Origin of the sequence: Teredinibacter turnerae T7901, assembly GCF_000023025.1 — a bacterium.
Taxonomy (GTDB): Bacteria; Pseudomonadota; Gammaproteobacteria; order Pseudomonadales; family Cellvibrionaceae; genus Teredinibacter; species Teredinibacter turnerae_B.
In genome coordinates this window covers 115,343-576,715 of record NC_012997.1, presented here as the reverse complement: position 1 = coordinate 576,715, position 461,373 = coordinate 115,343, and the positions used below count along the sequence as shown (strand labels likewise).

397 protein-coding genes, 2 tRNA genes and 1 other RNA gene (2 of these 400 only partly in view) are annotated in these 461,373 nt (G+C 52.2%); 175 read left to right on the top strand and 225 right to left on the bottom strand.

Annotation, left to right across the window (positions count from 1 at the left end; all coding sequences use genetic code 11):
- Positions 1 to 2,135 carry the 3' portion of a bifunctional diguanylate cyclase/phosphodiesterase gene (locus TERTU_RS02440; RefSeq protein WP_015820037.1) on the top strand. 289 nt of this gene lie to the left of the window's left edge, so the window shows 2,135 of its 2,424 coding nt (coding positions 290-2,424); the start codon falls outside the window, past its left edge; it ends in the stop codon at positions 2,133 to 2,135.
- 40 nt (positions 2,136 to 2,175) lie between these two features.
- Here TERTU_RS02440 and TERTU_RS02435 read toward each other — a convergent pair whose 3' ends face one another.
- From TERTU_RS02435 to rnr, 14 genes are all read right to left on the bottom strand, one after another.
- Complete coding sequence (locus TERTU_RS02435) at positions 2,176 to 2,589, bottom strand: MAPEG family protein (RefSeq protein WP_015817600.1); 414 nt, start codon at positions 2,587 to 2,589, stop codon at positions 2,176 to 2,178.
- 99 nt (positions 2,590 to 2,688) lie between these two features.
- On the bottom strand, positions 2,689 to 3,264 hold the full coding sequence (gene smrA, locus TERTU_RS02430) for a DNA endonuclease SmrA (RefSeq protein WP_015817229.1): 576 nt from the start codon (positions 3,262 to 3,264) through the stop codon (positions 2,689 to 2,691).
- 7 nt (positions 3,265 to 3,271) lie between these two features.
- Positions 3,272 to 4,663, bottom strand: coding sequence for a nucleotide 5'-monophosphate nucleosidase PpnN (gene ppnN, locus TERTU_RS02425; RefSeq protein ID WP_015818757.1), 1,392 nt, complete (start codon positions 4,661 to 4,663; stop codon positions 3,272 to 3,274).
- Positions 4,664 to 4,691: 28 nt separating this feature from the next.
- A complete protein-coding gene (locus TERTU_RS02420; protein WP_015818461.1) occupies positions 4,692 to 5,156 on the bottom strand; it encodes an FKBP-type peptidyl-prolyl cis-trans isomerase in 465 nt (154 codons plus the stop codon).
- 148 nt (positions 5,157 to 5,304) lie between these two features.
- Positions 5,305 to 7,245 (bottom strand): acetate--CoA ligase, encoded by a 1,941-nt coding sequence (gene acs, locus TERTU_RS02415; protein ID WP_015817863.1) that lies wholly within the window; start codon positions 7,243 to 7,245, stop codon positions 5,305 to 5,307.
- A 344-nt stretch (positions 7,246 to 7,589) separates the two neighbouring features.
- Positions 7,590 to 7,970: an aspartate 1-decarboxylase gene (gene panD, locus TERTU_RS02410; RefSeq protein WP_015819579.1), complete on the bottom strand. Its 381-nt coding sequence runs from the start codon at positions 7,968 to 7,970 to the stop codon at positions 7,590 to 7,592.
- Between the two features lie 22 nt (positions 7,971 to 7,992).
- Positions 7,993 to 8,850, bottom strand: coding sequence for a pantoate--beta-alanine ligase (gene panC / locus TERTU_RS02405; RefSeq protein ID WP_015818998.1), 858 nt, complete (start codon positions 8,848 to 8,850; stop codon positions 7,993 to 7,995).
- 424 nt (positions 8,851 to 9,274) lie between these two features.
- Positions 9,275 to 10,669 carry a replicative DNA helicase gene (dnaB, locus tag TERTU_RS02400; protein ID WP_026160638.1) on the bottom strand — a complete coding sequence of 465 codons (1,395 nt, stop codon included), beginning with the start codon at positions 10,667 to 10,669 and terminating at the stop codon, positions 9,275 to 9,277.
- 112 nt (positions 10,670 to 10,781) lie between these two features.
- Positions 10,782 to 11,231: a 50S ribosomal protein L9 gene (rplI, locus tag TERTU_RS02395; protein ID WP_015817830.1), complete on the bottom strand. Its 450-nt coding sequence runs from the start codon at positions 11,229 to 11,231 to the stop codon at positions 10,782 to 10,784.
- Between the two features lie 26 nt (positions 11,232 to 11,257).
- Positions 11,258 to 12,124, bottom strand: a complete 867-nt coding sequence (locus TERTU_RS02390; RefSeq protein WP_015817170.1) for a YybS family protein — start codon at positions 12,122 to 12,124, stop codon at positions 11,258 to 11,260.
- 29 nt (positions 12,125 to 12,153) lie between these two features.
- The gene (rpsR, locus tag TERTU_RS02385) at positions 12,154 to 12,381 is read right to left on the bottom strand and encodes a 30S ribosomal protein S18 (protein ID WP_015816942.1); all 228 of its coding nucleotides are present in this window, start codon (positions 12,379 to 12,381) and stop codon (positions 12,154 to 12,156) included.
- A 2-nt stretch (positions 12,382 to 12,383) separates the two neighbouring features.
- A complete protein-coding gene (gene rpsF / locus TERTU_RS02380) occupies positions 12,384 to 12,839 on the bottom strand; it encodes a 30S ribosomal protein S6 (RefSeq protein WP_015817441.1) in 456 nt (151 codons plus the stop codon).
- 163 nt (positions 12,840 to 13,002) lie between these two features.
- Positions 13,003 to 13,746: a 23S rRNA (guanosine(2251)-2'-O)-methyltransferase RlmB gene (gene rlmB, locus TERTU_RS02375; RefSeq protein WP_015820274.1), complete on the bottom strand. Its 744-nt coding sequence runs from the start codon at positions 13,744 to 13,746 to the stop codon at positions 13,003 to 13,005.
- Between the two features lie 265 nt (positions 13,747 to 14,011).
- On the bottom strand, positions 14,012 to 16,594 hold the full coding sequence (gene rnr, locus TERTU_RS02370; protein WP_015820720.1) for a ribonuclease R: 2,583 nt from the start codon (positions 16,592 to 16,594) through the stop codon (positions 14,012 to 14,014).
- Between the two features lie 183 nt (positions 16,595 to 16,777).
- Between rnr and TERTU_RS02365 the strand changes: the two genes are divergently transcribed.
- From TERTU_RS02365 to TERTU_RS21165, 10 genes are all read left to right on the top strand, one after another.
- Positions 16,778 to 16,864 (top strand) — tRNA-Leu (locus TERTU_RS02365).
- A gap of 1,914 nt (positions 16,865 to 18,778) precedes the next feature.
- Positions 18,779 to 19,666 (top strand): TIR domain-containing protein, encoded by an 888-nt coding sequence (locus TERTU_RS21055; protein WP_015819054.1) that lies wholly within the window; start codon positions 18,779 to 18,781, stop codon positions 19,664 to 19,666.
- A 43-nt stretch (positions 19,667 to 19,709) separates the two neighbouring features.
- On the top strand, positions 19,710 to 21,848 hold the full coding sequence (locus TERTU_RS02345) for a KAP family P-loop NTPase fold protein (protein ID WP_228378244.1): 2,139 nt from the start codon (positions 19,710 to 19,712) through the stop codon (positions 21,846 to 21,848).
- 109 nt (positions 21,849 to 21,957) lie between these two features.
- Complete coding sequence (locus TERTU_RS02340; protein ID WP_015818237.1) at positions 21,958 to 22,542, top strand: hypothetical protein; 585 nt, start codon at positions 21,958 to 21,960, stop codon at positions 22,540 to 22,542.
- Positions 22,543 to 22,642: 100 nt separating this feature from the next.
- Positions 22,643 to 23,218: a hypothetical protein gene (locus TERTU_RS02335; protein WP_015817535.1), complete on the top strand. Its 576-nt coding sequence runs from the start codon at positions 22,643 to 22,645 to the stop codon at positions 23,216 to 23,218.
- 157 nt (positions 23,219 to 23,375) lie between these two features.
- Positions 23,376 to 23,825, top strand: coding sequence for a hypothetical protein (locus TERTU_RS02330; RefSeq protein ID WP_041590024.1), 450 nt, complete (start codon positions 23,376 to 23,378; stop codon positions 23,823 to 23,825).
- Between the two features lie 91 nt (positions 23,826 to 23,916).
- On the top strand, positions 23,917 to 24,351 hold the full coding sequence (locus tag TERTU_RS02325) for a hypothetical protein (protein ID WP_015820002.1): 435 nt from the start codon (positions 23,917 to 23,919) through the stop codon (positions 24,349 to 24,351).
- A 130-nt stretch (positions 24,352 to 24,481) separates the two neighbouring features.
- Positions 24,482 to 24,793 carry an outer membrane beta-barrel protein gene (locus TERTU_RS02320; protein WP_228378243.1) on the top strand — a complete coding sequence of 104 codons (312 nt, stop codon included), beginning with the start codon at positions 24,482 to 24,484 and terminating at the stop codon, positions 24,791 to 24,793.
- Between the two features lie 277 nt (positions 24,794 to 25,070).
- Complete coding sequence (locus tag TERTU_RS02315; RefSeq protein ID WP_228378242.1) at positions 25,071 to 25,454, top strand: GNAT family N-acetyltransferase; 384 nt, start codon at positions 25,071 to 25,073, stop codon at positions 25,452 to 25,454.
- 91 nt (positions 25,455 to 25,545) lie between these two features.
- The gene (locus TERTU_RS21165; RefSeq protein WP_080516685.1) at positions 25,546 to 25,854 is read left to right on the top strand and encodes a DUF1272 domain-containing protein; all 309 of its coding nucleotides are present in this window, start codon (positions 25,546 to 25,548) and stop codon (positions 25,852 to 25,854) included.
- A gap of 373 nt (positions 25,855 to 26,227) precedes the next feature.
- Here the strand turns inward: TERTU_RS21165 and TERTU_RS02310 are convergent, their stop codons facing one another.
- The 3 genes from TERTU_RS02310 to TERTU_RS02300 form a co-directional block, all read right to left on the bottom strand.
- Positions 26,228 to 28,177, bottom strand: a complete 1,950-nt coding sequence (locus tag TERTU_RS02310; protein ID WP_015817614.1) for an alpha/beta hydrolase family protein — start codon at positions 28,175 to 28,177, stop codon at positions 26,228 to 26,230.
- A complete protein-coding gene (locus tag TERTU_RS02305; protein WP_015820131.1) occupies positions 28,174 to 30,171 on the bottom strand; it encodes an alpha/beta hydrolase family protein in 1,998 nt (665 codons plus the stop codon). The genes TERTU_RS02310 and TERTU_RS02305 overlap by 4 nt, the downstream gene beginning before the upstream one ends.
- 471 nt (positions 30,172 to 30,642) lie before the next feature.
- Entirely contained in the window at positions 30,643 to 31,386 is a 744-nt protein-coding gene (locus tag TERTU_RS02300; protein ID WP_015820393.1) for a DNA/RNA non-specific endonuclease, read from the bottom strand.
- Between TERTU_RS02300 and TERTU_RS22425 the strand changes: the two genes are divergently transcribed.
- Positions 31,352 to 31,429 carry a hypothetical protein gene (locus TERTU_RS22425; RefSeq protein ID WP_413470527.1) on the top strand — a complete coding sequence of 26 codons (78 nt, stop codon included), beginning with the start codon at positions 31,352 to 31,354 and terminating at the stop codon, positions 31,427 to 31,429. The two genes, TERTU_RS02300 and TERTU_RS22425, sit on opposite strands and share 35 nt — an antisense overlap.
- A 304-nt stretch (positions 31,430 to 31,733) precedes the next feature.
- Positions 31,734 to 32,630, top strand: coding sequence for an SMP-30/gluconolactonase/LRE family protein (locus TERTU_RS02295; protein ID WP_015819451.1), 897 nt, complete (start codon positions 31,734 to 31,736; stop codon positions 32,628 to 32,630).
- 205 nt (positions 32,631 to 32,835) lie between these two features.
- Here the strand turns inward: TERTU_RS02295 and TERTU_RS02290 are convergent, their stop codons facing one another.
- Positions 32,836 to 33,720, bottom strand: a complete 885-nt coding sequence (locus TERTU_RS02290) for a LytR/AlgR family response regulator transcription factor (RefSeq protein ID WP_015818938.1) — start codon at positions 33,718 to 33,720, stop codon at positions 32,836 to 32,838.
- Between the two features lie 148 nt (positions 33,721 to 33,868).
- Between TERTU_RS02290 and TERTU_RS02285 the strand changes: the two genes are divergently transcribed.
- Positions 33,869 to 35,068: an acyltransferase family protein gene (locus TERTU_RS02285; protein ID WP_015818727.1), complete on the top strand. Its 1,200-nt coding sequence runs from the start codon at positions 33,869 to 33,871 to the stop codon at positions 35,066 to 35,068.
- 168 nt (positions 35,069 to 35,236) lie between these two features.
- A complete protein-coding gene (locus TERTU_RS02280; protein WP_015820122.1) occupies positions 35,237 to 36,208 on the top strand; it encodes a helix-hairpin-helix domain-containing protein in 972 nt (323 codons plus the stop codon).
- A 65-nt stretch (positions 36,209 to 36,273) separates the two neighbouring features.
- Here TERTU_RS02280 and TERTU_RS02275 read toward each other — a convergent pair whose 3' ends face one another.
- Positions 36,274 to 36,696, bottom strand: coding sequence for a CBS domain-containing protein (locus TERTU_RS02275; RefSeq protein ID WP_015819641.1), 423 nt, complete (start codon positions 36,694 to 36,696; stop codon positions 36,274 to 36,276).
- A gap of 323 nt (positions 36,697 to 37,019) precedes the next feature.
- Here TERTU_RS02275 and TERTU_RS02270 point away from each other — a divergent pair, with 323 nt between their 5' ends.
- The 3 genes from TERTU_RS02270 to TERTU_RS02260 all read left to right on the top strand — a co-directional run bounded on the left by TERTU_RS02270 (position 37,020) and on the right by TERTU_RS02260 (position 41,304).
- Complete coding sequence (locus tag TERTU_RS02270; protein ID WP_015818687.1) at positions 37,020 to 38,375, top strand: glucuronyl esterase domain-containing protein; 1,356 nt, start codon at positions 37,020 to 37,022, stop codon at positions 38,373 to 38,375.
- A 278-nt stretch (positions 38,376 to 38,653) separates the two neighbouring features.
- Entirely contained in the window at positions 38,654 to 39,964 is a 1,311-nt protein-coding gene (locus TERTU_RS02265; RefSeq protein WP_015819615.1) for a GGDEF domain-containing protein, read from the top strand.
- Positions 39,965 to 39,969: 5 nt separating this feature from the next.
- Positions 39,970 to 41,304 (top strand): GGDEF domain-containing protein, encoded by a 1,335-nt coding sequence (locus TERTU_RS02260; protein ID WP_015819048.1) that lies wholly within the window; start codon positions 39,970 to 39,972, stop codon positions 41,302 to 41,304.
- A 185-nt stretch (positions 41,305 to 41,489) separates the two neighbouring features.
- Here the strand turns inward: TERTU_RS02260 and TERTU_RS02255 are convergent, their stop codons facing one another.
- Entirely contained in the window at positions 41,490 to 44,939 is a 3,450-nt protein-coding gene (locus TERTU_RS02255) for an endo-1,4-beta-xylanase (RefSeq protein WP_015819505.1), read from the bottom strand.
- Positions 44,940 to 45,206: 267 nt separating this feature from the next.
- Here TERTU_RS02255 and TERTU_RS02250 point away from each other — a divergent pair, with 267 nt between their 5' ends.
- Entirely contained in the window at positions 45,207 to 46,022 is an 816-nt protein-coding gene (locus TERTU_RS02250) for a polysaccharide deacetylase family protein (RefSeq protein ID WP_041590023.1), read from the top strand.
- Positions 46,023 to 46,188: 166 nt separating this feature from the next.
- Here the strand turns inward: TERTU_RS02250 and TERTU_RS02245 are convergent, their stop codons facing one another.
- The 5 genes from TERTU_RS02245 to TERTU_RS02225 all read right to left on the bottom strand — a co-directional run bounded on the left by TERTU_RS02245 (position 46,189) and on the right by TERTU_RS02225 (position 55,797).
- A complete protein-coding gene (locus tag TERTU_RS02245) occupies positions 46,189 to 47,688 on the bottom strand; it encodes an FG-GAP-like repeat-containing protein (RefSeq protein WP_041590022.1) in 1,500 nt (499 codons plus the stop codon).
- Between the two features lie 306 nt (positions 47,689 to 47,994).
- The gene (locus tag TERTU_RS02240; RefSeq protein ID WP_015820679.1) at positions 47,995 to 49,473 is read right to left on the bottom strand and encodes a tryptophan halogenase family protein; all 1,479 of its coding nucleotides are present in this window, start codon (positions 49,471 to 49,473) and stop codon (positions 47,995 to 47,997) included.
- Positions 49,474 to 49,724: 251 nt separating this feature from the next.
- Positions 49,725 to 52,826, bottom strand: coding sequence for a TonB-dependent receptor (locus TERTU_RS02235; RefSeq protein WP_015818269.1), 3,102 nt, complete (start codon positions 52,824 to 52,826; stop codon positions 49,725 to 49,727).
- Between the two features lie 678 nt (positions 52,827 to 53,504).
- On the bottom strand, positions 53,505 to 54,521 hold the full coding sequence (locus tag TERTU_RS02230) for a DUF6976 family protein (protein ID WP_015817370.1): 1,017 nt from the start codon (positions 54,519 to 54,521) through the stop codon (positions 53,505 to 53,507).
- Between the two features lie 25 nt (positions 54,522 to 54,546).
- Entirely contained in the window at positions 54,547 to 55,797 is a 1,251-nt protein-coding gene (locus TERTU_RS02225; protein WP_015819523.1) for a hypothetical protein, read from the bottom strand.
- Between the two features lie 551 nt (positions 55,798 to 56,348).
- On the opposite strand from TERTU_RS02225, the gene TERTU_RS02215 reads away from it, so the two are divergent.
- The gene (locus TERTU_RS02215) at positions 56,349 to 57,326 is read left to right on the top strand and encodes an acetylating acetaldehyde dehydrogenase (protein ID WP_015820443.1); all 978 of its coding nucleotides are present in this window, start codon (positions 56,349 to 56,351) and stop codon (positions 57,324 to 57,326) included.
- A gap of 296 nt (positions 57,327 to 57,622) precedes the next feature.
- Here the strand turns inward: TERTU_RS02215 and TERTU_RS02210 are convergent, their stop codons facing one another.
- Positions 57,623 to 58,045 (bottom strand): FKBP-type peptidyl-prolyl cis-trans isomerase, encoded by a 423-nt coding sequence (locus TERTU_RS02210; protein WP_015820013.1) that lies wholly within the window; start codon positions 58,043 to 58,045, stop codon positions 57,623 to 57,625.
- Between the two features lie 248 nt (positions 58,046 to 58,293).
- Entirely contained in the window at positions 58,294 to 58,980 is a 687-nt protein-coding gene (locus tag TERTU_RS02205; RefSeq protein ID WP_015820922.1) for a GntR family transcriptional regulator, read from the bottom strand.
- A gap of 347 nt (positions 58,981 to 59,327) precedes the next feature.
- Here TERTU_RS02205 and TERTU_RS02200 point away from each other — a divergent pair, with 347 nt between their 5' ends.
- Positions 59,328 to 59,645, top strand: coding sequence for a hypothetical protein (locus TERTU_RS02200; RefSeq protein ID WP_015818409.1), 318 nt, complete (start codon positions 59,328 to 59,330; stop codon positions 59,643 to 59,645).
- Positions 59,646 to 59,737: 92 nt separating this feature from the next.
- Positions 59,738 to 60,199: an EVE domain-containing protein gene (locus tag TERTU_RS02195; protein WP_041590021.1), complete on the top strand. Its 462-nt coding sequence runs from the start codon at positions 59,738 to 59,740 to the stop codon at positions 60,197 to 60,199.
- Between the two features lie 147 nt (positions 60,200 to 60,346).
- Here the strand turns inward: TERTU_RS02195 and TERTU_RS02190 are convergent, their stop codons facing one another.
- From TERTU_RS02190 to bioB, 9 genes are all read right to left on the bottom strand, one after another.
- Complete coding sequence (locus tag TERTU_RS02190; protein ID WP_015817479.1) at positions 60,347 to 60,523, bottom strand: DUF3094 family protein; 177 nt, start codon at positions 60,521 to 60,523, stop codon at positions 60,347 to 60,349.
- A gap of 57 nt (positions 60,524 to 60,580) precedes the next feature.
- Entirely contained in the window at positions 60,581 to 62,356 is a 1,776-nt protein-coding gene (locus TERTU_RS02185) for an acyl-CoA dehydrogenase C-terminal domain-containing protein (RefSeq protein WP_015817809.1), read from the bottom strand.
- A gap of 215 nt (positions 62,357 to 62,571) precedes the next feature.
- The gene (locus TERTU_RS02180) at positions 62,572 to 63,417 is read right to left on the bottom strand and encodes a putative metalloprotease CJM1_0395 family protein (protein ID WP_015820056.1); all 846 of its coding nucleotides are present in this window, start codon (positions 63,415 to 63,417) and stop codon (positions 62,572 to 62,574) included.
- A gap of 45 nt (positions 63,418 to 63,462) precedes the next feature.
- Positions 63,463 to 63,591 carry a hypothetical protein gene (locus tag TERTU_RS22325; protein ID WP_015818774.1) on the bottom strand — a complete coding sequence of 43 codons (129 nt, stop codon included), beginning with the start codon at positions 63,589 to 63,591 and terminating at the stop codon, positions 63,463 to 63,465.
- On the bottom strand, positions 63,578 to 63,886 hold the full coding sequence (locus TERTU_RS02175) for a hypothetical protein (protein ID WP_015819240.1): 309 nt from the start codon (positions 63,884 to 63,886) through the stop codon (positions 63,578 to 63,580). Before TERTU_RS02175 ends, TERTU_RS22325 begins: the two co-directional genes overlap by 14 nt.
- A 221-nt stretch (positions 63,887 to 64,107) precedes the next feature.
- On the bottom strand, positions 64,108 to 64,809 hold the full coding sequence (gene bioD, locus TERTU_RS02170; protein WP_015817249.1) for a dethiobiotin synthase: 702 nt from the start codon (positions 64,807 to 64,809) through the stop codon (positions 64,108 to 64,110).
- A gap of 60 nt (positions 64,810 to 64,869) precedes the next feature.
- Positions 64,870 to 66,582 carry a malonyl-ACP O-methyltransferase BioC gene (gene bioC, locus TERTU_RS02165; RefSeq protein ID WP_015817744.1) on the bottom strand — a complete coding sequence of 571 codons (1,713 nt, stop codon included), beginning with the start codon at positions 66,580 to 66,582 and terminating at the stop codon, positions 64,870 to 64,872.
- The gene (bioF, locus tag TERTU_RS02160) at positions 66,579 to 67,775 is read right to left on the bottom strand and encodes an 8-amino-7-oxononanoate synthase (protein ID WP_041590020.1); all 1,197 of its coding nucleotides are present in this window, start codon (positions 67,773 to 67,775) and stop codon (positions 66,579 to 66,581) included. Before bioF ends, bioC begins: the two co-directional genes overlap by 4 nt.
- 61 nt (positions 67,776 to 67,836) lie before the next feature.
- Positions 67,837 to 68,892, bottom strand: coding sequence for a biotin synthase BioB (bioB, locus tag TERTU_RS02155; protein WP_015820145.1), 1,056 nt, complete (start codon positions 68,890 to 68,892; stop codon positions 67,837 to 67,839).
- 324 nt (positions 68,893 to 69,216) lie between these two features.
- Between bioB and TERTU_RS02150 the strand changes: the two genes are divergently transcribed.
- From TERTU_RS02150 to TERTU_RS02140, 3 genes are all read left to right on the top strand, one after another.
- Positions 69,217 to 69,723: a ComF family protein gene (locus TERTU_RS02150; RefSeq protein ID WP_228378241.1), complete on the top strand. Its 507-nt coding sequence runs from the start codon at positions 69,217 to 69,219 to the stop codon at positions 69,721 to 69,723.
- 106 nt (positions 69,724 to 69,829) lie between these two features.
- A complete protein-coding gene (locus TERTU_RS02145; RefSeq protein ID WP_041590019.1) occupies positions 69,830 to 71,593 on the top strand; it encodes a sensor domain-containing diguanylate cyclase in 1,764 nt (587 codons plus the stop codon).
- Positions 71,594 to 71,635: 42 nt separating this feature from the next.
- Positions 71,636 to 72,613, top strand: a complete 978-nt coding sequence (locus TERTU_RS02140) for a serine/threonine protein kinase (protein ID WP_015819263.1) — start codon at positions 71,636 to 71,638, stop codon at positions 72,611 to 72,613.
- 11 nt (positions 72,614 to 72,624) lie between these two features.
- On the opposite strand, the gene TERTU_RS02135 is transcribed toward TERTU_RS02140, so the two are convergent.
- Positions 72,625 to 73,020: an MmcQ/YjbR family DNA-binding protein gene (locus TERTU_RS02135; protein WP_015819862.1), complete on the bottom strand. Its 396-nt coding sequence runs from the start codon at positions 73,018 to 73,020 to the stop codon at positions 72,625 to 72,627.
- Positions 73,021 to 73,049: 29 nt separating this feature from the next.
- Here TERTU_RS02135 and gnd point away from each other — a divergent pair, with 29 nt between their 5' ends.
- From gnd to TERTU_RS02100, 7 genes are all read left to right on the top strand, one after another.
- Positions 73,050 to 74,693, top strand: coding sequence for a decarboxylating NADP(+)-dependent phosphogluconate dehydrogenase (gnd, locus tag TERTU_RS02130; protein WP_266352078.1), 1,644 nt, complete (start codon positions 73,050 to 73,052; stop codon positions 74,691 to 74,693).
- Between the two features lie 157 nt (positions 74,694 to 74,850).
- Positions 74,851 to 75,456 (top strand): glutathione S-transferase family protein, encoded by a 606-nt coding sequence (locus TERTU_RS02125; RefSeq protein WP_015818485.1) that lies wholly within the window; start codon positions 74,851 to 74,853, stop codon positions 75,454 to 75,456.
- Between the two features lie 113 nt (positions 75,457 to 75,569).
- The gene (gene dnaG, locus TERTU_RS02120; protein ID WP_015818017.1) at positions 75,570 to 77,492 is read left to right on the top strand and encodes a DNA primase; all 1,923 of its coding nucleotides are present in this window, start codon (positions 75,570 to 75,572) and stop codon (positions 77,490 to 77,492) included.
- Positions 77,493 to 77,634: 142 nt separating this feature from the next.
- A complete protein-coding gene (rpoD, locus tag TERTU_RS02115; protein ID WP_015820244.1) occupies positions 77,635 to 79,494 on the top strand; it encodes an RNA polymerase sigma factor RpoD in 1,860 nt (619 codons plus the stop codon).
- Between the two features lie 415 nt (positions 79,495 to 79,909).
- Positions 79,910 to 79,986 (top strand) — tRNA-Ile (locus TERTU_RS02110).
- 400 nt (positions 79,987 to 80,386) lie between these two features.
- A complete protein-coding gene (locus TERTU_RS02105; protein WP_015819802.1) occupies positions 80,387 to 81,130 on the top strand; it encodes a phage Gp37/Gp68 family protein in 744 nt (247 codons plus the stop codon).
- Between the two features lie 14 nt (positions 81,131 to 81,144).
- The gene (locus tag TERTU_RS02100; RefSeq protein ID WP_015820867.1) at positions 81,145 to 82,428 is read left to right on the top strand and encodes a three-Cys-motif partner protein TcmP; all 1,284 of its coding nucleotides are present in this window, start codon (positions 81,145 to 81,147) and stop codon (positions 82,426 to 82,428) included.
- A 163-nt stretch (positions 82,429 to 82,591) separates the two neighbouring features.
- Here TERTU_RS02100 and TERTU_RS02095 read toward each other — a convergent pair whose 3' ends face one another.
- The gene (locus tag TERTU_RS02095) at positions 82,592 to 83,497 is read right to left on the bottom strand and encodes a hypothetical protein (protein ID WP_015820412.1); all 906 of its coding nucleotides are present in this window, start codon (positions 83,495 to 83,497) and stop codon (positions 82,592 to 82,594) included.
- A gap of 428 nt (positions 83,498 to 83,925) precedes the next feature.
- Between TERTU_RS02095 and TERTU_RS21660 the strand changes: the two genes are divergently transcribed.
- Together TERTU_RS21660 and TERTU_RS02090 are read left to right on the top strand one after the other, a co-directional pair.
- Positions 83,926 to 84,153 (top strand): hypothetical protein, encoded by a 228-nt coding sequence (locus tag TERTU_RS21660; RefSeq protein WP_143876267.1) that lies wholly within the window; start codon positions 83,926 to 83,928, stop codon positions 84,151 to 84,153.
- Positions 84,154 to 84,776: 623 nt separating this feature from the next.
- A complete protein-coding gene (locus TERTU_RS02090) occupies positions 84,777 to 85,748 on the top strand; it encodes a hypothetical protein (RefSeq protein WP_015819637.1) in 972 nt (323 codons plus the stop codon).
- Between the two features lie 94 nt (positions 85,749 to 85,842).
- Here TERTU_RS02090 and TERTU_RS02085 read toward each other — a convergent pair whose 3' ends face one another.
- Positions 85,843 to 86,469: a flavin reductase family protein gene (locus TERTU_RS02085; protein ID WP_015819187.1), complete on the bottom strand. Its 627-nt coding sequence runs from the start codon at positions 86,467 to 86,469 to the stop codon at positions 85,843 to 85,845.
- Positions 86,470 to 86,748: 279 nt separating this feature from the next.
- Positions 86,749 to 87,936 (bottom strand): NO-inducible flavohemoprotein, encoded by a 1,188-nt coding sequence (gene hmpA / locus TERTU_RS02080; protein WP_015819760.1) that lies wholly within the window; start codon positions 87,934 to 87,936, stop codon positions 86,749 to 86,751.
- Between the two features lie 253 nt (positions 87,937 to 88,189).
- Between hmpA and norR the strand changes: the two genes are divergently transcribed.
- Positions 88,190 to 89,728 (top strand): nitric oxide reductase transcriptional regulator NorR, encoded by a 1,539-nt coding sequence (norR, locus tag TERTU_RS02075; protein ID WP_015819323.1) that lies wholly within the window; start codon positions 88,190 to 88,192, stop codon positions 89,726 to 89,728.
- A gap of 166 nt (positions 89,729 to 89,894) precedes the next feature.
- Complete coding sequence (locus TERTU_RS02070; RefSeq protein ID WP_015820722.1) at positions 89,895 to 90,893, top strand: homoserine dehydrogenase; 999 nt, start codon at positions 89,895 to 89,897, stop codon at positions 90,891 to 90,893.
- A gap of 144 nt (positions 90,894 to 91,037) precedes the next feature.
- Here TERTU_RS02070 and TERTU_RS02065 read toward each other — a convergent pair whose 3' ends face one another.
- From TERTU_RS02065 to TERTU_RS02055, 3 genes are all read right to left on the bottom strand, one after another.
- Positions 91,038 to 94,139: a di-heme oxidoredictase family protein gene (locus TERTU_RS02065; protein ID WP_015820226.1), complete on the bottom strand. Its 3,102-nt coding sequence runs from the start codon at positions 94,137 to 94,139 to the stop codon at positions 91,038 to 91,040.
- A gap of 387 nt (positions 94,140 to 94,526) precedes the next feature.
- Entirely contained in the window at positions 94,527 to 94,805 is a 279-nt protein-coding gene (locus TERTU_RS02060; RefSeq protein WP_228378240.1) for a MoaD/ThiS family protein, read from the bottom strand.
- A 5-nt stretch (positions 94,806 to 94,810) separates the two neighbouring features.
- Positions 94,811 to 95,995: a WD40/YVTN/BNR-like repeat-containing protein gene (locus tag TERTU_RS02055; RefSeq protein ID WP_015818319.1), complete on the bottom strand. Its 1,185-nt coding sequence runs from the start codon at positions 95,993 to 95,995 to the stop codon at positions 94,811 to 94,813.
- Between the two features lie 338 nt (positions 95,996 to 96,333).
- On the opposite strand from TERTU_RS02055, the gene TERTU_RS02050 reads away from it, so the two are divergent.
- Genes TERTU_RS02050 through TERTU_RS02040 form a run of 3 tightly spaced genes read left to right on the top strand, consistent with a single transcriptional unit; the run spans position 96,334 to position 99,697 of the window.
- On the top strand, positions 96,334 to 97,782 hold the full coding sequence (locus TERTU_RS02050; RefSeq protein ID WP_015819233.1) for a RimK family protein: 1,449 nt from the start codon (positions 96,334 to 96,336) through the stop codon (positions 97,780 to 97,782).
- A gap of 3 nt (positions 97,783 to 97,785) precedes the next feature.
- Positions 97,786 to 98,895 (top strand): GNAT family N-acetyltransferase/peptidase C39 family protein, encoded by a 1,110-nt coding sequence (locus TERTU_RS02045; RefSeq protein ID WP_015820849.1) that lies wholly within the window; start codon positions 97,786 to 97,788, stop codon positions 98,893 to 98,895.
- Positions 98,896 to 98,905: 10 nt separating this feature from the next.
- Positions 98,906 to 99,697: an RMD1 family protein gene (locus TERTU_RS02040; protein ID WP_015818154.1), complete on the top strand. Its 792-nt coding sequence runs from the start codon at positions 98,906 to 98,908 to the stop codon at positions 99,695 to 99,697.
- Positions 99,698 to 99,894: 197 nt separating this feature from the next.
- Here the strand turns inward: TERTU_RS02040 and TERTU_RS02035 are convergent, their stop codons facing one another.
- The 3 genes from TERTU_RS02035 to TERTU_RS02025 form a co-directional block, all read right to left on the bottom strand.
- Positions 99,895 to 100,953, bottom strand: coding sequence for an alpha/beta hydrolase (locus TERTU_RS02035; protein ID WP_015818605.1), 1,059 nt, complete (start codon positions 100,951 to 100,953; stop codon positions 99,895 to 99,897).
- Between the two features lie 92 nt (positions 100,954 to 101,045).
- Positions 101,046 to 102,197: a helix-turn-helix domain-containing protein gene (locus TERTU_RS02030; RefSeq protein WP_015819281.1), complete on the bottom strand. Its 1,152-nt coding sequence runs from the start codon at positions 102,195 to 102,197 to the stop codon at positions 101,046 to 101,048.
- Positions 102,198 to 102,254: 57 nt separating this feature from the next.
- Positions 102,255 to 103,889 (bottom strand): BCCT family transporter, encoded by a 1,635-nt coding sequence (locus tag TERTU_RS02025; protein ID WP_228378239.1) that lies wholly within the window; start codon positions 103,887 to 103,889, stop codon positions 102,255 to 102,257.
- A gap of 736 nt (positions 103,890 to 104,625) precedes the next feature.
- On the opposite strand from TERTU_RS02025, the gene TERTU_RS02015 reads away from it, so the two are divergent.
- The 3 genes from TERTU_RS02015 (at position 104,626) to fghA (ending at position 108,589) form a co-directional block, all read left to right on the top strand.
- Positions 104,626 to 106,401 (top strand): SLC13 family permease, encoded by a 1,776-nt coding sequence (locus TERTU_RS02015; protein ID WP_015816783.1) that lies wholly within the window; start codon positions 104,626 to 104,628, stop codon positions 106,399 to 106,401.
- Positions 106,402 to 106,640: 239 nt separating this feature from the next.
- Positions 106,641 to 107,747, top strand: coding sequence for an S-(hydroxymethyl)glutathione dehydrogenase/class III alcohol dehydrogenase (locus tag TERTU_RS02010; protein ID WP_015817353.1), 1,107 nt, complete (start codon positions 106,641 to 106,643; stop codon positions 107,745 to 107,747).
- On the top strand, positions 107,747 to 108,589 hold the full coding sequence (fghA, locus tag TERTU_RS02005; RefSeq protein ID WP_015819626.1) for an S-formylglutathione hydrolase: 843 nt from the start codon (positions 107,747 to 107,749) through the stop codon (positions 108,587 to 108,589). Before TERTU_RS02010 ends, fghA begins: the two co-directional genes overlap by 1 nt.
- Before the next feature lie 378 nt (positions 108,590 to 108,967).
- On the opposite strand, the gene ppk2 is transcribed toward fghA, so the two are convergent.
- Positions 108,968 to 109,897 (bottom strand): polyphosphate kinase 2, encoded by a 930-nt coding sequence (gene ppk2 / locus TERTU_RS02000; protein WP_015820931.1) that lies wholly within the window; start codon positions 109,895 to 109,897, stop codon positions 108,968 to 108,970.
- Between the two features lie 18 nt (positions 109,898 to 109,915).
- Positions 109,916 to 111,523, bottom strand: a complete 1,608-nt coding sequence (locus TERTU_RS01995; RefSeq protein ID WP_015819196.1) for an inorganic phosphate transporter — start codon at positions 111,521 to 111,523, stop codon at positions 109,916 to 109,918.
- Positions 111,524 to 112,012: 489 nt separating this feature from the next.
- On the opposite strand from TERTU_RS01995, the gene TERTU_RS01990 reads away from it, so the two are divergent.
- A complete protein-coding gene (locus TERTU_RS01990; RefSeq protein WP_015817401.1) occupies positions 112,013 to 113,419 on the top strand; it encodes a lipoprotein in 1,407 nt (468 codons plus the stop codon).
- Between the two features lie 402 nt (positions 113,420 to 113,821).
- Positions 113,822 to 115,102 carry a lipoprotein gene (locus TERTU_RS01980; RefSeq protein WP_015817871.1) on the top strand — a complete coding sequence of 427 codons (1,281 nt, stop codon included), beginning with the start codon at positions 113,822 to 113,824 and terminating at the stop codon, positions 115,100 to 115,102.
- Between the two features lie 136 nt (positions 115,103 to 115,238).
- Here the strand turns inward: TERTU_RS01980 and TERTU_RS01975 are convergent, their stop codons facing one another.
- Positions 115,239 to 116,288, bottom strand: coding sequence for a hypothetical protein (locus TERTU_RS01975; RefSeq protein ID WP_041590015.1), 1,050 nt, complete (start codon positions 116,286 to 116,288; stop codon positions 115,239 to 115,241).
- Positions 116,289 to 116,585: 297 nt separating this feature from the next.
- Between TERTU_RS01975 and TERTU_RS01970 the strand changes: the two genes are divergently transcribed.
- Positions 116,586 to 117,782: an extracellular catalytic domain type 1 short-chain-length polyhydroxyalkanoate depolymerase gene (locus TERTU_RS01970; protein WP_015819775.1), complete on the top strand. Its 1,197-nt coding sequence runs from the start codon at positions 116,586 to 116,588 to the stop codon at positions 117,780 to 117,782.
- A 61-nt stretch (positions 117,783 to 117,843) separates the two neighbouring features.
- Here TERTU_RS01970 and TERTU_RS01965 read toward each other — a convergent pair whose 3' ends face one another.
- The 3 genes from TERTU_RS01965 to TERTU_RS01955 all read right to left on the bottom strand — a co-directional run bounded on the left by TERTU_RS01965 (position 117,844) and on the right by TERTU_RS01955 (position 119,664).
- Positions 117,844 to 118,389 carry a glutathione peroxidase gene (locus TERTU_RS01965; RefSeq protein ID WP_015818323.1) on the bottom strand — a complete coding sequence of 182 codons (546 nt, stop codon included), beginning with the start codon at positions 118,387 to 118,389 and terminating at the stop codon, positions 117,844 to 117,846.
- Positions 118,390 to 118,509: 120 nt separating this feature from the next.
- Positions 118,510 to 119,274, bottom strand: coding sequence for an RES family NAD+ phosphorylase (locus TERTU_RS01960; protein WP_015819372.1), 765 nt, complete (start codon positions 119,272 to 119,274; stop codon positions 118,510 to 118,512).
- Complete coding sequence (locus tag TERTU_RS01955) at positions 119,275 to 119,664, bottom strand: antitoxin Xre/MbcA/ParS toxin-binding domain-containing protein (RefSeq protein ID WP_015820127.1); 390 nt, start codon at positions 119,662 to 119,664, stop codon at positions 119,275 to 119,277.
- Positions 119,665 to 119,831: 167 nt separating this feature from the next.
- Between TERTU_RS01955 and TERTU_RS01950 the strand changes: the two genes are divergently transcribed.
- Positions 119,832 to 120,242, top strand: a complete 411-nt coding sequence (locus tag TERTU_RS01950) for a hypothetical protein (protein ID WP_015817410.1) — start codon at positions 119,832 to 119,834, stop codon at positions 120,240 to 120,242.
- On the opposite strand, the gene TERTU_RS01945 is transcribed toward TERTU_RS01950, so the two are convergent.
- The 7 genes from TERTU_RS01945 to TERTU_RS01915 all read right to left on the bottom strand — a co-directional run bounded on the left by TERTU_RS01945 (position 120,239) and on the right by TERTU_RS01915 (position 126,529).
- Positions 120,239 to 120,832 (bottom strand): HupE/UreJ family protein, encoded by a 594-nt coding sequence (locus tag TERTU_RS01945; RefSeq protein WP_015819301.1) that lies wholly within the window; start codon positions 120,830 to 120,832, stop codon positions 120,239 to 120,241. The genes TERTU_RS01950 and TERTU_RS01945 overlap by 4 nt on opposite strands.
- Positions 120,829 to 121,431 carry a HupE/UreJ family protein gene (locus TERTU_RS01940; protein ID WP_015818006.1) on the bottom strand — a complete coding sequence of 201 codons (603 nt, stop codon included), beginning with the start codon at positions 121,429 to 121,431 and terminating at the stop codon, positions 120,829 to 120,831. The genes TERTU_RS01945 and TERTU_RS01940 overlap by 4 nt, the downstream gene beginning before the upstream one ends.
- A 4-nt stretch (positions 121,432 to 121,435) precedes the next feature.
- The gene (locus tag TERTU_RS01935) at positions 121,436 to 122,434 is read right to left on the bottom strand and encodes a HupE/UreJ family protein (protein WP_228378238.1); all 999 of its coding nucleotides are present in this window, start codon (positions 122,432 to 122,434) and stop codon (positions 121,436 to 121,438) included.
- Positions 122,406 to 123,254: a peptidyl-prolyl cis-trans isomerase gene (locus TERTU_RS01930; RefSeq protein WP_015820761.1), complete on the bottom strand. Its 849-nt coding sequence runs from the start codon at positions 123,252 to 123,254 to the stop codon at positions 122,406 to 122,408. Before TERTU_RS01930 ends, TERTU_RS01935 begins: the two co-directional genes overlap by 29 nt.
- Positions 123,255 to 123,346: 92 nt before the next feature.
- Positions 123,347 to 125,155, bottom strand: coding sequence for an ABC transporter transmembrane domain-containing protein (locus tag TERTU_RS01925; RefSeq protein ID WP_015819154.1), 1,809 nt, complete (start codon positions 125,153 to 125,155; stop codon positions 123,347 to 123,349).
- Positions 125,156 to 125,235: 80 nt separating this feature from the next.
- A complete protein-coding gene (locus TERTU_RS01920) occupies positions 125,236 to 125,856 on the bottom strand; it encodes a class I SAM-dependent methyltransferase (RefSeq protein ID WP_015819782.1) in 621 nt (206 codons plus the stop codon).
- A 46-nt stretch (positions 125,857 to 125,902) separates the two neighbouring features.
- Positions 125,903 to 126,529 carry a YceH family protein gene (locus TERTU_RS01915; protein ID WP_015819310.1) on the bottom strand — a complete coding sequence of 209 codons (627 nt, stop codon included), beginning with the start codon at positions 126,527 to 126,529 and terminating at the stop codon, positions 125,903 to 125,905.
- Positions 126,530 to 126,765: 236 nt separating this feature from the next.
- Between TERTU_RS01915 and TERTU_RS01910 the strand changes: the two genes are divergently transcribed.
- A complete protein-coding gene (locus tag TERTU_RS01910) occupies positions 126,766 to 127,110 on the top strand; it encodes a DUF3301 domain-containing protein (RefSeq protein ID WP_015819780.1) in 345 nt (114 codons plus the stop codon).
- 45 nt (positions 127,111 to 127,155) lie between these two features.
- On the opposite strand, the gene TERTU_RS01905 is transcribed toward TERTU_RS01910, so the two are convergent.
- Both TERTU_RS01905 and TERTU_RS01900 read right to left on the bottom strand, forming a co-directional pair.
- Entirely contained in the window at positions 127,156 to 127,401 is a 246-nt protein-coding gene (locus tag TERTU_RS01905) for a DUF6316 family protein (RefSeq protein WP_015817912.1), read from the bottom strand.
- 207 nt (positions 127,402 to 127,608) lie between these two features.
- Positions 127,609 to 128,193: a thioredoxin family protein gene (locus TERTU_RS01900; RefSeq protein ID WP_015819453.1), complete on the bottom strand. Its 585-nt coding sequence runs from the start codon at positions 128,191 to 128,193 to the stop codon at positions 127,609 to 127,611.
- A 136-nt stretch (positions 128,194 to 128,329) separates the two neighbouring features.
- On the opposite strand from TERTU_RS01900, the gene TERTU_RS01895 reads away from it, so the two are divergent.
- Positions 128,330 to 128,629, top strand: coding sequence for a YebG family protein (locus TERTU_RS01895; protein ID WP_018013556.1), 300 nt, complete (start codon positions 128,330 to 128,332; stop codon positions 128,627 to 128,629).
- Between the two features lie 318 nt (positions 128,630 to 128,947).
- Positions 128,948 to 129,367 (top strand): bacteriohemerythrin, encoded by a 420-nt coding sequence (locus tag TERTU_RS01890; protein ID WP_015818665.1) that lies wholly within the window; start codon positions 128,948 to 128,950, stop codon positions 129,365 to 129,367.
- A 102-nt stretch (positions 129,368 to 129,469) separates the two neighbouring features.
- Here TERTU_RS01890 and TERTU_RS01885 read toward each other — a convergent pair whose 3' ends face one another.
- Positions 129,470 to 132,154 carry a glycoside hydrolase family 11 protein gene (locus TERTU_RS01885; RefSeq protein WP_015818904.1) on the bottom strand — a complete coding sequence of 895 codons (2,685 nt, stop codon included), beginning with the start codon at positions 132,152 to 132,154 and terminating at the stop codon, positions 129,470 to 129,472.
- 601 nt (positions 132,155 to 132,755) lie between these two features.
- Complete coding sequence (locus TERTU_RS21940) at positions 132,756 to 134,855, bottom strand: cellulase family glycosylhydrolase (protein ID WP_015819440.1); 2,100 nt, start codon at positions 134,853 to 134,855, stop codon at positions 132,756 to 132,758.
- A 938-nt stretch (positions 134,856 to 135,793) separates the two neighbouring features.
- Between TERTU_RS21940 and TERTU_RS01870 the strand changes: the two genes are divergently transcribed.
- The 3 genes from TERTU_RS01870 (at position 135,794) to TERTU_RS01860 (ending at position 138,776) form a co-directional block, all read left to right on the top strand.
- Positions 135,794 to 136,567, top strand: coding sequence for a class I SAM-dependent methyltransferase (locus tag TERTU_RS01870; protein ID WP_015820898.1), 774 nt, complete (start codon positions 135,794 to 135,796; stop codon positions 136,565 to 136,567).
- A 208-nt stretch (positions 136,568 to 136,775) separates the two neighbouring features.
- Positions 136,776 to 137,456 carry a TIGR00153 family protein gene (locus TERTU_RS01865; RefSeq protein WP_015819945.1) on the top strand — a complete coding sequence of 227 codons (681 nt, stop codon included), beginning with the start codon at positions 136,776 to 136,778 and terminating at the stop codon, positions 137,454 to 137,456.
- Positions 137,457 to 137,498: 42 nt separating this feature from the next.
- On the top strand, positions 137,499 to 138,776 hold the full coding sequence (locus tag TERTU_RS01860; protein ID WP_015820810.1) for an inorganic phosphate transporter: 1,278 nt from the start codon (positions 137,499 to 137,501) through the stop codon (positions 138,774 to 138,776).
- An 87-nt stretch (positions 138,777 to 138,863) separates the two neighbouring features.
- Here TERTU_RS01860 and hisF read toward each other — a convergent pair whose 3' ends face one another.
- From hisF to hisB, 4 genes are read right to left on the bottom strand one after another with little or no spacing between them, the layout of a single operon-like run.
- Entirely contained in the window at positions 138,864 to 139,637 is a 774-nt protein-coding gene (gene hisF, locus TERTU_RS01855; RefSeq protein ID WP_015818277.1) for an imidazole glycerol phosphate synthase subunit HisF, read from the bottom strand.
- 2 nt (positions 139,638 to 139,639) lie between these two features.
- A complete protein-coding gene (gene hisA / locus TERTU_RS01850) occupies positions 139,640 to 140,377 on the bottom strand; it encodes a 1-(5-phosphoribosyl)-5-[(5-phosphoribosylamino)methylideneamino]imidazole-4-carboxamide isomerase (RefSeq protein ID WP_015817561.1) in 738 nt (245 codons plus the stop codon).
- Complete coding sequence (hisH, locus tag TERTU_RS01845; protein ID WP_015817608.1) at positions 140,371 to 141,048, bottom strand: imidazole glycerol phosphate synthase subunit HisH; 678 nt, start codon at positions 141,046 to 141,048, stop codon at positions 140,371 to 140,373. The genes hisA and hisH overlap by 7 nt, the downstream gene beginning before the upstream one ends.
- A gap of 35 nt (positions 141,049 to 141,083) precedes the next feature.
- The gene (hisB, locus tag TERTU_RS01840; protein ID WP_015817015.1) at positions 141,084 to 141,677 is read right to left on the bottom strand and encodes an imidazoleglycerol-phosphate dehydratase HisB; all 594 of its coding nucleotides are present in this window, start codon (positions 141,675 to 141,677) and stop codon (positions 141,084 to 141,086) included.
- Positions 141,678 to 141,894: 217 nt separating this feature from the next.
- Between hisB and TERTU_RS22320 the strand changes: the two genes are divergently transcribed.
- The 5 genes from TERTU_RS22320 to TERTU_RS01820 all read left to right on the top strand — a co-directional run bounded on the left by TERTU_RS22320 (position 141,895) and on the right by TERTU_RS01820 (position 145,950).
- A complete protein-coding gene (locus TERTU_RS22320; RefSeq protein ID WP_015818826.1) occupies positions 141,895 to 142,026 on the top strand; it encodes a hypothetical protein in 132 nt (43 codons plus the stop codon).
- Positions 142,027 to 142,281: 255 nt separating this feature from the next.
- Positions 142,282 to 142,755 (top strand): thioredoxin family protein, encoded by a 474-nt coding sequence (locus TERTU_RS01835; RefSeq protein WP_015818430.1) that lies wholly within the window; start codon positions 142,282 to 142,284, stop codon positions 142,753 to 142,755.
- 80 nt (positions 142,756 to 142,835) lie between these two features.
- Positions 142,836 to 144,128, top strand: coding sequence for a glycosyltransferase family 4 protein (locus tag TERTU_RS01830; protein ID WP_015819616.1), 1,293 nt, complete (start codon positions 142,836 to 142,838; stop codon positions 144,126 to 144,128).
- Positions 144,122 to 144,862, top strand: coding sequence for a class I SAM-dependent methyltransferase (locus TERTU_RS01825; RefSeq protein ID WP_015818961.1), 741 nt, complete (start codon positions 144,122 to 144,124; stop codon positions 144,860 to 144,862). Before TERTU_RS01830 ends, TERTU_RS01825 begins: the two co-directional genes overlap by 7 nt.
- Positions 144,863 to 144,864: 2 nt before the next feature.
- Positions 144,865 to 145,950, top strand: coding sequence for a prenyltransferase/squalene oxidase repeat-containing protein (locus tag TERTU_RS01820; protein ID WP_015818159.1), 1,086 nt, complete (start codon positions 144,865 to 144,867; stop codon positions 145,948 to 145,950).
- Here the strand turns inward: TERTU_RS01820 and TERTU_RS01815 are convergent.
- Positions 145,901 to 146,521 (bottom strand): class I SAM-dependent methyltransferase, encoded by a 621-nt coding sequence (locus tag TERTU_RS01815; protein WP_015820795.1) that lies wholly within the window; start codon positions 146,519 to 146,521, stop codon positions 145,901 to 145,903. The genes TERTU_RS01820 and TERTU_RS01815 overlap by 50 nt on opposite strands.
- Positions 146,522 to 146,533: 12 nt before the next feature.
- On the opposite strand from TERTU_RS01815, the gene TERTU_RS01810 reads away from it, so the two are divergent.
- Complete coding sequence (locus TERTU_RS01810; RefSeq protein WP_015817823.1) at positions 146,534 to 147,259, top strand: acyltransferase; 726 nt, start codon at positions 146,534 to 146,536, stop codon at positions 147,257 to 147,259.
- Positions 147,260 to 147,307: 48 nt separating this feature from the next.
- Here TERTU_RS01810 and TERTU_RS01805 read toward each other — a convergent pair whose 3' ends face one another.
- From TERTU_RS01805 to TERTU_RS01765, 8 genes are all read right to left on the bottom strand, one after another.
- Entirely contained in the window at positions 147,308 to 148,720 is a 1,413-nt protein-coding gene (locus tag TERTU_RS01805) for an energy transducer TonB (protein ID WP_015818553.1), read from the bottom strand.
- A gap of 513 nt (positions 148,721 to 149,233) precedes the next feature.
- Positions 149,234 to 149,857, bottom strand: coding sequence for a PqiC family protein (locus TERTU_RS01795; RefSeq protein WP_015819748.1), 624 nt, complete (start codon positions 149,855 to 149,857; stop codon positions 149,234 to 149,236).
- Positions 149,850 to 151,460, bottom strand: a complete 1,611-nt coding sequence (locus TERTU_RS01790; protein ID WP_015820302.1) for a PqiB family protein — start codon at positions 151,458 to 151,460, stop codon at positions 149,850 to 149,852. The genes TERTU_RS01795 and TERTU_RS01790 overlap by 8 nt, the downstream gene beginning before the upstream one ends.
- On the bottom strand, positions 151,441 to 152,718 hold the full coding sequence (locus TERTU_RS01785; protein WP_015820876.1) for a paraquat-inducible protein A: 1,278 nt from the start codon (positions 152,716 to 152,718) through the stop codon (positions 151,441 to 151,443). Before TERTU_RS01785 ends, TERTU_RS01790 begins: the two co-directional genes overlap by 20 nt.
- Positions 152,711 to 153,970, bottom strand: a complete 1,260-nt coding sequence (locus TERTU_RS01780; protein WP_015817519.1) for an FAD-dependent monooxygenase — start codon at positions 153,968 to 153,970, stop codon at positions 152,711 to 152,713. The genes TERTU_RS01785 and TERTU_RS01780 overlap by 8 nt, the downstream gene beginning before the upstream one ends.
- Positions 153,967 to 155,250, bottom strand: a complete 1,284-nt coding sequence (ubiH, locus tag TERTU_RS01775) for a 2-octaprenyl-6-methoxyphenyl hydroxylase (protein ID WP_015818027.1) — start codon at positions 155,248 to 155,250, stop codon at positions 153,967 to 153,969. Before ubiH ends, TERTU_RS01780 begins: the two co-directional genes overlap by 4 nt.
- Before the next feature lie 248 nt (positions 155,251 to 155,498).
- Positions 155,499 to 156,830, bottom strand: a complete 1,332-nt coding sequence (pepP, locus tag TERTU_RS01770) for a Xaa-Pro aminopeptidase (RefSeq protein WP_015819167.1) — start codon at positions 156,828 to 156,830, stop codon at positions 155,499 to 155,501.
- A 9-nt stretch (positions 156,831 to 156,839) separates the two neighbouring features.
- Positions 156,840 to 157,445 (bottom strand): UPF0149 family protein, encoded by a 606-nt coding sequence (locus TERTU_RS01765; RefSeq protein WP_015817094.1) that lies wholly within the window; start codon positions 157,443 to 157,445, stop codon positions 156,840 to 156,842.
- Positions 157,446 to 157,754: 309 nt separating this feature from the next.
- Here TERTU_RS01765 and TERTU_RS01760 point away from each other — a divergent pair, with 309 nt between their 5' ends.
- The 4 genes from TERTU_RS01760 to TERTU_RS01750 all read left to right on the top strand — a co-directional run bounded on the left by TERTU_RS01760 (position 157,755) and on the right by TERTU_RS01750 (position 159,101).
- The gene (locus TERTU_RS01760) at positions 157,755 to 157,958 is read left to right on the top strand and encodes a TIGR02449 family protein (protein ID WP_015819576.1); all 204 of its coding nucleotides are present in this window, start codon (positions 157,755 to 157,757) and stop codon (positions 157,956 to 157,958) included.
- A gap of 36 nt (positions 157,959 to 157,994) precedes the next feature.
- Positions 157,995 to 158,282, top strand: a complete 288-nt coding sequence (locus TERTU_RS01755; RefSeq protein ID WP_015819431.1) for a cell division protein ZapA — start codon at positions 157,995 to 157,997, stop codon at positions 158,280 to 158,282.
- 76 nt (positions 158,283 to 158,358) lie between these two features.
- A non-coding RNA gene (ssrS, locus tag TERTU_RS21090) (6S RNA) lies at positions 158,359 to 158,538 on the top strand.
- Positions 158,539 to 158,543: 5 nt separating this feature from the next.
- The gene (locus tag TERTU_RS01750; protein WP_015818965.1) at positions 158,544 to 159,101 is read left to right on the top strand and encodes a 5-formyltetrahydrofolate cyclo-ligase; all 558 of its coding nucleotides are present in this window, start codon (positions 158,544 to 158,546) and stop codon (positions 159,099 to 159,101) included.
- 237 nt (positions 159,102 to 159,338) lie between these two features.
- Here TERTU_RS01750 and TERTU_RS21935 read toward each other — a convergent pair whose 3' ends face one another.
- A complete protein-coding gene (locus tag TERTU_RS21935; RefSeq protein ID WP_155238656.1) occupies positions 159,339 to 159,515 on the bottom strand; it encodes a hypothetical protein in 177 nt (58 codons plus the stop codon).
- 567 nt (positions 159,516 to 160,082) lie between these two features.
- Between TERTU_RS21935 and TERTU_RS01745 the strand changes: the two genes are divergently transcribed.
- Together TERTU_RS01745 and feoB are read left to right on the top strand one after the other, a co-directional pair.
- The gene (locus TERTU_RS01745) at positions 160,083 to 160,319 is read left to right on the top strand and encodes a FeoA family protein (protein ID WP_015818291.1); all 237 of its coding nucleotides are present in this window, start codon (positions 160,083 to 160,085) and stop codon (positions 160,317 to 160,319) included.
- On the top strand, positions 160,316 to 162,406 hold the full coding sequence (gene feoB, locus TERTU_RS01740) for a ferrous iron transport protein B (protein WP_019601292.1): 2,091 nt from the start codon (positions 160,316 to 160,318) through the stop codon (positions 162,404 to 162,406). Before TERTU_RS01745 ends, feoB begins: the two co-directional genes overlap by 4 nt.
- A gap of 79 nt (positions 162,407 to 162,485) precedes the next feature.
- On the opposite strand, the gene serA is transcribed toward feoB, so the two are convergent.
- Together serA and rpiA are read right to left on the bottom strand one after the other, a co-directional pair.
- Complete coding sequence (serA, locus tag TERTU_RS01735) at positions 162,486 to 163,721, bottom strand: phosphoglycerate dehydrogenase (protein WP_015820139.1); 1,236 nt, start codon at positions 163,719 to 163,721, stop codon at positions 162,486 to 162,488.
- Positions 163,722 to 163,735: 14 nt separating this feature from the next.
- A complete protein-coding gene (rpiA, locus tag TERTU_RS01730; protein WP_015819425.1) occupies positions 163,736 to 164,413 on the bottom strand; it encodes a ribose-5-phosphate isomerase RpiA in 678 nt (225 codons plus the stop codon).
- Between the two features lie 217 nt (positions 164,414 to 164,630).
- On the opposite strand from rpiA, the gene ilvA reads away from it, so the two are divergent.
- The 4 genes from ilvA (at position 164,631) to TERTU_RS01710 (ending at position 170,048) form a co-directional block, all read left to right on the top strand.
- A complete protein-coding gene (gene ilvA, locus TERTU_RS01725; RefSeq protein WP_015816947.1) occupies positions 164,631 to 166,145 on the top strand; it encodes a threonine ammonia-lyase, biosynthetic in 1,515 nt (504 codons plus the stop codon).
- Between the two features lie 160 nt (positions 166,146 to 166,305).
- Entirely contained in the window at positions 166,306 to 167,610 is a 1,305-nt protein-coding gene (locus TERTU_RS01720; protein WP_041590014.1) for a glycerophosphodiester phosphodiesterase family protein, read from the top strand.
- A gap of 292 nt (positions 167,611 to 167,902) precedes the next feature.
- Positions 167,903 to 169,213 (top strand): MFS transporter, encoded by a 1,311-nt coding sequence (locus tag TERTU_RS01715; RefSeq protein ID WP_015817698.1) that lies wholly within the window; start codon positions 167,903 to 167,905, stop codon positions 169,211 to 169,213.
- Positions 169,214 to 169,343: 130 nt separating this feature from the next.
- Positions 169,344 to 170,048: a hypothetical protein gene (locus TERTU_RS01710; protein WP_041590013.1), complete on the top strand. Its 705-nt coding sequence runs from the start codon at positions 169,344 to 169,346 to the stop codon at positions 170,046 to 170,048.
- A gap of 26 nt (positions 170,049 to 170,074) precedes the next feature.
- On the opposite strand, the gene TERTU_RS01705 is transcribed toward TERTU_RS01710, so the two are convergent.
- From TERTU_RS01705 to tfpB, 5 genes are all read right to left on the bottom strand, one after another.
- Positions 170,075 to 171,490, bottom strand: a complete 1,416-nt coding sequence (locus TERTU_RS01705; protein ID WP_015820553.1) for a sugar porter family MFS transporter — start codon at positions 171,488 to 171,490, stop codon at positions 170,075 to 170,077.
- 344 nt (positions 171,491 to 171,834) lie between these two features.
- Positions 171,835 to 173,538: a mechanosensitive ion channel family protein gene (locus TERTU_RS01700; protein WP_015820207.1), complete on the bottom strand. Its 1,704-nt coding sequence runs from the start codon at positions 173,536 to 173,538 to the stop codon at positions 171,835 to 171,837.
- A gap of 104 nt (positions 173,539 to 173,642) precedes the next feature.
- The gene (locus TERTU_RS01695) at positions 173,643 to 174,197 is read right to left on the bottom strand and encodes an adenylyltransferase/cytidyltransferase family protein (protein WP_015820803.1); all 555 of its coding nucleotides are present in this window, start codon (positions 174,195 to 174,197) and stop codon (positions 173,643 to 173,645) included.
- A 139-nt stretch (positions 174,198 to 174,336) separates the two neighbouring features.
- Positions 174,337 to 176,622: a formate C-acetyltransferase gene (gene pflB / locus TERTU_RS01690; RefSeq protein ID WP_015819247.1), complete on the bottom strand. Its 2,286-nt coding sequence runs from the start codon at positions 176,620 to 176,622 to the stop codon at positions 174,337 to 174,339.
- A 300-nt stretch (positions 176,623 to 176,922) separates the two neighbouring features.
- Positions 176,923 to 178,701, bottom strand: coding sequence for a type IV pilus assembly ATPase TfpB (tfpB, locus tag TERTU_RS01685; protein ID WP_015818161.1), 1,779 nt, complete (start codon positions 178,699 to 178,701; stop codon positions 176,923 to 176,925).
- Positions 178,702 to 178,831: 130 nt separating this feature from the next.
- Between tfpB and TERTU_RS01680 the strand changes: the two genes are divergently transcribed.
- The 5 genes from TERTU_RS01680 (at position 178,832) to ilvD (ending at position 186,037) form a co-directional block, all read left to right on the top strand.
- Positions 178,832 to 179,635, top strand: coding sequence for a PhzF family phenazine biosynthesis protein (locus TERTU_RS01680; RefSeq protein WP_015819889.1), 804 nt, complete (start codon positions 178,832 to 178,834; stop codon positions 179,633 to 179,635).
- A 33-nt stretch (positions 179,636 to 179,668) separates the two neighbouring features.
- Positions 179,669 to 180,835, top strand: coding sequence for an acetylornithine deacetylase (gene argE, locus TERTU_RS01675; RefSeq protein WP_015820284.1), 1,167 nt, complete (start codon positions 179,669 to 179,671; stop codon positions 180,833 to 180,835).
- Positions 180,836 to 180,893: 58 nt separating this feature from the next.
- Complete coding sequence (argA, locus tag TERTU_RS01670; RefSeq protein WP_015817743.1) at positions 180,894 to 182,219, top strand: amino-acid N-acetyltransferase; 1,326 nt, start codon at positions 180,894 to 180,896, stop codon at positions 182,217 to 182,219.
- Positions 182,220 to 182,446: 227 nt separating this feature from the next.
- Complete coding sequence (locus TERTU_RS01665; protein ID WP_015820494.1) at positions 182,447 to 184,120, top strand: tetratricopeptide repeat-containing response regulator; 1,674 nt, start codon at positions 182,447 to 182,449, stop codon at positions 184,118 to 184,120.
- 78 nt (positions 184,121 to 184,198) lie between these two features.
- Complete coding sequence (ilvD, locus tag TERTU_RS01660; protein ID WP_015817964.1) at positions 184,199 to 186,037, top strand: dihydroxy-acid dehydratase; 1,839 nt, start codon at positions 184,199 to 184,201, stop codon at positions 186,035 to 186,037.
- A gap of 376 nt (positions 186,038 to 186,413) precedes the next feature.
- Here ilvD and TERTU_RS01655 read toward each other — a convergent pair whose 3' ends face one another.
- The 11 genes from TERTU_RS01655 to TERTU_RS01605 all read right to left on the bottom strand — a co-directional run bounded on the left by TERTU_RS01655 (position 186,414) and on the right by TERTU_RS01605 (position 197,003).
- On the bottom strand, positions 186,414 to 187,787 hold the full coding sequence (locus tag TERTU_RS01655) for a tetratricopeptide repeat protein (RefSeq protein WP_015819574.1): 1,374 nt from the start codon (positions 187,785 to 187,787) through the stop codon (positions 186,414 to 186,416).
- 16 nt (positions 187,788 to 187,803) lie between these two features.
- Positions 187,804 to 188,412 (bottom strand): energy transducer TonB, encoded by a 609-nt coding sequence (locus TERTU_RS01650; protein WP_015818637.1) that lies wholly within the window; start codon positions 188,410 to 188,412, stop codon positions 187,804 to 187,806.
- Positions 188,413 to 188,419: 7 nt separating this feature from the next.
- Positions 188,420 to 188,821 (bottom strand): ExbD/TolR family protein, encoded by a 402-nt coding sequence (locus tag TERTU_RS01645; RefSeq protein WP_015818618.1) that lies wholly within the window; start codon positions 188,819 to 188,821, stop codon positions 188,420 to 188,422.
- 38 nt (positions 188,822 to 188,859) lie between these two features.
- Complete coding sequence (locus tag TERTU_RS01640) at positions 188,860 to 189,387, bottom strand: MotA/TolQ/ExbB proton channel family protein (RefSeq protein WP_015816841.1); 528 nt, start codon at positions 189,385 to 189,387, stop codon at positions 188,860 to 188,862.
- A 62-nt stretch (positions 189,388 to 189,449) separates the two neighbouring features.
- The gene (locus TERTU_RS01635; RefSeq protein ID WP_015817386.1) at positions 189,450 to 190,826 is read right to left on the bottom strand and encodes a MotA/TolQ/ExbB proton channel family protein; all 1,377 of its coding nucleotides are present in this window, start codon (positions 190,824 to 190,826) and stop codon (positions 189,450 to 189,452) included.
- Positions 190,823 to 191,608, bottom strand: coding sequence for a DUF3450 domain-containing protein (locus tag TERTU_RS01630; RefSeq protein WP_015820353.1), 786 nt, complete (start codon positions 191,606 to 191,608; stop codon positions 190,823 to 190,825). Before TERTU_RS01630 ends, TERTU_RS01635 begins: the two co-directional genes overlap by 4 nt.
- A 321-nt stretch (positions 191,609 to 191,929) precedes the next feature.
- A complete protein-coding gene (gene folA, locus TERTU_RS01625) occupies positions 191,930 to 192,451 on the bottom strand; it encodes a type 3 dihydrofolate reductase (RefSeq protein ID WP_015819236.1) in 522 nt (173 codons plus the stop codon).
- Positions 192,452 to 192,455: 4 nt separating this feature from the next.
- A complete protein-coding gene (locus tag TERTU_RS01620; RefSeq protein ID WP_015819722.1) occupies positions 192,456 to 193,289 on the bottom strand; it encodes a thymidylate synthase in 834 nt (277 codons plus the stop codon).
- Between the two features lie 3 nt (positions 193,290 to 193,292).
- Positions 193,293 to 194,153, bottom strand: coding sequence for a prolipoprotein diacylglyceryl transferase (lgt, locus tag TERTU_RS01615; protein ID WP_015818586.1), 861 nt, complete (start codon positions 194,151 to 194,153; stop codon positions 193,293 to 193,295).
- A gap of 79 nt (positions 194,154 to 194,232) precedes the next feature.
- The gene (ptsP, locus tag TERTU_RS01610; protein ID WP_015817058.1) at positions 194,233 to 196,494 is read right to left on the bottom strand and encodes a phosphoenolpyruvate--protein phosphotransferase; all 2,262 of its coding nucleotides are present in this window, start codon (positions 196,492 to 196,494) and stop codon (positions 194,233 to 194,235) included.
- Positions 196,488 to 197,003 (bottom strand): RNA pyrophosphohydrolase, encoded by a 516-nt coding sequence (locus tag TERTU_RS01605; RefSeq protein ID WP_015817383.1) that lies wholly within the window; start codon positions 197,001 to 197,003, stop codon positions 196,488 to 196,490. Before TERTU_RS01605 ends, ptsP begins: the two co-directional genes overlap by 7 nt.
- 125 nt (positions 197,004 to 197,128) lie before the next feature.
- On the opposite strand from TERTU_RS01605, the gene TERTU_RS01600 reads away from it, so the two are divergent.
- From TERTU_RS01600 to TERTU_RS01590, 3 genes are all read left to right on the top strand, one after another.
- Positions 197,129 to 197,782 (top strand): histidinol-phosphatase, encoded by a 654-nt coding sequence (locus tag TERTU_RS01600; RefSeq protein ID WP_015820550.1) that lies wholly within the window; start codon positions 197,129 to 197,131, stop codon positions 197,780 to 197,782.
- Positions 197,783 to 197,813: 31 nt separating this feature from the next.
- Complete coding sequence (locus TERTU_RS01595; protein ID WP_041590011.1) at positions 197,814 to 198,932, top strand: imelysin family protein; 1,119 nt, start codon at positions 197,814 to 197,816, stop codon at positions 198,930 to 198,932.
- An 89-nt stretch (positions 198,933 to 199,021) separates the two neighbouring features.
- Entirely contained in the window at positions 199,022 to 199,897 is an 876-nt protein-coding gene (locus tag TERTU_RS01590; protein ID WP_015817566.1) for an HDOD domain-containing protein, read from the top strand.
- A 155-nt stretch (positions 199,898 to 200,052) separates the two neighbouring features.
- On the opposite strand, the gene gcvH is transcribed toward TERTU_RS01590, so the two are convergent.
- Both gcvH and gcvT read right to left on the bottom strand, forming a co-directional pair.
- Positions 200,053 to 200,445 carry a glycine cleavage system protein GcvH gene (gcvH, locus tag TERTU_RS01585; protein WP_015818020.1) on the bottom strand — a complete coding sequence of 131 codons (393 nt, stop codon included), beginning with the start codon at positions 200,443 to 200,445 and terminating at the stop codon, positions 200,053 to 200,055.
- 41 nt (positions 200,446 to 200,486) lie between these two features.
- On the bottom strand, positions 200,487 to 201,578 hold the full coding sequence (gcvT, locus tag TERTU_RS01580; protein ID WP_015818756.1) for a glycine cleavage system aminomethyltransferase GcvT: 1,092 nt from the start codon (positions 201,576 to 201,578) through the stop codon (positions 200,487 to 200,489).
- 172 nt (positions 201,579 to 201,750) lie between these two features.
- Here gcvT and mutY point away from each other — a divergent pair, with 172 nt between their 5' ends.
- The 4 genes from mutY to TERTU_RS01560 are packed head-to-tail and all read left to right on the top strand — an operon-like array spanning position 201,751 to position 204,908.
- Positions 201,751 to 202,809, top strand: coding sequence for an A/G-specific adenine glycosylase (gene mutY / locus TERTU_RS01575; protein ID WP_015819553.1), 1,059 nt, complete (start codon positions 201,751 to 201,753; stop codon positions 202,807 to 202,809).
- Positions 202,806 to 203,072, top strand: coding sequence for an oxidative damage protection protein (locus tag TERTU_RS01570; RefSeq protein WP_015818919.1), 267 nt, complete (start codon positions 202,806 to 202,808; stop codon positions 203,070 to 203,072). The genes mutY and TERTU_RS01570 overlap by 4 nt, the downstream gene beginning before the upstream one ends.
- A gap of 27 nt (positions 203,073 to 203,099) precedes the next feature.
- Positions 203,100 to 203,936 carry a GH12 family glycosyl hydrolase domain-containing protein gene (locus TERTU_RS01565; RefSeq protein ID WP_015820413.1) on the top strand — a complete coding sequence of 279 codons (837 nt, stop codon included), beginning with the start codon at positions 203,100 to 203,102 and terminating at the stop codon, positions 203,934 to 203,936.
- 54 nt (positions 203,937 to 203,990) lie between these two features.
- The gene (locus TERTU_RS01560; RefSeq protein WP_015820042.1) at positions 203,991 to 204,908 is read left to right on the top strand and encodes a malate dehydrogenase; all 918 of its coding nucleotides are present in this window, start codon (positions 203,991 to 203,993) and stop codon (positions 204,906 to 204,908) included.
- Positions 204,909 to 204,977: 69 nt separating this feature from the next.
- Here TERTU_RS01560 and TERTU_RS01555 read toward each other — a convergent pair whose 3' ends face one another.
- From TERTU_RS01555 to TERTU_RS01535, 5 genes are all read right to left on the bottom strand, one after another.
- Positions 204,978 to 205,574 (bottom strand): NAD(P)H-dependent oxidoreductase, encoded by a 597-nt coding sequence (locus TERTU_RS01555; RefSeq protein WP_015819986.1) that lies wholly within the window; start codon positions 205,572 to 205,574, stop codon positions 204,978 to 204,980.
- A gap of 29 nt (positions 205,575 to 205,603) precedes the next feature.
- Complete coding sequence (locus TERTU_RS01550; RefSeq protein WP_015817697.1) at positions 205,604 to 206,950, bottom strand: MATE family efflux transporter; 1,347 nt, start codon at positions 206,948 to 206,950, stop codon at positions 205,604 to 205,606.
- A 751-nt stretch (positions 206,951 to 207,701) separates the two neighbouring features.
- On the bottom strand, positions 207,702 to 207,968 hold the full coding sequence (locus TERTU_RS01545; RefSeq protein ID WP_015819098.1) for a hypothetical protein: 267 nt from the start codon (positions 207,966 to 207,968) through the stop codon (positions 207,702 to 207,704).
- 90 nt (positions 207,969 to 208,058) lie between these two features.
- Positions 208,059 to 208,916: a hypothetical protein gene (locus TERTU_RS01540; RefSeq protein WP_015818118.1), complete on the bottom strand. Its 858-nt coding sequence runs from the start codon at positions 208,914 to 208,916 to the stop codon at positions 208,059 to 208,061.
- A 199-nt stretch (positions 208,917 to 209,115) separates the two neighbouring features.
- On the bottom strand, positions 209,116 to 211,137 hold the full coding sequence (locus TERTU_RS01535) for an FG-GAP repeat protein (protein WP_015817201.1): 2,022 nt from the start codon (positions 211,135 to 211,137) through the stop codon (positions 209,116 to 209,118).
- Between the two features lie 207 nt (positions 211,138 to 211,344).
- On the opposite strand from TERTU_RS01535, the gene TERTU_RS01530 reads away from it, so the two are divergent.
- Complete coding sequence (locus TERTU_RS01530) at positions 211,345 to 213,744, top strand: cadherin-like beta sandwich domain-containing protein (protein ID WP_015820416.1); 2,400 nt, start codon at positions 211,345 to 211,347, stop codon at positions 213,742 to 213,744.
- A 34-nt stretch (positions 213,745 to 213,778) separates the two neighbouring features.
- On the opposite strand, the gene TERTU_RS01525 is transcribed toward TERTU_RS01530, so the two are convergent.
- Positions 213,779 to 214,702, bottom strand: a complete 924-nt coding sequence (locus TERTU_RS01525; RefSeq protein WP_015818115.1) for an ADP-ribosylglycohydrolase family protein — start codon at positions 214,700 to 214,702, stop codon at positions 213,779 to 213,781.
- A 36-nt stretch (positions 214,703 to 214,738) separates the two neighbouring features.
- On the opposite strand from TERTU_RS01525, the gene TERTU_RS01520 reads away from it, so the two are divergent.
- Complete coding sequence (locus tag TERTU_RS01520) at positions 214,739 to 215,560, top strand: NAD(+)--dinitrogen-reductase ADP-D-ribosyltransferase (protein WP_015817626.1); 822 nt, start codon at positions 214,739 to 214,741, stop codon at positions 215,558 to 215,560.
- Positions 215,561 to 215,567: 7 nt separating this feature from the next.
- On the opposite strand, the gene TERTU_RS01515 is transcribed toward TERTU_RS01520, so the two are convergent.
- The 4 genes from TERTU_RS01515 to TERTU_RS01500 all read right to left on the bottom strand — a co-directional run bounded on the left by TERTU_RS01515 (position 215,568) and on the right by TERTU_RS01500 (position 221,037).
- The gene (locus TERTU_RS01515) at positions 215,568 to 216,155 is read right to left on the bottom strand and encodes an NADPH-dependent FMN reductase (protein ID WP_015819552.1); all 588 of its coding nucleotides are present in this window, start codon (positions 216,153 to 216,155) and stop codon (positions 215,568 to 215,570) included.
- A gap of 109 nt (positions 216,156 to 216,264) precedes the next feature.
- Positions 216,265 to 216,963 (bottom strand): pirin family protein, encoded by a 699-nt coding sequence (locus TERTU_RS01510; RefSeq protein WP_015819685.1) that lies wholly within the window; start codon positions 216,961 to 216,963, stop codon positions 216,265 to 216,267.
- A 233-nt stretch (positions 216,964 to 217,196) separates the two neighbouring features.
- Positions 217,197 to 218,795 (bottom strand): isocitrate lyase, encoded by a 1,599-nt coding sequence (locus TERTU_RS01505; protein WP_015818601.1) that lies wholly within the window; start codon positions 218,793 to 218,795, stop codon positions 217,197 to 217,199.
- A gap of 67 nt (positions 218,796 to 218,862) precedes the next feature.
- Positions 218,863 to 221,037 (bottom strand): malate synthase G, encoded by a 2,175-nt coding sequence (locus TERTU_RS01500; RefSeq protein WP_015818937.1) that lies wholly within the window; start codon positions 221,035 to 221,037, stop codon positions 218,863 to 218,865.
- 163 nt (positions 221,038 to 221,200) lie between these two features.
- Here TERTU_RS01500 and TERTU_RS01495 point away from each other — a divergent pair, with 163 nt between their 5' ends.
- Positions 221,201 to 222,739, top strand: a complete 1,539-nt coding sequence (locus tag TERTU_RS01495; protein ID WP_015816829.1) for a DUF3612 domain-containing protein — start codon at positions 221,201 to 221,203, stop codon at positions 222,737 to 222,739.
- An 11-nt stretch (positions 222,740 to 222,750) separates the two neighbouring features.
- Here the strand turns inward: TERTU_RS01495 and TERTU_RS01490 are convergent, their stop codons facing one another.
- The 9 genes from TERTU_RS01490 to TERTU_RS01450 form a co-directional block, all read right to left on the bottom strand.
- Complete coding sequence (locus tag TERTU_RS01490; protein ID WP_228378237.1) at positions 222,751 to 223,794, bottom strand: hypothetical protein; 1,044 nt, start codon at positions 223,792 to 223,794, stop codon at positions 222,751 to 222,753.
- A gap of 498 nt (positions 223,795 to 224,292) precedes the next feature.
- Complete coding sequence (locus TERTU_RS01485) at positions 224,293 to 225,033, bottom strand: hypothetical protein (RefSeq protein WP_015820865.1); 741 nt, start codon at positions 225,031 to 225,033, stop codon at positions 224,293 to 224,295.
- Between the two features lie 34 nt (positions 225,034 to 225,067).
- A complete protein-coding gene (locus tag TERTU_RS21930; RefSeq protein WP_187148819.1) occupies positions 225,068 to 225,232 on the bottom strand; it encodes a hypothetical protein in 165 nt (54 codons plus the stop codon).
- 325 nt (positions 225,233 to 225,557) lie between these two features.
- Positions 225,558 to 227,648 carry a metallophosphoesterase family protein gene (locus TERTU_RS01480; RefSeq protein ID WP_228378236.1) on the bottom strand — a complete coding sequence of 697 codons (2,091 nt, stop codon included), beginning with the start codon at positions 227,646 to 227,648 and terminating at the stop codon, positions 225,558 to 225,560.
- A 384-nt stretch (positions 227,649 to 228,032) separates the two neighbouring features.
- A complete protein-coding gene (locus TERTU_RS01475; RefSeq protein WP_015817546.1) occupies positions 228,033 to 230,066 on the bottom strand; it encodes a cellulose binding domain-containing protein in 2,034 nt (677 codons plus the stop codon).
- A gap of 721 nt (positions 230,067 to 230,787) precedes the next feature.
- Positions 230,788 to 231,771, bottom strand: a complete 984-nt coding sequence (locus tag TERTU_RS01470; protein ID WP_019601323.1) for a hypothetical protein — start codon at positions 231,769 to 231,771, stop codon at positions 230,788 to 230,790.
- Positions 231,772 to 232,361: 590 nt separating this feature from the next.
- The gene (locus tag TERTU_RS01460) at positions 232,362 to 233,144 is read right to left on the bottom strand and encodes an RHS repeat-associated core domain-containing protein (protein ID WP_015816958.1); all 783 of its coding nucleotides are present in this window, start codon (positions 233,142 to 233,144) and stop codon (positions 232,362 to 232,364) included.
- Between the two features lie 97 nt (positions 233,145 to 233,241).
- Positions 233,242 to 233,496, bottom strand: coding sequence for a hypothetical protein (locus tag TERTU_RS01455; protein ID WP_015819465.1), 255 nt, complete (start codon positions 233,494 to 233,496; stop codon positions 233,242 to 233,244).
- 139 nt (positions 233,497 to 233,635) lie between these two features.
- Entirely contained in the window at positions 233,636 to 233,935 is a 300-nt protein-coding gene (locus TERTU_RS01450; RefSeq protein WP_019601325.1) for a hypothetical protein, read from the bottom strand.
- A 523-nt stretch (positions 233,936 to 234,458) separates the two neighbouring features.
- Here TERTU_RS01450 and TERTU_RS01445 point away from each other — a divergent pair.
- The 7 genes from TERTU_RS01445 (at position 234,459) to TERTU_RS01415 (ending at position 243,274) form a co-directional block, all read left to right on the top strand.
- The gene (locus tag TERTU_RS01445; RefSeq protein WP_041590009.1) at positions 234,459 to 236,090 is read left to right on the top strand and encodes a hypothetical protein; all 1,632 of its coding nucleotides are present in this window, start codon (positions 234,459 to 234,461) and stop codon (positions 236,088 to 236,090) included.
- A gap of 323 nt (positions 236,091 to 236,413) precedes the next feature.
- Positions 236,414 to 238,042, top strand: coding sequence for a hypothetical protein (locus TERTU_RS01440; RefSeq protein WP_015818812.1), 1,629 nt, complete (start codon positions 236,414 to 236,416; stop codon positions 238,040 to 238,042).
- A gap of 235 nt (positions 238,043 to 238,277) precedes the next feature.
- Positions 238,278 to 238,832, top strand: a complete 555-nt coding sequence (locus TERTU_RS01435) for a GbsR/MarR family transcriptional regulator (protein WP_015818361.1) — start codon at positions 238,278 to 238,280, stop codon at positions 238,830 to 238,832.
- Between the two features lie 65 nt (positions 238,833 to 238,897).
- Positions 238,898 to 240,262, top strand: coding sequence for a cytochrome ubiquinol oxidase subunit I (locus TERTU_RS01430; protein ID WP_015818320.1), 1,365 nt, complete (start codon positions 238,898 to 238,900; stop codon positions 240,260 to 240,262).
- Complete coding sequence (locus tag TERTU_RS01425) at positions 240,259 to 241,263, top strand: cytochrome d ubiquinol oxidase subunit II (RefSeq protein WP_015818443.1); 1,005 nt, start codon at positions 240,259 to 240,261, stop codon at positions 241,261 to 241,263. Before TERTU_RS01430 ends, TERTU_RS01425 begins: the two co-directional genes overlap by 4 nt.
- A 163-nt stretch (positions 241,264 to 241,426) precedes the next feature.
- Positions 241,427 to 242,203, top strand: a complete 777-nt coding sequence (locus TERTU_RS01420; RefSeq protein ID WP_015817953.1) for an alpha/beta fold hydrolase — start codon at positions 241,427 to 241,429, stop codon at positions 242,201 to 242,203.
- Positions 242,204 to 242,953: 750 nt separating this feature from the next.
- The gene (locus tag TERTU_RS01415) at positions 242,954 to 243,274 is read left to right on the top strand and encodes a hypothetical protein (RefSeq protein WP_015818893.1); all 321 of its coding nucleotides are present in this window, start codon (positions 242,954 to 242,956) and stop codon (positions 243,272 to 243,274) included.
- Between the two features lie 119 nt (positions 243,275 to 243,393).
- On the opposite strand, the gene TERTU_RS01410 is transcribed toward TERTU_RS01415, so the two are convergent.
- On the bottom strand, positions 243,394 to 244,206 hold the full coding sequence (locus tag TERTU_RS01410) for a lipase family protein (RefSeq protein WP_015820680.1): 813 nt from the start codon (positions 244,204 to 244,206) through the stop codon (positions 243,394 to 243,396).
- A gap of 385 nt (positions 244,207 to 244,591) precedes the next feature.
- Here TERTU_RS01410 and TERTU_RS01405 point away from each other — a divergent pair, with 385 nt between their 5' ends.
- From TERTU_RS01405 to TERTU_RS01385, 5 genes are all read left to right on the top strand, one after another.
- The gene (locus tag TERTU_RS01405; protein ID WP_015820234.1) at positions 244,592 to 246,682 is read left to right on the top strand and encodes a 5'-nucleotidase C-terminal domain-containing protein; all 2,091 of its coding nucleotides are present in this window, start codon (positions 244,592 to 244,594) and stop codon (positions 246,680 to 246,682) included.
- Positions 246,683 to 247,134: 452 nt separating this feature from the next.
- Positions 247,135 to 247,542, top strand: coding sequence for a VOC family protein (locus tag TERTU_RS01400; protein WP_015817646.1), 408 nt, complete (start codon positions 247,135 to 247,137; stop codon positions 247,540 to 247,542).
- Between the two features lie 439 nt (positions 247,543 to 247,981).
- Positions 247,982 to 248,191, top strand: a complete 210-nt coding sequence (locus TERTU_RS01395) for a DUF4287 domain-containing protein (protein ID WP_015817882.1) — start codon at positions 247,982 to 247,984, stop codon at positions 248,189 to 248,191.
- 128 nt (positions 248,192 to 248,319) lie between these two features.
- A complete protein-coding gene (locus tag TERTU_RS01390) occupies positions 248,320 to 248,733 on the top strand; it encodes a hypothetical protein (RefSeq protein WP_015818751.1) in 414 nt (137 codons plus the stop codon).
- A 13-nt stretch (positions 248,734 to 248,746) separates the two neighbouring features.
- Positions 248,747 to 249,409 carry a dihydrofolate reductase family protein gene (locus tag TERTU_RS01385; protein ID WP_015817291.1) on the top strand — a complete coding sequence of 221 codons (663 nt, stop codon included), beginning with the start codon at positions 248,747 to 248,749 and terminating at the stop codon, positions 249,407 to 249,409.
- Positions 249,410 to 249,755: 346 nt separating this feature from the next.
- On the opposite strand, the gene TERTU_RS01380 is transcribed toward TERTU_RS01385, so the two are convergent.
- On the bottom strand, positions 249,756 to 256,853 hold the full coding sequence (locus TERTU_RS01380) for a tandem-95 repeat protein (protein WP_015816821.1): 7,098 nt from the start codon (positions 256,851 to 256,853) through the stop codon (positions 249,756 to 249,758).
- A 300-nt stretch (positions 256,854 to 257,153) separates the two neighbouring features.
- Entirely contained in the window at positions 257,154 to 258,278 is a 1,125-nt protein-coding gene (locus TERTU_RS01375; protein WP_015820243.1) for an NADH:flavin oxidoreductase, read from the bottom strand.
- Between the two features lie 130 nt (positions 258,279 to 258,408).
- Between TERTU_RS01375 and TERTU_RS01370 the strand changes: the two genes are divergently transcribed.
- The 4 genes from TERTU_RS01370 to TERTU_RS01355 all read left to right on the top strand — a co-directional run bounded on the left by TERTU_RS01370 (position 258,409) and on the right by TERTU_RS01355 (position 260,623).
- Complete coding sequence (locus TERTU_RS01370) at positions 258,409 to 258,750, top strand: winged helix-turn-helix transcriptional regulator (protein WP_228378336.1); 342 nt, start codon at positions 258,409 to 258,411, stop codon at positions 258,748 to 258,750.
- Between the two features lie 30 nt (positions 258,751 to 258,780).
- Positions 258,781 to 259,227, top strand: coding sequence for an SRPBCC family protein (locus TERTU_RS01365; protein ID WP_015819738.1), 447 nt, complete (start codon positions 258,781 to 258,783; stop codon positions 259,225 to 259,227).
- 537 nt (positions 259,228 to 259,764) lie between these two features.
- A complete protein-coding gene (locus tag TERTU_RS01360) occupies positions 259,765 to 260,085 on the top strand; it encodes a hypothetical protein (RefSeq protein ID WP_228378235.1) in 321 nt (106 codons plus the stop codon).
- A 313-nt stretch (positions 260,086 to 260,398) separates the two neighbouring features.
- Positions 260,399 to 260,623: a hypothetical protein gene (locus TERTU_RS01355; RefSeq protein ID WP_228378234.1), complete on the top strand. Its 225-nt coding sequence runs from the start codon at positions 260,399 to 260,401 to the stop codon at positions 260,621 to 260,623.
- Positions 260,624 to 260,927: 304 nt separating this feature from the next.
- On the opposite strand, the gene TERTU_RS01350 is transcribed toward TERTU_RS01355, so the two are convergent.
- Both TERTU_RS01350 and TERTU_RS01345 read right to left on the bottom strand, forming a co-directional pair.
- Positions 260,928 to 262,301, bottom strand: coding sequence for a M28 family metallopeptidase (locus tag TERTU_RS01350; protein ID WP_015819955.1), 1,374 nt, complete (start codon positions 262,299 to 262,301; stop codon positions 260,928 to 260,930).
- A gap of 139 nt (positions 262,302 to 262,440) precedes the next feature.
- A complete protein-coding gene (locus TERTU_RS01345) occupies positions 262,441 to 263,682 on the bottom strand; it encodes a DUF819 family protein (protein WP_015817532.1) in 1,242 nt (413 codons plus the stop codon).
- A gap of 62 nt (positions 263,683 to 263,744) precedes the next feature.
- On the opposite strand from TERTU_RS01345, the gene TERTU_RS01340 reads away from it, so the two are divergent.
- From TERTU_RS01340 to TERTU_RS01320, 5 genes are all read left to right on the top strand, one after another.
- The gene (locus tag TERTU_RS01340; RefSeq protein ID WP_275450029.1) at positions 263,745 to 265,286 is read left to right on the top strand and encodes an ethanolamine ammonia-lyase subunit EutB; all 1,542 of its coding nucleotides are present in this window, start codon (positions 263,745 to 263,747) and stop codon (positions 265,284 to 265,286) included.
- A complete protein-coding gene (gene eutC, locus TERTU_RS01335) occupies positions 265,283 to 266,101 on the top strand; it encodes an ethanolamine ammonia-lyase subunit EutC (protein WP_015817708.1) in 819 nt (272 codons plus the stop codon). Before TERTU_RS01340 ends, eutC begins: the two co-directional genes overlap by 4 nt.
- 202 nt (positions 266,102 to 266,303) lie before the next feature.
- Positions 266,304 to 266,909 carry a TRAP transporter small permease subunit gene (locus tag TERTU_RS01330; RefSeq protein WP_015820099.1) on the top strand — a complete coding sequence of 202 codons (606 nt, stop codon included), beginning with the start codon at positions 266,304 to 266,306 and terminating at the stop codon, positions 266,907 to 266,909.
- Positions 266,909 to 268,231, top strand: coding sequence for a TRAP transporter large permease (locus tag TERTU_RS01325; RefSeq protein WP_015820653.1), 1,323 nt, complete (start codon positions 266,909 to 266,911; stop codon positions 268,229 to 268,231). Before TERTU_RS01330 ends, TERTU_RS01325 begins: the two co-directional genes overlap by 1 nt.
- Positions 268,232 to 268,285: 54 nt before the next feature.
- The gene (locus tag TERTU_RS01320) at positions 268,286 to 269,326 is read left to right on the top strand and encodes a TRAP transporter substrate-binding protein (RefSeq protein WP_015818897.1); all 1,041 of its coding nucleotides are present in this window, start codon (positions 268,286 to 268,288) and stop codon (positions 269,324 to 269,326) included.
- 180 nt (positions 269,327 to 269,506) lie between these two features.
- Here TERTU_RS01320 and TERTU_RS01315 read toward each other — a convergent pair whose 3' ends face one another.
- Genes TERTU_RS01315 through TERTU_RS01300 form a run of 4 tightly spaced genes read right to left on the bottom strand, consistent with a single transcriptional unit; the run spans position 269,507 to position 273,730 of the window.
- Positions 269,507 to 269,938: a group I truncated hemoglobin gene (locus TERTU_RS01315; RefSeq protein ID WP_015819459.1), complete on the bottom strand. Its 432-nt coding sequence runs from the start codon at positions 269,936 to 269,938 to the stop codon at positions 269,507 to 269,509.
- Positions 269,938 to 270,801 (bottom strand): DUF3034 family protein, encoded by an 864-nt coding sequence (locus tag TERTU_RS01310; protein WP_015818311.1) that lies wholly within the window; start codon positions 270,799 to 270,801, stop codon positions 269,938 to 269,940. The genes TERTU_RS01315 and TERTU_RS01310 overlap by 1 nt, the downstream gene beginning before the upstream one ends.
- Positions 270,776 to 273,088, bottom strand: a complete 2,313-nt coding sequence (locus TERTU_RS01305) for a putative bifunctional diguanylate cyclase/phosphodiesterase (protein ID WP_015818698.1) — start codon at positions 273,086 to 273,088, stop codon at positions 270,776 to 270,778. The genes TERTU_RS01310 and TERTU_RS01305 overlap by 26 nt, the downstream gene beginning before the upstream one ends.
- Before the next feature lie 3 nt (positions 273,089 to 273,091).
- Positions 273,092 to 273,730 carry a methylamine utilization protein gene (locus tag TERTU_RS01300; RefSeq protein ID WP_228378233.1) on the bottom strand — a complete coding sequence of 213 codons (639 nt, stop codon included), beginning with the start codon at positions 273,728 to 273,730 and terminating at the stop codon, positions 273,092 to 273,094.
- A 90-nt stretch (positions 273,731 to 273,820) separates the two neighbouring features.
- Here TERTU_RS01300 and TERTU_RS01295 point away from each other — a divergent pair, with 90 nt between their 5' ends.
- The 5 genes from TERTU_RS01295 (at position 273,821) to TERTU_RS01275 (ending at position 278,768) form a co-directional block, all read left to right on the top strand.
- Entirely contained in the window at positions 273,821 to 274,735 is a 915-nt protein-coding gene (locus tag TERTU_RS01295; protein WP_041590008.1) for a DMT family transporter, read from the top strand.
- Positions 274,736 to 274,961: 226 nt separating this feature from the next.
- A complete protein-coding gene (locus TERTU_RS01290; RefSeq protein WP_015818125.1) occupies positions 274,962 to 275,372 on the top strand; it encodes a hypothetical protein in 411 nt (136 codons plus the stop codon).
- A 106-nt stretch (positions 275,373 to 275,478) separates the two neighbouring features.
- A complete protein-coding gene (locus TERTU_RS01285; RefSeq protein ID WP_015819612.1) occupies positions 275,479 to 275,940 on the top strand; it encodes a VanZ family protein in 462 nt (153 codons plus the stop codon).
- 28 nt (positions 275,941 to 275,968) lie between these two features.
- Positions 275,969 to 276,454: a hypothetical protein gene (locus TERTU_RS01280; RefSeq protein ID WP_228378232.1), complete on the top strand. Its 486-nt coding sequence runs from the start codon at positions 275,969 to 275,971 to the stop codon at positions 276,452 to 276,454.
- A 472-nt stretch (positions 276,455 to 276,926) separates the two neighbouring features.
- Positions 276,927 to 278,768, top strand: coding sequence for a glycosyl hydrolase family 18 protein (locus TERTU_RS01275; RefSeq protein WP_041590006.1), 1,842 nt, complete (start codon positions 276,927 to 276,929; stop codon positions 278,766 to 278,768).
- A gap of 516 nt (positions 278,769 to 279,284) precedes the next feature.
- Here the strand turns inward: TERTU_RS01275 and TERTU_RS01270 are convergent.
- The 16 genes from TERTU_RS01270 to gspC all read right to left on the bottom strand — a co-directional run bounded on the left by TERTU_RS01270 (position 279,285) and on the right by gspC (position 295,709).
- The gene (locus TERTU_RS01270) at positions 279,285 to 279,608 is read right to left on the bottom strand and encodes a hypothetical protein (protein ID WP_228378231.1); all 324 of its coding nucleotides are present in this window, start codon (positions 279,606 to 279,608) and stop codon (positions 279,285 to 279,287) included.
- Positions 279,609 to 280,002: 394 nt separating this feature from the next.
- Complete coding sequence (locus TERTU_RS01265) at positions 280,003 to 280,335, bottom strand: hypothetical protein (protein WP_015820059.1); 333 nt, start codon at positions 280,333 to 280,335, stop codon at positions 280,003 to 280,005.
- 1,697 nt (positions 280,336 to 282,032) lie between these two features.
- Positions 282,033 to 282,341: a hypothetical protein gene (locus TERTU_RS01255; RefSeq protein ID WP_015819845.1), complete on the bottom strand. Its 309-nt coding sequence runs from the start codon at positions 282,339 to 282,341 to the stop codon at positions 282,033 to 282,035.
- Between the two features lie 889 nt (positions 282,342 to 283,230).
- Complete coding sequence (locus TERTU_RS01250) at positions 283,231 to 284,232, bottom strand: FAD:protein FMN transferase (RefSeq protein WP_015820201.1); 1,002 nt, start codon at positions 284,230 to 284,232, stop codon at positions 283,231 to 283,233.
- A 14-nt stretch (positions 284,233 to 284,246) separates the two neighbouring features.
- Positions 284,247 to 285,011 carry a type II secretion system protein N gene (locus tag TERTU_RS01245; protein ID WP_015820753.1) on the bottom strand — a complete coding sequence of 255 codons (765 nt, stop codon included), beginning with the start codon at positions 285,009 to 285,011 and terminating at the stop codon, positions 284,247 to 284,249.
- A 17-nt stretch (positions 285,012 to 285,028) separates the two neighbouring features.
- A complete protein-coding gene (locus tag TERTU_RS01240) occupies positions 285,029 to 285,508 on the bottom strand; it encodes a type II secretion system protein M (protein ID WP_015820445.1) in 480 nt (159 codons plus the stop codon).
- Positions 285,505 to 286,737: a type II secretion system protein GspL gene (gene gspL / locus TERTU_RS01235; protein WP_015820365.1), complete on the bottom strand. Its 1,233-nt coding sequence runs from the start codon at positions 286,735 to 286,737 to the stop codon at positions 285,505 to 285,507. The genes TERTU_RS01240 and gspL overlap by 4 nt, the downstream gene beginning before the upstream one ends.
- Positions 286,738 to 286,779: 42 nt before the next feature.
- On the bottom strand, positions 286,780 to 287,826 hold the full coding sequence (gene gspK, locus TERTU_RS01230; protein WP_015819515.1) for a type II secretion system minor pseudopilin GspK: 1,047 nt from the start codon (positions 287,824 to 287,826) through the stop codon (positions 286,780 to 286,782).
- A gap of 11 nt (positions 287,827 to 287,837) precedes the next feature.
- Positions 287,838 to 288,530 (bottom strand): type II secretion system minor pseudopilin GspJ, encoded by a 693-nt coding sequence (gene gspJ, locus TERTU_RS01225; protein ID WP_015820620.1) that lies wholly within the window; start codon positions 288,528 to 288,530, stop codon positions 287,838 to 287,840.
- Positions 288,490 to 288,897, bottom strand: coding sequence for a type II secretion system minor pseudopilin GspI (gene gspI / locus TERTU_RS01220; RefSeq protein ID WP_028875750.1), 408 nt, complete (start codon positions 288,895 to 288,897; stop codon positions 288,490 to 288,492). Before gspI ends, gspJ begins: the two co-directional genes overlap by 41 nt.
- Positions 288,897 to 289,457, bottom strand: coding sequence for a GspH/FimT family pseudopilin (locus tag TERTU_RS01215; RefSeq protein WP_228378230.1), 561 nt, complete (start codon positions 289,455 to 289,457; stop codon positions 288,897 to 288,899). The genes gspI and TERTU_RS01215 overlap by 1 nt, the downstream gene beginning before the upstream one ends.
- A 25-nt stretch (positions 289,458 to 289,482) precedes the next feature.
- Complete coding sequence (gspG, locus tag TERTU_RS01210) at positions 289,483 to 289,932, bottom strand: type II secretion system major pseudopilin GspG (protein ID WP_015818302.1); 450 nt, start codon at positions 289,930 to 289,932, stop codon at positions 289,483 to 289,485.
- 26 nt (positions 289,933 to 289,958) lie between these two features.
- Complete coding sequence (gspF, locus tag TERTU_RS01205) at positions 289,959 to 291,191, bottom strand: type II secretion system inner membrane protein GspF (protein ID WP_015818433.1); 1,233 nt, start codon at positions 291,189 to 291,191, stop codon at positions 289,959 to 289,961.
- Entirely contained in the window at positions 291,191 to 292,735 is a 1,545-nt protein-coding gene (gene gspE / locus TERTU_RS01200) for a type II secretion system ATPase GspE (RefSeq protein WP_015818660.1), read from the bottom strand. The genes gspF and gspE overlap by 1 nt, the downstream gene beginning before the upstream one ends.
- A 6-nt stretch (positions 292,736 to 292,741) precedes the next feature.
- Positions 292,742 to 294,727, bottom strand: a complete 1,986-nt coding sequence (gene gspD / locus TERTU_RS01195) for a type II secretion system secretin GspD (RefSeq protein ID WP_015818036.1) — start codon at positions 294,725 to 294,727, stop codon at positions 292,742 to 292,744.
- Positions 294,717 to 295,709, bottom strand: a complete 993-nt coding sequence (gene gspC, locus TERTU_RS01190; RefSeq protein WP_015817582.1) for a type II secretion system protein GspC — start codon at positions 295,707 to 295,709, stop codon at positions 294,717 to 294,719. Before gspC ends, gspD begins: the two co-directional genes overlap by 11 nt.
- Positions 295,710 to 296,226: 517 nt before the next feature.
- Between gspC and TERTU_RS01185 the strand changes: the two genes are divergently transcribed.
- On the top strand, positions 296,227 to 296,580 hold the full coding sequence (locus TERTU_RS01185; protein ID WP_041590004.1) for a hypothetical protein: 354 nt from the start codon (positions 296,227 to 296,229) through the stop codon (positions 296,578 to 296,580).
- Positions 296,580 to 298,190: a glutamate--cysteine ligase gene (gene gshA, locus TERTU_RS01180; RefSeq protein WP_015816825.1), complete on the top strand. Its 1,611-nt coding sequence runs from the start codon at positions 296,580 to 296,582 to the stop codon at positions 298,188 to 298,190. Before TERTU_RS01185 ends, gshA begins: the two co-directional genes overlap by 1 nt.
- Positions 298,191 to 298,228: 38 nt before the next feature.
- Here the strand turns inward: gshA and TERTU_RS01175 are convergent, their stop codons facing one another.
- A complete protein-coding gene (locus tag TERTU_RS01175; protein WP_015817289.1) occupies positions 298,229 to 298,648 on the bottom strand; it encodes a flagellar basal body-associated FliL family protein in 420 nt (139 codons plus the stop codon).
- Positions 298,649 to 298,847: 199 nt separating this feature from the next.
- On the opposite strand from TERTU_RS01175, the gene rsd reads away from it, so the two are divergent.
- Positions 298,848 to 299,312, top strand: a complete 465-nt coding sequence (gene rsd, locus TERTU_RS01170) for a sigma D regulator (protein WP_015820101.1) — start codon at positions 298,848 to 298,850, stop codon at positions 299,310 to 299,312.
- Between the two features lie 91 nt (positions 299,313 to 299,403).
- The gene (locus TERTU_RS01165; RefSeq protein ID WP_015819088.1) at positions 299,404 to 300,429 is read left to right on the top strand and encodes a WD40 repeat domain-containing protein; all 1,026 of its coding nucleotides are present in this window, start codon (positions 299,404 to 299,406) and stop codon (positions 300,427 to 300,429) included.
- Positions 300,430 to 300,505: 76 nt separating this feature from the next.
- Here TERTU_RS01165 and TERTU_RS01160 read toward each other — a convergent pair whose 3' ends face one another.
- A complete protein-coding gene (locus TERTU_RS01160; protein WP_015819527.1) occupies positions 300,506 to 301,267 on the bottom strand; it encodes an FKBP-type peptidyl-prolyl cis-trans isomerase N-terminal domain-containing protein in 762 nt (253 codons plus the stop codon).
- 395 nt (positions 301,268 to 301,662) lie between these two features.
- Here TERTU_RS01160 and TERTU_RS01155 point away from each other — a divergent pair, with 395 nt between their 5' ends.
- Positions 301,663 to 302,703: a hypothetical protein gene (locus tag TERTU_RS01155; protein ID WP_015818164.1), complete on the top strand. Its 1,041-nt coding sequence runs from the start codon at positions 301,663 to 301,665 to the stop codon at positions 302,701 to 302,703.
- 57 nt (positions 302,704 to 302,760) lie between these two features.
- On the opposite strand, the gene TERTU_RS01150 is transcribed toward TERTU_RS01155, so the two are convergent.
- The 7 genes from TERTU_RS01150 to ftsY all read right to left on the bottom strand — a co-directional run bounded on the left by TERTU_RS01150 (position 302,761) and on the right by ftsY (position 308,634).
- Entirely contained in the window at positions 302,761 to 303,327 is a 567-nt protein-coding gene (locus TERTU_RS01150; protein WP_015818644.1) for a TIGR02444 family protein, read from the bottom strand.
- Positions 303,328 to 303,757: 430 nt separating this feature from the next.
- Complete coding sequence (trmB, locus tag TERTU_RS01145) at positions 303,758 to 304,447, bottom strand: tRNA (guanosine(46)-N7)-methyltransferase TrmB (RefSeq protein WP_015820344.1); 690 nt, start codon at positions 304,445 to 304,447, stop codon at positions 303,758 to 303,760.
- A gap of 33 nt (positions 304,448 to 304,480) precedes the next feature.
- Positions 304,481 to 304,915: a DUF423 domain-containing protein gene (locus TERTU_RS01140; RefSeq protein ID WP_019601366.1), complete on the bottom strand. Its 435-nt coding sequence runs from the start codon at positions 304,913 to 304,915 to the stop codon at positions 304,481 to 304,483.
- 16 nt (positions 304,916 to 304,931) lie between these two features.
- A complete protein-coding gene (gene rpoH / locus TERTU_RS01135) occupies positions 304,932 to 305,786 on the bottom strand; it encodes an RNA polymerase sigma factor RpoH (protein WP_015820626.1) in 855 nt (284 codons plus the stop codon).
- A gap of 167 nt (positions 305,787 to 305,953) precedes the next feature.
- Entirely contained in the window at positions 305,954 to 306,928 is a 975-nt protein-coding gene (gene ftsX, locus TERTU_RS01130; RefSeq protein WP_015816904.1) for a permease-like cell division protein FtsX, read from the bottom strand.
- A gap of 1 nt (position 306,929) precedes the next feature.
- Positions 306,930 to 307,607 (bottom strand): cell division ATP-binding protein FtsE, encoded by a 678-nt coding sequence (ftsE, locus tag TERTU_RS01125; RefSeq protein WP_015817317.1) that lies wholly within the window; start codon positions 307,605 to 307,607, stop codon positions 306,930 to 306,932.
- Positions 307,608 to 307,629: 22 nt separating this feature from the next.
- Entirely contained in the window at positions 307,630 to 308,634 is a 1,005-nt protein-coding gene (gene ftsY, locus TERTU_RS01120) for a signal recognition particle-docking protein FtsY (RefSeq protein WP_015820929.1), read from the bottom strand.
- 60 nt (positions 308,635 to 308,694) lie between these two features.
- Between ftsY and rsmD the strand changes: the two genes are divergently transcribed.
- The 3 genes from rsmD to TERTU_RS01105 all read left to right on the top strand — a co-directional run bounded on the left by rsmD (position 308,695) and on the right by TERTU_RS01105 (position 312,852).
- Positions 308,695 to 309,270 carry a 16S rRNA (guanine(966)-N(2))-methyltransferase RsmD gene (gene rsmD, locus TERTU_RS01115; protein ID WP_015819336.1) on the top strand — a complete coding sequence of 192 codons (576 nt, stop codon included), beginning with the start codon at positions 308,695 to 308,697 and terminating at the stop codon, positions 309,268 to 309,270.
- Positions 309,271 to 309,381: 111 nt separating this feature from the next.
- On the top strand, positions 309,382 to 309,870 hold the full coding sequence (coaD, locus tag TERTU_RS01110; protein WP_015819787.1) for a pantetheine-phosphate adenylyltransferase: 489 nt from the start codon (positions 309,382 to 309,384) through the stop codon (positions 309,868 to 309,870).
- Positions 309,871 to 309,966: 96 nt separating this feature from the next.
- Positions 309,967 to 312,852, top strand: coding sequence for a class I adenylate cyclase (locus TERTU_RS01105; RefSeq protein WP_015818640.1), 2,886 nt, complete (start codon positions 309,967 to 309,969; stop codon positions 312,850 to 312,852).
- Positions 312,853 to 312,932: 80 nt separating this feature from the next.
- Here the strand turns inward: TERTU_RS01105 and TERTU_RS01100 are convergent, their stop codons facing one another.
- From TERTU_RS01100 to nudE, 3 genes are all read right to left on the bottom strand, one after another.
- Positions 312,933 to 313,148 (bottom strand): hypothetical protein, encoded by a 216-nt coding sequence (locus tag TERTU_RS01100; protein ID WP_015818151.1) that lies wholly within the window; start codon positions 313,146 to 313,148, stop codon positions 312,933 to 312,935.
- 214 nt (positions 313,149 to 313,362) lie between these two features.
- Entirely contained in the window at positions 313,363 to 314,187 is an 825-nt protein-coding gene (cysQ, locus tag TERTU_RS01095; RefSeq protein WP_015820090.1) for a 3'(2'),5'-bisphosphate nucleotidase CysQ, read from the bottom strand.
- A 20-nt stretch (positions 314,188 to 314,207) separates the two neighbouring features.
- Complete coding sequence (gene nudE / locus TERTU_RS01090) at positions 314,208 to 314,750, bottom strand: ADP compounds hydrolase NudE (protein WP_015819587.1); 543 nt, start codon at positions 314,748 to 314,750, stop codon at positions 314,208 to 314,210.
- A 38-nt stretch (positions 314,751 to 314,788) separates the two neighbouring features.
- Here nudE and yrfG point away from each other — a divergent pair, with 38 nt between their 5' ends.
- The 3 genes from yrfG to hslO are packed head-to-tail and all read left to right on the top strand — an operon-like array spanning position 314,789 to position 316,713.
- A complete protein-coding gene (gene yrfG, locus TERTU_RS01085; RefSeq protein ID WP_015819789.1) occupies positions 314,789 to 315,442 on the top strand; it encodes a GMP/IMP nucleotidase in 654 nt (217 codons plus the stop codon).
- Positions 315,443 to 315,446: 4 nt separating this feature from the next.
- Positions 315,447 to 315,839 carry an RNA-binding S4 domain-containing protein gene (locus TERTU_RS01080; RefSeq protein WP_015819318.1) on the top strand — a complete coding sequence of 131 codons (393 nt, stop codon included), beginning with the start codon at positions 315,447 to 315,449 and terminating at the stop codon, positions 315,837 to 315,839.
- 1 nt (position 315,840) lies between these two features.
- Positions 315,841 to 316,713 (top strand): Hsp33 family molecular chaperone HslO, encoded by an 873-nt coding sequence (gene hslO, locus TERTU_RS01075; RefSeq protein ID WP_015818358.1) that lies wholly within the window; start codon positions 315,841 to 315,843, stop codon positions 316,711 to 316,713.
- Between the two features lie 77 nt (positions 316,714 to 316,790).
- Here hslO and TERTU_RS01070 read toward each other — a convergent pair whose 3' ends face one another.
- The 8 genes from TERTU_RS01070 to pilG all read right to left on the bottom strand — a co-directional run bounded on the left by TERTU_RS01070 (position 316,791) and on the right by pilG (position 329,767).
- Complete coding sequence (locus tag TERTU_RS01070; RefSeq protein ID WP_015817918.1) at positions 316,791 to 317,276, bottom strand: chemotaxis protein CheW; 486 nt, start codon at positions 317,274 to 317,276, stop codon at positions 316,791 to 316,793.
- Positions 317,277 to 317,316: 40 nt separating this feature from the next.
- Positions 317,317 to 318,252 carry a chemotaxis protein CheB gene (locus TERTU_RS01065; protein WP_015820154.1) on the bottom strand — a complete coding sequence of 312 codons (936 nt, stop codon included), beginning with the start codon at positions 318,250 to 318,252 and terminating at the stop codon, positions 317,317 to 317,319.
- Between the two features lie 4 nt (positions 318,253 to 318,256).
- Positions 318,257 to 325,108, bottom strand: a complete 6,852-nt coding sequence (locus tag TERTU_RS01060; protein ID WP_015820496.1) for a hybrid sensor histidine kinase/response regulator — start codon at positions 325,106 to 325,108, stop codon at positions 318,257 to 318,259.
- A 35-nt stretch (positions 325,109 to 325,143) separates the two neighbouring features.
- Positions 325,144 to 326,001, bottom strand: a complete 858-nt coding sequence (locus tag TERTU_RS01055) for a CheR family methyltransferase (protein WP_015817116.1) — start codon at positions 325,999 to 326,001, stop codon at positions 325,144 to 325,146.
- Positions 326,002 to 326,018: 17 nt separating this feature from the next.
- Positions 326,019 to 328,220, bottom strand: coding sequence for a methyl-accepting chemotaxis protein (locus TERTU_RS01050; protein ID WP_015817436.1), 2,202 nt, complete (start codon positions 328,218 to 328,220; stop codon positions 326,019 to 326,021).
- A gap of 159 nt (positions 328,221 to 328,379) precedes the next feature.
- Entirely contained in the window at positions 328,380 to 328,919 is a 540-nt protein-coding gene (locus TERTU_RS01045) for a chemotaxis protein CheW (protein ID WP_015817751.1), read from the bottom strand.
- 44 nt (positions 328,920 to 328,963) lie between these two features.
- Positions 328,964 to 329,326, bottom strand: coding sequence for a twitching motility response regulator PilH (gene pilH, locus TERTU_RS01040; protein ID WP_015818447.1), 363 nt, complete (start codon positions 329,324 to 329,326; stop codon positions 328,964 to 328,966).
- 45 nt (positions 329,327 to 329,371) lie between these two features.
- Complete coding sequence (gene pilG, locus TERTU_RS01035) at positions 329,372 to 329,767, bottom strand: twitching motility response regulator PilG (RefSeq protein ID WP_015818072.1); 396 nt, start codon at positions 329,765 to 329,767, stop codon at positions 329,372 to 329,374.
- 246 nt (positions 329,768 to 330,013) lie between these two features.
- Between pilG and gshB the strand changes: the two genes are divergently transcribed.
- The 4 genes from gshB (at position 330,014) to ruvX (ending at position 332,949) form a co-directional block, all read left to right on the top strand.
- Positions 330,014 to 330,973: a glutathione synthase gene (gene gshB, locus TERTU_RS01030; RefSeq protein WP_015819723.1), complete on the top strand. Its 960-nt coding sequence runs from the start codon at positions 330,014 to 330,016 to the stop codon at positions 330,971 to 330,973.
- Positions 330,973 to 331,854 (top strand): TonB family protein, encoded by an 882-nt coding sequence (locus tag TERTU_RS01025; protein ID WP_041590003.1) that lies wholly within the window; start codon positions 330,973 to 330,975, stop codon positions 331,852 to 331,854. Before gshB ends, TERTU_RS01025 begins: the two co-directional genes overlap by 1 nt.
- An 83-nt stretch (positions 331,855 to 331,937) precedes the next feature.
- The gene (locus TERTU_RS01020) at positions 331,938 to 332,516 is read left to right on the top strand and encodes a YqgE/AlgH family protein (RefSeq protein ID WP_015819114.1); all 579 of its coding nucleotides are present in this window, start codon (positions 331,938 to 331,940) and stop codon (positions 332,514 to 332,516) included.
- Positions 332,509 to 332,949: a Holliday junction resolvase RuvX gene (gene ruvX, locus TERTU_RS01015; protein ID WP_015820484.1), complete on the top strand. Its 441-nt coding sequence runs from the start codon at positions 332,509 to 332,511 to the stop codon at positions 332,947 to 332,949. Before TERTU_RS01020 ends, ruvX begins: the two co-directional genes overlap by 8 nt.
- 38 nt (positions 332,950 to 332,987) lie before the next feature.
- On the opposite strand, the gene TERTU_RS01010 is transcribed toward ruvX, so the two are convergent.
- Both TERTU_RS01010 and TERTU_RS01005 read right to left on the bottom strand, forming a co-directional pair.
- The gene (locus TERTU_RS01010; protein ID WP_015819970.1) at positions 332,988 to 334,130 is read right to left on the bottom strand and encodes a PilT/PilU family type 4a pilus ATPase; all 1,143 of its coding nucleotides are present in this window, start codon (positions 334,128 to 334,130) and stop codon (positions 332,988 to 332,990) included.
- 48 nt (positions 334,131 to 334,178) lie between these two features.
- Positions 334,179 to 335,213, bottom strand: coding sequence for a type IV pilus twitching motility protein PilT (locus TERTU_RS01005; protein ID WP_015819744.1), 1,035 nt, complete (start codon positions 335,211 to 335,213; stop codon positions 334,179 to 334,181).
- A gap of 45 nt (positions 335,214 to 335,258) precedes the next feature.
- Between TERTU_RS01005 and TERTU_RS01000 the strand changes: the two genes are divergently transcribed.
- The 8 genes from TERTU_RS01000 to rdgB all read left to right on the top strand — a co-directional run bounded on the left by TERTU_RS01000 (position 335,259) and on the right by rdgB (position 340,704).
- On the top strand, positions 335,259 to 335,945 hold the full coding sequence (locus tag TERTU_RS01000) for a YggS family pyridoxal phosphate-dependent enzyme (RefSeq protein WP_015820845.1): 687 nt from the start codon (positions 335,259 to 335,261) through the stop codon (positions 335,943 to 335,945).
- Between the two features lie 49 nt (positions 335,946 to 335,994).
- A complete protein-coding gene (gene proC, locus TERTU_RS00995) occupies positions 335,995 to 336,828 on the top strand; it encodes a pyrroline-5-carboxylate reductase (protein WP_015820405.1) in 834 nt (277 codons plus the stop codon).
- A 73-nt stretch (positions 336,829 to 336,901) separates the two neighbouring features.
- Complete coding sequence (locus TERTU_RS00990; RefSeq protein WP_015818511.1) at positions 336,902 to 337,489, top strand: YggT family protein; 588 nt, start codon at positions 336,902 to 336,904, stop codon at positions 337,487 to 337,489.
- Between the two features lie 62 nt (positions 337,490 to 337,551).
- Positions 337,552 to 337,851, top strand: a complete 300-nt coding sequence (locus tag TERTU_RS00985; protein WP_015816900.1) for a DUF167 family protein — start codon at positions 337,552 to 337,554, stop codon at positions 337,849 to 337,851.
- Positions 337,852 to 337,859: 8 nt separating this feature from the next.
- A complete protein-coding gene (metX, locus tag TERTU_RS00980; protein ID WP_015817511.1) occupies positions 337,860 to 339,011 on the top strand; it encodes a homoserine O-succinyltransferase MetX in 1,152 nt (383 codons plus the stop codon).
- Positions 339,011 to 339,610, top strand: a complete 600-nt coding sequence (metW, locus tag TERTU_RS00975) for a methionine biosynthesis protein MetW (protein WP_015820259.1) — start codon at positions 339,011 to 339,013, stop codon at positions 339,608 to 339,610. Before metX ends, metW begins: the two co-directional genes overlap by 1 nt.
- Entirely contained in the window at positions 339,607 to 340,044 is a 438-nt protein-coding gene (locus tag TERTU_RS00970) for a DUF4426 domain-containing protein (RefSeq protein WP_015817400.1), read from the top strand. The genes metW and TERTU_RS00970 overlap by 4 nt, the downstream gene beginning before the upstream one ends.
- 48 nt (positions 340,045 to 340,092) lie before the next feature.
- Entirely contained in the window at positions 340,093 to 340,704 is a 612-nt protein-coding gene (rdgB, locus tag TERTU_RS00965; RefSeq protein ID WP_015820053.1) for an RdgB/HAM1 family non-canonical purine NTP pyrophosphatase, read from the top strand.
- A gap of 28 nt (positions 340,705 to 340,732) precedes the next feature.
- Here the strand turns inward: rdgB and TERTU_RS00960 are convergent, their stop codons facing one another.
- Positions 340,733 to 342,016 (bottom strand): conjugal transfer protein TraF, encoded by a 1,284-nt coding sequence (locus TERTU_RS00960; RefSeq protein WP_015820228.1) that lies wholly within the window; start codon positions 342,014 to 342,016, stop codon positions 340,733 to 340,735.
- 97 nt (positions 342,017 to 342,113) lie between these two features.
- Here TERTU_RS00960 and hemW point away from each other — a divergent pair, with 97 nt between their 5' ends.
- From hemW to ubiD, 6 genes are all read left to right on the top strand, one after another.
- Positions 342,114 to 343,280, top strand: a complete 1,167-nt coding sequence (gene hemW, locus TERTU_RS00955) for a radical SAM family heme chaperone HemW (protein ID WP_015820725.1) — start codon at positions 342,114 to 342,116, stop codon at positions 343,278 to 343,280.
- Positions 343,281 to 343,350: 70 nt separating this feature from the next.
- Positions 343,351 to 345,696 (top strand): hybrid sensor histidine kinase/response regulator, encoded by a 2,346-nt coding sequence (locus TERTU_RS00950; protein WP_015819643.1) that lies wholly within the window; start codon positions 343,351 to 343,353, stop codon positions 345,694 to 345,696.
- Positions 345,697 to 345,821: 125 nt separating this feature from the next.
- Positions 345,822 to 347,957: a polyphosphate kinase 1 gene (gene ppk1 / locus TERTU_RS00945; RefSeq protein ID WP_015818233.1), complete on the top strand. Its 2,136-nt coding sequence runs from the start codon at positions 345,822 to 345,824 to the stop codon at positions 347,955 to 347,957.
- 99 nt (positions 347,958 to 348,056) lie between these two features.
- A complete protein-coding gene (gene trxA / locus TERTU_RS00940) occupies positions 348,057 to 348,383 on the top strand; it encodes a thioredoxin TrxA (RefSeq protein ID WP_015818186.1) in 327 nt (108 codons plus the stop codon).
- A gap of 422 nt (positions 348,384 to 348,805) precedes the next feature.
- Positions 348,806 to 350,065, top strand: coding sequence for a transcription termination factor Rho (gene rho / locus TERTU_RS00935; RefSeq protein WP_015818671.1), 1,260 nt, complete (start codon positions 348,806 to 348,808; stop codon positions 350,063 to 350,065).
- A gap of 322 nt (positions 350,066 to 350,387) precedes the next feature.
- Positions 350,388 to 351,848: a 4-hydroxy-3-polyprenylbenzoate decarboxylase gene (gene ubiD, locus TERTU_RS00930; protein ID WP_015819051.1), complete on the top strand. Its 1,461-nt coding sequence runs from the start codon at positions 350,388 to 350,390 to the stop codon at positions 351,846 to 351,848.
- Positions 351,849 to 351,867: 19 nt separating this feature from the next.
- Here the strand turns inward: ubiD and TERTU_RS00925 are convergent, their stop codons facing one another.
- Together TERTU_RS00925 and TERTU_RS00920 are read right to left on the bottom strand one after the other, a co-directional pair.
- Positions 351,868 to 353,292, bottom strand: coding sequence for a sensor domain-containing diguanylate cyclase (locus TERTU_RS00925; RefSeq protein WP_015819557.1), 1,425 nt, complete (start codon positions 353,290 to 353,292; stop codon positions 351,868 to 351,870).
- Between the two features lie 86 nt (positions 353,293 to 353,378).
- Entirely contained in the window at positions 353,379 to 353,936 is a 558-nt protein-coding gene (locus TERTU_RS00920; protein ID WP_015820033.1) for a helix-turn-helix domain-containing protein, read from the bottom strand.
- Positions 353,937 to 354,033: 97 nt separating this feature from the next.
- Here TERTU_RS00920 and TERTU_RS00915 point away from each other — a divergent pair, with 97 nt between their 5' ends.
- From TERTU_RS00915 to TERTU_RS00895, 5 genes are all read left to right on the top strand, one after another.
- Positions 354,034 to 354,468, top strand: coding sequence for a VOC family protein (locus TERTU_RS00915; RefSeq protein WP_015820485.1), 435 nt, complete (start codon positions 354,034 to 354,036; stop codon positions 354,466 to 354,468).
- A gap of 154 nt (positions 354,469 to 354,622) precedes the next feature.
- Positions 354,623 to 357,691 carry a CHAT domain-containing protein gene (locus tag TERTU_RS00910; protein ID WP_015819056.1) on the top strand — a complete coding sequence of 1,023 codons (3,069 nt, stop codon included), beginning with the start codon at positions 354,623 to 354,625 and terminating at the stop codon, positions 357,689 to 357,691.
- Positions 357,681 to 358,265, top strand: a complete 585-nt coding sequence (locus TERTU_RS00905) for an RNA polymerase sigma factor (protein WP_228378229.1) — start codon at positions 357,681 to 357,683, stop codon at positions 358,263 to 358,265. Before TERTU_RS00910 ends, TERTU_RS00905 begins: the two co-directional genes overlap by 11 nt.
- Positions 358,266 to 358,360: 95 nt before the next feature.
- Positions 358,361 to 359,017: an anti-sigma factor family protein gene (locus TERTU_RS00900; protein WP_015820026.1), complete on the top strand. Its 657-nt coding sequence runs from the start codon at positions 358,361 to 358,363 to the stop codon at positions 359,015 to 359,017.
- A gap of 37 nt (positions 359,018 to 359,054) precedes the next feature.
- A complete protein-coding gene (locus TERTU_RS00895) occupies positions 359,055 to 360,044 on the top strand; it encodes a hypothetical protein (RefSeq protein WP_015820437.1) in 990 nt (329 codons plus the stop codon).
- 242 nt (positions 360,045 to 360,286) lie between these two features.
- On the opposite strand, the gene TERTU_RS00890 is transcribed toward TERTU_RS00895, so the two are convergent.
- From TERTU_RS00890 to TERTU_RS00860, 7 genes are all read right to left on the bottom strand, one after another.
- A complete protein-coding gene (locus TERTU_RS00890; RefSeq protein ID WP_015820863.1) occupies positions 360,287 to 360,988 on the bottom strand; it encodes an SDR family NAD(P)-dependent oxidoreductase in 702 nt (233 codons plus the stop codon).
- A complete protein-coding gene (locus TERTU_RS00885) occupies positions 360,985 to 362,190 on the bottom strand; it encodes a heme biosynthesis HemY N-terminal domain-containing protein (protein WP_015817244.1) in 1,206 nt (401 codons plus the stop codon). Before TERTU_RS00885 ends, TERTU_RS00890 begins: the two co-directional genes overlap by 4 nt.
- A gap of 1 nt (position 362,191) precedes the next feature.
- Positions 362,192 to 363,457: a uroporphyrinogen-III C-methyltransferase gene (locus TERTU_RS00880; RefSeq protein WP_015817593.1), complete on the bottom strand. Its 1,266-nt coding sequence runs from the start codon at positions 363,455 to 363,457 to the stop codon at positions 362,192 to 362,194.
- On the bottom strand, positions 363,454 to 364,254 hold the full coding sequence (locus TERTU_RS00875; protein ID WP_015818181.1) for a uroporphyrinogen-III synthase: 801 nt from the start codon (positions 364,252 to 364,254) through the stop codon (positions 363,454 to 363,456). Before TERTU_RS00875 ends, TERTU_RS00880 begins: the two co-directional genes overlap by 4 nt.
- On the bottom strand, positions 364,238 to 365,212 hold the full coding sequence (hemC, locus tag TERTU_RS00870; RefSeq protein ID WP_015819483.1) for a hydroxymethylbilane synthase: 975 nt from the start codon (positions 365,210 to 365,212) through the stop codon (positions 364,238 to 364,240). The genes TERTU_RS00875 and hemC overlap by 17 nt, the downstream gene beginning before the upstream one ends.
- Before the next feature lie 161 nt (positions 365,213 to 365,373).
- Positions 365,374 to 366,105, bottom strand: a complete 732-nt coding sequence (locus TERTU_RS00865) for a LytR/AlgR family response regulator transcription factor (protein ID WP_015820696.1) — start codon at positions 366,103 to 366,105, stop codon at positions 365,374 to 365,376.
- 14 nt (positions 366,106 to 366,119) lie between these two features.
- Positions 366,120 to 367,208: a sensor histidine kinase gene (locus TERTU_RS00860; RefSeq protein WP_015816967.1), complete on the bottom strand. Its 1,089-nt coding sequence runs from the start codon at positions 367,206 to 367,208 to the stop codon at positions 366,120 to 366,122.
- Between the two features lie 73 nt (positions 367,209 to 367,281).
- Between TERTU_RS00860 and argH the strand changes: the two genes are divergently transcribed.
- Entirely contained in the window at positions 367,282 to 368,679 is a 1,398-nt protein-coding gene (gene argH / locus TERTU_RS00855; RefSeq protein ID WP_015817126.1) for an argininosuccinate lyase, read from the top strand.
- A gap of 54 nt (positions 368,680 to 368,733) precedes the next feature.
- Here argH and TERTU_RS00850 read toward each other — a convergent pair whose 3' ends face one another.
- Entirely contained in the window at positions 368,734 to 369,507 is a 774-nt protein-coding gene (locus tag TERTU_RS00850; RefSeq protein ID WP_015817538.1) for an exodeoxyribonuclease III, read from the bottom strand.
- Positions 369,508 to 369,820: 313 nt separating this feature from the next.
- Here TERTU_RS00850 and pyrE point away from each other — a divergent pair, with 313 nt between their 5' ends.
- Both pyrE and TERTU_RS00840 read left to right on the top strand, forming a co-directional pair.
- Entirely contained in the window at positions 369,821 to 370,462 is a 642-nt protein-coding gene (gene pyrE, locus TERTU_RS00845) for an orotate phosphoribosyltransferase (protein WP_015818223.1), read from the top strand.
- On the top strand, positions 370,462 to 371,100 hold the full coding sequence (locus TERTU_RS00840; protein WP_015818191.1) for a hypothetical protein: 639 nt from the start codon (positions 370,462 to 370,464) through the stop codon (positions 371,098 to 371,100). The genes pyrE and TERTU_RS00840 overlap by 1 nt, the downstream gene beginning before the upstream one ends.
- A 163-nt stretch (positions 371,101 to 371,263) precedes the next feature.
- On the opposite strand, the gene slmA is transcribed toward TERTU_RS00840, so the two are convergent.
- The 4 genes from slmA to coaBC all read right to left on the bottom strand — a co-directional run bounded on the left by slmA (position 371,264) and on the right by coaBC (position 376,877).
- On the bottom strand, positions 371,264 to 371,857 hold the full coding sequence (gene slmA, locus TERTU_RS00835) for a nucleoid occlusion factor SlmA (RefSeq protein WP_015817580.1): 594 nt from the start codon (positions 371,855 to 371,857) through the stop codon (positions 371,264 to 371,266).
- A gap of 243 nt (positions 371,858 to 372,100) precedes the next feature.
- The gene (gene argB, locus TERTU_RS00830; RefSeq protein WP_015817125.1) at positions 372,101 to 373,027 is read right to left on the bottom strand and encodes an acetylglutamate kinase; all 927 of its coding nucleotides are present in this window, start codon (positions 373,025 to 373,027) and stop codon (positions 372,101 to 372,103) included.
- Positions 373,027 to 375,564, bottom strand: coding sequence for a phosphomannomutase/phosphoglucomutase (locus TERTU_RS00825; RefSeq protein WP_015820091.1), 2,538 nt, complete (start codon positions 375,562 to 375,564; stop codon positions 373,027 to 373,029). Before TERTU_RS00825 ends, argB begins: the two co-directional genes overlap by 1 nt.
- Before the next feature lie 83 nt (positions 375,565 to 375,647).
- Positions 375,648 to 376,877 (bottom strand): bifunctional phosphopantothenoylcysteine decarboxylase/phosphopantothenate--cysteine ligase CoaBC, encoded by a 1,230-nt coding sequence (gene coaBC / locus TERTU_RS00820; RefSeq protein WP_015818995.1) that lies wholly within the window; start codon positions 376,875 to 376,877, stop codon positions 375,648 to 375,650.
- A gap of 191 nt (positions 376,878 to 377,068) precedes the next feature.
- On the opposite strand from coaBC, the gene radC reads away from it, so the two are divergent.
- The 4 genes from radC to rpmG all read left to right on the top strand — a co-directional run bounded on the left by radC (position 377,069) and on the right by rpmG (position 379,607).
- A complete protein-coding gene (radC, locus tag TERTU_RS00815; protein WP_015818378.1) occupies positions 377,069 to 377,743 on the top strand; it encodes a RadC family protein in 675 nt (224 codons plus the stop codon).
- Positions 377,744 to 377,864: 121 nt separating this feature from the next.
- Positions 377,865 to 378,971: a glycoside hydrolase family 5 protein gene (locus TERTU_RS00810; RefSeq protein WP_015818240.1), complete on the top strand. Its 1,107-nt coding sequence runs from the start codon at positions 377,865 to 377,867 to the stop codon at positions 378,969 to 378,971.
- Between the two features lie 218 nt (positions 378,972 to 379,189).
- Positions 379,190 to 379,426 carry a 50S ribosomal protein L28 gene (gene rpmB / locus TERTU_RS00805; protein ID WP_015818280.1) on the top strand — a complete coding sequence of 79 codons (237 nt, stop codon included), beginning with the start codon at positions 379,190 to 379,192 and terminating at the stop codon, positions 379,424 to 379,426.
- Between the two features lie 25 nt (positions 379,427 to 379,451).
- The gene (gene rpmG, locus TERTU_RS00800) at positions 379,452 to 379,607 is read left to right on the top strand and encodes a 50S ribosomal protein L33 (RefSeq protein WP_015818155.1); all 156 of its coding nucleotides are present in this window, start codon (positions 379,452 to 379,454) and stop codon (positions 379,605 to 379,607) included.
- A gap of 42 nt (positions 379,608 to 379,649) precedes the next feature.
- Here the strand turns inward: rpmG and TERTU_RS00795 are convergent, their stop codons facing one another.
- Positions 379,650 to 380,315, bottom strand: a complete 666-nt coding sequence (locus tag TERTU_RS00795) for a DUF3313 family protein (protein WP_015820928.1) — start codon at positions 380,313 to 380,315, stop codon at positions 379,650 to 379,652.
- A 149-nt stretch (positions 380,316 to 380,464) separates the two neighbouring features.
- Between TERTU_RS00795 and mutM the strand changes: the two genes are divergently transcribed.
- On the top strand, positions 380,465 to 381,283 hold the full coding sequence (gene mutM, locus TERTU_RS00790; protein WP_015818550.1) for a bifunctional DNA-formamidopyrimidine glycosylase/DNA-(apurinic or apyrimidinic site) lyase: 819 nt from the start codon (positions 380,465 to 380,467) through the stop codon (positions 381,281 to 381,283).
- Positions 381,284 to 381,333: 50 nt separating this feature from the next.
- On the opposite strand, the gene TERTU_RS00785 is transcribed toward mutM, so the two are convergent.
- Both TERTU_RS00785 and rph read right to left on the bottom strand, forming a co-directional pair.
- Positions 381,334 to 381,783, bottom strand: coding sequence for a hypothetical protein (locus tag TERTU_RS00785; RefSeq protein ID WP_015820809.1), 450 nt, complete (start codon positions 381,781 to 381,783; stop codon positions 381,334 to 381,336).
- A 446-nt stretch (positions 381,784 to 382,229) separates the two neighbouring features.
- Positions 382,230 to 382,949, bottom strand: a complete 720-nt coding sequence (gene rph, locus TERTU_RS00780) for a ribonuclease PH (protein WP_015820489.1) — start codon at positions 382,947 to 382,949, stop codon at positions 382,230 to 382,232.
- Between the two features lie 42 nt (positions 382,950 to 382,991).
- Here rph and TERTU_RS00775 point away from each other — a divergent pair, with 42 nt between their 5' ends.
- The 5 genes from TERTU_RS00775 (at position 382,992) to TERTU_RS00755 (ending at position 387,535) form a co-directional block, all read left to right on the top strand.
- Positions 382,992 to 383,945, top strand: a complete 954-nt coding sequence (locus tag TERTU_RS00775) for a YicC/YloC family endoribonuclease (protein WP_080516681.1) — start codon at positions 382,992 to 382,994, stop codon at positions 383,943 to 383,945.
- Between the two features lie 68 nt (positions 383,946 to 384,013).
- Positions 384,014 to 384,631, top strand: coding sequence for a guanylate kinase (gmk, locus tag TERTU_RS00770; protein WP_015819588.1), 618 nt, complete (start codon positions 384,014 to 384,016; stop codon positions 384,629 to 384,631).
- Positions 384,632 to 384,724: 93 nt separating this feature from the next.
- Positions 384,725 to 385,006: a DNA-directed RNA polymerase subunit omega gene (gene rpoZ, locus TERTU_RS00765; RefSeq protein WP_015818204.1), complete on the top strand. Its 282-nt coding sequence runs from the start codon at positions 384,725 to 384,727 to the stop codon at positions 385,004 to 385,006.
- Positions 385,007 to 385,024: 18 nt separating this feature from the next.
- Positions 385,025 to 387,139, top strand: a complete 2,115-nt coding sequence (locus TERTU_RS00760) for a RelA/SpoT family protein (RefSeq protein ID WP_015818664.1) — start codon at positions 385,025 to 385,027, stop codon at positions 387,137 to 387,139.
- Between the two features lie 12 nt (positions 387,140 to 387,151).
- Complete coding sequence (locus tag TERTU_RS00755; RefSeq protein ID WP_015817652.1) at positions 387,152 to 387,535, top strand: RidA family protein; 384 nt, start codon at positions 387,152 to 387,154, stop codon at positions 387,533 to 387,535.
- 50 nt (positions 387,536 to 387,585) lie between these two features.
- Here the strand turns inward: TERTU_RS00755 and nhaA are convergent, their stop codons facing one another.
- Together nhaA and TERTU_RS00745 are read right to left on the bottom strand one after the other, a co-directional pair.
- The gene (gene nhaA / locus TERTU_RS00750; RefSeq protein WP_015820206.1) at positions 387,586 to 388,833 is read right to left on the bottom strand and encodes a Na+/H+ antiporter NhaA; all 1,248 of its coding nucleotides are present in this window, start codon (positions 388,831 to 388,833) and stop codon (positions 387,586 to 387,588) included.
- A complete protein-coding gene (locus TERTU_RS00745; RefSeq protein WP_015820535.1) occupies positions 388,830 to 389,534 on the bottom strand; it encodes a 2-phosphosulfolactate phosphatase in 705 nt (234 codons plus the stop codon). The genes nhaA and TERTU_RS00745 overlap by 4 nt, the downstream gene beginning before the upstream one ends.
- A 244-nt stretch (positions 389,535 to 389,778) precedes the next feature.
- Between TERTU_RS00745 and TERTU_RS00740 the strand changes: the two genes are divergently transcribed.
- Positions 389,779 to 390,711: a hydrogen peroxide-inducible genes activator gene (locus tag TERTU_RS00740; protein ID WP_015819304.1), complete on the top strand. Its 933-nt coding sequence runs from the start codon at positions 389,779 to 389,781 to the stop codon at positions 390,709 to 390,711.
- Between the two features lie 28 nt (positions 390,712 to 390,739).
- Here the strand turns inward: TERTU_RS00740 and TERTU_RS00735 are convergent, their stop codons facing one another.
- Positions 390,740 to 391,549, bottom strand: a complete 810-nt coding sequence (locus TERTU_RS00735) for a hypothetical protein (RefSeq protein WP_015819624.1) — start codon at positions 391,547 to 391,549, stop codon at positions 390,740 to 390,742.
- A gap of 257 nt (positions 391,550 to 391,806) precedes the next feature.
- Here TERTU_RS00735 and TERTU_RS00730 point away from each other — a divergent pair, with 257 nt between their 5' ends.
- Both TERTU_RS00730 and TERTU_RS00725 read left to right on the top strand, forming a co-directional pair.
- Entirely contained in the window at positions 391,807 to 392,475 is a 669-nt protein-coding gene (locus TERTU_RS00730) for a nitroreductase (protein ID WP_015817869.1), read from the top strand.
- Between the two features lie 7 nt (positions 392,476 to 392,482).
- Positions 392,483 to 393,613 (top strand): serine hydrolase, encoded by a 1,131-nt coding sequence (locus tag TERTU_RS00725; RefSeq protein WP_015817407.1) that lies wholly within the window; start codon positions 392,483 to 392,485, stop codon positions 393,611 to 393,613.
- 132 nt (positions 393,614 to 393,745) lie between these two features.
- Here TERTU_RS00725 and TERTU_RS00720 read toward each other — a convergent pair whose 3' ends face one another.
- Together TERTU_RS00720 and TERTU_RS00715 are read right to left on the bottom strand one after the other, a co-directional pair.
- The gene (locus tag TERTU_RS00720; protein WP_015819995.1) at positions 393,746 to 394,594 is read right to left on the bottom strand and encodes a pirin family protein; all 849 of its coding nucleotides are present in this window, start codon (positions 394,592 to 394,594) and stop codon (positions 393,746 to 393,748) included.
- 14 nt (positions 394,595 to 394,608) lie between these two features.
- The gene (locus TERTU_RS00715; RefSeq protein ID WP_015820177.1) at positions 394,609 to 395,199 is read right to left on the bottom strand and encodes an FMN-dependent NADH-azoreductase; all 591 of its coding nucleotides are present in this window, start codon (positions 395,197 to 395,199) and stop codon (positions 394,609 to 394,611) included.
- Between the two features lie 102 nt (positions 395,200 to 395,301).
- On the opposite strand from TERTU_RS00715, the gene TERTU_RS00710 reads away from it, so the two are divergent.
- The gene (locus TERTU_RS00710) at positions 395,302 to 396,189 is read left to right on the top strand and encodes a LysR family transcriptional regulator (protein WP_015819073.1); all 888 of its coding nucleotides are present in this window, start codon (positions 395,302 to 395,304) and stop codon (positions 396,187 to 396,189) included.
- Between the two features lie 103 nt (positions 396,190 to 396,292).
- Here the strand turns inward: TERTU_RS00710 and TERTU_RS00705 are convergent, their stop codons facing one another.
- The 3 genes from TERTU_RS00705 to TERTU_RS00695 all read right to left on the bottom strand — a co-directional run bounded on the left by TERTU_RS00705 (position 396,293) and on the right by TERTU_RS00695 (position 398,379).
- Positions 396,293 to 396,913 (bottom strand): hypothetical protein, encoded by a 621-nt coding sequence (locus TERTU_RS00705; RefSeq protein ID WP_015816997.1) that lies wholly within the window; start codon positions 396,911 to 396,913, stop codon positions 396,293 to 396,295.
- A gap of 237 nt (positions 396,914 to 397,150) precedes the next feature.
- On the bottom strand, positions 397,151 to 397,726 hold the full coding sequence (locus tag TERTU_RS00700; RefSeq protein ID WP_041590001.1) for a LysE family translocator: 576 nt from the start codon (positions 397,724 to 397,726) through the stop codon (positions 397,151 to 397,153).
- 50 nt (positions 397,727 to 397,776) lie between these two features.
- Positions 397,777 to 398,379, bottom strand: a complete 603-nt coding sequence (locus TERTU_RS00695) for a glutathione S-transferase family protein (RefSeq protein ID WP_015817825.1) — start codon at positions 398,377 to 398,379, stop codon at positions 397,777 to 397,779.
- Positions 398,380 to 398,512: 133 nt separating this feature from the next.
- Between TERTU_RS00695 and TERTU_RS00690 the strand changes: the two genes are divergently transcribed.
- A complete protein-coding gene (locus TERTU_RS00690) occupies positions 398,513 to 398,818 on the top strand; it encodes a hypothetical protein (RefSeq protein WP_015817388.1) in 306 nt (101 codons plus the stop codon).
- Here the strand turns inward: TERTU_RS00690 and TERTU_RS00685 are convergent.
- The 3 genes from TERTU_RS00685 to TERTU_RS00675 form a co-directional block, all read right to left on the bottom strand.
- Entirely contained in the window at positions 398,807 to 399,925 is a 1,119-nt protein-coding gene (locus TERTU_RS00685; protein ID WP_015818539.1) for a helix-turn-helix transcriptional regulator, read from the bottom strand. The two genes, TERTU_RS00690 and TERTU_RS00685, sit on opposite strands and share 12 nt — an antisense overlap.
- A gap of 349 nt (positions 399,926 to 400,274) precedes the next feature.
- Complete coding sequence (locus TERTU_RS00680; protein ID WP_015820089.1) at positions 400,275 to 400,886, bottom strand: carbonic anhydrase; 612 nt, start codon at positions 400,884 to 400,886, stop codon at positions 400,275 to 400,277.
- A 218-nt stretch (positions 400,887 to 401,104) separates the two neighbouring features.
- Positions 401,105 to 401,590, bottom strand: a complete 486-nt coding sequence (locus TERTU_RS00675) for a jacalin-like lectin (RefSeq protein WP_015818853.1) — start codon at positions 401,588 to 401,590, stop codon at positions 401,105 to 401,107.
- A 1,042-nt stretch (positions 401,591 to 402,632) separates the two neighbouring features.
- On the opposite strand from TERTU_RS00675, the gene TERTU_RS21125 reads away from it, so the two are divergent.
- Positions 402,633 to 402,851 carry a hypothetical protein gene (locus tag TERTU_RS21125; RefSeq protein ID WP_143876266.1) on the top strand — a complete coding sequence of 73 codons (219 nt, stop codon included), beginning with the start codon at positions 402,633 to 402,635 and terminating at the stop codon, positions 402,849 to 402,851.
- Between the two features lie 395 nt (positions 402,852 to 403,246).
- On the opposite strand, the gene TERTU_RS00665 is transcribed toward TERTU_RS21125, so the two are convergent.
- Together TERTU_RS00665 and TERTU_RS00660 are read right to left on the bottom strand one after the other, a co-directional pair.
- Positions 403,247 to 404,020 carry an alpha/beta fold hydrolase gene (locus tag TERTU_RS00665; protein WP_015819841.1) on the bottom strand — a complete coding sequence of 258 codons (774 nt, stop codon included), beginning with the start codon at positions 404,018 to 404,020 and terminating at the stop codon, positions 403,247 to 403,249.
- Positions 404,004 to 405,107, bottom strand: a complete 1,104-nt coding sequence (locus TERTU_RS00660; protein WP_015819547.1) for a DUF2817 domain-containing protein — start codon at positions 405,105 to 405,107, stop codon at positions 404,004 to 404,006. Before TERTU_RS00660 ends, TERTU_RS00665 begins: the two co-directional genes overlap by 17 nt.
- A 585-nt stretch (positions 405,108 to 405,692) precedes the next feature.
- Here TERTU_RS00660 and TERTU_RS00655 point away from each other — a divergent pair.
- Complete coding sequence (locus TERTU_RS00655) at positions 405,693 to 407,864, top strand: glycosyl hydrolase (protein ID WP_015819065.1); 2,172 nt, start codon at positions 405,693 to 405,695, stop codon at positions 407,862 to 407,864.
- 120 nt (positions 407,865 to 407,984) lie between these two features.
- On the opposite strand, the gene TERTU_RS00650 is transcribed toward TERTU_RS00655, so the two are convergent.
- Both TERTU_RS00650 and TERTU_RS00645 read right to left on the bottom strand, forming a co-directional pair.
- Entirely contained in the window at positions 407,985 to 409,667 is a 1,683-nt protein-coding gene (locus TERTU_RS00650; protein WP_015819231.1) for a methyl-accepting chemotaxis protein, read from the bottom strand.
- Between the two features lie 182 nt (positions 409,668 to 409,849).
- Positions 409,850 to 411,409 (bottom strand): mechanosensitive ion channel family protein, encoded by a 1,560-nt coding sequence (locus TERTU_RS00645; protein ID WP_015817603.1) that lies wholly within the window; start codon positions 411,407 to 411,409, stop codon positions 409,850 to 409,852.
- Positions 411,410 to 411,883: 474 nt separating this feature from the next.
- On the opposite strand from TERTU_RS00645, the gene TERTU_RS00640 reads away from it, so the two are divergent.
- Both TERTU_RS00640 and TERTU_RS00635 read left to right on the top strand, forming a co-directional pair.
- On the top strand, positions 411,884 to 412,450 hold the full coding sequence (locus tag TERTU_RS00640) for a DUF6436 domain-containing protein (protein ID WP_228378228.1): 567 nt from the start codon (positions 411,884 to 411,886) through the stop codon (positions 412,448 to 412,450).
- Positions 412,451 to 412,455: 5 nt separating this feature from the next.
- A complete protein-coding gene (locus TERTU_RS00635; RefSeq protein WP_015817071.1) occupies positions 412,456 to 413,961 on the top strand; it encodes a methyl-accepting chemotaxis protein in 1,506 nt (501 codons plus the stop codon).
- Between the two features lie 95 nt (positions 413,962 to 414,056).
- On the opposite strand, the gene TERTU_RS00630 is transcribed toward TERTU_RS00635, so the two are convergent.
- Entirely contained in the window at positions 414,057 to 415,955 is a 1,899-nt protein-coding gene (locus TERTU_RS00630) for a WD40/YVTN/BNR-like repeat-containing protein (protein ID WP_015817638.1), read from the bottom strand.
- A gap of 637 nt (positions 415,956 to 416,592) precedes the next feature.
- Between TERTU_RS00630 and TERTU_RS00625 the strand changes: the two genes are divergently transcribed.
- From TERTU_RS00625 to TERTU_RS00615, 3 genes are all read left to right on the top strand, one after another.
- Positions 416,593 to 418,479: an IgGFc-binding protein gene (locus TERTU_RS00625; RefSeq protein ID WP_015820599.1), complete on the top strand. Its 1,887-nt coding sequence runs from the start codon at positions 416,593 to 416,595 to the stop codon at positions 418,477 to 418,479.
- Between the two features lie 34 nt (positions 418,480 to 418,513).
- On the top strand, positions 418,514 to 419,110 hold the full coding sequence (locus TERTU_RS00620; RefSeq protein WP_015817484.1) for a cohesin domain-containing protein: 597 nt from the start codon (positions 418,514 to 418,516) through the stop codon (positions 419,108 to 419,110).
- 344 nt (positions 419,111 to 419,454) lie between these two features.
- Positions 419,455 to 420,618 (top strand): hypothetical protein, encoded by a 1,164-nt coding sequence (locus tag TERTU_RS00615; RefSeq protein WP_015820682.1) that lies wholly within the window; start codon positions 419,455 to 419,457, stop codon positions 420,616 to 420,618.
- A gap of 339 nt (positions 420,619 to 420,957) precedes the next feature.
- Here TERTU_RS00615 and TERTU_RS00610 read toward each other — a convergent pair whose 3' ends face one another.
- From TERTU_RS00610 to TERTU_RS22120, 9 genes are all read right to left on the bottom strand, one after another.
- The gene (locus tag TERTU_RS00610; protein WP_015817430.1) at positions 420,958 to 421,683 is read right to left on the bottom strand and encodes a cytochrome b/b6 domain-containing protein; all 726 of its coding nucleotides are present in this window, start codon (positions 421,681 to 421,683) and stop codon (positions 420,958 to 420,960) included.
- Positions 421,683 to 422,168, bottom strand: a complete 486-nt coding sequence (locus tag TERTU_RS00605) for a c-type cytochrome (protein ID WP_015819342.1) — start codon at positions 422,166 to 422,168, stop codon at positions 421,683 to 421,685. The genes TERTU_RS00610 and TERTU_RS00605 overlap by 1 nt, the downstream gene beginning before the upstream one ends.
- Entirely contained in the window at positions 422,165 to 423,505 is a 1,341-nt protein-coding gene (locus TERTU_RS00600) for an ankyrin repeat domain-containing protein (protein ID WP_015818381.1), read from the bottom strand. The genes TERTU_RS00605 and TERTU_RS00600 overlap by 4 nt, the downstream gene beginning before the upstream one ends.
- Entirely contained in the window at positions 423,502 to 424,839 is a 1,338-nt protein-coding gene (locus tag TERTU_RS00595) for a DUF1552 domain-containing protein (protein ID WP_228378227.1), read from the bottom strand. Before TERTU_RS00595 ends, TERTU_RS00600 begins: the two co-directional genes overlap by 4 nt.
- Positions 424,724 to 427,261 carry a DUF1592 domain-containing protein gene (locus tag TERTU_RS00590; protein ID WP_041589999.1) on the bottom strand — a complete coding sequence of 846 codons (2,538 nt, stop codon included), beginning with the start codon at positions 427,259 to 427,261 and terminating at the stop codon, positions 424,724 to 424,726. Before TERTU_RS00590 ends, TERTU_RS00595 begins: the two co-directional genes overlap by 116 nt.
- 261 nt (positions 427,262 to 427,522) lie before the next feature.
- Positions 427,523 to 430,813, bottom strand: a complete 3,291-nt coding sequence (locus TERTU_RS00580; protein ID WP_015820269.1) for a PAS domain-containing hybrid sensor histidine kinase/response regulator — start codon at positions 430,811 to 430,813, stop codon at positions 427,523 to 427,525.
- A complete protein-coding gene (locus TERTU_RS00575) occupies positions 430,810 to 432,642 on the bottom strand; it encodes a two-component system response regulator (protein ID WP_015820117.1) in 1,833 nt (610 codons plus the stop codon). The genes TERTU_RS00580 and TERTU_RS00575 overlap by 4 nt, the downstream gene beginning before the upstream one ends.
- A 534-nt stretch (positions 432,643 to 433,176) precedes the next feature.
- Positions 433,177 to 434,445: a pectate lyase family protein gene (locus TERTU_RS22125; RefSeq protein ID WP_015820927.1), complete on the bottom strand. Its 1,269-nt coding sequence runs from the start codon at positions 434,443 to 434,445 to the stop codon at positions 433,177 to 433,179.
- Positions 434,402 to 435,229: an RICIN domain-containing protein gene (locus TERTU_RS22120; RefSeq protein ID WP_015820926.1), complete on the bottom strand. Its 828-nt coding sequence runs from the start codon at positions 435,227 to 435,229 to the stop codon at positions 434,402 to 434,404. The genes TERTU_RS22125 and TERTU_RS22120 overlap by 44 nt, the downstream gene beginning before the upstream one ends.
- A 628-nt stretch (positions 435,230 to 435,857) precedes the next feature.
- Here TERTU_RS22120 and TERTU_RS00565 point away from each other — a divergent pair.
- Positions 435,858 to 436,433: a TMEM165/GDT1 family protein gene (locus TERTU_RS00565; protein ID WP_015820136.1), complete on the top strand. Its 576-nt coding sequence runs from the start codon at positions 435,858 to 435,860 to the stop codon at positions 436,431 to 436,433.
- Positions 436,434 to 436,445: 12 nt separating this feature from the next.
- Here the strand turns inward: TERTU_RS00565 and TERTU_RS00560 are convergent, their stop codons facing one another.
- The gene (locus TERTU_RS00560) at positions 436,446 to 437,060 is read right to left on the bottom strand and encodes a TetR/AcrR family transcriptional regulator (protein ID WP_015818297.1); all 615 of its coding nucleotides are present in this window, start codon (positions 437,058 to 437,060) and stop codon (positions 436,446 to 436,448) included.
- 124 nt (positions 437,061 to 437,184) lie between these two features.
- On the opposite strand from TERTU_RS00560, the gene TERTU_RS00555 reads away from it, so the two are divergent.
- Together TERTU_RS00555 and TERTU_RS00550 are read left to right on the top strand one after the other, a co-directional pair.
- Entirely contained in the window at positions 437,185 to 438,249 is a 1,065-nt protein-coding gene (locus TERTU_RS00555) for an efflux RND transporter periplasmic adaptor subunit (RefSeq protein WP_015818952.1), read from the top strand.
- Positions 438,249 to 441,290 carry an efflux RND transporter permease subunit gene (locus TERTU_RS00550; RefSeq protein WP_015818778.1) on the top strand — a complete coding sequence of 1,014 codons (3,042 nt, stop codon included), beginning with the start codon at positions 438,249 to 438,251 and terminating at the stop codon, positions 441,288 to 441,290. Before TERTU_RS00555 ends, TERTU_RS00550 begins: the two co-directional genes overlap by 1 nt.
- A gap of 5 nt (positions 441,291 to 441,295) precedes the next feature.
- Here TERTU_RS00550 and TERTU_RS00545 read toward each other — a convergent pair whose 3' ends face one another.
- Both TERTU_RS00545 and TERTU_RS00540 read right to left on the bottom strand, forming a co-directional pair.
- Positions 441,296 to 441,823 carry a hypothetical protein gene (locus TERTU_RS00545; protein WP_015818129.1) on the bottom strand — a complete coding sequence of 176 codons (528 nt, stop codon included), beginning with the start codon at positions 441,821 to 441,823 and terminating at the stop codon, positions 441,296 to 441,298.
- A gap of 185 nt (positions 441,824 to 442,008) precedes the next feature.
- Positions 442,009 to 442,608 carry a TetR/AcrR family transcriptional regulator gene (locus tag TERTU_RS00540; protein ID WP_015819927.1) on the bottom strand — a complete coding sequence of 200 codons (600 nt, stop codon included), beginning with the start codon at positions 442,606 to 442,608 and terminating at the stop codon, positions 442,009 to 442,011.
- Between the two features lie 271 nt (positions 442,609 to 442,879).
- Here TERTU_RS00540 and ada point away from each other — a divergent pair, with 271 nt between their 5' ends.
- Together ada and TERTU_RS00530 are read left to right on the top strand one after the other, a co-directional pair.
- Positions 442,880 to 443,941, top strand: coding sequence for a bifunctional DNA-binding transcriptional regulator/O6-methylguanine-DNA methyltransferase Ada (gene ada, locus TERTU_RS00535; protein WP_015817224.1), 1,062 nt, complete (start codon positions 442,880 to 442,882; stop codon positions 443,939 to 443,941).
- A 156-nt stretch (positions 443,942 to 444,097) separates the two neighbouring features.
- A complete protein-coding gene (locus TERTU_RS00530) occupies positions 444,098 to 444,559 on the top strand; it encodes an SPFH domain-containing protein (protein WP_015817114.1) in 462 nt (153 codons plus the stop codon).
- A gap of 122 nt (positions 444,560 to 444,681) precedes the next feature.
- On the opposite strand, the gene TERTU_RS00525 is transcribed toward TERTU_RS00530, so the two are convergent.
- From TERTU_RS00525 to TERTU_RS00520, 3 genes are all read right to left on the bottom strand, one after another.
- The gene (locus TERTU_RS00525) at positions 444,682 to 445,122 is read right to left on the bottom strand and encodes a phytanoyl-CoA dioxygenase family protein (RefSeq protein ID WP_266352093.1); all 441 of its coding nucleotides are present in this window, start codon (positions 445,120 to 445,122) and stop codon (positions 444,682 to 444,684) included.
- An 80-nt stretch (positions 445,123 to 445,202) separates the two neighbouring features.
- The gene (locus tag TERTU_RS22115) at positions 445,203 to 445,340 is read right to left on the bottom strand and encodes a hypothetical protein (protein ID WP_015817124.1); all 138 of its coding nucleotides are present in this window, start codon (positions 445,338 to 445,340) and stop codon (positions 445,203 to 445,205) included.
- Between the two features lie 188 nt (positions 445,341 to 445,528).
- Positions 445,529 to 445,987, bottom strand: a complete 459-nt coding sequence (locus tag TERTU_RS00520; RefSeq protein ID WP_015818772.1) for a GNAT family N-acetyltransferase — start codon at positions 445,985 to 445,987, stop codon at positions 445,529 to 445,531.
- A 583-nt stretch (positions 445,988 to 446,570) separates the two neighbouring features.
- Here TERTU_RS00520 and TERTU_RS00515 point away from each other — a divergent pair.
- A complete protein-coding gene (locus TERTU_RS00515) occupies positions 446,571 to 447,854 on the top strand; it encodes a serine protease (RefSeq protein ID WP_015818932.1) in 1,284 nt (427 codons plus the stop codon).
- A 335-nt stretch (positions 447,855 to 448,189) separates the two neighbouring features.
- On the opposite strand, the gene TERTU_RS00510 is transcribed toward TERTU_RS00515, so the two are convergent.
- The 4 genes from TERTU_RS00510 to TERTU_RS00495 form a co-directional block, all read right to left on the bottom strand.
- A complete protein-coding gene (locus tag TERTU_RS00510; protein ID WP_041590382.1) occupies positions 448,190 to 448,594 on the bottom strand; it encodes a hypothetical protein in 405 nt (134 codons plus the stop codon).
- Positions 448,595 to 448,603: 9 nt separating this feature from the next.
- On the bottom strand, positions 448,604 to 449,107 hold the full coding sequence (locus tag TERTU_RS00505; RefSeq protein WP_228378226.1) for a hypothetical protein: 504 nt from the start codon (positions 449,105 to 449,107) through the stop codon (positions 448,604 to 448,606).
- A 240-nt stretch (positions 449,108 to 449,347) separates the two neighbouring features.
- Positions 449,348 to 450,832 (bottom strand): carboxypeptidase M32, encoded by a 1,485-nt coding sequence (locus tag TERTU_RS00500; RefSeq protein WP_015820066.1) that lies wholly within the window; start codon positions 450,830 to 450,832, stop codon positions 449,348 to 449,350.
- 25 nt (positions 450,833 to 450,857) lie between these two features.
- On the bottom strand, positions 450,858 to 451,133 hold the full coding sequence (locus tag TERTU_RS00495) for a YrhK family protein (RefSeq protein WP_015818920.1): 276 nt from the start codon (positions 451,131 to 451,133) through the stop codon (positions 450,858 to 450,860).
- A 259-nt stretch (positions 451,134 to 451,392) separates the two neighbouring features.
- Here TERTU_RS00495 and uxuA point away from each other — a divergent pair, with 259 nt between their 5' ends.
- Positions 451,393 to 452,571, top strand: coding sequence for a mannonate dehydratase (gene uxuA, locus TERTU_RS00490; protein WP_015819373.1), 1,179 nt, complete (start codon positions 451,393 to 451,395; stop codon positions 452,569 to 452,571).
- A gap of 100 nt (positions 452,572 to 452,671) precedes the next feature.
- Here uxuA and TERTU_RS00485 read toward each other — a convergent pair whose 3' ends face one another.
- The 9 genes from TERTU_RS00485 to pepF all read right to left on the bottom strand — a co-directional run.
- Positions 452,672 to 453,346, bottom strand: a complete 675-nt coding sequence (locus TERTU_RS00485) for an SDR family oxidoreductase (protein ID WP_015820858.1) — start codon at positions 453,344 to 453,346, stop codon at positions 452,672 to 452,674.
- Between the two features lie 14 nt (positions 453,347 to 453,360).
- On the bottom strand, positions 453,361 to 454,257 hold the full coding sequence (locus TERTU_RS00480) for a hypothetical protein (protein WP_015820020.1): 897 nt from the start codon (positions 454,255 to 454,257) through the stop codon (positions 453,361 to 453,363).
- A 197-nt stretch (positions 454,258 to 454,454) separates the two neighbouring features.
- Complete coding sequence (locus tag TERTU_RS00475) at positions 454,455 to 455,168, bottom strand: 3'-5' exonuclease (RefSeq protein ID WP_041589997.1); 714 nt, start codon at positions 455,166 to 455,168, stop codon at positions 454,455 to 454,457.
- On the bottom strand, positions 455,152 to 457,038 hold the full coding sequence (locus TERTU_RS00470; RefSeq protein WP_015816981.1) for a DUF294 nucleotidyltransferase-like domain-containing protein: 1,887 nt from the start codon (positions 457,036 to 457,038) through the stop codon (positions 455,152 to 455,154). Before TERTU_RS00470 ends, TERTU_RS00475 begins: the two co-directional genes overlap by 17 nt.
- A gap of 23 nt (positions 457,039 to 457,061) precedes the next feature.
- Positions 457,062 to 457,571, bottom strand: coding sequence for a hypothetical protein (locus TERTU_RS00465; protein WP_041590380.1), 510 nt, complete (start codon positions 457,569 to 457,571; stop codon positions 457,062 to 457,064).
- Between the two features lie 110 nt (positions 457,572 to 457,681).
- On the bottom strand, positions 457,682 to 459,412 hold the full coding sequence (locus TERTU_RS00460; RefSeq protein ID WP_015817574.1) for a sodium:solute symporter family protein: 1,731 nt from the start codon (positions 459,410 to 459,412) through the stop codon (positions 457,682 to 457,684).
- An 11-nt stretch (positions 459,413 to 459,423) separates the two neighbouring features.
- The gene (locus TERTU_RS00455; RefSeq protein WP_015820001.1) at positions 459,424 to 459,687 is read right to left on the bottom strand and encodes a DUF4212 domain-containing protein; all 264 of its coding nucleotides are present in this window, start codon (positions 459,685 to 459,687) and stop codon (positions 459,424 to 459,426) included.
- A gap of 200 nt (positions 459,688 to 459,887) precedes the next feature.
- A complete protein-coding gene (gene manD, locus TERTU_RS00450) occupies positions 459,888 to 461,096 on the bottom strand; it encodes a D-mannonate dehydratase ManD (protein WP_015819544.1) in 1,209 nt (402 codons plus the stop codon).
- 226 nt (positions 461,097 to 461,322) lie between these two features.
- A protein-coding gene (pepF, locus tag TERTU_RS00445) for an oligoendopeptidase F (protein WP_015817014.1) crosses the window boundary here: on the bottom strand, positions 461,323 to 461,373 show its final stretch. The gene runs 1,800 nt beyond the window's last position; only the last 51 of its 1,851 coding nucleotides appear in the window; the start codon falls outside the window, past its right edge — the gene reads right to left on this strand; the stop codon is at positions 461,323 to 461,325.

Genomic DNA, 461,373 nt, shown 5'->3' with positions numbered 1-461,373 from the left:
ACAAGGAAGGCAAGCTATACCACACCTTCGCCAAACCGGAAGCCCACAGCCAGTGCCAGCGCCAGCAGTCATCGATCAATGAGCTGAATTTCACCGAGGACAACAACGTTATTCGCGTACGTGTACCCATTCTGCACGAAGGTGAACATTTCGGATTAGTGGAAATTTACTCCAACAATCACGGCGTAAACCAGGCGTTTCTGCGCTTTAGTATCACCCTTGCATTTGCCCTAACGATTGCACTGTTCGTGGCCTATTTTGTCGGCGGTCGCCTGGTGGGCAGCAGTCTCGTGCCGCTGCGCGATCTGTTCAATACTTCGCAGGAAGTTGCCGCCAGCCCCTACGCGAATATTCGCGCGAACAAGAAAAGTAACGATGAGATAGGCGATCTGGTGGATGTGTTCAACCAGATTCTCGACACCCTGGAAACCGATAACGCGGCACTGATGGAATCCGAGTCACGGTTTCGGGTGCTGGCGGAACACGCACCGATCGGCATTTTTCTGCGCAACCGCAAGCTGATTATGGAATACACCAACGACCGCTGGTGTGAAATCACCGGGCTCACTCCGAGCCAGGCTAATGCCTTTACCAACAACATCGACCCGAAAGACGCCGCACTTTACGAAAGCGTGCAGGATAAAGCGCGCAGCCAGCACACCCCCCAGGTTATTGAATACACCTACACCACCCCCCAGGGGAGTCGCAGAACGCTCATGGAGCATCTGGCTCCACTCAATAACTTGCAGGGGTTTCAGGGCTTTGTCGGCTCCCTGCTGGATGTGACTGAATTAAAAACCGCACAAATGGAGCTGGAAAAGCTCGCCTTCTACGATCCGCTCACCGACCTGCCCAACCGGCGTTTTTTCCGCGGCCACTTGGAACTGACCATTGCCGCCGCCAAAAAATACGACAAACGCCTCGCGGTAATGATGACCGACCTGGATGACTTCAAGAAAATTAACGATACCTTTGGTCACGATGCCGGCGACCAATTGTTGATGCAAATCGGCAAGCGCTTAAAAGCCGCATCGGCCAGTATCGATGTGGTGTCGCGAATGGGTGGCGACGAGTTTATGCTGCTCGTTAAAAATATCGATAGCAGCTCGCAACTGGACCACAAAGCCAATAATATTCTGCGGGCTCTACGGGAAAAAATGGAAATTAACGGCCAGCAGGTCGAAGTCGGCGGTTCCATCGGTATTGCTGTTTTTCCCAACGACGCGATCACCTACGAAGAGTTGATCCGCTATGCAGATATTGCCCTGTACAACGCAAAATCCATGGGCGGTAACACGGTTTCCTACTACTCCAGCGATCTGGATAAACGCATCAAGGACAAAATGCGCCTTGAACAGAAACTGCGTGTTGCGCTGGATAAACGCCTGCTCGAGGTATATATCCAACCAATCTACGACGCAGCAACCAGGGAGATGATAAAGGGCGAGGCACTGGTCCGCTGGATGGACCCGGAAGAAGGGTTTATTTCCCCCGAGGTGTTTGTCAGCCTGGCAGAGGAATCCGGCCTCATATATGACCTTGGCAGCCTGGTACTGGAGAAGGTATGTGCCTATTTACACGAACATGAAGGCAAGTTGCACCTGTTGGGAATGCGCACCATCGCGGTTAACCTCTCGGCACGACAGTTCTTTGCATCGCAACTGGTCACCTATATTGAAGCAACGTTTAAACAGTACCAGATCGATCCCAAACAAATCGAATTTGAACTGACAGAGTCCATGGTGATGGACGATGTCGACCAGGCAATTGATATTATGCGTGCCATCCGCAACCTGGGTTGCAGCCTCTCCATCGACGATTTCGGCACCGGTTATTCGTCTCTCTCGTACCTAAAGCAATTCCCGATTAACACCTTAAAAATTGACCGCTCGTTTATTAAAGATATACCGGAAGATAAAAACGATGTGGAAATTGCCTATACGATTATTGCCATGGCCCATAACCTGGGGCTTACCGTTGTTGCCGAAGGCGTGGAAACCAAAGAACAATGGCAGCTATTGCGCGATAAAAACTGCGATTATTTACAAGGGTATTATTTTGCCCGCCCGATGCCCATGAGCGATGTACTCATGTTAGATAACGTTATCAATCTGCTTGGTGATGGTTCGCGCTAAGTTGTAACCTGCTGCTCAATGTGAGTCCGCCAACGCTGATTCAGTTAGCGTTTACCACGAGCAGAATCCACATAGCTAACAGCAACATCAAGCTGACCCAATAGGTGATTGCGCGATGCAGAACATGATTGTATGTGCAGTGGATAAATGCATGTACCACTCGCGTGACCACATAGGACCAGCCACACACCACCATCGCTGTCGGCTCTACCTTCATCACTATCGCCAGCACACCTGCAACATAAAATAACAGTGGCGTTTCAAACAAGTTAGCAAAGTGATTTTGCCCGGCGACCAGGTAAGCTGGGACCGGCTGCATATCGGCGTTGGTCTGGTACAACTTGAAATACCGCATCCTTACTGCCCGCGACTTTACCGCGTGGACCCGCAAATAGAGCTGCACAAAAATAAATACGAAGGTACACATCACCAGAGCGAACATCGGGTAAAGCATGGTTTCTCCTTGTGGCAACCTCAGAGGCAACGACGGTCAATACTAGACGATTGCTACCGTCAAGTTAGATCATGAGTAAGGTAATATGTAGGATTGCTACTAAGAGCGCTTGCGCTGATGGCGATCCTTGGTTTCTTGTTTTTTCTTATCGCTTTTACGCAACAGCACGTAGGTTGCACCATAACTGCCGTGATGCCGTTGCGCGGTGTGAAAGGCGAGCACCTCCTCAAACTGCGGCAACCAATGATTGACACAGCTTTTTAGCAACGCAGGCGTTTCGCGTCCTGCGCCTTTGCCGTGAGTGATCAGTGCGCATCGCACATCGCTTTCAACACAATCTTTAATAAACTGATAGACCGATTTGCGCGCTTCTTCGATTTTCAACTGATGCAGATCGAGACGCGCATCAATATCGTATTTACCTAACCGCAAGTTGCGAAACACGCCGTTTTGCACACCGGGCTTCTGATAACTGAGCACATCGTAGGGGTCGAGTAGATCCTGCGGCACCGACAGTGGGTCGTCTTTGGCCGCGGCCAATTCCTGCGCAGCCAGGCGACGAGCCTCTTTATCGACACCGACATCCTTCGGTACTACCAAATTAACCCGGCGTTCGGTTTTGATCGGGAGAACCTCATCGTCACCCAGTAATTTACTGAAATCGTCGTCTTGCATCGCGTGTTTACACAACCACTTGGTAGCAGGGGATATATTCTTCCGTCGGTATTTTCATCCGTTTCTGAGCGACAAATGAACGCAAGAGTGCGTCCAGCGGTTTCATAATCTGCGGGTCGCCACAAATCTGATAAGGGCCTTTTTCCGCAACCGCGTGAATACCATGTTCTTTAACATTGCCATCGACAATGCCCGAAAAAGCCTTGCGCAGGTTAGCGGCAAGCAGGTTGGGCGCCAGCCCCGGGCGCAGGCTCAATTGCGACATGGATTGATGGGTAGGGTTAAACGGCGACTGTAAATCCTGATCGATTTTCAACACCCAGTTGTAATAATACGCATCGTGGGTTTGCTTGCGGTAGTTGCGCACCACATCCATTCCCGCGCGCATTTTCTGCGCAACAAGCACAGGGTCGTCGAGAATAATTTCGTACAAACCCTGCGCCTCTTTACCGAGAGTGAGACCAATAAATTCATCGATCTGGCCAAAGTATTCAGCCGCGCTCGCCGGGCCAGAAAAAATCAGAGGAAACGGCAGGCCGCGATTATCGGGATGCAACAGAATGCCCAGCAAATAGAGAATTTCTTCTGCCGTACCCACCCCGCCTGGAAATACCACAATCCCGTGCCCCAAGCGGACAAATGCTTCGAGGCGCTTTTCAATATCCGGCATAATCACCAGTTCGCTGACAATCGGGTTAGGTGATTCCGCCGCAATAATTCCCGGTTCAGTGATGCCGATATAGCGCCCTTGAATACGCTGTTTCGCGTGGCCAAAGGTTGCACCTTTCATCGGCCCTTTCATGGCGCCAGGGCCACAGCCGGTACAAATATCCAGCCCGCGCAACCCCATTTGATAGCCGACTTCTTTCGAATAATCGTATTCAACTTCGTTAATTGAGTGGCCGCCCCAACAAACTATGATTGACGGCGACCTATGCACTTTTAACACTGACGAATTGCGCAAAATCTGGAATACACCGTTGGTGATTCCCTCTGAAGAATGAAAATCAGCGGCGCTGTTTTCCAGCAATTCGTTGTTGACGTAAATAATATCGCGCAGCGCAGAAAACAGATGCTCTTTGATACCCTGAACCATTTCCCCGTCAACAAATGCATTACCGGGCGCGTTTTTAAGGTGTAACTTGATGCCGCGCTCTTGCTGCACTACATCAATTTCAAAATCGCGAAATTGCTCCAACACCTGCTTGGTATTATCGGTTTCGGCACCGGTATTCAGTGCTGCCAACGCACAGCGGCGAAATGTTTCATAAACCGCCGCATTACTTTTTTCTACCAGCCGCGCCACTTCCAGTTGCGACAAGACATTCAAGGTGTTGTCCGGGGTAATTAGCGCCGATATTTTCTTACCGGCAGCACCGATGCTCACGGAGTCGAGCATACTGTTTTCCTTATTTCAGCTTAATTTTTTAGTGAACGTGGCCGTGATCGATTTCTTCGGCAGTGGCTTCACGCACAGCTTCTACAGTTACATCGAAGTTCAATACTTTGCCTGCCAACTCGTGGTTGCCGTCAATAGTTATACCGTCCTCGGCAACGTCTTTGACCACCACAAACTGTACTTCACCGGACGGCCCCTGCGCCTGAAACTCCATCCCGACTTCGACTTTTTCAATGCCCGTGAACATGTCTGCAGGTAGCGTTTGCACTAGTTCTGGCTGGTATTCGCCGTAACCGTCTGCCGGTTGCACGGTTACCAGCTTGCTGTCACCAACAACACAACCTTCCAGCTCCTTTTCCAGACCGGGAATGATATTGCCGGCGCCCGCCAGGTAGTTCAGCGGTTCGCCACCACTGGATGAATCGATTACCGCACCTTCTTCATCGGTAAGCGTGTAGTGGATGGAAACAACGCAATTGTCTTGGATTTTCAAGAGGGACTCCTGGCTGCCAACAGGCAGATATGATGTATTCAAAACTGAAGTTTAACGCAGATGCCGGTGCGATAGCACGGAAAGAGGGTGCGCTGGAAGGGATGTGCGTGCTATCCCGCACCTGACACGGGATAGCACGGGCAGCAAACTAGCCTTTGTTTTCGCGGTTGTCGATCAGATCGTCGACAACTGTCGGATCGGCCAGGGTTGAGGTATCACCCAGCGCGTCCACTTCGTTGGCGGCGATCTTGCGAAGAATGCGGCGCATAATTTTGCCAGAGCGGGTTTTCGGCAGACCAGGCGCCCACTGGATGACATCCGGTTTGGCGATCGGCCCGATTTCTTTTACACACAGGGCCACTAATTCCTTTTTCAGCTCATCGCTGGGCTCTTCGCCCACCATCAAAGTGATGTAAGCGTAGATGCCCTGCCCTTTAATATCGTGCGGATAGCCCACCACGGCCGCTTCAGAGACCTTTTCGTGTAGAACCAAGGCGCTCTCGACTTCAGCAGTACCCATGCGGTGCCCGGAAACATTGATAACGTCGTCGACACGGCCGGTAATCCAGAAGTAACCATCTTCGTCGCGACGGGCGCCGTCACCGGTAAAATAATATCCGGGGTAAGTGGAAAAGTAGGTTTGCACCAGGCGGTTGTGGTCACCGAATACCGTACGAATCTGGCTCGGCCACGAAGATTTAATCGCCAGGCTACCCTCGCCTGCACCAACAACCTCTTTGCCGTCACCATCAAGCAACACTGGCTCTACACCGAAGAACGGCAATGTTGCGGAACCCGGCTTAAGCGCAATCGCGCCGGGCAGCGGCGTCAGCATATGTGCGCCGGTTTCCGTCTGCCACCAGGTATCCATAATCGGGCAGCGACTGTCGCCGACAACCTTGTAGTACCAATCCCAGGCTTCCGGGTTGATCGGCTCACCCACAGTGCCCAATATTCTGAGTGTTTTGCGAGAGGTTTGAGTAACAAACTCATCGCCCTGCCCCATCAGTGCACGAATTGCCGTCGGTGCAGTGTAGAAGATGGATACGTCGTGCTTATCCACTACTTCCCAGCAGCGCGCGGCCGTTGGGTAGGTCGGTACCCCTTCAAACATCAAGGTGATTGCCCCGTTGGCCATAGGGCCGTACACGATATACGAGTGGCCAGTCACCCAGCCCACGTCTGCGGTACACCAGTAGACTTCACCATCCTGATAGTCGAATACATACTTGTGCGTCATCGCTGCCTGTAACAGGTAGCCACCGGTGGTGTGCAGCACGCCTTTTGGCTTTCCCGTTGAGCCGGAAGTGTAAAGAATAAACAAAGGGTCTTCTGCATCCATCGGCTCTGGCGCACAGTCTGCCGACGCTTCAGCCATGGCATCGTGGTACCACACATCATGGCTTTCATCCCAGGCGACATCGCCACCGGTGCGTTTTACCACCAGCACCGTACTCACCCCGGGGCACTGTGCCACGGCCGTATCGGCATTGGCTTTCAGTGGAATTTTACGGCCACCGCGCACGCCTTCGTCCGCCGTAATAACCACCTGACAGTCGGAATCCTGAATACGGTCTTTGAGCGCTTCTGGCGAGAACCCGCCAAATACAATGGAATGAATCGCGCCAACGCGTGCGCACGCCAACATCGCATAGGCGGCTTCAGGGATCATCGGCATGTAAATGCATACGCGATCACCCTTTTTCACGCCGCGTGTTTTCAGCACATTGGCCAGCTTACACACCTGTTCGTGTACTTCTTTATAGGTCACTTTCAGGTCGTCGCTGGGGTCATCACCCTCCCAGATTATCGCGACCTGGTCGCCGCGCTCGGCCAGATGACGGTCGATACAGTTTGCTGACACATTCAGCTTACCGCCGTCAAACCAGCGGGCCTCACCTTTTACGAAATCAAATTCCCGCACCTTGTCCCATTTTTTATCCCACGTCAGAAACTCCTCCGCTTTCGCGGCCCAAAAGGTTTCCGGGCTGCTAATGGATTCCTGATAAAGGGTTTCGTATTCGTCTTTGGTAATGTGCGCAGAAGCAGCGATGGCTTCTGAAACGGGGTAAAGGTTGGTGTCTGCCATGGTTTGACTCCATTGGATTAGCCGCTGAATGCGAGCCTATTTTTATTGAATAACATTAGACAACCTGAAGCGAGATGGTTCGCGGGCGACTTTGCCAAGCGCTACGCTAGTACGCACTTTCTAGTCTTTATACAGTGTAGCGCTACCATAGACGCATATTTAACAGGTTAGAGCTTCTTAAACCCTAGCAAAAAATGGGGTCACCCGTGTATTGGACTTTGGTTGAGGCAGGGAGTTTTTTGGCCGGTCACCTGCATAAAAGCCGCACGGCAACAAACCAAAAAGCCCGCATCACAGGTATGACACGGGCTTTCGAGGATAGTCAAACTGACGTCTCTGGCGGGCTAAGCCACCTGGACGGGAATCGTATTACTGGTTCGGTTTACACTGTTATCCGAGTTCAAATAAACCAGTTTTGGCTTGTGGCGATCGGCCTCAGCTTCTTCCATACCGGCATAAGCAGCGATAATAATGCGATCGCCCACTTGAACCTTGCGCGCCGCCGCACCGTTCATGGAGATGGTTTTGGAGCCTGGCTCTGCCAGAATCACGTAGGTAGAGAAACGCTCACCATTGTCCACGTTGTAGATGTCTATCTGCTCGAACTCACGTAAACCGGCGAGTTTCACCAGGTCTGCATCAATTGCGCAGGAACCGTCGTACCAGAGCTCTGCCTGGGTTACGCAAGCCATGTGCAATTTACCTTTCAGCAGCGTAATTTGCATAATTTAATGCCTCTGTTGCCTCTCACTCACCAGCCAGGTTGAGTGACAGGTTATCAATTAATCGTGCGCCCTCAGTATACATGGCGCCAAGTAGGGTGATATTCAAATCATCGCTGGCCGCAGGAGCCAGCGTTTTGCTGTTACAGATGGAGACATAATCCGGGCGAAACCCCGCTTCTTTTATGCGCGCCTTGGCGGCGGTTTCCAGCGCGGGGTAGTTCCGCTCTCCCGCCAATATCTGCTCGCGCAGCCAGCTCAATGACCGATGCAGTTGATTTGCATTGGGCCTCTCTTGTGGCGTGATAAAGCTATTGCGAGAACTCATCGCCAGGCCATCCGCTTCGCGGACTATATCACCAGCAACAATATCCACCGGGATACACAGGTCCTCCACCATGCGGCGTATTATAGCCAACTGCTGGTAATCCTTAATACCAAACACCGCGATATCGGGCTGTACGATATTAAAAAGTTTGCTAACAACCGTCGTTACCCCTTCAAAATGGCCCGGCCGACTTGCGCCACAGAGCACATCGGCCATCGAGGGCACGATAACCCGGGTTTGCGCATCCATACCATTGGGGTACATCTCCTTTTCGTCGGGATAAAACAGAAAATCGCAGTTAACCGCCGCGAGTTTCTGAGAATCTGCCTCGATTGTGCGTGGATACTTATCCCAGTCCTCATTCAGCCCGAATTGCAATCGGTTGACAAACACACTGACGATAACCACGTCTACAAGCGATTGCGCCTGCCGAACCAACGCAATATGCGCGTCGTGGAGGTTGCCCATCGTCGGCACAAAACCGACTGTTTTGCCCTCAAGTCGCGCCTGTTTAAGGGCCTCGCGGACACTTTGGATATGGTGAAAGGTTTTCATAAAAGGGAGTGTAGCTGGCGGAGGGGGGATGTTAATACACGGACAAGGTTGGAACAACCTTGTCCGTGTGGAACGCCGCCTCCCGGCGGCTTCTGGGGCGCGGGCGTCGCCCGCTACTGGGGCGGCATCATTGATGCCTTAAGGAACGTTCGCCAACGCTCACTTCTGGGCGGATACGGCGCTTTGCTTCGCTCGCGCTGAAAAACACGCCCCCCCCGCAGTGAGCAACCCGAACATTCCCAGAAGCGAGCCAAAGCGAGCGTTCCCAGCAGCGAGCAAAGCGAGCGTTCCCAAAGTGAGCAACGCGAACGCCCCAGCAGTGAGCAACGCGAACGTTCCCAGCAGCGAGCCAAGCGAGCGTTCCCAGCAGCGAGCAACGCGAACGTTCCCAAAGTGAGCAACGCGAACGCCCCCAAAGCCCCCCCTAATCCCTAGCCATATACTCCGGAGCCAGGTTGTCGAAGCGGGTGAATTTGCCGAGGAAGGCGGCGCGGCAGGTGCCTATTTCGCCGTTCCTTTGTTTGCCGATAATCAATTCGGCTACGCCTTTCTCGTTGCTGTCTTCGTTGTAGTACTCGTCGCGATAGATAAACAGGATCACGTCGGCATCCTGCTCGATGGCGCCGGATTCACGAAGGTCGGAGTTCATGGGGCGTTTGTTGGGGCGCTGTTCCACGCCACGGTTGAGCTGGGACAGCGCAATCACCGGGCATTCATATTCTTTCGCCAGGGCTTTTAGCGAGCGGGAGATTTCGGAGATTTCCTGGGTGCGCCCTTCGCTGTTGCCGGGAATCTGCATCAACTGTAAGTAGTCGATCATAATCATGCCCGGCTCGCCGTGCTCTCGGGCGAGGCGGCGAATCCTAGCGCGGACTTCCGCCGGGCTGAGGCCGGCGGTATCGTCAATAAACAGCTTCTTGTCTTTGAGTTTGGCAAACGCCGACTGCAATTTGGGCCAGTCTTCGTCGGCCAGTGCACCGTTGCGCAGGTTGCCCTGATCGATGCGCCCCACCGAGGACAGCATCCGCATAATCAGCGAGTCGGCGGGCATCTCCAGGCTGAACACCAGCACCGGTTTGGGTTGTGTGAACAGCGCCGCCTCAACAAAGTTAAGTGCCAGCGCTGTTTTACCCATGGACGGACGCGCAGCGAGAATAATCAGCTCGCCACTTTGCCAGCCGGATGTACGCTGATCCAGGTCGCTCAACCCGGTCGACAACCCGGTAATATCGCTGTCTGACTGAAACAGCTCGTCGATCTTGTCGGCGGTTTTTTTCAGCAGCTCGTTAATGGCCGCAAAACCACCCTCTTTGGGTCGCTCTTCGGCGATTTCCAGAACACGCTTTTCCGCCAGTTGCAGCAGATCATCCGAGCCCAGGCCTGCAGGGTTAAAGCTGGCCCGGCTGATTTCGGTTGCAGCGGAGATCAACTGTCGAAACGTTGCGCGCTCACGCACAATTCGCGCATAAGCCGCCACGTTTGCCGAGCTGGGAACGTTGGTTGCCAGATCCACCAGGTAGTCCAGGCCACCGACCGCCTCTAGTTCATCGGTCTGGGTCAGGTATTCCGAGACGGTAATCACGTCGATGGGCTGGTCGCGTTCAATAAGCTGGAACATGGCCGCGTATATTTTACGGTGCCCGCTTTTGTAGAAATCGCCCTCAGCAATCTGCTCGGAAACACCGTCGAAATTGCTCGCATCCTGCATCAAACCACCCAGCACCGACTGCTCCGCTTCCACAGAGTGAGGCAACGGCATGGATTGCTCCAGCCCAAGGCTGGCGGGGGGATTTTCTGATGAGAACTCGGCTTGCGACATAAGTATCCAGTTTTAAAACGCAAAAAGGCGCAGTTTATCGACGGTGGTGCCGCCAGTAAACTGCGCCTTAGTGTAGCTTATATCCACCGCGCCTGAACGCGATGTTCCGCGATTACTCGGCGGCGATAACCAGCTTAATCGCTTGAGTAACGTCAACGTGCAGCTGAATATCCACTTCGTATTCGCCCACTTCACGCAGCGTACCCTGAGGCAATTTCACTTCTGCTTTAGACACTTTAATACCGTCTGCGGTGATTGCATCAGCGATATCGCGAGTACCAACGGAACCAAATAACTTACCTTCGTCACCGGTTTTAGCGACGATGGTGAAGGTTTCTTTTTCCGCCAGCAACTTAGCGCGGCCTTCGGCAGCAGTACGACGATCGCTAGCCGCTGCTTCCAGTTCAGCGCGACGCGCTTCAAATTCAGCAATATTACTTTCGGTTGCAGCAATTGCTTTACCTTGAGGTACCAGGTAGTTACGACCGAAACCGGCCTTAACTTTAACCTTGTCACCAACGGTGCCAAGCTTGCCAACTTTTTCGAGCAGAATAACTTCCATCTCGTTTTCCTCTAATGTTTATGCAGCTATTTCGGCTGCACTAAATTAAATCGTTTTCGGTAATCGATCCAAACATCGGTAAACCCCAGGAGGGATACCAGTAACCCTAAAGGCGCAATCAGTACCAGGCCAAAGTAAAATGCGACCAGCGGCCAGATGCCCAGCTTTTTGGCGGCGACAAAGCAGTGAATAAGGCCAATGCCCGCTACCAGCAGCGGCATGCCAAACACCAGCCCCCAAAAGCCGTACTCCAGACCGTTGAACTCCGCAATCACCACACCGCCAAGCGCGGCAGTGGCCAGGGAGGCGTTCAACCGCAAGCTGTGAAACTCGGTGCGAAAACCACCGGGGTTAAACAGCATCGCCTGCCACCAACGGGCAAGCGCAAGACCGGCAAATGTGGTTAACGATATCCACATCGCGATCACGCCAGCGGCGCGTGCGGTCGACCAGTTTGTCAGAAGCGCCGTCTCTGCAGACGGCGGATTCTGGGCCTGCGATTCCAGCATGGTTTGGAAAAACGCGACCAACTGACTGGAGATATCTTCTACCAGTAGTACGGCAACCAGCGCAGCGAAGCTGCTCAAGGCAACTATCGCGGCCAGCGCAGCGGACCAGGACACGGTATAACGCAGCATAACGGAGGACAAATAGGCCACCACCATTACTTCGATACCTGCCACGGCCATAACTTTGGCAACATCACCTGCCCAGAGGGCGGCGACAGCAGGAAGGCTCGCCCAGAGGGTAATAATCAAGCCTTCCTTCCAACCCTTGCGCAGGGTTACGAGCCCGAGGGCTCCCTGGGATAACAAGGGGACCCAGCTCCCCAACAGGGCCATGATCACCGCTTGCACGCGACCACGCATTATAAAATTGGCCAGCGCACGCATAGTGAACGTCTATCAGCCCCTGAACCGAATTACTCGTGTGAATCAGTGTAAGGCAGCAGGGCCAGGTAACGCGCGCGCTTAACCGCGGTCGCCAGCTGACGCTGATACTTCGCCTTGGTTCCGGTAATACGGCTTGGTACGATCTTGCCGGTTTCGGAGATGTAGGCTTTCAGGGTTTCCAGATCTTTATAGTCGATCTGCTTCACGCCTTCGGCGGTGAAACGGCAAAACTTACGTCGACGGAAAAAACGGGACATGATTATTCCTCCTCACCAGTAGTGTCAGTGGATGTCTCCTCTTCGGCAGACTCTTCGCTCTCAGACTTCTCAGTCTCAGTAGCGGCAGCGGCTTCAGCAGCACGACGCTCAGCGCGGTTTTTGCGCTCGCGGTTTTCTTTCTCTGCTTTCTGGATAGGAGATTCTTCAGTGACAGCTTCGTCGCAACGGATAACCATGTTACGCAAAATGGCATCGTTGTATCGGAAGTTGGTGGTCAGCTCTTCAAGAGCCTGGTCGCCACATTCGATGTTCATCAGCACGTAGTGTGCTTTATGAATTTTGTTGATGGAGTAAGCCATTTGACGGCGACCCCAATCTTCGAGGCGATGAACGCTGCCGCCGCTGTCTTTAACAGCTGAGGTGTAGCGCTCGATCATGCCGGGCACCTGCTCGCTCTGGTCAGGGTGGACCAGGAACACAATTTCGTAATGACGCATTTTCGCTCCTTACGGGTTAGTAGCTTCCCGCACGATACAAACTGATACGGTGAAGCAAGGAGATCGCACCGACGCCCAGAAATGGCTGTCGGGCGGGTTTAAGGGTGGCGGATTCTACGGAGAGAGGCGCGAATTTGCAAGTTTTTTGTACAGCAAAGCACAGCTAGCGGGCGTTGCGTTGACGCAATACCTCGAACAACACTACCCCAGTCGCAACCGACACATTCAAACTGGAGACAGAGCCCATCATCGGGATTTTAATCAGCAGGTCACAGGTCTCTTTGGTGAGCCGGCGCATACCGTCACCCTCCGCACCCATAACGATCACCCTTGGGCCAGTGAGATCGGCACTGTAGATGTCGGCGTCTGCCTCACCGGCAGCGCCGGCAACCCACAGACCTGCGTCCTGCAATTTATTCAGCGCGCGCGCCAGGTTAGTAACCACAACCAGAGGAACGGTTTCGGCGGCACCGCACGCAACCTTGCGCGCAGTCTCGTTTAGCCCTGCGGAATTGTCTTTGGGAATCACCACCGCGTGCACTCCGGCGGCATCGGCAGATCGCATACAAGCGCCTAGGTTATGCGGGTCTGTCACCCCATCCAGCACCAGAATAAGCGGGTCTTCCTCCATTTGCGCAATTAAATCCAGCAGGCCCTTCTCGTCGAGCGCCTTGCCGGGCTTGGCGTAAGCAATAACGCCCTGGTGGTTGCCATCGCCTGCAGCCGACTCCAATTGCTGGCGATTCACCAGGCTCACTCGCACCCCGTGCGCTTCGGCCATGGCCAGCAATTTTTTTATGCGCTGGTCCTGGCGGTCTTTGACCACCTGCAGTTCACTGATACGTTGCGGGGCGGTTTTTAACAAGGATTGCACGGCGTGAATGCCGAAAATAACGTCTGTTTTCATGAATAGGTTAATCTGGATAAAAAATGGATCAATGGAATATAAACGATAGTCACCACGGCTGGTTGACGCACAGGGTTAACCCCAGAAAGGCAAATTCGAGCAGGCTGAACCGGGCTTGCACCGCAAACCCAAATCCACAATCGCTAGATGAAGAGACTAGCTAGCTGGCTAACATTATCGGCCAAGCCTCTGAGCGAACCTGACTAAAGAACCTTGAGCGCGACTAAAACCGGCAGTTGCACATACCAGCAACAACAGCAGCCAATTACTTGCGCGTTTTAGGCGCTTTCTTTTTCTTCTTGCCGCTGGCCTCTTCCCGCTTAGCATGTTTTTTCTTTTTAACTTTTTTTGCTGGTTTTGCTGGTTTTGCCGATTTCGCGGGTTTGCGTTTTTTCGCTGGCTCGGCCGTAGCGTCCACGGGCTTTTTCGCGGATCGCTTCGCCGGTGACGCCGCTTTGTCCGCCGCTTTTTCAGCCGAGTCGCCAGCAGGCGCTGCCGCCCGCTTGCGCGGTACCCGGCCACCGGACTTTCGCGCAGTTTCCGCTTCATAGTCCTGCGCCAGGGATTTCGCCTGCTCACTCACCTTCACGCGCACTTTTTTACGCGGCTTAATCTGGTTTAGTTCGAAGTCGATCTTGCGCTCGTCGAGGTTAACCCGCACCACCTGCACGCTAAGCTCGTCGCCCAAGCCAAACACACGGCGCGTACGATCGCCGACCAGACGGTGGTGGGCGGGATCAAACCGGTAGTAGTCTTCCGGCAGCGAGGTGATATGCACCAGGCCTTCCACATATACGTCTTTCAGCTCAACAAACAGACCAAACCCGGTGACCGAGGCCACCACGCCATCGAACACTTCGCCTACGCGATCTTTCACAAATTCACATTTCAGCCAGCTAATCACATCGCGCGTGGCATCGTCTGCGCGGCGCTCGGTGAAGCTGCACTCATCGCCAAAACTCGCCATATCACCCGCGGTATAAGGGTAGATCTGCGCTGCAGTGAGCGGCGTGGCGCCCTCCACCCGCACCACTTTTTTGGTATCGAGATTAGAGCGGATCACCGACCGAATAGCGCGGTGCACCAGCAAGTCCGGGTAGCGGCGAATCGGCGAAGTAAAGTGCGCATAGGCATCGTAGGCCAGGCCAAAATGGCCGCGGTTTTCCGGCTGGTAAACCGCCTGATTCATACTGCGCAACAACACCATCTGAATAATGTGCGCGTCTGAGCGCCCCGCAATGGCTTCCATCACTTGCTGATAATCCGCAGGGGTGACCTGCTCAGACCAGGGAATGCGAATGCCCAGCTCCGCCAGAAACTGATACAGCATGTCAATTTTTTCCGCCTTGGGCGGCTCGTGCACACGAAACAAGCCGGGAAGCTTGTGAAACTCAATAAACTTGGCCGCACACACGTTCGCCGCGAGCATGCATTCTTCGATCAACTTGTGGGCATCGTTGCGTTCGGTGGGCACAATTTCGCGAATCTTGCGGCCTTCATCGAATAGAATACGGGTTTCGCGGGTTTCAAAATCGATAGCCCCACGCTCCTCCCGTCGCGCGCGCAACTGCATATAAAGATCGTGCAAACCATCCAACTGCTTCACCACATGGTGAAACTGTTGGCGAATACCGCTGCGCGGTTTGTCCCGCTCAGCCAGTACCTGCCCGACCTGGGTGTAGGTCAGCCGCGCATGGGAATGCATCACCGCTTCGTAGAATTTATACCCGCTGACCTTGCCTGCCGCACTGATGGTCATCTCACAGACCATGCACAAGCGGTCCACTTGCGGGTTAAGCGAACACAACCCGTTAGACAGAATTTTCGGCAGCATGGGCACCACATAATCGGGGAAATACACCGAGTTGCCGCGTTTTTGCGCTTCAATATCCAGCGCGCTGCCAGGTGTCACATAGTGAGACACATCCGCAATCGCCACATACAAACGCCAGCCTCCGCTGCGCTTGGCTTCGCAATAGACCGCATCGTCGAAATCCCGCGCATCTTCCCCGTCAATCGTCACCAGCGGCAACTGGCGTAAATCCACGCGATGCGCTTTATCGGCTTCCGCCACCTGATTGCTGAAATCGCGCACTTGCTCTTCCACGGCGTCCGGCCACTGATGGGGAATTCCGTGGGAGCGAATCGCCACATCGATCTCCATGCCCGGCGCCAGATGGTCGCCCAACACCTCGGCAATACGTCCGGCGGGCATATTCTGCCGATCCGGCTGTTGCAGCACTTCAACCACAACAATCTGGCCATTTACGGCCCCACCGGTTTGGTCCGGCGGCACCAGAATATCGCGGCCAATGCGCGGGTTATCTGGCCGCACATAAAAGATGCCGCGCTCGGTGGTAAAACGCCCCACCAAATGCTGGGTGTTGCGTGCCAGCACCTCCACAATCACACCTTCCGTGCGCCCGCGAAAGCCGTCCGGCTCCGGCCGTACCAGCACCTCATCGCCATCAAACACTTTGCGCATCTGCCGGTTGGTGAGGTAAATATCCTCGCCGCCTTCGGTGGGAATCACAAACCCGTAGCCGTCGCGATGCCCCTGCACCCGCCCGCGCACCAGCGCCATACGATCCACGCGCCCATAGGCCCCCTTGCGGTTGGACATCACCTGCCCGTCACGCTCCATCGCGATTAAACGTCGCCGCAACGCTTCGATGGCGTCTTCATCCGTCAGCTTCAGTTCGCCGCACAGCGCCCGATGGCTCATAGGGCCAGATGCATTGTCTAGAACATCGAGAATGAATTCACGACTGGGGATGGGGTTGTCGTATTTCTGCGCCTCGCGCGCAGCGTGGGGATCTTGCAGCTTAAGTGTTTTGCGTCTGCTCAATGAAAGGGTCCATGTAACGAAAGGAAGGAAAAACTGAAGTCACTATAACAAATAATAGGCATTGCGGTGCCGCCCACCTCATTGACAGCATAGATCAAAAAAAAGTTCTGGCAGGATTGACAAGGCGCGCGTGGCGCAATATAGTTCGCGCCCTCATAAGTAACGAGCACTGTTCGTTACCACGCCCAGGTGGTGAAATTGGTAGACACGCTAGCTTCAGGTGCTAGTGGCTTCACGGCCGTGGAGGTTCAAGTCCTCTCCTGGGCACCATAATTTCAAAAGGCTGATCCGCAAGGGTCGGCCTTTTTTTATGGGCACCCGATTCCCGATTCCCGATTCCCGATTCCCGATTCCCGATTCCCGACTCCACCGATTATTTAGCTGTTCTTCAAAGCGCCCAAAGATCCGGATCATTAAAAAACCGACGTTAAGCCCATACCCTACCTGCAGCATACGACCTGGAATAGACGTTCCGCAGCGAAGCCCCGCAAGCATTGCGAACCGTACTCTATTTGCTTTTAATATCTGCTTTTAGTATCCGCTTTTATTAGTCGTGGCGAACAGCATGGTAGAGAGCGTCGCCCGTGCAGTTGGAACGCCAGAACCTCGTACGCAGACTGGATAAACCACTATTAATGTCTGTACTGAATAGCCACAGCCGTAGATAACCACCCTGTGATGGAGTTTTACTGGTCCACAACCGCAGATGACCTGCCTTTGACTGGGTTCTACCAATCTACAACGACCAATCACCAGTCTTTGATCAAATTTTCGCGATCTCCAACCATAAATGACCGCTCATTGACTGAGTTTTACTGGTCTACAACCCCAGACGACCAGCCTTTGGCCGGGTTCTACCAATCTAAAAATACCAATCACAAGCCTTTGATCGAGTTTTCGCGATCTCCAACCGTAGCTGACTAGCCTTTGAAACCGGTTGACCCACATTTGACCGCCAGCGACCCCATATTTGCGCCACCGTGAAATATTTGACGCCAACATATCGTCTTGCAAAGTTTATCGGCTAGAGGCGTGATTTAGGCCCTTCCCCCTTGAGCACACAATCTAAGATTTTGCGACTGCCGTGCTCAAGTTAAACACCTGTTAAATTTTCCGTCGGAATTAGTGGCGCCTCATAAATCAAAAATAACCCGCATCAAAGAAGCACAGGTAATTGGCACAAAAAACCCGCCCATTTCGACACTTAAATCAACACAACAGGCTCGTTTCTTAGTTTAGATTGGACGAATACTTGCTTAGAGGCATTGTTGATTTTATGGCTAGCTGGATTGGTGACGAGCTTTATTAACCGGTGAACGAGATACTGGTTTTGGAATTATCTTTCTGGCTTGTGTTTGGGTGCAGTCTCGCACGATCTAGTGGGGGGAGCAGCCATCGTATTGAAGCGATGCGTTGCTAATGTTATGCGCCTGAAATTTAGTTTGTTCGCGCTCAGTGGTATTGAGACAGGAATGGATCTGTTGGAGTGGTGTGCTCTGAGTTAGATAGCATATTTGGGATGAATAAAATACTAGCCTACGCCCTGTTTGGACTTATACGGAAATATTCCGTGTTTAGTCTGAATTTGCGGAGTTTTTCTGGCTAATAACATTGTTAGGGTTCATATCGTTGGCAAAGGCGCAGGCAATCAAAATAATATTTGCACTAGTTATTGGTAGTGTCGGTCATATCTTGTTCATGGCTATAACGAGACCCGGTTTTAGTGAAGCACCGTTAGAAATGCTGAGGTTTGGGGTTAATACACTCGAGATATTTCTTATTATATATTTTGTTGTTCCGATCGCGTTCCTGCATATATTGGAAAAGAGAATGAATATCGGCCTTTCGTATTCTATAGGTGTTAATTCAGTCAGGTTCTTTCTCGTAATGTTATTTTTATCGTACAACCGAGAGTTTTTAAACCATGGAATATTCATTTGGAAATATTCGTTCAAATGGTGGTACTTAAAGAAAAATATTCCATATATTATGCCGTGCTTATTGGTTGGAGTGGGGTATTGGCTTGGTGGAAAGGTATACACCCTAACAAGTGGGTCAACCTGATGCCGCATGCTACGCTTCGTTTTGGGGTGGCTTCGCCACTTTACCCCAAAACTACGCTCCACATGCAGCACAGGTTACCCAAGCGTTATGTCCGTTATTTCATGGGATAAGGAATAAAGTATGTTTGACACAAGACCTAAGCCATTTGTATTCGTGTTAATGCCTTTCTCAGAAGAATTTCGGGATATATATGAGCTCGGAATTAAGTCGGCATGCGAACTTGCGGGTGCGTATTGCGAGAGAGTTGATGAGCAAATATTTGAAGAGCGTATGCTAGACAGAATATACAATCAGATAGCGAAGGCCGATGTCATCATATCTGATATGACTGGAAAAAACCCCAATGTATTCTACGAAACTGGGTATGCCCACGCTTTAGGAAAGCGAGTGTTGTTGCTTACACGTCAAGCAAATGATATTCCTTTTGATCTGAAACATTTTCAACACGTGATATATCAGGGAAAAATCACCTATTTAAAAAATGAACTAGTGAGGCGAATTGAATGGGCAATTAACCACCCCAAAGAGAATAGTGAAATATTTTCTACATCAATACGCTATATGGTTCAGGGGGTGGAAGTGATTGACGGCGCACAGTCTTATATCGTGGAGCATTTTGATAAGGAGTCTCGTTCACTTGAAAGGACACTTCAGCTAGATTTGTTTAATCTTTCCGATGGAACGATAAATTCTGATCAAGTTAGGTTGTCGTTAGATATTGATTGCTATTCTGGCGCAAGTGCCAGCTTAATGCCCGATGGAAAATATTTACATCGACTTCCGATTAAAGAAGATATATATCCAGGCTCCCATATATCGATTAGATTGGATTTGCATGTGCCTCAAGGTATTGATCATGATGCACTAATCAGTGAAGGTGTAAAAGCCACGCTTCATGAATCTACGAAATTTGGAAAAATGAGTAGAAATCTAATTTTAAAATTGGTGACACAAGAGCGATTAGAGGTGATTACACATAACAAAGAATTGCAGCGGACAAGCCGCTGAATTCGACGTTAGGCAATCAAAAATCATGAATTGGATACGCACCATGTTTTCACGGAAGAAAGGCGATTCGGTAGTTCAAAAAATCGAAAATCCACCTGTGCCTGAGGGAGGGCAGAAAACGGCAAAAATTACCGCAGATAATCCAATTACTAGTTCAGAGGAAGATGCGCTTGGACGACTCAAGCCTGCCTCATCGTTTGCTGAACAAGTATTAACTCTTGACTCTAGCGAAGGAGTGGTTGTTGGTGTTTTAGGCCCCTGGGGATCTGGGAAAACGTCTTTCGTAAATCTATCTCAATCTTTTCTCAAGGAATCAGGCGTAACAGTACTTGAATTTAATCCATGGATGTTCAGTGGAGCAGATCAACTTGTTCAATCGTTTTTCATAGAGCTATCTGCCCAACTAAAGCTCCGTCCGGGCCTGTCTGAAATTGGAGAACTTATTGAGGACTATGGTGATACTTTTTCTGGCTTGGGCTGGTTGCCACTAGTAGGGCCATGGATTGAACGAGGTCGAGTCGTAACGGATCTCGTTGCTAAGGCATTACAGCGCAAAAAAGAAGGTGTTAAATCAAGTCAAAATAGGGTGCGTCAATCCCTCAAGAAAATAGATAAACCAATAGTAGTTATATTGGATGACATAGATCGCCTATCGACCCAAGAAATACGCGATGTGTTCAAATTAGTCCGATTAACCGCAAACTTCCCGAATATCATCTATTTATTAGCTTTTGACCGATATCGTGTCGAACAAGCTCTGGGAGAGCAAGGAATTCCAGGGCGGGACTATCTCGAGAAAATACTCCAAATAGCAATCGACCTACCTGCCGTTCCTGAGCATGTACTAAATACGCAGATATTTAACGCAATTAATGGTGCGCTCGCAGATGTCGAGAATCCAGGGAATTTTGATTCAGACCTCTGGCCAGATGTGTTCATGGAGGTGATTCGTCCACTCATAAGGAATATGAGAGATGTTCGTCGATATGCGGCAGCCATACATGGCACCGCAAGAGACATAGGTGGTCAAGTTGCACTGGTTGATGTACTAGCATTAGAAGCAGTACGCGTTTTTCTCCCAGATGTATTTCATAGTTTGCACACTTCTGTGGATGGGCTGACGACGACCTCAGGCGGATATGGCTACCGTGAAGACCCCCCAGAACTGAAAAATCAGATCGATAATCTGGTAGCAAAGGGAGGAGAGCACGAGGAAAGCATACGTAACTTGATCAGGCGATTGTTTCCGGGTGGCGAACGGCATTTGGGAGGCTCACATTACGGTGGAGATTGGACTAACCGTTGGCTCAAAGAAAGGCGGGTAGCTCATGTAGAAGTGCTTCGCTACTACTTAGAGCGCGTTGCGGGTGAGAAACTACAGGCTTTCTCTGACGCCGAGATTGCTTGGTCGTTGATCACGTATAAAGCTGAGTTCGAGACATATTTGAAGTTGCTGCCCTTAGATCGACTACAGGACGTTATTTCGTCACTTGAAGCGTATGAAGATGATTTTGCTGATCAGCATGTCATCCCCGGTACGGTGGTTTTGCTAAATCTGCTTCCACAGCTTCCAGATCGTCAACGCGGAATGTTTGATCTAGACACACGACTGGTTGTCGGAAGAGTTGTTTACCGTCTGGTCCGCGCACTTAAAGAACCAGAAGCCATTGAGGCAGCAGTTAAGGAAATACTGCCCCAAATAAAATCTTTGTCGTCAAGGCAAGAGCTTATAACTGACGTTGGTTATCAAGGATCTGGTCACAAGCTGGTTTCTGAGGAAGCCGCGAAAGCTTTTGAAGTGGAATGGCGAGCCCAGGTTCGTTCTGCCAGCCCCGAAGAACTAGCAAGCGAAACCGATCTACTCAGGACGATGTTGCTTGTTAAAAGGGAAGCAGATCCAGACGAGCCAGATCTAATGGTTCCGGACAACACGGATATCACATATGCTCTACTGAAAAGCGCAAGAAGCGATGTTCGAATTCAGTCAATGGGGAGTCGTGCTGTGCGTCTGAAGCCGAGACTTGCATGGGATATATTGATCGATCTATATGGCGATGAGAATGTACTGCGAGATCGAATCGATCAGCTAAAAGCGTCTCCACCGGATGAAATTGGGGATTTATTTGAGTTGGCAGATAAATATCTTTCTGGGTGGAGGCCTAAAGATTTTGGAGATGAGTAGCAATCGACGAAATTTGCCTAACAATGCCGTCAACTCGGACGCATTTCCCGGTCGCTTCGCTCTCTGCAAATGCGCCGGTTACGGCTGGCGTTAAACGCCTAGGAGAACTATGGAAATATCTAGCTCTGCTGTAACTGGTGCAATGAGAATTGGTGTTCAAGTTGTTAGCTCTGATAGGCTTGCTGTACTCGAAATATATCATCAAGTTAGAAACCGGTTCGGGACAGAATTCGAATCCGAAATTCCCAAAAAAGCTTCTAGCGAAGAAACGATCAAGCAAAAAACTCGATTACAAGACATCCTCATTGAGGTTTCCCTCGTAAATATTGGAGGCTCTAGGGCTGAGAACATTAATCTTGCTATCTCTGGAGATTTGAGACGCAACCTTCCAAGGGAAAGTTCCGGAGATTTATTTGACGTAATTATTCCACAGTTGGCTCCGGGGCAAAGTCGTTTTCTATTTAAATTTGATGAGTTCGACCTTAACGAATATCCGGAAGGTGGTGGCACGCCAACTGGGATAAAAAATGAATCCTTCACAATTCATATCGAATATGATTCTGGCATAGGAATTATTAACTGGCTAATATCTAGGTGGTCAAAGCTTAGAGGAAGAAGACGCTTTCACGATGAATATGCCTTTTTTCCTAAACTGGTGACAGGTGAATTACCACCAGCAGGGTATGCACCATGAAGCGTTTAACAAGGCCACAAAAAATCGCGCTTTCAGCGCTGGACTCGCAACAAGTCGCTCACCCTTTATGGCGGCGTTAGGGCAACTTTAGGAAAACGAATTGAGTATTGAATCAGCAAAAAAAGAACTCGAATCCGCCAAAAGAGCCGTAGAAGCAATGAAAAATGCAGAGTCATTCGATATTTTTGATGAAGAATGGCGTGATTTTTTAAATTGCCTAGAAAAGGTCTGGGTAAAAACTGAGCGTGGCTGTCAGCACATTAAAAATAGTTTTCAACCCTGGCAGGGTAGATACTCTGCACTCAGAAGGAAAGATATGCTATTGCGGTATCTCAAGCAGGCCAGAGATGCAGACAATCACTCTATACAACCAGTCGCCGAATACAAAGCGGCAAACAGAACACTAGATTTTATCAACGCCAAGGGTGGCCAAATTAAAAATCTCGTTATTGAGGGAGGTCAAATCGTTCACTATGAAGGTGACCCACTTGTTGTTCGTAATAATCCTGCAAGCATACAAGCAATTCGAGTTAAAAACTCAGGAAACTGGTACAACCCCCCAACGTCACATCTAAATAAAAAAGTTTCTTCTTTGCATCCAGTTCATCTAGCCGAGCTTGGAGTACAATTCTACGAAGCATTTATTAATGACACCGAATCTACATTTTTTAGCTAGATGCCCTAACAAGGCATATGACGGAGAAATGATGAGTTCGATTGACTGGTTTTGCAAAATATTCAGAATCGCAGGAGTTAATTTTCCTGGCTCAGCTTCGCTCGTACAGTTTCAATCTGAATTAGATTCTGCTAAGTAGGCAGAGAAAATTGATAGGTTGACTGACCCCATCAGTTATTTGCATGAGGATGTCGCTTTAGTTTCAAAGGAGATTTACCAAGTTCTGAAAGAAATAAACGCTCCATTATTAAAATTTGAAGAAGATTTTTACACAAGATTTTCTATACCGCTAGCCGTACTGGAGAAGTCCGGATTCATTAAACATGAGACTATTTTGGCATCTCGAATTCCCGCAGGAACCACTCTGAAGGATCCGAGTTCTGTTATATACATGTGTCCACTTGCTGAAAATAAGGCAAAAATGGTAGAGGCAATAGATCTTGTCGACGGATGTGAACCTGGAGTATGGATTGACGGTAAAACCTTATCTGCATCGCTAGATCTACCAGATTTTGTGCTGAATTCAATTTTCAAAATTTATGAAGCGAAGGGTTATGGGCTGGTATCTAAAACTATTAATGAGTGCAAATATCTTGGTAAGACCTAACAAACGACTCATGTGCTCATAAAATCGCGCCTTGTATAAAAGCGCTATGCGCTACCTAGCTAGGTCAAACAGAATAGAGGACAACCTAAATATGAATGTAGAAATAAGTGAAAATAGTGACGATCCAGAGCCAACTGACAATAAATGGTTTTTGCTCGTTGAAGAGTTTCGCGCAAGACATACTGAAATACTTCACTATCAAAACGAGACAAAGCAAATAGTTTTCTGGAGCGTTGCTTCCACTGGCGCACTGTGGGCTTGGGTTGTTCAAAACAAATCGAATGCAGATGCGCAAATATTTATGAGTTTTGTGATATTTCTACCTCTAATTATAGTTTTATATTGTGGCCTGAGGTGGAGGCTTCTAGAACATTTTATTGAAACTAATTCAAAGTATATAAGAAGCGACATAGAACATTTTTTTCAGAAAAATTACTGGGGTGGGAGGCATACGTACAATGCGAAAAGGAAAATAGTAAAGATGAGATTTTTTCACTTGGAAAAAAGACGAGGCTTCAAAATTTAAACAGGAAGCTATCGATTGTTTTATGGTTAGCTCTCTTGATCTTTAATGCGATTGGAATAGGTATAAACTTATATACCCGCCTCTAGCATTTGATAAAATCGGTTGTTATAAAAAGCTTAACAAAGTTAATTTGAAGTCAGAGCTATCCGAGATTGAAGTAGACATTGGGTTACTTTGGGGTATTATCTTCAAAGCTCAGTACCCTGTTAGCGATCGATTTAGTTTGTATGCGAAAGCTGGTTACAATGAGGTTACAGGAAGAGCCGAGGCGTTGGATTACAATATAAGCTCTACTGATACTGAGTCCGACCAACTTTATGGGCTAGGCTTTTCTTTTGAAATAAAGAAAAAGAATCAACTGTATATTGAGTATGCGAGCTACATACACGATTCGGAAATAGAATTTGACGGCGTCTCAATTGGCTACAAATATAAAATTTAACGACTAAGAATACGTGTAAGCGTCGATTTTTTTTGGCCAACTAATACCGGCTTTTTTCACAGCCGCATGAACAAACCGATTACTTACAATTTGCCATAGGATTTAGGTATATCTACATTATTCGACGCTCTTGCTATGTAAAAGTACGGCGAATATTTCAGATGCTCTGGCGTACAGCACTCAGAGGCTATAGGTAAAATATAATGCTTCGTTTTATAGATGCCGAGAGCAAGCACAAAGACCTTCTTCGTGATACCCTAATCTCATCGAAAGGTTATTGGGGTATACCCAAGAGCAGCTTGACCAATGGCGAGCTAACTTAAAGTTCGAGGACACATATATTGCTCGCAACATTGTAAAGCTAGTACTGGACGATACCGGAGCAGTTGGATTTTTCGCATTAATTAAGGGCGAAGTTAACGAACTCGACCACCTTTGGCTCTTGCCAAGAGCTATTGGCAAAGGTTACGGAAATAAGGTATTTGAACAGATTCTCTCGGAGTTTGCTTTACTAGATATAACGGAATTCTACCTAACATCTGATCCAGATGCTGAAGGATTTTATTTGAAAAAAGGAGCATTTAAGGTGGGGGAAGTTTACAGCGAATCTCAAAATAGAATGCTTCCCAGGATGAAGTACGTCATAGTAACACGCACCTAACAACCCCGCACCATGCAAACACCTCGCGCGCCTAACACAGTAAAGTCGCGCCAGTTATTGAGGTGTAGTGCGAAATTGGGAACAACATATTATGCTGGAATTGAGACCTACTTGCGAACATTGCAACACACCCTTGCCGCCCGAATCATCAGAAGCGATGATATGCAGCTACGAATGCACTTTTTGCAAAAGTTGTGTGGAAAACATAATTGAAAACGTTTGCCCTAATTGTGGTGGCGGGTTTTGTCAGAGACCAATTCGCCCCTCCATTAATCACAAGGGCAACAATTTTCTTGGCAACGATCCCGCGTCCACAGTTATACAACATCGAGCCGTTGATATACAAAAGCACAAACTATTTGCAAGGGACATTAAAAATATAGACCCGAAGGACCGGTGAGCATCAAATAAGCAACAAGACTTTGAAACTTGTTCCACGGCTTTTGCCCAGGATTGCACAGCCAAAGCAGCAGTGTTTTTGCTGATTTTCTTCGAAGATTTTTGAATAGAAAAATCACCGCTGCGGCCGCAAATTAACACCGCATTGGAAGTGCCCCAAAAAACCAATACCACGTCGATAGCACAAGCCATTAAGTGATGGAAATAAGAATATCGAGCACCACAGCGCCCAACCCTCAGCGAGACACAATATTGTTATTCATTTAGATGAGCCAATAAGCCCGAACGCGTTCGATTCGTGAAAACTCCCGAGCGCCCACGAATCCTATCGCGGCCCAAATGGAGCCGCGTTTGAGATAAAAACTCTATGGAGTTTAACCCCCACCAAGCGCCTTGCGGAATGTCCGCTCCGCACTCTCCGCGTAGTAGATTTCCATCGCATCCAATCCTATTTTCAAACTTGTATCCTTGAGTGCTCGAACATCCAGATTGCCATTAGCTTTGGATAGCTCGCTAAGTTTTTCCAAATTCTCGGCAATCGGTGTGGCATCATCACGCCCATAGGTCAGCAAAACCGGGATTTTGGTTTTTGCGAGTTCGTCATACACACTGAGTCTCTCGAAATCAGCTCCTTTTAGCTTTCCGTCTGCTGCGAGCGAGTCCCAAAAATTTCGTGCGTACCAGTAATCATTCTTTTTTAAATACTTGTAGTAGGCTTTTGGGTTTAACGGTGCAGAAAATAATGCAGCTCCCGAAAATAGTTCTGGCTTTCGCTTTAACGCCAGTCCAGCAGTAAAGCTCGAGTACCAGGTATATGAAAACAAGAATATTTTTGAATCCTGGTAACGTGGCTGTGAATGTACCCATTCAACCGTAGCGACCAAATCATCCGCCATATACTGAGGTAACTCCCCTTGCTTACCGTAGAGATAATCGACACCTCGTCCAGAGCAGCCACGATTATTAGTTTGATGCACTGTAAACCCTCGTGTCGCAAAAAATTGGGCATACGAATTGTAGGCCACCGCATAATTGCTTTCTAAACCAGGGCAAGGAATTAAAATTACTGGCGGGTTATCGTTTGCAGCGGTCGTGTTTGTGGTAATTCCATACAACGTTGTTTCCGGTGTTTTAAACTGGTATGCCTCTGGTTGATTGAGCACATAGCCAGTTCTTTCTTTTGCAAATTTAGCGACACTGATCAACTGACCGTTCGCCACATCCAAAACCTGCTCTATATAGGTATCAGTTGTGTTTAACGCTTCGACGTTACAAAAATTTAAACCACGGTCACAGCTTGTAATTAAGTTTTTTAGCTCAGGCTGTTTTTTATCCAATATTTTTTGGATTCGCTCATAATCTTTATCGAACCATTCCTGCTGCCAGCCGAGGTCATCCCTGTAACGTATGCCGGCCAATACCCCCAACTCGGGGCGAACCTCAATCACTACATCGCTTGCCCAACCAATATCAACACCCGCTTTCTCCTTAATCACCCTTACGATGTCACCTGTTTTGGGGTCAAGTTCAACGAGGCGGTAGTAACCTGTACTGCGGTTTTCAGCTATATAAATATTATTGCTTTTTGGCGCGTAGCCAATAATTTGGTACCGATGCTTTTCCCTTTCCTTCTTATTAAATACAAGAGGCTTTTTACTGGGAGACAGAACAGGATTCAACTCACCGCTTTCGCTATCAAACCAGAAATATTGTCTTTCTTTTTTCGTCTCTTTCAAACCTACCCGCGGAACACCCAGGCTGTCCACGTACCAATCACTAACGCCGAGAGCTCGACCGTCGGCTAACACACGCTTTTCTCCAGTGCGAAAATTATATGCGTAGAGCAAGCTTTTATCGTCGCTACTCGCCTCCAGCAGGACCTCTCCTTTGTCTCCGGGAATCAAGCCCCCCAAGTTCCAATATTTGTACCTTCTATCTTCATACGAACCCTTTTTATCTATTACCCTATTTACCATAACCTCAAGATTTGAACCGCTAGACTCCATCTTAACGATATAGCCATTTTTCTCATAAGCGATTACCTCATCAGATAGCCAAGTAATATCCCGATACTTATACTCCTTATCTACTTTAAAATTGTATTTAATTTTTTTGTTAGGAATGTCGTACACAGATATCGAAGATCCATCCATTTTCCAATGCTTAATCAGTAAATATTTTCCGGATGGAGACAGTTTAAACTCGCCAAATTTAAACCCAGAAAAAAGAACACTCGAAGGCACAGGCTCTCGCAAGCGATCATCGCTCGCCTGCGTAAACATGGTTAATAAAGATACAACCAACAGAAGACCTAGCGCTCTCATTTCGCCTCCTCGAACATCTTAAGAGCCTGCTCAACAAAATAGATGTTATTACTCGGATTTTTAAATCCATGTCCAACATTTTTAAATCTCTGAGTGCGAATATTAGGGTTCTTTTTACGATCTAGTGCCTTTTTGAATTTATCGAATTGATCTACAGGTACTATAGGATCTTTGTCACCGTGCGCAATGAGAAGTGGTATTTTTATATTCGCCATATTTTCTGACGGAGAAGCGGCAGCCAGTTCTTTCTTGTTACTTTTCGCATCGCCTACCAACGTGTTCCAGTACTCATAGGCAAAATCGTAATCTTCTTTTTTGTAAAATTTTAGCTGCGCATTCAGATCTAACGGAGAAGCCATAGAGACTGCGGCCTTGTATAAATCCTTATACTTTATCGCGCTCATTATTGCTGCGTAACCACCATAACTGTAGCCATAGATGTAGACACGGTTGCGATCAACGTCGCCTTTGTCTATTAACCATTGTGCGCCATCGGCAATATCGTCGAGCATTACACCGTTTAAACTCTGTTTCGCAGCCAGCATATACCCGCGGCCCAAGCCAGCAGACCCCCGAAACTGCGGTTGTAATACGGCATATCCTCGCGTAGCGAAAAACTGGACTTCAGGGTCGTAGCCATAATAATCTCGCGCCCACGGTCCACCATGAGGCATAACTACCAGCGGAGGAGGTGCATCTGAACTGACAATAGGGGATGTCAGGTAGGCATATATATCTGTTCCATCTTTCGATTTATAGCTAACGAACGACGTGGTGGCCAATGTATGATCAACGTAAATTTCAGTATCGTCGGAAACGACGGTGAAGCGCTTTTTATTTTTTATAAAGATTGACGTTTTTCCAGGTACTTGCTCACTAAAGCTAAACACCACATAAGAATTTCTATCGTCTGTCCAATCCATTATTAAGTTTGACGTATTTGGGTAAAAGCCATCAATAGTTGCTTGAATAGCTTTCACATCTTCGTCCAACCAAATGGTTACAGGCCGCTCCGCAGAATAGCGGATACCGGCAAGTTGCTTCTTGTTACTATCGAATATAAATCCATTGTAAAAAATTTCGTGACTTTGTGGATTTGCGATATCGAAGCGCTTATTTTCTGCAAGCACTTTTACTATTTTCTGTTTTTCTAGATTATATTCGACGTAGCGAAACTTGTCCTTTTCGATGTTTTCGGTGAGATACATCGACTTTCCATCAAACGAGAAAGCATTAAAAAATACGCGTTGATTTACAAACGACCGCCCGTCATAAGCTAGCGAGTTTCCCTCAATCATCATCGGCTTCAAAAGTAATTTTGTCTCGTCACTTCCTTCTACTTGAAACACTTCAACCTGACCTTTTTTATATCTATAGGCAAGGCGCACGTTACCCTGCATATCGGTAGACCATTCATGAATCTTATGTTTTCCGCCGTTCGCAATATCTGTTTTTTCGCCAGTAAATATATTGAACTTTGAAATGCTGGCGTAGCCTTTAATGTCTTCTCCCCGCAAGAGAATATTCTCTGCATCGTTAGGCAACATACTGGCGATAGACCAGCCTCGCCAATGGCGCATGACATCGTACCAACTGTCTATACCTTCCATGTCATATATGTGGTCCATCAACACAACGTTTTCAGTGCCCGCCGTATTCACCGATTTTATCCGGCCGGCCATATTGTATATAAGACGAAATTCGTCTATCCAATAAAATTGAGTTACTACGTCCGACCCCAGATTAAAACGCGCTTTTATCTCAAGTTTATCTACGTCGACAATGTTCAGGTAAACGGTTTCACCGGAGAGTGTCAGGTATGCCAGCTGCTTCCCCTGCGGCGACAAAGCATGCATATGAGCCTGATTGGGGTTGAACAATACCCCTGCCGGTATCGGGGAGTACTCCTGAGCAATCGCTTTTGGTATTAGAAAAAGGATGAAGAGATAGGTAAAGAGGGAGATAATCGAGAATGCTTGTTTCCGAACTTGCATTGTGTTTTCCTTGGTTCCGTATATCAATAGGCGAAGCTATCAAATATCCGCAAACGCATCAAGAATTTACAATGTCTAAGTCCACCACAAAGGCTTTCGAGCCGCTTTTTAGTAGATACTTACCCAAGGACAAGGTCGTTAGCCTGCGCTACTAGGTATTTCGTACTACAGTGATTTCACATGATCAATATTTACCAAGCTTATCGAGCCGAACAAATCAAAGCAATTACGCGACTGTCAGGTATATCTGTGCAGTCACTGGCGCAGTGGGTGGAGCGACTGCAAATACAAGTCGGCCCGCCGTACCTACCCTGCAGTGCATACCAACAAACACCCGCAGGGCAGATATGTCTCACTAAAGCGTGATACGCAAGCATTGTGAGTAGCGCAGTTGCCTGATTACCCCACCACTATGTTGCGTCGGCGAATAGACTGTGTTTTGCACACGGCCACATATATGCAATCTCAACCTTAACTTAAATCACACCCGGAAGGCAGCGACCAGGATTTGGACGGTACCATGTACTTAAAGCTGCTGGGTACGGGAATGCTTTCACCGGTTGCGCTTTCGATGGCGTTGATGCTCTTTAAGTAGTTATCGAGTTTACTTTTTGTTGCTGCGGTATCATTGTTAATAATCCAACCGATTGCGTCTATAACGTTGCCGTAATAGTCCTGTTTGATCAGCACTTTCCAGTACTTCTTCGGTGTTGGTGTACCGTGGGAGCTTAAGAAATAATTGTTTTTCACACCGGCAGACCAAACCGGGCCGCCGAGCACGCGGATGTCGGTATACTCACGGTAGCATTCGGTAATTTCTTCGGTTTTTAGCCAGGCGCCCTGATTCATCTGACTCACCTGCGGCAGGATATTTGTCATGTAATTTGCGCGCTTGATTGCGGTAGCACTGAAGTCCATATGATTGGAGGCGACCATGTGACCGCGATCGTACCCGGAGTGGACGGACTCGTATGATTTGGTTGATTTTTGCTGACAGCTGGCACTGATGTACGGATCGGTAGTGAAAGCAGATGGCCGACTTTGATTGCCGGAGTCTGACCATAATAAGTAGTCGAATTTAACCGCAGATCGCTTATTGCAATCGATCCACAATTTGAAGTAGCTGTAGTTGTGGCTTACCACAGCGGCTTTGGCTGGCAGTGTGGCCACGAAAGTCAGGATGAATCCACAAATCAAAAGCGCTTGCTTGTTCATAAATAACGTCTCTCGGGTTAGGGGAGGCGCTATTAAAAGGTGACTCTGTGACAGAATTAGAGACGAGCAATACGTATTTCTCATGTGCACTCAAGGCGATATACACAATTGCAATATTTCGAAATGCGTGAGTGTTTAGCGCCGAAACACCGCGGCCTGCGGCGGATTTAAGCCCTCGCCAGATATCACTAATATCGATGAATTTTTTATTGCATCGGCTCGCAATTTACACAAATTATGACAGTGCGCCATCTGGGTCCGACGGGTGCACCCGCTGGCACTAACCTGGAGCCGCTTTATAAGCTAGACTGCATGTATTAATGACGTAATCTTCTCTTGCCCAATCTATGCTTCGATCAGCTTCGCTATTACTCCTTACCTCGCTACTGCTCGGCTGCGCGCCAGAGCTGCGTAAAGGGCCTTCGGGCGCCAATCCCTTTCGCGTTGAACAACTCAACTTACCGGCCTTTGAGCTAGCGGAAGGGCCAACATGGGATGGAGAGGACCTGCTGTTTTTTACCGATATATTTGCCAGCAAACTGTATAAATATAATTTGCGCACTGGGGAGCTGGCCACCGAACAGGAAGCAACCCACGCCGCCAATGGTATGGCAATGGACGACACGGGAAAGCTTTGGATATGTACTCAGGAGCTTGGTCGCATTACGCTGTACGACCCAAAAACCGCAACCTTGCGCCCATTACTACGTGGCTTCCAGGGGAAACGCTTCAATCACCCCAATGACATCACACTGGACGATCATGGCGGCGCCTATTTTACGGACCCAGCCTGGGACCCGGTAAAGCATCGTCATCAACCAGTTAACGGCATCTACTATGTTGGCCACGACGGTGAAGCCCATTTGCTCGACGCCAATCTGGACAAACCAAACGGGATATTGTTGAGCAAGAACGGCAAATTCCTGTATGTGGTCGACATGGGGACCAACGCGTTCCTGCGCTACCCTGTTGTGCAACCAGGCGTTGTCGCTGAGCCAGAGGCGTTCGCTACCCTCAACACTGAAGGTGTTAGCGCGGCCGCGCCAGATGGGTTGGAGGAAGACGCAGACGGCAATATCTATGTGGCAACAGAAAACGGTATTCAGGTTTTTACACCCACTGGCCAGTTTCTCTACCGCGTGGCTCTGCCGCAACGGCCTACGAATCTGGAGTTTATCGATAGGGCACAAAAGGAAATGATCGTTACCTCGGCGAACTATTTATTTCGACTGCGCCGAGAATGAGTGCTGGGAGCGACTTCCAATAGCGACTTCTAATAACTATTTCTAGTAGCTACTGTTAGGAAGTTCTTTTGGTAACTTCTTTCGGTCACTACTTTTGGGAATCGCCGCCAAGAATAACGCCAACGAACGAATTCACAAAACCACACGTATAAATAGAGAAAGCCAACTCATACAGCGGCTGGACTGGGCTCGATTACGTCGGTGCCTAGCTGCCAACGGCTAACGAATCGCGAAAATGCTCTCGGTAGCGGCGGGACAAGCTCAAAACCTTACCATCTTTTAGCGTCACTCGGTGATCTCCCGTGTCCAGCGGTTCGATATGTGCGACCGCTCGACTGCTGACAATAGTCGAGCGGTGAATACGAATAAAACCAGGTGCAGGTAGCAGTTCGGCGAGCCGTGCCATGGTAATGCGCATGGGATACACCGCCGCGCCCACATGTAGATTGGCGTAGTTGCCTGCGGCTTCAACCCATTCTATGTCAGCTGTGTGGATTAAAAACTCTTTACCGAGCTTCTTGACCAGCAGTTGCTGGGGCGGACTTTCCTCCACGGGCACCGACTTTTCTCCCGTGGGTACATAGGTGGCCTCTCCACGAAGCCGCAACACCATAAGTCGGTAGCCGGAAATCACAAAGAGGATGAGGAAGTAGCTCATAAAGTCTTTGCGGAACTCGTAAAAAAGCACATACCACCAACCAGCGTCGAACGGCTGATACAGGCTACCCGCAAGCCAGTACCACAGCTTGCGCAAGGCCATCATCGTGAGCACATGTACCAGTGAAAACGGTATGGTTAATAGCAGATGTAACAGCGCCTGCTGATACCAGGGTTTATTTTCTATCCAGCGGGGCAGGACGATTGTCATCGCCCAGATCAACAACAGAATCGCCGTTGTGCTGGTTAACTCCCAACACAGAGGTTCCCAGATTGGCAACGGGCGCCCAAAGCTGGCCGCGTCCATCAACACAGTTGTGGTGAGTACCAACACGTTGAGTGCGCCCCAAAGAAGCAGCAGCACCGTGCACCAAAGTCGCTGGTGCATCAAAAAATGCTGCTTGAATTTATCCGCCCGTTGGACCTCTGTCATCTGTAAGTTAACCCCACGCACCACACTCGTCCCAGTGGGCTTCCGGTTATCACTATTGCACGTAAATCAATCACTTAGCGCTACCTTTTAGCATGCTCCGCGACCACCATGCGCTGGTATTTCTGACCACGATTGCGGGACATTCTGTATGCAAAATATGCGTTATCACGAGTTCGACTGGCTGCGGGTTGGCGCTTTTGCGCTGCTCATTTTCTACCACACAGGGATGTATTACGTCGCTGATTGGGGCTGGCATTATAAAAGCCTTCACCAAAGCGAGAGCTTACAGTTTCTGATGCTGTGGTCCAACCAGTGGCGAATGTCGCTGCTGTTTATTATCAGCGGTTTCGCTGTCGCCACAATGTTGCAGCGCAAAAAGCCCAGTCGCTTTTTTATTCAACAACCCACACGCCTGATTGTTCCACTCATTTTCGGCATGCTGGTTGTTGTGGTTCCGCAGGTATACATAGAAGCAGTGCACATTGGGCTGATCGAGCGCGGCTACAGTTACCTGTCATTTTGGGGTGCCTACCTGGATCAAGACTCTCCTTTGTTTGAGGGACATAAAACCATCGACGACCTCCATATCACCTGGAACCATCTCTGGTATCTCCCCTATTTGCTGACCTATTCACTTGCAGCCGGCGCAGCGTACTATGCGATGGGGTCGCGCCTGCGGGCGTGGCTACGGCTTGTATTATCGCAATTCCCCGCCTGGATTACCGTTGTGCTGCTGCCGGTTATCCTGCTCAGTTTAAACAGCCGCTGGCTGTACGAGGATTACCCGCCAACCAACGCCCTGTTTGGCGACTACTTTAATCACGGCCGCTATGGCATAGCATTTCTATTCGGCATACTCATTTACTCGCAGCCAAGGTGCTGGCAATGGATTAAGCACCTACGGCATGCGACACTTCCGATGGCCATCCTCACTTATGGGTTTATTGCCTTTAGTTTTTCTGGCGGTGAACTTGGCGAGGGCGCTCTTGTCGAGTGGCTTACAACGGGATTATGGGCACTGAACAAATGGCTTTGGTTACTGACTATTCTCGGCTGGGCGCAAGTAATTTTTTGCCGCGAAAACCGCGCGGTACAATATTTAAACCGCGGGGTTTATTGCTACTACATTTTGCACCAAACCTGCATTCTGGTATTCGCGTTTTGGCTTCGCCCTTACGATCTGCCGCCGGGTATTGAAGCCACTGCGCTGATTCTTCTCACGCTAGCCAGTTGCGCGTTCGCCTACGAGCTTCTTCGTCGAATTCCGGGCGCAGCCTTTGTTTTTGGTATTCCGCGGAAAAAGAATGAATCTTCCAACAGGTTGTTAACACCCCAAACTACCGTTTAATTTCAAGACCAAAACGCCCTGCTTTAGGGCGTTTTAGTGTAAGGTTTTAATACGAGGAAAATATAAAAGTATTTCGCGCCATTTTTTTTAAAATGGTTGTGCCAGATAAAAAAATTGTGTCGCAAATGAATTAGAATCGCCGCGATTTTAATAACAAGGAAATGCGCCATGCTTAACTCTCCTCTTTCACATGCAAACCAAGAATTTTCATCTCCCGTCATCGAAGGAAATTGCAGCTTTCAGATTGTGGATAACACCTTATATCTGAATGTCGATAAAGTGTTAAATAATCGTCCCGTTGGGGATGTAAGCGGAACCTTAGCCGTAGAATTATGGGGATTGCGACAGCCTTATAGCGGCGGCGAGTTTGATGGCGTTGCACTGGCTGGCGCTTACGTCGGAGAAATTTTTGGCCAGCATTTTCTGGGTAGCAATATGTTTGAAGTGCCCTTTAGTGAGCCGCCTGTGGGCACTTGGCACCTGACGCTGATGTTGCGCGAATGGACGCACAGTGGCTTTGTAACCCGCGACTACATTAATTTCCCCGTTCCCTATGTTGTTAATTGGGTACCGGAACTGGTGCATAAGTCCCAAGGCAAAATAATTAATTTACCCGTCGATAGAGAAGCGAAATCGGCGAATGTCGAAAAAGAAATTACGTTGCGCGAAAACGCGCAGGAGGAGAAAATAATTTCTCCAACACCCGCAGACGAAGAAGCTTTAACACCTAAAACAACTGCTGGCGAAAAAACTGAAAAACTTGAGCCCGCTGAAACTGCATCGATCAAAATACCAACCGCTGATGCGACACAGGCCAAAACAGCACCTGCAGAAAAATCACCTTCAGACACCGCACCCGCGAAAACAACTTCCACAGAAACAAAACCAGCTTCCCAGGTTAAATCCTCACCAATAGGTGCGCCGAAAAAATTAAAAAAAGTCGCCAAGGCGAAAGCGATTGAACTCGTTAACGTGAACAGCGCCTCGCTCGCGGAAGTACAAAACCTCAAGGGCGTATCCACTGCACTGGCTAAAGAAATCATCGCCCGCCGCCCCTACAAGGAAACCGGAGATCTTCTGAAAGTAAAAGGGATGGGAGCCAAGTTACTGGAAAAACTGCGTACCAGTATTACTATTTAATACGTTATATAACCCATTAAAAAGAAGCCGCCCCCTTATCGTCGCAATCGCGCCGATAGTTGGCCCTAGCTACCTGGGTCACCCGTACGGTTGACCGCCGCAACAAATGCCATCAGCAAACTGCGCGCGCTCACCTGGCCCAGGAACTTTCCGTCTTTGCGGACCGGCATACGCCGGCGACCTGACGCTAAGAGTTTCTGCGCTGCGTCCACGATATTTGCGTGATCGTCCATAAACTGGATGTTGCCTGCAAACATGAAATCTGCAACAGTGCCGCCGCCTTCCCCATAATAGCCGGTTTGGATAACCGCTTTCAGACAATCCAGCTCAGAGACGATTCCCACCACTTCGCCCTGAGCATTTAATACGGTTCCCCCGGTAACTCTTCTCTCAACTAATACTTGAATCGCTTCATAAATATCGGTTTCAGGCGAAAATATCACGGGGTTAGCCGTCATATAATCATCTGCGTCTACGGAATTGAGCATTAGATCCAACCTCTAAGTTTGCCACTACAGGCGGACGAATCCGTTGAGCCTGCTGACGGCGCCAGTTGAAGGGTTCTTCTTTTAGCCTAGCTGGATATTTTTCATATGTTGCAGAGTTGATGCGTAAATTGACATATCCGGAGCCAACAAACCCGGGCCTGGAGCCCGCCTGTGGCGAAGATTGGCTTACCAGTGGTTGCTTTCTCGACTAGCCAATGGAATAGTTTTGCTACTAAACTGTTTGTTCGGTTATTAGCCTGGGGCGGAGCCTTTCAGCAGCAAGACCGCACATCCTATAACAACGCTAAAATATTCCAAAAAATATGAGAAATCCGTTGCGCTACACCCTTTTGGCATTCTTGCTTGGCCATCTTGGCATCGCTCAATCCGCTCCCTTAACCGCAGATCAGGATCACGCACAGCTACTTCACGTGTTGGGCATTGAAAACCTGCGCCGCGGCGCTGACGGGAATACCGATTCTCCCTTCGCGGCAAATACAGATGAGGCCAAGGCGAATACTGCACTGGACTCTCTGCCACCACTACTTACTAGCGTCAGCGGTCAAGCCATCGCAAGCGCCACCGACTGGGAGGCTAACCGGCCAGCATTGCTCAACACTTTTTCTCAGGAGATATACGGCTATGTTCCCGGCGGTGCGCCGGAACTGCACTGGAAGGCAGGTTCCACCACACCAATTGACGACAGCGGCACCAGTGCGATTCGTCAGCATTTCACCAGCACCCTCGTTCACCCAGAGAATGCAGCACTCAATCTCTCGCTAAACTTTACCCTGGTCCTGCCGAAATCTAACAAGCCCGTACCGGTGGTAGTAGTGATGAGCTTCGACCCTGGCATTTGGGAGCGTTTCCGCGATCGTATGCCCGCAGAGCGCTACGCCCAAATACAGGCGGACAATGCCCGCTGGCGGGAGCAGGTTGTTAATGCTGGCTGGGGCTACGCGGAAATTATTCCTACCGAGTTCCAGGCCGACTCGGGCGACGGCTTATCACAAGGTATTATCGGATTTGTTAACAATGGCAAGCCACGCAATCCCACCGACTGGGGTGCATTGAGGGCGTGGGCTTGGAGTGCATCGCAAGTACTCACTTATTTGCAAACCGATAGCCGGGTTGCAGCAGACAGAATCAGTGTCCACGGCCACTCGCGCTTTGGCAAGGCGGCACTGGTCGCCATGGCTTTCGATAATCGATTCGCCGCGGGATTTATCAGCTCTTCCGGCGAAGGCGGTGCAAAGCTCTGGCGTCGCAACTTTGGGGAACAAGTGGGTAACCTTGCCGGCGCCGGAGAGTACCACTGGATGGCAGGTAATTTCGTCAAGTATGCAGGCCCGAAGAAAGTTAACGACATTCCCGTCGATGCGCATCAGTTACTCGCGCTCTGTGCTCCACGCCCCGTGCTGGTGAGCGTCGGCAGCCAGGGCGAGAGTTGGGTCGATCCGAAAGGTATGCTGCTCGCGGCCTACCATGCCACGCCGGCTTACGCGCTGTTCGGCGAACAAGGCGTGACCCAAAACGAGTTACCGGCGGTGGGCAACGGGTTACTTGCAGGTAAACTTGCCTTCAGGCAGCATGAAGGTGGACATACACCTGCGCCCAATTGGGAAACCTTTATCACCTTTGCAACGCGCCAGTGGGCAAGCCCGAACAGGCTCAAGTAAGCCCCGTCAAAACCTAATAGAAATTTGCGCCAGCGCATAAAGTTGGCTGTTTTTGCGGGTGTTTTCGTGCCAAAAACCCCGCATTGAGTATGCTATAGGCAACCCAAGGTTGGGATAATAATAATGATTATAGCGCCACACCTCCTTTCGCCAGCCCAGCTATCGCCGGGCCATAGCGCGATTAGTCAATCGCATATAACGATTTATGCGTCAGCATTTGCCGGTATATTGACTACACTTATCAAAAACCCTTTTAGATGCTTAGGGTCACTTCGTTAATGCCTGCTACCCGTTTGAAAAACCTCCACGCCTTATCCCGGTTTGATGCCACTCTCGGCCTGCTGGCCCTGCTGTCGATTATTTGCGTGCTTACCCCAAAGGATATTGTCACCCGTAAGCTTGAAATTCGCCCGAGTGAATACCAGGCCAATATCGCTGGTGATAGCTATTCCGGTGGCAAAAGCGAAGCGTCCTGGGTTGACGAAAAGGCGCGCCGCTGGCGCTGTATTCTGAGCGACGCAATCTATGCACCCTACTGCAGCTTCCAAATAAGTACCATTAACGAAAACTGGCGCGGCCTGGATTTACGTGCGTTTAACAAAATGACGATTGTTGGCGAATACCTTGGCGAGGCCAACTACATCCGGGTTTACCTGCGCAACCGACACCCACGCTACTATGTGCTGGGTGATGAAACTACAACGAAATATAACCAGGCCGAGGTTCCCATCGCAAATCTGCGCAATGGTGTAGGTGTGCGTCTGCAGGACTTCGAGGTCGCAGACTGGTGGCTGGTACAAAAGAAAATTCCGCTGAAGGAGTCGCACCCGGAGTTCAACGATGTTATTTATATCGAGTTCCAAACCAGCTCAGCACTTCATTCGGGCACCCATGAAATACAGATCGAAAAAATAATCTGGCAGGGCAATTATATTTCTAACGAAACCCTGTACCGGGGGATCGCACTGGTTTGGGCGGCGACGATTTTTCTGCTGCTACTGCTGCGCTTAACCCGCCTCAAGGCTGAACTGCAAAGCACACGCAACTATCAGAATGAGCTCGAATCCATCAACAAATTGCTGAACCTGCAAAACAAGCAGTTCGAGGACCTCGCTAAAACCGACCAGCTCACCGGCCTGCTCAACCGCATTGGCATACGCGAGCCTCTGCTCGCTGGCTTAAACGCCTGGAAACACACCCAAACCCCAATGGCATTCGTGTTGATTGACCTGGATTACTTCAAAATGGTCAACGACCGTTACGGCCACGATGTCGGCGACCAGGTACTGCGCAAGAGCGCGGAATTAGTACGCAGCAACGTAAGAGAGTCCGACTATGTTGCCCGCTGGGGAGGCGAAGAGTTCCTTTTGATGCTGCCAGACACCAGCTTGACACAAGCCGAGCAAATCGCCGAAATGTTGCGCTCCAAACTTGAAACAGCACAGATCCATACCGCAACCACTATTACGGCCAGTTTCGGCGTGGCGGCGCTTAAAGAGGATAACCTGGACAATTTATTCAAAGCCGCCGACGACGCACTCTATAAAGCCAAGCAAAACGGGCGCAATTGCGTCTACACCAATGGGTGAATGGCATGACCGAACACAGCTCCAATAAATCGACTCTACTACCTGCCATTTCGCGGACGGAAGCCTTATTGGGGATGATCGCCTGCGTATCCATCATTCTGATTTTCGCCCCCAAAGACTGGATTCAACGCAGCCTTGAAATCTATCCACAGGATTACGAGGCGGTGCTCACCGACGATACCTACTCGAACGGCAACAGTGAGGCCATCTGGCTGGACGCAGACAAGCAGATCTGGCAGTGCAGAATGGGTAACAAGTTTCGCAGTCCCTATTGCAGCATGCGCCTTTCTTTATTCGACGATAGCTGGAGCGGGTTGAATTTAAGCGACTACGATACGATGACCATCTGGGCCAGCTACAGCGGCCCAAGCGATTCATTGCGGTTCTATTTGCGCAACCGTCACCCGGACTACTACCAGGTGGGAGACGACACCAGTACCAAGTACAACATGGTGGAAATTCCAGTGGAACAACTCGATACCGGCTTTACGCTCAGTATGGCTGATTTCAACGTGGCTGACTGGTGGCTTGTCACCAAAAAAATTCCCCTGGAAAAATCCCATCCGGAATTTAACGACGTCGTTTTTCTCGAAGTGCAAACCGGCTCACAAGCAACCTTTGGCGACCATACCATCCGCCTGCGCAAGGTGCTCTGGCATGGCCACCTGTTTTCGGATGAGACACTCTATAAGGGTATGGTTATCGCCTGGTGTGTACTTATATTCTTTCTACTCCTCTACCGGATGATCCACCTGAAGCTGGAGTTGCGCCGCAATGTAAAACATCAGCAGGAGCTGGTAGCTATTAACAAATTGCTCAACCTGCAAAATAAGCAGTTTGAGGATCTTGCGAAAACGGATCAATTAACCGGTTTACTCAACCGCATTGGCATCCGGGATGTTCTCTACGACGGACTGAATAACTGGAAGGAGCGGCGTACACCCTTCTCCTTTGTGTTAATCGATATCGATCACTTTAAACAGGTTAACGATAGTTTCGGCCACGATGTAGGCGATCAGATCCTTAAATTGACCGCGAAACTTTTAGCGGAAAACATTCGCCGGTCTGACTTCCTTGCACGCTGGGGCGGAGAAGAATTCATTCTGGTTTGCCCCGACACCGATTTATACCAGGCGCAGGTGTTGGCCGAGCTGCTACGCAAAAAACTTGAAGATGCACCCTTGCATCCTGAACGGCAAATCACCGCGAGCTTCGGTGTCTCCGCGTTATCCACGCCCAATCTGGACGACTTGTTTAAACGCGCGGACGCCGCGCTCTACGAGGCCAAAACCCAGGGCCGAAACAAAGTGTGCGCGGTAGCAGATACCGATGCAGATTAGATATTAACTTGGCAATGAAAATTACGAAGTTAATAGGCAGGATCAACTGTTCAATCGCCAGATTAAAAGTGAAGGCTTGGCTTTCCAGAGGGTTCGCCCCAACCACTTCGAGTTAATAAATTACACACATAAAAAAGCCCGGCAACGGAGCGCCGGGCTTCTGTTATTGATAAGCCGCCAAAGTATTACAAAGCGACAACACTGACCTGGTCGAGGTAGATTCCCGCCGCTTGCGCCGGGCCACCGAAGTACATGGACACTTCAGTCAGGTTACATGCCGGCAATGTTACGCTGCCAGCCACTTCAGTCCAATCGCTTTCGTTAACTTCTGCGGAACCCGCCCAGATATACTCCTCTGAACCATCGTCACAGGCCACTTTTACAGTGATATTCATCGCTTCGGCACTGCCCGCATCGACGCGTGCAAACGCTGCGATGTCGTAGCTGGCGCCAGCGGTAACACTGCTGAGCAAGCTGTACACGGGGCCTTCCCAATCGCCGGTACGCGTGGTCAGGTAAGCGGAATAACTACCATCGTACGCCTGATCCGCAGAGCGCTCCAAGGTACCACCCCAGCTAATCCAGCCGTCCAATGACTCTTCGAAACTACTATTAGCAACGAGGTTGCCCGCGGGCGGTTCTACAACCGCGCCTTCCTGCCACACCACGACGTCGTCGAGCAGAATATCAATACCAACTGCTGGCCCGGAAAAGTAAACGACAGCATCCATCGGCTCGCATGATGTGGTAGTGACTACGCCAGACAACTCGGTCCAGCCGCTCGAGTTAACCTCAGCCTGACCACCCCAGAGATATTCCTCAGAACCGTCCGCACAGGTTGTTTTCAAGGTGATGTTAGCGGTCGCTGTGGCCGCGCCATCAATTTTGATGAACGCGCTAACATTGTAGTCCGTGTCTGCAACAACGCTCAGCGGATACACCGGACCCTGCCAGTCGGCGGTACGACCGGAATGCAGAGCACTCTGCGCGCCGGTGTGAGCATCGTCACTCACAGAAAGAACGCCACCCCATACCTGCCAATCGTTGATGCCAGCTTCGAAGTCGCCGTTAATGACCAGATTGGGTACGCTCGGTGCTTCACCGGAGATGAACACGTCGTCCAGGTAGGTATCCACACCCACTGCCGGGCCGTCGAAATACAAGGTCGCTTCGGTGAGATCACAATCAGACGGCAAGGTGACAGCGCCGGAAAGCTCGGTCCAATCGGTGTTGTTGACCAGTGTGGATGCCAGCTGGTGATACGCGGACTCTCCACCACAGGTCGTCTTCACCGTGATATTCAGCGTGTCTTGCGAGACGCCTTGCACCATGCCCCAGGCCGTGATTTCGTACTCCCCGCCAGCGCTGGCAACTGAGAGTAAATCGAACACCGGACCTTGCCAGGACGCGGTACGCGAGGACAAAACGCCAGCCGCGGAACCGGAATGTACGTATTCGTCACTGGTACCTAAGGCACCACCCCAAGTAGTCCAGCTTTCGGTACCCAGCTCGAAACCACCGTTCAGGTGCAGGTTGCCATCGTCGACAATATCAAGCGCATCCGAGGCTTTGTTATCACGACGTAAATACACCTCGTCGATTAACATGTTTACATCTGCAGCAGGTCCTTCGAAGTACAGGGTTGCATCCAGCAATTCACAGTCAGGCACCAGCACGCTTCCACGCAGCAAGGCCCACTCGCCAGCAGTAACGTTGACATTGCCAATGTTCAGATAGGAATCGTCTTCACCGGCACAACTGACTTTGAGAGTTGCACCAATTCGTGAGTCGGCACCTTCGGCCTGCACCCAGGCGAACATATCGTAGATATCGCCCGCTTGCACACCTGCCGTTACGTTGGTGGCGGGGCCCTGCCAGCTGTCAGTGCGACCAGTGACGTATCCGCTTTGAGCGCCGGATTTAACATTGTCTGTAGTGGTTTCCACAACCGCACTGCCAAAGCCGAACCAATCGTAAGCGCCATCCTCGAAATAAGGGTTGGTCACCAGGTTTTCAGAGAAACCTTCAGCGGTTGGAACCAGCACCTGCGGACGTGCCACTACGCTGTCTACCTGTATTGAGGTACCTGCGCGCGGGCCATTGACCAATAAATCGACTGCTTCAATCTCACAGTTCGGCAAGGTCACCGTACCACCAATTGTTTGCCAGCGGCCAAAGGTCGCGAACGCGGTTTCCAGGTTGGTCAACTCTTCAGTGCCATCAGAACACAGCGTGCGCACGTTCATTTCCACGGTATCGCCACGGGCCAGACCGAATAAACGCGAAAGTAAGGGCACCAGTGAAAGCTGAGGTATTTTGACTTGCGAGCTTATATCGTAACTCTGACCTGCCAGGGCAACGTCAGAAAAGTCGTAGCTCGCTCCCGCTTCACGTGAGCCACGGCCGATAACCAGCATCGAATTGGCTTGTGGCTTACCTACTGCGCGAATGCGATGTACATCCGCATTTTCACCTGTCCAGCCCTGCACGCCGCCCTCAAATTCGCTGTTGGCGACGAGGTTTGGCAATGGGCTCTCGTCTGGCTCAACGCCCATGAATCCATCCAGCATGCCGTAATAGGCGGGCTTGCGCTGGTTATCATCGTCCCAGGCGAGAGCAGCGTCTTCGCCAAAGGTGTAGTTAATCCAGGAGTTTTTGTCTGACACACCCCAGGTGGTCACCGCTTCACAGCGGCGCACCGCCATACAGGCACTTACCACGCGATGGTAAACCTGTCGCTGAATAGCGATGTTGGTTTGATAGTCCCAGGGTAAATCAGCAACACGCACATCCAACTCGCTGATGTTTACGCGTAAACCTAAATTAGCGAAGCGCGACAAGTTAGCCACTAGCTCGTCGTAACTGGGCGCGGTAGCAGCGGTCAAATGCATTTGAAAACCGACGCCATCGATGGGCACCCGGTTATGCACCAGGCCTTTAACCATCTCGTAGACTGCATCGGACTTCGCGTTGAGGCCCGCGATGTTGTAATCGTTGTAGAACAGCACTGCGCGGCGATCTACCGAATGCGCTGTGCGAAAAGCGTTCGCAATAAAATCAGCGCCGAGGGTGCGGTACAACACAGAATCTCGATACTCTGCATCGTCGCCCATGGCTTCGTTTACAACGTCATAAGCGCGGATTTCACCGCTGTAGCGCGACATAACTGTCGTGATGTGATCGTCGATAAGCGATTGCAGCTCGTCGGCGGAAAGGTCGTCAGTCACAAAACCTGGCGCTTGAGAGTGCCAAACCAATGCGTGACCTTTATAAGCCAATTCGCTTTGGCCCGCGAACTCGACCATCTGGTCGTGGGTGTCAAAATTCCACACGCCCGGTGCGGGCTGCAAGGGCCCCCACTTGCCGGAGTTTTCCGGGGTCATGTAGTTAAATTCGCCGGTGACGATATCGACAAACTGCTCGTCGTTGGTCACCAGTCCGTAGCCTGCTGCCACACCGACTAAACGGCGGGACTGCTCAGCAGCATCGGCCAGTGTTTCCACTTGGCCCGGTGCAGGACGGGAAAGACCAGGAAAGAGTAACTCTAAAGAAAAATCGGATGTTGCCATAGCTGCAGAAGGGAATACCCCCAACGCGAGCATAGCGAGCCCGAGACGCTTGGTACGAAAGCGCATAGCGAAAGCCTCCTAAAGGACAATTGAAATCCATGACGTTGATTTGCACGCCAACATTCTATTTTCTAATTGTTGCGGTTTTTTGCCGCGAGACACCGCAATTAACTGCATTGCGGTGGTGACTCCTTGATGTCCCAATAAGTAATATTCGCTACCCTTGTCGAAACACCGACTATTATTTCTTTTCTGGCGGTGTAACTATTGCCGCCTGTCGGGTATTTCAAGCTATAGAGGAAACCATCCATGAAGCCTTCACAATCACGATCCATGGGCAAAATAAAACCTTGTTTCTATCGCAGAATCTTCGTTCTGCTTCTCATTTTATTCAGTGCCGGCTCATACGGCGCAGACTCACCATGGAATGGTAAAAGTGCTGCAGTGTCGCTCACCTACGATGACGCACTTGGAGTGCACATCGACAATGTCGCTCCCGTACTTGCACAAAATGACCTCTTAGCGACTTTCTATGTAACCTCAAACTCGTGGCCCTTGCGATCCAGACTGGATGATTGGCGCGCCATAGCGACAAGCGGTCACGAATTGGGCAACCACACTTTGTTTCATCCCTGCGCTGGAGACAAACCAGGGCGCGAGTGGTTGAACAAGGAACTCTATCTGAATGAGTGGAGCGAACAACGCTACATAGGTAATCTTAACATCAACAACACCCTGCTCCAGGCGCTGGACGGAAAAACCGAACGCAGCTTCGCCTACCCCTGTGGCGATACGGAAGTTGCAGGTAAATCCTACGTGGAAACTATTACACCCATGTTTACTGCTGCCCGCATGGTTGGCGGAACGCCCCCCACAATCGACAAGGTGGATCTGATGCGTATCCCATCTCATATGGTGATGGGCGATTCTGCCGAGAAATTGATTTCCCTGGTGGAAGCCGGAATAAAGAACCACACTTGGGTGGTATTTTTATTTCACGGCGTGGGTGGCGAGCACGGCTTAAACGTGTCTAAAGAGGCGCACGCTGAACTGGTGAATTACCTTGGCAAACATAAAAAAGATGTCTGGATAGCGCCAGTGACTGACATTGCAAATTATGTGAAAGACAAACAAAAAGCAAAAAAATAGATCTTCATTCTAAAGACTGGTCGACAAGCAATTACGCGCGACCAGTCCGCTGATAATTTTTCTATATCCGACAGACTTGCCTCATACCCACCGCCAGCGAAAATCCGCTGACCTTAGTTTCAAGCACCAAGCACGGTGAGATGAGGTGGGTTACCGCACTACCCCCTTAGTGCAAATCCAGCTTTAACAATCTTGGCTTGTCCTCCTGCCCGGCTACCAGCTTATCGGCAGCGTCTTTACTCTCGACCAATGCGTTGATGTAATCTTTAAGTAAATCAATATCGAACATTCCACCTACCAGCTCCAGTGACTTATCCTTATCCAGATTTACCAACTCGAAGGTCACCATACTCTTTGGCCTGCTCATTAACCCGTGACTGGTAAAAGCAAACTTACCGGTGTTCTCATACCAAACCAAGGTTTGTCGCTTTGGGTCATCCCAATAATTGTTCCAGCTCGATGCCACAACATCCATATCGCCATCGCCATCCACATCACCGGCTTGCGCGTAAGAAGCCCCGTAAAAACGCCCGACCTCATGATACTCGAAAGCCAAGTTGCCCTTGTTTTCCAGCCACTGCACACCGTGGTAAGGTTTTGGATCGTGCTGGTAGTCGTGTGCATCGCCATTAGTGAATAATATATCCGGGTCACCGTCATTATCCATATCCGGGAAGTTGATCGACGTGGGCCCACCTATGGGCGTCGCCGCCTGAAATAAAACAGCCCTTTCGTATTCCCCACCGCCTTTGTTTATTAACGCAAGAATATGCTCGAATTCCTGGGTAAAAAAACTGACGAGATCCAGGCGTCCGTCGCCGTTTATATCGATAGGCGTAATATTTAACGCACCACCAATTGGTAAAAGCGTATGTTTTTCGAAAGCGCTTTTTTTTCCCTTATTCTCCAGCCAGGCAATCTCGCCAGGCACATCGCCGCCAAACACCGCCAGCACTATATCCATGTCACCATCGCCATCCATATCCAGTGGCTGAGCGTCGGTCACGCGTCCCAGCTTGTCCTCCACTAGCCGTTTCTCGAATTTGCCGGGAGACACCTGTTCAAGAATAAACACTTTTCCCGCAAATACACCGGTGGGCGGAAAAAACAAACCCAGCGCAGAAACAACCACATCGAGATCGCCATCACCGTCCATATCCGCAACGGTCGCATTACTCGGAACAGGGACGTTCGCTAATATTTTCTCCTGCCACTGGCTACCGCGCAGTTCGAAAAGGGAGACTGTATCCGTCTCACCATCGCACAATAAAAACTGATGCGCTTTGGATTCTGTAAGCGCAACCGACTTTAGCTTTACCACCAGAGGCAGTTTTGCCGCGCGGCCAATTTGTTGTATTTGCTTGGGTTTTAGCGAATGAGAGAGATCATCTACATAGGGTAGACGGGGAAGCTCTTCCGGTGCAAAGCCATAATAAAATGCGGTGATATCGCTTATCTGCTCCTCCGTCAGCACCGCTGCGCCCGCGCGTTCCGCGGCAATTTCCGCCATGCTTTTTATAACGTAAGGCCAACTCCGCTTGGGTAGCAAATCCGGCGAAGGTTGATAATGACAAGCGCCGCACACCTGCTTAGCCAGCTGTGCTACTTGCTCAACGCTTTTTTCCGCATGAACACCAAACGCAACACAACAAAAAAAGGTGAGCATACTCACCCGCTTAATTAAAAAAGACCTCACAACTGCCTCTCACTGGTTCACTGGACTTGCCCCACAGTATACACAAGCCGGTTATTTGATAATGGCTTATTAAAAACTGCGAAGTTGACAGGCTGTGCAGGTAAACACCGCCGTTGGCCTAAGGCCAATGTAAGACCTCGAAAGATTAGATGAATCACACATTGGCGCCAGCACTTCAAGTACGCACTTAAATAGATAAAATCATCTATTTAAGTGCCGGGTTAGTATCAGGCAAGCGCCGGGTTTGCTCAAAAGCACCGAGTGAAATTCAAAACGCTATATTGCACAATACTCCGCCAGGAATTTTTCATGCGGCGGCATAGAATCCACTACTGCAGCCACATTCGCTGCCGTCGCATGTAAAAATCGTTCCAGTTCCTGCGCCTGCATACTGTCGACCATTGGATGATAGCGCTTAGGATAAATGCCCTGGCCGAGCATAACCTGAGTCCAGGAGTCGAGACGAAATAACTCGCCCTCTTTTTGATACGACTTGCCGGTTTCCCGAAACAGATCTATGCGATGCGCAAGGCTTTCTGGAATATCCATTCGCTTGCAGTAACGCCAAAACTTACTATCCTCACGCTCAGTTGCCTTGTAGTGCAGAATAATAAAGTCTCGAATCAACTCAAACTCGATGGCTGCTTGCATGTTGTATTCATCAATGGTCGCCTGCTGTATATCTTTACCGGGAAACAGTTGGAGCAGGCGCATAATAGATGTCATGATCAAGTGAATACTGGTCGACTCCAAAGGCTCCAAAAATCCGGAAGACAGTCCCATCGCAACACAATTTTTAACCCAGTTTTTGCGTCGCCGACCAGTCTGGAATTGGATAACGCGCGGTTCGGTAATCACATCGCCTTGAATGTCGGCCAACAATTTAGCAATTGCTTCGTCTTCCGACATATACCGATTACAAAATACTGTCCCATTGCCAACGCGATGCTGAAGTGGAATTTGCCAGCGCCAGCCAGCATGGTGAGCAATGGATCGCGTGTAGGGTACCGGGTCTCTCACCGACGCTGTCTGCACAGCTACCGCCCTGTTGCACGGTAACCAATGCTCCCAGCTCTCGTACCCGGCGTGCAGGGTTTGTTCGATCAGCAAGCCCCGAAAGCCCGTACAGTCGACAAACAGATCGCCGCTAACAATATCACCGGATGCCATTCGAAGCCCCGTGATATACCCGGAATTGTTATCTTGTAGTACTTCAGCAATATTGCCTTCAACCTGAGTTGCACCGTGGCTCTCTGCAAAAGTTCGCAGGTATTTCGCGTACAGCCCCGCATCCAAATGGAATGCGTGATTCACTTTTGTGTCGCCTTGTGTACTGCATTTGTTTTCCAAGGCCGCTTTAAACTCGACACAATAATCACCAAAATCTTTAGCGATACCCATGTCTCGGCCGCGCAACCAAAAGTGAATAAATTCAGACACCAGTGTGTCACGCCCGGTGGTACCAAACGAATGGAAGTATTTTTCGCCTTCGACGCGCCAGTTTTCAAATTGAATACCGAGTTTAAATGTCGCATGGGTCGTGCGCATAAATTCCTGTTCATCGATGCGCAACAACCGGTGAAAGGTTTTCATCGGGGGAATTGTCGCCTCGCCAACGCCCACTGTGCCAATTTCGGCAGACTCAACGAGAGCCACCTCTACCGCTGATCCCAATTGCTGGGACAGCGCAGCCGCAGCCAACCAACCAGCAGTGCCACCCCCAGCTATAACTACCTTAGTTTTTTGTTCGCTCATGTTTTACTCCAATATCCGGTATGTCTGCAGCCGCTGCCTGACCTATTACAACTACGCGCTTCGGTCATTCAACTGATCCTACACTTAAATAGGCCTTTCACGATACTTCGCTTTCGTGCGCTCGAGTGTAACTACCAGACAATAATTGGGAATCGATCTCGCGCAAACCCGAACGATTTAATCTGTTCTACCACAAATAAAAAAGGGCCGCAAAAGCGGCCCTGTAAACAAGAGAGTGTTACAGCATGCGATTAGAAGCTGTAACGAGCACCCAACGCATAACGTGGACCCAGATCTTCCAAGTAGTACATCTGCTTCTCGTTACGGGCGAACTCACGGTTGTCAGCGCCAGTCAGGTTAATACCTTCGAAGAAGACGGAAATACTGTCAGTAATATCGTAGGAAACGTTCATATCGATCTGAGAGTAAGCTTCGATATAAGTCGGGTTGTTGCTCGACTGATAGTTAGTACGGTTCAGGTACTCATCACGCCAGTTGTAAGCAAGACGCGCTTGAACACCGTAGTTTTCGTACATCAATACCAAGTTAGCCGTGTCACTCAAACCCAACAACGCAAATTGCTGCTCAGTTGGTGGCGCAAGGTTATCGAATTCAACATCGCCATCCACGAAGGTGTAGTTAGCCATTACACCAAAACCAGTTTCACCGAAGAAGTGCTGTACAGCCAGTTCGAAACCGTGGATTTTCGCTTCACGGTTGTTAACGGGGTAGCTGGTGCGGAAGATCATCAAAGGATCATCGTCATTTGGCTGAATATCACACTCAGCACAACCTTCACCCAGCGCTGAAATCTGTGATTGCATTCCAGTAAAGTCTGCAGCACCGTTAGGGAATGTCGCCGGGTCAGCGAGAATAACCATCATGGTGTGGAGATTGGCGTTATCAACCAGAAAACCTTGACTGGCAAGCGCTTCTGCGGCCGCCTGTGCACGAGGGCCGGCGGTTTGGTCGCGAATACCGAAGTAGTTGCGATCTTCCTGTGCGGTACCAACAAAGTTGATTACACGTTTTTCCCAGAATCCACCGGACAGGTAGCTGGAGTCAGCGAAGTACCATTCCAACGACAGGTCGTAGTTAGTTGACTCCAAAGGCAGCAGGTTCGGGTTAGAACGTGAAGCTGACGGTACGGCACCTGCGGATGTCGCGCCGCTCAGACCAAAGTTACCCGCAGCAACCGCAAGATCAGAGAAGCCTGGACGAGCGATTGTTTTACTGAAGGAGAAACGACCAATCAGATTGTCGAGGAAGGAAATATCGAAGTCCAAGCTCGGCAACAGGTTATCGTAGCTGGCAGTCTCTGTTTCAGGCGTCGCCACCCCTACGTTCACTGGGCCGAAGTCATCGTCCGATGCCCAGTTCAAGTAACCCACAGGCTGAACGTTAGATGTGGACGTCATATCCGTGGTTTCGTAACGCAGACCTAACAAGGTGTTAGTTTCGAAGTCACCAAGCGTGCCGGACTGTGCAAACTGGAAGTATATCGCAGTGGTTTCTTCTTCAACGGTGTTGTTGACGTTACGAGTGTTACGACCATCGTTGTTCAAACCGATAAACGGATCATACTCTGCGTAAGTTGGCGAACTAACCAGAAATTCGGCGAGCTCACGAGCATCTGCGCGGAAACCAACGTGGGGAGCGTCACCTGTATCGAAATCGTCGAATTCACCGACAACATCGAAGGGCTCAATCATACCGGCAGGAAATTCACCGGGGTTGTCAGCACCCCAACCGCCGAGCACCTGGTTGTTATTACTGTTGTAGGCAGAAGAGTTGGAAGACATATCACGAGATTCGACACCGAAATCGAAACGGCCATTGTCAAACTCCAAGGTGCCGTCCAACTTCACCTGGGTTATATCAGAGGTTTGCTCCGCGGCCCAGTTACGAAGTACCGTTGAACTGATGTCGCCAGCGTCCAAAACGCCATTACAGTTAGTGACGAATTCCTTGCCTGGGTTCGCATCAGCGTGACGGCAGTCATCGATTTGGTGAGTCCAGTAAGGCAGATCGCCTCCGAAATAAAGAGTTTTGCCCGTTTTAACTGGAGCGCCTAGCGCCACAGACAATTCACCAATGCCGCCAGGGCCATCTGGAAGAGATTCCATTGTTGAATCGTGAGCATCTAGAACAAAACTCAGGTTGTCCAACATTTGGTATTCAATGTTGATACCTACGGAGTCCAGAGAGTTCTTCTGTTTACGGTATTGCTGCTCATAACCCTGGTCACGCCAGCCATCGGCGTAATCTTCGGTAATAATAAGTGGAGTAGCTACATCTGAATCGTCGAACACAACGCGTGCAACGTTACCACCATTTTGAACCCAGTTAGTAACCTCACCGCGGTTCTCTTCAATACCGTTTTCAGCGAAGGTGTAATCCAGAGTACCGGTAATTTTTTCGTTTGGAGCGAACTGCAACGTTAACTGTGCGTTCGTACGCTCGCGACTGGTGTCAGAAAACGCATACCGAATATCGTTAGGACGCGCATAAAGCTGCCCCAATTCTGGTGTATTTTCAAAAATTGGATCGTTTACATGAGTACCGGGATCATCTGGAGATATATCACGCTGATAAAGGTCGTCCTGCCCCCAAACGCCGATATTCCACTGGTTTACAGTAGCACCAGTGTAGCCAGAATCACGCTTTTGGTAACTTGCACTCAAAGACGCACCAAACATTGCGTCGTCGTCGGCCCAACTCACTACACCAGAAAGTTCAGGAGTGATGTCGTCACCAACACGGTTAGTGGTGTCATGCACAGCTTTAACACCCACAGACGCCGACAGGCCTGGATCGTCCAATGGGCGAGAAGTTTTAATATTTACAGTCGCACCAATACCGCCAGTCGCGATAGAGGCTTTACCTGTTTTAAATACTTCGACTCCGCGAACAGCTTCTGAGGCCAGGTTCGAGAAGTCGAAAGCACGAGCGCTACCACCACGAGTGGTGCCATCCGCACCGGAACCACCGCCGTAAGCTATTGCACCAGGCATAGTACGACCGTTCAGGGTCACCATATTGAAGTCTGGACCGAAACCACGAACAGTGATTTCCGAACCTTCACCATTGGTACGCTTAATAGAAACACCAGTAATACGTTGCAGCGATTCTGCGAGGTTGGTGTCAGGGAATTTACCAATGTCTTCAGCGGAAATTGCGTCAACAACACCGGCGGAATTACGTTTTACATCCATCGCTGCTTCCATACTGGCGCGAATACCAGTTACGAAAACTTCTTCGATAGCTTGGTCTTGAGCAAACGTTGGCGCCGCGATCGCTGAGGTAGCAAGTACACCAACGACAGCTGTCGATAACTTGTTTTTCTTAAACATAGACACTCTCACTCCTCGATTAGAGTTTATTTGAAGATACGCTTATTTGCGTTTTTATAATTTGTTCACGCACTCTTAAGGAAAGTATTGGGAAGGGTATTTATCATTATTATTACGCCGAAATACGACAACGCTCTCGTATGCTCAAACCTGGTTTTATTGTTGTTTATAAACCTAGTGTTCGAAATTTCGAGCTGCGAAATCTCCCAACAGATCTCGGTGATTTAAGTAATCACGCCCAAAGCATAAGAAAGAATTATTCAACGGTCAACGCATATTACTCTCACAAATTAAGCTGTCAATACGTGGGTTCAGCACGCGCAGGTTAGCGGCCTGTTATTCATATTTTTGATGGGCAAACCCGAATATTTGCGTTACTTACGGTTACAAGCGTGATTTTTCGCGCATTAGGTAACACTTAATCGCACAATCTTAATGATCAAATTTCACACAAACCGAGAGCCATACCAGCGAACACCGCATTTGGTTTGAGTGCTCATAGAGTCGTGGTCAGCACGATAAGATAATGAGGACGTTAATTGTCAGGCGGAGGTGTCGAGTTAACAACAGGCCGCTACAGGAGTGGGAATTGGCAGTTTTTAGATAAAAGAAACGCACAGCAAAGCTGTGCGTTCATAAAAAGGAGGATGAGATTTGCTAGATATCGCCGGATACTGATTAAATTTTAGACAGCGTCAAATAGACCATCGTCTGGTTGAGCAACTGGTAGGCTACCTCGCCAAAAGTAATTGGCCCGGTAAATTTTCCCGTTTTCTTGCCTTCCAACTCGGAATAGAGGAAGTTGAGAATACAATTACAGGAAAACGCCACCTTAGAACCATTAGAGGACGAGATTTGCTCATTAAATTGGGTGACGTAGTCTTCGACCGGTTTTGCAAAGCGGTACTCTACATCCGCGAAAACTGGCGCGTATAGCTTCACGCTGTCGTCGCAAACTTCCTGAATACTCACATTCACCATCATTCCTGAATAATTTGCTACCAAAGGTAAGCGCGTATCTATGCCTTTTTCGCGTACATAATCAGAAAGCTTCCAGTCAGCGTCACCCGCCTTGCAGTCAGAAACGACAAAGCCGCTTTGAGAAAAGGCAATCGCATCACCTTCCCCCTGCTCGAACAGGTTAACCGTCTTGATTTCTGCAACCTGGTCTTCGGGCAGGGTAATATGCATCGCCGCCGCCTGGGATTCACTTAGCATACCCCCTGCAGGACCGAAGCCTACTTTGGCCGACTGCGTGCCCATATTGTCCAGATGCATGCCAGATATCCAACCGATAATTGGCGCAAAATACATCTTCGGAAAATCAGGCGCATTCTGGGCGTAATTGAGATGAACGTCCGAATTCGCTGGCAAAATCAGAATGGTAAACCCGTGTTCAGGCGCTTCCTGAGCAACACGTGAAATCGTGTTCGTATCGTATAACGTCAGACGCGGCATATTGTTCGAAGACAAGCCCTCAATAACGTTCACATACAGTTTTTCCTGGTCGACCTTCCCACCTTCATCAGTCATAAAGTAAGGAATTGTGCCAGCAATCCAATTTCCTGAGGGAAGCGATTCCAACACACTTTCGTCACCGGCGATAACGAGATAATCGCCTCTCGATATCATGCTTTCAACTGTTGCGCGATCGACAGCCAAACTTGCAACTGAGATTGATCCTTCTCCAGCCATTAATATATGCTCCGATTACTAAAAATTACACGACAGCTGTTTGCTTCAACAGCAGATTTAATTCTTCTCGCATCGATTTTTGATTTTGCGATAAGAATTCGCGTATCCGACGTGCGGCTTCAAGTTTAACTACCGGGTCGGGCTTTGTCGTGACCTGGGCTCGCAATTTTGCCAACAATAATTTGTAAGCGATGTGACTGCTCGGCACTAATGTATCGTCGTTGAGTATTTGTTGCCAAACAGCGTGTTCCGGATCCGGCAATTCCACGCCAGACTTTTGCCGAATATTCATTGCGCGATTCAGCAACAGTAATTCAGTCTTCAATGTCCGGTAGTTTTTTCGGAAATATTCTCGCAGCATTTCTATAGCCGCTATTTTTTCTTCCTTTGTTCTGCCTTGAACAAAATTACTGCGCTGACGTGATATTAATAAATTCAGGGGAACACTTTGTGAATTTAATGTGATACGTCCGCTCAGAACATCGAGCCAAACCGGACTTTTTACCGAGGGCAAAACAAGGCGATGGCGAGATTTGGCTGCGCGCGCATATTGTTGCTGACGCTCCGTAGTGATTCCGCACACTTGATCCACTTCAGAATCCATCGCCGCGACATGCTCTACAAAAAAGTCGCGAAGGTCGCATACGAGCGGAAGAATTTTTCGTGAATCGGTAATTTTTGTTGCCGTCAACTTCAACTTGCTCAACAAAAACTTGAGTGGGAGCATCGTTGTCCTGAGCAGCACCTGGTCACGCAGAATTCGTTCCCAAACGGGATCGACTTCGGTAGGCAAACAGCTAAGCGTTCGAATATCGGCATTAGATTTTGCAATATCGCTTAAAACCAAACTCACCAGACTTTCATCGATATTGATAGTCTCGGCTATAACCGAACTGTCAAGCCCTTTGATTTGACCGAGCGCGACGCGCTGGCGAACAAAGTTTGAGTATTGTCGGGACGGATGCCCAAGAAATGCCGGTTGAATAATATTTTCCGGGCCAACAACATTTTCGTTGTCATTACCAAGACGAGGAATATCTGCGTGTATTATCGTCGTAAAGGTGCCAAGACTCATGTACTGCCAGCTACCGGAGACAAGCTCAACATCCTGGCTACGCTTGTAACTATCTAAAAAGCCGAATAAACGTTTTTGATCCGCGACCTCTAAAAATACATCAAAGGCGTGATCTTTTTCGTTTACCTTTATCGACTTAATCGACCAGGGAGAAGCAATCCCAAGAGCGACTTCTAAATCGCGAAGATCGTTTTTTTCCATCCAGCACCCCTAACTAGACGTGATTAACAAAGCGAAGACAGCAAATCTACTCTCCGCACCCTTCGAATTTTAGCAGCCTGTTTTATGATTTATTTTGCAGCAAAAATTTATTTCAAAAGTGCGAAAAAGAACTCGTCGCCTCAGCCATCAAATAGAACCAGAAAACATAAGCCCTTGTCAATCAATGCACATCAACTTTCACTCCTAAGTATTTGATTTCTATCGCACGCGTTTCGGTTTAGACACCTAAATCATCGCAAAAATGCGATGTATTATAAAATTCACATTAGGAACAATACTCTTCACGCAACAAAGAACGTCATACTTTTTTTCGTTATACCAATTCCTTTGTATTAGACAAAAATTTATAGTAATTTTGAAAAACATTAACAGGTTAAAATTTTTTGGCGCACGCGTTTTATTGTTGGCGTCATCTTTTTTCACTGATGGAGTGCCAAACTGAATACACTAGAAACTCTGTTGCTGCATACTGGGAGGTAAGTGCGACACGCGGCAAGCCATCATAAAGCCAAAAATGAGGAGAGTAGTCCATGGCCAGCTCAGCTAAGCTCAATGTGGGAATAATAGGTTCAGGGAAAATAGGAACGGATCTTCTTATTAAAATAATGCGATCCAGATTTTTGAAATGTGGACTTTTCGTTGGCCGCGACTACAGCTCGCAAGGCTTGCAGAAAGCAAAATCTTTGGGCGTTCAGATATCAGATCAAAGCATCGACGCGTTTTCCCATTCGGGGCAAAAATTCGACGTAGTGTTTGATGCGACATCGGCCGCCTTTCACAAGAAACATGCCGAAATTTTCCGTATCGCCGGTATCAAAGCAATTGATCTGACTCCGGCAAAAGTTGGTCGCTTCTGTGTGCCTTCGATCGACAGTGACGTTGTTGCGACGGAAGATAATATCAACATGGTGACTTGCGGAGGCCAGGCATCAGTACCGATCATCAACACCCTATCGAAAGTTTATCCTGAAATATCCCATATCGAAGTTCATTCACACCTGGCAGAAGATTCTGTCGGCCCCGGTACGCTCGCCAATATCGACGAATATTACAGCAGCACTTCAAGCGCAATCGCCAATTATTCCGGTGTAAGCAGTGTTGAGGTACACCTGCAGGTCGAGCACAGTAGCTGGAAGCCGGACATGCTTACGGTGGTGCGGGCGCACACGACAGATGCCAACTTGGAAAAACTCTATGGCCCTCTCCATGCGCGCCTACAACAAGTTCGCGCCCATGTTCCGGGGTATCACATAATCGGAACACCGCGATACCTGAACGGCGCCATTGAAATACTGATCAGTATACGAGGTCAGGGAGACTGGGTACCCAGCCATGCAGGAAATCTGGATATCATCAACTGTGCCGCGATTGCCATCGCAGAAAAGTATGCGCAGTACAAAGGTATCCAGGAAAGTCCAGCCACTGGCCCTCAGCGCGTAGCGAGCGTCGATAAAACCCGGTTAGATGTTTTCCATTCAAGCAAGCAACCCGTTGCCGAATCAGCTTGATTCAAACCAGTAACATCTGAGCACATAGTCTTTACATGGGGCTTGTGCAGGAGAGGTCGAATATGAGCGGTAGAAAATACCGCTCATCGTCCAGTAATTAAATAGCCGGTCCCACCCATTTAATTGCTGGGTTAGGGGTTAATGTCCTAGAGTTACGGATAGACATGTATCACGAGCGCTTCCATCGACAGACTGGCAGCTCAGCCAAAGTTATTGAGCAGTCAGTTCATACAGATCAGTATGGCTAGTAACGCCCGTGTCGACCAAACAATTTGGATTTCGTCGAATCACTGACGCTAAAATTTTATTTCCAAAAGACGCACGTCAATAATGAGTACCGCATTTGGGCCAATTTTATTAGTGGCTCCGCGGCGCCCCCAGGCGAGTTCAGGGGGAATAACCAGTTCGTAGCGAGCACCCACAGGCATAAGCAAGAGACCTTCTCTCAGGCCGGGAATCGCTTCTTTCATGGTGAAGGTATCAGGTATCCCCGCCTTGTAGGTATCCGCAATTACGCTGCCGTCTGCGTTCAAAATGCGTTGGTTTACCACCACCACATCCTGCTCCGTGGGCCGCATGCCATCGCTCTCTTCCAGCACTCGAAAGAGTAAACCCGATGAGCTCTCCTGCACACCATCTTTCAGGCGGTACTTTTCCATAAAGCCCTGCCCGGCTTTCCTGTTCTGGCCCGCAGAACCTTTGTTTAGCTTTCTACTCATTTCTTAAAACACAGTAATCACGTGATCTTGCAAAGTCAGGATTATAAACGAAGCGAGATCATACATGCAGGCTCCGGGCACGCTCACCAGTTCGTGAAAGGTACATCGGCTATAACACGGACTTGTCAGAGCTACCTTAGAAGGAGACGTCGGAAGCGAGCGGGATAACGAATGAATGCAGCAAGCCAAGGAGCCTGCCGCAGATCTATATCGCGGTGATAAGGAAAGGGTGGTGAGCCCTGCTTTGGCTACAGGTGAGGGAGCTGGTATCGATCCAATACTTCAGTAAGAATATTACCAATCTCGATTCGGTGATCGTAATGCCGGGATTTAGCAGCTTGCCAATCACCGCGAGCGATAAACTCAAATACATCGCGATAGGCAGACGTCGAGGAAAATGGCTTTGGACGTAATTTCAGGGTGATAATACGCGCGCGATATGCCTGTGCCCGTACATTCTCCACGAGCATAGACAAACGCTTGTTGCCCGCCAGACTAATCAATAGCCGGTGGAACTTTTCTTCGGCTTTCGCCCAATCTTCGATCGCGTCATTCTCCAACGCCAGTTCCATTTCCTGCACTGCGTCAGTCATGGGGCGAAGCACGTCTGAACCACAGCTTTTTTTGGCCAAAAGCTCCACTGCAAGACATTCAAGGCCTGTTAGAACCTGATTAATTTCGATAATATCGTCGGGAACTAGTGGTAGAACGCGCATACCCCGACGCGGAATAAGTTCGATCAGTTTTTCCGCCTCCAGGCGGATAAGCGCTTCCCGGACGGGTGTTCGACTCACACCGAGCTTTTTGGCGATTTCGGGTTCCAACGCCTGAAACCCAGGGGGATATTCATTGGACAGGATATTGGTCTTTAATTGTCGGTAAGCTAATTCCACGCGGGAAAGTCCCGACCCTTCTGCTTCGTATATCTCGCTCATGATTGTAATCTTTGTATGCGAATCCCTGAAGGCTTAACCGCATCCTTCGGTTAATCCACATCGAAAGGTTCTTAAATCCTGTAAGTTGGCAGGAATTGTAACACTGGATTTTCTTAAAAGTGGAGCCTAGTAGTAGAGAAAAAGTAAGAAAATACGCTTAAAAGAGGAATACCCTACTTTTGTAGCAAAATACGCGACAAACAAAGGAGTAAGGCGCTTCTACTTCTGGCACAAAATTAGTAGTATTTTATGAAACGCAAAAATCAGCTTCGACTGGCTGCGAAATTTTCGCTTTAAGTTAACCTAATGCGCCAACTCAACGCACCAAAACACAGACGTACCGTAACATGAAGCCCATAAAAACCAAGGCAGAAATACGCAACGAGATCGAGGAGCAGATCGCGCAGTACATTGCCGGCGGTGGTGCCGTAGAGAAGATACCAACAGGGCAAAGCGGTAACGTGACCAATGCCAACCTGTTTGCTAATGCGACAACCTTTGAGCCCAAGAAAGATCGCACGCTGGTAACCGATGTAATCAAGAGCGTTGATGAGCGCAGAAAGCAAAAGCCAACCACTCCCCAAAAAAAATCATCACAACCTAGAAAAAAACTTATCACCGATGATTTCGGCGAACCTGTACGCTGGGTATGGGTAGAAAACTAACGCCACCAAGTGTTAAGCCTATCCCTGCGAGAGACCCCTTTTCCAAAGGGCCATTAGATTAGAGACTTCACCATCGGAGAAACTCCTTGACCATGAGTTATTGGCTTTTCAAATCTGAGCCCAACGAATACGGCATCGATCATCTGGCGAAAGATAAAAAAGCGCGCTGGGACGGGATACGCAATTATCAGGCGCGCAACATCTTAAGAGACGACGTTTCTGTCGGAGACCAGGTCCTTTTTTATCACAGCAGCTGCAAACCGACTGCTATTGTCGGCTTAGCGGAAGTTGTTGCAGAGGGCTATCCAGACCCAGCACAGTTCAATGCTGACTCACCTTACTTTGATGCCAAATCAAAAATAGATGCGCCACGATGGGTATGCGTGGACATAGCCTTCCAAGCAAAATTTAAGAACCCGCTGACCTTGGCAGCACTAAAAAAAATGCCGGAGTTAAGTGAGATGGTGCTGTTGCAACAAAGCCGATTATCGATACAGCCCGTAACAAAAGCAGAGTTTGAGTTTATATTGCGCACGGGAGCTGGCAAAAGCTAACAAACAATATAATAAGGTAACTATACCGATTTAGAGCAGGTAGGAATCTACACAACGCCTAAACACTCGAAGCGATTTGTCTCTGTGTTCGTTTTGTCTCTATATTTAAGTGAGCACAGATAATACTGGCCGCACTTCACTACCCAGTCAAACGACTCCTGCATCAAACGCCACTAAGTAGCTCACCCCGGTTAATAGCAGTAATACACCAATGAGCACAATGAGCAGAAGGCCCGGCTTAAAATCACGCCGGGGCACCTGGTGCAGGCTCGCCTGCAAATAGTCGTCAACCCGTTGTTGGTCTTCCAAACTCAGTTTCGCCATATTTGTGCGCTCCAGTTTTGAATAAGCGAGCCACGGCTGAAAAGGCTGTCTGCGTTGCTAAAACCAGTCGTCCTGCATAGCCATAACCGGGGCACTTCCGGCAACAACCCTTCGCGCCAATGTATCTACTTGTGGTAACAGCTTTAACATATAAAACTCGGCTGTCGCCCGTTTGGCCGATGCAAAATCAGAGTCATCGCCACGCACGGCCGCAGCGGCTCGCAACCACATATAGGCGTAGCAAACATAACCAACCATATCCTGATAATCTACCGCTACCGCGCCCGGCAAAAAGCGATTGTCTGCTGATTGCTGGACAATGCTGTGGGTAGTGGTTTGCAGTAACACAATCGCCTGCTGCAGCGGAGTAATCAGACTACTCAGTTCCCTCTTGTTGGCGAGACCCGCGACGAAGGCATCCACATCACCAACAAAAACGTCCAATAGCTGCCCATGTGTGGCAACGGTTTTTCGCCCCACCAGATCCATGGCTTGCACACCATTAGTACCTTCGTAAATTTGGGTGATGCGCGTGTCCCTCACCAGTTGCTCCTGGCCCCACTCTCGAATAAAGCCGTGCCCACCGTATACTTGCTGGCCCAATACTGCCACTTCGAATGCGCGGTCGGTCATAAAGCCCTTGGCGACCGGGGTGAGTAAAGCGACCAATGCTTCCGCTTGGGTTTTGCGCTGCTGATCATCGGAGAATTTAGCGATATCCAGCCACTGGGATACATAAATATAAAATGCGCGGCCCGCTTCGTTTAGTGCACGCATGGTCAGCAGCATACGGCGGACATCCGGGTGCACCAGTAAATTGTCCGCTTCTTTTTCCGGCGAATGAGCACCTACCGGGCTTCGGCCTTGCAGGCGTTCCCGCGCATAGGAAACCGCATTCTGATAAGACGCCTCAGCAGCGCCAACCCCCTGAATACCGACCACCAAGCGCTCGTAGTTCATCATAGTAAACATCGCCTGCAAACCTTTATGGGGTTCACCCACCAGCCAGCCGCGTGCGCCATCAAAATTCATCACACACGTGGGTGATGCTTTGATTCCCATTTTTTTCTCGAGCCCACCACAACTGAACCGGTTGCGCTCGCCAGGTTCGCCCTGTGCATCAGGAATATATTTGGGCACTAAAAACATAGAGATCCCGCGTGAACCCGCCGGTGCATCCGGTAACTTAGCCAACACGAGGTGAATAATATTTTCTGCTAGTTGATGCTCACCCCAGGTAATAAATATTTTCGTGCCGGTAACGGCATAGCTGTCGTCGGCTAACGGTTCCGCACGGGTACGAATCAGCCCGAGATCCGTTCCCGCGTGAGGTTCAGTCAGGTCCATCGCACCACTCCAGGCACCTGAGTACATTTTTTCCAGGTAGGTTGACTTAAGCGCATCACTGCCGTGCGCATCGATAGCGAGGCACGCACCCGCAGTCAGCATCGGCAACAAACCAAATGACATACACGCACCCTGTACCATTTCGTCCACCGCGGCGACCAGGCTTTTCGGCAATCCCATCCCGCCGTACTCAGGGTTTCCGCTCAAGCTGCACCAACCGCCATCACACAGCAGCTGATACGCATCGGCAAATCCCTGCGGAACGGCTACATTGCCCTCCTGCAACTGGCAGCCCTGCTCGTCCGCCTCCCGGCTGCAAGGGGCAATGGCATCACCAGCGATTTTTCCACACTCGGAGAGAATGGCTTCAACAGTATTTTTATCCAGATCTTCGAAATTGCGGAGAGAATGCCACAACTCATAGGTGGCCAACTGACGTTCTATAACGAAACGGATGTCGTCGAGGGGGGCTTTATAATCAGGCATGGCGCGCTTTTCTCCGTTGTGTTTTTACAACAATAGGAGTTGAAACGCCGATTATCCACATCCCAATGAACGGTGAAAAGTGAGCGTCCATTTACGCTCCACTATCTCGGCTAAACAAAGTTGAAAAAGTTTTTCTGATTGCGCCAAAAAAAATTTTAATGACACGCGCAAATGACAAATCACAGATAAACGATCCAGCCCCGCTCGGCACTGCATTAAACTATCTGATCGAGGATACTGCCCCTGCGCTGCTCGTAGCCGCTAGCGTTGGCAAACTCGGCGCTTAGTCGGGACGTCAGCTGTTGGGTTGAGGAGGGGAAAATCGAAGCGTTGGCCACACGCTCCCGGTTCGGATTGATGGTTTCGTTTAAATCGGTGGGGCGGGTGGTAAGCGTGTCATCGCTCTCATCACCAGACACCTCGCGCATATCACCATCAGCGTCGTTATCTGCGTTTTTGGCTTGTTCGCTGCGCAGCTCCTGCCTGGCTTCGGCTTCCTGTCGCGACGCTTCCGCGGCGACCCGGCGGTCCTGTGCAGACGGTTCTGCAGGCGCCAGCGCCGCGCGCTTCACAACCTGCATTTTTTCGATTGTGGCTTCCGGCGTAGGCTCGCGCCCTACGTCGATAGGTACTTCACCACCAACCGCGTATCGAACACCATCCGGGCCGCGCTGATAATCAAAACTTGCAGCGCCCGCATACTGCCCGCCGACTGCAGCATGAGCTTGTTCGTGAGCACGCACCTCCCGATCCCGCGCAGACAGTTCGCGAATTTCCTGTTGCTCCGCCTGCAGCTGCTTTTCTTCCAAACGTTTTTCGAGACGCGCTTGGTCATCAGGTGCTTCAGCGCCAGCCTCTGCAGATCCATTGGCACTTTGCACACGTTGCGTCGCAGACAAATCGGCAGAGCTGGCCGGCGTACGGTCTCGCGAGGAAAGCTCAGGAGAGGGGGCAGGTGATGCAGGAACTAACGATGACAAGCCCTCAGACCGACGCGCGGCGGGGCTTGGATATGCAGCGATATTCGCTGCGGACGGAAATGGCAGGTTTGAACTAATCACGCAGAGCCTCGACGCTGAACCCTACGTTACCTGCGCCGGGATACCTCAGTAAGTATCGCGACGACGCGGAGGTACGCGTTTATCTTCCTCAACGGGAATCCGGATCATTTGAGGTTGCTCCGGCATACCCAACAACCAGCGAAAGAAAGCAGCAATAACGTCATGATTTAACATCAATCAGGCTCCCGAGAGTTTTGTCCGCCACCGAGACTACATTAGCCGAAGCATCGAATAACTGCTCCTGGCGGCGAAGTTCAATTAAAGGTTCAACAATGTCGCCACCGGAATCAGAGCGTACAGGCTCCTCAACAGGGGCGACGGGGTTCGTGCGGGTTACAGACTGCACTTCCACCGTTTCCGATGGCTGTTCACGAATATTGGCCTCGGCAATTTCCTGCGCGGATTTTTGCATCTCGCGCTGGCTGTGCTGCATGCCTTTCAGGCCTTCACTCATTACCGAATTAATCATGGTTAACCTCGTGTGCGCTGAATAAACCTCAATCGCTCAGGGACAATCCCCCAAGCTTGACGTAAATCCCATACTTACGTACGAAGTTTAAGCCTTATCTTGAGCAAAAAACAGTCGTAACACACTGTAAACGCCACTTATGTAAGACAAAATAGAGGTAATACAATCCAAATTAAAGGCTTTTATTCATAAAAACGTCATTTATTCCGGATGGACCCAAATCAGCCCGCCAACCCCAGAGGATCAATATTAAGGAAATCCGCCGCAGCTTCCGGTGAAGGATCGGCAAGGGGTGGTACAAAACCCAAACATGGCGCATTTATGTAGCGCGCCAGGGTGGTCAGGTTCTCATCGACCACCGTCATCTGCGGATCCGTCTGGCTGGCCACCCAACCTGCAAGCACAAGGCCGTCGCGAGCAATGGCTTCTGCGGTCAGTATGGCGTGATTCAAACAACCGAGCTTCAGGCCAACAACCAGCACTACAGGGAGCTGCAAAAGTTTCGCCACCTCCGCCATGGTGACCGAATTATTTAACGGTACCCGCCAGCCACCAGCGCCTTCGACCAAACATAAATCCGGTTTTTTTTCGCCCCGCAATCCCATAACTGCGCCACGATAGAAGCCAACGATTTTATCGGCACTCAACCGCTTTCCTTCCCGCTGCGCTGCAATATGCGGTGCCATCGGCTCGCGCAACAACACCGGGTTAACCAGTTCATAGGGCAGTTTTACGCTGGACTGGGCCGTCAGCAGAAGGGCATCCTCGTTGCAGAACTGCTCGCCATCCATCGCGCCACCCGCCGCTACCGGCTTAAGGCCCAACGTCGCCAATCCATGCTGTTGCGCCTTCAACAATAACGCGCTGGCAATCAGCGTTTTGCCCGCATCTGTGTCGGTACCCGTGACAAAATAACTCTTCATTCGATTCTCTGATTCATTCGGGCAACTTGTGGCCCCAGTACATCGTTGGTAAACGAGCCCTCAAGCGGACGCGGACTCGTCCAGCGGTTTACGCAGATAGATGTAGTACACCTCGTAGCGCGCAGGCAACCCGCGATCCGGGTCGAGCCAATTGTCATAGGCCTCTTCTAATCGGCGGAAGGTAGCGCGCCCCATCAAGCCGTTCTGACGGCCTTCATTAATGGTGTGCGCACCGATACCTTTCAATTCACGCATTAAGTGCACCACACTGTGGTAATACAACACCGGCGTTTCCGACTTATAGGCGACCATCTGCAACCCAGCCTGCTCAGCCACAGATTTCACGCTCTCCAGGCTGAGAAACTTATTTACGTGAGCGAACTCATCGACCATCCGCCACGCAGATCGCAACTCGAACAGTGTCTCCGGGCCAAGGGTACTCAGAGCAAACCATCCGCCAGGTTTCAACGCGCGGTACATTTCCGAAAACAGCTGCAGGGGATTTTCACTCCACTGCACCGTCAGGCTGGAAATGCAGCCGTCGAAAGATTCATCCACAAACGGCAGCGACTCCATATCGCCAAGGTGCCAGTTAATCTGTTCCGCCACCCCCAGCTCATCGAACTTCTGCTGCGCGCGATCGAGCATCCCCTCAGCAATATCCAGTGCGTGAATGCGGCCCTCGGGCTGGGTGATTTCCGGGAACTGCTGGAGCAGGCGTTCAATGCAGTAACCGGTGCCGCAACCGAGGTCCAGCAGGGTTTGCCCCACCGAGCCACCGGTGCCAAGGCTAAATTCCACCAGCGAGTCCACCACCCGTTTTTGCAACCGCGCCAAGGTATCGTACTCCTGGGCGGCGCTGCTGAACGAATTGGCGATACGACGCTTGCGCTGACTTAAGCGCGGCGCCTGCTGGCGGAGAAATGAGTTGATCATAGTTGCGACTTCACGGGGGTGACTAATATGTGGCGCGTGGCCTGCGGCGGTTATGCTTTCCACCCAATGGGAGGGCGCTAATCCCTGCAGTGCGCGCCCGGCGCGGACCGGCACTAACGCATCAGACTTGCCATAAATGTGCAGTGCGGGCTGAGTTAAATTTCGCAGCGCCGTGCGATTATCGAGCTGATCCAGATAGCTCAATGCATTCGCCCAGCAGGTTTGTTGACTGTGCGCGGAGAAAGAAAGCAGGTTTTTTAGCGTGTCGGTCACCTGACGGCGCTCGCTGTCCCCCATAGACTGAAGCGCGATGAAGCGTTTGAGGGTGGCTTCCGGGTCATCGGCGAATCCGTTGACAAAATCAGAAAAGGTTTCGCGCTCCATGGCATGCTTCCAAGGAGCCTTGCCCGCTGCAATTTCGGCATCGTTTTTAACAAATAGCGGGTTGGTGGCAATAGTAATCAAGCGTCCGATTTTTTCCGGGTGACGGCTCGCCAATTGGGTAGCAATCATGCCGCCAAGCGACCAGCCTATCAAGGTGGCGTTGCCCGGGATTATCCGCGCAAGCTGTTTGAGCATATGCTCGAGGTCATCGCAGCGAAAATCACTGTTATCGCCAAATCCAGGCAGGTCGATAAACACCATTTCGCGCTCGTCGCCTAACGCTTCCAGTAAAGTTGGCACAAAACTCTGCCACTGCCGCTTGTCGCTGCCCCACCCGTGCAAGAACACCAGCACCGAGCGATTGGGCTGCGGATTAGCGGGCTCGTGGCGGGTACGATTCAGAAAGGGCTTTTCTTCCGGTGTGGCTGCGGCTCGAACGTTGACTTCGGTCATGGCAATACCTCCTCGTCACCAGCTTGGCTGGCTGCATCGTTGAGAGCTTCGAGCAGTTTGTCCACCTGTTCGGAGTTGTGTGCCGCGGTCAGCGTAACCCGCAAACGCGCCGTACCCTCCGGGACTGTGGGTGGGCGTATGGCGCTCACCCAACAGCCGAGTTCCGCCAGGCGCGCAGACATGCGCATGGCCTTGGCGTCAGACCCAACAATAAGTGGTTGAATAGGCGACATGGAATCCATCAGGGCCATGCCCAGACTGTCGCACCCCTGCCGAAACTGGGTTATGAGTTGTTGTAAATGCTGGCGACCCTCTTCGGCGTCGCGCAGCAGCCTAAGACTGGCTCTGGTGGCTGCAGCAACCGCAGGCGGCAGTGCCGTAGTGTAAATGTAGGTACGCGAGAACTGGATGAGACTTTCGATAAGTGTCTCAGAACCAGCAACAAACGCGCCAAATGTGCCAAAGGCTTTACCCAGAGTACCAATCAACACCGGCACCTGTGTTTGATTCAAACCAAAATAATCCGTAGTTCCGCGGCCATGGGTACCGAGAGTGCCGAAGCCATGCGCATCATCAACCATTAGCCATGCGTTATTGGCACGCGAAGCTTCCACAATGGCAGGTAGATCAGCCATATCACCATCCATACTGAAAACGCCATCCACCACAACCAACTGCTGGTCGGCCCCAGAGTTTTCGAGGCGCGCGCGAAGGTGTGCCATATCGTTATGCCGATACCGTTGAAAATCGGCACCGCTGAGCAAGCCACCATCGAGCAGAGATGCATGGTTGAGTTTGTCCTGCAACACACGATCACCCCGCCCCACCAGCGCGTTAATAACGCCTATATTGGCCATATAACCGGTGGAGAAGAGCAGCGCCCGCTCGCGCCCGGTGAATTCGGCTAATTCTTCTTCCAGCGCATGGTGCTCGGCCGAATGACCATTCACTAGATGCGAAGCGCCGCTGCCAGCGCCCCAATCAGCGGCGCCCTGGTGCAACGCAGCGACCACCAGCGGGTGATTAGCAAGGCCGAGATAATCGTTACTGCAAAAATTCAGCAGCGGGCGGCCACCCTCCTGCAATATCGCACCTTGCGGCGAGCCGACAATGCGCCGAGTACGATAGCGATGCGCCATCTGGCGCTCTGCCAGTTTGGCGCGCAATCTATTTTCCAGATTCAATGGGGTCACCTGAGGAAGAGCCGCAGCGCTCCAGGCGCCGCGGTCGGTATGGCGTGGTAGATCGCGGAGACTAGTTCGCAGCGTTGTAGAAAAACTGGTCGTTTTGCGCTTGGACGATTTTTTCGTGCAATTGTTCTTCAAGCACTTCTTCCGGCTCTTCCGCATGGTAGGACTCAGGGCGGATGCCGAGGCGCTTGAACAACTGCATGTCTTCGTTGGCTTCGGGGTTTGGCGTAGTCAGCAGTTTTTCGCCGTAGAAGATGGAATTTGCCCCGGCCAAAAATGCGAGCGACTGCATTTGATCGTTCATTTCCTCGCGACCAGCCGATAAACGCACGTGGGAAGCCGGCATCATGATGCGGGCAACCGCAATCGTGCGGATAAAATCGAACGGGTCGAGATCAGCCTGCTCCGCCAGTGGCGTCCCCGCAACGCGCACCAGCATATTGATTGGCACCGACTCCGGGTGCTGATCCATGTTCGCTAACTGAGTCAACAAGCCCGCGCGATCTTTCTGTTCCTCACCCATACCAACAATGCCGCCGGCGCAAACCTTCATGCCCGCGGCGCGCACGTTTTCCAGGGTATCGAGACGATCCTGATAGGTACGGGTGGTAATAATGCAGTCGTAGTATTCGGGCGAAGTGTCCAGATTGTGGTTGTAGTAGTCGAGGCCAGCACCTTTGAGCTCCAGCGCCTGATCGGCTGTCAGCATGCCAAGGGTCATACAGGTTTCCATCCCCATGGATTTCACCCCCTTGACCATATCCAGCACATATTTCATATCGCGCTGGTGGGGCGAGCGCCAGGCCGCACCCATGCAAAAGCGAGTGGCGCCGCTGTCTTTAGCCGCGCGCGCCTCTTCCAATACTTTTTCTACCGCCATTAATTTTTCGCGCTCCAACCCGGTGTCGTAGCGGGAGCTTTGCGGACAATAGGCGCAATCTTCCGGGCAGGCACCCGTTTTAATAGAGCAAAGGGTACTCACCTGCACTTCATTCGGGTCGAAAAACTGGCGATGTACGCTTTGCGCACGAAACATCAAATCGTTAAAAGGCAGATCAAACAGGGCTTCAACTTCTGCGCGAGTCCAATTGTGGCGCAGTAAATTCTGTTCGGCGGTCATGGCTTTTCCTTAAAATCGAATACAGAGAGGGTTGGCTGACACAGATATTGCCAGAACAATAAAAACTGCCCGCATGCTTGTCAACCAAAAAAGGATTCTCAAGTTTACAAAGGACGTTTTTTCGAAATGCATCAAGTTCGGCGATTTTTAACGCAGGTTGCTACCCGTGTCGATGAGGCTGTACCAAGCTCGTGCATACTGTGCAACAACCCGGCTCTCAAACCGATATGTGCCCAGTGTGAAAACGAGTTACCCCGCCTGGGTAAACGGTGTCAATGTTGTGCTTTGCCAACCACAACTGATACCGCTCTTTGCGGCGAGTGTTTGCAGACAACGCCAGCCTTTGACCGAACCTACAGTGCATTCATTTATCAAGGCTATGTTCCCTGGCTGATCAACCGGTTTAAGCACCAGCATGCGCTGATCGTAGGTCAGCAGTTGAGTGAACACCTACTGGCTGTACTACCGCAGACCAACGTATTCGACTTGATCGTTCCCGTCCCCTTGCATTGGTCAGGCCTGGTACAACGCGGGTTCAACCAGGCTGAAGTGATCGCCCGCCCGCTGGCACACCACCTCAAATTACCGGTTGATCACTGCCTGAAGAAAACGGCTTTTCGACGCCACCAGCAAACCCTCAACCGCGCACAACGGCAGCGGGCAGTGCGCAACAGCTACGCCATTACCCGCGATGTACGCCACCGCCACATACTCCTGGTGGACGATGTAATGACCACTGGCGCAACGGTCGGCGCTATCGCCCAACTGCTTCGTGACGCGGGCGCCAACCGGGTGGACATTGCCTGCCTGGCGCGTACGCCCAAAACCTGAGTCGCATACCCTAGCAAAACGCCTTGTTCGGGTTCGCAGCGGGTAAATTGCGCATCCGGCCTGTGGCGTCAATACTTAAGGCAAACCAAAACCCCAAACCCGTTCTATGGCAAATTCGGCCACCATCCATTCCGACGATCATTTCGACTTCACGCCTGCCGACATCTGCGCTGGGTTTGTGCTATTTCTGTGCTCTCTGGTGATGATGGGCTGGCTCGCCAATATCGATATTTTGCGCAACTTTGCCTTCTTTGCGTTTTATCCGGCAATGCCGCTGGTAAATGCGGTTGGCATGATGGTACTGGCAATCGCCGTCGGCGCGTTGCGGCGCGGGTTGTCGCAAATTATCTGGCTATCAGCTATCACCAGCCTGCTGTTAAGCATTGGTAACTTCACCGAGTTGTTTGGCGATACCTCGCTGGGCTTACATCACTTGTTCATTACTCACAGTGAAAGTCACAGCTCTATCAGCAGCGCCGTTGGTTTTGCATTGGCGGCCATCACTCTGCCGCTCAGCCAACAGCCAGCATTTACCCAACGCAAAACTTTTATTGGGCTATTGCTGCTCAATGCGCTACTTCCGCTCAGCGCACTACTGGCGTACACCAGTAATGCTTATGCCGCTGCTCGCGCATCACTTTTCGACGGCTATTCTCTGCCGGAAGCGCTCAGTCACTTACTGCTAGTGGTTGGAATTGGGTTGACCACGCCCAATCGACTACATGCTTCGCTATTTGCAGATCATCCGGATGCAGCCGCCCTAAGAAAATATGCCCTTGCGCTACTGATGGTCGTGCTGGCGGCAACCTTGCTAACGACACACCTGTCCATCCAGCTACGCTTTGGCTCGGTACTGGTTTTCGCCTTGTATGCGGCCACGTTACTGCTTTCGCTGGTGGCCTTTTTGGCGGTCACCTACTCGCGAGCAACACCTCCAGCGCGCAGCGCTGCCGACCTCGACGGCGCTCACGCACACCAGGAACAGCTGCTGGCATTTGTCGAAGAATCCGGTGATGGCATATTAATGGTCGACAACACTGGCACTATTCGCTATGCCAACAGTACCTGCTCCAAAATGTTTGGCTACCCTCAGGATGAGTTCGTTGGCATGCGCCTGAATGAGCTTATTCCGAAGCGATTTCGCGCCAAACACCTCGAGCATTTCGCCCATTTTTTTGCCGCCCACCCCGCAGAAAAAAAATATGTAAAACGGGGCCGTCTTACGGGAATCAGCAAAGAGGGCATCGAGAAGGCACTCGCGATTTCACTGTTCCGGCGAGAGGAAAACAGCCTGGTCATTGCGACCTTGCGCGAACTCAATGGCCTCGAACGAGATATTGCTGAACGCATGAAACATATTCAGCACGACCTGGTTACCGGCGTCCCGGATCGCCAGGAATTCGGCCGTTTCTGCCAAAACCATTGGGACCAGGTGGTGCGAAAATCCGAGCGACATTTTTGTATTTTTGTTATCGACCTGGACGGACTTCGCCTGATCAACAGCAAGTACGGCCGCGAATTTGGCAATGCGGTACTGCAAAACGTCGCTGCCAACATCAAAAGTCGGCAGCGCGGTGGCGACCGACTGTTTCGCTACACCTCCGACGAATTCATTATGATCTGCAGCGACATCACACCGGATGCCTGCGAACTTTTGGCGGAACGCATCCGCACGTCCATAAAAGTTGTGCCTACACGACTGGGCGACAACAACATTTATATCACCGCATCCGTCGGGTTCACCCATTGCGATCAGTTGCCCGCAAACCTGATGGACACCGTCGCTCATATCACTAACGTGCTACACAAACAACAGCCGGACTACAAAGATCAGGTGGTGCCCGTGGCGCAGCTGCCCGAATTTAAATAGTGCTACAATCCCGCTCCATTTCCAGCTTGCGGGTAAGCCACCTTGACCGATACACCGTTTCACACGCTCAACCCGGACAAAGTCATCGACGCGGTGGAAAGCCTGGGCTACCTGTCTGATTTGCGGGTGTTTCCGCTCAACAGCTACGAAAACCGGGTGTACCAGTTCGGCCTGGAAGATGGCGAACCGATCATCGCCAAGTTCTACCGGCCCGCGCGCTGGAGCGATGAACAAATTCTGGAAGAACACGAATTTTCACGCGCCCTGGCAGATCTGGAAATTCCCATCGTTGCCCCTCTTGAGCGCGACGGCAAAACCTTGTTTGAATTCGACGACTTTCGCTTCGCGCTCTATCCCCGTCGCGGCGGCCACGCGCCCGAGCTGACCGACTTAGACACCCTCTACCGCCTTGGCCAACAACTCGGGCGCCTGCATGAACTGGGTAAAGCACAGCCGTTCAGTCACCGCCCGTCACTCAACCTGCAGACCTTTGGCATCGACAGCCGCGACTTTCTACTGGCGGAAGACTTTATTCCCGGCAGCCTCACCGAGGCCTACGCCACCCTCAGCCAGCACCTGATCGAAGCAATGGAACCCATTCTGGCGGCAACCCCCTTCGAAACCATTCGCCTGCACGGCGACTGCCACCCGGGCAATATTTTGCTGCGTCCGGACTCGCTGTATCTGGTGGATCTGGACGACGCGCGCAATGGCCCGGCGGTTCAGGATATCTGGATGTTGCTTTCCGGCGAGCGCCCGCAAAAGCAACAGCAGCTGGGCGAAATCATCGCCGGTTACGAGGAATTTTGTGAATTCGACAACCGCGAGCTGGCACTGGTAGAAACCCTGCGTACCTTGCGTTTGATGCACTATGCCGCCTGGCTCGCGCGCCGCTGGCAGGACCCAGCCTTCCCGATGGCGTTTCCCTGGTTCAATACCGAGCGATATTGGGCCGAGCATATTCTCGAGCTGCGCGAGCAGCTAGCCGCGCTGAGCGAACCTCCACTCGAAATTCTTTAGCCGCCAACCTGCTAGCGGTACAGTGCCGCTTCGCCCCAGCGCAGCTCCATGCCACGCCGGGTGGCGCGCGGCAAGCTTTTCACCACCAGCCCATAGGAGCGGTCGATCATGCGAGCGATTTCTGGCGCGGGCACAGTGCCATCCAGCATCACCGAATTCCAGTGCGTTTTGTTCATGTGGTAACCGGGAATAACTGCAGCGAACAAATCGCGTAACATCAAGGCTTCTGTTGGATTGCACTTCAAATTCAAACGGCCTACGCCCGTATGCCCGTTCCATTCAGTGAAACTTAACAGGCCAAACATTTTGTTCGCCACTTTAAACACCCGAGCCTCCGGGCCGAATGGAAAATCCTCACGCGTTTCGGGCAGACCCAGAGCGTGCTCGCGCACAGCGCTGTAATCCATCTGATAATCTCCAGCTATGACGGCGATGGATGCAAAACCGGGCGGCTAGTGGTAAAGTTGCACCCCAATTTGCGGCCCCACCGCCTAAATTATTGAATTTTCACGAAAAGCAAATATATCGCTCTTACCATGGGCGACACATTTTGCCTTCGACTCCCAAATCGGGCCACTCAGCTAGAAACGCGCCCGGTGCTAACCTGAAACCTAAAGACTCTACTATGAAAGAACTCTCAGATATTGGCCTGGTTGGCCTCGCCGTTATGGGCGAAAACCTGATTCTGAACATGGCAAACAACGGCTATACCGTTACCGCGTACAACCGTTCGACCGAAAAAGTAGATGCCTTTTTGGCGGGCCGCGCCAAGGGCAAGAGCATTCGCGGTGCTCACTCGGTGGAAGAACTGGTTGCGTCACTCGCCAAACCACGCAAGATTATGCTGATGGTTAAAGCCGGTGCGCCGGTAGACGCCTTTATCGAACAAATTCTTCCACACCTGGAAGAAGGCGATATTCTGATCGACGGTGGCAACACTCACTTCCCAGATACCAACCGCCGCGTGGACTACTGTGCGAGCAAAGGTATTTTGTTCGTGGGCGCTGGCGTTTCCGGCGGTGAAGAAGGTGCCCTTACCGGCCCATCTATTATGCCTGGCGGCGCCAAAGACGCCTGGCATCACGTTAAACCTATCTTCCAGAGCATTGCGGCTAAAGTAGAAGACGGCACACCCTGCTGCGACTGGGTTGGTGAAAACGGCGCTGGCCACTTCGTCAAAATGGTCCACAACGGCATTGAGTACGGCGACATGCAGCTTATCTGCGAAGCCTACCAGATTATGAAAGACCTGCTCGGCATGAGCGCAGACGAAATGCACGAAGTGTTCGCCGAGTGGAACGAAGGTGAGCTGGACAGCTACCTCACCGAAATCACCCGAGATATTCTCAAAACCAAAGACGAAGACGGCGAGCCACTGGTCGACAAGATCCTCGATACCGCAGGCCAAAAAGGCACCGGTAAGTGGACTGGCGTTGCCGCACTGGAGATGGGCGTGCCCCTCACCTTGATCGGTGAAGCCGTATTCGCCCGCTGTCTGTCTGCGCAGAAAGAAGAGCGCGTGGAAGCGGCGAAAATCATTTCTGGCCCAACCCCCAAATTCGAAGGCGACAAAAAAGCGTTTATCGAAGATCTACGCAACGCACTGTTCGCCGCAAAAATCGTGTCTTACGCGCAGGGCTATGTGTTGATGCGCGAAGCGGCTAAAGAATTTGGCTGGGAGCTGAACAATGGCGGCATCGCGCTGATGTGGCGTGGCGGTTGTATCATCCGCTCCGTATTCCTCGGCAACATTAAAGAAGCCTTCGATACCAACCCGGCACTCACCAACCTGCTGCTCGACCCTTACTTCCAGCAACGTGTAGACGCCGCGCAAGCGGGATGGCGTAACGTGGTTGCCAGTGCAACCCTGAACGGTATTCCAGCACCGACCTTAACCTCGGCACTGAGCTACTTCGATGGCTACCGCACCGCGCGCTTGCCTGCTAACCTGCTCCAGGCGCAACGCGACTTCTTCGGCGCACACACCTACGAGCGCACCGACAAGCCACGCGGTGAGTTCTTCCACACCAACTGGACCGGCCGCGGCGGCGATACTGCCTCGTCAACCTACAACGCCTAAGCCTGCACTACCGGGAAGCCTTGCTTCCCGGTGTTCATTTACGTCTGAAATTTCCGTTAACACTCCGCTTACCACCTCTTGGTGAGTCGGCCATACTGCCAGAGCAGCCCCTTCGCTCTGACCTTTCGCTACATTTTTTCTCTGCACAGGAGATTTTATGAAACTGTATATGAGCCACACCTCGCCCTTCGCGCGCAAGGTGCGAATGACCACCCGCCTTATTGGACTGGCTGATCAAGTCGAGGAAATCTGCACCACTTTCGAAAGCGCCGAGCTGCGCGAGCGCAATCCGCTTGGCAAGATCCCCGCGCTGGAAGCGCCGGATATCACCCTGTTCGACAGCGCCCTGATCTGCGAATATCTGGACGAACAATATGTCGAAGCCGGCGGTGACAGCCTGTACCACGGTGACCGCGATGACTATTATCCGCTGCTCAGTGCACTCGCCCTGGCCAACGGCATCACGGAAGCCGCCGTGAGCACGATGATGGAAACCAAGCGCACAACAGAACATTCCACCTACTGGCTGGAGCGCTGGAACACAGCGATGGAAACCGGTATTCGCAACTTGGATGTTGCCGTTCTGGGCACCCCGGCAGACATGAACATGGCCGGCATCGCCATGGCTGCATGCCTGGGTTACCTGGACTTCCGTCTCGGTGACCGCAACTGGCGCGCCTGGAACCCGGCACTGGCCGACTGGTTCCACGAGATTGCGCAACAGCGCTGGTTTACAGACACCGCCCCGCCCGAGGGCGCTTAAGTTTACTCGCGCCCGCACGCTGTGCTGCAGCGAACGGGCGCGCTTTGCGCTGGTCTTTCCGGCATAGGCCCGCGTACAATCCGCTTTCCTCGAGTTAACACCCCTGCACGCCCATGGCCCGTATTCCGCAAAGTTTTATCGACGACTTGCTCAACCGCCTCGACATCGTCGAAGTGGTGGACCACCGGGTCAAGCTGAAGAAAAACGGCAAGAACTACGCGGCCTGCTGCCCGTTTCACGAAGAAAAAACACCCTCGTTTACCGTCAGCCCCGACAAACAGTTTTACTACTGTTTTGGCTGCGGCGCCTCAGGTAACGCCATCGGCTTTTTGATGGAGTACGAACGCCAAAGCTTCGTGGAGTCTGTGGAAACCCTGGCCAAGAGCGCCGGTCTCGAAGTGCCCAGAGAGGAAACACCCTTTCACCGGGAACAGTACGCCCGCCAGAAGAACCTTTACGATGTACTCGAGAAAGCCAGCAGCTACTACCAGCTCCAACTAAAAGAAAACCGCGGCCGCGATAAAGCCGTGCGCTACTTGCAAAACCGTGGCCTAAGCGGCCATATCGCGCGGGATTTCGGCCTCGGCTTTGCCCCCGGCGGCTGGGACAACCTGCTCACCAAATATGGCCTCAGCGAGCAGGATATCGACCTGCTGGTGGGCAGTGGCCTGGTGATCCGCCGCGCCGAAGACGACAAGCTCTACGACCGCTTTCGCAACCGCATTATGTTCCCCATCCTCGACAACCGTGGCCGCGTAATCGGCTTTGGCGGTCGGGTACTGGACGACAGCAAACCCAAATACCTCAACTCGCCGGAAACCGATGTTTTCCACAAAGGCGAAGAACTGTACGGCCTCTATCAGGCGCGCATGGCCAACCGCAACCTGGAACAGATTCTCGTGGTTGAAGGCTATATGGACGTGATTGCTCTGGCCCAATATGGTCTTACCAACGCCGTCGCCACCCTTGGAACCGCCTGCGGCGAAGAACACCTCAAACTCGCGTTCAAGCACACCCAGGAAATCGTGTTCTGTTTCGATGGCGACGCCGCCGGCCGCACAGCCGCCAAACGCGCCCTCATGAACTCGCTCACCAGCATGGAAGACGGCCGCCAGATCAAATTCCTGTTCCTGCCGGAAGGCCAGGACCCGGACACCCTGGTACGCCAAATAGGTGCTGAACGCTTTGCCCAGCAGATCAAAAATGGCACCCCACTGGAAGATTTTCTGTTCGATGTGGCCGCCGAAGGGCTCAATATTCAAAGCATGGATGGGCGCGCGCGCTTCAGCAAAATTTGTGCACCCCTGCTGGCCCAACTCCCCGCTGGCGTTTACCGTGAGTTAATGTTCACCAACCTCGCAAAACGTACCGGGCTTAGTAGCGCGGCACTGATGGAGCTGACCCACGAAAAACCACAGTTGCCCGACGCCGCGCCCGCATTACCCGCCGTGGTGGATGTAGAACCGCCCCCGGTGGACGTACCCGAGCACAGCGCCGCCACCATATACGAACACCTGGAGGGCACCCGTTTCCAGGGTGCCCCGCTGCCCGACGAGCAAGAAAAGCAAGCCTTTCGCAAGCGCACCAACGTCGCGCTCAACCCGGTGAAAGCCGCTACCCTGCTGCTGCTGGACAATCCACAACTGATCCAGCAAGTGGTGCTGCGCCCAGATGCCGATGCAGCAGGCAACGAAGAATTGCTGCGCTTACAAAACCTGATCGACTACCTGCAAAACCGGCCCAACGCCACGTTCAGCACGCTCCTCGGCTTCTGGGGCGGGGCTTACGGTATCGACTCGCAACAGGAGCTGGCACGCATGCTCGCCACCCACGAGCTCACCCGCGACAGCCACCTGGCCAGCTTCGAGAGTGCCAAGGTGCTGAGCCATGCCTTCGCCAAAATCAATCACCAGTACCACCGCCTGACCCACCGCCAGGAGTTGGAGCAACTTAAATCCAAGGGGCTCGCCAACCTTAATAGCGAAGAGAAGGACCGCTTCCGCCAACTGGTCCAACTTATTCAGAAACCGGTCTGAATCATGGCGCTCTATATTGGTCTATGCTGCTTAGATGACGCGGCAAATTGATCAATATTTGTATTGATATTCTGGCGGGTACCCCCATATCCCGGTATAATCGCCGACCCCTCGAAATTCTTATCCATCCACAGGAAACTTAATGAGCGAACAGCAGCAGTCTCGTATCAAAGAATTGATAAACCGAGGCCGAGAGCAGGGCTACCTGACCTACGACGAAGTAAACGACCATCTGCCAGACGACATTTCCGATCCCGATCAGGTTGAAGACATCATCCAGATGATCAACGACATGGGTATTCGTGTTTATGAAGTAGCACCGGATGCCGATGAATTGCTGATGACTGACGGCGAAGCCTCGCCCGACGAAATCGCCGCTGCAGAAGCCGCCGCCGCACTTGCCGCCGTAGAAACCGAAGCCGGCCGCACCACCGACCCTGTGCGTATGTACATGCGCGAAATGGGTACCGTGGAACTGCTCACCCGCGAAGGTGAAATCGCCATTGCCAAGCGCATCGAAGAAGGTCTGCGTGAACTTATGCACGCCCTCGCCTTCTGGCCAAACGCCGTGCAGCAGATAATGGACGAGTACGACCTGGTGGAAAAAGAAGAGCGCCGCTTAAACGACGTTATCAGCGGCTGGCTGGACCCGGCCGAAGAAGTCGAAGCCGCTACCCCCGTCGACTCCACCGACAACAACACTAAAAACGACGCTGACGACGAAGATGACAGCGATGACGACGAAGACGAAGACGACGATTCCTCCTCAGACGAAGACGAGAACAACTCGGGAATCGACCCGGAGTACGCGCGCGAACGTTTCGACGAACTGCGTGTACAACTGGTAGCCGCTAACGACGCCATCGCCAAACACGGCCTCGACAGCAAAGAAACCGGCGTTGCGCTGGAAGCCCTGGGCGAAGTCTTTAAGTTCTTCAAACTCGCGCCACGCCAGTTCGATCCAATCTACAACTACGTACGCGACGTACTCGCGCGTATTCGTGCCGAAGAAAAAGAAATCATGCGCCTGTGCGTGCGCATGGCGGGTATGCCGCGCAAAACCTTTGTGAAGGAATTCCCTGGCAACGAGATCAACGAAGATTGGATCCCAGAGATTATCCGCAAGAAGCGCGACTACTCCGACAGCCTGCGTCCGGTCGAAGGTGACATTCTGCGTTCGCAGCGCAAGTTGCAGCAGATCGAGGAAGAAACCGGCCTCGAGCTTACCGCGATCAAGGAAATCAACCGTCGCATGAGCATCGGCGAAGCCCGTGCCCGCCGCGCGAAAAAGGAAATGGTCGAAGCCAACCTGCGCCTGGTGATCTCTATCGCCAAAAAGTACACCAACCGTGGCTTGCAGTTCCTCGACCTGATCCAGGAAGGCAACATCGGCTTGATGAAGGCGGTCGACAAGTTCGAATACCGTCGCGGCTACAAGTTCTCCACCTACGCCACCTGGTGGATTCGACAGGCCATCACCCGCTCCATCGCGGACCAGGCCCGCACCATCCGTATTCCGGTGCACATGATCGAAACCATCAACAAGCTCAATCGGATTTCTCGCCAAATGCTGCAGGAAATGGGTCGCGAACCCACCCCGGAAGAGCTGGGCGAACGCATGGAAATGCCGGAAGACAAAGTGCGCAAAGTCCTCAAAATCGCTAAAGAGCCGATCTCCATGGAGACGCCCATCGGCGATGATGAAGACTCGCATCTGGGCGACTTTATCGAGGACACCACCATCACCTCGCCGGTGGAAAGCGCCACCTCGCAAGGCCTGATGGAAGCCACCAAAGCGGTTCTTGCTGGCCTTACCGCCCGCGAAGCCAAAGTACTGCGCATGCGTTTCGGTATCGAAATGAACACCGACCACACCCTCGAGGAAGTGGGCAAACAGTTCGACGTAACCCGCGAACGTATTCGCCAGATCGAAGCCAAGGCCCTGCGCAAACTGCGCCACCCCAGCCGCTCCGATCACCTGCGAGGCTTCCTCGACGACTAAACCCTCCCCAAAACGGCGCCCAGAGCGCCGTTTTTTATGGGCAAGTGAAACTTACCCCTGAAGGAACAGGGAACAGGGAACAGGGAACAGGGAACAGGGAACAGGGAACAGGGAACAGGGAACAGGGGCATATTGCGCGGCACATCGCGGTTTGGCAGCCCAACAATGAGTTTTTTGGCCTAACGGTGCATACACTAAATCCATAAACCAGGCACAACCCCGCAAAACCCCGATCCAAAGCCTATTGCACGCGCTAGCCCCCAATAATTCCTTGCTATGTACCTGATTTTCGAAGAAAATACCGCCCCCATCCAGTAGCACAGCAGCGCTGGAACTACCTCTTTAAGGGCCTTTAGCTCAGTTGGTTAGAGCATCCGACTCATAATCAATAGGCCAGGGTGAAAAAAGTTTAAATGGGCCTGTAGCTCAGTTGGTTAGAGCACACGACTCATAATCGTTAGGTCCTCGGTTCAAGTCCGAGCAGGCCCACCATTTAAACCTTTAAAATCAGCAAGTTAAATGGATTTGGCGGTTTCTGGTGCTTCCCTCCGGGGTTCAAAAATACGTGCGCCCAACTCGTCCCCTCCCAGCCCTGCTCGCCTTAGTGGCTATCGTTCGTTAAATTTTCCGGGGTTACACCGGGGTTAGCGAAACTAGGCAGGCACCCTCAACACAATTCTTGATCTTCAATGCACTGGCAAATAAACTGTACATACATACAGCAACTCCTAGCATTTGTAGATTGGAAAAGAAACATTGAATAGACTGCTTGGTTTGCCTCGCAATATTTAAAGAAAACGCCGGTACAGAGAGAAGCGCCTGACGATAGCTAGACTTAATAGGAGACGCCCCTGCTTACCATCAGAAGTTTGACTAACCAAGGGGCAACATCATGGCCTCAATGAGCAAAATAGAGTGGACAGAACAGACTTGGAACCCGGTTACTGGCTGTACAAAAGTTTCGCCAGGGTGTAAGCATTGCTATGCAGAGACGCTTTCAAAGCGTTTGCGCGCGATGGGCACACCAGGTTACGAAAAAGAGTTTAGTGAAATCAACTTGCTGCCTGAAAGGCTAACTCAGCCTCTGGAGCGTAAAAAGTCAACAATGTATTTCGTGAACTCCATGAGCGATTTGTTTCATGAAGAGGTGCCTTTCGAGTACATTGATAAAGTTTTTGGAGTTATTACCCAAACGCCCCATCACATATATCAGATATTAACCAAGCGCTCAGAGCGCATGAGGGATTATTTTAAAAATCGCAAAGTTCCCAAGAATGCTTGGATCGGTGTATCAGTGGAAGATAGAAAATATGGCCTAGCTAGAATACCTCACCTACAAGAAATTGACGCTGAAACAAGATTCTTATCGATAGAGCCCTTGTTGGAAGGCTTGGGGCGAATAAGGCTCAAAGGAATTCACTGGGTTATTGTCGGTGGAGAATCTGGCGCTAAAGCGCGGCCTATGAACGAGCAATGGGTCCTATCAATCAGGAATCAATGCAATAAAGCTGGGGTCGATTTTTTCTTCAAGCAGTGGGGAGCCTGGGGAGCAGATGGTGTAAAGCGCTCCAAAAGTGCCAATGGCCGTAAGCTCGAAGGTAAAACCTGGGACATGATCCCCACTATAGCGGTGTAACTAAGGAAGGGCCGATGGGAAAAAAATCAAAAAAATATGAGTGGGAAATCGGTCAGGCCCTACCATCGCTGGACGAGCACAGTCAAACCAAGCACCACATAATATCCGACTATTTAAAACGATATGTAGAAGTGGTAATGGCGCATTACGCGATGGAAAAGCTCTCAATGACTATTGTTGATGGCTTCGCTGGAGGAGGAAAGTATGTAGACGCACTGAGTAAAACTCCCGTTGACGGATCTCCTTTCCTTATTTTGCGCGCCATAAAAGAGGCTGAAGCCACTATAAACATTGGCAGTAAGAAAAATCGGTGCATTGATGCTGAATACCATTTCATTGAGAAAGAGCCGACCCACCTTGATTTCCTACGCTATGAAATCCAGCAATCTAATTTTAGCGGCCTACTTCAAAACAATGCCTTTCTTCATAATACTAGTTTTGCAGAAGCGGCCACCGGCATAATAGAAAGGATAAAAAAACGAAATCCCCGCACTCAAAGAGCTATATTTATTCTTGATCAATACTCATACAAAGATGTCCCGTTTTCAATTGCCCGAAAGGTTCTAACCGAACTGTCCAACGGAGAAATCATACTCACTTTCAATTTTGACGCTGCGCAAAGTTACATCTCGGATACCCCAAGCAACAGAAAAGCATTCTCGAACATTCAGCTCGACGAATACATATCGTGGAAACGCCTTGCAGAGTTTAAGGAAGCTGGAAATTGGCACGCTGCAATTCAGGAGCAGCTAGCAAATGCCATTTTCAAAGCATCAGGCGCCAAACATATTACTCTGTTTTTTATACACCCTAAGAAAGGGCGCGCATATTGGCTTGTTCATTTATCAAATGTATACCGTGCACGTGATGTTATGATGGATATTCACTGGAAGCACGCAAATAACCAACCTTATTTTTCTCATCACCTTGGTGCTGGCATCTATGGCCTTGGATATCAGGCATTTCAAATACCCGGCCAAAATAGCTTAGAACTGTGCGACGAAAAAGTTCTAAACGAAGAGACAGAAAAGCGTTGCGTAAAAGCCCTGTCTGAGGAACTACCCAGACATATATTTGAAACGAAAGGCCCCATTTCTTTTTCCCAGCTCACCGATCAATTGGGTAGTTTCACCGTCGCATCTGAATCTCACATTAAGGATGCACTGCAATCTGCTATTGAGACAAAAGAGCTGGTTATCCGAACAAATAAAGGGGGAATTAGAAGGTCTGCAACACAGATTGCCAGCACAGACTTAATCGAATACAGCCAACTACCACTAATATTTTCACTTGGCTGAAAGTATTCATCTTATGATGCCCGCTCCGGTTTCCACCAACCTGTAACTGCGTCTTGGTCGTCAGGGTCTATCGGGCAAACCTCAGAAGTGAATTCATCCATAGACAATTCAGAACGACAGGTATAGTTGCGAATCAGGCTTTCTAGCTGGCTGAACCTGTCAATTAATTTGTCAGGCTTTTCAGGACATTCTGACAAACGATTATAAAAACTTCTCTCACCAGCTCCGTACCTTTCTGGCTCACCTTGGCCTCTCCAGAGAGAAAAATCCGATAAACCATCCGATATAAATCAACGAGCAGACCACCCGTCTGGAACTCTGAAGGATTCCAGTGAAGCATCACAATATAGGCAGCTATTACACCGCTAATAACATCCAGCAGTAGTGCTTGTGCAAGGCCATCCGGCAGATACGTTTGGATGTTTGGCTTAACCAGGTACAACAACGCCGCGCAAAGAGGACTTACTGAATCATAGGGATTGATACGTTCGACAATAAATGGATAAGCCACAGGCCTCTTTTTCGACCACACTGCATAGCGGCTTGATTTTTGGTTTGCCGATGAAGTCAGGGCCTTACCGCCCCGGTAAGAAGTGAATTTCGGTCTCTTCAGGTTAGGGATTCTGGGAATCAAATCGCACACCGCAGAATTAACCACGGCCAAAATTTCCTCAGCTTCGGTCAATGTCTCCTGGTTATTTGGCGCGTTGCTTCGGCTGATTAAATCCAACGCCACCAGCAGCGTCTGCTCAGGGCCATTAATGCTCCGACCACCCCGCTTGCTCCCCAGATCCACATCAAATAGCCCGTCGATCAGCCTGCGGTTCGTCAGGTTTGGCAACGCCTCGCCGTTGCGCCACCGGAAAAATGGACGCCGTGGTAAATCAAAACGCTTTTTTGAGTTTCTATGACAGGCAATAAATCGGTTGAGATGCTCATAGCGATCAAACTTTTCACCGGAGGCGGCAGGCTTTACTTCCAAGCACTTGCGCTCCAGCTCCCTAATCAATATTCGAGCTCGCAAGGGGTTTGCTGCAAACGCAGACACTGATTTTGCCTGTTCTCTCATGACCGCCCTTCAAGTGTCTTTTCATTTTCTCTAAAAGACACCTTAAGGTCCCTCACCCAGAGTCAATCATCCACTATCACTCCATGCAATTTAATGCCATTTGGAGTAACGATGGATACTCAAAAACAAGAGCGATACCTCACCTACGAGCAAGTGACCTCGCTTCTTTGCATGTCAACTGGCGGGCTAAGAAACCAGCATTGTAGAGGTGAACCAATGCCACCATCCGTGAAAATTGGCCAGAGACGACTATTCCCAGAATCCGCTTTTCACGCCTGGCTCGAAGAGCAGAGAAGTAGCGGAGGCCCTCTGTAACCACGCGACCTTCAAAAACATTGGATATTACCGACGCCTCCAATTTCGCGCTAGGCCCGGTGAATTACGTGCCGCCCAGTATGGTGGCCACGGGACCTGTAGGTAACTAAACAGTGCCTGATATCTCCAAGCTCATCGATGAAGCGCTCGCAATTGAGGAAGAAGATGCAAAAGTTGCAGGCGAGCTGGGCTTCATGGGAAGAGCATTGGTTCAGGCTACATTGCGTCACTCCAAAAAAAGCGGAAGTGAATTTAGACGGATAAACGATAACTCTCAACCTGCTTTAGAAACGCCCCAACAAAACCTGCTTACAATAAAGCATCGAAACCCACCAACCTAAGGGCGCTGATATTGGGCGGTTCTGCCATATTGACCAGACATACATATGCAATTAAGCGATATGTGTTTTTCCAGTTACTTTTATTGTAATAACGACCGGATTTATGTCGCGGTGTAGCTTCCGATCAAACTCAAGCACCCCATATTTCTCTCGAGAAATTAGCCGTAATTTATATATAAAAATAGAGAAATAATTTACTGCCAGATAGTTACCTTCGCGGCCATCCAATCAATTTTTCAATTAAAACGGAACCAAAAAATTACAAAATTCACACAACTAATACGTTTTAAAACAAGAATAAACTTCAAATCGATTTACATCCTGGTCGACAACCTGACACTAAGGTAATTGTTTTTTTGTCTGCAACCTGAAGTCATCGAAATTCATATTTCTATTCATTCTACGCATCCCAGCGAACGAGATTGTAAACTCGCGCCCGAAAGCCATTTCAGCTTTTATGTGGCATGTCGAAAAATAATAACGACAGGGTTGTCGCTGCAAATTTTCACTATTTCTCTACGCTCAATTACCAGGGACTTTTTTGACCTGCGAATCAGCTTAGAGAACAGGTTTAGCACTTTCTCACACACACAACATTTTCCTGCAAACCAAAGGGTGACTCTATGAAAAATTTTCTATCACATAAACGGTTGTTGCAATGCGCTGCAGGCATTCTGGCAAGCCTCGGTGTTGCGACCGCGAGTGCCGCTACCAATATTATTTATATCATTGATACTACCGGCAGCACCCAACCATTAATTGATGACTGGAAAGCGGAAATTACGTCTGCGGAAACGCTTAATGAATTAACTGCAGTGTATCCTGGCGCCCGTTTTGGGTTAGCGTCTCACTTGGACTTCCCAATGAACGGCCACGCGGCGGCCGGGGAATATGCGTACAAACTGGAACAACAGCTTACGACCAACACTGCCGTATTTTCTGCAGCGGTTAATGGGTTGGTCAGTGGCTACGGTGGCGATACCCCGGAATCGCAACTGGAAGCCATTTACCAGGCGTGTTCTGGTGCAGGCTATGACCTGAACAACAACGGATCTTACCTGGATAATGGTGACATTCCGCCCAGCAATATGGGATTTGTTAAACCACTGCCAGCGACAGAGATGACGCTGATTTTCCATTTCACCAGCCCGCTGGTGTATCACAATTATCCAGAAGATTTAAGCTACCCGGACCCAGGTGTGGTCAACCGACCAGCCACTCTCGCCGAAGTGGTGGACACCATCGAGAACGAATGTAATACACGATTTTTCACGTTCGTACCTGCCAACGAGCCGCTCCCCGGCATGCTCGCCAGCACCTTCGGTTTTGCAGCGATGCCATTTAGCTACGACATGCAAACCGGGGACGCGTTAAATTACTCGTTGATGGCGGTAGGCTCCAGCGCTTCGGAAAATCCGGCTGAAATTCTGGCGGAAGCCACCGACGGTGATATTAAATACGTAGGGCCAAATCTGGAAGGTTTGGATGTGGCGATCCGCGAAGTTATGCGCGCAGCAGCAGACCCGGAATCGCCTTGTGATGCGGGAGAAAAATTGATTATCCTGCCATTCGGCAGCTATTGCGTACCGATTTAATATACCCAGCGCGGCGACAGCTTATAGATTCCCAAGCGTCGAGCGCCGCGCTCATTTTTTTACTGACATCCTTCCCCCTCTCCGCGCTCGACTTTTATTCTGGGCGTGGCAAATTGAGAATGTCCCCCAAGCCGGTGTAGAGCGGCCCACCTAATTTGGCGAGCGGGTCCAGCTTTTGTGGATCTATCCCCGGCGGCACGGTATCCGCGTTACTGATCACGTCCGGCGCAATATACGCGTGGGTAATCTCGCCGTAAATCACCGATTGCGGCGCGTTGCCGACTTCGTCCAAGCGATACAAGGTGCACCCGAAAGCGACGGAACAATCAGCGATTCTCGGCAGGCGAAAGCCAGGCAATTCAGCCGTAGCCAAACCCAACGTATCCACCTCCGAAATTGCGTGATCCAAGGTCGCGGCAGACTGGTTCAGGGCCTCAGCTTGCGCTGTACTGGCAATATGCACCACAAATTCTTTGCGTTCCCGAATATTAATACTCGTATCTTTTACCTGCCCCGCTTCTTTGCCAGCGAGCTTTTTACCCACCGACACCAGCAGTAAAGGTGGATCGGCACAAATCGCGGTGAAAAACGAGTAGGGGGCGAGATTAAAACGCCCTTCCCCACTGTCACTTAAAATCCAGGCGATTGGGCGCGGCGTGACGGTTTGTACAATTGTGAGGTAGCGTTGCAGCGGGCTAAGCTCCGAAAAATTGAGATGCATTGACGTTGATTCTCCTTCTAATCTAGACCGACATAAATCCGGTAAGCAGACGACTGTTACGATCGCGGCAGAATAACCTAAAAAAACTGAGGGTGCTCCAACCAGAGTAAGGTACGAACTGGACGTTCCACATAGGACAATCTTATTGGGAGGAGTCACGATGCAGAGCAATAAACAAGTCTTACGGCTTCCAACCAATAGTAACTCTCTAGTGGTTAGAAGCTCGTCGCCTAATCAAAAAAGTCCGTGAGATCACTGCAACCTAAACGTGGTTTTGGTCTAGGCCAACTCCTCCACCGGCCCAAAAAACTCGAAAAAGCACTGCTCATGCGGAATGCCGAGTTCTGCAGCCAGGCCTTTAACACAGCGCATAAATGGCTTTGGCCCGAGAAAATACAGGTCGACGTCACCACTCGCTGGCACAAATCGGCTGAGTATTTCCCGGTCGATAAAGCCCATCGCGTCCGGCGTATCCTCCTCCAGCGGTTTTTCATAAATCACGTAGTAATTCAGGTTTCTATGGGTTTTCGCTAACGCTTTAAGGTGCACATCAAACGCATGATGGTCGCTGTTAACAGCCGCGTGAATAAAGGTAATGGGGCGGCCGTTATGCACGCAATCGTTGAGCATGCTTATCGCAGGAGTAATGCCCACACCACCGGTCACAAACAGCAACGGTCTCTCTTGCGACACCGCGCTATGGCCCAGGGTAAAGGTACCCGCAGGCGGGGTGAGCATCAGGGTATCACCTACTTTTGCCTGCTGATGCAGGTAGTCGGATACCAGGCCGCCCTCCTCGCGCTTTACCGAGATTCGCAAGCCGACCTTGCCCGGCGCTTCGGACAAACTGTAATTGCGCCGCACACTTTCACCGTTTACGGTTATTACCAGACCAATGTACTGCCCAGCCGAAAAATCAATTACCTGCTCACCTGCAGCCGGTACCAGGTAAAACGATTTTATCACCGCACTTTCCGTATCTATACGCGCTATACGAAAAGCCCGCTCGCCACGCCAGCCGCCCTGGCGCAAACTGTTGTTTTGGTAAAGATGCTCCTCTGCCGACATTAAAATATCGGCAAGCTGTTTATAGGCCGCCGACCAGGCATCGGCAACCTCAGCGGTTACGCTCTCCCCCAATACCGCGGCGATTGATTCCAGCAAACACTCACCTACAATCGGGTAGTGTTCCGGTTGAATATTTAACGAGCAATGTTTGTTGGCAATCATCGCAACCGCATCGCCAAGTGCCGCTAGCTGATCGATATGGGTGGCATAGGCAACCAGTGCTTTCGCAAGTGCCTGTGGCTGACTGCCCTTACGTTGGTGGGTTTGGTTAAAAAGCTGTATCACCTGCGGGTATCGCGCAAACATCATCGGATAAAAATGGGCGGTTATATCACCAGCCTTCTCGCCAACTAAGGGCGCTGTAGCTTTTACAATAGCCATTTGAGATGGAGTTAACATGGGTTCACACCTTGGGTTATTTGGGGGTTGGTACTACGCCGAATAGCGGCATGCGAGGGTCTGGAGGCGCCGGTGGAGGCAACGATGAAAGCACCATTCGCCTATCGCGTTCAGCGTATACACCCGGGGTGCTAATCAATTCACATACCAAACACTAACCTGTTGTTTTTATTTGTTTTATTACCTGTTGATGTCTTTATGACACAGCAAGTCGCGCTGTTATTCAGACTGCATACGTGGTAGTTTTGACCACATGCCTCTGGAACACTATTTAAGCGTTATAGAAGATCTTAGCCGCGACCTGCCTGCGGAAGCGCGCTATCGCCGATTGCTTCACGCCATTCGTCAGACGATCCCGTGCGACGCTATTGGATTGTTGCGACTGGTGAACGACAGCCTGCAGCCAGTCGCGTTTCTCGGCCTGCGCGAGGAAGTTCGCGGCCGCCGATTCACCATCGAACACCACCCTCGACTCAAATCGATTCTCTACAGCGAGCAACTGGTGCGGTTTCCTGCCGATTCAGAACTGCCAGACCCTTACGACGGCCTGCTGCTTGCAACAAGTGAACATGTTCATATTCACGATTGCATGGGTATGTCGATTTACATCGACGACAAGCCCTGGGGGGTTATCACGTTAGATGCAGTGCAGGCGGATCAATTCGAATCTGTGGACCCACAGCGGCAAACTTTGGCAATCAGTTTGACTCGTGCAGTGGTAACCGCAGCAGAGCGTATTCATCAGTTACAACAGCAGGTAAATCGCGGCCACGCGGCTACGGCGCAGCTCAATAAAGAATTGGCACTGTCGGAAATAACCGGTACCAGCGCCGGTATGCAAAAAATATTGGCCGACGTTGATATGGTTGCGCCAACGCCACTGGCCGTACTTATTGCCGGAGAAACCGGCGTCGGCAAAGAGTTAATCGCACGACGCCTTCACCTTAACTCGGACCGCTTCAACCAACCGCTGGTAAAGCTCAATTGCGCTGCGCTGCCAGAGAATCTGGCCGAAGCCGAATTGTTCGGCCACACGCGCGGCGCTTTCAGTGGCGCCAACGGCGAACGTGCCGGTCGCTTTGAACTGGCTGATGGCGGCACCTTGTTTTTAGATGAGGTGGGTGAATTACCCCTGAATTTGCAGGCTAAATTGCTGCGCGCTATTCAGGAAGGCGAAGTGCAACGCATCGGTAGCGATCACCCGGTGCAAGTCAACGTGCGCATTATCGCAGCCACCAATCGCGATCTCGAGGCGGAGGTTGAGCAGGGGCGATTTCGGGCAGACCTTTTTCACCGCTTGAGCGTGTTCCCTATTACCGTGCCGCCACTGCGTGACCGCCAGCGGGATGTGTTGCACCTCGCGGAATATTTTCTGGAACGGGATCAGCAGCGCCTGAAAATTCAAAAACTGGTGCTCTCCGCAGCCGCGCGGACTGCACTGATGCAACACAGCTGGCCGGGCAACGTACGCGAACTGGAACACGTGCTGAGCCGCGCCGCTCTTCGCGCGAGCCGTAAATCGTTGCCAGGTGCAATTGTTGTTATCGACGCGATTGATTTGAGCCTGGACGACAGCACCGCAACCAGCAACAGCGAACTCAGTAACAACGCAGCGATCGCAGGTGTACAAGTCCAGGACTCACTCGCCAGGCAGATGCAGCAATTTCAGCGGAATCTTATCACCCAGGCACTAGTCGAAACGGGCGGTAACATTGCCGCAGCAGCACGCTCCCTGGCGGTTGATCGCAGCAACTTATTACGATTAATGAAACGCTTGGGAATACGCAGTTAAAAAGCACACCGTTCGACTGCAGTCGCGCAACAACCAAAGCTGCAGACAAGGTGCTTTTAATCAATACTCAATGAATGCCCAGTGAATACAGAGCGAACTAAAATTTACCATCATCTTCACCTTGTGAATACACATGCAAGTCGACTCAAATCAACCACATGACGTTATGAAAACTATCAAAATCGCTATTGCAGGCGCTGGCAACATAGGCAGGGCACTATTGGATGCAATTTATGAACAGGCAGATGCATTTGAACAAAAGCACGGCGTACGGCTGCGCGTAACAGGGGTATGTAACTCACGCGGCGGCCTATTGGATACAGCAGGCCTGTCACCGAAAAAAATAGCGGAGCAAAGCGCTTTCACGCCGGATTTAGCTGGACGCAATTTTGTCCAGCAGGTGGATGCGGATATTTTGGTGGAGGCAGGGCCGTCCGACTATATCACTGGCGAACCCGGGCTGAGCTATGCCGACGCAGCTATTGCGCGGGGCCTGCATGTTATTTTTATTTCGAAAGGCGCGATGTTACTGCACGGCACACAGCTATTAGAGAAAGCGCGTAAGCAAGGTGTTGCAATTAAATACCGCTGCGCTACTGCGAGCGGATTACCGGCAATCGATTTATTAGAGCGCGCATTTGCCAACGCCACTATCGAAAAAATCGAGGGTGTACTTACCGGAACCACCAGTTTTATTCTCGACAAGATGCAATCGCAGCGGTGCTCGCTCACCGAAGCATTAACTGAGGCACAGGCGCTGGGGATGACAGAACCAGACCCGACGAACGATCTCAACGGCAAAGATACCGCATGTAAACTGCTCATTATTGCCAATACCGCATTCCGCACCCAATTAACACTGGCGGATATGTCAGTTTCTGGTATCGAGAGCGTCAGCCCGGAGGATATTGCCACGGCCTGCGCCGAGGGAAAAACCCCGCGGCTGATCGGAAGCGTAGCGCGTACCACCAGCGGTATTAATGCAGCAGTCCAACTTCAATACCTAAACAACACAGACACGCTCGCCAGATTGAATGCAAGAGATAAAGCCCTGCGGATTTTCACGCGGGAGTTTGGCGAAACTATATTGGCCGGCGGTTCTTCCAGTCGCGATGCCACTATCGCCGCCGCAATGGAAGATCTCGCGCAAATTGTTCGCCTCTAATACAGTGTTCGCCAATATTAGGGGGGCTGTGTGGTCATCACAAAAAAGGCCAGCGATTTCTCGCTGGCCTTGTTACTGATCGGCCTATTTATTTATCGGCCAATTTCTTTTTATTTTTCAGGCATTGGATTCCCTAGCTCTTCCTTAGAGCGAGCCGAGGAACGCCAACAGCGCTTCGCGATCTTCCCGCGACAGGTTTACAAACCGCTGCTTACTGGTTTCCGCTTCACCGCCGTGCCAAACAATCGCCTCTGTCAGCGTACGGGCGCGGCTGTCGTGGAGGTAACCTACGGGTACATCGCCAGCAACGTCTTTGGTGTAACCAATACCCCATAAGGCGGAGGTACGCCACATGCTGCCTTTGGCCAAACCTTCTTCAAAGTTATCTGCAAGATCATCGCCCATATCGTGCAACAGCATATCGGTATACGGCTTAATAAACTGCTCGCGTACTTCGTCGAACTGCGAACGCTTGCTGGTTTTAATACTGCTCACATGGCAGGCACTGCAACGAATTTCCTCGAATACAGTTTCACCCGCAGCAATTTTTGCAGGGTTCACATCCAGGTACGACAGCGGTGCAACACCATTGGGGAAACCACTGACAACACTGCGCTGCGCAGGTACCGCGAGCAGGTTCAGGTAGTTGGTCATCAATTCCAGTGCATCCTCACTCAAACCAGCATCAGTACCGGATTGCGTATTACAACGCTCAGGCCCCGCCAAACAATCGCGATTGGGGTACATGGGCGAGGTCACCGACATATCCAATAATGCAGCATTCGCCACCTGATGGCGCAGGCTCACTTTCGATGCTTTCCAACCGTAGCGGCCAAGGCGTACATCGCCGGTTTCTGGATCGTAATTGTAGTTCGCACGCCCCATCACGCCGTCTTCATCCGGTGTTCTACGTGCGCGAGACAAAATTTCTTCATCGGAAATTGCCTCGAGCAAGCCCATACCAATCATCGGCTGTGCAGAACGCAGGGAATAAACCTCCGGTGTCGGCCCCTCAAAAGACACCTGCGGCTTGCGCAGCTCGACGACTGTGCCATCGGCCAGTGAAACGTTTTTAGTTTCGAAACCGGAAACCCAAACACCATTGCCCCAGTTTTCACTTTTGCCTGTAACCGGCGAGCGTGAATTCATTTGCAGCGCGTGACCGTAAACCGGGTGGGGCAAATATTGGCCATTAGCCGCTACCGAACCAACGCGCACGGCCATGGTATCCAGGCGCTGATTTATTGCGGTAGGTGCAAAGCTGCGGCCGTTATTGATGTGGCAACCAAAACAGGACGACTGGTTAAAGTGCGGCCCCTGCAAGCCCATGCCATCGTCGTTGCGGTCGTTGCCGTTTTCGTTGTGTTCACCGGTCCACAGGTTGGTGTGAATCCAACGACGGCCTTCAACAAAGCGCTGCATATTCTGCATGCCGATATTGTTGTGTGGCTGCTGAAAAATAAATTCACTGTTGTCAGCATAATCGTAAGACACCGAGCCCAGCCCGCCTTGCAGCGTTGCCATCGGCAACGGCTCGTTCATTAGACGAGGCTGTACACCGTACCAGGGGCGCAAACCCTCTCCCATCACGTAGGTCAATTCGTTGGTGTAATACCGGAAAGCACCGCTATCGCCAACTTCGTCCATGGCGGCGCGGGTTGAGAAGAACGAGCTGGTAAATTCAATCACGTCGCCCGCTACCAGTTTGCGCGCTTGCACAGGCTGATTGGTGGGTACCATAACGCCGTCGCTGTTGGCGGCAATCGCCCGGTGGCCAGGGTAGGTATCAAACACCACACTACAACCGTCGTTTGCACCAATTACGCCGTTGTAACCGGAATTAGGATTTAACAGCGCGCCCTCCGGTGGTTTGGGCATTACCGGGCAGGGGGCGCCATCAGTGAGGTAGGTGGAATCGTCCAGCAAATCGCCGGGGCTCATCCAGCCAAAGCCGGTAACATTAGGATCGTCGAAACGGCGTACAAATGCGTGCCCGCCGCCTTTCTGACGCTGCTGGAAATACTGGTTAACAATAATTTTAGGCTTGGTCACTCCAGCAACATTGGTGTTATCGATCAGCTCTACACCCCAAGTACGATTTTTAAAATAATTCGCCACAAAGTTAAGGTGCGCACCTGGTGCTTTATCAACAGGGTTACCGGCCGCATCAACGGTTTCGTTTTCACCGTAGCCGATTTCGCCCCAATCTTCTCCGCGCTCACGCGCGTGTCGTGAACGACCAACCATACCAAAGCGGGTAACTAAAGTGCCGTCGGCTAAAGTAAAGCGCACCATTTCAATTGGATTTTCAGGTGCGGGCAGCGGCTCGCGACCTTCGCCGCTCATGGGCAGGCTGGCGTAGGAGGTATTTAGTACCGGCATGGCGTTGTCGGTACCTGGTGTTTTAAATTCCGCTTCGTACAGGGAGTAACCGTATTGGCTCGAACGCTCAACACCGTTCAAACGCAAATAGCGCGCATTCATGCTCAAGTTAAAAAACTGTTCAGTACCACCCGGGGAGTTGTTAACGTACCTTATTTGATACCAGTTTTCGCCATCGTCGGAAATCGTAATTGCATACTGGTCTGCGTGGGCATTTTCCCAGCTTAATTTCATCGAACCGACGGCGGTTTTCTCGCCGAAATCAAATTGAATCCAGGCATCGTCTTCCCACTCACTTTCCCAGCGGGTCGACATATCGCCGTCCACCGCTTTTGCGGCAGTCGCATTGTTATTGCGGGTAGCAGAGGATGTTGCGGTAACGCCACTAATAATCTGGCCCGGACCATTAAATTGATAATCGCCCGGCAGACGTAATTCGCTACCTGGTGCCGGATTTACCGGCGCATCATTGGAGGGTAAAGACACTTCGTCGCGCGTTGGCGGCGCTTCAAATTCAGGCTCGGGTAATTCATCGACACCACCCGCGCTTTGACCATTATCATTTTCGTCGGGCTCTGATGTTTCATCAACAGGCGCTTCAGTTTCATCACCGGAAGAATCCGCTTCGTCGCCCGAAGAGTCCGCTTCGTCGTTTCCAATGTTATCGTCAACCGTGCCGCCGTTGTTATTATTTCCATCATTATTGTTGCCGTTGCCCACTGCTGGTGGTGTATTCGGTGACGAATCAAGGTCGCTCCCTGCACCGCCACAGCTGGCCAATAAAAACGTTAATAAAGGTACAGCGACGCATGTCTGCACCAGCGAACGCTTGCGCGTCGACATGCGAATTAAAAAATTGTCCATAGGATTCCCCAAAATTTTTTTAATCAGTAGAGGTTGGCGATTGAACCGTTCACCTGCATTTTGGGAATAAACAATGGCAAAAAACGAACCAGCCGTTTTAGTGGCTTAGAATACTGAGGAGTGTCTCACGATTTTTTTTGAATTTTTTACGAGTTTTTACATTTACCATCCGTCGGAGAAAAAAATAAAAATTCGGATGAAAATAAAATGTGCGCTGGTTCCGTAGAACAAAAAGCAGATGAAAAGAAGGCGACAAATTTTGTCGCATAGTGACGAGAATTCCCGCACGCAGCAGCGTACAAAATAATCTTTTCGCTAGGGCCTGTTACTACTAACGCCTGTTACCGCTAGCTGAACCTAGTACCTTAACCTAAATACCGACAAACGTTATCCACCGGTCAGCGCCTGAAAAATATAGAGTGTGTCCTCGTCGCCAAGCTGATCGCTCAATTTTTTGCGGTCGACAATAAGCTCGTTGTTGATACAAAGATTAACATGCCGGCGCAAGGCACCGGTGTCGTCGAGGATATAATCACTGAAATTCGGCGCTAGCTGATTCAACTCTGCTAAAGCATCAGCCACGGAGCCTGCGCTCACCCTAATCTCCAGCCCTTCCAACGCAGGGAAAAAGCGATACAAATGGCTGGTCATGGTTACCTTGGGCACAGCGCTTACCCAAAACGCACGGAGTAAACCGGCGGAAAATTGTGACCAAGGCACTCCCAGCTATCCCCCCGATTTTCCGATAAATATACGTTGCCGGTAGTACTGCCAAAACACAGCATATCGCCAGACACATCCAGCGCATGTCGCAACACTATATCGTGCGCATGTTGCTGTGGAAGCCCGGTGCGCAGGCTTTGCCAGGTTTCACCGCCGTCGGTGGTACGCGCAACATAGATGCCACCGTCGATAGCCATACGATGAGAGTCGGCGCGCGCGGGCACCACCCAGGCGGTACGACCATCGGTATCATCCACTGCAACGGGAAACCCGAAGTGGACACCACTGTCGGTATCACTCACTTTTCGCCAGCTGGCTGCGCCATCGTCACTGAAAAACACGCCGCAATGATTTTGTTGCCACAAATATTGTGGTGCGCCTTTACACGCTGTCACGAAATGGGGGTCGTGCCCCCAGTCAGCTTCGCCATCGGGCAAATAATCCATCACCATACCTTTGTTGCGCCCCTGCCAGGTTTGACCACCGTCGCGCGATTCCAGCACCCCCGCCGTCGAAACGGCGACGTATAGATGTGCACTGTCGCTCGGGTCGGCCACAATAGAATGGATGCCCGGTTCAAAAATACCGTAATCCATACTGGCGGGCGTTCCCATCCAGTGGTTCTGACTGGTGGCATCGCCAGCAAATAAATCACCGCCGCGGCTCTCGTGATTCCACAAGGGACGATTCAGCGCCCAGGTGTCACCCCCGTCGTCGCTCACAAACAGACCGCCGGGAATAGTGCCCGCATAAATACGGTTCGGCTGCTCGGCGGTGCCAAAGGTGATGTTCCAGATTTTGTAGACGCTGGCGCCTTGATAAGCCAGTTCTACTTGCGAATCGGTTTCGCTGTCGTCTGGCAGCGGTGGCCGTTGTGTAATGTGGCGCGCTCCCTCCGGGTATTTTAAGGAGGAAAGATCTTCCCAACTGGCCCCATTGTCTTTGGAGCGCGAAAGCTTTGCGCCCCAATGACCGTTATCCTGCGATGCCCAAAGTGTGCCGTCACGCGGGTCGCGGGCAGCGTAACAAATTGGAATACCCGCATGCTCAATCGGCCGCACTACCCAGCCTTGCGCTTGCCGATCGATAATAACCGTGCCCTTGCGGGTGCCTAATATAAGTAGGTTCGACATTATGAGGTTCCTTTCCTGTTGGGTGTCCTGTTGGATGTCCTATTGGATGTCCTGTTGGATGCCACTCACTATACGGGAACGTTCGACAATCTTGCATCATCAAACCCGCTGAAAATTACCACGGACAGATAGATTTTTCTGCCATGTTTTCTGGGCTGTTTATTCCGTAAATTACCTGGCAAACCGGTGCGAAAAAAATAACGCCACACCAATAAAAAGCGCTTGCTTAACACTAGAATTAAGCGTATATCGCACGAAAATTTTCCACGTTTGTCCGGCGCCCGACTGTTCTTGTCCAAGCCCGGGTGGATGTGCCACCTCCCGCCACTGGACACCCTATGATCACATCACTTTTTGTTGTTGAAGATACCGCATCGCTCGCCCTGGTGCCCGAAAATGCCGTGACCTTCGACACCTACTTAAAAGACTATCCCAAGCTCAACGAACCTCGCCTGCGGGTCATTAACCTGTGTGATACCAGTCGTTACCTGAGCCAGGGCTACTATTGCTCGCTGCTGGCGGAAGCGCGTCAGCACGATGTGTTGCCAAGCGTAAAAGTGATCAATAATTTACGCGCCAGCGGCGTTGGCGGCCTGTGGTTTAACGACAAGGTGCTGGGCAAAGATGTGTCTGCGGATGAAATTACCGGCGCACATCTTGTGTGTATGGGTGAAGTGGCCGATGTCCGCTTAAAAAAACTGGCACAGCGCGCATTCGAAGAGTTTTCAGCGCCGTTGCTGCGCATGGTTCTTAGCCGCGAAGCGTCTGGGCTTAAAGCGCACGTCACCCGGGTGAGCCTCGCCAGTTTAAGCGAAGCCGAGCAACGCTTCGCGCAGGATGTACTTGCCAGCTACGCGCGCCAGAGCTGGCGCAAGCGCGGCGCCAGTAAAAAGTATCGCTGGGAAATGGCCATGCTGGTCGACGAAAACGAAGCCGTACCCCCTAGCGATAAAGGTGCGCTAAGCCGATTTATCAGCGCCGGTAAAAAACTGGGCATTCGCATTCAGCAGGTCACCGCCGCCGACATTGGCAGCTTGAACCAGTACGACGGCTTGTTTATTCGCGAAACCACCGCGATAGACCACCACACGTACCGGCTCGCGCGCGAAGCCGAAGAGTCTGGTCTGGTGGTGATGGACGACCCGGAATCCATTTTGCGCTGCTGTAACAAGGTGTACCTGCACGACGCGTTCAATTACAAAAAAGTGCCCAGCCTGCGCACCGAGTTTGTCAGCGATGCAAACCGCGAAACCCTGGAAGGCCTGCAGGCGCGCTTTGGTTTTCCGCTGGTGTTAAAAATGCCGGAAGGCTCGTTTTCGCGCGGTGTATTTAAAGTGAGTTCGCCGGAAGAACTGGAGCAGGTCTGCCGCAAATTGTTAGCCGAATCGGCACTGGTGTTGGCTCAGGAATTTTTGTTTACCGAATTCGACTGGCGTATCGGCGTGCTCAATGGCCGCGCACTCTATGCGTGTCGCTACTATATGGCGCGCAACCACTGGCAGATCTACAACCACGGCAACAAGCGGCATTTCAGTGGCGGCTTTGATGCGCTCGCCACGTTTGAAGTGCCGCGCAAAGTACTCACTGCTGCGCTTAAAGCTGCCGCGGTGGTTGGCCAGGGCCTCTACGGTATCGACATAAAAGAAGTGGACGGCAAAGCCTACGTGTTGGAAGTGAACGACAACCCCAGCTTGGACCATGGCGTTGAAGATAAATATCTGGGCGATGAGCTTTACATGCAGATTATGTCCGAGTTTTCCCGTCGCCTAGAACTGCGAGGTCGCTAACGGGTGGACACCACCGATATTCGCCGGGCTCAGCTCGGCGACTTAAACGCGCTGCTCGCCCTCGAGCAGGCCTGCTTCAGTAACGATCGCCTGAGCAAACGCAGCTTTCGCCATTTTATCCAGGCGTCGCAAAGTACGCTTTTAGTCGCCGAGCACAGCGGCGTCATTCTCGCTTATGGCCTGGTGTGGCACCACAAGGGCACCCGCCTCGCGCGGCTCTATTCACTCGCGGTATCGCCCGAGGCGCGTGGCGCGGGTTTGGCGTCGCGACTGCTCGCCCGTCTGGAACAGAATGCCGCGGAGCGCGGGCGTTTGTACATGCGCCTGGAAGTGGCGAAAAACAATACCCGCGCAATTGCACTTTACCAGGCGCGGGACTACCGCATTTTTGGCGAGTACAGCGATTACTACGACGACCATACCGATGCTTTGCGGATGCAAAAGCAAATCCGCACGCTGTCGCAGGAAGGCGCGCAACATTCCACCCCCTGGTATCAGCAAACCACAGAATTCAGTTGCGGACCGGCCAGCCTGATGATGGCGATGGCGAGCTTTGCTAAAGGTGTTGAATGCAGCCAAACAATGGAGCTGGATATCTGGCGTGAGGCGACCACTATTTTTATGACCTCCGGCCACGGTGGTTGTCACCCGCTTGGCCTGGCACTGGCCGCGCGACGCCGTGAATTTGAGGTGCAGGCGTGGATTAACAACGACCAACCGCTGTTTTTGGACGGGGTCCGCAGCGACCACAAAAAATCCATCATGGCGGTGGTACACAACCACTTTGTCACTCAGTGCGCGGCCGAAGGTGTCGCGGTGAACTACGCTGAAGTGAGCCAGGATACGGTGGAAGACTGGCTGCAAAATGGCTTCGCGGTCGTGGTGTTAATCAGCACCTATCGCCTGGATGGCAAAAAAGCGCCGCACTGGGTCGTGGTAACCGGTGTCGACGACCAGTGTTTTTATTTGCACGACCCGGATTTAGACACCAAAACCCAATTGGCGATTGACTGCCAGCACGTCCCTATCGCAAGAGAAGACTTCGCCCGCATGACCGCCTTCGGCAGCAATCGGCTGCGCACCGCTGTGGCTATTCGCCCGGCAACCCATTAACAGGTTCGCTATGAGCACACAAAGCAGTTCCGCCATTAAACGCATTACCATCGCCCTGCTGGGGCGCAGCATTGATACCGAGCGGCGCGAAGAAGTGTTGATTGAAAAACTCGGCGCTGTGCGTTACCGCGATGCCTACGCCATCAGAACCGTCGCCGGGGAAGCCTGGTTGTTCGACTACGGGGTACTGGTAGGTTGGGATTTACCGGAAGATTTGCGCCAGCAACTGGTCAACGATCTCGAAGACATTATTGAAGATCCGTCGGCGAATTCGCTCACCGAACATTACTCCTACACCGTTGATTCCGGCCAGCCGTTCAGTGTGCAGCACGATATGTTAAGTATTCCGGATCAGGAACAGCTCACCCGCCTGGGATTGAGCCACGCTTTTGCGCAGTCGGCCAAACTCGGATTTTTTGAAGATGCCGCACAGCAGGTTATTCAGCGCAACGCTCATATTTCCAAGCAACTTGCCGCCACCGGCAAGGTGCCGTTAAGCCGCCGCGAACTGGCGAAACTGCGCGGTGTTTTATTCGATACAAGCAGTGACATTACCCTGCATTTTAACTTGCTGGATACACCAGAATTTTTCTGGGACTACCCGGAACTGGAAGCGGGCTATTTGCGTTTGGCGAAATATTTAGATCTGGCACCGCGCATCGAAATTATGAACAAGAAGCTCGGCACCATTCACGAATTGCTCGATATGCTGGCTGCCGAGCAACACCACAAACACTCGGCATTTCTGGAGTGGATAATTATCGTGTTAATTGCTGTCGATATTGTGGTGTATTTTCTTTAACTATGGACCCGGCAATCAATTAACCCGGCGATCAATCGGCGGTCAAATAGATGATCCTATCTCATTGATCGCGCGTATTTGAAACACTCACGAAAGTGTGTGAATTTTCTGATAGTTCTATGGCTTACATTGCTCATCGGGCAATGGCGGGCCCCCCTGCCCCGCCCATTAACTTCGCAATTTTTATTGCCAAGTAACTAACCAGCGGACGAGCCTTTGCCGCCTGCCGCAAACATGCGCGCAAAGAACGGCAGTACATCGCGCAATACCCGGCCATTGGTCCAGTGATCGTGGCCGTTTCCCCGATACTCCTCCGCTTCGTGCTCGATGCCGTAGTCTTCCAGCAAGCGCACAAAGTTCTGGTTGGCCAGCACGTGATCCTGATTGCTATCGTAACGACCCCAATCCAACTTAATACCCTGTAACTGTTTCAGGTTTTCGGCAGCGGCGGGAATCTGCGTGTCCAACAAAAAACGCGTGCGCAGAGTGTGAAAGTTTTTGCTGTCCACGACTATCTCGCCGTCGCTGTTACGCACGATAAAGTCTGCGTAAAAGGGGGGTTTGTCCGGGCGCGGAAGATACGCCTGTGCCATGGCCAGGAATACCGACTCGAAACCATCGGGGACGCCTGCCGGGTCTCTCGCCGTCAACAGCCGCGACCAGAAATCCCGCTGCGACATGGGCACCCATCCCAGGCCGGTGCCCACCGGGTGCATCGCGTAGACGCTGGCGGCCAGCTCAGGGTGGTACATCGCGATTTTTAATGCGCCATAGGCACCCGTGAATTCGCCGAGCAGGCCGCGTGCCTCCCGTGTGGCAAGCGTGCGAAAATGGCTGTCCACATAGGGCACCAGCTCTTCCACCACATGGTCCAGCCAACGCCCCGCCTGTGCGCTGTTTTCAAAGAAAGCGCCCGCCCCGGCCGTGGTAAAGTCTCCAGCAACCCAGATAAATTCTGGAATAATTCCCTGCGCCATAGCGAAGTCCAGGGTGCGCTGCAAATTGCCATCGGCGAATGCCTGTGTGTTGCTCCAGAATAAACCGTGAAAATGATAAAGCACCGGATAACGCTTACCGGAAGTGGCGTAGCCGGAGGGCAGGTAGAGTTTGATGTGGCGCTGCGGGTCGTAGCCTAAATGCTCACCCCCCAAAATTCGCGATCGCAAGGTGCGATCAATAATTTCTCCGGCACTCGCCGCACCCGACAATAAACAAAAGATAAAACACAGAAACAACCCCAAGTACGCCTTGCGCATAGTAAACCCCCTGCACGGTCTTCAATGAATAGTCATAAACGGTTTGCCAAATGGCGAACCGGATCATGCGCAGGGGCTAAGCACATGGCGACTCAGCGGGTCGGCTCGTACGCCTGAAGAGAGGATTTGACGGTGTTTGCACGGCGATATTCACTGGGAGTACAACCCAGGTAACGTTTAAACGCGGCGTTGAAGGTGGATTTGCTGTTAAACCCGGAAGCCAGCGCGACGTCCAATATCGTGCACTCTGGCGATGCCACAAGCCGCTCACTGGCCAGTTTAACGCGCGCGCGGTTGAGCAGTTCGAAAAAGCTACAATCGAATAGTTCATTTATAACCTGTGAACAATAGTGCTCACTCGCTCGCGCAGCAGTGGCCAGGTGATCCAGCTTGCGGGTGGGCGATGCGACCCAGCGCGGATCAGCCATCACCTGCTGAATACGCTCGGCAATGCGTTGTTTGTCCGCATCGACCAGGCCGGACTTTTTATACTTTTGATAGCGCCCATACTTCTTAGACTTCGCAACGGGCTTGATGCCGACTTGCGGTTTCGCCAGCAGCAAAAGCAGCAGCCCCAACAGCATCGCTACCTGGCCCCAGGACATCAACATGCTGACCAGTGTAGGTGGGCCCAGAGTGAGGCAGTGCAGCAGTTTGACTAACGCCAGCAACCACTGCACACACAAGAGCGCCACTAACACCTGATTAAACGCACTGGCGTCCTGCGCGCCGCTGCGCAACCAGCTTTGAACACTGGTCGGCGCCGCAAGATCGCAGCGAATCCGGTAAACACAGGTTGGCCAGTGGCAGAGAAAAAGCAGCAGACTGGCCCCATCGAGACAATTGACCCACAGCCAGTAGCCACTGCTGAATATCCGCGAACCGCTGTACGTGGACTGAAGCTGGGTGGTGTACACCAACGGCAATACCGCAACCATGCCCGCAACCGCAAGCCAGATATCCCACCGCCGCAACACATCCGCTCGTTTGAACGCCAGCAACAGCAGCGGGCCAAGTAGATGAGCGCTGGCCAATAAGAGACCCAGCCAAAGCGCCTTAGCCGGGGCGCGTTCGGCGTTTACTAATACCTCAAGGCACAACTGCACCACCAGAATACCCGCCAGCCACAGTTGCGCTCGCCCCAAGGTAGCGTTTGCGAAGGCGCTGCGCAAACCCGCCAGAACCAGCGCCAGGGCCACCAGCGGTGCCCCGAGAAAATAGATAACCGCACTGATATCGCCCACGTCAACTCCTGTTAATTTCTGGCTGCAGCGCTTGGATCTCACAACGGCTGTGTTGGACTACCCCGATTGATCCGCATTGCGGCGCTCAGCATGGCGCACTTTTTTCTCCAACCGTGTGAGCGCTAATTCGTGATGCAACCCTTTGTACAGGCTCACACACATCAGTAACAGTACCAGAGTAAACGGCAAACCGGTGGAGATGGCGCCCGCCTGCAATGCATCGAGCGCCTGCTTGCCGCCGCCAAACAGCAGCGTACCAGCAATCAATCCCTCCATGCTGGCCCAGAAGATACGCTGCGGCACCGGCGCATCCAGCTTGCCGCCTGCTGTAATGCTGTCGATTACCAGCGAGCCCGAATCCGACGAGGTCACAAAAAAGGTCAGCACCAGCACAATACCGAGGAAGCTGGAGATTTCGGTTAAGGGCAGTTGCTCCAGCATTTGAAACATCGACAGGGATACGCGGCTGATCCCATCGGCCAACTCGCCGACGCCGTTGATGCTTTGCTCTAGCGCGGCACCGCCAAACACTCCCATCCAGATCACCGTCACCAGGCAAGGAACCAGCAGCACCGCCACCAAAAATTCGCGCACAGTGCGACCGCGCGAAATGCGCGCGATAAACATCCCGACAAACGGCGACCAGGAGATCCACCAGGCCCAGTAGAACACCGTCCAGCCGTGCAACCAGGATTGATCGTCCCGCCCCAGCCAGTTGCTCAGCGGCAAAATATTCGCGGCATAACTCCATAGAGTGGTGCCAATCCAGCCCAGTAGATGCAATGTTGGCCCGGCAATAAACACAAACGCAAACAACAACAGCGCCATACCGATATTGATATTGCTGAGCAATTTAACGCCACCATCCACACCGCGCACCACACTGAAGATCGCCACCAGAGTAACGCCGATAACAATCGCGATTTGGGTGCTGACATCATTGCCAATGCCAAACAGAAAATGCAGCCCGCCAGCGGCCTGTTTTGCGCCGAGACCGAGGGAGGTTGCCAGCCCAAAAATAGTCGCCAGCACTGCAAGAATATCGATAAAGTGACCTACCCAACCCCACACGCGCTCGCCGAAAATCGGGTAAAACACAGAGCGAATTGTAAACGGCATACCTTTGCTGAAAGAGAAAAACGCCAGCGACAGCGCCACCACCGCGTATATCGACCAGGGGTGCAACCCCCAGTGAAACATGGTTGCCCCCATCGCCATCCGGGCCGCGGCCTGGGTTTCCGGTTCGGTATTAAACGGGGTACCGTACCAATCGGTGTAATAGGCGATAGGCTCCGCCACGCTCCAAAACATCAAGCCAATGCCCATGCCAGCGGCAAACAGCATGGCAAACCAGGACGGGGTGGAAAAGTCGGGAGTGGCATCTTTGCCGCCCAGTCGCAACTTGCCAACGGGCAGCACGATCAGCGCCAGACAAAAGACCACAAAAATATTGCCGGACGCCATAAACAGCCAGTCGAAGGTGTTGATGGTCCAGCTTTTCGCGCCGCCGAGAAAATCAGCAGATTGGGTTGGAAACAGTAGTGTGGCAAGCACGAAACCAATAATCAGAATCGCGCTGATAAAAAATACCGGGTTGTGTAAATCCATACCCATGGCCTGAATATTATCCTGGCCCACTTCAAAATCCGTATCGTACTGATCGCGCAAGGCTTGCAGCTCAGTTTTCGACATAATAATTTCTGTTTTAAATTGATGAGTAAAAACACCGTTTACTCGGGAAAGCGTGTAAAGCACCGTAAATAACTGTCAGCCTAGGGTGACCACACCCCTGGCAATAACCTTTTCCCCGACGGCAGAGCACACAGTTGCACGCAAACCCATGCAACCGCGGGTTCAGTTAAAGGTTAGCCGAGAAAGGACGACGGTCCGCGGGCAAAGGGGCTGCCCTCCGCCAGGTTTCGGGGTTCAAGATGGGAAAACGTCAGCGGGTTCGCTAAAAATAAATCGCGATTTAACACGGTACAGTATCCTTTATGCAGGTTTTGCCAAAGGCGCTGTGAAGCTCGAGGAAAAGCCAGGGCCTTCCCGAAAAGTCGGTGAATCACCGGAAGAGGTGCAAGCTACAGGTAGCGCAATGAAGATATAAATTGCAGCGCGACCTTAGCAAAATTGAGGATTTTTTTCGACCCACACCCCAAATCCGAGGCAAATATCACCTAAAACAACATCACTTGTGCGATATAAAACAAATAGACGCCACAAAATAAAGGCCCAGTAACAGCGACGCCTATCGAGATTTCTTACACCGCGCCGCCCCAGGCAACTCAAAAATACCCACATTCACGCAATGCCGCACGGCAGCCAAGGGTTTAGAATAGCCCGCCGTCAGCGACTAGATGCTTTCGCGCGCTTGCGGCCATAAAATTGCATAACGAACGTTCTTCTCATTGGAATTTGGAACCTATTTGTGGATTGGCAGGGCTGGTTTACTCTCCTTCTCACCGGAACAAGCCTGTTGTTACTGGTACTCACCCGCATAAAACCCCACCTGGTCATGATGGCCGTACTCACCGCGTTGAGCAGCCTCGGCATACTCACTGGCAGTGAAGCCCTGTCGGGCTTCAGCAACCCGGGGCTGATTACCGTGGCGGCCATGTTTATTATCGCCTGTGGAGTGCATCACTCGGGCGGGGTCGATATGCTCGTCAACAATGTGCTGGGCACGCCGACCACCACGCGCGGTGCGCTCGCACGTATTTTCGCCCCTATCGTGTTGTTGAGCGGTTTTTTGAACAACACCCCGGTGGTGGCCACCATGATTCCGGCAGTACACGCGTGGGCGCGCAAAATCAAAATTCCCGCGTCCAAACTGATGATTCCACTGAGCTACACCGCAATTCTCGGCGGCACCCTTACCCTCATTGGCACCAGTACAAACCTGGTAGTGAATGGCCAGTACCAGGCACTGACCGGCGAACCGGGCTTTTCGCTATTCGCCATCACCCCGGTGGGGCTGCCGGTGGCATTGCTGGGGCTTGCATTTATGTGGTTGTTTTTTCCCCACTGGTTGCCCGACCGCAGTAAAAAGCAGGCTTTTGCCAACCTGCGCGAATTCACCCTGGAGGTAGCTGTTGCTCCCAATGGCCCGCTGGTGGGCAAAACCGTCGCAGAGGCTGGGTTGCGCAACCTGCAGAGAATTTATCTGGTGGAAATCGAACGTCAGGGCACTATTGTGACGGCGGTGCCTTCGCAGGAGATTCTGCAGAGCAACGACCGCCTGGTGTTTGCTGGCGATACCCAGGCAATCTCCGATTTGCTGCGCATTAATGGCATTGTGCCCTCGCGGGAAAATGGCCACAGCGCGCCCTTAGAAGTGGACCGCGCCGAGCGCCGTTTGGTGGAAGCCGTGGTGTCACCCCATTGCGCGGCGGTGGGCAAAGCCATACGCGACGCGCGCTTTCGCGACCGCTATGGTGCGGCCGTGCTGGCCGTGGCGCGCGGCGGCGAACGGGTGAAGGGCAATTTGGGAACCATCAAACTGGCCGCCGGTGATACCCTTTTGCTGGAAGCGCGCCCGGCGTTTGTCTCCCGCCAGCGCTACGCCAAAGATTTTTTGCTGATTAACGACCTTAACGAGGACGCGCCACGCCACGAGCGCGCCTATATCGCCTGGGCCATTCTGGTTGGCGTTGTCGCCGCAGCCGGGCTGGGCTTGCTGAGCATGCTGGACGCGTCTTTGATTGGCGCGGGACTGATGATTGTTACCCGCTGCTGCTCCGTCAATCAGGCGGAACGCAGTCTCGATCTGCCGGTTATCGTCACCATTGCGGCATCCTTCTCGCTCGGCGCAGCACTGCAAAAAACCGGGGTCGCCACCTACATTGCTGAGGCGATTGTCACCTTCAGTTTCGGCCACGCCTGGCTGATGCTGGTGCTCACCTATTTCGTGGTGGCCCTGCTCACCGAAACCATTACCAACAACGCGGCGGCCGTAATCATGCTGCCTATTGTGCTGGAGATGACGGAAAAGGCCGGACTGAACAACGAGCCCTTTATTCTCGCGCTGATGATCGCCGCCTCTGCCAGTTTTGTCACACCCCTGGGGTACCAAACCAACTTGATGGTATTTGGCCCCGGCGGCTACCGCTTCAGTGACTTTACCCGCGTTGGCCTGCCGATGATGCTGTTCGTCGCCACCGCAACCCTCAGCTTGCTGTTGCTCGGCTACCCCTTGTACCCTTAAATGATATTCGGACAGGCGCGGGTTCACTTACAATCTGAACTCGCGGCCACTGCGTATACTCAAACCCTATACTGTTCACGTGGCTATCCGATTACTTTGATTAAAATGCCCGGACAACTTTCTTCGCGCCTGAGTTCTTGACCCAGGTGCCTGCAGCCCGGAATCGGCAGCCTCCTCTGAGAGCCATAGCCATAAATCCTCTAACACGAACTCTCTAAAAACTATTGTACGGAGCCCCCATGAAAACACGCGCAGCCGTTGCCTTTGCAGCGGGCCAACCTCTTCAAGTAATGGATGTCGACCTCGAAGGCCCAAAAGCGGGTGAAGTTCTTGTCGAAATAAAAGCCAGTGGCGTGTGTCATACCGATGCCTTCACGCTCTCTGGCGACGACCCCGAAGGCGCCTTTCCCGCAATTCTCGGCCACGAAGGTGCAGGCGTAGTGGTGGACGTGGGCCCCGGCGTGAAAGGCCTTAAGCCCGGTGATCACGTTATTCCCTTGTACACGCCCGAGTGCCGCGAGTGCGACTACTGCCTCAACCCAAAAACCAACCTGTGCCAGGCTATCCGCTCCACTCAGGGCCAGGGCGTTATGCCCGACGGCTCCAGCCGCTTTTCCATCGACGGCAAACCTATTTTGCACTACATGGGCTGCTCCACTTTTTCCAATTACACCGTGCTGCCAGAAATCGCGCTGGCAAAAATCCGCGAGGACGCGCCTTTCGATAAAGTCTGCTACATCGGCTGCGGTGTCACCACCGGTATTGGGGCCGTGGCCTTCACCATGAAGGTGGAAGCCGGCGCAACCGTCGCCGTGTTCGGTTTGGGCGGCATTGGTTTAAACGTTATTCAGGGTGCAAAAATGGTTGGCGCGACCCGCATCATCGGAGTCGATACCAACCCCGCCAAGGCCGAACTGGCGAAACAATTCGGGATGACGGATTTCGTTAACCCGAAGGACTACGACAGCGTGGTCGATCACCTGGTGCAAATGACCGGCGGCGGTGTGGACTACAGCTTTGAGTGTATCGGCAACGTGAATGTCATGCGCCAGGCGCTGGAATGCTGCCACAAAGGCTGGGGGCGCAGCTGCATTATTGGTGTCGCCGGTGCCGGACAGGAAATCAGCACCCGTCCGTTCCAGCTAGTCACAGGCCGCTCGTGGCATGGCTCGGCGTTTGGCGGGGCCCGCGGTCGCACCGACGTGCCGCGCATTGTGGACTGGTATATGGAAGGCAAGATCAATATCGACGATTTGATTACTCACACCATGCCACTGGACGAAATCAATAACGCGTTTGATTTAATGCACAAAGGCGAGAGCATTCGCTCCGTGGTGGTGTACTGATGGAAAAGCTGAGTGCCATCCAATGTTGCGGTGGTGAGCAACTGCGCTTTAAACACCGCTCGCACAGCCTGAACTGCGATATGACTTTCTCGGTGTTTTTACCGCAGGACGCTCAAAAAACTCCCGTACCCGTCATTTACTGGCTGAGCGGCTTAACCTGCACTGACGAAAATTTTGTAACCAAAGCAGGAGCCCAGCGCTTTGCCGCCGAATACGGTGTGGCGATAGTTGCCCCGGACACTAGCCCGCGCGGTGACGATGTACCGGACGATCCAAACGGCGCATGGGATTTCGGCAAGGGCGCAGGATTTTACGTGAATGCCACCGAGCAACCCTGGGCCGCGCACTACCGCATGTACGATTATGTGGTAACTGAGTTGCCCGCGCTTATTTCCCAGCATTTACCCGTGGATACTGCGCGCCAGAGTATTTTTGGCCACTCCATGGGTGGCCACGGCGCACTGACCATTGCGTTAAAAAACCCGGGAAAATACCGCTCCGTATCGGCGTTTTCACCGATATGCTCTCCGCTGAATTGCCCCTGGGGCGAAAAAGCGTTGGGGCAATATCTGGGCGACGACCGCAGCGCCTGGGAAGACTACGACACCTGCACACTTCTGGGCAAAGCACAAAGCCATCTGCCGGTACTGGTGGACCAGGGCTCGGCCGACAGCTTTCTAGTGGAGCAGTTGAAAACCGACCGATTATTGCGTGCGAGCACCGAGCACCAGTACCCGATGACCATTCGCATGCAAGCCGGTTACGACCACAGCTACTTTTTTATCGCGAGTTTTATCGACGAGCATATTGCATTTCACGCAAACCACCTGCTGTGGAGTTAGCGGGCTAACGCGTTATTGGCTATTTTTGAAAAAGTAATTACCAACAAGTACTAGGGCCTGTTAACACTAATTCGATTCATTCTGTTGCGGCTAAAATTTCGCTATCGAGTGATGCGGCACCCCGACGTTTAGAGCATAGTTTGGTTGTTCCAAATGAGCGATAAACAACGCTGAGAGCGGGATTTTAGCCGCAACCCGCAGGGCTGGGCTTGTATTTCCAGGCTGATGCGTTATTTTTCGCTCGTTTAGCCCGCTAAACAACGCCAAAAATGCCTTTCATCCTGAAAATACAGGCTCCAGCAGAGCGAATTGAATTAGTGTTAACAGGCCCTAGTAAAAAAGGGCGGAAATTCCGCCCTTTTTTACGTCACTACTGCATCAATATTTATTAGGTACAAACATTTCCGGCGGTAAATCCCTGCGCTCATATTCAGGATGAAATATTCGCTGCGGCAGTTCAATGCGCTCGCTTTCCACCTCTTGGTAAGGGATTTGCGTCAACAAATGATCGATACAATTCAACCGCGCCCGTTTTTTATCGTTACCCTCGACAATAAACCACGGGGCGTCGGGAATATTGGTGCGCGCGAAGGTTTCCTCTTTGGCCTTGGTGTAGGCCTCCCAGCGCACCCGGGATTCCAGATCCATGGGGCTCAACTTCCACTGTTTTAACGGGTCGTAAATGCGCATTAAAAAGCGCAGCTGTTGTTCTTCATCGGTAATGGAAAACCAGTATTTCAGCAGCCGAATTCCTGAATTCACCAGCATTTTTTCAAATTCTGGCACTTGCTGAAAAAAACTTTCCACCTCATTTTCCGTGGCGAACCCCATTACCCGCTCGACCCCGGAGCGGTTGTACCAGGAGCGATCGAACAATACGATTTCGCCACCGGCAGGCAAATGTTTAACATAGCGCTGAAAATACCACTGGGTTTGTTCGCGCTCAGTGGGCTTGGGCAGTGCCACCACGCGTACCACACGAGGGTTAAGTCGTTGGGTAATTCGCTTGATCACCCCACCTTTACCCGCCGCATCGCGCCCTTCAAACAAGATAGCGATTTTCTCGCCACTGGCCACCACCCAGTCCTGCAATTTAATCAGTTCCGTTTGCAGCATCAGTAATTGCTTGAAATAGGTGCGACGTGGAATGCTTTGCGGGTGCTCTTTTTTGTAAAGTTCCCGCAACTCCATCGACAATGTTGGTTCAGAGAATTCCAGTTCGTAGTCTTCGTCGATGGCATCTTCCAGCTCAGCCTGCAACCAGCTTAAATCGACATTATCGTCCAGGTCATCGAAGTAATCATTCATTGATAGAGACCGCAATTCCTACATCACGCTGTTAAAAAAGAGAAACGCCAGCGCGCTCAATAAACCCGCCGCCGGTAAAGTTATGACCCAGGCCATACCGATGGGTTTCATCAAGTTCCAATTGGTCTGGCGATTTACCAGGCCGATCCCCAACACAGCACCAATCAGAATATGGGTACTCGATACCGGCAGGCCCATTAACGATGCCATCATCACCACCGCTGCTGCCGCGAGTTCGGCGGAAAACCCCGACGCCGGATGCATTTTGGTCAGGTTGTGGCCCACCGTTTGAATAACTTCTTTACCGATAAACCAAAGCCCAGCAATAAGCGCCACACCGAAGGTGATCATCGCAATGCTTGGTACGGCAGCTTTGGAATTAAGTGCGCCGGTACGCAGTACATCGAGGATTGCGGCAAACGGGCCTATCGCGTTGGCGATATCGTTTGAACCGTGACTAAACGCAAAGCCCGAAGCAGTGAACACCTGCATCCAACTGAACATTAAAAAGGTGGAACGCTCAAGCGTAACGCCTTTCAGGTTTTTGGCGAAGATAAAGGTCGCCATCCAGATAGTGGCCCCCACCATGCCCATAATTAAATAATTGTGCAGCGTGCTCAGGCCCAGATGCATATTCTTCAAGCCCTTAAACAGGAGCATGGAGGAAATTATCATCCCGCCTGCCGCTGCTATTACAGGGACCCATACCTCCAGCGCCCGATGCGAGTCTATATCGTGTGTTTTCTGGTTAATCGCATGTAACCGCTGATAATAATCAGACTCCAGATCCTCTGGGTTATAATCCGGCTCCGCAATTACCGAAGCATCGCGCGCCATGGCACTGTTGTACGAGATGCGTTGCAGTTCGCTTAGCGTTTCAAACGCTTTTTTGTGTTCAGCGCGGTGCTGCCGCTTTTCCTCGCGCATTGCCGCAAGCTGCGCAGCCGCTTTGTCGTTGTACTGCAAAATGTGCTTTTTAATTTGCGCGTAAAGTACATAAGACACAGCACCACCTAGTACCGGTGACAACACCCACGAAATTGCGATAGTGCCGATTTTATCCCAGTGCACTAAATTCACGGCGCCCTGGCTACCCGCGACCAAAATACCAAGCGTTATGGAGCTGCCAACAATGCCACCAATAATCGAATGGGTGGTGGATACCGGCCAACCTTTTTTACTGGCAAACAATAACCAGAGCGCTGCAGCCAACAACGCCGACATCATGATGTAAACAAACTGCATGGGAGCAATGGCCACCGTCGACAAATCGACGATTCCCTTGCGTATGGTGGAAGTGACTTCACCACCGGCAATCACTGCACCGCTGACTTCGAAGATAGCGGCCACCGCCAGTGCCTGTTTAATGGTTAACGTACCGGCACCAACACTGGTACCAAAGGAGTTGGCCACATCGTTACCGCCAATGTTGAACGCCATAAAAACGCCAAACAGTGTCGCCAACACAAAAATAAAGCCCTGGTTACCGTTCACGTAACCAAACCCCCAAAACAAAAAATAGGTGGTCATCGCGACCAGGAGTACACCAAACAGCAAGCTGGTGTTAGAAAAGGGTAACAAGGAAGAAGCCCCGGTGCGTACCGGGTCGGAAATCTGAACACTCATAACGTGCCTCCCAGAGGGCAAAGCGCGACCCTTTTTCAACGGGCCTGTTACCGACGCAGGAGCATCCTCCCTCTGCTTCGGGCCAAACTGGGTAAGCTATCAACCTGGCATGACAATTCGGTGTCAGTTTTAGGTCAAACAGTAAGCGACTGGCGACACCCCGCCGAGCAGAGTGGGCACAATATCTCACACTAAAGAACTGGCCTAATCCACCTGCAAATCAGTTAATTCGTTAACAGAAAAAGTGCACAAAAAAAATGTAAAAAATCTTTAAAAACAAATAATAATCACAGACAGACCAGTATAAATCACAAAGTCCGCCCTATTTTTTACCGGCATTCTCCGTGCGTACATAATCTATACACAATTCACTTTGTCACCTATTGCCTCATACCAAATTCTGAACAATTATTCGCCCCCCTCCGGCCAACCAGCCGGTGCCATACAACGTATTTTTTATTTTGCTCTACAGAAAAAAAAGGAATTACTATGATTCGCGAAGTTTTACTCGTGGGGTTGATGTGTTCCGCCGTCGCACTGACCGGCTGCGGCGGCTCGGATGACAACGATAAGGATCCATCAGACAACAGCTCATCGACCTCATCCAGCTCCAGTTCGTCGTCCAGCAGCAGCTCCAGTTCATCCAGCAGCTCTGGATCAGTGCCTGGTGGCTCGACCTCATCCAGCAGTTCGAGCTCGTCGTCCAGCAGCTCCAGCTCATCGAGCAGCTCAGGTGCCGCAGCCAGTAGTTCCAGTTCATCGAGCAGTTCCAGCTCTTCTTCCAGCAGTTCAAGCTCCTCAAGTAGCTCCAGCTCTTCTTCCAGTAGTTCAAGTTCGTCGAGTAGTTCCAGTTCGTCTTCCAGCAGTTCGAGCTCATCGGGTACCGCCGCGCCCCGCGAAATTCGCTACGAATTCAGCGGGTCTGACGAAATCGATGACTGGAATACCACAACCTGGGGCAGTAGCACCGCTGATCCCATCATCCTCTACTCTGCCGAGAAACAGGCCCTGGAATTAGACACAGCCTGGAACAGCGACGACGATATTGCGGCAATTTTGTTCGGTGTAGATCCGCCCATCAATCTCAAAAACGGCTCGTTGAGCATGGACTTTATCGTTCCCGACGCCTACATCACTGATGGCCGCCCGGTATTCCGCTTCTTCGCGATCGATTCAGACGGCAATTTCAATTACATTCTTTGGGGCGACATGTTCAAGCAGACGCCTGATGATGACAACCGGTTTACCCTGACCAAACCCAATATGAATGTATCTACCCAAAACTTTGATCAAACCACAGTAACATCGGTTGGTGTGGTGATTCAGACAGGTGTGACAGAGGCTAAACCTGCTCCCCGGGTTAGCACATCGGAACATGTGTTTGTCGACAACGTGATACTTCGCAATCATGCCGCAAACAAGATCGCGACTGACCCGAACTTCGAATCTGACTTTCCGCTCGAACTTTCGACAGCGTGGAGTAGCTCTGTACCCCTTGCAATAAGTTTCGGGGCCATTGGTGGCGTGAAGAGCGTTAGCTACAAACCCGGTTCAACGGCAACGCAGTTCCGTAATCTCGTATACAAATCCAGTGACTTTCTTGACCTTAGCAATGCCACAATCACCATGAACCTGTCTGTGAACCAGTCATTCCTCGATAGTGGCGCTTCGCTGCAGGTAATGGCGCAGCGCGCGGGGGATGATTACGCGGGCGTTTACTGCAATGCTGTCCCTGCGGACACGGAGTGGTTTCGGGTCGAATGCCCGGTGGAGGGTGCCTTGACTCTGGGTAACGCCACCGAATTCCAGTACGGTGTGCAGACGCTAGGCGGTGACGGCAACGCTGACGCCAAAGTGTCGATTTACAATATACAGGTCACCCCCCAGAGCAATTAACTCTATTACTCATTGAGACCACGATTTCATTCTCACCTGCGATGTCATTCCCAGGCATTTATGACGGGTGAGAGGGAATCGTGGCCCCTGACGCCTATTCATACTTTTGAACTAACCCACTTCTTGAATATGGATCTAGAGCGTGAATTTAAGCGAAACCTTAAAAGCTTAATTGACGCCAAAAAAGAGATTTAGATCACATAACTACCGAAGTGACCACTCACATCCACTACCGTTCGGTCGCAAAAATCTACCTTCTGTCCTTCTGGATACTGTTTGCATTTGTCACCTATTGCCTCATACCAAATTCTGAACAATTATTTCCTCGCTCAGGCGCAGAGGTACAGCGCCTCACTACAATAATATTTTTCATCCGCTCTACAGACCTGAAAGGGAAATACTATGATTCGCAAGCTCGTACTCATGAGTATGATGTGTTCCGCTGTGGTTTTAACCGGTTGCGGCGGCTCCGATGATACCGACAGTGTTCCAGTGCCCGGTAACGGCTCAACAACATCGTCCAGTTCTTCCAGCAGCTCCAGCTCCTCCAGCAGCAGCTCAAGTTCGTCATCAAGTTCCAGCTCATCATCCAGCAGCTCCAGTTCATCTTCCAGCAGCAGCTCATCCAGCAGCTCCAGTTCTTCCAGCAGCTCCAGTTCTTCCAGCAGCTCATCCAGCAGTTCAGGCTCCGGCGCGACGCTGGAATATACCTTTGATGATGCCGCAGAAGTGGACGATTGGGATTCATCTGCCCAGGGCAATGCGGTCGCACCCGCCCTCTCGCACTCGGCGACTGAAGGCGCAATGGTTATTGAGCCTACCTGGGCTTCAGAAGACGACAGTTTCTATGTGTTCTATGAAGATGCCGATCCCGCGGTGATAACGGGTGCGGACATTTCACTGGACGTCTACGTTCCACAAGAATACGTGACTGATAAAAAAACAGCATTTATGTTGTTCTTTCACGATGTTAACGGTGAATATGCGAACGTGGGTTACAGGACCGCTGAAGGCTTGACCGGCGATGCCTACAACACTTTCACCATCACGAATCTTGGCGCAACCAACGGTACCGCCTTTGGCCACAAAAACGATAACTTTGATTTAACAAAGGTCGACACCTTTGGCCTGCAAGTTAATGCCAATAAGAAGCCGACTACAGTTACCGGCGACCTAATGATCGATAACGTCGTTTTAACCCTGGCGGAAGACAAAACCCCAACCACCCCGACCTACAATAGCGACTTTGCTATGGATTCCGGTTGGACGGCATCCTACGGCGCGCTCACTATGGACTACAGCGATGTGGACGGCGTGAAAAGTGTGTGGTTTGAACCTGGTTCGGGTGACGCAACGTATAGAAACCTTCTTTACGTTACAGATGCGTACACTGACCTGAGTAACGCTACAGTCTCTTTTACTGTTCAGGCTGATCAAGCGTTCATCGATAGCGGAGCGACGCTGCAAGCAATGGTACAACAAGCCGGATCTCCTTATGACGGCGTCTACTGCAATGTTGCGGCTACTACCACTGACGTGATGACTGTCGATTGTCTAGTAAACAAAGCCTTGCTACCAGCAGACGGCAAATACCAAATAGGCGTTCAGGTTACTGGAGACGTTACTTTCGCAGGAAAGGTTACCATTTACAGTGTTGAGGTTGAGCCTGCTCCCGCAAGCTAATAGCACATCTGGCTACTGAGCGAATTCGATTATCCGGTTGAGAATAACGGAGAACATCCAGCCGCTTAACGGCCAGAACAAAGTGCATTTGCACACCAACAAAAACGGCAGCCTCGGCTGCCGTTTTTATCCCCATTTATTTGCCGAACCTGTACCCCACCGACAAACCCACCGTACCGCGGAATTCCTTGCCGTTTAGCGCATCTGAATCAACCGCCGTTTCACCCAGTGCCTGGCCATTAGCGTAACCGCCGTTCAAACTGGACTGCTCTTGCACCCCGACCAGCAGACTTACCAGAACATTCTGTTTGATAATCAAACTGCCCCCCAACACCACTACCACATCGCTATTGTTCACACCCAAACCTGCAGTAATGCCGTACTCAACTGTTTTGCCACGGCTCCCCATGGGCATGGTAAATAAAGCCGTTGGCACATAGAGTATGTCGTCCTGACTTTCCTGCCGCGCAACCGTATAGGTGGTTTTGCCGTCGTCAGCGACCGTCGGTTTGGAATACCATTCGGTGCCCTGGTTTTTAAGAAAGGTAAAGCCCACGTGGGTATAAAATTTTTCCTGTGCTCCAGAAATAACATGCTCGTAGAAAGAGCGTGTGAGCTTTTTGTCTTTATCCTGCGTTTTTATCAGCAGGGTAACCCGCTCGCCGTGAGCAACCGAGACTTTAAAAACCGCTGACTGGGTTGACTCAATCGCGGATTTTGCTGCATAGGTGATTTCTGACGTGCGGCATTGTTCATCGTCCAACAGGGTTTTAACTTGCGTCAGGTGGAACCCAACCATGGCAGGGTTAGTTTCATCCTGGAGTTTCTTCGTTGCAGTTTTTAAGTCGCTGCAGGGGTCGGCGGCCCCCTTAGTATTAGTACCCTCCGCTGCAGTTTCCATTGCCGTTTCTGAATCGTCAGTCGACTTGGACCTCGGATCTTTCAACGCTTCCACCTCAATTTTTTCAGCGGTTATTTCCACCGAAAAATAATCTTTTACCCCCGGTGGAATATTTATCACCCGAACATAAAAGGTGCCTTCCACATCCGAGTCCCGCAGAATCACAGGGTAATTTTTAGCAAGGTCAATCTCCGTCGGTTTTTCCTTGTCGGTCGATAAGGCTGCAAAGCCCGGTATCGCGCAACCCCATGCCAGAACCAAAGCGAGTAATTGTTTAATCATCATTTCTTTCTCCACAGAATGTCCATTTCCTCTCTCACAGCGAACGCACCACTGCAAAAGACGTTGTCGCGTGGCATTCGCCGACGCCGTTATTCCTTATGTGAAAGAAGCGACAGGTTTATCCCATGTTTCCTGTAAAAAAAGGCGTGAAAAGCAGCTTATCCAGTAACTTAAGACCAAAGTCGCAGAGCGGTTGACGCAATTATCAACAGTTAGTAGAGTCCATATGGCGCTTTTCACGCCATCCCTAATAAAAATAACCGGGCGACATTCTGAGGTCGCAGAGGTAAAGGTTCTTTTATGTCGATTTATACGCTTAAGAAATTCACCGCAACCATAGCGGTTGCGGGCTCAATACTGCTTTCCCCGCTCTGGGCCAACGCTCAAGTTGCCGCTGGAGTGCTCACCGAAATTACCAATTTTGGCGATAACCCCACCGAACTGGGTATGCACCTGTATGTGCCGGAAAACTTAGAAAACAATGCGCCGGTGCTGCTGGCCATGCATTATTGCGGCGGCAGCGGCCCCGCATTTTTTAACGGCACTCAGTTTGATGAGCTGGCTGACCAGTACGGCTATATCGTTATCTACCCGAGCGAACCCGACACGGCGGCCCGCAACAACACCAACTGTTTTGATGCCAGCTCTGACGCATCGCTGAACGGTACCGGCAGTGACCCGATTGGCCTGATGTCGATGGTCAACTACGTGCGCAGTCATTACAACGTGGACGATTCGCGTATTTTTGCGGTGGGCTTGAGTTCCGGCGGCATGATGACCAACGTGATGCTCGCGCTGCATCCAGACGTATTCGCCGCAGGCGCTGCCTTTGCAGGGCTGCCGTTCACCTGTTTTGCCGCCAGCCAGCCCGCAGGGTGGAATAGCGCCTGTGCCAACGGCACATTGGATAAAACCGCGCAGCAATGGGGTGATGCGGTGCGCAACGTCAACCCGGGTTATAACGGCCCCTGGCCGCGCATGCAGTTGTGGCACGGTACCAAAGATGGCACCCTCGATTACGCCAACTTTGGCGAGGCCATAGAGCAGTGGACCAATGTGCATGGGTTAAGCCAAACCCCGCTGAGCACCACCACTGACGGTATTAACACCCGTACCCGGTACGGCAACGACAGCGAAAAGCCACTGGTGGAGGCGAACAGCCTGGCTGATGCAGACCACGATTTTCTATTTAGCAACGGCGCTTTCTATGCCAAAGAAGCGATACGCTTTTTTGGGCTGGACGTACCTGCGGATACCTCAAGCAGCAGCTCAAGTTCTTCGAGTAGTTCCAGTAGCTCGAGCAGTTCCAGTTCGTCCAGTAGTTCCAGCTCTTCGAGCAGCTCAAGTTCTTCCAGTAGCTCCAGCTCTTCCAGCAGTTCGAGTTCGTCCAGCAGCTCTTCCGGCGGAAGCAGCGGCGGCGGTGCGTCCAGCCCCTGGCTGTTGCTGGTCGGTGCCGCGTTGGTGTTGATGGGCCGCCGCAAACGCAAGTTGGCGTAGTTAAAATACCACCCACAAAAAAGCCAGCAATTTGCTGGCTTTTTCGTTTTACCTGAGGCGATCAGGATTTGGCTAATTCTGCCTCGATACACGCCACCAGACGCGGATCATCTGCGGTTACATCCGGAGCAAAACGCGCAACCACCTCGCCGCTGCGGCCGACCACAAACTTTTCGAAATTCCACAAAATGTCGGCCGGGTTATCCCGCTCTACGCCATGGCCTTTTAATTTCTCGCGGAACGGGCCATCGCCCTCGGCGCTCGGTTGTGCGTCGGTCAGGGCGTCGTACAGCGGGTGCTTGTCGTCGCCCAGTACAGAGATTTTTTCAAACATCGGGAAGCTGACATTAAAGTTAAGGCTGCAAAACTCTTGAATTTCTTCGTTGCTACCAGGCTCCTGCCCCATAAAATTGTTGGCGGGAAAACCTAAGATTTCCAGGCCATCGCCCTGCTTGTCGGCATAGAGTTTTTGCAACCCTTCATACTGCGGGGTTAAGCCACATTTCGAGGCCACATTGACAACCAGGAGAACTTTACCTTGGTAGTCCGCCAGGGTTTGTTGCTCGCCATCGATGCGATTGACAGGAATATTCTGAACAGCACTCATTAACTTCTCCTCACAATTTGGGTTGTTGTGCAATATGAGATAAGACAGGCACATTCAAAAATAGTGCGCCGGCGCGTTTTCGATGCGTTGCTCGCTGCTCGTGATTGACGGTCACGCGGGTTACAGGCACGGGTGCGCCAGCGCGCCAGCCTCGGCGAACACTTCGCGGCTGAACTCAAAATAGCCGCTCGTGTCACGTCCGGCATCTGCCCTGCCAAACCAGCATAATTCAGGTGTGAGCCGTAAATTCCACAATTGCTGAGTATCTGGGGTCGGGCTGGCAAAACTCTCTGGATTAACCACGGCGACGTTGGTGCCCCCGGCTAAACGCGCCGACGGAAACCAGAAAAAATCTGCCCCCATTTCCCGCAGCCGAGTACCCAACGCCTGGGTGTACCCCCAATTGCCGGGCTCGGTTAGTTTGGCTTGAATATGCTGAAAGTGGTTTGCCGCCAGGTCGCAGCCGCGACCTGTGCGCAGTCGCACAGAAAATACAGTGCGCGCATCGGTGATTTCAGCCAATGGGCCCATCTCCACCGCACCCTGCTGAAACAGCCACAAGTAAACCGCCGTTTCTGCCAGTGCGGTTTCCTGCTCCTGGGCCGCATAAAAAATTCCTCGCTCCCAGCGGGTACCATAGCGTGAACCGTGGCGTAACGGGGGGTAACGGAAAGGCGTCGCCAATAAATAGGACAGCTTTTCGCACGCATCGGGCACGGGCGGCTTACAACCTTCCAACAATTGCTCCAGGCGCAACTGTTCGTCCGCATTGCGGGTAATCGCGCGGGTGGCTGCCGTACCCTGGGTTTCAACAACACGCCATGCAAGCCCTACCAGCGGAACCAGCGCTATCGGTAACTGGCTGACACTTTCGGCAATCTGCACTTAAATTTTTCCCCGCATGGCATCCAGATACCAGATGACTTCGCTGAGGCCCAGAGCGGTTTGAATGAGGTCGATGGGCTTCTGTAAATTGAGATGGTGGTTTGGCGTGTTCATCCAGTGTTTCATCGCATCGACGTTGCCACCTACAATGGCGTAGAGCGAGCGGTAAACACGAATAACCAGCAGCGCCAGCTCAAACGGCTTGCTGCTGGGGGCGATCGCTTCATCGGCCTGATGGGTGCTGGCCTTTTTCTTAATGCGCGCCACCGTTGCGCGGGAAACGCCGAGTACCTGAGCCAACTGATCCTGGGTGATCCCCAGAGATGGACAGGCATCGAGTAACGCATTGGCAACAATCGCGCTATCACTCTGCACAATGGACGGCTTCATCAGAACCAACCTCAAATTCACCATAATTTGTAAAATTGTGTCATTTGATACAATTTAATGCAAGTGTCCGTTGCACAAATTTTAATAGCCGTACAAATGACGCCCCGCAGCACCCTCACTCGGCGCCAAAGAGCTATTCTCGTAGGACACAACTACGGAGAACAGCGATGCTTCCTTGGCTCTGGTTCTGGGCGCCACAACTGCATTTTCCTTTGAGTGGCAATGTGGAGCAGGATATAAATACCATCACACGGAAATGGTTTGCTGGTATTCCCGCGTCCGCAGGGGACGGCGATATCGAGCGACAGGCGGTCAAAGTTGCGAGCTATGGCCGCCAGCTGGGTTTATTAACTGAACTGATTTTGGAGCTTGCGCAGAAGGCCCCCGAAAAATCCCCTCGAGCGATTGAGGTGTGCGAACGCCTGGCAGACATTCAACACAGTATCGCGCAACTCAAACAACCGAACGCTAAAAATACCGATATGGCAGAGCAGCTGCTGGCGTTGCAACAACAGGACCCAGCAAGGTTTCGCACCCTCTGTGCAAGCTTGTGTGAAACGGGAATCAGCGAGACCTAAACCAGTAGACGATAGCCGCCAAACAGTACGCCAATGGCAAGAATCCAACTTCCTAACGCGCGTACGCCAATCACACACCAGGCCCAACGGCGACACAGCCAATAGATGATGGCGGTCATACTCAACATAACCCAGTGCGAAGCCAGGGTTACACCCGCCGCATACAATACTAGCGCCCGCCCCTCGAGCGCCGGCTCGGCATGTGCCATACCGTGCAGAACGCCAATGCTACTCACCAGTATCACCCACACCCAGGCGGGCAGAGCCCTGCCTGCGACCGCGACCAACGCCACGCCGAACGTGGCAATCAGGCCAAATTCCAGACTCTGGCCTGGCGGCATGAACAGGCCGCACACCACACCCAAACCCACCACCAAGGGGAACAACCACAGCATACAACGCGCTTGCGGCAGCGCCTGCACCCCATTCCCCAGCGCCAACGCCAGCCAGGGCACTAGGTGAATTACACTGGTGAGCGGATGCAGCAAGCCACTGTAAAAATCCCCAAAGCGGTCGGAAACCAGATGCGCATGCGCCAGCGATGGTAAGCAAAACCCCACAAAAAGACATAAATAACGCGCGCGATTCACCCGGCTCCCCCAGCTGCAGCCAGTAAAAAATAGCCGCCACATACGGCGATGCCTGCGCCCAGCGCCCGCACCCATTGCGCACCACGAGGCCAGTGCGCTAGAGCGCCCAGGCCAATACCGCACAAATGCAGCAGCCCTGTCGCTACTACAAACCCTGCGCCATAGGCCAGCGGGTCAGCGGCTTGCGGCAGTTCTCGCCCGTGCGCATAGCCGTGAAAGAGAGCAAATAGCGCTACCAGTAACCCAGCCAGCCACAAAGGCGCACGCCATGCGAAGCCCACCGCCAATCCCAGCGCGATGGCCGATACCGCGATGCCGATTTCGAGGCCCGGCAGCGGCAGCCCCGCCAAACCAGCGAGGCCACCCAATGCCATCACCAGGGGAAAGGTAATTGGCAGCAACCAGATCGCTGGCTGTCGCAATTGCGCGCCCCAAAGGCCGACCGCAATCATCGCCACCAGGTGATCAAGACCTTTCACCGGGTGTATCAACCCGCTCAACAAGCCGCCAGCAACACCGACGTCGGTATGGCCCAAAGCGGGAAAAGAGATTAACGTGAGCAGAAACCAAAAAAGCCGAAGTCGGGAAGATAAGCGCATTAATTTATCCAGAGAACATCATCGAAACACGAGCAACAAACCAATAGCTGGCAATAGCGCCAACACCATAGATCGCACCGGTGCAGATTCGCTCGGATAAAATCACACCCAAACTGCGATAACTCGCGAACATTCCCAACACCAGCCCGACGAACAACAGCTGCCCCGCTTCCACCCCCAAATTGAAGAACACTAGCGCCCCTACCAGGGTGTGCTGATCCAACCCCAAACTGACCAGCCCGCCAGCAAACCCCAGCCCGTGCAACAGGCCAAACCCGAAGGCCACTACCCAGGGCGCGCGTTGGCTCCAGCCAGTACGTCCGCGCTGACGATGAACAACTTCGACCGCCAGCACGGCGATACTCAGGGCAATGAGTGCGTTCACCAGCACTTCATTCACGGTGATCCAGCCGAACACCGCGACAGCGAGGCTGACGGAATGTGCCAGGGTAAAAGCGGTAATCGTTTTTACCAAATCCGCCAAGCCCCGGGTTAACAGCAATAGCCCCAACACGAACAGAAGATGGTCCACACCCAGCACGATATGTTCTATTCCCAAGGGCAGGTAGACCGCAGCGGTGTGCCGCAACCTATTACCCGCCGCAGGTTCCAGCATGATTTCCTGTTGTGCGGCAGTAAGTGTATAAGTCTGGGCAGCGGCCTCACCGGGCAGAGCTCGCACAAGCAGCACAACTGCAGCGTAGCGCCGCCCAAGACCATCGACCTTGAGCCTGCCCACCAGGCCTTTTCTACCGCACGCCAATACCTGCACTTGTAACTCACAATGTCCGGGAAAAGCGACATGCAGCGCCGCGTCGATATCGGCGGGAGACCAGCTCAGTGAGTAACGCCCTGCATCAATTTCAGTTAGCGTCAATGACACCACTGGTGTGTCATGCGCGCGGATACCGATAGACACCAGCAGAAGTAAGCCCGCAAGCAGACCGGTTAACCACAACCGCACTCGCTGCATATTAACGAGCGTCTTCAGATTTAACGGCATGAGCAATCGCGTCGGCGACCGTTTGCGGCAGCTCGGGCGGCGCCGTAATTTGGTAGCCTTGCGCCATGCGCGCTACTTCCGCAGCAATCCGTCGCTGTTGCTCCGCGCGCTGCCAATCGCGCGCAACACGCGGTCGCACCGCCTCAAATTCAGCGCTCTGGGCCGGGTAGACGCGGGTCACTCTCGCCACCTGCGCCCCGCGTTGCGTTGCCACGGCCTGCCAATTGTAGGGTTCCCGTAAAAGCGCGGCACTGGCTAACTCGCCATATATAGCAACGACATTACTCTGCGGCCGATGACGCAGGCTCGTGGTGGCTTGCGGCCACTCGGCGGGTGCTATTTGCTCGCGCCACTGAGCTGCTAGCTCCTTGGCTTCCGACAACCCGCCCGCAACGAAGCGCTGCTCAAGGTCGTAGTGCGCGGGCGTATCGTAGGCGTTGTGATGTGCCTGAAAAAACCTTTCCAGTTCATCGCGAGAGGGTTCCCCGAGCGGACTCTGGTGCTGCACGACTGCGCGCATTTGGGAGGCAAGGCGGTTGCGAATGACGTCGTCGCCCTGCGCCAGTTTCAACTCGCGCGCTTCGCGTACCAACACTTCATCCGTCACCCAGCGTACAGCTAATTCGCTCAGTTCTTCCTGCGTCGGGGAACGGCCACGGGCCTGGGTGAAATTGCCTGCTAACTCGTTGAGCGTTTCCGGCGCCAGCACAATATTTTGCGTTGGCGCAGCGGTTGGCGTGAGCCAGCATTCCAGGCCAAACAGAACGCCGCCCAGGAGAAGGAAATGAAGCAAGGGTTCGCGCAGAAATGACGGGGACATAGAGCGTTTTCTGAGGAAAAGCGCAATTTTAGGCCGGTTAGGCTCCTGCAGGCCAGCACTCAGGCAACTGTCAGCGCAACACCAAAATCGCGCTAGCCTTTGGCGAGTTCATCCGTGGCAAATTGCAACTCGCACAGCCGACGATACAGTGCCGAACTGGTTTGCAGCGAAGTGTGGGTACCGGAATCGATAATTTCGCCGTCTTGCATCACCAGAATTCGGTCGGCATGTACTACGGTCGCGAGGCGGTGCGCAATAATGAGCGTGGTTCGCTCGCGCATCAAATCGTTTAACGCGGCCTGCACATAATGCTCACTCTCAGCATCCAGCGCACTGGTGGCTTCGTCCAGCAACAAAATCGGAGGATCTTTTAAGATAGCCCTGGCGATAGCGATCCGCTGCTTCTGGCCGCCGGACAAACGCACCCCGCGCTCGCCGAGAAAACTGTCGTAGCCCTCCGGAAGCGCCGCGATAAAGTCGTGAGCGTGGGCTTTGCGCGCAGCCTCCATCACCGCCGCATCCGATGCCTGCGGATTGCCATAACGAATATTACGCCATACATCGGCGCTGAACAGCACCGGGTTTTGTGGCACCAGACCCACGCGCCCGCGCAAATCTGCCAGCGCCAAAGCCCGATAAGGATGGTTAAACTGGCGAATCTCGCCCTGCTGCGGGTCGTAAAAGCGCTCCAGCAGCTCGAACAGGGTACTTTTACCGGCGCCAGAAGGGCCAACTAACGCCACCGTTTCACCCTGCTTAATCGTCAGGCTAAGGTTGTTCAATGCCAGTTTTTTCGGTCGGGATGGATAGGCGAAAGAAACATTTTCAAGCTCGATCGCGTTGCTCGCGTTCGCTGCCATCTGCCCATTCGCCGGTGCGCGGTTTTGCATGTTTGCGGGCTCGGGCGGATCGCAAATATCAGGCGCCACCTGCAGCAGTTCCATCAACCGCTCGGCGGCACCAGCCGCGCGCTGAACTTCGCCGTACACCTCCGCCAGGGTCGCCAGCGACATTGCCACCATAAGCGCGTAAAACACGAAGGCGCCGAGATCGCCGGGCGATATAGTGCCCGCCAGCACGTCGCTGCCACCGACCCACAACATGGCGCAAATGCCCAGAAACATCAGCAACATCACACTGCCAAATAACATTGCCCGCTCGCGAATGCGGGTGCGCGCCACCGCAAAAGCCTGCTCCACCTCAACGCCAAATGCGTGGCGCTCTTCGGCCTCCCGCGTGTAGCTTTGCACGGCTTTTATATTCTGGATAATTTCGCCCGCATAGCTGCCTACATCGGCAATGGTGTCCTGGCTATGACGGGAAAGCTTGCGCACCCGGCGCCCCAGAATCAGAACAGGAACCAACGCCAGCGGAATACCCACCAATACCAATGCCGTCAATTTAAGATTGGTCACCAACAGCATCGCAATGCCCCCCACCAGCGTCAACGCATTGCGCAGCGCCATAGAGAAACTCGAACCGACGATAGTCTGCAATAACGTGGTATCTGTGGTGAGGCGGCTCATCAGCTCGCCACTCTGGTTCTCCTCAAAGTAGCTGGGCTCTAGCAGCAGGAGATGATCAAACACCGCGCGGCGGATGTCTGCGCTTACCCGTTCACCCAACCACGACATCGTGTAAAAGCGAACGAATGTGCCCACCGCAATCATCGTGATAAGCCCAGCGAGAATGCCAAGCGCCACCGCAAGTTCGCGTTGCGACTGCACCACAAACAGGTTGTTGATCACCAGCTTCACCGACTGGCCAAGGCTGAGGCTGATTCCAGCAACGACCACCAAAGCAGTAATCGCGATGACGATCCGGCCGCGATAAGGTGTGATAAAGCGGAGCATCGGCAGCAGCGTTTGCCGGGCGGAAAGTAATGAGGGCGTCGAAGGCATGAAAAGTCGCTGAAAGTTAACACTCGGGCGCTCATCATAACGGCGTACAAGTCATTGAAGTGTGGGGGCCGCGGACTTACTCAGGTTTTGCGCGCAATGAGAAACAGCGCGCGGTCGGGCGCGGGTTGCCAGTCTTCCTCAATAGTAAAACCGGCAGTTTGCACGGTGTCGCGCAAGCCGTTTGCCGCCAGTTGATTAATTGCCGGAGTCACTCCAAGCCGTTGTGTCACCGGCAGCATCCAGCGCAACAGGGGATCGAAATCGGCGAAGCAGAACGTACTGCTGATAAACAGTCCGCCTGGCTTTAGGGCCGTATGCAGTTTGTGGAGTACCGCGTCGAGGTCGCGGACAAGATGGAGGATACTAAAGCCCATCACCAGGTCGAAATGCGCGCGCCCCAAACTTCGGCTTTCGATGGCATCGCGCATAAACTGCAGGTTGGCGAGGCCAGCGGCACTGCGCTTTTTCTCTGCGATTTCCAGCATCTTAAAGGACACATCTATCGCGACATAATCCGCCACCAGAGGCGCGTGCCGAACCGCCATGCTGCCGGTGCCACAGCCAAACTCCAGCACCCGCATGTGAGACGTGAGCCGGCCCCGGGTTTGCTCGAGTTTGTGGTGGTAATCGTCCGGAAAGCGGATAGGCAGCGCCGCATATTGCTCCGCGATTCTGTCCCAGAAATAGGGGTTCCGTGTCATACCGTGCCTCCCTGTGGATTGAAAGAGGCACCGGTTTATCGGCGACTCAGGCCATCAGTTCGTTAAGCATAGCCTCCAGATCCGCCACCCGCTGCTCGAGCTCTGTCACCCGCTGCTCCAACGCCGGGGTCGCCTCGCTAGCTACGCCAGCCTCCGCCGAAAAGGCTGAAACCTGAGGCTCTGCATCACCAAATAAATGCGCATAGCGCGCTTCGCGTCGCCCCGGCTCTCGCGCCAGTTGAACCACATATTCTTTCTGCTCTAATTCGGCGAGTGAGGCTTCGGCCTGCTGCACATTGTCGAATTCAAACAGGCGCTGACTGCGTGAACGCAGCTCGCCTGGCGTTTGCGGCCCGCGCAGAAACAGCATGCACAGTATCGCCTGTTGCGCTTTGTTAAATTTATATTGGGCAAACTCTGTGCCGCTGAAGCGATGCTGGTATTTACTAACACGTGTACCAATACGAACTTCGGATACAACGGATTTTTCAATAAGCTGAGTAACGGCATCCAGCACATCACTCTCACTTACCTGCATTACAGGTTCGCGGTTGGTTTTTTGATTGCAACCAGTCGTTAACGCGTTTAGTGACAATGGATATTGGTCCGGCGTAGTAACCGCCTTTTCCATCAATACACCTAAAACGCGGGTTTCGATATCAGTTAGCTTCATAATTGGGTTTCTGTCTCAGCATCGGCATTTAAGCAGTAAATGCTACCGTAAAATGCCCGCAGTGGTTGTTTTTTACTTCCTCTGACCAACTTTAGCCCAGTGGTATAAGCGTTTAGCGAAAAATCCCGCCAAGTGACAAAAGTGAAGACACCTGCCCCCAACCGCTTAGTGGTAGGATGGGCGCCCAAGTTTCACGCGGGAGCACCCGCAGCAAAAATTGCGCAGAGGAAAAGTTGGTGATTTTGCAGGATGTGGTTATCGGAGTGTGTGTCGCTGGCCTGCTGGGTTTGGTCTGGCAACACCTGAGTATCAGTCAACACGCCTATCGGTTGGTCGCCAGGCAAACGCGGGACCGGGGCGTAAATTTGCTCGATCAAAGCATTGTGCTGCGGCGAATATCACTGCGGCCCAGCGCGAGTTCCTTATTCGCCGTCAGGCGGGTCTACAGCTTCGAATTCGCAACCTTGGGAGACGAGCGCTACCCGGGCACAATTGAATTGCTGGGTAAACGACAGATAAACATCACCCTGGCACCGTTCAAAACTGAGACGCTGCAGGGTGAAAATCAACTTGATGGGTAGTAGGGGTTGGCCCGGCAGGTGAACCGGGCCAGAGGCGAGAGAACGCTAGGCGAAGTTGGTGTCCGCCCAAATACCTTCGAGCACAAGCTTACGAGTGTAGTTGTCCACATCCTTGCGATCTTCCCTGAGAATAGCAATCAGACGCTCCGCTGACCGCTCTGCCGTGACACGCGATTTAAATGGACCTATGTCCTTGCCCTCGCGCGTGGCAATGTACCAATCTTCTCCGACGCGAAAGCATCGGTCTGTTCTATACCAGGTTCTTTCACCTTCACCTTTTCGATAAATCACGTGTCCGCCCCTCTGACTTTTTTGAATTAATTGCGGTTTTTACGGTTACATACGTCACACTGCAATTGATAGGCCAATCACAAAAATGTCATATGTAACAATGATGTAAGTACCGACAAGCGGGGCGCACGACTAATAATGTTAAAATAACCGACAGTATCAAAAATTCTTTTAGATCAATAACTTAGAGTAATTAAACGCGAATTGTTAAGAATCGCGCCACTTGATATTGCAGCCCATCGACGGATATTGCTTGGTGGGAGCGCCCTTGCCATTGAGTAAATCTTGCAAAACCTGACGTAAAGTTTCCCCTGTCGACGGATTTTTGGCCGAATCGTAATTGCCAGACGAGATTCTATCCGGTCGGCTGCCGTCGAACTCACCGCGATACACCAGCGTGCGATCCGCGTCAAACACGAAAATATCTGGCGTACAGGCGGCGTCGTAGGCGCGTGCCACTTCCTGAGTTTCGTCCCACAAATACGCGAAAGGGTAGCCGCGAAACGCTTTTTCCTCGCGCATTTTCTCGAAGCTGTCCGCCGGATATGCCTGGGTGTCGTTACTGTTAATACCCACAAAAGACACGCCCATAGGCATGGTCTCTTCGGCCAGTTCTGCCAGCGCGGAGGAGATGTGGATCACATACGGGCAGTGATTACACATAAACACCACAACCAGTAATTTGGAGCTGTTAAAGTCGCTGAGAGAAACAGTGATGCCTTCAGTGGAAGGCAGAGAAAAGTCAGGCGCGCTGGTACCCAGCGCCATCATGGTGGATTCCGTAAGAGACATGCATGCTCCAGAGAGTCAGTAGAGGAGGCACAACCTTACCCTAGCCGTTGCCAAAACCCAATGGGTTTACAAGAGCAACAAAGCTTGACATACTGTACAAACAAACAGTACACACCCTCAACGGAGACCTTGTGTTATGCCTGTAATCGCAGTTTGGAAATGTGACCGGGACGGAAGTATGTTCGACGATAAAAAAGCCGCAGAAGCGCACGATAACATGTTGGAACTGGCAGCTAACATCACCCAGCTGATAGAGAGCCGTATTTCCGGCATAAGCGATGAAAATCTAGAGGCCATTGGCTTACTGCTGGCCAAAAACAGTGATGCACTGGCTAAAGCCTGTAAAGGTAAACCGTCGGTCTTGCTGGAACTAGAGGAAGCCGACACCGAAACTACCGAAGACAGCTCATCTAAGGTTACTGCCATCAACGGTTAAGCGAAGCACAACCAGAGAGTTATTTCGCGTAAAAACACAATGTGACGCTTTTATTATCAGTTTGAATATGACGATAAAAGCATTTAATTGTTACGCCAGACCACAAAGCGCTATATTTCTGTCACTGCTAATAAATGGACTGTGAGCGCCTCTGACATAGCCCCATACCTGCGTCAGCTCGATGTGTACAAACTGCTAGAGCCACGCAGCTGATTTTCACCCGCGCCGCAAAATGCGGAGCCGGACATAGATTCAGAAGAGTACAAAAGGGGCGACAGTCAGATGATGTGCCATAAGACGTGCCACAGGAGTACAGGCATGACAGACCTTTTAACGACCCGGCCTGAATCGCTACATTTGGGCCACCCCATCATTGATCGCACCCACGACGAATTCCACGGCCTTGTTGCCAAACTCAATGCTGCCGGACTGGTCGATTTTATTCTGCATTTCGCCGCGCTGGCCAGTCATGCTGAAGAACATTTCGCCAAAGAACAGCAGCTTATGCGGCAAAGCCACTACCCCGCCGATCAGATGGAGACCCACCTGCGCGACCACTTGATGGTGCTGCAGGAAATAAACCGCCTCAACGCAATGGTGGCGCGCGGCTCCGTCGCCGCAGCGCGAGTCTATGTAAGTGACCTGCTGCCGGTATGGTTCGAACAACACAACCTTGCTCACGACGGGCCCCTGGTTTCGCACCTCAAACGCGCGAACCTGGCGAGCTCACTCGGCTAGCCTCCCATAATCCTCCAGGCCCAAGGCTTAGGTACGCTTTTAACCAAAAAAAAAGCCCGGCGCATTGTCCGGGCTTCGTTCACGCTAAAGCGTCGTTAATGGCTAGTCCCACAAACGATTTAGCATGCTCCATTTGCCCTCTTCGAACCCAGTCCAAGTACCCCAGCCAGAGGTATTGCTGATGGGGTCGTACGCGTGGGAATAGAGTCCGCCAGTATCGCCAGATTCGGGGTTGATAGACCAGTAGCAGGCTTCGATGTTTTTCTCGTCCATATAGTCCACAAACGCGTTCTGCCACTGCTCATCCACGTTCGTGGTGATATGGCTCCAGCGGTTGATATCGCGCTCGCTTGAACCTTGCGGCCAGCCATAGTGACCACCAAACTCGCCCACCACAACGGCGTATCCCATGTCGCGCAGATAACCGAAGTGCTCTTCCCAGCCGGGTCGCAGAATGTCCGGGTTGATGACGATGTTACAGTCATTATCACCCGCTTCGTCACCTTCAAGCCCTTCACACGCTGGCTGCGCAGGATCCATAAACATACGCTGTACGAACACGGAAGGACCGTAAGTGTGTGGCGAGAAGACCAGACGCGACTGAGGTACATTGGGTAAATCCGATCCTGCTTCGTAGAGGTTCTCACCCCAGTTCGGGTTGGAGAACTCATCACCGTGTGGCACTTCTACGTTGTCGTCGGGGGTACCGTCTTGATTGTTAGCCGAAGCGGAAATGCCCTGTGCAAATATCAACAAGTCGGAATTGACCGAGTTGATTGCGGCATAGGCGTCCTCAATGTGCGTTTTCCATTCGGCCCAGGTGTAATCCCAGGGTTCGTTGAAAATATCGACCCCGATGATGTTATCGACACCCAATTGGTCGGCAAGCCCCGCCAGTTCACGCAGGTCATCCAGCCAGGCGGCCTTGTCGTAAGCCTGGATATTTTGCACTGTGCCGGGGTTACCGCTTGCAGAGCACGACCAGTCTTCGCGTGGAAAATCGTACAAGTCCCGATCCGCATCCGCGTAGGGTGGACGAGCGTCGAATCGGCCGGCACGCCATCCTACATAGTTGGAGCAGGAGTGGATATCCAGCATCACTTCCAGGCCGTGCTGATCAGCCAGCACAATGAAATCCTCCATAGCCTGACGCGCGTTGGTCTGCCGCAGGGGCTCGTAGTTCTTCAGGTAAGGCGCACGGCCCTGGGCGTTATTCGGATCGAGTGTTTGCGGCACGATGGGGAAACGGATCACGTTGATACCGCGCGCGGTAATTTCATCCATAGTCTGCTCTATGGTGCGCGAGTGTTCATTGGCCCAGAATACGTTACCGATATACAACTCCATTGGTGCGCCACTGGGGTTGTCCGGATCGTCCGAGGGTTCGTGACGGCCTTCCAGACCGAACCAGGAGCCACAGTGCATCGGGAAGATCTGTCCGTTTTTGGTGATATTGCCGCTCGCGTCAACACGGAAAGTGCCGCCACCAGAAGAGGTACTGGTGCTGCTTGAACTGCTGGAGGACGATGACGTGGTGCCACTCGACGAACTTGAACTGCTCGATGAGGAGGTGCTACTGGACGAAGAGCTGCTGGTACCACAGCTGTTCACCACACCCCCGGAGCCGCCGTTCTGACTTTGACAGGTTTGGCGACCGATACAGTTCTGGTTATTTTCCCATCCCCAACCGCTGGTGTTCTGACACAGAGGATACATACCCTGTCCGTACCAGTTACACATTTCCCGACAGCCACCGCTGCTGGAGCTGCTTGAACTGCTGCTGGATGAGTTGGAGCTGCTCGACGCCGAGGTGGAAGAGGAACTGGAGGAGCTCGTTGTTGAACTGGTGCTACCGCCGCCGCTACAGGACCCGAGACTGGTCCAGGAGGCATCGCTTCCAGGCGTGGAGTTGGTGTACCAGTTTGCCCGGTACAAATTGTTTTGATAGACCATTTGGTCACCGGCATTGGCGTGATTGTATGCGCCGCCAGACCAGTCGCGTGCGGTCCAATTGGGGTACACATTCACTCCGGCACAACTTCCTGTGCCGCCGCCGGAAGAACTGCTGGAAGAACTACTGGAACTCGTACTTGAGCTGGAGCTGGATGTGCTCGAAGTCGTGCTGCCGCTACTGCCTTCGCTCACCGTGATATTGGACTGGCCGCTGCTCTGGTAGCCCTCGGTCGCCATAATCTGATAATCGTGAGTCCCCAGGTTCAAGCCCACAGCAGCCCATGCATCGAAATGCGCTCCAATATTAATCGTTCCGCTGGTGCGCTTGTTTTGGCGCACACTCCAGTATTGGTAGAACGTGGCCGTGCCTTCAATAGATGGCTGATTAACCCGTTGGCTGCGGCCCAGCTGGTAGGTGCTGCCGTCAATATTGACAGTCCCATAATTCGTTGCGCCGGACGCAGGATTGTAATTGACCCAGTTTTCGACAATGTAATATTCGATCAGCGGGTTTCGAGTCCAGCCGTAAAGTGCGAGGTAGCTGGTTCCACTCGCGCTATAACTGCCCGAATAGGTGACTGTGCGCCGAGTACCCGGCATCCAGCCTTTACCGCCAACCCAGTTGTTAGTGCTGCTGTTCCAGGATGAAGAATAGTTTCCACCGGCACCGAGTGTCATGGTGGCGTTACCGGAATCCTTCCAAAACGAATAGTAGTAACCATTCTGGGTTCCAGTGGCATTTGAGCTAAGCGTTTGCGCATGAGCGATTGGAACAGTCGCCACCGCTAGTGCTGCGGCAGCAATCGCACGCCTGTGCGTTTTCAACAATTTCATTATTTTAATCTCCTGTCGAGTTACAAGGTAAAACCGTTTACTCAGGAACGTTTGTTCAGGAAATCGTGTCGAGAAAACCACAACCGTAGCGAGTACTACAGTCCCGGCACATACTGCATTTCCACGCGGATAGGGGTTTAGCGCACCCCAGAGCGAACTACTTTATTGCGTTTTAAGAAAGTATTTACACCGCAAATCACGCGCAGCACGAAACCGCGCAGCGATTCAGCGATAACAGGTGCAATACTAAAAACGGTCGCAGAATGAGCCCAAAGGGCAATTGACTTTAATTAACGCTTTATTATTTTTATACGTTGCGCGAATTTTAATGTCGCGCTTTAAATGCGGTCAACAGGAGAAAATTAATCGGCAATAAAATTAAGCGATGAAATTTCAATAATCCGGGTTTAAACCACGAATAATCACGGTTTCTATAGCGATCTCAGATTTACATCAACAGGCAATACAACAAAATAGTCTAATGCTCACAAAGAGTGATTTGTTTTAAACAGACGACTGTCACGACAAAAAATTAAATGGCGCAAATAAAAAAGCCCGGATATTACTCCGGGCTTTCTTTAACGTTAAACCTGACTGGAAATTAATCCCACAGACGGTTCAACATGCTCCACTTACCTTCTTCGAAACCAGTCCAGGTTCCCCAGCCACCGGTGTTGCTGATGGGGTCGTAGGCGTGAGAGTAAAGACCACCAGTATCGCCAGACTCTGGGTTGATTGACCAGTAACATGCTTCGATGTTTTTCTCGTCCATGTAGTCCACGAACGCATTCTGCCACTGCTCGTCAACGTTATCGGTGATGTAGCCCCAACGAGCCAGATCGCGCTCACTGGAACCTTGTGGCCAGTTGTAGTGGCCGCCGAATTCACCAACAACAATCGCATAACCCATGTCACGCAGGTAACCGAAGTGCTCTTCCCAACCTGGGCGCAGCAATTCTGGGTTAATTACGATGTTACAGCCCAGATCGCCGGCTTCGTCGCCAGAAAGACCTTCACACTCTGGCTCGGCTGGATCCATGAACATGCTCTGTACAAATACGGAAGGACCGTAAGTGTGTGGTGAGAATACCAGGCGGGACTGAGGTACGTTTGGCAGGTCAGCACCGGCTTCGTACAGGTTCTCACCCCAGTTCGGGTTAGAGAATTCGTCACCGTGAGGTACTTCGACTGCATCGTCAGGGTTGCCGTCCTGATTACCGGCGGAAGCAGAAATACCCTGAGCAAAGATCAACAGGTCAGAGTTAACTTCGTCGATCGCCTGGTAAGCGTCTTCGATGTTCGTTTTCCACTCAGCCCAAGTGTAGTCCCAGGGCTCGTTGAAGATGTCGACACCGATAATGTTATCTACACCCAGTTCGTCAGCCAGACCAGCCAGTTCACGCAGGTCGTCCAACCAAGCCGCTTTATCATACGCTTGCACGTGATCAACGCTGGATGGGTTGCCACTTGCAGCACAGGAGTAGTCTTCACGGAAGTAATCGTATAGATCACGATCCGCATCCGCGTATGGAGGACGCGCGTCAAAGCGGCCTGCACGCCAACCGACGTAGTTAGAGCAGGAGTGGATATCGAGCATAACTTCCAGACCGTATTGGTCAGCCATTACGATGAAGTCTTCCATCGCCTGGCGGGCGTTAGTCTGACGCAGTGGCTCGTAGTTTTTCAGGTAGGGGTCACGGCCCTGTGGATCACTAGCATCCAGAGTTTGTGGCACGATTGGGAAACGAATAACGTTGATACCGCGCGCGGTAATTTCTTCCATGGTTTGCTCCATGGTGCGCGAGTGTTCGTTCGCCCAGAATACGTTACCAATGTACAACTCCATTGGCGCGCCGCCAGGGTTAGTTGGATCGTCTGAAGGCTCGTGACGACCTTCCAAACCGAACCAGGAACCACAGTGTACTGGGAATACTTCACCATTTTTGGTGATGTTACCGCTGGCGTCTACACGGAACATACCGCCACTGGAGGATGTACTGGTAGAACTGGAAGAGCTGGAGCTGCTTGAAGACGAGCTCGAGCTGCTAGAGGTAGAAGTGCTACCACTGGAAGAAGAGCTTGAGCTTGAAGAACTGGAGCTGCTTGATGAGGAGCTGCTAGAAGAACTGCTGGAAGAGCCAGTACCGCAGTTGCTCACGACACCGCCATTACCGCCGTTCTGACTTTCGCAAGTTTGACGACCGATACAGCTTTGGTTGTTTTCCCAACCCCAGCCACTGGTGTTTTGACACAGTGGGTAAACGCCCTGGCCGTACCAGCTACATACTTCTTCACACTGACCACCGCTTGAAGATGAGCTGCTTGAAGAAGAGCTGCTTGAAGAAGAGCTGCTAGACGAGTTGCTGGACGAGTTACTGGATGAAGAAGAGCTGCTGGAAGATGAGCTCGAGCTGCTGGAAGTAGAGCTGGTGCTGGAACCGCCGTCGCACGCACCTACGCTGGTCCAGGAAGGATCGCTGCCAGGTACTGCAGTGGTGTACCAGTTAGCACTATACAGAGTGTTCTGGTAAACCATTTGATCGCCAGCATTGGCGTGGTTGAACGGGCCACCAGACCAATCGCGTGCGGTCCAGTCCGGGTAAACGTTAACATTGGAACAGTTCGCGGCATATGCCGTCGGCGCCATGATAGCAGTGGCAATCGCCACGCTCATCAGCGTTCTGATATTTTTGATTATCATGCCTAGGTGTCTCCAAACAGAGTTGTCGAATTTTTATTGTTATGGATAAAGGATGATTCCTGACTGCACATCCACAGATTTAGAGGAACCTCTGTGCAGTGATTGAATGGTCGCCATTGCGGACGAACCGCAAATCACATGGAGTGACATAGATCACGACGCAATCGTTATAAAAGCTGGAAAGCGGTTTTAACGGAAGGTAGCCATTTATTCTTTTTATTGATCACCACACGTTAAGACCGCTTCCAACTTCGGCGGAGATTGTAACACTGCGTTTTAGCCAGAAGTAATACTACAGCTCATTTTCATTCCAAATTGCTAATGATCTTGAAAACACGATAAAAAGGCTGCGAAAAACGGATGAGAATTTAAGTAATACTCTTAATGCTCGACCTAACTGCAGAAAAAACGTCGAACATAAAAAAATACAAATCTGTTCACACATTAAATATTTGCTAGAACTCAAGCAAATTCGGGAACAACAGAAGTATAAATTTACGCAGATTGCTTGCGAACCGGAGAAAGTGCGGCTGTTTTATCTTTACGGGTGCTAAAACCGTCACGAATGACAAATACAATAGCGTATACACCCTGTCAAAAACATAAACGCTGTGAGTTTAGATACTCGCATCGGCCTTATAAAAATCGAGATACGACGGTGCACGGCGAGCCGAAAATTCATGAAATTGCGCTGCATCAATAAACCTTCAGCACCAGACCAGAAGAAAACATGAACCCACCATACAGACTTTCGTACTAGCGCGCCGGTTCGCATATTTTGGCGAACTATGTCTAATATTTTCCTGTAGATGCCAAAACTACAACATTAGTACCGTATGTTGGTTTGCGAATAAATTCAGATTTTTGAGATTTTTTTTGTTTTCTGCCGTCCAATCCCCATATAAACGCAACTTCCCACACTTCAATAAGGTAATTCCATGTCAATTTCCGCTTGTCTGAAACCCTTTGCTCTAGCTGCAGGTTTGCTGGCTCTGAGCGTCACTGCTGGCGCGACCACTGATAACGCGACAGTCAAGGCCCTGAACAAAGCTATGGCGGCAAAATCACGCCCGGAAAAAGATACAGCGCGTGACGCCAACCGCTTGCCTGTAGAGACCTTGACCTTTTTCGGCTTTAATCGAGATATGACCGTCGTAGAACTGATCCCCGGCGGCGGCTGGTACACCCGTCTTCTCGCGCCAACTTTGCGCGACAAGGGCAAGTTGTACGTGGCTTACGGAACGGGCTACCTGGAAAAGCAGGATGTGCTGAAACAAAAGGGCTTCGACAAGGTATCGCTGATCGCACCCGAATCTAAGGTATATCGCCCGGAAAACGCGCCGCGTTATGTGCTGGAAAACGCAGACCTCGGCATAACCGACGCCGACATGGTGTTGACCTTCCGCAACTATCACAATTTTGGCCCTGAAGGACGCAAAGCCATGAATGACGCCGCGTTTAAGGCACTAAAGTCCGGCGGAATCTACGGCGTTGTCGATCATACCCGTCGCCATATGGAGCCTAATTCAGATGCAAACCGCCGCCGTATTGATCCGGTGTTGGCAATTAAGGAAATAGAAGCTGCAGGCTTCGAATTTGTAGATTACTCACCGCTGCACTACCGTCCCCAGGATGACACCACCCTGGAGGTTGGCGATGCGTCTGTAACCGGGCACACCGACCGCTGGACTTTGAAATTCCGCAAACCCTAGATTCTCCCCAGCCCCCATGGTAATGAATGGGGGCAACTTCCTCTGGCGCGAATGCCACCGCCTGCTGTAACCTTCGTTTTAGTCTTACGCGTCGATTTGTCTCGGAAATTGATCCAGCGACGCCGATTCTCGTTTTTGGGTAGTAGTTTCTTCATATTTCTGTAATATGCCGCACATCTCATGTGGCACAGATATCTACGAGAAAATCATGAAATTGAAAAACCCATTGACCGAAATGTTCGGCCGCTCCCCGATCAAGCCCATGGAAGAGCATATGACGGTAGCGCTGCAGACCGCGCGCGAACTGCTGGGCTTTTACCGCGCCAGCGTAAATGAAGACTGGACAGCCGCTGAAGCAAGCTACAACGCGATCTCCAAGCTCGAGCAGCAGGCTGACGAACTGAAAAAACAGATCCGCCTTCACCTCCCCAAAAACCTGTTCCTGCCAGTACCCCGCGCTGATCTGCTGGAGCTGATTACCCGTCAGGACAAAATCCCCAACCGCTGCAAGGATATATCCGGCCTTATGCTCGGCCGCAAAATGGTGTTTCCCAAACAGCTGCACGAACCCGTAGAAGCCTACCTCAACACCGCGTTTAGTACCGTTGAGCAGGCGCATACCGCCATTGCGGAACTGGACCAACTTCTCGAGACCGGCTTTGGCGGCCGCGAAATGGACCTGGTCGAATCGATGGTCAGTGAGCTCAACCGACTGGAACAGCAAACCGATCACCAACAAATCGCCCTCCGCGCCGAGCTTTTCAAGCTCGAACCCGAACTTCCTCCAGTAGACGTTATCTTCTTCTATCGCATTATCGAAGAAATGGGTGACCTCGCAGACCGCGCTCAACGCACGGGTCAGCGCCTGCTGCAACTTCTCGCACGCTGATTCCCCGCACGCCTAATAAAACTGTTTTGAGGAAGTAATTTCATGTCGATTTTGGCTGACTACGGCACCATTTTATTGGTGCTCGGATGTATTTTTTGTGTATTTATGGCCTGGGGAGTGGGCGCAAATGATGTGGCCAATGCCATGGGAACCTCCGTGGGTTCCGGTGCACTGACCATCAGACAGGCAATTATTATTGCCATGGTTTTCGAATTTTTGGGTGCTTACCTGGCGGGTGGCGAAGTGACCGCAACCGTGCGCAAGGGCATCATCGACCCGGCAATTATGGCGGGCCACCCGGAATTGTTGGTGTACGGCATGCTCTCGGCCCTGCTCGCCGCCGGCACCTGGCTGGTTATCGCCAGTATGCTGGGCTGGCCAGTATCGACCACCCACTCGATTGTTGGTGCCATCGTCGGTTTTGCCGCAGTGGGAATCTCTACCAGTGCGATCGCCTGGGGTAAAGTTGGCACCATTGTCGCCAGTTGGGTGGTTTCGCCCGTTCTCGCAGGCACCTTTTCGTTTCTGCTGTTTAAGAGCGTGCAGTGGCTGATATTCAATAACGAACATCCTGAAGCGGCAGCGCGTCGATTCATTCCTGTATATATGTTCTTGGTCGGCTTTTTAATTGCGATGGTAACCCTGTTAAAGGGGCTCAAGCACGTGTTCAAAGACAGCGGCCTCAAGCTGAGCTATCTGGAAAATACCGGTATCGCCGTGTTGATCGGTTTAATCGCCGCTGCGGTGGGATTTTATTTTTTGCGTCGAGTGAACACCCAGGCACCCCAGGGCGACAACCGCTACGCCAACGTAGAAAAGGTGTTTGCGGTACTTATGATCTTCACCGCCTGCTCAATGGCCTTTGCCCATGGCTCCAACGACGTTGCCAATGCGGTAGGTCCACTGGCAGCGATCGTAACCGTTGTATCTTCCGGTGGCGCTATTGCAGCCAAATCAGCCATGCCTGGCTGGGTATTACTGCTTGGCGGCCTGGGGATTGTGGTGGGTTTGGCGACCTATGGCTACAAGGTTATCGCCACCATTGGCCGCAAGATCACCGAACTGACGCCAAGTCGCGGCTTCGCAGCTGAACTGGGTGCCGCCAGCACCGTGGTGGTTGCATCCGGCCTGGGGCTGCCCATCTCGACGACCCACACGCTGGTAGGCGCTGTCCTCGGCGTGGGAATGGCGCGCGGTATCGGAGCGCTAAACCTGGGAGTTATCGGTTCTATTTTCCTGAGCTGGCTGGTCACCCTGCCTGCCGGGGCCGGGCTGGCGATTGTGTTCTTTTTTATGTTTAAGAGCATTTTCGGCGCCTGACAACAAGCGCACGCCGTTTCCAAACCACAAAAAAAAGCGCCCATAAGGCGCTTTTTTTTGTGTTAAGACCGCCGTTTGTGTGTGCAATTACAAGCGCACTTCGATCCCGTGTTGTTCCATATAGGCCTTGGCTTCCGGGACTGTGTATTCACCAAAGTGAAAGATACTCGCAGCTAACACCGCATCCGCGCCGCCTTTAATCACGCCATCCACCAGGTGCTGCAAATTACCGACGCCGCCAGAAGCGATCACGGGTACGCGCACAGCTTCGCTGATTGCGCGGGTCACCCCCAGATCGAAGCCGTCTTTGGTGCCGTCGCGATCCATACTGGTCAACAGAATCTCACCGGCACCGTACTCTGTCATGCGCACTGCCCACTCCACCGCGTCGATTCCCGTCGGGTTGCGGCCACCGTGGGTAAAAATTTCCCAACGCCCCGGCTCACCATCGGCGCTGACACGCTTCGCATCTATCGCGACGACTATGCACTGGGAACCAAATTTTTCCGCAGCGATTCTGACAAAATCAGGGTCTTTTACCGCCGCCGAATTAATGCTTACCTTGTCGGCGCCCGCGTTCAGCATGTTGCGAATATCGTCCAGGGTGCGGATGCCGCCGCCCACGGTAAGAGGTATAAAGACTTCGGCAGCGATTTTTTCCACGGTGTTAATGGTGGTTTCGCGCGCTTCGTGGCTGGCGGTAATATCGAGAAAGGTAATTTCGTCCGCGCCTTGCTCGTTGTATTTTTTGGCCACTTCCACCGGATCGCCCGCATCGCGGATATCGACAAACTGGACCCCTTTGACCACCCGGCCTTTGTCCACATCCAGGCAGGGAATAATGCGTTTGGCTAAAGGCATAATCAGTCGCTCACTATGTCGCAGTAGGCCTGGGCTTCAACGATATCCAGGGTACCTTCGTAAATAGCACGACCGGTAATCGCGCCGGAAATACCCGCAGACGCCACCTTGGCAAGCGCGCGGATATCGTTCATATCGGTGATCCCGCCGGATGCAATCACCGGGATCGGCGAAGCCTTCGCCATATCCACCGTGGCTTCCACATTGACGCCCTGCATCATGCCGTCACGCGCGATATCGGTGTATACGATTTCGGTCACGCCGTCGCTGGCAAAACGCGCAGCGAGATCTGTCGCTTTCACCTCGGATACTTCTGCCCAACCGTCGGTGGCGACAAAACCGTTTTTAGCGTCCAGCCCCACAATAATGTGGCCGGCAAACTGTTTGCACATTTCGGTGACGAACTCCGGCTCTTTTACCGCCTTGGTACCAATGATGACGTAATTCACACCGGCCTGGAGATAGTGCTCGATCGTTTCCGCAGAGCGAATTCCACCCCCAATTTGAATCGGCAACTCAGGAAACGCCTTCGCGATGGCCGTGACGACATCACCATTAACGGGCTTACCGGCAAATGCGCCGTTGAGGTCCACCAGATGCAGGCGCCGCGCGCCTTTGTCGACCCACTGACGCGCGAAAGCGACAGGGTCTTCGCCGAACACGGTGGAGTCATCCATCAGGCCCTGACGCAGGCGAACGCAGTTACCGTCTTTTAAATCAATTGCAGGAATAATTAACATTTGCCGTCCCAGTTCAAAAAGTTTTTCAGCAGTTGCAGGCCATTGTGATGGCTCTTTTCCGGGTGAAACTGCGCCGCAAACACATTATCGCGCGCAATGTTCGCGGTAAAATCGATGCCGTAGTGGCTCTTGCCCGCAACCACGGAGGGGTTGTGGCTGTCTACGTAATAGCCGTGCACAAAGTAAAAGCGGCTGTTGTCCTCAATCCCTTCCCACAGCGGATGCGCCAGTGTTTGGCTTACCTGATTCCAGCCCATGTGAGGGACTTTAAGGCGCTCGCCGGATGCAGAGCCTTCGTCGCTGGCCGCATTGAATTGTTCATTACCGGCGAAAAATTTCACTTCCCCCGGAAACATACCGAGGCATTCAACCCCGTTATTTTCTTCCGAGGAATCCATAAGCGCTTGTAACCCCACGCATATGGCGAGCAGCGGCTTGCCGGACGCGACGACTTTATCGACCGCCTGATCAACCTGCTGCCGGCGAATTTCGCCCATACAGTCGCGCATAGCGCCCACACCGGGGAAGATAACGTGATCGGCGTTGGCGATAACTTCCTTATCGCCGGTCACAGCCACGTCAATTCGACGATCCACATGTTTCAGCGCACTCGCCACTGAGTGAAGATTGCCCATTCCGTAATCAATAACGGCAACTTGTTTGCGATTCATAATTTTGATTTCGTCGGTAAATACTGGCGACGCGCTTAGAGCGTGCCTTTAGTGGAGGGCATGGCATTGCCCATACGCGGGTCGACTTCCAGCGCCATCCGCAGCGCACGACCAAAGGCTTTAAACACTGTCTCGATCTGGTGATGCGCGTTGTGGCCGCGCAAACAATCAATGTGCAGGGTCACGCCCGCATGGTTGACGAATCCCTGAAAAAACTCCCAAAACAGCTCGGTATCAAAACTGCCAATACGCTTTTGGGTAAACGGAATATGCATTTCAAGACCGGGGCGGCCAGAGAAGTCGATCACTACGCGCGACAATGCTTCATCCAGCGGTACATAGGCGTGGCCGTAGCGGCGAATGCCGCGCTTGTCGCCCACCGCCTGGTGCATCGCCTGGCCGATGGTAATGCCAATATCTTCCACACTGTGATGGTCGTCGATATGGGTATCGCCCTGACAGCGAACATCGAGATCGATCATGCCGTGGCGCGCAATCTGATCCATCATGTGCTCAAGAAACGGCACACCAGTGGCGAAAGCCGCTGCACCTGTGCCATCCAGGTTGAGGGCCACAGAGATTTGGGTCTCCAGGGTATCGCGGTTGACCGCCGCTTTTCTCTCTTGCATTCGAAGTTCCTACATCTGGCTGATATCGCGGGCGTGGATTATAGCTTTTACCGCCCTTTCAGAGCCAGCGACCTGCGATGTCCTCGTGTAATACCGCCATGTAACGCGAAAGTCACGTCAGTTAGATGAATGTGTTTGCCGGTTGATATGCGTCAATCGTCACACCGCAGCAAGGAGTAACCTAAGCCCATCAAATCTTGGTGTGGAGACTACAATCATGAATGAAGCGGTAACTATTGGCGGGCTCGCCATGTTCGCCAGCACAGCGTTAATTATTGTCCTCGGACTTAGCGCAGCGGGCATTCTGACCTTTTGCGAAAAACGTGCGGGCCATATTGGCAACCACTGAACACTCTCCTCGGGTGGCATGCGTTTAACAACCCTTGACCAATCGTCAACTCCCTGAAAGCGAAGCGTTGAACCTTGCCACCCACCTCCTGTCCAATTTCTCCGATTTAACATCAGACATCGCACTGCGTTTTTCTCGCGCAGATACTCTATTAGGCCGATCCACCACGTATAGGATGTCAACGGTAATAGTTGTTATTGTCTCTGCGGGCCAGCGTTCGTAAAATCTGGCGCCCACTGAGCAAGGAGCCCTCTCTTGGAAAAGTCATCTGCGGCCACGCCCGCGCGCCACTCCGCGCAATCCACCTGGCGCACGTTACTCGTGTACGGCATTTTGGCGCTGATCATTTACTTTGGCCACCAGTACTTGCAAACCGCACTCGGTGAACGCGCACTGGCAGCGGTTCCGCTGGAAAAGCTGACATTGGAAGAGGCGCTGTCTGCATCACGTGCATCCGACAAACCGGTACTACTGGATTTAGCCGCTATCTGGTGCCCCAGTTGCCGCAAGCTGGACCAACAGGTGCTATCGGATCCCGCCGTTGTCGAGGTTATTCGCAATAAATACGTTTTTACCCGCGTGGAGTTTGAATCTGCAACAGGCGAAACAGTGCAGCAGAAATACCAGGTGAAGGGGTTTCCCACCTTGCTTGTAGTTGATGGTAACGGCAACCTGATACGTCAACTGCCACTCAGCTTTGAACCGCAGGAGTTCATTCGCAGCCTCTGAGCCCCGCGGGCGTATAAACCCACAGTGTTTCTACGCCCGCTGCTTGCCTAGCGGGAGCAGTTTTGCCAGACTGCCGCCCCATGACCATAGCCCACCCCCACCCAGAATTACCTCGCGAACCCACGTCCGTATTTGAAGCGCCCACTAAGTCGCTAAAAATAGCGCTTTTGGGGTATCGCAGTGCACCGCATGTGGGTGGCCAGGGCATCTACATCAAATACCTCGCCGCCGCCCTGGTTCGCGCGGGACATCAGGTGGATGTGTACTCTGGGCCGCCTTACCCGGAATTAGAGGTCGGCGCTCGTTTAATCAAGGTACCGAGCCTCGATCTCTATGCCTGCGACAATCATGTGACCGCGCTGCGCTGGCAGCACCTGCGCTCCTTTAGCGATACCTATGAATGGTGGACCATGCTCACCGGGGGCTTCGCCGAACCCTACACATTCGGGCGGCGGCTCGAGAAGTACCTCTCCCCGGGCGACTACGACATTATTCACGATAACCAGAGCCTCTGTTACGGCCTGCTGAATTTGCAAAATCGCGGGGCGAAGGTCGTGGCCACCATTCATCACCCCATTCATCGCGACCGCGAGCTGGCATTGGCAGAACAGAACGACTGGGGCATGCGTCTGCTGGTTAAACGCTGGTACAGTTTTTTGCGGATGCAGGAACGGGTGGTGAGAGGCCTGGAGCACATTGTTACCGTATCCCAGTGTTCCCAGCGCGACATTGCCACGCATTTTCAATTGCGCGGTGAGGTCTCCGTCATCACCAATGGGATCGACATAAACACGTTCAAACCCTTAGCTGCGATCCGAAAACAGCCCCTGCGGTTGATAACCACCGCGTCGTCAGATCAGCCGTTAAAAGGTTTGCGGTATTTACTGCTCGCACTAAACCGGTTGCGACAACAATGGCCTGCAATTGAACTGCGCATTATCGGCAAACTGAGCGACAACAGCCCGAACCGAAAATTGATCGACGAACTTGAACTGGCGACGCACGTCAGCTTTGTCTCGGGTATCAGCAGCGAGGACCTGGCGGCGGAATACAATCGAGCAAGCGTCGCCGTGTGCCCTTCCCTGTACGAGGGTTTTGGCCTGCCCGCCGGCGAAGCCATGGCCTGCGAATTACCCGTCGTCAGTACCAATGGCGGCGCACTGCCCGAGGTGGTTGGCGACGCGGGGGTTATCGTACCCGCCGGTGATGCCGAGGCGCTCGCCGCGGCGATCCACAACTTGCTGGATTCGCCAGACCACGCCAAAGCCTTGGGCGTACGCGCCCGCCAGCGGATTGAAACCCATTTTTGCTGGGACGCCGTCGCCCGGCAACTCACGCAATACTATCAACGGGTGATCACAAGCACATGCTAACCATTCGCCCGGAAAAACTGCCCCTGAAACCCGGCGACTGTGTACTCGACCTCGGCTGTGGCGAAGGCCGCCATACCCTGGGTTTGTATTTTAGTGCGCCTCTCGGCGAACTCAGCGGGCAGCTTTCGTTGATCGGTATTGATATCTCCGCCATCGATCTCGCCACCGCCAACAAGCGTAAAACGGATTTTCCGCTGCCAGAATCCCAGCGTGCAGGCATTCAGTTCGTACGTGGCGATGGCTTAAAGCTACCGTTACCCGACGCCAGTGTGGACCATTTGATTTGCTCTGAGGTGCTGGAGCACATTCCCGATTATCACGCCATGCTGCGCGAAATTAACCGTGTATTAAAGCCTGGCGGCACCCTCTGCGTCAGCGTACCCAGAGCCTGGCCGGAACGTATTTGCTGGTGGCTCGAACCCCGTTATCACCAGGTCGCTGGCGGACATATTCGTATTTTTAATCGCGCATCGCTTAAACGCGATCTTCGCAGCCACGGCATACAGTTATTTTTTGAACACGGCGCCCACGCGCTGCACGCTCCCTATTGGTGGCTCAAGTGCCTGTTCTGGGATCGCGGCGACCGCTTTTGGCCGGTGCAAGTGTATCATCGGTTTCTGGTGTGGGACCTGTTTCGCGCACCCTGGCTCACCCGCTCGCTCGACAAACTGCTCAACCCACTGTTGGGCAAGAGCATTGTGATCTACGGCGTAAAAGGTCCGGGGGCGCAGTAGCCATGTTTGCACATATCGAACATCCGTTACTGCCGCAATTCCAACGCGCGGCCAGCTATATCGCCTCCTGCCAGCAGGCGGACGGCGCCATTCGCTGGTTTGACCAGGGCAAGCTGGACCCGTGGGATCATACTGAAGCGGCCATGGCGCTGGGCATTGCCGGGCGAGAAGACCTCGCCATCAACGCGTTCCGCTGGCTGGCGCAACAACAGCAGGCGAATGGCAGCTGGCAAGCGAACTATTTCCTGGCCCCCTGCGACCAGGACATCGACGATACCAAGGTAGAAACCAATTTTGTGGCCTACCCGGCGACAGGGCTCTGGCACCACTATCTGATATTTTCGAACACACAAACGCTCCGTGATTTTTACCCCATGGTGCGGGCTGCGATTGATTATGTCGTTTCCCAGCAAACCGCACATGGCGATATTCAGTGGGCCCAATCTCAGCGGGAACCGCTGCCTCGCGATGCCTTGGTCACCGCCTGCAGCTCGGTGCTGCGCAGCTTGGAATGCGCGGTCAATATTGCCATAACGCTGGGCGAACCAAACGCCCACTGGCAGCTGGCCCATAGACGACTGGCGGATGCCTTGCGGAACAAGCCCTGGCGATTTGATCGCACCTGGGAAAGTAAGCGGCGTTTTTCAATGGACTGGTTTTATCCAATTCTCGCTGGGATCTACAGCGAACAGGAAGCCCAATTGCGACTTGAACAGCGCTGGCATGAATTCGTGGTGAGCGATTTGGGTTGTCGCTGTGTGAGTGACGAACCCTGGGTCACGGCCGCCGAAAGCAGTGAATTGGTGTTAGCCTGCGTCGCCGCCGGTTGGCGCGACAGAGCGGAATCTATTCACCGCTGGTTGAGCCAGTGGCAGGACACCGACGGTGGCTTTTGGACCGGCTACAGCTTTCGCGACAAAGTGATCTGGCCGCAGGAAAAAACCAGTTGGACCGGGGCGGCGTACCTGCTCGCCGCCGATGCGCTCTTCCAGTTCACGCCCGCACACGACCTGCTAACTCGCCCGCATAGAATACGCGCTAGCTGCGCTGTAACACCGCCAGAGACGCCACCCGATTCACCAGCGTAAACCCGCCGCTGTCCAGCACCGCCTGCATCGCCAGCCGCGGCCCCTGCCCACCGTCTTCCGGTGTAGGGTAAATATCGTGAATACACAGCAGGCCGCCCGCGGCCAGCTTCGTGGCCCAGCCGGTCACATCGGCCATTGCCATTGCCGGGCTGTGACCGCCGTCGATAAACACCAGACCCAAGGGCGTTGCCCAATGCCGCAAGCTAAGCTCGGAACTGGCCACCACGGGAACCACGCAATCGTCCAGGCGCGCCAACCGCAGGGTGCGCCGAAACGCAGGAAAACTGTCCATTTGCCTGGTGCGCGCATCGTATAAATCCTGGTCGTGATATTCTTCGCCCGGCTGGTGTTCTTCCGAACCACGGTGGTGATCTACCGCATAGAGCGTGTTCTCTGTTTGCTGGCATGCGCGCCCCAGATATACCGCAGACTTGCCGCAATAACTGCCAATTTCCAGGCACGGCCCCGTCGTCGCAACCGTAAGCGCGTGTTCGTACAATGCCAACCCTTCTTCAGCCGCCAAAAAGCCTTTGATCCGGTTGGCGTGAAAAAAATCATTAAAAAAAGTCATCGGTGAATTCCAGTGAGACGCAACCACCAGCCTTGGGCAGTTAAATTTATATTAAATGCGTTGAATCACTTTTATGTTGAACGCATTCTGCGCCCGCAATTTGATCGGCTCGGCAAATGCCCGGCCATGCTTAAACCGCGCAGTATAAAACTGACCGGCCATCAAATATACGCGGGCGATTATCTCCATATCATCAGCAGCGCCGAACAACCGGTTACCCTCACCTGCTGGCGAAGCAAGCAGCACGATGGAAAAATTGAGCTGGGCAATTACTGCCTGATTTCACCCGGCGTTAAAATTGCTGCCGCAGAGCAGATAAGTATCGGGGACAACTGCATGCTGGCCGCCGAAGTCAGCATTAGCGATTGCGACTGGCACGGTCTGTACAATCGGGTGCGCCCGTTTCGCTGCAGTGCACCAGTTACGCTGGAAAACAATGTGTGGATTGGGTTGCGGGCGATTATTGGGAAGGGAGTCACTATTGGCGAAAACAGCGTGGTCGGCGCTGGCGCAGTGGTTACCGGCAACGTGCCGCCCAATGTGGTGGTCGCAGGTAATCCAGCGACCGTCGTTAAGCATTTATCGCCAGGCAAGCGCTATTTAAAAAGGGACTATTTATTTCAACAGGCCGGCGACGACTTCTGGAATAAACAACAGGCGCTGGAAAAGGCGTTTAACCGTAGCAACCGCTGGTGGTACTGGCTAAAAACATGGGTCGCCCCTGGTGACAACGACTAGCCGGTAGCCAAGGTCACACAGAGGAGATACACACTCGTCGCGCGGGCGCTACAGAATGTCCTGAAGGTAAGGCTTGCCCGCATCGAAAGCCTTGGCAATATCACCGGTTATGCCATCGGGAAGCTCGTATTTTTTACGGTATTTCATCGCTTTCTTGAGCGCTTTTTTCGCTTCCGCGTTTTTACCGGTTAACGCGTAAACAACTGCTTGCGTCTCAAATACCGTAAGTTCGTCTATGTAATCATCGTTGTTAAAACTGTTCAGGTACGCCAACGCCTTTTGCGGATCGCGGATATTGGCGTCCGGGTGGGTAGCCATGATCCACGCCAATTTAAGAATGGCATCATCGTATCCATCGTCTGCCGCACGGGTGAGCATTTCCAGGCCTTTATCGACATCCTTCTCGAAACGGCCGCCATGCAGTAATTCTGAGCCCAGAAAAACCTGCGCATCCATCACACCTTCGTCTGCGGCTTGCTCCAACCAGAAATACGATTTTTTGGAATCCGCACGGCATTGTTTGCCGTAGGATAGATCCAGACCTAATTCGAATTTGGCGAGCCTGTTGCCGTCTTGCGCGGCCTTTTTAAACCAGTCAGCAGAGGGGTCCAGCGACGCGCCCTCAGAATCATCCAAAACCCCCACCGCAGACTTAAGTATGCTGAGAGTGTAGGCGTACAGATATTTGTCCAACCCCCCACCCTGTTCCGCCTTTTCGCGCAGCGGGTCAACCACAGTCCGCAAACCTTTTGCATTTAACTTATCGCCGGATAACGTATAGTTGAAACGCGCTCTTCGACCTGATTCTGGAACCGGTTTGCCGTTAATCGTCGCTGGCTTAAACAAGTTGTGCCGAATGGCTTCTATAGAACTTCTTGCGAAAACGTTTTCTGTAGCGTTCAAAACAGTAATATTACGGACCGTACCATCGGTGGCAATCGAATATTGTATATCGACAATCCCAGGTACATACAGCTCCATCCGGGGAAATTTGGGTCGACGTTTCTTAAGCGGCACCGCCTCTGCGAATTCGGAAACTTCGTCAATAGCCGACTCGGGAAAAAGACGCTGATTCACTGCTTCACGCCCATATTTTACCGACAATTCTTTGTACCGAGCATTAGCTGTTGATTGGTCCTCTTCGCTCAGTTTCGCCGAAATTATCTTTAAAATCTTAGTTGCGCTATCGTTTCGCAGAGTGGCGTTCGACAATTTTAGCCAGGCTGCTGATTCAATGAAATCGCGCTCGAAAAATTCACCGCGAGCGTACATAACACCCAGATTCAACTGTGCCCGCTCATTGCCCAGTGCGGCCAGTTCCTCAAATGCGCCATAGGCCTGTTCATACTGCTTATTGACGTAGTAGGTCATGGCCTGTTCAAACGTTACCGCAAACACGGAACATGAAATTACAGGCCCAAGCAGACAAAGCCCAAATAAAAAATTACGTATATTAAACATCAATTTTGATTCCCTAAAGACAACAACTCGAGTGGAGTATCGCTCTCAAGCTCAACCTGCTTTAGCTTTTCATAGGCACTAATATTTTTGGTCTCGCCGTTCAGAGACACGTTGTAAGTGCGCCTACCAAGCTTACTGAAGATTATATCGACAGCCTCCCCCCACTTTGCGGTAGTACTAAAATAGTGTGTTGCTATCGTGGACCGGTCATCATAATAACCCACTCTAAAATGATACTCACCGGAACAATTATCATCGTAGCCGACAACACTGATTACACTATGAGTCTTCTTTCCTTTACTCGACAAAAAACTCAGAGAAAACCACGGATTCACATCCGTATTCTCGGGAATTTTGGTTTTTAAGTTGATAGTGAAAGAATTTTTTATTTTTTTTATTTTCGTTTTGTAGGGGGCTTCCGGGGTTATCTGGATCGGAAATTCACTGATATCGGCGAAACACGGCTTTATAGAACAACTTAACAAAGCCAGCAACCAACATAAAACCGCAACTCTAGTGGCCTTCATTCTCCTCATGCGCAATAAGCTCCTTTTTAACCTCTTTGGATAGACTTATAGAAAATCTTTTTAGCAAATTATTTAATACGCTTACGTAGGCTTCGGCAGAATTAGAACTGGTTGATTCGCTTAATTCCTGCGAACCAACAGCCAACTGCTGCTTGCCCTTGTTACCCAACAGCAACCAGCGGGCTTTTAATGTGACCTTGCCGCCACGAACACCAGAAAAATCTTCGAAAACAATTCGAATCTGATAATTCGGCCGCGCGCGCGTATCCCAGGGAAAAGCCCATACATCATCCTGCTGCCATAGGGTGGACAGGTTTGTCGCCAACACACGGGACAGTGTCGCATTGAGATCACCACCCCAGGCATTCACCCCGGACACGGTGAGCTGCTGCCCTGCATTGCGGCTTACAATCGAAGTCTGCTGGAGGTATTCAGGCAAGATAATAGGGCCAACGCCGAATGACAAATCATCCCCTTCCAGGCGGGTTTCCTGATTGGCTTCCACCCCGGGAAAAAGCGAATAATATTGAGTTTTTGGGCCACTGACACCGCAGCCCGCAAAACTCATCAGCAAACCGGCTACAAGTCCACAACGCAATAAGTTACTCATCTTTTTCTTTCCCGGAAATCAGCGATGTCGGATGGCGATTGAGTTCATCCATAAATAATTGGAGCGAGCGTGCAGCATCGGATACCGATTTCGCCATTTCAGTAAATTCGTATTTAAACTCGGAATCCGGGGCGACCATCTGATCGACGCTGTCCATTACCTGGGTCATCTGCTGCAGGGCTTCGTTGGCAGAAGCCATGGTTTGTTGCAGGTTGTCCATGGTGGTGTCGAGCTTGCCGGCGGTATTTTGTTTATCCAGCGTTGTTAGCAAATTATTCAGGCTCTCGAGGCTGCCTGCCAGTTCGGTGCCGATTTTATCGAAAGGTATCTTGTTAATTTTAGCGAGTATATCCGTAGCCTGGCTACTCAGTTGTTCCATGCTATCCGGCACTGTGGGGATTTCCGAATAATTTTCGGAGCGCACAAATTCCACTGGCTCGGCATCGTCGACAAATACCAGGTCGATAAAGCGAGAGCCGGTAATCAGACTCGCTGTGCTCATCTGCGCACGCAACCCCTGGTTTACCATGGTCTCCATACGCTCATCAACCTCTTCACGGGTTGGTGAATCGTCCGGTTCGAGCCGCTCCGGTTCCATTGCAATATACACCAGCAAACTGTCGCTGACGTTCTCCGCAGACGCCAATACCACATCAACCACTTCGCCCACCTTAATGCCGCGGAACTCTACTGGTGCGCCTACAGTTAAACCGCGCACGCTGCCGGAAAACTTAAGCTGATAATAGTATTTAATATTGAAGCGACCCTCGAGCACGGATTCTCTGTCGGGGTAGAGGTAAAAACGGTGACCGTCGGGTGCGACCTGCACATTCTCGAATCCGGCTGCATTATCGAACGCAATGCCGCCACTGATTAACGATGCGAGAGATTCCATGCGCGCCTTCATGCCGTCGGCATTGATGGACACACCAAAGCCACTCACATTCCAGAATCGGCTGCGTGTTTGCACCATGCTGTCGTAGGGTGCGCGGATAAACATGTGAATATCCACATGTTCCATGGTGCCCGAAAGCTTGTAGCCGGTCACCTCTCCCACGCGAATCTGGCGGAAATAAATTGGCGAGCCTATATCCAGCGAGCCCAGCTCTTCTGCCTGTAAAACGTATTGCGTTCCAGGCTCGTCCGACTCAAAACCCGGCGCTTCGTCCAGCCCCTGAAAGCGGGTTTGATACTCGCCGGCCGCACCCGGGTCCATAATTATGTACACTCCGGAAATCAAGGTTCCCAGGTTAGATACACCGGTAGCGCTCACCCGCGGCGTTACCACCCAGAAGCGGGTATTTTCGCTCAGGTGGGGCGTCATATCGCGATCAAGCTGTGCGGTCACGACCACATGCTTCAGGTCTGGGCTCAGGCGAACCTTGGTCACTTCCCCCACATTCACTTCTTTCAGCTTTATTTGGGTTTGCCCCGCAATAATATCGGAAGCATTTTCAAAGGTGATTTCCACTTCTGCGCCGCGCTCTAGGCGCGCCTGCACGGCCAGCCACAGGGCGATCAATACCGCCACCACGGGCACAATCCAAACGGGGGAAATGGTCGAAACTTTACGAACTACGGCTTTATCTAGAATTCTTGTCATCCAACACGTCCCAAATCAATCGGGGATCAAACGCTTCCGCGGCGACCATAGTCAAAATCACAACGGCGCCAAATGCGATAATCGCGGCTTCCGGCTCGACAGTGTACACAAAACCGAACTGAACCAACGAAACGAAAATTGTAACCACATAGACATCGACCATCGACCAACGGCCGACAATTTCTGTCAACTTAAAAAGAAAGGCGCGCTGCTTAGCGCCCCGCTTGACGCCGGCTTTGACCGACCAAATGAGGTAGCTGAGTATAATGAGTTTCGCCATGGGTACAAGGATACTGGCGGTAAATACAATAATCGCAACCCCCCACAGCTCTTGCTGGATCAGCTCGACCACACCGGAAAATATCGTGTCCGTTTCGGTTTCTCCGAGAGTGGAATAGGTCATGATAGGCAGCACATTCGCCGGAACGTAAAGCACCGCTGCCGCAATAACAAGCGCGGTCGACTTTTGCAGGCTGTGCGGAATACGCCGGTGAATTTCGGAATGGCAGCGCGGGCATTCATGGGTGCGATCGATAATGGACTCTCCCACCATCGCGTGACAAATGCGGCAGTCGTACACAATTTCATCCGGACCCATGGAAAAATAATTATTGGTATTGATCCATGACCACAGATGGCGACGGTTTAACTTAACAAATGTGAGTATCAGTACCGCGACTAGCGCAAAAAACGTATAGGCGCCTTCATCCAGATGAAGCACTGCCATATCAGCCATTTTTACCGATCCCACCACCATCGCAAGCATAAAAACTTCGAGCATGCTCCAGGACTCGGCGATCACCAGCCAGCGCAGCACTATGCACTGCCCCGGCAGATGCCGGTTGTAGCTGTAAGGGATTAACAGGTACAAAAACGCGAAAATTTCAATCAGCGGAAATAAAAATATTGTGGTAATCACTACCCCCGCCAGAATCCATTGCTGGCGTTCTAACAGGGCAAAAAAGCCATCCAAGATGGTAACCGTCTGGCTCTGAGAACCAACATCTAGGGTCAGAAACGGCAGTGTGTTCGCACAAATAAAAAGTATTAAGGCGGTAACCGAAAGTGCCGACGCAAGCTCGAGCCTGCGTGGTTCAGCGGAATGGAGTACTTCATCGCAATTGCAGCACACCATTTGATGGCGCGGTGAAATGGAAACCACTTTTTGCAACTCGCCGCAGGAGTGGCATAAAAGCCAGTCGCGTTGCTGTGCATGTGGCTGCGCGTCTTGCACATCAGAAAATTGTTGTTCAGCCACTCAACTGCCCCGCCGCAATCTTCGCTAATTGTTTCTTCAGTAAAAACTGGTTATTCACAAAGGTCATTCCCTGATTGCGCAACCAGCGTAAAGGCAAATTGTCTGCGCCAAAAAGCCGTTTAAAGCCTTCCATGGATGCCATCGCGGCAAGATTGTGAGTCTGACGCGCGCGCTGGTAACGCCGCAAAATACTTCCATCGGTGAGGGGAATCTGCCGTTCGCTCGCGCGGGCGATCTCTGCCGTCAGCGCAGCCACATCGTAATAGCCAAGATTCACGCCTTGCCCTGCCAGGGGGTGAATAGTGTGCGCGGCATCCCCCACTAACGCGATTCCAGGCTTAGTGTAGGTTTTCGCATGGCGCTGGCGCAGCGGTATGCTGACCCGGTGCTGGACCGACTTGATTTCACCTAACCGGTACTCGAAGGCACGAGCCAGCGCCTGACAGAAAGCGCCGTCCTCCAGCGCCATTAACTCTTGCGCCAAAGACGTTTTGGCTGACCAGACCAATGAACAATAATGGCTGTCGGCGCGGTTAAACCCGGGCATTTTCTGCAGTGGCAGCAAGGCAATTGGCCCATCTTGCGTGAAACGCTGCCAGCAGGTGTGCTCGTGACTGGCCGCGACCTCCACCGTAGTGACAATTGCGGCATGGCCATAATCCCATTCGCGGGTGGCGAACCCGGCGAGCTCGCGTAATTGCGAGCGCGCGCCATCAGCGGCGATCACTAAATCCGCGTTCAGCGTTAATGTGGAATCGCTGCTATCACGCAAGCTCAGCACTACCGCAGGCTCGTGCACAGAACCTTGCACCTCAATACCAACCACAGTAGTGCGATCCAAAACCCTGACACGCCCAGACGATCGCACCCGTTCGGCTAAGCTGCGCACTAGCACACTGTTTTCCACAATATATCCGAGAGTATCCCGGTGTAGATCGCGCGCGTGGAACTGGATATTACCGGTACCCTCACCGTCCCAAACAGACATGGACGAGTAGGGGCAAGCGCGCTTGCCCACCACCATCGGCCACACATCCAGTTTTTGTAGCTGTTGAATCGATGCTTCCGACAGCGCGACAACGCGCGGATCAAACTGGGCTCCATGAAATTCCTCTACTGGCGTGCCCGCCTCGATCAACATCACAGACACATGCTGCGTTGCCTCGTTGCGCACCAAGCTGAGGGCCAGCGTCAAACCTACCATTCCGCCGCCGACGATGGCGATCTGCGTTGTCAGGTCTGGCTCTTTCATCCGACCATTTCCTGTTTCTCTATTGGTTGAAATTCAGCCCGCGGCAGAGCCTGCCCCATCATTTGTTTAAAAAATTCCTGCTTTAGCCCTGGGAGCAATGAGATACCCAGCAGGCCGGCATTGCGAGCCAGCTGTAACAAAGGGTGGTGACTGGCAAACACTTGAATAAAATTGTGGCTGAGCTGGGCGGTGATTTTCTGATCCACCGCTTGCTGCGACAAATATTCCTGCAGCAGCGTCAGGTCACCGAGGGGCTGTTTGCGACTCCAGGCTTGCACAAGTAGCGCTGCCAACTGAGCACAATCGCGCAATGCAAGGTTAAAACCCTGCCCGGCAACCGGGTGTAAAAAATGCGCGGCATTACCCATGAACACAATGCCTCGACGCACCTGCTCACGCGCGAACACCATTTTAAGCGGATAACTACTGCGCTCACCCACGCGAGAACAGCGCCCGAGACGATAACCAAATCGCGCCTGCAACTGGTCAATAAAAGCAGCATCATCCAGGCCCAGTGTTTCTTCCAGCTGCGCCGCCGGGCGTGTCCACACCAGCGCCGCGCGGTGCGACTGCGAACGACCATCGGCGGACACCATCGGCAAAATCGCCAGTGGACCTTCTTCAGTGAAGCGCTCGAACGCGGCGCCATGATGAGGTTCAGAAAAGCTGAGATTGGCGATCACTGCGGCCTGGCGATAATCGTGCTGGTCAATACCGATGCCGAGCTTTTCACGCAAGGGCGAATTCGCACCATCGGCAATAATCACTAATTGCGCGGCCAATACCGTGTGCTCCGACGCCTGCCTCACAACCAATTCAACACCCGCGCGCACCGGCGTAACACGAAGAACCTCCGCCGGCGCAAGGATCGAGATATTACTGGTGCGTAAACAGGCTGCCGTTAACTCTGCGCCGAACCGACGATTTTCTATCACATAGCCCAACGCACGGCCGGAGTTTTCGTCTTGTCGATATTCTGTTTGACCCACGTGGCCCCGGTCGCTCACATGAACGCGCGTGATCGGCTGGGCAGATGATTCGAGAAATGGCCACAAGGCCAATTTTTGCAGCACGTCAACCGTGGCTGGCGACAGCGCTGTGGCGCGGGCATCGAAACTCGGCTGACGCACGTCCTGCATGTTCACAGGCAGGCTCTCAACGAGGGTAATCTCCGCGTCGGGTATCTGGTGAGCGAGGAGCAACGCTTGCGTGAGCCCCACCATACCACCACCCACTACGACAATATCCTGTAGTTTGCGTGTCGCGGCCACTTCTGTCATTACCAAACCTTACTGCGTTACCAGAGCTGAGGGGAAACTACTATTAACCCGGCGATTAAATAGATGATCCTATCTATTTAATCGCGTTAATTGCATTAATCGCGCACCCTTGAAATGCAGACAAAAATGCGTGAATTTTTTAATGTTTCAAGGGCTTACATTGTGCTACGGCAATGGCGGTGCTTCCCCGCACCACCTGTTAACGTCACAAGCTTTATTGCTATATGCCAGGTATGACGTGGTTAAACTTATGCAGCTTTTGCTTTGCGTCCGCGCATGAGTTTCTCGATTTCTGCAACGGTTTTAGGTACCCCCGCAGTCAGGATTTTGTTGCCCTCTTTGGTTACAGCAACATCATCTTCGATACGCACACCAATGCCCCGCCATTTTTCCGGGATTTTTTTATTGTCGGGTGGAACATAAATACCAGGCTCGACCGTCATCACCATGCCCGGCTCCAACACCCGCCATTCGTCGCCCACTTTGTAATCGCCTACATCGTGCACATCCATCCCGAGCCAGTGCCCAATACGATGCATGTAGAACATTTTGTACGTCTCTTTCTCGATATTGGTTTTTAGCTTGCCCTTGAGCAACCCCAGGTCGAGCAGCCCTTCGACGATAGTTTTGACTGATGCATCGTGCGGTTCATTCCAGTGGTTACCGGGCTTAACCTTGTCAATTGCAGCTAGCTGCGCAGCTAACACAATCTCGTAGATCGCTTTTTGCTCTGCGGAGAATTTACCGCTCACCGGGAAGGTGCGGGTAATATCAGACGCGTAATTTTCGTATTCACAACCAGCGTCGATTAAGACCAGATCGCCAGACTTCAACTTCTGATTGTTTTCAACGTAATGCAATACACACGCATTGCGACCGCCGCCAACGATGGAGTTGTACGCCTGTTCGCGGCCGCCGTTGAGCGCGCATACGTATTTTATTTCAGCTTCCAATTCGTACTCGAAGCGACCCGCAGCGCAGGTTTTCATCGCCTGCGTGTGCGCAGCGGCAGATATCTCTGCGGCCTTCTCCATCAGACGCAGCTCAGCCGCACTTTTAAACAGGCGCATATCGTGGAGATGGTGATCGAGATCGAGAAATTCGCCGGGTGGAATCGCACCCGCGCGTACCTGGGCGCGAATCTGGTTTACCCAGCCCATCACGCGGCGATCAAAATCGGCGTCCTTGCCCATCGCGTAGTAAACGCGTTCGCGGCCTTCAATCAAGCCAGGCAAAATATCGTCGATATCGTCGATGGGAAAAGCGTCGTCCGCGCCGAAATCTTTACAGGCGCCCTCTGGACCTGCGCGGTAGCCGTCCCAGATTTCTTTCTCTATATCTTTTTCACGGCAGAACAACACAAACTCGCCATGCTCACGCTCAGGAACCAGGACCAATACCGCTGCCGGCTCGGAAAAACCCGTTAAATAAAAAAAGTCGTTGTCCTGGCGGAACGGAAAGTCAGTATCCCGTGAACGGTTTTTCTCTTTCGCCGCGGGTACAATCGCGATGCTGTTTGGCTCCATCTGAGCCATTAGGGTTTTGCGCCGACGCGCGAATTCCTGCTTAGTAATACTCATAAATGTCTTTTAATGTAAGGTGTTAGGGTCTTCATCCGCTGGTGGCGCCTTGGCGGCTTTGGCCAGCACGATGTCGTTGTATATATTCAGCACGGCTACCTTAACGTATTCCACCAGTTCCACCCAGTAGACCTCATCCTGTTCCGTCTCGGATTCGCCTTCGCTGATCGCTTCGGCTTGAGAAATGTGTGCCAGGTCGCGCAGCGAGTCTTTGACATCGTCCGACAAGCCGGTATCAGCCGACAAGCCCGACTGCCCAATAGCCTGCCCCAAGCCGTGCAGAAACCCCTCACACCAGGCGCCGAGCTCGCGGGCGCGATTGTCCAGGCTGGTCTCATCTGCAGGTAGAAGCGGGGTAAACCCCAGCTGTTGGTCATCCAGCAGCGCCTGTGTGCGCTCTAGAATCAACGCCAGCAGTGCCGAATGTTCCTCCGCAAGCGCCAAATGTTCAAGGTCCATAAACTCCAGCGCCAGGGTGTTCCACTGCGCTGCCTCAAGCCTTTCGCCCGCACACAAACGACCGCACAACATGCCTTGTAACTCGGCTACCGAGTTTACGCTGCCGAGATTGAATAGTTGGTCGTTGAGGAAATGAAATTCGTAAAGTTCTGTCATGATCGTCGTTTAAATGGAAGTCGTTATTCAAGTGTATCGCAGGCTGTGTGGCCGATCATCTCAAGGCTGACAATAAAGCACTATACTTTTCTAGAATTGGCATTAACATTGGCCGCTTACAGGTTGTTGAAACGGGTGTTCAGCGCTGGCATTTCGGAGTGAAAACTCATGAGCCAGATTAATTGTTACTGACTCGAGGAACTTTTTGGTCACCGCGAACACCGAATTGGAGCTAATTATCCAAACCTGCAATCTGTTCTCCGCCGTAGCGGCGGCCATTATATCCAACACCCGAAGCGCTCGCGAAAAATGACCGATAAACTCATCAACGAGGTTGAACACAAGCTGGATAAGCTCATCAACCTTTGCACACGACTGCAACAGGAGAACGCAAGCCTGCGCGCCGAAAAAAGCGAGTGGCAACAGGAACGGAGCCGGCTGATCGAAAAAAATCAGCTCGCGCGCACCCGTGTTGAAGCCATGATTGAACGTTTGCGCAACATGGAGGCCTAGAGTTGACCAGCTTCAGCGCATTCAACGGAGATGTCCATGAGCAGTGAGCCGCAATCGGTAACAGTCACCATTCTCGATAAAAATTATCAAATTGCGTGCCCCCCCAGTGAGAGGGAGTCTTTGCAGCGAGCTGCAAAAGAGCTGGATGCGCGCATGCGCGTTATCCGCAGTACCGGAAATGTTATTGGCTTAGAACGCATTGCCATAATGGCTGCGCTAAACCTCTGTTACGACCTGAACAAAATTGGCGAACAGGCGGATCAAAAACAGTCTGTTGCGCTCGAACGCTTGTTAGGAAAACTCGACTCCGCGCTGGACGGATAGCACGACTAATTCCGCTCAATATCGGCTTCAAAAAATGTCAAGACTGGTGCGTAAAATATCCAGTGATATACTTTCTTAACTCCTGGGGTGCTCGCCAGTTGGCAAAATCCCTGAGCCGATAAGTGTAACCCCGGAGGTTACTCGTCCGTGTTGGTGTGCATGTCCGCGAGACGGAAAGCCTAATGCATGGCAGTATCCTCCCCCTTGAACCGTCGGTGTTCAAGGTAACGTCGACAGCGGCATTCCCGGGGCTCCAACCCAATGAATAAGCATCTCCTGCGCAGTCAGCTTCGCAAGGCACGGCGCGCTCTGACATCAAGCCAGCAGCAACAGGCTGCAGTGGCGATCTACTCTCAAATTCTGCACCAGCACACCTTTCGTTCCGCCAAAAACATCGCTGTGTATATCGCCAACGACGGCGAGATATCCCCTCACCTTATTGCCCGCACAGCGCGAAAGCTTGGCAAACAAGTGTATCTGCCTGTAGTTCAGCGCGATCGCTTGCGGTTTCGCATAGCGCCTGCCGGAGCAAAAATGTGGCGCAACAGGTTTCAGATTCCTGAGCCTCTCCCCAAATACGCTGATGTGCCCGGTGACTGCCTGGATCTGGTGTTGATGCCCCTGGTAGGGTTCGATAAATGGGGCAACCGGCTTGGCATGGGTGGAGGCTTCTACGACCGCACATTTGCCTGCAACCATTTACGGCCGAAGCTGGTTGGGCTCGCGCACCATCTGCAAGAAGTGGATTCGCTGCTCGTAGACAACTGGGATATTCCGCTGGATGCGGTGGCGACAGATCGCCAGTGGTTGAGCGTGTAAGTAAACTGTGGGATTAGCTTGAAAACTTGCCTTTCATCACCGGGTGTTTGGCAACAGAATCTTGAAACCGAAACGCTTTAAGCGCATCTGAACGCTAAAAACCCTTGAGTGCCCACCTGGAAGCGGCACTCGCAAACAGGTACTCAAGGGTCTATCGATCCGGCCACACAATGATTGCGCGGCAAAGCTTCACTCTCTGCAATAGGCGAGGCGAACCTGAGTGGTGAAATGCGCGCGCTAGCGCTCGACCACTATTCCTTGATGGAGATCGGCAGGCGGTAGATCTTCAGCTTCCGCTTCAGAACCGCCAATAATCCCCAGCCCACTTGCGATAAGTCCTACAACAAAAATTACTGCAGCTAGAGTCAATACATCAGTCTTCATCAATACTTCCTCTGCGCTTGTCGGTCTCATTATTGTGATGTTCCACCCCAACAGGGGCGCTTACTTTAAATTGCGGACACTGGCACCAAATTCATCTGCACCCCGCAGTCAATCGCAAGAGCAGGTTTTATACCTATTTAGATGCCAATAGGCAAAGACCTATATCAAAGTCGCCCGCATACACCGCATTTTAAACATACACTCGTATTTCAACACGCCAAGACATACGCAAGCAGGTACTGGCTCACAGTATAAGTAACTACTTACTTTTCGACGGAGAAGCGCTGGGTGAAGTTTTTGTGAAGTTTTTTGCATGCGGATGACTTTAATGTCGTAAAGCCAACAATTATCTTCCCAAGACTGCGCACGTGTTTTGTGCAAGTGATATAAATAGCCACACATTCAGTGCATGCTCTAAATCAGAAACAGTAAAAGCCCGAAGATTTATCCCCTTTTCTCTTGATAGGCGTCAACAAACAACCGATAATAAGAATTATTATTAATTGGTAACCATTTTCGGCACGAACTTAGCAATCTGCGTTATCGCAACCGTCCCCGGACATTCGCTTACTTTGCCAACAGGTAGTATTTGTCATTATGTCGACCACTCTAAACCAATTGACCACCGGCAAGATTGCCACCATTAATTTTTTACACGGCGACAACCAAGCACTCATTCGTCAGTGTGGCGCCTTGGGCCTTAAGCCCGGCGAGCAAGTGAAAGTCCTGCATCGCAGTGGCGGCAAAGGCCCCATGCAAATAAAATGTCGGGGCACGCTTTTCGCCATTCGTAGCGATGAAGCAGCCAACATAGGCGTCACCCTCGAAGCTTGAGCCTCAAAGGTTCGCCCGCCCATTTAGCGGAATCTAATGTGAAAGAAATCGCCTTAATCGGCAGCCCCAACTGCGGGAAGACAACCCTTTTCAACCGACTTACCGGTACGCGCCAGCGCACCGGCAATTGGCCCGGTGTAACCGTAGAGCGCAAAGACGGCGTGCTCAGTATCCAAAAGCAGCAATCGCTTCTGGTGGACCTACCGGGAATTTATACCTTCCATGATGACATTCAGGGTGTCGAATCACGCGTAGCCCACAGCTACATGTCCAGTGGTCGCGCGGCGCTTGCCCTGTTTGTACTGGACGCTACCCGCCTGCCACAGCAGCTCGAGCTGCTGCCAGACTTGCTCGCCACCGGTACCCCGGTGATTCTTGTGGTGAATATGCTCGACTCGGCCGCCGCAGAAGGCATGAAAGTCGATCTCGCCGCACTGCATGAATCGACAGGCCTGCCAGTCGCCGGCGTCGTTGGATCAACCGGCGAGGGGATCGCCGGCTTAAAAGATGTTATCGCCAACTCTCTGGTCAGCTACCCGTTGGTTGATGCCGATAAAATTGATATTCAGGCAGCAGCAGCCGCCAGTTATCGCAGCGAAGGCGACAGCAGCCGCACCGAAAAGATCGACCGCTGGCTGCTTCATCCAAAACTGGCGCTACCGTTTTTCCTGCTGGTGATGTATTTGCTGTTCACTATTTCGGTGAACCTGGGGGCGGTATTTATCGATTTTTTCGATATTTTGCTTGGCAGCTGGTTTGTCGACGGAACACGCTGGCTGCTCGCCAGTATCGGCACCCCAGAATGGTTAATTGCGATTCTGGCCGATGGCGTCGGTGGCGGTATTCAGCTAGTCGGTACCTTCATTCCTGTGATCGGCTTCCTATACTTGTGCATGTCGGTGCTTGAAGATTCGGGCTATTTGTCGCGCGCCGCCTTTGTTATTGACCGGCTGATGGCAAAAATCGGGCTCCCAGGACAAGCGTTCATCCCGCTGATTATCGGTTTTGGCTGCAACGTGCCTTCGGTAATGGCGTCACGCGCTCTCGGCCAGGCCAGTGCACGACTGACAACCATTTTTATCGCACCCTTTATGTCCTGCGGTGCGCGCCTTTCGGTCTACGTGTTCGTCGGCACCGCCTTCTTCCCAACTCAAGCGCAAAATGCCATTTTCGCGCTTTATCTGCTGGGCATTATTGTCGCCGTACTGTCTGCCTGGGTCCTCCGCCGCAAATTGTTCTCGCACATGGTGGGCGCTAATATCAGTGAAATGCCCGCCTATCACCGCCCTTTGGTGCGCAACGTACTCACCCAAACATGGCACCGTTTGTATTCATTTATCTGGCGCGCAGGGCGACGTATTGTAGCGGTGGTACTGTTGCTTTCGGTCTTTTCCTCACTGGGCACTGATGGCAGTTGGGGCAACCAGGACACGGAAAAATCAGCGCTCTCCGCCACCGGCAAAATCCTGACCCCGATTTTCACCCCCATGGGTGTAGGCGAGGACAATTGGCCAGCGACCGTCGGCTTGTTTACAGGCTTGTTCGCCAAAGAGGTGGTCGTAGGCACCCTGGACACACTCTACTCGCCGTCAGATTCAGATGCTGATCAGGGCGGCATGCCAGACTTCGGCGGCGATGCCAAAGCCGCCTTGCAGAGCGTGGTGGATGGTCTCGCGGGCCTGGCTGGCACCTTTACTGACCCGCTCGGCATTGGTTCTGCGCAGGAAGATGTCGCAGGGGATCAGCCCGGCAGCTATACCGCTATGCAGCAGCTATTCCCCTCAGCCTGGGGAGCCTTCTGCTACCTGGTGTTTATTCTGCTTTACGCGCCCTGTGTTGCAACCATTGGCGTAATGCACAAGGAAGCCGGGCACATGTGGCTCGCGTTTTCGGTGGTCTGGAGCCTATTGCTCTCTTATTGGCTGGCCAGTGTAATGTGGCACTTGAGTCTCATCGCCAGTTCTCCGGTATTTGCGATTGGCTGGATCGTTATTTCCACAGCCTTGCTCTACGGCAGCTATATCTGGATTCTGCACCGCATGAAACGCGGTATGAGCGACCGGATTCCCGTTGTGAATCTGTCCTGAGGCACACCGACTTATCGCCCGCAATCAAAAAAGGCCGCAAGTGCGGCCTTTTTTATGGGCAGAGATACGCCAGCCAGCGCTAGAAAAGTACCCGGCATCGCACCGTGCCTTCGACCTCCCGCAACTGCTTGAGGGCAAGGTCGCTGTAGGCTGAATCCACATCAATCACCACGTAACCCACGCTCTCCTTGGTTTGCAGATACTGGCCCGCGATATTGATGTTGTTCTCGGAAAAAATGCGGTTGATCGCGGTCATCACCCCAGGCACGTTCTGATGCACGTGCAGTAAGCGGTGAACCTCTCGATGCGCAGGCAGCGCCACTTCAGGGAAGTTAACCGATGATGTGGTTGTACCATTGTCGGAATACTTGATAAGTTTTTCTGCAACCTCGTAACCAATGTTTTCCTGTGCTTCCATGGTTGAACCGCCAATATGCGGGGTGAGAATCACATTGTCGAAGCGACGCAATGGGCTGACAAACTCTTCATTATTCCCCTTGGGCTCAACCGGAAACACATCAATCGCGGCACCCGCCAGGTGCTTGGATTCCAGCGCCGCAGCCAATGCGTCTATATCAACCACAGTTCCCCGCGACGCATTCAGCAGAAACGACTGCGGCTTCATCGCCGCCAGCTCGTTCTCACCAATCAGATTTTTGGTGGCTTCAAGCTCAGGCACATGCAGGCTCACCACGTCGGCAACTTGGAGCAGCTCGGTAAGGGATTTACTCTGCACCGCGTTGCCCAACGGCAATTTGGTCACGACATCGAAAAATACCACCTGCATACCCATGGCTTCGGCCATCACGCTAACCTGACTGCCAATAGAGCCATAACCGACAATGCCCATGGTTTTGCCGCGAATCTCATAACTGCCAACCGCAGATTTGTCCCACTCGCCGCGATGGCAACCGGCGTTTTTAGCGGGAATGCCGCGCAACAATAAAATCGCTTCGGCAATCACCAGTTCCGCCACACTGCGCGTATTGGAGAAAGGCGCATTAAATACCGCAACACCATGCTCCTGCGCTGCATCCAGATCCACCTGATTGGTGCCGATGCAAAAGCAACCTGCCGCAACCAGTTTCGGCGCGTGCTCGATCACCCTGCGCGTAAGCTGAGTGCGGGAGCGCAGACCAACAAAATGCGCATCTTTAATGCGCTCGATCAACTCCTCTTCCGCCAGTGCGGTCTTTACATAATCCACGTTGGTGTAGCCAGCGCGATTGAGGCTTTCCACCGCCGACTGGTGCACTCCTTCAAGCAGTAAAAATTTAATTTTGGCTTTATCGAGGGACGTCTGTGCATTCGCCATGGTTCTGCGGCTCCTTAAGAATGTGGGTAAAGCGTTTTAACGCCGTCGTTGGTACCTAACAGCAACACATCGGCCGGGCGCAGTGCAAACAATCCGTTAGTCACCACCCCCGGAATCTGATTAATTGCCGATTCCAGCTCGGCGGGCTGATGAATTTCGAGGCCGTGAACATCGAGAATATGATTGCCGTTATCGGTAGTGCAGCCGTGGCGGTGCTCGGGGCTACCGCCCATTTTCACCAGCTCTCGTGCGACAAAGCTACGAGCCATGGGGATCACTTCAACTGGCAGCGGGAATTTACCGAGCACCGGCACCCATTTACTCTCATCTGCAATGCAGACAAATTCGTCGGCACAGGCGGTTACAATTTTTTCACGAGTCAACGCCGCACCGCCGCCTTTAATCAACTGTAAACGCGCATTGGCCTCGTCGGCGCCGTCCACATAGGCCACCAGGCGATCGACTTCATTGAGATCGTAGACAGGAATGCCGTGGCCTTCCAATTGGCGAGCTGACGCTTCTGAGCTGGACACCGCGCCCTGGAAAAGACCTTTATGCTGTGCCAGGGCATCGATAAACAACGCCGCGGTAGAGCCGGTTCCTATGCCCAGAATGGTATCGCTCTCGAGTTTCGGAAGAATGTAGTCGACCGCGGCCTGCGCGACCGCCTGTTTCAGCTCTTGTTGATTCATAACACCGCACCCTGTTCAAAGAGCTGCGCATTTTACGAAAAATCCGCCGCAATGGCATGGGGTTTATCAACCACGGCACAAGTGTCAGTAGGAGATACACCAATGCTAGCTTTCACCGCAACACCCTGTTGGAAAGGTTAAGATCAATGACAGCGCAACCCGCTTCCTTTACCATTGCCGCCCTTATGCACGAAATAGCACGAAAACACTGATTACTATGCCGCAGTCTTACCTTAAACGCATACTTGATGCCCGTATCTACGATCTCGCTGTCGAAACGCCGCTGGATATGATGCCGAATATTTCCTTGCGTACGGGAAATACCATTCTTCTTAAACGGGAAGATTTGCAGCCGGTGTTCTCATTCAAAATTCGCGGTGCTTACAACAAATTACTGCAACTGTCGGATGAACAGCGCAAAGGCGGCGTAGTTGCGGCCTCCGCAGGCAATCACGCACAAGGGCTGGCGCTGGCGGCCAAACACATGGGTATTTCGGCCACAATCGTCATGCCGCAAACCACCCCTTACATTAAAGTAAACGGGGTGAAACGCCACGGCGCCAAGGTAGTGCAGATAGGCGATACCTACGACGAAGCATCTGCCTATGCGAAAACATTGGTCGCAGAAAAGGGCATGACCTACATCCCGCCGTACGACGATCCCGACGTGATCGCAGGCCAGGGAACCGTCGCGCTGGAACTGTTACGCCAGTGGACCGGAAATATTGATGCCGTGTTTATACCAGTGGGCGGTGGTGGCCTGTGCGCCGGTATGGCGTCGTACATTAAATACGTGCGCCCGGACATCAAAGTTTTTGCAGTGGAAGCGGACGAATCGGCGTGTTTAAAAGCCGCCATGGACGCCCAACGCCGGGTAAAATTGCCGCAAGTTGGCATTTTCGCCGATGGCGTGGCCGTCGCCCAAATTGGCAAGGAAACCTTTCGGGTTATCCGCGAATGTATTGATGGCGTTATAACCGTCTCCACGGACGAAATCTGCTCCGCTATCAAAGATATTTTTGAGGACACCCGCTCCATCGCCGAACCGGCCGGAGCCCTCTCACTTGCTGGCCTTAAAAAATATATCGAACAAAACCAATGCAGCGAGCATACCCTGGTGGCCGTAGACAGCGGCGCTAACACGAATTTTGACCGTTTGCGCTATATTTCCGAGCGCACCGAAATCGGCGAAAAACGCGAAGCTATTTTAGCGGTTACGATTCCAGAGAAGCCCGGCAGTTATCGCGGTTTTTGCCGCTTGCTCGGCAAACGCCTGATCACCGAGTTCAACTACCGTTTTGCCGATTCCACCGACGCGCATATTTTTGTGGGGTTGCAGGTTTCCGGCGAACAAAGCGACCACGATGAATTGATCGAAAACCTGCGCAGCAAAGACTATAAAGTTGTCGATATGACAGATAACGAAGTTGCCAAGCTGCACATTCGCTACATGGTTGGCGGTCACGCACCGCAGGTAGAGGACGAAATCGTTTATCGGTTTGAATTTCCTGAACGACCGGGCGCGCTGTTGAACTTCCTTAACAAACTTGCCGGGCGCTGGAATATTTCGCTGTTCCACTATCGCAACCACGGCTCAGCCAGCGGCCGGGTGTTGGTCGGCATGCAGGTGCCAAAAACCGAGCGTAAACAGCTGCGCGAGCTGTTGGATGATCTCGGCTACCCCTACTCTGACGAAACCGAAAACGAAGCCTATAAATACTTTCTCAGTTAACGTATTTACTAATTTTTTCTTTTCTAAGACGAAGGCGCTAAAGCTTTAAATTAGCGCCTTTTTGTCATCCAGCAGTCACTAAACCGGCATGTTAACGTCATATTGGCGCTCTACTCTCGCAGCCCGACATTGTCTGAATTTAATAACAAAAGGGGGTTTTATGCGTCATCGTATGTTTCTCACTGCGGTACTTTCCGTACTCGCAATCTCGCAGTTTAGCAACGCCGCGCCTGCGGCAAAATCGCAGGCAGCGATCAACGAAGCCCGCCCGGTACCGACCCAGCTTGGCCCGCGTCCGTACTTTTTAGTTGAAGATATGGATGACTCCGAATTGAAGCAAAAGCTGCAGGGCTGCAGTGACATTCGCCCGCACAAAACCAGCTTCTCTATCGGCCATCGCGGCGCACCTCTGCAGTTTCCGGAGCACACCAAAGAATCCTACACTGCCGCAGCACGTATGGGCGCTGGTATTATCGAGTGCGACGTGACCTTTACCAAAGACAAAGAACTGGTATGCCGTCACTCGCAATGCGACCTGCACACCACCACCAACATCCTGGCGACCGATCTGGCCGATCAGTGCACCCAGCCTTTTGTACCAGCGCAATACGATGAACAAGGCAATATGATTTCGCCTGCGTCCGCGCAGTGCTGCACCTCGGACATTACCCTGGCAGAGTTCAAAACCCTTAAGGGTAAAATGGATGCGGCCAACAATCGCGCTACCAACGTTGCCGACTATATGAATGCGACAGCTGACTGGCGAACCGACCTCTACGCCACGCGCGGCACTCTCATGACTCACAAGGAGAGTATTGCCCTGTTCACCAGTCTCGGCGTGAAAATGACCCCGGAGCTGAAGTCACCAAGCGTTGCCATGCCGTTCAACGGATTCAGCCAGGAAGATTATGCACAAAAGATGATCGACGAGTACCGCGAAGCCCGCGTACCAGCGTCCCGCGTTTATCCGCAGTCTTTTAACCTGAGCGATATTCAATACTGGATCGAACATACGCCCGCTTTCGGCCAGCAAGCTGCCTTCCTCGATGGTCGTGACAGCTCAAGCAGCTTCAACTACCGCGATCCAGCGACCTGGGAGCCGTCTATGGCGGAACTGGCGGCACAAGGTGTGCAAATCATCGCTCCACCACTGTGGATGTTGGTCGATGTGGCCGATGGTAAAATTGTACCTTCGCTCTATGCCAACGAAGCCAAAGCCGCTGGTCTGGACATTATCGCCTGGACCTTCGAGCGCTCAGGCCCCCTGGCAACTGGCGGCGGCTGGTACTATCAGTCCATCAACGGACAAAATGCCGACAGCAGCAACCCGCAGCCCAGTGTTATTAACAACGACGGCGACGCCTACGACCTGCTGGACGTCCTCGCTCGAGATGTTGGCATAATCGGTATTTTTTCTGATTGGGCCGCACCAGTGACCTACTACGCAAACTGCATGGGCCTGTAGGTCCATTCAGTTTACTACTCCCGCGTGGCTGCCCACAGCCACGCCTGCTTCCTCTCAAGCCTTACTCAAGCCTTACTCAAGCCCTAGCCTCCCAACGCGAATATCGCGCCTTGCGACTCATTGTTTCGCCGCTAATCATGCCCGATTGAGATACCGCAAAAACTCCCGCGCTGGCCAGGGGTTTGACCTTCATGACGGCGCAGAATTTGTTACTATCGCAGCACCTACTAGCCTGCTCACAGGCATTTGGACCTTACCGATAAAAACAGCATAACAATTAAAAGGTTTACCAATGACTCAATCAACCACCATGAAACACCCCTTGTTATGGGTGCCGTCCGGTTATTTCACCATGGCGCTCACCTACAACATGCTTACCGCTGCATCCGTTGTTATGTTCAGTAACCTCGGTATGGACAATGCGCGCGCGGCAGCCTACGCCAGCGCCCTCGGACTGGCTTACACCATTAAGCCGCTGTTCGCAGCCTTTCTGGAAATGTACAAAACCAAAAAATTCTTTGTTCTGCTGTCGCAGCTGATACTGGGGATCGGATTTGTCGGCGTAGCACTGGTAATGAATTTACCCAGCTATATCACCATCATGATGGGCATGTTTTGGGTGCTCTCATTTATTGGGTCCTCCCAGGACATCACCACTGACGGCGTCTATGTAACCTCGCTCGATGCGAAGCAACAAGCGCTTTACTGCGGTTGGCAGAGCCTGAGCTGGAATCTGGGCAAGCTGGCAATGATGAGCGTCATGGTGGTACTCAGTGGTGTCTTCCATCAATACCTGTTTAACCATGATCCTCACGTATCCGGCCCCGAATGGAGCAAATCCTGGCAAATCGTGTTCGGCATAATGGGCATACTGATGCTTGCCATGGCGGCCTGGCACTGGCGAGTGATGCCCGAAGGCTCGCGAGCGGAAAACACCCCAACCAGCCCGATGGAAGCGATGAAAACACTGGCCGATGCCTTTGTGACGTTTTTCCAAAAACGCGGCATTTGGCTGATGATCGGCTTCGCGCTGCTGTTTCGTATCAGCTTCGGCTTTCTCAATGCGCCGTCCATGCTGTTTATGAAAGATGCTTTTGACAACGGTGGCTTGTCACTGACCAACCAGGAATTCGGCATCATCTACGGCACCTTCGGGCTGTGTGCTCTATTGGTTGGTTCGCTAGTGGGCGGTGCCTATGTGGCGAAGAAAGGCCTGGAAAAAGCACTCTTCCCGCTGTGTTTCTGCGTCAACATTCCCAATATTACTTTTTTGATTTTGGCGATCTATCAGCCACACAGCCACGTGCTGATTACTCTCGGTGTTGTGGTGGAGCAGTTCTTCTTTGGCATTGGTTCAGTCGGGTTTATGATCTACCTGATGCAGCAGCTTGCGCCCGGCAAATACGCCACCACTCACTATGCGTTTGGCACGGCATTGATGGGTTTATGCATGATGTTAACCGGTATGGTCAGTGGCGCACTGCAGGAATTAATGGGCTACATTGGTTACTTTGCATTCGTGATGGCCGCGACCATTCCCTCATTTATTATTTGCTGGTTTGCCCCGTTTTACGTGAAGCACGACGATTCACCCAGCACCTGATCCCTAGCCTTGCCCGGTGTTCACCGGGCATTCCAGTTAACTTCATTCAAGCCACAGAAATACCGCAGGAACCGCTAGCGCCTTGTCTCTGTCATAACTGCAACGTTGAATGCAGAGCATGGCAGGGCGAATGACACTAGCGGAGTTCTTAACCAGGCGCGGCACTATCGCCGCAGCCGCTTCGATCGGTCTTCACAGCATTCTGTTATTGCTGCCCGAAACCGCAGAACCCCCTGAATTCGCGCGATCTGAGCGAAAGACCTTTGCCGTTACCCTGCGTAAAGCTTCACCCGATATATCACCCGAACCGCAGTCGAATGCGTTAGCCAGCAAACCTTTGCCACTATCAGAGACCACTCCAGTATCACACTCAGAAACCAACACAGAGACAAGCGACTCAAACTCTGCCACTGACAATCAGCAGACCACTGAGCAAAATATGCGTCGGCAACAGTTACCAGCAATTCCCACTCACCCCCCTGCGCCAGCCGCCTCCCAAACCAACTCAAAATATACCGCCTCGCAGAAGTCCGAGCAGTCGAGCGACAGCTTGCGCGTATTCGACCCAAGGCTGAGAAATAAATTTAAACGAGACACAGGCCCATCGCGCAGCGAGCAAATCGATGCCTTTAAGCACAAACACACTTTTACCGATGTTCATGGGCGCACAGTGAGAAAAAACGGGCGCTACTGCTCCGTATACACACCACCCAAGAGCCTCACAGAAACGGGGCTTTGGTCGCTGCCGTTCGTCTGCGATACGAGTCAGGATGAGGGAGAGAAAATAAAACGAGGAATTGCCGAAGCCTTGCGGGACTACCGGCAGCAACCCTAGTGGTTACCACCGGTAAAGAAGCGCGTTTAGCCCTTCATGTTTTCAAGTTCCATGCCTTTGGTTTCGTAGACAAACTTCGCCACGAAGAAAATAGAGATTAATGCACCCAAGGTGTAAAGGCTGTACGCGAACGCGAGCCCCAGCGAACCGAGCAGCATGGGGAATGTCCAGGACACCAGGAAGTTCGAACCCCATTGCGCGAGACCGGCAACGGCCAGGCCGGAACCGCGAATCTGATTGGGGAACATCTCGCCCAGCAGTACCCACATAACAGGGCCCCAACTGAAATTAAAGAACATCACGTAAATATTGGCGGAAATCAGCGCAACCACGCCCATACCATCGCCTAAAGAAACTTCACCAGCAGCGTTCTGGCTCGCTGTAGTGAAGGCAAACGCAGTAATGCCAAGCGTGACAGTCATGCCAATTGAGCCAATCAACAAAATGGGTTTACGGCCGATTTTATCCACCAGTACCAACGCCAGTATCACCGCGCCAATGCTCAATGCGCCTGACACCACGTTGATCAGCAGCGCATCATTTTCACCAAAGCCAACCGCCTGCCACAACACGGCGCCGTAGTAGAAGACCACATTAATCCCCACCAGTTGCTGGAAGGTTGCCAGGCCAATACCAACCCACACAATCGGGCGCAACTTGCCAGACGCTTTGTCGATCAGATCGCCCAGTTTGGGTCGGTGATGATCACCCTCAAGAGACGCATCAATATCATCGAGTTTCTGCTGACCGGCGACATTGCCATAAAGACGTTGCAGAATGCCGAGGGCTTTTTCTTTGTGCTGCTTCACTACCAAAAAGCGCGGGCTTTCGGGAATAAGGAGAAGGGCAAACAGGAACACAAACGCAGGAATCAATTCTATCCAGAACATCCAGCGCCAAGTCTCGAAGTTCATCCACAGCGGGTTCATTGCCGAACCGGACGCATCGGCCAGAAAATAATTACTCAGGAACGCCATAAACAGACCGGTGATAATCGCCACCTGTTGCACTGTAGCCAAGGCTCCCCGATAGCGAGCCGGCGCCACTTCCGCAATGTAGGCGGGCGCCATAACGGACGCTGCCCCCACGGCCAGACCACCAATAACCCGGTAAATAATAAATTCACCGGAAGAACCGGCGATGCCAGAGCCCCAGGCGGAAACAATAAAGAAAATCGCCGCGATAATCAGCATAAAGCGACGGCCGTAGAGGTCGGCCAAGCGCCCGGCAAAGAAAGCACCGACCGCACAACCCAGAAGCATTGACGCAACGTTGAAACCGCTGGCCACGTCGTCCGAGTTAAAGGCGACTTTCAGTCCGTCTACGGTGCCATTAATAACACCGCTATCGAATCCGAAAAGGAACCCACCAATGGTGGCGACACCGCTGATAAGAAGGATAAAAGCAAAGTTTTCGGTGTTACCCGAAGTGGCTTGATTCATGGGAATGACCCCGTTCATTTGAGTTTATAGTTGTTGTGGTAATCCGGGCAGGTAAGTGCCGCCGGAAACATTGTGCAGCGGTCGAGATGGGGCTGGGAGCCGGAGGATGTGCGATGACAAAATACGTCTGATCGGCCCCAACAGGCGTAGCCTTCAGGTGGTGAGATCAAATCATTGGCAATTGCAGAATAGCCCCCAGAAACCACACTTTTCTGCTGCTTTATAGTTATATACAGACGCCAAGTCTACACCGAACACCCACCTTCGTAGTAGTCCAAAAAACTCTAAGACGGACTTAAAACGGGATAAACCGCAACTTGGTAATGTATCCCGCCGCAGATTGGTTAATCTTTGCTCTGCTGGTAGATATGAACATCCCGCTGGGGGAACGGAATGGTAATCCCCTCGCGGTCGAACCGCATTTTCACCTCTCGGGTAACTTCCCAGTAGACGTCCCAATAGTGTTCGGTTTTGGCCCAGGGACGCACGATAAAATCCACCGATGATTCGCCTAGTGCATTGAGCTTGATCATTGGCTCAGGGCTCTGCAGTACCTTCTCGTTCTCTTCAACAATATCGGCGAGAATCCGTTCCGCGTGCTCCACATCATCGCTATACCCTATGCCAAACGTCATATCCACACGTCGCACTTTTTGCGCAGTCACGTTTTTTATCACGTCCCCCCAGATTTTGCTGTTGGGGATAATTAACGTCTGATTGTCGATGGTCAGCACCGTGGTAGACACAATATTCATGCTGCGCACCTTGCCAAACACTCCTGCGGCTTCCACAAAATCGTCCACGTCGTAAGGCCGGTACACCAGGATCATCACCCCCGCAGCAAAATTACCCAGGGTGTCCTGCAACGCAAAACCGATCACAAAACCCACCACCCCCAAACCCGCCAACACCGGCCCGAGCGAAACCCCTACCTGCGCCAGCGCCACCAGCAAACCCAACAGCATAATCAGGCGCGCGGTCATCGAGGTGAGCATATCCTGCATCAGCACCGACAGGTTGACTGATCCTGATGTCAGGCTGCGTAAAAGCACCCGACTTACCAGCGTAGCTATACCGTGAAAAACCAGCAGAATGCCGAGAAAGACACCGGCTTTGATCATAAAATTGGCGAGCGTGGTCCCCACGGATTGTTTTACCGAAATCCACCAATCGTAAAACAGACCGCTCAGTACATTTGAGCCAATTAAATCCGCGCTGATTTCGCCGGTGGTGCGCAGCAGCAATTGACGATAGCGGCTGACGTCCAGCTCCAGTTTTTCGGCAATGTCGATAATCAACAATAAACTGTGGGTGTCCGATTCCTGCTTTTCAGTCGCCAGCCGCTGCTTTTCCAAAACGTCGGCATCGTCTTTTTTTATCGAGAGCAGCGCCTTTGCCTCGTTGAGGCGCTCTGTGTTGAGGCGAATCTGGCCAGATAAACTGTCGGCCCGCAAGGGCACTTCGCTCATTAAAAATCGTCGTGAAGGTGCGGCACTAAATTCGAGCTGCTCAATCACAGCAACATATTCCGATAGCAGCCGAAACCCCATATCAAGCAGGCGATTGTCGAAAATATAGCTGCGCAAACCATCGGCCGTGGCCGTATCACGCTCGATACTGTTTTCGTTGTAACGGCTAAGGTAGGTGCGGATATCTGCACGTAACGAGCGCCCGGTATTCAGCATTTCTTCATTAAAGTCGCCGAGCAAATGATCCGGCGTGCCGCCACCATTTTTATAATCCCCGACCAAACTGGTAAATTCCCGCAGCTCTTTAATCAGGCTGTCGTAGGTATCCAGTCGCTGCAGCACGATAGATTCGCTAGTTTCACCCGAGGATTTTTTATAAGCCGCATCCAGTGCTTCAAGCTTGGCTTTGTTTGACTCTACGCGCTCAGCCGCTGCCAGAATGCGCAGCTCTTCTTCGCTGTAATTCGGCTCCAGTGAGGTCGTCGGCGGATTTTCAGATTGCGCATACACGCATAAACAGACAAATACACAGAGCATAGGCAATGCTCTGACCAGTCGGCGCAAGCGGGGGAACAACATGGAAAATCCTTACACAACGGGGAAGCAATTCAAGTGTCGTGCATTATAGAGTGTGTAACGAGAGAAACCGTTGGCAATCGTAAACGTCACAGCAATGGAGTGTGCTATTTGTGACTGGAGTCCGTTAAACATGCACGCAACAGGCGCGCAACCTCTGGCGGACACTGTGCTGAAGATGGGTAGATACCAAGCTCAACCTGCGCGCGAATATCGCTGCTGCGCACCGGAATGCGCTCCGCCGCCGGCCACAAAGACCAGCGCGCAACAATTTCGTCACCGCGATAAAATTTTTGCCAGGTACTGGTTGCCGCATTGTCTGGCCCGACAATAAAGGCAATTTTGGCGTTTGGAAATCGACGCTCAGTTTCTGCCAGGACATCGTAGGTGTACACAGGCCGCATTGGATCGTCCTGCATCTCAGCCAGCGATTTTTCTATGTCAAACAGGGCCACCCGGTCATCGGCGATGGCTTCCACCAGTGCCGCCACCATTTGTAAACGCCAGTGGTACGGCAGCATATTTTTGCCAAACGCATGGCGATACGACGGTACCAGGAGTACTCGATCGAACTCAGCAAGCGCTTGCGCCACAACATCCGCATGGCCATTGTGCGGTGGATTAAACGCAGAACCGAGTACACCAATTGAAGCTGCAGCCATATCTCATACATGCTCGCCAGTGAATACAGCCACCTATCCTACCAGATGCCGTCCCAGTAAAAGAAAAGGGGAAGCTAATGACTTCCCCTTCAGGTTTGTTGTTGTGGTGTTATTGTGCTGCTATGCGTTAAACGGCCACTTAACAACAGCCGTGGAACGTACGACTGATAACATCCTGCTGCTGCTCTTTGGTGAGCTTGTTGAAGTTCACCGCATAACCGGAAACGCGAATAGTGAGCTGTGGATATTTTTCAGGATGCTCCATTGCGTCTACCAAGAGTTCACGGGCAAGCACATTGACGTTGACGTGGTGGCCGGCAGAGCCAAAATAGCCATCCAGTAACCCGACAAGGTTAGACGTTTTTGCCTGATCGTCGGTGCCCAGAGCATTGGGGACCATACTCATGGTGTAGGAGATTCCGTCTTCAGAGTCACCATAGGGAAGTTTTGCAACACTCAACAGCGACGCCAGAGCTCCGTTAGTGTCACGCCCGTGCATAGGGTTGGCGCCAGGCGCAAAAGGTTCGCCGGCACGTCGTCCATCGGGCGTATTACCGGTTTTTTTGCCGTAAACCACATTGGAGGTGATAGTCAAAACCGATTGGGTAGGCTCTGCATTGCGGTAGGTTTTATTCGCACGCACATGGTTCATAAAGCGGCTCACCACATCGCAGGCAATTTGATCGACGCGATCATCGTTATTGCCGTATTTGGGGTAATCGCCCTCGGTCACATAGTCTTTTACCAAGCCATCTTCGCCGATTACTGGCGTCACCTTCGCGTACTTAATCGCGCTGAGGGAGTCTGCGACGATCGAGAGCCCGGCAATACCGCAAGCCAAAGTGCGCTTGACATCCCGATCGTGCAACGCCATCAGCGGTGTCTCGTAAGCGTACTTGTCATGCATATAGTGAATAGCATTTAGCGCTGCAACGTAGGTTCTGGCAAGCCACGCCATATAGGTATCGAAGCGCTCCATCACTTTGTCGTATTCGAGTACATCATCGACCATGACCTCTGCTGCAGGGCCGACCTGCAAGCCGATTTTCTCGTCAACACCACCGTTGATGGCGTACAACAAGGTTTTGGCGAGGTTTGCACGCGCACCGAAGAACTGCATTTGTTTGCCAATAGGCATGGCAGATACACAACACGCAATCCCGTAGTCGTCGCCAAAGCGATCGCGCATCAGGTCATCGCTTTCGTATTGGATGGACGAGGTGTCGATAGATACCTTCGCGCAAAAATCTTTGAACCCTTTAGGTAATTTATTGGACCACAACACCGTCAGGTTAGGCTCAGGCGCAGGCCCCAGGTTGTACAGCGTTTGCAGCACACGGTAGGAGTTTTTAGTGACCAGTGAACGGCCGTCGCAGCCCATGCCGGCGATAGACTCAGTCACCCAGGTGGGGTCGCCGGAAAAAAGTTCGTCGTATTCAGGTGTGCGTAGAAAACGCACCAGGCGAAGCTTGATGACCAAGTCGTCGATCAGCTCCTGCGCTTCCGCTTCGGTCAGCAGGCCGTTGCGCATGTCGCGCTCAATATAAATATCCAGGAAGCTGGACACGCGCCCAATACTCATAGCCGCGCCGTTTTGCGATTTCACCGCAGCGAGGTAAGCGAAGTAGGTCCATTGAATGGCCTCACGTGCAGTTTTCGCAGGGTGGCTGATATCGCTGCCGTAGCTCGCCGCCATGGCTTTGATATCCTGCAGCGCGGTAATTTGCTCGCTGAGCTCTTCGCGCAGGCGAATGGTATCTTCCACCATATCCCAGCTTTCGGTTTCCGCTTTTTCTGCCTTTTTAGCCTTAATGAGAAAATCAATGCCGTACAGGGCAACACGTCGGTAATCGCCAATAATGCGGCCGCGGCCGTAGGCATCGGGAAGGCCTGTAATCACACCCGCTTTGCGGCAACGCAAAATTTCAGGGGTATAGGCATCGAACACACCCTGGTTATGGGTTTTGCGATACTTACTAAAAACTTCGAGAACTGCAGGGTTTAATTCTTTGCCGTAGGTTTCGCAAGAGGTTTGCACCATACGAATCCCACCGAAAGGTACGATCGCGCGTTTCAGCGGGGCATCAGTTTGCAGGCCGACGATTTTTTCCAGAGCGAGATTAATATAACCGGGCTTATGCGAGGTCACAGTGGCTGGTGTATCTGCATCAAAATCCAGTGGTCCACCAGCAGCCTGTTCGGCTTTGAGCAGCTCCAAGACTTCTTTCCAGAGAGTTTCTGTGCGATGAGTTGGCCCGGCGAGAAACGCATCATCACCGTCGAACGGTGTGTAGTTGCGTTGAAGGAAGTCTCTTACATCGACGGATTCTTGCCATGGGCCAGCAGCGAAGCCCGCCCATGGGTCACACACAGGACCACTGGCGACTTCTGATGCTTTCTCGGAGATCTCTGCCTTAATATTCATAGATTGCCTCACACAATAAAAAAACGAAAAGGGCAACGCCTTTTGAGCGCAGACCCATTAGGTACGAATGTTCGGTTGGAACGGGGGGATAATCAGGCGTGATTGATATTCTACGCCGCCCCACTAAATTCGATTTGATACAACGCAATTCGTGCAAGCTTTACACGGGGAGAGGGGAATAGCCGTTCGAATAACGTATTACGGATAGCGCAGACATAATAAAAAAATCCGCCATTTTTAGGGTGAATGGCGGATTCACTAAAAATAATATTGGTGGATACTCGTGCGAGATTTGCCGGGCTAGCTACTCTCTGGTGGCGGTGCAACACGCAGTACTTCAGCCAGTGTCGTGCGGCCCTGGGCAATTTTTTGCGCGCCGGATAAGCGCAATGTGCGCATACCGTCACGCATCGCCTGCTGTCGCATCGCCTGCAGATCGAGGGTGTCACTGATGTGTTGCTGCACGCTGTCGGTTAAGGTCAGAATCTCGTAGATGCCCTGCCGTCCCAAATACCCGGTGTTACGGCATTCCAGACAACCCTCGGGAGCGTACACTTTAGGTGGGCGCGCAACTTTCCAGGGCCGTACCAGATTTTCCCAATCGCTACTGCTAATGGTACTTTCGCTCTTGCAGTGCGGGCACAATGTCCGAATTAAGCGCTGCGCCATCACACCAAGCACGGTGGATCGCAACAGATAGCTGGGCACACCCAGATCCAGTAACCGAGTGATTGCCGAAGCGGCATCGTTGGTGTGTAAGGTGGACAGCACTAAGTGCCCTGTAAGCGCCGCCTGCACCGCCATTTGCGCGGTCTCGCGATCGCGAATTTCGCCCACCATGATGATGTCTGGATCCTGACGCATCAGGGTGCGTATTCCAGCGGCAAAATCAAATTCAATATTGTGCTGTACCTGAGTCTGGTTAAACGCCTCTTCCACCATTTCTATCGGATCTTCAATGGTGGAAACATTAACCTGTTCAGTAGCCAGCTGGCGCAAACTGGAATAGAGCGTCGTGGTTTTACCCGAACCTGTGGGGCCAGTCACCAATAAAATACCATGCGGTTTACCGGTCATACTGTTCCAGCGTTTGAAGTCGTCCCCCATCAACCCCAGCTGTTCAAATGTACGGAACAGTACGTCTGGATCGAAGATCCGCATTACCAGTTTCTCACCAAATGCCGTGGGTAATGTAGATAAACGCAATTCCGCTTCCATTCCATTAGGCCGCTTGGTTTTAATGCGCCCGTCCTGCGGCTTGCGCTTTTCTGCGACGTTCATCCGCCCCAGAATTTTTAAGCGGCTGACAATCGCGGTGGCCACATTGGCCGGAAACTCATAAATATTATGCAGTACACCGTCAATACGAAAACGCATGCGGCAGATTTCGCGACGCGGCTCCAGATGGATATCGCTGGCGCGCTGATCGAAAGCATATTGCAGCAGCCAGTCCACGATATTAACTACATGTTGATCATTGGCTTCCGGGTCTTTTAAGCGGCCAAGTTCCAGCAGCTGCTCAAAATTGGCGGCACCGGAGCGGGTGTTGCCACCGCCATCCTCTGCGCCGCTGACAGAGCGAGCCAGCGAATAAAACTCCACGCGGTACCGGTTGAGATCGGACGGGCGAGCAAAAACCCGTTTAATTTGCTGCCGCACTGTTTGCGCGAGCTGCATTTCCCATTCGGTAATAAACGGCTGACTCACGGCAATCGTCACTATTTCCGCAGTCACGCCCACACACAACAGACCGTGGCGCTTGGCAAACTGGTAGGACATGACTTCCGCAACCTTCGCTACCGGTATTTTCATTGGATCGATATGGAATAACGGGAGCCCTGCTTTTTCCGCGAGCCACTCGGTAAGTGTGAGCTCATCCATTTTTTTCCCTGGTACCCGCAAGTTTTCCAGCTCCTGCGAGGCGAGGTAAGTGAGCGGATGCATCAGCGTTTGCTCACGGGTGCGGTGCGCCCCCATGACCATATTGGCTTCTTCCTGTTGAACGAAGCCTTCGTCGACCAGGTCTAAAAGCAGTGAACGCAAGTCCAGCGCGCGTTCGGCGAGAAAGTCAGATTTCATAAATAATCGCGGTCAACATTGACCCAGTTTTCATTGGTTGTCTGTAAAGATTGTAACTCACATGGCAAGGTCGCCCTCGCGTCATATAAGCCATCAAACCACATGCATTCATCAATTGTAAGGAACTATCATGGAATTCACGGTTTATCAGGTGGACTCTTTCAGTAATCGCCCCTTCGCCGGCAATCCTGCCGCGGTGCTGGTGCTGGAGCGTTCTTTGGACGAAGAGACCATGCGCAATATTGCGGCCGAGATGAACCTGTCAGAAACCGCGTTCGCCGTACGTGACGGTGACCGCTTCGGCCTGCGCTGGTTTACCCCCACCACTGAAGTTGCACTCTGTGGACACGCCACGCTGGCCACCGCACACGTGCTGTTTAACCACTTGGGTTACTCCGCGGACACCCTGTATTTCGACACCCTCAGCGGAGAGCTGCGCACCAGAAAAGCCGACACTGGTTTGATCGAGATGGATTTTCCCACGGCAACATTAACGCCTGTGTCCGCTACCAACGAGATTATCGATGCCATTAGCGCGCGCCCACTGGCGCTCATGACTGACGGGACAAAACTCCTGGTCGAACTCGACAGCGCGCGCAAGGTCTGCAACTTAAATCCGGATATGGATAGACTTCGTAAACTGCCGTACATGGGTGTATGCTGTTGCGCCCTGGCCAATGACTATGTCGCCGACCCACAACCAGACTTCGTGAGTCGCTTTTTTGCGCCGGCGTCAGGTATTCCGGAAGATCCGGTCACCGGTTCCGCTCATACCCTGTTGATGCCACATTTTGGCAATAAACTCGGTAGGAAAACACTCCAGGCACGGCAAATCTCCGCCCGCGGCGGGGATCTACACTTAGAGCAAAAAGGTGACCGAGTGCTGATTGCCGGTACTGCGGTCACGGTTATGAAGGCCAGTCTCTATCTATGATTGTGGGAGCGCCAAGCTCCCATCAGGACATGTATGATCGATACCCGTTTATTCACCCGCAGGCTGGCGGACCTTATCGCCCAGCCCTCGGTCAGTTGTACCAGCCCGCAGCTGGATATGAGCAACCGCAACGTCGTTGAACTGCTGGCCGAATGGCTGGCCGCCAAACAGTTCCAAGTGGAATTCCAGGAACTGCCTGATAACAAAGCCAACCTGATTGCCACCCGCGGTAGTGGCCCTGGCGGGCTGGTACTCTCGGGCCACACGGATACCGTGCCCTGTAATCCCGACCGCTGGGAACAAGACCCTTTTACCCTGTCCAGCAGAGACAACCGTTTTTACGGGCTCGGTGCCACAGATATGAAAGGGTTTTTCCCGGTAGTGCTGGCAGCACTCGATCGCCTGGACGAGCATCTCGACAAGCTTCAGCAACCGGTGATTGTGCTCGCCACCGCTGACGAGGAGTCCTCGATGAGTGGTGCACGAGCCCTGGTTAAAGCCGGTCTGCCAAAAGCCCGCTACGCGGTGATTGGCGAGCCCACCTGTATGCACCCGATTCGCATGCACAAGGGCATTATGATGGAAGCCATTCGTATTCAGGGCTTGGCGGGGCACTCGTCCAACCCTGCGCTCGGCCACAACGCAATGGAATCCATGCATGCCGTACTCGGTGAACTGCTCAAATTCCGCAGTGAAATTCAGGCTAAATACAGCAATCAGGGTTTTGCAATTCCGTTCCCTACACTCAACCCCGGCTATATCCACGGTGGCGACAACCCGAACCGTATATGCGGCCACTGCGAAATGCACTTTGACCTGCGCCCGCTGCCCGGGATGGACATCGGTGACTTACATCACCAGTTGGAACAGCGCCTGACGCCCATCGGAGACGCCCACAACACACCGCTTACTCTGGAGAACTTGATTGGCGGAATCGATGCCTACGAACAAAGCGCCGACAGCGAATTGGTGCTGCTTGCAGAAAAACTCACCGGTTTCAAGTCCGAGAGTGTAGCATTCGCCACCGAAGCTCCGTTTCTGCAGAAGCTGGGAATGCAAACGCTGGTAATGGGGCCAGGCTCAATCGATCAGGCTCACCAACCCAATGAGTATATGGCTCACGAACAGGTGGCGCCCGCAGTCGATGTAATTGCCAACCTGATTACCCAGCTCTGCTTACAGACAACATCGGCCGCTTGATAAAGCGGTCGCGTCTCATCGATAATTTTGCCTGCTTAAGTTTGCCTAGAGATACACCGTGTCCACCGAATCAAATAATTACATCCAATGGTTTCGCCACACCTCGCCTTATATTAATTCGCACCGGGGCAAAACCTTCGTTGTTTTGCTGCCAGGTGATTGCATTTCGCAGGATAACTTTCCCAATATTATTAACGATTTGACCCTGCTTAGCAGCCTTGGCGTGCGCCTGGTAGTTGTACACGGTGCACGACGTCAGATCGACGAACAACTGGCGGTGATAAACAGCGAAACCGAGTTTCACAAGGGCGTGCGTATCACTACGCGCGAGCAGATGGGTGAAGTCCTGAAAGCCATTGGCCATGCACGCTTCACCATTGAAGCGGCGTTTTCCAGCGGTTTGCCAGATTCGCCGATGTATGGCTCAAAAATTCGCGTTCGCTGCGGCAATTTCGTTACGGCGATGCCGCAGGGCGTGATTGACGGAATCGATCATCAGCTGACCGGCAAGGTCCGCAGTGTCGATGCCAGCGGCATTCGTGCCATGCTCGATCAAAACAGCCTCGCACTGGTTTCCCCGCTTGGCTACTCATTAACAGGTGAAGCGTTTAACCTCAGCTTTGCCGATGTCGCCATCGCCATCGCCAATGCGTTACGAGCAGACAAGTTGATCGCCTACAATGACGACGGCCCGATTACAGACAGCCAGGGGGAACAGTTTCGCGAACTCACCCTGCTTCAGTGCGAACGGTTTCTATTGGAAAAGCAGCAGCACAACCGCTCCAATACCTATTTTTCGCTGCGCGCGTGCTACCAGGCATGCGATGGCGGCGTTTCCCGTGCCCACGTAGTCTCCGCTTGTGACGATGGTGCACTTATCAAAGAGCTGTACACCCGCGATGGCTCGGGTACCATGGTCTACCGCGACAGCTACGAAACCATAAGACGCGCCCGCATAGAAGATGTAGTTGGGATTCTCAACCTGATCGAACCTTTAGAGCAAAAAGGCATATTGGTTAAGCGTTCAAGGGAGCATCTCGAAACTGAGATCGGCTTTTTCACCGTGATGGAAAAAGACAACCTCATCGTGGGCTGCGCCGCGCTTTACCCCATTGCCAACAGTGAGGCAGGGGAGCTGGCGTGCGTAGCGATGCATAACGAGTATCGCGGAGACGGTCGGGCAGCCAAGCTGCTTACCCACATCGAGCGGCAGGCGCACAAGCTGAACTTCACCCAATTATTCGCGCTTACAACCCAAACGGCGCACTGGTTTTTAGAGCAGGGGTTTCGCGAGTGCGATGTAGAACAACTGCCGGGCGAACGCAAGGCACTCTACAATTATCAGCGCCGTTCAAAAGTGTTCGTCAAAGCAGTGCAGACCTGAAAACGCACCAGAGTAGCCAACGCGGCCACGGCTATCCTTCCTCCCGGCCGCGGTCGCAAGAATCCTGAATGGCGGCATTATCCTGCCGCCTTCTGTCTTCCCCCCTATTCAACCCAAATATTCGCTGCTCGTTTCGGGCAAGTCGCCGTTTTTTTGCCTAAACTTTCTCTATTAACGCCTTGATTTTAATTAGCTTATCCAGGCGGTTTCGCATTTGGGACACCAGTATGAATTTAGATTTGAAGTCGGAAAACGAACTTCGCCAAATTGATATAGTAAAAATCTACAACAACAAAAAATGCCTTATCGTTGACGATTTTCCAGAGATTCGCGGCTCGCTCACGCGTACTCTACGCACGTTCGGTGTCAACAGCGTAGACACTGCAGCCAATGGCGAGGAAGCCATTCGCGCGTGCAGTTTCAAGAAGTACGACATTGTTTTATGTGACTACAACCTGGGCGCAGGTAAAGACGGACAGCAGATACTCGAGGAGGTTCGTTACCTCCGGGTACTGCTGATGACCAGCTTGTTTGTGATGATTACCGGAGAAAGCTCACGAGAAATGGTGCTTGGCGCCCTCGAATGCCAGCCTGACGACTACATCACCAAACCATACACCCAGCAATCCCTGCGTGTGCGTCTCAACAAAGCTATAGTGCGCCACGAAACACTCTTACCAATAAAAAAATTCATCTCTGACGGCGATTACCGCGCAGCACTTGATACCTGTAACCAGATGATCGCCGACAACTCACGATATGCAGGAGACTGCCTGAAAATAAAAGGCCAGCTACATTTTTTATTGAAACAACTGAAGGAAGCACAAAAACTTTACGAAAGCGTACTCGGTAAAAAACCACTAGTCTGGGCAAAGTTAGGCATGGGTAAAACCCAACTCGCATTAGGTAATTACGACTCTGCAGAAGAAATCCTCAATTCGATTATTGAAGAAGATGAGCGCTATGTTGAAGCACATGATCTGCTAGCCGAAGTGCACAAAGAACGCAAAGACTTTGCTGCCGCGCAACGAGCAACCGAAAACGCCACCCGCGTATCGCCAAAATCCGTATTGCGCCACCGGCAACTTGCCGAACTGGCCGAGCAGAATAACGACGACGAGATAGCCCTAAAATCACACCAAAACGCCATAAGGTGGGGTTTCAATTCCTGCCACGAATCCGAACAGGACTACTTTAACTATGCGCGTAAAGTGTCGGAAGTGGTGCAAGGTGATAACAGCAATAACGCAAAAACCCTTACGCGCCAGGGCCATAATTTTCTCGATCGCGCGCGCAAACGTTTCGCAGATCGACCGGAAATCGCAGTTCAAGCGCAACTGGTGGAAATTCAATTGCACTTGGGCTCAGGCGAGCAAAAGAAGGCGGAAGCCGCAGTAGAAAAAGCCCGCGAAATGTACAACGATCTCGCAACGCCACCGGTGGAGACCAGCCTGGAGATGGCGCGTACACTCCATGCCATGAACAACGAGGACGAAGCACGAGAACTGCTGACGCAACTGGCTGCACGGCATGAGAACGATCCGGATATCCTGCAGATGATCGACGGAATAACCGGTGAGCCCATTAGCGATAAGGGCAAGGTGGTTGCAACGAAACTAACAAAGGCGGGTATTGAACACTATGAGACCAAAAATTTTGCGGAAGCCATCGATGTATTCTTGGAAGCGCTCGCAAATTACCCAAAACACATTGGCCTCAACCTCAACCTAATCCAGGCAATCCTGGCCGACACTGAAGCCAATGGCTTCTCAGAACGATACGAGAAACTCTGTCGCCGATCCCTGCGGGCAGTGGGCACCGTTGGCCCCGAGCACAAACAGCACAAGCGCTATGCGTTCCTATACCGTCAACTCGGCAAGCATTATCCCAACGTAACCTGAGGTATTACCGCGAGCGTAATCGGACCTGGAATCTGGTATTCTTCGCAGCCAGTTTTCACCCCCAGAAGGAGTCCGCACATGCCCGAGTACCGTTCCCGCACCACGACCGCTGGCCGCAATATGGCCGGAGCCCGCGCCCTGTGGCGAGCCACAGGCATGAAAGACGACGATTTCCAAAAACCGATAATCGCGGTGGTGAACTCCTTTACCCAATTCGTGCCAGGCCACGTGCACTTGAAGGATCTCGGGCAGCTCGTCGCGCGCGAAATAGAAAAAGCCGGTGCCGTAGCGAAGGAATTCAATACTATTGCGGTGGACGATGGTATCGCCATGGGCCACGACGGAATGCTCTACAGCTTGCCGAGCCGCGACATCATCGCCGACTCTGTGGAATACATGGTCAACGCGCACTGTGCGGATGCCATGGTCTGCATCTCCAACTGCGATAAAATTACCCCTGGAATGCTTATGGCCGCTATGCGCCTGAATATTCCGTGTATTTTTGTCAGTGGTGGCCCCATGGAAGCGGGCAAAACCAAACTGGCAGAGCACAACCTGGATCTTGTTGACGCGATGGTGATCGCCGCCGACGACACCGCCAGCGACGAGACGGTCGCCGAATACGAACGCAGCGCCTGCCCGACATGTGGCTCCTGTTCCGGCATGTTCACAGCGAATTCGATGAACTGCCTGACCGAGGTACTCGGCCTGAGCCTGCCGGGTAACGGCACGGTGTTGGCTACACATGCGGATCGCCGTAAATTGTTTGAACAAGCCGGACAGCAAATTGTCGCTATTACCCGCGACTACTACGAGCAGGATAACGTCAACGTCCTGCCCCGCAGTATTGGCAGCAAAGCCGCCTTCGAAAACGCGATTACGCTCGACATCGCTATGGGGGGGTCAACCAATACGATTCTGCACCTGCTGGCAATCGCCCAGGAAGCCGAAGTGGATTTCGATTTAAAAGACATCGACAGGCTCAGCCGCAAGGTGCCTCAGCTTTGTAAAGTCGCTCCCAATACCCAGAAGTATCACATCGAAGACGTACACCGCGCCGGTGGTATCTACGGCATCCTTGGCGAGTTGGAACGCGGTAAGCTACTTGATAGCTCCGTGCCAACAGTACATTCAACGACCCTTAGCGCCGCGATCGCTAAGTGGGATATTCAACAGACAAGCGACGATCAAGTTGCGCATTTTTACCGTGCCGGCCCCGCGGGTATCCCTACACAAGTCGCTTTCAGTCAGGATACTCGATGGCCCTCTCTGGACGGCGATCGCGCGCAAGGCTGTATTCGCAACGTTGCGAATGCCTACAGTCAGGAGGGGGGTCTTGCTGTACTGTACGGCAATATTGCCGCCGATGGCTGTGTGGTTAAAACGGCAGGGGTCGACGATTCTATACTGGTATTCGAAGGACCGGCGCACATCACTGAATCTCAAGATGAAGCGGTAGCCAACATACTAGCCGGCAAAGTGCAGGCCGGAGAAGTGGTGATTGTGCGCTACGAAGGGCCAAAAGGCGGGCCAGGAATGCAGGAAATGCTGTACCCAACGTCCTACCTCAAATCTAAAGGACTGGGCAAAAACTGCGCTCTGTTGACCGATGGCCGCTTTTCCGGTGGCACATCAGGCCTATCAATTGGACATGTTTCTCCTGAGGCTGCTGCAGGCGGTGCCATCGGGCTGGTTCGTAATGGCGACATAATCCGGATCGACATACCCAACCGCTCCATCGACGTAAAGCTTAGTGACGATGAGCTGACTGCACGCCGCGAGGCGCAGAACGAACTAGGCTGGAAGCCTGCAGAGCTCCGCCCACGAAAAGTCTCCGCAGCACTCAAAGCTTACGCCAAACTGGCGACCAGCGCCGACAAGGGCGCAGTAAGAGATCTGAGCCAGCTCGACGATTAGACTTTTCCAAAACACACCTCACACATGCTGTCGGTCGCGCTCTTAGCTTTAGTCGCCGACAGCAGATCAGGTCAGGCTCACACGCAACTATTAACCCGGCGATTAAATAGATGATGCTATCTATTTAATCGCACGCCCTCGAAGTACCGGCTCGAATGTGTAAATTTTCCAATACTTCAAAGGCTTACATAGTCCTTCGGGCGATGGCGGTGCCCCCTTGTATCGCCTATTAACTTCGCAATTTTCATTGCCAGGTTAATAGTAGAAAACAACGCACAACCCAATGCGCGCAAATCCGGCTAACTGAAACTATTTCATTTTATTCAGACGAAAAAAAAGCCCCTTGTGGGGCTTTTTATTTAAGTGATCCAAACGGCTAGCCAGCTGCTGCTGCCAACTGCTCTGCACGGAACTTCTCGCGCTGAGCGTGTTGCAACCAGTTATCAGCTGTGCGCTTCACACGCTTGTCTTCTTTCGCTTTTTTGAATGCTTTTATCGCAGATTCGTACTGAGCTAACTCAAGATGAGCAATACCCAAATTGAGATTAATCTCACCTGCGCGCTTCAAATCACCTTTGGCCAATGCCTTTTTACCCGCTTCAACAGCTTTCTTGTTGTCGTCGATGTAAAGGTAAAGTCCAAGCAGTTGCCCGTACAAATCGCCATTATCAGATTTTTCTGCAGCACGCTGCATCGCAGGAATAGCTTTGTCGGTATCTTTAGCCTGACGCCATGCAATAGCGAGGGTTTCAAGATTCTTAGCATTTTCTGCGATGATTTTGTCCTTCATACCCTTTTCGACAATTTTTGCTGCCTTATATGGGTACTCGTTAGCCATGCTCAGATAAGCCAGATTCAACAATTGCTGCTCTTTTTCCAAAGCGCCCATGGTGTAAGCGGCATCCAGCGTGTAGTACTGATCTTTTTCACGCTCGAGCATACCGTACACACCAGCAAGCTGCTGCCAGTAGCTCTTCTTCGGATAGTGACGAACCATTTTCTCGATGATTGGCAAAGACGATTTGTAGTCTTCTTTTTCGAGGTACAGCGCTTTTTGCAACGAGAGCCATGGCTCCTTCGCAACATTACCGTCCTTTTCCGCCATCTTCACTGCGATATTGATGTTTTCCAAAGCACAGGCTTTATCGTCCATCTGGTAGCAGATCTGCGATTTTAAATAGTACGCGTCGTCACCGATGGTGTCTGAAATACCCATCCAGGTATTCAGCATTTTCAGTGCATCAGCATAGTCTTCTTGCGCAAACATCAATTGTACTAAGGTATAGGTAACCTGCAGTTCGAGGCCCCATGGAATATTGGGCGACTGCTCGATTACTTTGCGGTAGTACTTGATCGAGTTTTTAAAGTCTTCGAGAGAGTAGTAGATCCAACCATAATAGTTGTAAATCTGCGCCAGCTCGTAAGCGTTACATTTACTGCAGTCTTTTTCGACGTCTTTCAGCTCTTTCAACGCTGCGTTGAAATCGCCAGGCGGCTGAGTGCCATCTTTCCGTTCCGGCGGAGAAGCCAAGTCTGCAACCTTACCCAACTTTTTAAAGAAGGCCTCGCTGATACCGGGCAATGCGCGTTTCTTTTTAGTGTCTTGGGCAAAAGCTTTCGCGCCCAGATCTACGTTGAAACCGGCCGCATTTACTGCCTTTTCCAAAGCTGGAGCCGCCAGCGTAGCTGCCGTCGCCAACAGCAGGCAACGCCCGAAATGGCTGACTTTTTTGGAATAAAATTTATTCATAAATATCACCCTGCCGCTACTTGTCTTTGGCCATTTGGAAAGTGAAGCGGTTTCTCACGCCTGGCACTTCAATGGGCTCGCCATCAATAACTTTAGGCTTGTATTTAAATTTCTCAGCCGCTTTCACCGACGCACTGGCAAACACGCTATCCGGGCAATCTACAACCGAAATATCGCGGGTTTCGCCTGTTTTAGTAACCGTATATTCCACCGTGCAGTATCCTTCCAACCCACGGTTTGCCGCTCGCGCAGGGTACTTAGGCGCCACTTTCACGATAGGCAGATAGTCACCATCGCTGGAGAAGCCTCCAATACCGGAAATCTGCACACCACCAGTGTTAATCTGCGGTGCGAACGAAATATCCATTTGTACATCCGGGTTGTCGAATTCAGGTTCGGGCAACTCGGGTGGTGGTTCTTCTGGCTCTTGTGGTTTCTCAGGCCGACTGGTGTCGTACTCGGTGGTAATTTCCCGCTCAGGCATCAAAATTTCAGGAATTTTGAATTCTTTGGATTCTTCGGGTTCGGTCATGTTGCGCAGAATCAATACGTGCATTAACAGCAACAGACCAAGAGTTACCAGTGCCGCAGGAGCCAGGGAAGACAATAATCTAACAATGCTCATCGCTCACCTACCTGTTTTCTGCGGAGACAGAGACATCCCCAACACCCGCTTCGCGGGCCTTTTGAGTCACTTCTGTCAGCGTTTTAATGTTTGAATCTTTATCCGCCTGAATAACTACCGCTCCCTTGGGATTTTCTGCTAACAACAACTGAATTTGAGTCTTAACCTGACGAATATCGACTTCGTTTTTGTTAATCCAAATTTCATTCTGGTCGTTAATTGCAATCAGGATGTTGGCATTTTTCTTCAAGGCGGCGGTAGTCGCATCCGGGCGATTTACCTGAATCCCAGGCTCTTTAATAAACGATGCAGTCACGATGAAGAAGATCAACATGATAAATACCACGTCGAGCATCGGGGTTAAGTCAATCGCCCCCGTTTCTTCTTCTGCTTTGATTTTCCTGCTCATGTTTTCTCTCTTAATTCAGGCCAAATTAGAAGATGGATCTAGTGATCCATCGTTAATTGGTCTTCGAGCATGTGATTTTCGCGTTCAGCGATACGGTTAATCAACGTTGTACCAAACACACCGGAAAGTGCTGCTACCATGCCCGCCATGGTAGGAATGGTTGCCCGGGATACACCGGAGGCCATGGATTTTGCATCACCACCGCCGGTTACTGCGAGCACATTAAACACTTCGATCATACCGGTAACTGTACCCAACAGACCCAGAAGCGGGCAGAGGGTGACCATGGTTCCCAGCAGGTCGAGGTTTTGGTTGATTTTGCTAGCTGCGCGAGAAATAAGTGCTTTACGGATTTGTCGTGAGTTCCAGGACTTGCGCTCACCGCGCGCTTCCCAGAGCTCGACGGTCTGGGCTTTAATCTTGCCCAGAGACCCTTTGTAAAACCAGAGACGCTCGAAGATTAATGTCCACATGGCGAATGCCAGTGCTGCAATCCAGTAGAGAATAGGACCACCGGAAGCAACAAAGGCTTTAATGGCTGCGAGTGCTTCCATCATTGCCAGCATGATTATCTCCTCTCGTAAATCGATAGACTGACGGCCCAGCGGCCGCCAGCGCGAAGTGGGTATTACTTGCTCTCTGATTTCTCAGCGATCAAACCAGCACTTTCTTCTTCAAGAACATGAACGATGCGCTTGGCTTTACCGTTCAGGAAGGTATGGAGAAGTACCGTTGGGATAGCAACACACAGACCCAGTACGGTAGTTACCAGTGCACCGGAAATACCGCCAGCCATTGCTTTAGGATCGCCAGCACCGTAAATGGTAATCGCCTGGAAGGTCACGATCATACCGGTAACCGTACCCAGCAGACCCAGCAGTGGCGCAACCATCGAGATGATTTTCAGCAGGTTCAAGCCGGATTCGATGCGCGGCAGCTCTTTCAGAGTTGCTTCTTCGAGTTTCAGCTCCAGAGTTTCGGTGTCTGCGCCTTTGTTCTCTTCGGCAACTTTCAGTACGCGACCCAGTGGGTTGTCGGTAGACGCAGTATTTGATTTCAACTGACGACTAACTTTCGCGCCCATAGCACTCAGTACAACGAAACGGAACAATGCCAGCAGAATCGCGAACACACCAACGCCAGTGATGATGTAGCCCACCAGCTTACCTTGGTGCCAGCGCTCAACAATGGAAGGACTGTTGATCAACGCAGAAAGCAGGGTTCCGCCAGCAGGACCTGTTGGGTCGATACCCACTTTAGTGAAGCCGCTGGTTGCCTGTTGAATAGCTGCAGCGCCTTTCATGTGGTCGCCTGGTTGGCGAGGCAATTCGTTGAGACTGCCGCTTTTCACGTCGTAAGTCAGGTATTTACCGTCTGAGAGCAGGTTGTAATTACCGATGCGCACAACTTCACGCTCAGCTTTGTTACCTGCAGGATCGGAGACAACGGAGTTAAATTTAACAACTTTGCCACCTTCAACGGTTTCACGCTGTAGCTCGTACCACAGACGCTCGATTTCTTCGATAGAAGGCAGTTTGGTTTCGCTGTTCATCTTCTCGATCAGCTCAGAGATGAACTGTGTGCGTCCGGGGTACTGAACGCTCACGATCGAAGAATCCAACGCTGCGCGCAGGTCGCCCGCAGTAGAGGTCAGGTGACCAAACAGTTCTTTCAGCGAACCCAGACGGTCATCCAGTTGTTGACGAGCAGCTTGTACGTCCTGCTCACGCTCTTTGTGCTGTTGCTCCAGACGCGCAGAGCGGTCTTCTTCAGCTTTTTTGGTGGCTTCAGCCTGAGCCAGCATGTTGGCCTGGTTAGCACGTTGCTTACGGAATTGTGCTTCGCGTTGACGATTTTCTTTGTTCTCTGCGATCTGGCTGTTTTTAACCATTTGCAGAAGTTCGTCGAGAGATGCAGCCTTGTCTTGTGCCATTACAGAACCAGACAGCGCAATTGCACCAGCAGCGGCAACAGCCACTATTGCTTTTTTAAGATTCATTTTCATTGTGCAGCCTCCGGAGCCAGAATTGGCAACTCCATAACATCAATAGACGCTTGCTTCTTAGCAATGCGAATGCCTTTGAGGATGGCCGCGCGGTAGGCACCTGCGTCCAACTCAACCCAGGCGCGTTGACGCTGATCCCAGGCTCCGGACAGTTTGGTGTCGGTTGTTTGATACATCAGAGCGATGCGGCCAACAGCCAGAATATTTACCTGACGCTCTTGACCACCCACTTCAAGGGTGTCGACATAGGTGTCGATCTTACGGCCGTATTCTGCTTCGATGTTGTAGGCTTCAAGCACCTGACGGAATTTCTCAGCAACTGAGATGTCAGCGCGGTCCTGGTTGTCGCGCAGTGTCTCAACACGCTTCAGACGCTCTTCCATGTGGAAAGGTACGTCCAAGTTTACGAACTGCTCAAGACCTTCGAGCATACGCAGGATGAGGGGCTGAATTTGACGTTCGATCACCGTGACCTGATCAATAGAAGTGTTCAGATCTTCAAGTACTTTGAGCTGGCTGGCCAACTGCTTTTCCAGCTGGCTGTTGTAAACGCGCAGGCCTTCGATTTCTTTGTTGACTGTTTTGTACTTTTGTAACAGGTCAGAAGTTTCCTCGGCCAACTTGTCGATTTTCTTCTGCGATTGAACGCCTGCAGTGGTCTTAGCTTGACCAACCTGCATGATCGCGTCCAGGGTTTTATCTGCGTGGGCGGTGCCAACCAGGAGCGCGCCAGCAGAAAGAACTGTGGTTAGAGCCACAGCTTTGATTCGCTGCTTCTTCATATATCCCCCAACTCGGGTGCTTGCATTGAAAAGGTTGCGACCGGACTAAGCGCGGAGCTTTGTGTCCAGAATGTAAAAATTAAAGGTTTGAGACTTGGTGATCGTCAAAGTTCGGCATTTTAATAAGACAGCTCACCAACATTCAAACACAAATAAAAAACGCACAGATTCAGTTGCGCAATGTATAACCAAAGGTAACACCCGAAACTGTAACTCAGTGAAACAGGTAACACTTCGGTAACACACGCTCACTAATTAGTCGGCGCGCCAATACACTAATTGCTCACAGTTTAGACTGTGCATCAGTGCAATCCAGCTCCCTCACCGGCGCTCCAAGACTAAAAAGGAATACGCGTAGGGGTTTCCAGAATCCGCTTCGTGCCGTTCGGCGCTCAGCTGTTGCCATCGACTCCTGTCGAACTCTGGAAAATAGGCGTCTCCAACAACGTCAGCGTGAACTTCGGTCAGATAGAGACGGTCTGCTTGCGGCAACATTTGGCGATAAAATTCTGCACCGCCAATTACCATAATTTGTTTTACCTGAGTTTGCGTGGCAACGTCGCGCGCGAGTACCAATGCATCCTCAAGGCTGTGACACACGTCTACCCCTTCAGCCTGCCATGTGGGGTTGCGAGTAACCACAATATTTGTGCGGCCAGGTAGAGGGCGCCCGATAGAATCGAACGTTTTGCGCCCCATGACTATAGGATGCCCCATCGTCACCCGCTTAAAATAAGCTAAATCTTTAGGCAATCGCCAGGGCAAACCATTGTCCCGCCCAATCACACCATTTGCGGCAACCCCGACAACCAGCGCAATACTAATTTCGTCACTCACGGTCATTCAGCTACACCGAAATCGGCGCTGCAATATGCGGGTGCGCCTGGTAGTTCTGAAGTTCGAAATCGTCGAAGCAAAAGCCAAAAATATCCTTGACCGCCGGGTTAATCGCCATAGTCGGCAGAGGCAAAGGTTGCCGTTGTAACTGTGTATCTACCTGTTCCAGGTGGTTGAGGTAGAGATGGGCATCGCCAAAAGTATGGACAAAATCCCCTGGTGCCAGTCCAGTGACCTGCGCGATCATCATGGTCAAAAGTGCGTAGGAAGCAATATTGAATGGAACACCTAAAAATATATCGGCACTGCGCTGGTACAACTGACAGGAAAGCCTGCCTTCCAAAACATAAAATTGAAAAAGCGTGTGGCACGGTGGCAACGCCATTTTTCCGTTGCGCACATTGTCCTGCGGCGAGATTGATTCGTCCGGCAGAAGTGCGGGATTCCAAGCTGAAATAATGAGTCTGCGAGAATCGGGCTTATGTTTTATTTGCTCGATTAACTGACTGATTTGATCGAGCGTTTCTCCATTCTGCGCGGGCCAGCTGCGCCATTGCGCACCGTAAATCGGGCCCAGATCACCGGACTCTGTCGCCCAGGCATCCCAAATTTTTACACCGTTATTATTTAAATACGCGATGTTGGTTTCGCCGTTCAGAAACCACAGCAGTTCATGTATTATCGATTTAAGGTGGCATTTTTTCGTAGTCACCAGGGGAAAGCCCTGACTTAAATCAAACCGCATTTGATAACCGAAAACGCTGACTGTTCCGGTGCCGGTTCTGTCTTCTTTTCGTACACCGTTATCGCGAACGTGTCGCATTAACTCAAGATATTGCTTCACACCTTAACCTTTTTTAGAGCCGTTCGCGCGCGGATCAGGCGCTTTTTCCGCATACGCGGGGTGCCTGTAAGCATAGAAGAAAATCAGCGCACCGATAATAATCATCGGCAAACTCAGCTCTTGTCCACGCGTCAGCCAGCCGAACATATCAAATCCGATATGAGCGTCCGGTTCGCGCACAAACTCCACAGCAAAGCGGAAACAGCCGTACAAAATCAAAAACAGTGACGCCACCGCAGCGCGCGGTCGCGGCTTGGATGAAAACCAAAACAGCACTGCGAACAACACCAAGCCTTCGAGGGCTGCCTGATACAGCTGCGATGGATGGCGGGCCACTCCCGGGTCTTTCGGAAACACCATGCCAATCGGCAAGGTCGTCACGCGGCCCCAGAGTTCTTGCCCGATGAAATTACCGATCCGCCCTAAGCCTAGCCCAATAGGCACAAGCGGCGCGACAAAGTCCATAAGATCGAGAAATCGGACCTGCATTTTTCGCGCGTAGAGCATCATCGCCAGGATCACACCAAGCAACCCGCCATGAAATGACATTCCGCCTTCCCAAACCCGGAACAGCCACAGTGGGTCATCCAGAAAGGCGCCAAAATTGTAGAAGAACACATAGCCACAACGGCCACCAAGTACCACCCCCATGGCCACGTAAAACACCAGATCTTCGAGCCACGACTTATGCACGACATTGTGCGGCTTACCTGCACGATAGGTACCGACCGCCCAGCACAGAATAAAGCCGAACAAATACATCAAACCGTACCAGTGAATATCCGGCAGGTTGATGGTTTTTCCGAAGACGGTAACGGAGCCGAGAGAGAGTGCGACGGGATCGATTTCCGGGTACTTAAGCATGCCTCATCCGCGGGAGGAGAATTTTTCGAGGGCCGATCATATCAGAGGCAGATGACGATGTGTTGTAAAAAGCGTAATCTCAGGTGTCATCCCCAAGCGGGCGAACAATACGGGTAAGACCGGTATTGCGGAAGGTTGCGTCGATAACCCGGTTGATAGACTCGGTATCCGGCAGCCGCATCACTTCGCTCAATAAGCGCTCCGCCTGCTCCAGAGTCACACTGCGCACCACCGATTTTACCTTGAGCAAATTGGTGGCACTCATGGACAGCACATCGTATCCCATTGCCATTAGCAGGAGCGCGGCCGCCGGATCGCCAGCCAGCTCACCACAGATACTCACCGGCACCCCCTGACTGTGGGAGTCCACTACGATCGCTCGCAAAGCCCGCAACACCGCGGGGTGTAATGAGTGATACAAATCGGCGACGCGCGGATTATTGCGATCCACCGCAAGCAAATACTGTGTTAGATCGTTAGAACCTACGGAGAGAAAATCGACGCGTGCGGCAAAATCTTTCGCCTGGTATACCGCGCCGGGAACTTCGATCATAACCCCAAACGGCGGCATTTCGATTTGAAACCCCTCCTCCAGCAACTCGTCGTAAGCGCGATAAAGCAGCATTTGCGCGATTTCCAGTTCGGCGACGTTGCTCACCATCGGCACCATGATGCGCAGGTTGTTCAAACCCTCACTGGCTTTGAGCATCGCGCGAATCTGCACCAAAAATATTTCCGGGTGATCCAGCGTTACGCGAATGCCGCGCCAGCCCAGAAACGGGTTTTCCTCTTCGATGGGGAAATACGGCAGGGATTTATCGCCACCCACATCGAGCGTGCGCATAGTGACCGTATGCGGCGCAAATGCCTGTAGTTGATCGCGGTAGGTTTGCCGCTGCTCTTCCTCGCTGGGAAAACGGTCGCGCAACATAAACGGTATTTCGGTGCGGTAGAGGCCTACCCCTTCGGCGCCCCGCTCCAGGGAAATCATTGCATCGGCCATCAAACCAGTGTTGACCCACAGAGCCACCCGATGGTGATCCACGGTTTCGCAGGGCAGATCTTTGAGCGCTTCGAGGCCTGCAACCAGTTGCACGTCCTCATCTACAATAACCTGATACTGGGCGCGCAGGCCATCGCTAGGGTCGCTGTACACAGAGCCGCGATAGCCATCGACGATCAGCTCGCGCCCGTCCAGATGAGTAAACGGGAGATCCACCGCGCCCATCACTGTGGGAATCCCGATAGAACGCGCAAGGATCGCGATATGTGAGTTACTGGAGCCGCGCGTCGATACAATCCCCGCAAGCTTGCCTGGCGGCACTTCCGCCAGCACAGATGCAGACAGATCTTCCCCGACAAGGATGGTATTATCCGGATAGACCCGCTCTTTGCGCGACGACTCCTGCAAACAGGCAAGCACCCGGCAGCCGAGATCCCGCACATCCGAGGCGCGCTCGCGCAAATAGGGATCGTGCATGCTTGAAAACGTTTTTACGTGCTCGAGAATAACCGAGCTCCAGGCGTAGGGCGCAGCAAAGCCCTGGGATATCTTTTCGGTAACTTCCTGGGCCAGCGAAGTGTCTTCCAACATGCCGATATAGGCGTCAAACAACACCCGTTCTTCCCGGTTTAAGCGACTTTCCAATTCGCTGGCCAGACGCCGCACATCGGCGCGCACCAGTGACAGCCCCTGCTGAAAAAACTCCAGCTCAGCATCGACGGACTCACAGGTTTGACATGGCACCGAATTGAGATCGGCAACTGGCGAAGCCACCACGCAGACGCCGATCGCGACGCCGGACGCCCCCGGTACGCCGTTGAAGCGCACCTCGGTTTTTTTACCCATCCCGCGCAAAGCGCCGGTGGCTTCCGCATGGGCAATTACCGCAGCAAGCTGTGCCGACATAGTGACCAGAAATGCTTCCTCACCTTCATCGAACTTGCGTTTTTCGCGCTGCTGGATCACCAGTACGCCGAGAATCTGGCGGTGATGAATAATGGGCACACCGAGAAAGGAGCTGAAGCGCTCTTCACCGGTTTCAGGAAAATACTGGTAGCGCGGATGACTCTCCGCATCGTCGAGGTTGAGCGGTTCTTCGCGGGATGCGACATGCCCCACCAAACCCTCTTTCTCAGAAAGCTTTACCCGGCGCACCGCACTCTTGTGCAGACCTTCCGTCGCCATCAACACGAACTGACGCTCGTTGTCGCGCAGATAAACCGAACAAACTTCGGTTTTCATCGCCTGCTTAACCCGGGTAACAATGATTTCCAACACTGAATTCAGATCCGCAGCGGCGTTGACCTCCTGGACAATACTGCGCAACGAATTCAGCATAGCGACTCCCCATCTACCAGCGGCAAACCGCTCAGCAGGCTGTTGTGCGGCGCTACCAGTTCCTTGAGCGCACGGCGGTAGACTTCTCGTTTAAACGAAACCACTTTGGACAGCGGATACCAATAGCTCACCCAGCGCCACTCATCAAACTCCGGCGGGCCGCCGCCGATCAGGTCGACAGCGGAATCTTCAGCCAGCATTTTTAACAAAAACCATTTTTGTTTTTGACCAACACATCGCGGCTCTTTTTGCCGAACCAGCTTCTGCGGCAGACGATAACGCAACCACCCCTGAGTGACCGCGAGGATTTCAACATCCTCGGCCTTAAGACCCACCTCTTCCTGTAACTCTCGATAGAGGGCCTGCTCTGCCGACTCGGATTCTTTGATCCCACCCTGTGGAAATTGCCAGGCATCCTGTCCGCCAACGCGACGCGCCCACAGCACCCGGCCGCTGCCGTCAGCCAGAATAATTCCCACGTTGGGGCGGAATCCGTCGGTGTCGATCACAGATAACCTCGCAATTAAATAGTTGTTATAATCCCTATTGTTTCACAAACCCGGGGTTGTGAACACTCATGGCAGATTGCCCTCGCACAGCCATCCACCCCCTCCGCCTTTTGGATACCCATCTCTTGAGTTTAGCAATATTTGACCTCGACAATACCCTGATTGGCGGCGACAGCGACCATGCCTGGGGCGAATTTCTGGTAGCTGAAAAAATCGTCGATGCCGACACACACAGCCGCACCAACGACCGATTCTACGAGGACTACAAGCGCGGCACTCTGGATATTCACGCCTATCTGCGATTTGCGCTTGCGCCCCTAAAACAGTACAACATGACTGAGCTGGACGAGTTGCACCAGCGCTTTTTTGCTGCCTGTATACGCCCGCTGTGGCTGCCCAAGGCCGAAGCGCTCATTGCAAGCCACCGCCAGCAAGGGCACCGGCTGCTGGTTATCACAGCCACTAACCGGTTTATCACCGCACCCATTGTTGCCGCTCTCGGAATAGACGATCTGCTGGCAAGCGATGCGGAAATTGTGGACAACCGCTACACCGGCGAGCCGAGCGGTATTCCCTGTTTTCAGCAAGGTAAAGTAGCGCGTTTGAAAAATTGGCTTGCCGAAACCGGGGAAACGCTGGCCAACAGTTATTTTTACAGCGATTCTGCCAACGACTTGCCCTTGCTCCAAGTTGTCGATCAGCCGGTTGCCGTCGACCCGGACGAACGCCTCCGTGCCTTCGCCGAACAGCACCAATGGCCAATTTTATCTTTGCGCTGAGCCGCGCACGAACCCCACATTGAGGTTAAGTATGGATACCCGAATCTTGTCCGCCTGCTGTCTCAGTTTGTGCTGCTGGTTGAGCGCCTGCCAACAAAAATCGAACGAACCTGCTGAACAAGCGACGCCGACACCACAGGCAACCGGTGTTGACATGTCGGAGCAAAACAAAACTTACTGGGACACAGGGAGCCATGCGCTAGCGTCCTCACTCAACGCTGCGCAAAAACTACAGGCACTGATACGCGCCTTCCTCGCCAACCCCAGCGGCGATTCGCTGGCCGCAGCGCAGGAGCAATGGATTCATACGGAATCTGCCTGGCAGAGCTTCTTTTTTTACTCCCAATGGCCAGTCACACTGACGGACGTTTACGCCCCCCTGTCGCCACTGCTATTCAACATAGGCGCGCGCCCGATCCAACCGGGATACCTGGACTACGTTGGGCCCTACCCTTACGCTGGCCTCGTGCACGATATCAGCGTGCCTCTTTCTGCTGAGAGCCTCGAAGAGCAACACGGTATGATGGACGCGGAAGCGGCGGCGCTGGGCATCTACGCCATTGAGTTTATGCTGTTTGGCGAACAGAACACGCGACCAAGCAGCGACTATCAGCCCGCAACAACCCTGACATCTGCCCAGCGGGAGCAGGGCTTCCAGCAGGCCATCGAGTTGCCCGCCAACCGGCGCCGCGAATTACTCAACCTGCAAACGGACCTGCTGGTTGCGCATTTGACCGCATTGCAAACCCTGTGGAATGACGACAGTAAGAACAGCATTCGCAGTCATTGGCAGCGCATGTCGAATGATGCGCAACAGGTCGCAATGCTTAGCAACCTTGAGCGTACCACCACACATCTGCTGCTGGAAATTGCCCGAGCGACCCCCAATGCACAGCCTGCTGAACCAATCGACGGCAAACCGCTGTCGCCCTCCGCGCTCGCACAAGCGGTCAGCTCATTAAAAATTGCCAGCGCCTGGCTCGTTGACCCAGAGCCCATCGACGCCCGCGCCTGCTTCGACAACGTCGCCACCCAGCTCAGGAACGCCACAACAGTTGAAGCCTGGAGCGATATATATCAACTGTTCCGCACTTGCGCCAATTCAGACGCCAGCGCGACACTGCCATCACTGCAGGAACAAGATGGCTGAAGCACAGGCATACGGGGCAACTTTTGCTCAGCGGGTGCCAAAAGCGACTAAACTAAAGAGATCATCAGACCTCGGATCAGTCATCGCCAATGAGTACGGAACTTACCCCGGAGCAAATACAGAAGGTTCTTCAGGGTATTGCTATACCACCTCAGCCGCAGGTTTTGGTCGATTTACAAATGGAACAATTAAAGCCGGACTGGAGCATCCAGGAAATCGCGCGGCTTATTTGCCAGGATGTCGGCCTCTCTGGCAGCATTTTGAAAACCGTAAACTCGCCATTTTATAAACACTCCAATACCATCACATCGATAGATCAGGCGGTCAATTTACTTGGCGTCAACAGTGTCGTGAATCTGGTAAACGCGCTGTCAATCAAGGGCGCGCTATCCGACGATGACATTATTGCCCTTGGGCGTTTCTGGGATACGGCGATGGACATCGCAATCACCTCCTCTGTGATCGCCAAGCAGATTGGCGTGCCCAACCCTGAGGAAGCCTACACCCTGGGGCTGTTTCACAATTGTGGCGTGCCGCTGTTGATGTCCCGCTTTGCCAACTACAACCAGGTCATGATCGCAGCCTACGCTGATGCGGGCGAGCGCATTGTGGAAGTGGAAAACCGGCTAATAAATACCAACCACGCTGTGGTCGGCTACTACGTGGCAAAGTCCTGGAACCTGCCCGACTATCTTTGTGAGGCGATCCACGAACACCACCGCATCATGAAAACCTTTGCCGAAGAATCCGCCAGCGCACGCAAAAAAACCTTGCTTGCGGTACTTAAAATGGCAGAGCACATTTGCGGAAACTACCGCATTCTCGGCCAGCAGAACGAAGACTACGAGTGGGCACGAATTCAGGAAATTGTGTGGATGTACACAGGGCTAACCGAATATGAATTTGCCAGCCTCAAACTTCAGATCGAGGAAATGGGCCTGGGCTCGCTGACATATTACGACTAAGGCGAACTGCAGGACCACCCCGCTCAACCATGCATAGCTAAAGGCGGGGTCAAAATGTTCTTAACCTGAATTTACACAGTGGCGCCGGGAAAAAAATACGCCCATAAAAAACCCGGCACCAGGGCCGGGTTTCTTAAAACAGTTTCTTGCACGCGTTAACTGTCGTCTTCGACCGACTTCACATAGGCCTCAGAATCCATCGCACCGTCCAACTCGGACACATCGCTTGGCTTAACCTTGAAGAACCAGCCCTCGTCATAAGGCGATTCGTTTACTGTCTCAGGCGCTTCTTCCAGTAACTCGTTTACGGCAATTACTTCGCCTGTCACTGGGGAGTAGATGTCTGATGCGGCTTTGACGGATTCGACCACGCCAGCTTCCTCACCCGCACTCACCTGCGAGCCCACTTCAGGTGTTTCGACAAATACCACATCACCCAGGGCTTCCTGTGCGTGATCAGTAATACCGATGGTAACGGTGCCGTCTTCCTCAACCCTCGCCCACTCGTGGCTGGAGAGGTATTTCAACTCGCTGCGAATTTCACTCATGATGATTTCCTGCTGTCACTTATTTTTAACTCGACTGTATTCTAAAACACTTTATTACCGCTGCGCACGAAGCACGGCGAGATGATTTTGACTTCCAACTGACGATTGCGCACGTTCACCACTGCCTGGTCGGTAAAACCCACCGGGACGCGCGCAAGCGCAATTGAATAGCCCAGTGTGGGTGAAAAGGTTCCGCTAGTAATCACCCCAACGCCATCAACACCCGGCGCGGTCACCTCCTGCTCCGCTCGCAGCACGCCCTTGCCGGTATACACCAGGCCGACCAGCTTGTGACTGATACCCGCGGATTTTTCCGCCGTGAGCGCTTCACGCCCGATAAAATTGCGCTCTGCAGGCTCCCAGGCCACTGTCCAGGCCATATTCGCCACCAGCGGCGAGGTATCGTCGTCCATTTCGTGGCCGTATAAATTCATTCCCGCCTCAAGACGCAGGGTATCTCGCGCACCCAAACCGCACGGCGTAACGCCAATACGCGCAAGATCCTGCCAGAGCTGCACAGCGGCCTCTGCGGGCAAAATGATTTCGTAGCCGTCTTCACCGGTGTACCCGGTGCGCGCGACAAACCAATCGGCGTAACCCTCACCGCTGAGCGGCACGCCCTGAAATATCTTCAGCTCCTCCAGCACAGCCGCGCCGATCAAATCGTGCACTTTTCCGCGTGCCAAGGGGCCTTGTACTGCGATCATTGCAAGCTCTGGACGCTCGATAACAGTGACATCGTAAGCTTCCGCCTGCGAATTTATCCACGCGAGATCTTTTTCTCGCGTTGCGCAGTTCACCACCAGACGATAGCCGTTAACCATCAAATACACGATTAAATCGTCGATGACACCACCGGATTCATTCAACATACCGGTATACAATGCCTTGCCTGGCAGTTTCAATCGATCAACATCGTTGGCCAATAAATAACGCAAAAAATCCCGCGCACCAGTGCCCTGTATATCCACCACTGTCATATGCGACACATCGAACATCCCAGCCCCGTTGCGCACAGCGTGATGCTCTTCTATCTGTGAGCCATAGTTAACCGGCATATTCCAACCGCCAAAATCCACCAGTTTTCCGCCCATGTCACGGTGCAGATCGAACAGGGGTGTTTGTTTGAGCATAAGGGAGACTCCCGAGATCTAAAGCTCGCTATTCTACTGAAAAGGGCGCACCCGCTGAAACGTTGTGACAGCCTTTTCACAAATTAAAATGCGCGCAGTCAGAAATTAGTACGCTACACAGTTTGCTCGCGCTGTGGTACAACAGCGCGCCCGTAAACGATGTTCAGACACTATGTCCAGTTTTGCCGATAGATTACTCGCCTGGTTCGACGACCACGGCCGCAAAAACCTGCCCTGGCAACATCCGATCACACCCTATCGAGTATGGCTGTCGGAAATAATGTTGCAACAGACCCAGGTGGAAACTGTCATCCCGTATTTTGAGCGGTTTGTGGCGAAGTTCAGCGGATTCGCCAGTTTGGCTGAGGCGCCACTCGACGAGGTACTGCACCTCTGGACGGGCCTGGGCTACTACGCGCGAGCGCGCAATCTCCATCGCTGCGCCCAGCAAGTTGTGGCGCAACACGGTGGCGACATGCCATCAGATATGGCCGAGCTGGAACAACTACCGGGAATTGGACGCTCCACCGCCGCTGCAATCGCCAGTATTGCGTTTGAGCAACCCTGCGCCATTCTTGACGGTAACGTAAAACGGGTGCTTGCGCGCTACCATGCAGTAGAAGGCTGGCCCGGTAAATCCTCTGTCCACGATACCCTGTGGCAATTCGCCGAAAAGCACATGCCCCGGGAACGTTGCCGGGACTACACCCAGGCAATCATGGATCTCGGTGCGACCTTGTGTACACGGGCGAACCCCCAATGCGAGGTCTGCCCGATGCGCCGCGGCTGCAAAGCGAAAAAGACCGGCCAACCGCAAAGTTTTCCGGGCAAAAAACCACGAAAAATACTGCCGGTGAAAACGGTTCAGATGCTGATTATGCGCAACCCACAGGGCCAGGTGTTATTGTTACAAAGACCCCCGACCGGTATTTGGGGCGGGCTGTGGAGCTTTCCCGAAATCGAGACGGGCAGCGATTGTGAAAACCATATCGCCGCCCAATTCGGGCGAGTGCAGCATTTGACGCGCTGGCCGGTGATGCGCCACACATTCAGCCACTACCACCTGGATATCGCGCCCGTGGTTGCAGATCTATTACCGCGACCGCAAAACATCGCAGAAGCGGACTCGCGCGTCTGGTACAACCTCAAAAGCCCACCGGCACTGGGATTGGCCGCACCGGTAAAAAAATTACTGACCCTACTCGACGAATTTAACCTGGAGGCCCAATGACTCGCACAGTACACTGTCGTAAATACAATAAAGAAATGGAAGGCCTGGCGGTACCACCGCTGCCGGGGGCCAAGGGCACCGAACTGTTCAATAGCGTGTCCAAACAGGCGTGGCAGGAATGGCTGCAACACCAGACCATGTTAATCAACGAAAAACAATTGAATTTAATGGACCTTACCGCCCGCGCGTACCTCACTGAGCAAATGGAAAAATTTCTGAGCGGTGCCGATTACGATCAGGCAGATGGATACGTGCCCAAGTAGTTGACCATTTTCAAATGGAGTTAAAGCGTGAACAGGATCGTTTCACTACTCGTCGCTCTATTTTTACCGATAATGTTGCCGATACATGCTATCGCTGCGAATACCGTGCTCAGCTGCGATGCGTTTGCCAGCCACCCAACGCCGATCGGAACTCTGGTAAACAATGTCTGGAATCAGCAGGCGGCGGGAAAAGCACGGTGGGAACAATGCCTGTTACAACGCGACGGGCCAAACGGGCCGGAATATGGCTGGCGCTGGCGCTGGCCCGCAACACCTCGTGTAGTTTTCGCACAACCGCAAATCACCCACGGCAACACGCCCTGGACCAGCCACCCGACACCCCAATCCGGCTTTCCGATTCCGCTCACAGGGCTGGACCACCTGACCATTAGCTACGCTGTAACCACCACCGGCGATGCGGACTTCAACCTGGCGACCACTTTCTGGCTCACCGACCTCGACCAGGTGCCGCCGCAAGCAGATATCAACAGCATACGCGCTGAATTTATGGTGTGGAGTTATGCATCCGATAATTTCTTCAGTACGCCTGCAGGCCGCAAGCGCGCGACCGTTGAAATTAACGGTATCGAATGGGAAGTGTGGGTCGAACGTCGCTGGCACGATACGTCTGGTACCAACGACAACCGCTGGATTTATATTGCGTTTCGCAGCACGAAAAATTATCTCGACATTACCTACAATGCCGCAGAGCTTGTGCATTACGCGTTGCAGAGAGGCTTCCTCGACAGCGAGTGGAGCATTGCCGATATTGAATTAGGCAACGAAGTTATGCGCGGTACCGGAGAAACCTGGGTACACAAATTTCGCGTTTCCACCCCCGCGCTTAACACCGACAATATTTAGCAGCAGCTTCATTATTGGTACAAAGTGTGTATAGCGCTGGCCGGAGGTAGTTTAATGAAAATATCGATTATCGGATTAGGCAAGGTTGGTTCCAGCCTTGCCTTTGTTTTATCACAGCGCAACATCGCGAAAGAACTCATGTTGGTGGGTCGCCGCAAAGAATCAGTGATGGGTGACGTACTGGATTTACGCCACGGCCAATTGTTTGTAGATGCACCAACAAGGATCACCGCGGGCGAGCTTGCTGACACAGCAAACTCTGACATCATTGCCATTTGTGCGTCTGTCCCTACAACACCGGACATGACCGATCGGCTGCAACAGGCGCCCGCTAACGTCGCGCTGCTCAAAGCCATGTTTCCCATACTCTCAGATGCATCGCCAAACGCAAAAATTGTGATGGTTTCGAACCCCGTGGATGTGCTGGTGCATTTCGCTTTGGAGTTCAGCGGCTTTGCACCACATCAGATCATGGGTACTGGCACCCTGGTGGACTCCGCGCGCTTTCGCCAGCTACTGGCAGACGAGATACATATCCACATGGAAGATATCCGCGCGTACATTCTGGGCGAGCACGGCGACAGCCAGTTCCCCGCCATGAGCTGCGCCGATGCCGGTGGCGAACCTATTGACGACACACCCCACCGCCGCGAGTTGTTTAAGCGTGCGTCCAACGCCGGGTTCGAAGTGTTCAAATACAAAGGCTACACCAACTATGCTATTGCGCTGGCGGCTGCGGATATTATTCAGTCCATCGCCAGTGATACCAAAAATACCATGCCGATCAGCCTTAAGGTAAACGGCTTTCTCGGCGTCGACGACGTTTGCCTCAGCTTGCCTGCCGTAGTGGGCGCACGCGGTGTAGAGCGGGTTTTACACCCCAAGCTGGACGATAAAGAAAAGCAGGAATTTCTGCACAGCGCGGGGGTTATTCGCGAGGTGATTAATCAGGTTAATGCAGGTTTGCCCTAGCCGTTTTTAAACAGGCAGTCACCCGACATCCCATCCCCGTCGGGTGACTGCCTGCAGCGTGTTTAGCGGTTAGGCGTTGCGCGCTGGGAATGCAGCATTTAGATGTTCCCCAAAGCGCACAAAATCACTGTCTATTTGCGGGTTTTTGAGCACGTCGTAACACACGAATGTGGGCAGTGCGCTCATCGCCATAAACTTGTAAACCAAGTGAATATGGCCAAATAAATCATCCACACTCTGACCTGCAAAAAAGTGTTGCGACGAATTGTTAAACGCATCTTCCGGCGCGTTAAATGTAAGCGACAACATATATTTTTTATCGCTCGCCAGCCCACCACTTCCGTATTGCGCAGCTGGGTTTTCACGGCTGCGACCGTCACCATTCCACAACTGCCCAAAACTCGCCGACGCAACCAGATCAATATAGCGCTTCATCGACCAGGGCACGCTCATCCAGTTTACTGGGGCTTGAATAATGATGGCGTCGGCCCACAGGTGCATATTCACTTCGTGTTCCAGATCCAGATTTTCGGCGGGCTTGGTGGTTTTGACACTGTAGCCCAGTGCCTGCAATTGTTGCTGCGCCCGATCCACCAATTCCCGATTCAAGTTACCGGGTGACGACTCATAGGGCTCATGGCCGTTGATGATGTAAATATTTTTCATAGTGCATTACTCATAATTAAACCGTTGGCTCAGCGCTTTGCCTGATTATCAGGGTATTTTATCCAGCGACGACTCACCAACCGGTAATAGTTCAGCGGCGAGCGGACCAATTCATCTGCAGCGACTCCCGCCAGTGCACCGATTAGACCCCAACCGAGGTGAACCCCCATAAACCAGGCCACAGGTACACCCACAAGCCAGTTAAAGATGAAGCCCAAAATCGCGGGGTAACGGGCGTCTCCCGCGGCGGCAAGAGAGAAGGAGAGCGTTGCATTAAAAGCGCGACCAATCTCAATGCCGAGATAGGCCAACATCGCCGTCGTCGCCATACTCACAATAGCCGGGTTATCGCTGAACAGCGGGAATAATTGTCCGGAAATACTGTAAAGCACCAGCGTAATCGGCATGGCAAACATTAAGCAACGCAAAATGCTGCGTTTCACTTCACTTTCCACTTTCTCGTATTGCCTGGCACCGACCAGGTGCGCGGTCCATATCGCTTGCCCCTGGGAAACAGAAAAACTCCACAACACGGAAAACATCATCGCTTGATGGACGTAGGTGTAAGCCGCTGCAGCGAGTTCATCGATGCGGATCACAATGCTCACCATCACCACCTGAAACATGGTGTAACTCAACAGGTCACCGCAATTGGGAATCGCAATTCCGAGTACAGGTCGCGTCAGTTCATGCAGGCGGTCAACCACCCGTTTCACAAAGATAAATCGCACATGCAAATATTTATGGGCCACCCAGGCAATCGCCAGCAGATACACCAGGTGCGATACCGCAGTTGCCAGCGCAACACCGACCACACCGAGTTTGGGCGCACCAAATAAACCCAGAACAAAAATGGCGTTAAGCACGAGGTTCACGGCGTTGGAGATTAGCGCACAGATAAGGTTCACCCGCGACTTGCCTTTTACCGCCACGATTGTGCTGTATCCCAAACGCAAACTCAGCAGGAAAAAGGCGGGCCCGAGAATGGCGAGGTAGGTGCTCGCGTAACCCAGGGCTTCACCTTGCAGGCCCATCCAGGTTGGAATAAGCGAGCGACCGACAAAGAGCATCGCCGCAAACACAGCCCCAAACACAATGGCAATCAACATCGCGTACATAAATGCCAAGGTCGCTCGAACACGATTTTTGGCACCGATGCTCTGGCCTGCGATAGATCCGGCCCCACCACACAGCGTGCGACTCAACAGAGTGAACACCAGAATAATCTGAGTACATGCGCCCAACGCAGCAACCGCTTTGTCAGCCACCAGCGACATAAAAAACACATCGACCAGGCCAATCGAATTGATGGCCACCATTTCAAAATACAGTGGAATAGCCGTTGTCCACACATTTAGCGGTTTCTTTGCTTTCATAACTTCAACCGGGTACCTCAGGAAAAAAGCGCGGCAGTATAACGAATCCACACAGTGGTGCTCTTAAAAATTCTCTTTAGGAACCTCTGATTATTTATTGACAGAAGATACGCCGCACATAGAATGCGCGGCTCAGACATCTCTCACGGGAGGGGTAACACCGCCATGACGCTTACTGCAGCAACGACAGCACAAACCACCTTATAACCCCTTTCGGCGGAGTCGCTCGAGGGGGAGAAGCATCCACAGACTACCTCTGAGCCAGTTATAAAAGCCCTGGCAGTAACCTGAACAGGGCTTTTTTATATGTGCGGAAATGGGAATTCTCATAGGGATTGCCTTGGAAACATTACCCTGGAAACATTGCCAGGGAATCCATGCATGGGATCGCTCATGAGAACGTTTATGGGCTCGGGGCAGTGCTCAGGTTACCCCAAAACGCACTAGGCTGTGAGGAGGCGTGATAGGATATAAAGCCGAAAGTTGGTAACCAACAGGGGCTAAAACATTTGACCAAAATATGTAACTAAACAGGTAACTAAACAGGTAGCAACAATGGCCAAGAGCAAGAAAACATCAACAGAGTACACGCGGAATTTCCACGCGTGCCATCCCATAATGAAAAAAGGCGGTGTTCATGAAAAAAGCCGTGGCGCTAAACGCGCATCGCAAAAACGTGCCACCCGGAAACTGGTTAGCGACCAACTCGGTCGCTCCCCTCTTGCCGCCTAATCACCCTGCCAGCGCAGTACTACTCGTAAGACGTTTCCCTCTCACCATCTGCCATATCATCCACCCCGCTGTCTTCCGGTTCTGAAGGTTCTTCAACGGCCGAATCCGGACCTGGCGCAGCAAAATCCTCAGCATACATCTCGACACATTCCTGCACATATACAGCGCGATCAGATGCGTCGTAGCTGTCGGCCGGATATAAATTATTACAATATTCCTGCACGGATTCGGCGGAGGCCGCAGTACAGATTACGAGGGCTACACCCAATAAAATCAGCCGTACCATGTTGGCACCCCTGTTGTGATCAAGTACGAAGTTTTTACTGTGCTTTAGGGCGTTTGGCAAGCGCTTTTTTACCCTGATGCGAACCCTGGTTCAGCCCGCCGAACGGGAACCTGAGTCAGCTCCCACCACTTGATCACGAATCCGAAATAAATTGTGCAACGTCCGAAACCAGAAAGGCGCGCCGAGGCTGATCAACAGCGTACTTATCAAAATTCCAAGCAAATTACCGAGCGTGCGCAGCACGGGATTGGGGCCGTCGGTCACCAGATAGCAGTCACAATCCTGGGGGAATGGTGTGAACTGAAAAATCGCAAACTCCTGTGCCACCACTTTGGTCACCGTGTTGAACTCCTGCACCGCAGGTTCACCGGCCTTAGCGGTATCGATATCGCCGGCCGCCACCTGTTCAGCCCCATACTGGGAATAGGCCGCAGCCACTTCGGGGTTAGCGGAAATCGAGCGTAGCAAATCGAAAGCATTCAGGTGAAAAACGAGCGCCAGAATCAACGCCAGTACCAGAGCCATACGATCCATCCAGGCTTTGAATTGGTGCCGCATCGCGGTTTCCAGCTTGGGAAACAACTCATCCAGCAATTGCAATGACGTGGTCGCTCCCTCGGGTAGCGCCTGATCCTCGGCGCTGCCATCGCATATCCGTAAAATCCGCGAGCGGATCTCTTCCTTGCCAACATGCGCGACTTCCTTCACCAAACGCCCGTTAAAAGAGCTTTCATCCAGCATTTGGCCGATGGCCTGCGCCAGAAACGCCTGGGTGTGCGGAAACTCTTGCCCTATCTGGCCTGCAAAATCTGTTAACTGCTGGCGTAGCACCCGGTACCGCTGTTGCGCAATTTGCTGAACTCCCTGTGCCAGCGTGGTCACCATCAGGCTGAAAAACAGCATCACCGAAGCAAACGCAATCAGAATTCCCAGAATATCCCACAGCAAAACGTCGTCCCCTTACGCAGTAACCCCACTGCGTTCCGCAATATATTTTTCCGCGCAGTTTAACAAGTTTGTCGCATCGAAAGTGGGGCGGCTGCCAGGCGAAAGCATTGGGAAAGGAAGGACGTTGCTCGATAGGCGCAACACTTTAAAACAAAAACGGGGCGCTAGAGAGCGCCCCGTTGCGACAAAAAATAAAGTCCTAGTAAAGATAGACAGCGCCGGATTTATTCGCTGTATTGTTGGACTGACTGCCACTTAGCCCGGTAGCATCGCTTTGCTCGTAGGGTGCACCGACGATGAGTGAATCACCGGAAGCATCCAGCGCAAGGGTCGCACCGAAGCGATCACCGGCATCGGTGTTGGGCGACTTCACGTAACGCCACTGCTGCCAAGCGTCTGCATCGCGTGTGAACACGTAGGCGGCGCCAGCATCCGTCACACTGTTGTCGTACACATTCCCGTGAATGGCCTGCGCAACGCTGCTCTCACCGATCGCACCCACCACCAGCGTGTCTCCGGTTGCGTTCATCGCAACCGCACTGCCAAAGCGATCACTTGGGTCGCTGTTATCAGACTTTACATAGGTAGTTTGGACAAAGCCTGCTGCCGTATCAGCAAAAATGTAAGCTGCTCCTGAATCCGCTGCGGCCAGATCTGATTGTTCGCCATTCACACCGAAACCCGAACTTTTTTCACCCGGCGCGCCAACAGCCAAACGTGCTCCATCTGCGGCCAGGGTAACCGCGGCACCAAAGCGCATACCATCGTGCGGGTTGGATGCGTTAAGCGCTTGCGTCTGCTCCCAGGTGCCACCTAGCAGATCAAAAACATACGCCTTACCGGTTTTGGCTGCAGGTGTGGCGCCTGTTGTAAAGTACTCCGCGCCCACCAGCAGGCGGTCACCATTCGCCGAAATCGACAGAGCACTACCGAACTGGGCACCTTCTTGCGCATCGTCTGGTTGTACTTTTTGTACCGCTTGCCAGTTGTCCCCGGTCAACGCGTACACAAATACTGCACCGGCGTTTGCTCCGGCAGGCATTTCGTCGCCAATCGCTGAAATTGCGAGAGTCGCTCCGAAGTCGCTGATACTGACACGGCTACCGAACTGCGCACCCTCATGCCCGGCGGAAGCTTTCAAATAATTCTGCTCGAACCAGGTATCACCAAAACGCTGATACACATAAACCGCGCCGGAATCTCGCGCAGTGTTATCCGCTTGCTCACCATCCACAGCGAAGTCACCGCCATCTTCAAACGGCGCACCGACAACCAGCGTATCGCCATCCGAGCTCAAGCTTACACTGGAACCAAAGCCATCACCTTCGTCCGGATAATCCGCTTTGATATACGCCTGAATTCGCCAGCTGTCTTCGTCTTTCACATACACATAAACCGCCCCAGAACCACTCACAGAATTATTGCCATCGTCCTGATTTACCCCGCGCGAACCACTGTCCTCTGCTGGAGCACCTACGGCAATGGTGCGGCCATCGGCGCTGATATCCAGTACCGAGAACTGATCGCCCTCGTCGGTATTCGGCGCTTTAAAATAGCCAATTGAGCGGCGCATATAGTTGTACAGCGAAATTTCTTCTGTGGTCGAGCAGGAGGCGTTGGTGCAAGCCTGCAGCATATATTCAGCGCCCAGCCAATCGTGTTTGTGAATGGGGACATCCATCGTGTAGCCTACGGCAGCCGAGCTGAAGGTACGACCTTTTTGAATAAAATCCGCATTTTCGTCGGCTTTTTCCAGCAGACTATAACTTACCGCACCGGTAACAGTTGGCCAGGAAAAAATAATATTTTTAAAGCCTGCATGGGCAGAAAGCGCGATGTCCACCGTTTCTACGGTAAAGGTATCTTCTTCGTCACCCACGGTCAGAACAGCTTCTGTTTCGGTCGATAATTCATCCGAGGACATAACGCGCACACGGACAATTTGACCATTGACGATTTCGCCCTCTTCGTCCGTATATTCGCCACCGTCAATAGAATATTCACCGCCCTCAATGGAAATTGGCGTTTCAGTGTTAATGCCCTCAATTTCAATCGCGTCGGAAATGACATATTGCGCGAGCCCGACATCCTCTTCATCGGTAAAAGCAAAGGCGTCGGGACTCGTATCATCCTTGCTGCCGGACGACCCGCCACAGGCCGACAACAGCACAGGCAAAACCACAAGCAGAAGCGAAGAACCCAAAGTATTTTTTGTTTTCATAGAGCGGTATCCAGTCATCATTATTAAACCGCCCATAAGACACTATTTCACACACAAATATTCGTAAAAATTTGTTTTTTACACTCCTTTACATCGTGTAACAATTAGCAAAATAAATTTACATTTAGCAACAAAACTTAACAGATCACTGTCGTCATAATAGCGTCCTTTAACTTCGTATTATCCACCGCTTAGCGAGATCATCCAATGACGACAAAGGGACATCTGGCAGTTGCCTTTTTCTGCTTAATTACACTGATCGGTTGCAATGGCTCCCCAGAAAAAACCACTCCGGATATCCCCGATCTCAGTTTACAATCTCTCACAATTAACGGTAATTCGGTTGCCCTTGAAAAGGGAAAAACCGCAACATACGAAGTCGATTTAACTGCAGACACGCAAACCATTGACATTAAAGTAGGTGTGACCAGTGAGGTCGAGAGCGCATTTTATACCTTCAGCAACGGTGACCGAGCAATCAGTTCAACGGAATTTATCCCCGGCGATGCAATTACGCTTACGGTCGGTGACGGTACCAACCGGCTCACTATTACTTTGGTTGACGGCACTGCCGAAACCAGCTTGACCTACGCAGTCCATCTCTTTCGCCTGTCCCGCGACGCGTCACTTACGGGCTACGTTTTTTACGACAACGACGACAATTCCATCGTGCTATCGCCAACATTCAGTAGCACACACTACGACTACACCGCAAATGTTGATTACGACACCTGTTTTTACTACGGACAATTTTATACCGGCTATGCGGATAACACAGTGACGCTAAATGGTGACGACATCGACAACGCAGAAATTTTTGCACGTTATTTAGAGCCAGGAGAAAATATTTTTGACACCCATGTGAAAGCGGCGGTGGGCGAGCGTGAGGTTATTTATAGCGTGGGGATTACACGCGAACAGCCTACCGAAACCCAATTGCAAGCCAATGCGCGTTTAGCACAGTTGACGATCGACGACACCGACATGGATTTTCTCTGTGCGCAGAATGTTTACAGCATTGCGGTTAATTCAGACCAACCCTCGCTGGAAATCACCGCCAAACCAGAAGTCGACGGTATTGATATGGTCATTGGCGATCAGGATTTAACGGCGAACGAGCCGATTACCATTCCCTTGGCCGACGGCGATACCCTGGTGCAACTTGTCAGTACCGCACTCAACGGCAGCCAGACACAAACTTACAGCATTTATGTATACCGCCGCACGACCAACATGGTTTCCGTAAGTAGTGCCGCGGAATTACAACAGGCCCTGCAAAACGCCCAACCCAATGATCAGATAGTGGTGGCACCAGGCACTTATGCAGGGGAAATCGCTACCAGCGGCAATAGTGAGGCGCACTTCTATTCGGGCCGCTCAGGTACACCGCTCAACCCCATTTATTTGATGGCGGAAGACAGTGATGAAGACACCGTCCTTAGGGGGAACGTCATAGGTACTGGAACCGTCCTCAAACTCACCGGAGACAACTGGCGAATATCCGGTCTGGAAATCTCCCAGGGCGCGACCGGTGTGCACCTGGCGTCTGCCAGTAATAACCGGTTGAGCGATGTTGATATTCACGATGTAACGCAGGCATTACGGATTAATCAGGGCAGCACCAAAAACGAGATCAGCCGCTGCGAATTTAGCGCAATTAACGGCAGCAACGCCCCTTTGGTGCAGGTGGCGGATGCTGAAACCTCCAGCGCCGGGTCAACACGTCTAAAGCGCAACGAGTTTTATACCCAGGGCGAACAGCCTGCGCTTTACCTGGCCGCCGGAGCGGACAGTACACTCATAGAAGCAAACCGATTGCAGGATTTATCCACAGCAACCAGCGACGATCCGGTGCCTCTGCTACTCGTTCACGGTAACAATACACAGCTGCGATTCAACAGTTTCTACCCGGTGGACACCGCTGATGCCCGCGCGCCGCTGCGCGTTGAAAACCCGGGCAATGGCTGGGGCAACAACACCTGGGTTTACGGCAACTGGCTGGTGTCGACCCAAACGGATTTATTACTGGAAGCTGAGACCGCCACACACCTTTACGCTACCGAGAACCTCGCCCGCGCCCCGATCGCATTGGAAGAAGACTACCGCACAGCAACCTACAGCGGCGGCAGTGTGGAAGTGGATACCTTTACGCCGCCACAGTTTCAAATAGTACTGGCGGACGAGACAGGAAGTTGTCTTGACCTTGAGGAAGTCAACGAGGTGAACATTGTGATTATTAACCCATGCAGCGACGCACAAACGCAGCGTTGGACCTGGGAAATGGCCGCAGATACGTTTATGTACCTGCGCAACCTGAGCGAGGATGAATACGCCTACATGATGCCAACCACCAGCTTCACAGAAAGCTGCACATCAATTGCGAGTGCCACCAGCATCGCCTACCTGTCCACCAAGCGGTATGGCTACGCCCAGCAATGGGCTCCAATCCAAGGTGCCAATGATGAAGATTATTACCTGGCGAATCGGCAGAATCTGAATTACGGTTTAACCGTCGCAGGCGGCACGTACACACCAGGCACCGCCGCCGTGGTTTGTCCGCTCAGCGATAGCAAGCGACAGACGTTCCTATTGCGTGAGATTGAATAAGGCGGCACCAAAGCCTTTTTACCCGAGGCTAACTTCAGGCATTGTTTTGCAGTAAGCCATCGGCGAGTTCAGTAATTTGCGAGCGATGACTGAGCTTCCCCAGCCACGCATCAGGAATCGCCACCTCACCATAAAATGCGCCCGCCAATTGACCGCACACGGCTGCGGTTGTGTCCGCGTCGTCACCAAGGTTGACTGCGGTCAGCACCGCATTGGCGTAGGAGTCGGTGGTGGCGAAACACCAGAGCGCAGCCTCCAGGCTCTCCACCACATAGCCGGAACCTTTAAGCTGATGGCTGGATTTACCCAGGTAGGCGCCCTGCTGAATGGCGCTGAGCCGCTCGGCGCCCGGAACGAAAGTCGGCTGTAAGATGGCCTCCTTGCTCGCACCACACAAAGCGAGGTGAAGCATCTCACCAAACAGCGCGCACGCGTCCACACACTCCTCTGCGCCGTGGGTTGTGCGTGAACTCAACGCGGCGAAATGTCTGACTTGGGTTAAATCCGGGCTGAAAAACATGGCGACAGGTGCGAGTCGCATTATTGAACCATTGCCTGCGGCAGAAGGATTAGTCGAGCCAGCAAACGGGTCACCCTTGCGCTGATAACGACTCAACGCGCCGGAAACTGTCATTCCAATATCAAAACAGCGCCCATTACTGCTCATGTAGCCATGAGTGCGCCAAGCGCAGTAACGCTGCATCTGGTCATCCGCATCAAAACCGCGCTTTTCCAGCAGCGAATGGCCAAGGCACAACGCCATACTAGTGTCGTCTGTCCACTGCCCTGGCCGTAAATGAAACGGCCCGCCCCCCACCATATCGGTTATCAGCTCAAAACTTCCCCGCGGCTGAAACTCCACTGTGGTGCCTAGGGCGTCACCAGTGGCGAGCCCAAGCAGACTTCCGCGATAGCGTTGTTTTCGATCAAGCTGTGTCTGTGGTTGAGTTGTCATCATGGCTTAATCTTACGCCTCTGAGAGTGCAGCACAACCGTGAACAAACATTCGTGCGACACATTACCTGCCTATGCACGCAGCGCTCTGAATCGCTGTAATTTGCCTGCCATTATTCTCGGCGGCATCACTTTTCAGCTGCACCCTAAGGCCCTTCGGCTAGATAGCATGGCATACCTTCACCAACCATTTTTTCGCTCCATCGCCGAGATTCACAACCCGCAAAAACGCAGCGACTGTTTTCACGATTATATGAGTTCGTGCTTTTTGCTGGATAACAAAGACGAAGCAGGTTTTAACGACAACAGCCGAGTAAAGCGCGCAAAAGCGGATTACCTGCGCCTGTTGCGCGGCTGGCTGTTTAATGCGGACGGGATTGAGGCAGCGGTACTAAAATATTGGGTCGCGTCGCGCTTTGGCCTGCTGTGCCAAAACCATAACGGTTGCCTGCGGGACCCACACGGGCGGGCTTTCGCTCAGTATCAAGCGGATTTTATGCGCGGCCTGTACAACGCCAACGCGCTCGAGTCACAGCTCGACTTGCTCTACAGCTTTTGCCAATACGAGTTGGTCAGACGCTTCCCCAGGCGTCAACACTGGCATCTCTATCGGGGCATCAATCACCTGACAGAATTTGATGTACTGGCGTATGGGGATGATCACGAAAAGGTGCTGCTCAACAACTTGAATTCCTTTAGCGCAAGCGTGGACACCGCAGGAATATTCGGCGACCGAGTGCTCTCGGTGGCCGTACCCAGCAGTAAAATTTTGTATTTTCCAGGCTTGTTGCCCGGTGTGCTGCAAGGCGAGGAAGAGTTTTTGGTACTCGGTGGTGTGTACCAGGTGAAACATCATCGCTGAAATACCATCATGCCCGAGTGTCATCCTGGGCCAGAGCCCGTGTTGTGGCCATAAGTGTTTTCACTAGGGCATCTAACTGCGCCCGTTTTTTATCGTCCTTAAAACTGCCCTCTTCATCAAACGCATCCCCCGCTTTCGCCAGCGCCATTTGCTGTGAAATAACCAGGGTGTTTAAGTGGGCCATTTGCAGGCGCAATGCCATGAGTGAGCGCATACCGCCAAAACCACCCGGGGACGCCGCTGCCAGGGCTACCACTTTGTTAGTGTAAGCGGACATTCGCGGTTCGCCCTCATAATGGCTGCGGGACAACCAATCCAGGGTATTTTTTAACAGCGCTGGAAAAGAGCCGTTGTACTCAGGCGTGGCAATAAAGAGTGCGTCCTGTTCGGTAAATATTTTTTTCAATGCGAGAGCATTTTCCGGCAGGCCGCTGTCATCCTCCAGATCGCCGTTGTAAATCGGCATTGGGAAATCCGCCAAATCGATAAAGGTGACATCCGCCCCGGCACAGCGGGCCAGATCGCTCGCCGCGTGTGCGAGTTTTTTGTTCAGCGATTCTTTGCGACTGCTGCCAGCCATAAAAAGGACTTTCATAAGGTTTCCATTTACTTTCAATATTTTCGACGCATTCAATACTTCGAGCATTTTCGAGTCATTGAATCATCCGCCGACGCATCCGTTATATCCGCAACAAGAGTACTGACTACGCGGGGAGATCAAACAACAGAATTTCTGTTTGCGTTATCGCCGCCATTGCCAGCGCAGCTTCACCGGCGATGGCCAATCCATCGCCAGCCTTGGCCAATTCGCCATTCACCCGAAGCTCACCGCTTGCGACCTGGAGCCAGTATTTACGCGTTGGCACGAGGGTTTCACCCAATTCAACGCCGGGCTCGAGCCGCCCGATAGCGAGCGACGCATCCTGCTTAATCTGCAAGGGCGCGCGCGCATCACCACCTACTACCTGAATCAATTTATTGCGAAGATCTTCCGGTGCGAAGGACAATTGCTGATAACCAGGTTCCGTGTCCACGGCGTTGGGTTGAATCCAAATTTGCAAAAAATGCACAGGTTCACTATCTGATGCATTAAATTCGCTATGAGTCACGCCCGCACCGGCGCTCATTACCTGTACGTCGCCAGCGACAATACGAGAACCATTGCCCATGCTATCTTTGTGCGCCAGCTCACCCGACAACACATAAGAAATGATTTCCATGTTTTTGTGTGGATGCGTGCCAAATCCCGCACCTGGAACCACGCGGTCCTCGTTTATCACGCGCAAAGGGCCGAACCCCATGTGCGCAGGGTCTTGATACCCACCAAATGAAAACGTGTGCTGGCTTTGCAGCCAGCCGAGATCACTGGGGCCACGTTCTTCTGCTGCTCTCTTTACAATCATCGCTTATCTCCGTAGCAAAGCATGCATCCCCAATTACGACAACAGAACATCTGGAACTATCCATAGTGCAGTTTTGCATAACAGCGAATTTTCAACACACGCTTAAAGTGCACCGTCACCGGCGGCTTAAATAAAACACGCCTCAAATATTCGGTGCCATAAATAAAAAAAGGTATGGCGTAAAATTAACACGCCATACCTTCTCGGATGATGGAAATAATCGAATTAAACGATCAAGAAAACTGATTCATTGTGTTCGCCTCTCCCGCCGCCTTGAGCGCCTGACCGCCAGAAAAATATTCCTTATGGTCGTCACCAATATTTGAGCCGGACATATCCTGGTGTTTAACACAGGCCAGGCTTTGGCGGATTTCCTGGCGCTGCACCGTCTCCACGTAAGCCAACATGCCCTGGTCGCCAAAATACGATTTCGCCAGATTGTCTGTGGACAGGGCGGCCGTGTGATAGGTTGGCAATGTAATCAAGTGATGGAAAATACCCGCTTGCTGTGCCGCATCGCGCTGAAAAGTACGAATCCGTTCGTCCGCTTCCTGCGCCAGTGGCGTGGTATCGTATTCCACACTCATCAGGTTCTCACGGTGATACTCAGTAAGGTCGCGGCCTTCCTGCTGCCAGGCATCAAACACCTGCTGGCGAAAGTTAAGTGTCCAGTTAAAAGACGGACTGTTGTTGTACACCAGCTTGGCATTCGGTACCTGCGCGCGAATGCGATTCACCATCCCGGCGATCTGGCCAATATGCGGCTTCTCGGTTTCGATCCACAGCAGATCGGCGCCGTGTTGCAACGAGGTGATACAATCCAGCACCACCCGGTCTTCGCCGGTATTGGGTTTAAATTTCACCAAGCCATTCGCCAAGCGTTTAACTTTGATACAGCCATCGCCTTGTGCCAGCACCAGGTCACCCGGTGCAATCTCGCGCAAATCGGAAATTGCCTCGCCATCAATATAAGCGTTGTACTGCTGCGCAAGATCGCCAGCGCTGGTGGACACCGGTATTTTTTGCGTAAGACCCGCGCCGAGTGAATCGGTGCGCGCAACAATCACGCCGTCTTCGACGCCCAGTTCCATAAAGGCGTAACGCACCGCGTGAATTTTCGCGAGAAAATCCTCGTGGGGAACGGTGACTTTACCGTCCTGGTGGCCGCACTGCTTCGCATCCGACACCTGATTTTCTATCTGAATACAGCAGGCACCGGCCTCTATCATTTTTTTCGCCAGTAAATAGGTTGCTTCCTCATTGCCGAAACCTGCGTCTATGTCCGCAATAATGGGCACCACATGGGTTTGAAAACCGTCGACGGCTTTTTGCACATAGCGCTCGCGCACGTGATCGCGCCCGGCGCGAGCTTTATCCAGCTCTTTAAACAAATGGTGCAGTTCGCGTGCATCCGCTTGCTTTAAAAAGGTGTACAACTCAGCGATTAAATCAGGCACGGCTGTTTTTTCGTGCATGGACTGGTCCGGCAAGGGACCAAATTCCGAGCGCATCGCAGCCACCATCCACCCGGAAAGATACAAATAGCGACCTTTGGTTTCGCCGAAATGCTTTTTAATCGAAATCATTTTTTGTTGCCCGACAAAGCCGTGCCAGCAGCCTAGCGACTGAGTGTAATTTGCCGGGTCACGGTCGTATGCGGCCATGTCTTCGCGCATAATTTTTGCCGTGTAGCGTGCAATATCCAATCCTGTTGCAAAGCGGTTTTGCAACCGCATACGGGCAACACTCTCGGCATTGATCGCCGACCAGCTGGCACCCTGCTGTTCAAGTGTACGGTTGATGTTTTTAATTTCGTTAGTGTAAGTGTTCATACATACCTCAGTAATTCGTTACCCATTGATTCACGTATTCCGTGAAAATGACGGCGATAAAAAAATGTTAAGCCCGCTGCTTTTGCTGCAATCGGTATTTCTGCAGTAAATGCTCGGTATAGCCATTGGGTTGTTCGGCACCCAATACAATAAGGTCGCGCGCCGCCTGCAAGGCCAGGTTGGTTGCGGGGTCGGTCGCCATGGGTTGGTAACCATCGGTAGCCGCGTTTTGCGCATCTACCACTGCGGCCATGCGCAGCAAAAGTGTGTCGAGTTGGTCAAGACTGCACAGCCCATGTAGCAGCCAGTTGGCAATGTGCTGACTGGAAATACGCAAGGTTGCGCGGTCTTCCATCAACCCAATGTCGTTAATATCCGGCACTTTGGAGCAGCCAATGCCCAGTTCAACCCAGCGCACCACATAGCCCAAAATCCCCTGAATATTGTTTTCCAGCTCCCGTTCAATATCTGCCGAACTCAGGGTGTCCTCTGCGGATAACAACGGAATCTGCATAATCTCGGCGCGCGCTGCCGGTGCCCGCTCACGCAGGCCATCCTGCACCTCGCCAACATCCACCCGGTGATAATGCAGTGCATGCAGTACGGCCGCGGTTGGTGAGGGCACCCAGGCCGTATTGGCCCCGGCGCGCGGGTGCGCGATTTTGCTCGCCATCATTTTTTCCATTTCGTCCGGCATTGGCCACATGCCTTTGCCGATCTGGCCGTGTCCAGGCAGACCACACGCCAGCCCAACATCCACATTGTTATTTTCGTAAGCGGTAATCCACGGCTGTTCTTTCAGCCACGCTTTTGGCATAAATGCACCCGCGTGCATGCTGGTATGAATTTCGTCGCCGGTGCGATCGAGAAACCCGGTATTGATAAAAACCACCCGCTCACGAGCTTCGCGAATGCAGGCCTTTAAGTTGAGTGTGGTGCGACGCTCTTCATCCATAATGCCAATTTTTAAGGTATTCGGCGTTAGCCCCACCAATTCTTCCACCGCAGAAAAGAGCGCACAGGTAAATGCAACTTCCCGCGAGCCGTGGAGCTTGGGTTTAACGATATACACACTGCCGGTGCGACTGTTGCGCTTTTTGCGCGCGCTGTCGCGAATGTCGATAGCGCCAATTAAACCGGTCACCACCGCATCAATAATACCTTCGGGTACAAACTCGCCCTGACTGGTTTGCATAATGTCGCAGTTCATCGCCAGGCCCACATTGCGCACCAGCATCAGCGAGCGACCCGGCAGGCGATATTCCTCACCATCGCCAGCGGTATACACCCGGTCGCAGTTCATGCGCCGTGTATGGGCAACACCGCCTTTATCGAATACCGCGGTTAAGTCTCCGCGCACTAAACCCAGCCAGTTGCGATACACCTCCAGCTTGTCTTCCGCATCGACGGCGGCAACAGAATCCTCGCAATCCATAATGGTGGTAAGCGCCGCTTCAATCTGAATGTCCTGCAGGTTCGCAAGATCATTTTTGCCGACCTCGCCATGGCGGTCGAACACCAGCTCCACATGCAGGCCGTTATTTTTTAATAAAATCGATTCCGGATTTTCCTTGTGACCATTCAGTGCCACAAACTGGCCGGGGTCCTGTAAACCGGTTTCGCTACCGTCGGCGAAAAATGCGAGGAGATGCTGGTAATACACCACGTAACTGCTAACGTTGTGGTGAGATCCGGTTTCCAGCGGAAATATTTCGTCGAGAAAATCGCGCCCCGACTGAATAACCTGTTGCCCGCGTGCGGGGTTATAGCGCTTGCCCGGCTTGAGCCCCGCGTCATAAGGAATCACATCGGTGCCGTACAGGGCATCGTAAAGGCTGCCCCAGCGGGCGTTTGCAGCGTTCAGTGCAAAGCGGGCATTTTTTAATGGAACCACCAGCTGCGGACCAGCAAGCTGCGCGATTTCCGCATCCACGTTTTCGGTCGTTACCTGAAAATCGTCCGCTTCCGGTTCCAGGTAGCCAATCTCGGTTAAAAACGCGGTGTAAAGTGCTGCATCAAACAATTCTCCCTGATGAGATTTGTGCCACTCATCAATTTGCGCTTGCAACGCATCCCGTTGAAATAGCAGTTGCTGATTCTCTGGGCTAAATCTGTCGACCAGAACTTCCAATTCGCGCCAGAAGTCCGCGCGGGAAACGCCAGCCAGAGGCAGCACGTCCTCATTAATAAAGTTATAAAAGTTTGCATCCATATAGCTAGAATTTTTCAGTGACAGCTTCATTTTCAATTACCTGTTGGACAAGCGGTGTCGCGCACAGCTCTGTATAGCCCGCGTTAAAATAGCTAGACTCTACATCGGCGCGCGGCCTTCTCTGTTGCAAGCAGTGTAAGTGACATTCAGCTAGAATTTCACAATAGAAATTTCACAGTGTGAATTTTACAAAATGAAAGATACCAAGAGCCTGATGCGTAAGGCGCATTTTCTCGGTACCAAAATTCGCAATTTACGCAAACGCAATAATTTAACCATCGAGGATTTATCCTCCCGATGTGTCAAGGTGGACGCTGAATCTGCGCCTTCGGTATCTTATTTATCGATGATTGAGCGCGGCAAGCGCGTGCCAAGCGAATCCATGCTTGAGGTGATCGCGCGCGTATTTGAAAAACCGCCCGAATGGTTTCTCGACGAAGCCCCGGAAGATGACGACCTGACGCCGGTTAAAAGCAGCAGTGCCGGTGGCATTACGGGCATTCCGCTGGAACCCAATTTTTTATTTTCCAACGAAATTCTGCAAATCGCGATACCCGAATTACTTTCTCAAACCGGCACAACCGGCCGTCAGTTTGCTCACCTGCTTATTCGCGCCCATCAGGAGCACTATCAAAATCATTTTCCCGATTTAGAGCGCGCCGCTGAAAATATTGGCAAAAAGCAACTGCCATTAAATCACGATGCCCTGCACGATATTATTAAGCAAATGGGTTTAAAGCTTGCGTGGTTCGATACCCCAGGCGACGACGTGCGCGAGGAAATCTGGCATAACGAAAACTGTATCGTAACGTCCTATTACGATCCGCGCGGCACGGTGTTTATCAACCGTATTTTGGAAGCCTGGCCAATGCGCTATAAGTACGATTTGGCGGTACATATTGGCCATTGCGTACTACACGATAAAGACGCCTATAAAACAGTGCTGGTTGCGGGCCACGGGCAAAGCAGCACACTCATGGAAGACGATGCGTTCAGTCACCAGTCTTCATCGGTGAATTCGCAGGATATTCTGCATGCGTGGCGTGACTTCGAATGCAGTTTTTTTGCCGGTGCACTCCTGTGCCCGAAAGTGCCGTTTCGCCAAATGCTCGATCGCTACAGTTACGAAGTGGATGTGAGCAAGCTGGTGGATGTTTCTGAATCGGTGGCAATGCGCCGTATGACTGCGGTATCGCCCTACCCTCACTGGCATTATTTCGATGCCTACCCACCGGGTAAGCTTAAAGCGGTGTACCGGGGCAATGGCATACCTTTGCCGTGGGGCAATATGCGCAGCGTCAAAGACCCTTGCCAGCACTGGTCCGTTTTTAGAATGATCAACACACCAGTGAAAGGCACCGCCTCGCAACTTTCGATTCTTAACGTTAACGGCAGCCCGCGTATTTACTGCTGTGAATCCAAATATGTTGAAGATCTGGCGGGGCAGAATCATGTTTTGTGTGCAGGTATCGATCTCAACCCCGCCATCGAAGCGCAGGGTAAAGACGCACACACATTAGCGCAGGAACTCAAAGCGATTTGCGTGAGTAATGGCGGCTCCGCACCTGTACCCGCAGCCATTAAGCGCGATCTCACCACAGTCGCTCGCATACTCAATATCGCTTGGGTATCGCGCGGTATTGAAGGCGACGCAAGGCTAATTTGCCCGCGCGGCACCGAATGTCCACGCGTGCCCAGTTGTTACGATGGTTGCGAACACACCGCTCCATGAATTGCCGAGCGCTAATAGGAAAACACCGCGGGCAATAATTTAAATTCCCCCAGATAGCCATCGGCGCTATTTCGTTTCAGCCAAATGCGTACCTCTTGTACGTGTTTCAAATCGACCTGTTTCGCCAGCTTGTCAGTGTCAACCGTCAAAGATTTCCAGCCTGCTACTTTTTCATCCGCAAGATTTGCCAGTTGCACAATGGCGTAATCGCCACGAATATCAATTATTTCTAACGCCAGCGCCATAGAGGATCCAAGCGCTAGCAGGGGCAAAGAAAATTCTTGTGTTATTTTAACCCCGGTAAAATTAGTGGGTTTATCCCATAAACTGCTGCTAACCAGCGCGCTTTCCTGGTATTGCCAGACGGGTGTAATGGCAAGCGCCCTGCCACTTACGGAGTGTCGGTGCAAAACATCGTATTGCGAGGTGTCATCGTCGGTGTACAACAAAACCCGTATATTTTCCGGATTCATTGTCTGCGGGCGAATAGAATTTTCAAAGTTTTCCGAAAAGCGTCGATCCACCTGCAAGTGAAAGTCGTCTATAAACAAGGTGCCAGATACAACCGCCGTTGTATTTCGCCCGACTATGGTCAGCTCGATACTGTGCACCTGGCTGATATCAAAAGCTACTCGCCCCTGGGTAAAGGTAGTCGCTGTAAACGGCCCGAGCTGAAATTGCGTTTTATCGGTGCCAGTGGTTGTTTCAAGTCGATAGCGTCGGCCTTTTGAATCAACCATGCTTAGGCTGAAAGTGGCAACCTGGCGTTCCAGGGTTGCATCGAAAGACACACCGAAATCCACAGTGGCGTTAATCAAATTAAGGGGTTGCGGAAACTGATGAACCAGTGTGGCAATCCCTCTGTCGGTAGAACTGGATTTATTGTTGTAAGCGTTAAATATCCAGGTGCCACCACCAAGATCTCCGGCCTCCACTTCCATCGCCCAACTGGTTAAAGGCGCCTTCCAGCCTCGTGCATAAATCGGATAATCGGTTAATTTCGCTTTATCCGGCTTCAGTTCTGTAGAAAAACTCTCGGCTGCTGTATTACACACTGAACAGCAAATCAGCGTAGAGCATAAAAGAATGACCAACCAAATGTGTGAAGAACAGGTCGTACGAGCGCGATATTTTTTTAGCTTTTGCGCGCACACAGTTAGCAGCATTGCAGCCCTTTCCAGTCACAGGTTAATTATTCACCGGCAACATCCGGCATCCTTGTCGCCTTTATGGTAATCGGCTTGGATGCGAGCTTTTGCGTCTTGGATCTCATGAACCAGCTTTACTTCAAACCTGTGATCTCGTGCAAAAAACGCGACAACAAGAATAAAAAATATCGCGCCCACCTAAAGATAAAGGTGACAAATGAAGCGGGTTGATAACGTCACTCTCCCTCCGGTTCTCGCGAGTAACCTTCACAACCGGCTTAAAGCCGATACACATGAAAACGGATTTTGGAGGGAAAATGGCGGTGGAAGACAGAGATTTGAGGGAATGTAGCTTAAAGCTCGGCATGCGTATACGGGAAGCACTCTAGGCGCCTCGATCGTCTATTAGTCTGCATCCTCGGTATAAAGATATTGGATATTAAAATTCTTAATTTCCGACATAGGAATTACCATATTATCGCCGGAGATTTCATGCGAGTTCCCCTCGAAGATATCGGTACCACTGTTTTTGTCTTCACAAATTAACCGTCGATCAACATTTTGTAAAACAATTCTATCCAGCTGACCACTGGAATTGAGTTTATAGGAACGTAGAAAGCCTTCGTAAATAAAGATCAAGCCACCAACTTCCGTTAATGCTGATATATAGACAGCGGCAGGCATATCTTTAGTATCGGATTCGAAATCAGAAAAATAATAATACCAGGGCGTGTCGTTTTTAAGGCGTTTCGCCAGCCAGTTTTCCCCGTGGTCCAGGTTAAAGGTTGAAACCACAAACCGAAACGCAAACCCCAGTAGCCAGGACGCGGCGAGGAGTGTGGCAAAGTAAAGTGCAATCCAATTGATTGAGGCGGCAACCACTTTAATCGCCGCAGCCAGGTTATCCCTATCGGACGTAAGAATCACCAACAGCGAAAAATAATCAATTTTAAAACCGAACAAGGTGGCGAAAAACACCCAGACAAAATGTAGCATCAATGCATAAATAAACGCGAGCGCCGCGGCGGTAGTCAGCGGGGTTGCGGTTGATGCGGATTTATCTTCGGATTGGAGAAAGGCGTTACGAAAAACGACGCCGGGGAACAGCAAGAGAAATATAACAACAGCGGGAAAGGCTATATTCATGGGCGGCTAGCCTTTCAATATGGTTTCAGCCGGTTTAGTGCCCACTCACCTGTGATATGGGACGAGAGCTTACTGCAATGTCTTTCCCATTAAAATTAATGGTATGCGGGTTGCCGTCTTTTTTTGATGCTCTAAATGCATCGCGGAGCTTTCGCGATGCCTCGCGGTCGCCCATCATCGCTTTAACACTTTCACTCATATACGCTTTCATAACAACCTGATGCTCTAAGTAAGTGTACGTCTGTACAGGGAGTATACACAATAAACAGACCTCCCAAACAGTGCTAAATTCAATTTTTCATGGTACCCGGGCGGCTCATCCCAGCCCAAATATTACGCTAACACATTGAAATTATTATATTTTTTTATGACAAGCAATGGCTTGCGCTGGTACAGCAATATAAGCGTTTTGGTACACATACCCAGACTGAAATCCGGTGTAGAAGAACATACTCCCACCAAAAGCAGGAAAGCCCACACGCACAGAGGTGCGGGTGGGCTTACAAGTGTACAGGCTGCAATACCTATTGCGCCGTAATCAGCGCCAATTCGATGTCGTGATCCAGTACCGCCCACCAGGCGCCGGTCGCCTGATCGTAGCCAACCAGCGGCATGGTGCTGCAATCGCCATCACGCGCGGGGGCACTGGAGAGCACACTGCTGTCCCAGGCGGCGGAAATTACACACGCCGCGGACGCCAAGGGCACCCAGCTATCGCCGACGCGCTTAGCCAGAGTAGCCACGCCAGTCAGTGAATCAGGCTGGATAAATTCCACCGCATAGGTATCGGCAACCGCATCGCTGATATCCCAGTGTTTGCTTGCCGTGGCTGGCAAGGTCACCGGGGCTTTTGCATCGCCCGTAGGACTGGACATGGCCAAGCCTGCGTCCAGTTCGAGATCCATCGGCGTGCCATAAGCACCCTGGAACATACCCGTCTGATTTTGCAGGCCACTGATCACCAGACTGTCACTCAGCGTACCCTCGGCAGGCAACCAGCTCAGGCTCACATGCTCTTTCAAATCAATCGATGTTTCCGGTATCAGAATAAGGTCTTCACCCACATCGGGAATAACACGCGCAGCGCTGTTTAAATTGGGCGACCAGCTTTCGTGTACCTGGAACAACCATTGGTAGGCCAGGCGCAGCAGGTCGTTCAGGCTTTCTGCCCGCGAGATACCCGGCGTGTACTCGAGGTCGCGGGTACGGGTGTTGGTGCGATTGAAGGTGGCGTTGGTACCGCCAACCAGGCGCGCCAGGGTACCGTCGTCGGCAATGCAGTCGTCCGAAATATACTCCGTTTGCAGCACCATCACCGGGCGCGTGCCTTCGGGAATCGAATCTGGATAAATCAGCGCTTCACAACGGTTGGTCGTGCGGCTGAAAGTATCCAATAGCTTCCAGTCGGCAGCAAACGCCTGATCAGCAGCATTGCTGGTGGCCGTGTGTGGCGCAAACCAGGACCAGTAATCAACCCGCGCGTCATCGAACCGCAGAATCGATGAATTCACATCAAAACCGGCAGAGCCGTTACTCATAGTTGCGTTCTTCTGAGCAATAATCGCCTGCACCAGATCGCGCTCACCGTATCGGAATTCATAGCCCTTGTAAGAAGCGTTGCCCGCCATAATCTGGGTGTACACATCCATGCGGTAGTTTCCGCCGCTTGGAGTCGAACCGGAAGGGTATGTCGTCAACATGGTTTTCGCGCTGATAACCGAACGCTGATACTGGTGCTCGTGGCCCTGTACGTAGATCGCGTCAATATCCGCGAGGAAATCGCGAATTTGCGGCTGCACATCGTAGACCCAGTTGTCATCCTTGGCACCATCGACAATATGTTCGAGCGTTTCACCGTATTTTGCGCCGATCAATCCATCGTGGCTGGCGATCACCACGTGATCCACGCGATTTTCGTTCTCCGCGTACACCTGCTTTATCCACTCAAACGCTACCGGCAGGTTGTAGTAGGCAAGCCCGATAATTAACACATTCTCGCGCACCACATAATAGTTAACCCATTCATAACCGGGCATGTGAACCGCGTCTTCGGGAATAAAATCGCGCATATTGCGAATCCACTCAACCGTGTAGGCATAGCTGGTTTCGTGGTTGCCCATAACCGGCAAAAATTCAATCCCCGCCTGCGCATACGGCTCCGCCACCGAGCGCCATTCAGCAAATTCGAGGCTCGATCCGTTATCTGTCAGGTCTCCCAGCGCGATGACCATGTCCACACCGGCATCGCTCTGCTGTTTGAGCACCTCGGCCATGGGGTGCATTGCCACGTGTGCCTGCCCGGTCGAGTCAGACCCGCCCTGGGTGTCCGGCAATAAACCAATCGAAAATGGCGCAGGAGTAGCAGACGGCGGCGGTGTAGGAGTGGGAGTAGGTGTGGACGTCGGCTCTACCGTAGGCACCGGCGTCGGTTCTGCTGTAGGGGAAGGGACTGGAGTGGGCGTAGACGTTGGATCTGGAGTAGGAGAGACGTTTGGTGTCGGTTGTCCGGTGGGTTCCAGAGAGCCCCCACCGGAATCATCGTTATCGCCCCCACACCCGGCAAGCGTGCTAAAAATCAGGCAAACTGCCAATAACCCAAGAGCTTTTGTATTCATGTTGTTCCTCACATATGTTTATTCCGATCTGACAGATAAAACAACATTTGGATGACAACATGATTAAAGGCGCCATAATCTGTGCGTAAAAAAATGTCGGCGGTTTAGGGAAAGTTGCGGAAATGAATGACGGTGTCGGCCACGTTAAAGTAACGATAGAGAAAATGCGAAAAAGCAGTTTTTTATGTAGGGCTCTCCATTCAACCTGAGATAACAAACAAGTTCAATATAATGCAGCCCGATACATTGCTTTAGAAATACCCACCCCTTTGACCGAAGGTCGTGTCAAGCGTTAAAGCTGATGCGGTCAACCCAAGTAGCTGCACACTCAGGTGCAGCTACTTTAGGCTTTTAAAGCCGTGCTGATCTTACATTCAGCTAACTTTACCTTGAAAAGTTTCGGCTTTCTCCGCAGGTTTGATAGCCAATACAAAGTGCATCGTTTATCCATTGAAAGTCCGTTAGGCTATGATCTTCACAAACAGGTACGTCATAGCCAAACCAGTCGCACCACAGTACTTCGGGGGGCTCATCGACAACGGGTTTTACTTCAACACTCCGGTTTACCCACCAAGTAAAGCTGTCACTATCTTCTACCCGAACGCTAAAGTTGTATGTACCGACGTTCAGGGCGCCGGTGTAAGTCTCTACCCAATAAGTATCCGAACTGTAATCCTTGCTTTGCAAGGTAAATTCTATGTCGGATGGGTATGAGAGAAAAACGCTCTCTAATGCTTCGGTGTCTTCAGCGATAACCGTTAGGGTAAACTCTTGGTTCTCATAAATATTTTCGGGCACTTCTATTCTCGCGGTTGGTCTGGCGGACACCGGAAATACCTCTACACGCTTCTCAACTGGGTCAAGCCCCGCAGAGGTAGCCGTCAATAAATATGTACCTGGATAGTCGTAAGCTATTTCGTAGAAATAAATTCTAGTGTACCCTTCCCCTCCACCACCGCTAGAGCTAGAGGAAGTCCTATTTGCTCTCGCATAAGGTTCGATAGACAGCGAGTGCTCGTAGGGTATGCGCGTGGGATGATAGGCAAATACCCCAACACTTTGCCGCGTATCTACGATGACTTTTTCTGAACCGGAAAACGAAATAGAACCACCCTCGTCTTCAGCTACCGTAAAGCTGGCGGTGTCAACACCGCGCTCGCCGTCCGCGTCAGTCACGATGACTTCAAGTTCATACGCACCGGCCATCGACGTAGCCCAACTAGCGAACAGAATTTCATCGCCAGTGTCATCGTAATCTCTATTAATAATTTCCTGCGGGTTAACGCGCGCACCATCCACAATCTGAAAAATCATCATTCGAGCATTTGCAATATTGTTTTCGGCGTCGGTGATCGCAGCTCTAAACGACACGGTATCGTTTGCAGTAAAATCTGCAAAAAAATAAATGTCGGCCACAGGAGGCGTGTTATCGCCACCGAAAGGTAACACGTTCACTGTTACCTGCTTTTTCTGGAAAAATCCATCGGGGTCTTTCGCTTCGATAAAAATCAGGTGCTCGCCTTCCGGTAATTCACCAACATAGACATCCCTCCACAAAGTGTCACTCTGGTGATCAGAGCTTTGCAAGGAAAATTCAGCACCACTGGGCGGTGTAAGCGTAAGGGATTCCAGCAATTCGGTGTCTTCACCGATAATAGTCAATGAGAAGGGCTGGCCTGCGTAGATAAGCTCAGGCATTTGGTAACTCACGGTGGGGCGTGCGGTTACCGGAAAAACTTCAACCGAGTGTTCAGCGACCAACTCGGATTGCTCATATTCGGCGCGCCACAGATAGGTACCCGGGTTATCGTAGGAAACGCGGTAGTAGTAACCCATAATATACCTGGCGTCGTTACTACCGCCGGTAGAACTCATATAGGAATACTCGGCGTATGGGCTGACGCTCAACAAAGGTTGGCTAGAGGGGAGCGACGGGGTAACCAGGGTAACGGTTATATCATCGGCACTTCCCGCAAGTACTTTATCTTTGGCAGCGATACTCAGGCTGCCCTCAGGGACGGGCTGATCAGAACAATCGCCACCCAGTACAGGAATATTCTCACTGGCAGGAACCCCACTGGGGGTAGAAACCTGCATGCCCACGACCATACCGGCGCCCGGCTGAAGCTGAGCATTCCAATCGCTGGGAATAAAAGTGTAAGGGTTGCTGCCAGAAACACTGGCATTCCAAACATGTTGAACCGTCACTCCGCCAGGAAATTCCGCTGTAAAGTGGTCAAGATCAACAACCGCGTCGCTGTTGTTTGTCGCCTGTATTTCGGCCGTTGCTCCACCGTTCCACTGGCTGATATATTGCCATTCACATTCGACAGCCTGCGCGAAGCTCGTGAGCAGCAATGTTGGCAGAGTAAACCATTTAAATATTGAATTTATACGAGGTAGGTAGCGTGAAGTCATGGGCGTCATCTCATTATTAAAGTTATAGAAATGCAGACTACAAACTTACTTGCGGCACACACAGCCCAATTATTCAACTAAACACACATAGAAACAACGGATATACCTGCCAAAATAATATAAAAATTTCGAACTATAGCTCTGACCTCATAGTTTGTCATTATTGATATCTCAATCACTCAAGTCACTTTATAAATGCTTTATCCGCCAGCTTAAGCCTACGATCTACTAAAGGGTAAAACATACTAGTGCGGCATCGAACTGCAAAATGCTTTCGCCGACTTTACTAAAGGATTTTTCGCCGCAAAAGAAGTAAGCCACTAATAACACCAGCCAGATTCTTACTTTTCGAGATACAAATTTGACGAAGCAAGCGGTATCGTTTTTATGGAAAATGACAATGAGTTGCTAATAGCAATATTTTTTTATTATCAATACAACCAGCATTCAAATGCTGTATAACAGTTTTGAACTTTTATTTTGAAAACCTTTATCTTGAAATCCTGCCAGCTGCTATATTCAAGGAATCGTTTAATAACTTATCAAAATGTATTTTCAAGCCAATAGCAACGCAATAAACTAAAATCAAGAAAAGAATGGGGAACGAAAAAATAGTATAGGCGTCGATTAATCCGAACCAATAAAATCGGACGCGAGGAGAAATAGTTTTTTGTAGGCAAATTTCAGTTAGCCCGATCAGTGTTATAAATCACTATCGAGATCATGCGGCTCGATACATCGCTTTGGAAATACCCACCCCTTTCGCAGCACGCAAGCCATAGCGTTCCACATACGCGCGCATGCGCACAACATGCCCGGCACAGCGGCCATACCGCCGCGAAAAATTCTTCACGTGTTCGAGCCAGTTTTTCGGGTCTATGCCAAAACGCTCGATGATGGGTTTTATAGCATCGGGGATGGCACCGCGCTTATCTGCACGTAAAACTCGGCCGGTTTCATCCACTAAGCGCAAATAATCCTGCTCAGTAAAGGGCAAGGCCACATGAATATCCGTATGGCTGGAACCGTCAAATACCATCAGCGGCGCTTCTGGCTGTTTATCCAATTTTAAATCCGCTTTTAAGCGTACTTGTTTTTCGGTGCGCTCGGCCAGTTCCGGATGTTTTTTAAGTTGTCGTTTTTTGCTGGCGAATTCAGCTAAACGCTGCTGAATGGACGTAAAATCACTGGCATCCAGGCTTTCTTCCATTCCCGCACGCACCGGGTTTAAATCCACGTACACCATACAACTGAGTAATGCGGCCTCGTCCAACAGCGCCTGACTTTTATATCGGCCTTCCCAAAAACGGCCTTTACAATTTTCTTCCGCATTGGCCATACGCGCAATAGTTTCGTTGACGCCACGCATAAACCAGCCAATATCAAACAGCCGCTCGCGCCAGGCTTCGATTTTTAAATAGACGGCATCGCGCTGCGCCTCGTCCAAGGTTGCTGGCGCTTTTAACCAGCGGCTCACCAACATATCGCCTTTGTAGAGCTGCATCCACCGCTCAACAACCTCGGAACGCGACCAGCTTTCTGCACGGCTTTTATCCACATGCAACACCACATGGTAGTGGTTGCTCATTACCGCGTAGGCACAGATATCAATAGCGTAAATATACGACAGGAATTTAAGGCGGGAAACAACCCATTGTTTGCGGTGATCATAGCTCTCACCCGTAGAAAAATCCTCCCCACACAAATACGCCCGCCGCACACACCGCACACACCGCACGCAGCAGTGATAGAACGGAGTTTCATCGAGGAAGACCTGAGTTTCTCTACTTGTGGTCATGGTTGCTGGTGTTAGGAGGATTTAATAGATCTGTCAATAGTTTGGATGTCCTTTTATTGACCTGTAAAAGCCGCTGGCTAAAACTAAAAAGCCCCGGCTAAAAGTGGGTGTCCAGTTAATTCTCACTCCCGCAATAGCAGTGTCAAGTTTGTGCGTGTCCTTTAAATTTGCACCACTTACCGGCCTGTCAAGTTTATGCGTGCGGCCAAACAGGTCAGAGCCTTTTTACGCAGGCTATTACTCTTGATTACTTCTACCGCTCTGCCTTTTGAGTTTCATTACAGTAGACAATATCACCAACGAAACCCCTATAAAGTAAGTTACCCAAAAAAAACGTAACATAAGCATTATTTTGAATAGATCTACAATTTCAGAAAATCCTAAATTATTACTTTTCTTCGTCAACTCCAATAGAAGTGCAAACAACATAAGTAAAATAAACCCAAACGTAAATTTAGCTATCGGTCGTAACAACTCACTTAATTTGTATTTAATAGTTAAGGACATGATGAACCATTAGAATCACACGACTGACCACTCTGAAGTGCAGAACTAGCTGCTCCACCAGCTTGCGACATAGTCTCTTGAATAACTCCAGTTACTGCATTTTCAGTTATTTTCCCACCCGCAATAAATCCTGAAGGCCCTAGCTTCGAAGAGTTAGTTATGGCAGAAACCGCTTTGTCTCCAGCGGCTCCACCCACTACGGTAGCGGTAGCACTAAGAGCAGCAGCCTGATGAACCCCCGCCATTGGAGCCTCATTTAAAACATTATCAACTATTTGATTAACCCCTGCAGTTACATAGGCAACAGTATCTGAAGTAACACTAACAGAACCAAAGGTTTCAGCCGCCCCCAACCCTATTGCAGCCGCACCAGTGGAAGCCAATCCGCCAGTACCCCCAACTAAAGCACCTGCTAATGCGGATCTTCCGACTTTCCCCATGTCTACACTTCCATCGCCAGACATCATTTGTGAAACTGCCGAACCACCACCACCAATAATTGCTCCTGCGACTGCGCCAACAATACACCAAGGGCATTCACCACTAGGATCCGTATTGCTCATCGGATCGTTGTACACATAAGCGTACAAATTCATTTGGTCTTCGTACCCTATAGGATCGGTTTGCAAAAACCGCCCCAACAGAGGGTCATACATCCGAGACTTGTAATAATATAGCCCCAACTCCTGCAAATACACTTGGCCCGTATAACCATACAACCCCGCATTAGTCGGGTCGGGTACACCGTACTCATCATAGGTATTGATGTTCAAGGTGCTACTACACTGAATGCCCTCTTTACTTTATTTTTCCTTTTCTAAAACTACAAAACCCCGACTAACCAAGCAGGATTTTTACGCAGGATATTATTTATATTTGCTTACTTTTATCGATCTGTGTTTTGAGTTCGATTAGCGTAGGCGATGACATACCCAACATCAACACAAAGTAAAATACCCAAACATCAGGTGCCGCAAACATCATTTTGACTGCATTTATAAAATCAAAAAAATCAAAATCGGCTCCTTTTTTTTCGCCCATTACACATAGAAGTAGAAATGGCATAACAGTTAAATAGCCAAGGGAAATCTGACCACCTCCAGCAAAAGCCGCTTCAGTGTGCATTTGAAAGCTAAGGACACGTCTCCTCCTTAGAATCACATCTTTGCCGATCCTTAAGTGTCAATTTTCTGGGCCTCCTAATTAATTTTTTAAATCATCCCGGCGCACCTGGATTTTATACATACGCACTTTTAACCAGTCATTAATTTTTGTTTTGACTGCCATCATCTTCATTTTCGCTACTATTCTCGATATTCGTAACACCATCATTTTCTTTATCAATTAAAGTATCCCAAATGGTGTATAGTAAAGCCAGTACCACAATGACAAAAAAACACCAAAATGTGGCTGGATTTTTATTTAAAGTCAGCACAGATCCCTTAATGTAAAAAACTCCCTCACTCACAGAACTTGCCAAGTAATTAGTTAGCCAAATAGAAGCCACGAGCGGAAGAAAATCAGATTTACCCCAGTTTTTTTTTATACGCATCGCTTGACCCATTCATTTGACACAAAATCATCTGCACAACTTTCAATAGCAATTATAATGAAAGCGACCAAATGGCCTACAATAGACGAAGTTCTGATGACCGACTTCGGAATTATCATCGTCATCTAATAATTTAGCACTGTTGGAGCCAATCGTTTTACAGAGATTCTGTTTATTAGACTGCCAAAAAACCCGCCCCAATTTCGGGCGCCACCACAAATGTTTAAGATCTCCAAGTCATATCAGGCGTACTTTTTTCATTACCCTTGGAAATTGTCATATACATTGAGATCAAATTTTCACGAACGGCAGCGATATGGCGCAAAAAACACAATGTGCATTTATTACCACATAAGCGTAGAAATCGCAAACTCTAAACAATTGGTTACTATTGATCGGCGATAAAAATCGTAGAATGAACGCGTGGAATAATGCCTAGCTTAAATTGGGCAGCTAATTGCACATATGAAATAACACACGAAAAATTCTTCATCGTTCCCAGTTTCTATCTGGGTAAAATATAAGGACTTTTATGATGAAAACCAGCACATTACGCTCCGTATTGAAGGCGGCTTCCTTCTGCTTCAGCATCCTCTGGAGCATCTATTCTCTTGCTCAAACAGATCCGTCGTCCGACTTGGTATATGATTTCAGTGAACCATCGTCCGTAGAAAGCTGGGAGTTTCTCAGCAGCGGATATCCAGATTCAAATGTGCAGATATCTCATGAGAACGGCTCACTCGGGCTGACCCCCAGTTGGCGAGCCAACGACTATGTTTTTACAACAACACCTTTAAATGCTACCTACGATTTTTCTCAAGCCAAGGTTCACGGTGCTGTTAAATTCGATGAAAAATTCTTCACCCTTGTTTACGATGATTTCGAAAGTTCACTAGCGCGAGCCACTGTTGTACTTGTGGATACCGACGGAAGGTGGGCTCTGGGCGAGTTTCATTCGCCGGTACCGGAAAATAAATCCGAATTCAGTACTTTTACATTCTTGCAAGGGGAGGATAGCTTGGTTTATGCGGACCCTGGATTTGATATGACTAATGTCAATGCGTTTGGTATGGGGCTGCTCAGTATAAACTACGATATAGTCGCAGCCGGGCTTGCGCAATTTGACGATATTACTATCGACTTCGATGGCGCAGCGGAGGAATCTACAGCCCTAATTGATTTTCCAGTTTATGTTTCCGGGTGGGAGCATAATCACATCGCTCGATTATGGTCGACATCAAAAAAGGGCAATAAAGGAAAATTTAGCATATTCTATAACGATGATAACACTTACGGCCAGAACCTGGAGATATACCAAAATCTCCCTCGTACCGTTAACTTCACAAAAGGTCAAATATCTTTTGACCTTTTGCTACCTAGCACCTTTGGCACGATCGTTAATGCTATTGGCGTAGTTCTAGTGGACTCGAAAGGAAATAGAGCGGAAACCTATACCCTTAACGCGCCGAATATGCTATTCGGCACCACCATGAATATAGCTATCGACGATTTGTCCCGAAATAAATTTATTTCAATGGATCCTGATTTTGACCTGGCAAAAGTACGCTCAATTTTGGTTGAGCTGCGACTACCTAGTGAAAACCTCACCATATCAGGGCAGGTAGTTTTTGATTACTTCCACCTCCAGGTACACCCTAAATTTGAGAAAAACTTTTTCAACCCTTTGCGCCCATCGCCAATTCCAGCCGACGTACTTTATCCTCAGGTTTTACTCGATGACGTCCCACCAAACTACGAATCGCTTCACGAGTTTTCTGTTAACAATAACGACGTGGTCGCCAACCTGAATTGGCAGGATGCGGAGGCAGAAATTCACCTTTCTCACTTTTGGGAACGTCCTGTAAACCTTTCTTCACTTGAAGTAACACAACGCTTCTATGTTCCACCAAGGGAGGCTGAATCAGGTATGTCGCTATACTTGAAACTTGTCGACATTAACATGGACGAAGTCGAGATACCTCTTGCAACTTTAGATGGCGGTAATACTAGAGGCTGGACCGTCGTAAAATTCTCGTCAGCGGACCTGCCTGATGACCTCAATCTTAATTATATTAACGAATACATAATTATAATTAAGCGAAATGCCACCTACGGTCATGCTGGTGCATTTCGATTTAATCCCCCAGTCTTTTCCATAACCCGTTAATACTGCCCCCAGCACAGTCATAAAAAAAAGCGAGCCATAATACGGTTCGCTTTTTATCCTATAGAGCTCGAATTTTGTTCTATTAGTTCCACCTCTACTCCGGTTCGGATGGGTTCGCTATATTTAGCAAACAACACTACACGCCAATTTATTACCAGCAGAAATATATATTTGTCATAGCCAAATGGTACAGTAGCGATTGTTTAAATTGGTCTTCTACCGACGCTCACAGGCTGTAAGCAAGACCACCTTAAACATCAAGGTTTGGCTGTTTTTTGCACGTCACAACCTCTCAATAGGAACATTTTAATCAAGGATTAGTAATGAATATCAAACATGCATTTCGCACACTTAAAGCTAGTGTGGTACTCGCTTGCTTAACGCTATCTTTTACGCCGATCACCCAAGCACAAGCAACATACGACGTTTCATTCGAATTTTCGGAAGCGGACTCCATCGCCACCTGGCATCCTTTCCAGGTAGATTATTCAGCAGGCGATTTTGCCCTGAGCTACGAGCAGGAAACTTTAGGGATTACCCCTGCCTGGCAAAACGGTGATGCTGTATTCGCGATCACGGGTTTAGAATCACCCTTGGACTTTACTCAGGCAAAAATTATTGCCGATATAAAATTCGACGATTCCTATTTTCACGAAACTGATGCCGGCTATGAAACTAGCCTTGCACGAGCTACGGTCGTTCTGGTTGACGTACAAGGCCGTTATGCACTCGGCGAGATTCAATCCCCATCAATCGAAAATAAAAGCACATTCACAACAGTGACGCTGCTTCAGGGCGCTATAACCCTCAACTATGCCGACGCTGAGTTCGATATCACCAACGTCGCAAGCGTTGGGGTAGGTTTGATCAGCGTCAATTACGGTCCAATCGCGACTGGGTTGGCGCAATTTGACAACATCGGTATAGACCTCGATGGCGCGGCCGGAGAACCAACCAATTTGCTCGATTTTCCTGTAATGCATTCAGGTTGGGATCACAATTGGATTACCTCCTCCACCAGGTCAACTTCTCAGGGAGTCAAAGGAAAGTCCACGCTCATATTCAGGAATTCAGAAACCCAGGGTAAGGACGTAGAAATATATCACCACCTTCCATGGAACCTGAATTTGGCCCAGGGACGCGTATCTTTTAATCTCTCCTTACCACCACAATTTGAAACACTCACAGAAGGCGTTAAGGTGTTGCTGGTCGACGCTCAGGGTAAAACTGCGCAAGTGTACGGAATATCCGCGAGCGAATTGAATTTCAATTCGCCAGTGTCTGTGATTATAGATTCGGTGGCGCAACGCGATTTTATAACCATGGATGACGGCTTCGATCTCACCCAGGTAGAATCCTTGACCGTAACCATCGAACTTCCTGCCGAAAATACGCTGCTGTCAGGTATTCTTGTAGTCGATAGTTTCTACTTGCAACTTAGCCCCAAATTTGCGAAAAATTTCTATAACCCGGTTAAACCGCAAAACTTTAGTGCTGCAGAACTTTACCCCTGGGTAATCGAGACCTCAAACACACCAGATTACGAATCCCTGCACAATTTTTCGGCTAGCGATAGTGAAATGGTAGCGACACTGAATTGGCAACCTGAAGAATCCGAGATTTGGCTCGTCCACTCTTGGGCAACGCCAGTGAACCTGTCTACTGGCTATATCACCCAACGTTTTTACATACCTGCCCGGGAGACGGCTTCCGGTATGTCGATAAACTTGGAGATCGCGGATAGCTTTGGCAACAGAAAAAATAAAACGCTGCTTACTATGGACGGCACTATTACCGGTGGCTGGGTAGTGATCAAGATACCCACCGTGGAATTTGCCGATAGCATCGATTTAAACTTCCCCTCATACCTCAACATTGTGATAACGCGCGGAAGCGCACTTGGGCACTCAGGGGTTTTGAAATTTAACGCTCCAAGCTTTTCTGCAAATTAAGTTAGTGAGCTAAATAGGACGAGCCCTTCCGGGCTCGTTCTCGGTTGGCTTGATACCCCATATACCTGCCCTTAGCTTTTGCCTCCTACCTCTCGATTCCTGCCTCCCGATTCCTACCTCCGTAGAGCTAGCCACCTGCCAGCACAGGATTAGCAAACCCCCAAAATCTTCAAGGTTGATCCAGATCAAAAATACCTATACTATTTTCAGAAATTTCTGAAAATTCACACAAACCATGAAACTCAACCCTACTGCAGAGAACTTTGTGGTCCATTTCGGTGAAATGGGCAGTCGCTGGGGCTTCAACCGCACCGTAGGCCAGATGCTGGCGTTACTGGTGATTCATTCGGAGCCCCTCAACGCCGAAGACATTGCCGAGACGCTGCACGTCAGCCGTGGCAACGTGAGCATGGGGCTGAAGGAGCTGCAATCCTGGCGCCTGGTGCGGGTACAGCGGGTGCACGGTGATCGCAAAGATTACTTCACGGTATCCGGCAGTATCTGGGAGCTGGCGCAAACCGTATTCGAAGAGCGTCGCAAACGGGAGATCGAGCCGACATTGTCGGTACTGCGCAGTAATTTACTGGACGAGCCCAAGAGCGATGAAGAGGCCTTCGCCCAGCAGCAAATGAGCGACTTGCTTACTTTGCTGGAACAACTCACCAACTGGGCACAGCAACTCAACAATTTGTCGCCAGGACAGTTACAAGGGCTGCTCAAGCTCGGTTCCGGCGTTGGCAAGGTGCTGGATCTTAAAGATCGCATTATCGGCCAGTCCAAGCCCGACTAAGTTTTCATTTGCCGCCTGTTCGCCGTGGTGTTGGGCCAGGGCGAACACACAACGAGGACCCACTCATGCTGGACACATTGGAACTTTCGCGGATTCAATTCGCGGCCAATATCAGCTTTCATATTTTATTCCCCACCATCAACATTGCCATGTGCTGGGTGTTGTTCTTTTTTAAAATTCGCCACGACATGACCCAAAACCCGGTATGGATGCGCGCCTATCGTTTTTGGGTGAAAGTGTTTGCGCTCACTTTTGCGCTGGGCGTGGTGAGTGGTATCACCATGTCGTTTCAGTTCGGTACCAACTGGCCGGGCTTTATGGAAACCGTTGGCAATATCGCCGGGCCGTTGCTTGGCTACGAAGTGCTGACGGCGTTCTTTCTCGAGGCTACATTTCTCGGCGTAATGCTGTTTGGCATTAATCGCGTACCGCCGAAATTACACACCTTGGCAACCTTGTTAGTCGCGCTGGGGACAACCATGTCCGCGTTTTGGATTCTCGCGCTGAATTCCTGGATGCACACCCCCGCGGGCTTTGAAATGCGCGAAGGCGTGGCTCACGTTACCAGTTGGTGGGAGGTTATTTTTAACCCGTCGTTCCCCTACCGATTAATGCATATGCTGGTTGCCTCCGGCTTAACGGCGGCTTTTTTTGTGGCCGGGATTTCCGCATACCGCATTCGCAAAGGCGACACCAAACGCGCACCTCTACTTGCGTTAAAAACCGGTATTTTTATGGCCGCTGTACTCATGCCACTGCAGATTCTTGTCGGCGATTTGCACGGCTTAAACACGTTTGAACACCAACCGCAAAAAGTCTCGGCGATGGAAGGCGTGTGGCACACGGAACAGGGCGCTCCTTTATTGCTGTTCGCTATTCCCGATGAAGAAGCGCAAAAAAATCATTGGGAGATCGGCATTCCCCATATGGCCAGCCTGATTCTCACCCACACATTTAATGGCGAAATAACAGGGTTGACCGAATTTGAGGCACACCCGCCGGTGAAGCCCCTGTTCTTTGGCTTTCGCGTTATGGTGGGTGTTGGCCTGTTGATGCTGGCGACCGCCTGGTTTACCAGCCTCCTGCTGTTAAAAAATAAAACGCTGCCTTACTGGCTGCTCCGCCATCTGGAAGTGATGACTTTTAGTGGCTGGGTTGCCACGCTTGCAGGCTGGTATGTGACGGAAATCGGCCGCCAACCCTGGCTGGTCACCGGCGTCCTGCGCACGGCGGATGCCGTTACCAGCTTGCCCACTGGCAATGTCGGTACTTCACTTGTGCTGTATTTGCTGGTGTACGCGGGCCTGTTAACCGCTTACGTTCACACCGTGCGCCTGCTCGCGCGAAAATCTGTTGAGGTGGAAGAATTCGAAGTCGACGACCACGCAACTCACGATCGCCCCCTGATTGAAGAAGGAGCCAGCTCATGAGCGAAGCAACACTGTTACCCGTTATTTTTATCGGCCTGATGGGGCTCGCCATTCTGGTATATGCGCTGCTGGACGGCTACGACCTGGGCGTCGGTATTTTATTGCCAATGAAGTCTGACGAGGAGCATCTGCGCGATCGTATGATTGCCTCCATCGGCCCCTTTTGGGATGCCAACGAAACCTGGCTGGTACTCGCGGTCGGGTTGCTGTTAATAGCGTTTCCAAGCGCACACAGCCTGGTGCTCTATCACCTGTATTTACCGGCGACGTTTATGTTGCTCGGCTTGATCTTGCGCGGCGTCGCCTTTGACTTCCGCGCCAAGGCGGCCGTTTCTCACAAGTACCTGTGGGATCTAGGGTTCAAATCTGGCTCGCTGCTAACCACCCTGACCCAAGGCTACATGCTCGGAAAATATGTTACGGGTTTTATCCCCGGCTGGGGGGCTGAAGTGTTTTGCCTGTTAAGCGCTCTCGGGGTAACCGCCGCCTATACCTTAATTGGCGGTGCCTGGCTCGTGTTAAAAACCGAATCCGACCTGCAAGGCCGAGCGATACGCTGGGCGCGCAATGCAAACCGGCTAACGTTCCTCGGGGTAATCGCTGTGTGCCTGGTAAACCTGTGGGTCAACCCATCGGTGTTTCAGCGTTGGTTTGAGTTCCCCCTGGTAATGTTCGTACTGCTTATACCCGCTATATGCCTTGCTGCTTTTATGGGCAACGAATGGCTGTTGCGCAAACTACCCTTCCCTGACGACCGCTACTGCGCCTATCCTTTTGCCTTTACTGCGATGATATTCACAACCTGTTTTACCGGGCTGGCTTTCAGCTTTTATCCCGCGATTGTGCCCGGTAAACTCACCATCTGGGAGGCCGCCAGTGCACCCGAGTCGCTGCAGTTCATTCTGGTTGGGGCACTCGTTGTTGTTCCGGTTATTCTTATTTATACCGCGTATGCCTACTGGGTATTCCGTGGTAAAGCCTCGGACCTGAAATACCATTAAACTGTTAACTATAGGAGCCTCAAATCGACCCGACCCCTTACTCGGTTGTTTTATTGAATTGCTACTTCAATTAACCTGTTACCATTAATCCGACATCATTAATCCGTTACAATTAACCTAACACAAAGTTAAACGAGCAATATTACTGGAGCTGCCATCGCCCATGCCGTACGCCTATACTCAAGACAATACGCGCATTTTCTTCGAAACCTACGGCTCAGGCGCTCCGCTATTGCTCATCCCCGGCCAGGGTTTGGATCACAAAGGCTGGGGCAGCTTCGTCAACGCACTCGCAGAGCAGTTTCGGGTGATCGTACTGGACAATCGCGGTACCGGTAACAGCGACAAGCCGGACGCTCCCGAGTACAGCACGCGCGGCATGGCAGCCGACGCCATTGCCGTTCTCAACACGCTGCAAATATTTTCTGCGCACGTGCTGGGTTTTTCCATGGGTGGCAGAATCGCGCAATGGGTTGCAGTGGATCATCCAAAGCGCGTAAACAAACTGGTGCTTGTCGCCACCACACCGGGCAACACGCATGGTGTGGCGCGAGCGCAGAGCGTGGATTTTATATTCGCCTCCGGCAACAGGGAGCGCATGCTCGAATTAATGGTGTCGCCAAGCTGGTACGACAGTAACCCGGAATTTCAACAATTGTGGCAATATCAAGCGGAGAACCGTCCGCCAGCATACGCCCAGCGTTTGCATTTTGTCGCCAGCGAATGCCACGACTGTTGGCACGAACTTAGCTCAGTCACAACGCCGACATTAATTGTCCACGGCAACGACGACACAATCAATCTACCCGCAAACGCCCGTCTTTTAGCAGAGCAAATTCCAAAAGCCGAAGTAGTATTTATTCCCGAAGGCAGACACTACATCTTTTTGGAAAAACAAGACGAGTGCAGCGAAGCGATAATTCAATTTCTCGGCAAGTAGTAAGACGAAAATTTTACTTCGCCACCCTCAATTATTGTGGTTTCCTGCTCAAGCACCGCCTGCCTCCCCATCAGATTCAAACGCCTATTTATTTGATAATCAGGATTCCGCTATTAACCCGGCGATTAAATAGCTAATCCTATCTATTTAATCACGCGCCCTTGAAGTACTGGCGTGAATGTGTGAATTTCCTAATACTTCAAGGACTTAGATTGCCCTTCGGGCAATGGCGGCACATCACGGCACCGCCTATTAACTTCGCAAATTTATTTCCCAGATTAATAGATACGTATTGCCCGCCCGACAGTTACTCTTATCCCGAAACGTGTTATTTCATCATTTTCAATAACATTCGCTAATTCAAAAACGAAATAAAAATTAAATAAAACACTCCAAACAGATAGCTACGTAGAGAAAAAACACATTAAAAAATACACAGAATCAAATTTAGTTAGCGCCAAATAAAACAACCAAAAAGCCACCCAAAGAACAAATATTCACAAACCAGCCATTCACATGTTTTTTGTGCGGCATCTTTTGTTTTTTATTGTCACTTTAAAAAGTCACCAATCAAATAAAATCACGCAAATAAATCTTTTTTCAAAAATTCATTTTGCATTTTTATTTTTCACACCTAAGATGGAGTCGCTTTCAGGGAGTGGTTTGCGGGTAAACATCGGATAGCAGTAAATCTGACATCCAGGCATGAGGCCAAAAACGCATACACTAATAAATCCTTAAGGAGATAACATGCGAAATAAAATCATTGCCACCATTGCACTGACTCTTGGTCTCGTCGGCACCGCTAGCGCCGCCAAGATATTTGAATACAACGATCCAACCTACGGTAATTACCCGGCATCCTGCACACTGACCCCGCTCTATGGTGGCGGCTCTGGTTACACCCTGTGGAACGTTTACTCGCTGAGCTGCCCGGGTCATCCACAATTGCAGATTACTCGTGAATTTACCCAACAACAGTATTACACCAATTGCGTTGTGAAGGTAAACAACAGCAATTACTACACTAGTTTTAATAATTGCGATAACTGGCGCGTTTACAGCAACTAAGCTGCAAATAACGTCCACACAAAAATCCCCGGTTGAACCGGGGATTTTTGTGTTTCGCTAATGAGTGCTTTCGCCGTAATTATCACCACCAGTACAGACGACCTGGCATTCTGTAGCGGCTACTCACCAGACGCCGCCAGGCGATAATATTTTTTTCGATCCACATAAGGCACCGCAAGAGATTTAAGCAGCTTCGTTTGAATATTCGCAAGATAGTTCGCCATATAATGTTCGTGTACGCTCATATTTCCCAAATTTGCCCAAAAATCTGTGAGCGATATGTGTTCCGCCCGTGCTTCATCCAACAAGCAGTAGTATTCACCTGCCAGCAAAACTAATTCAGTTCCTAAATGTTCGTAGCCACCATGAATTTCGTCGATCAGGTCGATCGGCGGCACCAAGGGGACCAGATCATTTTCATCCACCACGCGCGCGAGGGGTAAATTAGCAAACAATTGAACACCCTTCTTGTTGGTCACTTTCGGCTGACCAAAATTAATCGACGGGCCAAGTGGTAAGCCGTCCAGGCTAAAGTACATCATGAGCAGAGTACTAATTGCGGCGCCAAGGCTGTGACCGGTGAGTATAATTTCGTACTCTGGCACCAGGTGCCCACGCACCATCTCGTATACGACTTGCGCATCCGCATCAAATCCGCGGTGCACCCAGATGCCCAGGCGGCTGTTTAAACCTTGTATATAATCGGCGTCTTCCCGCGCATTGCTCAAATTTGCCGTACCGCGCACCACAATTATTTGCTGTTTTTTTGTGTGGTCCACTTCCAGGAAGAATTGCACTTGATCGCGGCTGGTGGCTACAAGTGTGGTATTGGGGAAAGCCGCGCGAATCGCAGCTTCACCGTTGTACGCCATAGCTGCGCGCTGGGCGTACCATTCAATAAGGGTAAAATCGGGGGATCGAGAGTGGGTCATCGGCGTGCTCCGTATACGTTTTTTATAAAATACTGTAAAGCAGCGAATTTTTATTAGTGGCGTCCGCTCTCCAGCCAGACAATGAACCTGAACCGAGCTGAGGCGATTGTGCATGACTGCGAACAGAAGCCGTATCACTTATAGTAGTTCGCCACTAGATCGCCTGCTGAACTCAGTCCACTTATCCACCCTAAATTTCGCCTGACTCCCCTAACTTTCCCCTGACTGTCACCTATGAATCTATTCATGCGATTTATTTTGCCCGGCCTGAAACAATAGGCGCCACAAAACTTTCACCTCCGTTTAATCCCGTTGTCACCTTTTGCTTTTCATATACACGCACAAAATTCCGAATACATGACAACCAACAATGGAGTGAAACACCATGAAACAATGGATAAAACCACTGGCCGTGCTTGCAGCAAGTGCGAGCCTGTTCGCCTGCGATGGCGACGACTATGACAGTGACATTAAAAGCCTTCGCCAGACCAACGACGAATTGTCGGGCGAGGTATCAGATCTCAACAGTGAGAACACCCAGCTTGCCAGCGACATTGCAGACTTGCGCGCACAGCTGACTCAGGCAGGGGCCGATCAGACGGCATTGCAGGCGCAAATTACCGCGCTTGAAGAACAACTCGCATTGCTTCAAGGCGGCAAGCCGTTAACCGTTACGCTGTTGCATATGAATGACCACCACAGCCACTTGGAGGCGGAATCCCTGCGCTTCCCGGTGGATCAGCTCAGCCTCGCGGCCAAAGCTGAAGGCGATGCTGCCATTACCTCGGTGGACATCAACTACGGTGGATTTCCCATGCTGGTGAGCCTGTTTGACGATCTCGCCAAACAGAGTGTTAACCCGGTGAAAATCCATGCCGGCGACGCGATGACCGGTACGTTGTACAACACGTTGTTCAAAGGCGAAGCCGATGCGGCCATGATGAACCAGGTGTGCTTCGACGTGTTTGCCCCCGGCAACCATGAATTCGATGCTGGCGACGCCGGCCTCGCCCGCTTTCTGGATGACTTGAATGGCTCCGGTTGTAACACCGCAACTGTGGCAGCGAACGTTCAGCCACACGCCAATTCGGCTCTCGCTCAAGGCTACTTGCAGCCGTACACCATAAAAGATTTCGCCGGCGAGAAAGTCGGGTTCATCGGGATCGATATCGCGGGTAAAACCAAAAACTCCTCCTTCCCGGACGAAGGCACCACCTTCAGTGATGAAACTGCCACCGCGCAAGCGGTGATCGACCAACTCACCGCCGAAGGCGTGAATAAAATTGTTCTGGTGACCCACTATCAATATGCCAAGGACCAGGCCCTGGCCAGCGCGCTACACAATGTCGACGTGATTGTCGGTGGCGATTCACATTCTCTGCTGGGCGACGACACGTTTACTGCATTGGGCTTTAACACCGTTGGCGATTATCCGACGCAGGTGCAAAACCTGGACGGCAACCCGGTGTGTATTGTTCACGCCTGGGAATACGCGCACCTGCTGGGCCGCCTGGAAGTTAACTTTAATGCGGCTGGCGTCGTGGAAAGCTGCACCGGCAACCCGATTATTCCCATGGAAGCCAGCTTCTCTTACGCCTACAGCGACAGCGAGACCCGTGTATTAGAGGGCGACGACGCCTATCAGGTGCGCAAGGCACTGGCAGCCCACGACGAGATCGCGTTCGTTGCAGCGGATGCGGCTACCGCCGACATACTGCAGACCTACCAGGCGCAAACCGACGTACTTAAGCAAACCTTAATTGGCACTGTGAATGAAGACCTTTGCCTTGTGCGCTGGCCCGGCGATTCCCGCTCAAGTCTGTGTGACCGCATGGATACCTACGCCTACGGTTCCGATATTTCCAATATCGTGGCCAAGGCGTTTCTCATGGTCACTCCAGAAGCGGACATCGCCATTCAAAACGGCGGTGGCGTACGCGTAGACGTCCCCATGGGTAACTATTCCATTGGTGACGCCTATGTGCTGCTCCCCTTCTCTAACACGCTGGTAGTCCTGGAAATGACCGGTCAACAGGTCGTGAATGTGCTCGAAGACGCGCTTTCTTACGCGCTGGACGAGGCACAATCTACCGGTGCTTACCCCTATGCCTCCGGCTTGCGTTACAACGTCGACGCGTCTGCGGCCAAAGGCAGCCGGGTATCGAATGTGGAAGTTAACTCGCGCGTCTCAGGCAGCTGGACCCCGATTAACCTCGCGAACACCTACAAAGTGGTGACAAATAACTTTATCGCCTCCGGCCAGGACGGCTACACCACCTTCGAAACACCGTTTAAAGCGGGTAACTACGTCGATACCTACACTGAATACGCACAGGGCTTTGTGAGCTACATGCAATTGCTCGCCGACGACAACGAAAACCTGATGAAATTACCCGTCAGTGAATACAGCACCCAGGTTTACATTGGTCGCGATGGCTGTAACCACAGCACGCAAACCAATTGCGTGGATTACTAAAACGCGCCTGACTATTAACCTAGCGATGAAAATTGCGAAGTTAATAGGCGGAGCAGGGAAGCACCGCCATTGCCCGAAGGGCAATGTAAGCCCTTGAAGTATTAGAAAATTCACACATTTACGCCAGTACTTCAAGGGCGCGCGATTAATAGATAGGACCATCTAATTAATCGCCAGGTTAATAGTAACTAAAAAGCCCGTCCACCATGACGGGCTTTTTTTGGTGCCGAACATCATCAAGGAAACGCGCTTCACAAATCCCGCACCGTCACCCCGAGCCTGCTAAATTTGTGAGCAGGTCTGTAGTGATCTTACTTCGCCTAACGTTCAATAAGAGCCTATCATTCAATAAGCAGCGAACGTGCAATCAGTGTTGCGTTCGCCAGGCGAGTATCGACAAGCGCGACTGACACCGCGCTATTGGAAAGATGTAACACAAGGAGTCCACCGCTATGAACCCCAGAATCAGCATGATCACGCTCGGCGTGAAAGACCTGCAAAAGTCCGTGGCATTTTATGAAAAAGGCTTGGGCTTCCCGCGTATAGATTCCTCCCCTGGCGTGGCTTTTTTCTCGCTTAATGGTACCTGGCTCGGCCTCTACAACCGCGATGCACTCGCAGAAGATATCGGCATAGAAGCGCGCGGCAATGGCTTCAACGGCGTTACTCTGGCCCACAATGTAGCCAGCAACGAGCAAGTGGATGATGTTATGGCGCAAGCTGAAAAAGCTGGAGCCAACATCATAAAGCCGGCACAAACGGTTTTTTGGGGTGGCTACAGTGGCTATTTTAAAGATCTGGATAACCACTTTTGGGAGGTGGCCCACAATCCGTTTTTGTGGATTGGGCCAGAGGATTAGCCGTCCTGACAACGGTACTGGTTAAAAAATGTTTTAAGACTTCGGCCCACACAAAAGCCTGTCCAGCCCAGCGCCATATTTCACAAAAGTTATTCTGTTAACATTTTTTTACAAAATTTTACTTTTTTTTTGACGGTAAAGCTCTCAGACAGAGTTTCACTTAAATCATCCCTCGTACGCAGTCGTTGCAAAAATCCCGGTCAACCCCTGGGATTTTTCCGCGTGATAGTAGCAAGTGCAGATAGCCCACCGTCGAAAAACAGATACCGCAGTACACCGCCCTATACACAGCAGCCAAGCTCACCATCCCACGTTCAACTTTTCACATAAGCCAACCCCTCATCCAGAGATCTATTGTGGTCTGTGTAAAAACTCAATAGCATCGCTAGATTCCAAGACACCATTGCATCCCCCAACGCACTGTAGATCGGAGATATCCATGGCAGACGAAGCTAAAGTGAAAGGTCCCGCGTCCTATTTTCCGGCAATTGAAAAAAAGTACGGTTTCCCAATTGATCACTGGCTGACGCTACTGAAAAGTCAGCAAGGGTTGAAACACATGGAAATGGTGGCCTGGCTGAAAGAAGCCCACGGGCTGGGTCACGGTCACGCTAATGCGCTAGTGGCATATTACAGAAATATGAAATAACCGCTTTTTTCAGTGGCAAGTAAAGCGTTTTATTGCCCTGCTTTTTTGCAATTGCTAACATCATTGCGCGATGGAAAGAACGTCGCTTTTTTCAACATGGCGTCAATTATGCCAGGAGGCAAGCAGACATGCGCAGTGTTATATCTTTTATATTTTTTAGTGTATTTATTCTCATTGGTTCTTCCGCATGGGCGGGCAAACCAATTAATAATTTGGATGGGCAAGTGCCGCCGCAGCTCGATGGCGAACCACGAGGTCTCGAAGAGGTAAAGACTGCCGTTATCGCCGCGTGCTCAAAACGCGGTTGGACGCCAGTCATCGTCGGCCCAAATGATATAGAAGCGGAAATTAACGTACGCGATAAGCATTTCGCCAAAGTAAAAATCCACTTCACCCCGGAAACCTATTCAATCGACTATTTGGACAGCAAGAACCTCGGCTACGACAGCGCAGACCAAACTATCCACCGCAACTATAACAAGTGGGTGATACTTCTGGGGCGCAGCATCTCTCGCGGTTTTAGCGTGCAAACGCAAATTTAACAGGGTAAATAGCATGGGCATGGTTCGCGTATCAGGTTATTCCGTATCATTGGACGGCTTCGGTGCAGGGCCAAATCAGTCCATGGAAAATCCGCTGGGGGTTGGCGGCGGCCAATTACACGGCTGGCTGTTCCCAACCCAAACCTTCCAAAAAATGTTGTTTGACAAGGAGGAAGGTAGCACGGGCATCGATAACGATTTCGCCGCGCAAGGGTTCGTCAATATAGGCGCCTGGATCTTGGGCCGCAATATGTTCGGGCCTGAGCGAGGCCCCTGGAAAGATATGAGTTGGGAAGGCTGGTGGGGCGATACGCCGCCCTACCATGCGCCCACCTTTATCCTCACCAATCACCCCCGCGAGCCGATCCAAAAAGAAGGCGGCACGACTTTTTATTTTGTTACTGAGGGTATTCATGCTGCACTGGAGCAAGCGCAAGCAGCAGCGGGCGAAAAAGATGTGCGTATTGTGGGCGGCGCTAACACCATTAATCAGTATCTGGACGCAGGTCTAGTGGACGAAATGCATTATGTAATTTCTCCGGTATTTTTAGGCGACGGCGAGCGCTTATTTGCTGGCGTCGACCTCGCAGCTCGCGGTTACAAGTGCGCGCGCATGGTCGCATCTGACAACGCCACCCACGTGATATTGGAGCGTGCAGCGAAAGACGCAGACTGAGCGTCTGCGGGTTGGGCGTTTAGCCAACTTGCCGGTTCGTGGAAAATGAAATTTAGTAATTTCGCCTAGCGTTATCAAGCTGTTGAGAAAAAGAAAACGCCAAAAACAGAGTGTCGAGAAATTGCGAGGTTAGAATTTCTCAAATGAATGCGCTTGAGAAATAAAAGGCGGCGAAATATTGAAAGGCGTGTAAACCCTTAACTGTTAGCCGCTAGGGGCTAACAGTTAAGGGTCAGCAGTTCAGGCCTAGCAATTGAAAATTGATTACCTAACCAGTTAACCAACCGATCAACTAACTGATTACCTGATTGATTACCGATTAAAAGGAACGCGACCCGGCGTAAAGCTAATCAAACGTGTAAGTCAGGCTGATGCCCGGGGCAGATACACTTTGGTCATCCAGCTTAAAATAATTATAGGTCAGGCCAAGCGCGACCTTCTCAGTGATATCCACAGTACAACCAACACCAGCAAACGGATCGACGCCGCTGGTGCTCGCACTAATATCACTGCCACTCACGCTCACTTTTGATTTCCAGGTATAGATCCCCACATCCGCATAGAGATTGACCCGGTTAAATGGGTTTACATGGGCACGGCCGCCGTAAACAACGCCATTGCCCATTTTGGCGAACGACTCGCGCAACCCGTCTTCGATCACATCGTCGTCCTCGGCTGGGAACGCCATATCCAGTTCACCCTCGCCCAAATCCACGAAGCCAACATAACCTGCAAAATGCGGGGTGAACTGTATACCGACTTTTACCAGATACCCGCTGGAATCTGCATCGTATGCTTCCAGGTTGGCATCAATGCCCTCAGCAGCCAGATCCTTCATAAAACCGCTTTCATCCTGGCTCGAAGACGTTTGCAACAGCGAGGCTTCCACAAAAATCGGTTGCGCTTGCGCGCGGCTGTGCTGCGGCAACAGACCAACCGCAAACACCACTGCAACAATCGGCAGCGCGCGCGCGTTTAACGCGCGTAACGCCACCGCCATAAGCAACAACACCAACAAGCCCGCGCCCAACGAACCACCACCAGCGTGCAGCTTACGCGTGTTCTGGGTGCCGACACCGCCCGGGTCAACCACCGCATTGTTGGCTTCACCGTCTGCATCGTTAGGGCCGCCATCTTCGATGGTTAATTGCACGCACCAGTCGCCTTCGTTCAAACCAGACCGGTAAGCTGCGTCGCCCGGAGGCGGACACAGGCCTTCGCTACCCGGTGCTGAGTGGAGCCGGTTGTTTGCATCTTCAACGAAATTCCGCCACTGGCCATTGGTGAATTTACGGTATACCGCACCCGCCGGAAGTTGCGAGATCTGCGGAATCACCACACTCACTTCCTGACCCGCTAGCGGCAAGTCTTCCATATCGAAATCGAATACGAAGTCCATGCTGTAGTTGGGGTCTGGGTTGATACCCTCCATTGCCACCAAATCGTCCGATGCTAAGCGTGAACCGCCCTGCGTTTGCTGCATAGCGAACTCACCCAGGCGACAGCGCACACCCGGATCGCATTCCATAAGGAAGTGTGTACTGTCGTCCAACACTTCTGGCAGCACGTTTGGCAGTGATATGTTATCCAGATAGTCAGCAATACCATCACCGTCGGCGTCACCCGTACCTTCGCTCGCATCGTCATTGCCGTCACCATCGCTATCGGTCGCGCTGCTCAACACGGGTAAGCTGGACACTACTTTGAAATTCAGAGAGGCGCTACTGGAAGCACCGGCGGCGTCAGTGACCTGAACTTTGATTTTGTGAACGCCAAGACTCAGCTCGGCAGCACTCAAGCGCAGCTCATCGCCACTACTGCCCGGGCCAATACCTAGGCTCGTACTGCTCCACACCAGGCTATAAGTGTCGTCGACATTTGTATCGGTTACATCCGCAGTAATCACCACGTCACCAGCCGATGGTTGTACCAGGATGGTCGGTTTGTTGTTCTGAGTCAGCTGCAAAGCGATGGTCGGAGCAACGTTACTTTCCTGCAACGTTAACTGGAACGCATCACTGGTACCCGCGTTTATGTCGAACATATCCGCGTCGAAACCGTCGAGTAAATCTTCATTGTCGCTGGTACGGTCGTCCAGGCGCACGATCAGCGTTTCGTCGCCTTCAGTCACCCCATCGGCGACGGTGTTAAAGCTGAATGCGACTTCCGTCTCCCCGTCTTCGAAAGTAACTGTGCCGTTCTGCAGACTGTGGTCATCGCTGTCTGCCGTGCTCGACGAATCGATCACGTAGGGCACTGTAAACGGATAGACTGGCGCCTCACCATTCAACAGAACCTTCACGGTCACAGTCGCCCCTTCCGCAGCAAACTGGTTTTTACTTAAGGACACCAGCGGACGCACATACACCTGTTGTTGCGCCACAGAGCTGTTGCCCATAAAGTCTTCCGCGCGCCACTGCACGGTATGCAGCCCCGGCGCCAGAGTGAATTTGCCATTTTGCAGATTCACCGCCACCGGGTTACAGCAATCGCTGCCATCGACATTGTCTGTGGCAAGCGCGTTCCGCGCCGCATCAATACTCGTCTGCTCCGCATTCGCGGCCAGGCTCAACAACTGCTGCAGGCTTACATCAGTAAACAGGCCGGTTGCGTCCACGATAATATCGGCAGGTGCGGTCAGTTCCGGTGCGGTCACATCGCGGTAGTCCAACGGATCGGTTGGATCTGTACCGTCGACTCCTTCCTGGTAGTCGGTCAAGGTGTCACCATCGCTATCAACCGCATCGATAACGGTCACACTAAATGCCGGTAGCTGCTGTGAGCTAAAGCCATCGCTGACCCCAATCACAATATCGGTGTGAGTACCCACATCTGCCAGAGCTGGCGTACCAGTTAAAGTGCCGGTTGCGGGACTGAAGGTCATCCAGGACGGTACACCAGTCGCGCTAAAAGTCAGCGGGAAGTTGGCATCACCGACCGTCACCTCGGGCGTAAAGCTATAGACCTGCGCTTCCAGCACCTCGGTCTCTGGCGCGCCTCCGATTACAGGCGCGGCAGCCGGCTTGAAGCTCACGGATACCGTTGCTTCGCTGGAGACCGCGCCAGCATCATCGCCCACCGTATACGCGAAGCTGTCGCCTGCTTGTGCGTCCAGGCTGCTGTTTGGCGTGTAACTGAGACTGCCCTCGTTATTGTTAACCAGGGTGCCCTGGGTCGGCGCAACCGTAATGATGATACTGGCGATATCCAGGGTGCCGTCCACATCGCTATCGTTTACCAGCACGTTCAGGGGACTTGCGCCATTGGTTACCACAACGAAGCTGTCGTCTTCCGCCACCGGCGCATCATTCACCGCAGTAACTGACAAGCTGACCGTCGCCAGGTTCGATACCAGCCCGTTGTTGTCCGCTACCGTGTAGGTAAAGCTGTCGTCACCGGCGTAGTCGCTGAACGGCGTATACATGATGGTTCCGTTATCGAACAGCGCCATGCCCGACGCCGGTTCGTCGACAATCGCAATGGTTGCGCTGTTAAGCGTGCCATCAATGTCGATGTCGTTACCCAACACGTTTATCGACAGGCTCGCATCTTCCAGCAACACGACCGCATCGTTAGCGGCGACCGGTGCGTCATTCACGGCAGTAACAGTAATACTCACCGTTGCCGCGGCGGACAGTGCATCGTCATCATCGCGTACCGTATAGCTGAAACTGTCTGTGCCAAAGTAGTTGGCCGCCGGAGTGTAAGTCACCCTACCTGTAGTCGCGTCGACAACTGCGGTGCCGTGGGTTGCGCCAGCAACCACGTTCACACTGGTAGCGACCAGGGTGCCGTCGTCGTCGCTGTCATTGGCCAGAACGTCGATCACCTGTGCGATATCTTCCGCGGTGGTCACGCTGTCATCGACTGCAGTAGGCGCAGTGTTGGGGTCAATCACACTGATCGACACCGTTGCCGGAGCCGAAACACCGCTGTTGCTGTCGGCAATGGTGTAGGTAAAACTGTCCGCGCCAAAGAAGTCCAGGTTCGGGGTGTAATCCACCTTGCCGGCGTTCACTACGGCAGTACCGTGCGCCGCAGGCGACACAATCACGATGGTATTCACATCAGGCACATCACCAAGATCGACGTCACTGTCATTGGCCGCAACATCGATGGTTGTCGCCACGTTCATGATGGTTGCGCCGGTATCGTCGCTGGCCACCGGAATGTCGTTGACGGATGTCACGGTGATAGCCACCGCCGCCGCAGCGGAAACCGCCGTGCTTTGATCCTGAACCGTATAAGTGAAGCTATCGCTACCGTAGTAGTCAGTCGCTGGGGTGTAGGTGATTTTGCCATTGACGGTATTCACACTGGTACTGCCGTGCATCGGCTGGGTCACCACGATCACGCTGGCCGCGTTGATGGCGTCGTCACTGTCGAAATCATTCGCGAGTACGTCGACAGTCACCGGCGTATCTTCGTTGGTGGTCGCGCTGTCGTCACTGGTCAGCGGTGCATCGTTGCTGGGTGCAACGGTAAAGGCAAAAGTCAGCGGTGTAGACACATTGCCAAGTGCATCGGCAAGCGTAAATGCCACCGTGTCGCTGGTGGTCTCACCCCCGTCGTGGTCGTAGGTCAAAAGCCCATTAACCAGATCGGCCTGGGTGAAAGTGCCATTGGCGGCTAAGGCGTTGCCGCTGCGGTAAAGCGTACCGTTGCTGGCGGCTGCCGTGAGCGTGAAGGTGATTTGCCCCGCGGCACTCAGGTTGTCTGTCGCGCTCAGTGCACTCGCGGTGACGGCCACACCCGTGTCACCTTCTGTTAGCGCTACGCCCAGGTTAGTGGCCAGGGTTGGCGCACTGGCATCGATAGTGAAGCTGCTCAGGGTTAGCGCGCTGCTGATATTACCGCTGGCGTCAGCTACGGTGAGGGTACAGTCACTGTATGTGCCATCGGCGAGCGCAGACATGTTATCCGGCTGGGTCAACACCAGTGCCGTATTGCCACTGGTCACGGCGCCCTCACTGGCACTGCCACAACTGCCGCCTACGCTTAGGGTGCCCGCTTCACTGCTGGAAATAGTGATGCCAGGCGCGGTGTTGTTGGTTGGCGTCGAGACCTGTGACACCTCCGCCAGCACAGGTACCAAGGTGTCGACCAGGAAGCTGCTCAAGGTCAGCGGCGTGCTCACATTGCCTGCGGCATCCGTCACAGTCACCGTACAATCGCTGTAAGTACCGTCGGCGAGCGGCGCGGTGTTATCGGTTTGGGTCAGGGTAATTGTGGTATTGCCAAGCCCAACAGCACCTTCGTCTCCACTACCACAACTGCCGCCCACGGCCAGAATACCTGCTTCGCCGAGTGTCAGCGTCACATCCGGCGTGCTGTCGTTACCCGGCGTGACCACCTGGGTCAGTTCGCTGACACTCGGCGCTAACAGATCGATCTCGAAACTCGATAGCGCCAGAGATGCACTGCTGTTACCTGCTGCGTCAGTCACTGTCAGGGTACAGTCGCTGTAGGTACCATCAACAAGGTCAGACACATTATTCGATTGCAGCAAGGTGATCGTATGGCTGCCGGAGGCAATTGCACCTTCACTGGCGCTGCCACAGCTGCCACCGACCGCCAGGGTACCGGCTTCGTCAGTGGTGAAGGTCACGCTCGGCGAAGCGTCATTGCCCAATGCGGCTACAGCAGTGGTTTCCGCCAGTTGCGGCAAAACCGCATCAACCAGCACACCGGATAGGCTGCCTACCGACGCAAGCGTTGTCGTCGCGCCATTGCCTACAGCATCACTGATGGTGCCTGAAGCCAGATCAATAGAAGCTGCAAGCGCCACACCGTCAGTGTCGAGGTCGCCACTTTGAACGGTATAACGGAATACCGCCGCAGCGCTGCCGGAACCCGATAAATAGCTCGCGTATCGCGTACTGCTGCCAATTGTTAACGATAACCGTGGCGTACCTGCGTTGGTATCAACCGTGACGGCCTCGCTGAAATTCACCATGAAATCCAGGTTATTTCCGGCGATGTAGGTAGCGTTTGCGGGAACACTAACCGACCCTACAGCGGGTGCAATATCGTCGACTAACGCGAACCCGCTACCATTGGTGACCGCGCTGGTCGTACCCATTTGGGTATCAGACCCGCCCACCGATAAATCCGTGTCGCCATCCAGGCTCAGGATGACCGTGTGGCCGTGGGTGAGCGAACTGGCATCGGTCACATAGGCCGACACCGCATAGGTTTCATCGTTGCCGTCGGTAATCGAAATGGCGAGGCTGGAAAAAGTAACGGTATCGTTAAGCGCGCTGTAAGTGCCGATTACATCAACCGCGTCAGGCCCATTCAGCACAAAACGGATATTGCCGCGTTCGGCGTCGGTACTGGTACCGCTCACGTGCAACACAACTTGGGACACAGTCAGCGGTAGCGCATCTGTAGCGCCGCCATCACGCAGGATAAAATCCAATGCACCAATCGCTTCGCCACTGGTGTCCGCACTAAAATTCAATACCGTCGCTTCTGCAGTGGCACCCGTTAACAGGTCGCCATCCGAATCAAATTGCGGCAGTACTGCAATGGAAAGACTTTGCGTGTCGTTCGTGAGATTCGAACAACAGGTGTTACTTACCGTGAAGCTCGCATTCTCCTCCGTGCTGGGCGTACCGGAAATGACACCGGTAGAGCTGTTAAGGCCCAACCCCGCGGGCAAACTGCCAGCGGTAACCGACCAGAGGTCCGAGCCGTCACCACCGGTAGATACGAGAGTGGCTGAATATGCACTACCTACGCGACCACCGACCAAAGAGGTAGTCGTGATACTCAGTGGGTTATACACGTTGACGGTTTGCGTCGCTGTTGCCGTTGTGGTGTTGGTATCGGTTACGGTTACGGTAAACGGGTAAGCGCCAACCGTTATCGGGGTGCCATCAATAGCACCCGTGCTGGTGTTCAGTGTCATTCCCGCCGGCAGCGAGCCGCTGGTAACCGCGTATGAGTATGGGGCAACACCGCCAGTTGGCGTAATGGAATTACTGTAGCTGCTGCCAACAATCGCCGTGGTTTGACTGACCCCGCTGGCTGACAGGGCCGGGCGCCAGGTAATCACCATGTCAGCCGTGTCGGCGCCATCGGTAGCCCGAATCGTCACCGTATAGACGGCCGTGGACGTGGGGATGCCCGAATAAGCCGTACACAGCTTACCCGAGCCCGGGCAGGGCCCCGCATTATGAAAATTTATGCCGGGAGGGTGAGAACCGGAGATTTCCTGCACCGCGCTGATCGGATGGTTGTCGTAATCTACATCGGTCTCGATATAGATCACGCCAATGTTTTGGCCTTGAACGTAATCAATCGTTTTGGTGGAACCCTCCTGCCAGGCCAGTGCCAACGCATTACTGCTCGCAGCAATAGTGATAAGGACGATAAAAGCTTTGCTAAGAGCAGTGAAAATTTGCCACAGCCGGGCGGGTACAACGAATTCTTTTCGCATAGAAGATTTGCCACTAAGGTTTGATAAATGACGCGCAATTAAACAGACTAAAGTAAAGCAACAGGTATGGCTCTTCGCAAATCAAGCAGGCAAAAAAAACCGGCGCCCCAGTTTGGGGGCACTCCGTAAATCGACAATTTGCCCCGTTAAATCAGGGCTTAACAGTTCTACGCATTCAGCAATACCTGATGCGCAGACCGGTGTTGTGTATACGCAAAAAAGCCCTGTACTGATCGGTACAGGGCTTTTTTTGTAACGAAGGAAGGAGTACGTCAATTCTGGGTCCGGGGCCTGTTGCCCCTAATTGAGTTCGCCCAATTGCGAAGGCTCGAATGGGATCAAATCGGAGAAGCGCCCCTCTTTAACTTTTTGTACCCAGTGGGGATCGCTAATTAGCGCGCGCCCGACAGCGATTAAATCGAACTCACCCTTATCCATGCGACTCAGCAGTTTATCGATAGCCGCGACACCCGCACTCTCGCCACTGAATGTCGACATCACATCATTGTTTAAACCCACCGAGCCCACGCTGATGGTGGCCTTGCCAGTCAGCTTTTTCGCCCAACCGGCGAAGTTCAAGCCATCTTCACCGTCGATGTCCACAAATTCCGGCTCCCAGTAACGGCGCTGCGAACAGTGGAATATATCAACACCTGCATCGGCGAGCGGGGTCAGCCAGGCAGCCATATCGTCTGGTGTGGGAGCCAGTTTTACCGTGTAGTCCTGCTGCTTCCACTGGCTGAGCCGCAAAATGACCGGGAAGTCATCGCCCACTGCCTGGCGCACGGCTTTAACCACCTCCACTGCGAACCTGGACCGCTCCACCAGACTTGCACCACCCCAGGCGTCGGCACGCTGGTTGGTTTTATCCCAGAAAAATTCGTCGATCAGATAACCGTGTGCACCGTGAATTTCCACCACATCAAACCCTGCGGCTTTGGAATCCGCTGCGGAGCGTGCAAACGCAGCAATTGCATCGGCGATATCCGCGTCTGTCATGGCCACACCACGCGGTGCGTCTGGCGCCATCAAACCTGAAGGCGACTCCGGCGATTGTGCCGGTTCCCAGCCTGACTGCCCGGGCATCGCCCCCACATGCCACAGCTGTGGACCAATGCGGCCGCTGGCCGCGTGCACCGCGTCGACCACTGTACGCCAACCACCCATAGCCGCCTCACCATAAACAAACGGGATGTGCTGCTCGTTGCGCGACGCCGGGCGGTCAATCACAGTGCCCTCGGTAAGGATCAAACCCACGTCACCCTCTGCGCGGCGCTGGTAGTAAGCCGCGTTCTTTTCATTTGGTACACCCTCAGGCGCCATATTGCGGGTCATGGGTGCCATAACAATACGATTTTTTAATTCGAGGCTGCCGATTTTCAGCGGTTCAAAGAGCACGCTGTCAGCTAATGTTGTTTCACTCATACTACGACCTTTCCAACGGTTGAATAGACGGACGCTAAGTATCATATGTATACTTAGTGTCAATTAGGCACTAATTATTCACCAAGTCACCTGGAGGTAACCTGTCTTGCAGGAAAAGAATTATTTTTCGGTGGAATGCCCATCAAGAGCGATCTTTTCTGAGATCGCGGACAAGTGGTCAATGATGATTCTATCGGTGTTAGAGAGTCAGCCACGACGCTTCAACGATATTAAACGCCGCCTGGAAGGCGTATCACAAAAATCACTCACTCAATCCCTTCGCAAGCTCGAACGAAACGGTATACTCGAGCGCACAGTCATCAGCTCCTCGCCAGTGAGCGTGGAGTACAGCCTCACGCCACTGGGGCAATCGCTGCTTGGCCCATTCAAAACCTTATACCTGTGGATTGTGGATAATGTAGGCGAGGTCTACGAAGCCCGGCAACTGTTCGATGCAAGACAAACGGATTGACCACTCCCAATTGAGTAGAGGAATAACAGTATGGATGGCTCCACCACTAATGATGCTGTATTACAAACCACTCGCACCTACCCTTGGCCTGCGGACACAATTTATCAGGCCTTCGCCGACCCGGAGCGGCTGGCAAAATGGTGGGGCCCCAACGGTTTCAGCAACACATTTGAGACCTTTGGCTTTGCCGAAGGTGGTGAATGGCGTTACACAATGCACAGCCCAGATGGACAGGATTTCAAAAACGTCTGCGTCTTTGTCGAGCTCATTCCAGCGGAAAAGCTGGTAATTAAACATGACTCAGCACCCCGCTTCACCCTGACTATCACGCTCGAAGAAAGCAATAACCAGACCCTGCTTACCTGGACACAAAAATTTGAGGACCCGCAGGTTGCCAGCGCAGTTCGCCACCTGGCTGAGCCCGGAAATGAGCAAAATCTGGATCGGCTGGGTGAGAATTTAAATCGTTCGGCATAAAATCGGCGTAAATATTACGAGTACATTTCTCCGCTGGCGCCCAGCACGATTGCTGCTCCCACTCGCGCTCAAAATCAGTTTCATCTATTCACAACTAGTGCGATTCGAAGCACTAAGCTCCCAAGCATACAAATCGCATGCTGATTAACCTAGTGATTCCTATACCCAAAAATAAAAAATTAACGCGTTCCACAGTTCTGGCAACTTAGTCATTTCACTATAGCTCAACGGAAATACCATTGAGGCTCACAGGCACCAGCCGTGCGTTTTTTATAAAAACTGATAGACTCAACTTAGTATTTATAGAAGCGCTTGCTATTAGAGATATTGGGTTCGATAAATCTTGAACGACATCAATTCTTTTGGCGCTCGCCAAATAGTGGATAACAATTTACGTCACTAAAATGCCTCACAATTCTTTCTGCTATGAAAGAAATATTGGTCAATTTTTTTGGCCTCTCAGGCTCACTTCCTGAGCCATGAAAAGTTTTTGTTAAAAACTCTGAGCAAAAATACATCCAAAGCGGGAGCACTTCTATGAAATTTCCTTGCAAAATGGTGTCAGCTATCTGTTTGTTTTTTATTTCCTTTGATGCACTCTGTGGAACTCTGGTAATGACCACGCCAATTTCCGGCGGCCGTTGGGGCAACCAGGCTCCGGGGACTCATCCTACTTATATGTATGCACGTTCAGTTGACGTTTATGTGCCGCTCGATCAAGGGACGGTCCACGCGGTCCGACTTTCCAGCTACTCGCACTACGCTTATGACGACGGATTTTATTTTAAAGTAGACTGGATTGGTGCGAGCTGTAATACGGGCAATGCAGGCACTTCGATAAAATCTAGGAACCTCTGATTAACCTAGTGATACCTCTGGCTTACAGGAATTTAACGTGAGTAGGCGCGTGAGCGAGGCGTGCTGGTTGCACGGTGAACGAGCGCAACACCCTCAGGTTAAATTCCTGTAAGCCCCGTAGGGCGCGGCCTGCGGCGATCATTTGTGGCGTTGCCTTTCTTATTAAGGACTAAGGCCATTAACTGCGAAAGGCGCCTAACAACTAATCGCCGCAGGTCACGCAGAGAAATTACTAGGTTAATAAGAGGTTCCTTAGGTTTATAACAGTTCCAATACACTGGTAGGCTACGTCGCATACTCACACTTAAACAATGTGCCAGCTTCAATCACCCAGGGAGCTATTCTGTACTGGTGGGAACAGCCTCTAATCGGCTACACCAAAAAATGGAGCAACGGCGCCTGCTGGTCGATTTCTGGAGACAACGCAACGCATGTACATATGGAATGGCAAGCGGGTAACTACGCTGTCAGTGAATATGTATACCAAGCTTATCAGCCAATTGACTGGGGTGTAATGAGCTTTAGCAAATACGACTAGCGCGCTCTTGGAGCTAAAATTTCCCACTTGCAAACACCAAAAAGCCCGGAATTGGATTCCGGGCTCTAGCTGAAAAGACTCTCTCACTAATCGATCACGTCAATTTATTAACTTGCCTAGGAAAACTGCCAAGTTAACAGGCGGCACTAGAAAGCAGCACCATTGCCGAAACGCAAGGTAAGCCCTTCAAATATTATAAAAATCACCTGTTTTCGCCAACGATTCAAAAAAGTGTAATAACTATAAATGGGATCATTTATGTAATTACAGGGTTATTAGCGACAGACTTTCCAATCGGAGAAATTCACTCCCCAAAACTTCCCGCCGCGCCTGGAAAGACCACTGGGCTTTCAAAGCCGTCTTTGCTCACACTGGCCACGCAAAAAAAATAATTGTCGATCACAATATTCTCCAGGGTAAATTCGGTCACATCGCCCACGAAGCGGGAATATTGCCATTGCGGTGCATCGGTGTAGCGCCAGTAAATTTTATAACCGGCAAGATTGGGGTTTTGTTTTTTATTCAGCGCTGTCCAGGATAGTGTCGTACTGGGTTGCACGGCACCTTTGATAGTGACACCACTGGGTGGGTTCGGCGCCCAGGCCATGGATGCAAGACTCACCGCATTGAGCGCGGTAAGTTTGGCCGCGTAAGGAAAATTTACCCCCTCGATAGTATCGCCGTAGGCAATACCATTTTCGGTGCGAATATCCTGGTGCTGGCGATTGTAGTTTTCGTTGGTTTCCATAATGCGCACACCGGGAAAGCCGAGATCGTTAAACGGCTTGTGATGACCGCCCCGACCAAAGCGGTCCAGGCGATAGATCACCATGGTATCCAGATTGGGGATATAGGTATCCGCCATTTTGTCTATGTAACGTGCGAGGTTGCGGCTGGGGGAATCCACTTCGCCACCGGTGTAGCGGCGAGTAGTCGCCTCTTCCGGTGTTTCTGTGTGTCGGGTGCCTTCGGCAAATATGCGCGCTGTTGTGTTATCGATAACACCGTTAATGCCCTCGATGTTGCCGATCATATCGTTATTAAGCACCGCTTTAATTCGCCAGCCATCTTTCTGCGCTTGCGCGGCCATAATTTTGCCGCCGAACAGCCCCTGCTCTTCACCGGCCAGCGCGGCATACACAATAGAGCCCTGGAAGCGATACTGACTCAGCACCCGCGCAGTTTCCAGCACCCCGGCGACGCCGGACGCATTGTCGTTGGCACCGGGCGCGTCGCTGGTTGCGTTCATCACATCGGTAACCCGCGAATCAATATCGCCAGACATAATTACATAGCGACCGGGGTCGGTAACCCCGCGCTGCACCGCAATCACACTGACGACTTCAACAGGGTCTGGAATACGTGTCTCACCAGATACAGTTTCGGATTGATAGTAAACCTCGATGCAGCCACCACACGCCGCTGAAATCTTGTCGAACTCGTTTTTAATCCAGCGACGGGCAGCGCCGATCCCGCGAGTATCCGAGGCAGTTTCGGACGCGGTATGGCGAGTGCCAAACCCCACAAGAGTGCGAACATCCTGCTCGATATGAACTGCAGACACTTCAGCAGCAATAGTGTGTAATTCATCCGTATTTACGCGAGAGACCTTTTCCTTGGCGTGAACGGGCAGCGCCAAAAGCGCACCAATGACGATAAATCGCAGACGGAAAACCATCGAATTACCTCTTCGGATTAAATAGCCATGTAAGAATGGCGAAACAGGAAACAACAACATAGGAACAGCGCCACAGCGCTGCGGGACGGACCTGCGAGCTTGGCGGCAACCGAATACATCCGCTGCCGCCAAGCACGAATTAATTAATTACAATCAATAGTTGACCGCAAATCCATGCCATGTAGGTGCCCACGGCATAGCCCAGCACCGCCAGCAAAATACCCACCGGCGCCAACGCGGGGTGAAATGCTGCGGCAACCACGGGTGCAGACGCCGCACCACCCACATTCGCCTGGCTACCCACCGCCATGAAAAACAGCGGTGCTCGCAGCAACTTCGCCATCAGTAACATGAGCCCGGCATGACAGAACATCCAGATAAAGCCAATCACAAAATATATTGGCGTTTCAAAAATCGCCATTAAATTCATATGGGTGCCGATTGTGGCCACCAGAATGTAAAGCATGGCTGAGCCCAACCGCGACGCACCAGCGGCTTCCAAATGGCGGGCACGGGTAAATGACAGGGCAATACCAATGGTGGAGGCAATCACCACCATCCAGAAAAAACGTGAGTGCAAACTAAACCGGGCGAGACCCGGATAATTCTCTTGTAAATAGGGCGCAATGAGGTCGGCGCAGAAATGCGATAAACCGGTAACACCAAAGCCCACGGCGACAATGATCATCACATCGTTGAGCGTGGGAATGCGCGCATTTTCCGCCTGATATTTGGCAATGGATTCCTGCAACTGCACAATTGCAGTGGTATCGGCGCCGTTGCGGCGGTCGATGCCTTTGCTCTTCGCCGCCAACGTTAGTAGCACTGCCATCCAGAGGTTTGCAACAATCACGTCCACCGCAACCCAGGCGGAAAAAACATCGTTACCAACTGCGTAAATTTCCTTCATCGCCGCCTGGTTAGCACCGCCGCCAATCCAACTGCCTGCCACCGTGGTCATACCGCGCCAGACCGCATCCGGCCCGTTGTTGCCAATTAATTCCGGCGAAACCCACGAAATAACCAGCAGCGCAATAGGCCCGCCAATCACCACACCAAAAGTGCCGGTGAAAAATAAAATCAGCGCTTTGGGCCCCAGCCGCAGGATTTGCCGAATATCGACACTGATCACAAACAGCACCAGAGTAGTCGGCAGGAGATAACGGGAGGCGACGAAATACAACTGACTGTGATCACCGTCAATCACACCCAAGGTGTTCAACAGCGACGGCAGGAAATAACAGAGCAGAATGGCGGGGACAACAGAATAAAACTTGCGAAATACGGGATGGTTGCTTTGCGTGCTAAAAAAAACTGCGCCGAGAATCACAGTCAGCAGGCCGAGCACCGTGGCATCGTTGGTAAACAGTGGAGCTTGCATAAGGATGAACTATTCTAAAAATGTATAACCTGGGTATTAAGCCTGAATTTAGAAAAAATTTCATGTCCACTGCTCAATCGTTGTTGATGTGGAAAATCCAGAATGACGCGTATTGGCACTTTTTATGTATATCATCCCTCATCAATTCATTCAAAGCGTTACCACTGGTTTGCAACATGCGTTATAGCTACACCCTGGGCAGCACCCGCTACCACTTTACCAACCTCGCGGAATTGATGGCCAAGGCCACGCCCGCACGGGCAGGCGACCGGCTTGCCGGCGTAATCGCGCACACAGCACAAGAACGGGTAATTGCCCAAATGGCATTGGCCGACGTACCGCTAAAAAATTTCCTCAATGAAGCACTGGTGCCTTATGAAGAGGATGAAGTTACCCGGCTGATTATTGATACCCACAGCGCAGATGCATTCGCACCTATCTCCCATTTTACCGTCGGCGATTTTCGCAACTGGTTACTCAGTGATGCCGCCGACGGCGCAACCCTGGCGCAAATTCGCCCGGGCCTCACGCCAGAAATGGTCGCTGCGGTCAGCAAAATCATGCGCAATCAGGATCTGATTCTGGTCGCCAAGAAATGCCAGGTAACCACCGCTTTTCGCAACACTATCGGTCTGCCCGGCCGCTTTTCCACACGCTTGCAGCCGAATCATCCGACCGATGACAGCACCGGTATCGCGGCGAGTATCCTCGACGGTTTGATGTACGGTAGTGGCGACGCGGTAATCGGCATAAATCCAGCGACAGATAATCTGGCGCAATGCCAAAACCTGCTGCACATGCTCGATGAGATTATTCAGCGCTACCAGATTCCCACTCAATCCTGCGTACTTACCCATGTCACCAACGCTATTGAAGCTATCGAACTGGGCGCGCCGCTCGATCTGGTGTTTCAATCCATCGGCGGCACTGAAGCCACCAACACCAGTTTTGGCTTTAACCTCGCCCACCTCGCCCAGGCGGAAGCAGCGGCACAAAGCCTGGCACGCGGGACTGTGGGCAACAACGTGATGTATTTTGAAACGGGGCAAGGCAGCTCGTTGTCGGCCAACGCCCACTGGGGGCTCGACCAGCAAACCTGCGAAGTCCGCACCTATGCAGTCGCGCGGCAATACAATCCGTTGCTGGTAAATACCGTGGTAGGTTTTATCGGTCCGGAATATTTATTCGACGGCAAAGAAATTATTCGCGCAGGGCTGGAAGATCACTGCTGCGGCAAATTGCTCGGACTGCCCATGGGGGTAGACGTGTGTTACACCAACCACGCCCAGGCCGACCAAAACGATATGGATACACTCCTCACCTTGCTCGCCGTAGCTGGCTGCACCTATATTATGGGGATTCCCGGTGCCGACGACATTATGCTGAATTATCAAACCACGTCGTTTCACGATGCGCTCTATGCGCGGCAGGTTCTGGGGTTGCGCGCTGCACCGGAATTCGAAGCCTGGCTGGAAAAAATGCAGATTGTTGAAACCGATCAGCCCGCGAAACTGGTCGATGCCATGCCCGACACTTTCGCCCGCACCCTGGAGCATCTATCCGACAGCGACAGCAGCGACGCGCGCGCGGAGACCGGCCAATGAAACGCCCGCACGTAGTCGCAAACCCCTGGCAGCAGTTGCGTCGATTTACCGATGCCCGCATTGGTCTCGGCCGCGCCGGAACCAGCCTGCCCACCCACGAATTACTCGCCTTCCAATTGGATCACGCACGTGCACAGGACGCCGTTCACCTGCCGCTTGATCTCGCCCGATTGTGTGCCGATCTCAGTGCGCTGCCAGCACTCGCGCCACTGGGTGAGATCGTTCAACTGCGCTCACGCGCTGCAGACCGCAACCAGTATTTGCAGCGCCCGGATTTTGGGCGGCGCCTGCACGAAGATGAGATCCCTCGCTTACACCACCTGAGCAGCAACACCGAGTACGACCTCGCCATCGTGGTCGCCGACGGTCTCTCCTCACAAGCAGTACAACAAAATACTGCCCCTATGTGCGAAGCCCTGTTAAGCGCCCTGCACAACGACGATCAACCCTGGCAGCTGGCGCCAACGTGCGTGGTACAGCAAGGGCGTGTGGCCGTCGGCGATGAAGTCGCCGAGCAATTAAAAGCCAAGGCGGTGGTAGTGCTAATTGGCGAGCGTCCGGGTTTAAGCTCACCGGACAGCCTGGGGATCTATCTCACCTGGCAGCCTAAAGTCGGTCGCCACGACGGTGAGCGAAATTGCATCTCCAACGTTCGCCCGCAGGGGTTAAGTTTCAGCGAAGCTGCCCGCCGCTTGTTATACCTGTTAAAGGAATCCCGTCGCTTGCAGTTGAGTGGCGTCGACCTGAAAGATCGCACCACAAGTGACACCTCAACTATCCAGAATGGTGCAAAAAATTTCCTGCTGCCAAGTTAATTGGTTGCGCGACAATAATTTTTAATTAACCCGTGCAATGTTTTTTTCGGGTCTACACTGCAAAAACACCGTTTTTTTTCGGGTTATCACTCAGAAAAATAATTGTCGCCTCAATCAACACAATTGGCACCCTCCCCAGGGCACAGAACTTGCAAATTTGAGCGACAAAGTCACTTAAAAGCATTGCCTCGAGTGCACGGCTGTGGACATTCCCAACGGCAGCACAGGCAAGCTATTCGGTTACGGCAACCATATTCAGCCAACAATTAACGGCCGGACCGCGTTTATACCAGGAACCTGCATGCCCCGTTTTATAAAAGGCTACGTGCATTACGTCGAATTGTTTAATCGGCGTATTGGCCGACTGATGATGTATGGCATTTTTGCCATGGTCGCAATCCTCATGTGGTCCTCTATTTCCAAAACTTTCTTTCTACCCTCGCTCTGGACGTTAGAAGCCGCACAGTTTTCCATGGTTGTCTACTATATTCTCGGCGGCGCCTATGCGATGCAGTTGCGCGCGAATGTACGCATGGATCTGTTTTACGGCGAATGGTCTACCAAAACCAAAGCCTGGGTCGATGTATTTACTATTTTCTTTTTAATTTTTTATTTGGGTGTTTTGCTCTACGGCGGCTTTGAAAGCACCTCCTACTCCTTCGAATACGACGAACGCAGCCGCACAGCCTGGCGGCCTTATATGTGGCCAATTAAAGCCATCATGTGCTTTGGACTGGTGATGATGATCCTGCAGTCGTTCGCTGAGTTATTTAAAGATATTGCCCGCATTCGAGGAGAAAAAATCTGATGTCCCACAGCATGATCGCCACCATGATGTTTGCATTGATGATGCTGTTAATGGTTACTGGCCAGCGGGTATTTGCTGCGATTGGCGCGGTAGCCGCCGTTGCTGCACTGCTGCTCTGGGGCACAGGCGGTGCGGATATTCCGTTTACCGCCGCCATGAAACTCATGAAGTGGTACCCGCTACTCACCTTGCCCATGTTTATTTTTATGGGCTACATATTGTCGGAATCAAAAATTGCCGACGATCTCTACAAAATGTTTCATGTGTGGATGGGCCCGGTGCACGGCGGGCTCGCAATCGGCACTATTGGGTTGATGGTATTGGTATCGGCGATGAACGGCTTGTCGGTGGCGGGCATGGCGATTGGTGCCACTATCGCGCTGCCTGAGTTATTGCGCCGTGGTTACGACAAAAAAATGGTGACCGGCGTTGTACAGGCTGGCTCGTCGCTGGGCATTCTTGTTCCGCCATCGGTGGTGCTTGTGCTGTACGCGATGATCGCACGCCAGCCAGTGGGCCAGCTCTGGCTCGCAGGCATAGTGCCGGGGTTGATAATGGCTGCACTGTTTATTGTGTATATCGCCATTCGTTGCCGGATGAATAAAGAACTTGGGCCGGTGCTACCGAAAGAAGAACGCCAGGTTAGCATGGCCGAAAAGCTGCGCCTGTTGCGCGCGGGTTTACTACCTCTGGGCATTTTCGCGGTGATGATGGTGCCTTTCGTCAACGGTTGGACCAGCCTCGTCGAGAGTTCCGCATTGGGAGCGATGGCTGCCTTACTCGCGGCGATTTTCAAAAAGCGCATGAACAAAGTGGTGTTTGAAAATTCGGTGCGCAATACGCTGGCGATTTCCTGCATGTTTATGTGGATTATTCTTGCCGCTCTCGGTTTTGGTGCTGTCTTCGACGGCCTCGGTGCGGTGAAAGCCATTGAAGCGCTGTTTACCGAGCAATGGGGTTTAAGCCCCTGGACCATTCTGATTTTAATGCAGCTTTCGTTCATTATCATGGGAACCTTTCTCGATGATACCGCCATGCTGGTTATCGTCGCTCCCCTGTATGTTCCCCTGGTGCAAGCCCTCGGTTTCGATCTTATCTGGTACGGCGTGCTTTATACAGTTACTACGCAAATCGCCTATATGACGCCGCCTTTTGGCTACAACCTGTTTCTGATGCGCGCGATGGCGCCGCCGGAAATCAGCTTGCGCGATATTTACGGGTCGATCCTCCCGTTTGTGATGATTATGGTTTTCGCTCTGGCGTTAATCATGGTGTTTCCACAGCTCGCTCTGTGGTTGCCTGAATATGTGTATCAAAAATAGTGCGTCCGCGCGCAATCTTTAAAAAACTGCCAACCACAACAACAGGAGCAGCCCATGAAATCCAGACGTAATTTTATCGCTTCCGCTGCAGCGCTTGCCGGTGCTGCCACTCTCACACCGCCGCGCCTGTACGCCGCCAAGCCAAAAATCAAATGGCGTATGCAAACCTACGCTGGCCCGGCATTGGCAGAGCACGTGGTTAAGCCTGCAATCGAAAGTTTTAACCGCATTGCCGGTGATGAAATGCAAATTGAGTTGTATTTTGCCGACCAGCTGGTGCCCACAGGGGAACTCTTCCGCGCGCTCAAAAAAGGCACGCTGGATGCAGTTCAATCCGACGATGACTCCATGGCCTCCCCTACGGATGTGACCGTATTCGGTGGTTACTTCCCCTTCGGCAGCCGCTACTCGCTGGATGTACCCGTACTGTTCAATCAATACGGGCTCGGTAAAATCTGGGAAGAAGAATACGCAAAAGTGGGCGTTAAACACTTGTCGGCCGGAGCCTGGGACCCTTGTCACTTCGCCACCAAAAAACCGATTAACAGCTTGAAAGATTTAAAAGGCTTGCGCGTATTTACCTTCCCCACCGCTGGCCGCTTCCTTGCGCAATTTGGTGTTGTGCCGGTATCGCTGCCGTGGGAAGACGTAGAAGTTGCAGTACAGACCGGTGAGCTGGACGGTATCGCCTGGTCAGGCATTACCGAGGATTACACGGTTGGCTGGGCTAATGTGACCGACTATTTCCTCACCAACAATATTTCCGGCGCCTGGATAGGTTCATTCTTCGCAAATATGGACCGCTACAATGAGCTGCCGGATAAATTAAAAGAATTGCTGAAGCTCACAATGGACAGCTCACACTACTATCGCCAGTGGTGGTACTGGGGTGGCGAAGCCAAGCTGCGTGTCGATGGCACCAAGATGAAATTAACCAGCATTCCCGACGAAGAGTGGGATCAAGTTGAAGCCGCTGCCCACGTTTTCTGGGACAAAATTGCGAAGGAATCCAAAACCAAAGCGAAGGTGGTGGAAATTTTCAAAAAATACAATGCCGATATGGCCAAAGCAGGTCGACCTTACCGGTATTCTTAAGCTATTTGAAAACCAAATATGCAGTCGTAAAAACTGCGTATCGATTTAACTCTCAATTTTTTCTGGTCTACCTTAACCGCGTGTTTAATTGCACCTTGCGCGGTTTTCTTTGCCCTCTTCGGAGGGCCTTTCTTTTCCAGTTGAAAACCCGCCTTTGTTTGTCGGCTGCCTGCTTTTTACTTAGCGGTGAATAATAGACGCGCGCAGGGGAGCGAGCCGAGCCAGCAAACGATTTTGCGTTACCACGGAAATCCGGTTCTCGTTCATCGCATCGATCAGCAGTTCAACCACTCGATTAAAATGGGCTTCGTCGATGTGCATACCTGTGTGAATGTCTTCCATCGAATCACCCGAATAGCTGCACGGTCCATTCGCTAGGCTACACAAGTGCACAATAAAGAGATCGCGAAAGCGCGAGACCTTAGCATCTTTAAAAAAAGGCAGCATCGCCGGGTCCTGCCCGATATTGTGAATAAAACTATCCACCAAGTTTTCCAGCCCTTGTTGACCGCCAAGGTCGGCATACAATGTATTGCTGTTGTTTCGCTCCGGCGCGTGGCTGCAAGCACCAATACCGATAAAAAATATAACCGCAATCCACAAGCGATACATTACAGGTTCCCCATTAAAGACAAGTACCAACCCGTTTGCTCAGCTGCACCAGCTATTGAACCTAAATCCAGATAGGCCGCAGTGACATTGACCCGCTTGTTGGGGAACCACGCAATAAACGCATCCTGCCAGGCCTGTTCACCCAGGCCCAGATTATCCGGCTTCTGACGATATTCGTAGCCCAATGCCCAATTGGGTGAGACAAACAGCGCAACAGACGTTTCAAGTTGAAAAGTATCGGCGGTACTCAACGTATGTTCGCGACGACCAAACCCCAATAAACCCAACTGGTTTGCGCGGGTATTGCGCACGCTCACATTCCAAAAAACATTGCGACCTAAAAGCGCCGCAAGGTGCAGTTTGCTGGCGGCGAGATAAAAATCGGTGCCGCTTTTTTCTTCCGCGCCCAGGGCAAACGCGACGTCGGAGTCCAATAGCTTTTTATGCTGCACACCGAGCGAAACCTGTGGCCAACGGCTGTAAACAATATCGCCATATAAACGAATTTTGGCAGACAAAATATCTTGCGATATATCGGTTTTCAGTGCCGGAACTTCGAACGTCTGGCGTGCGTAGGATACTTCGACGCGATCAAAAAAATTAGCCTGCAAACCGCAGACGTCGAGCTGATAGTCGGTGATGTCTGCGCGACTGCAAAAGCCGCTCGCACTCCAGCTGTTTTCTGTTGCGTAACCTGCAAGCTGCGCCCAAGGCACAATTCCGCCGCCCCCGGCACCTTCTACCTGGGAAACCCCGGGCGTAGCTAATAATTTGCCGCCCGCGATTGCCTGTGCACTGGAAACCAAGCCAGCGATAACCACACTGACCAGCGCCGCTCTACGCATGTTTACGGGGATTTTCATGATCTAGCAACCAGGGTCGAACAGCATCGACAGAAAGTGGTTTGGACAGGTAATACCCTTGAATGTAATCGCAGCCCATCTCTCGCAGCAGTTGTTGCGATGCCAGGTTTTCCACCCCCTCGGCCACCACACTCAAGCCCAGGTTATGGCCGAGGTCGATAGTGGAGCGCACGATCATCTGATCGGTGTCCGACTCATCTAATTTGAGAATAAAGCTTTTATCAATTTTTAACTCGTGGATGGGCAGTTGCTTTAATTTGCCCAACGAGGACTGGCCAATTCCATAGTCATCTACCGACAGCGTGTAGCCCGCATCGCGCAATTGCTGCATCAAGGCAACACCGCGCTCCTCATTGCTCATTAAATCCCGCTCGGTAAGTTCGAGAGTAATAAAACGCGCATCTACCCCGTGCCGCTGAGTACTGGCTTGCAAGCGATTGAAGAATTCCGGATGCATTAAATCCTGCGCCGAAATATTTATCGCGACCTGAATACTAATGCCCTCCTGCTTCCAGGCAGCCAGCTGCGCCAGTACAGAATCGATCACCCAGTGGGTGAGTTCCAAAATTAAACCAGCTCGCTCGGCCAGTTCAATAAAAACATCCGGCGGCACAAATCCGGTTTTAGGGCGGACCCAGCGTATCAACGCCTCCAGCTTTTCAATACGATTATTCGCCAGATTCATTTTTGGCTGATAATTCATGAACAATTGGCCGTCGTTGGCGTTAAGTGCAACTTTTAAATCCTCCACCATGGACAGCCGTTCCATGTGAGCTTCGTCTTCCCCTGCCTGATAATAACGCACGGACAAACCTTGTTTGCGTGCGGTATCCAGCGCAATTTGGGTGCGACGTACCAGCGTTTTTCCGGTGTTGCCGTCCTCGGGAAATCGGCACACACCAACACTAAAGCTAACGTATAGATTCAACCCATGAAAAATAACTGGTTCACCGAGTTGATCCAGGATTTCCGCGAGTTTTTCCGCACAGGGGACATCTTGCGGACATACCGCCAGCGAGAGAAACACGTCGCCTTCAAGCCGGCCATGTTTCGCCAGGTTCCCGCCAAACAACCGGCGCAAACGGTCGGCAATTTCTTTTAAGCAGGCATCTCCCGCATCGAACCCCAGATTATCGTTAATACCCTGCAAATCCCGCAGCTGCAGCGCAAACAAATAAAAAGGTTGCTGGTCTTTTACCACCAGATCAATGGCTTGCAACAGGGTATCGCGGTTCATTAGCCCGGTGAGTAAATCGTGCTGCGCCTGGTACAGAATGTGCGCTTCGCGGTTTTTAATTTCGCCCACCATGTCGTTGTAGGCATGGAGCAGTTCGCGAATTTCTTTGCTGCCGCCTTTAATCGCGATCTGACTATTAAAGTCTCCACCGGCGAACCGGCGCACTTTAATCGCGAGGCGAGCCAGGGGCACGGTGAGGTTGTTGACCAGCAATATACTCACCACCAAACCCAGCGCGACTATGGCGAAAGCGATAATAATGGTGGTGAATACCAGGCGGTCAAAATTGTAGTAGATACCGGTAAGATCGTCGCTGAGCACCACCGACAAGGTTTGCCCTCGCACCGAGGGAATCTGGCGTTGGCTGTTGGCGAATGTCGGCCGACTCCAAAACCCCCAGCTGCGCTCCACATCATTCAGGTTGCGGTGAATTGCAGCGGTGTCGCCGGCGAGTGAACTGACCAGAACCTCTCTGTCGTGATAAAACGTAATATCCAGCTCGGTCAGCGCTTTTAGCTGACGCGCGTCATTTTCATCAATCTCGAAACCTACGATGGCATAGGCGATGGTGACTGGCGCGCGCACCGGCAACGCAATCACCTGGTACAGACGGCCGTCGGCCTCAGCAAAAACCGTAACACCCAACTGCTGCACAAGGCTGGCGACCAGACCTTCGAAACTGCGGTTTTCAAACTCAGTGCCTTCAGTGTTTGAAATGATTGCACCATTGCGGTCGCTGATTACCATAAGGTCTGCGTCAATGCGGCCAGCCTGGTTGGCCAGCGCGCTGGCAATGGTCGATTGATCGCGAGTCGCAACCGCCTGTTTGAAACCGTAGTCTGCAGTGAGCACCTGAGCCGCTGTCGACAACAGTTCCGCTCTAGTGGAGGAATACTGGCTGAACACCTGCGTGGCGCCATTGACGGTAATGCGTATGTGTTCCTGGGTATAGCGACTGCTGAACCACCAAAAGCTACTGAGCACCAAAGTACAGGTGACAAGCACCAGCCCGATACACAGCGCGATTACCTGATGACTCAGCTTATTCACAATTCATGGTGCTCCAAATCGATCGCCGAATGTATCTCGGGGCGCTGGCTGAGTGGTGTGAACCATAATCGTATGCGTTGTTTCCGCGTCGAGCACGTGTCGCGCACGCACCTCTGGGCCACCACTTTGCAGCGGATGCCATACATACACATGCCCGGGTATTTCATCGACATCAAAATAGACCTCGCCAGCGTCGGTGGTCATTGCACTGGGTCCCTCGGCCACATAGATGTACCCCACCATCGAATCGTGAATATTGCAGCCGAGCAGCACCACACCAGCGGTATCGAAAATCACCGGGTTTTTGGGCTTGCCCGCGTACAGTTTTAACTCAAACGTTTTCGCAGGAGAAAACGAATAGACGTGATGACGGATATTGTCGCTGTTCGGGAAGCTGACCGCTCGCCCCCGCTGTATTAGCAGCAGCTCGGGCACGAAACGCTTGTCTATTTGATCCATAACCGCCGGTTGTCCAACAACGAGAGGCGCCTGAACGCCGGGCAGTTCAACAACCGCGCCACTGAGCGGCCGCATCTGCGCATCGACAACCTTCACCGTTATGCGCGAATTGGCGGCAGCCGCCTGATGTGCGAGCATGGAGGCTAAAATTAGCAGCGCAGGAAGCGCCCACCGCGAAACCATAATTACAACCTGTGTTAGAACGACAAAAATGCCCCGGTTAAGTATGGTCACCGGCTCCCAATAATTCAAAACCTCGAATAAAAAAGCACCATGAATCAATCTTTTACTTCTATTCGGTATATGGCCTTGCTTGCGCTGGCACTGCTTGCTCTCGCCGGGAATTCGTTACTCTGCCGCGCCGCCTTGCTGACCTTTCACACAGATCCCGCCCTGTTCACCGGATTGCGCATAGCATCCGGCTGCGTCGCCCTGGCGTTGTTGGTCTGGCTTACGCAAGGCAAACACGTGCCTGCAGCCGGCAAAAGCGCGGCAGCATACACGCTTTTGTCGGCATCGGTGCTCTACCTCTACTTTTTGGGCTTTTCCTACGCATACATAACGCTGGATACCGGTACCGGTGCACTGGTGCTTTTTGGGTGTGTGCAATTAACTATGAGTGTTGCCAGCCTCTGGCGCGGCCAGCGCCTGCAACTGACCCAATGGGTGGGAATGAGCCTCGCTATGAGCGGCCTCTACCTGCTGGTAGCCAAAGGGATCAGCGGTGGCGAATGGCACGGCTACGTATTTATGGCGGCAGCGGGGCTGGGTTGGGGCATCTATACCCTGCTTGGACGCAACTCGCTGGCACCCGTGCGGGACACCTACCGGAACTTTCTAGCCTGTCTGCCCCTGTGCGGCCTGTCGTGCGCCGCGTTGCTAAGTTTCGGCTACCCGCTGGAGTGGCAATGGCATTGGGGAGGCCTGTTGGCGGTCTTGTCTGGGGCAATAACCTCGGCCCTGGGATACGCGCTGTGGTTTTATGTCGTACGGGATTTGGACCGCGCCAGCGCCGGAATATGCCAGCTCACGGTGCCGTTGCTCGCCGCTGGTGGCGGTGCATTACTGCTGGGAGAACCTTTCACCGCGACTATGTTTATTGGTGCGCTGCTTATACTCGGCGGCGTACTCCTCAGCCTGCTCACCGCTCCCAGGCGCCAAGCCACGAACGCAGCGCCAGAGCCGTGAACTAACCGATACCTGCAGACTCTGAGACTGTGCTCAGGTTTTGCCCAGCCCGGAGCATAGGGTACTATTGCTGCGACAATTAAGCAGGCCGCAAATTAACTGTGTGCTCTCGAAATTGCATCGCTTTGCGCTAGTGCGCTCACTGCGAGGTTCACGTAAAAAACCAATAACAAAACAAGGTTCAGCCCAACCTAAACGAAATCCAACGTTACACACGAGGACGACGATGAAAATAATAACGACGGTTGCTTTACTCTCTCTCACGCTAACATTCTCGCAGGCTCAGGCTGCGAAAAACTCAGAATCTTTTGAGATGAAAGTCGACAAGGTAACCCTGCTCAAGGGTTTTATACTTAAAGGGCTCGCCCTGGAAGCGACGGTAAAACAAGGCTGTATCGCCAGCCACGACATCTATCAGGTTTACCGCGATGGCAAAAAAGTCTATGAAACCAACACGCAAATACTCGACGTTGAAGGCCAGGAGGCCTATGAAGCCAAAGCTGGAGATCACACAAATTTTTATGCACCCGATGCCAAAGAAGGGCAGATTATTGCCGGCGACATATTAAAAAGCTCTGTAACTCACTGCAAAGCCGCAGCGGAGTCACCCCAACCAGCAAAGGCCGCAAAATCCTGATGCATGTGCATCTGCGTATCGAGGGTGGTCGCTTGCCATCCTCGCCTCCCATTGGCCGCATAGTGGCGCTGACGCGCCCTTAAATTAACCCCAATACACGTTTAATATGTTCCGCGTTTTCAGCTCACTGACCGTCTGCCTGTCCGGCTTTATTCTCTGGGTGATCTACCTCGCCAATACAGGCAGCCAGAACCCGCTGCTCGCTTTGGTGCAACAAATGCCCTACGGAGATAAGATCGGCCACCTGTGCTTGTTTGGCTCGCTGAATTTTGTCGCCATACTTGGGCTGCGCTTTCATCGTATACGCTACCGAAAACTGTGCATTTACACAGCGACGGCCGCGCTTGCGGTATTCGTATTAGGAGAAGAAATTACCCAAGTCGCCAACCCGCTGCGTACTTTCGATTGGCTGGATCTCAGTGCCGACGCGCTGGGAATAGCCTTGGCCAACCTGGCCGCCTGGGGCGCACAACGCAGACTCGCGGCCAGCGCCACAACAGCCATTCCCCCAAAAGCCATGCCCCCAGAAACCATGCCCCAAAAAGAGAGCATCGGGCATGGCCCATAGCGGCTTAGGCAGACGCGACGCAAATGTAATGGCTAGATTCCTCGCCCGCTGGGGTGGTTTCTTAATAATGTTGGCGGCGCTGTGCCAGGTGATATCGACTAATGCAGCGGATGCCACGCTGTCAAACGCACCGCCCTCCCGCCTGGAGCGGCTGTACCTACAGCATGCTGCGCCGCTGAGCGGCAAATACACGGCTAAAAACATCGCCGTTGTTATGTTGTTTGCCCGCCATGCCCAGGAAAAGAGCTTACCCGCTTTACGCGCCCAACTCGCTCACGATCTGCTCCCCATTTTTTCCCAGGAGCCGGACCTGTTTGTCGACCAGCTGAAACAGCTGCCTAGTTTGACGCAACCTGTTTGCGAACTCTTGGGCGCATTTGCACAAACACAACAAGATCCAGCACACCACCGGCAACTACCTCCAGCGCTGACAGCAAAGCTGCATGACGTCCTACCCGAACAACAGGCCCGCGCCTGTCTGGCAGAAATTACAAAAGCGAGCGCACAATCCTAGGTCGCGCCTATCAAAGCACTTAGGGTTAGGGCGATTGCGCAAACACCTGACTATTTAGGATAACCAGGTCTCAAATTTTCACACTGGGCCACCGTGATCCCCGTTTGCTTTTTAAAACCCTGAGCTATTGGGCGATTATGTTTTTAGAGCAAACAACATCACAAAACCCCCTCTTTGGCGCTTATTTTCGCGAAAAAGCGCTGCATACCGTAAAAATACAAAAATATTATTTATTAAAAAATAAATATTAATAGGGTCAACGTATTTACATGAAATTGACAACGTTGTCTTCGCGCAATACCGTCTGACAACGTTGTCTTTTCTGGCACAGCCATTTCGAAGTAGCGGCCGACAAAAAACAACCGGGCTAGACGACAAATATCGAAACGCAGGCGTTTTCGCCTGCTAAGTACCCAGCGCAGGTTGTGCAAGCGTTGCGGGCTCCCCCAACCTACCTTGAACAGAGGTCGATATGACATATTTCAAGATGCTTTCAATCGTGATTGCCAGTGCAGTAGCGGCGAACACCTACGCCGTTGATTGCGGCGGTCTCGATAATTGGTCCAGCGGCAGTGTGTACGTGGGCGGCAATCAGATTCAGTACAACGGCAGTGCCTACCAGGCCAAATGGTGGACAACCAACGAAGATCCGGCCAGCAGCAGTGTTTGGCTCAACCTGGGCCAGTGCGACGACGGCTCTACCGGCGGCAATCCTAACACCGGAAACTGTGCAGGGCTTAGCGTATGGAACAGCACCATCGCCTACGGCGGCGGTGACTACGCCATCTATGACGGCGTTAAATACCGTGCGAACTGGTGGACTCAGGGCGACAACCCGGCAACGCAAAGCGGCCCGACCGGTTCTGGCCTGCCCTGGACAATGATCGAGGATTGCGAAGGCGATACCGGTGGCCCAGGCGGCCCTGGCGAGAATTTGTCGCCAACAGCCACTGTCAACGGTCCCTACACGGCACAGGTGAATACCGGTGTTCAGTTCAGCAGTGCTGGCTCCGGTGATACCGACGGTGGTATCGCCAGCTACTCATGGTCCTTCGGCGATGGTGCCAGCAGCAACGCCGCCAACCCGTCGCACAGCTATTCGCTTGCCGGAACCTACACGGTCAGCCTGACAGTCACCGACGATGACGGCGCCGACAGCACTGCAACAACCTACGCTACGATCACCAGTATCGATACACCACCGCCATCCGGCGACAAAAAGGTGATTGGCTATTTCACAGAATGGGGCGTGTACGGGCGCGACTATCATGTGAAAAATCTCGTTACCAGTGGTTCCGCCGATCGTCTTACACACATTCTCTACAGCTTTGGCAATACCACCGGCGGCCTGTGCAGCGTGGGTGACACCTACGCCGCGTACGACAAAGCCTACTCAGCGGCAGACAGTGTGGACGGCATTGCCGACACCTGGGATACCGGTGCCCTGCGCGGTAACTTCAATCAACTGCGCAAACTGAAAGCCCAGTACCCCAACATTAAAGTGATCTGGAGTTTCGGTGGTTGGACCTGGTCCGGTGGTTTCAGTGCCGCCGCCGCAAACCCGCAAGCCTTCGCTGAATCCTGTTATAACCTGGTTAACGACCCGCGTTGGGCGGGGGTATTCGACGGTATTGATATCGATTGGGAATACCCGAACGATTGTGGTCTGAGCTGCGATAACAGCGGCTATGATTCCTACCGCAACCTGATGGCAGCATTGCGCGCGCGTTTCGGCAATCAACTGGTCACCTCGGCTATTACTGCCAGTGCCAGCAAAATGGATTCGGCAGATTACGGCGGCGCCGCCCAATATCTGGATTTCTTCATGGTAATGACCTACGACTTCTTCGGCGCGTTCGCCGCTGCTGGCCCTACCGCACCGCATTCACCGTTGTACGATTACCCGGGCATGCCAATCGCAGGCTTCTCATCACACACCGGCATTCAAAAATTGAAAAGCCTGGGGGTTCCGTATGAGAAAATTTTGCTGGGCATCGGGTTTTACGGCCGCGGTTGGACCAATGTTGCACAGGCGGCCCCCGGTGGCAGTGCTGGCGGCGCAGCACCAGGGACCTACGAGCAAGGCATTGAAGACTACAAAGTATTGAAAAATACCTGCCCCGCCAGCGGTACCATCGGCGGCACCGCTTACGCCTATTGCGGCGGCAACTGGTGGGGCTACGACACACCCTCCACCATCGCCGGCAAAATGAATTACGTAAACCAGCAAGACCTCGGCGGTGCATTTTTCTGGGAATTCAGCGGCGACACCGCAGACGGCGAACTGATCCGCGCAATTTCAGAGGGGCTTTAGTTCGCTGACAATTGTTCGCAAGTAATGATGCGCAAATAAATTTTTAACGTCGGAAGGCGAAGCGCTCAGGTGAAAACCTGGGCGCTTTCAACTCAACACTAATAGAACTCTCACCTAACCCAATTGAACTGAATTGAATTATTGTGCAAACTGCATGGTATTCGTCTCAAAAAAACCTTGGCTTTTAAAACTCTTGCAACATAAGAGGAAACCGACCATAGCACGCCACTAATACAACTTACCTACTTTACTCACCAGAACAGAATCTGAAACGTTATTGTATGAAATTTTTTCTGAGAAAATGATTCACGCGTGAAAGAGCGCTGTAAGCTGATATTGTTTATAGCATAGCCGTACAAATAAAGTAAGGAAAATATCGAGCAACTTAATTTTCATTATTTATGATGAGCGCATAGCCAGCAGATATTTTCATTTTTTACTTCGCCATATACACGGAAATTGATAATTTCATTATCAGCATAAACAATACCCAAACTCACCTACACTGATTTTTTATCAATTCCTATACAATCGTATATAATAAATTCTTGGCTCAGTACCGCATCCCGAAGTCAGATTTTCATCAAACCAAATTTGAACATCATTTTGTGTCGCTAGCGCTGCAAGAACCACACTGTTAATATCGCTATTTTCCACCTCAGCTATTCTAAAGCGCCTTGAAAGGCCCGTATCGTTTTCCAGAAACTGAACTGTTTTGCATGCTGGGGAGATATGTCCATCTGAAAACACAATCTTCCCCTTATTCGTGCTTTCAATAGTAGCGCCTACCATCACTGAATATAACAATAAACCGCCAAAAACTAATATTTTATTTGACACAATAAATCCTCAAACAAATCAAAAATACTAAAAAATATATTTATATATGCTCTTAAATGATGATTTAATACAAAAAACAAGAGATTTTTTAAACGCACGTGTATATATCTCACCCCACCTCCGGTCAAGCGTAACCCAATACCATAAGCAGTACTAGATTTTACGTCCAAACCCTTAATCTACGAGCACCGCAGCATACGTAACATTAATCCCTTCATCCGGCATTTAGGCAGCTGTTTGCTATGATCCTGTACGAAATCAAGACTTAACAGCTGCTCACTAAAGCAGAATATGTTTTAAGATTTATGCGTACTTTAGCCACAACGCCAACAGACTTCATCCACGCCCAAAAAATAAATTAAACACAAAAAAATTCTTTCACAAATAGTTTTTTTTATTTTATATACACACCATAAATATAACATAAGCCCCACCCACTATAACCTTCGTCGGTATTATCGAACTGATACAGCGGCTTTATTTGCTTCTCTGACATGTGCGCAGCAAGAATTGTTGAATATAGCTTATCAATATTATCGCCCTTCAAATAGGCTGCATTATCATTGTAACAACCAGTCATAGAATTGGATCCAAGATACACAAAGACAGTTCCATTATTTTGAGCGTAAATTTGAGCCACTTTCGTCCACTCACCAGCCTCATAAGCATTAGAAAATACGGTTACCCCCAAAAACAAAACCCCAATCAAATATTTTTTTAATTCCATACTAATTTTCCCGTTAAAAGTGATACAAAAAACGTTTACATCCCTGAAAACACCACTTAATGGCTTTAGAAAAAATAGCAACCTGACTCTACTAAATTGCCGTTTTTATAAGAACCCAGTGAGATCGGATAACCAAAACTGCAAGCGAAATTTTACGGCAGCAATTCATCACAGAACATTAAAAATAAAAGTTTCTACGCATTACAGGTCAAGATAAAAAATATTTATTTATGAAATAAATTTTATCCTACCAATGATAGGGATATATCCACACTCTGCAATGTATATTTGCATTTTCGATTGCGATTGCATTCTCGCCGCAACAATCGCAAAAGGTGTAGAATACGCGGCCTCCGCACCTGGGCTAACTTTAATAAGAAAACCGCCATTACAAGAACACCCGGCTTCTGTAACCGGTATTTCCGCACGAGCAGCGCACCCCCTAATAGTACCCTTGGAGAGTCAAACTTCCAACATTGCGATATCAACGTCTTTTGTAATTGAAAAATCAACGTCATCAACTGCTTGATCAGCAATTAGGGAGTACGAATAAACTATAGAAAATAAAACCATTCACTCTTTCACTTCTATCTCATTTACGTGATAGAAGTTAAAAATAGTGTATACAATCCTGCTTGGCGTATATTTAGCTGCGACAGCGATACGATATTAGATATGCTGCACAAAACCATGAAAGCTCAGCTAAAATACAACCTTTACAATTGAGTTTTTGAAAAAAAATAAAATATTGCTTTGACAATATGAAACTACGCGACCACTCCAAAAACCAATCTGATTGAATAAAAAAAGACCTGCATATCGCAACTACCGGGAATGAGCCATTCGTCAACGACAACCAAACAAAGCCCATTGGCGTCAAGTTTAAAAAATAATCACTCTATAATAGAACCGCACACGCGCACCTTTGACTAGAAGCGAATTTAATAGATTAATAGTAGAGAAGCCTCTATTCTAGACACCAAATAGATACTCAAGTTAATCTGAACCTTACCAAGCCCCGTAGGAAGACCAATACATAGGACACAATGCTATTGCAACTGTATCCACAACATACTGGGCCAACCCCCGTTTAAAGCGCAGTTTTCATTATCTATTTGAAAACGAATGTTAGCACCACTTACCTTAGCCATTAGCGCTATAGATGCGGCAAGCTGTACCGCCTCAATATTCGAAGAATTAAATACAGCGCCAGCCCACGAACTCGCGCACGATTTGGGATTAGGATTAGACGCAGTTCTAATAAAAAGCACACCGTCTTTCTGAGTAGTTACTTCGACAACTGTAGACGAGTACCATGGCGACGCTGCACGCACATGGAAAGAAGAAAAAATTGAAATTAAAATAGTCGAAATACACATTATATAAAACATGAGGTTGCAACCGATATAGCTTTTCATAAATATCAATCTTCCTTAAAAACTCAAAGAATATCCACCCAACATTGTCGCACACACCCACTCAATGCAATCATTAATAATATGCTAATTATTTAGAGCTTTACATCCAGAGCATCTCACTTTCCATGCGCTATTTTTGCTGGCATGTACTAATAGTAGTTATGACTACAGAGCGAACCCAATACGTGAGCAATTCCCTTTTTATTTTTCACTTACAAGCATTGCCATTTAAAACACCAAATTAATAAAATTCGTTTATCTTAAAAAAATAGTGACAGTTTAGTATTGAGGAAAGGTTCTTACCGCCAAAGGGGCTACTTGTAGATTATATCCACTGCAATCAAAACCGTCGGGATATCTAATCACCACTCTATTGTTCGCCATTTGCGCCGCCAATAGTGCAGAATACATTTTTTCAGTCCAAACGGAACTAAAAAAACCGACAAGATGCCAATTTTGATTTTCGAGCAATACGAGTACTTTATCCTGCTCCACTTGAAGGTGGACAACTTTGGCTGCAGGGCAATCTACCGCGTAACTTGAGTAAGAAAAACATGCAAAAAGAATAACAAAAAGTAGTTTCAACATATTCGACTCCCTAAACATCAAATTTGACTGCAAATCCAACTCTTCGGAAACTGAGCAGCAACTATTCCCAAGTCAAGCCTACAAACTAAACTCTTCTATGACATTAAGGCTGAACTGGATTAGATTCCCAACCTTTACTTTACGAGAAGAATAGTTTTAAAACTCAACATTCGAACAATATGAGCTGATCACCACTTGTTCTCTACCGTAGGCAACCAGACATACTCTATATTGGAACGATACTATACCAATTATCATCCATACACGAGCTAGTTCAGGGTAAATACTCCATAAATCCAATCTCCATCAATACTAACTTTGGCAATCTTTAGCATAAGCCAAATACTTTACTGAAATATACTACATTTTATTTCAGTAAAGCGCCCGGCAGGCGCCGCATTAGACAATAACAATAAAATGATAAGTACATTTGGCATAAATTCCACAACAGCATTTAAATATCCCGCCAGCTAGACGTAACTCCTTAATACACTGCCTTTTTAAAAAAGATGCTTACTCTGTACCGTTTTAGTGTAATCAGAAGCTCTACCAATATAGATACTATCGCAGCTGAAAACTCAACCAATTAGCCAATTACGATAACGGTCCTGACGCTCCAGTTTTCACATTGTAATAATTAAATAGCAGCAAAATCTTCATAGACACTACATGCCAAATTTTCCGCCGCCATATACTTAACATGAAATATTTAGCATATTTCAATCAAAAAGAATTTGCGAGACTGTCTGGAACACAAACAATGTAAAACACCAATTCATCTAGCTTAGCGAAGAGGATAGAGTAAACATGAGAAAAGTGGTAAAAATCCGCCAGCCGAAGGGGATTTGGAAATCAATGGAGAAGAGAATAAAGGTCGCGCTATCTTAAATCAGTTCTGTTGCGGAGGCATCAGCCCATCGCTGTAAAAAACCTTGCCGGTTTTGTCGATGATGATGCACTCAAAGTTGGCGAGGCTGTTGACCAGGGCCAGGCCCTTTTCTACTCCAAGAACAAATACGCTGGTGGACATGGGATCGGTATCGCTACCGCGCGGGCCGAGGATGGTAACACTTACCACGCCCTCTACCGATTTGCCTGTGCGTGGGTTGATGATGTGGTGTACCCGCTCTCCGGTTTTTTGATCGATAAAATAGCGTTCGTAATCACCAGACGTGGAAATGGCGGTATTTTCCAGCGGCAGAAGTATCGCCGCTTCGGCCTCCTCTTTACCGCCGTCGCGCGGGTTTTTAATGCCGATAATCCAGGGTTTGCCGCGCTTGTCGCCGACAATCTGGCTATCGCCGCCCGCGCTGATGGTAGCGTTGCGTACACCGGCGTTTTCCAACAGCTGTGCTACCCGGTCAACCGCATATCCCTTGGCAATACCGCCCAGGTCGATGCGCACATTATCATGTGCGTAGGCGAGCGTGCCTGCGGTTTTATCCAGTTTTAGCCAGCGATAATTGATCGCAGGTAAGAGCGCGCTGCGCTGTGCTTCAGACGGCTGTTTTTTTTCGCGGTAATCGTAGAACCAGCCGACGGACGCGAATGTAATATCGAATGCGCCATGGGTTAAATGACTGAAATAGAGCGATTTATCCACCAGAAACAGCATTTCTGATGAAATTTTTTGCGGGGCTTTTGCGGCGAGGCGATTAAGTGTGGCCAGTTCGCTGGATTCGATCCAGGGGGAGAGTTCGCGATCCAGACGGCGCATTTCTGCCATGCCGTCGGCTAATAATTGTTGCGCTTGCGCCGGGTCGTCATGCCAGAAAGTAATACTAACCTCGGTGCCCATGATGCCCTGGGTATCGCTGTACCACTCGCAATGGGCATGCGCGCTGTAAATGCCAGCCAATAAGATTACACACCGTGCTGCCAGTTTCTTCACGCGCTTACACCTTCCTAGGGCCACATAACCCGGTATACGCCTGGCTCTAGCTCTTCACCCACCAGTTGTACCGCGCCTTTGATCAGGTCTGGCGCCAGGGGTGCGGGTTTTACCGTGCCCTGGGTTTTCCACCCCTGCTGCATATTCCAGGTTGCACCCATATCGACCGCGACAGGCGCATCAATATCAAATAATTTTGCCGACACTTCACCATTGCCCAGCCCGTTGAGATTCGCCCCATAAGAGCCGACCGCCAACCAGGATTCACCGGTATAAACGCTGCCATTCAGCCAGCTGGCGCGCGCATCCAGCGCCTCAACCTGCATATTTTTAACCTCTGCGCTTAACACGTTAATAGAGGCCTGACCGCTAATTTGCACCGCGATTAATTCGTTCACAGGGTCGACACTGGTTTCCAGCATCAGGTCTTTTATCTTGCTGGTGCCAGTAATGCTATGGCATACGGTTCCGTCCAATTGCAGTCCTGGACGCACAGCGTTGAGCTTGACACAGGGGCTCAATAAAACCAGAGACAGCGGATCGAGGTCCCAGGTCACGTTACCCAGGGGGATAGCGCTCTGCGGCAAATCCAGCTGACCGCTGGCCGCCCGTCCGTGCCAGAGCGAGCCTTCAACGCCCGTCAACCACACGTTCGGCACAGCCGCGTGTACAGCGCTCGCCGCCAGCTCTGCTGGTGCGCGAGATAAAACCAGGTAGAGAAAATAGCCGATAAAAAACAGATAGATCAGGGGCTTGAGAAGTGTGCTGCTGACTGTCATGAAAAAATCGCTTTGGTTTATTCGCGGTGCAGGCGAATGTTGACCGACACCAGACCTTCGTTGGAACCAGTGGCTACGGAAATATCTTTAACTTGTAGGCGTTGGCTGACTTCAATGTCGTAGAGCCAGGCCAGCAAATTGTCGAACGGCACTTGCTCCAGGCGCAAACGCACATCGTTGGCGCCACTTGGTTGCATGCCGGTCATGCGCAAACTGTTTTGCTGCAAACTGCTGTTAACCACATCCACTAGCGAGCGGCCATTGTCGCTGCTATCACCATTGCCCTCACGATTCACCCAGGTGGCTGCCAGTTCGCGCACGCGCTCCAGCGCTTCAGCCTGCGCCATATTGCGATGCAGTTGGTTATCGCGCATTTCAGTCACGGGTTTCAGCAATACCATGTAGCATAAATACAGCAGTAAAATGCCGCCGCCGATAGCGAGTGACAACTGGTCTCGCGTAGAGGCTTTATTCCACCATTCCTTTAATTCGTTCATGGGGTCACAACCTCCGCCACTTTCATCCGCGCCGACTGCTTGTCGCCGCGTGCCTCGACGCGCAGCAATTCGGCGACAAAGCCTTTTTCCGTAACAGTGGAGCGCAGCCGCTCCAGATCTTCGAAACTACCTGCCTCTATATTTAGGGTGAGTTCTCGCTGATCGCTGTTATAGCGGAAACTGCTCACAGTAATACCCGCAACCGATTTCATGGTGGACGCAACGCCGTTAATTAACGCCATTAAATTCGTCGGTTCAGCACCACCCTTCAGGTTTTTCACCAACGCCCGCAGCGCGCCTTCCGGATCACCGCGGCGCCCGTTCGGCACCGCCTGCAAATACACGTCGTTCATTTGATCAACGAGAACCCGCTGTTCCTGCTTAGCAACCTGGTACTGAGCGAAGGTAATTGCAACCGCGATTAAATAAGCAGCGGCGACAGCAATCATCGGGATTTTCCACAATTCGATCCAGCGCTTAAATGGCAACTGGCGGGAGAAGGCCCCCGAACGCATATTGATCGACGGCGCTTGAGCAAGATCCAGCCAATCCCAAAAGCTACCAATTTCTTCGCTGATTTCCGGCCCGTTCTCCTGGGTCCACACCTCAGGTAGCCAGCTGCGCAACTCGGCGAGCGCGGTTTCGTCTTCTGCGACCAGGCTAATGGTTGCGGTGAAATCGAGGGCAGTTTGCTGTTCCGCCAAAACCTGCGGAGCAAGAAAAGTTTCGACGGCAAAACCGGTGTATTCACCCGTGCGCACCACGACCCGATTCGCTTCGCGAATAATAGTGACGCCATTGTTCAGGCGACGCAGGCACAAGTAGTCCGCAGCGACCGTGCGTACGTCCAGACCCTGCGCGGTTAACTCTTCGAGTGCTTCGGCAATCAGACGGGTACTCGCGTAGCAGACGGGCACACGGTTTTCAGTGAGAGTACCGAAAGCCAGATGAATATCGTCGATGTTTTCGATCACCTGCTCTTCAAGTTCAAATGGCAGTAATTTAGCCAGATGACGCTTTTCCTGCGCATCGACTTCCAGCTCGCAGACCACCACATCCTGACCCGGGATCAGCAGGGTAACGGGTACACTTTTGCCCGCCAGTGATTCTGCCAGAGCTTCATCATCGCCGGTGTGGTAAACATCGCTATACCACTGACCGTCGGCATTTGCGCGCCGCCATTGCCAAAGGCCGTCGATGGTTTGTCGGGCAAATATTTTCTCAGCCACGCTAACTCTCTACTTTAGTTTTTATAAGCCACTGCAACGCCATTAAAAATTTGCGTCTGTACGTCTTATGGTTGTTACTTCGGTGCCATTTCGGTACAGCAAGGCTTTGCTGGTACGGATATGTTCACCCACCTGGGTTTCACCGTAAAAAATAAAATATTCCGTAAATACGCCTAATCCATCGGCGACAAAATTATTTTTTCCATTGTCACTATCGGGAAAAAACTGTTTGGCATCCGCAACGAAATCTTCGACTTTGTCGTAGCCCCCGCCTGCGCGATTTTGTGCAAGTACATCCCCATCTTCAATGCTGAGTGGGTAGAGATCGTCTTGCCGGTTCAGCGTCCGCAGCAGCTCAGCGGGCGCCGTGTTAATATTCATTGTCTGGTTTTCCGGTAGCGCAATCACCAACGGCAACAGTTTTTCATATAACACCGGTGTCATGCCGCGAATCAGATTCAATTCCGTTACGCTGGCCATGGGCCCGTTGGGTACGGTGTAGGGCGGATCGAGTTGCCCGTAAAAATCGGATTCCGCACCGCCAAACCCAGTCACATTGGCGTCGTTATCAAGCCAGTCGATTACCGCTTCCGTAATATTTTGCGCGGTAGTTGAATCCAGATATAAAGGTGACTCTTCGTCGCCAAGATTCACACTTTGCAGCAACCGAATAAAACGGCGTTGCGGTGCGGTAAAATGCTTGTATATCTCAGCAGAGCGACGCGCTTTATCGTCGACCTTCGCCCGCAATTGATTAACGTTAAATCGCGCCTGGGCATCTTCCAAACGACCCGACACCCAACCTTCGTCAGTCGGAAATTCAGCCGCCTGTGCGGCCCAGAATTCGTCGAGCGAGTCGACCTGCACGCCTTTGCGGTTATCCTCTTCTTTATCAAACTTCAATGCCATAAAGGCAAACTCTTCCGCGCCCTTTAAATAGGCGTTGGCCTGCACCCCGTACCATCGGTTTTCGGCGCGAGTAATGGCGAGATCGAAACGCCAGCTCAGCTCCACTGAAATAGCGGTCACTATTGCCACGACCAGTAACGCCAACACCAGCGCCATGCCACTTTGCTTTTGCGTCTGCATCGAACGAACCATTAACCCTGAAACTTGCCTGGCGCCAAGGTAAATAACCGCTTTATCTCGCCGCGGTCTTTTAACTCGATGGTAATTTCAATGGCGAGCGGCAATTGATCCGGCGGCCCGTTCGGCCATTCTTCCACCCAGGGACCTTCTTTGTACCCTTTCGCCTGATTGTTGCCAGGTAAAACCTGAATTTTCAGGTCATCTACGCCCGCCATCACTTTTTGTTTGCGCGCATAGTCTTCATCCACATTGGCCGGGTCCATCCAGCTATATCGCCACAAGATATTATCCTGGTCCAGTTTGTAAGCCACACGCGCAAGCTCCGTGCGCGGGAAATGCAAGGGATTCGCCCAGCCGCCGCGCATCAACACCAGCGAAAACTCGCCGCCGTAGCTCACCTGCATCGCGGGCAAAACACCGTTATAGTCGGTACCACCCACGCTGGAAAACGCATTTTCGGAACCGCGGGCATAGCCGAGCGCATTATTTAAATCGTTCTCCATCATCAACCAGATGCGATCGAGCCGCTGAATGTCTTTCATGCGGTCTTCGCTCACCTCGCGGGAACGATCGCTCACATTCAGCGCACCAAAAGCCATGGTCGCGATCATCGCCATCACAAAGGTGGCAATCAGCACTTCCAACAGGGTCATACCCTGCTGCTTACGGCTGTTGCTGTACGGTTTGCTGCTGCTTTTCTTCATGTAACAGGCCTGCCACGCTCGCGAGAATATCGTCTTCGGCGTTACCAACGCGCACTTCGAGGCGATACATATTGCCCAACTCCGTTGGGCGCACTTCCGGCTTCACTTCCCAGTACCAGTCTTTGCCGGCGTATTCTTCTTTATCGTGTTGCTCAGTTCTGGGAAACGTTTTTTTCAAACGGTAATCCAGAAAAATTTCTTCCAGTTTGTTTTGCGCAATCCAGTAGGCGAAGGTTTTCTCTTCGATATTGCCCGTGTTGTCCGACACCGATTGCACGCGCTCAACCAGCGCCACCAGCGTCACGCCCACAATTACCAGCGCGATCATCGCTTCAATTAACGTAAATCCGCGGTTCGCCTGTAGCATCACTGGTAGCCCATCTCCTCATCGAGTTCCGCCATGGCTTCCGCCTGCTCTACCCAAATGACTTCGCCCCACTCGTTAACCGCCACATGCTGGCTTTCATCGGAGAAATCATTGAGAGTGAACTCGATCTCAAACTGGGTCATATCACCGCCGGGATAAAACGCAATTGCCGGCAATTTCACTTTGGGTGCGTCTTCCCACTCCCACAAATTGCCTTCGATTGTTACGTACAACTGGATCGTCGGTGGCAACTCCACTGGAGGCAGCTTTTCGTAGTCGACCCAGCCTTGGTAGGTGAGTTTTTGCCAGCGAAACCGCCAACCGGCATCCAGATTTTCCTGCCAGCCTGGCGGCTCCAACAGCAACCCCATAGGTTCGTTACTGATCACCGCCATTTCACCTGCGTGATCGGCATAAGCGGTGAATTTCTCCACCACTTCTTTTAACTCTTTTTCCGGCCCGCCACTGTTGATAGCCAGGGTTGCACCGCCCATAGCTACTGCGATCACCACCATGACAATCAAAATTTCCAGCAACGTAAAACCGGAATGCCGGGACATCACCATGGTCGTTAACTGTGCGTGTTTATTCGTTGGTATTGGCAGCACTATCCCAGTTAGAGAGATCGCGCCCTTCTTCCTCGCCACCGCGCACGCCATCAGCGCCCAGGGTGTAAATTTCGTAAGCGTGACCTTCACCTGGGCTCAGGTACTGGTAGGGAGTATCCCAAGGGTCGACCGGCAGTTCGTCCAGATAGCCGCCTTTGCGCCAGTTGCGCGGCTCAGGCGATGAACTGGGGCGCGAAACCAGTGCTTCCAGGCCTTGTTCGGTGGTTGGGTATACGAAGTTATCGAGTTTATACATTTTTAGCGCGGTTTCGATATTGGCAAAGTCGGCCTGCACTTTTTTCTCTTTACTGCCCGACAAGACTTCCATCACGTTCGGTGCAACGATAGAGGCCAGCAGGCCCATAATCACCAACACCACCATAATTTCGATAAGGCTGAAACCTTTGTTCTGTTTTATGTGTTTCATGTTTTTACCCGTGTGAAATAAAAAAATTAGCTTACCATTTGGTTCATTTGGAAAATGGGCAACAAAATCGCAATCACGATGAAGGTGACGACACCGCCCATAAACAACACCATAAACGGCTCCATCAAACCCAGCGCCGTGTTCACCGTAAATTCCAACTCGCGCTCCTGGTTGCGCGCCGCGTGTAACAGCTGCTCGGCAAGCTTACCGTTAGCCTCGCCACTGGCGGCCATCTGCACGAGCAACGGCGGAAACACTTCTACCGAGTCTAAAGCTTTGTGCAAACTCGAACCTTCCTGCACCAGAACCGCGACTTCTTTCGCCGCCGCGCGTAATTCGTGGTTGGTGAGCACCTGCGCAGCAATACGCAATGCTTCCAGCAGAGGCACGCCACTGTTGGCCAACAACCCCAGGGTACTTGCGTAACGCGCACTCTCGGCCTGCAAAATCAGGTTGCCGGTAACCGGCGCACGCAACAGAATGCTGTGCCATTTTTTACGCCGTGATTCAGCGCGCAAGGCCCACTGAAAAGCGATAATCAACCCGACAATGCCCAGTAGTAAAAACACACCGTAATTCACCAGAAAATTACTGGCGCCAATAAGAAACTTGGTAACAAACGGCAGTTCTTGTTTGTTGCGTTCGAACATGCCCACCAGATTGGGCACCACCTTCACCATCATCAGAGTGACAACGGAAATACTGACCAACATCATGATGATGGGGTAGACCATTGCACCTTTAAGTTTTTGCTTGGTTTCCTGGCTGCGCTCGGTGTAGTCCGCGAGGCGCTCCAACACCGGGCCAAGATAACCAGAGGATTCCCCCGCGCGCACCATTGCCCGATAAAGGCCATCAAATACACGCGGTATTTCCGCCATGGCTTGGGCCAGGCTCAACCCCTCCAACACCCGCGAGCGTACTTGCAACATGATGGTTTTGGCTGCCGGCTTGCGGCTTTGCTTGGCGGTCGATGCAAGCACTTCATCCAGTGGCAAACCGGATTGCACCAGCGACGCCAGCTGACGGGTCACCAGCGATACGTCCCGGTAGCCCATATGCGGACGGCGGTTAAACAGGGAGAATCCTGAATCTTTACTGCCTGCAGCAGGCCCGCGCTGACGCGTGGTTTTTACCTGTAATGGCTTGAGCTGTTTGGACCGCAACTGGTTGCGCACGTGGCGCTCGGAGTCTCCTTCGATGACCCCTTTAACGGTTTTGCCTTTGGCATCAAGCGCCTGATAACTGTATGCACCCATCAGGAAATCGCCGTCACTCGCAAGACTTCTTCAACACTGGTTTCACCGGAGAGCACTTTGTCGCGGCCACACTGATCGATGGACTTACTATTTTTGCGGGCATGGGCCAGCATCACCTGCTCACCTGCGCCTTCGTGAATCAACTGGCGCAGTTGGTCATCCACCTGAATAAATTCGTACAAACCGCCGCGACCGCGATAGCCGGTGTTGTGGCAGTGGTCACAGCCGACGGGACGGAAAACCGTGGAGCCTTCGGGAATGCCCAAACGCACCAGCTCCGATTCGCCAGAAATGGTCTCTTCTTTACAGTGGGTGCAGAGCATACGCACCAGTCGCTGGGCCATCAGTGCTTCAAGACTGGAGGAAAGCAGGAAGGGTTCGACACCCATATCCTGCAAGCGGGTAATCGCACCGATTGCCGTGTTAGTGTGCAGGGTGGAGAGCACCAGGTGACCGGTTAAACTGGCCTGTACCGCAATGGATGCTGTCTCCTGGTCCCGGATTTCACCGATCATCACCACGTCCGGGTCCTGACGCAGAATAGCGCGCAGGCCACGGGCAAAGGTCATATCGACTTTGGTGTTCACCTGCGTTTGGCCGATTCCAGGCAACAGGTATTCGATGGGGTCTTCCACCGTAAGAATATTGCGCGAACGGCTGTTCAGGTGACTGATGCCCGCGTACAGCGAGGTGGTTTTACCGGAGCCGGTTGGACCCGTTACCAGAATAATACCGTGAGGTTTGTGCAGCGCGCCTTTAAAGGTTTCGATCACCCCGACAGGCATGCGCAGCTGCTCCAACGAGAGCTGGCCTGCGGCCTGATCCAGCAGACGCAATACCACACGCTCACCGTGGGCGGAGGGAATGGTAGACACCCGGATATCGACGGCGTGCCCGGCCAGTTTTACCGTGATACGGCCGTCCTGCGGGATACGTTTTTCGGCAATATCCAGTCGCGCCATCACTTTCAAGCGCGATACCAGTACCGGCGCTAACTGTGGCTTGGGCGACAGGACTTCGCTCAGGATACCGTCCACCCGAAAGCGGATAGAAACCCGATCTTCATAGGGTTCGACGTGGATATCCGACGCTTTCTCCTGCACCGCCTGGGAGAGCACCGCGTTTATCAGACGAATAACCGGCGCGTCACCATCGCCCGAAAGCAGCTCACTGTCGTCGGGAATATCGTCAGCCAGAGCGGTGAGATCGAACTCCGCGCCCATATCCTCCACGGCCTGCAATGCCTCACCATCGGTGCTTTGATAGACCCGGGTCAGGCGCGCTTTAAACGCTGCTTCATCCAGTTCTTCTATTTCGAAAGGGCGCCCCAAAAAACGACGCACCTCCAGCAATGTTTGCGCAGAGACACCTGGCTGATGCAACACCCGCCCTTCGTGCAGCATGACCCCGTAATTGGTGGCGAACGAGAACGGGAAGCGTGTCATCACTGCAGCAGTTTCGCCCTCAACAACCTCCAACTCCGCGGCATTGGCCAGCAGTGGATCGCTCAGAACTTCATTGGCTATTTCGTCGTTTACATTCATAACGCACTACTCGTCGTTATCGTTGCCATTGGTCATCAGCGAGGTAGTGCCTTCTTCTGGCAAATGCAGATTCGCTGATTCCAGTTCAGGCAGCATTTGCAGCATTTCCGGTGTAATTTTCAGAGGGCGCTCACCACTTTGCATACGCTGCAAGTCCCGAATATAGGTGTATTTCTCAGCAGTCGCCCCTTCCAGGGTTTCATCGTCGCGGATGATGGTCGGACGGATGAAAATCATCAGGTTCGACTTACGCAGGGTTTCGCTGTTGGACCGGAACAACCGCCCCATCACCGGAATACTGCCCAACACGGGCACCCGGTTTTCGCTTTTTTGCAGTTCGTCGCGAATCAAGCCACCCAGCACAATAACCGAGCGGTCTTTCGCCATAACCTGCGTCTCCACCTTGCGCTGGTTAGTGATCACGTCGGAAGCGGAACCCGCTTCTTCGGACACACTGGAAATTTCCTGCTGGATATCCAATATCACCTTATCGCCTTCGTTAACATGGGGCGTTACAGTAAGCGTGATACCGACATCCTGACGCTGAATCGTCTGGAACGGATTGGTTCCGCCGTTACCGCCCGCGTTTGTAAAACTACCGGTGACAAAGGGTACGTTCTGCCCCACGGAAATCATGGCTTCGTTGTTATCCATGGTCAGCAAAGTAGGCGTAGAAAGAATGTTTGCGTTGCTGTTGGACTGCAGCATATTGACCAGCACCAGAAAGTCCTCGCCACCACTTTCGCCGGCAACGCCAAGTGTCTGCCCATCGGAACCACCCAGCGCCGTCAACAGCTGTGCGGCAGCATCCTCTGCACCGCCAAACAAGGCAGCGGCAACGCCGGCAGCGCCGGTACCGCCCGCAGTAGACGCGCCAATCAAGCCCTGAGTGGCGTTTTTGAACATCCAGTCGATACCCAGGCTTTCTTTGTCGCCCAGGGTCATTTCAACAATAATTGCTTCCACCAGCACCTGCGCGCGGCGAATGTCCAGGCGGTCGACAACCGCCATGATGGCATCCAGCTGATCGCCTTCAGCGGTGATTAACAGTGAGTTAGTCGCTTCGTCGGCTTCAACAGTCGCCCCCTGACGCGCGGCACCTTTGTCGCCGCCGGGTGTCATTTTCGCCATGTTTTGTACAACTTTGCTCAACACAGTAGCGACGTCTTTCGCAGTGGCGTATTCCAGATAAACCACGCGCACATTGCCGGTTTGCAGTTGTGGACGGTCCAGGCGGCGAATCAATTGTTTTACCCGTTGACGCTGCAAATCTTCGCCGCTAAGCAGAATCGCATTATTGCGCTTGTCCGCCACCATGGTGATCTGGTTAGCGGAATTACCCTGCTTGTTGGCGCCGTCTAACTTCGCCAGGGTTGCCACCAGGCTTTCCGAATCAGCGTATTTCAATTCAATAACTTCGGTGACCGGCATGGCCGCCGTATCAATTTTTTCGATGACTTCTTTAATGCGCTCAATGTTCGCAGCGGTGTCGGAGACCACAATCGCGTTGCTGGGATCATAAGCCGCGAGGTGAGAGTGCTGAGGCACCAGCGGGCGCAATACCGGCAGCACTTTGGCCGCGGCAATATTCTTCAACTGGATAACTTGGGTAATGTAGCCCTCGTCGATATCCGCATCGTCTTTCACCGGCAAGGGCGAGGAACGGGCGTCTTTTAGCGGCACGATGCGCACCACATTACCCACTTCCACCAGGGTGAAATCGTGTACTTCCAATACCGAGCGAAACAACTCGATAAGTTCGCGCTCGTTTAGCGGCTTTTGTGAAATCACCTTCACCCGGCCTTTTACCCGAGGGTCGATAACCATGGTTTTGCCGGTCACCTCCGCAACGAACTTGATCACCTCGTTGATATCGGAATCCTTGAAATTCACCGTCCAGGTTTGCTGCTGCGCCCAGCCACTGCTGGCACAGAAAACAATGGTCATGCACAAGATGACGCGAAAATGTTTCAACACGGTTTTACCCACCATTATCGACTCTGATTGTTATTTGCAGTTCTTCATCGCCGCGACGCACACCCAGGTTGGCTTCGGTCGCGGTTTTTAATTCTTGATAAACTTCGCGCAACTGACGCGGATCATTCATGGTACGACCGTTCACATTGGTCACAATGTCACCGGCTTGCAGCCCCACCTGTTCGAAAAGTTCGCGATCGCGGCCGGGGCGAATTTTGTAACCCACCATGCGGCCATCTTCGCGATGCACACTAAACCGCACCACATCGCTGATGGACTTGGGGATCTGCTGCGGGGAAATACTTTTTCGCACAGGCTCTGGTCGCTGGGTTACCGGCGACCCGCTCTGCGCAGGGCTTGTCGGCACGCGATAGTTATTCTTGCGATTGCCCTGAGACTTTTTGAAATCCTCTTCCGAGTAAAGCCACAGCGACTCGTATTTTCCTTTGTTGTCGAGAATAACCCGCTCTTCCATCACTTTTGCCAGCTTCACGCCAGCGTTTTTTGGGATTTCCTCGCCAATTCGAAACAACCCCTGTTCGGAGCCGTTATCAATAATCGCGCGCGCTTCTTCCTGGTTACTGCTAGCGATAACACCGTGTAACTTCAAATTCAGGCTGGTCGTAGAGGCGTTATCTTCAATTCCATCCGAGGCAACCACAGGTTCGGACTCGGGCGCCACGTCCACCGGCGCATTGGCGGCGTCGCCAAATATTTTCATTTCCTGCAGTGCCGCCACATCCACATCGACACCCGCAGCCACCGCGGAACTCTCCACCTTAATCGGGGCAGCAAGCTTGCTCGGCTGTGGCTCTGCGGGCACAGGAAATACCAGCCAGAAAAAACCGGCCAGGCTGTGTACGATCCACAGAATCGACAGATAGAAAACCGCGTTGCGCCAGAAATCCAGCGGCAGCGAACGCAGGTAACCGTAGGTAGCCGAACCAAAGCGGTTGGCTTTAAATAACACGGGATTGTCAGCAAACGATGTTGCCACAGCTATCTCCAAAAACAGGCAGGCTCACACCAGCGCCCTGCTGTGAACTACATTTGCGTGAGCAGAAATTGGCACAAACCTCAACCGGAGTGGCGAGGTCAGTCAAATAGATTCACACACATACAGCGGAAGTTATTCTCAGCCAGACTCACCGCAGTTAGTAACGCACAACCTTGGACGGGGTCGCAGAGGCCATTTATAGTCGCGAGGGCGTAGTTTATACAGGCTGAAAGAGGATTGGTATGTCACCTTTCCTCAGTTTCTAGATTTTTTCACATTTGGCGGCGACGACTTTCAGATCCGATACAGTCCGCCGAAGGTCCCGCCAGCAGTGAGTTTGCACCCACTTTGACGCCATTTAAGCAGTGGATATCCCTTGTATTCGTGCGCCTTCACCCACATTTATCCGGCCGCAAGACACTATGCACAACGCAGGGAAAAGGCTTGAGCTGACCCAGGCCGATTTGTATGCTTTACGCCCTGTGCCACCACCCATCACAACCGGATACCACGCCTAATGAGTACTGTTTTTGTGCTTGTGAATCAAGACCACCTGCTGCTGGAGCGCTCCGGCAAATGGGGCTACGGCAACGATTTGCGCGCACTGTACCGCACCCCCTACCGCGACGAAGCCCTTAATCAAAAAGTCGAACTCACTGTGAAAGACCCGCTGTTGCGGGCGCGCATCGAGGAAGCAACCCTCGACGAAAAAGGCATACCGCGCCTGGCGGATGATCTGCTGGCGGCTATTCCCCCGCGACCCATTGTTGTCGAAGCGCCAGCAGAATCCGCAGAAAACACCCCCGAAGAACCCGCAGACGCGCCCGAATCCAGCGACGCTGATGCCCCTGCACAGGCACAACTCGGCTAATGTTTAACATCGAAAATATTCCGCCAGAATTGGCGGAAAAAGACAATGCCGCGCTGCTCACCGGCATTTTGCGAGGCGCAGAGCGCGAGAGCCTGCGCGTCGATAGCAACGGCACCCTGGCATTTACCCCGCACCCGCAAGGGCTCGGCTCAGCGTTGGCGCACCCGGAAATCACCACCGATTTCAGCGAAGCCTTAATGGAGTTCATCACACCGCCGACGCACAGCACATGCGACCTGATCAACCACCTGCATTTGCTGCAGAATTTTACCGCACACCAGCTGCCCGAGAACGAGCTCCTGTGGAGCCACAGCATGCCCTGCGCACTCGGCCCGGACAGTGAAATTCCCGTAGCGCAATATGGTTCGTCCAACAATGGACAGATGAAAACCGTGTACCGCGTTGGTCTCGGTCATCGCTACGGACGCTCTATGCAAACGGTTGCCGGCGTGCACTACAATTTTTCGCTGCCGAATGCTTTCTGGGCATTTCTGTTGCGCCGCGAAAATCTGCTAATGGATTTACAGCAATTTAAAAACCATGCTTATTTTGGCCTGATTCGGAATTTTCGTCGCCACTACTGGCTGTTGATCTACCTGTTCGGCGCGTCACCTGCACTGTGCCGTTCATTTGTAGCCGGCCGCAATCATCACCTGCAGCCAGTGGCAGAGCTCGAGCATACGCTCCACTTGCCCTATGCCACCTCGTTGCGAATGGGCGATCTGGGTTACCAAAGTTCCGCGCAAGAAAGCTTGTACGTTTGCTACAACCAGCAGAAGAGCTATATCGAAACTTTGTGCAGCGCGATCACCACGCCACACATTGCCTACGAAACCATTGGCGTGAAGGATACTGCCGGTGAATACCGCCAGCTCAACACCGGCTTGCTACAGATTGAAAACGAGTTTTACAGCTCGATCCGCCCCAAGCGTACGGCGAAACCGGGCGAGACCGCGCTGATGGCTCTGGCTAATCGCGGCGTAGAGTACATCGAGGTACGCTGCTTGGATGCCAACCCCAGCTCCCCGGAGGGCATCACCGAAGAGCAGATTCGTTTCCTTGATACCTTCCTGCTGTATTGCGCTTTGCAAAAGAGCCCGGATACCAACCGCGAAGAAACTGAGATGATTCTGGCTAACCAGAAAGCCGTAGTGGACCGCGGCCGCGAACCCGGGTTAATGCTTGCACGCCCTGGAGGCTCCCTGCCAATGAGCTCCTGGGCCAGTGGCTTGTTAGCAGCAATGGGTCCAGTTGCGGAGCTGTTGGACAACGCTCACGAAACCACTCGCTACAGCGCGAGCCTGCAGCAACAAAAAGCAAAAGTGGACAACCCTGACCTTACTCCGTCTGCGCAACTGCTCAACACGTTGAAATCCACCAGAACAGAATACGCGCGCTTCGCGTTACAGCAATCGAAGGCCAATCACACACAGCTGCTCGACTCACCACTGTCGGGTGATGTGTATGATCGGATGGTAGAGATGGCGGCAAATTCTGTATTGGAGCAACACAATCTCGAAGAGAAGAGCCGCCAGAGCGGGCTCGACTTTGATGAGTTTCTCAAACGCTACTACAGCCAGTACCGCATGTGTTGCGGCGCCTTTGTTTGACGCTACACCCGCCAGCCTGCAACGTTATTCGCGCAGTGTCACCGCTGCACGATTAACGTGTTAAAAAATATATCAACAACGCCGGTTTCCAGACCATCCTCTTCGAACAGAATTTTCCTGACCTCCGCTAACGCATCCTGCCGCAACGCTTCTTTGCCGGCTTGTGAATCCACGGTATCTTCCGTTTGACTGGCAAACAACATAACCAAATTATTTCGAATATAAGGCAAATGATGCCGCACGGAATTAGCAGCGTCCGAAGAATCGACTCTGACCGACACCTCGGCCTTGATATAGCGAAGCTTGCCGGGACCGCCAAAATTCACCACAAAAGCCGGTTTGATTGGCAGATATATCGCTGAACTCGATGGCACTCCTTCTTCACCTTCCTCAGCGGCGGCAGGCTCCTCAGCGGCCTCTTCTCCGTCGTCCTGCGCCCAACTAAGACAAGGGAGCATAAATATGCTCAAAAGGAAAAAAACTCAGAATAACCGGCTTGGCATTTTTTTGTTACCTTAGTAATACAACAGTGCATTAAAGCATAGCCTATTTCGGCACTGTAACCGTGCACACGCACAAGACTTGCCCTTCAATAAGGGATACTCTATCTTGAGCTCAGCATTTAATTCTTTATCCACAATGAAGGTACGGCAACTCATGCTGGAAAATTGTAAAACCGCACAAGAACGCTGGGGCGGTGTCAGCGAGATCATCGACAAATGGCTTAAAAATCGTCAACAACTCCTTGTGCTTTACTGCAATCTCTCCGAGATCGTAGACCAACACAGCAGCGACGACATCGGCCAGGCCTTGCGCGGCTTATGTCAGGTTATGGTCGATTACGTGTCCGCAGGACACTTTGAAGTCTATGATCAATTGGTACAGGAAGGCCGCGCCTTCAACGACAAAGACGCTCTGACGGAAGCCAAGGCGCTCTTTGAATCCGTGGATACCACCACAGAAACGGTTCTCGACTTCAACGACAAATACCAGGAAATCGACGACCTCGAAAGCCTTCCCGGCGATTTGTCGCAATTGGGCGAAACACTTGCCAGCCGCTTCGAAGCGGAAGACCGCGCAATCGAAGTGCTGCACCTCGCACACAAAGATCACGTCGCCTAGCCTCGTCTCTGGCGGTATGCTTCTCATACCGCCGTGCTATCCTTTTATAAGGTTAACGAATCAACCTTGTGCCCTATAAAAGGAACTCACATTGCCTGCCCCGCTTTCTCCCGTTACGTCCAACCGCGCCAGTACTCTGGCACTCTTGTTTTTTTGCAGCCTGCTATGCGCCTGCAACGGTGCCCAGTCGCCATCGGAATCCTTAGAGGTTGCGACTGTCGGATTGCATGCGGGCACACTCGACGCAACCGGCACACGCGCCGTTGTTGGCTCGCTCTATCAGGGCGGCAGCTTCTGGCAATTGGACAGCCGTGCACGTAAATTCAACTGGAACCACAACCGCGACGAATTCACCACAATTATCCACACCGCATTCGCCAGCAATAGCGATTACGCACTCACCGCAGACGCCAGCGCCCTGGTCTTGTGGAATACGCGCACCGGCGAAGCTCTGCGGTACTGGTCGGCACCCGGCGAAATTCTGGACGCAGCCCTCGGACCAATGGGCAATATTGCACTCCTGGGTTTAAGTGATCACACCGCGGTGTTGTTTGATATTCAGCGCGGCGGAATACTGTACCGACTGCCATCAGACAATCGCGTTCGCTCAGTTGATCTCAGTCGCAACGGACGCATGGCGATCACCGGCTCCGAAGATGCAACCGCCACTCTGTGGGACACCTCAACCGGAAAACCATTGCGCAAAATAAAACACAATGACGATGTACAGCTTGTCAGGCTCTCGCCTGACGGGAACCTCGCGTTGTCAGTCAGTAAATACGACAAGGCCCTGATATGGCAGACCCGGGACGGCAAAGCGCTCGGCGAACTGCCGCTGAATGCAGAGCACTTAAAGCGCGGTATGATGTTTTCGGCAGCGCGATTTAGCGACGACAACACAAAACTACTCACCGGTCGCCCAGATCAAATGGTACAACTTTGGCGGCTGCCCAACCTGGTAGAAGTTGAGCGCTGGCGATTACCCAAACGCAAACGCTGGAAGCCGGGTGGCGCAGCCGTTTTAGATGTAAGTTTCGATGCCCAAGTAGCCCGCTTTCACGCAATTGCATCGAATGGCTTTATCCACACACTCGCAAGCGCGCCCACCGCGCCCTAGGCAACACAGTCTCACGCCCAATAAAAAACCCGGCATGTGCCGGGTTTTCGCGTTGACGCTAAACGGACGTAAAAAATTACTCAGCCGCTTTTTCTTCCGCCGCCGCTTTCTCTTCTGGGTTGATATCTAACAGTTCCAGTTCGAAGATCAACAGAGCATTTGGCTCGATATCGTACTCACGGGTAGCAGGATTCATCTTACCGCCAGGGCCGTACGCAAGATCACCTGGAATATACAGCTCCCACTTGGAACCGACAGGCATAATCTGCAACGCTTCAACCCACCCAGGAATCAAACCGCTCACGGGAAAAGTTGCTGGTTCGCCGCGCTTGTATGAGCTGTCAAACTCTTTGCCATCCAGGGTAGTACCGCGATAGTGTGCAAGCACCATATCTTTAGCGGTAGGAATCGGGCCGTCTCCCTTTTCGAGAATTTTGTACTGAAGACCTGACTCAGTTTGCACAACACCTTCTTTCTTGGCGTTCTCTTCCAGGAAGGCAGTCGCTGCAGCGGAGTTCTTTTCAATGAGCGTGTTCACTTTTTCCTGGCGCTTGGCATTCTGCTCAGTTTGGAAAGCGCGCATGGTTGCCTGCATTTCTTCATCGCTGAAACGTGGTTCACCACCGGCATTCACTTCTTGAATAGCCAGCGCCATCACATCAGGATTGATTTCGAAGTCGTTTTGTTTTGCCTGGGAGGCCATATTGAAGCCCAGCAGATAACTGACCTTTTCGGGCAGAGTCTCAACTTTAACTTCTTTCTCTGGTTGCGCGGCTTCTTTACAGCCCGCGAGAATCAACGTTGTGGCAGCCACAGCGAGAAATTGTGTTTTTGTCATGGTGATGTCCTGTTGAAGTGGTACGAGTCGTTGTCATTATTAGGATATGTCAGGCTGACTGCCGCACACATTACTACACGCAAGCGGGAAGCTGGCAGGATTCATATCCACTGAGCGCGGCCAGTATACCTAAGGCTCTTCACCCCGACCAGCGAGCGTGCTCACAGGTCGCAAGATTAGGTCAGGTGCGTTACAGTTGAATTGAGCTTGAGCCGCAAATTACCCCAACGACATTTCACTCACAATGTGCAAACTCGCACAATCAGTTGCAAACGGCCTAACTTTTTGATTAGAAGCCCAATTTACCAACAAAATATATACAATTTTGCAAAAAACAACGTTATCATTTTTCTGCCTCACAAATTATTCCAATCTTCAATCTCAGGTACTATGTCATGGCTGCGAAAAAGAAATCTGTCGACTCCGTTGTCGACCTGCAAAAACAGATCGATGCGCTCACGGATAAACTGGACAAAACCCGCGCGCAAAATGTTGCCCAGGCAGATAAAGCTGTTAAGTCCGCAACTGCCGCGCTGAGCAAAGCAAAGACCAAACTGTCGAGCCTGCAAACCAAAGCGAAATCTGCGGCAGCTGTGAAACGTAAAACGGCAGCAACTGAGAAGAAGATTGCCACTGCAAAAGCCGCTGTTGCCGAACAGAAAGACGCAGTCGCTGAACTACAACAGAGCCTTGCTGCTGCGAAAGCTGAGTATGCGTCTGTCAAACAGGCGGCGACCCAGGCAGCGGTACTGGCAAAGATTGCAGCAAATGTCATGAAGGCCTCAGCGAAAAAGACCCCGGCAAAGAAAAAAGCCACTCGCAAAACAGCCGCCAAAAAGGCCGAAACAGAAACCGCACCAGTAGAAAAAGCCGCAACCAAAAAGGCCCCAGCAAAGAAAACCACCGCTAAAAAAGCCGCCCCAAAAAAAGCAGCCCCTAAGAAAGCGGTAGCGAAAAAAGCTCCAGCAAAGAAAGCCGCAGCGAAGAAAGCACCAGAAGCCGTAGCTGAACCCACCGCTGAACCCACCGCTGAACCCGCCGCACCGAAGAAAGCCCCTGCCAAGAAGGCTGCAGCTAAAAAAGCACCTGCGAAGAAAGCACCCGCCAAGAAAGCCGCTGCTAAAAAAGCACCGGCAAAGATGGAGGCTGAAACCAAACCAACAGCGGCGGAGCCGGAAAAATCCACTGCAACGCCAGCTCCCAGCGAACCGGAAGTGAGTAAAGCGCCAGAAGTCGTAGCCGATACACCAGCGCCAGCAGCAGACAAAGCACCAACCGAAACGCCCAAAAGCGAGCCCGTTCCAGCACCTGTGAGCTTACCAGTAGAGCCAGAACCTGCCGCGGCTAAAACTGAAGACGAGCCCACCAAAGACACCGACGAAGATAAGCCCGCCACAGCGAATCCAACCGGTAGCCTCTTCGGCGACAATATATAAAGCCATTCGCACCATGCACTAAAAAGCCCGCAATCGCGGGCTTTTTAGTTTTTGGCATCAGTTCGAAGTTTTCGGAGGGGCTGGATGCGAACGCTGATAAATCTGCGAATGCACACCCTGACTTTGAGCGCTTCGGCACACACTGCGCACTGAGCGCGCAATGGCTCGGGCATCCGGAATACCGAGAAAATCGAGATAATAGGTTACCGTTAAGGGTTCAGCTCCACCATCGCCGCCAAGATTCTTGCGCGTAATGTCTTGTAGGCGATGGATTAGTATTTTCTCGATCATCAACTCCGCATTGAGCAACTGCTTGGTGATCAGCTTGACCTGCACATCAGTAAATGAGCCCGCCGATTTTATAAAACGTCTGCTCTCACGTAATTTGATCAGCGTAGCCTGGTTTACCGTATCAACCGTAATCAGCACATCGTCTAGAAGGCTGCGTTCCAACACAATAGCCTCCTCCTCCAACCAGCATAACCAGAGAAGAATATTGACGTTTGCATAGTAGTTGTCTTGCAGATTAAGCAGTGCGCGCTCCACTTCCTTGTAGGCGTAGACCTTGGTCGCGTAGTCCCATAAGGTTGTACGCCATGCTGCAGAAGTGGCAGGTTCAGTCATTAGTGTTCCGTGTTGAATTACGCGGCTATGTTAAAGCCGTGGGCGTGCGAGAGCTATATGAAGAAAGTGGGAAATTTGTAATTACTTGGGCGGGTTAACACTAATCTGGTCGCCGCAGCTAAGACACCACAACGTAACTTTGGGACCAGTGTAGATAGTGATAATGAGAGTGTCGATAGTTAAATAATCACGCGTATTCGTGGACCTAACACTGTTAGCTATAGGCCACTAAGCGCACTACCGCAATCACTCTCGCAACATACCCACACTTTATTACTATTATGTGTATGTGGACTCGAACGAATCTGCTGTCGCCTGCGAATAAAATGCGTTTTGGGAGCCTTGGGTTTACAAGAGTTGGCAACAGAAATGCCAGATCGCACTCGGCGACTGAAATACTCTGTGCCGAAGTGCTACATAAAAAAATACGTTAATCGCGCTTTTCAAAAACCAGATCCCAAACCCCGTGACCAAGCCGCTCACCACGCGCTTCGAATTTTGTATTGGGGCGATAGTCCGGTTTCGGGGCAAAACAATACTCACCAGCAGTATTGCTATAACCTTGCTGCAGCGACATCACCTCCATCATATAGTCGGCATAGTTTTCCCAATCAGTGGCCATATGAAAATGGCCTCCCGTTCTGAGCAGTCCGTGTACTTTGTCGGCAAATGCAGCCTGGAGGATACGTCGTTTGTGGTGTTTTTTCTTATGCCATGGATCGGGAAAATACAGCTGGAAGCGATCGACCGCCCCGGTGGGAATACAGTCAGTCAGAACATCCTGCGCGTCCGCCATATACACACGTAGGTTCTCTACGCCTTCTTTGCCGGCAAGGTGGATAAGCCGACCAACCCCTGGCGGATGCACCTCTATGCCGACAAAGTCTTTTTCCGGCTCAGCCAGCGCCATGTGGAGCAGTGAATCACCCATACCGAAGCCGACTTCAACCACTAATGGTGCGACGCGGCCAAAAACCGCTAAGGGGTCCAGCGGTCCATCGAACATACTCAGGCCGTATTTCGGCCACCAGGTATCGAACGCGTTCCGCTGACCCTCCGTCATGCGGCCACCACGGATAACAAAACTGCGAATCGGCTTTTCTTTAAATTCTGGCTTCATTTACAACTGACTTTTTAAGGCTTGAGTTAACAACTAAGGTTTCACAACGGCAAACAGTAAACAGATCCAGGCGGCAATAAACGCGATACCACCCAATGGTGTAACTGGGCCGAGCAACCTGGGCCCGCCAAGCGCGAGCCCGTAAAGGCTACCAGAAAAAAGCACAACACCAATCGCAAATAACCAACCGCTGGCGTATAGCACTTTCAAGGCAAAGCCCTGAGAGATTAGCACGCCTACAGCCACCAGTGCCAAAGCGTGATAAAACTGATATTGCACCGCAGTCTGCCAGATACTCATCGGGTGCTCTGCCAAGATCGACTTGAGCGCATGTGCGCCGAACGCGCCCAGTACAACCGCAAGCGCACCAAACCCGGCACCGATCGCGAGAAATATTCTCCCGCCGTCTAACATAATTTTCTCCACAAAATAAAAAAGCCGCAGATAACTGCGGCTTTCTCGAATCAACTTGCGTTGACGGTAACTAAGCTTCCATCGCCACACGCATTTTCTTCATGGCGTTTTTCTCAAGCTGACGAATTCGCTCTGCCGAGACGCCGTACTTGTCGGCCAGCTCGTGCAATGTGGCCTTGCTGTCGCTCAACCAACGCTGCTGGAGAATATCGCGGCTGCGGTCGTCCAGCTGATCCATGGCGCGCTCCAGACCCGCTACGCTGTTTTCCGTCCAGTCGGCATTTTCCAACATGGTTGATGGGTCGTAGCGACGGTCTTCAAGGTAGTTAGCTGGCGCCTGGTATGCGGTTTCGTCATCGTCGTCCGCACCCGCATCAAAGGCTGCATCGTACGCCGACAATCGGCTTTCCATCTCGCGAACGTTTTTTACGTCTACGTTCAGGTCTTGCGCTACCGCGTTGGCTTCATCATTCGTCAGCCAAGCAAGGCGCTTCTTCTGGCCACGCAAATTGAAGAACAGTTTGCGCTGAGCCTTGGTGGTCGCCACTTTCACAATGCGCCAGTTGCGCAGAATGAATTCGTGAATTTCGGCTTTGATCCAATGCACAGCAAAGGACACCAGACGCACACCTTTCTCGGGGTTAAAGCGTTTAACCGCTTTCATCAGGCCGACATTGCCTTCCTGAATCAGGTCGCCTTGCGCCAGACCGTAGCCTGCGTAAGATTTGGCAATGTGCACGACGAAGCGCAAGTGCGCCATAACCAGGCGGCGCGCCGCGTCGAGATCCTGACGATAATACAGGTCTTCCGCCAATTGCTTCTCTTCCTCGGCAGAGAGCACAGCGAAGTTGTTCACGGCCTGCATGTACGCGTTCAGGTTCTGCCCTGGTGCCAGTACATCTAAAGCCTGCAAACTCTTGCCCATTCGGCATTCCTCCAGAATCTATCTTTAGGTGTTAGCCAGTGTAGCAGCCGCCTCACCAGCTCGCTCACCAACCAATCAATCCAGTTGCGAGATCTTAGGGCTTTATTTCAAGAATTCAAGGCCCGCCCAAAAAAATCTCTCTATGTGCTTTATAGACCTCTGTTGGGTCACTTAGGTTCAATGGTCGCCAAATGGCGCCCCACTGCCAACCAGGCACCCAGCCAGCCTAACACAATCCCCGTTAACAAAAGTTGTACGTTGCCCGCAAACCCCAAACCCGATAGCTCGAAATCACTTTGGTAGAGTGTGGCGAGCCGTGCGACAGTGCCTTCCAGCACCCAGTACCCCAGACTAACGATAATGCACGCCAGGATGCCGCCCATAAAGCCGTACCAGCCGCCACTGTATATAAAGGGCCTGCGCACGAAACTGTTGGTGCCTCCAACCAGTTTGGCGACAACGATTTCTTCGCGCCGGTTCTCGATCGCCAGCCGAATTGTATTGCCGATTGCCAGGAGCACACCCAAGCCAAGCAGCCCGGCCAGTGCCGCAACGATTTTTTTACCGAGAATCATCAGTTCGCGCAAGCGCCGCACCCATTCCATATCCATGCTGACCTCGTCGACAATTGGCGACAGTGCAATTTCGTCCGCGAGAGCCGCCAGCGCCTGCGGGGCGCTACCCTGCTGAGTCGGCGAAACAATTAAGGTTGCCGGCAGCGGATTATCGTCCAGCGAGTCCAACGCCTCACCAAACCCGGACATACGCTGAAAATCGGCGAGTACCTGATCCGGAGTCAGGTAGCGCACGCTGCTCACTTGAGACCTCTGTTCGAGACTGTCTATCAATTGCGTAATCGCAGCATCGCGCGCGCGCAATTTTATATACACCGAAATTTTGGGCGACGCGTCCCAACTGTCCCCGAGCTGCTGAATATTGCCGAGCGCGACCAGCAAGGTGGCCGGTAGCGCAAGTGCGATGGCTACCACCAGGGCGGTCATCAAGGTTTGGATTGGCGTGCTGAGCAGCCGCGAAAGACTGCCACCGAACGAGGCCCTGTGCTGTGAACCCCAGGCTCCCAGGCGATCGCGGACGCGCGACTTGCTTTGCACCGCGCCTTGCGGGATTTCGCTGCGCGCCATACTACATGTCCTCCGGCAACAGCCCGTCGTGCACCAGTTCCCCACCGGCGAGGGTCAGTACGCGGTGGCCTAGCTGCCGCACCAGTGCAAGATCGTGGCTCGCAATGAGGACAGTCACCCCAAACGCGTTGAACTGGCGAAACAGCGTCATAATCTCTTCGGATAATTTCGGGTCGAGGTTACCAGTGGGTTCGTCCGCGAGTAGCAGTGGCGGTTTGTTGACCACGGCACGTGCAATGCCCACGCGCTGCTGCTCACCGCCCGACAGCGTGATGGGGTTGTGCTTTTCTTTCTCGAGCAGGCCAACTTTATCGAGCGCGGCGCGCACCCGGCGACCTACTTCCCGACTTTGGTGACCTGCGATATACAGCGGTAATGCGACGTTCTCGAACACGGTGCGATCAAACAATAACTGGTGATTCTGAAACACAACGCCCACCTGACGGCGGTGATAGGGAATTTGCCCGGTGCGCATACGATTGAGGTTGCGACCGGCGATAACGACCTGCCCGGTGGAAGCGCGCTCCATCAGCATCACCAGCTTCATCAATGTGCTTTTACCTGCGCCTGAGTGGCCGGTGAGAAAAACCATCTCACCCGCATTGACGTCAAAAGAGAGGTTGGCCAGCGCTTGCTGTCCGCTGGCGTAGCGTTTGCTAACGTTACTAAAGCTGATCACAGTGGATTACATCTATTTATGGTTATTCTGTCCCGAACAGTGCATCGATAAAGCTAGTGGCCTGGAATGGCTGCAAATCGTCTATGCCTTCGCCGACACCGATATAGCGCACCGGCAGGCCATACTGTTTGCTGAGAGCAAAGATAATACCGCCTTTCGCTGTGCCATCCAGCTTGGTCAGCGCCAGCCCGGTCACACCTGCAGCCTCTTTGAAATGCCCCGCCTGTGACAGCGCATTCTGGCCGGTACCCGCGTCTAACACCAAAAGCACTTCATGCGGTGCGCTGTCATCCAGCTTGGCCATGACCCGTTTGACCTTGGCCAGTTCCTCCATCAGATTGCTCTTGTTGTGCAAGCGGCCGGCGGTGTCTGCGATCACCACATCGATTTGCCGCGCCTGCGCTGACTGTACTGCATCGTAAATAACAGATGCGCTATCCGCGCCCGTGTGCTGAGCCACCACGGGCACCTTATTGCGCTCGCCCCATACCTGCAATTGCTCCACCGCTGCAGCGCGGAAAGTATCGCCGGCGGCTAACATCACAGATTTGCCCTGGTTTTGAAAACGTTTGGCGAGTTTGCCGATGGTGGTGGTTTTGCCTACCCCATTGACGCCGACCACAAGAATAACGAATGGCTTTTGTGCGCACTCCACATCCAGTGGCGCCTCAACATCCAGCAACAAGTCGGCGAGGGACTGGCGCAGCGCCGCGTAGAGCGCGTCCGAATCGGCCAACTGCTTGCGTGCAACTCGCGCGGTGAGATCGTCAATAATATCGGTGGTGGCTTCAACCCCTACATCGGCCATCAACAACAGAGTTTCGATTTCTTCAAGCAGCTCGTCGTCAATAGCCTTTTTGCCCAGCAGCAAACTCGCCAGCCCGCCAGACAGCTGGTTACTGGTGCGGGATAAGCCCTGTTTGATGCGGGTAAAGAAGCTGACCTTTTCTGTGGGCTTCTCCGCTGGCTGGGCCACAGCTTCGCTCTCGGGGCTTTCGGATTTGCTTTTTTTGCTCTTAAAAAACATGATGCGCGGCAGTTATAGTGACTCTGGAAGCAGCATCGTACCATTTAGAAGGCCATAGTTTTGCAACGCCAAAGTAAAAATTCTCAAAAAAGTAGCCTGCGCATCATTGGTGGCCAATGGCGCGGGCGAAAATTATCCATTGCCGATGCAGAGGGCCTGCGCCCCACTGGTGACCGCGTGCGCGAGACCCTGTTCAACTGGCTTGCCCCCTGGCTGCCCGGCGCTCGCTGCCTCGATTTGTTTGCGGGCACCGGTGCGCTGGGCCTGGAGGCGCTGTCACGGGGCGCGGCGCATACCACTTTTATCGAAACTAACCCGCATGCCGCCGCCACTTTGTGTGAACACCTCAACACCCTCGATTGCAAACAGGCCGATGTTTTACGCAACGATGGTATTGCATGGCTCAACAGCGCTGCGCATACGCCTTACGATATTATTTTTGTCGATCCGCCGTTTGCCAAAGATCTGTGGGAGCAAGCACTCACTAGCATCGAGCGGTGCGCAGTAGCTTCGGCACAAGCGCTGGTCTACATAGAAACACCCGTTGACCACGCACTGAATACCCCGCCCAACTGGCAGCCATTGAAATCGAAAACCGCCGGCAAGGTACGTTTTGGCTTATGGCAGGTGGCGTAGGCTATTTCCACGTCAGACGTTGTCGTCCGTGCCAAGGTGCGCCCAGCGCTCCCAACTGATGGCAATTCACGTTAGAATGCACGCCTCTGCAGGTTCACCCAGGACGATTTCATGAAACGTGTGGTTTATCCAGGCACATTCGATCCGATTACCAACGGTCATATCGATCTGGTACAGAGGGCATCAAAACTGTTCGATTCGGTGGTTATTGCCGTCGCGGCAAGTAACCGCAAAGGGCCGCTGTTTACCCTTGAAGAGCGTGTCAGCCTTGCGCAAAAAGCCCTGTCTCACTTGAGCAACATCGAAGTGTGCGGTTTTGATTGTCTGCTCAAAGACCTCGTGGAAGAAAAGCAGGCTTACGGTGTGGTGCGTGGCCTGCGCGCCGTCTCGGACTTCGAATACGAATTTCAGCTCGCCAACATGAATCGCGCTTTGGCGCCATCTATGGAAAGCCTGTTCCTCACTCCCGCTGAGCACTTGTCCTACATCTCCTCCTCTTTGGTGAAAGAAATCGCATCGCTCGGCGGAGATGTCAGTAAGTTCGTCCCCAAACTGGTCCAAAGCGCGCTCACCGATAAATACAACGAACTAAAAGCGTAACTCCACCCGTTCGGATTAATAACAGCGCTTCGTTCGAGGCGCTGCTAGTATCAAATAGTCACTCTACTCTTTGCTAACCAGCTGTAACAAACCCGCGTGAAACCCATTTTCCCAAAACCCGAAAGCATTCATGACGGGCTTGATCGTCAAAATCTGACGAAAATCCGCAAACGCTTTCTCGCCATCAATCAGGACCGGCTTACCCGCATGCGCGACGCACTGACGGTACGTCAGCAATTGGTGCTGGACGCAATTCCTCTGCTGTTTCACACCAATCACCCGATGATGCCGGGATTTGAATCGCGCGACACACCGGCAGGCGTCTGCCATTTCAAAATAACCAAGGGTGCCGTTCAATTGGGCCGCGGGATCGCGCGCAGTTTTACCGCCAGCCAGGACGCCGTACACGAGCCGCAGATCACCGCCATATTTGTGATGGGCAGCGTAGGAACCATTGCCCAGAGCGAATCCAGTGATCTCGACTTCTGGCTGTGCTTTAAGCCGGGATTAACGCGCGAACAGTTGGAATTGCTCAACCGCAAATGTGAAAAAATAACCCAGTGGGCGTTGCAGTGCCGCCTGGAGGTCCATTTTTTTCTGATGGACAACGCCGCCTTCAAACGCGGTCAACTGTCAGCATTGAACGAGGAGTCCAGTGGTAGCGCACAGCGCTTGCTGCTGCTCGACGAATTTTATCGCACCGCCATACATCTCGCTGGCCGCACACCCATATGGTGGTTTGTGCCACCTGGCAACGAACACGAGTACGACGAGTACACGGATATATTGCAGCAGCGACGATTTCTGAATAGCGAAGACGTTCTGGATTTCGGCGGTATTCCCACCATTCCCGACAGCGAATTTTTAGGAGCCAGCCGCTGGCAGCTCTACAAAGGTATCGAATCGCCCTACAAGTCCGTTTTGAAGCTTCTGTTGTTGGAGTCCTATGCGGATCAATATCCGAACATTCAGCCCCTCTCGCTGGTGTTCAAGGAGATGGTCTACGCCGGCGAACACGATATCGATCAACTCGATAGCTATGTCATGATTTACCGGCATATAGAGCGCTATTTACAAGAAAAAAATGCGGTGCGCCGGTTGGAACTCGCACGCCGATGTTTTTACTTTAAGGTCAATTACCCGCTCACTCGCAGCAATCCAAACCGCGACAAAACCTGGCAACACCGCTTACTGGAAAGCCTCACCGAAGAGTGGGGCTGGCAGCGCAAAGATCTGTTAAAGCTGGATCAACGCAACCAGTGGAAGGCACCGGCAGTCCATGAAGAACGAAGCCTGCTCAAAAACGAATTGAGCCATGGCTTTCAGGTACTGAAATTATTCGCCGAACGCTATTCCGTCGAACACGATATTTCGGCAGAAGAATGGAGTATTCTCGGGCGTAAATTACAGGCGGCATTTGAAACCAGACCTGGCAAAATCACCTGGATTAATCCGGGAATTTCAAGCGACTTAACCGAACAACTCGTCACGTTCGCGCAGTCTGCCGTTGAGCGGCCTGGGAATATATGGAGCGCGCTTATTCACCCTGACGGCACGCTTACCCAAAACCCCATTCATATAAAAACCAGCGCGAGCCTGGTGGAATTGTATCTCTGGTGCTACTGCAATCAGATAGTCAACCTCACAACCCGCTACGAATTACAACAGGCACCGCACATCGAAGAACGCACGCTGCATCGCCTGTTAAAGGTATTCGCCAACTGGTTACCCCTGCCACTTAAGTCGCTGGATCACAATGTATTTAAACGTTCGGCGGAACCTGTCGACGCTTTATTTCTGTTAAATGTAGGTTCCGTAGCGCAAGCCGGGCTTGAGCAGCGAGGCATCAAGCGCTTGAGCAGCCAGACCGATGCGCTCCACTACAGTGGGTTTGGTGAGAACCTGATTATCTCGGTCGATCTTGTGCTGAGAAACAGTTGGAACGAACTCACGACGCGGCGGTTCGATAGCAGTACGGCGCTGCTCGATAGTCTGCAAGATTATTTAAAATTGAGTTTGCCAGGCTCGCACCACCGACCGCCAAAATTACAGGTTGAATGCGTCAGCCCCAATCATGCCAACACCATTGCCACGCGTACCCGCGACTGGTTGAACGAAATTATTCACTGCTATTACGGCGGCGAATATATGTCGGCCACCCGCTATGTTTTTGAAATGGCCGGTTTATTTCATATATTGCAATTTAAAGGGCCTCGGCTCATTACCCGGCAATACCCCAGCCTAGACGCTGTTCTCGACGCCCTCGGCGATGCACAACCGTCAATCAGCCCGATATATCTGGATAGTCATGCACTGGTGCGCCACCCGCTAAAAGCGATGTGTCGGGCCATTAGCAGCGAAGGTGGCGGCCGCAGCTGGGCAGGTGCGATCCACATATTTTTTCAACGCGCTCAGGACCACACAGACGTGTATGTTGTGGACGAACACGGCTCGTTGGTCCACCGGTTTTATCGCAATAGTCAGGCGGTGTTTGTACTAAAAACTCTGCATTATTTTTTCCGCTCGGTAATCGACAGGCAAACCCAGTTAAACCAGCAACTGCTGCACGATTTCGGCATTTTCCCGATCCATTTTTATGAATTAAAGCGCGACAGCAGGCAGTGCTATGTCAGTGAGCCCAAGCGCGTCGCCAATGAATCAGTCGTACCTGTTGAGCTGGAGCTGCGTGCTATTGGATACGATCGTGGCGATCAGAAGCTGCGATTTAATTTTTATTGTGGCGATCAGTTTTTCAGTTGCGACGAGCTTGAAGAACAAATATATCTGGTTGTTGCGCAGCAGGTGCTATCGCGCAGAAAATCGCGTGAGGATTATCCGCTGTACCTCACCGATCTGGATCTAACCAAGTGCGCACACCTGATTGCTCCAGACGCGCGCCTAACCACCAGCCACTATATGAAAGTTAAGAATCGGCTCGAAACGACCTTGAATCGCGCGATTGGTATCTTGGTGAAAAGATAATTTGATGGGATGAATGAGAAGTAGAAGCGCGCCAGGCAATTTTCTTGCACCGAAAGGCGCGCCCTAAAGCAATAAATAATTTAATTACCCCAGGGGAGGCTGTCGAGTAATTCTTTACGACTGGATATCATCTCTTCGTAGGTTTGCAGCGTTGCAAAATCAAGCATTTCATCCCGCAACCGAAGACGTTCCAATTGTCGTTCCAGACAGGTAATTTCTCGAATGAGTTGTTGTCGCATTACGGACGTATTGTTATACGCCACACTGAGCTGTTGCATTTGATGTGCGCGGTTCATATCCCTTTCTTCCGTCGTTGATTATTGGTAGGGGTTTCTGGCGTTAGAGGTGACATCACCGTGCGACTTGCGCCGGTCAGTTAAGAATAGACAAAAACAATCAACAGATCAGTAACCGATCGTCATTTTATGGTCGAAATGAGCAATAAAACGACATTATTTTTTTATAAAAAAACGGCCACTAAGACAGATTTGTCTATTTCTTACGTTTGATTTATGGCAAATAACTTTGCCATTCAAATGCTGGATCGCCAAATGCGAAAAAGTGATCGTTAAGCAGCCCCTCGGTGCGGTTATACGCGAGCGGTTGAAATTGCATATCGACGATAGCACCCCCGGCCGCCTCAACAATGGCCTGAGACGCGGCAGTGTCCCACTCGCAACAGGGCGCGAGCCGCGGGTAAACATCGGCTTCCCCTTCCGCCACCAGGCAAAATTTCAGTGAGCTGCCAACACTTTTGGTAACGACCAAGCCGAGTTTTTGTTCCAGTTCCGCAGCCAGCGTTTCAATCTCTTCCACACCATGCCTGCGACTACAAACCAGTTCGAGTGCATCGCCGCGTGCCAAGCGTGCAGCTAAAGATCGCGTGCGTATCGCTCGATGGTTCCCATGGTGCCGTTTCCAGGCACCTACGCCGACCGCGGCGCAATAGGTAAGATCGAGCATAGGCGCGTGCACAACACCTAGAACGGGGCGGTGGTTATCGATTAAGGCCACGTTGACGGTAAACTCAGAACCACCATCGATAAACTCCTGGGTTCCGTCCAGAGGATCCACCAGCCAGTAGCGTTGCCAGGTTTGTCGCTGGGCGAAGCTCGGAAGCACTGACTCCTCTGAAAGTACAGGTATATGGGGAGTTAAGCCGGAGAGCGCCTGCACGAGAATACGGTGCGCCGCCAAATCGGCCGCAGTCACTGGCGAATCATCTGCTTTGCGCTCTACATTTTGCTGCTTAAAATCTCTAAAAATCGCGGCAATAGCCGCTCCGGCCTGTTCGCTCGCAGCGATCACCGGCTCTAGTAGTGCTGAGTCGTTCATTGGGACGGGAAAAATTGCTCTTATCGACTGAGATGGGCACGGGCGAGAAACAGCGCAGCCAAACTCCGCGCTTCGGTAAAGTCATCACGCAACACCAACTGATCCAAATCCGCCAGCGGATATTGTTCAACAATCAGAGGCTCGGGTTCATCGCCCTCAGCCGTTTGCGGATAGAGGCCTTGTGCCAGGACTACCTGGGTATGGTGCTGCATATAATTTGGGGACTGACTCAGTAATTTCAGTTTGGTGAGTGATTTTGCACCATAGCCCACCTCCTCCATCAGTTCGCGATTGGCCGCTTCGAGCGGATCTTCCCCTGCCTCAACACGGCCCTTCGGCAAACCCAACTCGTAATCTTCCACACCAACGCCGTATTCCCGTATCAATAACACGGTCTTATCGTCTAGCATCGGCACAATAAGTACGGCGGCACTTCCGCGCGCAGCCAGGCGTTCATAGACCCGCTCTTCGCCGTTGCTAAAACGTAAATCCACAGATTCCACGCGGAACAAGCGGCTGCGTGCAACTTCCTGGCAATTGAGTATTTCCGGCTTACGCGGCATAGTGATACCCCAGATTCATTAAGTGTCGCATTATAGCAATGATTGATTGGCAAAAAATCGATACCGTGCTGCTCGATATGGATGGCACCTTGCTCGATCTCCACTTCGACAACTACTTTTGGCTCACCCATTTGCCTCTGCGCTACGCCGAGATCAAGGGCGTTAGTGAGGCGGAAGCGACTGCATTGTTAATGCACCATATTCGCCAGCACGAAGGCACTCTTCAGTGGTACTGCCTGGATCACTGGTCCGCGTTACTTGAGCTCGACATACCGCTGCTCAAGCGTGAGCTTTTGCATAAAATTCAGCTGCGGCCCTATGTTGAGGATTTCTTGCGTGCACTGCGTGGCCAGCGGAAAAAAGTGATGTTAATCACCAATGCCCACCCAAAAGGGCTCGAATTAAAATTGAGCGTAACAGCAATAGACCAATGGCTGGACCTGGTCGTATCTTCTCACGAATATTTCCACCCCAAGGAAAGCGAAGCATTCTGGCAGAAGCTACAAGCCGAGGAAAATTTTGACCCAAAAACAACGCTTTTTATTGATGATACGCCACGCGTGCTCGCCAGTGCGGAAAACTTTGGCATTGCACACTTGGTTCACATTTGTGCTCCAGACAGCCAGCGCGAGCCGGCGCGGTCGCATCGCTACATAGACATTAACCATTTCGACGAAATTATGCCGCACTAACCTTATGGAGAAAGTACGAATCGATAAATGGCTGTGGGCTGCACGCTTTTTTAAAACCCGCAGTCTCGCCAAGCAGGCGATAGACGGTGGCAAAGTACACGTGCAAGGCCACCGCGTTAAACCCAGCAAAGACCTCGAACTCGGAATGACCCTGAGCATACGTCAGGGATGGGACGAAAAAGTTGTGGAAGTGACCGCGCTCTCAGACCAGCGCCGAGGCGCACCCGAAGCCGCACAGTTATACCGAGAAACCGAAGCCAGCATCGCTGCACGTGAGTTAAAAGCGGCGCAGCGCAAGGCCATGGGTAGCGCAGATCTGCGCACAGCGAGCAAACCTACCACCAAACAACGCCGACAAATACACCGATTTAAGCGAATCACTCTTGAAGATGACTAGTATGACCGACGCGACTCACCGCTTTGTTTTTGAAAATACCGATATCAGGGGTAACCTTGCCACATTGTCCGGCAGTTACCGTGCGATCGTCTCGAATCAATCTCTACCAGTGTCGTTACAGCCGCTGCTCGGTGAATTCGTTGCAGCGGTGGCACTTTTAAGCGAAACACTCAAATACGACGGTATTTTAACGCTGCAGGTACGCGGCAACGGGCCCGTGCCGTTGATCGTAGCCGACTGTACCAACGATGGTGACCTGCGCGGAATAATCGAACTAGGCGAACATCAACCACTGCCTGACTACAGCGGTCTTACCCTGCCTGAGCTTATTGGCGATGGCGTGCTCTCGCTCACCGTCGACCCTGAGCACGGGCAGAGGTACCAGGGTCTGGTGCCGCTCGAGGGAGATACCCTTGCAGATTGCCTTGCGCTCTATTTCGCCCAATCGGAGCAGCTACCAACGAAACTCTGGTTGTTTGCCGACCAAAATCACTGTGGCGGCTTAATGCTGCAGGGATTACCCGCGCAACAGGTCACTGACCTGGACCAACGCAAAGAGCAATGGCAAACAGCAGTGCAACTCGCCAACACGGTGACGCCCGACGAGCTATTCAGCCTGCCGGCCAATGACTTACTCTACCGACTGTTTAATGAATTAGGTTGCCGCTTGTTCGCAGCGCGTGAGTTTCGCTTTCATTGCAGTTGTAATCGGGCGCGGGGCGAAAATGCCATAAGCTCCCTGGGCAAAGAAGAGGCATTCGCGCTTCTGGCGGAACAAAATGGAAAAATCGCCGTAGACTGTCACTTTTGCGGACAGCACTATGCGTTTAAGGAAGAAGATTTACAGCGCTTGTTTAGCGGTTCGATGCACTGATTTGCGGGGATACCCAAAAATGCCGCGGCACTTTTCGCAAGGTGGCGCGGCATGGAGGTTCGATACAGTACCGGGTTTTAGTCGAGTAAACCCGTGTCAACGTAGGCTTGTTCAAGCGCAGTCACGTTCGGGATAACCAACTCTTCCATCCCGACTTTAACGGCCATATCCACAAATGGCGATTTCATGCCCAGGGTGTTTTCCACAATATCCGCTTCGCCAATTCGTACCATGCGGGGAATACCCTGAGTCGGAATTGCGATAAACGGCAAGCGGCTGTCCACACCCGTGTTGTTGAGCACCGCCATTCGGCCTTGCGGGTTCAGAGGCGTTAATTTGCCACCGTTAATAGCTTCAAAAACCACCACGGGTACGTAGGCATTGCGCCATTCGTATTTACCTAACATCCACTGGGGTGAATTCGGCACCGACTGTACCGGTTGCATCGGCGCCATTTCCGCTACGGTTACACTGGGAATGAGCAGTGTCGCCCCCAACACAGGCACCAACAAGCAGGCAATATTATCCGCCGGGTCAGCAGGTAGGGTTTCGTCACCACTCATAAATACAGATTCCCATAGTAAAGCGAGCGCGATAAAGCACTCAATTGTTAATAGCTTTCGGCGGAATTTGTCGCCGGTAAACAAACTGCCTGGCAAGATTTTCCGGCGAACCCTGATAACTTACCGCACCGGTGGCAATTGCTGAGACCGGCATAGAATCTACCGCACAGGTACCAGGCGACTGCGCCCACACCATGCCACCAGAACGGCGCATGTAACTACAGCTCTTTGAGCCATCGTCACCCATGCCAGAAAACACAATAGCACCAGCCCGATTGCCATAGTGGCGGGCCAAACGGGCCATCACCTGATCGGCTGATGGTCGATACGGCCCAAGCCAGGCCAGGCTGTTCGGTGCAATCACACCGCTATCATAAATGTCCACCTGATTATCCGGCGGTACCACATAAATACTTTTTTCACGCAGCACCCGCGACCGTTCGCAGGTTACAACACTCCACTGGGTGCTCAGCAGCAATGCTTTTTGCAAGCTGAGGCTTATTTCCGCGTTAATGTGCTGTGCGTAAACAAATGCAACGCCTTCTAATTCCGGCGAAAGCGCTTTCAAAAAACGGGTCACAGCCTCTGGGCCGCCCGTCGATGCAGCCAGTACCCAGACTTCTTGTGCCTTCGCGCCTTCCTCGGGCTTGGCCACACCGGTGCACAGCTGTAATTTAGCTGCGAAACGTTTGGCTCTGTCGTGACCACCAAGGTTGCCGTAGCACTCCATATCGTCGTATATCACCGGACAGTCGCTGCTTTCCAGGTGCTCGACAATCGCCAGTGCGCTGTCCTGCTGGAGATTCAAACGCACCACCCAGGCATCAACAGCAGGCAATTCTGCTAGGAGGTTTCTCACAGACGCCATTTTTGCGATGGCCACCCGATGACCGGTTGCTTCGACCAACGAAACCAGGTCGTTTAACTGGGCCTGCGAGTCAGCCAATACCCCGAAGGTCAGGGTTTCGGCGGCCAAGAGATCACCTCGCTTTTGCTTCTTCCAGCAATTCTGCAATGCTGGAGAGCAAAAGTTCTTCCTGGTATGGCTTACCCAGGTATTTGTTTACACCCAGACTCATAGCGCGTTCCCTATGCTTGTCGCCTGTACGCGAGGTAATCATGATAATTGGCAGATGGCGCAACCGGCTGCTGCTGCGAATGTTCTTCGCAACTTCGAAACCGTCCATGCGCGGCATTTCAATATCCAGCAGCATGAGATCGGGAATATCGTCATCCTGCAAAACCCGCAGCGCATCGACGCCATCTTTCGCAGTAATAACGTTAAAGCCTTCTCGCTCTAGAAAGCGCGTAGTCACCTTCCGGACGGTTACCGAGTCATCCACCACCATAACAGTTTTGGTGGTATCTACAGGCGCTTCTACCGGCGGCAAAGCATCCCGCAGACGCATTTCAATCACTTTGGCGTTGGCGATTTCTTTACGCATGAGTGCGTGCGGATCGAGGATCACAACCACGCTACCGTCACCCATCAGGGTCGCACCGGACAAGCCCTGCACCGCACTAAACTGCACACCCAGACTTTTCACCACAACTTCGCGGCTGCCCAGGAGGTTGTCCACTTGCACCGCCATGGCGTTATCTGCCGATCGCACCAGCAGCACAGGCAGAGGCAGTGCATGGCCATCGAGTTGCGGCAGAATGTCGTTGCTGAGCATCGACCCCAGGTAACGCACTTGATAATTTTCGCCGGCGTACTCGAAGCGCGCATCTTCGGTGGTGTAATAGTGTTCCAGTTCGAACGGGCTTACTCGCACAATACCTTCGATGGTATTCAACGGAATCGCGTAAGTATCCTGACCAATTTCAACCATCAGGGCGCGGTTGACCGAAACGGTGAATGGCAGGCGAACAATGAACTCCGTACCCTTACCCCATGCCGAGTCGATGGTAACTGAGCCACCAAGCGCTTTAATCTCGGACGTTACAACGTCCAAACCTACGCCACGACCAGAGATCTGCGTTACTTTTTCTGCGGTACTGAAACCCGCGTGCAGAATAAACTGCATAACATCGAAATCGCTCAGACCAGCGTCAGCACTCATAAGCCCGCGCTCGATCGCTTTTTCCCGTACACGACGCAAATCAATCCCACGCCCGTCGTCGGCAAGGCGAATAATGACATCACCACCTTCGCGGCCGAGCGTAAGTACAATACGGCCCGTTTCCGATTTACCTGCGCCCAAGCGATCATCCGGGGCTTCGATACCGTGGTCCACCGCATTGCGCAGCATGTGCTCCAGCGGCGGCACCATACGCTCTAGCACCGAACGGTCCAGCTCACCTTCGACATTGTCCAGCTCGAAGCTCACACTCTTGCCCAGTTCGCTGGAAACCTGACGCACGATACGACGCAGACGCGGGACCAAGCGTGAGAAAGGTACCATGCGCGAGCGCATCAGACCTTCCTGCAAAGTAGTGTTAATGCGTGACTGTTGCAGCAGTAACGTTTCTGTATCGCGAATATTATCGGTCAGGGTTTCCCGTAAATCGATAAGGTCGGAAGCAGACTCAATCAGCGAGCGCGAAAGCTGCTGCAAGTGAGAGTAACGGTCCATCTCCAGTGGGTCGAAATCTTCGTGCGCGGCCATCTGCTCCTGGCGGAACAAGACCTGCGCTTCGGTTTCAATATCCAGTCGACGCAGCTGTTCCTGGAGGCGGAACAGTGTGGAATCAATATCGTCAAGCGAATTGGAAAAATCACTTACCTGCTGTTCAATACGCGCGCGGTTGATTGATGTTTCCCCCGCGAGGTTTACCAGCTCTTCCAGCAACTCGGCTGATACCTTAATGACCTCCTGCGGGCCGCTCGGCTTGCGCGCGATCGCTTGGCCACCTGGAGTGGCTGCCGGTGATGGCATTGTAAACTCACCGACGTCGGGCGCCTTAGGTTTGGGCGCAAATGGCACTACATTCGATTCTGCCGCTGGAGTCACTGTTTGCAGCGGTGCAGCGTCTGCAACCGGTGGAATCTCTTCCACCTCAGCCCCGCTCACGCTTGCATCCCCAGGTTGGACTTCTGCTGTTACTTCTGCTGTTACTTCTGCAGGCACGTCTGCAGATGCCTGAGCGCTATCCAGATCGCCGGCAACAAATGCTTGTATCGCGCGCACGCCACTCAATACCTGATCCTGGTACGAATGCATGGTACGGAAAAATGGTTCGTCGACTTCCTGCAATTTTGAACCAATCAGGAAGGATTCATAGTTGTGGGTGAGCTCACCCAGATTCGTCATACCCGCTAGACGTGCGCCACCTTTGAGTGTGTGCAACACACGTTTTATTTCTTCTGCCTGGCTCAAGTCGCTCCAATCACCCTCCCAGGCATGAACGGCTTCGTCCAACTGCTCGATCAATTCGTCCGCCTCCTCCAGGAAGATATCAAGAATATCCTGGTCGAAGTCTTCGTCATTGACGTCAATGGTATCCAGTAAGCCAGCGACGGTCGCACCAGCAGCGGGCTGGACAGCGTCTTCGACCTGAGCCGAGTGCACGGTTTCAGATTCCTGACCTGGCTGCGCGATTTCTTGGGGAGCTTCGGCTTCTATTTCGAAGTTTTCAACACTTGGCGGCTCAACAATGTCCGGGCTATCCAGATCAGCGAGGAGTTGCTCGCCCATGTCCGCCACTTCAGAAATACCATTATCGATTGCTTCCAGGCTGACAGGGGCACCATCAGCAGAACCCTCTTCATCTGAGGCATAGTGTTCACCTGGTACAAAGTTTTCACCTGGTACAAAGTTTTCACCTGGTACAAAGTTTTCACTTGGTACATAGTCTTCACCCGGTGCACTGTCTTCGGGTGAAGCCGGAGTCGTTGTCAGCCCTGCCTCGCTGGAAAGTACGGTGGCGTCTGCGGAGAGATCCTGACCGAACTCCGCGGGTGCAAGCTCAGAGACATCATTCTGGGGCGGTAAGTCATCGCTTGTTCCAATGACTTCTACACCAAAGTCATTGGTGCCCAAATCCTCGCCAACAAAACTCGCGCTCCCCGGATCACTGCCAAGAGGCTCTTCAAGCGTAATTTCATCAACGGATATCGCTTCGCTCGATAACGCATCGCTAGTATCGATCTCGATGACGCCGTCATCACCTGAGAAGTCATCGCTCCCAGGTTGTTCGATCAGAGACTCAGCCGGCGTATCAGCCTCGAAGCCCGGCTCTACTTCAGAATCGGTTGGGTTTGCGTCCAGTTCAAAGCTGGGAATACTTTCATCGACTGTCAGCGTCGGTAATTCATCGACGGTATAGGTATCCGCATCTGGCAGAAGATCCCCCTCAAACGGGGCGTCGAGCACGGGCGGCTGCTCATCGTCACTCAGGGTGATCTGATGTTCGTCACCAAGCGGCTCATGGTCGTCGTCGTTAAGTTCCTCGTCGGAAAACGGGCTCGAGAAATCGGCCGTCAGGACATTTTCCGCTGGTGCCTCGATACGAATCACAAGGTCTTCTTCGGCGGCGCTTTCACCAGATTCATCAATTGAGGGCTCGTCAACAGCCGCTGAATTTGGCTCTTCGACCGGCTCATCAAACAGCGCTTCAGCGCCGGTATCGCTCGCCGTGTAGGGCTCGACCACCGGAGTAGAAAGCGCTGCAGATTCTTCGCCGTGATGAATCAGCGACGCCAGAGCAGAGGTGATCTCTTCGGATGGCGAACTGACGTTTTGTCCGGCCGCCACCGCATCAACCATGTCCAGTAGAGTATTGTGACCGGCGGACAGAATAGTGAAAAAGTCCTCGTTGAGGAGCTGATGTCCCGCATCGGCCTGCTTATACAGCTGACAAAGTTGTGCCGCCAAACCCGCCATGTCCGGCAGATTGGCCTGCCGTGCGCCGGTGCCGAGCGTACTCAGTTCGCTCACCACGGACGCGCCATGTTCGAACGCACCGCCCTTCTCTTGCCAGTCGGCGATCAGCTGGTCCGCATCCAGCAGAAGATTCATTTCCTCTGCCATAAAAATGGACAACAGTCTCGGATCGACCTGCTGCTGACCTTCTTTTTCCTGATCTTTCAGACGAATAAGGTGCCCGACAGCCAGTTCGCGCAACTCTGCGGTACGGGCAACAAACTGGTCCAGCTGGCGAATTTCCAGATTTTCACCCGCTTCAAGCTGGGTGAGCGCCTGCGCGGTGTAGCTGACAGCGTCGCGGTATAGCTGGAGAATATCTTCATTGATATCCACCTGATAGCTAATCAATTCTTTTGCAAAGGCCTCGAGTGGCTCTGCCATGGCGGCAATTGGCGTAACCTGCGCCATTTTCGCACTGCCCTTGAGGGTGTGCAGCGCGCGCTGGAAGTCATCGCTGGGTGGTGAGTACAGCGGCGCATCCGCCTCCATTTTTGCGATAAACGCATTCATGGTCGCTAAGTGACTATGGGCTTCCGACGAGAATATCTCCCACAACACCAGGTTTTCATTGTCACTGTCGTCTTCATCCCCCGAAATATCCGCCTGAGTCTCGGGCTCTGCAGCTGCAGGTTCTTGTTGCTGCTCAGCTGCTACCACCTTTTTTGGCGGTGCCGTCAGATCAGGCAGTTGCGGGTGTCCCCCATCTGGGACAGAGGCAAGTTCAGCGGGGGTATCTCCAGCAGCAAGACTTTCCGCCCACGCCATATACTGTTCGCACAGGGCTTTTTGCGGATTGCGTTTGCGCCGTTCAAATGCGGTGACCAGTACGGGCAGCACGTGCAGTACCAGCTCAATCATGTGGCCGTGTGCGGGGCCTACGTTAACCGTGTTATCAATCACACGGTTAAGCATGTTCTCTATGGACCAAGCGAGCTCACCAATATCGTAGGCTTCGACCATGCGTCCACTGCCTTTGAGCGTGTGGAAAGCGCGGCGCACCACCACGAGTGAATCCTGATCCTGAAAATTCGCTCGCCATTTGGGGAAGTATTCGTCCAGCGTCTCACGAACCTCGCCAGCTTCTTCGATAAAGATCTCGATAATCTCATCGTCGATGTCGCTTTCGATCTCCGGCTCGTCATCATCGACGGTGATGGCATCTAACGATACCCCGGGTTGCGGCTGCTGCTCAGGTTCAGCGGCGGGTGCATCGTTAACAGCGGCAGTCGGTACTTCAGATTGATCGGGCGCTGGGGTTTCAGCAGCGCTGGTCGCAGCGAGTAACGGGTACCCAAGGCTTGCCATCGATTCTTCGGCAACGTCCAACAATGAACTGGGGTCGCCATCCATATCGTCGAGACGACGCTCGAGATAATATTCGACACTTGCGATAGCATCAGCGAGTGTATCCAGCGAGTTCCAGCCCGGCTGTTCGTCCCGCTCAATTAACTCGGCTTGAATGTAAGCCGCACAGCGATCAAGTATCGCGGCAGGGCGTGGCAACGGGATAATTTCAAGCCCGCCGCGGATATCATGCAGCAGGCTGCCCACGTTGAGCAGATGGCTCTTGTCCCACTTCGACGAGATGTATTCGACAATCGCGTCCTTCGCCTGCTCGAGCCCGTGTTGGCACTCCTTTATGACGGTCACTTTGGCCTGGTCGATTTCAATCTCGCGTTCGTTCACACTGGCGAGATCGCGATTGGTACCGACCACTTTGGCAATGGCTTCCAAGCGGTGTTCAATTTCGATGATTTTACCGGCAACATCTAGCAGCCGCGCTTCATCAACGGTGTTAAGTCCGCTAAGTTCCGTGAGCACGTCAATTTGCTGGTTGATGTGCTTGCGAAGGTCGCCGATACCCAGAATCGCGAGCGTATCAGCCACGCGCTTCACGACAGGCAGCACCTCCCGCAGATCTTCGGGCTGGCCTTGGCCGGTCAGGCAGGTGTCTAGAACGTGCTTGATAGAGTTAATTTCTTCGTTGAGCGCTACAACTACCGAGCGGATTGCGTCCGGATCCGGAGCTGAGAGGGAATTTTTATCGTTGGAATCACCAATGGTGACGCCCGCAAGTAACGCATTTTTCAGGTTGTAGCGCGCTTTAACACGATTAATTTTCTTGCCGCCGTCTTCAGCGCGGGCTACGTAGTAAAGCAGGTTTTTCAACAGGCTTTCGCGCGGGGTTGCATCCAACGAGCCTGGCGCTTTTTCACCCATCAGTCGCAGTTCGCGTGCAAGGTGTCGCAACAACCCCCGCACGGCCACGCTCAACTCAATGTCGTCGCGCAACAGACCTTCAATCAACGCGGCAGACACTTCCCAGATCGGGTGGCATTGTGTTCCCGACGTCAGCGCTTCAAGACGACTGAACACCTTGTCGAGGTACCCCAGGTTCTCATCGACTTTGATACCGCGCAGCACACTGGCAGCAGCAAACTGGTACATTTCGCGCAGTTTTTTCAAGACCTGCTGCAGTTTGCTCTTGTCAGTGGTAATCGGATGGCGCTGGCCGCTCACACTAGCGGTCAGGGAAAGATCAGGCGAAAAGAGGTTGGTTTCACTCAGATAGCTCTGATTGCGAACTGCACGCAGATCATTGAGTAACGGCAGTACGAGGCCAGGGTTGTCCTCTTTATGCGCTTTAACGTGATCCAGGTAAGTGGGTAGCTGTAACAGAGAGCGCATAAGCACTTCTTGCGCTTCAGGTACACTGGTGACTTTGTTGTCCATCAAAGCCTGAGCGAGGTGCTCCATTTCCTCTGCCAACAGAGATGCACCGTGAAACTCCACCATTTGCAAACTGCCGTGCACCTGATGAATGTATGTCAGACAGAAGCGCATCTTCGTGGCATCTTTCGAATCTTCCACGAAGGATTCCAGGGCTTGTCGCGCTTCTTTGAGTGTCTCGTCGATTTCCTCAATCACCCAATCGAGCGCGGCAAAGTTACGTTTATCGCTCATACAAGAAAGCCCTGCACCATAAATTTCTTAACAGTCTAAACTGCTGCTTTTCGAATATACGCCTGGACGTCGTCCACCGGCGCACGCACCATGTCCGGGTGCGACCAGTCAACAACCTCGCCGAGCCCAACCACCAGAACACCGCCTGGTTTTAGATGATCGACAAAGGCGTTCATAATTTCGTGTCGCAACCAACGACGAAAATAAATCAACAGGTTCTGGCAAAAAATCACATTCTGATCAATACCTGGCATTTCGTTGATGTTGAGCACATTCGCATGGTTGAAACACACACGCTGCTTGAGCTCCGGGTCTATCTGGTAGCGCCCGTTTTCAAGTTGTTTGAAATAGCGCTGACGAACATGGGGTTCCAGCATTTCCACTTTGCGCTGAGGGTAAACACCCGACCGCGCAATTCCCAACGCGGCACGACTGATATCTGTCGCTATTACACCGTAGTACGGGTCGAGTTGCGCCAGACTAAAGCAATCGTTTAAAACCATGCTCAGCGTGTAGGGCTCTTCACCAGAGGAACAGCCAACACTCCAGATATCAAACGAACCCTTGAGGGTTTTATTGTTTATCTGGTTTTGCAGATAACCGCGTACAAAGTCAATGGAGGGGCGATGTCGGAAAAAACTGGTCTCTTTTACAACCAGGCGGTCAATGAGCACAGCCCACTCGATCATCCCGGAAACACCATCCACAACACGGTTGTAGTACTGTGAATAATCCGTCTGCCCCAGCTCACGCATGCGCATCGTGACCTGAGTTTGTAGAAACACCCGCTGCTGGTCGCTCAAGCATATACCCGCACGGTCCTCCAGCAGTTTGCTCCATTGAGCAAACTGTTTGTCAGTGAGGTCCGGCGCTGCCTGAAGTGACCAAATCATGGAATGCTACCTTGCCCTTAAACGCGCGCGTTTTCGTCGTCTTCTTCTTCAAGCGGATGCAGTAATGTAGGGTCATCGTCGTCCAGCGCGTCGTCCAGCGAAAGGTCGACAACCTCTTCATCCAAATCATCCACATCCATATCGGCGCCGTCTTCCATCGCCATATCGTAATCGTCATCATCGTCGCCGCTGGCTTCGGTCATTTCATCAGGCAGCTTGAAGCCCGATACCGAACCACGCAGTTCCACGGCCAAATCGGACAGGTTACCAATCGCCGCAGCGGTTGCATTGGTACCGGCGGAGGTTTGCGAGGTAATTTCCTGAATCACGTTCATCGTGTTAGAAATGTGGCCCGCAGAGGAGGCCTGCTGACGCGCAGCGTTCGAAATGTTCTGAATCAATTCAGCCAAGCTGGCCGATACTGCCTCGATTTCTTCCAGTGCCACACCCGCATCTTGTGCCAGACGGGCTCCACGTACCACTTCGGCCGTGGTTTGTTCCATCGAGATAACGGCTTCGTTGGTATCGTTCTGAATCGTTTTTACCAGCGATTCAATCTGTTTGGTTGCTGTTGCGGAACGTTCCGCAAGGCGCTGAACCTCATCCGCTACCACCGCGAAGCCGCGGCCTGCGTCACCGGCCATCGACGCCTGGATCGCGGCGTTAAGAGCCAGAATGTTGGTCTGGTCAGCAATGTCGTTAATCAAAGATACGATGTCACCAATTTCCTGCGAAGATTCACCCAGTCGCTTGATACGTTTCGACGTATCCTGAATCTGCTCACGAATGGTATCCATGCCGCGGATGGTGTTCTGTACCACTTTTGCGCCGTTGTTCGCGATCGATACCGACCGCTCCGCAACGCCAGCGGATTCGGCGGCGTTCGCCGATACCTGGTCGATGGTAACCGCCATTTCGTTCACCGCCGCAGATGCCCCGGCGATTTCCTGCGCCTGGTGCTCCGATGCCTCAGCCAGATGCAGCGCTGTTTGCTGTGTATCTTTAGAACCGTCCACAACCCGCTCGGAGGTTTCGTTAATGCGCGAAACCAGTACCCGCAGCTGGTCGATGGTGTAGTTAATGGAGTCCGCAATTGCACCCGTAAAATCTTCGGTTACCGTTGCCGTGGTAGTCAGGTCACCATCCGCAAGGTCAGCCAGCTCATCCAGCAGTCGCAAAATTGCATTCTGGTTTCGCTCGTTGGTTTCCGCGGTTTCTTTCGCGCGACGGTTGGTGGCGCGGATAAGCGAGTAACCAATACCGATCAAGAACAACAGCCAGACTGCGCCGACGACTAGAAGAATGTTGTTGTTCCAGCTGCGCTTGCTGGGCAATTGCACGATAGCATCCGAGAGAGCACCCAGGGTTTGCAGAATCAGAGGACCGTCATCCAGCACACTGGTGGTCGCCTGACGAGCGCGAAACAGTGCAGGAGCCGCTTCGAAGATTTCACGCACCGAGCCACTTACGAACTCAAACAGTTCAGAAATTTCTTCCAGAGAAGAGATCGCCTCGGGGTCGGTAACCCGGGATATGCTCATGGCCACATCGCCATTTTTCATCCCTTCGAGAACTTTTCCGAACAGGCTGGCGTCCAAGTTAAACTGATCCGCTGCACGGTCGGCATCTTCACCACCGCGCAGCATCTTGTCGACGTTACGACCGATGCGCTCCGCACGCCAGGACTGCATCTGAGCAACAGACACCTGATCCGCTGGTGCGCGGTTCTCAAGGAGAATTTCTACGATATTGTTGTGTTCCGCCTGAAGTTCTGGGAGCGACTCGTTCAGGGTGGTAGCAACATCGTGCAGGAAGATAATAGTGTCTTCGTTTTCGGTGATTACCTGGATATTCTGCTTTACCCGGGTCCATACGCCGTTAAACGCAGCTAGCGGCTCCGCCAGCACGATGCGTGTTTGTGGATCCGCAGACTGCAGCTGACTCCAGGAGCGCTCCATGGAGGAGACAACTTCTTTCAGATCGCCAAATGCCTCCTCGCGCCCCGCTGTCGCATCTCGAGACAGAGACGCCAACCGGAAGGACGATGCACGCAAGTCACTGGCCTGCTGCAGGTACTGCTGGTCGCGCTGCGCATAGGAGAACAGCTCATAGATAATCAGGCCGATCAGACCGGTCAATACAACCAGGCCGGTTATCAGAATTGCCAGCACCGGGTTGGTTTTGGCCCGGGCCAACAGGCCCTCAGAATCACTCTTCATACGACGCTCCCAAGCGAATGTATGTCAATGCAAGGTGGCTTTGCGCCACTCCTTTTAATTAAGACCTCTCCTCGCCAACGCGAGGGAAGAACCACGCCAATTTACCCGAACGCCCGTCCGGGGACAGGCGTTCGGGAAAAACCGTTAAAACACACTGCGCTAGACGAGCGCCGCGTTTGTAAAGCGATTGTCACCCGCCAGTCGAGCCATGCTGAATACCGGCCACTTTTCGCCGTGCATATCGTTGTATGCGCCTTCAACAAAACCTTCGATACTTTCCGGCATACCATCGTCCACCTGGGTGTAACTATCCGAGGTGAAGTGCTGCATTCCGAAGGCCCGATCCACAACAATACCGCTGTAGAGCGAGTCAGTTTCCAATACCAGCACCCGCTGGTGCTTCTTGGGGCTGGTCATGCTGCCACCGAAAAACAGCGCGAGATCGAAGAGCGGCAGCAAGCGACCGCGGACATTAGATAAACCGATAACCCAGGGCTGCACCCCTGGCAAGCGGGTAGCGGATGGAAGCTCCATAAGTTCTGACACATGGCTCATTGGAGCAACAAACTTTTGCCCCAGCAACGCAAAGCCAATTCCGCTCCAGCGCGGAGCGGCGTCCTGGCGGGCGGGCAGTCCCGCCGCAGAAGTGCGACTGCGCTGTGCCAGGTTAGCCAACACATGGAAAGCAGAATCACTCACAGTTTGCATCTCCCGACATTTGACGGTCGAAATCGAACGTCAAATCAAACGCCCACTTTTTCCATCGTTGAAAACAGTTCTTTCTCATCGATCGGTTTGGTGAGGTATGCTTTAGCACCTTGGCGCATACCCCAAACGCGATCGGTTTCCTGATCTTTTGTGGTAACAATAATGACAGGAATATGACCGGTTTCGGCCGCTTTTGTGAGTTGGCGCGTCGCCTGAAAGCCATTGAGGCCAGGCATAACAATATCCATCAGAATAACGTCTGGCAGTTCCGCCTTCGCGGTTGCCACACCCTCTTCACCGTTGGTAGCCGTTATCACGGAGTGGCCGTTCTTTTCCAACATCCCGGTGAGTTTATAAGTTTCGGTTGGTGAATCATCAACAATCAGCACTTTGGCCATGAGTCCCCCAGTATTACTGGCAATTCGTTGTTCGGTTCCTAAGGATTAACTCGCGCGAGCCACTTTCACATGGGCTTCGATCGCGCCGATCAGCTCACCCTTGCTGAACGGCTTTGTCAGGTACTGGTCTGAACCCACAATACGGCCCTTCGCCTTGTCGAAAAGACCATCTTTACTGGAAAGCATTATTACGGGTGTCGATTTGAATTCACTGTTGTTTTTGATCAGTGCACAGGTTTGATAACCGTCGAGACGGGGCATCATAATGTCGACAAAAATGATGTCTGGACGGGTGTCGGCAATTTTTGCGAGGGCATCAAACCCATCCGTTGCCGTGACCACAGTACAACCGACTTTTTGCAACAGCGTTTCCGCTGTTCGCCGGATGGTTTTACTGTCGTCGATAACCATCACTTTCAAGTGCTCTAGATTAACGTCCATAGAGTGACCTTGTTTCAGTTCTCTGGTATTTAAGTAGGGCGCCACAAAATAAAACTATTAAGCGACAACTTTTAACATAGTTTTCCAGTGTAATCCATAAATGCTTGAAAAAAATAGAAATCTACGTTTTTTGCCCACTGGATCAAATGTGAAATCAAAGTAACATTTCTTATACCTTACCTTTTATAATCGTCCAATATTGGCGGTTTCGCCAACCAGCAAACCTATTTTTTCGGGGTAGAAAATTTGTCACACACACTTCGCATTGGTGTGGTAATGGATCCCATTTCCAACATCAGTTTCAAGAAAGACACCACGCTCGCAATGCTGCTGGCAGCACAAGAGCGCGGCCATCAATTGTTTTATATGGAAATTCAGGACCTGCTCCTGGATCAGGGCAGCGCTCGCGCGAACATGGCTACATTATCTGTCGCCAATGACGCAGCCAACTGGTTCACGCTTGGCGAAAAAAGTTTGCTGGATTTGAGCGAACTGGACGTCGTGCTTATGCGAAAAGATCCACCTTTCGACAATCAATATATCTATGCGACATATATTCTTGAGCGCGCCGAGCAGCAAGGTACTTTAATTGTTAACAAACCGCAGAGTCTTCGCGACTGCAACGAAAAGGTTTTCGCCACGCAATTCCCGCAGTGCTGTCCCCCGGTCACAGTGTCCCGTGATACCCGTTTATTGCGCGAGTTTCATCAACAACACGATGACGTGATCTTTAAGCCGCTGGACGGTATGGGCGGCAGTGGTATTTTTCGTTGCCGCGCCGATGACCCAAATGTCAGCGTGATACTCGAAACACTGACCGACGCCGGCGCGAGTTTTATTATGGCGCAAAAATTTATCCCGGATATCCGCAATGGTGACAAGCGGGTGCTAGTGGTAAACGGCGAGCCGATCCCCTATTGTTTAGCGCGCATTCCCGCAGAAGGCGAAACCCGAGGTAATCTTGCCGCAGGCGGCAGCGGAGTTGCACAGCCACTTAGCGAACGCGACCGTTGGATCGTCGCGCAGGTTGCGCCGACGTTAAAAGAAAAGGGGCTCCTCTTTGTCGGCCTGGATATTATTGGCGACTACCTGACAGAAATTAATGTCACCAGCCCCACATGCGTGCGGGAAATAGACGCTGCGTTCGACACCCGCATCGCAGAAAAACTCATGCTCGCCATTGAAGGCATTCGCAACAACAGATAATGACTATGGCAGCAGTAGCAGATGGCGGTGGCTCGGACCGCCTCATATTCGGTATGTTTCTCGCGTCAGCATTGCATGCAATGCTGATTCTCGGTGTCGACACGGGCGCGCACAATGGCACGAAACTCGCTCCCACACTTAATATTACGCTCGCCACGCACAAGAGTAACAACTCACCAGATAAAGCCGATTTTTTGGCGCAATTTAATCAGCAGGCAAGTGGCACTGCCGACAGCGTCAAAGAGGTGACCACCGACAAACTCGCTGAAATTGAAGACACCCAGGTACGCGACGTTAATCCCTTGCCGCAGCGAAAAGCGAGCACCGACACCCCATCAACTGCGCAACTGCTCGCAACCACTCGACCGCGAGATCGAGCCATAACACGGCAGGATGACACCGCTATAAAATCCGTAAGTGACATCAGTGATGGCGCGCTCGTAGACGCGCCTTTAGAAAGTACGGAAATTGCCAGCCTGCGAGCCAAACTGGATCGCGAGCGCCAGGCACTGGCCAACAAACCCCGCACTCGGCGCCTAACTTCAGCGTCCACCAAAGCGTCTTATGACGCCGCCTACCTGAATGACTGGGCATTTAAAGTTGAGAGCGTGGGCAACGCAAATTTTCCTGCCGAAGCACTGCAACAAGCGATTTTTGGCAGCCTTCGGGTCGCTGTTTTAATTGATCGCTATGGAAAGGTTAAACGGGTGGAAATTCTCGAGAGTTCCGGTCACCGTCTCCTGGACGACGCAACCCGGCAAATTGTGCGGCTGGCCTCCCCTTTTCCACCGCTGCCAGAAGAAATGCTGGAGCACGCAGATCAACTGGAAATTATTCGGACCTGGCGGTTTGAACTTTCCGGAATGAGTACAACTCGTTAATCCACTCTTATAGCAGTGACGTAAATTTATGCCAAAAGACAGTTTTCGCTTGTTTTATATAAAAGCGGACGCATACTGAAAGCATGACTCGATACCTCTCTCAAGATACCCCCGAAAGTCTTCGCGACCATTTTCTGGTGGCGATGCCGGGACTCAACGACCCAATCTTTTCGCGTTCGGTGACTTATGTTTGCGATCACAGTGAACAGGGTGCTATGGGGATCGTTATCAACCAGCCTCTGGATCTTAAGCTCGGTGATATCTTCGAGCAACTTGCGATAGAACACACGCCACAACCGGTGGATAGACCGGTGTTAGCGGGCGGGCCAGTTAATATGCAGCGCGGGTTTGTGCTGCACCGGGATACAGGCAATTGGGAGTCGACACTGCACATTACCGCCGAAATTTGCCTCACGGCATCGCGGGATATCGTGAGTGCAATGGCCATGGATGAAGGCCCCAAAAGTGCAATCTTTGCACTCGGTTATGCCGGCTGGAGCCCCGGACAATTGGAGGGCGAACTAGCCAATAACTCCTGGCTGGTAGTACCGGCAGAAACGGGGATTATCTTCGACACGCCGGTGGAAGAGCGCTGGAACGCCACCGCAAAACTGTTGGGTATCGACCTCAATCTTATTTCATCCGAAGCCGGGCATGCCTGAACCCCGCAGCGAAGAAACCATCCTGGCGTTCGACTTCGGCACCCGCAGTATCGGCGTTGCAGTCGGCCAAACGCTGACGCAAAGCGCCAGCGAACTCCCCACCTTAAAAGCTAAAGACGGCATCCCCGATTGGCAGCAACTCGAGCAGCTTTTCAGCGACTGGCGGCCGAACCTAGTTGTAGTTGGCTTACCGGTGAATATGGATGGCAGCGAAATGGAAATGACCAGGCGCGCACGTAAGTTTGGCAATCGGCTCAACGGCCGTTTCAATCAAACGGTGGCATTTTTTGACGAACGACTCACCACGCGAGCGGCCAAAGAGGAAGCGGCGGCGCATGGCCATCGCGGCAACTACCGCGCAAAACCCGTCGACTCGATTGCGGCAAGGCTCATCCTCGAAGGGTGGATGAGCGAGCGGGCCAGTAACAGCTAATCGCGTTAACCGGCCACACAAAACCTTGCTTAAAAAGGTTAAAACTTGCGAGTGCGATGCGAATCATCTTCCTGAATACTCAGTTCATCGGCCGCATTTTTCAGGTATTCGGCATCACTCTCTGAGCCCAGTTTAATCATCAAGCGCAAATCGTTCGGCGAATCCGCGTGCGAGAGCGCATCTTCATAGGTAATTTCACCTGCGTCATAAAGTTCGTACAACGCCTGATCGAACGTCTGCATTCCCTGCTCGTTGGATTTTTTCATCAGCTCTTTCAGCTCGTGCACTTCGCCTTTGCGAATTAAATCCTGAGCGAGTGGCGTATTTAAGAAAATCTCCAAACACGCACGCCGCCCTTGCCCGTCTGGGGTAGGAATCAGCTGCTGGGCAACAATCGCTCGCAGGTTTAACGACAAATCCATCCATAGCTGGCTGTGACGGTCGGCCGGAAAGAAGTGAATAATACGGTCCAAGGCCTGGTTCGCATTGTTCGCATGCAAGGTCGCCAGACAGAGATGTCCGGTTTCCGCAAACGCAATCGCGTGATCCATGGTTTCACGAGCGCGCACCTCACCAATCAGAATGACGTCTGGTGCTTGTCGCAAAGTATTTTTCAGCGCGACTTCAAAGGATTCCGTATCAATACCGACTTCGCGTTGAGTGATAACACAACCCTGATGCTGATGAATAAATTCGATAGGGTCTTCAATGGAAATAATATGCCCTTTGGAGTTGCGATTGCGGTGACCGATCATCGCGGCGAGAGAGGTGGACTTACCAGTACCGGTCGCCCCCACAAACAGCACCAAACCGCGCTTGACCATCGCCAGCTCTTTAATGGTTTCCGGTAGGCCCAGATCATCAATTTTTGGAATTTGTGTTTCGATTCGACGCAACACCATACCCGCCAGGTTGCGCTGATAGAAGGCGCTGGCACGAAACCGCCCGATTCCTCGTGCACTAATCGCGAAGTTGAGTTCCTTGGTTTCCAAAAACTCTTTGCGCTGCTTTTCGTTCATCACACTGAGCACGGTTTCGCGGCTCTTTTCCGGCGACAGTGGCGTCGACGAAACGGGAACCACTTTACCGTGTAATTTCATGGACGGCGGAACACCGGCCGTAATAAACAAATCCGACGCACCTTTTTCAACCATCAACGCCAGCAGGCGATCAAAATCCATAGAAATTCCCAGTTGTTAGCATGATCAAACAAGTAATTACCCAAACGCTTAGAAAGCGTCCGGCATCTTGGCTTTTTCGCGCGCGACTTCGCGCGAAATAATGCGGCGCTCGACTAAATCCGCCAGACATTGATCCATCGTTTGCATTCCGATGGCGCCGCCGGTTTGAATAGCAGAGTACATTTGCGCCACTTTGTCTTCGCGAATCAGGTTGCGAATGGCCGGTGTGCCACGCATGATTTCATGTGCAGCAACACGCCCGCCGCCATTTTTTTTCATTAGTGTTTGCGAAACCACCGCCTCCAGGGATTCCGACAACATTGAGCGCACCATGGCTTTTTCATTGGCGGGAAACACGTCGACAACCCGGTCGATGGTTTTTGCCGCCGAAGTGGTATGCAGCGTGCCGAACACCAAATGACCGGTTTCCGCGGCAGTTAACGCCAATCGGATGGTCTCAAGGTCCCGCATCTCGCCCACCAGAATAATGTCCGGGTCTTCCCGCAACGCGGAGCGCAACGCCTCGGCAAAGCCATGTGTATCGCGGTGTACTTCACGCTGGTTTACCAGGCACTTTTTGCTCTCGTGCACGAATTCTATCGGGTCTTCAATAGTCAGAATATGGTGATATTTGTTTTCGTTGATGTAGTCCATCATCGCCGCAAGCGTGGTAGATTTACCGGAACCGGTCGGCCCGGTCACCAGCACCAACCCGCGGGGCACTGAGGACACATCGCGAAAGACCTGCCCCATGCCCAGTTCCTCCATGGTAAGCACCTTGGAGGGGATCGTTCGAAATACCGCGCCTGCACCACGGTTCTGGTTAAATGCGTTTACCCGGAAACGCGCCACGCCCGGCACTTCGAAGGAGAAATCCGTTTCCAGGAACTCCTCGTAGTCCTTGCGCTGCTTGTCGTTCATAATTTCGTAGATGAGGCCGTGTACCTGCTTGTGCTCCATCGGCGGCAGGTTGATACGACGCACATCGCCATCGACGCGGATCATTGGCGGCAAGCCAGCAGAGAGGTGTAAATCCGATGCGCCCTGCTTCGCTGAGAACGCCAATAATTCGGTAATATCCATAGAAAAGCCTTGTGAAAATCAGAGTCTGGAAGGTTACGTAAGTATATGCACAAGATCCAAGACAGGATAACTCAAGTTAACATACGAATTAAAAATGCGGCATCGAACGCCGGCAGAAACCCGCAGGCCATCACACTACTGGCGGTCAGTAAACGCCAGCCAAACGCGCTGATTCAAGCGGCATATGACGCAGGCCTGCGAGATTTTGGCGAAAATTACCTGCAGGAGGCTGTCGAAAAAATCGCCGTGTTAGCCATGCCCGAAGCACGCTGGCATTTTATCGGCCCCATCCAAAGCAATAAAACCCGCGCAATCGCAGAGCACTTCCAGTGGGTGCACTCCGTCGACAGGTTGAAAATCGCCCAGCGCCTCAGCGAACAGAGATCGCCCGCTTTACCTCCCCTGCAAATATGCCTGCAGGTAAATATCGATAACGAAGACACCAAATCCGGTGTCAACGTCACTGAACTGGAAACCCTGGCACTCGCAGTGGCTGAGCTGCCGCATCTGCAGTTGCGAGGGTTGATGACTATTCCAGCGACCCAATATACAGCAGATAACTCGCCCTTTGTGCGCTTGCAAACGTTATTTGAGCGCTTGAAAAAGCACCCCCAGCTCGCCAATATGGACACCCTTTCGATGGGCATGTCCGGCGATATGGAAGATGCTATTGCCGCTGGCTCCACCCAGGTGCGCATCGGCACTGCCCTATTCGGCGAGCGAACCCATTAAACCGGATGCGATCTGACCCGTATCCGATACCAGATTTTCAGGACCACAGATGACAGACTCACAGCCCACAGTGGCGTTCATTGGCGCGGGCAACATGGCGGGCAGCATATTCGGCGGCCTGGTCGCAAACGGCTATAACGCTCAGCGCATTATTGCCAGCGACCCAAAGCCCGACGCACTTGCAAAGCTTCAGGCATCGCTCAATATTCGCACCACCACCGACAACCGCGAAGCTCTTGCCGCCGCCGACATCGTTGTGCTGGCAGTAAAGCCGCAAGTAATGAAGGCTGTGTGCTGCGACCTGGCACCGCACTTAAAACCCGGGACCCTGGTTATCTCGATTGCCGCCGGCATCAGTGCCGCGAGCTTGCACACCTGGCTAGGAGGCAATCAGGACTTGGCGCTAGTGCGCTGCATGCCAAATACGCCGTCGCTGGTGCAGGCTGGCGCCAGTGGCTTGTTTGCCACCCCCAGTGTGAGTGACAAGCAAAAGCAACAGGCCGAGTCCATAATGGCGGCCGTCGGCAGCGTCTGCTGGGTCAATAACGAGGAAGACATTCACGCGGTTACCGCGGTTTCCGGCAGTGGTCCGGCTTATTTCTTTTTAATGATCGAAGCCATGACTGACGCCGGGGTTGCCCAGGGCCTGAACAAAGACACCGCTGCGCGTTTAGCGTTGGATACCGCCTACGGCGCCGCTAAACTGGCAGTAAACAGCGATGTGGATGTCGTGGAGCTGCGCCGCCGGGTTACCTCCCCGAACGGCACCACCGCAGAGGCTATCGCATCCTTCGAAAACAACAACTACCGTGTAATTGTTGCCAATGCCATGCAGGCCTGCGCTGACCGTTCCCGGCAGCTGGCAGAGCAACTGGCGGATTGACCCAACAGACATCCGCCCTTTATTTGCCTATTCACCAGGAACCATTCACCAGGAATAATAGAAAGAGTCTGCTATGAACCCCTTTATCGAAATCGGTATTTATGTCGTCCACACGCTGGGCTCCGTGTTCCTGCTATTTGTTATCTTGCGATTTCTGCTGCAACTGGCGCGCGCAGATTTCTACAATCCGTTTTCGCAGACAGTGGTGAAGGTGACAAACCCGGTTTTGCTACCGCTGCGCAAGATCATCCCCGGATTTTTTGGCATCGACCTGGCGTCACTGGTGCTCGCTTTGTTGGTGCAGCTGGTCATCGGTGAACTCAGCGCCGTAATCGGTCACCACCAACTGGTCAACCCTGGCTATGTTTTAATAATGGGCGCACTTGGCACCCTTAAAATGACCACCTACATTGTGTACGTGTGCCTGCTGGTGCTGGTAGTTACAAGTTTTATCGCACCCTACAGTACCCACCCGGCCCTGGTTTTAGTGCGTCAACTGATGGAACCCCTGCTGCGCCCAGTACAGAAAGTGATTCCACCCATGGGCGGGCTCGACTTTTCGGTGCTGTTCGTGTTTATGGGGGTCACCATCATTCAAAAATTACTGGACGCGACGGCCTACTCTGTGGGCGTTATTCCAGGTTTGATTATTGGCTACTAGCCGCCGGGCACCCTGTCGCCGAACGAGTACCACAAACCAGCTATAAATACAGGATTGCACTTGTGCCCGATCACTACCAATGGCATGCGGATCATTTAATCTTGCACTGCGTGTTACAGCCAAAAGCCAGCAGTGATGCATTCGCGGGTCTACAGGCGGACCGGTTAAAGATTCGTATAACAGCGCCACCAACCGATGGCAAAGCCAATGCCCATTTGGTGAAATACCTGGCACGGCAATTTGGCGTTGCCAAAAGCGATATCGAAATTGTGCGCGGCCAGCTGTCGCGCCAGAAAACATTGCAAATTAACCACCCAAAGCACATACCAGCCGACGCGCTGGTTGAACAGCCGAAGATCTAAGGGCGTTTATGCCAGATTCTATTCCAGCCAATTCCGTCGGCCTGGTCACCCCTCAACTCATGCAGTTCGATGAACCCCTGGCGCTCGCGTGTGGGCGGACTCTAGACAGCTACCAACTGATGGTGGAAACCTACGGTACGCTCAACGCCAGCCGCACTAACGCGCTGCTGATTTGCCACGCGTTGTCAGGCCACCATCACGCGGCCGGTTACCACAGCATGGACGAGCGCAAGCCCGGCTGGTGGGATGCCTATATCGGGCCGGGCAAACCGCTGGACACCAACAAATTTTTTATCGTGTCGCTGAATAATATCGGCGGCTGCCACGGTTCAACCGGACCGGTGACGCCAAACCCATCAACTGGGCAACCCTGGGGCGGCGATTTTCCAACCCTGCGCGTCCGCGATTGGGTGCACTCCCAGGCCCGCCTTGCCGATGCGCTGGGTATTCAAAAATGGGCCGCCGTCGTCGGCGGAAGTTTAGGCGGTATGCAAGCAATGCGCTGGTCGCTTGAGTACCCGGATCGGGTTGGCCACTGTGTGGTTATTGCGTCGGCGATGAAGCTTTCTGCGCAGAATATTGCTTTCAACCACGCAGCGCGCGAAGCCATTTTGACCGACCCGGATTTTCACGACGGAAACTTTTTGAGCCACAGCACCGTGCCAAAGCGGGGCTTGAGCACCGCGCGGGTCATCGCCCACTTAACCTACCTTTCCGACGATGGCATGGGGCAGAAGTTTGGCCGTGAACTGCGTTCGGGTTCGTTCGAGCAGGGCACCGAGGAACCGGTTGAGTTTCAGATTGAAAGCTATCTTCGCTATCAGGCCGACAGTTTTTCCAAAGTGTTCGACGCCAACACCTACGTGCTAATGACCCGGGCACTCGACTACTTCGATCTCGCCCGTGAATACGGCGACGACCCCGTAGAGGCCTTCAAGCAGGCGCAGTGCAAATACATGGTGATTTCATTTACCTCCGACTGGCGTTTCTCACCGGAGCGCTCGCGCGAAATCGTCAACGCCCTGATTCGCGCCGACCGCGATGTGGTATACGGCGAGCTGGAGTCTGACTTTGGTCACGACGCCTTCCTGATTCCTAATCAGCCGCGCTATTGGGATCTGCTAACAAGTTATATGAGTCAAATTGAGGTGGCCGACTGATGCGTATCGACCACAAAATTATTCTGGATTGGGTAGAGCCGAATTCGCGCGTGCTGGACCTGGGCTGCGGTGACGGTTCGCTACTGAAAAACCTGACCGCCAGCAAACAGATTCACGGTTACGGGCTGGAAATTAACAGCGAAAATATCTTGCAGTGCATTGCCAATGGCGTGAATGTGATCGAACAGGATATAGACGCTGGCCTCGGCGATTACGACGACCAGAGTTTCGACCTGGTCATCATGTCGCAGACGATTCAAACCATGATGTACCCAGAGAGAACCCTCGAGGAAATGCTTCGCATCGGCCGCCAGGTTATTGTGACATTCCCCAATTTCGGCCACTGGAAAGCCCGCGTGCAACTGGCGCTGCACGGACGCATGCCGGTCTCAGACCTGCTGCCTTACGAGTGGTACAACACGCCCAATATTCACTTTTGTACCTTTCGTGACTTTGAGCATTTGTGCAACGATCTGAAAGTGAAAACCCTGAACCGGGAAGTGATTGGCGGCGATGGGATGGCCTCGTTTTTCCAAAAGCTACACCCGAATTTATTCGCCGCTACCGCGCTTTATCGCATAACCAAAGGTGATTTATGAAAACGATGATCAGCCTGTTGGCACTTTTCGCCTTGAGCCTCTCGGTCCACGCGGACGTCAGCTCCCAGGCCAGCCACCGCTTTGGCGCCTACGAACTGCATTACAGTATTTTGCCGAGCACCTTTATTCCCGCCGACGTGGCTGCCGCTGCGGGCATCAAACGCAGCAAGTACGAAAGCCTTATCAATGTGTCAGTCACCCGCACCGGCGAATACGGCGGCCTGCCCGTCACCCTGCGGGGCACCGTGGCGAACCTGATGCAACAGCAAAAACCGCTGGTGTTCCAAACTATTGAGGAGCAAAACGCGGTTTACTATCTGGCGCCGCTGCGCCACACCGGCGAAGAGCAAATCCACATTACACTGGAGGCGACTGTCGAGGGCGGCGAGCCGATAAACCTTAAGTTCACCACCAAACTGTATCCCGATAACTAGCCCAGCATTACCGATTCACAGCGCTGTTAACTTTTTGAATTGATTGCAATGAATAAAACCGTAGTACTCGCCAGCGGCAACCCCGGCAAACTCCGCGAATTCCAGCAAATGTTGCAAACCTGTGGGCTCGACGTGGTTCCGCAAGGCAACTTTGCGGTGCCGGATATTGAAGAAACGGGCCTGACCTTTGTGGAAAACGCGATCCTGAAGGCCCGCAACGCCTGTGAACATACCGGCCACCCGGCGATCGCCGACGACTCCGGCATTGAAGTGGATGCACTCAACGGGGCACCCGGCATTTATTCCGCGCGCTTTTCCAATGGCTGGCAGGGCGAAAATGCGTCCGACGACCGCAATAACGCCTACCTGCTCGAGCGTTTGGCTGGTGTACCTGACGCACAGCGCACCGCGCGTTATCAGTGTGTGCTGGTGTATATGCGGCACGCGGCGGACCCTACCCCGCTGATTTGCCAGGCAAGTTGGGAGGGGCGTATTTTGACAGCACCGCAAGGGGAAAACGGCTTCGGCTACGATCCGTTATTTTGGTTGGACGAGCTCAACTGCACCTCAGCGCAGTTGCCGAAAGACGAAAAAAACCGCATCAGCCATCGCGCGAAAGCCATGGCGATGCTGTTAGCGGCATTGCAGAACGCGCGTTGAAGCCCCGCCAAAAGGTTGGCCTATTGGACTAAAACCGCCAGCCAAATTGCAATGCGCCCGATGTGGTGGCGTCACTTTGCCCGTAGGACAACTCGATCACCAACCGTTTGATTTGATACGCCAGGCCGCCCGACAAAGTATCTTCGCGGTTACCGCTGAGATCCTGGCGATAGCCTAAGCGCAGATCGAGACCGCGCAACGGTGTCACCTCAAGGCCAAGCGCAACCTCCTGCAGGGGCGCCTCGGCAGCGACCGGCTGGTTTTCACTGAGATCCATATCCAGCCCGAGAGAAAAACGCTCGCGCACATAGCCGAGCCCCAGGCGGGAACGGGTTTTTAACTGGAGTTCCGCACCGCTGTTGGTGGTGAATTTTTCCGGCACAAGGTCTTTCGCGGCAACACCGACACGATAGTGATCGAACAGCTCAAACAACACCCCTACGTCGCCGTTCACACTCAGATAAGACTGCTCATCGTCATCAAAATCTAGGTCATCGTCGCCGAAATCTGTGCTGTCGCTGATGGCGTAAATGTTCAGCACTTTCGGTGTTACCCCAAGCGCGACGCTCTGGCCGAAAAACTCGAATTTACGGGAGAGGGAAACACCCCACTCCAACAAATTAAACGCCGTGATATTCGCACTCGAGTTAAAGCGATCCGACGGGTCGATAAGATTGCCGTTGCCATCTAGCAGCGCCGGGGAAATATCCGCAAAGCTGCCGCCCGCGGCGAGTACATCCATCGCATTAATATAATCAGCGAGCAGTGCGTAGTCCGCAGCGGGAATCGTGGAATCGGCGAAGCTGATGGAACGACTGCTGATAAAAAAAGCACCGCCTTCAAACTTGCTCGGTTCGCTCACCGACAAGCCAAAAACCACCTCGCCTTCGATCTGCTGGTTGCCCAGATCCACCAGCAGGGTTTCCAGCTGGCGCGCGCGATTGGCCACTTCGCCAGCCGCTTCCGCCGAGCGTGAACTGTTATACCCGTCCACCGCCCGCTCCAGGTTTTCCTGCAGGTTATCGTCAGCGGCATCGATCACAGCCTCCACACTGTCATCCACCTGCACAACCAGATTGGGAAACACAAAACGGCTGTCGCGCGTGCGATTTTCGGACTCATCATTGAGTGCGAGTAGTGCTGGATTGTAATACTGCGCCTGATGAAAGCTGGCCACACCAACACCGGCGCCACCCATGGCAAGGCCACGCGGGTCATAAATACCATAGCTGATTGCCTGTGCCGACGAAGCGACCATTACACCAGCAGTGCACAGTGACAGGGGGAGCAGAGCGGAAAAACGGCTGAACACAAATAACGACCTCAGTTGCACATTCTTGGGTCAGTTACACTACCATACGCGCAGCGCCCATAATGAGGCGAATTCCCTGTTCTTTTACGACGACCCCATGACCCAGCCAGCCCAGCTCGCTCTACCGCCACTCTCGCTATACGTGCATATCCCCTGGTGTGTGCGCAAATGCCCCTATTGCGACTTTAACTCCCACAGTGTGCGCAGCGAACTGCCCGTCGATGCTTACATTGATGCGCTATTGGCAGATTGCTCCGCCGACCGGCACTTTGCCCAGCAGCGAAAAATTCGCTCCGTCTTTTTCGGTGGCGGCACCCCCAGCCTGCTGCCGGGCAAAGCCATCGCGCGCCTCCTAGACGGCTTGCGGGAGCGACTCGACTTCACCCGCGATTGTGAAATCACTCTGGAGACCAACCCGGGTACCGCGGAGTACAGTAACTTTGCCGACTATCGCGCGGCGGGCGTTAATCGTATATCCCTCGGTGCACAGAGTTTTAATGCACTGCAATTGCAGCAACTGGGGCGAATTCATCAACCGGAAAATATTCAGATCGCTTTTACCCAAGCGCGCGACGCGGGTTTCGATAATATTAACCTCGACCTGATGTTCGCCCTGCAAGGGCAAAACTGTGCCGATGCTATGCGCGATCTGGAAGCGGCAATTGCGCTCGAGCCAGAGCATATTTCCTGGTATCAGCTCACCATTGAGCCCAATACCGCTTTTTATTCGAACCCGCCGAGCCTTCCCGACGACGATACCAGTTGGGAAATACAGCAGGCCGGTATGCAACTGCTGGCAGACTCTAACTACGCGCAATACGAAGTCTCTGCCTATGCACGAGCGGGAAAGCAGGCCGCACACAATATCAACTACTGGGAGTTTGGCGACTACATGGCGATAGGCGCGGGTGCGCACGGAAAAATAACCTGGCCGGAGGAAAACCGCATCGAGCGCTATCAAAAAACCCGGCTGCCAGACCACTACCTGGCGGCAGCACAAACCTGCGCGTTCACCTCACATCGTGAAACACTCGCTGAACACAATTTACCGTTTGAGTTTATGATGAACGCACTGCGACTCAACCAGGGCGTTGCCAGCGAGCTGTTTACAGCACGCACAGGCTTGCCCCTGGCGTCGCTGGAACCGCAGCTCACGCCACTGCGGGAAAAGGGCCTGCTGGGGACAGATCCGCAGCGGTTGTACACAACCACGCTGGGCCACCAATACCTGAACAGTGTGCTGGAAAGCCTGCTGTCAGATTAGGGCCAGTTAAACCGAAACACCGGCGACAGGCTGCTACACTCAAGGAACTCACCAAGTTACACGGACCACCATGTTCAACCCCGCCGCCGCTTTTCGCCAACTTAGTATTGCTCGCAAAGTCACTGTCCTGGTGATGATGATCGGTGCACTTCTGGTGTCTGGCATCATTGCTGAACGCCTTTTTTTTGGCGAAAAATTTGTTGGCGGTATTGCCGAGACTCTCGACGATACACACCAGAATGTGGCGCCATGGCTGCTGCAATCGCTCTCGCGCGGCGACAAAAGCAGCGCTGTGTTGTTACTGAAAGACAGCTCTCACCGCAACCCACAGCTGGCGTTTCGCCTGCAACAACAGGCGGTCGAACAGCCGGGGCCGATCTTTGATAATTTTGCCCAACTTCGCGCGGGCGGTTGGCAGCGCAGCCTGGAGAAAACCTATCCGCTGGCAACCGCCGACGCCAATTACCTGCTTAAAATCCGCGGTGTCGGCCCCTACTTTAATGACGAATTTATCAGCCATCTACTCTACAACCTGGTAGTCGAGGCCATATTGATTCTGGGGCTGGCGGCAATCATCCTGGTCATGCTCGAGCAACTGGTGTTTCGACATTTGCGCCATATTGCAGCGCAAACCGAAAAGCTTTCTATCGATACCATCGGCAACCCCATTACCCTCGAGCGCCAACCGTCTGATAGCGAAAGCGAGGACGAGTTGGACAGCGTCGTCAATGCGCTCAACAGCATGCGTGAAACCATCCTGATCGACATAAAACAGCAGGCGCAAATTGAAGACGCACTCCTCGCGGCGAAAGAAGAAAAAATCGAAACCCGACGCATGATTGAGCGGGTTAAAGCCGCAAATCAGGCAAAAAGTCAGTTTATCGCCACCATGAGCCACGAGATCCGCACCCCAATGAACGGGGTAATTGGCATGATAGAAATGCTGCGGGATACGCCTCTGAACGACAGCCAAAAACACTACCTGGATGTCATTTTCAGATCGGGGGAATCGCTGCTGGAAATCATCAACGATATTCTCGATTACTCAAAAATCGAAGCCGGCAAAATGAACCTGGAAAATGTCGATTTCGATCTCAACGAACTGCTCAACGATTGCGTGCAGCTGTTCAGCGCAACAACCCATAAACGGGACATCGAGTTCGTCTGCGCCATCAGCCCCGAAACACCCACCCAGCTACGCGGCGACCCCACGCGGCTGCGCCAGATCGTCGTGAACCTTATCGGCAATGCGTTCAAGTTCACCTCCAACGGTCACGTGATGGTGCTGGTAAAAAGCCTACAGGATCGCACCTCCGAACACCCTCTGCTGCGTTTTTCGATTGTCGACAGCGGCATAGGCATCAGCAAAGAAATTCAGCGCAACCTGTTTCAAGCCTTTAATCAGGCCGACACCAGCACCACCCGACGCTATGGCGGCACCGGTCTGGGGCTGGCCATTTGCAAGCAACTGGCAGAGTTAATGGGCGGCACAATCGGAGTGGAGAGCGAATACGGCAAGGGCTCCACCTTCTGGTTCACCATTCGTTTCGATTTGCCCGAAGACAGGCAGCGGCAGCCACCTAGCTCAAGCCTCGCGCTGTCTGGCAAACGCATTCTCGCCATACACAGCTCTCCGGTATTAGTCACCGCCTTCGCCGACAACTGCGAGGGCTACAACATGAAATGCCATCATGTGAGCAAAGCCTCAGACGCACTCAAGCGCCTCACTAACCAGACGCCAGACCAAATTTATGACTTTCTTTTTCTCGATCAACGCATTGATGGCGAGGACGGTTTTGCGCTCGCGCAAAGTATTCGCGAAATACCCGCCTACGCGGAAACACCCATTCTAATGCTCACCCATGAGCGCACCACCAAGTTTACGATGGAACAGTTGATGCCCATCACCAGTATTCTCCCGCGCCCGCTCACCGCACATGGGCTGCGTACTGCGCTCTTGGCCCAGTCCACGGGCGTGGCTCTCAACGAGTTGATTTCGATGGAAAGTAAAGCCATCGCTCCCGCCCAAAAACTTAACGTGTTAGTGGCTGAAGACAATGCCGTAAACCGAATGGTCATAGAAGGACTGCTTAACAAGCACGAAATCGAACCTGTTTTCGCCGAAGACGGCCAGGAAGCAGTTACCGCGTTCGAAACCGCCTCACCGCGTTTCGACCTTATATTTATGGACTGCGAAATGCCCAATATGGACGGCTTTGAGGCAACGGAAAAAATTCGCGAATACGAGAAAAACCGCGCACTTACGCCCATGCCGATCATTGCCCTCACCGCGCACGTGGAGGCCGAGCACCGGCAACGGGTATTCAACGTGGGCATGAATTACTACCTCACCAAGCCAGTCACCATGGATAAACTGCGCGAAGCGCTGACATCGGTCGGAGTATTAAAAGACTAGGGCCTGCGTTTTTCAACAACCTTACTTACGATACGCACCAGTTGGCGTAGAATAGTTCGCAAGTGCAGCACATTTATCCTCTCGCGCCCGAGGTTCCACCGGGGCCAAACCGTAACAGGGTTTTCATGGACAACAAATTGATTGAAATCCAGTCGATGTCGGACGACACCGCAGTAGATACAAGCGATACCCCCAGCCTGGATAATCCGGCGTATTACATCAACCGCGAAATCTCTCATCTCGCCTTCAACCGGCGGGTTCTCAAGCAAGCGCTCGACGATCGGCACCCGTTGCTTGAACGCCTCAAGTTCTTGCTGATTTTCAGCTCCAACCTGGATGAATTCTTTGAGATTCGCGTCGCCGGTCTGATGCAGAGTATCAAATTCGAGAGGGAAACCACCGGCCCGGACGGAATGCACCCCACGGAGGTATTGCGTGAAATCAGTCAGATTTGTCACGCCACGGTTGATCTGCAGTACAAAACCCTGAACGACGTACTCATTCCCGCTCTTGCCGAGCAGGGCATCCGGTTTTTACGCCGTAAACGCTGGACGCAGGCACAAGCCAAGTGGGTCGAAGAATATATTGAGCGCGAAGTGCTGCCGATTGTCAGCCCCATTGGTATCGACCCCGCGCACCCCTTCCCGCGCCTGGTCAACAAGAGCCTCAACTTTATTGTTGAACTGGAAGGTAAAGACGCCTTTGGACGCGATTTGAACTACGCCATCGTGCCCGCACCGCGAACCTTACCGCGGGTAATTCGCCTCCCAACGGAACTTGGCGACCCGGGCCAAAATTTTATTTTCCTTTCATCAATGATTCACGCGCACGCTGAAAAAATGTTCCCGGGCATGCAGGTAATGGGGTGCTACCAGTTTCGCATCACCCGCAACGCCGATCTGGATGTGGATATGGAAGGCATCGCCGACCTGGCGCGCGCGCTGCGCGGCGAACTGCATTCACGCCGTTTTGGCACTGCGGTACGCCTGGAAGTGGCGGATAATTGCCCGGAGGAGCTGACCCAGTTTCTACTGCGTGAAGTCGGCCTGACCGACCAGCAGCTCTATCAGGTTAACGGCCCAGTTAATCTGAAGCGCCTGATGCAGGTACCATTCGAAGTCGATCGGCCCGATTTGCAGTACCCACCTTTTACACCGTCCATGCCCAAAGGCTTGAACCGCAAAGATGTGATATTCGACGCCGTTGCCCGCAAAGACTACTTGTTACAGCACCCATTTGAATCTTTTTCGCCGGTTATTCAGCTGGTGCGGCAGGCGGCGAAAGACCCACAGGTAGTGGCAATCAAACAAACCCTCTATCGCAGTGGCGGACTGCAATCGTCACTGGTGGAAGCCTTGATCGATGCCGCGCGCAACGGCAAGGAAGTGACCGCTGTTGTTGAGTTGCGCGCCAGATTCGACGAAGAAGAGAACCTGGAATTGGCCAGCCGGCTGCAAGAAGCGGGTGCCGTGGTGGTTTACGGCGTCGTTGGCTACAAAACCCACTCCAAGATGATGCTCCTGGTAAGGCGTGAAGGCGGCGAGCTCAAACGCTACGTGCACCTGGGTACCGGCAACTACCACAGCGGCAATGCCCGACTCTACACCGACTACTCCCTGCTGACCGCTGACCCAGTGCTGTGTGAGGATGTGCACCGCGTATTTCAGCAACTCACCGGCATGGGCAAGGCCGAGCGCATGACCAAGCTGTTACACGCCCCCTTCACCCTGAAGCGACAATTGCTGCGCCTGATAGACGCCGAAGTCAAAGCGCAAAAAGAAGGTGGCGAAGGGCACATTATCCTCAAATGTAACGGTCTGACTGAACCCAAGGTTATTCAGGCTTTATACAAAGCCTCGCAAGCCGGTGTAAAAATCGACCTGATTATTCGCGGCATGTGTTGTCTGCGGCCGGGTATCCCCGGCGTGTCAGACACAATTACGGTTCGTTCAATCGTTGGCCGATTTTTAGAGCATACCCGTGCCTATTATTTCGCCAACAGCGAATACAAGGTGTTTTGTGCCAGTGCGGACCTGATGGAGCGCAACCTAAATCACCGAGTGGAAACCTGTTTTCCTGTAGAGTCGCCGGAGCATTCAGAGCGGATTCTCAAAGAGCTCAACCTGTATCTGAAGGACAATTTGCGCAGCTGGCAGCTGCAGACAGATGGCACCTACAGCAACAATAGAGCCGAGAGTGAAGAAGCACCAATGGGTGCACAGGAAGAATTGCTGCAAATTTATGCTAGCCAGGGCCAGTGATAGGCCCGCTCAATTGACCCTATGGCCTTGTAACCGGTAGCCGCTATCCTTATTATTAGCGACCTTCCCTCCCTACTCACCTTTCTGGAGAAATCAACTATGAGTGACGCGATCGTTCACACTAGCGATGCAAGCTTTGAACAAGATGTACTGACCGCTGACGGCCCTGTCCTGGTAGATTTCTGGGCAGCCTGGTGTGGACCGTGCAAAATGATCGCTCCGGTTCTCGACGAACTGGCCCAGGAATACGAAGGCAAAATCAAAATCTGCAAAATGGATGTTGATGCCAACAAAGAAACCCCGGCAAAATTCAACATTCGCGGTATTCCGACCCTTATCATCTTTAAAAATGGCAGCGCAGAAGGCACCAAAGTTGGCGCATTATCCAAAGCGCAACTTAAAGAGTTTATCGACGCCAACGTGTAAAGCTCCTGTGGCACGAGCGGTTTTTACCACTTGTGCCATTACTCTTTGCAAGCACCAAATTTTGTGGCTATACTGCAAACGTCTCGCAAGGTAGCTCTTCCGCTCATCTCTCCTGCTGTCATTCATACCCCGAAACCAGTTACCCGATGACCGGAACCTCGTGAAGGCATTCATCCTATTCGGATCGCACCCTTAACTTGCCGAACCTGTGCCCTGTAACCCTGCTCTGTTGTGGTACACGCCGCACAGTCTCCAAGCTTTCAGCTTAACTTTCCGCGATTTTGATAGCGATTTGCCATCAGACAATAACACCAGGATAAATAACCCGATAATCGTCGCCCTAGCTGCTAAATTGAATAGTAGTCAGCCTCGATAAAAACAATTATTTGCTCCAGCAACCAGCATCTCATCGTAAAAATCTTATGAACCTCACCGATCTCAAAACAAAACCCATTGAAGAGCTTATCGATATCGCGAAAGAAATGGGCATGGAAAGTCTCGCCCGTTCCCGCAAACAAGATGTGATTTTTAACATTCTCAAACGTCACGCACGCAGCGGTGAAGACATTTACGGTGATGGTGTGCTGGAAATTCTGCAGGATGGTTTCGGCTTTTTGCGTTCTTCCGGCTCCAGCTATCTCGCTGGTCCAGACGATATCTACGTATCGCCCAGCCAGATCCGCCGCTTTAACTTGCGCACCGGCGACAGCATTGCCGGAAAAATTCGCCCGCCAAAAGAAGGTGAGCGCTACTTCGCATTGTTAAAAGTCAACGAAATTAATTTCGATAAGCCAGAAAACTCCCGCAACAAAATCCTCTTCGAAAACCTCACCCCCCTGTTCCCCACCAGCCGTTTGGTACTGGAAACCGGCAATGGTTCTTCCGAAGATTTAACCGGCCGTATCATCGATTTAATTTCGCCAATCGGCAAAGGCCAGCGCGGCTTGATCGTCGCACCGCCAAAAGCCGGTAAAACCATCATGATGCAGAATGTTGCACAGGCCATCACCCGCAACAATCCTGAATGTCACTTGATTGTTCTGCTCATTGATGAACGTCCGGAAGAAGTAACTGAAATGCAGCGCTCTGTGCGCGGCGAAGTGGTTGCGTCCACATTTGACGAGCCGCCTTCGCGCCACGTGCAAGTTGCCGAAATGGTTATCGAACGCGCGAAACGACTTGTCGAACACAAAAAAGATGTCGTTATTCTGTTGGATTCCATTACCCGTCTTGCCCGTGCGTACAACACCGTAATTCCTTCCTCCGGTAAAGTACTCACCGGTGGTGTCGATGCCCACGCTCTGGAGCGCCCCAAGCGTTTCTTCGGCGCTGCGCGAAATATTGAAGAAGGCGGCAGCCTGTCAATCGTCGCGACCGCGCTGATCGATACCGGCTCCAAAATGGACGAAGTTATTTACGAAGAGTTTAAAGGTACCGGTAACCTGGAATTGCACCTGGACCGTAAAGTGGCCGAAAAACGCGTGTACCCGGCGATCAACATTCGTCGCTCCGGCACCCGTCGTGAAGACCTGTTGATGCGCGAAGACGAACTGTCGCGCGTGTGGATTCTCCGCAAGCTGCTGCACGATATGGAAGATATCGCTGCAACCGAGTTTCTGGTTGACCGCTTAAAAGGTTTCAAAACCAACGACGAATTTTTCTTGTCGATGAAATCGAAATAAGCCAGCGCGCTTTGCGCAGTGGAACGGCGGCAGAGCCGCCTTCTGGAGCGCGGGCCATGCCCGCTTCAGGGACGCCGCCATCGGCGGCGGCTGGAACGGTCGCAAAGCGACCTTCTGGAAAAATATTAAAACCAATTGCTTACATGAAACCCCGCCACCCCTTCTCCTCATCCATTACGTGCTAAAGTACGTACCACTATTCTTTGCCATTCATTCCAATAAAGCGAGAACGCTCCTGTTTCCGGCAGTCGCCTATGGCGACCATCCTGAAGAGACTTGCTGCTCGAAAAGAACGTCGTGAGCGCTCCGCACGAAGTGCATTATGTTTAAAGACCTACGAGACTTTATCGCGCTGCTCGAAAAGCGTGGTGAACTTAAGCGCATATCTCACCCGGTTAGCGCTCACCTAGAAATCACCGAAATATGCGACCGCACCCTGCGCGTAGGAGGCCCGGCGTTATTGTTTGAAAACGTTGAAGGGTCGGATATTCCCCTGCTGGGCAATTTATTCGGCACACCGGAACGCGTCGCTCTCGGTATGGGGCAGGAATCAGTTGCGGCACTGCGCGAAGTCGGAGAGTTGCTGGCGTTTTTGAAAGAACCGGAACCGCCCAAAGGCATGAAAGACGCTTGGGAAAAATTACCGATCTTTAAACAGGTTTTGAATATGGCACCCAAGCAAGTGAGCCGGGCTGCTTGCCAACAAGTGGTACTGGAGGGTGATGACGTCGATCTGCATAAACTGCCGATCCAAACCTGTTGGCCGGGCGATGCGGCACCACTGGTCACTTGGCCGTTGGTGATTACCCGCGGGCCGCACAAAGAACGCCAGAATCTCGGGATATACCGCATGCAATTGATCGGTAAAAACCGGTTGATTATGCGCTGGTTGAGCCACCGCGGTGGCGCTTTGGATTTTCGTGAATGGCAGGCGGAACATCCGGGGGAAAACTTTCCCGTTTCCGTTGCACTGGGAGCAGACCCGGCCACAATTCTTGGCGCTGTCACGCCGGTGCCGGATACCCTCAGCGAGTATGCTTTCGCCGGTCTGCTTCGCGGCAGTAAAACCGAAGTGACGAAAAGTCTCGGCAATGCACTGCAGGTGCCTGCCTCAGCGGAATTTATTTTGGAAGGCTATTTAGCACCAGGTGATATGGCCGACGAAGGCCCATTTGGTGACCACACCGGCTACTACAATGAAGTGGATCAATTCCCGGTATTTACCGTAGAGCGCATTACCCATCGCAAAGAACCCATTTATCACAGCACCTACACCGGCCGCCCCCCTGACGAACCCGCGGTGCTCGGTGTCGCGCTCAACGAAGTATTTGTACCACTGTTAAAAAAACAATTTCCCGAGATTGTCGATTTCTATTTACCGCCGGAAGGCTGCAGTTATCGGCTGGCGGTGGTCACCATCAAAAAACAATACCCGGGCCACGCCAAACGCGTGATGTTAGGTGTGTGGTCATTTCTACGGCAATTTATGTACACCAAATTTGTGATTGTGACCGACGACGATGTTAATGCGCGGCGCTGGGAAGATGTTATCTGGGCGCTGACCACACGGGTGGACCCGACTCGCGACACCACCCTCATCGACAATACCCCCATCGACTATCTCGATTTCGCTTCACCGGTTTCCGGCCTGGGTTCCAAAATGGGCATTGATGCCACCAATAAATGGCCGGGAGAAACCACCCGCGAGTGGGGCGTGCCTATCGAAATGGATGCGGATATAAAGTCAAAAGTTGACGCAATTTGGGATGAGTTGGGTCTTTAGTGTCACCAGGCCCTAGGCCCTAGTAAACCACCTTGGCTTTACCCGTGTGCTTCGCTTTGTACAAAAGCTGATCTGCGCGGTAAAGCAATTCATTAAAGGTTTCATTTTCATCGCCCTTGGCGACAAGACCTATACTCAAGGTCGGGCAACCACCCAGACCATCCGGGTCGTCACTATGCATTCGTGCGTCTTCAATGTTGTAGAGAATTTTATCGGCGAGAACCACACCCTGGTCAATACTGGACTCGGGCAACACAATGGCAAACTCTTCGCCACCAACCCGGCCGATAATATCGGTTTTACGCACTGAGTTTTTCAGAATATTCCCAATTTGCGTTAGTGCCCGATCCCCTTCCGCATGGCCAAAGCGATCGTTGATGGATTTAAAATTATCCACATCCAGCATCATCACGCAAAAATTATGGTCGTATCTTTCTCCTTGGTGATGAGCGCGATTCGCAAGTTCTAAAAAATATCCCCGATTAAAAACTCCAGTCATAGAATCTGTGCTGGATAGTTTAAACAGCTTTTGCTCTTCTTCCTCCTGGGCTTTAAGGCGCGACACCATTTTTCTACGCTCGGTAATGTCGCGTACTACCGCAATTGTATGCAGACCATATTTGGTGTTGTATGGGCTCAGGCGAATGTCGACGAAAATTTCCTTTCCACTTTTGGTAACCGCACTGAGGTTCATCGCATCGTTGCCCATCTCACGGACTTCCGGCGCATCCTGAAAACGATGGCGTAACTTTGAATGCTTTATTCGAATCGCGTCTGGCACCAAATCTTCAACCGTCAGCTCCTGTAAATGCGAGGCTGAATAGCCAAACATTTCTGTCGCCCGCGAGTTACTTTTCACTATTCGACCATCCTGATCCACCTGTAAAATTGCATCGGGAATTGTTTCGAACAGCTGCTCACTCTCGTCTAGTGCGACACGCAGATCAGCATAAACACGGTCCATGGTGGCGATAATTTTTTTATAGCGCTCTTCAATATGCTTCAGGCGAGAGACATTGGTATGGATGCCCAGCATGCGGGTCGCCACGCCCTCTGCATCACGAATCGCAAAGCCCCGGCACCGCAGCCACACAGTTTCGCCACTCTGGTGGGTGTAGCGCACAATCTGGTCGTAGGGATGACCCGGGTCTTTACAATGCTGCTCGAAGTTTTGCTGGGCAACAAGCAGGTCGTCCGGATCGATAATGTCTTGCCACTCCGCGGCCAGGTGTTTCTTTTCTTCAGGCGCATAGCCTAACGTGAGCCAGAACTGCGGACTCATCCACTCGTCTTCCGGTTTTTGCAGATTCCAATACCACAGTCCGTCGAAAACATAGCGATCGATAAAATCGAACAACTCAGGGTCGACTCGAATTATTTCAGCAAGTTCGCGCGCCAGATAATGGGTTGATTTTTCCTTTCTGTCCAAATGTTCCACTCTCATGCCACTCCCAGCCAGTCAGGCTCTTTGAGTCTAGCAAATGAATGGCGCACTAGCCTCGCAACCCCACTCAGCAGCAGGCCTGGCGCTTAATTTGGGGCGAAACACACGACAGAAAACGCAATCGAGGGTTCATTGTGAAGACAATTAACGTAGGCATGTTTTTGGTCGCCTCGAAACGCAACGGCGTCGCCTGGAAGGAGAAACCAGCTGCCATCGTCGAGCCGCAACTCCAGCTTCCCGCGCTCGCAAGTGAGATACTCTCGCGTACCGTGGGTGTGCGGTGCACCCTGTACCGTCGCCGCAGGCTCGATCTGAAGCCGGGAGATTTCCACACCGGGCACGAGTTCAGGCACCATGGGGCTAAATATACCGCCGCGCCGCTTGCGGTGTGGGCCAAAGCCCGCCGCAAAAAATGCAGCCTGGGAGCGAGGCGCGCTTACCAGCTCTTCGATACTCACCTGCAACGCATTCGCCAATTTACTCAGCACCGAAAGCGTTGGGTTGGCGGCACCCGATTCAATGCTGGCCCAGGTCGGTCGGGGTATTTGCGCCAATGTGGCCATTTGTTGTTGCGTAAAACCTCGCTCACTGCGCAGTTGCCGCACGTTGCCCGCAAGGTTGCGCGCTAGCGTTTCCAGTTTCATGACAGATCGCCAACCTCCTGCTATTAAATCAACATTTAAGTTAATAATTTATCGAAGCAAATGATAATGCCGCTTCACGACCAACGGAGCAATATCTATGAAAGCTTATCTGGAACATTTAAATATTCACGTAACTCAACTCGACGCCATTGCTGAGTTTATTTCAACTGCAATACCCGCCTTTAAAGTGCGATTTGACAGTGGCACCAGCTGCGACGAGCGCTGGTTGCATATCGGTGACGAGCAACACTACTTTGCGCTTTACCAGGCAACCGAAGCCGCAAACGCACGCAAAAACTATGGCAATACACCAGGGTTGAACCACGTGGGTATTGTGGTTGAGGAAGAGGTGGCAAACCTGCGCAAGCGTCTATTAAAGGCGGGCTATACAGAAACCACCATCGAGAACTTTCACCCTGCACGCAAGCGTATCTATTTCGCCGACCCCGACGGGAATGACTGGGAATTTATTCAGTACCTGCACGCAGACCCAGTGCTGCGCAACAGTTACGACGACGCGAAAACTAATTAACACATGCACTATACCGATAAGCTTGCGCGCAATTGCTGCGACAACATTGAGCCACTCCAACACTCAACGGCTGCGCCAAGCGATGAAATTTTTCTAGTACGCCTACGCCATGACTGGCAGAATGGCACGGGTAATCATCTTACCGTGCCATGCCATGTTACAACCCCGTCTGCTGATTATCGCTGTAACGTCGAGCGCCCTCACTGCGGCGGCACTGTGTTTTGCAGATGAAAATCTTCCAGCTGACACCAGCATGCAATCTGAACGCATCCTGTTCGAGCCAGAGAACAATCGCTTTCACAAAACGATTTCCGTACCTCACGGGCAGCGCCTTACGCTTCAATTTCAACCCGAACACGCCAGCTTGCGGATTCAGGTTTTTAATCATTTAGGCGAGGATTTATTTGCGAATCGACATGCTGACCTGCTGTATCGCCACCGCCTGAGCTTAACCGACAGCGACTGCGCGCCCTGCGCTATTGAAGTGGATGTCGTTCCGCGGCACCAAGCGCCAGCGGCCCTTACGCTGGAGTCGCAGGTAACAGACTGCCAACGCGAACCGGCCTTTTGCGACGCGGACACGGCCTTGGAATTCGCACGCCGCAAGGAGCTAAGTGTATCGCCAACAGATATTAGCCAGCACTTCGCGTTGGCCGTTCAGCAATGGCAGGCACTACCCCCATCAATTGAAAAACTCAACGCGCAATTTCTCGCGCTGCACGCCGCCGAGAGTACCTCTGCAAATTCCACAGCGTTCACCCAATTAGCGAGTCAGGCTCGACAATTTAAAGCCTGGCCCGCGTTGGCACAAATACAGTTTATGCAGTTGCATGAGGCGCTCGCCCAGGACGACACTGCGCTCACCCAACAGTATTTGCGCGAACTTGAGCAAACCCTTACAAGAGTTCAAACAACCGACACACACGTGTTTTACACCCTCAGCGCACAAGCCGAACTGGTACGCGCCGAACTTTTTTTGCATACAGAGCAACTGGAAAAGCACGCAGCTGCAATAGCGCGCGCAAGTGCTAAGCTGGATAAAATTGACGACGTGGCGCAGGTTGCCCGCATTCTCAACGGCGTCGGCTTTCTCCACCGCATCAACAAACACCTCGATCAGGCAGCGGCAAGCCATCAACTCGCACTTAGCTTCAGCAGTGAAACGACTGACCTTGCCCTGCAGATGCAATCCGCATACTACCTCGGCGTTGTCAGCGCTTTGCGCGGCCGCTATTTTTACGCACAATCACTGCTTGCGCGCGCCGAGCGGGAAGCGCTAGCGCTGAAGGCGCCTATTTGGCAGGCACACATTACAGCAGCGTTAGCGCGTATCGCAATGGAGCTTGGCAGCGTGCAGGAAAGCGAAGCGCTCTACCAAAAAGCGCAAACTCTGTATCAACTAAGCGGCGCAAACCGGGAGCTGAAAACCGTCTACTTAAATCAGGCGCGGTTGTTTTCACTGCAGGGCAAACCCGATACCAGTGCAGAATTTTTACGCCTTGCCCAACGACATTTAAGTGAGGCCCCGCTGGATCGTCGCCATTACTCGGAAACTCTGGCCGAGGCTCACCTGAACGCCGGCCAGTGCACGGATGCACAGCACGCACTAACAAGCCTCACTGATCCGGGCAGCGTGAATAGCGCTCCACTGCTGACAGCAAAGATTCACCTTTGCCTGCAAAACTGGCGTGACGCCGCCGCAAATGCGCGTGCAGCGGTGACCCAATTCACCCGCGACCAGGACGATCTGGGTATGCTGAGTGCCCGCTTTGTATTGGCAAGCGCCCGCTGGCATGAGGGGTTTGCGAGTGAAGCTCTGGCTATCATTGCGGCTGCGACTCACTCAATCGAAACCTTGCGGGATGACTTGCAACGTGACGACATGCGCCGCCAGTTTTTAGCACTACAGCGCTCACTGTACGACTTGCAATTGCAGATCACCCGTGAAGAGTCTCCATCCAATATCCTTGCCGCACTCCAGGTCGCCGAGAAATTTAAAGCTCGAACACTCTTCGATGCACTGCTCAGAAGAAATACACCGGTACCCGATACCGAGGCCAAGGTGGCGCAACTGCCCTTTGCCGACCTCATGGCGACAACACTTGCGCGCTTACAGGCAACACCAGAAAGTGCTGTTCCCTCCAGCGAGCAGGAATCGCGTTCACTCGAAGACGCTCTCTCGCAGTTACCGGAGGGTACAGCCCTACTGTATTTTTTTATGGGCACCCGACAAAGTTATTTGTGGGAGCTGAGCGCAGGACACCAGCAAGTGTATTCCCTGCCAGCAGAACCGGAACTCCACGGCGCAATCGATGCGTATCTCGCGCAGCTCAACCCGCAAACCGGAAATCGCGATGCACTTTACCAGGCAGGTAGCAGGCTTTCAGAATATCTCCTCGGATCTGTGGCACCACAACTGGATCAATACCAGAATCTGGTGATTGTGCCGGATGGTGCGCTACACAGGGTTCCTTTCGCCGCGCTCTTTAACCCCCAGAACGAAAGCCGTCTGCTGCTGACGCACAACATCAGCTACGCCCGATCCCTCAGCACGTTTAATTACTTCAGCGAACACCCGTCGCATCCGCAAGCCCCTACCCTGTCACGAGAACACATATTATTGGTGGCACCCGATTTGGCCGGCGGGGAGCTAGAGGCGCGTGAAGCAGAGCTTGCCGCAATAACCCGCGCTTGGCCGTCGACCAATCCACCGCGCGTGCTTGCCGGCCACGCCGCCGACCTCGCGGGTGTCACAGCGGCGCTCGCTCAGCCATTCGACATTGTGCACTTCGCAAGTCACACCCGACTGGATTGGGATTACCCCTCGCGCTCGCTGATCGCGCTGAATGGGGATTTCGCATCCCAGCCGGACAGCCAACTCGGCATACAAACCATCCGAGACTCATCGCTAAATGCCGAACTGGTGGTACTCAGCGCCTGCGCCACGGCGGCGGGTAAAAATCTCGCAGGGGAAGGACCTATGGGCTTGTCGCGGGCATTTTTCGAAGCTGGCGCCAAACGGGTGTTAGCGTCACTCTGGCCGGTGGAAGACAGGGCGACCGCGCAAATCATGGCGCAGTTTTACCGAAACCTTCTCACCGAACAGGATGAGCCAACCTCGGCCTTGCGCAAAGCGCAGCTCGCACTCGCCCGCAACCCCCGCTGGAACCACCCCTATTATTGGGCAGCGTTCGCATTTTACGGTAACCCCCATGCTTTCTAACTCTTCACCCGGCGCATCCCCTGTGATCCCACCGGAACAATTGGTCACCCGCATCGAACAGGGCGATACGGTCGCCGAACATCAATTGGTCGTACAATACCAGCGCGGCCTGATGCTCGCGCTCAGTCGCAAAAGCAGTATCGATGTGGCGGAGGATGTGTGTCAGGAGACATGGCGCGTGGTACTGGAAAATATTCGCGCAGGCAAAGTGCGTGAGCCCGAACGACTTGCAGCCTATGTGGTACAAACCGGCCGCAATCAGTTACTGATGCACTTTCGCAAATACCCGGCACATACCGGTGCACCCCACGAGGCTGACAGCGACCTGACCACCGACGAAACCCCGGAGACACAGTTGCGACACCAGCGCCTTCGCACCGCGATTGGAGCCCTGCTCAACGAATTGCCGCAGGAGCGTGACCGGGAATTACTGCGGCGCTTCTACCTTCAAGAGCAGGAAAAAGGGGAGATATGCAAATCGCTCACGCTCACTGAACGCCATTTCCATCGGGTACTTCACCGTGCCAGGCAACGCTTTCGCGAACTGTGGGAGCAAACGGAAATGCATTGGTAATATGCTACTGAGAGAAAACCGGCTGAGCACGCACAATACAGATGAACAACACGGCAACCCATGGCGCGAATTTCCCCCGTTGCCTGGAGACACCCATGACGCATAACTCAGTGACAGACGACCAGATCGACAACTACGTCAACGGCCGGATGTCGGAAGAGGATGAAATCACTTTTGAGGCGCACTACTTGGAAAACCCGGCGCTCCTGGCCCGAGTGGAAAGCGCACAAGCGTTGAAAGACGGTTTAAAGTTGGCGCCCGCAGCGGAATCCCAACGCCGCCCGTCAACTGCAGGCATAAACAGCGCTTGGCTGAGTTATATCGTGGCGCCCCAAACAGCAATTGGTGCGATTGCGGCCAGCCTGCTCCTCATCCCGCTGATCCTGAAACACGACCCGGCCGTTTCCCCTGAGGCAATCACCACGACCCAGTTTTACCTGGTTGCTAACGATGTCTATCGCAATGAATCAGCCGCACCGAAAACCCACCGCATTACGCTCGACAAACGCGCGCTGGCGCTGGGCTTCGAGGTTCCCCCCGCATTTGGCAAACCGCAATCCTGGACGGTATCTATCAGAGATGCTGACGGAGCCCTGATATTTTCCAGCGAACCGTTACAGCCAAACCTGCAATCGGTGATCGCCCTGACACTCACACCCGGTTTTTTAGAACAAAACAAAATCTATCACTACTCGCTTGCGCCCGAGAACTCGCAAACTTTATTAACAGGTGAATTTATTACTCAGCATTAAGCTCGCCACCCAGCCCCCAAAACAACAAGGAGCCGTTATGCCTTTTCTGATTATTGCTATTAGCAACTCAAGCCTGCCCGGTCTGGAGCGTCACGACCGGCTAATTGTTGAAAATCCGTGTGCCCAAGCCAAGCTCATTGTGCGCCGCCGCAACGAACCAGAGCGCGAATTGGGCGCTATCAAAACCGTGTACGTCAACATCACCGAACCCGATGGGCTGATGACATTCACCGCCCTGACGGTAATTGCTCAGAAGACATTTGTCCTGACAATAATCGCGCAGACAGTCGCCAATAAAGACGATAAGGCCTGCGACATCAATGTTGTACGCACCGCCCCCAATGTGAACCAAACACATGCGGCACTACCGCCGACCATGGTGAGCTACAATGCGCACGGCACTATCATCGACTCGCCGACAGGCCGCTTAAGCGGTACCCGCACAGCACAAGACCGCCTGCGTGCGCAAGGTATGGTTAATTTTATTATTGATAAAATCAACCAGAGTACGATTAAGGCACCGCTCCATCACGACCCATTCGCGGAGGGCGATGAATTTATTCTCGACCAGGTTATTACCGCAGACCCTAGCCGCGATCGCTGGGGAGAATTGCGCAAAAACGATCGTATTATGGAAAATACCGATGGCGTTAAACGCTGCCGAATTCAAAGCCTGGCAGGCGACAGGTTTCGCTATTGGTATCTGGTTTTCGCCACCGAACAGCACGCTGAAGACACTCAGAATCAGGTTGACACAACTAACGACTCTCACCCCCACACGCTTGTGGTAGAGCAATATCCGCAAACGCCACCAGCGCCCGGGTCGTCAAGATTAAATTTTTACTTCCGATTTATCGGTCTTGAGGACATTACGACCTGCACTGAATTGCGCACATATATAGAAAGCCTGCCACCTGACACAAGTACCTGGGAGGGGCTCATGGAATTCTTCGACAACCACAACGAAATTGTTAACAGAGTTCTGAGCCACTTACAGGGCAGCGGCGGCGGTTATATTAATATTTAGGGAATATCTGATTTTATTCACGGGGCAATTAAATAGAGGAGCCCGGCTATTTAATTGCCGCCCCATGACATATCCGCCCACGCGGGTATCTTATTTTTTTGCAAATGCGGCTAAAAACGCATTTGATCAATCAGGTTCAAGAAAAACGGAAGCGCCTTAACAGCACGGAAGCTTAAAGCGAGGCGACGTCAATTGCGCGCGCCTCTGAGAGAAAATTGGACTGGAGCCCAATACATTAAACACTAATCGAAAAATTTAAAATCCTGTGCGCGGAAGTAGTCACCGTTCGGGCCGTTGTCTGCAACAATAACTGGCGCGAGCATGCCCGGCAGGGTGGATTCTACTGAATCCCAGGCGTCCGGCCCACCGAGATCCGTGCGTATCCAGCCCGGATCGACAGCATTAACTCTGACCGCAGTATCTTTAAATTCAAACGCCAAATCTTGCGTTAATTTATCGACAGCAGCTTTCGATACACTGTACGGCGCCAGGTTTGGTTGATCCGCAATACCCGACGACACATTGACAATACGCCCCCAGTTGCGGGCTTTCATGCCCGGGCCAAACGCGTTCACCAGTTTTACCATGGCAAAAACGTTCACCTGAAAAACCGACATCCAAGTGGCCATGTCGAATTCAAACACTGGCGTAGACGGGCAGCTGATGGCTGCATTGTTGTAGAGAATATCCACTTGCGGCGCCACCTTGTTAACCTGTTCAATAACAGCGTTGAGTGGCGCTTCGCCATCCAATTCACCGGCAACCGGGTGCACGGTAACATCGAAGTCAGTGAGCATCCCCAGAGTCGCCGTCAAATTTTCCTGAGTACGACCGTGGACAACCAGATTACACCCCAGTTGCGCCAGGCCGAGTGCGATCTGTTGGCCGATCCCGCGACTGGAACCCGTTACTAATGCCCATTTTCCTTTGAGATTTTTTTTCATATTTTCTCCTGTTGGTGAGTCGTGAGTTGCAACAGCCCCAACTGATACAGCTCCGTACTTTTTTGATGATCGCCCAATTGCGCCAGCAGTGCGGCAAATTCCGCATAGGCCTGCGGATTTTTTTGTAATTGCAGGCTGCTTTCAAAATAACTGCGCGCTTTACCCCAGAGCTGATTGCGCATGGCAATACGCGCAAGCGCCAGGAGTAAATCCGGGTCGCCGGGCCGTTCACGCAGCCACTGCTCAGCCACCAGCAATTGTTCATTGTCGCTGCCACCGCGCACACGGCCATACAATTCCACCAGGCGCGCATCCCATTGTTTGGTGAGTACGCGACGCAACTGTTGCTCAGCGGCTTCTTCTGCCCCCAAACGCTGTAAGTGGCCGCAGTACTGCAGCACTAAAACCTGGGATTGCTTGAGCGACTTATCGAGTTTTTGCCAGTAGGATTTCAGCTCGTCCAAATTAAATTTATGCGTATCCAGAACTGCGCAGACCGCATCCACTTCTAGGCTGTGCAGCTGCTCTTGGGTGTAAGCTTTACTTTTTTTCAGCTCAGGTAGCAGAGCTTGCACGGCGGCCCAATCGTTTACCCGTTGATATACGGTCAGTAATAAATCGAGCACCACCGGATGCCTTGGTGCAACGCTGCGGGCACGCTCCAGTGTTGCCAGGCACTGCTCGCACTGCTGGTTTGCCAGTTGCATTTTGGCTTGACTCAGCAACACCGCTAATTCGTTTTCCGGTGCGACCTCTTCCGCTTTGGACAGCAATGCCTGACAGGTTTCCATATCGCCCAATTGATGCGCACTGTGCGCCGCCGCCAGATAGTGCACCAACGGCTGATCCGCGTACTTAGCCACACTCAGCAAATCTTTTTTTGCCGCCTGCCAATTGCCTTCGATATAGTGAATCAAGCCGCGCTGGGTTCGTGCATTCAGCTGACGGGAACGGCCTTCCGCGAGAAATGCCCAACTCACCCCCAGCGAGCGCAATATTGCGCGAAGCAACATATAGCTCCAGCGCAATACCAATACACCAAATATCACGGCAAAAATAGCAAACCAGAAACTGGTTTCAATGGTCGTGCTGCCGAGGCTAATTAAAATGTAGCCAGTGTCGGCTTTAATTAACTCGAGAATCAGAGGTGCAGCAACAATCGCACACAGCGTTAATATTCCAAGCAGGTGGAGGCGCTTCATGTTAGTTGCCTCCTGCGCTTGGCTTGCCAGCCCCTTTCAAGTTGTGAAGATCTTCGATATAGCTGTGCAACAACTCGAGCGACCCGCTGATATCTGGCAGTTCAATGACGATATCGCGTTGCGCAAGCGCGTTTAATTCCTCGCGATAGCGCTCCACCGGCGCCGACGCCGGATAAAACTGCGCCAAATATCCCTCGGCCTGTTCCAGGCTATTGGTATAAATAGCTTGTTGCTCACGCAGGAGTGCGAGCTGGGCACGTTCAAGCATTAAGCGCACATTTTGCTGCAGATACTGGGCGGACTCAGCCGACATCAACGGCGCAGGTCTCTCCGCGTGGTTGTTAATATTGATGTAATTACTCAGGCTTTTACCGAATGCGCGCAGGCTTTTTTTCATCGCCGCCCACCAGTTGTCGGTCGTGAGGTTTTCGTCCAGCATTTCCCCTTCGGGGTTCTTGCCACGCCCTAATACCTGCTCGCGATCAGGCCGCACCGGCAACATCACCACCTGGGTGATTAACCCGTTAATTTGCAGGTAGAGCCCCTCGCGATCGATTTTGTTTATTAATCGCAGGGCCGCCAGATCGTTATTTACCGCTTTGCGCAAAGCAAATAAGTCGGGGTCGTCCAGATCGCGTAAGATGGCATCAGCTTCGGTAAGCAGCGCATCGGCCCCTTCAGCACTGCGCTCAATCAAAATACGCTGATTAGCGAGCTTAAGAAGGTATTCCGCTTCTGCCAGCAGCCAGTCTTCACGGGTGATGGTAGACATCGCCAACAGACGTTTATTCTGCGCTTGCAGCCGTTGTTCCGCCGCGGTAAGACGATCACCCATGGCGCCCACCGCCTGTTCGCGGTCGCGTCCGACGGTACTCAACGCCTGTCGCAGCTGGGTCAATTGCTGGTTTTGTGCGGCCAGTTGCTGCTGTAGTTCAGCCAGTTCTCCCGCCTTACTTTGCGTCTGCTGATAATAGCCATAGCCATACCAACCAAGACCTGCCACAGCGCCCGCCACCAGCAAAATAAGCAGCAGTAACAACAGCGAAAACCAGGGGATGCCCGAACCCTTGCGCGGCTCTGTTGGGAATTCAGGCGGCGGCCCCGGTTCAGCTTCCGGGTCTGGCTTTCGCTCTTGTGCCGCAGCCGCTGTTGAGTCAGGCCCGTCCGCCGCGGGCGCAACAATAATCGCCGTTTGGTCTACCGGTTGATCCGCTTCGGGTTTGGCTTGAGAATCTTCCTGTGGCGAGGGCGTCTTGTCGTCGGTCATAAATCCGTCTTGTCCAAAGTTGCAATAATTTCGTCAATCGCGGCGAGCATGGCCGCTTCACCGGCATTGCGAGCAATCTGTATCTGTTGGAAACCCTGTTCTGCAGCCAGTGCAGCCACCCGTTCACCGGGTACAACAAGCGCAAACGCCGATAAATCTGCGCCCGCGGTGGTTGCGACATACAACAGGTTCTGCAAGGTTTCGCCACTGAACACGCAAAGCACATCCTGCGCTGGATTAAGGTTCGCGTCTGTAAACTGGGTTACCGCCTCCGCTGGCAGCGTGCGCTGATAAAGTTCGCAATAGGTAACTGCCGCACCCCGATTTTCCAATTCGTCGCCCAGGCGAGGCCGACCACCCAAACCGCGACAAATCAGTATTCGCTGGTGTGCCACCTGCTGCAACCCGGGCAGTGCCAGCAGCTCTTCGGTATTCATCGCCGTGAGCGCAGCGTGCACTGTTGCTTCGCTGCCGAGAAAATGCTGAACCTGGGCTGCCGTTTTGATGCCGACAGCGTAGTAGGTTATTCCCTGCGGCAGCTGTGGCCAGTACTGGTCTAACCACTGCCAAGTTGCTTCCACGGCATTCTGGCTAACAAAAATTACTGCATCATAGTGATCGAAATCCAGAATACAGTTTTTGATACTTTGCTGCTGCGCGGGTTCCTGCACTTGCGCAATTGCCAGTAATGGCAGCGCCAAAACCCGGTAGCCTGCAGCCTGGAGTTTACTGCTCCAGCTGCTGTTTTGCGCAAGCGGGCGGCTGGCGAGAATGCGCCAATTATGCGGATGCGTCACCGTACACTCGCTTGAGAATGGCATCGGCGCCAGCCGCCAGAAGTTTTTCGGCCAGAACAACCCCCAGTGTTTCCGCATCTGCCGGGTCGCCGATCACCTGATCGTAGAGTACCTCGCTGCCATCCGGGTCGGCGACCAGGCCGCGCACCCAGAGCTGGTTGTCCTGATGAATGGCGAAACCGCCAATCGGCACCTGGCATCCGCCTTCGAGCTTTCGATTCATCGCGCGCTCGGCGAGCACCGCCTGCTCAGTTACACCGTGGTGCAGCGGCTGAAGTAGCGCCAGCGTTTCTTGGTCGTCGGTGCGGCATTCAATTCCAACTGCACCCTGGCCACCAGCGGGCAGCATCACTTCAGGCGCAATAAATTCAGCGATACGGTCGACCATTTGCAAACGCTTTAAGCCGGCAGAAGCCAGAATAATTGCATCGTATTCACCCGCGTCCAGCTTCGCCAGACGGGTGTTAACGTTGCCGCGTAAAAATGTGACTTCGAGATCCGGGCGCATTGCCAGTAGCTGGCTCTGGCGGCGCAAGCTGGACGTGCCGATGACGGCACCGGCAGGAATGGCATCGAGGTTGGAGTACTTGTTGGATACCAGCGCATCGCGCGGGTCTTCGCGCTCACAGATGACCGCGAGGCCGAGCCCTTGCGGGAACTCCATGGGGACGTCCTTCATCGAGTGGACCGCAATATCAGCCTCACCGGCAATTATCGCCTGCTCCAGCTCCTTCACAAACAAGCCTTTACCACCGACTTTTGCCAGTGGAACATCGAGTATTTTATCGCCACGGCTGGTCAGCGGCACCAGCTCCACCGCGAGTTCCGGGTGGTGCCTGCACAGTTCAGACTTAACGAATTCGGCTTGCCAAAGGGCCAGCGCGCTTTTGCGCGTGGCGATGCGAAGAGTGTGTTTCACGGAGGGACCTTGGTGGTTTTTGAATCTGGCGGCAATCATACCAGACCCGTCCCAGAAGCGCCGAGCTACGGCGGTAGCTCAGCATTTTTCCGGAGGGTGTAGAGGCTGCAATCCACAGCCCGAGAATCAACCTTCTGCCAGAGTATTAATCCTCAACCTTAGTTCTCGCGGTGCTCACCGGCTGTAGACTGGAACCAGAATCAGAGTCGTGACAGTAACTCGCGCACGCTAGAGACATGGCGGCGGCTTACCACCGGACGATAGTCCACGGATTTCAAGCGCAGCTCGAACTGGCCACTGTTGTTACGCTCCATGGCTTCGATTTCGCTGATCGACACCAGTGCGTTGCGGTGAACCCGTAAAAAACGGTCCGGGAACTCCTGCTCGAGCTCTTTGAGCGTGTCGTCAATCAGCGTTTCACCTGCCGAATGTCGAACGGTGACATACTTTTGATCGGCGATAAAACACTGGATTGAGGCGATGGGAATCAATTCCATGCCTTTGCGGGTTTTAGCGGTGATGTGCTGACGCTGACCGTCGGGTGCGGTATTGCTGACCGCATTGCGCTGCACCTTGTTTAGCCGCATCGCATTCTGCAGCGTGTCCACCAGTTGCTGCTGCTGCACCGGCTTTAACAGATAGCCCACTGCCAGCGTCTGAAACGCCTCCAGCGCATATTCATCGTAGGCGGTACAAAAAATAATCGCCGGCGGTTCAGGCAACTGAGCAATTTTGCGCGCAGTCTCCAGGCCATCTTCCCCGGGCATTCGGATATCCAGCAGCACAATATCCGGATCGAACTTATCCACTGCAGCCACGGCGTCTACGCCGTTGCTGGCTTCGCCCACTACCTCGTAGCCATCCAACTGTTCGATCATCCGAATCAGGCGTTGGCGGGCCAGCGGCTCGTCGTCGACAATTAACATATGCATTACAAAAGCGTCCTCTAACTCATCCTGGGCCGCGCCGGGAACCGCAAATAAATAATATATTCACCCTCCGGCTGCTCGACCTTTAATTCTGCGTTCTTCTCATAATAAGCCATCAAACGGTGGCGTATATTTTCCAGAGCCATACCATTACCCTCAGCGGTCGATTTTGCCTGCCCGGCGGAGGGGTTGAGTAACACCGGGTTGCGCACACAAATTTCCACCCGCTGCTTGTCGAGCGCGATACTCACTTCAATCCTGCCGCCTTCCGGCAGTGGTTGAATACCGTGGTAGATGGCGTTTTCAACCAGTGGCTGCAGCAAAAAACTGGGGATGATTATCAGCCCCATGCGCGTTTCCTCCAGCGACGATGGCTGACCATCGCACCAGTAGCGCCACTCACTTTGCAGGCGCGCACCCATGCGGATCTGCTCGATACCGATATAACTTTCGCACAAGGCGATCTCCTCGCGCAGCGGCGTCAAACCTGCTTCTTTCAAGCTCGCGCGAAACAATTGCGACAAATCCACTACCATCCGCTCTGCCGCTTCCGGGTCGAACCCAATCAGGCTGGCGATGGAATTCATACTGTTGAATAAAAAGTGCGGCCGAATACGCGATTGCAGCGCTTGAATGCGCGCCATCATCTCAGCTTTTTGCTGATTGCGTAACTGCTGTTGCAGGTACAGATAGCGCAAGGTAATACCCGCGATAACCCCAGCCACCATCAAGTGGCTAAAAGTTACATCACTCTGTAGTGGCACCTGCAAAATAAAATGCTGGTAACTCAGTGAAAACACGCCGGTGGATAGCAGAGTGATTGAGTAGCTCAAGATCCCCGCCGCCAGCGGCGCCATGCGCGCGAGTAAGGGGCGCAGGCGGCAAAGACCCGCAGCGCTGGTGAGCACGATCCACAACACCAGCATAGACACCACGCCAAATTCCGACCAGTTGAACTCGGTGAGTCCAGTATCGGAGACGAGCAGCGCCATCACCAGCAGCTCGCTCACCAACACCAGCCCGAGTACACTTTGAACGCCGCATAAATCGGGAAGAAAATCCCCGCCGGCGAGGGGCTTTTCGGTGATAGGACGCTTCTCTGCCAATGGGTTTTCCTGCTCAGGTATAATGCGCGGTTAAAAATTTCAGCAACTTGATCACTGCAACGGCGGTATAACTATGAGCCACGATGAGAATTCTGTAAAACCCTGGGGTGGGCGCTTCAGCGAAGCGACCGACGCATTTGTGGAACGCTTCACGGCCTCGGTAAATTTCGACCAGCGCCTCTACCACCACGACATCAATGGCTCCATCGCTCACGCCACTATGCTAGCCAGCGTCGGGGTACTCAGCGATGATGAAAAAAATGCCATTATTGAAGGCCTGGAGGGGATTCGCAAGGATATTGAAAGCGGTGCCTTTACCTGGTCGGTGAGTTTGGAAGACGTTCACATGAATATCGAGGCAGAACTCACCAAACGCATTGGCATCACGGGTAAAAAGCTGCACACGGGGCGTTCGCGCAATGATCAAGTCGCCACCGATATCCGTCTGTATCTGCGTGATGAAATCGATGTTATTGGCAAGGAACTGACGCGTTTGCAGCAGGGGTTACTGTTCCTCGCGGAGCGCGAAGCCCATACCATAATGCCTGGATTCACCCACCTGCAGACCGCACAACCGGTGACCTTCGGCCATCATTTGCTGGCCTGGTATGAAATGCTAAGCCGCGACTACGGCCGCTTGATGGGTTGCCGCAAGCGCCTCAATCAATCGCCGCTGGGTGCCGCAGCACTGGCCGGTACCACCTACCCGATTGATCGTGAACAGACCGCCGCGTTACTCGGGTTCAACCACCCCACCCGCAATTCACTAGACTCCGTCAGCGACCGCGACTTCGCCATCGAATTTTCCGCGTTCGCCGCCTTGCTGATGACCCACCTCTCCCGCGCCAGCGAAGAGCTGGTGCTGTGGACCTCGGCGCAATTCAATTTTATCGACCTGCCAGACCGCTTCTGTACCGGCTCTTCGATTATGCCGCAAAAGAAAAACCCGGACGTGCCCGAGCTTGTGCGCGGCAAAACCGGTCGCGTCAACGGCCACCTCATCGCCCTGCTCACATTGATGAAGTCACAACCGCTCGCCTACAACAAAGACAACCAGGAAGATAAAGAGCCATTGTTCGACACGGTCGATACCGTGAAAGACTGCCTGCGCGCATTTGCCGATATGGTGCCCGCGTTGAATGCCAACAAGGCGGCAATGCTCGAGGCAGCCAAGCGCGGCTTTTCTACCGCGACCGATCTCGCCGATTATCTGGTCCGCAAAGGTATTCCATTTCGCGATTCACACGAAATTGTCGGCAAATCAGTCGCTTTCGGTATAGCCCAGAACAAAGATTTATCTGAGATGACGCTGGCGGAATTGCAGCAGTTTTCTGATGTCATCGAGAATGATGTGTTTGATGTACTTACCCTGGAGGGGTCGGTTGCAGCGCGTGATCACATCGGCGGCACAGCGCCAGCGCAGGTACTGAAAGCGGTTGAGCTGGCAAAAGAGGAGCTAGCGGCGCGCTAAACGGAGGGTGCGAGTCGCCCGTGCGGCGACTCATGCTTCGGAGTCAAATATCCGTTATAAGTCGTCGATGTCGTAATCGACGATCACCGGCAAATGGCTGGAGAAGTGGCGGGTTTTATACATGGCCGCATATTCCACTTTGCGAGTCAGCGCTTCGGACACCACCTGATAGTCGGTTCGCCAGCCGTCGCCTTCGCCAATTTTGCCCGATGGCCACCAGGAGTATTCTCCAGCTTCAGGCACCGCAACCCGGAACGCATCCGCGTAGCCAAGCTGGCGGAACAACTGGTTCATCCACTGCTGTTCATGCGGCAGATAGCCAGATTGATTGGTGTTATTTTGCCAGTTCTCCACATCTTTTTTGCTGTGCGCCATCGCCCAGTTCCCGCAAAAAATAAAGTGGCGACGCTTGCGTGTCACCTTGTGCAGCAGCGCCTGGAAATCATCAAAAAACTTGATTTTGACTTCCTGGGATTCGGTTTCGGAAAACGCGGTCGGTGCCAGGAGCGAGCCAATGGAGTAACGCTCGAAATCAACCTGAAGGTACCGGCCCTCCATATCCACACCACTCGCAAACCCCAGCCCGTAGATCAACGCCTTCGGCTGGTGACGGGTGTAGATAGCCACTCCGTTGTAATGTTTTACTCCGGAGTCAAAAAAATACGCAAAGTAGCCGTCCGGATGAAAAATATCATCATCCAGCTCATATTCCAGTGCCCGGAGATCTTGCAAGCAAATAATGTCAGCATCCTGCTCTTCTATCCAATCGAACAAGCCCCGCTGAGCCGCCTGATGAATACCATCGACGCACAGACTGATTACTCTCATACCAACCCCTTTATAACACCTTGGTATGATACAGATTCTTTTATTTTGTTGTCATTATTTATGAGGTAATTCATCTCGCGTTCATTCAGGTTCTGGTTTAATTGTCACAGTTGCGATTTGTGCGAAGTATTTTCCTATAATAGCCAGATATCTTGAGTTCGCTGGCCGGATTTACAGGGAATAGCTGCCACCTCAGGCCGCTTTGTGCGGCCACTCAGCCTGACTGCTCATAAACAATGTATGTTGGCGCTTGCACCCCGCCATGGGCGGCAGGCCACCTCGTTTTTTCAATCGCACTATTTCGGAGTACCCCATGCACGCCTATCAGCAACAGTTTATTGAGATGGCCATTGCCAGCCAGGCCCTCAAGTTTGGCGAGTTTACGCTCAAGTCCGGCCGCGTCAGCCCGTATTTTTTCAACGCTGGCATGTTGCATATGGGCAGCAATATCGCACATTTGGGGCGGGCGTACGCGCAAGCGTTAGTGGACTCCGGGCATCCAGTGGATATGATTTTCGGTCCCGCGTACAAAGGCATTCCACTCGCCGCTGCTACAGCTATTGCCCTGGCAGACCACCACAATCGCGATCTACCCTATGCGTACAACCGTAAAGAAGCCAAGGACCACGGCGAAGGCGGCACCCTGGTAGGCGCACCGCTGACAGGCAAGGTCGCGATCGTCGACGATGTTATCACCGCTGGGACGGCTATTCGTGAGGTACTCGCGCTTTTAGAGCAAGCAAAGGCTGAACCAGCAGCGATTGTTATTGGTCTAAACCGGAAAGAGCGCGGCCAGGGTTCGCTCTCGGCCATTGATGAATTACAGCAATCTACCGGTGTGCCCGTGGTCAGCATTATCGACCTCGATCACATCATGATGTACCTGGAAAAAGCTGGCGATCAGCAAACGAGCGAAAAGATTGCGCTTTACCGCGAGCAATATGGATCAGATTAATGCACAGTAAAACCGCGTTACGGGGCGTCAATGCCTTTCTCTCTGCACTACTTTTTGCGCTGGGTTGCAGCTTTGCTGTAAATGCCAGCGCTCAGCATGTTTACTACCGCTACGTTAACAAGGAGGGTGTCAAAGTACTCGAGCACTCAATACCACCAGAGTATGCACAACTGGGCTATGAAGTGCTGAACGCATCAGGCCAGGTTGTCAAAGTGGTACCCCCGGCGCCCACCGACGAAGAAGTTGCCAAAAATGCCCAGGAACGTGAAGCGCGGGAAATTTATGCGCGACTCAAACGGCGCTACTCTTCGGCGGCCGAAATTGAATCTGCCAAACGCCGCAGGCTTGCCAATATCGATACGAATATTGCGATTTTGAAAGGCAACATCTCCAGCGTAACCAATGAAATTCAAAAAATTATGGGAAAAGCCGCGGACTACGAACGGCGCAACCAGAAGGTGCCAGCACCGATATTGCAAAGCTTGAGTGACGCCAAGGCAGAACTGGGAATTGCGCAGGAATTGTTACAAAGCCGGCAAGAAGAGTATCAGGAAGTTATCGAGAAGTACGACAGCGACAAGGACGCGTTTGTGCGCGGAGAAACACTGGAAGCCAAAGAGGACGCACGCATTCAATAATGTGTACGCCTTCTGATTAGGGCCTGTTAGCACTATTTCACTTCGCCCCGTCTTCTCTTCGCCCTGTCGGAGCCAGGATTTTCTGGCTGAAAGGCATGTTGAGCGTAGTCTAGCGGGCTAAACAAGTAAAAATAGGTATCAGGCAGGGAATCCAGGCCCTAAATTAACGGGGCACCAACCCGTCAATCATTCCGCGCCAGTGGCTTGGCCAAGCTTCGGTCGGCAAACGCTTAAACTCGCTGCGCACATACTGCACCATTTTCCCTTCCACAACAGCCGTTAGCAGCGCAACCGTTTCGTTAACACTCAACACCAGCTTCAACCCTTCCTCCAACTCCGCAGTACGAAACATTTGCCGCAACTGGGTCTCGAGACGATCAAATAATTGAATCACCCGCTGGCGCAAGCGGTCAGTTTCTCCGGCCAGCGCATCGCCAGTTAAAATACGGGTGATACCGGGATTACGCTCAGAGAATGCTAATAACAGGTGAATAATTTTCTGGCAACGATCCAGGGCCGTACCCTCTTCGTCGTTGATCATGCTAATTCGGGTGAACAGCGTCTGCTCAATAAATTCAATCAGCCCCTCGAACATTTTCGATTTACTGGGAAAGTGGCGATAGAGAGCGGCTTCTGAAACACCGACTTCTTTTGCCAAAGCAGCGGTGGTTATGCGGGCCCCAGGACTCACTTCCAGCATGTGGGCGAGCGCTTCTAATATTTGTTGTTTGCGGGGTTTCTTATTATTTGTCGTCATGCGGTCTAATCATGCTGTGCTTATCAAGGGTAACCCAAAGTGGCACAAGCCACATTGGGACAACTTTTTAGTGGATAGAGAAGAGAACAGCAATTTCCCCGCCAGGCTTCCCTCCTGGGAGAAAGTCTCTTGGAGATATGGCACCAGACCACTCCCGCATCCATGCCTATGCAGCCCCCAATTGCGTCGTTTTTCTATCCTAGCGACTCGACTCGGGGTCAGCAACAGGAAATTGCGGCTAAATCAGTGTGCGCTATTGGTGATAAGCGTTCCCACGCCTGCATCTGTAAAAATTTCCAACAAAACGGCGTGTGCGACGCGCCCATCGACAATGTGCGCACTGGAAACACCGGAATTGACCGCATCCAGCGCGCAGCGAATTTTCGGTAACATGCCGCCGTAGATGGTTCCATCTGCAATTAATTCATCAACTTTACGGGTCGAAAGCCCAGTTAACACCTCGCCGTTTTTGTCCTGTAAGCCGGCGACATTGGTCAGCAGCATGAGTTTTTCCGCCTGCAGAATTTCCGCCACTTTGCCTGCAACCAGGTCGGCGTTGATATTGTAAGAGGCGCCGTCTGCGCCTACGCCAATGGGCGCAATCACAGGAATAAAATCACTTTGTACAAGCAGGTCTATCACCGCACGGTTGATCGATTTAACTTCACCCACGTGGCCTACGTCGATAATTTCTGATGCCTTGATGTTTTCTTCCTGCTCCTCACTCATTGTGCGGTTAAGAATAAGCTTCTTTGCCTGAATCAGGTGTCCGTCTTTGCCGGTAACACCAATCGCCTGGCCACCAGCACTGTTAATTAAGCTTACAATTTGTTTGTTGACCGTCGCACCCAACACCATCTCCACCACATCCATGGTCTCGCTGTCGGTTACCCGCATGCCCTGCACAAATTCGGATTTAATATTTAGCCTGTTCAGCAATTCACCAATTTGCGGGCCGCCGCCATGAACAACAATCGGGTTCATTCCCACCAGTTTCATTAAAACAATATCGCGCGCAAAACTTTTTTGCAGCGCGGGGTCTGTCATAGCGTTACCGCCGTATTTGACGACAATGGTCTTATTGGTAAATTTTTGAATATAGGGCAATGCTTCGGTTAACACTTCGGCAACATGTGCCGCCGACGCTATGGAAGACTCGTTTTCTCGCATTAGTTTGTCTGATCCCAATCTATTTTTAATGTACTGTCGATTTCCCGTAATTGACGCACGAACAACGCTTTCAGCGTATGCAGTGACGCTTCATCATCCGCTTCGAATCGCATTGTCAGGTGCGCAGATGTATTGGATGCACGCACCAGCCCCCAACCGTTCGAATAGTCAATGCGCAACCCGTCTAATGTGGTTTTTTTGCCATCGCCGAACTCGCCACGCTCTATAAGCTGTTCGACAAGGGCAAATTTACTCTCTTCGGGCACACTCACGCGAATCTCTGGAGTGGATGGTGATTCAGGAAAATCAGCAAATACCTCGTCGAGCGTTTGCCCCTGCAAACTCACAATTTCTATTAGCCGTGCCGCCGCGTAGAGCCCGTCGTCAAATCCGTACCAGCGATCTTTTATAAAAATATGGCCAGAATATTCGCCGCCAAGTAGCGCACCGGATTCTGCCATTTTTAACTTCATAGGTGAATGACCGGTTTTCCAGATAATCGGGCGGCCGCCACTGCTGGTAATGACGTTGGCAAGGTGGCGCGTGCTCTTCACGTCAAACACCACATCAGCGCCCGGGTTGCGCGCCACAATATCTTTTGCGAACAACATCAGCAAACGATCAGGCCAGAGAATTTTACCTTGCGGTGTAACCACCACCAGACGGTCGCCATCGCCATCCAGCGCAATGCCCAGATCGGCGCCGACTTCCTGTACTTTAGCAATCAATGGCTGAAGGTTTTCTTCAATCGAAGGGTCCGGTGAGTGGTTGGGAAAACTGCCGTCGAGCTCACAATTTAATGGTGTGACATGGCAGCCCAGTTCCTCGAACAACCGTGGAGCAATAACGCCAGGTACCGCGTTCGCCGCATCGATGACAATTGAGATGTCGCCAGCCAGAGCCACATCTGAAAATATGGTATTAATGTAATCCGGCACAATATCCTTGCGCCGCTCTTCCCCGGAACCTGTGTAAATATTTTTGCTGAGGATACGCGAGCGGATTGCTTTAATATCCTCTTCCGATCGACATTTGCCACCCATCACCACTTTAAATCCGTTGTGGTCTGCCGGGTTGTGGCTGGCAGTCACCATTACGCCGCTGCCGCTGTCTGCGAGTGTTTCCGTGGCAAAATAGAGTAACGGCGTTGGCACCGTGCCGATATTCAATACATGGCACCCTGTACTGAGAATTCCACGAATTAAAAATTCCGTTAACTGGGGACTATGCAAACGTGCGTCACGGGCAACAATCAAGGTGTCGTCACCCACATCCATTGCTTCGCTACCCAGCGCTTGGCCAACCAGATACGCCACGTCTTTCGTGATTTCTCTGCCGTAAATACCACGAATATCGTATGCGCGAAAAATAGTTTCTGAAATAGCAATCGACGACTGCTCGGTCTCGTTAGCGGAATCGTCCAGCTGTTCGTCTTTAATTGTCTGCTCTGGTTTCTGTGCTTTTTCATCCAGCGCCAACAGCGCCTCGTCCTCATTGGCAATTTCCACATCGAGAATATCGCGACGTTGAAAAATTGGGTCGGTGAAAGCCACATCTTTGCCAGCAGATGCTACCGCCTGAATGGTTTTCCAGGTGCCTTTCGCTTTGTCTTCTCGCGCAGCGGCGATACGCGTACCCAGTTGACGGCCGAACCAGGCCGAGAGCGCAATGAGAAAAATACATCCGAGGGCAACACCCGCCAGCTGCCATAGCCCGTTGGTTCCAGTTTGCGCGACCAATGCGGGGCCTGCGGCAAACACCACTTGCCAATGGCTGTCTTTAACAGGCACCACCACGGCGGGGGCAACCGGTGCTCCCGCCACAGAAATTAAGGTGGTAGGGGCACCGGTGTCGAACACTTGCTGTAAGGTCACTTGCCCCAACCCGGTGTTGTTTTGCGCGAGCAGTGGCGCCAGAACTGCGGCGCGCAAGCTCACCATCACGGTACCGTACACCAACCGCGTATTGTCCTGTACAACCGGCGCGACCATGGTAATCAGCCACTCGTTGTTAATCCGGGCGGCTTCTGGCAATGCGACTTCCTGCCGTTCCGCCAAGCCGATCAGCTCCAGTTCCGAAAATCGAATCGGCGGGTAAATATCGTTGTCCAATCGCGCAGTGCCGCGAGGGAAAACCCGAACTTTAAGCGCGCCATCCAGCTGTCCCTGAAATCCGGCAACAAAGCGTTGAAGCTGCGTCTCGTCGTTGGCCTCCAACGCAGTTTTCAGCAAGGGTTTATCGGCAAACTGCGCGATTGCCTCGCTTACCCGGGCCATGTACAGGTGAATATTTTGTGCCGTCAGCGAAGCGCGTTGCTGAGATAATTCAGCAAGCTGCGCGTCGCGCTGAGCAACAATCTGAGTTTGGTAGGTGTGGTAGCACAGCCAGGACGATAACGCAGCGGCTAACACCACGCAGGCAAGTACGGAAACTAGTACTGGCGAAATTTTGCCTTTCGGCTCGACAGGGGGGTCCACTTCCGCACTTTTTGGCTTACTGCGTCCAGGATCTGAAAATTTTTGAAACTGCTCGGTCACGCCGGGCGACTCCTTATTCTTACAATCTTTTTCAGCATTAAGTGTCGCTTGTCTGCATTCACAAACAAACGGTCAGGGCGAAGTTAATCGCACGGTTTTTCAGCTAGCGCCGCAGCAATCCACTGAATAAGTCCACGGGCCAACTGTTTTTTACCGCGCCTGGCAAAGCTCACAGTGCCACCATCACGGCTAAAAACAGTCACCTCATTTTCATCCTGTTCGAACACCCCGCCATCGGCAACATTATTGGCAATTATGGCATGGAGTCGTTTGAGCTTAAGCTTAGCCTGCGCATACTCCTCCAGATGCTGGGTTTCCGCTGCGAAGCCCACCACAAACCGAAGACCGGGCAGTGCCGCAACATCAGCGATAATGTCCGGGTTTTCAACCAGGGTAAGCTGCATGGGCTCGCCAGCGTGTTTCTTTAATTTGTCTTGTGCCGCCACTTGAGGGCGATAGTCCGCCACGGCTGCCGCGCCTATCACAACATCGGCACTTTCTGCTGCAGCAAGCGTCGCCGCATGCATTTCCAGCGCGCTCTCCACTGCCACCAGTCGCACCTTTGGCGGGGGTGACAAATTCACCGGTCCACTCACCAGCGTCACCTGGGCACCCGCGTCCAAGGCCGCTTCCGCCAGGGCATAGCCCATTTTGCCGGAACTGCGATTGGTCAAGTAGCGCACGGGGTCTATCGCTTCCCGAGTCGGCCCCGCGGTAATGACTACATGTCGGCCGGCCAGTGAACCGAGTTGAAATTGCGCAGCTATACATTCGGTGAGAGCCTCGACCTGCAGCATTCTTCCGGGCCCAACATCCCCGCACGCCTGGACACCTTCATCCGGGCCACAAACGATAACACCACGCGCTAGCAGTCTGGCCACGTTCTCCTGGGTAATATCTTTGCGCCACATTTCCTGATTCATCGCCGGTGCAATCATGACCGGCGCTGCCGTCGCTAAACACAGCGCCAGCAGTAATTCATTACCTTCACCCTGTGCAAATCGCGCGATAAAATCCGCAGTTGCAGGGGCAATCACCAGAGCATCTGCCCAGCGGGCCAGCTCGATATGTCCCATTCCCGCTTCGGCAGCGGGGTCGAGCATGGAAGTGTGCACCGGGTTACCCGACAATGCTTGCAATGTTAACGGCGTGATAAACTCCGTGGCGGCGGCCGTCATAACCACATGTACCTCGGCACCGGCATTTTGTAACTGGCGCACGAGCTCGGCACTTTTATAAGCAGCTATCCCCCCTGTCACACCTAAAACGATATTCTTGTTCGCCAGGGAGAGCGTTGAATCTGGTACCGACATACACTAGCTCGCTAATAGCGTGACCGGGAGATGGCGTGTAGAACACGGCTATGGCGTGAATAAGCCTCACCTGGCACGGATTATAAGGTTTGTAAGATAACATTTTAACGGAATTGAATGCACTCGCCCGCTGAGTGAATATTCACCTACATTGGGGCGAGTTTCTACCAAACACCACACAAGGATGTGATATGGCGATTTCTGACTGGCCCGCCAGCGAGCGGCCGCGTGAAAAACTTCTTGAGCGCGGCCCGGATGCACTTTCCGACGCTGAACTGCTCGCCATCTTTTTACGCACCGGCTGTAAAGGCCGTTCGGCGGTAGATCTCGCGCGCGAGCTATTGTCCACCTTCGGTGGTTTGCGTGCACTGCTCGCGGCTGATTGCAAGGCATTCTGCCAGGGCCTCGGCCTCGGGGAGGCTAAATATGTCCAACTCCAAGCTGTGCTGGAAATGTCGAAACGGCACCTGGGCGAAACTCTGCAGCGGCAAACACAGTTTGCCAACAGTCAATCCGTAAAGGACTTTCTCAACAGTCAATTGCGTCATCGCCGCAGCGAAGTGTTCGCAGCGCTGTTTCTCGATAGCCAGCACCGGCTGCTGAGCTTCGACATTTTGTTTAACGGCACTATCGATGGCGCTGCAGTTTACCCCCGCGAGGTCGTCAAAAAATGCCTTGCTCACAATGCCGCAGCCGTAATCTTTGCTCACAATCACCCCTCTGGTGTTGCCGAACCCAGTGAAGCGGACCGACAGATTACCGACCGTCTTTGCCGCGCACTGCAGCTATTGGACATACGCACACTCGATCATATTGTTGTTGGTGAAGGGGATGCGGTCTCGTTCGCGGATCGCGGTTGGCTCTAATTGCTGATTGCCCACACGCCATCACTTGCGCAAAATGCACCCTAAGCAGCTCGCGAGCGCGACCTGTCGACAAGGAATAACAATAATAACGCCAGAAAAACGCCAAAAAAGAGATAACAACATGCCTTTTAACCTGCTAAAACACGCTTTCATCCTACTTTTTATTGCGCTGTCCCTCTGCCTGAGCCAGCCCGGTAGCGCCGCCACCCACGCAGCGGCTAAACCTGGAGAGTGGTGGAATCTGCCCTACCCCGAACCATTCGACGCAACCAGCCTCAGCCGCCAGCAAAGCACCATTCGCGTTTCCGGTAATCGCCTAGTGGATAACAAGGGCGAAACAATCACCTTGCGCGGGGTCAATATCAGCGACCCGGATAAACTCGTTAAAAACGGACACTGGGAAAAAGCCCATTTTGCCGCCGTCAAAAGCTTTGGAGCAAATGTCATACGCGTGCCAGTCCACCCTATCGCCTGGCGCTCCCGTGGCGGTGAGCACTACCTCGAACTACTTGACCAGGCGGTGCATTGGGCAAATGAGCTGGACATGTATTTGATTATCGACTGGCACTCCATCGGCAACCTGCACACCGGCCTGTTTCAGCACCCGATGTACGACACCAACCTGCAGGAGACTCGCGTATTTTGGCGGACCATCGCTGCCCGCTATAAAGGCGTCCCAACGATTGCCGTGTACGAGCTCTTTAACGAGCCCACTAAAATGGGCGGGCAACTGGGAGAATTGAGCTGGACAACATGGAAAGCCATAAATGAAGACCTGATCGACATCATCTTCGCTCACGACCCTAGTGCCATTCCCCTGGTTGCCGGTTTTAACTGGGCTTACGATCTTCGCTCAGCGCGTGAAAACCCGATTGCACGCAAAGGCATCGCCTATGCCGCACACCCCTACCCGGAAAAAACCCGGGCACCAGTGGCGCAAAAGGCCGCAGACTGGGAGCAAACCTGGGGATTTATCGCTAAACGCGCCCCGCTGGTCGCCACCGAGCTCGGCTGGATGCGCGAGGGCGAACCAGGTGCACACGTGCCAGTCAGGGACGACGGCAGTTACGGACCTGCAATTGTGAAGTATTTGGAAAAAATCGGCGCCTCCTGGACCGTTTGGTGCTTCGACCCGGACTGGCCGCCGCAAATGATTGCCGACTGGCAGTACACCCCTACCGAACAAGGGAAGTTTTTCCGCAAGGAAATGCTGCGCATGAACAAATAATCTCCCAGAGGGCATTGGAGGCGCCCACCAACCACCCATTTTGAAATTTTCTAACAGTAAAACGTTGCTATTGAAAATGGTTTTTGGTATAAAACGCGCCTCTTTTCGGCCACCCTTGCTAATTGCGCAAATATTAGACGATCTGGCTGAGTTTAAACCCTATTTCTGACTGCTGGCATCGAGCCGTAGTCCTAAACCTACGAAAGAGAGGCAAGACAATGGCTAAGGTTTGTCAGGTTACTGGAAAACGCCCGGTAACAGGCCACAACGTATCCCACGCAAAAAACCACACCAAGCGTCGTTTTTTGCCGAATTTGCACACACACCGCTTTTGGGTTGAATCTGAAAAGCGTTTTGTAAAACTGCGCGTATCCAGCAAAGGCATGCGGATTATCGACAAGAACGGCATTGAAACTGTTCTGTCTGATATCCGCGCCCGCGGCGAAAAAATTTAAGCCCTGGATTTAAGGAGACTTACTCATGCGTGACAAGATTCGATTGAACTCAACTGCTGGCACTGGTCACTTCTACACCACTGACAAAAACAAGCGCACCATGCCTGGCAAAATGGAAATTAAAAAGTACGACCCGGTTGTGCGCAAGCACGTGGTCTACAAAGAAGGCAAAATCAAGTAATTTTGCCTGTGTTGCGAAAAGCCCGGCCAATGCCGGGTTTTTTTATGTCTGTAGATCGGCTATCGCGGCATCCAAACGCCGCAGCCACAGGCCAAGCCCCTGCTCGAATCGACGTGCATTATTGACGCGATTATCCTCTTCCCATTCCTGGCCCAACTCGCGATCGTCTTCAAACAGCGCCAGTAACTCGCCACTCACGCTATCGCGCACTCGCGCCTGCATATAAAGACGGCCTGCGCCCTCCGTGATATAGGTGCGGCCAACCGGCCGGTCTTGCAGTGCATCTTTGGGGGCATTGGGTTTATAGCGCGTGAGTGCAAACTCGATAGTCAGCACCCCGGTACCAGGGCTTGCAGCCTGCGTCAGATGCACGCTTTTGCCTGCAAAGAGCAGCGCCAATTGCTCGGCAAATTGCTCTTCCATACGTTGCCTGTCACGTCGATCAAAGCGCCATTTCTCCGAATTCGCCCGCAGTCGTGAGCGATCGATCTCCAGATTCGCGAGATCCAGATCCGCGAACACCGCGGCCGAGTAGCCCTGTAACGCGTCGCTGGATCGGATAAATACGGAGTCGAACTGACGCAAGTTCAGCACCTCATAAAACCCTTCTATGTCGCCCTCCGAAACCGGTATGGATGTCACCGTTGGCGACGAACTACAGCCACTTATTAACAGGGCGGCCAACAACCCGCTGATTATTTTTTTCATATAGTCCTCCGCTGCGCTCCGAGAGGTAAGCAGACTCGCAATTGCGTGGAGCGCCCTCACATGGTGTTCATTTGACACTACAATTGCAATCTTTACGCGACACTGCCCCGTAACCACAACCCGACCAACTGTTAACAGAACCTAAATCCATGCCCGAACTTCCGGAAGTTGAAACGACCCGCCGCGGTATAGCGCCACACATACTCCATCATCCCATTACCGCGGTGACCCTTCGGCATACGCAGCTTCGCTGGCCGATTGATAAGGCGCTTAGTCGCAACCTCCCCGGCCGCACACTGGTTCGCGCAGATCGCCGCGGAAAATACTTACTGCTCGCCGTCGACGACGGCCGCACACTGATCTGGCACCTCGGCATGTCCGGCAGCTTGCGCATTGTTGAACCCACGGAGCCACCGGGCAAGCATGACCACATTGATCTGCGTTTCGCCCACGGTAGAGTGCTTCGTTACCATGACCCGCGGCGCTTCGGCGCATTTTTGGCCACCGCAGACGATCCCGCGCAGCACGCGCTGATCTGCCACCTGGGACCAGAACCCTTAACTGACGATTTTAACGGTGAGTACCTTTACGAACGTTCGCGCAAACGTTCAACTGCGGTAAAAAGCTGGATTATGGACAGCCGGGTTGTGGTGGGCGTAGGTAATATCTACGCCAATGAATCGCTGTTTTTGGCGAAGATTCATCCGTTGCGCGCGGCGGGAAAACTAACGAGACCGGCATGCCATCGACTTGCGGACATCATCAAAGCTGTGCTCGCGCGCTCAATTACGCAAGGGGGTACAACCTTGCGTGACTTCGTCGGCGGTGACGGCAAGCCCGGATATTTTGCCCAGCAACTCAACGTGTACGGACGCGGTGGCGAGCCCTGCCCGGTCTGCGCCAAACCGCTGACAGAAAAGCCGTTAAGCCAGAGAACGACCGTGTACTGCACTCATTGCCAGAACTAGATCGGTACAGCTGCACACCGCAGGCATGCAGCCATAGTAACAAGCGAGTATTAGGGGGTACGCGCACCCGGCCCGGCAATCGCGTTAATACTGACAATGCGATCTTTGCGGGGCGGAATTATGCGTTTTACTGCAGAGGACACTTTAATAAATACCGGTGAGCTGAACTCACTGGCAGATTTATCGACCTGTTTGCCATCGGGTGATAGCCAACGTGCCTTGTAACCGTAAACACCGTTTTCAAGCACCAGCTCAGAAAGCGCCGAACAGGCTGGCCCCAACAGCAAGCGCTTAAATTCACCGCCGTCTTTGTTACGCAGAATCTCTAAACTCAACCCCTTGCGGCCCATGTCAGATGCGAACTGCTCATTTTCAATGCGCAGAACAAAGCTGCCATCAGACGAGTTAGCTGGTACAGAGAGCTCTACCGTATCTGCTACTGCCTGCCCCCCCATCACGAGAGCCCACAGCGCTCCTGCAGATAGTAATTTTTTGTTCATCGATTATTCACTCACTTTCCTGTTGAGTCTGCTAGTCTTACTAATAGTCGTTTTATTTTTAAAAAAGAAGTAAACGACAAAGTATTAAAAAGGTTAGCTTGAGACTCATGACTAGTTGCTGACGGTTAATCCTTAACAGTCGAATACGACTCCCATCCGGGCTGACAAACCCAACGGCCTTTTTTATCAGAATCGGCGGTAAAAATCGCTGCTATAAAGCACTTCTTACACAGCCCGGAAAATTACAAAAAACGGCACGCAGCAACGTGCGCCAAATCAACTTTGGTGCATTAACACCACTCGACAATTGGCCCCGCACGAAGCGTCAAGTGCATTCCAGCAGAACGCACTCCTTGTAGTCTTCACTTATTACTTTTATGACAGCAAGTTTAACGCCATAGATACCCATGCCTCCATGCTACCTTTGTACTACTTTGTAACAATTTTTAATCTGTTAACGATTGACGTTGAAATTCACACAATTCGCTTATGCCTTCTTTTGCCAAGGTAAACATTTGAATGAATTCATCCTCAGAAAATGGTGCTTGTTCTGCCGTCCCCTGAATTTCAATCAGGCCACCCTGCTCAGTCATTACCATGTTCATGTCCGTATCGGCGTTTGAATCCTCTGGATAATCGAGATCCAGTACGGCTTCGCCTTGATACATACCTACCGAAACAGATGCGACAAGATGGCGCAGCGGATCAGTCTGGATCATTTTCGAGCGCTGCATAAAACGCAGGGCATCCACCAGGGCAACGCAGGCGCCGGTAATCGATGCTGTGCGTGTGCCGCCATCCGCTTGTATAACATCGCAATCAATTGTAATGCTGTGCTCGCCCAGCAGAGTCAAATCCACAGCGGCGCGCAGGGAGCGACCGATAAGGCGCTGGATTTCCACCGTGCGGCCCCCTTGTTTACCGCGGGCCGCTTCCCGCCCCATGCGAGAACCGGTAGAGCGCGGCAACATTCCATATTCTGCGGTAACCCAGCCCTGCCCTTCTCCTTTCAGAAAGCGGGGAACACCTTCTTCTACCGTTGCGGTGCAAATTACTTTGGTGTCACCAAAACAGACAAGTACGGAACCTTCCGCGTGACGGGTGTAGTGACGAGTAATAGAAATATCCCGCAATTGATTCGCGGCGCGACCACTGGGCCTTAACATAAAACTTCTCCTGGCAAATGGGCGTGCCATTATGAGGGAGAAATGTCAGCCTGTGGTAACATTCGACCCCCGGCCGCAGTATCAGGTGCCTTTTTTCATAATTACAACAATTTGCCAGGACCCACTTTTATGCCACGCAGTATGACCGGCTTTGCCCGCCAGGAATCGCAACACCCCTGGGGCAGCTTAAGTTGCGAAATTCGCACTGTTAACCACCGATACCTGGAACCAACCCTGCGGTTATCGGAAACGCTCCGCGCGCTCGAACCAGAATTGCGCGACAGAATGCGCAAGCAACTTAGCCGCGGCAAAGTTGAAGTGAACCTGCAATTGAAAACTGACGCGGCAGCGGGTACCGACCTCGCGCTGAACCAGGCATTCGCACAGCACCTGATAAGCCTCGCGGAAACGGTGGGAACGCAACTTCAGCAAGGCAGTCCGATTAACCCGCTAGACATACTGCGTTGGCCCGGTGTGTTACAAACAGCTGAAATCGACCCGCAAGATGTGGCCGCAGCAGCTCAAAGCCTGTTCGAGGAAACGCTTGCAATGCTGGTCGCCAACCGAGAGCGGGAAGGCGCCGAGCTAAAAACCTTTATCGCACAGCGCATGCAAACCATAGCCAGTCACGTAGGTGTAGTACGCGACAAGCTGCCCGCTATTCAGCAGGCTCTGCGCGATAAAATGCGCAGCCGTATCGAAGCTCTGGCAGTGGACGTCGACGAAGAACGGTTCAACCAGGAAGTGGTGTATCTGTGTCAAAAGTCAGATGTCGCCGAAGAACTGGACCGGCTGGAAGCCCATATCCAGGAGACCCAGCACGCACTGGAACAAAACGGTCCAATTGGCCGGCGCCTGGATTTTCTGATGCAGGAGTTCAACCGCGAAGCCAATACGCTCTCCTCCAAATCCACCGCGAGCGACACCACTCAGATTGCCGTCGATTTAAAAGTCCTGATCGAACAAATGCGCGAGCAAGTCCAGAACATCGAATAAACCGTCCGCCCAAAGCAGCTATACTGGCACTAAACCACTCTGTATTATCGAGGAGTCACCTGTTTTTCATGCTCTCCACTGGCACACTCTATACTGTTTCCGCGCCCTCCGGTGCGGGTAAAACCAGCCTTGTTAAGGCTGTCGTCGATGCGGTTGACAACCTGCTGGTCTCCGTCTCGCACACCACTCGCGCCCAGCGCCCCGGTGAGGTTGACGGCATCAACTACCACTTTGTCGACCGTACCCAATTTGAACAGATGGTGGAAAACGGTGATTTTCTCGAGCACGCCCAGGTCTTTACCAACGCCTATGGCACCTCCAAAAACTGGGTGCTGGAAACGCTCGGCGCTGGTAAAGACGTCATTTTAGAGATTGACTGGCAGGGCGCGCATCAGGTGCGCCAGCTGATCCCCAGCGCGGTCAGCCTGTTTATTCTGCCCCCTTCCCGGGAAACCTTGCGACAGCGCCTTACCGGTCGCGGGCAGGACAACGATTCGGTTATCGATGCCCGCATGGCGGAAGCCGAGAGCGAAATGTCCCATTACGGCGAAGCGGACTACCTGATCGTTAATGATAATTTCAATGTTGCTTTGAACGAATTCCGTGCGATTATCATTGCGAATCGCTTAACACTTGAAAAACAACGGCTGAGACATCAAAGTCTCTTAAACAACCTATTGTCCTGATTGCCTGTTTTGCGTACACTTCCCGGCCTTTTCTTTGTGCCGGTATCGTTGTTCCCTCACCGGCAAGTCGGAAATCACAATTGGAATAGTTAAATGGCACGCATTACCGTAGAAGATTGTCTCGATCACGTGGATAACCGTTTTGAATTGGTTATTGTCGGCACCAAACGCGCACGTCAGCTGGCGGTGCAGGGTAAAACCCCGATGGTTCCGGAAGAAAACGACAAGCCAACCGTAATCGCCCTGCGTGAAATTGAAGAAGGTTTTATCGACGCGAGCATTCTCGACGAGAAAGACGAGCCACAAGATACCCTGATCATGGGCGACGCCGACCACAGCCTCGACCTGGGTATGCACAACTCACCTGAGGCCTAATTTGTATGGGGGATCGCCTTGCTCACCATTGATTCACTCAGCCACAGGCTATCCTCCTATCTAGAGCCCGCGCAGGTTAACTGCGTCAAACGCGCCTACTACTATGCGGAACAAGCCCACACTGGGCAGTTTCGACGCAGCGGCGAACCCTATATTACCCACCCCCTGGCTGTTGCAAACATTCTTGCGTCTATCCATATGGACCATCAAAGCCTGATGGCCGCCATGCTGCATGACGTGATAGAAGACACCGGTATCGGCAAGTCCGCCATTAGCCATCAGTTTGGTGATCAGGTGGCGGAAATCGTCGACGGGGTGAGTAAACTTGCCAAGATCGACTACGAATCTCAGGCCGAAAAGCAGGCCAAAAACTTCCAGAAAATGGCCATGGCCATGGCCCGCGACTTGCGCGTTATCGTCGTCAAGCTCTCCGACCGCCTGCACAATATGCGTACTCTTGGCGCATTACCGCCGGAAAAAAAACGTCGTATCGCCAAAGAAACCCTCGAAATTTACGCGCCTATTGCCCACCGGCTCGGCATGAACGACTGGCGTATTGAGTTTGAAGATCGCGGTTTCGCCGCCATGCATCCGCTGCGTGCGACACGGCTGCACGCCTCGCTGCAGCAGGTGCGCGGCAACCGCAAAGCCATTGTTGAGAAAATTCAGTCTTCGATCGAGATGCGCCTGCAGCGAGAAACTATCGAAGGCCTGGTGATCGGGCGCGAGAAACACCTGTACAGCATCTACAACAAGATGCGCGGCAAACATAAATCGTTTGAAGAGATAATGGATGTTTATGCATTCCGCATTATTGTGGAAAACATTGACACCTGCTACCGGGCGTTGGGTGCGATTCACAACCTATACAAACCCAAGCCCAACGAATTCAAAGACTATATCGCCATCCCCAAAGAAAATGGCTACCAATCGCTACACACCGTGGTGGTTGGCACTCAGGGTGTACCTATTGAGGTGCAGATTCGCACAAAAGAAATGGACGAACTGGCCAGCCGCGGTATTGCCGCCCACTGGCTATATAAATCCAACGGCGATGAAGAAAGTAAAAACGGCAGTTACGACCGCGCCAATCGCTGGATCAAGCGCTTGCTGGAAATTCAGCAGCACACCAACAGCTCAGTGGAATTCGTCGAAAATGTGAAGATCGACCTGTTCCGCGACGAAGTCTATGTATTTACCCCCAAGGGCGAGATTATCGAGTTGCCAGCAGGCGCTACTGCGGTGGATTTTGCCTATGCGGTGCACACCCAGGTGGGTAACAGCTGCGTCGCCTGTCGTGTCAACGATCGCCCTGCGCCACTGTCACAGGCGCTTGAAAGCGGGCAGAAAATCAAGATCATCACCTCCAGCGGCTCGCAGCCGAATCCCAATTGGCTCAACTTTGTTATCACCGCAAAGGCGCGAGCGGCGATTCGGCACTATCTGAAAAATCAGCGCCATACGGAGTCAGTGGAACTTGGTAAGCGTATGTTACAGCGTGCCCTGAGCAATCAGGAGCTGCAACTGGACAAACTCTCCGACGCGCAGATACAAAACGTCCTGGAAACCACCTCCCGGGAATCCATGGAAAAGCTGTTTGAGGACATTGGTCTCGGACAGATTACCGCAATGGCGATCACCAATATTCTGTCGCCAGGTTCCGAGAACGATACCAACCGCAACAGCCATGCGCCGATTTCCATTGAATCGCCGGACGGCCTGCTGATCAGTTTCGCGCGCTGTTGCCGCCCCATTCCCGGCGACCCTGTACTGGCGCATCTCAGCACCGGTAAGGGCGTAGTTGTCCACCGCGAAACCTGTAAGAACATTAACGACTTGCGCAACAAAAGAGGCAGCTTGTCGGAGATCAACTGGTCGCCCAAGGTGGAAGGCGAGTTCCGCTCAGAAATTCGCGTAGAAGTGAAATCTGAACGCGGCATTATCGCATCGCTGGCGACACGAATCGCCAATACCAAGACCAGTATCGAAGGTATTCAAGTGGATGAGCGGGATGCCGAACATAGCGTCATCACTCTGACAGTGGCAGTTACCAATCGCGTCCACCTGGCAAACGTCATGCGATCGATCCGCAATATGCGTTCGGTCGCCAGTGTTTCGCGTGCTAAAACATAAGGAAAACAACCCATGCCTAACAAAGCCATAATCCATTCCGACAAGGCACCTAAAGCCATTGGCACCTATTCCCAGGCCGTCAAAGTAAGCAATACCGTCTACTTGTCCGGTCAGATTCCTCTGATTCCAGAAACCATGGAAATGGTTGACGGTGATTTTCGCGCGCAAGCGGAGCAGGTATTCAAGAATTTGAGTGCGGTGTGCGAAGCGGCGGACGGCTCGTTGCAGAGCATCGTCAAGCTCAATATCTATCTCACAGACTTAAGTAACTTCCCGGTAGTCAACGAGGTGATGAGCCAGTTCTTCCAGCAACCCTACCCAGCTCGCGCAGCAATTGGGGTAAAGGAGCTGCCAAAAGGCGCCCAGGTAGAAGCAGACGGTATTGCTGTGATCTAACGAAAAACGCCCGCAATCGCGGGCGTTTTTTCTCTTCAAGGCGCAGTTAGTCAGTGCTGCGCATTGCTTACCTCCGGGGTCGGCACAGTTGCTACCGCCTGCTGAGGCAAACTTTTACGCAACACCCAATACCCTGCAATTGCCGATACAAACGACCCCACTAGAATACCGGTGCGCTCATCGAATACCAGCATCGAATCCGGCATGGGGAACGCCAGAGACCCGATAAACAGGCTCATGGTAAAGCCGATACCACATAGCAAAGACACCCCATAGAGCTGGCTGTAGCCCATCCCCTGAGGCAATTTCGCCGCGCCCACCTTGACCGCTACCCAGGAAAAGAAGAACACCCCCAGCTGCTTGCCGAAGAACAGCCCGACCGCGATACCCATTGGCACTGAGTGCAGAAACGCCTCAGAGCCGGAGCCCAGTAAACTGACCCCGGCGTTGGCAAACGCAAACACAGGCAGTACGAAGAACGCCACTGGCGAGTGCAATTCGTGCTCCAGGTAGCGCAGAGGCGACTTGATATAGACCTTGCCGAATTCTTTTGCCTTTTCTCGTACCGGTGCTTTGAGAGGAATAAAGAACGCCAGCAGTACCCCCGCCAGGGTTGCGTGTACGCTCGATTTCAGCAGTGCGACCCACATAATCAACCCGACCAGGCCATAAACCCGGATGCTGGTGACGCCGCGCCAATTCATCAAGCCCAATATCACCAGGCACACGGCAGCAAACCCAAGTGCAGTAAAGGAAATGTCGTTGGTATAAAACAGTGCAATTACAATTATCGCGCCCACATCATCGAAGATTGCGACAGATGTCAGGAAGATCTTCAGCGAAACCGGCACCCTCGACCCTAACAGGCTTAGAATACCCAGAGCGAACGCAATATCCGTTGCGGCAGGAATTGCCCACCCGTTGATGGCTAATGGATCGTGCCAGTTAATCGCCGCATATAAAGCAGAGGGGATCGCCATGCCCCCGAGCGCGGCCACCGCTGGCAAGGCAATATTGCGCGGGTTGGCAAGCTCACCTTCCAAAAACTCGCGTTTCAGTTCGAGCCCCACCAGGAGAAAGAATACGGTCATCAACCCATCGTTCACCCACAACAGCAACGCTTTTTGAATTTCGAATGTCCCTATAGCGACTGTGATTGGGGTACTTAGCAGCAGATCATAGATGTGGCTAAGCGGCGTGTTGGCCATAATCATTGCCAATATGGCAGCAATAATCAGCAAAATGCCACCTGCAGCCTCGTGGTGAAACCAGCCGGTGATACGTTCAGACAGTGTCATAAGTCTCCTTGTGGACTACACAGTGTTAATTCGCAGGCACCATCCGGCATGGGGTTCGCCTGCAGCGCGAAATCAAATCGGTCGATATCCAGACAACACTCAAAGTCGGCAGCTGGACTCCATGGCTGAGCGTCGTCAAAAAAGCGGGCGGCGTACGGGGACCCGCGCAACTGTTGATAAATATCCTGGTGTGCGATTGTCTCTCCGCGCAAGAGCGCGGCCAGATAATCAGCACACAGCCAGTCTTCGTCACTGGCCTCGTTCGCATTTAGTCCCATACGCACCAGTGTAACCTGCCTGGGCTCTAGTGCCTTAATTGCGCGCACTGTCGCAGCGGCATTAACCAAGGCGCCTGTGAACACTCGATCCGCGCGGATGGCATTCACCAGCCCCTGAGTACCCGCATGGGTGGTATGAACCACGGTTTTACCCTGCAAATTCACCTCGCTTATTTCTGAGGGCGAATTGCCAAAATCAAACCCTGGCAAACACTTTCCAAAGCGTTCCCCAAGCAACACTGTGTCCGGCAATGTATTGCGGTAGGCCAGCGCCTGATCGCTGTCACCTACGGCAAGAATGCGCGCAGCCCCCTGCTGAACACAGTAGCAGGCGGTGGTGAATGCGCGAAATACATCAATGACGACCGCAATCCCCGCCGCTTTTTTCGCACCTGCCACAAAATCGACAAACTCTATCTGCATGATAAAAACTCAGTCCTGATGGATAAAAAGAATAACTCAAAGCGCGACACTTTCCCGTCACCGGCCGCAATCAGATCCGATGAAAAATCCCTGCGCCAAATCGCCCAGTTTTGTGAGAATATTCGAATAAGATCGATTGATGTGGCGCCGCGTACACAATCTTGAATTCCGTACAAAAGAAGGATTGTCCAATTACACCCCTTAGTGTAGGGTTATTAAATTACAACAATTAATAGATTTGATCATGACTTTAACAGAACTGCGTTACATCGTTACCCTGGCACAAGAACAGCACTTTGGGCGCGCAGCGGATCGCTGTCATGTTTCTCAGCCAACTTTGAGTATTGCGGTAAAGAAACTTGAAGAAGAGTTGAATGTATCTATTTTTGAGCGCTCAAAAACCCGCGTATCACCTACGCCACTGGGTGACACCATTATTCAGCAAGCGCAAAAAGTGTTGGAAGAAGCGGCTGCGATTAAAGATATTGCGAGCTCAGGAAAAAACCAGCTCACCAGCCCGTTTCATATTGGCGCAATTTTCACCATTGGGCCCTATCTCTTTCCCCGATTGATCCCAGAACTGCAGCGGCAGGCGCCGCAGATGCCGCTTTACGTGGAGGAAAGCTACACGGCGACCCTGCGTCGACGGATTCGCCACGGAGATCTGGACGCCATCGTAATTGCGCTGCCCTTTACCGAGGCAGACGTCGTGACCCAACCGCTCTACGAAGAGCCGTTCGTGGTACTAATGGGCAAAAATCACCCATTGGCGGGCGCGAAAGAAATTCATCCGGATGAGCTGACCCAGTGTAACGTCTTGTTGTTGGGCGAAGGGCATTGCTTCCGCGACCAAGTGCTGGAAGCCTGTCCAAATTTGAAACCGTCGCTGGACGATCCGCGCGGCAACATTCGCACAGCTGCAGAAGGCAGCTCGCTGGAAACACTAAAATATATGGTGGCCTCGGGACTGGGCGTCACTATTTTGCCGCAGTCGGCCGCAATGATCGGCCACTACTCCGCCGACGATTTACTCATTAAGCCATTCGCCGACCCGGTACCCTATCGCACAGTCGCCCTTGCCTGGCGCGCCAGCTTCCCCCGATTGCAGGCGATTGATGTGATCCGGGAGTCCATCAAGCATTGCAAGGTCGGGGAAAGTTTTCTCAACAAACACTAAGTTCAGCGTTTTTCGCTAGCTAACCCGACTAGGGGTTAACAATGCGATACCCGAGCGAGGCCTTCTGGTCGAGCTCCACATCGGATTCTTTATGCAGACCATAGCGGTCGCGCTCCAAATCGTAGCGTGGTTGAGCCAGCGATATAACAAGCTTTTCCATGTCGCCATCGGCGACGTCGAACAGGTTGGCCGGCACGGTATATCCCAACGCATCCTTGTCCATATTCCGAGTGAACTCACGTTCGCACGGCGCATCCAGCGGGCAGGCGGACGCTTCCATGGTCCAGCGGAATTCGAATTCGGCGTCACGATCCAAGGTGCGCCAGTTGACAAAAAACGGCTCCGCTGTGTGGTCGTAACTCCAAACGTCGTTATCTGAGACGTACAACTTCAAAAAGGTCGGTACATTAAATGCGAGCGTGCGCTCTTTCGCGTGAAAGAACGAAACTTTCATTTCACAATTATCGTAGGCGGGCGGCACAACCAGTTCGTAGTATTTGGGGTCGCCATCATCGTAGACCAGGTTATCGCCGATGAAATATTGCGACCCGCAGTAATCAACCTGTAGCTGTTCATCATCATCGGCAACCACAAATATGCCGAAGTCCGATTCTTTCAATTCCACGCGCACCCAGAGTTCCTCAGATCCTATCGTAGAGATTTCATCTGCAGCGATATAGCGCGTCTTGTTTTCTTCCGACCGATAAACGAGATCCACGTGCATCACAAACTGATCGTTATCGTGCCGGTTCTCGATAAACGAGTCTGCGTCCCGCTCATTGCATCCTGCCAGGCCAATTACCGCCAGAACCACGCCGGCCAGTAGTCTTTTTTCCATGATTTTTTCCATTGGTTGAGATGATGTGGGTTTGCAACCGCCCCAAGCGCGTTTGAACTCGGAACACGGGTGCCGAGGGTGCGCACACGCTCGCGTCGTATAAGTCGACCTGTAATTAGTCGGTTGTTACGGCTTTGGTTGCTTAAAACGCATTGTAAGATGAGCGGCGTGTCATGTTTGTTGCGGTTTGTAAAGTTACATCAGAGCAGTGCACAATGTTTGTTAGTATCAAACTCCAAGCCCGAGGAAAAGACGCTATGGACGTTCGCGACGCGCTAACCAAACGGAAATCCGTGCGTGCTTTTACCAACGAATCAGTATCACGCGAGCAGGTGGAGCGTATCCTCTGCGCTGCCCGCCACGCACCGTCCGGCACCAACACCCAGCCGTGGCAGGTGGTTGCCGTCAGCGGCGAGGCAAAAGCAAAGCTTGATACGCAGTTGGAAGCGGCATTTGACGAGGCTATCGAAGAGAATATGGACTATATCTACTACCCGCTGGAATGGGTCGAGCCGTACAAATCCCGCCGTCGCGCATGCGGCCTGCAAATGTACACCACCCTCCAGATCACCCGCGAAGACAAAGCCCGACAACGCGCCCAATGGCGTTTAAATTACTCTGCATTCGGCGCTCCGGTCGCCCTGTATTTTTTTATTGATCCTGTCATGAAAACAGGCTCGTTTATGGATTACGGTATGTTTTTACAATCGATCATGCTGGCTGCCGTTGAAGAAGGTCTTGCCACCTGCGCTCAGGCGGCGCTAGGACAGTACCCGGACATCGTGAAATCGGCGCTCGAAATGCCAGCAGAAGCCACCTTACTTTGCGGTATGGCGCTGGGTTACGAAGACACCGACGCAGACGTAAACAGCTACCGCACCCCGCGTGAACCGGTCGAGGTTTTTACTCAATTTTTTGGCTTTTAATAATGCTATGAAAAACTTAACTCTGCTTTTAGCTCCGATTGTGTTGCTCACCGCCTGCGGCGGTCAGGGCCAAATGACACAAGCTCCTGCGTTGACGTCGCTAGCCGAGTCTTCGACATCAGCGGAATGCTCACGTTTATCCCTAGAGAGCGCCATTGATTCCACCTTGCAATCGATCGTCACCGATGTGAACGATTTCAGTTTTTACGTGGAAGATATCAACGGCGATTCCTACGAGTTCAATCGGGGTAATTCCACGTTACAAACCCCTTATGAGTCTGCGTCCACCTCCAAGTGGGTGACGGCTGCCGTGATTATGCAACTGGTGGATAGCGGCCTGCTGAGTCTAACCGATATGCCCAATACGTTTCTCAGTCAGGACGAGTGGCCAATGCCCGCGCGCGACCCGCTCAGCGGGCTGACTCTGGCACAGTTGCTCAGTTTCACCTCGGGGCTCAACCGCACGCCCATCTGCACCAATGCGCCCAACTCAGATTTCTTTGCCTGTATCAACAACATTGCACGCAACAACCGGCTGTTTAACAGCACTCCGGGAGCAGAGTTTTATTACGGCAGTTCGCACCTGCAAGTTGCAGGCGCAATGGCAATTAAAGCGCTGGGCGGCGAAGATGCTGACTACGGCTGGAGCGACGTATTCGCTAACTTTAAAAGCCTGACCGGCCTGTTCCCAACTTCGGCCTACAACCTTCCATCAGTGGAGAACCCCCGCTTGGCCGGCGGTATGACCTGGACCGGTGAAGAGTACATCAATTTTATCCGCGCCTTCCGCGATCTGGATTTTTACACCTCGCCAGCCATCGTTGACCAGATGACCAGCGACCAGCTTAACGGCGCGGTAGTGGCAAATTCCCCTGCGCTCGATGGTATCGGCGAAGACTGGCACTATGGCTTTGGCATGTGGGTGGAGTGTCACCAGTCCAGCTTTAGCGACGCGTGCCTGCCCACAGAGCAGGTTTCAAGCCCCGGGGCCTACGGTGCTTATCCGTTCCTGAATATTGCGGAAGGCTATTTTGGACTGGTCGCCCGCCAGGGCGAGTTAGGAACCTTCAGTGAAGGTTATGCAATATACGACGCAATACGCGACGATGTGGAAGCCTGGGCTGCCTGCCCAAATTAACCAGCCCTGCAGCACCTGTGTGTAGAAAAGTAGGTAGAAAAAGTCACGCGCGCCGCTTGGGCTGCCAGCCCGCGTGACCTAAACCAAATCAAACGCCAATGTTTGTGAATGCTCACTTTCTGCGAACATCAATCAGCCGGCGAGTACTCCCGCCTGATAATCTTGAATAGCCTGTTCAATTTCAGCGACCGAATTCATCACGAAAGGCCCGTGTTGGACGATGGGTTCACGCAAAGGCTCGCCCGCCAACACAAGTAATCGCGCTTCTTCCGTGCCGTTGTTAGTCACTTGCAGCGCGCCTTCACCGGCCATGCGGCTCAGCGTTTGCTGACGCGCTGGCACCCTATCCTCACCGAGCGTGACCGCTCCGTCGTAGGTGTAGACTAAGGACGTCATCGAGCTTTCTAGCGGCAGCTCCACAATAGACCCTGGCGCCAGGTGAATATCCAGCATCATGGCCTGTGTGTCGGGCACATCGAAGTAACCTTTTACCAGGGTATCGCCGAGCGTGATCTGCCCGGCAATCGCCTTAACAGAAAAATTACTGAATGTGTAAACCGGTATGTCGTCACCAGGAATATCCTGATAGTGAGCGGGCTTCATCTTATTGGCCGCGGGTAAATTTACCCACAGCTGAAAACCGCGCATCCGACCTTCAGTTTGGCGGGGCATTTCGGAGTGGATAATACCTCGCCCGGCGGTCATCCACTGAACATCTGAATCGTTCAGCAGGCCGACATTGCCCATGTGGTCACGGTGCTCCATTTTGCCTTGCAGCATATAGGTTACCGTTTCAAAGCCGCGATGCGGGTGTGGCGGAAACCCGCCGATGTAGTCGCTGGCTACATCTGAACCAAACTCGTCCAACATCAGAAACGGGTCGAACCGTTCCGGGCGGGCGCCACCAAACACCCGCAGCAATTTAACACCGTCGCCGTCGGAAGCTTGCTGTGCTCGAATTTGTTCAACTACCTTGCGCATCGTTCACCTCTTTCTTAAGCGATTGTCAGAGACTCAACAGCAGCAGCGATTGCCGCTTCAGCCTCAGTTAACGTATTTGCCCGAGCCTCTTCACCCATAGCGAGACCTTCCGCGTAAATAAACTCCACGTCGGATATCCCTAAAAAGCCCAAAAACGATTTCAGGTAGGGTGTGTGGGTATCCAGCGGAGTATCGCGGTAAGCGCCGCCACGAGAAGCCAGCACGAAAACTTTTTTTCCAGAGACCAGACCAACCGGGCCCTCGGAGGTGTACTTGAAGGTGGTTCCGGCCCGCGCCAGATGGTCCAGCCAGCTTTTTAACTGCGCGGGGATACCGAAGTTATACATGGGGGCGCCGATCACAATAATGTCTGCAGCCAACAGCTCTTCAATAAGCTGATTGCTTAGCTCCGCTTTGCCTTCACCCATGGCGGCGAACGTTGCGCCATCAAGGTAGGGGACTGGGTCCTGGCCGAGATCGCGATGAATGACAGAAACGTCAACCAGCTTTTCGGTCAAGGCGTCGGTCAATGTCTTGCCAAGTGCGCCAGAAACGCTGTTATCACCCAAGATGCTGGAATCTATGTGTAGAACCTGTGTGCTCATGTGCTTCTCCTGTTCTCATATTTGTTTAACTGCACACATTTTATACCTAATATTTTGATAGAATACACGTATATTTAGCACAAACTGATCGAATTATTGAATATGAAAACCACTTTGGAGCAATGGCAAACCTTTAAAACGGTTATCGACGAAGGCTCGTTTGCAAAGGCGGCCGAAGTGCTTAACAAGAGCCAGTCGAGCGTGAGCTACATTATCGCGCGCCTGCAAGAGCAGTTGCCGGTACCGCCACTGGTACAAAAAGGCCGCAAAGCCGAGCTGACGGAAGCAGGCAAACTCCTATACCGTCACGCCAGTGATCTCTTGGCGCAAGCGGAGCAGCTGGAAGAAACAGCGGGTCATTTAGCGAAGGGATGGGAAGCGGAAGTGTCGATTGCGGCGGATGCGTTGGTACCTATAAACAGGGTCTTTTGCGGCCTGCAGGCGTTCTCGAGTTTCTGCCCCAATACCCGCATCCGCATCATCGAAACCACCTTATCTGGCACCGACGAAGCACTGCTCACCAAACAAGCGGATATCGCACTGTCCGGGCGAGTACCGCCTGGATTTCTCGCCAAGCCGCTGACCGATGTCACCATGCTGCCGGTCGCTGGGGCGCAGCATCCGTTAGCAAAATTGGACATAGTCACAGAGCAGGACCTTAAACAGCATCGGCAGATAGTGGTGCGTGATTCCGGCACAAAACGCAGCCAGGATGCAGGCTGGCTGGAAGCGGAACAGCGCTGGACAGTCTCCTGGTTTTCCACCAGCATCGAAGCCTTAAAATCCGGCTTGGGGTTCGCGTTTGTTCCCCACCACCGCGCCCAGCCGTATCTCGAAAACGGGGAATTATGTGCATTGCCGCTGGAAGGAGGCGGGACCCGACGGATCCCACTTTATTTAATCGTTGCCGCGCAGAGCTACGCTGGCCCTGCGGTAAAAGCTGTAGCAGAGCGACTGCTGGCTGCGTTTAACGCAGAACACAAAGCTTGAGGCTCCAGGCTTTGCGCCAAATTATTAACCCGGCCCATCGGCGAATGGCGGTGCTTCCCTGCCCCGCCTAATAACTTCGCAATTTTCATTGCCAAGTTAATAGTTAAAAATAGACGCGCATAAAAATTAACGAGAACGAATTCCACTGAGACACATCGACATCTTCTTTCGCGTCGCGATATGTCTCTGGGGGTTCATCATCATAATAACTAACGTGAACCTCCGTAACATCACCGCTCAAATTTTGATACGTGTACCCAACATCTATACCCAGGTTGACCTTGTCATTGATAGAGTAAAACACACCAATTCGCGGCGAAACCAGGTAACCCGAGAGTTTCTCCTCTGAATACAAGGTCTGGTAGTTTTGCTCGATATTCGTCCCATATACGGCGCTCAACTCACCATCACGCTGCAAGTAACCCGCTCGGATGCCATACTGCCAGAACAAAGAATCCTGCAGTGCGCGCACTCGCAACACACTGAGGCCAACAGAAAACGATTGATCGTCTGATTTTCTCGACTCGAATAATTCATCAGAATTGTAGGATATGGACGCAAAACTTACGTAAGGTTCATAAATTGTATTTTGCGACCTGATCGGCAGTCGTATCTCGGCACTGTCGTCCGACGAAATCCCTGCCGCCAACCCCATGTCCGCGAAAGCGGACCCAGACAAAAACGCCATTAAACCTGCCACGACCGGCATCATTTTTTTTAACACGCGACTCTCCTTGATATTTCCTTCCTAATTAGTTAGCCGCGACAAAATACACGGATCTCAAACCTGGCGGAATGCATTATTCACATATTCACGCACTAATTAATGTAACAATTTAATCGATCAAACAAAATTAAAATTGTGAAGTACAAATACAAAGAGATCCGCTGTAGATGCCAATGAAAAATCGCACATGCTGGAGCAACAGGATTAATTTTGATTATAAATGCGCGAGCAAATCTAAACGACACCCAGCATCGGCACTATCGATACCGCAAGCAATAGCCCCATCGCAATATTAAATCGCTTTAAAACTCTATCATTATGAATTAATCGATTTAGCAAGGCGCCGAAAAACAGCCAGACCAACATGCTCGCCGTACCAATCGTAAAAAACACCACCAGCAAGCGCAGAAACTGTGCAATAAAATCACCTACCTGGGTAAACGACGCTACAGCGCCTATGGAAATAATCCAGGCTTTGGGATTCAACCATTGAAATAACACCGCTTGCCAAAAAGTGAGCGGCTCGCTTCGGCTTTTTTCTTCGTTTAATCCGCTTGACGTAGCAATTTTCCAGGCGAGATATAACAAATACGCACCCCCCAAAATTTTAATGATTTGATGGGCCATGGGATAAGCCGTAAACACCGCGCCCAGGCCTAGAGCGATGGTGGCAAGCATAAAATTAAAACCGAGAATAACCCCCCAAAAGTGCGGCCAACTGCGGGCCACACCGTGATTGAGACTTGAGGTCATTAACATTAAGGTATTCGGGCCTGGTGTAATGGAGGCTGCCAGGCAGAACGTTAGCATGGAAATCAATTCGTGGGAGACGTACAACGTAATACCGCCTTTTATTAAGATCAGCCTTCCATTGCAATGTAGTTGGGGTGTGCTTCAATCCGCGCAAACCAGTCGCTGATAAAATTGTAAGGCGCCAAATCGAATCCGCCCTCTTCCGCCACGTGGGTGTAGGCATACAAACTGATGTCCGCTATGGTTAGCCGTTCGCCGACAAAAAACTGGTGCGTCGCCAAGTGCGTATTCATCAGTTGCAGAGCCGTTATGCCGCCGGCTTGAGCACTATCGTAATCGGCGCGACGATGTTCCGGCATACCCAGATAGCGCTGAATATAGCGCGCAACGGCAATACAGGGTTCGTGACTGTACTGCTCATAAAATTGCCATTGCAAAACCTGCGCTCGCAGCAAACGATCATTTGGCAGATAGGGCGAGCCCTCAGCAAAATAGTTCAGGATCGCATTAGACTCAGCGAGGTACTCGCCACTGTCCAATTCAACCAGTGGTATTTTACCGTTACTGTTCTTTTGTAAGAATTCCGGCGTGCGGGTTTCTCCCGCGAGAATGTCCATATGCTTCCAGGTGTACGGAATATTCAGAAACGATAGCAGCAACTTAATTTTGTAACAGTTACCAGAATAAATATCACCGTAAACCTTGATCATTTAGGGTACTCCTTTTATGGTCACTCACATTGGTCAGCAAAGTGCCAGGGCGCACTTTACCGGGAAGCCGGGAAGAGCTTCAGGTTGTCGAGCGCAGCGCGGAAGATAAACAGTTGGCAAAGCAGGCGAGTTTATGAGTAATTTTGGAAGTGAGCAAGGTTATCGCATAGCCCACACGCTGGGTGTTCTAATGATCGTCGGCGCAGTCGGTTGGTCGCTGTTACGTATTACTGGCATCACAAGCTCACCGGCGCTGCTTCCTCTCGTGTTTTTTATGGTGTTTCAGATGTTACTCGGCGGGTTATTGCTTTACGCTGCGCAACTCAAAAAAAATCACTCATTGCTCTCGCAAAAATTTTACCCCGCGAGCATCGCCGCCGCCATACTGTATCTTTTGATGCTCTGGCACTGGCTCCAGTCACCAGCACTACACGCTTAGAGTCAGAATTCGCGCAATAAGTTGTGCCTGCGAGTGGCAGCCGACCTTGTGCATGGCCGATTTCAATTGCTGCCTGACGGTGCCCAGGCTGACTTTACGCAGCTCCGCAATTTGGGCCAGGCCGGTACCCTCACACAAATGTGCCACCACTTCCGCTTCGGCCGCACTCAGTGCAGTCCAACACATGATCAAGCCCGGAGATAACTGAGTGGCGGTGCGCAAGGGTTGGATTTGCACCAGCAACGCACCCTGTTGCTGTCCCGGTAGGTGCACACCTGTGTACAACCAAGGGCTGACCTTAACCCGGTAACCCACACCGCCGGCAACCACGGAAAAGCTTTCGGCACTATTAAACGTCGCCATCCGGAACCCGGCAATACAGGCCTCTAATTGCGACTGGTTGCGCTCATCAACAAACGTCAACTTTCTTTCGCAGCCGATCCCGAGTAATTCACCATTTTGAGCCAAACCATCTAACGCATGATTGTGCTCGTAGACGCGTAAATGGTAGTCGCATATGAGCGCTGGCTGCGTCTGCGCGGCAAACAGGCCTGCAAAAGCCCGCTGCTGCGCGGTTAACTGCTGCATTTGCCGCCCGAGCTGCAGCGCCTGCTCAAAGTGAGACACGTAGTGCTGTGCGCGCCGCTTCTCAGATTCGTCGAAATGCTTCTGATCGCCGCCGCGCATCAATGCCAGTTCAGTCATCATCGGCGGATCAAAACTGTCGCCCGACACCAGGAGACACCCCAAGCCGTGGCGGATATCCGCAGGGCGCGCGAAGTCGTGGTAGATCTCGGAATTTAAAAAGGCGCGGTCATCATAGACCTCGTGACTGCTCCGGAACTGATTGGGTTCGTGCTGGGCCAGCGCTTTGGTCCACACATCGACCTTGTAGTAATGCTGGTGATATTGATCAAAATGGCCGTGACTAAAGCCATGCTCGATAAATGCAAACGGCTGGGCATCAACACTCGCGCGCGCCGCAATAAAAAAATGGCTCGCGCCCAGGTCGGTAGCCACATCCGCCAGTACCTCCTGCCAGGTGTCCGGTGCGTTTACCGTATTGTATATACGGTAGATCAGCTCGCTACAGCGCTCATCTGGCATGGGCTACACCCCCAGCAAACCCCAGAACACCCCTCCCTGCCAGTAACCCGGTCAGCCTCTCCCGCCGTTGCTTCATGAACACCCCCTCATCCCTTCGCTCACGCATAGTTTTTATCTACCGCTCTTATTGGCGAGTTCTATAATTGCCTATTGGCGCGTATATTTCTCTCTATCCTCAGCATAAACGGCTTTTGTGTCAACGTATTGAACGTGAAATCAAACTGGACAGAGTCAGAAAGCAGGCTGAGCAAACATGCTGGAAGAGCGAGAAGAGCTGGAGAGATGAGGGTTATTCGCGTAGAGCGCCCTGAAGCACTATGGCCTCAGAGCTTTACAGCTAGCTGAGGACTCAATCGAAAAAGGTCACTTCGCCGGTTTCCAATGAATATTCTGCACCCACTATTTTAAGTTTGCCCTGCTCGACGAGCTGCTCGAGAATTTCAGAGCCATGACTCAGCTGATTGGTAGACGCCATAATATTGGCGTGAATACAGGCTGGCACTAATTTTTCTCGGTCGTTGCGCAGCTCCGTGTGAAATAACGGCTCTACGGCAGGCCGGATTCTGTTCACGATAGACATCACATTGGACGACTGCTCAGCTGCAGGCTTTTCCAGCAGATCCAGCGTGGCGTTGATTGCACCACAGCGGGTGTGACCGAGCACAATAACCAACGGGGTACCGAAGGTTTCCGCTGCAAACTCGACGCTACCCACTTGTGAGGGGGCAACTATATTGCCGGCAACGCGAATAACAAATAAATCCCCCAGGCTCTGGTCGAAAATAATTTCAGCAGGCACGCGAGAATCGGAACAGCCCAAAACAATCGCAAAAGGTGCTTGCCCTTGGGCATGATCTGCAAGATTCATTTGCTTCACTATCGCATCCACACTACGTACACCGGCTACAAATCGTTGGTTACCTTCTTTCAGCCGGGTTATGGCTTCGTCTGCACTGATCATCGCTTTACTCCTCTGCAAAAAGCCCCTAAGTTTTCAAGGCTTTTATGGTCGTTTTATATCGGCGCCGAAGTATAAAGACAGCGCCTCCCAGAGGAAAGCATTTGCCAAGCCCCTAATGTGGCTGGATCTAAATACGCCGGAACTCAAAAAACACCGCACCAGGTTAGCGGCACAGACTTGTGCCGCCCCTTTTACGGCCCGACCAGGGCCGACTAACACTAATAACTGCGCAGGTAAATCACGCCAACCGCATCCAGTTTGCTGCCGCTGCGACCAGCAAAACCGGCTATTTGAAACTGATCATTGGCAGTGTATTTAAAGTCGCCACCACCGCCGTTTCCACCCTTGCTCAAGGTGCGGCCATAATTCGTGGTAATCACCATGCTGTCGACCCGGCTACCGTAGCGACCGGTTACAGAAGTGATATATTCACCCGAGTAAAAATACAAGGTACTGCAGGTACCGCCGTTACCACCTTTTTTACCATAGCTTTGGACGTTGCCGTACACGTCTTCAATATTGGTAGAAATGGAATCTACAACCGAACCACCGCACAAGGTGATATCGTGAATTTGTGAAAAATCCGTAGGTGGGTTGTCAGCGAACGGCGTTCCCCCCCATCCACCAGACACACCCGCTTCAAATTTTTGTGCGCCCGCCACCATGGAAGACAACATCAAAACGCCGGCAATTATTTTTTTCATGAAACAATCCTTATGTAAACAATTGATTATTGCTGATCAATCAGCGCCAGGACGTTGCGCAAACACAATTGGAAATACGAAGCCGTCCGACTATTCTGCTTTCCGCTTGCACAACCCCGCAAAAATTATGCAGGCCGCCTTAAGGTATGTTAAGCGGAAAAACAATCACCGCCCCACCCTGATAACTTGTTAACAAATAGTAAAAATAACGATTTCTAGTATTGAAAAAAGCTCCTGCTTTCCAACCGAGCAGGGCAGTGGCAGAAAAAATCCGCTTACATAAAAAAGATAGGATTTTTAATCTTTATCAGTCTCAACCCGGGGCTATGCACTTGCGGATGCGTTAATGCACACACCACATCCGGAGCGTTGCTCCAATTACAGACTCACTTGGATCAACCAACCCCAATTCAACTCGCTTACAATCCTTCGCGATATTGAATATTTTTTTCCGCTGCAAGAGAAACCAGAGGATTGACCAAACGTCGAACCAGGCGTGATTACCAACATCCCGGATCTCATATGAAATAGGCGGGTTAATAAAAAACGCATTTCAATGAAAACGGTAGATACAGACAAGTCGTTCTATTTTCGAAATGAGTCCACAAACGCTATATATATATCTATTCGAAACTACAAAACGTTTTTATATTTCTATTCATAATTTAATCACAGAATCTAAGAAAACTTTCAATTTAAAATAATGCAGTTAGCGGCGTGCCAAGTGCCTAAAAGACGCTAGAAATGTAGACTCGTTAAAAATACTGTTTCAAGCGACATTCATTGAACAGAGTTTTGACATTTGTCACTCAGATGCCATATTTCGAAGCCTATACTCCCTCCCGTTGTTCAGCACAACAACAATAAGTTCGTCGCTTCTGCTAATCGATCACCAGACATAATAATAACGAAATACGCGACCAACTATTGGGTGCCAGAAAACAATACGACAGGTTGCTTTTTTCTCAATATGACAGCATCAGGCTGATAGCAAAGACGATATATTGCTGAACGATACCCCAGCGGCAAAAGCAACCAATAAGTGGCAACCCAGCCTTCAGCCCGCAGCAAAAGCCAGCCCAGAGGCGGCGATGCCAATAACGGCATCGCCGCTGACTCTGACTGGCAGCGTATGCGACAGGCATCGCCGATTTGTACTGCGCAATTCGCCGGCTTTCGTGCGGTGACCTTAACTAAATACGCTTCGTCAAATACAGAATTAAAATACAGAAATATTCGCGAAAACTCGCTGTACATCTGATTCAATACATGAACAGTGAGGCGCATAACGTAACTATTACGGTAATTTAATCATCCAATATACGAAGTTTGATGCCAAAATATCGGTAAAAGCATTTTTATTTGTACACAATGCACAGAATAAATTTATTATTGAGCATACCATTCAGGTATTCCACTCTCTCCTCCTCGGGCCTCTTTTGAGGCTCATTTTGTTTTTAAGCCGACACCGTCGTTTTAGAAGCAGACTCCGTAGCTCTGTGCGCTCCAGCGAAAGGGTAGGTTGCGTTAAACCAATAAACGCAAAAGAACCGATTAAAAAAACCATTCTCTGCTGTTGGTAAGCCGGCATGAGCGAACCTATTGCATAGCGCGCAATACGATTAACGTATTTAGGAATCTATACTGAAATTGCGCCTACAAAATTACGTACTCCCTTACCAACCATTGCGCAACGACATCCGCAAGCCACTCAGGATTATCAATTGGCACATCGTGGCCAGCGGACGGATGCACTTCAAGTGGCCAATTTAAGTAGTGCGCCAACTCACCAGAACACCTGGCGTCTACCAATCGATCCCGTTGGCTGGCGATCACCAACCCCTTCTGGGCAAGAGTTTCGTTCAATGTGAAGCCCGCCGCAGCCAACAGCAGACGCACCAAATTTAAACGCGATACCGGGCGCGCGCGTTGAATCTGCCACCAACCTTGCCGTGCTTGCTCGGGCTGCGTGTTGCTGACCAGATTAAAAATGCAGTTTTCCCGCTGCCGAAGTGGCAGCGCAAGTGCAGTTAGCGCGGTCAATAATGCCTGCGGACACATACGTCTATACCACGGTTGATTACCGGTGCTGCTGTTAATAACCACTACGCCGTCCACCAGCGATTCATAACGATTTGCCAGGTCCAGCGCGATCAGCCCTCCCATCGACAAACCCACCACCACGGTGCAGGCGTCTTTGGTTTTTGTGGGTAGGCGACGCACCAGATCATCGGTCAGTTCCGTAAGGCGGTGACTGGCTTTGCGCTGGTATTCGGTTCCGCAGCCAGCAGTATCCGGTGTGGCGAAGGTAAAATAGATGTAGGGCGCTATCTCCGCACAGCGGCGTTTTAACAGCTCGGCGAACCCGAACCAGTGTTCCGATTCGCGACCCAGTCCGCGCAACAAGATAACGTTAATTCCACAGGACATGTGCAGCCTGCTTTAATAGTTTGACCTGTTCATCTACCGGCAACCATTCGCGATAATCAATTGCCGCAGATAGCAAAAAATCCAGCAAAGAGAGATGTCGGCGCAATACCCGCGAATGACGGTGCGCTTTCTGAGGATTAAACATTCCAGCAAAATTAAAAATTTGCGCGGGGCGCTTCTTTACCCAGGCCCATGAGCCCATCTCCAATGTGAGGGGAATAAATGTATGATTTTCCCTTTTTTTTGCCTGTAAATAGAAATCATCCCAAATATCTCCGTGCGATAAATAGTGGATGGATTGCGGTTCGAAAATATAATTGTGGTGCGGAAAACAGCGCTCCCATAACAGTTTCAACGCGAGATAATTTTCGATACTGCCGATGAGCTTTTTGCGATAGGCATAAGGGAACCACAAACGATCGTGGGTGCCAAAGCCGGAATGTAAATCGAGCGCCATTGCCATCGCGCGGGGATACACCTCGCGTTCAACCACCTGTTGTAGTAACCGGTATTCCAGTTCCTGAGGCTGACCAGCACTACCGCGATACCAGGGCAACCACGAACCTATTCGATGCCCACCCACAAGAAAAGGCACCTTATCTTCTGCGGTAACCAGGCCGTTGCGATTCAAATCAACGCCATTGCCGTTCGCGCGACGGTTGGCGAACATCCCCACAGGATTAACAATCGGCACTACGACCAGCCGCAGGCGAGACAGCTTTTGCTGCAGGGCGCTATCCCATTCGAGCCGGCTGAGCAGGCTCGACAGCCACGCCAGAATTACCTGGCTGCCAATGCGTTCAATGCCGTGGACACCCCCGGTAATCAGTAGTACTGGCGTTTTTTTATCGGCCGCCGAACCACCCAGCGTAAGACAGTAAAAAGGGAGTTGCAGCCCCTGCCAGGGAAGCAAGCCCTCGCAGCTCGCATCCAGGGTAGATGAATAGGTGTTAATCAAGCGTTCCAGCCACAACAATTCCGGCAGTGCTTTTTTAAGCCGTTTACGTTCTTGCGGTGGACGCTTGGGAAGGGCCAACTTTATATCGCGCGGTGACGCTGGGTTCTGTACAGGTGGTACCGATTTCATAAGTTATCCAACAGTTCTGGTGGCACCTGGCCAAACAAACTAACCCACCGACATACACCAGCGCCAATAATGCATCTTACTCATTGAAGTATAGTGACAAGCCACGTGCGCGCAGTGTTGCTTACAACAACCTCCACGCGCCTCACTGGCATTGATTTCGTTGAGAATCGCAAAATTCACGCCGTCTTTTATTAACCTGCTGGCATGCTTTTATCAGTAAAAGCACGCGCCCGCGTATTTTGCTCGAGCAATATCGAAGCGAGTACAGCAAGGCTTCTTACAAAAAGGCTTATTAAATCGTCTTAGATAACCCATATAAACGTATGAGTTTTCTGCGCGCTCACTGAGTGATATCCGCAAGCAACCAGCCGGCGTGTTTTTAAACCCGGTGATTTGCCAAACATTTGTGATGAACGAAATATTTTTTTCGCTTTTTGTGTGAGAATCTCACCGCCATCCATTTAGCACGTTAATAATTCTTACACCGGCGGCTATGGATTTTACAGGCACGCTATCCCTTCCGCGGCATCGCTCAATCGCCGCATTTTATATGTAAAAAAATAATGATTTAGCACGGAGTAAACTATGAATAACAACTGGTTTAACAAACTTTGGCGAGGTGCGGCATGCTCCGCTCTCGCCGTGTTTGCAAGCGCTAGCTTAGCGAACACGGTGACCTCGGCTGGCGGCACCGCAGCCGCGACCATTAACGTTAATAACGACTGGGGCGCAGGCTATTGCGCAACTGTCGCCATTAGCAACCAAGGTTCAGCACCGGTAACAGGCTGGCAGGTCGAGCTGGCGCTGAACGGTGCAACCATTTCCAACCTTTGGAACGGTTCGCTCACGGGTAATCTGGTGAGCAACCTCAGCTACAACGGCACCATTAATGTGAACGGTAGTAGTGAGTTTGGCTATTGTGCCAACGGCAGCGGTGGAAACTATCTGCCGTCACTAGCCAGCCTGACAGTACAGGGTGGCGGCACAACTTCTAGCTCCAGCTCCAATTCGTCGAGTTCAAGCTCCAGCTCAAGCTCATCGAGCTCAAGTTCCTCCAGCTCAAATTCCAGCTCGTCGAGCTCTAGCTCTAGCTCTAGCTCTAGCTCTAGCTCTAGCTCATCAAGCAGCTCCAGTTCGTCGGGCGGCGCGTGCCAGGTGTGCAACTGGTACGGTGAAATTCGCCCTCTGTGCGCTAACCAGGACAGCGGCTGGGGCTGGGAAAACAGCCAGAGCTGTATTGGCGCCAACACCTGTAACAGCCAGTGGGGCGGCGGCGGTGTGGTGAACAACTGCGGCTCTACCAGCAGCTCGAGCTCATCCAGCTCCAGTTCGTCCAGTTCATCATCTTCCGGGGCGTCTTCGAGCAGCAGTTCCTCATCGAGCAGCTCTTCATCCTCAAGTAGTTCGTCATCCTCAAGCAGTTCCTCAAGCAGCTCGTCTTCGTCCTCGAGCAGCTCGTCCTCTTCGTCCAGCAGTTCCAGTGGCGGAATCCCTAACGCTGCGAGTAACGGCTGGCCATACTGTCGCTCCGCCGATTCCGATCCGGACGGCGACGGCTGGGGATGGGAAAACAGCTACTCCTGTATCGTTTTTGGTTCTGCCGCCGACCCAGGTCCAGGTGACTTTGACTACTGCCTGATTGGTGACAGCGAATTGACCCTGTGTAGCGCAGACAACGGTAGTTGGGGTGCCGAAAACGGCGAAATCTGCCTGTCCGCCAGCATGTGCCCCGGTATGGGGTCGGGCGTGCAAGGCGCTATGCGCGATACACCGGTAAATCCGGATGCCAGTGCTAAAACCCAGTCGCTCTACAGCTACCTGCAATCGATCTGGGGGAATCATATGCTCTCGGGCCAGATGGACCTCACCTGGCAAGACGCCATTGACCAGTACCAACGCTGCATCAACGATACAGGTCGCGCGCCCGCAATGATGGGTTATGACTTCCTCAACTACGGCTTGTACTGGAACGGTATCTCGGGCATTACGCAAACCGAAGAGGCTATCGAACACTGGAACCGCGGCGGTATCGTGTCCTTCACTTGGCACTGGCGTGACCCAGACGCGGCAGACGGTACGATTGGTGAGTTCTACACCGAAGACACTAGCTTCACTATCCCCATCGCCAACGGCGAGCTGGACACGTCTAGTCCGTCCTATGCCAATATCCAGGCAGACATTGCAATGATTGCTGCCGAGCTGCAAAAGCTGGAAGACGAAAACGTCCCCGTACTGTGGCGCCCATTGCACGAAGCGTCCGGCGGTTGGTTCTGGTGGGGTCGTTCAGACCGCACGGATGGAGTCCCAGCGGCCTACGCGCAGGTTGTCCTCTGGCGTCACTTGTACGAAACACTCACCAACGAGTACGGCCTGGATAACCTGATCTGGGTGTGGAATGGTCAGAGCGGTGCCTGGTATCCAGGGGACAACTACGTGGATATCGTGAGCGTGGACATCTACGACGGACAGCAGAACTACGAATCGCAGATTGGGCCATATGCACTGACCGCCAACTATCCGCAACAGGTGAAAATGGTTGCGTTGAGTGAAAACAGCAATATTCCAGACCCAGACCTGATGGCTGCAGACGGTGCCTGGTGGCTCTGGTTTATGGTATGGAACGATTCAGATACAGCCGAAGGTGTAAGCAGCTCCGGTAATTTCTGGACTGGCGAGTACTACAACACCAACGCGCACAAAACCCACGTGTACAATCACGAGTATGTCATCACTCTGGATGAACTGCCCGCGTTCTAAGCACGTGCACTAGCAGTAGTTAACTCAACGATAAATGCCCGCTCACGCGGGCATTTTTTTTGCGCATGCTACCGGTGCCTTAAAACATCTTCACCGCAGTAAACGCCGTGTTCACACTATTCACAACACAAACCTGTCCACAATGCCGTTTAGCTCGCGGGTCTTTTGCCGCAATTTTGCGGCGGCCGTACCGTTTTTAGCGGCGATTTCACTGGAGATATTGGTCTGATTGGAAATGGAGACGATGCGTTCGCTGATATCCGACCCCACCAGACTCTGCTCTTCTGCGGCTGTGGCAATTTGCGAGTTCATATTGTTGATAACCGAAACCGCATCGGAAATTTCCGACAACAGACTCGCAGTTTGGGAAATGCTTGCTTCAGTCAAATCGCTGCGCTTGCGGCTTTCCGCCATCACCGATACAGCACTGCGCGAGCCGCTCTGCAATTTGGCAATCATCTGCTGAATTTCTTCCGTACTGCCCTGAGTTTTACTGGCCAGGTTGCGAACCTCATCAGCCACTACCGCAAAGCCACGTCCCTGCTCTCCGGCGCGCGCAGCTTCAATCGCCGCGTTCAGCGCAAGCAGGTTGGTTTGCTCTGCAATACTTTCGATCACCTGGAGCACCGCGCTGATATTTTCCACATCGGTGCCCACCTGGGTAATCACTTCGCTGGTGCGCGCGATATCTTCACCCAGCATCCGCATGGAATCGCAGCTCTCGTTCACCGAATTGGCAATACTGATACTCGCCTTGTTGGCGGCTTTCGCCGAAGCCGCGGCCTCATTGGCGTTTTGCGCAGTTTCGCGTGAGGTGTGGGACATTTCTGTCATCGCCGAAGCAACCTGATCCACCTCCTCGTGTTGTTGGTGGCTCACCTGCTGTGTTTCCTCCACCGTACGTGTCAGGGATTCCGTTTCGGCGCTTACCTCGTTGGCAATCCCTTTAATATCACTGACCATCCGGTGCAGACTGTCGAGTAGTGTGTTCAGCCGTGAGGACACCAGGCCGACCTCATCTTTGCCGTGCACTTCCAGGCGCCGGGTTAAATCCCCTTTCCCTGTGGCAATTTCGTAGAGTGAATCGCCGATACTGCTCAGCGGGCCAACAATCGACTGTGCCAGAAACAGCGCGACAATCGTGAGGACAATGGCTAATACCAAAGCCACGATGCCCAACGTGGTCACCAGCCCGTTACGGGCAGACTGTAAATGCGACGCCAGGTTTTTGAGCTGTGCATCAATGGTATCGATATAAATACCGGTGCCAATCATCATATTCCAGCGCGGCAGATAAATAGCGTAAGACAATTTCGGCGATGCGACGTCTTCGCCAAGGCGGGGAAAGTGGTAGGTTACAAAGTGATTGCCTTCCGCAAAACCGTTTTTACGGCCCGCATCAATCAACTCGCGGATAAGGTAAACGCCGTTAACGTCTTTAAAATCGTAATAGCTTTTACCGATACTGGCATCACTGCTACCGCTGAATATTCGTACCGCATCGCCGTCGTAACCAAAGATATAGCCGTCCTTGCCATAGGACATTCGGCGCAGCAGTTGCACAGCTTCTTCTCTATCGGCGCCGGACTGGTAGAGCGGGCGCACCGTTGTCCAGGCAAGCTCAACCAGATCTTTGATCTCCTCGCGCTTGGCTTCCACAAAAATCTCTTCCGACGAGGCCAGCTGGCCTTCTGCTGCGGAATTCACTTCGCCTACAATCACCACCAGAATAATTGCAGACAACACCACCAATGGCAGAATGGCGACGGCCATCACGCGCGTTTTCACGGACAATTCGAGCATGCTTCCAAACCTGATAAATCACGACACTTTCCTAAGTGTAGATGGAACACTCGTCTCTCGGCAGGCTTTTACCAGACATATTGCGATGGCCGTACCGGCGCATGCAAGCGCAGCGGATTCGCAACCACAAAAAAGCCGACCCTAAGGCCGGCTCTCGCGCTTGCGGATAGACTTGCCCGAACTCAGTCTTCTACTGCACTTTCGACGTCGTCATCGTCCTTATAGCCATCTGAGTTCACGCCATCTTTACTGCGATCGCGTTTTTGCGCAGCATCGTCCGCGCTGTCGTTCGCCGGCTCCGCCTTGCTGAGCAGTATGTTGGCGGGCGGCGCTTTGCCGTTTTTGTCCTCACCAAAGTAGATGGTTTGATGCGGGAATGGAATTTCGATACCCGCTTCGTCGAAACGGTACTTCATGCGACGATTGAATTCGCGGCCCACCATCCACTGTTTGATTGGAACAGTTTTGATGCGCGCTTTAATAATAACCGCGCTGTCCGCGAAGGAGTCCACCCCCAGAATTTCAATCGGCGCGAGAATAAGATCTTTATAGTCGTCTTCGTTTTGCATTTCCTCGCCGATGGCCTGCAGGTGCTCAATAACGTCATCGGTGCTCTCGCGGTAGGCCACACCCACGTTCATCAGGTAGTAGCTGAACTCCTTCGTCATGTTTTCAACAATCGCGATCTCGCTGAACGGTACGGTAAACACCGTGCCATCAAGCCCGCGTAACTGGATCTTGCGTATGGTTATTTTTTCCACCAGACCAGATTTGCCACCAACGGTGACCACATCACCCACCTGTACCAAATCTTCAAAAATAATAATAAAGCCGGTGATCAAATCTTTAATCAGCGTTTGCGCACCGAAACCGACCGCAAAGCCAATCACACCTGCGCCGGCGAGCAACGGCATGATGTCGATCCCCAGTTCAGAGATCAGTGTAATGCCCAGCATCAGAAACAGCGCGATATTAACCACGTTGCGCGCAATCGGTAGCAGGGTTTGCACGCGCGTACTGTTAGCGCTGCTCCAGCGATGGAACACCCTGTCCATTACGCCAGAGACCACCTCAAATACCAGCGCACCCAATGCCAGCAAAAAACCCAGCGTCGCAATAAATTCAAAAGCCACACTGGACTTAGCATAAATGAACGTTTGGGTAGGGTTTTCCGCCCAGATACCGGTGAGAACCATCAGGTAAACGCACACCATCATCAACACCACGATTTTGTTCAGCGTCGATAAATAGGTACCGGTGCGGCGAAAGGAAATGCTGATGGTATCCACGGAGGTCTGCAGCTTGTGCAACAGTTTGCGCAGCACTTTTTCCAGGATGAAAAACACCAGGAAAAACACCAATGCCAGACCAACGGTCGCGATCAGTTTGCCCGCCAGCGACGCTGAAAGCCCGTAGTCGTCCAATAGCTTGGTCACGGAGCCCGCCCAATCTTCGCTGCTAACCGCCGTATCGACCAGCTCGCTGATACCAAGATCCAGGCCGGAATCCTCGTCAGCAGCGCTCTCCTCTCCACTCGACTGGCCGCCGTCGTCCACCTGCTCAGCGTTGTCATTATTGTCTGCCGGATTCACAACCTGCGCCTGAACACCTATGGGAATCGCCGTTAAGCACAGCATCAATAACATAACGATAAACGCCGACGGTGATGAACGATAAGCACGTTTAGGCACCGCACGGGTGCCATAGCGGGACGACAGAAAATTGACAATCATAAACAGCATTCAAGACTCCATGACTTGCAGCATTTTGAAGGGGTTAAAATTTTATAACTCGCGTGTTGCAATAATGGGGCCTTGTAAGTTTCCCGAACTTATTGCAAATGCGGGGTTAGAAAACGCGGATTCTATGTGGTGGCCGTAGCTGCATTGTAAAAATTACAGTGCAGAAGGTACATTTATTCATAATACGCAGAGAATCACCCAAGGGCTTAGACCAGTTACTCATATATGCAGCAGTCGCAAACCCGATGACTAAACTGACAAAAGAGTAACACCTAAATTGAATCGCGGGGCCCCACTCAAAACAGACAAGGCAAGAAACTGGATGCACAGAAAGAGCTGCGTGGTATGGCAGACGCGACTCACCAGTTTGTTTTGAAAACTGCCTGATCAGAGTAACGAGGTAACACCGTCTCGCGAACCCGGCGCAGAGAATCATCTGCCTTTTCGAGCATAGATGTTGGTGAATGAGTGTACGTGCAGCATTGGAAAATTATCGCATTGCTCAGCTTGTGGGCGCTGCTCACAGCGCTGACGTTCTGGTGGTACCAGTTCCGCCAGATCCAGCCCTTCGCCCAGACAAATGCTTTTTTTGCTGCCGCAGATCTGCCAGCACCGCCGGAATTTAGCGGCTTGCCCGGTTTGAAACTGGTGCACTTCTGGCGAGAGGGCTGTCTCTGCAATCCAGCAAACCTTGAACATTTACGCGAATTGCTCAGCGAATACCGCACCTCAGATCTACATCTGTTTGTGGTAGCGAGCGGGAAACTGCCTTCGCACTGGCTGAATACCTCGTACACAACTCTCGACAAAAACACCAACGCCGGGCTTGTTTCCGCAATACCCAGCGCTCCCGGGCTGGCGATTTGGGATACAAATAACCGCCTAGCCTATTTTGGGCCCTACAGCGTTGGACCAACCTGTTCGGCTCGCAACAGCGTCATCGGGCTGGTGCTCGACAGCTTGCTCGCCGGGCAAAACACAGAGCTAACGACCATGGCAGGCAACGGCTGCTTTTGCGACTGGAATACCAAACAAGGGTGACTACCGTGCTCGAAAAAAATCATCTACTCGCAGATTACCATCAAAAAGCAGATCGGCTGATGGTTATGGTTAGCTATTTACTGGCCATTTTCTCCCTCATCCTGGCTCCGAAATACGACACTTGGGTCCCAGCAATTGTGGTGGGTGTCGGCACCGCAGTTATGCTCACAGTGCTGCTAAAAATGGCGGCGGGAACCTGGGTAATGCGCTGCGTGGTTGGAGTCGCGTTTATGGTACAAACCGCGCTGCATATCCATCAGGGACACGGCATGATCGAATATCACTTCGGCGTATTCGTGCTGATTGCGGTGCTGCTCTACTATCGCGACTGGCGACCACCGCTGGTGGCCGGAGTCACCATCGCGGTTCACCACGTTAGCTTTTATGTTCTTCAATCACAGGGCGCCGGCGTGTATGTGTTGATCCCGGAAAACAGCAGCTTTGCGATAATTGAATTGCACGCGCTCTACGTAATTGCCGAAACCGCACTGGTATGCTGGATGGCGAGAGATACCGAAAAAGATGCTTACGCAACTCTCGGCCTGGCCTATGCGATAAAACAAATTACCCGCGACCCGGCGCATATGGATGTAACCTTCCGCACCGGACAGGACGATATCGAATCCAATCGTATTTTCGATAACTTTCTCACCACCACCGACAACTTTATTGGTGCGGTTCAAAATCTTACCAGCGACCTCAATGCCGCCGGGGTTGACCTCGGCAAAGTCACCACCAGCATGCGCAGCGCCTTGGACGGTCAACAACAGGAAACCAACCTCGCTTCCACCGCTGTTGAGCAAATGTCGGTGTCCATTCGCGAAGTCGCCGAAAATGCCAACCACGCCTCCAGCCTTACCGCCACTATCAGCGAGGATGTCGATGCAGGTGTTTCCAGTAGCGATGCTGCACTCAGCGGCATTGAGCGCCTTTCCCGCCAGATACAGGAAACCTCTGAAGCGGTGGAATGCCTCGCCGGTGAATCCAGCAACATTGGCTCAGTGTCAGACGTCATTAAAGGGATTGCCGAACAAACCAATTTACTCGCCCTTAACGCAGCGATTGAAGCTGCGCGCGCGGGGGAACAGGGGCGCGGCTTCGCAGTGGTAGCCGACGAGGTGCGCACACTCGCGTCCAAAACACAGGAATCCACAGGCGAGATTCAAACCATCATCAATAAGCTGCAAAGCTTGAGCGAAACATCCGTCAACAATATGGCAAGCAGTCGGCAGTTAGTCGAAGAGTGCGTAACCTCCAACCGCAACTCCAATAAAGCCCTGCAAAATATTCACGGCAACCTGTCCAAGGTACGCGACATGAACTACATGATCGCCCAGGCCACCCTCGAACAGGAAAATGTCTCCAATAACGTAGCAGGCAACGTCTCCCAAATCAGCCACGTCGCAGCCACCACCGCCGAAGACGCCAAAAGTCTCGCCGAAAAAAGCCACAACCTGATAACCCAGGCAGAAAAAATCAGCGCACAGATTGCAAAATTTAAGACGAGCTAAAAAGCCGCGGGTACTTGTCGAGCCGAAGCGTTACCACCTTATAAACTAGAACAGAGCTTCGAAAACAGATTAGTAGGAAAGACAAAATTCGAGCGCTAACCGAACCGCATCTGATTAATACGCAACATCTCCTGTGCGCTCAACTTGAGCTGCTTACCATACTCAATGCTTGGCATACAGACATTGATGATCTTCACCAAATCCTGCACCGATACTGGATCGTCGGACAAAGACTGCGCCAACCGCACCGAACTCGCCACAGAATCATAAAAAACCGAAAGCTTCATAGCGTAGCGCGCATTATTAATCAGCACGCCTATAAAATACGCAAAAATAGTAACAATCAAAGAGCGCAGTACTATTTTTTCTATGTATTTTTTGTTATCAACCTGCTCTACACGTGTACGAAGGCTTAGCGATTCCTCCAGAGATTTTTGCGCAACTAGCAGATTCCTGATAGGAATATGCGACTGAGATGTATTGGAGGACTGCGCAAATTTAACAATGTCTGAATCTGACAGATTATTCATAAATTTATCCGAATACAATTCAAATTCGTACAATTTATTATCAGAAACCAAATATCCTTTCTTATCTCCCGAGAAAACCGGATCTTTAGGCAAAAAATCATCTAGATATATCTGGATTTTTTCCCAACCCCTGGACTGAGGTCTTTTAATTATTGCGTCACTCTCTTTACCGAAAATCACCCTATAGTCGTCCGCACTAACACTACTTGCCACTCTTTTTATTGACGGAATACCAGTCGCGAATCCCCAGCTTCTGCCCGAGTCGTTAGATACGAGTGAAATCTCTCCTTGCCAATCAAATGCAAATGCAGAACCATCATCGTAAAATTCCACTCTACGAAGAGACATTGATGTTCGAGCGTCTTCATCAAGTTTAACCGCCTTCCAAGACTGCCCACCATCGACGCTTACAATAGGATAAGAATTTCCGTGAATTAACACACCGATGTTTTTCGGACTAAAGAACATACCTTGATAATTGTTATAATCGAAACCCGTACCTATACCGTAGCTCAAACTCCCAGTGGTCATATTAAATTCAGCCAGATAGCCGTCACTACATATTAAAATTGCCTTTCCAGATGGAGCAATTAATCCGGAGACATAATATTCTTGCTCATCAATCCCAGAGTCAACAACAATCCAATTTTCTCCACAATCTGACGAATACTTTATATTTCCATCGAAAAGTAGAATTGCGATTCTGCAATTATCATCTACCAAAAAATCCCTGAATTTTATTCCGTGCCCGATTAGCCGCCAAGATTTCCCCAAGTCGCTCGATCGATATATGTAGCCACCTGAACGGAACAAAAATACATGGTCTTTTGAATACGCCACATCCACACTACCGAAATATTTATCAAGTGATACATCAACTTCCTGACGATACCAATATTGTTCCCCAACCCTACGAGAGAAAACATTGTATACAACAGTGTTATCTGAGAAGACCAGCATTTCCATCACTGCGCCTGCGCTATAAGAATCACTCCTAATATGAACGTTGCCTTCACTCGCCTCAAATATAAACTGTTCTTCTTTGATTTCCACACTACCTGACTGATCCAATTCTTCAAAGGTCAATTCGACGACCCCTTTCCCATTTAACTCAACAATCAAGCTACCCCGTTTACTTTTTTTAATCCAGCCTACGTCATACCCCACTATATCGATGCGAGATATAGATAATGGCGACACAGATTTTCTCAGATCACTCACATCAGATTTATTCGCATATATCTTCTGCTTAATAGTTTTTATCTCTGTACTAGGAACAAAACGATTATCCAAATAGGCGACCAAGTAGGGTAGAAAAAGCACGGCGCCCACACCTAGGAGAAGCAACCCAATGGCCCAATAATGCTGGGTTTTATAAACGTCTCTATTTTCTTTTGACTTTTCACCTAAAGCCCTAACGTAGTCGGATATCCCTTGTTCGTTTAAAGTTTCGGTTTCATTCATTTGGCTAATGTCCCTAGTGGTCATTCCTTTGTCAGCAACACTATTTTAAATAGCAAACTGTACTTTTCACACCCGTTTTATAACCTAAAAATTAGGATATATCAGTAGCCAGTAGCATCCAAAATCAATCCGTATTTTTACAGTTGCCCCCCTCAACCCAGCAGGTCGCAAAGCGACCGCCCCAGCAGCCGCCTTTGGCGGCGTCCCAGAAGCGGGCCTTGCCCGCGTTCCGGGCGAAGCCCTTCCCTCCCTATTCCCTCCCTGTCCCCTATTCCGACACCCCTTTGTCGCGCCATTTAATATTTTTGAATATTGATGCGCCAGAAAAATCGAATATGTTTATTTAAGCGCTTAAATAATCGGTTTTAACGTCAATCGGAAGTAAAAAACGTCCTTTTGTCGAGCTTATTTACGACTTTATTCCAGGGTGCGCCGGTAAAGGCTGTATTACACATCTCAAGCGAGTCAATCTTCGCTTAATGCGCCAGAACTAGGTAATTTTTTCACAACGCATACCCACAGGGAACATTCCTTGCTCTCCCACATCTGGTTCGGTGTGTTTTAAATCCTCGTACGAAAGGAAATAAAAACGCCATCCGATGATGTAAATAAAACCTAAACTGGCAAGGAGAAGATCATGGATCGAAAACGAAACCGGCCGCTAACAGGCTGGATTGGACGCGTCGCGACACTGTGTTTGTGTTTCGTCGTCGGCGCAATGGCAGCACGAAGTTATGCCGCGCAGGATAATTTCGGCAAAGAATTTTTGCTCCCCTTTTTACCGAACGCCTATGGCGCAGTGACACTGCAAGTTCATCTCACCGGAAATACCACCACGGACGTGTCGCTGAGTTACCCGATGAACAACCCGACTTTCACCACGACGGTAACAGTGCTCCCTGGCACAGTCACGGTAGTTGATATTCCTCTTAGTGCGGATGATTGGATCGAAGGTGCCGTAGCGGACAACTTAGTATTTGCCGAGAGCGACGAGGAATTTGTCGCATACCTCGTGAACCTGTATCCGCAAAGTTCAGACGCCGCACTCGCATTACCCGTGGATACAATGAACACGCAGTATATTGTTGCCAGTTATCCGTCGACATTCAGCACTTACGGTTTTAACAGCCAAATGATGGTGTATGCCGCTTACGATGGCACTGTGGTAACGGTTACACCTAAAGTCGCTGCCGGTTCCCATGGTGCGGGCACGCCCTACACAGTCAACCTCGACCGCGGTGAAGCTTATTACATTACGGGCAACACCAACGGCGCAGGCGGTGATTTAAGTGGAACTGAAATTTCCTCCACCCGCCCGGTCGGTGTGATCAATGGTAATCAATGTACCCAGATACCCAACGGAACGCCCGCTTGCGATCATATTTTTGAAGTCGCTCAACCGGTACAAAGCTGGGGACAAAGTGCGTTGGTCGCCAATCTGCCTAATCGTTCAGGCGGTTCAATTTATCGTATCTATGCATCTGAGGATGGCACGGACATTGGCATGGACCAGGGAATTCTGGCAATGGGGCTCAACAAGGGTGAGTTTCACGAAACAGGAATACTCAACGGCAACTATCTAATTGAATCAAACAACCCGATCTTTGTTACCCAGCTAATGACCGGACAAAACTCTTACGGCGCGGACTTTGGCGACCCAGCAATGGGTAACATGATTCCTTCAGCACAATATTTATCGAGCTACACATTCTCAACCGTAGGCGCCAATCAATTTGCCGAGCATTACTTAACGCTGTTTGCTAGAGACAGTAATATTGGCAGTGTTTTGCTCGACGGTGCGCCCATTCCAGCGTCGCAATTTTCGAGCATTCTTTTCACTGGTTATTCTGTTGCGATTTTGCCGCTTTCTCAAGGTGTGCATTCCACCTGGTCACCTAACCCCCATGGAATTACGGTCGAGGGCTACAATGGCTATGACTCCTACATCTACCCGGGTGGCGCGCTGTTTAAATCCATAAACCCGACGGGTGATGCATGGCAACCCGTGTGCAGTATTGCGGAAGTTAACGGCGTATATGAAGGCTTGGTGACCGACAACAAACCCAGCGAAGACGTGAACGGCAATGGTGTTTTGGACCCAGGTGAAGATACCAATGGCAACAGTGTAATCGACGTAGACAGTGGCGTATTTCTGCTGGAAAGCCTGACGCTGGTTAACATGATATTCGCACCGACCCCGTTTGTGCCCGGCGATCCCCAAACAAGTTTTGAACTCACAGTGTTGGACCCAACGCTTGCGGCAAGTGCCAGTATTCGTGCAACGGATGGTGCGGGTAATACCTGCCTCGCCGAAGTGGATGTAACCCCACCGCCCATGATGTGCGATGTGGATGGTGACCGGGATGTCGACCGCGACGACGTGACGCTGATTCGCGCTGCACGCAACACGCCCGCAACGGATGATTCAGATCCGCGCGACGTTGACGGTGACCAAATGATTACCCTGAACGATGCACGGGTGTGTGTCACTCAATGCACACGCGCTAGCTGTGCCGTAAATTAATCCTTTTTCTGGAGCTTTACTCAAGGAGCAAGCTATGAAAAAAATTCACGTGATTCAATTGGTTTCGGCGCTACTGTTAGCGGCGCATCTAACATCGGCCAACGCGATTACCATCGATATTTTACCCACCGAACAAACAGTACTTCTCGGCGATCAGGTAGGTGTAGATATTTGGGTATCCGATTTGGGCGACAATTTCGCGCTCGGTGATTTCGACTTTGACCTGGCCTTCGACAGCAGCATAATCAGCTTCGACAGCGTTTCCTTCGGCTCCGGCCTCGGCGAGAGCTGGCAGGACTATTCCGCTACCGACGGGCTGCTCAACCTTAATGAACTCTCCTGGGAAACTGCGGGCTCGTTACTCACGAATCAGGCGATGAACTTTTCGCTGGCCACGATTCTGTTTAACACCGAGGCCATAGGCAGTACCCAGGTAAGCTTCAGCACGGTTTGGGCGCTGGGCGATCAATGGGGCAACCCGTTCGACTTCACCACCAGCGATGGCACCATCAATGTAATTGGCGGCGTAAATCCCGTACCCCTGCCCGGATCACTGCCGTTAATGCTAAGCGGTCTAATCGCTGCGGGCTTTGTGCGCTATAAAAAACAGCTGCTCAGCCGGTTTAAATAAACCCACCAGGCTGCGCAGTGCCAATTTAGACGGCCTTCGCAGCCTTTATTCTTTATTCTTTATTCTTTATTCTTTATTACCCAAACCGTTGCCACTGAATGCTTGTAAACTACACTGGTTAAGTATTGTTCTCTCCAGCGAGTTGTTGTGCAACTGTTAGCCTCCCACCGCACTAAATTTCACTTCCCATTCCGTGCAAATTTATCCTCGTCTCGCAAAATGCTATTCTGGCTCCGCTTTTCACCAATGCAATAAACCGATAATAAATAAAAAAAAGCCCGCTCGCTAATGGCGCGTCTGCGTTAGACGCTTTCAATGTTGGCGTTGGGCATAAGGAGATTTTTATGCGATTGTGTTGTATTTTCATTTTGCTATTACTGCAAGCTTGCCAGACTCTGGACGAACCGATTCCCGAAAAATACACCGGAGAAACCGCGCAAATCAGTGATTCTATAACCCGCAGGACAGCATCAACTGGAGAAATCTACTACCTCGAGTCGATTTCGGGACAGAAAGTAGATAACGCCCTCATCCAGACACGTCAGCGCTCGGGCTCCAGCCCGTTAACCGCCGTACTAGTTTCGCTGGCCGTTGGCGCTCCGGCTTATGGAAGTAGCGCCGCAGCGACCTACACCCCGTTGGAACGTAAAGTGCCCGCCGGAGATCAAGACCTGCACGTGGTGGGAGTGTTGCGCAAGCAAATAACCGGTGGAACATCTCCGCTTAAGGTCGAGGCTGATTTCACATTACACATGGAGGCCAACAAAAAGTATTACATTCGCGGTCGCATAGAGGAGCCGATTGCAGCAATCTGGATAGAAAACTTTGCAGGCAAAATAGTCACTCCCGTTGTTCAGTCTCAGCTTCTGTCAGGTCGGCCTGTCCAGCTCAAAACCGAGATTGTCGACCCCGCCGACTACCAGAAACTTATCGCAACAACCCCGCAAGAAAGCTTTTTCACCTTAAAATATGGCGACTCTTATGATTATGTGCTCGCCAAGTTAGGCAACCCGAATAACCAAGCCTTTAAACCCAGTCATGGCGGCCCGGCCAAAACCCGGTTTTTTTATGACGACTTCGGTGAAGTCCGGTTCTTGGATTATGAAAACGGTGTAGTGTTCGTCGAGCAAGTGCTGCCCACGGCCTTAACGGAAAAATCACAAGCGGCTAATTTGAAGCGAATTTTCTATATTGGTAATAAACTTGCCATTCAGAACCTCGCTAAGGCTTATCCCGATGCGGAATCGGTTGATGTTGAAATTTTGGATATTCTGGCAGAAAAAGTTTGGCAAGAACGTTTCACCGATGATGACCATATCTCTGATACCATGGCGTGGTTTTGTAAAGCCCTGGCCAAATTTGGCGACGGACGTTATCGCGATTTTATAGGCAAAGTCGCCAACACAGCGACGACAAAACGGCTTATTCGTCACGCAACAAATACCTACAAAAAAATGCCTCCAAGTAGCACGGAACAATTTACGGTGATTGAAAACCCTGCGGGCTAAAGTTAGAACGTCCACTAGCCCACCATTGTTCGCATCGCTAACAATGGTGGGAAATAGTTAGCGCTCAACAGCGCATTCCACACGCGCAACGCGTTACATTCAGTGACGGTTGCGCGCCTTGCCGACCAGAATCATTGTTTTCTCGATCATTATGCGCTGACACTGACGTTTCCGCCGAACAACGATTGTGCGCGCACATGTTAGTTTTAGGCCGGGGAATTCACCCGCTAGCGCGAACCGGCTATCGCAATCGGGCATTGGCCACTTATCAACTTTCAACATCCCTCGCCGCTGAGGCGGTCTTTCGATAAAGGGGCTTTCTATAAGTGCAAGCCAGTTCTAGCCGCGAATGAGTAACACGATGCCGACGCTGAGGAACAGGCCAATCAATGCGGGCACCAGCACACTCTTTAACTCGGCGCTTTCTGGCACAGCGTGTTCAACGCTAAGCGCTTTTTTACCGGTAATCATTGCTCGCGCCAGCGGCTGCTTTTTCCAGACCTGGTAATAAACAATCGCCACCAGGTGCAGCGCAATGAGCGCGAGCAGCAGATTAAAGTTCCACTCATGCCACTGGGCAAATGCACGCGCAGTATCAAACTCCAGGTAGTCCGCGTAGGGGCCACCTTCGTAACCATCGACGTCGATCGCGAACAGCCCGAGCCCGGCTTGCAAGAGCGCACACAACAGCAATGCGATGGCGCTTAACGCGCCCAGCGGATTGTGGCCGGGGCTGGCACTGCTTTCCCGGTGGTGGAATTTTTTAAGATAGGTAAGTATCGCAGCGGGCCCTTGCAGAAAATGGACAAAGCGTGCCTGCGTACTACCAACAAAACCCCAGTAAATGCGAAAGAGCACCACACCCAGTGCGGTATAGCCTGCGGTTACATGCCACGCCATATTATGGTTTTCCGCCGACCACCAGCACACCGCGATGCTCGCCACCAACCCCCAGTGACACAAGCGCAGCGGCAAATCCCATACCGCGACTTTCGCGGTGACTTTCGCCTCGGCTTTTATTGTGGCTTTTACTGCGGCTCTTACTGTGGGTTTAGTTTCTTGCATTAATCTGCCCGGAAGCTTTTATGGCAACCGGAGCACTGGTCTTTAACCCCACCCAACGCCGATTTAAATACCGCAGCGTCAGCTTGGTTTGCCACGTTCATAAGCTTTGCGGTAGCGGGGACAAGCGCATCAGCGTATTCCTTAAATTTCTCCGGCTTTTTCCAGATGTACGGCAAGGCATCGGTGTCCGGGGCAGAATCCATATCGGTACCGGCGGGAAACCAGTCGTGAATTTTGGGCGCCAGTTCGGTCAGTTTGGTGGCCGCGTCAACCACCGCGGCTGTGCCTAATTCATCGCGCTTCAGCGCTTTGTGCAGTGTTTTCATGGCGCCGCCCATCGCTTTAAAACCCTCCTGACGGGTTTTAATAATGTCGCTGTCCGCTGCAACGCTGTGCTGGCAAACAAACAGCACGGCAACACTCATCCCCAGCTGCAGGGTTTTGCGAAACCCCGGCTTAAACGCAAATAAAACAGATTGGCTCATAGTTGAACACTCTCCTTGGTTGAATTGAAGGTTGCCAGAAACGCATCTTTTGCACGGTACTGATCGCGGCTGCCAATATCATACGCGGTAGTGCCATTGTTATCCGCAATATCCGTGCGCGCACCTGCGGCGGCTAACAGTTTGAACATAGCCGCCATATCTTCATTCGTCGTTTCTTTGTCGGTGCCCAAGGTCATTAAGCGGTGTAACGCCGTTTGCCCGGCCTGGTTTTGGCGGTTCACATTTTTAACCAGCGTGAGCGCGTACGCCATGGCCTCAGGGTTACTTTGCGCCGCCGCCAACAGCACATTGTTGCCATCATCACTGCGAAAATCCGGCTTCGCACCGGCGGCGATCATCGCCGCCATCATTTCTTTCGAGCCGCGTTCAGCGGCCAGTAACAGCGGCGATTTTGGGTGTACCACATAGGGGCGACTGGTGAAATTCACTTCATAGCGCCAGGTAATGCGGGACTCGCCGGTCACACTGTTTGGGTCCGCGCCCTTGTCGAGCAATAATTTAACCAGCCCCGCCTGTTGCGCAATAACAGCGGCGTGTAACAGTTGATAACCGTTGCGGTCAAACGCGTTAAGGTCAACCCCCCTTTCGATTAACGCCTGCGCTAAGGGATACAGCTGCTGGTACATGGCCAGCTGTACCGCGCTGGTATTTTCCGGGCCGCGGTGCGTCACATCGGCGCCCAGCTCGAGCGCGGCAAAAGCGGTATTTTTAGAGCCGCTTTTAATCGCAAAAAACAGCGGCGAAAACCCATTGTTAGATGCCGCGTTAATATCCGCGCCGCGACCTACCAGAAACCGAAAAATATCCTCGCGCCCTTTGGCTGCAGCCCACATCAACGCGGTTTGCCCCTGTAAATCGCGGCGCGTTAACTCCGCCCCCTGTTCCAGTATTCGCTTCACGCTGGCCAGGTCGGCATTGCCCGCACACAATGCCAGCGGCGTTATGCCCTCGGCGTTGGTTTGATTAACTTCGGCGCCCGCATCCAGCAGCAGGTGGATGATTTCACTGTTGCCGCGCAGGCAAGCCAGCACCAACGCACTAAAGCTGTCCGCCGACGACACCGGCTTGGCACCCGCCTCCAGCAGGGCTTTTACCAGAGGCACGCTCTGCTTGTCTGTCGCCCAGGCGAGCGGCGTGGAGGTATCGGCAAACGGCTGATTGGGATCGACACCGTCGGCCAGTAAATTTTGCACGCGCAACAAATTACCTTCAACGATAGCGGTGCGTAATTCCTGGCCGTGCAACGGTACACACGCCAGGATCAACAATAAAACATAGCGCGGTGCACTTAGCCGCGGTTGACGGTAAGACTTCATGCGCGCAACCCCGGAATAGTGCCTGTGCTGTCGCCGAACTGCTGTGCGGGTACGCCCAGATCCTGCATCAGATTCACCATTAAATTACACATGGGCGTGTGCGCAGGCATCGCGATATGGCGGTTGCCCGCGATTCCCGCACCCGCCACCATGGCCGGTAAGTTCATATTGTCATGGTCGTTGGGTTCGCCCAGGCTCGCGCCGCCCAGCACCAGGGTTGAATCCAGCAGCGAACCCTCTTCACCGTCGGCGGTGGTGCTTAAGCGCTCCAACAGGTAACCAAATTGTTTGAGGTGCAGCTCGTTGATTTTAATGAGCTTGGCAATTTTTTCCCGGTTGCCGCCGTGATGGCTTAGGCTGTGGTGGGAATCGGGCACGCCGATTTCCGGATAGGCGCGGTTGGACAATTCGCGCCCGGACATAAAACTGCATACCCGCGTAACATCGCTCTCAAACGCCAATACCTGCAAGTCCACCATTAACCGCACGTGCTGCTCAAAATCGTCGGGAATACCGGCAGGCAGCGCGAGCTGGCTACCGCTGAAATCGTGATCCTGCGCGGCGGCTTTTTCGATACGCAATTCAATATCGCGCACCGACTGTAAGTATTCCTCCAGCTTACGGCGATCGCGCGCGCCTAATTGCGGCGACAGGTTTTTCGCATCCGCCACCACGAAATCGAGAATGCTCGCCTTGCAGGCAAGCAACGCCTGTCGGCTGGCTTTATCGAGCCCAATAGTGTCGCCAAACATCTGCTCAAACGCATCGCGGGGTTTGACCGTTACCGGCAGGGGGGACGTCGGGCTGCGCCAGCTCAGGGTATTGGTGTAGGTGCAGCTGTAGCCCACATCACAGCTGCCCAGCAGGCTCGGTGGCTCGATTCCCAGTTCCAGGGAGGCGAGCTGGGTATTGCGCCCCAGGTGATTCGCCACGTATTGATCCATGGACTCGCCGCAAAAAATATCGGCGCCTTCGGTACGCTTCGGGTGTGCGCCGGTTAAATAGGCACCGCAGCTGCGGCCGTGGCTGCCGGGACCATCGCCCAGCGCACTCGCGTTATAGTGGGCGAGCCCGCTCACCACGGTAAATTTATCTTTGTGTGGCGCCAGCGCTTGCAGCAATGGCGTGGTGGTATAGCCCACCCCGGTTTCGGTCGGCGTGAATTCCGGCATCCGCATGCCGTTGGGCATATAAAAAATACTGAGGCGTTTGGGGGTGTTAGAGCTGGCTTTGGCGCTCGCAGTCCACATCAGTGAGGGCATCGCCGGCAGAGCGAGCGCAATTCCCATTCCGCGCAGAAACCGGCGCCGCGTGCTTGAGTGCTGTCTGTTCATGGTCGGGGGTTTTCCTGTAATTGAAAGGTTCGCTCTGAGCGATGCCAAAGATGATGTCCTGCATTTTGAACTGGCCGCCGCGCGCTGCGCGCACAATGTTGCGCACGGCTGGCTGATCGATGGATTCCACGCCGCGGGCCAGAGCGTAAGTCATTAAGCGCTGGGTAAAGGCTTCGGCAAACTGCTCACCGCGCGCCATAAGCACCTGCTGTAATCCGGTGAGCCCCGCGAACGCGGTGCCATCCGGCATCACCGCGGAGGCGTCGATATCGAGCCCGATATCCTGAGTGCGAAAACGGCCGATAGGGTCATAGTTTTCCAGCGCCAACCCCAGCGGGTCCATTTTGACGTGGCACGAGGCACAGGCCGGGTCTTCACGATGCAGCGCAAGCTGTTCACGCGCACTGAGGGCTTTACCACCCTCGCGGCTTTTCAAGGCGGGAACATCCGGCGGCGGCGGGGGCGGTGGGGCGGCGAGAATATTGTCCAATACCCACTTGCCCCGTTTTACTACCGAGGTGTGGTTCGCGTAAGAAGTAACGGTCAGCACGCTGGCCTGCCCCAGTAATCCGCCACGCTGCGCATTTTCCGGCAAGGTGACGCGGCGAAACTGCGGGCCGCTGACGCCGCTGATGCCGTAGTGCTTCGCGAGTCGCTCGTTGAGATAGCTGTAGTCGCTGTCCAGAAATTCCAGAATGCTGCGATTTTCACGGGTGATGCCGGCAAAGTAATATTCGCTTTCCTGGCGCATGGCCTGGCGCAACGGTGCATCAAATTCCGGATACAAATACACGTCGGCGCGGTGGTGTTCGAGATTGCGCAGGTACAACCACTGGCCCGCAAAATTGGTCGCCAGCGCGCGGGATTTTTCATCTTGTAACATGCGGGTAATTTGCTGGCGCAGGTGTTCTGGTTCCCGCAAATTACCTTTTTCGGCGGCTTTAAGCAGCGCCTCGTCCGGCAGGCTCGACCACAAAAACAGCGCGAGGCGCGCGGCGTATTCGTAGTCGTCCAATGGGTGCACTTCGCCCGGCTTTGCACCGGAGTTATCGCGCTCGTGCAAAAATAAAAAGCGCGGCGAAACCAGAATCGCCTGGATCGCGGTCGCGATGCCTGCGTCAAACCCCTGCGCGTCTGCCACCTGCTGATACAGCGTTAGCAGCGGTGCGATATCGCTGCCGGATACAGGCCGTCGGTACGCCTGCCGGGCCAGACCGCCAATAATTTTTTTCGCGCAACGGCTTTCGGAAAACGGCAACAAGTTGGGCCGACAACTGAATATTTTCTCGCGGCTGACGGTCGCGCTGACACCGCTCACCTGGTACGGCCCTTCCACATCAATCTCTATCACGTCGCGCAAAAAGTTGTGCTGTGCATAGCGCGGCGACATGTAGTAAGACTCGACCTGGGTACTGCCCACGCGCGCGCTGTCCACAATAAAATCGAGCGTCAGTTTGTGCGGTGGCGCATCCGGCAGAGGAACAATATCGGTGCTGTTGCGCAGTGTTTGCACGCTTTCATCCAGCGCCAATTGTTTGCGAAAACTGATACCTACGCTGTGCTCACCCGCAGTGAGGAAAACGCGCTGGGTCACCCGGTTGTCTTCCAGGCGATCCACTTCGTTGTTGGTGTTGGCGTTGAGGTAACCGCTGATGATGTACTCGCCGTCATAGGGCGCGTAATAGGTAAATTCGCCACCGCCCCGGGAATCGAGCGGCAGCTTGTCGCTCATTCGCCAGTCGTAGGAGGGAATGCCCTGGTTTAGAATCGAGCCGTCTTTCGGCAGCAAGTAGCTGGTGGTTTGCGCCATTTGCGGCGCGACGCCCACCGCCAGCCGACTCACCTTACCTGCAACCGCAAGATAGCGGTCCATTAACGTGGGCGACACACTGAGCACATCGGCAATATTGTCAAAACCATAACCGGTGTCGTCGGCGGGCAGCTGTTCGCGAATATCCAGGTCCACCGCAAGCAGGTCGCGAATCGCATTGCTGTATTCGGTGCGATTTAAACGGCGCAGGGTCGCGCGCCCCGGGTTGGGGTTGGCACTCGCGTATTCGTCCAACCCATTTTCAAGCCAGGAGGTAAACGCCGCGCGCTCGGCGGCGGCGGGCATTTTGCGGCGCCCCGGTGGCGGCATTTCGCCGCGCTTGACCATGCGTAAAATATTTTCCCAATCGCTGTTGGCGCGCCCGTGAAAAATATCGTTGGTATCCAGATCGGACAGCGAAAGGTTGCCGGAAAAGCGCTCGTCGTTATGGCAGCGCTCGCAGTAACTGTCGAGAAAATCCATTGGATTATCGTCGCTCGCGTGCGCCACAACAGCACTAATAAGCAGCGGCATCGCAATACGCATATGCCGGAAAAAATCACAGGTCACGGATTTGCCCACGGTTAAATTGAAAAGACATTGCCGCAACAAATTACGTAATCAGGTACGCAACAAAAAGCTCCGGCGGCACAATGTATACCGTGGGAGCAATAAGCACGCCAGAAAGCTGACCAATCGGCCAGCTTTTTATCGGACGAAAAAAGTGTTTATAAAACGGTAGCTTAGCTGCTTGAAGTGCAAGCGCTGCGAATAAGATTGGGGACAATATGGTTGAAGGGGCCTGGTCATTTGGCGTGCATATGATCACTAAAGGTGCGGCGCCGCCAATAGCTCAGACCTTTGTTAACGGCGTTAAATCTGCGCCAACAGGGTATCCACAGTCCTTTCCACTTGCGCTAAATCGTACGCGGCTGCGGCGCGCTCTAATGTGCGTACCGCATTATTTGCACGCGCCTCCGAAGACAGCTGCTGTAGCAGTTCGAAGAGCTTGTCAACGTCACCCTCAAGCGCCGCCGCGTGAATATTTTCGATTACACTGCGATCGCTCCCTGCTAACTCCTGCACACCATCCGTCGCAAAGTATGGAGCACTAGCCGGTGCATGCTCATCTTCCGCGGCAGTCCATTCGAGGTTCATGTGCGTCTGTAGAGACCGCACTAATTCGTCCAGTTGCACTGGCTTGCTAATGAAATCGTCAAAGCCCTGAGCAATAAAAAAACTGCGCTCGTGCTCCATGGATGAGGCGGATACCGCAAATACCGGCGCATTTCCCCAAATTGAGCTTCGCAGTGCGCGCAAAAGTTCTACTCCATCCATTTCCGGCATGCGGATATCGGTAAATATTGCTTGATAGTGGTGTTCATTTACCAAGCCAAGTACCGGAAGCGCAGACGCCACTGCATCCACCTCAAACCCTGAAAGCCTAAGCAAGCGCGCAAGCACCTCGCGGCTGTCCAGATCGTCGTCGACCACCAGTACCCGAGTTTCCTGCTCACTGCGCAAGCGTGCCCGTTGTTTCGCCTGGTTCGCTACCGGTAGCGAGCCCATTGCAAAAGTCGAAGTCTCAGGTGTTGCCTCCGCGTCTGAAACGTCACGGTTAACGTGAATATGCAGCGGTAGAGACACAATAACGCGCGTGCCTCGCCCGGCCGTGCTCTCCAGGGTTAACTCTCCGCCTAACAACGCGGTAAAGTTTTTTACCAGAATTAACCCGAGCCCGGTGCCGCTGCCAACGCGTTCGCCCTGTACCCCTTGTACGAAGGGCGTAAATAAGTATTTTTGCTCCTCCGCTGAAATACCTTCGCCGGTGTCACTCACCACCAGACGAATACGGTCTGCTTGATGTCGACACTGTAAGGAAACTTCACCTTCGCTGGTAAATTTAATCGCATTACCTAACAGGTTAATAAGTATTTGCGCCAACTTCTGGCGATCGCTCGTTACCAGCGCCGGCGAAGGCAAATCTAGATCTGCATTAAGGCGCAAGCCTTTAGTCACTGCCCGGTGCTCCATCATACCCAGTAACGTATTCAGCTCTACAGATAAATCAAAGGTGGTCATCGTAAGTCGGGATTTGCCGGATTCCATTTTCGATAAATCCAGAATATCGTTTATCAACCCGAGCAAATGGTTTCCCGCACTGTAGATATGCTCAATTTGATTGTGTGTTTCGCCGCGTAGTTCGGTATCGTGCGTGAGTAATTGTGCATAGCCAATAATTGCATTCAAAGGCGTGCGGATTTCGTGGCTCATATTGGCCAAAAACATGCTCTTACTTCTGTTAGCAAACTCCGCGTCTTCCTTGGCTTTTTCCAACTCTTGCTCAATGCGCTTTTGTTCGGAAATATCCGTGATAATTACGCCCAAAAACAGCGGCGTGTCGTACTCGCTCATTACCGTAAAAATAGTATGCAGCGTTGTGGTATTTGCGCCCTGTGCATTTAACAGCGCCAGCTCTCCGCGCCAGACACCTCTCTGCCGGGTGATCGGAAATACGTCCTTATCCAAAAAATCTGCAGTTTCCGCCGGGTAAAAATCGCGCAAAGAGCGTCCAGATTCGGGCGTGGTATCGCTACCGGTTAGCCGAGTGAACATGGGGTTGGTGTAGGTGATTCGTGCATCCAGGGTGGTAATAACCAGGCCTTGCCCGGAAAATTCCGCAAACCGATGAAATTTGTCCAGCTCTTCCAGTATGCGGTGGGTTTCGGTTATATCCCTCCCCAGGCTCAATACACAGTGGCCTTGTATCTGAGCATTAAACAATCGGGTTTTAACTGTTTCTACCAAATGGGGTTTATCATCAGAGGCGTAAACCAGCCACTCGCGCACGGTGGTAGCCTGGTCAGATGCGAGCGCTTTATCGTCGTTTGCACGCAGGCTTTCCGCCAAATGCATTGGCAGAAAATCGAAATCATCCTTACCAATAATTTCCGTGTGCTCGACCGCAACGATTTCTCGAAAAGCATCGTTACAAAGCAGATACCGTCCGTTCGGGTCTTTAAGCGTTACCAGATCGGGAATACTGTTGAGCAGTGAGGCCAGGAATGTCTCGCGCGCACTCAGCTCTTCTTGTGACGCTTCGAGCTGAATTTGCAAACGTTTAAGTCCGTCAATATTTTCTAACACACCTGCGCGCAATCGTGGTTTACCATTTTTATACCACTCCAGCGACTCGCCTTTAATATGCAGCCATACATAGTCACCATCCTGACGACGCATGCGCATTTGATATTCGTCGGGGCGCGGCGAAAACGGCTCACCAGCGAGCGCATAGGCGTTGTGCTGTGAAAAAACAGGTAAATCATCCGGGTAAATTAAATTTGCCAGCGCCTTGTATGACTGCGGCGGCGCGTCCTGTTGGTAGCCCAAAGACGTAAAAAAGACCGGCGATACGTACAACTGATTTTTCTCGATATCCCACTCCCAAATACCGGAAGCCCCAGCCGACATCGCCAGGTTAAAACGTCGATTGCTCGCGTTGAGCTGTCGATTGTGGCTTCGCTGGCTCAACTGCCACAAAAAAAGAATACCGAAAACCACTATGAGGTCGCTTACGGCTTTACCCAGGGCGCGCCGCTTAAGCAACTTAAGGTGGGTGGTACTGATATCGACACCGATAACGTAGGGCACACCCGCCGCATTTTTTCGCGGTAAAAACAGTGACCGGTAACTGCCCCAGCGATCCACATATTCTGCGTACTGGGCTTGGCCCTCGCCGAACGCCCGGTATACCGCGTCGTCGGCTTCGGAATATTCCACCCAGTAGTAATCTTCCTGCTCACCTGCGGCCAGCTTTTCCGGTGTGAGGCTCGAGCTGACAAAGCGGACCTTTCCGTCATCAGTGAGCACCATGGTGTAAACGTAAGCCAGACCGGCTTCTACTGCAAAACGCGTCAGCTCAATCGCTTTTTGTTGATAGGCTGCGTCGGAAATGGTCTCGGCAGAAAAGGGCACATCGTGATAATGTTTGCCAAGAATAAAATCGATGGCAGACCCCGCGGTGTGCAGCCGCTTGTCGATGCCTGCACGCAACGCATTGTATTCTGAATAGTACGAGTAAAATTCGTAAACGCAGGCCGCAACAATGCCCAGTGCGGCGGACAGCCAAAATAAACGATTTTTTGCCGGCCGCCAAAGCCTCATCGTTTGCCACTGGCCAGGAGTAACGCAACGCCCTGCTGCAACTCTTCGATCGGCGCAGGTTTATGAAAAAAGTATCCCTGCCCCCAGCCTACTCCGAGCGAGATGAGAATTTCTGCTATCGCTTGGTTTTCTACAAATTCAGCGACGATAACTTTATCGAGCTGCTTGCCTACATCGATAATGGATTTCACCAATTCCAGGTGAGTGGTATTTTTGTCGATATCTTTAATAAACACGCCATCGATTTTTAACGCATCAAATGGAAGCTCTCGCAAATAATTGAACGAGCAAAATCCAGAGCCAAAATCATCCAGTGCAAAACTTACCCCTACTCGGTGTAATTCATCAATAAATTGCTTGGCCGAGCCCATATTAATAATTGCTTCTGTTTCGGTAATTTCGAAACTGACCTTATTTGGCGGCACGCCGGTTTCTTGGAGTATTTTGGTAATAAAATTCACCAGTTGCGGATCGCGAATAGAGACTGCCGACAAATTAATCGAAATTTTATCTACCGCATCGAGCAAATCTACGTGCGCACTAAAATACTGGAGCACGCTGGCCACCATCCAGCGGTCTATTTCACCAATTAAATTGTACCGCTCAGCCGACGGGATAAATTCATCCGGAAAAATAACGCGGCTTTTCTGACTGTCCCACAGACGCACCAGTGTTTCAATACGCACGAGAGGTCGACCTTTATCAGCGCCGGCAGGCGCAGTCAGCGGAACCACCTTTTGGAAAAAAATGCGGAATTTCTCGCGCTTCAACCCATCCATGATTCGAATCGCCCATTTAACCTTGCCGCGCCCCTCCGGGTTGCTTTGCGTAATATCGTCGTAGGTAAGAAACGGTACTTTTTGTTGTTTTAGCTGGTAGACAACTTCGTCAACCATCAGCATCAGCTGATCAAAACTCACGATGCTGCGATTTATACGTACCAGCGCGAACGACGCATCTAACGAAAACACGCGGTCGTCCCAGCTGAATTCAAAATCTTTTACCTGTTGCTGAAGAAATTTTACCAGCCGCCTGCCATGGTTAAGATCATGGCAAATCAGGGCAAATTTATCGCTGCCCAGGCGCGCGAGGAAATCATCCGGTTCGATCACCGACGCGAGCATATCGGCGAATTGCCGCAGCAGTTCGTCGCCCGCAATATAACCGCAGCTTTCATTTATCAAACGAAAACGATCCAGATCCAGCTGCACAAGGCAGCCTTCCTCTACGCCCAATTGCGCGGCCTGAACCGCTTTGGTGGCGCGGTCGTCGAAGGCGTTTCGATTGTACAAGCGGGTTACAAAATCGTGGGTTGCCAAATACTGCAGGCGATCCTGCATATACCGGCGCTCTTTAATTTCCTCCCGCAACTGGCGATTGGACACCACCAGGGCTGCGGTGCGATCACGCACTTTCTCTTCCAGCTCGCAATTGAGTTGCTCCAGCTCACGATGCAGGCGGGCCCGCTCTCGCTGGTGGTTAACACGTGCAATTACCTCGCTGGAATTGATTGGCTTGCCGATATAATCGTTGCCCCCGACCTCGAATCCAGTAGAAACATCCTCTGTGCACGCGGTAACGAAAATAACCGGAATTGCTTGCAGTTGTTCCGTGCTGCGGATTTTACGGCAAACATCGAAGCCATTCATATCCGGCATCATGACATCCAGCAGGACGAGATCGGGAGGGCTTCGTTGCATCAATTCAAGTGCGCGTTGACCGCTATTGGCAATTAGCACTTGGCAGTCTGCAATTTGTTTGAGTGTTACACGTAGCACATCGAGGTTTACCGGGTTGTCGTCCACCAGTAAAACGCGAAAATTTTCCATAACCCTCTTCCCTTCAAAATTGCCGTGTCAGCGTTTATCAATAACGTTTTTACAGTGAATTACGCATCCATATCGCTTTAAGAAATATAGTTGAAATTCACCAGGCGCTGAGGCCAATTTTGAGTTTATTTGATTATTCGGAACCTCTTATATAACGATATAACGCCCGCGCAACAGCTATCTTCAGGTTATAACGCCATGATTCGCGGGGCGTGGTTTAACATGTTTCCAATATTTATACGCCGAATGGCTGAGAAATGGAAAAGTAAATCGTTATTAAATGGTACTTGGATAGCAACGCATGAGACAATGTTGAAGTTGGCGCCAATTGGCTAATTTAAGGCCGATACGAGAAGTAACGAAATGAACCCATTGTTACGATTTTTCCGCGCGCGCCCGTTAAATGCCAACGCTGAAAAACACGCGGTTTAACACAGTCTTTTTAGATAGCTCGTTAGCAAATGCGAGGCGCAAACAAAAATGCCCCGACAAAGATCCTGCCGGGGCATTTTTATGCGCAGTGGAATGCGTTATTTACTGTGGACCCACTGCAGCAGGTAAGGTTGAAGGCAGATTGTCGACGCTGTCCCGGGTGTAGTTATAGAGTGAAACATCCCAACTGGATTCTCCGCTGTCATCCTGGGAGGAACTCACAGAGCGCCCGGTATAGCGATTAGAACCTGTATTTGCATCAATATAACCGCCATCGTTCCAGTGCGGACGATTTGCATTCTGGTAGTAATTACCCTCCACTTTCGCACGCGCACCATCGCTAACGCTCATGGAAAAATAATAGATGTCCTTCCAGTAATTGTTGTACATATGCACGCGTGATGCACTACCGCCAATTTTTGGATTGCGGCCATAACCCGAGTCAAAGAAGTTATGGTGGAAAGTCGCCTCTGTGTTTTGAAGCAAACTCACGTAGGGGTCTGTTCCCCAACACAACTCAGTGTTAACGCCGTCAAAATGGCTCCAGCTCACAGTAATGTTGTGGCTGTCATAACTGTCGAGCAAACCGTCACTGATTTTACTCAACCGCATATGGTCGATCCAAACATGTGAACTGTTGTTCAGGCTTATCGCATCGCCCGCTTCAATAATGCCGGCGTTTACTTCGGTGATCGTAAAATTTTTCAGAATAACGTTACTGGCGCTACCAAGATCGAAACTGCCACCAATTACCTTCGCATCGCGCCCGGCGCCGACAATCGTCGTATTGGAGCCGACACGAATCGTGGATTCGTTCTGATTCAAATAAGCCACATTGTTATCGCTGCCACCAAGATCAGCGCAGCTTTGGCTTGAAGTTGCGACCCGGTATAGCGGTGTGCTGATACCATTTCCACAGGACAGCACACACACCCGCTGACTGCGATTGGCAGAACGGCAATCCAGTGTCCTGTTCGGCAAAATCAGCGTCTTCAAAGTATTGTCCTCCGCGAGCTGCTGCAATTGCGCACAACTGGAAATCGTCACTGGTGTTGCATTGCCACCGCCGGTGGTTGTGGCAAGACCATCTGCCCCGTATTGTGCCGCAAAACCATCGACACCCTGAGCGTAATTCGGTGTGCCGCTTGATGAACTGCTTGAACTACCACTGCTACTACCGCAACCATTTTCCAGCGAGGTGATATACCAGCGTTGGGATGAAACAGCCGCATCTGAATTCTGGTAGATATTATCGCCGTCGCTACCACCCGCTACAGTCAAGCTTTTACCACTGTTTACGTTAACGATGGCATAGGCACCATTGAAATTATTTGATTGCAGTAACCGCCACTGCTGATGAGCAGTTCCCACTGTACGCCCACTGCTGAATATTCGCACCATTGTTAGTCGCTGCCCCTGCTACTTCTAATGCGCGCCCACTGTGAGCGGGTTTGATTGTCCAATATTCGCTATTGCCAACCCTTTCAAGGAAAAACGCTTGATTCTCGCCACCGGTTGTACGCCATTGAATGGCGTTAGCACCATCGCTACCGCTCGCGCCAGTTATATCGAGTGATTTACCTGAACTGTAATTGATGATTAAGTGCCTGCCGCCGTGATTGGGCTTATCGCAGCTGACCTGTTCCTCGGTCGAATTGTCGATGCGTTCGAAGCGAAACTGTTGGTTCAGCGCCGCGGTCGCATTCCACTGACGAATATCACCCCCACTGGCAGTGCTCCAATTCCACACATCCAAATTCAAACCGCTGTACTTGGAAGTCACCGTAAAAAATTCGCCGTTAATATTGGTTAACGACCAAAGCTGATTATCGCCACCCCAATATTCCCATTGGCGAATCTCGCCGCCGGGATCAGCACTGAAGTTGTACACCTCTACAGCTTTGCCGCTGGATGCGGAAACAATCGAGTAATAGCCATTGCCCTGATAGCGCACATCAAATTGTTGATTTGCAGACCCGGCGTGCCCCCACTGCTGGATATTTGCGCCGTCGGCATTACTGCCACCTGCCACATCCAACACTAAACCACTGTGTCGTGAATAAATCGTGTAACGCCCGTCACTCAAAGTCTGCGTATAGCCGGAATGCGCCACAAAAACAAGCCACAGAAGATACACCCACCGCTTTTTTATCACTCTCACCTCTCATTGATACTCGTTAATATTTTTTAATGTATTCAATTTTTTCGAAATATAGGTGTCCGTGGCTTACCAAAAAAAGCCGGTTAAAACCTACCCGAAGCCACAAAAAAATGCCTACCAAGCCAAAGCTCAGCCAAAAATCTTAGACAAACAGGTATAGGGGAAATAGATGACCTGTTCACTTTTCTAAGAATCGTGTTAGGTAAGTTCGTTGGAATGCCAACCAGGCGGCACTGCATACGCGCAGTGGTAGAGAAATGTTTGCGTTATCATTCTACACAGATTCGCAATACCCGCATTCGCGAGCCGTAATAGCGACAATGTTATTTACGCTGTTTCAAAAGGCACAGCGAGAAAACAAGATGACTCATACTTTCGGGTGCTGAAGTGTTATGACACTTGAAATTCAGTTTAAAAGACCTTAATCTCGCGGGCGTCCTTAGGGGAGTAGTCTTCTCCTCGCGAGAAAATTCGTCAACATACTTGAGCCCTCAATGGCTTATGGCGAATTTGTACCGACCCTGCAGTTCCGGTATTGGCAAGACCTGAGGCATACAACGGCTCCTAAGGTGGGAGGCTGTTGCGTGCCTTAGTTACTTTGCCATCCCACCGGAGACTTGTTTTGGAAACACTCATCGTATCTTCCGTTACCGTCGCACTCGCCGAAATCGGTGACAAAACCCAATTGCTCTCCCTGTTTCTCGCCACCCGCTTTCGCAACAAGTGGGCAATTATCGCCGGAATTCTGGTGGCCACCCTGCTCAACCACTCCGCCTCCGCTTGGCTCGGCACCTGGCTAGCCGACTATCTGCAAAGCAGAATCGGACAAGGGCTGATCGCGATCAGTTTTATTGCGCTGGGGTGTTGGCTGCTGGTACCCGATAAGGACGATAGCGAGGAATCCTCGCTGCAGAAGTACGGCGCATTTGTAGCTGCGACCGTGTTGTTTTTTCTGGCCGAGATTGGCGATAAAACCCAAGTTGCCACTGTGCTTCTGGGTGCACAATTCGATTCGATAGTCTGGGTGACTCTGGGTACAACCCTGGGGATGCTTGCCGCTAATGTGCCGGTGGTATTCGCGGGCGATTACCTGATGCGGCGCCTCCCGTTAAACGGCGCGCGTTGGACCGCAGCAGCGGTATTTATCGGAGTAGGAGTTTACGAACTCTGCACTCATGTTCTGCTGCCTGGAAGCTGACGCAAACCACAATCAACCGCGTGCCGGGCCGGAAATTCCGTGCAAGAAGATGCTGAGCGCCTGGCCAACCAGCGCTTTGCGTTGCGCCTCGCCTGGTACCTCACCCAGCCCGATAGCCGCATCGCGCAATGTCTCTGCGGCGACCATGGAAAACAGCATGCGGGTTGCCAGCCGGTAATCCTGCTGCACGATATGCCCCATGCGCGCGGCCTGCTCCAGCTCGCGCGCAACTGGCTGGAGCGCATATTGATCAAGCGAATTCACATACGCTTCAGCCAATTCCGGGAAACGCGCACCCTCAGACATCAGCAATCGGTACGAGGCCAGCCCCTGTTCGGAAAAGGCCAGAGTCGAAAACCCTTCGAGATAAAGCTCAAGCCTGCTGGCAAGGCTTTGCTCTGGTGATGCCTGCGCCATTCGCTGCGCGGGCCCGCTCAGCACGTCGGCCATCACTTCGAATAGCAAGGCCTGTTTGGAAGCCACATATTTATAAACGGTTTTTTTGGAAATTCCTGCGGCACTTGCAATTCGACCAACGTTCGCGCCTGCGTAGCCATTGCTTAAAAATTCAGTTTTCGCCGCCGCCAGCAGGCGTATTTTTAACTGCTCGTCTGAACTTGAGGTCACCGTATCCCTCCAAATGAGAAGTTTACATTATATTGGAAACCAGGCAGTTTCCAATCCTGTAGGCGACAGATATACTGACCCACTCCCTTGTGGGATTTTGCGGCGAAGGAATGAGGTCTTGATAATGCGTACATTATGGCTGCTTTGTGTGGTACTGCTCGCCACTGGATGCGGTAAAGACACTGTGCCAGACACGACCGTACGCCCCGTTCGTACAATTACTGTGCGCTTGAGTGACAACGCAGACACGCGAATTCTCAGCGGCCAGATTCAGGCCCACCGGGAACTGGAATTGTCTTTCCGTGTGGGTGGCGAGCTAAAAACCCGGTTTGCCGACGTGGGCGATGTGAAGATCGCCGGGCAGCCGATTGCGGAGCTGGATGGCGCAGTCCAGAAAGACGCGCAAAGGTCCGCCCAAGCGGCTCTCGATTCCGCACTGGCGGTACGCGATCAGGTAGAAAAAAACGAAGCCCGTTTGCGCGACCTGCTGAGAGAAAATGCCGTCTCCAAATCCGCATACGACAACGCGCTGCGCGAGTTACGTACCGCGCAAGAACAGGTTACCTCCGCCAGGGCGCAATTGGATTCCGCCACCAGCCATTTGGCGTACACCCGCCTCAATGCCCCCATCGACGGGGTTATCACCCGCAAGTGGGCTGAGCCCGGCGAAGTCGTCGCCGCCGGTCAACCGATTGTTTCGCTCGCCGGCAGCCACGACTGGGATTTGCTGCTGGATGTACCCGCCGAACTTTTGCGCCAAGGCCTGGCTACGGGCCAGCAACTGCGGGTTTGGCTCGCGGGCGCACCCGACGTGGCGACCACTGCCACGATTCATGAAGTTTCCCCCTTGGCCGACACTGTCACACTTACTCATCCCGTGCGAGCACGTCTGGACCAGCGCCCCAGGGGGTTGCTGCTGGGCTCAACGGTCATGGCTGAAATCCACCTGCAACCACGCCCCGGCTTCGTTGTCCCCGCGGCCGCGCTAACCAGTAAGGCAGACCATCCTGCCGTATGGGTTTTAGATCGGCAGACCATGAAGGTGCAAAGGCGCACCGTTGAAACCGCACGCTATAACAAGAATTCAGTGCTCATCAGCCGAGGCCTTGCCGACGGGGAGCTTGTCGTCACTGCTGGCGTGCAACTTCTCCACGAAGGCCAGCAGGTTCGGCTGTTGGGAGCCGACTGATGGCACGCGTCAACCTGTCCAGCTGGGCCATCGAACACCGGTCTCTGGTGCTCTACACCATGCTGATGAGCCTGGTCGCCGGCGTGTATGCATTTGTGAACCTCGGCCGCAATGAAGACCCCAGCTTCACATTTAAAGCCATGGTCGTGCAAACCTATTGGCCCGGCGCCAGCCAGACCGACACCATGGCGCAGGTCACCGACCGCATCGAGCAAAAGATTCAGGAAATCGATAACCTCGATTACGTTAAGAGCTACACTACTGCGGGCGAGTCCACTGTATTTGTGTTTTTGCGTCAAGACACCCCTAAGCAGGCGGTTCCTGAGGCCTGGCAACAGGTAAGGAACAAGGTGCAGGACATCGTCTATCAACTACCCGACGGAATCCGCGGGCCGTTTTTTAACGATGACTTTGGCGACACTTTCGGCGTTATTCTGGCACTCACCGCCGACGGATTTAGCCAGCGGGAACTACGCGATTACGCTGAGCAGATTAAAACCCGCGTGCAGCAGGTCGACGACGTCGCCAAGGTTCAGATTGTCGGCGCGCAAAGCGAGCGCATATACGTGGAATTCAATAGTCGGCGCCTGGCACAGTTGGGGCTCGACAGCTCCGCCATTATCCAGGCCCTGGCCAGCCAGAATGCGGTGGTGCAATCCGGGGTAATGCGCACCGCGGACAACCGCGTGCTGGTTGGCGTTTCCGGCGAGCTGCGTACGATTGACGATTTCGCCAATATTAACCTCGCGCTGGGCGGGCGTGTACTGAGCTTGCGCGATCTCGCCACCATTAGCCGCGCCACTGCCGACCCCGCAGACCCGATGTTCCGCTTCAACGGTCAACCGGCAATAGGTATTGCAATCGCCATGCGCGATGGCGGCGACATTCTGCGCATGGGTACCAAACTCGAAACCACCATCGCCCAACTGACCAAGGATCTGCCAGTCGGTATCGAACCGCACTTGGTAGCCAACCAGCCGCACATCGTCGATACCGCCGTAGGCGAGTTCACGCAGGCGCTGTTTGAGGCGGTGGTGATTGTGTTGGCGATCAGCTTTCTCAGCCTCGGCGTGCGCGCCGGGTCGGTGGTCGCCATGTCGATTCCGCTGGTGCTGGCCGCCGTGTTTGTCGCCATGGATATCCTGGGTATCGACCTTCAGCGGGTATCGCTCGGTGCGTTAATCATTGCGCTTGGCCTGCTGGTCGACGATGCCATGATCACGGTCGAAAGCATGGTAACCCGCCTGGAACAAGGCCACGCGCTCAAGCCTGCCGCCACCTATGCTTACACCGCGACCGCCTTCCCAATGCTCACCGGCACACTGGTCACCATTATTGGTTTTGTTCCCATCGGCTTTGCTAAAAGCAACGCTGGTGAATACACCTTTTCACTGTTCGCAGTTGTTGCCCTGGCCCTCATTATTTCGTGGTTTGTGGCTGTGCTCTGTGCGCCTTTGATCGGCACCTGGCTGCTGCAACAGCGGACGGAACAGCACAGCGGTTCGCAGCGGTTTATGACGTATTTCCAACGCCTGCTGGTGCGCGCCATGCGTCACGCCAAAACCACCGTCGCCATAATTACCGGCATTTTTGTGCTTAGCCTGTTTCTCCTGCCATTCATTCAACAGCAGTTTTTTCCCTCTGCGGACCGGGAAGAGTTAATCGTGGATATCACCCTGCCGCAGGATGCCACCATCGACGCGACTGCCGCCGCCGCGCAAGCGCTCGATGGGCTGCTCGCACAAGACGAGGCCGTGGCACACTGGAGCACCTATGTCGGCCGCGGCGCTGTGCGTTTTTACCTGCCCCTGGACGTGAAACTGCAAAACCCGTTTTTTGCTGAAGCCGTGGTAGTGGCCAAAAGTCTGGACGTGCGCGACGAGCTGCAACAGCGCCTCGCGCGCGATCTGCGCGAGCGACTGCCGGGCGCCCTGGTGCGCATTTACCCGCTCGAGCTCGGGCCGCCTGTTGGCTGGCCGGTGCAGTATCGCATTAGCGGTAGCGACCCGGTAAAACTGCGCGAGATCGCCCAACAGGTTGCGGTGGCGATGGCGCAAAACCCTCACGCGGACAACATCAATTTCGATTGGATGGAACCCATACGCAAGCTGGAGGTAGAGGTCGACCAGAGTCAGGCGCGACGCCTCGGCCTCAGTTCCGCCAGCATTGCGCAGGCAATCAACCGCGCGGTGCGCGGCGATGTCGCCACCCAGGTGCGCGACAATATTTACCTTATCGATGTGGTGGTGCGGGCGGACGCCAGCGAGCGCGACGATATCGAGCACCTGCAAACCCTCGCCATACCGCTGCCAAACGGCGTATCCGTCCCGCTCGCCACCGTCGCCAACGTGCGTTACAGCCAGGCCCTGCCCATGGTATGGCGCCGCGATCGCATGCCCACCTTGAGCGTGCGTGCAGACTTACGCGAAGGGGTGATGCCTGCGACTGTGGTCGCCGAGCTGCAGCCAGCTATGTCGCAGATTCGCGCACACCTGCCCGCTGGTTACCGGATTGACGACGGCGGCGCGGTGGAAGAAAGTCGCCAGTCCCAGCAATCCGTGGCTGCCGTGTTTCCTATCGCTATCATTCTGATGTTGACTGTACTGATGGTTCAGCTGCAGCGGTTTTCTTATCTGCTCCTGGTCGTCAGTGTCGCACCGCTGGGCTTGATTGGTGTGGTGGCGGCGCTGCTGGCGCTTAGCCAGCCACTGGGTTTCGTTGCACTGCTGGGCATAGTCGCCTTGATCGGTATGATTGTGCGTAATTCCGTCATCCTGGTGCATCAAATACATGTAGAGCAGGAAGCCGGGCACAGCCCCTGGGACGCGGTAATACACGCGACTACACTGCGCTTTCGGCCGATTATGCTCACCTCCGTCGCCGCCATTCTCGGTATGGTGCCCATCGCCAACACCGTGTTTTGGGGCCCCATGGCGACCGCCATCATGGGCGGTCTGGCGGTGGCTACCGTACTCACCCTTCTGTTTTTGCCCGCGCTCTACGTGATTTGCTTTCGGGTTAACGTACCAGCAACGCCCTGATGCCCCTATGCGCCAAAGGCGGTCCAACTCCCGGTAGACGCGCCTGATTTATTGCACTGATAGATCGCGCGGCACTGGGTGATATAGCCAATCACAAACAATACCAGCCAAACCAATAACGTCTGCACAACGGCGGGCGAGTCTGGCCCGGTCGCCAGCGGGTGAGAAACCGGGAGCCGAGTCAAAGTTTCGTTGGTGCCGGGAACCAGCGACAGCAAAAAACTGAACGACAGGCCAAACGCGGCCATATAGGGTCTCAGTCGTCCGAGAAAACCCAGCTTCGGCGCCAGAGCGCCGCCAAATGCGGCCACCAGCACAACAACACCGGCTAAGTGTGCGGGATTGAGCCCACCGGAGCTGGACACGCCGAGTGACGTAACAACAGCAAGCGTGAGACCTGCCAAATAGACTTTGCCGGAACGCAAGGTCGGATTAATGCCACCAAAACGGGCAAACGCATATAGGCCAGCGGCAATGGGCACGAGACTAATGGCAGTGTGAAGTACACCAAGTGTGGAAATGGGATGAGACATAGGATTCCTCGTTAAATTAAAAAGGAGCACCCGTCGGAGTGCTCGTACATTTGCCGCTACCCATTGCCGGGCAGCGGCCATAAACATCAAAAGCGAAACTCGCACTTAACAACCTACTAGATGGTAGGCCTTCAACACTAAAAAAAACTGCTCACTCATCGGGAGCAGCTTGTTGGCGATGGCACTTAGGCCGAGGCGGTGAGCCTTGCCAGCGCCACCTGCATTAACCCATCGAAGACCGCGCTGTCATCGAGAGCGCGAGCAGCCAGCATCGCGCCATGTACACTCGCCATCAGAGACTTCGCCTCAGCCGCCGCTGGCAGCACCAGTGTCAGTTGACCCTCGCTGTGCGCCAACTGCAACTGCTGCTCCAGCCAGCCGGACAATTCCTCAAAATGCAGGCGCACCTGCGCCGCCACTTCGCTGGGTAAGGTGGGCATTTCATATGCCAGCATCGCACAGATACAAAACGCGGTTTTAGCGTCGCCAATACAGTTCGACCAGTAGTCGATGTAACCCCGGATACGCGCAAGCGGAGCAACGATTTGCTGCTCTAACCTGGCCATCCCCTGCCGGGCCTCGTCCCGATACAGGGCCACCACGGTTTCAACTAATGCCGCCTTGCTCGGAAAATGATGATGAATACTGGCTTTGCGAATATTGACCCGCGCCGAAATGTCCGCGTAGCTGAAGCTTTTGTAGCCACCTGTTACCAGCAGACTGCGCGCGTGATCGACAATTTCGGCCGCTTTCGCCGACAAATCGGGTTTGGTGGAGCTATTCATAAAGGGTCATCACTGATTAAGCTGGTGGATGTAACCGTGCCACAGCATTACCTGCGGCAGGTAGGTTGATAAGTTCGTGCAACCGCCGAAACAAATCCTACTAGTAGGTAGACTGGCACGTCAATTGTTTTTTAAAGGTAAGGTGCAGATATTGCTCCGAGGTATAGCGTCCGGATATCCCCAGCAAGAATCGGAGTGCGTGCACCTCGGTGGCCGCTTATAGTGAGATACTTCAGTCACAGCGTCGGCGACAGGCCCACGAGCACACCCTATGAACGATAAGCGGTTTCAATCCCCAGAAGCCCGCTGGCAGGCAATACAAATGCGCGATAGCCACGCGGACGGGCATTTTGTATACGGTGTTCGCACCTCGGGTATCTACTGCGCACCGAGCGCAACGGCGCGCCAGCCAAAACGCGAGAATGTGGAATTTTTCGATACCGCCGCTGCCGCCGAAGCCGCGGGTTACGTGGCCAGTCGCCGCGAACGCGGAGCGCGCCCTGAGGCAGCGTCGGAACGTGCCGCAGCGGTGGCACGCGCCTGTCGCTTGATCGAGCGGGGCGAAGCCAGTACACCCCTGGGCGAATTGGCGGCAAACGTTGGTATGAGCCCGTACCATTTTCATCGCACCTTCAAGGCCGAAACCGGCCTGACACCCAAGGCCTACAGCTCGGCATTCCGGGCGAATAAATTGCGCGAACAACTGCAGCAGGCAAAAGGCTCGATCACCGATGCCATCTACGATGCCGGGTTCAACGCAAACAGTCGGTTTTATGAGTCCGCGAACCAGCTGCTGGGAATGCCAGCGAAGGAGTACCGAGACGGCGGCGCAGGAGCGGCAATTCGCTTCGCCATTGGCCAATGCTCCCTCGGCGCCATTCTGGTTGCACAGAGCGAGCGCGGAATTTGCGCTATTCTGCTCGGCGACGATCCGGAACGTCTCGCGCAGCAACTGCAAGACCAATTCCCAAGTGCCGATCTGATCGGCGGCGACACTCAGTTTGAACAACGGGTGGCCGAGATTGTGGGTTTTGTCGAGGCCCCATCCATTGGCCTGAACTTGCCATTGGATGTGCGCGGTACCGCGTTTCAAGAACGGGTCTGGCAAGCGTTACGCCAAATTCCGCCGGGCACCACCGCCAGCTACACCGATATCGCCAACCAGATTGGCGCTCCCAAAGCCGTGCGCGCTGTCGCCCAGGCCTGCGCGGCTAACAGGATCGCCGTCGCGATTCCATGCCACCGTGTGGTCCGTCGCGATGGCAACCTGTCCGGCTATCGTTGGGGCGTGGAGCGTAAGAAAGAATTGCTGCGCAGGGAATCGGAGGAATAGCTTTTTTTCAGAAAAAATCGCGGTCGCAGAATATTACTCGCTCAAGCGCGTCTGAAAATGGTAGTAACCAAAAGACAAAAAGTACCTTTTTGCACGCCTTAACGCTACTATCTACCACGCAACCGAAGGACAACTTAATCTCGGGAGAATTAACTCGTGTATCAAAATCGGCAGACGGTCGCCCTCGGTGGACTGATCGTTTTATTTCTCATGTTCGTGTTATTTATTATTTTAGCGTTTTGGTCCTGGCCAAAATATAAAGTCTACAAGCAAGAACTCAATGGCCGAGCCTCACTGAAAGAAGCTGAGTGGAGCAAGCAAATTTTGATTGAGGAAGCCAAGGCTCGTGAACAGGCAGCGCTTATGCAAGCGAAAGCAAAAGTCACTCTGGCGGAAGCCGAAGGCGCTGCCATGGTCGCGCGCGCAAAAGCTGAAGGGCAAGCAGACATCGAACGCGCCAAAGCCGCCGCGGAATCAAACCGCATAATTGGTGAATCGCTAAAGGGAAATGATGAGTATCTGCGCTACATATGGATTAAAGGGCTACAGGATGGCAAAGGCGAACGAATTTATATTCCAACCGAAGCAGGTTTACCTATTTTGGAAGCGAAAAAATAGTTTCAACGCAGAAAACAGGTGTTTTATAGTACTAAACGCTGTTGAATAAGCCTTACGCAGTTTTCAGCAGCTGCCTTAGCTCGATTTAATTAAGCGTCTACCACAGCGTGCGAGAACGCAAATTACGCCCAGTTTACACCAGCAGGCAATCCATAACTACTGAACTCCATATGAAGTACCCTACGCTGACCTGGGTTGCTTGCTTTACTGGATGCGTGCAAAAGGTGTGGGCGCATAACCAATGCAGAGCCCTCCGGCGCGCTACATACAGTTTCACAATGCGATTTTGAATATTGATCGATAAATCCCTGCGACATTACACCTTCTTTGTGGCTGCCAGGCATAACTTTGAGGCAACCATTTGACGCAGTGGACGCATCAAGGTGAATTCGTATCGTTATCATCTGCTGCAAAACGTCAATCGGCGGCTGAACATGCTGAACCCCATCTTTCAAGCTCCACGGCCCCCATCCGGGATCGTTAAATTTTTTGGTTACCGCCACAGTCTTATCTTGGTGCCAAGATACCAACCAATTATTGGCAAGCGATTTAACAAAGACAATAGACCTGACATGCCTTACCGCCCCAGCAAGATAAGCAGACGCAATCGAAGTTAATTTTCCACTCTCGACTAGATGTTTAACTATAGGGAGTTTTTCTCCGCATTGCGAATACCACCGCCCTTTATTTCTATGCGAGCAACTTCATTTTTTAACTGGTCTAGTTCATCTAACGTCACTAAATTATCTATTAGCTCGAAGCCCCGCTCTTCAAATGCCATCAATCAGCCACCCTCATTTTTATAGTTGCGTTGTTGCCATCACTCGCTTAACGCGTTAGCTGCGCTGATGTTAGCATACGACCAGCTAATCGACCCGTCGATTCAATGCAAGTCGTCAGCACATAGGGTACGCTAACCGCTTAGATACACGCTAATGTCCTACCAAACTCTAAATAACGCCTGACCAATCACTCGACACAAAATATCACATTGCGATGCTTTTCACCCTCCAATTCGAAATAGCACTCGCCGCATTCGGCTAACCCGTTTTTCGAGTAGAAGCGAAGTGCTTCAGTATTGTGTTCCCAACAGGACAGGCTTAGATTTTTATAAAAATTTATAATATATCGCATCAGCTGGGTTCCATACCCCTTGCGCTGAAAACGCGGAAGAATATAGAGCGTTTCCAACTCACTGGGGTTACCAGGATTTACCACAGCATATCCTATAAAGGATTTTTCTTTTCCGAGAAGATACACATTGCGACTCCGTATCACAGCAAGCACATTTTGCGCTGTAAATTCGCTGGCTACGTAATTGGCGATCGCCTCAACTACCCCGTCTGTTGAGTAGGTATTCACCCATACAGATTGGCCAATTGCAGCGATAATCGCGGCATCATTTTCTTTGGCTTTTACGATTACCATCTAGCAAAACCCAATTGACATTCAAGATTATATTTTTTTCTGGCTGATCATATGCCTTAACGGATTAAGTTTACAGACAAGCAAAGGGTTCCCGGTCAGACAAGAGCAATACCTACCTGCACCGCCCGTTGACGTTGCAAATTTAATCGCAAAATTAATAAATAGAATTAATGCTGCGCTATTGTAGCCCACAAAAATAACCACATAAAATCAGTGTCATTTATTTTATTCAACAAAGAGCGGTGAATTGCAAACTACGGAATAAGACCCATACGTCAAACAACCAAATTTCGCGACAGATCCTCATTTGTAACCTCCAGCGCCCAGCCGACCAACACCATCTCACACCGATAGAACCTTGCATATAACGCACTAAAACAATCCATAATAATTAACAAAAATTCTATATTTATCGACCCACAATCGCGATTTGGAATTTGTTAGCAGATTGGCAATTAATTTTTCGACAAAAATACATAAGTCATAATTTTGCAACATCCAAGAATTAATAATCTCCTGTAAGCAAAAGCTTACGACATAAAAAACATGGCTGTATTTAACTTCAAAAACTGGAGATTACACTTTGAAAAACATAACAGGTATAGCATTTAGTTTTTTAATGTTGATTGGCATATGTATTCCGTCTCATTCAAACACGCTTGCAAATGAATCTATCGCGTTCGATGAACTTGAGCGTCATAAGGACGAAATGAATTCCATGCTTTATCGCGTAAAAAAGCATGAACTACAGGTAGCAATGAGAGCGATTGGCGAACTTGCAGAATCCGAAACAGAAATTCGCTCCGCGGTACGTGATCTGATAACGCCAAAAATTGTCGGCGGTGGTGTTGCAGGCACATGGGAAAATCCGTTTCAGGTTTCACTCGTTGTTGCATCGATATCAAATAACAAGAATGCGCACTTTTGCGGTGGCGCGTTTCTTTCGTCCACACAAATTGTGACGGCAGCGCACTGTGTACGCGGTGTCTCGCCAAGCCAAATTCAGGTTGTCGCCAACACCCGAAGGCTTGATGGCACCGGGTCCCGGGTGGGTGTATCTCAAATTTCGATACATCCCAAATTTAACTATCGCACTCTGGACTACGATATTGCTGTCGTAAGATTAAGTTCGACGGTATTTAATTTTCCAGTCGATCTTGCGATAGAAGAACCTGTTGCGGGCAGCTGGTTGTTGGTAACGGGCTGGGGCAGTCTAAGCGAAGGTGGCTCGAGCCCTACGGATTTGTACGCTCTCGATATCCCAGTTGTTAGCACCGCCAGCTGTAACGACGCGAACTCGTATTCTGGCGATATTACCAGTCGCATGTTTTGTGCGGGTTACGAAAGTGGTGGCAAGGATTCCTGCCAGGGCGATTCTGGCGGCCCCATCACTGGAGGAAATTCTAACAGCCTGCTTACCGGTGTCGTGAGCTGGGGTTTTGGCTGCGCCCGCCCGCATTACCCTGGCGTTTACACTAAAATCGCTCACCCGGAAATTCGCTCTTTTATCAGTTCGTTGGCACCCGCGCCAGTCTATCCGTATAACTACACCAGCTACCCCTACACCGTCACCGGTTACGGAACCCAAACCAACGTTTACGTTCGCAATGCTCAAGGCTACACCGAACGCCTTTGGGGTACTCGCACCTATGCGGACCTGCAAGCAACCGCAAATGCCTACTGTCGCGGGCTAGGCTATAACCGTGCAAATTACTGGCGGTCGGAAGGTTGTGGCGAAGATGAAGATTCATTCATTCGGTTTGACCCGGCAATCAACAATTGGCACTCCCGAAATTCCGGTAGCGCCAACAACCGCGGCGGTTACTGCCGATACCGCCTTATGAGCGAAGTGAGCTGTGCTTACTAGCATTGAAATGAAATACGATTAACTATCCACAGCGACGACTTGAAATTTTATGGTCGTCGCTTCGATGAGAAACAGACTAAAGTGGCCGATACACGTCTGGAGAGCTTGTTCTGAAAGCACACTGCCAATTGAGTCTTTGCAGAGTCGTTATAGACTGGGTAGCACATAAAGCAAATCGCTATTGGGGGCAACCTTCACAACCATTGCGAAGGCCACAGACAAAAAGAAAGCGGCTAAAGCCGAAGCCTTGCCGCTTGCATTCAGGCCATTGCGAAGGGCCTTCTGATGGCATTCACAACTTTTTAATTGGGGATTCCTTTGATTGCAGTTGATAATTACCCCCACCGACCACTAATGTTAGTCCAACCTTCTCGTTTCAAAATATCTTCTTGATAAATAAAGTAGACAAGTGCCCCCGTCAACAACCCTCCTACCGGAACCAACATCATTCCAATAAACTCACCAAGAGCTTCACCAAATAGAAATACTATTGGAGGAACAATTAAAGACGCGGAAACTAAAGATAAGAATGACACAAGCTTCATTTTATTTTTAAGCAAAATGAATTTAAATGGCCTATCAATATAAGAAATACCTGCAATCAAAAGCCATGCCGCGATAGTTAACAGCCATTGATGTTCAGACAGAAAATAAATAAATGCTCCAATTAAAGTAAAACCTCCATAAACCCCAGGGGCAACATGAACTTGGAACGACCTGTATTTTCTATTTTCATTCATTACTGCCACCTAATCCGACACAAGGAAAGAGGAATTAGTACTCTGGAAATTAACAATCGCAGCGCCCACTCTACCCGCAGGAGTATTACCAAATACAAATCCAGCACCTATATTCACTGCATCTAAAATTAACGACCCAGACGAAGCATCATTGAAGTAAATATTTGAAGCGCTGGCTGTTGCAGCAAGAACCGAAGAACGTGTACCTGTAAGCACTAATCCACTTCCCGTGGCAGCTATAGTTAAATTACCAGCGACCTCAGAAACACGATAAGCCGAAGACTCTTCGTTCACACCGCTATTAATATTTAACGCTCGACGTGCCCGCTTCGTCAGCCCAAATGAAACACCATCACCAAAACCCGCAGCCGCATCAACCACACCTTGATGAAATGAAGGTAAGTGCCTTCCAAGGTTATCCCAAAAACTTCGCTCCTCCTGTGCATAAACGGTCCTACACTCCTCATCAGGGCAGCTGCTCTGTTGCTCTGGCTCTATCCCACTCTGATGCACACCGCCTTCGTCTCGGGAGTTTCCCCCGTTAACTTCACCCGTGACAACAACGTCCTCTTCAACCTCTCCGTTCTGGTTATCCTTTTCTGAGACAGAGTTTTTGCCGATTTTTTATGCTTAATTACAACTCACGCTACCTGTTATCCAACGAAACGCACATTGAGGATTTGCAGCCATAGATCCAAACAATTTCAGATATTTCCAGATGGCAATTTTGCGGTCTAACTTCAGTTAGCTAATTTACAGCCCATACTGCCGCTCGAAATGGGTGATTAACGCGGCGGCGTTGGTGGGCTTGCCGGTTGCGCGTTGCATCAGTTCCTGAGATTCCAAACGGCTGCCCCATTGCCATATATTGTCGTGCAGCCATTGGGTAATTTGGGCAATCTCATTTGCAGCGATAAGTGCGTTTAAATCGCCAATTTTCGTTTCCATGGCCGCACGCAATTGCGCGGCGTTGACTGCGCCGAGCGTGTAACTAGGAAAATAGCCGAAGGCACCGGACGGCCAATGGACATCCTGCATGCAGCCATCTTTATTATTTCCCTGGGTATTTAAGCCAAGGTACTGTTGCATTTTTTGGTTCCAGGCGTCGGGAATATCACTCACCTCCATGTCGCCATTAATTAATGCAGATTCAATTTCGTGACGCACAATAATATGGAGCGGGTAGCTGAGTTCATCGGCGGACACGCGGATCAAACCCGGCTCCACCCAGCAGACTGCCTGTTTTAATTCATCGGCGCTGAGCGATACATCCGCAGAAAACAGCGTTTGGACCTGCTTGGCCAGCAGCGCGCAAAAGGCATCCGTAGTGCCTATGTGTTTTTCAAAAAATAAGCTTTGGCTTTCGTGGATGCTCATGTTTCGCGCCAGACCGAGCGGCTGACCGCGCCACGCTTTTGGCAACCCGGCTTCGTAGCTGGCGTGCCCGGTTTCATGTACGGTGCCAAACAGGGCGTCGAGAAAATCGTCGGTGCGATAGCGCGTGGTGATGCGCTGGTCTCCAGGATTTCCGGTGCTGAACGGATGCGCGCTGATATCCAGGCGACCGGCGTTAAAATCGAACCCCAGGGTCGCGGCGATATTGTGGCTCAGTTGCTGTTGCTGTGCCACAGGAAATTCGCCGCGTACATTCACCCGCGTGGTTTTGTTTTGGCGCTCACACACGGTGTTGATCATTTCCGGCAGGATTGCTTTGAGCTGAGCAAAAGTCTCGTCAATAAGGGAGGCGCTGTCACCGCAACTGTAGAGCCCCAGCATCGCATCATAGGGCGTCGGCGTGTTGAGCGCTTGCTGGCGAATACGCGCTTGTTCACGGGCGAGCTCGACAACCCGCGTGAAGCTTGTACTGAACCCGGCCCAGTCATTTTGCGGCCGCAATGTTGTCCACTGTTGCTGGCAGAGCGCATTGGCGACGGCTTGCTCGCGCACCAGTTCTTCTGGCATGAGGTTACTGTTCTGCCAGGCCCGGCGCATCTCCCGCACATTGGCAGCTTCGTCTGCCGTGAGGTCAGCCTCTGCGCAGACATCCAGCCAGGTTTGTATCTCCGGCTGGTTCATGGCGCTGTGTTCCAGGGCGGACATTTCGGCGATGGCGTTCGCGCGTTCTTCAGCACCCCCACCGGGCATCATCACTTCCTGGTCCCACTCAAGAATGGTCAGGCAGTGCTGGTAGTACGCGATTTTTCGAAATGCGCTGTGAAGATTCTGGTAGGCGCTCATACGCAGGTTTCCGTGTTAAATTGATTTAATTTTCCCATTTACTCGGGGGAATGTTGCTGATATGGATATGCCCGATAAGCCGAATTGTCGGGCGCAATAAAAATTGAAAGCTGCCACAAATAAACAGCCATATTGCAGCGGTTTCCCGCTGGGGAAACAGAAATAAAATACTGCCCACCAAAAATAACACAGCGACAATAAAGTCATTAACGATGCTGATGACTTCATAGCGCCGCCGGATCACCAGCTCTTTGTGGCCAAGTTTGAGTGTGAGCGGATTGTCGACAGCATTATCGGTCATTACTCCCCCGTAGCGTTGAGCAGTATATACCGGGCCCGAAAACGGATCGGGTGTTTGAGCGCGTGACATTTTCTTCTATCGCACTGATTAGTTCTGACCCATCAGTACCGCATTTGTTCGTAAGCCTTTGATTTATTGCGTTTTTACCTACGCTTGTTGGGGCAATACCGGCTCAATGGCTGGTCGCACTCTATTTAAATGGCGCTCGCACAGCTCTATAATTAGCGCCTAACACACCTTAAATGAATGGTTGTCTCTCATGAATGCTCCGCTGATGGAACACACAATGCGCTGGTTTGGCCCTGCCGACCCGGTGAGCCTGTCTGATTTGCGCCAAGCCGGTTGCGCCGGCGTGGTTACGGCGCTGCACCACATTCCCAACGGCGTGGTTTGGCAGCAGGCGGATATCGAGGCGCGCAAACGTGAAATCGAAGCGGCTGGCATGCGCTGGAATGTCGTTGAAAGTCTGCCGGTGCACGAAGACATCAAATCGCAGCAATCCGGCTTTGAGCAGTTAATAGAAAACTACAAGGAAAGCCTGCGCAATCTCGCAGCCTGTGATGTGCGGGTGGTGACCTATAACTTTATGCCGCTGCTGGACTGGACCCGAACCGATCTTGGCTACGCCATGCCCGATGGCGGCAAGGCCCTGCGTTTCGATATGATTCAAGTTGCCGCCTACGATATCCATATTCTGCAACGCCCTGACGCCGCGGCAGATTACAGTGAGATCGTGCAACAGCTGGCCGCTGAAAAAGTAGCCGCCATGAGTGACGACGATAAAATCGCCCTGGAAAAAACCATCGTTGCGGGTTTGCCCGGTAGTGAAGTGAGTTTCTCTACCGAAGCCTTCCTCGAGGCGATTATGGCCTATCACGATATCGGCCCCGAGCAATACAAGGCGAATTTAATCTATTTCCTGCAAGCTATTTGCCCTCTGGCGGACGAGCTTGGCATCAAACTGGTGGTACACCCGGACGATCCCCCCTTCGCAATTTACGGTCTGCCCCGCGTGGTGAGCACCGCTCAGGATCTGCGCGATATTTTCAGCGCGGTGCCCAATCCGTCTAACGGGCTTTGCTTTTGTGCCGGGTCGTTCAGCATTCGTGCGGATAACAACCTCACGGAAATGGTGCGGGAGTTCGGCGAGCGCATCCACTTTATTCATTTGCGCAATACCCAGCGGGAAGAATACGGCAGTTTCCACGAATCGCAGCATTTAAACGGCAGCATCGACATGTACGACGTGGTCAATGCGATTATGGATGTATCTGAAGCGCGCAACGAATCTATCGCCATGCGCCCAGACCACGGTCATCAAATACTCGACGACCTGAAAAAACGGGCAAACCCAGGTTACTCGGCGATTGGGCGCCTCAAGGGACTGGCCGAGTTGCGCGGTCTGGAGCTGGGGATTTACCGCGCGCGCCAACACTAATCGCTACGCTCAAGCTCATACAAAGCCATAAAACATAAGACAAAAAAGGTGCCGATTGGCACCTTTTTTACGTCTGTATAAACCGCGAGTTAGCGCTCGGCTACCAGGGTAATTCATCGCCGTTCGCGTGCCAGAAGGTGCCTGTTGCGCTGAGCGTCAGGGCCTCCAAACGCGCGACAAGGCCAGCGGCGGCGTCATCCGCAGATACATCCCCGGCGAAATTGACCATGCGGGTTTGAACAAACCCTGGGTGCAAAATGGCCACCGCAATTCCTCGTGGCTTTAAGTCGCGCGCCAGCGACATTCCCGCCGCATTAAGCGCGGCTTTCGACATGCGGTAGCCGTAATAACCGCCGGAGCCGTTATCCGCGATCGACCCCATGCGGCTGGTTACCAGGCCAATACGGCTGTTACTCGCCATCAGCGGCAACAACGCCTCGGTTACCCGCAATGGGCCGAGCGCGTTTATTTCCAGCTGCGCGCGCACATTGTCATAGTCGATACTGCCCAAACTCTCGCTGGCCAGCATGCCGGCATTGTTGACCAGGATATCGATTGTGCTGCCCGCCAGCCGTTCAGAAAGTTGCTGGCTAAGATCGTCACTGGTGAGGTCTACGCCTTGTTCAATGCGCGTGCCAGTGGCTTCCAGCTCCGCGCTGGCCTCGCGACAAAGCGCAATGACACTGGCACCACGGGAGACATATTGCTTGACCAATGCAAGGCCAATCCCCCGGTTTGCTCCCGTGATCACAACCTGCTTGGTTGAGTAATCCATAAGCACTCCTGTTGTTAGTGGGTCTGGCTTACGTTAAACCAAAGTTGCTTGTCGTCAAGGGGCGTTTTTACTGGCAGCAAAGGATTATCGATGCGGAATATACGGCGGTGCTCCAATTTCGCTCGTTCGATATCGTCACCGAAGTTATCGTAGAACAGTGCATCAAAGGAGCCATCACTCACCGCTTTGCGCAATCCGGACTCGAGCACCCGGGCCTGCTCTGGCTGGGCTTTACTCACAAAAAAGTAATATGCGGACGGGTAATGCAGCGCCAGATTCGGCTCGACAATCAAATTTTTCGCTTTGAGCGTTGGCATCTCAGCCCAGACCTCGTTAACGGCCAAGGGCAGGTAATCCACATTGTGTTTACTCACCATCTCAAGTAGACCGCTCCAGTCCACCGCGAGCCTGAGGCTGAAGCCATTGCTGTGCAGAATATGGGTATCCGGCCAGCCAAGACCTTGGGTTGCAACCAGCGCTTTGAGTGCACCTGGCTCGGTAATATTGCTGAATTTGTCCCGATATTCGTCGCTGATCACCAACAGGCGCCAGCCAATCAAACCTTTATAGAGGGGAATGCGCACAGGGAGCAGCTCTTGCTCCAGTTCTTCGCTGGTGAGCAACCAATGCACGTTGTAGCGCTCGGAGCGCAAAAAGAGTTTACTGCGCTTTTCGCTCATCGCAGACAGGGTGATAGGCTCAAGCACATAGGACTCACCTGACTTCTCGAGCGCGAGCTTTAGTAAGGATACAAAATAGCTGTCCCGATGCTGAAAAACCGGGTTATCGGATACCGGGTAGCTGAATCGCAGGGGCGCGTGGCCCTCTTCCGCATGACCGCTGCTCGCGAATAAAAACAACAGTAGAGCGAACTGCCACAAGGTACACCATCTCGATTGCCGGTACATCATGTCAGTCTCCCCCCTTTTTTCGACTAAGGTTTGCCGAGTCGGGTCTCGTTGTATACAACCGAGCGAAAAGTGTGTCATGTATGTTTGCTGAAGGTCGCGCTAGTACACTGAAAACGTGAACAGGTTCGCTAAAAAACCTGACCTCTCACTGCATCAACGTCTCAGTCCCGCTTTTTAGGCAGGATTTGTTTCGATCGTCAAACGCCCCTGACATATTGATTGCGACTGCATTGAATCCCCATGCGGCACAATGAAACACGCCCAGCGCCACCAAGATAGCTGGTCTGTGCAAGGAGCAACTCTGCCGTCGCGCGCGCGTCCGTCATCGCGTTGTGGTGGCCTGAAATTGGCGGCAAGCCATAGCGCTCACGACACTGTGCCAGGCGCAATCCGCTTTCCGCTCCCTGTAGTTGCAGGCGCCGCTGCTCAATGAGCATAGTGTCCACATAACCGAAAAGGAGCGGACACCGAAAATTTTCGTAGGCGGTTTGCTGCAGAAAGCGCAAGTCCAGTGGTGCGTGATGAAACACCAGCACGCTGCCGGGCACCTGTTTGGCCAACAAAGTAATCGCCGCAGCGGCACTCTTGGCGCCCGCGATGGTTGCATCATGGAGGCCGTGGATACGGGTACTATCCCCTGCCCCGCGGTCTGCATGAATCAGCAGGTGTTTGCCACTGGCATGGGTTATCCGTGCATTCTCGATCACTACCCAACCAATACTGAGCAGCTGGCTGCGATTCGCATCTAACCCGCTCATTTCGCAATCCACCACCAGAAAGCGATTTTCGCGCATCAGGCTGCGGCTGACAGGTGCCGTTGCCTGGTAGATGCCGGCAAGTGGCGTTTTTGAAGCTGCCTTGCCGTAGCGCTTTTTTTGCCAGCGATAGCTCAGGCTATAGAACACCGCCACCAAACCTTGCTTTCATCGCGGCCTGCGCCTGCCGCACCAGTTGGAATGCCTCCTTCAACTGGTGGCGCACAAGGGGCGAGAGTGTTTTCGGGTCCAGCTGATTATCCACGGTATCGCCCGCATGAAATTTCTCACCCTGCGCCTGCAAGCGAATACCTGCGATAAATTCATGGGCATCCACCAGGCTGGCCACTAACTCCCGCGACATCACGCCGGCGCGTTCCATCGCCTGCAAGCGCGAAATGGTATTCACTTCGCTGATGGCGGCCGCGAGACTGTAATTGCGCGCAATGTCCACGATGGTGATAGTGCCGCGCTTTTTCAAATCCAAGGTGTGGTTGTGATCGCCGTCTTTCTCCAGCACGAACTGCTTGAAAAACCCCAGCGGCGGCGAGTGCTCCAGCGCATTTTGCGTCATCAACGCTAAAAATATGGTGTTGGAGCGCGCTTTAGCCAGAACGTAGCCGCGCAGGTGATTTACCAGCTCCCGGTCGCCCGCTACTGGCCGCATATCAAAAAAAATGCTCGCGTGCATCAACGCTTTAGGCGAGCGTTCCTGAATCCAATAATTAAAGGTTTTCTGCCACCCGGCGAGGGTCATCCGCCATTTGGGGTTGGACGCCATAATATCGCCGGGACAGCGATGAATACCGCAGGCATCCAGGCCATCGTTAACAAAGCGCGCGAAGGGTGCGAAGTAGGCATCCGCCGAGTCATCGGCGTTATTGCCGTATATCAGCGCGTTATCCTGATCGGAACCCAGCATCTGCTCCTGCCGCGCTTGCGAGCCAAATGCCAGCCAGGCCCACGTGCAGGGCGGTTTGCCATAAACAGTTTCCGCCAAACGTAACAGGCGGCGCGTGAGTGCATCGCTTAGGGAAGTGATAATTTCGCCCACTTCGTAGGGGCGAGTGTCGCGTTCGATCAGTTTCACCACCAGATCGGGCAATTTCGCAGCAACCGCCGCTAGCTCTGCCACCGTAGTCGCGTTGTTGATACCGCGGGTGAGCGACAGCGGCTCCAGATTATTGGCCCGCATAATATCGCTCATACCGAGCATACCGACAGGCACATCTCTGTCCACCACTGGCAGATGGTGAATACCACTGCTCATCATTACCAGTTGCGCCTGGTGCAATCGCCCTCGCATATCGATGCAATGGGGCTTCGGCGTCATGACACCGCTTACAGGCTCGGTATCTGCTACGCCTTTAGCGACAACCCGCGTGCGCAAATCGCGGTCTGTCATAATCCCGACCAGGCGCTCATCCTCCGTAATCAACAGGGAGGATATTTTGTTGTTGGTCATTATCTGCGCGGCGCGGCGAATGGTGATGTTGGGAGAAGCGCAAAACGCAGGCGCGGTCATGTAATCTTTTACCGACTGGTCCAGATAGCTGTCGGTAAAGGCGTGCTGTTTGCGCATCGCGGGCGCGGGTGCGTTGTCGGATTTGCTGGCGTCCGCCTGATAGCTGCGGGCATAGGTGTCGCAGAGCCGGCTGATGTCTTCGTCGTTGCTGCGAATAGACTGAAACGCACTCTCGCTCAGCTCGTAGTAGAGGCAATCTTCCAGCACACGCACAATCATTTCTGCGGGTGCCTGCGCCAACACCCGGGGGATAAAAAAGTCACCCGCGCTTAATCGGTCGATCAGATTATGTTGGGCATCGCGTATTTCGAGGCTCCCCGACCGCACCATAACCAGACCGACCGGTTTGGCCTCGCCGGTGCCTACCTCCAGCTCACCGCCGCTTTTCTGGTAGGCCACATAAATATTGTTACTGAGGTACTCCAGGTTGCTCTCGGCAAGGTGCTGGAACAACGCCTGCACAGCAATGAAGTTTTGGACATCATTAGTTTCAGCGACCATGTGCCCCCCGCGTACGACAACAGCTAATTGTCGTTATTGTGCGTAAAGTTCTCTCGGCTAAAGCTGGTTTCGTAGTCGACAAAAACCGCCTCGGTTTCAACAAAATAGTTAACATTGTCGATAACTGCCACAAAACGCAGGCGACTCGATTCTGGTTGCGGCACGTCGACTGCCACCTCCCAGAGTTCGCCGGTGTGTGTCATCGCGACGGGTGCGGTATCGCCACTGCCTTTCAGATCGACCGCAACCAGCGCGGTTTGCAGTGGCAAGTCAGTGGCGAGCGTAAGTGAGACTTTTTCACTGCTCAAGCGCTGTGCATTGAGCTGTAACTTAACATCGGCATTTTTCAAGGTGCAGCTACCGCTCTGGTAGCGGCAGTTCGAGCCTGCGGCGAGCGGATACACATCGCCAGCCTTGGCTAGATGGGGCCGCTCCGCCACCAGGTGGTCCGTGGCAAAGTAGGCGATTAACGCCAGTACCGGTGCTACCAACATGGCGGTGATTAGGTGTTTATTTTTTAACGGGTTAGCCATAGCAGTTTTATCATTGAATTTTTTGGCATTGTAACCTGAGAGCGGTTGCAAAAAAAAAGCACGGGCAGCGCGTGCCACCTGTGCTTTTTTACGAGCGAGTGCAATCTCAATTAATGACCGGTAGCGTCTCCGGCTCCCGCAGGAATACGGATGTCTTCCACCATATGCTGAATGTGGTCAGGCGGTGGCGCTGTCACTTTAGATACAGCGAATGCAACCACGAAGTTCACCAGCGCGCCCACCGCGCCAAAGGCGTTGGGTTCGATACCGAAGAACCAGTTGGGTGACATATCGCCCAGGTAGCTGGTGCTGGCAACAAACATAATACCGGTGTGCTGGAACACGTAGAGCAGCGTTACCGTGATACCGGCGACCATGCCGCTAATAGCGCCTTCTTTGTTAATTGATTTGGTGAAGATCCCCATCATCAAAACCGGGAAGATCGACGACGCCGCCAAACCAAAGGCCAGCGCTACGGTGCCCGCCGCGAAATCTGGCGGATTAAAGCCAAGATAACCCGCTAACGCGATCGCACCGGCCATCGCGACCCGACTGGCCATCAGCTCCTGCTTCTCATCGATATCCGGCATGAACACGCCTTTTAACAGATCGTGTGAAATTGCCGACGAGATTGCCAACAGTAAACCAGCCGCTGTAGACAGTGCTGCCGCCAGTCCACCGGCCGCTACCAGAGCAATAACCCAGTTGGGTAAGCGGGCGATTTCCGGGTTGGCCAGCACCATGATGTCGCGGTCTACTTTTACCATTTCGTTGGTTTCAGCGTTGGCGGTGTAAAGGATTTTGCCATCGCCGTTTTTGTCTTCAAACTGCAGCAAGCCTGTGACTTCCCAATTTTTAAACCACTGCGGGCGCGCCTCGTAAGACAGGTACTCACCGGGTGCAGGTTCAATGGTCTGGTGCAGATTCAAACGCGCCATCGCGGCAACGGCCGGTGCGGTGGTGTAGAGAATTGTGATGAACACCAGCGCCCAGCCTGCAGATTTACGCGCGTCACTCACTTTGGTCACCGTAAAGAAACGGATGATCACGTGTGGCAGACCAGCGGTACCAATCATTAAGGACAAGGTGTACACAAAGGTATTCAGCGTACTTAGTCGTTTCGACGTCGTATATTCCGCGAACCCGAGCTCGGTCACCACTTGATCCAACCGGTCGAGCAGGAAGGTATCCGTGCCGGACAGGGTGCTGCCAAGCCCCAACTGCGGTATGGGGTTACCGGTCAGGTGGATGGAGATGAAAATGGCAGGAATGGTATAAGCCAGAATAAGTACACAGTACTGAGCGATCTGGGTGTAGGTGATACCTTTCATGCCGCCCATCACCGCGTACACGAACACAATGCCCATGCCCACCAGCAGACCTGTTTCATAGCCTACCTGCAGGAATCGCGAAAACGCCACACCGATGCCTTTCATTTGGCCGATAACGTAAGTCACCGACGCAACGATCAAACAAATTACGGCCACAATGCGGGCAGCGCGCGAGTAGTAACGGTCGCCAATAAATTCCGGTACGGTAAATTTGCCGTATTTGCGCAGGTAGGGTGCCAGCAGCATGGCGAGCAGTACATAGCCGCCGGTCCAACCCATTAAAAATACAGAACCGCCGTAACCAAAGAACGCGATTAACCCCGCCATGGAAATAAACGACGCTGCGGACATCCAGTCTGCCGCGGTCGCCATGCCGTTAGCTACCGGGTGAATACCCCCGCCGGCCACATAGAATTCGCTGGTTGAGCCCGCACGAGCCCAGAAGGCGATCCCAATGTAGAGCGCAAAGGTGATCCCTACAACAATGTAGGTTAAGGTTTGTAGATCCATAACGCCCCCCGTTAGTCGTTTACACCGAATTTACGGTCTAGCGCCGCCATTCGATGGGAATAGAAAAAGATGATTGCCACGAAACCGTACATGGAACCCTGCTGTGCAAACCAGAAACCCAGTTTGTAGCCACCAATGCGAATGCTGTTTAACGCATCCACAAGCAAAATGCCGCATACGTAAGAAATAACGAACCAGATAACAAGCAACACAAGCATTAGCTTGACGTTAGCTTGCCAGTAGGCACGCCGCATATCTGAATTATTGTCAGTCATTATTAGTCTCCTGCTCACTGAGGAATTTGTGTGAAAACGCGCGCGTCTCTCACACAAGATAGATCATGCTCGCACAGGGTAGCAGGAGATTTTTCGGCGGGATTTAGGACTTTAGTCTAAGCGGTGGAAATGGGTGCGGAGGTAACAGCGAGTGGGCGGTTTAGTAACCCAACCACTCGCTAAATTGGCAGCGTTGACGCTTACCAGTGCCAGAGCGTGCCGTCTTCCAAACGGTTTACAGGCAAACACGCGCGCTTGTACGGGTATTTATCGGCGAGTTTTTCATCGATATCCACGCCGTGTCCTGGCGCTTCACCTGGGGTAAAGAAACCGTCGCTAAATTCGAAGTGATGCGGGAAGACTTCGAGCATTTGCTCCGTGTGAGGCATGTGCTCCTGAATCCCGAAATTCGGCACCCAGTAATCGAAATGTAAGGCCGCGCCCATACATATCGGTGAAAGATCGGTGGCGCCGTGGAAGCCGGTTTTCACGTGGTACAGCGCAGCCAGATCGGCAATACGGCGCAGGTGGGTAATACCGCCGGCATGCACTACGGTTGAGCGAATATAATCGATAGACTGACTTTGAATCAGCTCACGACAATCGTGAATGGAGTTGAATACTTCGCCCACAGCCAGTGGCGTGGTGGTGTGCTGGCGCACCAGTTTCCAACCCTCCTGATTTTCCGCTGGCACACAATCTTCCAGCCAGAACAGGTGGAAAGGCTCCGACTCTTTACCCAGACGCGCCGCTTCAATCGGCGTAAGCCGGTGGTGTACGTCGTGAAGTAAATGCAGGTCGTCACCAAACTGCTCGCGCACTGCAGCAAACAGTTTGGGGATATGATTCAGGTATTTTTCTGTCGACCAGACCGACTCAGACGGCAGATCCGCGTCCGCCGGTTCGTAAGCCTTGCCGCCTTTAGGCACACCATAGGTACTGGCAATGCCGGGAATACCGCACTGCACTCGCACCGCTTTATAGCCTTTCTCCACGTACTTGGCGACCTGCTCCAGAGTAGACTCGATGTCGTTACCGTTTGCGTGGGTGTACACCATGATGCGATCACGACTGCGACCGCCCAGCAGTTGGTACAAGGGCATATTGGCAACTTTGGCTTTGATGTCCCAAAGCGCGGTGTCGATCGCAGCAATCGCCGACATACCCACAGGGCCGCGCCGCCAGTATGCGCCGCGATAGAAAAAGTGCCAGATATCTTCGATCTGTTGAGGGTCTCTGCCGATCAGCGAGGGACACAGGTAATCCTCAAGGTAGGAGACTACCGCCTTTTCGCGGCCGTTCAGGGTCGCGTCGCCAACACCGTAGACGCCTTCATCCGTGGTGATTTTCAGGGTGACGAAATTGCGCCCCGGGCTGCAAACAATGACTTTGGCTTCTGTGATTTTCAAAAATCTACTCCGTGCGAACATCGACTAAATACAAAACCGCACTAGTATACAAGATACTGAGCGTGGGACGTAGTCACTCTGGTCGGTTTAAATCAACTGGGGGTACCAAAGAGCGCCGACAAACGGCGCCTGTGGCGAAGCATAGCAGGGGCGCGCCCCAGTTACCTGCAATTGTTACACGTTCGAAACGTTAAAAAGCAGCAGGGAACCACGCGCCAGCGGTAGGTTATGACGCCTCTGCGAGCAGGGCTTCCATTTCATCCATTATCGCGTTCAT

What these genes read in the sequence shown, in the direction of transcription:
- TERTU_RS02435 (WP_015817600.1), bottom strand. Translation starts at nt 2,589, where the DNA reads ATGCTTTACCCGATGTTCGCTCTGGTGATGTGTACCTTCGTATTTATT.
- smrA (WP_015817229.1), bottom strand. Translation starts at nt 3,264, where the DNA reads ATGCAAGACGACGATTTCAGTAAATTACTGGGTGACGATGAGGTTCTC.
- ppnN (WP_015818757.1), bottom strand. Translation starts at nt 4,663, where the DNA reads ATGCTCGACTCCGTGAGCATCGGTGCTGCCGGTAAGAAAATATCGGCG.
- acs (WP_015817863.1), bottom strand. Translation starts at nt 7,245, where the DNA reads ATGGCAGACACCAACCTTTACCCCGTTTCAGAAGCCATCGCTGCTTCT.
- panD (WP_015819579.1), bottom strand. Translation starts at nt 7,970, where the DNA reads ATGCAAATTACGCTGCTGAAAGGTAAATTGCACATGGCTTGCGTAACC.
- panC (WP_015818998.1), bottom strand. Translation starts at nt 8,850, where the DNA reads ATGAAAACCTTTCACCATATCCAAAGTGTCCGCGAGGCCCTTAAACAG.
- dnaB (WP_026160638.1), bottom strand. Translation starts at nt 10,669, where the DNA reads ATGTCGCAAGCCGAGTTCTCATCAGAAAATCCCCCCGCCAGCCTTGGG.
- rplI (WP_015817830.1), bottom strand. Translation starts at nt 11,231, where the DNA reads ATGGAAGTTATTCTGCTCGAAAAAGTTGGCAAGCTTGGCACCGTTGGT.
- TERTU_RS02390 (WP_015817170.1), bottom strand. Translation starts at nt 12,124, where the DNA reads ATGCGTGCGCTGGCCAATTTTATAATGCGTGGTCGCGTGCAAGCGGTG.
- rpsR (WP_015816942.1), bottom strand. Translation starts at nt 12,381, where the DNA reads ATGTCCCGTTTTTTCCGTCGACGTAAGTTTTGCCGTTTCACCGCCGAA.
- rpsF (WP_015817441.1), bottom strand. Translation starts at nt 12,839, where the DNA reads ATGCGTCATTACGAAATTGTGTTCCTGGTCCACCCTGACCAGAGCGAG.
- rlmB (WP_015820274.1), bottom strand. Translation starts at nt 13,746, where the DNA reads ATGAAAACAGACGTTATTTTCGGCATTCACGCCGTGCAATCCTTGTTA.
- TERTU_RS21055 (WP_015819054.1), top strand. Translation starts at nt 18,779, where the DNA reads ATGTTTGACACAAGACCTAAGCCATTTGTATTCGTGTTAATGCCTTTC.
- TERTU_RS02345 (WP_228378244.1), top strand. Translation starts at nt 19,710, where the DNA reads ATGTTTTCACGGAAGAAAGGCGATTCGGTAGTTCAAAAAATCGAAAAT.
- TERTU_RS02340 (WP_015818237.1), top strand. Translation starts at nt 21,958, where the DNA reads ATGGAAATATCTAGCTCTGCTGTAACTGGTGCAATGAGAATTGGTGTT.
- TERTU_RS02325 (WP_015820002.1), top strand. Translation starts at nt 23,917, where the DNA reads ATGAATGTAGAAATAAGTGAAAATAGTGACGATCCAGAGCCAACTGAC.
- TERTU_RS21165 (WP_080516685.1), top strand. Translation starts at nt 25,546, where the DNA reads ATGCTGGAATTGAGACCTACTTGCGAACATTGCAACACACCCTTGCCG.
- TERTU_RS02310 (WP_015817614.1), bottom strand. Translation starts at nt 28,177, where the DNA reads ATGAGAGCGCTAGGTCTTCTGTTGGTTGTATCTTTATTAACCATGTTT.
- TERTU_RS02305 (WP_015820131.1), bottom strand. Translation starts at nt 30,171, where the DNA reads ATGCAAGTTCGGAAACAAGCATTCTCGATTATCTCCCTCTTTACCTAT.
- TERTU_RS22425 (WP_413470527.1), top strand. Translation starts at nt 31,352, where the DNA reads ATGAATCCACAAATCAAAAGCGCTTGCTTGTTCATAAATAACGTCTCT.
- TERTU_RS02300 (WP_015820393.1), bottom strand. Translation starts at nt 31,386, where the DNA reads ATGAACAAGCAAGCGCTTTTGATTTGTGGATTCATCCTGACTTTCGTG.
- TERTU_RS02295 (WP_015819451.1), top strand. Translation starts at nt 31,734, where the DNA reads ATGCTTCGATCAGCTTCGCTATTACTCCTTACCTCGCTACTGCTCGGC.
- TERTU_RS02290 (WP_015818938.1), bottom strand. Translation starts at nt 33,720, where the DNA reads ATGACAGAGGTCCAACGGGCGGATAAATTCAAGCAGCATTTTTTGATG.
- TERTU_RS02285 (WP_015818727.1), top strand. Translation starts at nt 33,869, where the DNA reads ATGCAAAATATGCGTTATCACGAGTTCGACTGGCTGCGGGTTGGCGCT.
- TERTU_RS02280 (WP_015820122.1), top strand. Translation starts at nt 35,237, where the DNA reads ATGCTTAACTCTCCTCTTTCACATGCAAACCAAGAATTTTCATCTCCC.
- TERTU_RS02275 (WP_015819641.1), bottom strand. Translation starts at nt 36,696, where the DNA reads ATGCTCAATTCCGTAGACGCAGATGATTATATGACGGCTAACCCCGTG.
- TERTU_RS02270 (WP_015818687.1), top strand. Translation starts at nt 37,020, where the DNA reads ATGAGAAATCCGTTGCGCTACACCCTTTTGGCATTCTTGCTTGGCCAT.
- TERTU_RS02265 (WP_015819615.1), top strand. Translation starts at nt 38,654, where the DNA reads ATGCCTGCTACCCGTTTGAAAAACCTCCACGCCTTATCCCGGTTTGAT.
- TERTU_RS02260 (WP_015819048.1), top strand. Translation starts at nt 39,970, where the DNA reads ATGACCGAACACAGCTCCAATAAATCGACTCTACTACCTGCCATTTCG.
- TERTU_RS02255 (WP_015819505.1), bottom strand. Translation starts at nt 44,939, where the DNA reads ATGCGCTTTCGTACCAAGCGTCTCGGGCTCGCTATGCTCGCGTTGGGG.
- TERTU_RS02250 (WP_041590023.1), top strand. Translation starts at nt 45,207, where the DNA reads ATGGGCAAAATAAAACCTTGTTTCTATCGCAGAATCTTCGTTCTGCTT.
- TERTU_RS02245 (WP_041590022.1), bottom strand. Translation starts at nt 47,688, where the DNA reads ATGCTCACCTTTTTTTGTTGTGTTGCGTTTGGTGTTCATGCGGAAAAA.
- TERTU_RS02240 (WP_015820679.1), bottom strand. Translation starts at nt 49,473, where the DNA reads ATGAGCGAACAAAAAACTAAGGTAGTTATAGCTGGGGGTGGCACTGCT.
- TERTU_RS02235 (WP_015818269.1), bottom strand. Translation starts at nt 52,826, where the DNA reads ATGTTTAAGAAAAACAAGTTATCGACAGCTGTCGTTGGTGTACTTGCT.
- TERTU_RS02230 (WP_015817370.1), bottom strand. Translation starts at nt 54,521, where the DNA reads ATGGCTGGAGAAGGATCAATCTCAGTTGCAAGTTTGGCTGTCGATCGC.
- TERTU_RS02225 (WP_015819523.1), bottom strand. Translation starts at nt 55,797, where the DNA reads ATGGAAAAAAACGATCTTCGCGATTTAGAAGTCGCTCTTGGGATTGCT.
- TERTU_RS02215 (WP_015820443.1), top strand. Translation starts at nt 56,349, where the DNA reads ATGGCCAGCTCAGCTAAGCTCAATGTGGGAATAATAGGTTCAGGGAAA.
- TERTU_RS02210 (WP_015820013.1), bottom strand. Translation starts at nt 58,045, where the DNA reads ATGAGTAGAAAGCTAAACAAAGGTTCTGCGGGCCAGAACAGGAAAGCC.
- TERTU_RS02205 (WP_015820922.1), bottom strand. Translation starts at nt 58,980, where the DNA reads ATGAGCGAGATATACGAAGCAGAAGGGTCGGGACTTTCCCGCGTGGAA.
- TERTU_RS02200 (WP_015818409.1), top strand. Translation starts at nt 59,328, where the DNA reads ATGAAGCCCATAAAAACCAAGGCAGAAATACGCAACGAGATCGAGGAG.
- TERTU_RS02195 (WP_041590021.1), top strand. Translation starts at nt 59,738, where the DNA reads ATGAGTTATTGGCTTTTCAAATCTGAGCCCAACGAATACGGCATCGAT.
- TERTU_RS02190 (WP_015817479.1), bottom strand. Translation starts at nt 60,523, where the DNA reads ATGGCGAAACTGAGTTTGGAAGACCAACAACGGGTTGACGACTATTTG.
- TERTU_RS02185 (WP_015817809.1), bottom strand. Translation starts at nt 62,356, where the DNA reads ATGCCTGATTATAAAGCCCCCCTCGACGACATCCGTTTCGTTATAGAA.
- TERTU_RS22325 (WP_015818774.1), bottom strand. Translation starts at nt 63,591, where the DNA reads ATGTTAAATCATGACGTTATTGCTGCTTTCTTTCGCTGGTTGTTGGGT.
- TERTU_RS02175 (WP_015819240.1), bottom strand. Translation starts at nt 63,886, where the DNA reads ATGATTAATTCGGTAATGAGTGAAGGCCTGAAAGGCATGCAGCACAGC.
- bioD (WP_015817249.1), bottom strand. Translation starts at nt 64,809, where the DNA reads ATGAAGAGTTATTTTGTCACGGGTACCGACACAGATGCGGGCAAAACG.
- bioC (WP_015817744.1), bottom strand. Translation starts at nt 66,582, where the DNA reads ATGACCGAAGTCAACGTTCGAGCCGCAGCCACACCGGAAGAAAAGCCC.
- bioB (WP_015820145.1), bottom strand. Translation starts at nt 68,892, where the DNA reads ATGACCGCCGAACAGAATTTACTGCGCCACAATTGGACTCGCGCAGAA.
- TERTU_RS02145 (WP_041590019.1), top strand. Translation starts at nt 69,830, where the DNA reads ATGGCAAATTCGGCCACCATCCATTCCGACGATCATTTCGACTTCACG.
- TERTU_RS02135 (WP_015819862.1), bottom strand. Translation starts at nt 73,020, where the DNA reads ATGGATTACAGCGCTGTGCGCGAGCACGCTCTGGGTCTGCCCGAAACG.
- gnd (WP_266352078.1), top strand. Translation starts at nt 73,050, where the DNA reads ATGCAAAACCGGGCGGCTAGTGGTAAAGTTGCACCCCAATTTGCGGCC.
- TERTU_RS02125 (WP_015818485.1), top strand. Translation starts at nt 74,851, where the DNA reads ATGAAACTGTATATGAGCCACACCTCGCCCTTCGCGCGCAAGGTGCGA.
- dnaG (WP_015818017.1), top strand. Translation starts at nt 75,570, where the DNA reads ATGGCCCGTATTCCGCAAAGTTTTATCGACGACTTGCTCAACCGCCTC.
- rpoD (WP_015820244.1), top strand. Translation starts at nt 77,635, where the DNA reads ATGAGCGAACAGCAGCAGTCTCGTATCAAAGAATTGATAAACCGAGGC.
- TERTU_RS02105 (WP_015819802.1), top strand. Translation starts at nt 80,387, where the DNA reads ATGGCCTCAATGAGCAAAATAGAGTGGACAGAACAGACTTGGAACCCG.
- TERTU_RS02100 (WP_015820867.1), top strand. Translation starts at nt 81,145, where the DNA reads ATGGGAAAAAAATCAAAAAAATATGAGTGGGAAATCGGTCAGGCCCTA.
- TERTU_RS02095 (WP_015820412.1), bottom strand. Translation starts at nt 83,497, where the DNA reads ATGAGAGAACAGGCAAAATCAGTGTCTGCGTTTGCAGCAAACCCCTTG.
- TERTU_RS02090 (WP_015819637.1), top strand. Translation starts at nt 84,777, where the DNA reads ATGAAAAATTTTCTATCACATAAACGGTTGTTGCAATGCGCTGCAGGC.
- TERTU_RS02085 (WP_015819187.1), bottom strand. Translation starts at nt 86,469, where the DNA reads ATGCATCTCAATTTTTCGGAGCTTAGCCCGCTGCAACGCTACCTCACA.
- hmpA (WP_015819760.1), bottom strand. Translation starts at nt 87,936, where the DNA reads ATGTTAACTCCATCTCAAATGGCTATTGTAAAAGCTACAGCGCCCTTA.
- norR (WP_015819323.1), top strand. Translation starts at nt 88,190, where the DNA reads ATGCCTCTGGAACACTATTTAAGCGTTATAGAAGATCTTAGCCGCGAC.
- TERTU_RS02070 (WP_015820722.1), top strand. Translation starts at nt 89,895, where the DNA reads ATGAAAACTATCAAAATCGCTATTGCAGGCGCTGGCAACATAGGCAGG.
- TERTU_RS02065 (WP_015820226.1), bottom strand. Translation starts at nt 94,139, where the DNA reads ATGGACAATTTTTTAATTCGCATGTCGACGCGCAAGCGTTCGCTGGTG.
- TERTU_RS02055 (WP_015818319.1), bottom strand. Translation starts at nt 95,995, where the DNA reads ATGTCGAACCTACTTATATTAGGCACCCGCAAGGGCACGGTTATTATC.
- TERTU_RS02050 (WP_015819233.1), top strand. Translation starts at nt 96,334, where the DNA reads ATGATCACATCACTTTTTGTTGTTGAAGATACCGCATCGCTCGCCCTG.
- TERTU_RS02040 (WP_015818154.1), top strand. Translation starts at nt 98,906, where the DNA reads ATGAGCACACAAAGCAGTTCCGCCATTAAACGCATTACCATCGCCCTG.
- TERTU_RS02035 (WP_015818605.1), bottom strand. Translation starts at nt 100,953, where the DNA reads ATGCGCAAGGCGTACTTGGGGTTGTTTCTGTGTTTTATCTTTTGTTTA.
- TERTU_RS02025 (WP_228378239.1), bottom strand. Translation starts at nt 103,889, where the DNA reads ATGTCGAAAACTGAGCTGCAAGCCTTGCGCGATCAGTACGATACGGAT.
- TERTU_RS02010 (WP_015817353.1), top strand. Translation starts at nt 106,641, where the DNA reads ATGAAAACACGCGCAGCCGTTGCCTTTGCAGCGGGCCAACCTCTTCAA.
- fghA (WP_015819626.1), top strand. Translation starts at nt 107,747, where the DNA reads ATGGAAAAGCTGAGTGCCATCCAATGTTGCGGTGGTGAGCAACTGCGC.
- ppk2 (WP_015820931.1), bottom strand. Translation starts at nt 109,897, where the DNA reads ATGAATGATTACTTCGATGACCTGGACGATAATGTCGATTTAAGCTGG.
- TERTU_RS01995 (WP_015819196.1), bottom strand. Translation starts at nt 111,523, where the DNA reads ATGAGTGTTCAGATTTCCGACCCGGTACGCACCGGGGCTTCTTCCTTG.
- TERTU_RS01990 (WP_015817401.1), top strand. Translation starts at nt 112,013, where the DNA reads ATGATTCGCGAAGTTTTACTCGTGGGGTTGATGTGTTCCGCCGTCGCA.
- TERTU_RS01980 (WP_015817871.1), top strand. Translation starts at nt 113,822, where the DNA reads ATGATTCGCAAGCTCGTACTCATGAGTATGATGTGTTCCGCTGTGGTT.
- TERTU_RS01975 (WP_041590015.1), bottom strand. Translation starts at nt 116,288, where the DNA reads ATGATGATTAAACAATTACTCGCTTTGGTTCTGGCATGGGGTTGCGCG.
- TERTU_RS01970 (WP_015819775.1), top strand. Translation starts at nt 116,586, where the DNA reads ATGTCGATTTATACGCTTAAGAAATTCACCGCAACCATAGCGGTTGCG.
- TERTU_RS01965 (WP_015818323.1), bottom strand. Translation starts at nt 118,389, where the DNA reads ATGAGTGCTGTTCAGAATATTCCTGTCAATCGCATCGATGGCGAGCAA.
- TERTU_RS01955 (WP_015820127.1), bottom strand. Translation starts at nt 119,664, where the DNA reads ATGAAGCCGTCCATTGTGCAGAGTGATAGCGCGATTGTTGCCAATGCG.
- TERTU_RS01950 (WP_015817410.1), top strand. Translation starts at nt 119,832, where the DNA reads ATGCTTCCTTGGCTCTGGTTCTGGGCGCCACAACTGCATTTTCCTTTG.
- TERTU_RS01940 (WP_015818006.1), bottom strand. Translation starts at nt 121,431, where the DNA reads ATGCGCTTATCTTCCCGACTTCGGCTTTTTTGGTTTCTGCTCACGTTA.
- TERTU_RS01935 (WP_228378238.1), bottom strand. Translation starts at nt 122,434, where the DNA reads ATGCCGTTAAATCTGAAGACGCTCGTTAATATGCAGCGAGTGCGGTTG.
- TERTU_RS01930 (WP_015820761.1), bottom strand. Translation starts at nt 123,254, where the DNA reads ATGTCCCCGTCATTTCTGCGCGAACCCTTGCTTCATTTCCTTCTCCTG.
- TERTU_RS01925 (WP_015819154.1), bottom strand. Translation starts at nt 125,155, where the DNA reads ATGCCTTCGACGCCCTCATTACTTTCCGCCCGGCAAACGCTGCTGCCG.
- TERTU_RS01920 (WP_015819782.1), bottom strand. Translation starts at nt 125,856, where the DNA reads ATGACACGGAACCCCTATTTCTGGGACAGAATCGCGGAGCAATATGCG.
- TERTU_RS01915 (WP_015819310.1), bottom strand. Translation starts at nt 126,529, where the DNA reads ATGAAGCTAACTGATATCGAAACCCGCGTTTTAGGTGTATTGATGGAA.
- TERTU_RS01900 (WP_015819453.1), bottom strand. Translation starts at nt 128,193, where the DNA reads ATGTCTCTTACGGAATCCACCATGATGGCGCTGGGTACCAGCGCGCCT.
- TERTU_RS01895 (WP_018013556.1), top strand. Translation starts at nt 128,330, where the DNA reads ATGCCTGTAATCGCAGTTTGGAAATGTGACCGGGACGGAAGTATGTTC.
- TERTU_RS01890 (WP_015818665.1), top strand. Translation starts at nt 128,948, where the DNA reads ATGACAGACCTTTTAACGACCCGGCCTGAATCGCTACATTTGGGCCAC.
- TERTU_RS01885 (WP_015818904.1), bottom strand. Translation starts at nt 132,154, where the DNA reads ATGAAATTGTTGAAAACGCACAGGCGTGCGATTGCTGCCGCAGCACTA.
- TERTU_RS21940 (WP_015819440.1), bottom strand. Translation starts at nt 134,855, where the DNA reads ATGATAATCAAAAATATCAGAACGCTGATGAGCGTGGCGATTGCCACT.
- TERTU_RS01870 (WP_015820898.1), top strand. Translation starts at nt 135,794, where the DNA reads ATGTCAATTTCCGCTTGTCTGAAACCCTTTGCTCTAGCTGCAGGTTTG.
- TERTU_RS01865 (WP_015819945.1), top strand. Translation starts at nt 136,776, where the DNA reads ATGAAATTGAAAAACCCATTGACCGAAATGTTCGGCCGCTCCCCGATC.
- TERTU_RS01860 (WP_015820810.1), top strand. Translation starts at nt 137,499, where the DNA reads ATGTCGATTTTGGCTGACTACGGCACCATTTTATTGGTGCTCGGATGT.
- hisF (WP_015818277.1), bottom strand. Translation starts at nt 139,637, where the DNA reads ATGCCTTTAGCCAAACGCATTATTCCCTGCCTGGATGTGGACAAAGGC.
- hisA (WP_015817561.1), bottom strand. Translation starts at nt 140,377, where the DNA reads ATGTTAATTATTCCTGCAATTGATTTAAAAGACGGTAACTGCGTTCGC.
- hisH (WP_015817608.1), bottom strand. Translation starts at nt 141,048, where the DNA reads ATGAATCGCAAACAAGTTGCCGTTATTGATTACGGAATGGGCAATCTT.
- hisB (WP_015817015.1), bottom strand. Translation starts at nt 141,677, where the DNA reads ATGCAAGAGAGAAAAGCGGCGGTCAACCGCGATACCCTGGAGACCCAA.
- TERTU_RS22320 (WP_015818826.1), top strand. Translation starts at nt 141,895, where the DNA reads ATGAATGAAGCGGTAACTATTGGCGGGCTCGCCATGTTCGCCAGCACA.
- TERTU_RS01830 (WP_015819616.1), top strand. Translation starts at nt 142,836, where the DNA reads ATGACCATAGCCCACCCCCACCCAGAATTACCTCGCGAACCCACGTCC.
- TERTU_RS01825 (WP_015818961.1), top strand. Translation starts at nt 144,122, where the DNA reads ATGCTAACCATTCGCCCGGAAAAACTGCCCCTGAAACCCGGCGACTGT.
- TERTU_RS01820 (WP_015818159.1), top strand. Translation starts at nt 144,865, where the DNA reads ATGTTTGCACATATCGAACATCCGTTACTGCCGCAATTCCAACGCGCG.
- TERTU_RS01815 (WP_015820795.1), bottom strand. Translation starts at nt 146,521, where the DNA reads ATGACTTTTTTTAATGATTTTTTTCACGCCAACCGGATCAAAGGCTTT.
- TERTU_RS01805 (WP_015818553.1), bottom strand. Translation starts at nt 148,720, where the DNA reads ATGTTTAATATACGTAATTTTTTATTTGGGCTTTGTCTGCTTGGGCCT.
- TERTU_RS01795 (WP_015819748.1), bottom strand. Translation starts at nt 149,857, where the DNA reads ATGAGTAACTTATTGCGTTGTGGACTTGTAGCCGGTTTGCTGATGAGT.
- TERTU_RS01790 (WP_015820302.1), bottom strand. Translation starts at nt 151,460, where the DNA reads ATGACAAGAATTCTAGATAAAGCCGTAGTTCGTAAAGTTTCGACCATT.
- TERTU_RS01780 (WP_015817519.1), bottom strand. Translation starts at nt 153,970, where the DNA reads ATGAAAGAGCCAGACCTGACAACGCAGATCGCCATCGTCGGCGGCGGA.
- ubiH (WP_015818027.1), bottom strand. Translation starts at nt 155,250, where the DNA reads ATGACAGAAGTGGCCGCGACACGCAAACTACAGGATATTGTCGTAGTG.
- pepP (WP_015819167.1), bottom strand. Translation starts at nt 156,830, where the DNA reads ATGAGTATTACTAAGCAGGAATTCGCGCGTCGGCGCAAAACCCTAATG.
- TERTU_RS01765 (WP_015817094.1), bottom strand. Translation starts at nt 157,445, where the DNA reads ATGACAGAACTTTACGAATTTCATTTCCTCAACGACCAACTATTCAAT.
- TERTU_RS01760 (WP_015819576.1), top strand. Translation starts at nt 157,755, where the DNA reads ATGACCGATAAACTCATCAACGAGGTTGAACACAAGCTGGATAAGCTC.
- TERTU_RS01755 (WP_015819431.1), top strand. Translation starts at nt 157,995, where the DNA reads ATGAGCAGTGAGCCGCAATCGGTAACAGTCACCATTCTCGATAAAAAT.
- TERTU_RS01750 (WP_015818965.1), top strand. Translation starts at nt 158,544, where the DNA reads ATGAATAAGCATCTCCTGCGCAGTCAGCTTCGCAAGGCACGGCGCGCT.
- TERTU_RS21935 (WP_155238656.1), bottom strand. Translation starts at nt 159,515, where the DNA reads ATGAGACCGACAAGCGCAGAGGAAGTATTGATGAAGACTGATGTATTG.
- TERTU_RS01745 (WP_015818291.1), top strand. Translation starts at nt 160,083, where the DNA reads ATGTCGACCACTCTAAACCAATTGACCACCGGCAAGATTGCCACCATT.
- serA (WP_015820139.1), bottom strand. Translation starts at nt 163,721, where the DNA reads ATGGCGAATGCACAGACGTCCCTCGATAAAGCCAAAATTAAATTTTTA.
- rpiA (WP_015819425.1), bottom strand. Translation starts at nt 164,413, where the DNA reads ATGAATCAACAAGAGCTGAAACAGGCGGTCGCGCAGGCCGCGGTCGAC.
- ilvA (WP_015816947.1), top strand. Translation starts at nt 164,631, where the DNA reads ATGCCGCAGTCTTACCTTAAACGCATACTTGATGCCCGTATCTACGAT.
- TERTU_RS01720 (WP_041590014.1), top strand. Translation starts at nt 166,306, where the DNA reads ATGCGTCATCGTATGTTTCTCACTGCGGTACTTTCCGTACTCGCAATC.
- TERTU_RS01715 (WP_015817698.1), top strand. Translation starts at nt 167,903, where the DNA reads ATGACTCAATCAACCACCATGAAACACCCCTTGTTATGGGTGCCGTCC.
- TERTU_RS01710 (WP_041590013.1), top strand. Translation starts at nt 169,344, where the DNA reads ATGACACTAGCGGAGTTCTTAACCAGGCGCGGCACTATCGCCGCAGCC.
- TERTU_RS01705 (WP_015820553.1), bottom strand. Translation starts at nt 171,490, where the DNA reads ATGAATCAAGCCACTTCGGGTAACACCGAAAACTTTGCTTTTATCCTT.
- TERTU_RS01700 (WP_015820207.1), bottom strand. Translation starts at nt 173,538, where the DNA reads ATGTTGTTCCCCCGCTTGCGCCGACTGGTCAGAGCATTGCCTATGCTC.
- TERTU_RS01695 (WP_015820803.1), bottom strand. Translation starts at nt 174,197, where the DNA reads ATGGCTGCAGCTTCAATTGGTGTACTCGGTTCTGCGTTTAATCCACCG.
- pflB (WP_015819247.1), bottom strand. Translation starts at nt 176,622, where the DNA reads ATGAATATTAAGGCAGAGATCTCCGAGAAAGCATCAGAAGTCGCCAGT.
- tfpB (WP_015818161.1), bottom strand. Translation starts at nt 178,701, where the DNA reads ATGAAATCTGACTTTCTCGCCGAACGCGCGCTGGACTTGCGTTCACTG.
- TERTU_RS01680 (WP_015819889.1), top strand. Translation starts at nt 178,832, where the DNA reads ATGGAATTCACGGTTTATCAGGTGGACTCTTTCAGTAATCGCCCCTTC.
- argE (WP_015820284.1), top strand. Translation starts at nt 179,669, where the DNA reads ATGATCGATACCCGTTTATTCACCCGCAGGCTGGCGGACCTTATCGCC.
- TERTU_RS01665 (WP_015820494.1), top strand. Translation starts at nt 182,447, where the DNA reads ATGAATTTAGATTTGAAGTCGGAAAACGAACTTCGCCAAATTGATATA.
- ilvD (WP_015817964.1), top strand. Translation starts at nt 184,199, where the DNA reads ATGCCCGAGTACCGTTCCCGCACCACGACCGCTGGCCGCAATATGGCC.
- TERTU_RS01655 (WP_015819574.1), bottom strand. Translation starts at nt 187,787, where the DNA reads ATGAATAAATTTTATTCCAAAAAAGTCAGCCATTTCGGGCGTTGCCTG.
- TERTU_RS01650 (WP_015818637.1), bottom strand. Translation starts at nt 188,412, where the DNA reads ATGAGCATTGTTAGATTATTGTCTTCCCTGGCTCCTGCGGCACTGGTA.
- TERTU_RS01645 (WP_015818618.1), bottom strand. Translation starts at nt 188,821, where the DNA reads ATGAGCAGGAAAATCAAAGCAGAAGAAGAAACGGGGGCGATTGACTTA.
- TERTU_RS01640 (WP_015816841.1), bottom strand. Translation starts at nt 189,387, where the DNA reads ATGCTGGCAATGATGGAAGCACTCGCAGCCATTAAAGCCTTTGTTGCT.
- TERTU_RS01635 (WP_015817386.1), bottom strand. Translation starts at nt 190,826, where the DNA reads ATGAAAATGAATCTTAAAAAAGCAATAGTGGCTGTTGCCGCTGCTGGT.
- TERTU_RS01630 (WP_015820353.1), bottom strand. Translation starts at nt 191,608, where the DNA reads ATGAAGAAGCAGCGAATCAAAGCTGTGGCTCTAACCACAGTTCTTTCT.
- folA (WP_015819236.1), bottom strand. Translation starts at nt 192,451, where the DNA reads ATGACCGTGAGTGACGAAATTAGTATTGCGCTGGTTGTCGGGGTTGCC.
- lgt (WP_015818586.1), bottom strand. Translation starts at nt 194,153, where the DNA reads ATGCTTAAGTACCCGGAAATCGATCCCGTCGCACTCTCTCTCGGCTCC.
- ptsP (WP_015817058.1), bottom strand. Translation starts at nt 196,494, where the DNA reads ATGCTGAATTCGTTGCGCAGTATTGTCCAGGAGGTCAACGCCGCTGCG.
- TERTU_RS01595 (WP_041590011.1), top strand. Translation starts at nt 197,814, where the DNA reads ATGGATACCCGAATCTTGTCCGCCTGCTGTCTCAGTTTGTGCTGCTGG.
- TERTU_RS01590 (WP_015817566.1), top strand. Translation starts at nt 199,022, where the DNA reads ATGAGTACGGAACTTACCCCGGAGCAAATACAGAAGGTTCTTCAGGGT.
- gcvH (WP_015818020.1), bottom strand. Translation starts at nt 200,445, where the DNA reads ATGAGTGAAATTCGCAGCGAGTTGAAATACCTCTCCAGCCACGAGTGG.
- gcvT (WP_015818756.1), bottom strand. Translation starts at nt 201,578, where the DNA reads ATGCTCAAACAAACACCCCTGTTCGATCTGCACCGTGACATGGGCGGA.
- mutY (WP_015819553.1), top strand. Translation starts at nt 201,751, where the DNA reads ATGTCCAGTTTTGCCGATAGATTACTCGCCTGGTTCGACGACCACGGC.
- TERTU_RS01570 (WP_015818919.1), top strand. Translation starts at nt 202,806, where the DNA reads ATGACTCGCACAGTACACTGTCGTAAATACAATAAAGAAATGGAAGGC.
- TERTU_RS01560 (WP_015820042.1), top strand. Translation starts at nt 203,991, where the DNA reads ATGAAAATATCGATTATCGGATTAGGCAAGGTTGGTTCCAGCCTTGCC.
- TERTU_RS01555 (WP_015819986.1), bottom strand. Translation starts at nt 205,574, where the DNA reads ATGAAAAATATTTACATCATCAACGGCCATGAGCCCTATGAGTCGTCA.
- TERTU_RS01550 (WP_015817697.1), bottom strand. Translation starts at nt 206,950, where the DNA reads ATGAAAGCAAAGAAACCGCTAAATGTGTGGACAACGGCTATTCCACTG.
- TERTU_RS01545 (WP_015819098.1), bottom strand. Translation starts at nt 207,968, where the DNA reads ATGGTACGGCTGATTTTATTGGGTGTAGCCCTCGTAATCTGTACTGCG.
- TERTU_RS01535 (WP_015817201.1), bottom strand. Translation starts at nt 211,137, where the DNA reads ATGAAAACAAAAAATACTTTGGGTTCTTCGCTTCTGCTTGTGGTTTTG.
- TERTU_RS01530 (WP_015820416.1), top strand. Translation starts at nt 211,345, where the DNA reads ATGACGACAAAGGGACATCTGGCAGTTGCCTTTTTCTGCTTAATTACA.
- TERTU_RS01525 (WP_015818115.1), bottom strand. Translation starts at nt 214,702, where the DNA reads ATGATGACAACTCAACCACAGACACAGCTTGATCGAAAACAACGCTAT.
- TERTU_RS01515 (WP_015819552.1), bottom strand. Translation starts at nt 216,155, where the DNA reads ATGAAAGTCCTTTTTATGGCTGGCAGCAGTCGCAAAGAATCGCTGAAC.
- TERTU_RS01510 (WP_015819685.1), bottom strand. Translation starts at nt 216,963, where the DNA reads ATGATTGTAAAGAGAGCAGCAGAAGAACGTGGCCCCAGTGATCTCGGC.
- TERTU_RS01505 (WP_015818601.1), bottom strand. Translation starts at nt 218,795, where the DNA reads ATGAACACTTACACTAACGAAATTAAAAACATCAACCGTACACTTGAA.
- TERTU_RS01500 (WP_015818937.1), bottom strand. Translation starts at nt 221,037, where the DNA reads ATGAAGCTGTCACTGAAAAATTCTAGCTATATGGATGCAAACTTTTAT.
- TERTU_RS01495 (WP_015816829.1), top strand. Translation starts at nt 221,201, where the DNA reads ATGAAAGATACCAAGAGCCTGATGCGTAAGGCGCATTTTCTCGGTACC.
- TERTU_RS01485 (WP_015820865.1), bottom strand. Translation starts at nt 225,033, where the DNA reads ATGAATATAGCCTTTCCCGCTGTTGTTATATTTCTCTTGCTGTTCCCC.
- TERTU_RS21930 (WP_187148819.1), bottom strand. Translation starts at nt 225,232, where the DNA reads ATGAGTGAAAGTGTTAAAGCGATGATGGGCGACCGCGAGGCATCGCGA.
- TERTU_RS01480 (WP_228378236.1), bottom strand. Translation starts at nt 227,648, where the DNA reads ATGAATACAAAAGCTCTTGGGTTATTGGCAGTTTGCCTGATTTTTAGC.
- TERTU_RS01475 (WP_015817546.1), bottom strand. Translation starts at nt 230,066, where the DNA reads ATGACTTCACGCTACCTACCTCGTATAAATTCAATATTTAAATGGTTT.
- TERTU_RS01455 (WP_015819465.1), bottom strand. Translation starts at nt 233,496, where the DNA reads ATGCACACTGAAGCGGCTTTTGCTGGAGGTGGTCAGATTTCCCTTGGC.
- TERTU_RS01450 (WP_019601325.1), bottom strand. Translation starts at nt 233,935, where the DNA reads ATGGGTCAAGCGATGCGTATAAAAAAAAACTGGGGTAAATCTGATTTT.
- TERTU_RS01445 (WP_041590009.1), top strand. Translation starts at nt 234,459, where the DNA reads ATGAAAACCAGCACATTACGCTCCGTATTGAAGGCGGCTTCCTTCTGC.
- TERTU_RS01440 (WP_015818812.1), top strand. Translation starts at nt 236,414, where the DNA reads ATGAATATCAAACATGCATTTCGCACACTTAAAGCTAGTGTGGTACTC.
- TERTU_RS01435 (WP_015818361.1), top strand. Translation starts at nt 238,278, where the DNA reads ATGAAACTCAACCCTACTGCAGAGAACTTTGTGGTCCATTTCGGTGAA.
- TERTU_RS01430 (WP_015818320.1), top strand. Translation starts at nt 238,898, where the DNA reads ATGCTGGACACATTGGAACTTTCGCGGATTCAATTCGCGGCCAATATC.
- TERTU_RS01425 (WP_015818443.1), top strand. Translation starts at nt 240,259, where the DNA reads ATGAGCGAAGCAACACTGTTACCCGTTATTTTTATCGGCCTGATGGGG.
- TERTU_RS01420 (WP_015817953.1), top strand. Translation starts at nt 241,427, where the DNA reads ATGCCGTACGCCTATACTCAAGACAATACGCGCATTTTCTTCGAAACC.
- TERTU_RS01415 (WP_015818893.1), top strand. Translation starts at nt 242,954, where the DNA reads ATGCGAAATAAAATCATTGCCACCATTGCACTGACTCTTGGTCTCGTC.
- TERTU_RS01410 (WP_015820680.1), bottom strand. Translation starts at nt 244,206, where the DNA reads ATGACCCACTCTCGATCCCCCGATTTTACCCTTATTGAATGGTACGCC.
- TERTU_RS01405 (WP_015820234.1), top strand. Translation starts at nt 244,592, where the DNA reads ATGAAACAATGGATAAAACCACTGGCCGTGCTTGCAGCAAGTGCGAGC.
- TERTU_RS01400 (WP_015817646.1), top strand. Translation starts at nt 247,135, where the DNA reads ATGAACCCCAGAATCAGCATGATCACGCTCGGCGTGAAAGACCTGCAA.
- TERTU_RS01395 (WP_015817882.1), top strand. Translation starts at nt 247,982, where the DNA reads ATGGCAGACGAAGCTAAAGTGAAAGGTCCCGCGTCCTATTTTCCGGCA.
- TERTU_RS01390 (WP_015818751.1), top strand. Translation starts at nt 248,320, where the DNA reads ATGCGCAGTGTTATATCTTTTATATTTTTTAGTGTATTTATTCTCATT.
- TERTU_RS01385 (WP_015817291.1), top strand. Translation starts at nt 248,747, where the DNA reads ATGGGCATGGTTCGCGTATCAGGTTATTCCGTATCATTGGACGGCTTC.
- TERTU_RS01380 (WP_015816821.1), bottom strand. Translation starts at nt 256,853, where the DNA reads ATGCGAAAAGAATTCGTTGTACCCGCCCGGCTGTGGCAAATTTTCACT.
- TERTU_RS01375 (WP_015820243.1), bottom strand. Translation starts at nt 258,278, where the DNA reads ATGAGTGAAACAACATTAGCTGACAGCGTGCTCTTTGAACCGCTGAAA.
- TERTU_RS01365 (WP_015819738.1), top strand. Translation starts at nt 258,781, where the DNA reads ATGGATGGCTCCACCACTAATGATGCTGTATTACAAACCACTCGCACC.
- TERTU_RS01360 (WP_228378235.1), top strand. Translation starts at nt 259,765, where the DNA reads ATGAAATTTCCTTGCAAAATGGTGTCAGCTATCTGTTTGTTTTTTATT.
- TERTU_RS01350 (WP_015819955.1), bottom strand. Translation starts at nt 262,301, where the DNA reads ATGGTTTTCCGTCTGCGATTTATCGTCATTGGTGCGCTTTTGGCGCTG.
- TERTU_RS01345 (WP_015817532.1), bottom strand. Translation starts at nt 263,682, where the DNA reads ATGCAAGCTCCACTGTTTACCAACGATGCCACGGTGCTCGGCCTGCTG.
- TERTU_RS01340 (WP_275450029.1), top strand. Translation starts at nt 263,745, where the DNA reads ATGTCCACTGCTCAATCGTTGTTGATGTGGAAAATCCAGAATGACGCG.
- eutC (WP_015817708.1), top strand. Translation starts at nt 265,283, where the DNA reads ATGAAACGCCCGCACGTAGTCGCAAACCCCTGGCAGCAGTTGCGTCGA.
- TERTU_RS01325 (WP_015820653.1), top strand. Translation starts at nt 266,909, where the DNA reads ATGTCCCACAGCATGATCGCCACCATGATGTTTGCATTGATGATGCTG.
- TERTU_RS01320 (WP_015818897.1), top strand. Translation starts at nt 268,286, where the DNA reads ATGAAATCCAGACGTAATTTTATCGCTTCCGCTGCAGCGCTTGCCGGT.
- TERTU_RS01315 (WP_015819459.1), bottom strand. Translation starts at nt 269,938, where the DNA reads ATGTATCGCTTGTGGATTGCGGTTATATTTTTTATCGGTATTGGTGCT.
- TERTU_RS01310 (WP_015818311.1), bottom strand. Translation starts at nt 270,801, where the DNA reads ATGAAAATCCCCGTAAACATGCGTAGAGCGGCGCTGGTCAGTGTGGTT.
- TERTU_RS01300 (WP_228378233.1), bottom strand. Translation starts at nt 273,730, where the DNA reads ATGGTTTCGCGGTGGGCGCTTCCTGCGCTGCTAATTTTAGCCTCCATG.
- TERTU_RS01295 (WP_041590008.1), top strand. Translation starts at nt 273,821, where the DNA reads ATGAATCAATCTTTTACTTCTATTCGGTATATGGCCTTGCTTGCGCTG.
- TERTU_RS01290 (WP_015818125.1), top strand. Translation starts at nt 274,962, where the DNA reads ATGAAAATAATAACGACGGTTGCTTTACTCTCTCTCACGCTAACATTC.
- TERTU_RS01285 (WP_015819612.1), top strand. Translation starts at nt 275,479, where the DNA reads ATGTTCCGCGTTTTCAGCTCACTGACCGTCTGCCTGTCCGGCTTTATT.
- TERTU_RS01280 (WP_228378232.1), top strand. Translation starts at nt 275,969, where the DNA reads ATGGCTAGATTCCTCGCCCGCTGGGGTGGTTTCTTAATAATGTTGGCG.
- TERTU_RS01275 (WP_041590006.1), top strand. Translation starts at nt 276,927, where the DNA reads ATGACATATTTCAAGATGCTTTCAATCGTGATTGCCAGTGCAGTAGCG.
- TERTU_RS01265 (WP_015820059.1), bottom strand. Translation starts at nt 280,335, where the DNA reads ATGGAATTAAAAAAATATTTGATTGGGGTTTTGTTTTTGGGGGTAACC.
- TERTU_RS01255 (WP_015819845.1), bottom strand. Translation starts at nt 282,341, where the DNA reads ATGTTGAAACTACTTTTTGTTATTCTTTTTGCATGTTTTTCTTACTCA.
- TERTU_RS01245 (WP_015820753.1), bottom strand. Translation starts at nt 285,011, where the DNA reads ATGACAGTCAGCAGCACACTTCTCAAGCCCCTGATCTATCTGTTTTTT.
- TERTU_RS01240 (WP_015820445.1), bottom strand. Translation starts at nt 285,508, where the DNA reads ATGAACGAATTAAAGGAATGGTGGAATAAAGCCTCTACGCGAGACCAG.
- gspK (WP_015819515.1), bottom strand. Translation starts at nt 287,826, where the DNA reads ATGCAGACGCAAAAGCAAAGTGGCATGGCGCTGGTGTTGGCGTTACTG.
- gspJ (WP_015820620.1), bottom strand. Translation starts at nt 288,530, where the DNA reads ATGAAGAAAAGCAGCAGCAAACCGTACAGCAACAGCCGTAAGCAGCAG.
- gspI (WP_028875750.1), bottom strand. Translation starts at nt 288,897, where the DNA reads ATGCTACAGGCGAACCGCGGATTTACGTTAATTGAAGCGATGATCGCG.
- TERTU_RS01215 (WP_228378230.1), bottom strand. Translation starts at nt 289,457, where the DNA reads ATGTCCCGGCATTCCGGTTTTACGTTGCTGGAAATTTTGATTGTCATG.
- gspG (WP_015818302.1), bottom strand. Translation starts at nt 289,932, where the DNA reads ATGAAACACATAAAACAGAACAAAGGTTTCAGCCTTATCGAAATTATG.
- gspF (WP_015818433.1), bottom strand. Translation starts at nt 291,191, where the DNA reads ATGGGTGCATACAGTTATCAGGCGCTTGATGCCAAAGGCAAAACCGTT.
- gspE (WP_015818660.1), bottom strand. Translation starts at nt 292,735, where the DNA reads ATGAATGTAAACGACGAAATAGCCAATGAAGTTCTGAGCGATCCACTG.
- gspD (WP_015818036.1), bottom strand. Translation starts at nt 294,727, where the DNA reads ATGGTGGGTAAAACCGTGTTGAAACATTTTCGCGTCATCTTGTGCATG.
- TERTU_RS01185 (WP_041590004.1), top strand. Translation starts at nt 296,227, where the DNA reads ATGAGTACTGTTTTTGTGCTTGTGAATCAAGACCACCTGCTGCTGGAG.
- gshA (WP_015816825.1), top strand. Translation starts at nt 296,580, where the DNA reads ATGTTTAACATCGAAAATATTCCGCCAGAATTGGCGGAAAAAGACAAT.
- TERTU_RS01175 (WP_015817289.1), bottom strand. Translation starts at nt 298,648, where the DNA reads ATGCTCCCTTGTCTTAGTTGGGCGCAGGACGACGGAGAAGAGGCCGCT.
- rsd (WP_015820101.1), top strand. Translation starts at nt 298,848, where the DNA reads ATGCTGGAAAATTGTAAAACCGCACAAGAACGCTGGGGCGGTGTCAGC.
- TERTU_RS01160 (WP_015819527.1), bottom strand. Translation starts at nt 301,267, where the DNA reads ATGACAAAAACACAATTTCTCGCTGTGGCTGCCACAACGTTGATTCTC.
- TERTU_RS01155 (WP_015818164.1), top strand. Translation starts at nt 301,663, where the DNA reads ATGGCTGCGAAAAAGAAATCTGTCGACTCCGTTGTCGACCTGCAAAAA.
- TERTU_RS01150 (WP_015818644.1), bottom strand. Translation starts at nt 303,327, where the DNA reads ATGACTGAACCTGCCACTTCTGCAGCATGGCGTACAACCTTATGGGAC.
- trmB (WP_015820344.1), bottom strand. Translation starts at nt 304,447, where the DNA reads ATGAAGCCAGAATTTAAAGAAAAGCCGATTCGCAGTTTTGTTATCCGT.
- rpoH (WP_015820626.1), bottom strand. Translation starts at nt 305,786, where the DNA reads ATGGGCAAGAGTTTGCAGGCTTTAGATGTACTGGCACCAGGGCAGAAC.
- ftsX (WP_015816904.1), bottom strand. Translation starts at nt 306,928, where the DNA reads ATGGCGCGCAGCGAAATCCCGCAAGGCGCGGTGCAAAGCAAGTCGCGC.
- ftsY (WP_015820929.1), bottom strand. Translation starts at nt 308,634, where the DNA reads ATGTTTTTTAAGAGCAAAAAAAGCAAATCCGAAAGCCCCGAGAGCGAA.
- coaD (WP_015819787.1), top strand. Translation starts at nt 309,382, where the DNA reads ATGAAACGTGTGGTTTATCCAGGCACATTCGATCCGATTACCAACGGT.
- TERTU_RS01100 (WP_015818151.1), bottom strand. Translation starts at nt 313,148, where the DNA reads ATGAACCGCGCACATCAAATGCAACAGCTCAGTGTGGCGTATAACAAT.
- cysQ (WP_015820090.1), bottom strand. Translation starts at nt 314,187, where the DNA reads ATGAACGACTCAGCACTACTAGAGCCGGTGATCGCTGCGAGCGAACAG.
- nudE (WP_015819587.1), bottom strand. Translation starts at nt 314,750, where the DNA reads ATGCCGCGTAAGCCGGAAATACTCAATTGCCAGGAAGTTGCACGCAGC.
- yrfG (WP_015819789.1), top strand. Translation starts at nt 314,789, where the DNA reads ATGATTGATTGGCAAAAAATCGATACCGTGCTGCTCGATATGGATGGC.
- TERTU_RS01080 (WP_015819318.1), top strand. Translation starts at nt 315,447, where the DNA reads ATGGAGAAAGTACGAATCGATAAATGGCTGTGGGCTGCACGCTTTTTT.
- hslO (WP_015818358.1), top strand. Translation starts at nt 315,841, where the DNA reads ATGACCGACGCGACTCACCGCTTTGTTTTTGAAAATACCGATATCAGG.
- TERTU_RS01070 (WP_015817918.1), bottom strand. Translation starts at nt 317,276, where the DNA reads ATGAGTGGTGACGAAACCCTACCTGCTGACCCGGCGGATAATATTGCC.
- TERTU_RS01060 (WP_015820496.1), bottom strand. Translation starts at nt 325,108, where the DNA reads ATGAGCGATAAACGTAACTTTGCCGCGCTCGATTGGGTGATTGAGGAA.
- TERTU_RS01055 (WP_015817116.1), bottom strand. Translation starts at nt 326,001, where the DNA reads ATGATTTGGTCACTTCAGGCAGCGCCGGACCTCACTGACAAACAGTTT.
- TERTU_RS01050 (WP_015817436.1), bottom strand. Translation starts at nt 328,220, where the DNA reads ATGAAGAGTGATTCTGAGGGCCTGTTGGCCCGGGCCAAAACCAACCCG.
- pilH (WP_015818447.1), bottom strand. Translation starts at nt 329,326, where the DNA reads ATGGCCAAAGTGCTGATTGTTGATGATTCACCAACCGAAACTTATAAA.
- pilG (WP_015818072.1), bottom strand. Translation starts at nt 329,767, where the DNA reads ATGGACGTTAATCTAGAGCACTTGAAAGTGATGGTTATCGACGACAGT.
- TERTU_RS01025 (WP_041590003.1), top strand. Translation starts at nt 330,973, where the DNA reads ATGACTATGGCAGCAGTAGCAGATGGCGGTGGCTCGGACCGCCTCATA.
- TERTU_RS01020 (WP_015819114.1), top strand. Translation starts at nt 331,938, where the DNA reads ATGACTCGATACCTCTCTCAAGATACCCCCGAAAGTCTTCGCGACCAT.
- ruvX (WP_015820484.1), top strand. Translation starts at nt 332,509, where the DNA reads ATGCCTGAACCCCGCAGCGAAGAAACCATCCTGGCGTTCGACTTCGGC.
- TERTU_RS01010 (WP_015819970.1), bottom strand. Translation starts at nt 334,130, where the DNA reads ATGGATTTTGATCGCCTGCTGGCGTTGATGGTTGAAAAAGGTGCGTCG.
- TERTU_RS01005 (WP_015819744.1), bottom strand. Translation starts at nt 335,213, where the DNA reads ATGGATATTACCGAATTATTGGCGTTCTCAGCGAAGCAGGGCGCATCG.
- TERTU_RS01000 (WP_015820845.1), top strand. Translation starts at nt 335,259, where the DNA reads ATGCACAAGATCCAAGACAGGATAACTCAAGTTAACATACGAATTAAA.
- proC (WP_015820405.1), top strand. Translation starts at nt 335,995, where the DNA reads ATGACAGACTCACAGCCCACAGTGGCGTTCATTGGCGCGGGCAACATG.
- TERTU_RS00990 (WP_015818511.1), top strand. Translation starts at nt 336,902, where the DNA reads ATGAACCCCTTTATCGAAATCGGTATTTATGTCGTCCACACGCTGGGC.
- metX (WP_015817511.1), top strand. Translation starts at nt 337,860, where the DNA reads ATGCCAGATTCTATTCCAGCCAATTCCGTCGGCCTGGTCACCCCTCAA.
- metW (WP_015820259.1), top strand. Translation starts at nt 339,011, where the DNA reads ATGCGTATCGACCACAAAATTATTCTGGATTGGGTAGAGCCGAATTCG.
- TERTU_RS00970 (WP_015817400.1), top strand. Translation starts at nt 339,607, where the DNA reads ATGAAAACGATGATCAGCCTGTTGGCACTTTTCGCCTTGAGCCTCTCG.
- rdgB (WP_015820053.1), top strand. Translation starts at nt 340,093, where the DNA reads ATGAATAAAACCGTAGTACTCGCCAGCGGCAACCCCGGCAAACTCCGC.
- hemW (WP_015820725.1), top strand. Translation starts at nt 342,114, where the DNA reads ATGACCCAGCCAGCCCAGCTCGCTCTACCGCCACTCTCGCTATACGTG.
- TERTU_RS00950 (WP_015819643.1), top strand. Translation starts at nt 343,351, where the DNA reads ATGTTCAACCCCGCCGCCGCTTTTCGCCAACTTAGTATTGCTCGCAAA.
- ppk1 (WP_015818233.1), top strand. Translation starts at nt 345,822, where the DNA reads ATGGACAACAAATTGATTGAAATCCAGTCGATGTCGGACGACACCGCA.
- trxA (WP_015818186.1), top strand. Translation starts at nt 348,057, where the DNA reads ATGAGTGACGCGATCGTTCACACTAGCGATGCAAGCTTTGAACAAGAT.
- rho (WP_015818671.1), top strand. Translation starts at nt 348,806, where the DNA reads ATGAACCTCACCGATCTCAAAACAAAACCCATTGAAGAGCTTATCGAT.
- ubiD (WP_015819051.1), top strand. Translation starts at nt 350,388, where the DNA reads ATGTTTAAAGACCTACGAGACTTTATCGCGCTGCTCGAAAAGCGTGGT.
- TERTU_RS00925 (WP_015819557.1), bottom strand. Translation starts at nt 353,292, where the DNA reads ATGAGAGTGGAACATTTGGACAGAAAGGAAAAATCAACCCATTATCTG.
- TERTU_RS00920 (WP_015820033.1), bottom strand. Translation starts at nt 353,936, where the DNA reads ATGAAACTGGAAACGCTAGCGCGCAACCTTGCGGGCAACGTGCGGCAA.
- TERTU_RS00915 (WP_015820485.1), top strand. Translation starts at nt 354,034, where the DNA reads ATGAAAGCTTATCTGGAACATTTAAATATTCACGTAACTCAACTCGAC.
- TERTU_RS00910 (WP_015819056.1), top strand. Translation starts at nt 354,623, where the DNA reads ATGTTACAACCCCGTCTGCTGATTATCGCTGTAACGTCGAGCGCCCTC.
- TERTU_RS00905 (WP_228378229.1), top strand. Translation starts at nt 357,681, where the DNA reads ATGCTTTCTAACTCTTCACCCGGCGCATCCCCTGTGATCCCACCGGAA.
- TERTU_RS00900 (WP_015820026.1), top strand. Translation starts at nt 358,361, where the DNA reads ATGACGCATAACTCAGTGACAGACGACCAGATCGACAACTACGTCAAC.
- TERTU_RS00895 (WP_015820437.1), top strand. Translation starts at nt 359,055, where the DNA reads ATGCCTTTTCTGATTATTGCTATTAGCAACTCAAGCCTGCCCGGTCTG.
- TERTU_RS00890 (WP_015820863.1), bottom strand. Translation starts at nt 360,988, where the DNA reads ATGAAAAAAAATCTCAAAGGAAAATGGGCATTAGTAACGGGTTCCAGT.
- TERTU_RS00885 (WP_015817244.1), bottom strand. Translation starts at nt 362,190, where the DNA reads ATGAAGCGCCTCCACCTGCTTGGAATATTAACGCTGTGTGCGATTGTT.
- TERTU_RS00880 (WP_015817593.1), bottom strand. Translation starts at nt 363,457, where the DNA reads ATGACCGACGACAAGACGCCCTCGCCACAGGAAGATTCTCAAGCCAAA.
- hemC (WP_015819483.1), bottom strand. Translation starts at nt 365,212, where the DNA reads ATGATTGCCGCCAGATTCAAAAACCACCAAGGTCCCTCCGTGAAACAC.
- TERTU_RS00865 (WP_015820696.1), bottom strand. Translation starts at nt 366,105, where the DNA reads ATGCATATGTTAATTGTCGACGACGAGCCGCTGGCCCGCCAACGCCTG.
- argH (WP_015817126.1), top strand. Translation starts at nt 367,282, where the DNA reads ATGAGCCACGATGAGAATTCTGTAAAACCCTGGGGTGGGCGCTTCAGC.
- TERTU_RS00850 (WP_015817538.1), bottom strand. Translation starts at nt 369,507, where the DNA reads ATGAGAGTAATCAGTCTGTGCGTCGATGGTATTCATCAGGCGGCTCAG.
- pyrE (WP_015818223.1), top strand. Translation starts at nt 369,821, where the DNA reads ATGCACGCCTATCAGCAACAGTTTATTGAGATGGCCATTGCCAGCCAG.
- TERTU_RS00840 (WP_015818191.1), top strand. Translation starts at nt 370,462, where the DNA reads ATGCACAGTAAAACCGCGTTACGGGGCGTCAATGCCTTTCTCTCTGCA.
- slmA (WP_015817580.1), bottom strand. Translation starts at nt 371,857, where the DNA reads ATGACGACAAATAATAAGAAACCCCGCAAACAACAAATATTAGAAGCG.
- argB (WP_015817125.1), bottom strand. Translation starts at nt 373,027, where the DNA reads ATGCGAGAAAACGAGTCTTCCATAGCGTCGGCGGCACATGTTGCCGAA.
- coaBC (WP_015818995.1), bottom strand. Translation starts at nt 376,877, where the DNA reads ATGTCGGTACCAGATTCAACGCTCTCCCTGGCGAACAAGAATATCGTT.
- radC (WP_015818378.1), top strand. Translation starts at nt 377,069, where the DNA reads ATGGCGATTTCTGACTGGCCCGCCAGCGAGCGGCCGCGTGAAAAACTT.
- TERTU_RS00810 (WP_015818240.1), top strand. Translation starts at nt 377,865, where the DNA reads ATGCCTTTTAACCTGCTAAAACACGCTTTCATCCTACTTTTTATTGCG.
- rpmB (WP_015818280.1), top strand. Translation starts at nt 379,190, where the DNA reads ATGGCTAAGGTTTGTCAGGTTACTGGAAAACGCCCGGTAACAGGCCAC.
- rpmG (WP_015818155.1), top strand. Translation starts at nt 379,452, where the DNA reads ATGCGTGACAAGATTCGATTGAACTCAACTGCTGGCACTGGTCACTTC.
- TERTU_RS00795 (WP_015820928.1), bottom strand. Translation starts at nt 380,315, where the DNA reads ATGAAAAAAATAATCAGCGGGTTGTTGGCCGCCCTGTTAATAAGTGGC.
- mutM (WP_015818550.1), top strand. Translation starts at nt 380,465, where the DNA reads ATGCCCGAACTTCCGGAAGTTGAAACGACCCGCCGCGGTATAGCGCCA.
- TERTU_RS00785 (WP_015820809.1), bottom strand. Translation starts at nt 381,783, where the DNA reads ATGAACAAAAAATTACTATCTGCAGGAGCGCTGTGGGCTCTCGTGATG.
- rph (WP_015820489.1), bottom strand. Translation starts at nt 382,949, where the DNA reads ATGTTAAGGCCCAGTGGTCGCGCCGCGAATCAATTGCGGGATATTTCT.
- TERTU_RS00775 (WP_080516681.1), top strand. Translation starts at nt 382,992, where the DNA reads ATGTCAGCCTGTGGTAACATTCGACCCCCGGCCGCAGTATCAGGTGCC.
- gmk (WP_015819588.1), top strand. Translation starts at nt 384,014, where the DNA reads ATGCTCTCCACTGGCACACTCTATACTGTTTCCGCGCCCTCCGGTGCG.
- rpoZ (WP_015818204.1), top strand. Translation starts at nt 384,725, where the DNA reads ATGGCACGCATTACCGTAGAAGATTGTCTCGATCACGTGGATAACCGT.
- TERTU_RS00755 (WP_015817652.1), top strand. Translation starts at nt 387,152, where the DNA reads ATGCCTAACAAAGCCATAATCCATTCCGACAAGGCACCTAAAGCCATT.
- nhaA (WP_015820206.1), bottom strand. Translation starts at nt 388,833, where the DNA reads ATGACACTGTCTGAACGTATCACCGGCTGGTTTCACCACGAGGCTGCA.
- TERTU_RS00745 (WP_015820535.1), bottom strand. Translation starts at nt 389,534, where the DNA reads ATGCAGATAGAGTTTGTCGATTTTGTGGCAGGTGCGAAAAAAGCGGCG.
- TERTU_RS00740 (WP_015819304.1), top strand. Translation starts at nt 389,779, where the DNA reads ATGACTTTAACAGAACTGCGTTACATCGTTACCCTGGCACAAGAACAG.
- TERTU_RS00735 (WP_015819624.1), bottom strand. Translation starts at nt 391,549, where the DNA reads ATGGAAAAAAGACTACTGGCCGGCGTGGTTCTGGCGGTAATTGGCCTG.
- TERTU_RS00730 (WP_015817869.1), top strand. Translation starts at nt 391,807, where the DNA reads ATGGACGTTCGCGACGCGCTAACCAAACGGAAATCCGTGCGTGCTTTT.
- TERTU_RS00725 (WP_015817407.1), top strand. Translation starts at nt 392,483, where the DNA reads ATGAAAAACTTAACTCTGCTTTTAGCTCCGATTGTGTTGCTCACCGCC.
- TERTU_RS00720 (WP_015819995.1), bottom strand. Translation starts at nt 394,594, where the DNA reads ATGCGCAAGGTAGTTGAACAAATTCGAGCACAGCAAGCTTCCGACGGC.
- TERTU_RS00715 (WP_015820177.1), bottom strand. Translation starts at nt 395,199, where the DNA reads ATGAGCACACAGGTTCTACACATAGATTCCAGCATCTTGGGTGATAAC.
- TERTU_RS00710 (WP_015819073.1), top strand. Translation starts at nt 395,302, where the DNA reads ATGAAAACCACTTTGGAGCAATGGCAAACCTTTAAAACGGTTATCGAC.
- TERTU_RS00700 (WP_041590001.1), bottom strand. Translation starts at nt 397,726, where the DNA reads ATGCTAACGTTCTGCCTGGCAGCCTCCATTACACCAGGCCCGAATACC.
- TERTU_RS00695 (WP_015817825.1), bottom strand. Translation starts at nt 398,379, where the DNA reads ATGATCAAGGTTTACGGTGATATTTATTCTGGTAACTGTTACAAAATT.
- TERTU_RS00690 (WP_015817388.1), top strand. Translation starts at nt 398,513, where the DNA reads ATGAGTAATTTTGGAAGTGAGCAAGGTTATCGCATAGCCCACACGCTG.
- TERTU_RS00685 (WP_015818539.1), bottom strand. Translation starts at nt 399,925, where the DNA reads ATGCCAGATGAGCGCTGTAGCGAGCTGATCTACCGTATATACAATACG.
- TERTU_RS00680 (WP_015820089.1), bottom strand. Translation starts at nt 400,886, where the DNA reads ATGATCAGTGCAGACGAAGCCATAACCCGGCTGAAAGAAGGTAACCAA.
- TERTU_RS00675 (WP_015818853.1), bottom strand. Translation starts at nt 401,590, where the DNA reads ATGAAAAAAATAATTGCCGGCGTTTTGATGTTGTCTTCCATGGTGGCG.
- TERTU_RS00665 (WP_015819841.1), bottom strand. Translation starts at nt 404,020, where the DNA reads ATGTCCTGTGGAATTAACGTTATCTTGTTGCGCGGACTGGGTCGCGAA.
- TERTU_RS00660 (WP_015819547.1), bottom strand. Translation starts at nt 405,107, where the DNA reads ATGAAATCGGTACCACCTGTACAGAACCCAGCGTCACCGCGCGATATA.
- TERTU_RS00655 (WP_015819065.1), top strand. Translation starts at nt 405,693, where the DNA reads ATGAATAACAACTGGTTTAACAAACTTTGGCGAGGTGCGGCATGCTCC.
- TERTU_RS00650 (WP_015819231.1), bottom strand. Translation starts at nt 409,667, where the DNA reads ATGCTCGAATTGTCCGTGAAAACGCGCGTGATGGCCGTCGCCATTCTG.
- TERTU_RS00645 (WP_015817603.1), bottom strand. Translation starts at nt 411,409, where the DNA reads ATGCTGTTTATGATTGTCAATTTTCTGTCGTCCCGCTATGGCACCCGT.
- TERTU_RS00630 (WP_015817638.1), bottom strand. Translation starts at nt 415,955, where the DNA reads ATGAATGAAACCGAAACTTTAAACGAACAAGGGATATCCGACTACGTT.
- TERTU_RS00625 (WP_015820599.1), top strand. Translation starts at nt 416,593, where the DNA reads ATGGATCGAAAACGAAACCGGCCGCTAACAGGCTGGATTGGACGCGTC.
- TERTU_RS00620 (WP_015817484.1), top strand. Translation starts at nt 418,514, where the DNA reads ATGAAAAAAATTCACGTGATTCAATTGGTTTCGGCGCTACTGTTAGCG.
- TERTU_RS00615 (WP_015820682.1), top strand. Translation starts at nt 419,455, where the DNA reads ATGCGATTGTGTTGTATTTTCATTTTGCTATTACTGCAAGCTTGCCAG.
- TERTU_RS00610 (WP_015817430.1), bottom strand. Translation starts at nt 421,683, where the DNA reads ATGCAAGAAACTAAACCCACAGTAAGAGCCGCAGTAAAAGCCACAATA.
- TERTU_RS00605 (WP_015819342.1), bottom strand. Translation starts at nt 422,168, where the DNA reads ATGAGCCAATCTGTTTTATTTGCGTTTAAGCCGGGGTTTCGCAAAACC.
- TERTU_RS00600 (WP_015818381.1), bottom strand. Translation starts at nt 423,505, where the DNA reads ATGAAGTCTTACCGTCAACCGCGGCTAAGTGCACCGCGCTATGTTTTA.
- TERTU_RS00595 (WP_228378227.1), bottom strand. Translation starts at nt 424,839, where the DNA reads ATGAACAGACAGCACTCAAGCACGCGGCGCCGGTTTCTGCGCGGAATG.
- TERTU_RS00580 (WP_015820269.1), bottom strand. Translation starts at nt 430,813, where the DNA reads ATGAGGCTTTGGCGGCCGGCAAAAAATCGTTTATTTTGGCTGTCCGCC.
- TERTU_RS00575 (WP_015820117.1), bottom strand. Translation starts at nt 432,642, where the DNA reads ATGGAAAATTTTCGCGTTTTACTGGTGGACGACAACCCGGTAAACCTC.
- TERTU_RS00555 (WP_015818952.1), top strand. Translation starts at nt 437,185, where the DNA reads ATGCGTACATTATGGCTGCTTTGTGTGGTACTGCTCGCCACTGGATGC.
- TERTU_RS00550 (WP_015818778.1), top strand. Translation starts at nt 438,249, where the DNA reads ATGGCACGCGTCAACCTGTCCAGCTGGGCCATCGAACACCGGTCTCTG.
- TERTU_RS00545 (WP_015818129.1), bottom strand. Translation starts at nt 441,823, where the DNA reads ATGTCTCATCCCATTTCCACACTTGGTGTACTTCACACTGCCATTAGT.
- TERTU_RS00540 (WP_015819927.1), bottom strand. Translation starts at nt 442,608, where the DNA reads ATGAATAGCTCCACCAAACCCGATTTGTCGGCGAAAGCGGCCGAAATT.
- ada (WP_015817224.1), top strand. Translation starts at nt 442,880, where the DNA reads ATGAACGATAAGCGGTTTCAATCCCCAGAAGCCCGCTGGCAGGCAATA.
- TERTU_RS22115 (WP_015817124.1), bottom strand. Translation starts at nt 445,340, where the DNA reads ATGGCATTTGAAGAGCGGGGCTTCGAGCTAATAGATAATTTAGTGACG.
- TERTU_RS00520 (WP_015818772.1), bottom strand. Translation starts at nt 445,987, where the DNA reads ATGGTAATCGTAAAAGCCAAAGAAAATGATGCCGCGATTATCGCTGCA.
- TERTU_RS00510 (WP_041590382.1), bottom strand. Translation starts at nt 448,594, where the DNA reads ATGAATGAAAATAGAAAATACAGGTCGTTCCAAGTTCATGTTGCCCCT.
- TERTU_RS00500 (WP_015820066.1), bottom strand. Translation starts at nt 450,832, where the DNA reads ATGAGCGCCTACCAGAATCTTCACAGCGCATTTCGAAAAATCGCGTAC.
- TERTU_RS00495 (WP_015818920.1), bottom strand. Translation starts at nt 451,133, where the DNA reads ATGACCGATAATGCTGTCGACAATCCGCTCACACTCAAACTTGGCCAC.
- uxuA (WP_015819373.1), top strand. Translation starts at nt 451,393, where the DNA reads ATGAATGCTCCGCTGATGGAACACACAATGCGCTGGTTTGGCCCTGCC.
- TERTU_RS00485 (WP_015820858.1), bottom strand. Translation starts at nt 453,346, where the DNA reads ATGGATTACTCAACCAAGCAGGTTGTGATCACGGGAGCAAACCGGGGG.
- TERTU_RS00480 (WP_015820020.1), bottom strand. Translation starts at nt 454,257, where the DNA reads ATGATGTACCGGCAATCGAGATGGTGTACCTTGTGGCAGTTCGCTCTA.
- TERTU_RS00470 (WP_015816981.1), bottom strand. Translation starts at nt 457,038, where the DNA reads ATGGTCGCTGAAACTAATGATGTCCAAAACTTCATTGCTGTGCAGGCG.
- TERTU_RS00465 (WP_041590380.1), bottom strand. Translation starts at nt 457,571, where the DNA reads ATGGCTAACCCGTTAAAAAATAAACACCTAATCACCGCCATGTTGGTA.
- TERTU_RS00460 (WP_015817574.1), bottom strand. Translation starts at nt 459,412, where the DNA reads ATGGATCTACAAACCTTAACCTACATTGTTGTAGGGATCACCTTTGCG.
- TERTU_RS00455 (WP_015820001.1), bottom strand. Translation starts at nt 459,687, where the DNA reads ATGACTGACAATAATTCAGATATGCGGCGTGCCTACTGGCAAGCTAAC.